Source organism: Cellulomonas timonensis, assembly GCF_900046455.1.
Taxonomy (GTDB): Bacteria; Actinomycetota; Actinomycetes; order Actinomycetales; family Cellulomonadaceae; genus Cellulomonas_A; species Cellulomonas_A timonensis.
In genome coordinates, this window is record NZ_FCOT01000011.1 from 227,348 (window position 1) to 642,762 (window position 415,415).

The following is a 415,415-nucleotide window of genomic DNA, read 5'->3' on the forward strand; positions in this document are numbered from 1 at the left end:
TGGAGGGGGACCTCTCCCGCCGTGACTTCACGGTGAACTCGATGGCGGTGCGGCTGCCCGAGCTCACGTTCGTCGACCCGTTCGACGGGCTGTCCGACCTCGCTGCCCGCAGGCTGCGGACGCCGGTGGCCGCGCGCCAGTCCTTCGACGACGACCCGCTGCGGATGATGCGCGCGGCCCGGTTCGCCGCGCAGCTCGGCTTCACGGTGGACGAGGACGCGTTGGCCGCCATCCGTGAGATGGCCGATCGGATCTCCATCGTCTCGGCCGAGCGTGTGCGGGACGAGTTGGTGAAGCTGCTGCTGGCGCCCGTGCCGCGTCCCGGGCTCGAGGTGCTCGTGGACACCGGCCTCGCCGATCACGTGCTGCCCGAGCTGCCCGCGCTGCGGCTCGAGATCGACGAGCACCACCGGCACAAGGACGTCTACCAGCATTCGCTCACGGTGCTGGAGCAGGCCATCGCGCTGGAGACCGGCCCCGACGGCGATGTCCCCGGGCCCGACCTGGTGCTGCGGCTCGCGGCGCTGCTGCACGACATCGGCAAGCCCGCGACGCGCCGGTTCGAGGACGGCGGCGGGGTGAGCTTCCACCACCACGAGGTGGTCGGGGCGAAGCTCGTGGCCCGCCGGCTCAAGGCGCTCCGGTTCGACAAGGCGACGGTGCAGGCCGTGTCCCGGCTCACGGAGCTGCACCTGCGGTTCCACGGCTACGGCGACGGCAGCTGGACCGACTCGGCGGTGCGGCGCTACGTGACCGACGCGGGGCCGCTGCTGGAGCGGCTGCACCGCCTGACCAGGTCCGACTGCACCACCCGCAACCGGCGCAAGGCGGAGCGGCTGTCCGGCGCGTACGACGACCTCGAGACCCGCATCGCCCAACTGCGCGAGCAGGAGGAGCTGGCCTCGATCCGCCCCGACCTCGACGGGCAGCAGATCATGGAGGTGCTCGGCATCGGCCCTGGCCGTGACGTGGGCGCCGCGTACCGGCACCTGCTGGAGCTGCGCATGGACCGGGGCCCGCTCGGCGAGGACGTCGCCCGGGCGGAGCTGCTCAGCTGGTGGCGGGGCCGGTAGGCCGGGCAGGCCTGACCACGGGCCTGCGGACGACGAGCACGCACACGTCGTCCTCCTGCTCGGAGCCCACGAAGCGGCCGACGAGCTGGTCGCGCACGTCCGCGGCGCAGGCGTCGTCGGAGACGGCCGACAGGGCGCGCACGAGCTCCGCGATGCCGTCGCGCAGCGACCGGTCACGGCGCTCGATGAGGCCGTCCGTGTAGACCACGAGCATCGCGCCCTGCGGCAGTTCCACCTCGGCCTGCGGGTCGGGCGTGTGGAGGTTGACGACGCCCACGGGGGTGGTCAGCGCCTGGTCCAGTGACAGGACCTCGCCGCCGCGCAGCCGGATCAGGGGCGGCGGGTGCCCCGCGCGGGAGTAGGTGAGGCGGTCCGGTGGGCGCGGGGCGGCTTCGACGTCGGCCGACCCGTCCGCGGGCTCCTCCGGGCGTTCGAGCCGCAGGTACACGCAGGTGGCGAGGTCGGCCATGCCCAGGCCGCGCACCAGCTCGTCGAGATGCGCGATGACGCGCCCGGCCCGGGCGCCGCTCCACGCGTGCGAGCGCAGCACCGAGCGGAGCTGGCCCATCGAGGCCGCCGCCGCCAGGTCGTGGCCCACGACGTCCCCCACGGCCAGCCCGATGGCGCCGTCGGGCAGCGGCATCACGTCGAACCAGTCGCCGCCGACCTCCGCGCGGTGCAGCGCCGGCAGGTAGGACGCGGCGACGTCCAGGCCGGGGACGGTGGGCACGTCGGGCAGCAGGCTGTGCTGGAGCGTCAGCGCCGCCGAGCGCTCCCGCAGGTAGAGCCGCACATTGTCCAGTGCGATGGCGGCGCGCTGGCCCACATGCCCGGCGGTCACCACGTCCTCGGCGGTGAAGCCGTCCACCGTGTCGTGCAGGAGGCACAGCGCGCCGATGAAGTGGTCGCGGGCGCGCAGCGGCACAGCCAGTGCGGCGCCCAGCCCCAGGCGGCGCAGCACCTCGAGGCGATGTCCGGGCACCTGCTGGGCGAGGGCCTCCAGGTCGATCGAGAACGGGCGCGCGTCGAACCGGCTGTCGTCGGTGCGGGCCAGCTCGAAGACGGCTGAGCGCATCACCCACGAGGGGTCGCCGCGCTCGAGGTCGTGCGCGTCCTGCGCGCGGACGGGGTGCCGGGCGGCCACATGCAGCCGTTCGAGCCGCCCCCGCTCGTTGGTGACGACGATGAACCCCCAGGTCGCCAGCCGGGAGACGGCGATCTCCGCGAGGGCCACCAGGGCATCGTCATAGTCGAGCCTGCGGGCGATCTCCTCGCTGACCTGTGCGAGCAGGTGCATGCGGGCCCGGGAGGCCTGGGCCTCGCCGAGCGCCGCGTCCCGCGCGCGCTCGGACTCGACGCGGGCGGTCACATCGGCCTGGATGCCCACGTGGTGCGTGAGGCGCCCGTCGGCGTCGTACACCGGGCTGATCACCACCTGGTTCCAGAACGGCGTGCCGTCCTTGCGGTAGTTCAGCAGGGTGTCCGCGACGGTGAGGCCCTGTGCGAGGGCCTGGTGGATCCGCGCCACGACGGTGCGGTCCGTGCGAGGACCCTGCAGCACGCGGCAGTTGCGGCCCAGCAGGTCGGCGGCGGCGTAGCCGGTGAGGCGCTCGAATGCGGGGTTCGCCCAGATGATCGGGTCGTCCGGCGAGTGCGGGTCGGAGATGGTGAACGAGAGGTCGCTGGCGATCACCGCCCGTGCGTGCAGGTCACCGCCGAGAACGGGCGCCCGGACGACCCCGTGGGGATCGGTCGCGGCCCCCGCCAACGCTGCCCGCAGCATGCCCGATGAGAGTTCACTCACCTTGGCGAGACTACGCACGATCCCCGGGGAGCGCGCCCCTGGGCGAGGAGTCCGTCAGCCGCCCTCGACGCCCTGCGCGCGTGGCGTCCGGGGCAGTGCCGCGGGACTCTCGGCATCGTGTGCGGCGACGGCGCGGGCCGTCGTGGCGCGGTAGCCCAGCGCAGCGGCGGCATAGCCCACCGCGAGGGCCACGAAGACCGGCCGCGACCAGCCGGTGTCCGGGAGGCTGACGGCCGCGAGGGCCGCGGCGCCGACGAACGCGGCGTTGTACATCACGTCGTACAGCGCGAACGCGCGGCCCCGGTACTCGTCGGCGGTGTCCCGCTGCACGATCGTGTCGACGGCGATCTTCGCGCCCTGCGCCGCGAGCCCCAGCGCCGCCGCGCACAGCAGCAGCGGGACCCGGGCCACGGTGACCGCCAGCACCGTCTGCGTGGCCGCGGCGAGCAGCAGGCACAGCACGATCCAGGTGTGCGGGCCGATGCGGGGCGTCAGCACGGGCGTGAGCACAGCCGCCAGGACGAAGCCCACAGCGGACGCGGTGAGCACCAGGGAGAACACCGCCAGGCCGGCCGCCGCATCGCTCGGGTCGGCCAGCAGGTTGCGGCTGATGAGGATGCTCGCGATGAACGCCACGCCATAGAGGAACCGCGACGCCGCCATGACGCTGAGCGCCGCGGCGGGCGTGCGCCGGGCGATCAGGTGCCGGGCGCCGTCGACAAGGCCGTGGCCCATCTCCCGGATCTGGGCGAGCACCTGCGACGAGCTGGCCACGGCGTCCGGGCCGAGCGCGTCCCGCCCGATGCGCAGCGCCAGGCAGCCGGCGGTGACGTACACCAGGCACGCGAGGACCACCGCCCCGGCGTCGCCCACCGGCCCGCTGGGCAGCACCAGGCCCAGCCCGAGCCCGATGGCGCCGCCGACCCCCACCGCGCCCGCGCCGAGCGTCGGGGTCAACGAGTTGGCCGTCAGCAGCAGCGGCCCGTCCACCACGCGGGGCAGCGACGCGGACAGCGCCGACAGCAGGAACCTGTTGACCGACAACGCGAGGAGCGCCAGCACGTACACCGCGGGGCCGACGCCCACCGTCACCATCAGCACAGCGATGACCAGCGCGATCACTGCCCGCACCAGGTTGCCCACCAGCAGCACCTGACGGCGCCGCCACCGGTCCAGCAACACGCCCGCCCACGGGCCCACGATGGTGAAAGGAAGCAGCAGGACGGCGAACGCGATGGCCACGTCACCGGCCGTCGACTGCTGCTCGGGGTTGAAGAAGAAGAGTGTCGCGAGGCCCACCTGGAACAGCCCGTCACCGGCCTGGCTGCTCAGTCGCACGACGAACAGCCGACGGAACCCCGGAAGGCGAAGGAGCTGCCGGAGCTCGCGGATGACACTCATCCCGCCAGGTTAACGACCTGCGGGAGCCCTCAGGCGCGGCGTCAGCCCGGGGGCATCCGCGCCGTCATCCGACGAAGGACGCCTTGGCCTGCTCGAGGGCTCCCCGGGTGAGTGCCGCGACGCCCCGGTAGAAGTCGGTGCGCGCGTGCTCGGCCACGAGGTCCAGGCACTCCGGCGCCCAGGCCAGCACGTGGTCGGTGAGGAACGTCGCGTGGGCCGCGAAGATCGAGTCGAGCATCGGCCCGTCGTCCTGGGACAGTGCGTCCAGGCCGCGCAGGCACAGGTTGCTGAGGAAGTTCAGCTCGAGGCCCAGGTGGTCGTCCGGCTCGCGGTTGAGGCGCGGGGCCTCCAACCCGAACGCGCGGTACGTCGCCCGGACCTGCAGCGTGGGCTCGTCGAACAGCAGGCGGTCCACCGTGCGGTACACCGACTCGTACGGCGTGGCGAGGAGATGGCCCGGGCCCACGAAGAGCGCCTGATAGTCCCGGTTCAGCGCGGTCGGGTCTGCCGTGGGCTCGATGCCCCCGGCCCCGACCGCGCTGCCGAGCAGACGCAAGCCCTCCGTCGTGGCGGCATCCCGCTCGAGCGGCCACTCGTCGAGCAGCCCCGGCTCAGTGAGGCGCGCGCAGAGATCAGCGTCCGCCGGGGCCAGGAACAGCCGGGAGAGGAAGCCGTACGCGGCCGCGAAGGAGTCGAGCCGTGCGCCGATCAGCCGGTTCCCGTCGAGGGTCGTGCTCATGAGATGCCGCCTTGCAGAGGGGGGGGAGTGGTTCACATGCCGATGCGGTCGAAGGAGGAGTAGAAGAGGAGGCGTCCGATGGTCTCGGAGGCGATGACGAGGGCGAAGGCTGTGGTGGCCAGGTAGACGAGGTGGCGTTCGGCGCCCTTGCCGGCGAAGCGGTAGAGGAAGAAGCCGAGGATGCCGGCGCCGGCGAAGACCAGGACGAGGCGCGCGATCAGGTAGGCGCCGCCGCCGGTCATGAGGAGGGCGGCGGAGGCCTTGGCGTTGGCGTTGCCGGTGGCGAGGTCCAGGGCGTAGATGGGCAGGACGATGAACTCGACGCCGAGCAGGACGATCGCGGAGGCGGCGATGCGGCGCAGCGAGGTGCGCAACAGTGCGGCGGTCTGCATGTCGTCGTCCTGGTGCTTGCGCTTGCGCAGGGTGTAGACGACGGCGAACGCGGCGCCGATGGCCAACGCCCCGAGCAGGAAGGTGGTGGTGAAGAACGTGACCGGGGTGGCCCAGTGGTTCCAGGCGGGGACGGTCGGGAGCATGTAGACCATCGACATGCAGTAGACCAGCGCCAGGCCCACCAGGGCGGTGACGCCGGCGAGGATCTGGCGCAGCATCGGGGTGAGCCAGTTGCGCCACTGCACGAGCGCGAAGGTCGCGCCGAGGCCCGCGAACGCGGATCCGAAGAGGATCTCCCGGCTGAGCCAGGAGGAGCCGAGGTGGTTGATCGCGTTGAGTGCGTTGAAGGGATCGCCCAGGTGGAGCATCGATCCGGCCAGGCCCAGGACCATGGCGGGCCCAATAGCGTAGAGGGCCGGGATCGAGAGCTTGTCGACCGCTTCTTGTCCGTGTGTGCGGACGAGGCTGAGTTGGACGAGGCCGAGGATCACGAAGGATCCGACGGACATTTGGGCGAGGATGGTGAAGGCCACCAGCGGCAGCTCGTGGACGTTCATCAGATCTCCTCGGGGTTGCCGATGGCGCCGGTGCCGTGGCCGGTGGGCTGGGCGTCGCGGTGGGGGGTGATGACCAGGTTGGGGCGGGTCATGGTGGGGGCGGGCATTTTGCACACCGATGGCTGCGGTGTCGCCGTACTTGGCGCGCAGCTCCTCGATCTCGCCGAATTCGAGTGCGCGGGAGGGGCAGGCGGCGACGCAGGCGGGTTGTTCGCCGGCGTTGACGCGGTCGATGCAGAGGTCGCATTTGGTCATGACGCCGGCGTTCTTGTCGTACTGGGGGGCGCCGTAGGGGCAGGCCCATTCGCAGTAGCGGCAGCCGACGCATTTGCCGTCGTCGATGGTGACGATGCCGTGCTCGTCCTTGTGCATGGCGGTGGTGGGGCAGACCTGGACGCAGGCGGGCTCGTCGCAGTGGTTGCAGGAGATGGAGGTGTAGTAGGTGAACACGTTGGGGGTGAAGGTGTCGCCTTCTTGTTGCCAGGTGCCGCCGGAGTATTCGGCGACGCGGCGCCAGGTGACGCCGACGGGCAGGTCGTTCTTGTCCTTGCATGCGACCTGGCAGGCTTTGCACCCGGTGCACAGGGTCTGGTCGAAATAGAAGCCCAGTTGCTTCGCCATGGTCAGGCCTTCTCAATCTGCACGAGGTTGGTGTGCTGCGGGTTGCCCTTCGCCAAGGGGGAGGGGCGCCAGGAGGTGAGGGTGTTGGTGCAACCGCCCTTGTCCACCCCGTCCTTGTCCGGGGCGTACCACGCGCCCTGCGGGACGGAGACCACTCCGGGCGCGATGCGCGCGGTCACGTGGGCGCGCAACTGGATGCGGCCGCGGTCGTTGAAGACCTGGACGACGTCATCGTTCTCGATGCCGAGCGACGTGGCGTCGAGCGTGTTGATCCACACCAGCTGCGGGTGCGCCTCCTGCATCCAGGCGACGTTCCCGTAGGTCGAGTGCGTCCTCGACTTGTAGTGGTGCCCGATCATCTGGAACGGGTACTTGCCCGTGCCGGCCAGCTCGGGGCCTTCCCACGTGGGGGTGTACTCAGGCAGCGGGGTGATGCGGTCGCCCTCGGGAAGCGTCCACTTGTCGCTCAGGTCCTGCAGCAGCGAGGAGTAGATCTCGATCTTCCCCGACGGCGTCTTCAGCGGGTTCGCCACCGGGTCCTGGCGGAACGCCTTGAGGCCGACGACGGTGCCCGCGGGGTTCTTCTTCTTGAAGATCCCCTTCTCGCGCAGCTCCTCGAAGCTGGGCAGGTCGGGCTCCTTGGCCTGGCTCTCGGCGTAGACCTTGCGCAGCCAGTCCTCCTGGGTCATCCCCTCGGTGAACTCGGCCTTCACGCCCAGCCGGTCCGCGATCTCCGTGCACATCTCGTACACGGTGCGGCACTCGAAGAGCGGCTCGATGACCTGGTCCGCGAAGATCAGGTAGCCCAGGTTGCCGGCGCTGCCCTGCGGGACGAGGTCCGGCTGCTCGCTGTTCGAGACATCCGGGAGCAGGATGTCGGCGAACTTGGCCGAGGCCGTCATCTGGTTCTCGATCACGACGATCATCTCGCAGAGCGAGTCGTCCTCGAGGAGCTTCGCCGTGCGGTTCGCGTCGGAGTGCTGGTTGATCAGCGCGTTGCCCGCGTAGTTCCAGATGAACTTGATGGGCACCTCGAGGCGGTCCTTGCCCTGGATGCCGTCGGCCGTCGCGGTCATCTCGGTGGCCCGCTCGATCGCGTCGGTCCACATGAACACGGGGATCGACGTCTTGACGGGGTTCTTCAGCGTCGGGAACGCGGAGAGCGAGAGCTGGTAGGAGCCCTCACGGGCGCCGGTGCCGCCGCCAGTGATGCCGACGTTGCCGGTCAGCGCCGCGAGCAGCATGACCGCGCGGGCGCTGTTCTCGCCGTTGGCGTGCCGCTGCGGCCCCCAGCCCTGCACGATGGCGCACGGCTTGGCCTGCGCGATGGTGCGCGCGAGCTGCACGATGCGCGCGACGGGAATGCCGGTGATCTTGGCGCCCCACTCGGGCGTCTTCTCCGTGGCGTCGGGGCCCAGGCCCATCACGTAGCTGTGGTACGAGCCGCCAGCCGGCGCGCCCTCGGGCAGGTGGGCCTCGTCGAAGCCGACGCAGTACGTGTCGAGGAACTCCTGGTCGTGGAGGTTCTCGGTGATCATCACGTGCGCGAGCGCCGCCACCAGTGCGGCGTCGGTGCCAGGGCGCAGGGGGACCCACTCGTCCGCGATCGTCACGGCGGTGTCCGTGTAGCGCGGGTCGATCACGATGACCTTGGTCCCACTGAGGCGCTTCGCCGTCTGCGTCACGAAGGTCTCGCCGCCGCCGCTCATGCGGGTCTCGTGGGGGTTGTTGCCCCACAGCACCACGAGCTTGCTGTTGACGATGTCGTCGAAGCTGTTGTTCCCGGCGCCGGCGCCGTAGGTGTACGGCGTCGCCGCGGCGATCTGCGCGGTGCTGTAGGTGCCGTAGTGGTTGAGGTAGCCGCCGACGCAGTTCATCAGGCGGGCGATGGGGCTCGAGGCGGGCGGCCAGCTCTTGGCGATGGTGCCGCCGAGGGCGCCCGTGCCGTAGTTCAGGTAGATGGCCTCGTTGCCGTACTTCTCGATCGTGGACTTCAGGGACGCGGCGATCGTGTCGTACGCCTCTTCCCAGGTGATCTGCTCGAACTCGCCGGAGCCGCGCTTGCCGACCCGCTTCATCGGGTGCTTGAGGCGGTCGGGGTTGTAGATGCGCTGGCGGATGGACCGGCCGCGCACGCACGCCCGGATCTGCTGGCTGCCCAGCTCGTCGTCGCCGGTGTCGTCCGGGTCCACGCGAACGATCTGGCCGTCCACGACCGTCATCAGCAGCGGGCAGCGAGAGCCGCAGTTGACGTTGCAGGAGCTCCAGACGACCTTCTCGCCGGCGCCGGCGTCTGCTGCCGGTTCTGCCGAGGCGGAGGTGAGCGGGAGCAGTCCGTAGTGCGCGCCGACGCCCACGGCGGCTGCCGCGCCGCCAGCGGCGGCGCTCCACTTCATGAAAGCGCGACGGGGAACGGGTGTTCCGAGAGGAGAGGGTCTCGTGGCCATGTCGGTCATCGTCATCGGTCCTTCCGGCAGGATGCCCGCCCAGCAGGTGAAGGGGGGCCCATCGTGCGTTTTGGTTGATTGTTTGGGCTGGTGGCGAGCGAGATTCAGGCCTTAGGTCCCTGACGGGACATTTGTTTCGAAATGCTCCGTATAAATGTGAGGCAAGCATTACCTCACCTCCGGGACCCCTTTCCCACGGCCTATTCCGGGACAATGCAAAGAACGGCGCCCCGGCCCTCGCGGGGTGCGAGGGCCGGGGCGCCGTGGTCGAGCAGCTGGTGCTCAGATGCCGATGCGGTCGAAGGAGGAGTAGAAGAGGAGGCGTCCGATGGTCTCGGAGGCGAGGACGAGGACGAAGGCACTGGTGGCCAGGTAGACGAGGCGGCGTTCGGCGCCCTTCCCCGCGAAGCGGTAGAGGAAGAAGCCGAGCAGCCCGGCGCCGGCGAAGACCAGGACGAGGCGCGCGATCAGGTACACCCCGCCGCCGGACATGAGGATCGCCGCCGACGCCTGGGCGTTGACATTGCCGTTCGCGAGGTCCAGCGCGTAGATGGGCAGGACGACGAACTCCACGCCCAGCATCACGATCGAGGCCGTGGCGATCCACCGCAGGCTCGAGCGCAGGAGGCTCGACGTCGCGGCGCCGTCGGCGTCGTCCGCCACGACGGCCGCGGCGGGGGCCTCGACCTCGGGCGTCTCACCGGCATCGGCATCGGCGCCGGCGGCGATGTCAGCGGTGACGAGCACCTTGGCCGTGGCCCGCTGGCGGTACTGGTAGGCGATGACGAGCGCGGCGCCCACGGCCAATGCGCCGAGCAGGAAGGTGGTGGTGAAGAACGTGACCGGGGTGGCCCAGTGGTTCCAGGCGGGGACGGTCGGGAGCATGTAGACCATCGACATGCAGTAGACCAGCGCCAGGCCCACCAGGGCGGTGAGCCCGGCGAGGACCTGCCGCAGCATCGGGGTGAGCCAGCGGCGCCACTGCACCACCGCGAAGGCCGCGCCCATGCACGCGAACGCCGAGCCGAAGAAGATCTCGCGGCTCAGCCAGCTCGACCCGAGGTGGTTGATCGCGTTGAGTGCGTTGAGCGGGTTGCCCAAGTGCAGCATGGACCCCGCCATGCCCAGCACGATCGCCGGGCCGATGGCGTACAGCGCGGGGTCCGACAACTTGTCGACGGCCGAATGGCCGTGCTTGCGGATCCCCGCGAGGTGGATGACGCCCAGCACGACGAAGGATCCGACGGACATTTGGGCGAGGATGGTGAAGGCCACCAGCGGCAGCTCGTGGACGTTCATCAGATCTCCTCGGGGTTGCCGATGGCGCCGGTGCCGTGGCCGGTGGGCTGGGCGTCGCGGTGGGGGGTGATGACCAGGTTGGGGCGGGTCATGGGGGGGGCGGGCATTTTGCACACCGATGGCTGCGGTGTCGCCGTACTTGGCGCGCAGCTCCTCGATCTCGCCGAATTCGAGTGCGCGGGAGGGGCAGGCGGCGACGCAGGCGGGTTGTTCGCCGGCGTTGGCGCGGTCGATGCAGAGGTCGCATTTGGTCATGACGCCGGCGTTCTTGTCGTACTGGGGGGCGCCGTAGGGGCAGGCCCATTCGCAGTAGCGGCAGCCGACGCATTTGCCGTCGTCGATGGTGACGATGCCGTGCTCGTCCTTGTGCATGGCGGTGGTGGGGCAGACCTGGACGCAGGCGGGCTCGTCGCAGTGGTTGCAGGAGATGGAGGTGTAGTAGGTGAACACGTTGGGGGTGAACGTGTCGCCTTCTTGCTGCCAGGTGCCGCCGGAGTATTCGGCGACGCGGCGCCAGGTGACGCCGACGGGCAGGTCGTTCTTGTCCTTGCATGCGACCTGGCAGGCTTTGCACCCGGTGCACAGGGTCTGGTCGAAATAGAAGCCCAGTTGCTTCGCCATGGTCAGGCCTTCTCAATCTGCACGAGGTTGGTGTGCTGCGGGTTGCCCTTGGACAGCGGCGACGGGCGCCAGGACGTCAGGGTGTTCGTGCTTCCGCCCTTGTCCACGCCCTTCTCGTCCGGGGAGTACCAGGCGCCCTGGGGGACCGAGAGGACCCCCGGCGCGATGCGGAGCGTCACGCGAGCCAGGAGCTCGATGCGCCCCCGGTCGTTGAAGACGTGCACCACGTCGTCGTTCTCGATGCCACGCGCCTCGGCGTCCACCGGGTTGACCCACACCACCTGCGGGTGGGCCTCCTTGAGCCACGCGACGTTCCCGTAGCTCGAGTGCGTCCTCGACTTGTAGTGGTGCCCGATCATCTGCAGCGGATACGTGCTGGTCAGCGGGTCGTCGTGACCCTCCCATGACGGGACGTACGCGGGGATCGCCGGGATCTCGCCGTCGACGCCCTCCCAGGTGTCCGCGATCTCCTGCAGGCGCTCGGAGTAGATCTCGATCTTGCCCGACGGCGTCTTCAGCGGGTTCGCCACGGGGTCAGCGCGGAACTTCTTCAGCCCGACGGTGAAGCCCGCCGGGTTGGCCTTGCGCCAGATCCCCATGGTGGCGAGCTCGTCGTAGCTCGGGAATCCCTCGACGGCCTTCTGGCTGTCGGCCACGAGCTGCTCAACCCACTCGTCGAGGGTCTTACCCTCGGTGAACTTGTCCTTGACGCCCATGCGGTCGGCGATCTCGGTGCAGATGTCATACGTCGAGCGGCACTCGAACAGCGGCTCGATCGCCTTCTGCGCGAGGATCGCGTATGCCAGGTCGCCCGAGTAGCCGCTGGGGATGAGGTCCGTCAGCTCGGCGTTCGAGACGTCCGGCAGCAGGATGTCGGCGAACTTCGCCGAGGCGCACAGCTGGTTGTCGATCACGACGATCATCTCGAGCAGCGAGTCGTCCTCGAGCAGCTTGGCCGTCCGGTTGATGTCCGAGTGCTGGTTGATCAGCGTGTTGCTCGCGTGGTTCCACAGGAACTTGATCGGGACGTCGAGCTTGTCCTTGCCGCGCACCCCGTCGGCGAGCTTGGTCATCTCCGGGCCGCGCTCGATCGCGTCGGTCCACGTGAAGCAGGAGATCTTCGTGGTGATGGGGTTCGTGCCCCCGGGGAAGCGCGCGGTCGCCATCGAGTAGTTGCCCTCGCGGGCGCCGAGGCCACCGCCCGAGAGCCCGACGTTGCCGGTGATCGCGGCCAACACGTAGATGGCCCGGACCGTCGCCTCGCCGTTCGCGTGGCGCTGCGGTCCCCAGCCCTGCACGATCGCGCAGGGCTTGGCCTGGGCGATCTCGCGGGCGAGCCGACGGATCGTCGCGGCCGGGATGCCGGTGATGGGCGCGGCCCATTCGGGGGTCTTCTCGACTCCGTCGGGGCCGTCTCCCAGCAGGTACGCCTTGTAGGAGCTGCCGGGCTTCGCGCTCTCCGGCAGGTGCTCCTCGTCGAAGCCGACGCAGTAGGTGTCGAGGAACGCCTGGTCGTGCATGTTCTCGGTGACCATGACGTGGGCCAGGCCGGCCACGAGGGCGCCGTCGGTGCCCGGGCGCAGCGGCACCCACTCGTCGGCCATCGTCACGGCGGTGTCGGACTGGCGCGGGTCGATCACGATGACCTTGGCGCCGCCGATCTCCTTGGCCTGCTGGGCGATGTAGAGCTCGCCGCCACCGCTCATGCGGGTCTCATGCGGGTTGTTGCCCCACAGCACGAGCAGCTTGGTGTTGACCGCGTCGTTGAAGGAGTTGTTCGTCTCGCGCTCGACGCCGTAGGTGTAGGGGGTGGCGGCGTTGATCTGCGAGGTGCTGTAGGTGCCGTAATAGCCGAGGCTCCCGCCGAGCAGGTTCATCAGCCGCGAGACCGAGGTGCCGCCAGAGGCGTTCGCCCCCGTCGTTCCCGAGCCGTAGTGCACGTAGACGGCCTCGTTGCCGTAGTCGTCGAGGGTCTTCTTGAGGGAGTCGGCGATCGTGTCGAAAGCCTCTTCCCAGGTGATCTGCTCGAACTCGCCCGCACCACGCTTGCCGACTCGCTTCATGGGGTGCTTCAGGCGGTCGGGGTTGTAGATGCGCTGGCGGATCGAACGGCCGCGCACGCAGGCCCGGATCTGCTGGCTGCCGAGTTCGTCGTCGCCCGTCGGGTCGGCGTCGATCCGGGTGATGGCGCCGTCGACGACAGTCATCAGCAGCGGGCAGCGCGAGCCGCAGTTGACGTTGCAGGAGTTCCAGACGACCTTCTCGCCGGCGCCGTCGGCGGCGGGCTCGGCGGAGGCTGTGGGGAGGGGGATCAGCCCGTAGTGGGCGCCGATGCCCACGGCTGTGGCGGCGCCGCCCGCGGCGGCGCTCCACTTCATGAAAGAGCGTCGGGGCACGGGCGCCCCGAGGAGTGTGGGCCTGGGGGTGGCCGTGTCGGGCATCGTCAAATCCTTCCGGCGGACGTCCACGTCAACGGGGGCGTCACTTTCGCGGCGTGCTCATGATGTGATGGTGGAAAGATTGTGATGGCGGAATGAATTATCCCGGGGGCCTAAAGTCCCCCCGGTGAATTGAGCAACGAGGTCATTGGCTAATTCTATTCGTGGGACGAATTCCTCTTTCTCGCACGGTATTCGCCGTGTGAATTCACCGCGCCCCGTTCGCGAGGCCGTCTGCCCGGGCAGGTCCTGGGCTCCTGAGGTCCCACAGCGCCCGGGGACTTCGTGCCTAGGCTGGGGCCATGACGCAGCACGACACGGTGGCCGAGCCCGGCCGTCCTGACCCGACCCAGGACCACCCCGCGCTCGCGCCCGACGCGCCCCCGGCGCCCGCGGAGCGCGACACCTCGCGCCTGCACCCCGCAGCACGCCGTGTCGTGCGGGCCGAGGTCACCGCGGCGCCGCTGAGCGTCGCCGCCCACGCCGACGCCGTGGCATGCGCACAGGCCGGCGCGGTCGTCACCTTCTCCGGGGACGTCCGCGACCACGACGGCGGGCGCGCGGTCACCTCGATCGAGTACGTCGCCCACCCGTCCGCTGGCGAGGTGCTCGCGCGGGTCGTCGCCGACGTCACCGCGCGCTGCGACGTCGACGCCGTGGCCGTCTCGCACCGCATCGGCGTCCTCGCCGTGGGGGAGTGCGCCCTGGCGGTGGCCGTGTCCTCCGCGCACCGCGCCGAGGCGTTCGCGGCGGCGGCGCTCCTCGTCGACGAGGTCAAGCACCACCTGCCGGTGTGGAAGCGCCAGGTGCTGGCCGACGGCGGCGACGAATGGGTCGCCTGCCCCTGAGGGCTCAGCCGCCTGCCCCTGAGCGCTGGCTCAGCCGCCGGCGAAGGGCGGCAGCACGTCGATGGACAGCCCGTCCCGCACCGGGTGGCTGCGCTCCCTGTCCGGCACGCCGTCGACGAGCACGCTGCTCGCCGCGATGACCCGGACCAGGTCGGGTCCACGCTGCTGGCCCACGAGGTCCAAGACGCCCGACACCAGCGCGCCGCCGTCGACCTCGACAACCTCCTCGTCGACCCTCGCGGCCGCTCCGGCCCCGGCGAAGTAGCGGACCTTCACCCGCACGGTCCCCGTCATGAGCTCACTCATCACTCATCCTCCGATCGCGCTCATCGGGCGGCGCGGCTGCACGAACCCGTCCGACTCGATGCCGTGCTGTGCGCTCTTGCCCCACATCGCGGTGCGCCACATGTCCGCCAGGCTCGCATCGTCGATCCCGGAGCGCACCAGCTCCAGCAGATTGGTCTCCCGCAGTGCGAACAGGCAGTTGCGCAGCCGGCCGTCCGAGGTCAGCCGCACCCGGTCGCAGGAGCCGCAGAACGGCTTCGTGACGGAGGCGACGATGCCCACGTCCCAGGAGCCGTCGGGCCCGCCACCGTCGACGGACCACGTCTGGGCGGGCGCCGCGCCGCGTGCCGCGCCAGGCAGCTCGGCCAGGTCGAACGCGCCGGTGAGCTTCTCGAGGATTTCCGCGGCGGTGACCATCTCGGCGCGGTCCCACGACTCGCGCGGCCCCAACGGCATCTGCTCGATGAACCGCAGGCGGTACCCGTTCTCGAGCGACCAGCGGAGCAGCGGCACCGCCTCGTCGTCGTTGACGCCGCGCATCAGCACGGTGTTGACCTTGATGGGCGCCAGGCCCGCGCGGTGGGCCGCCTCCAGCCCCGCGAGCACGGCGGGCAGGCGGTCGCGGCGCGTGATCGCGGCGTAGCGGGCCCGGTCCAGGGTGTCCAGGGACACGTTCGCGCGGGTGAGCCCGGCGGCGACGAGCCCCTCGGCGCGGTGCGCCAGTCCCAGGCCGTTGGTGGTGATCGAGGTCTCCGGGGTGTGCCCGTCGGCGTTGCGCAGGCTGGTCGTCGCGGAGATCAGCTGTTCCAGGCCGCGCCGCAGCAACGGCTCGCCACCGGTGAAGCGCACCTCCCGCACCCCCAGCCGCTCCACGGCGATGGTGATGAGGCGGATCATCTCGTCGTCGGTGAGCACGTGGCTGTCGGGGAGCCACTCCTGGCCCTCAGCCGGCATGCAGTAGGTGCAGCGCAGGTTGCAGCGGTCGGTGAGCGAGACCCGCAGGTCGGTGGCCACACGTCCGTGACGGTCCACCAGGCCGCCCGTCACGGGGCGCGCGTCAACTTGCTCAGCGAGTACCTGGCTCATGACGCGAGACTAAGCGGGACGCCCGTGCCGAACCCATGACCTTGGCCCCGGGGTCGGGCCAGAACGCGACGACTAGCCTCGGCGACGGGACGCGGCGAGGCCCGCGCCCTGTGACGAAGGGACCAGACATGACCGAGGACCGCACCCACCTGACCCACGTGGACTCCCGCGGCGCCGCCCGCATGGTCGACGTGAGCGCCAAGGAGGTCACGGTGCGCAGCGCCACGGCCAGCGGGTTCGTCCGCACCACGCCCACGGTGATCGGCCTGCTGCGCGGCGAGGGCGTCCCCAAGGGCGACGCGTTGGCCGTCGCCCGCATCGCCGGCATCCAGGCCGCCAAGCGCACCCCCGACCTGGTGCCGCTGTGCCACCCGATCGCCATCCACGGCGTCACCGTCGACCTCGAGGTCACCGACGAGGGCGTGGGCATCGTGGCGACGGTCCGCACCGCCGACCGCACGGGCGTCGAGATGGAGGCGCTGACCTGCGTGGCCGCCGCCGGGCTCGCGATGGTCGACATGGTCAAGGCCGTGGACCGCGGGGCCGTCATCACCGACATCCGGGTCGAGGAGAAGACCGGGGGCCGCAGCGGCACCTGGCGCCGCGCCTGACCGCCCGGTCAGTACCGCGGTTTCGCCGGCTCGACCTCGTCCACCCAGGCGAGCACCCCGCCGGTGAGCTGCATCGCGTCGTAGCCGGCCGCGAGCACCAGGCCCAGCACCTCCGCGGAGCGGGCGCCTGACTTGCAGTGCAGGACGAGCGGGCGATCGGCGGGCAGCTCGGCCAGCGCCGAGCCGTCGAGGAACCGCTGACGGGGGATCAGCCGCGCGCCGGGGATGGCGACGAGCTCATACTCGGCGGGCTCGCGGACATCGACCAGGTCGAAGTCGTCCTCGCCGAGGTCACGGGCCGCGAGCCGCTCCGCGAGCGTCCGCGCGCCGATGCTGGGCAGCCGCTCGGCGGAGTCGTCGGGCAGGGCGCACGCCGCGTCGAGGTCGGTCAGGGCCGTGACGGGCTCGCCGAGCGGGTCGGCCCCGACCGGCACCTCGCGCCAGCGGGCGGCCAGGGCGTCATGCACCAGCAGGCGGCCGAGCAGCGGCTCGCCGGTGCCGGTCACCAGCTTGACCACCTCGTTGGCCATCGCCGAGCCGATCGCCCCGCACAGCACCCCCAGCACGCCGCCCTCGGCGCAGGACGGCACGGTGCCGGGCGCCGGCGGGTTCGGGAAGACGTCGCGGTACCGCACCGCCGGGTAGCCGGAGGTGGTGGGCGGATCGGCCCAGAACACCGAGACCTGGCCGTCAAACCGGAAGATCGAGCCCCAGACGCACGGCAGGCCGAGCATCTCGCAGGCGTCGCCCACCAGGTAGCGGGTGGGGAAGTTGTCCGCGCCATCCACGACCAGGTCGTAGTCGCGCAGCACGTCCAGCGCGTTGGAGGCGTCCAGGCGCAGCTCATGGGTGCGCACGTGCACGTGCGGGTTCACGTCCAGCACGGCGGACCGGGCGCTCTCGACCTTGCTGCGACCCACGTCGCGGCCGCCGTGGATGACCTGCCGCTGCAGGTTGGAGGTCTCCACCACGTCGTGGTCGACGATGCCGATGGTGCCCACCCCGGCGGCGGCCAGGTACAGCAGCACGGGCGACCCGAGCCCTCCGGCGCCCACGACCAGCACCTTCGCGTTCTTCAGCCGGCGCTGGCCCTGGAGCCCGATGCCGGGCAGCACGGCGTGGCGCGAGTAGCGCTCCAACTCCGCGGTGGACAGCACGGGGGCGGGCTCGACGAGCGGGGGCAACGGCATGACGACCTCGACGATCAGCGGTGGGACGGGTGGCTCCTGGCCAACGTAGCCCGGACGCGTCTGGCGGGCCTGGGACGGAAGGCCGATCGGCGCCCAGCGGCCCGTGGTCGCGCCGGCGGAGGCGTGCCCAGGCAGGACGAAAGCCCCGGCGCGGGGGCGCCGGGGCTTTCGTCAGAGAGCAGTGCTCAGATCAGCAGAGATCAGCGCTCGACGTCGCCGCGGATGAAGGCCTCGAGCTGGGCACGGCCAGCCGTGTCCTCCATCTGCACCGGCGGCGACTTCATGAAGTACGTCGACGCGGAGAGGATGGGGCCGCCGACGCCGCGGTCCTTGGCGATCTTCGCGGCGCGCACGGCGTCGATGATGATGCCGGCCGAGTTGGGGGAGTCCCAGACCTCGAGCTTGTACTCGAGGTTCAGGGGCACCTCGCCGAACGCGCGACCCTCGAGGCGCACGTAGGCCCACTTGCGGTCGTCGAGCCAGGCGACGTAGTCCGACGGGCCGATGTGGACGTTGCGGTCTTCCTTCTTGCCGCCGAGCGGGCCCGACAGGTTGGAGGTGACGGCCTGCGTCTTGGAGAGCTTCTTGGACTCCAGGCGCTCGCGCTCGAGCATGTTCTTGAAGTCCATGTTGCCGCCGACGTTCAGCTGGTACGTGCGGTCCAGGATGACGCCGCGGTCCTCGAAGAGACGGGCGAGCACGCGGTGCGTGATGGTCGCGCCGACCTGCGACTTGATGTCGTCGCCGACGATCGGGACGCCGGCGGCCTCGAACTTCGCGGCCCACTCCGGGTCGGACGCGATGAACACGGGCAGCGCGTTGACGAAGGCGACGCCGGCGTCGATGGCGCACTGGGCGTAGAACTTCGCCGCGGCCTCGGAGCCGACGGGCAGGTAGCAGACGAGCACGTCGACGCGTGCCTCCTTGAGCGCCGCGACGATGTCGACGGGCGCCGCGTCCGACTCCTCGATGGTCTGGGAGTAGTACTTGCCCAGGCCGTCGAGCGTGTGGCCGCGCTGCACGGTCACGCCGAGCGGCGGGACGTCGGCGATCTTGATGGTGTTGTTCTCGCTGGCGAGGATGGCCTCGGAGAGGTCGAAGCCGACCTTCTTCGCGTCGACGTCGAACGCCGCCACGAACTCGAGGCTCGAGACGTGGTAGTCGCCGAACTGCACGTGCATGAGGCCGGGGACCGTGGTGTCCGGCGTGGCGTCGGCGTAGTAGTGCACGCCCTGGACGAGCGACGCGGCGCAGTTGCCGACGCCGACGATGGCTACGCGGATGGAGGTCATCCTCGCTCCTTCTCGGTTGTCTGTGCCGGGGTGCCGGTGGCGCCGTCGACAGCGGGGTGGGCGTCGGCCTGGTGGCCGGCGCCGAGGGGACGGGCGCGGCGTTGGCCGCGCTCGTTGTCAATGAGGCCGTCGAGCCAGCGGACCTCGCGCTCGACCTGTTCGAGGCCGTGGCGCTGGAGCTCGAGCGTGTACTCGTCCATGCGCTCGCGGGTGCGGTTGAACGACAGCCGGATGGTCTCGAGCCGTTCGGTGAGGCGGCTGCGGCGTCCTTCGAGGATGCGCAGGCGGGTGTCCGCGTCGGTCTGACCGAAGAACGCGAACCGGACGCCGAAGTTGTCGTCCTCCCAGGCGGCGGGGCCCGAGGAGGAGAGCACCTGCAGGAACTCCTCCTTGCCCTCGGCCGTGAGCTGGTACACGATGCGGGCCCGCTTGCCCGAGAGCGCGTGCTGCGGCGGGGCGGAGGGCGAGTCGATGCCGATGATCCAGCCGCGCGACACGAGCCGCTTGAGGCAGGGGTACAGCGACCCGTACGACAGGGCCCGGAAGGAGCCGAGCAGGAGGTTGAGCCGCTTGCGCAACTCGTAGCCGTGCATCGGCGTCTCGTGGAGCAGGCCGAGGATCGCCGGCTCGAGGACGTCAGCGCGTCCGCGCACCTGGCACCTCCTGACGGGCTCTGGACTGGATGGCTCTTGCGGGACTCGTGGCACCGAGCGGGCCGTCAGCGGGCTTCGTGTCCACGTTCGGGCAATGTCGATGTATCGAGTTGATACATCGACACTACGGCTATGCGGCGGTGCGCGGCAAGCGTCGATCTGTCGGGGGTCTGCAGCGCGGCGGCGCGGATCCGGTGACGATCATGTGAATCCAGAGCCCATACGCCGCTCTTCGTGCCTTCGCACAACCCGTTCCCCCATACTGAACCGGCGGTCCCCCCGGCGCGTGCTACTGCCTGCTGGGCGGGCTGCGGTCCGGTTGTCAGCAGGAAGGCAAGGTCTTGGCAGGCTCGAAACGACGGTCGACGACGTCTGCGCGCAGTCGCGCCGCCGGCGCGCGCAAGGCCTCCTCTCGCCGGCGCTTCTTCGACTACCCGCGCACGGGTTACCGAGGGCTGCACCGCTGGCTGCCGTCGTGGCGTTTCCTGCTCGGATCGGTGCTCGGCATCGGCTTCCTCGGGCTCGGCGCCCTGGTCGCCGCCTACGTCGTCATCGAGGTCCCCGACCCGGACGCCGAGATCCAGTCGGAGGCGTCGACGATCTACTTCGCCGACAACGCCGACGGCTCCCAGGGCGCCGAGATGGCCACCATCGCCGCGCAGAAGCGCGAGATCGTCCCCTACGACACGCTGCCCGATCACGTCGGCGACGCGGTCATCTCCTCCGAGGACCGCACGTTCTGGGAGAACCGCGGCGTCTCGATCAAGGGCACCGTCCGCGCGCTGCTCAACAACGTGAGCGGCGGCAAGCAGCAGGGCGCCTCGACCCTCACCCAGCAGTACGTCGAGCGCTACTACAACCTGCCGACCAAGTCGTACGTGGGCAAGGCCAAGGAAGCGCTGCTCGCCGTCAAGATCAACCAGACGGTCGACAAGAAGGACATCCTCGGCCGGTACCTCAACACGATCTACTTCGGCCGCGACTCCTACGGCATCCAGGTCGCCGCGAAGTCCTACTTCGGCGTCGAGGCCAAGGACCTCACGATCGCCCAGGCGGCGTTGCTGGCCGGGATCATCCCCTCGCCCAATAACTGGGACCCCGCGGTGGCCCCCGAGAAGGCCGAGCAGCGGTGGAACTCGGTGCTCGACAACATGGTCAAGGACGGCCACATCACCCAGGCCGAGCGCGACGCCCAGGTGTTCCCCGAGACGATCGTGTACGAGCGCAGCAGCGTCAACGGCGGGACGAACGGCTACCTCATCAAGCTCGTCAAGGACGAGCTCGCCGAAGAGGGCATCACCGAGGAGATGATCGCCACCAAGGGCTACAAGATCGTCACCACGATCCAGGAGCCCCTGCAGAACGCGGCCGTCGCCTCCGCCAACAGCCTCTTCGACGGCACGTTGGCCGGGGAGGTCCCCAACGAGCGGACCAAGGCCGGCCTCGTGTCCATCGACACCTCCGACGGCGCCATCGTCGCGCTCTACGGCGGCGCCGACTTCATCGCCGACCAGCGCAACCGGGTCACGTGGGACAAGATCCAGGCCGGATCGACGTTCAAGCCGTTCACGCTCATCGCCGCGCTGCAGCAGGGCATCAGCCTGGGCACCACCTACTCGGGCGCGAGCCCGATGAAGGACCTGCCCGGCTGGGGCGACAAGGCGGTGCAGAACTTCGGTGGGCAGCCCTATGGGGACATCGACCTCGTGAAGGCCACCGAGCAGTCGGTCAACACGGTCTACGCCCAGCTCAACAACGACGTCACACCCGCGAAGACCGCCGAGGTGGCGGGCGAGCTCGGCATCACGACCGAGGTCGGGGAAGTCGCGTCGAACGTGCTCGGCTCAGACCTCGTCCACCCGCTCGACATGGCGAGCGCGTACGCCACCATCGCCGCTGAGGGCTTCTACTCCGAGCCGTTCATCGTCCGCAAGGTCACGTACATCAGCGACAACTCCGAGGCCCTCATCCCCGAGCGGGTGCATGAGAAGCGATTCGAGGCGGACGTCATGGCGGACGCCACGTACGCCATGACCCAGGTGGTCGAGAAGGGCTCGGGCGCGAAGTACGTCAAGCCGCTGGGCCGGCCCATCGCCGGCAAGACGGGCACCTCGACGGAGAACAAGTCGGCGTGGTTCGTCGGCTACACCCCGCAGATCTCCACAGCCGTCGCGCTGAGCCAGGAGGCGGAGGACGGCAAGGGGCAGGACACCATCAGCCCGTTCGGCCGCGGTGTGACGGAGGTCACCGGCTCCACGTGGCCGGCGGCGCTGTGGGCCGAATACATGAAGACGGTGTTCACCGTCGAGCCGTACGCGCAGGTGCAGCAGTTCCCGGCGCGCGCCAACGTCGGGGGGAAGCCCACCGCGACGCCCACGGAGACGGAAACCGAGGAGCCGGTCGTCGAGGAGCCCGTCGTCGAGAACGTGTCGGTGCCCTCGGTGGAGGGGAAGCTCGAGGCGGACGCCGCGGCGGCCCTCTCCAACGCCGAGCTGCAGGTCGCGGTGCAGTCGCAGGCGTCCGAGACTGTCGCCAAGGGCCGCGTCATCAGCGCCAACCCCGGCGCCGGGACCAGCCTGCCGAAGGGCAGCACCGTGACGATCGTCGTCTCCTCGGGCGCTCCGCCCAAACCCACCCAGCCGCCGGTCACCGTCCCGCCGGTGGCGCCGGTCCCGACGCCGAGCCCCGAGCCGGTGGAGACGCCGGCTGCCAACCCACCGGCGGCGGGCGGGGCCGCGGGCGGGTGAGTGGATTTCGGCAGGGTGGTCGGGCGCGGTAGCCTGTCCCCTTGCTACGCCTGTCGTCGAGGTCGCAGATCGACCGCGCTCGACAGGCAGCACCACGGCCCAGGCCCTGGTGCAGCGACGCACGATGACCCTCCTGTCACGGACAGACCGTGACCGTTGAGACCAGAGGAGGTGGGTATGAGCCTGCGTCAGTACGAGATCATGATCATCCTCGACCCCGAGATCGAAGAGCGCACCGTCGCTCCTTCGCTCGACAAGTACCTGTCCGTCATCAAGACCGATGGCGGCACGGTCGACAAGGTCGACATCTGGGGACGGCGCCGTCTGGCGTACGACATCCAGAAGAAGTCCGAGGGCATTTACGCGGTCATCGACTTCACGGCGACGCCTGCGACCGCCAAGGAGCTCGACCGTCAGCTGGGCCTCAACGAGGTCGTCCTGCGTACCAAGGTCCTTCGCGCCAACGCCTGAGCGCGTCAGACCTGCTCTTCAGTACGCACTATCTGACTCACGACGAACAAGGAGGCCCGCATGGCTGGCGAGACCGTTATCACGGTGATCGGGAACCTGACCGGGGACCCGGAGCTGCGCTTCACCCCGTCGGGGGCTGCCGTCGCCAACTTCACGGTGGCCTCCACCCCGCGCACCTTCGACCGTCAGTCGAATGAGTGGAAGGACGGCGACACGCTGTTCCTCCGCTGCTCGATCTGGCGCGAGGCCGCGGAGAACGTCGCTGAGTCACTCACCAAGGGCACCCGCGTCATCGTGACCGGCCGGCTCGTGCAGCGCTCCTATGAGACCCGCGAGGGCGAGAAGCGCACGGTGTACGAGCTGCAGGTCGACGAGGTCGGCCCGTCCCTGCGCTACGCCAGCGCCAAGGTCACCCGGGCCCAGCGCTCGGGTGGCGGCGGTGGTGGCTTCGGCGGAGGCGGCGGTGGCGGCTTCTCCGGTGGCGGCAGCTCGAGCGGTGGCGGCGGCCAGCAGGACGACCCGTGGGCCACTCCGGCTCCCGGCGGCTCCGGCGGCGGCTCGTTCTCCGACGAGCCTCCGTTCTGATCGGCGCCCAGCACCACTGACACACCCATCCCGGGGTATGGCAACGCCCCGGGCTCCCGGACTTCATGACAAGGAGCACCGCGATGGCCAAGGCCGTTGTTCGCAAGCCCAAGAAGAAGCTGAACCCGCTCAAGGCGGCGAAGATCGATGTCGTCGACTACAAGGACACTGCGCTGCTGCGCAAGTTCATCTCGGACCGCGGAAAGATCCGCGCTCGCCGAGTGACCGGTGTGTCCACCCAGGAGCAGCGCGCGATCGCGCGTGCCGTCAAGAACGCACGCGAGATGGCGCTCCTGCCGTACTCGTCGTCCGCTCGCTGAGAAGGAGGTAGACCCATGGCCAAGCTCATCCTGACCCACGAGGTCACCGGTCTCGGTGCTCCGGGCGACGTGGTGGACGTGAAGGACGGGTACGCCCGGAACTTCCTCGTCCCCCGTGGCCTGGCCACCGGCTGGAGCAAGGGTGCTGAGAAGGAGATCGCCGCGATCCGCAAGGCCCGCAAGGCCCGCGAGATCGAGACGCTCGACGAGGCGAAGGCGACGCGTGACTCGCTGCAGTCCAAGCCCGTCGTCGTGTCGGCGAAGGCCGGCGAGTCCGGTCGTCTGTTCGGCGCCGTGACGACTGCCGAGATCGCTGACGCGGTCAAGGCTGCCGGTGGCCCGTCCGTCGACCGCCGCAAGATCGAGGTCGGTCAGCCGATCAAGGCTGTCGGCGAGTTCGAGGTCAAGGTCCGCCTTCACGCGGACGTCTCGGCGAAGGTGACCGTCAAGGTCGTCGCCGCCTGACCTGCTGCACCTGATCGTGCGAAGGCCCGGTCCCTCTTCGGAGGGGCCGGGCCTTCGTGCGTCCTCGCTGTGTGGCGGCGAGCCGGCGCTCATGCGCCGCTGACGGCCCAGCGCTCGCCGCGCGCCCGCAGGCCGGTGGTGACGGCGCGGGCGGCCATGAACACCCCGGCGAAGGCCGCCCAGAGCCACGCGAGGCCCTCCGCGCCCGGGGGAGCCCAGGCCCGCACCGCCAGGGCCACGGGGACGTAGACGGCCAGCGTCGCGAGCCCGGCCCAGGCGAGGAACGTGCCGTCACCCGCGCCGATGAGCACGCCGTCCAGCACGAACACCCAGCCCGCCAGCGGCATCGTGACGGCGGCGACCACCAGGCCCAGGGTGACCGCGTGCCGCACGTCGCCGGACTCGGAGAACGCGACGGCGATCAGCCCGCTGCCGAGCCCCACGAGCAGGCCGAGCACCGCGCCGGCCCCCACGCCCCACTGGAGGGTGCGCCGCAGCAGCGAGCGGGCCTGGTCCACGTCTCTGGCGCCCAAGGCGTGCCCCACGAGCGCCTGCGCGGCGATGGCGAGCGCGTCGAGCGCGAACGCGATGAGGCCCCATACGGCGTGCACCACCTGGTGGCCCGCCAGGGCGACGGTGCCCAGGCCGGTGGCGACCCACACGGTGAGCAGGATCGCGACGCGCAGCGACAGGGTCCGGATGAACAGGGGGAGGCCCGCGCGGGCGTGGCCGAGGATGCCGCCGAGGGCGGGGGAGAGTGTCGCCCCGGCGGCCCGGGCGCCGCGCACCACGACGGCGACGAGCGCCGCGCCCATCGCGAGCTGGGTGAGGGCGGTGCCGAATCCGGAGCCCGCGATGCCCATGCCCACGCCGTAGACGAGCGTGATGTTCAGGACGGCGTTGACCACGGCGCCCGAGGCGGCGACGACCAGCGGGGTGCGGGTGTCGAGCATGCCGCGCAGGGCGCCGGTGGCGGCGAGGACCAGCAGCATGCCGGGCAGACCGGGTGCTGACCAGCGCAGATAGGTGACGGCCTGGACCGCGACCTCGCCCTGCGCGCCGAGGAGCTCGACGGACCAGGGGGCGAGTGCCCAGGTGGTGACGGCGAGGACCACCCCGAGGCCGGTGGCCAGCCACAGGCCGTCGACGCCGAGCTGCAGGGCGCCCGCCCGGTCGCCAGCGCCGGTGCGGCGCGCGACGGCCGCGGTGGTGGCGTAGGCGAGGAACACGCACAGCCCGACGATGGTGAGCAGCACCGTCGAGGCCAGCGAGAGGCCCGCCAACTCGTCGGTGCCGAGACGCCCGACGACCGCCGAGTCGACCAGGACGAACAGGGGTTCTGCGACGAGGGCGCCGAGTGCCGGGATGGCGAGGGCGAGGATCTTGCGGTCGACGGTGGACACACGCTGTCCACGCCTCGGGATGTCGTTCAAGTTTCTCCTGTCCACACCAGGTGGATGACGTTCGCGCCGGTGAGGGGCACTCCGCCGCTCAGGGGAACCACCGTATCCACAGGGATGTCCACGGCCTGTGCATAACCCTGAGCGTGGGATCCACAACTGTCCACAGGCTGTCCCCAGGCCCTGTGGACAACGGGTTTGTGAACGAGCCCCACGCCGACCTAACCTCGCGAAGAGGCGGGGGCACGGGTGCCCACGACCGCCGACGGGGTTGGCGTGACGAACATGGTGACGGGCATGGTGTCGGACCCTCCTGATAGAACACCTGTTCGACCAACAAGCGCGAATCTGGGGATGAGTCTGTGACGATCGAGGAGCTCGAATACGGCGGCCCGCCCGACGCTGGGCCCGCACGCAGCACATTCGACAGGACGCCTCCGCAAGACGTCGCAGCCGAGCAGAGCGTGCTCGGCGGCATGATGATCTCCAAGGACGCCATCGCCGACGTCGTCGAGCAGCTCCGCGGCAACGACTTCTACCGGCCCGCCCACGAGGCCGTCTACGACGCGATCATCGACCTGTACGGCCGCGGCGAGCCCGCGGACGCCGTCACCGTCGCCGACGAGCTCACCAAGCGCGGCGACATGGGCCGCATCGGCGGGGCGCCGTACCTGCACACCCTCATCTCGATGGTGCCCACCGCCGCCAACGCCGGCTACTACGCCCGCATCGTGCGCGAGCGCGCCGTGCTGCGCCGCCTCGTCGAGGCCGGCACCCGCATCGTCCAGCTCGGCTACGCCACCGACGGCGGCGACGTCGACGAGATCGTCAACAACGCCCAGGCCGAGGTCTACGCGGTCACCGAGAAGCGGACCACCGAGGATTACCACATCCTCGGCGACGTCATCGGCGGCACCGTCGACGAGATCGAGGCCGCCGGCAACCGCGGCGACGGCATGATCGGCGTGCCCACCGGCTTCGCCGACCTCGACCGGCTGACCAACGGATTGCACCCCGGGCAGATGATTGTTCTGGCCGCGAGGCCTGCCATCGGCAAGGCGCTCGCCCTCGACACGCCCCTGCCCACCCCAACTGGGTGGACCACGATGGGCGAGGTCCAGGTCGGCGACGAGCTGCTCGCCGCCGACGGCACCCCGACGCTCGTCGTCGCCGCGACCCCGGTCATGACCGGGCGCCCCTGCTACCGCGTCACGTTCGACGACGGCACCACGATCGTCGCCGACGCGCAGCACGAGTGGGTGACGCGCACTCGCGCGGATCGTCGTCTGCCGGGCGGCGGTGGCGCCAGCCTCTGGAGCACGGAGGAGATCGCCGCGTCGGTCCGATGCTCCACGGCCGATGGTCGGGCGAACCACTCCATCGACACCGCTCGACCCCTCGACCTCCCAGACGCACCGCTGCCGCTCGCGCCGTACGCCCTCGGTGTGTGGCTCGGCGACGGCCACAGTGCCTCGGCCCGGTTCACCTCCGCCGATCCCGAGATCGCGATGCGCATCGAGGGGCTCGGGTTGGTGGCACGCCAGACGCACGCGACGTCCCAGGGCGAGGCGCGGCTCTACCAGCTGCAACTCCCCGCCGACGAGCCGATCGCCGCGCGTGAGTGCGTGGTCTGCGGTGCGGACTTCGTGCCGCGCACGAGCCAGGTGCGGACCTGTGGTCGGTCATGCGGGGGGCGGGCGAAGGTCGTGTCCCGCCCGGTTGCGGCCCCCACCTGCCCCGATTGCGGGGCCCTGAGCACGGGCCTTCGCCGGTGCCAGGAGTGCCGCGATCATCACGGCACCGTCGCGGGAATCCTGCGCTCGCTGGGTGTTCTCGGCGACAAGCACGTGCCGGAGATCTACCTGCGGGCCAGCGAAGCCCAGCGACGAGCGCTACTCGCCGGCCTGCTCGACACGGATGGGACGGTCAACCCGACCGGCAGCCCGCAGATCACCTTGACGAGTCGCCGGCTGGCCGAGGACGTCCGCGAGCTCGTGCACTCGCTCGGGTACCGCACGGGGTGGTCGACCCGCACTGTGCGCGGCCGGTCCGAGGCGTCGTCGACGGCCTTCACCGTGACGTTCACGACGGATGACGACGTGTTCGCGCTCGAGCGCAAGAAGCTCGTCCACAAGGAACGCCGCCGTCCATCGACCCCGCGGTTGCATCAGCGCTTCATCACGTCCGTTGAGCCGATCGACAGCGTGCCCGTGCGGTGCGTGCAGATCGACCACGACGAGCACCTGTACCTGGCCTCCCGGTCGATGATCCCCACGCACAACTCCACCCTGGGGATCGACATCGCACGGTCCGCCGCCATCCGGCACAACCAGGCCGCCGTTGTCTTCTCCCTCGAAATGGGGCGCAACGAGATCACGATGCGCCTGCTCTCCGCCGAGGCGCGCATCCACCTGCAGAAGATGCGCACCGGCCAGATGGGCGAGGACGACTGGCAGAAGCTCGCCGCCACCATGGGCAAGATCTCCGAGGCGCCGCTGTTCATCGACGACTCGCCGAACATGTCGCTCATGGAGATCCGGGCCAAGTGCCGACGGCTCAAGCAGAAGCACGACCTGAAACTCGTGGTCATCGACTACCTGCAGCTCATGTCCTCCGGCAAGCGCGTCGAGTCCCGCCAGCAGGAGGTCTCCGAGTTCTCCCGTGCGCTCAAGCTCCTCGCCAAGGAGCTCGAGGTCCCGGTCATCGCCATCTCGCAGCTGAACCGTGGCGCCGAGCAGCGCACCGACAAGCGCCCGCAGATGAGCGACCTTCGCGAATCTGGCAGCATCGAACAGGATGCCGATATTGTTATTCTGCTCCATCGCGAAGACGCCTATGAGAAGGAATCGCCTCGTGCTGGTGAGGCCGATCTGATTGTCGCTAAGCACCGTAATGGGCCTACCGACACGATCACCGTGGCGTTCCAGGGGCATTACTCGCGGTTCGTGGACATGCAGGCGTAGCTCTCATTGCCACGGTTCATCGAGTTCTGGAACTGGAAACGGCTCTAGGAATCCAGGTCCTTGTCCTTGGGTGGGATGGGCGGGGCTGTATCGAGCTTCGCCGCGGCAATCCTGAGTGACAGGAACACGGCGACGATGCTGAGACCGCCGGCTATGTACCACGCCGGCGTGTAGGCGCCGTAGTGGTCTCTTGTCATTCCGGCCGCCGTCGCGGCGATGGCTGCGCCGATCTGGTGGCAGGCGACGACCCAGCCGAAGACGAGCGGCGCCCTCATGCCGAAGTGGACCCGGCACAGCGCCACTGTGGGGGCGGGGGACTTCTCCCTGGCGTTCCTCGGCCGGCTCTCCGAGGGCGTGTACGACTACGAGCGCGAGTACGCCCAGAACCATCGGGGCGACGTCTGGGGGCTGCGCAGCGGCGACCCGTCGACCAGGTTCGTGGTCTACGGAGCCGACGGGCAGATCTTCCGTGACCCGATGGCCGGGATCATGAGCGCGCTCGGCAAGAGCCCGGCAGCCGCGCAGAACTTCTTCTCCGGGGGCGACCACGTCACCATCAAGGTCGACGGCGCCGACGTGGAGGTCTGGGAGCGGCTCTCCTACATGCTCGTGGGCCGCGATGGCCCGGCGACGAGCGACGCGGCGATCGGCAGCGCGGTGGAGTCCGCCACGACGCGGCTGCGCAACAAGAACGGCACGGGCCGCATCTCCGCTGAGCTCGCGGCGCAGACATTCGCCTTGGTCGGGCAGGAGACGCACAGCGGCGGAGGACTGCCCGACGGGATGCGGAGGTGAGTGGATCGTCACCGGCTACCAACGAGTCGACTCATGTTGAACGAGCCACGCCGATTCCCCGGCTGGCTCGCGGCAACTCTCGGTGTGATCACCTTCCTTTCGATGACAGGCGGCTGGGCGGCGCCCGCGGAGGCGGCGCCAGGCGGGTGCTGGCCATACTGCGGCGACCCTGCCCCTGAGCCTGGCTCGTCCACGGGTGGATCGGCGACGGACGGGTCGGTCGCGGTGCACGTCTCGCAGACCTCGACGTCGGGCGGATCCACAACGGTGACCACATCGCGCGCGGTGTGGGTGCCCCCGGTGTGCTCCTACCGGCGCCTGGGCTCGGGCGCGGAGTACTGGGACGCGTTGTCCAAGCACGGGTGGGATGCGGGGCTGCTGCGCCAGCTCCCGCCTGCCTGGCGGTTCACGACGCTGCCCGGGGCCGAGGAGCACGCCACGGACACGGAGGGCTCCTGGTACCTGGGCGGGTGCCGCTCCGCACTGTGGGCGGGCACCCCGGAGGAGTTGGCGGCCATGGCGGCAGCCTTCGATGTGGACCATCCGCCGGTGTATGTGATGCCCGGCGATCCGGTTCCCCAGGCGGTCGTCATCCCGCCGGAGGTCTTGGCGCAGGTGGCCTATGACGCGATGGAGCTGCCGGACGGGCGGGTGGACTGGAACCCGCGCCTGGTGGGCCTCGGGGCAACGGTCGTGGGCCTGGACACCTGGGTGTGGTTGACGGACGCTCCGGCAGCGGTGCAGGTGACCGCGGAGATCCCCGGCATGTGGGCCCGGGTGGACGCGGTGCTCGCCGGCATCGACATCGACGCGGAAGGGGCGGCGCCAGTGTCCTGCCTGGGCCCTGGCACGCCGTGGGCAGTGGGCGCCAGCGGCGCCCACTGCGGGGTGGAGTTCCTGCGCTCGAGCGCGAACCAGCCGCGAGCCCACGGACAGTCGGTCCCCACGTCGACGATGGAGGTCAGCGCCCGGTGGACGGCCTCGTGGGTGTCCTCGGCCGACCCGGCGCCGCGCGAACTGGACGGGCAGACGGTGAGCGTCGCGACAGAGATCCCCGTCGCCGAGGTCCAGGCGATCGTCACCACGAGTTGATCGTCGTTCGGCGAGATCAGTCAGGTCGGCCGACGCCGCGATCGGGCGCGCCCATATCTCCTGTGGTGGGAGTACCGTCGGCGAGCCCGTAGTGCAGGAACACGGTGCCCTTCGGGCTGGCGATGGGGGGTTCGAGGAGCGTGAGGTTGGTGGGAACCGCGCCGCCGTCGAACACCTTCTTGCCGACGCCGAGCACGACGGGGTGCACCCACAGGTTGAGGCGGTCGAAGAGCTTCTCGCGGAAGAGCGTCTGCACCAGGTTCAGGCTCCCGACGACCTTCACGTGCTGGTGCCGGTCGCGGACCTCGCGCACGGCGCCGGGCAGGTCGGGCCCGAGCTGGGTGGACCCGGACCACGAGAGGTCGGGAGTGCCGCGGGAGGCGACGTACTTGGGGACGCGGTTGAAGAGCGTGGCGATCTCGTTGTCCTCGCCGCCCTCCTGGTGCGGCCAGTACGCGGCGAAGATGTCGTACGTCCGCCGGCCCAGCAGCAGGGCGTCCGTGCCCTCGTAGGCCTGGGCGATCTGCGCGCCGGCGACCTCGTCCAGCAGGGGCGCCTGCCAGCCGCCGAACCCGAATCCCGCAGGGTCCTCGTCAGGGCCGCCGGGGGCTTGCGCGACTAGGTCGAGGGTGGCGAACAACTCAATCTCGATGAGGCCCACGGCTTGCTCCCGATGTCGTCGGTGACGTCTGCCCTGTGGTGCGACTCGCTGTTCTGACTATGCCGCACGGCGCATCGGGCGTCCATCGACACCGCCCTGACCTGGAAGAATGCGCGCTATGGCTGATGAGTGCTTCGGGGAGCCTCGGCTGGCGGCGATCTACGACCCGCTCGATCCCGACCGTGGCGACCTCGACGCCTACCTCCAGATGGTGGAGGAGTTCGGGGCGCGGACCGTGCTGGACGTCGGCTGCGGCACCGGCGTGTTCGCGCGGCGGCTCGCAGATCGCGGGATCGAGGTGGTGGGCGTCGATCCGGCCCGCGCGTCCCTGGATGTCGCCCGGGCCAAGCCGGGGAGCGAGCGGGTGCAGTGGATCTGCGGCGACGCCACGAGCCTCCCGCCGATGCAGGTCGACCTGGTGACGATGACGGCGAACGTCGCCCAGGCGATCGCCGACCCCGTGGCGTGGCAACAGACGCTGAAGGGCGCCTACGACGCGCTGTGCCCGGGCGGGCGCCTGGTCTTCGAGACTCGCGTGCCTGCCCGCCGTGTGTGGGAGGGGTGGACCCCGGAGTCCTCCCGCGAGGTCATCGAGATCCCGGGAGTTGGGGCCGTGGAGACCTGGGTGGAGGTCGTCGAGGTCGCGGAGCCACTGGTGACGTTCCGCGAGACCTTCGTCTTCGCCTCGGACGGCCAGGCGCTGACGTCGGAATCGACCCTGCGCTTCCGCGAGCGGGATGAGGTCGAGGCTGACCTAGCAGCGCATGGCTTCGCGGTCGAGGACGTGCGCGATGCGCCGGACCGCCCAGGCGCGGAGTTCGTCTTCGTGGCGCGGCGTCCCTGATCTCTGCCATCGAGCCTCCGCGAAAACCCGTTGGCTGGCCACGATGACCGGACCTAGCCTGAGGGGAGCCGTGCGAGAGGACGAGGAGGTGGTACCCGTGAACGCAATGTCGACATGGGTGCTCCTCTCCGGGGTCGCGGTCGGACGATAGGTCGTCCGGGAGTGCCGTTCCAGAACACTCCCGAAAGGCATGACCATGCGATTCACTGCTGAACGGCGCGTCGACGACGGCGTCCTCGAACGCGAGTTCCTCCTCGGCGAGATCCCCGGCTACCTGTGGACGGCTGGATCCGCGCCTGCCCCGCTGCTCCTGATCGGCCATCCCGGCGGGCTGCGCCTGATGCACCCCCGGCTGTCAGGCCGGGCGCGGTACTACGCGGCGGAGTACGGCTTCGCCGCCGCTGCCATCGAGCTCCCCGGGGGCGGTGACCGGCCACCTCTGCGGGCCATCGAGCAGGCTCGTGCCGACTTGCGCCGGGCGTTGGAGGCCGGCGAGCCGGTCGAGGAGGTCGTCGACGCGCTCGTCCTCCCGCTGGTCGAGAAGGCGGCGCCGGAATGGCAGGCCACCCTCGACGCCCTCCTCGCGCTGCCTGAGGTCGGTGGCCCGGTCGGGTTCGAGGGGGGAGTGATCTCCATCGGCATCCGGCTGGCGGTGGTGGAGCCGCGCATCTCGGCGGCGGTGCTCTTCGCCGGGAGCTTCGTGCCAGGCACGATGCTGGAGGAGGCCCGGAAGGTCGCGATTCCGCTGCAGGTCCTGCTGCAGTGGGACGACGAGGCGAACGACCGGCAACTGGCCCTGGACCTGTTCGACAGATTCGGCTCCCAGGAGAAGACGCTGCATGCCAATCTGGGCGGCCACTCCGGCGTCCCACGGTACGAGCTCGAGGCCGCGGGGCGGTTCTTCGCCCGGCACCTGACCTGAGCACAGGGCCACCGGGTCAGCACACTCCGGTTCTGCGGTATCCAGGACTCCGAATACCGCAGAACCGGATCGCCGCCGCGTGCGTCGGACGTCGCCTGCTCTGTCGTGTTCGCGACCGGTGACCGGGCAGCCCTCGCCAATGTCGGCCTGAGCCCTAGGGGATCTCGATACCGGACTGCGCCAGGTAGCTCCGAGACGCCGCCACAGCCCTCTCGACCGTCGCCCGGTAGGCGGCGACGTATGCGGGCGCGGAGTCCAGGTACTCCTGCTGGTTCACGGCGTCGATGTCGGCAAGCCGCTGCCGAAGCCCTGTGGACTCCTTGCAGTCGATGTCGACCATCCCGATCCTGAGCTGCTCCTGGGAGCTCATCCTCAGCACGCCGGCTGGCAGCAAGGAACCGGCTTCGTCTGGGCCCGCGACCCCCGCGGCGTCGAGACAGGCCGTCCACTCGTCGACGACGGCCTGTCCTTGCGACGTGTAGGTGGCTGCGGTCACGCCCTTCGCGGGTGCGACGGCGTCGAACGATGTGGGCTCGAAGATGAACCCCATCGGGCGGACCTGGTCCATGCACGTCTGCATCGCCGTCTCCGCCTGGGGCGACGAGGTCTTGATGCTGCTGCCCTCGAAGCGGTCGTCGACGGCAGTGTCGTACCCAGACCGTCGGAGGTCGTCCCGGTTCCAGATGCCGTAGTCGAGGGACGTGTCGCGCGGCGGGGTCCGGGTCGGCGCGAACACGAAGTCGGACGCGTAGCCGAGGTCGGCCATGCACTGGGATCGGGCCAGGTCCCAGGCGCTTCCCATGATGTCCAGCTCGCGCGAGGTGACGTGGAACGTCGTGAAAGGCGTGGTGATCGCGCCGGTGACCGGGTCGATCTGTGCACGCGCTGGGCTTGGCGGCGCCGTGGCGGGGGGCGCGGAAGGCGTCGAGGTCGTCGCGGGCAGCGCGGCGTCATGTGGGCTGGGCGCAGCGGAGATCGCAGCCGACATCAGCCCGGCGACGAGGGCGACGGACGCCGCGCCGATTCCGGCTCCCCGCGCGGCCCGTCGGCGACGGCCGATGGCCAGGACTCGGTCCCGATCCACAGAGATCGGTGGCGGGTCCGCCTCGAGCGAGCGCAGGTGCGCGGCGAAGGTGTCGTCGCGGCTCATCGGGTCTCCTCCGTGGTGAGGGCGTGGGAAGCGGCGAGGATCGTCCGGAGCTGGACGAGCCCTCGCGATGCGGTGGACTTCACGGTCCCGACCGAGATGCCCAGGTCGTCGGCGACCTCGCGCTCCGAGAGGTCCACGAGGTAGCGCAGGACGATGACCCGGCGGCGGCGCGGGCTGAGCTGCAGCAGCGCCCGCACCAGGACATCCCGGTCGGCTTGTGCGTGCGTGCCCGCACCCATCGCTGTCTCGGGCATGCCGTCCGGTGCCGTGAGCAGCTCGCGCCGGTGCTTGCGCCAGGTGTCGATGCGCAGGTTGGTCAGGGTCTTGCGGGCGTATGCGAGCGGATCGCCGGCTCGCGCGCGAGGCCACGCCACGTAGGTGCGGACAAGGGCCTGCTGGACCAATTCCTCGGCGCGATGCACATCGCCGCACAGCAGCCACGCCATCCGCCCGAGCAGCGGCTCCGCCTCGAGCATGAACGCCGAGAACTCCGTCGCGCGGTCGTCCCCCTCACGGGCGACGGCCAGGTCGATCACCTCGTCCGGCCCTACCAGTGGCCCGCTGATCGACGTCGTCATGCGCAGAACACGGTGCCGGCAGTCGTTTGGTTGCTCGGTCTGCCGAATCGGGCGCCCCGGGCTGCGCCGCTGCTGGGTCGCCGGTGAGGGCGGGACGGGGAGCACTCCTGCTCGGACACGACGCGGAGCGTAGCCAAGAGGGGCTGCGCTATCTCGGTGCCTGCCGACCAGAAGCCGAAGTCCTCGCCTGGCGGGACGAGCCTAGGCTGACGAGGACTACGGACGAGCGTGCCGCATGTGGTCGGCGAGCGCGGGGTTGCTGGCCTCGAGGTGGCCGATCACGTTCTGCGCGACGTCGTCGGGCTTGTTCTGGCTGAGCTTGGCCCGGGCGTCGAAGCGGTCGACGCGCAGCCGGAGCCCGACCGTGCCCTGCGCCGCACGGCGGGCGCCGGCCTCGTCCTCGCTGAGGCTGCGGCCACCGGGGCGGTGGTGCTCGAAGTGGTCGGTGAGGCGGGCGAGCATCGCGTAGTTCTCCTCGTCCGAGAGGATCTCGGGGGCGCCGTAGAGGTGTGCGGTGACGTGGTTCCACGCGGGCACGAGGTCGCCGGGGGCGTACCAGCTCGACGAGATGTAGTCGTGGGGGCCTTGGATGATGACGAGCACCTCATGCCGTCCGAGCTCGTGCTGGACCTCGTCGGGCCGTCCGAAGTGGCTGATGATCGTGATGCCTGTCGTGTCGGCCTCGTCGAGCAGCACCGGGTAGTGCGAGGCGACTAGCCCATCCGATGTCGCGGAGACGAATGTCGCCCAGGGGTGCTGCCGGATGAGGTCCTTGACCTGGTCAGGGTCGGTCATGACGTAGCGCGGGGTGTGGCGCATCAGCGGGCTCCGGTGCGGTCGAGGCGGGTGCGGACGGCGAGCCCGGCGCACAGGATGACGGCGACTCCTCCGGCGATCGTGGCCCAGGTGAGGTGCTCGTGCAGCAGGAGCGCGGCCCACAGGATGCTCAGCACCGGCTGGACGAGCTGCACCTGGCTGACCTGGGCCATCGGGCCGATCGCGAGGCCGCGGTACCACGCGAAGAACCCGAGGAACATGCTCACCACCCCCAGGTAGGCGAAGGCCGCCCATTGCGTCGCCGTCGCGGTGGGCGTCTGGTCGATCACCGAGGTGAACATGAGCGCGACCATCAGGGGCGAGGCGAGGACGAGCGCCCAGGACACGGTCTGCCAGGACCCGAGCTCGCGGGCGAGCAGGCCGCCCTCCGCGTAGCCGATCGCGGCCGCCACGACGGCGCCGAAGAGCAGCAGGTCGGACCAGGCCAGCGTGGCCGCGCCGCCCTCCATCCCCGCGAAGCCCAGCGCGGCGACGGCGCCGATGGCGGCGAAGACCCAGAACGACGTGGTGGGCCGTTCCTTGGTGCGCAGGACCACCATCACCGCTGTCGCCGCTGGCAGCAGCGCGATGACGACGGCGCCGTGGCTGGCCGGGGCGGTCTGGAGCGCGTAGGAGGTCAGCAGCGGGAAGCCGATGACGACCCCGCCGGCGACCACGGCCAACCGGGCCCACTGTGCCGGGTGCGGAAGGCTCTGCCGGGTGAGCGCCAGGGCGGTGACCGCGAGGATCGCGGCGACCACCGCGCGCGCCGATCCGATGAACAGGGGTGACAGGCTCTCGACGGCGACCTTCGTGAACGGCACCGTGAACGAGAAGGCCGCGACGCCGAGCAGGCCCCACCACAGGCCCGACGTGTCGGAAAGCACCTGAGGCGAATCGACAGTAGCGCTACTCTCTAACTCATGGCCAACGATAGCAGCGAGCGAATCACCGCAGCGCTCCGGGAGTGGGTCGCGAACGCCCCGCCCGGGGCCCGGCTGCCGTCGAGTCGCGCCCTGACCGCTGAGCACGGCGCCAGCCCGGTCACGGTGGCCAGGGCGATGCGGAACCTGGCCGCGCTGGGGCTCATCGAGACCAGGCCGGGTGTCGGCGCCTTCGTCCGGCACATCCACACGTCACGACCGGCCGATTACGGATGGCAGACCGCGGCGCTCGGCGCTCCGCACAGCCGCCTCTCGCTCCTGTCCTCGACGCAGCGGCCCATGGCGCCCGACGCGATCGGGCTGCACTCCGGCTACCCCGACCGCAAGCTCCTGCCCGAACGGCTCGTGCGCGCCGCAATCACCCGCGCCGCCCGCGCCGACATCGCCATGACCCGCGCGCCCGTCGCCGGGCTGCCGGAATTGCAAGCGTGGTTCGCGACCGAGCTCGCCGATGCCGCCCCGGTCGGCGTGGCGCCCGCCTCGGCGCGCGACGTGCTGATCCTGTCGGGCAGCCAGTCCGGCCTGAGCTCGATCTTCCGCGCCGTGGTCGGCGTGGGGCGCCCGCTCCTCATCGAGTCGCCGAGCTACTGGGGCGCGATCCTCGCCGCCGCCCAGGCCGGGGTCGAGCTCGTCCCTGTCCCGTCGGGGCCGGATGGACCGGACCCGGACGACGTCGCGCGCGCATTCGACGAGTCCGGCGCCCGCGCGTTCTACGCCCAGCCGACCTACGCCAACCCGACAGGGGCGCAGTGGTCCGAGCAGCGGGGCCACGACGTCCTCGACATCGTCCGCGACCGTGGCGCCTTCCTTATCGAGGACGACTGGGCGCATGACCTGGCCATCGACACCGATGTGCGCCCGATCGCCGCGCAGGACGACGACGGCCACGTGATCTACCTCCGCTCGCTCACCAAGAGCGTCTCGCCCTCGCTGCGGGTCGCGGCCGTCATCGCGCGTGGCCCCGCCCGCGACCGCATCCTCGCCGACCGGGGGGCGGAGTCGATGTACGTCAGCGGGCTGCTGCAGACCGCGGCCCTGGACGTCGTCACCCAGCCCGCATGGCGCGGGCACCTCCGCGGCCTGCGCGCCCAGCTCCGCAACCGCCGCGACCTGCTCGTCGAGGCCCTGCGCGAGCACGTCCCCGAAGCCCGCCTGGAGCACATCCCCGCCGGGGGCCTCAACCTGTGGCTGCGCCTCCCGGACGGGACCGACCTCGACCTGCTCGCCCGCGACTGCGAGGCCCGCGGCGTGCTCATCGCCCCCGGCGCCGAGTGGTTCCCCGCTGAGGCGCCTGGGCCGCACATCCGGCTGAACTACTCCGGCCCCGACCCTGAGCGCTTCCCCGAGGCGGCGCAGATCATCGGCGCAGCACTCCGGGCGCTTCGCTGACAGCGCGGGTGCGCGCGGCGAGGCGATTCCTCGCGCGTCCGGTGCGGGGGCTGGCAGGATCGCCGCAGCCGATCAGGGGAGGCGTCACATGCGGGCTCAGCACACGCGGCGCAGGGTGTTCGGCGCGGTCGCGCTCACCGTTGCGCTCGCGGCTTCGGTCATGTGGTCGTGGCAGCCCTCGACGCCCCTCGACACGGCGTCAACGGCCGTGACGGCTGGGCTGCGCGTTGGCGAGACGGTGGAGATGCCCGACGTCGGGGCGGGTGTCGCTGCTCGGGTCGACAGGGTCGAGCCGCTCTTCCGGTGCCCGGGTCGGTGGTGGCAGCCCCGGGGGACAGGGGTCCTGTTCAGCGGCCCGGTCACGCGGGTGACAGTGACAGTCCGTGGGATACCCGAGGTGGTCGGCGTGAGCCCGCGTCGCTCGTGGGCTGCGCTGAACGTGTTGGGTGACGCCTACACGGGGCCGACGGCGTGTGAGTGCGACGAGAGTTGCGAGGTGGAGCCGGTGACGACCGCGGACGGGCTGCGCTACACCGTGGTGTTCTTCACGGGTGGGACGTTCTCCGGCCTCGCGTTCACACCCGAGCCCGGCCAGCGCTTCGAATGGACGCTCTGACCCCGATGCCCGCCCTGCCCCCTACTGGGGCCGCGGCGCGTACATGATGACGGCGACGCCCGCGAGGCAGATGAGGGCGCCGATGACGTCCCACCGGTCGGGCTTGAATCCGTCGACCACCATCCCCCAGGCGAGCGCCCCGGCCACGAACCCCCCGCCGTAGGCCGCGAGGATCCGCCCGAAGTTCGCGTCCGGCTGCAGAGTCGCGAACCCCCCGTACACGCCGAGGGCGATGACACCGGCGCCGATCCACGCCCAGCCCCGGTGCTCGCGGATGCCCTGCCACACCAGCCAGGCGCCGCCGATCTCGAAGAGCGCGGCGGCGGCGAACAGCGAGATGGATCGGCCCATCGCCGGATCATGTCAGGCGGCGGGCCTGCCCGGTGTTCCCGTGATCGCACCTCAGCGGCCTCAATGTGACGCGGGTCACGCCGTGGGTCCAGCCGAAGTGACGGCGGCGGAAGTGGACTTCGGGTGGGATGCGGGGGCACGCGGGCCAGCAGCGGACCGCCGGATCTCATCTGGGGGATCGATGCCCGAGCTCGACGTCGAGGAACTCTGGATCGCGTGGGTGAACAGCGCCAACGAGATGGACGAGTTCGTGCTGGTCTCCGACCTGCTCGAATCGGCGGCGGCTCGCGGCCACGGGGACGGGATCGAGCTCGGGCGGGCGAGGGCCGCAATCCTCGCAGGGCGTCCTGCCCTGGCAGCAGGCCTCCTGGCAGACGTCGACCGCTCAGTCCTCACCAACAGTGAGCTCACATGGCGTGACGTCACCGCGATGGCGGCGTGGGCTGCGCTGGGTGATGTCGAGGCGCTCGAAGCGCTGGTCCGCGCGGGTCAGCACACCGACGGGCCGCGGAAGGCGAGCCACCTGTACCTCCTGGCCGCCGCAGCGGAGCAGGCAGGTCAGCTCGACCTGGCCGACGCCGTGTGGAGGGAGCTCTCGGAGACGACGAACCTGACGTCGGCCGTGCTCACGCCGAACATCGTCGCCGACATCCTCCAGCGCTCGACCACTGACCCTGGCCTGGCTGCTGGGACGCTCGGCAAGGCAGCGCGCGAGGTCATCGAGCTGATTCCGATGCCCGAGGACAGCCTGCGTCCGACACTCGACGTCGTGGCGCGGCTCGAGGCCCGTGGCGACCGTGCCGGGGCCTGGCTCCTGCTCGAGGCGATGTCCGCGCTGCGACCTGTCGCCAAGGGCCTGGGCCCCCTGCGTAAGGAGCGCTCGTCGGGTGGCGGGTGGTGGTGGGAGCGGCTCCCGGGGCTCATGGCGGTGGTGGCCGCGGCCGTGATCACCGTCGCTGGGACGTTGAGGGGGCTCCCCAACGGGTTCGCGCTCGGCAGCGTGCTCTTCGCGGTCGCGGTGTGGAAGCTGTGGCGCCTCCCGCAGGGGAGGGGCCTCTCCGGTGTCGACCCCGTCGTGCTGGCCGCGGTGCGCAGGCTCCTGCCGGACGTCGTGTCCGAGATCCCCGCGCGGATCCGGACCGTCGCGGCGCACATCACCGGCGGCGGGATCGGGCTCCTCTGGGCGATCCTCGTCGTGAGCCTGTGCACCGAGCTGCTGCTGACGGACCTCTACGACGCGAACCGCGAGACCAGCGACGCGATCATCTTCCCGTTCATCGCGCTGTGCACGGTGATCGGCGGCATCGTCGGACCCCGCCAGCTCCGGCGCCTGCAAATCGCGTCCGCGCGGCAGCTCGTGAACACGCGACGGGCCGCTCAGGTGATTCCCGCGGGCCAATGCGTGTGCGTGAGCTCGAGCCGTATGCGCGACATCAAGGCCGAGAGGTACCTCGCCGACCACCTGCGCGCCCCCCAGCCCGATGTCGCCGCGGCCGTGCCCGTCATCCCGTCGGCCACGCTCACGGCGCACCAGTGCCCCCTGTCGAAGACGCCGTGGCTCGAGGTGCGCCGGCCAGATAGAGAGGTGCTGCTGCTCAGGGGCGCCCTCGCCTACGTGTCGGACGAGAGCGAGGACACGGTGGGCGGCTACCTCTGAGGCGCGTGCCGGCGGCGGTCGCGGCCTGCTCAGCCCGGTTGCAGGTCGAGCACCACGTCGAGATCGGCGTCGTCGAACGGCAGCAGGCACGCCCGCAGGTTCGCGCGGTGCTCCTCATCGATGGGGAGCGTCGACGCGTAGGCGACCTTCCTCGCACGCTCGAAGTCCTCGGACTGCATCGCGTAGACCAGCAGCAGGCCGTCGCCGGTGTCGATGAGCGCGGCGGTCTCGTGGTCGATGCCCTCCTCGATGAGCGTGGCCTCGGCCTCGGCGCGACGCGGTCCCTGAACCTCGGCGAACCAGTCACGGAGCCGCTGCTCCTGGCCGGGCCTGACGCGGCGGATGGTCAGGTCGATCATCGGGTTCCTCCGGGCGGATGGCGTGGCGGAGCGAGCCCGCCACCCTAGCCACACGCCGACAACGGGGGACAGGCCTGCTGGCATCTCTCCGAGCGACGACCTGGCCCACCGGTGTGTCCACAGGATGGCGCGCCGGCAGATGAGGGATCGTGCTCCCGTGGTGTTCACCGAGCGCGACTACCTCGACCTGACCTTGGGTGATGCCCAACGTCAGTGGCAGGGCATCGCGGCGCGACGGGCGGTGCCGACGGGCAGCAGACAGGTGGCGTTCGTGCCCGTCGAGACACTGCTGTGTCTGGCGGCGATGTATGTGGTGGACCATTCGCGTTTCGGAAGCAGTTCGGCCCACCGCGCTCCCGATCCGATACAGCAGCTGGGCCGGCTCTTCAAGCGGCCGCCGTCCAGCATCCTCGCCAAGATGGCGAATTTGGACGGCAGCCGGGCGCATGGAGCTCGATTCGACCTCCTTGCCGGCGCGACACTGCGCTCGGACTCGGCTCGCATGGCCGAGGTCTACCGCACGATTCTCGCGGGCGCGCGATCTGCCGGGATCGGTGAGGAGCCCTTGCCCGACTTTCTGCACATCGAGCGCGGCGGCGTTCTTGAACTGCTCGGGCAGGAGGAGCTCGCCGACAGTTCCACCGAGGCATCGCTGGAACGCGAGCTCCAACAGTGGGTCGAACTGCAGGGTGACCTGCCGGAGTCGGTCACTGAGCGGCTCCTGTGGGCCCGCGTCCGAGTGGGGCAGCACCGCTTCGCCAAGGACGTGCTGACCAACTGCGGCAGTGCGTGCGTGTTCTGCGGCTTCGCGATGGGCGGTGCCGTGGGCCCGAGCCTGCTTCGCGCGAGCCACATCAAACCGTGGCGGGACTCCAACCATCGAGAGCGCCTCGAGGTGACGAACGGCATCGCTGCCTGCCCGACACATGACGCGGCGTTCGACGTCGGGCTCATCACCGTGGACAGCGATCTGACAGTGCATCGCTCTGGTCGGCTGCGATCGGCGATGGCACACAACGAGGCAGTGCGCCGCGCGTTCGAGCCGGGGGCAATGCGGGCCTCCATCGCGCTTCCCTCCGATGCTGTCGCCCCGGGGAGGGTCTTCGTCGACTGGCATCGCGCCAACGTCTTTGCGGCGTAGGCGGTCCGGGCCGTCCGCCCGCCCTGCGTGGATGCAGGCATTCGCACCTCGTGACGCTGGCAGGGCGGCAGTAACGTCAGCGGGAGCGTCCGATCCGCGAGGAGTCCGATGACCGCGCACCGTCGTCCCGCCCGGCTCGCCGTGACGCTCGCGGCTGGCGTGATCGCACTGCTCACCGCGTGCACCGGCGCGGGCGATCCGACTCCGTCGCCGTCGGATGCCAGCCCGCCTGCGACGGGCCCCACCACCGCTGGCCCGTCCACAGCATTGATGCCCACCGGCGTCCCGCAGCCCATCGCCACCGGCCTCGACACCCCGTGGTCCGTCGCGTTCCTCGAGGGGACGCCGTTGGTCAGCGAGCGGGACACCGCCCGGATCCTCGAGCTCGCGCAGGACGGCGCGGCGCGTGAGGTGGGGGTCGTCGAGGGAGTGGTGAGCCGGGGCGAGGCCGGGCTGCTGGGCCTGGCGGTCGATGATCAGCGGCGCCTGTACGTGTACTCGACGGCGGCCGACGGCAACCGCGTCCAGCGGTTCGACGTCTCAGGGGAGCCCGGCGCGCTGAGCCTCGGCGAGCCGACGACGCTCATCGACGGTCTGCCCGCCGCGGGCAACCACGACGGCGGGCGGCTCGCCTTCGGCCCCGACGGGATGCTCTACGCGACAGTCGGGGACGCGGGCCGCCCCGACAGCGCCCAGGACCTGGACTCGCTCGCGGGGAAGATCCTGCGGATGACCCCCGACGGCGACGTCCCCGCCGACAACCCCTTCGACGACTCCCTCGTGTACAGCTACGGGCATCGCAACCCGCAGGGCCTGGCATGGGCGCAGGACGGCACGATGTTCGCCACCGAGTTCGGGCAGGACACCTGGGACGAGCTGAACGTCATCACCGCTGGCGGCAACTACGGCTGGCCCGTCGTGGAGGGCATCGCCGGCGAGGAGGGCTACCTCGACCCGGTGCAGCAGTGGAACCCGGACGTCGCCAGCCCCAGCGGCATGGCGCACGTCGACGGGACGCTGTTCCTCGCCAACCTGCGCGGACGCGTGCTGCGGGCCGTCCCCGTGAGTGACCCCGGGACGTCGACGGACCTCTACTCCGGCGAGTACGGGCGCATCCGCGACGCGGTGCTGGCGCCCGATGGGCGGCTGTGGTTCGTCACCCAGAACACCGACGGGCGCGGCGATCCAGGGCCGGACGACGACCGCATCCTCGCGGTGGATCTCGCGGTGGCGCCCACGCCCTAGACGGCGATCGCACCACGCGGGAAATCACGGGTCAGGTGGGTGGCATTTCCGTTACGTTCCACGGGGTCGTGTCGTGCCGAGGCCCGGAGAGCACTCGCTGGCGGCGGCAACGCGTTCGGCCGCAGCCGTCAGCAACGAAGGAGCCCCTGTGAGCATCCGCGCCGAGGTTGACGCCTTCGAGCCCGCCCGCGGGCCCTGGTGGACCCGCATCCGCACCCGCCTGCGCGAGCGCCGGGTCGCCGGCGCACAGCTCCGCAGTCTGCTGCCCTACGCGGGGACCGGGCTCGTGGCCGGCACGCTCGCAGTGCACGCGCTGGCCGGCGCGGCGCCCGTGGCCTTCATGGTCGGCACCGGCCTGGCGCTCCAGTCGCTGATGGACGACGGCGCCATGGGATGGCTGGTGCTCGCGGTGGCGGCGTTCCTCTTGCAGCAGCTCTTGGCGCCTGTGCAGCTCGTGCTGTCGCGCAAGGTCGCGCGGCGGGTCGATGCCGCCTGCGTCGAACGGCTCACCGACTTCGCCCTGCGGGAGGCGACGCTCGCCGGGCTCGAGCGGCCCGACGTGGCGGACCGCCTGAGCCAGGCGGACGAGGCGTTCGAGCAGTGGATGTTCACCCCCGGCGCCGCCGTCGAGGGCGGTCTGGCGCTCGCGGCCCGCTACACGCAGCTCATCGGGTCGATCGCGGTGCTGGCCGTCGCCTTCGGGCCGTGGGCTGCGCTGGCCGGGGCGGCCGTCGCGCTCATCGCCCGGCTCGGCCAAACCGAGGCGTTCCACCGCTGGGGCCAGCTCATCCGGCGCTTCCGCCCGCTGCGCCGCCGCGTGAGCTACATCCGCGAGCTCGCCACGAGCACGCGCGCCGCCAAGGAGATCCGCACACTCGGGCTGGTCGACTGGCTGGACGGCAGGCTCCTCACGGAGAGCCGCGGGGTGCTCGACCCGATGTGGACGTGGCGCCGACGGGTGTACGGGCAGCCGTTCCTCGCGTACACGGCCGTCGCGCTGATCGGCTCGGTCATCGCGCTGCTGCTCGTCGCGCGGGCCGGGGCGGACGTCGGGGTGGCGGCGGTGAGCGTGGCGGTGCAGGCGATCCTGCTGTGCGGGCGGTTCGGCGTCATCTTCCCGGAGTCGGATGTGAAGCTCGTCTACGGGCGCAGCGCGTGGGAGGCGATGCTGGAGTTCGAGGCGATCACGCGGCGCACACCCGGCGGCCGCGTGCCCGACGGCCGCGTGAGCCCGGAGACGCCATGGGGAGGGGTGGCGCCCCTCGTGGCCAGTGACGCGATCCGCTTGGAGGGCGTCCACTTCGGCTACCCGGGCGGTCACCCGGTGCTCGACGGGCTCAACCTGGAGCTCGCGGCGGGCACGTCCACGGCGCTCATCGGCGTCAACGGCGCCGGCAAGACCACGCTCGTCAAGCTGCTCACCGGCATTTACGAGCCCGGCGCCGGCGCCGTGACCGTCGACGGCGTGGATCTGCGCGCCCTCGACGCCGACGTGTGGCAGCGCTCCTTCGCCGTCACGTTCCAGGACTATCTGCGCTACCAGATGCCGCTGCGGGAGAACGTCGCGATGGGTGCGATCGACCACCGCGAGGACGACGACGGCATCCGGTCCGAGCTGGTCCGCGTGGGCCTCGGCGACCTGCTCGACGACCTCCCGGCCGGGCTCGACACACCCCTGACCCGCGCGCTGCCCGGCGGCCGCGACCTGTCCGGCGGCCAGTGGCAGCGCATCGCCCTCGCGCGCTCGCTGTTCGCGGTGCGGCACGGCGCGTCCGTGCTGGTGCTCGACGAGCCCACCGCCCAGCTCGACGCGCGCGGCGAGGCCGAGTTCTACGACGCGTTCCTCGACCTGACCCGCGGTGTCACGAGCCTGGTGATCTCGCACAGGTTCTCCTCCGTGCGGCGCGCGGACCGGATCGTCGTGCTCGACGGCGGGCGGATCGAGGAGGCGGGCACCCATGACGAGCTCGTCGCGCTGGGCGGCCGGTACAGCCGCATGTTCGAGGTGCAGGCCCGCCGCTTCGGCGCGCCTGACGACGTACGCACGGAGGCCGCCCGATGAACGACGTCCTGTTCTGCCTGGGCCGGCTGTTCGCGATCGGATGGCGGCTCGACCGTCGGCGGCTCGTGGTCGGCGGGAGCCTGCTGCTGCTGGGCGCGGTCGCCACGCCGCTCGTCGCGCTCGGCGCCGGGCGCCTCGTGGACGGCGTGCTCGAGGGTGATGCCGGGCGGGCGACGGGCTGGGTGGTCGTCGTCGCGCTCGCGTTGACGGGCGAGCTCATGCTCGGGCACTTCGCGCACCTGTACTACTTCGAGCTCGCGGAGCTCACCGAGGAGGAGTTCAACCGGCAGCTGCTCCGGCTGGTCAACGGCCCGCGCCACCTCGACCGCGCCGACGATCCCGCGTTCGCGGACCGCGTCGACCTGCTGCGCCAGGACGTCATGCAGATGCGCACGACGGTGCACCTCGGGCTCCAGCTCGGCGCCACGTGCGTGCAGGTGCTGCTGACGGCCGTTGTGTTGGCGACCGTGTCGCCGTGGCTTCCGCTGCTCGCGGTCGTCGCGGTGCTGCCGGTGCTGGTCGGCCGTCGCGCCGAGACGGGGCTCCAGGCTGTGCGCGAGGAGCAGGCGCCTGTCACCCGGGCCATCCGCTCGCTGCGCGGGCTTGCGGCGAGCCCGGCGTCGCAGAAGGAGATCCGGCTCAGCGGCGGCGCGGACTTCATCGTGGAGCGGCAGCGGGCGCTGCTCACCTCCTATGGCTCCGCGATGTCGCGGGCCGACGTGCGGTACGCGTTGCTGCGCACCGGCGGGCAGCTCGCGTTCGGCGTCGCGTACGCGGGCGCTGTCGTCGGGGCGTTCGCGCTGGCCCGCGACGGGCGCGCGAGCGTCGGCGACGTGGTGCTGACGATCACGCTCGCCACGCAGCTCAGCGTGCAGATGTCCGCGGGCGTCGAGCTGCTCGGCTCGGTGCATCGCGCGTCGGCGGGCCTGCGGCGCTTCGTGGCTCTCGCCACCGAGGTCGCGGCCGATGACGAGGCGCCGGCCACCGACCCACTGCCCGCCGACACCGGCGACGGCATTCGGATTGAGGGCCTCACGTTCCGGTACCCGGGCTCCGAGCGCACCGTCCTCGACGGCGTCGACCTGCACCTGCCCGCGGGCGCGTCGGTGGCCCTCGTCGGTGAGAACGGCGCCGGCAAGAGCACGCTGCTCAAGCTCCTCGCCGGCCTGTACCGGCCGACGTCCGGGCGCATCCTGATCGGCGGCTCCGACCTCGCGGCCGTCGAGCCCGACCGGTGGCGCGAGCGCACCGCCGCCCTCTACCAGGACTTCGCGCGCGTCGAGCTCTCGCTCCAGCAGAGCATCGGCATCGGCCGCGTGGACTCCGTCGACGCCCCGGAGCCCGTCCGTGCGGCCCTCGCCCGCACCGGCGCCCCCCTCGCCGACGAGCTGGCGCTCGGCGACGTGCTCGGCATCGGCTACGACGACGGACGCGAGCTGTCGGGCGGGCAGTGGCAGAACATCGGCTTCGCGCGGTCGCTGATGCGCGACGACCCGCTGCTGCTCATCCTCGACGAGCCCGCGGCGGCCCTCGACGCGCTCGCGGAGCAGCGGCTCGTCGACGCCTACCAGTCCACAGCGGCAGAGGTCGCCGCGCGGGTCGGCGGCGTCACGCTGTTCGTCACCCACCGCATGTCGACGGTGCGGCTCGCGGATCGGATCGTCGTGCTCGACGGGGGGCGCGTCGTCGAGCACGGCACGCATCCCGAGCTGATCGCGGCCGACGGCCGGTACGCCGAGCTCTGGGCGCTGCAAGCACGGGCCTACGCGGAGTCCTGATCCACCGGGCGATGTGTACGCTCGTACACATGACGACGACTGACTACTTCGCGGGCGACGACCGGACCAACCACGAGCGCATGCTCGCCGGCGACCTGTACATCGCCGACGACCCGGCCATCGCCGAGAGCCAGAAGAAGGCCGTCCAGCTCGCCGCGCGGTTCCAGGCCGCCTACGACCAGGACCCCGACGCCGGCCAGCGCGTCGCGCGCGAGCTGTTCGGAAGCCTCGACGAGACCGCCTTCGTGCGGGCGCCCGTCTACGTCGACTACGGCGACCAGATCACCGTGGGCCCCCGCACGTTCATCAACATGGGCCTGACGGCGCTCGACGTGGCGCCCATCAGCATCGGCGCCGACTGCCAGATCGGCCCGCACGTGCAGCTCCTCACGCCCACGCACCCCGTGGAGCCGCAGCCCCGCCGCGACAAGCTCGAGGCCGCGCAGCCCATCACCATCGGCGACAACGTGTGGCTCGGGGGCGGCGTCATCGTGTGCCCCGGCGTGACGATCGGCGAGAACTCCGTGATCGGCGCCGGCTCGGTCGTCACCAAGGACATCCCCGCGAACGTCGTGGCCGTCGGCAACCCCGCGCGCGTCATCCGCGAGAACATCTGACGATGCCTCCCACGGAGGCCGCCCCCGACGCCCGCACCCGCCGCCACGACCCCGGGCGCCGGGACCGGATCATCGAGGCGTGCATCGAGGTGATCGCCGAGGACGGCGTCGACGGCACCTCCCACCGCCGCGTCGCCGCCCAGGCCGGCGTGCCGCTGGGCTCGATGACGTACCACTTCACCGGTCGGGACGAGCTGCTGCGCGAGGCGTTCACCCGATTCGCCACCGCCATGTCCGAGCGGTTCGCCGCGCGGCTCGGCCAGGTCGAGCCGGGGGACCGTGAGGGCGGCGCCCAGGCGGTCGTCGACATCATCTTGCGCGACGTGTTCCCCGACCGGCGCGAGCTCGTGCTCACCCACGAGCTGTACACCCTCGCGGCCCGTGACCCCGCCTACCGGGATCTGACGAACGCGTGGATGCGCCGTAGCCGCGCCGCCCTCGAGCGGTGCTTCGACCCGGCGACCGCGCGCATCGTCGACGCGCTCATCGAGGGGATGACCATCCACCGCGCCCTCGACACGCAGCCGCATGACGACGCCGACGTGGAGCTCGCGGTCCGGCGCATCACCGCGGCATGACGCGCACCCCTGCGGCGTTGCGTGCGGCCGCATCCGACGCCTACCCTCCGGATTCGCGCGCGCGAACCCGGAGGGGCTGAGTCCATGGCGACGATCGGTGAGGTGGCGCAGGCCGCCGGGGTCTCCCGCAGCACGGCGTCCAACGTGCTCTCCGGCAAGAAGGCGACCTCCCTGGAGATCCAGCGGCGCGTGCGCCGCGCCGTCGAGGAGCTCGGGTACACGCCCAACGCCGGGGCCCGCGCCCTCGCCACCTCGCAGACTCGCGTGATCGGGCTGCTCGCCCACTTCTTCGACGACGAGTTCGCCCCCGCGATGCTCCAGTACATCCTCGGGGTCTCGAACACCGCCCGGGAGCTCGGGTACGACATTCTGCTGGTCTCGGAGGCGGACGGCGCCCACGCGCTCAAGCGGATCACCGATTCGCTCATGGTGGACGGCGTCGTGCTGCTCAACGTCGCGGACCAAGACGACAGGCTCGACGTGCTGCGCGCGGCCAAGCGCCCCGGAGTGCTCGTCGGGCTGCCCGGGGACCCCACCGGCGTCGACGTCTTCGATCTCGACTTCGCCGAGGCCGGCCGCCTCATGGTCGAGCACCTGGCCCGGCTCGGGCACCGCGAGCTGCTGCTCGTGTCGCAGCCCGACCACGTCGTCGAGCGCGGCGGCGCCTATGTGTGGCGGCTGCGCGACGCCGCCCTGGCAGAGGCCCGGACACGTGGCCTCGCCCTGCACGCGGTGTCCGGCGCGTCGAGCCAGCCACAGGTCGGCGAGGACATGCGCGCGGCCCTCGACGCCCACCCTGGCGTCACCGGGCTGCTGGTGAACAACGAGGCCGCAGCCGCCGCCCTGCCATTCGTGCTGCGCGAGCGCGGCCTTGAGGCGCCCCGTGACATGTCGGTGATCGGCCGCTACTCCAACGAGTTCGCGCGCACCTTCTCGCTGCCCTTCAGCTCGATCGAGAGCGCGCCCGACCGGCTCGGCCAGCTCGCGGTGCGGCAGCTCGTGCGGCGCATCGAGTCACCGGACGCGCGGGAGGCCGCGCACGGGGTGTGGTTCATCTCCCCGGAGCTCGTGGACCGGGGCAGCACGGGTGCGCCGCGAAGCGTCCCCTCTGACTGACTGGCTGGACGTCAGCGCCGCTGGGGCGCCAACGCCTGCGCGATCCCGTCGACCAGGCGCGTCGCTGACGCGTCGTCCAGATCGTGGTCGGGGTTGTACTCCACGAGCGTGAGCCCGCTGAACCCCGGCTCGGCCACCAGCGGGGCGAGCAAGGCGACGAGGGTGTCGAGGGTCAGCCCACTGCCGTACTGGGGGATGTCGGGACCGGGCAGCAGCAGCGCATCGAGCACGTCCACATCGACGTGGACGACGAACCGCCGCGCTCCATCGGGGCCGGCGGCCACTGCGGCGACCGCCCGGGCGGCGGCCCCCGCCGGGTCCGCGGTCGCCTCGTCGGCGGGCACGCGCACGCTCGGCGCCAGCCCGTGCACGTCCTCGTCGTCGTCGGCGTACCCCAGGAAGCACACGGCACCCGGCGCCAGCAGCGGTTGCCGCGGCCCTCGGCCGGCTAGCTCGGCGACCGCGCCGGGCAGGTCGAGCAGGTGCGCGACGCCCATGGAGTCGAGGATCGGCTCATCCGGGTTGTCGGCGGGCAGGTGCAGGTCCTGGCCGCCGTCGATGTAGACGAGGCCGATGTCCCCGTGGACGCGCACCGCCGCGGCGACCAGCGCCAGGGCGACCGTGCACTCGCCGCCCAGCACGAGTGGCGTCTCGCCGCTGGCGATCACCTCCGCGATCGCGGGCTCGGCATCGTCCAGCACCTCCAGCACCCCGTCGACGTCATGCGGGCGGCCGGTGACGAGGGGGAGGGCGCGCCACCGCGCGATGGGCCGGTCGCCGTGGTCGGTGACGTGGAGGCCCGCTTGCTCGAGCGCCGCGATCAGCCCTGCGGCTCGGAGCGCCGCCGGTCCTTGCTCGAGTCCTGGCCAGTGCGCTGCACGGCTGGACGGCACGCCGAGGACTCCCCAGCGTCGGGCGGTGGCGGCCGGTGGTGTCATCACACGAACGTAGGGGGTGAAGGCCGCGGCGAGTGTGACGCAGGTCACTCTTCACTCCGGCGATGCGCCTGCGGCGACCAGCGGAATCCGCTGGGATGCGTGTACGCGAGCCAACGGCGGCCCGCCTGACGCACCGGACGGGACGATGTCGAAGATTGACCGGAATGAACTGCTCGACGGCTGGGCCACCAGTGCCGCCCGGATGGACGAGTTCGTCATCGTGTCCGACATCCGCGAAGCCGCTGCCGCAGGCGCCGGAGCCCACGACATGGACGCCGAGCGGGCGAGGGCGGCGATCTTGGCCAGGCGCCCCGCGCTCGCAGCAGGCCTGCTCGCGGATGTCGAGCGGTCCGTGCTCACCGCCACGAGCCACTCGTGGCGGGATGTCATCGCGATGGCCGCGTGGGCGGCCCTCGGCGACGCCGACGCGCTCTCCGCGCTGCACCGCGCCGGTCAGAACATCGACGGCCCCGCCATGGTCGTCCACCGGTACCTGCTCGCCTCAGCCGCGGATCAGGCGGGCCGGACCAAGCTCGCCGACAGCGTGTGGCAGGACCTGGCCGAGGTGACCGAGGCGACCATGCTGGTGACCCGACGGAAGATCGTCGCCGATGTGATCCGCAGGTCCACCTCGGACTCGGGCGCGGCGGGCGCGGTGATCGGACGGTCGGCGCGCGTGCTCATCGAGCTCCCTCCCCTCCCCGAGGACGACCTACGGCATGTGCGTGATGTCGTCACCCAGCTCGAGGCGCGGGACGATCACGCCGGGGCGCTGCTCATACTCGAGGCGATCGCCGCGCTGCGACCCGTCGCGAAGGAGGCCCGCCCCCTCCTCAAGGAACGGGCTCGTGGGGGCGGGTGGTGGCGTGAGCGCATCCTCGGGCTCGCCGCGGTGGTGGGCGCGACAGCACTGGCCATCGTCTGCACGCTGACGGGCCTGTCCCACTGGGTCTCGCTCGCAGGCGCCCTGGCGGCGTTCGCGGTCTGGCGCGAGTGCCGGCTTCCGCAGGGCCAGGGGCTGTCGCCGGTCGATGCTCGCGTGCTGGCCGAGGTGCGCGCGCTGATGCCCGACGTCGCGGGGAGCCTGCCCGATCTGGCCCGCAGGATCGGGGGCGTCATCACGGGTGGGACGCTTGCCTTCCTCGCGGGTGTCGCGTTGGCGACCCTCGTCACCGAGGTGCTCATCGTGGACGTCTACCGGGCGAACGTGGAGACGTCGGACGCGATCGCATGGCTGCTGATCTTGATGCTCACGGTGATGGGCGGCGCCGCGGGCCCGCACCTGCTGCGCGTGGCGCAGAGGCCCGCCGCGCGCAAGTACGTGGACCAGGTGCGGTCCACTCAATTCCAGCCCATCCGCGGCTGTGCGTGCCTCACCACCGTGGGCATCCGCGGCGCCGACGCCAAGCGGTACGCCTCGCGTCATCTGCGCGAGGCCGACCCGGAGGTCGCCGCGATGGTCCCCACGATCACGCGGGCCACCGTCAAGGCCCACCAGTGCCCCGACTCGCAGACGCCGTGGCTGGCGGTGCGGCTCCCCGGCCGGGAGGCGATGATCTTCCGGGGGACGCTCGTGCGCGTGGCGGACACGCAGGGCGACGCGGTGGGCGGCTACCTCTGAGGGCGCTCGGCGCTTGGGTCGGGTTTCGCGCCGCGGCTCCAGTGCTGGCACGGTTCGTCCGATGGTGACCACGTGACCTCTCCTCCTGACGACCTGCCGCGCTCGCCCACGGGCCGGGTGCCCCAGTGGGTCGTCGATGAGGCGAGGGGGGTCCGGGTCGATCCGGCGGGATGGCGCGCCCCGGAGCCGACTCGGAGGCGGAGGCCGGACCGGCGTGGGCGGGGGCGCGGCGTCGCGGTGGTCGTCAGCCTCGTGGCCCTGGTGCTCGCCGTCGCGTGGTGGCTGCAGAGCGGCGCGCCGGGGCTGCAGTACGGCGTGGGCAGGCTGCTCGACCCCGATCCCTCGCAGGGCGCCCCGGTGGAGCCGTCGGCCGAGGCCATCGCGTTCGCGCAGGAGGCGCACCTGACGGAGGAGGGGAGCCAGCTCTTCTACAACGCCCGCCCGGAGCTCCTCGGCGCGGCGGAGTTCGTGGGCCGTTGCGTCGACGACGTGGGGGTGCCACGGGTGCGGGCGGACGGGGCCGTGGGCTGCTACTCCAGCGGCGCCAACAGCATCGTCGTCTACGTGCCGGCGGATCCGCGCCTGCGCGGGTTCGCGGTGGAGACCGTGGCCCATGAGGCGTTGCACGCGGCCTGGGATCGGTTGGCGCAGGACGAGCGCGACCAGCTCACGCCCCTCCTCGAGGCCGAGCTGGCGGCCGTCGCCGCGGACGACATGATCCACCTGCAGCTCGCCGGCTCTGTGGGCGACCATCCCGAGAACCGCCCGACGGAGTTGTTCGCCTACCTGGGGACGCAGGTCTGGCATGACGGCGGCCTCCATCCCCGCGTCGAGGAGGTGTACGCGCGGTTCATCGCGGACCGACCAGCCCTCGTGGCAGTGCATGAGGGGTGGGGCGCGTTGCTCGACGGCCTCGGGGCGGAGGTCGACGCCGCGTCGCAGGCGCTCACCGCCCAGGAGGCGGCCAACGGCCAGGAGCGTGCACAGCTCACCGCCGACGCCGAGTCGGTGGAGTTCTACCGCCGCAGCCACCAGGAGAAGGTCGCCGAGCTCGCCGCGATGCGGGCGGAGCAGCGTGAGGGGCTGCGGTTGTCGTGGGAGTGGTGGGACGGCACGCCACTGCCGATGGCGGCCGCCGACAAGACGCTCGCCAAGGCCGCCGCGTTGCTGGCGCGGGACGACGTGGAGCTGCCGGCGCGGGACGCCGTGATCCGCGCCGCCGAGGAGGCCGCCGCTGCGGAGCGCCTCCGCGTCCAGGCGCTCGTCGACGACGTGAACGCGTTGCAGGCGCAGCTCGACCCGGCCTCGGTGGGGTAACCCGGTCAGGGGCGGAGCAGCACCTTGATGGCGCGGCGCTCGTCCATCGCCCGGTACGCCTCGGGGGCCTGGTCGAGCGGGAGCTCCAGGTCGAAGACCTGGCCAGGGTCGATGGCGCCGTCCCAGATGAGGTCGATCAGCCCGGGCAGGAACCGGCGCACCGGGGCGGGGCCGCCGTGCAGGTGGACGAGGGAGAAGAACAGCGGGCGGCCGCTCAGCTCGACGTCGTGGGAGACGCCGACGTAGCCGACATGGCCGCCGGGGCGCGTGGAGCGGATGGCCTGCAGCATCGCCTGCTGGGTGCCGACGGCCTCGACCACGCTGTGCGCCCCGAGCCCGTCCGTGAGGTCCAGGATCTCGGCCACGCCCTCGTCGCCGCGAGCTGTGACGATGTCCGTCGCCCCGAACGCCCGCGCGAGCCGTTGGCGGGACTCGTGGCGGCTCATCGCGACGACCCGATCGGCGCCGAGCTGCGTGGCGGCGAGCACGGCGAGCAGCCCCACGGCGCCATCGCCCACGACGACGACGGTCTTGCCCGGACCGGACTCGGCGGCCACGGCGCCGAACCAGCCGGTGCCGAGCACGTCGGACGCGGTCAGCAAGCTGGGCAGCAGGTGCTCGGGCGGCGCCTCGGGGGTGGGGACGAGGGTGCCGTCGGCGAGGGGGACGCGCAGGAGCTCGGCTTGGGCGCCGTGCACAGGCTGCCGGTGCACGCAGCCGGACTGGTAGCCGGCCAGGCAGATCTCACAGGTGTCGTCCGAGGCGATGAACGACCCGATCACCGTCTGGCCGGGCGCGACCGTCGTGACCGCGGCGCCGACCTCCTCGACGACGCCCACGTACTCGTGGCCCATGTGCCGGGGCTCGCCCACCGGCTCGATGCCGCGGAAGGGCCATAGGTCGGAGCCGCAGACACACGCCACGGTGATGCGGAGGATCGCGTCCGTGGGCTCCTGGATCGTGGGATCGGGCGCCTCCTCGACGCGGACGTCGCCGGGGGCGTGCAGGATGGTTGCGCGCATCGTGGCTCCTCTAGCGGTTCACGTAGCCCATGTGCCTGGCGTTGTAGCGGTCACCGTGCACACCGACGCGCGCGGCGACGGTGTCGAGGTCGGCGATGTCGTCAGCGGACAGTGCGACGCCCGGGGCGCCGGCGTTCTCCTCGACGCGGCTGATGCGGCGGGTGCCCGGGATCGGCACGATCCACGGCTGCTGGGCCAGGAGCCATGCCAGGGCCACCTGCCCGGGGGTGGCTCCCCGGCGCGCGGCGAGCTCGGCGACGTGCGTGACGAGGGCCTGGTTCGCGGCGCGGTTGTCCTCGCTGAACCGGGGGATGGTGGCGCGCACGTCGTCGGCGGCGAATGACGTCGTGGTGTCGACAGTCCCCGTGAGGAACCCCTTGCCCAGGGGGCTGAACGGCACGAGCCCGATGCCGAGCTCGGCGAGGGTGGGCAGCACCTCGGCCTCGGGGTCGCGGGTCCACAGCGAGTACTCGGACTGCAGGGCGGTGACGGGGAAGACGGCGTGGGCGCGGCGGATGGTCGCGGCGCTGGCCTCGGAGAGCCCGAAGTGACGGACCTTGCCAGCTTGCACGAGCTCGGCGACGGTTCCGGCCACGTCCTCGATCGGGACGTCGGGGTCCACGCGGTGCTGGTAGAAGAGATCGATCGTGTCGGTGCGCAGTCGGCGCAGCGACGCGTCGGCGACTCGCCGGATCTGCTCGGGGCGGCTGTCCAGCCCACCCGTGCCGCCCTCGATGTCCCAGCCGAACTTGGTGGCGATGACCACCTGGTCGCGCACCGGCTCGAGGGCCTCGCCGACGAGCTCCTCGTTGACGTAGGGGCCGTAGACCTCGGCGGTGTCGAAGAACGTGACGCCCCGCTCGACCGCGCCGCGCAGCACCCCGATCATGTCGTCGCGGTCGCCCGGGTTGGGCCCGTAGCTCTGCGACATGCCCATGCAGCCCAGGCCGATGGCAGACACCTTGAGGCCTTGGCCGAGCATGCGGGTGTGCATCGTGTGTCCTCATCTCCTCGGGGCGGGGCCGTTGATGGCTCGCGCCCCACACCTGAACCTAGGCCGGGCGCCCGTCAGTCGCGAGGCGTCAGTCGTCCACCCACTCGAGGAGGTCGCCGGGCTGGCACTCGAGCACCCGGCACATGGCGTCCAGGGTGCTGAAGCGCACGGCCTTGGCGCGGCCGTTCTTCAGCACCGCGACGTTGGCGGGGGTGAGGCCGACGCGCTCGGCGAACTCCCCGACGCTCATCTTCCGCTTGGCGAGCTCCACGTCGATGCGCACGACGATGGGCATCAGATCACCGCGTCCATGTCGGACCGCAGGCTGGCGGCCTGCCGCAGCAGGGTGCGCAGCACCACCATGAGCAGCACGAGCACCCCGCCGATCAGCACCATCCCGGCCAGCGCCATGGGGAGCCCCGGGTCGCGCAGCTCGGGGGTGGCGTAGATGGTGACGGAGGTCGCGACGGCCGCGCCGAGGAGCAGCAGCCAGGCGCCGGTGATGGCCCAGACGATCGCGTCGACCCAGGCGAAGGCGTCGGTGCTGAAGATGCGGTCGGCGGTGACCATCGTCAGCAGCCGCCACGTGGAGACGATCACGATCTCGACGCACAGCAGCGCCAGGATCGCGATCACCGTCAGCGGCCAGCGCAGGTGGGCGAGGTCCGGCTCCTCCTGGGCGAGGTGGGCGAACTGCCCGGGCCAGGACAGCGTCTGCCCGACGACCGAGGCGGCGAACAGGAGCACGAGCAGGACCCGGAGCAGTCCCACGGCCTTCCGCGTCAGGTTCATAGACTGAGTGTCAGCAGATATCTATCGACTGTCAATAGATCACGTGCTGTTCAAGGCAGCCAGCTTCTGTCGCAGCACCTCACGCTCCCGATCACTCGCGCACAGCCGGATGGCGAGCTCGATCTCGCGCCGCGCCTCGGCCGCCCGCCCCAAACGCCGCAGCAACTCGCCGCGCACACTCGGCAGCAGGTGGGAGCCGTCGAGCCGCCCGCCCGCGACCAGGTCGTCCACCACCAGCAGCGCCGCCGCCGGCCCACGCGCCATCGACAGGGCCACCGCGCGATTCAGCTCGACGACAGGGGAGGGGGCCAGCCGCCCCAACGCCTCGTACAGCACGACGATCCGCTGCCAATCCGTCTCGGCCACCGACGGCGCCACCGCATGGCACTCGGCGATCGCCGCCTGCAGCCCATACGCGCCCAGGCCCAGACCGCGGAGGGTGGTGGAAGGGGTAGATGGGGAGAAGAGAACGAAGCAGGGGGGCCGGCGGCGGGGGATTGCGCCGTGCCCAGCGCCGCCCGGCCCCGGCGGATCGCCGCCCGATCCCACCGCCGGCGGTCCTGGTCCTCGAGCAGCACAGGCGTGCCGTCCTCCCGCATCCGGGCGGGGAACCGCGCGGCCGTCAGCTCGAGCAACGCCAGCAAGCCATGCGCCGCCGCGTCCCGCGGCGCCAGCCGGGCCAGGATGCGGGACATCCGGATCGCCTCCCGGGCCAGGTCGGGCCGGATCCACTCCGCTCCCGAGCTCGCCGTGGAGCCCTCGGTGAAGATCAGGTAGATCACGTTGAGCACCGCGCCCAACCGCTCCCGGCGCTCCTCGGGCGACGGCGCCGCGAACGGCACCCGCGCCGCCGCCAACGTCTTCTTGGCCCGCGTGATCCGGGCCTGCATCGTGGCCGCAGGCGCCAAGAACGCCCGGGCGATCTCGGTGCTCGTGAGCCCGCCGACCACGCGCAGCGTGAGCGCCACCTGGGACTCGCGGGACAGCACCGGGTGGCAGGCGATGAACATCAGCGCGAGCACGTCGTCGTCGATCTGGTCGGGGTCCCACAGCAAGTCGGCGTTCGGGCCGCCTTGGGGCGACAGGGGGCCGCCGCCCTCGCCCAGATCGTGGGCGAGGGCGGCGTGCCTGTCGTCGAGCGCCGAGCGCCGCCGGAACGCGTCGATGGCGCGCCGGCGCCCCACGGTCAGCAGCCAGCCGGCCGGGTTCCGCGGCACGCCGTCACGCGGCCACGACACGAGAGCCTCCGCCAGCGACTCCTGGGCGACGTCCTCCGCAAGCGAGAAGTCGCCGGTGAACCGGGCCAACGTGGCGACGATGCGGGCGGACTCGATCCGCCACACCGCCTCGACGGCGTCCCGGCCACCGCCCGGACGGCTCAGAGCTGCCCGGTCGCCTCGCGCCACGCCCGTTCCTTCTGGATCCACACGTTGTCCTGCGGGAACTCGTCGATGCTCGCGACGCGGCGGATCTCCGTCTTCATGCCGGGGCCTGCCAGGGGCGCCCGGGAGGCCCATTCGACCGCCTCCTCCCTCGAGGCAACGTCGAGGATCCAGAAGCCGCCGAACAGCTCCTTGGTCTCCCCGTACGGGCCGTCGGTGACCACGGGCGGGACAGAGGAGTAGTCGACGACGACGCCCTCGCCCGCGTCGTCGAGCCCCTCGGCCGCCACCAGCACGCCGGCGGAGATCATCTCGTCGTTGAAGCGCCCCATCGTCTCGAGCATGAGCGCGGGGTCGACGTCCTCGAACGCCGCGAAGGCCTCGTCCGATGAACGCATGATCAGCATGTACTTCATGGTCGTCTCCTCATGAGCGCGGGGTCCCTCTTGGACCCTCTCACCCTTGAGTCGAACGAGGGAACCGCTGAATCGACATCGGCGCCACAGCACTTCACGCGCGCCCATGCGGGGTGGTCAGACGGAGCCGCCGAGCGCGCCCGAGAGGAACGCGACCATGCCGGCGGTGCCGAGCACCCCGCAGACGATGCCCACGATCGCCCGGCCCCGCCCGTGGCCGCCGTGCCGCGCGCGGGCCATCGCCCAGGCGCCGAGGCCGATCGCGAACGGGCCGAGCATCCAGATGCCGAGCGAGAGCAATCCGAGATACCCGGCGGTCACCGACTGCCACGAGCGGCCCACGGGGACGATCCAGTGCATGACTGAGCCGGGGCCGTGGTCCGGTCCGGGCGCTGCGTACTGATAGCCGCCGTCAGGCTGCTGCGCGCCGAACGGCTGCGCGGCGTAGGGCTGCGCGCTGAACGGCGCCGCGGCAGGGTCGGGCGTGGTGTGCGTGGTCCACTCGACGCCGTCGAACCAGCGGAGCGAGCCGTGCGTGACGCCGTCGGGGTACCAGCCGGGCGCAGCGGTCGGCGAGGTCGTCATGTGGCGCATATCGACGCGACCCGGGCCGGGCTTGAGCCTGCTGAACGGCCGTCACTCATTCGGTCGCGACCCTAGGATCGGCCCCATGGCCCTCCTCTACTCAGCACAGCTCCGCCCGACCAAGTTCGAGCTCCTGGCCGGGTGGCTCCCGGCGCAGCAGTGGTTCGCCCACGACCCGGGCGCGGAGCTGGGGCGGCTCGGCGCGTTCCGGCTCGACGACCCGGCCGGCGAGGTCGGCGTCGAGGTCCTGCTGGTCGAGGTCGAGGGCGAGGTGCTGCAGGTGCCGCTGGCCTACCGCGGGGCGCCGTTGCCGGGCGCGGAGCAGTGGCTGGTCGGCACGATGGAGCACTCGGTGCTGGGCTCGCGCTGGGTGTACGACGCATGCGCCGACCCCGTCTACGCGAACGTGCTGGCCGCCGTCATGCGCGGCGACGCGGCGCAGGCGGAGGAGGTGCTGGTGGGTGAGGACGGCGTCGCGCGCCCGCGTGCCGCGAGTGTCACGGTGGGCGCGACGGGTCCCGCGGCGACCCTCCCCGAGGTGGCTCCGCTGCCCGATGACAGCCCGGCGCCGTGCGCCACCTCGGGCTCCGTGACGGCCATCCGCCTCGGGGCCGTCGATCTCGCCGTGAGGCGCGTGCTGGACCTCGACGCCCGCGGCCAGGACCTGCCCGGCGTGGTGGCCACGTGGCCCGGCCAGGCGGACCCCGTGCTGCTCGTCGCCGCCAGCCCGGCCTGACCTCGGGCCGCAGCGCCCGTACCCGCATCACACCCAGGAAAAATGTGCGTGACCATGCGGATCGTAACGATACGATTCGGGGGCCACGACCAGAACGGCCATGGCGTCGCCGCTCCTGGCCGTTGTTCGTGAGGCTGTGCTGTGTCCAAGGTCTTGACCACGGGAAGCCCGTGGCGCGTCGTGCTCGCCTTCGCTGTGCCGTTGCTCATCGGCAACGTCGTCCAGCAGCTCTACCAGGTGGTCGACGCGATCGTCGTGGGCCGCGTGATCGGCGTCGACGCGCTCGCGGCCGTGGGCGCCACCGGGAGCTTCCTGTTCCTGCTGCTCGGCTTCGCCTGGGGCCTGACGAACGGCTTCGCGATCCCGACGGCACAGGCCTTCGGCGCCGGCGACGCGGCAGCCGTCCGTCGCTCCGTCGCGGCCGGCGCGGTGCTCACGGGCGCGACCAGCGTCGTCCTCACCGTGCTCGCCCCGATGCTCGCGGGGCCCGCGCTGCGCCTGCTGCGCACCCCCGAGGAGCTCGTCCCGGAGGCCACCACCTTCGCCGTCGTGAGCTTCCTCGGCGCGAGCACCATGATGTTCTTCAACTTCCTCGCCGCGATCATCCGGGCCATTGGCGACTCCCGCACCCCGCTCGTGTTCCTCGCGATCAGCTGCCTGCTCAACATCGGCCTCGTGCTGGCGTTCGTCGGGAGCCTCGGCCTCGGCGTCGGGGGAGCGGCGTGGGCGACTGTCGTCTCGCAGGGTGTCTCAGTGGCGCTGTGCCTGGCGTATGTGCGCCGCCGCGTCCCGGTGCTGCACGTGCGCCGCGAGGACTGGCGGGTCATCAGCCGCGCCGACCTGGGGCTGCACCTACGGCTCGGCCTGCCGATGGGCTTCCAGGCGTCGATCATCGCCATCGGCGCCATCGCCGTGCAGGTGCGCCTCAACGACCTGGGCTCCGACGCGGTGGCCTCGTACACCGCCGCCACGCGCGTCGACGGCCTCGCGGTGGCGCTGCTCGCGTCGCTGGGCCTGGCCATGTCGATGTTCGTCGCACAGAACCACGGAGCGGGCCGGCCCGATCGCATCCGCCAGGGCGTGGCGCAGGGCGTGTGGATCTCGGTGGCCGGCGCCGTGGTGCTCGGCGCCGTGCTCATTGCGGCCGGCGCCCCGATCGTCCGGCTCTTCGTCGGGCAGGGGGAGGAGGAGGTCGTCGCGGCGGCCACGACCTACCTGGTCGTCAACGGCGCCCTGTACGTGGTGCTCGGCGTCCTCTTCGTGCTGCGCGGCGCCCTGCAAGGGCTGGGACACACCTTCGTCCCGACGCTCACCGGCGCGGTCGAGCTGGTCATGCGCGTGGGCGCCGCGATCGTGCTGGGCGCGGCCTTCGGGTTCGCCGGTGTCGTGTGGGGCAACCCGCTCGCCTGGATCGGCGCCGTCGCGATCCTCATCCCGGCGTATCTGAGGGCGCGCCGCCGTCTCGCCGAGACCCCCATCACCGCGCCCGTCGGCGAGGACGTGGTGGCGGACGTGCTGGTGCTGGAGGGCCCGATCGAGGGCTCGTCGGTGGTCGACGCCGTCATCCCCACGCAGATGGGCCCGCGCGACGCCACGGACGCGACGCCAGCGCCCCTCGCCCGGCACTAGGGCCGATATAGGCCGTATGTCCCTGCCGTCCACGGCATGCGCGCCCGACGATGGTGGGGGTCGGACACCCACCGACGCCACCATCCGCCGCCCCACACCCCGGAGCGCACCATGAGCACCGTGACCCTGACCGTTCCTGCCCGCCGGACGCGTCCGGCCGATGCGCTGCGCCGGGCGCTGGAGTCCGCGCCGCCCCGCTGGGAGGCCGGCACCCGCGGACGCCTCGCCGGCTACGTCGTGGTGAGCGCTGCGGCGTGGACTGCCGTGGGGCTGCTGGGCGCCGCGGGTGTGAACCTGCTGCTCGAGTCACTGGTCGTGCTCGTCGGCTGACGTCTCTGCCGCCGAGGGGGTTAGCCCTCCGGCGCGGGTGACGCCGGGCGGCCCGGGCGGCGCTGCGGTCGGACATCGCGGGGGAGGCGCCCGGCGTCGGCCAGCGCGCGCCGCAGCAGCATCTCGATCTGGGCGTTGACGCTCCGCAGGTCGTCCGCCGCCCAGTGGGCGAGCGCGTCGTGCACGGAGGGGTCGAGCCGGAGCAGGACGGACTTGCGCGCCGCCGCCCGTGTGGGCGGCGGCGTCGCGGCTGGATCCGCAGCCCCCTGGGGATCCTCCGCCGTCATGAATACAGCGAGCCCGCGTTGATGACGGGGGTGGCGCGGGACTCACTGCACAGCACGACGAGCAGGTTCGACACCATGGAGGCGCGGCGCTCGTCGTCGAGGTTGACGATGCCGTCCTTCTCGAGGCGGCCCAGCGCGTCCTCGACCATGGACACCGCGCCCTCGACGATGCGCGAGCGGGCGGCGATGATCGCGCCGGCCTGCTGGCGCTGGAGCATGGCCTGGGCGATCTCCGGGGCGTAGGCGAGGTTGGAGATGCGCGCCTCGACGACCTCGATGCCGGCGATGACGACGCGGGCGGCGACCTCGGCGGCGATCTCGCCAGAGATGACGTCGGTGGCGCCGCGCAGGCTCTCCTCGCCCTCGTCGGCCTGGTCGTACGGGTGGGACATCGCGACGTGGCGCAGTGCCGACTCGGACTGCACCCGGACGAAGTCCGCGTAGTCCTCGACGGCGAAGCTGGCCCTGGCCGTGTCGGCCACCTGCCACACGACGATCGCCGCGATGTTGATCGGGTTGCCGTCGGCGTCGTTGACCTTGAGCTCGCTGGTCTCGAAGTTGCGGACCCGCACGGAGACCCGCTTGCGAGTGGTCAGCGGGACGGTGAAGACCAGGCCGGTGCGGCGGATGGTGCCGAGGTAGCGGCCGAAGAGCTGCACGACGAGGGTCTGCCCGGGGCTGATCACGGACAGGCCGGTCATCAGCAGGGAGCCCAGGACGATCAGGCCCACGCCTGATGTCCCGAGCAGGCCTCCGCCGGTGGTGGCGGCCTCGGCGGCGACGAACAGCGGGATCGAGGCGCCGAGCAGGGCGAGGGACACGAGGAGCATCAGCAGCGCGCCCCCGCTGCCCCAGGACCACGCGAGGCGTTCGGTGACGTCGACGCGGGTGCCGTCGTGCCCCACCGGGCGGCCCGCGGGCTCGCCTCCGACGGACTCCTGCGGGGGTGTGGTGGTCTCGCTCATCTCACGGTCCTCTCTGATGTCACGGGCGTCCCTGCCTCGCGTATAGCAAAGTGATATCACATTACGCGATCGACAGAAGCAGAAATCAGCCCGACGTCCCCCGCCGGCGCTGCCAGACTGGGCCGATGGCCGACAGGGCAGTGCTGGTGACGGGCGCGTCGCGGGGGATCGGAGCGGCGATCGCGCGGGCGTTCGCGGCGACGGGGGACCGGGTGGCCGTCCACCATGGCCGATCGACAGCGGCGGCGCAGGACGTGCTGGCCTCGCTCGACGGCGACGGCCACCTGCTCGTCCAAGCCGACCTGGCCGATCCGGTCGCCATCCTCGACATGGTCGACGCCGTCGCAGCGGAGTTCGGCCGGATCGACGTGCTGGTCAACAACGCCGGCGTCTTCATCCCGCACCCGATCACCGACACGTCCTACGAGCAATGGCAGAGCGCCTGGGCCGAGACCCTGGGCGTCAACCTCGTTGGCGCCGCCAACGCCACCTGGTGCGCCGTGCGGCACATGCCCGAGGGTGGCCGCATCGTCAACATCTCCTCGCGCGGCGCCTTCCGTGGCGAGCCGGGGCAGCCCGCCTACGGGGCGAGCAAGGCCGGGCTGATCGCCTTCGCGCAGTCGATGGCCCGCGCGCTGGGACCCCGCGGCATCGCGGTGACCACCGTCGCGCCCGGCTGGGTCGCCACCGACATGGCCGCCGCCCGGCTCGAGGGCCCCGAGGGCGATATCCGCCGCGCGGAGAGCCCGCTGGGCCGCGTCGCCACCCCGGAGGAGGTCGCCGCCGCGGTGCTCTACCTCGCGTCCCCCGAGGCCGAGCTGGCCAGCGGGACGGTGCTGGACCTCAACGGCGCCTCGCTCCTGCGGATGTAGCCGGCCTAGGCGCCCGCGTCCTCCGCCATGAGCGGCGCGAGGCCGTGGAAGACACCCTGCGGGTCGTGGCGGCGCTTCACCTCGGCCAGGCGCTCGTACGTGGCGCCCGGGTAGGCGTCCCGCGCCAAGTCCGGCCGGGGGTCCGAGGTGTACGCCGCGTAGACGCCGTCGAGGCGCGGCTCGACGGTCGACCACGCGTCACGCAGGTCGTCTTCCCGATCGGGCTTCGCCCACACCGCCACCAGCACCTCGGCGGTGCGGTGCGCGAACGCCATCGCGTCGGGGGCCACGTCGTTGATGGCGCCGCCCGTCGAGCGGAGCTCGATCTGCGCGATCACGCGGTGGTCGAGCAGGGCGGCGACGGCCTTGGCGTCGGACGCCGTCATGCGCGGGAGGTAGCCGTTGCGCATCTTGATCCGCTGCTGGCCGGTGTGCCGATTGTCGCTGGGCGCCACGAGGGCGGCGTAGGGGACGAGCTGCGCCTGCTGCTGGAGCAGGGGCCCGATGTCCAGCACCTCTTCGAGGGCGGCGGTCGCGGCGTCCACGTCATCGCCGGCCCACACGAGCAGCGCCTGGGCGACGTGCGGCTCGCCCCGACGACCGCGGTACACGTTGAGGAAGCTGGTCAGCTCGCGGGGCGCGGCGGCCAGGTGATCGGCCCAGCGCTCGATGACGCCCGCCGTGTCGCTCGCGTCGAAGAGGAGGTTCGCGAAGACGACGTTGCCGCTGGGCAGCGCGACGGCCTCGAGCTCCAGGGCCGTGACGATGCCGACGTGCGACCCGGCGCCGCGCACCGCCCAGAACAGGTCGGGGTGGTGGTCGGCGTCGACGCGCAGCTGGCTGCCGTCCGCGAGGACCAGCTCCGCGGCGGTGACGTGGTCGACGGTCATCCCGTGCTTGCGGGCCAGGTAGCCGAGCCCGCCGGCGGTGGCGAGCCCGCCGACGCCGGTGTCGCCGAAGTTGCCGGACGTCATGGTCCAGCCACGCTCGGACAGCCGCTCGGCGACGTTCCCCCAGGTGGCGCCCGGTCCGACGCGGAACCGCCGGGCGGCGGGGTCCAGCACCTCGTAGCCGTCGATCCGGGAGACGTCGATGATGATGCCGCCGTCATTCGTGGACAGCCCGGCGATGCCGTGCCCGCCGGACCGCACCGACAGCGGCACGTCCTGCGTTCGGGCGTAGAGGACTGCCGCGGAGACGTCGTCGGCGTCCTTGGCCATGATCACGAGCGCGGGCCGGCCGACGGCCATGTAGGTCGATCGGACGTCGTCATACCCGGCGTCGCGCGGCGTGAACGTCTTGCCCTCCAGGCTGTCTCTTAGCCCCATCTCACGCTGCCGACGTTCTGCCGCGTGTGCTCCCCCTACGTCGTCCGCCGCGGCCGCAGGTGGGGAAAAGGGGCCGGGGCCGGGGGGGGCCCCCCGCCCCGCCGCGGCCCGGCGCCACACGGATGACGGGCCGACCGCCTTCCGTGCCCGCCGCTGCGCGGTCCGCGGTGACGAGCTCGCGCAGCGCGGGGGCGACCTCCTGGCCGAACCTCGCGAGGTCGCGCGGGTTGTCGCTGCCGAGGATGAAGGTGGAGATCCCGTGGTCCAGCGCGACCACGGCGAGCTGCTCGACCCACTCCTCGGGCGGTCCGGAGAGCAGGCCGCCGCCGGCGGCGCCGAACTGGCCGTTGATGTTGAGCATGCGGCGGATCTCGGCGGGGTCGCGGCCCGCGTTCTGGGCGGCCTCGTCGATGACCGTGTTGCCAGCGGACAGGTCGGCGAGCGACTTCAGGTACCCGAGGGAGGGCAGCCAGCCGTCAGCCTTGGCGCCGGTGAGCCGCAGCATGCGCGGCTTGTAGGCGCCGAGCCACAGCTCGATGGGGTGCAGCGGGGCGGGGCCGCGCTTGGCGCCCTGGACGTGGTGGTGCGTGCCCCCGACGCGCAGCGGGCTGCGGTCCGAGGTGTCCCAGAGCCCGCGGAGGACGTCGATCGCCTCGCTGAGCGCGTCGACGGCCTGGCCGGGGGTCAGCCGCGTGGCGCCCATGGCCTCGATCGCGTCCCAGAACGATCCGGCGCCCAAACCGAGGTCGAGGCGCCCGCCGCTGAGCAGGTCGAGGCTGGCGGCGGCGCGGGCGAGCACGGCGGGCGGTCGCAGTGGCACGTTCAGCACGTTGGGCGCGAGGCGCACGCGCTCGGTGCGGGCGGCGACGTAGCTGAGCAGCGTCCAAGTGTCGAGGAATCCGGGCTGGTACGGGTGGTCTTGGAAGCTGACCAGGTCCAGGCCCGCGCGCTCGGACTCCTGCGCGAGGCGGACGACCTGCTCGGGGGCGTTGTTGGCCGGGGTGAGGAAGGAGCCGAAGGTCAGGTCGTGCCCGTAGTCAGTCATGTGGTGTGCGCCTCGCAGGATCGATGCCAGATCGTCTGGCATCCCGATCGTAGGCCTCAGTAGTTGAAACTGCAACCAAATGCGATGGGTGTTCGAATCGATTCGATGGAGAGGGCCACGGCGGGTACGGTGGGCGCGCAACTCCCCCGATGCCGTGAGAGGACACCCCCGTGACCGACCTTCTGCCCTACCTCGACAGCTCGCTCCCCGTCTCCGATCGGGTCGACGACCTGGTGGGCAGGATGACGCTGCCGGAGAAGGTCGGGCAGATGCTCCAGCTCAACGCCCAGGACGGCGTGCGGCGCCTGGTCGAGGACCTGCACGTCGGATCCATCCTCCACACCTCTCCCGAGAACGTCCTCGAGGCGGCCGCGCTCGTCGAGCAGACCCGGCTGCGCATCCCGCTGCTCGTCGCCGAGGACTGCATCCACGGCCACTCCTTCTGGGAGGGCGCCACGATCTACCCGACCCAGCTCGGCATGGCCGCCACCTGGGACACCGGCCTCGTCGAGCAGGCCGCCCGCGCCACCGCCGTCGAGGTCGCCGCCACCGGCATCCATTGGACGTTCTCCCCAGTGCTCTGCATCACCCGCGACCTGCGCTGGGGCCGCGTGAGCGAGACGTTCGGCGAGGACCCGCACCTCATCGGCGAGCTGGCCTCCGCGATGGTGCGCGGCTACCAGGGCGACGGGCTCGACGACCCCACCGCGATCCTCGCGTGCGCCAAGCACTTCGCCGGGTACTCCGAGACACAGGGCGGGCGCGACGCCAGCGAGGCGGACATCTCCCAGCGCAAGCTCCGGTCCTGGTTCCTGCCGCCGTTCGAGCGGGTCGCCCGGGAGGGCTGCCGCACGTTCATGCTCGGCTACCAGTCCACCGACGGCGTGCCCATCACCGTGAACGAATGGCTGCTGTCCGACGTGCTGCGCGGCGAGTGGGGCTACACCGGCACGCTCGTCACCGACTGGGACAACGTGGGCCGCATGGTCTGGGAGCAGCGCCTGTTCCCCGACATCGTGGAGGCCTCCGCAGCCGCCCTGCGCGCGGGCAACGACATGGTGATGACCACGCCGCAGTTCTTCGACGGCGCCCTGGAGGCCATCGCCCGCGGCCTGGTCACCGAGGCCCACGTCGACGCCGCCGTCCGCCGCATCCTCACGCTCAAGTTCGAGCTCGGCCTCTTCGAGAACCCGCGCCTGCCCGACCCCGGCCGGCAGGCCGAGGTCATCGGCTCCGCCGACCACGCCGCGCTCAACCTCGAGGTCGCCCGGCGCGCGCTGGTGCTGCTGGCCAACGACGGCACGCTCCCGCTCGCAGGCGGCCTCACCGCCGACGCCGACGGGCGCGCCGTGGGCGACGGGACGCCGCGCACGGTGGCCGTCGTCGGCCCCAACGCCGACGACGCGCAGACGCAGCTCGGCGACTGGGCCGGCGCCTCCGGGCAGGTCGACTGGATGACCGGCGGGATGCCCCGGCACATGACGCAGACCGTCCTCGACGGCTTCCGCGACCACGTGCCGTCCGACTGGACCGTGACGCATGCGCGCGGCGCCGAGATCCTCACCGTCGGCCCCGACCCCGACGGCGAGTTCTTCCCCGACGGCCAGCCCCGGCCCGAGATCGTCATCCCGGCCGAGCCCGACGACGCGCTGATCGCCGAGGCGGTCGCCACCGCGCAGGCCGCCGACTACGTCGTCGCCGTGGTGGGCGACCGCATCGAGCTGATCGGCGAGTGCCGGTCCACCGCGACCCTCGAGCTGGTCGGCCAGCAGGTCGCGCTGCTCGACGCCCTCGCTGAGACCGGGACGCCGATGATCGTGGTCCTCATCAGCTCCAAGCCGCTGGTGCTGCCGCCCTCGGCGATGGGCGCCGCCGCGATCGTCTACGCCGCCAACCCCGGCATGCGCGGCGGCCGCGCCGTGGCCGAGCTCGCCCTCGGCCTGATCGAGCCCACTGGCCGCCTGCCCATCTCGTTCGCGCGGCACGTCGGCCAGCAGCCCACCTACTACAACCAGATCCGCGGCCAGCACGGCACGCGGTACGCCGACCTCACCCAGAGCCCGGCGTTCGCGTTCGGCGAGGGCCTCGCCTACACGACGGTCGAGTACGCCGACCTGGAGGTGCTGACCCCCGAGGTCGGCGTCGGCGACACCGTCCGCGCCCGGGTCACCGTGCGCAACACGGGTTCACGGTCGGCGCGGGAGACCGTGCAGGTGTACGTCAGCGACACCGTCACCTCCGTCACCTGGGCGGACAAGGAGCTCAAGGCGCACCGCCAGGTCGACCTCCCGGCCGGTGAGAGCCGCGTCGTGGACCTCGAACTGCCGGTATCGGCCTGCACACTGGTCGACGCCGCCGGGCGTCGCGTGGTGGAGCCGGGTGGCTTCGAGCTGCTGGTCGGGCCGTCGTCACGCGACGAGGCGCTGCTGCGCGCGGGGTTCACCATCACGGGCTGACAGCTGGCGGCCCGGCGAGGGCGGCGCGGCGAGGGGCCGGCCCGGCGTGGGCGCTCAGCCCAGCCGGAGCTGCCACTCGCCGGAGCCGCCCGCCGCCCGGAAGCCCAGGGCCGCGTTGATGGCGAGCATGTGCGCGTTCTCCTCGGCGTTCCAGGTGCCCACCCGCCGCACCTCGGGCCGGGCCTGCGCCAGGCTCCGCAGGTTCACCGCCTTCACGAGCATGCCGAGCCGGTGGCCACGGTGCTCCGGCAGCACGAGGGTGTCGTCCTGGTCGACGTACTCCGGCGTGTGCGCCGGGCACTCGAACGAGGTGAACGCCACGAGCCGGCCCGAGGGCACATGCTCCGCAGCGGTCGCCCGGTACTGCCGGCGGCTGCGGAACAGCTCGTCCTGCATCGCCTGCACCCGGGCGGCGCCCCAGGCCTCCTCCTCGATCTCGAGACCGCCGCGCGGCGCGTCCGTGCTCATCTGGGCCAGCAGCGCCGCGAACTCACTGACCCAGCGCTCGGGGCACGACCCCTCCCACGAGATGGTGCGGTAGTCGGCGCCCGCCGCCGCCGCTGCCCCAGCCTCGAAGCCAGCGAGGGCTGACTCGTCGAGCGGCAGGTCGAGCACCGAGAACCGCCCCACCTGTTCGAGGGCGTAGTGGTGCTTCAGCGCGAGGCGGACGCCGGGCAGGCGCCGGTCCACGAGTCCCTGCCCGGTCGCGGGCACGAGCGACGTCGGGCCGGGGCCGGGCTCGACGCGCTGGTCGGTCGAGGCGATGACGTGTGTGCGCCCAGCGGCCCGCACCTGATCGAGCACGGCGGTGTGCAGGGCCGTGCCGATCCCGGCGCGTCGAGAGGGCGGCCGGACGGCCACGTCGACCTCCGCCGTGTGGGTGTTGTCCGTGAGGGGGAGGTGCAGGGTGGCGAATCCGAGGACGCGGGCCGGGTCGGGCATGCCGTCGGCGTCGTCTCGGACCGCGACGAGGCAGGCCTTCGCGGCGAACCGCTGATCGGCGAGCCACGCCCGATAGTCGTCCACTGTCTGCGTGTGGTCGGTATTGCCCCAGGTGTCGATACGGCTCTCGTTCAACGCCTCGACGCCGCCGCGCAGCAGCCAGTCGTCGGCGTCGAGCGCATCCGGGGTGGGCACGCCGCGCACGCTCCAGGGCGTCGTCCTCGCGGTCATCTTTCGAGGGTAAAACCAGGAGAGCGCCGCATGGGATGGCTCGTGTGGGCGCCCTGATCCACGATGAGAGGAGCTCAGCTCGTCTGCCCTGCACTCGACTGGAGGCGTCCCATGTCCGATGTTGTCGACCCGCCGTTGTCCGACACGGTGCTCGAGCTGCTGCGCTCCCGGGTGCGTGGTCCCGTGGTCGGCGCACTGGACGATGGTTGGGACACGTCCCGGCGCGCTTGGCACTCGGGCGTCGACCAGCAACCCGCGGCGGTGGCGCACGTCGCGGACGCCGCCGACGTCGAGGCTGTCGTGAGGTTCGCCGCCGAGCACGGGCTGAGAGTGGCCGCCCAGCCGCGCGGCCATGGCGCGACGCAGCACCTCGACGGCGCGGTGCTGGTGCGGACCGGCGACCTCGACGAGATCACCATCGACACCGCCGCCCGGACGGCGCGCGTGGGCGCCGGGGTCGCCTGGCAAGAGCTGTGCGACGCGCTCGACGGCACCGGGCTGGTCGCGCTCTCCGGCTCCAACCCGAGCGTCACCGTCGTGGGGCTCATGCTCGGCGGCGGGCTGTCCTGGTTCGGCCGGGCCTTCGGCACCCCCGCGAGCTCGCTGCTCGCCGTGGACCTGGTCGACGCCACCGGTGTGGCGCGCCGCGTGACCGCCGACTCCGACCCCGACCTGTTCTGGGCGTTGCGCGGCGGCGGCGGGGACTTCGGCGTCGTCACCGCCGTCGAGTTCGCGCTGCACCCGGCCCCCGCGCTCTACGGCGGCCGGATCTCCTTCCTCGGCGAGCACGCGCCGCAGGTCATGCCGGCCTGGGCGGAGCTGACCCGCACGGCGCCGCATGAGCTGTCGAGCTGGCTGCTGCTCGCCCACATGCCGGACCTGCCGCAGGTCCCGGAACCCCTGCGCGGCCGCTCGTTCGTCAACGTCGACCTGATGTTCGTCGGGTCCCCCGACGCGGCGGAGGCCCTGCTGGCCCCGCTCCGCGCCGCCGCGCCGGCGGTCCGCGAGACCGTGCGGGTGCTGCGCGAGCCCGAGATCGTCAGCATCGCCGAGGAGCCGACCGAGCCCGGACCGCCGATGCGCGCGGTGTCCCACCCGTTCGACGAGCTCACCGACGACGTGGTGGACCACGTGCTGGCCACTGCCGGGGTCGGCAGCGGCACCCCGATCATGGGCCTGCAGATGCGGCACCTGGGTGGCGCGCAGGCGGCCGCCGATCCGGCCACCGGGCCGGGCGCGCAGATCCGGCCCGGCTTCGTGCTCTCGGCCATGGCGCCCGTCTTCGACCCGGAGACGGCCGCGCTCGTGGACGAGGCGCTCGCCGCGCTGGTCGCCCCCGTGCCGCGCTCGGAGCACGGCCTGGGCCTCACCTTCCTCCAGGAGGAGCAGCCCATCGAGGACGCCTACGGCCCCGAGGCGCTGATCAGGCTGCGGGACGTGAAGCGGGCCGTGGACCCGGCGGGGGTGTTCCGCTCGAACCACCCCGTCGACACCGGGCCCGCGCAGGCCGGCCGGCCCTGACCTGGGAGGGTCAGGGCCGGCCGGGTGCGGACGCAGTGGGCCCGCTGTGGGTGGACAGATCGGTTAGGCGAGGGCGCAGGTGGCCGTCAGGTTCGTCGACCCGGTGCCCAGGAAGCCGGCGGTGGTCGAGGCCCCGGCTCCGAGGCTGCCGTTCCAGGAGGCGTTGGTGATCGTGTTGCCGCCGGACAGCGTGCCGTTCCACGCCTGCGTGATGGTGGCCCCGTTGACCGTGACCTTCCATCCGGTGATCGCGCTGGCGCCGGCGGTGACCGTCACCTGCGCCTGGTAGCCGCCGTTCCAGCTATTGCCGACGGTCACGGTGGCCGCGCAGGCGCCGGTGGGCGGCGTGGTCGGGGTGGGCGTCGGCGTCGGCGTCGTCATGGTGGGCGTCGGCGTCGGGGTGACGGTGGGCGAGACCGTCGGGGTGGGCGTGGGCGTCGTCGTGCCGCCGATGTTGACGTCGCTGCAGATGTAGTACGACTGGTCGAGGTGGCTGGCCTGCCAGATCGTGTAGATCACGGCCCGGCCACTGCGGCCGGACAGGTTGAGGTCCGTCTGGTACTGGCCGGCGGAGGCGTAGCGGCCCGTCTCCTTGAGGAGAGTCAGGTCACCCCAGCCGAGGCTCTGCGTGGTCGGGTCGAAGCCCGGCTTCGTGATGTAGACCTTCAGGTAGTCGGCGCCGTGCTGCGCGCCGTCGGTGAGCGTGAGCGTGAAGTTGGTGGGCACGTTCTTCGCGGTCCAGTTGCCCGGCGTGTCCATGGAGCGGTAGCGGCCGCCCTCCGTGAGGCCGCCGGAGCAGAGCTGGCCGTTGGGGATGACCTGCTCGTGGCGTCCCGCGACACCCTCGCGGAACAGGCCGTTCCAGTTCCACATCGCGGCCGGGTTGTCTTGGAAGGCGGCCCAGCACATCGGGTCCTGCTGCGCCATCTCGGGGGCCTGGTGCCGGTCGCCCCAGCGGTCCAGACAGCCCCAGTTGCGGCTGGGCGGGTCGGTGACCGACCCGTGGGCGGAGGCGGGTGCGGCGACGAGCGAGGTGGTGAGCGCCGCGGCGACGACGGCGAGGGGTAGGGCGAGGGCGATCTTGCGCAGATGCGCGCGTATGGACATGCGTTCTCCCGGTGGTCGACGTGGTGACTTCGTGGTCGCCCGCCAGTGCGGCGCACCCGCTCGGGAGGACGGCGATGTCACTCACGAGGGCCAGGACCACGACAGTCCGGTGCGCCTCCACCTTCGGACGCCCGATGGACGGACGACCAGGACGCGAATGGTTTAGGGCGCGATCTCGACCACGACCAGCTCGTTGCCGTCGCCGTCGCGGAACGTGAACATCGGCGGGGCGCCGGGCAGGGAGAGCAGGTCGTCCACATCAACCCCGCCGTCTGCGAGCGCCCTCCAGGCAGCGGCTGCGTCGGAGGTCGACAGCCGGATGCCGGTGTTCACCCCGGTGGGCAGGCCGCTGCCGCTCATCAGCCCGATGGTGGTGGCTGCGGCGTCGGCGTCGTGCGCGGCGACCTCGACCCAGTGCTGGCCCTCGCCGAACGGACTGTCCATCTGGACCTCGAAGCCGAGGGCGCCCGTCCAGAAGGCCAGCGCCTGGTCCATGTCCGCGACGGGCACCACGACGGTGTGGATGCCGGTGATCGACGAGAGGCCCGAGGTGTCGTCTGCGCTCATGGTCGCCCCCTGATTGGTCCTGCCCCGCAGGCGGGTCTCGGGCGAGGCCCGCCTTTCGGACCCTAGACCGCGGCTCAGGCGCCCACATCTCGGAGCGATGGCACGCCCTCCACGGATCAGGCCTGCGCTGGGGCGCGGGATGATGGACCCCGTGACAGTCGACCGGTGCCCCTGCCTGAGCGGCCTGCCCTATGACGAGTGCTGTGGGCGGTTCCACCGCGGCCAGGCGCAGGCGCCCACCGCCGAGGCGTTGATGCGGTCGAGGTTCAGCGCCTTCGCCGTCGGCGACGCCGACTATCTGCTGCGGACGTGGCACCCCAGCGCCCGTCCCGCTGTCCTCGACCTCGAGCCGGATGTCCGCTGGTACCGGCTCGACATCGTCGCCTGCTCGGCGGGTGGCCTGCTCGACGCGGAGGGGACCGTCGAGTTCCGCGCGTACTACCGATCGCCCGATGGCGCGGGGTCGCAGCATGAGGTCAGCAGGTTCGAGCGCGAGGACGGCGCCTGGGCGTACGTCTCGGGGGTGACGTCATGAGCGAGGAACTGCTGGACACGCTGCGCCGCGCCCCGGACTTGGAGGCGCCGAACCTGTTCGCCGTGGACGCCTCGGACCGGCTCATCCTCGACGAGGCCGCTCCCGAGCTGGAGCAGGCGCCGGCCGGCACGGTGGTCGTGATCGGCGACCATTACGGCGCGCTGACCCTGGGCGCCGCCGACCGCTTCGGCGCGACGGGCATCCGGACGCATCAGGACCGCCTCACGGGGGAGCTCGCGCTCGCGGCCAACGCCGAGCGCGTGGGCCTGACGGGCGCCTTCGTGTCGCTGCCACTCGGGCCGTCGCTGGTGGCGGGCGCCCGCGTGGTGCTGCTGCAGCTCCCGCGCTCGCTGGAGGCGCTCGACGAGATCGCCGGACTGATCGCGGAGCATGCCGACCCGGGTGTCGTGGTGGTGGCCGGTGGCCGGGTGAAGCACATGAGCCGCACGATGAACGACGTGCTCGGCCGGCATTTCTCCTCGGTGCAGGCCCGGCTCGCGCGGCAGAAGTCGCGGGTGCTGATCGCCTCTGACCCGTTCTCCGTGGAGCAGCAACCCGCGCCGCGCTGGCCCGCTGCGGAGCGCCATGAGGACCTGCCCGGCGGGCGCCACGTGACGGTGTGCGCGCATGGCGGCGCGTTCGCGGGCACGAGCGTGGACATCGGGACGCGGTTCCTGTTGGAGCACCTGGACCAGATGTCCCCGGATGCCGCCACGGCCCTTGACCTGGGCTGCGGCACGGGCGTGCTCGCGGTGGCACTGGCCCAGGCGCGGCCGGGCCTGCGGGTCACCGCGACGGATGAGTCGTTCGCGGCTGTCATGTCGGCCCGCGCCACTGCGGAGGCTAATGGCGTCGCCGACCGGGTGACGGTGCTCCGGGCGGACGCCGCGACGGACGTGCCGGACGCCAGCGTCGACCTGGTGGTGCTCAACCCGCCCTTCCACGTGGGCGCCGCGGTGCACCCCGGGCTGGCCCGACGGCTGTTCGCCGACGCGGCGCGGGTGCTGCGCCCGGGCGGCGAGCTGTGGGTGGTGTGGAACTCTCACCTGATGTACCGGCCGACGCTGGAGCAGGTGTCCGGCCCGACACGTCAGGTGGACCGCAACGCCAAGTTCACGGTGACGGTCTCGACTCGTCGCTGACCTCTCGCCCGGGATCGGGCAGGTAGGCCTTCGCCCACCGGCTGAGCTCTCTCAGGCCGGGCACGAGCGCCTGCCCGGATGCGGTCAACGAGTACCGGACGCTCACCGGCGGGCCGGCGTCGACGTCACGGGCGACGACGCCCGCGGCGGCGAGCTCAGCCAACCGCGCCGCCAGCACTGAGTCGCTGACCCCCACCGCGCGACGGAGCGCGGAGTAGCCGAGGGACCCGTCGGCCAGGCAGCCGAGGATCACCCCGTTCCACCGCTTCCCGAGCAACCCGAAGGCTCGCGCCAGGGCGCCGGCGCGCTCGGGGTCGGCGGTCATCTGTGTGAGACTACGGGAAGAGAAGTTGCTTCGAAAAGAGAAGTGGGTGGATCGTGGCGGACCTGTTGATCGGATGCCTCGTCGGGAGCCTCGCGCAGGGCTCGCTCAACCGGCTGCTGGCGGAGGCGCTGGCCTCCCGGGCGCCCGAGGGCGTCAAGATCGCGGAGATCCCCATCGGCGACCTGCCGCTGTTCAACCGCGACCTCGAAGTCGACTACCCGCAGGTCGCGCTCACGTTCAAGGAGGCGCTCGTCGCCTCCGACGCCCTGCTCTTCGTGACGCCGGAGCACAACCGCAGCATCCCGGCCGTGCTGAAGAACGCCATCGACTTCGCGAGCCACCCCCAGGGCACCAACGCCCTCGCGCACAAGCCCGCCGCCATCCTCGGCGCCTCGCCCGGCCCCATCGGGACCGCCGCCGCCCAGGCGCACCTGCGGTCGATACTGCCCACCCTCGACATGGTGCTCATGGGCCAGCCCGAGATGTACCTGCAGGTCACGCCCACATCCTTCGACGACACGGGAGCGCCGGAAGACGAGCTCGCCGCGCGGCTCGACCAGTTCCTCGAGAAGTTCGTCGCGTTCGCGCGCCGCCACCACGCATGAGCCCCGCCGTGGACCGGGGGCTCAAGCTCCGCAAGGCGATGGCCGTCGCCGCCGCGCTCGCCGTCTTCGCGAGCTCATTCGCCGCCGCGCAGTCCACCAGCCCGGTCCGCGCCTTCGCCACAGTGCTGCTCATCGCGCTGGCCGGCATCGCCGTGATCGGCGGGCTGATCCACCTCGCCACCCGCAACCGCCGGTAGCGCGGGGCTCAGCCCGCCGACCGGGCGAGCGCGTCCTCGACTCCGGGCTCATGCGGCCCCAGGTGCACGGGCTGGCGCCCGGGGACCGCGTCGAGGGCCGCGCGGACCGACGCCGGGACCTCGCGGAGCCGGTACATCGCGAGACTGCGCGGGTCCTGAGTCGTGGACGACGCCGCGACCCCCGTGGCGTCGATGCCCGCGTGGCCGCAGGAGAACAGCGCCCGGCGCAGGTGGTAGTCCTGCGTGATGACCACGGCGCGGTCGACCCCGAAGACCTCGTGCGCGCGCACGCAGGTGTCGTGGGTGTCGAAGCCCGCGTAGTCGAGCACCACGGCGTCGGCGGGGATGCCGTGCTCGACCAGCCAGGCCTGCATCGCGGTGGGCTCGCCGTGGCCGGCGCGGGAGTTGTCGCCCGAGACGAGGATCGCGCGCACACGGCCCTGGTCGTAGAGCTCGCGGGCGAGGTCGAGGCGTCGGCTGAGGAACGGCGACGGTGTGCCGTCGGGCCGCAGCCCGGCGCCCAGCACCAGCGCGACGGGAGCGTCGGGCACGTCCTCCACCGTGTGGACGCGGGACCCGGGGGAGAGTTGCACCCAGGCCGTGGGCGCGCCGACCAGCACCACAGCGGCGGCGACCACGGCGGCCGCGGCGGCCCTCCACGGGTGCGCGGTGACGCGGTCCCGCAGCGTCAGGGTCGAACCGGATGTCATCGGCTCATCATCGCCGCTGCGCGGAGTGCACGGCCGGGACCCGGCACTGCGCGGAGGAGTTCACCTGCCGGCGCCTACACCGCGGCGCGCAGCGAGTCGGGGAGGTCGACCGGCGCCGTCGACGCGATCCACCGGCTCACGTCAGTGCACCCCTCAGCGGCGTACGCGCCGCAGGCCGGGCAGCGCCAGATGGTGTGCCGGCGACGTGGCGTGCATGTGCAGCCGACGTTCCGCTCAGCAGGCCGGCTCGGTCCGCGCCGTCTCCACAGCGCCCCGCACAGCGGGCACTGGCGTGGCGGAACCCGCTCCCAACCGCCCTGCGGCACGCGGGCCCAGCGGGACCATTCGATCGACATGGCCTCACGGTAACTCGAACACCTGTTCGATCGAACCTTGGCCAACCGGGCCTGGGGGTGCGTGTGTGAGGTGGGACGGCTGGCGAGGCGTGAGTAATATGCTACTCGCGTGAGTGGTATTCCACTCACGTCAGTCTCCGTGCGGAAGGGGTGGCTTGTGGATGTGAGTGCGCCCATCCGGGCTGTGTTGCCCTCGTCCCACGGCCCCGTGCTGACCGTCCTCGCCCGGGCTGGCCAGCCTCTGACGGGGCGTCGCATCGCCGATCTCACGCATCCGTCGGTCTCGCAGAAGCAGACCTCGACAGTCCTCTCCTCCCTGGCCGCGCACGGGCTCGTCACCGTCACTCCCGCTGGCAGCAGCAACCTCTACTCGCTCAACCGCGATCACCTCGCGGCCGACGCGATCACCCAGCTCACCACGCTGCGCGAGCGCCTCTGGGATCGGATCCTGGGCCACGTCGCCACCTGGGCGCACCAACCCGACGCGCTCGTGGTGTTCGGCTCCACAGCCCGAGGAGACGGAGGAGTCGACAGTGACATCGACATCCTCGTGGTCCGACCTGAGGCCGTCCTGGACAGCGACAGCGCCTGGCAGGAAGATCTGACCCGGTTCGCCGCTCAGGTCACCACATGGACGGGGAACGGCGTCGATCTGCTCGACATGTCCCCAGCCGACCTCTCCGCGATGGCCGCGGCGGGGGAGGCGCTCCTGAGCAACATCCGCAGCGAGGGTCGGTTCCTCATCGGGGCGCCGCACGTCGTGCCTGTCCCCGAGGAGGGCTGATGCACCCATTGGCTGCTGCGAAGGCGCATCTGGCCAAGGCGCGGGAGTTCCTCACGGCCGCGGATGTCGAGCTCAGCGGCGAGCTGTACACCGCCGCGGCATCCTCATCCGTCCTAGCCGGGATCAACGCGAAGGACGCGATCTGTCTACGGACAGTGGGGGTCACTCGCAAGGCCGACGACCACGCGGCCGCGATCAACGAACTGGCGAGATCGGGGCCAGTTGGCAAATCTCTGGAGTCGACATTCCGTCGGCTGATGGAGATGAAGACCGTTGCGCAATACACCCACGCGCCGACTAGTGCGGCGGATGCGCGCAAGGCGCTCGACTGGGCAACCCGCATGGTGCGCAGTGCCTCGGACGTCGTGGACGCCTGAGCCCACGGCGAACTCCGGCCTGCTATCCGGGGACATCACCGCGCGTCCGTGCTCGATGGCGTGTGCCGCGATGATCAGCGTGTTCGTGTCGAGGATCAGTATGCGGGCCGCGTGTCGCTCTCTTCTGCTGTCAGCAGTGAGGTGGCTGCGGCGATGTCCGACGCGAGCTCGTCGTCCAGGCGGGGCGCGCCAGCGAGCGCGGCGCGCAGTGCGCGGCCGGTGGTGGCTGGCTGGACGGATCTCGGCGCCGACACGGCCAGCGCGGGTCACGTGGATGGTCTCGCCGCGCTCGACCGCGTCGAGCAGATCGGAGAAGCCGCGTGAGGCATGGGTGGCGGTGACGATCCTCATCTCTCGATCATTCTCCCGAAGCAGAGAGTCCGATAGATGGGAGAGGGTTGATCTGACGGGTGGACGTCGGCGGCCTGGGCTCTCGCGGGAGCGCTGCGGCGGGCAGAGGCGGTCTGTTGGAGGCCAACGCCAACCGCAACTCTCCACCATCGGTTGTCGCCGACGCGATCGGCAGGGCGGTCACCGGGCCCCGCCCCAAGACCCGCCACGTGGTCGGGTATGGCGCCAGGCCCCTCATCTCCGCACGCAGCATCCTCACCGACCGCCAGCTCGACTCGCTCATCACCCGGGCCACTGGATTGCCGCGAGGCTGACCCGGCCGGTGAGCCCTATTCCCGCGGATCGGGGCGTCTGTGCGACGTCGTTGGCGCTGAGGCCAGGGCTCAGGCAGGTTGGCGCGGGCGGAAGCGCTGGCCGATCGCCGCCACGAGAGCGACGCCTGCGACCGAGCCCAGGGCCACGAGTGCCGCGCCGATCGGCCACAGCCCGTCAGCGGTGGCATCAGTGGCGGCGTCCACCGCGAAGGCGAGCGTCAGGGTCACCGGGATCGCCACCAGCGCGGCCAGGAACCGGCCCGCGCGCCCGGCGATGAATGCCGCGCCCGCCAGCGCCACGACCAATGCCACGACCTGCCAGGCGTCATAGGGGCCGGTCTCGTTCTGGGTGACCGGGTCGAGGGTCTTGGCCTGGTCCCAACCGAGCAGCGCGAGGTAGGCGATCAGGGTCACGGCGGCGAGGCCGGCGACCCAGAGGAGGGTGCTGCCACGGGGTGTGGTCGGTGCGCTCATGGGGTCAGGCTCCCACGCGGCATTCCACCGGCACGGACAAATCAAGGGATGACTTGCGCGGATGTGCCGGGCGGCCTCGCGAGTGGATATCGCGTGGACGGGGCGCCGGGGCCGTGCGACGGTCGGGCCATGACCACAGGCGATGTGGCGGATCCCGCCCTCCCACCCCGACCCGAGCCCAGGACGCCGCCCGCGACGATCCACGCCCTGGCCGCCGGCGATCTCGACACCGCGAACCTGACCTCCCCGGCGCCGCTGACGGCGTACCTCGTCGAGCCCGACGCGAGGTACGTGTGGGGGCTCCGGAGCCGACAGGTCGACGCCGACCCGGCGACCGCGCAGTGGATCACGGGCGTCATCGTCGATGCGGGAAGTGGGGTGGTCGTGGGCCGTGCGGGGTTCCACGGGCCGCCCGACGCGCGGGGGATGGTGGAGGTCGGCTACTCCGTCGACCCGGACTACCGGCGTCGGGGATACGCCCGCGCGACCCTCCGCGCGATGCTCGACCGGGCCCGGCGGGACCCGTCGGTGCGGACCGTGCGCGCGACCATCAGCCCCGACAACATCGCCTCACGGGCGCTCGTGCTGCAGCACGGGTTCGTGGAGGTGGGCGAGCAGTGGGACGCCGAGGACGGCCTGGAGATCGTCTTCGAAGTGCCCGCCGAGTCCTGAGCAGATGGGCGCCGACGCGGCCCGGCCCCGAGGCCGACGGAGAGCGGACTCGGTGGGCTGACGTGCGACAGTGGCCGCATCAGCCGTCTGCCAGGACCAGGCACGGCGCCGCACGGACAGGACGCACATGACCCCGGATCCGAGCAGGGCGCCTGGGATCGGCGGCCCGATCGACCCCGGAGCACTGCGCGCGGACTGCGCACGGTGCGCCGGCCTCTGCTGCGTGGTCCCCGCGTTCTCCCGGTCGTCAGACTTCGCGATCGACAAGCCCGCCGGACGCCCCTGCCCGAACCTGCAGCGCGACTGCCGGTGCGGCATCCACAGCGAGTTGGAGGAGCGCGGGTTCCACGGCTGCACCGTCTTCGACTGCCTGGGCGCCGGCCAGAAGATCGTCCAGACGGTGTTCGCCGGACGCGACTGGCATGACGACCCCGACGCCGCGGCGCAGATGTTCGCCGTCTTCCCCGTCATGCGACGGCTCCACGAACTGTTGTGGCACGTCGCCGAGGCGCTCGCCCTGGACCTGCCCACGGCCCTGCGCGCCGACCTCGACCTCGCGGCGACGCGGATCGACGCGCTGACCCGGCAGACGCCCGAGGCGATCGCGGACGTGCGGCCCGACGACGAGTTCCAGGCCGTCAACCCGCTGCTCCAGCGGGCCAGCGAGCATGCGCGCTCGGGGGCCAGGGGCGCCGACCGGCGCGGCGCACAGCTCATGGGCGCCCGACTGCGGGGGGCGGATCTGCGCGGCTCGAGCCTGCGTGGCGCCCGCCTCGTCGGCGCGGACCTGCGCGGGGCCGACCTGCGCCTGGCCGATCTCACCGGCGCGGACCTGCGGGGCGCCGATCTGCGCGGCGCGGACCTCAGCACAGCGCTGTTCCTCTGCCAGTCGCAACTCGACGCCGCGCGCGGCGACACGAGCACACACATCCCGGCTGGCCGGGTGCCCCCTGCGCGCTGGACCAGGCCGGCCGTCGCCGTGCGGGTGGACCCGCCGCGGCGACGGCGGCGCTAGACCGACTGCTCCGCAGCGTCGTCCTTCTCGTCCTCGTCGAGGTCCTCCAGCACCTCGAATGGCGACTCGAGTTCGCCGCCCCACGCCTCCAGGCCCTCGCGCACGGCGAGGACGGCGACCACGAGCGCGGCGACCGAGTCGGCCCAGGCCCAGCCGAACAGGCTGTTCGCCAGCAGTCCCACCAGCACGGCGCCGGACAGGTAGCAGCACAGCAGGAGCTGCTTCGCGTCCGCCTGCACGGAGCGTGATCCGAGCTCGCGGCCGGTGCGGATCTCGAACCAGGCGAGCGCCGGCATGATCAGCAGGCTCGCCGTCGCGATGCCGATGCCGAGGGGGCTGTGGTCCACCTCGCCCACACCCGCCAGGCTCAGCACGGCGTCGATGCTCACGTAGGCGGCCAACGCGAAGAACGCGATCGCGATCACCTTGACGGTGGCCTTCTCCCACCGCTCGGGATCGGCCCGGGTGAACTGCCATGCCACCGCGGCGGCGGAGGCGACCTCGATGATGGAGTCCAGCCCGAACCCGATGAGCGCCGCCGAGGACGCCAGCGAGCCGGCGGTGATCGCCAGGGCCGCCTCGATCACGTTGTAGGTGATCGTGAACGCGACGATGGCGCGCACGCGGCGGTGCAGTGTGGCCCGTCGTGCGGCCGTGAGGGTGGCGTTGGCGCTCATCGGACGCAGCCTCCGTCGCAGCCGGCGGGGCATGCGGAGTCGGTGCACTCCGCGCCCTCGTCCACGGCGAGGGTGACGTCGAGGAGCAGCGACAGTGCTGCGGCGAGCCGGGGCTCGCTGATCTCGTACCGGGTCTGCCGCCCCTCGGGCTCGCCGACGACGATGCCGCAGTCGCGCAGGCACGTCAGGTGGTTCGAGACGTTCGACCTGGTCAGATCGAGGTCGCGTGCCAGCACCGCCGGGTAGTTGGGGCTCTCCAGCAGGCTCATCAGGATCCGCGAGCGGGTCGGATCGGCCATGGCCCGGCCCAGTCGGTTCATCACGTCGAGGCGCGAGGCAATGGTCAGCATGCGCTGACCATACAGCAACTACTGTACCGAGCCGCCATCCGGAGCCCGCCGAACTCCTCTTGACAGTCTTCACTCAGTGTGCGGACGGTTGAGCGTGAAGCGGCCGAGGGCGCGCGAGGTACAGGAGATCCCCGCGTCGGGCCGACCAGTGGCTTCCAGTGCCGCGGACGCCGCGCTGTCCCGACGATCCCTCACGACCAAGGAGCGGGACCCACATGCGCACGTTCGGCATCACCGCCTACAAGCAGCCCCTGACGCAGCTCGACGTCGCGGAGCCGGTCGTCGGACCGCACGACGTGCTGGTCGACGTCGAGGCCGCGGGGCTGAATCACCTGGATGAGAAGGTCCGCACCGGCGAGTTCAAGGCGATCCTGCCTGCGACGATGCCCCTGGTCCTGGGCTACGACCTGGCCGGGACCGTGCTGCGGGTCGGATCCGAGGTGCGGGGGTTCGCGACGGGCGACCGGGTGTACGCGCGCCCCGCCGCAGGTGGGACCTTCGCCGAGCGGGTAGCCGTTCCCGACCACGAGCTCGCGCACAGCCCTGGCTCGCTCAGCATGGCTCAGGCCGGCGGCATGCCCTTGGTCGCTCTGACCGCGTGGCAGGTGCTCGTGGAGCGCGGACACCTGCAGGCCGGGCAGAAGGTGCTGATCCACGCCGGCGCCGGCGCCGTCGGCTCGCTCGCGATCCAGCTCGCGAAGCACCTCGGCGCGTACGTGGCCACCACCGCCAGCGGCGCGGGCGCCGACCTGTTGCGCGAGCTCGGCGCGGACGTCGTGATCGACTACCGGACGCAGGACTTCGAGGCTGAGCTGTCGGGCTACGACTTGGTCCTGGACAGCCTCGGCGGGGAGAGCCTCACGAAGTCGCTACGGATCCTGCGCCCCGGGGGCAAGGTCGTCGGTATCGCCGGACCGCCCGATCCGGCCTTCGCCCGGCAGTCCGGTCTCAATCCCGCGCTGCGCCTGGCCATTGCGGTCCTGAGCAGCAAGGTCCGCCGCCAGGCGAAGAAGCTGGGCGTGACGTACGAGTTCCTGTTGATGCACGCTTCCGGCGAGCAGCTGCGCCAGATCACCACCCTGGTCGAGGGCGGCACGCTGCGTCCCCTGCCCGTCGAGGCTTTCCCCTTCGAACAGACCCCCGAGGCCCTTGCGGCCCTCGCGGCCGGTCGCATCCGGGGTAAGGCCGTCGTCGTCCGCTCGTGACCCGCCTATCGCCTCGAGGAGCACACTCATGAGTACCACCGGTGGTGAACCCGTCATCACGTCCTACGGCCACGCCCCCACGCGCACCGTCGCGACCGACGGCAACACCTTCGCCTACCGCGAGCTGGGCCCGAAGGGTGGTGTCCCGGTGGTGCTGTTCGCCCACCTCGCTGCGACCCTGGACAACTGGGATCCGCGCATCGTGGACCCGATCGCCGCGAGCCGGCGCGTCATCGCCTTCGACCAGCTCGGGGTCGGCGCCGCCAGCGGTCAAGTCCCGCCCACCATCGAGCAGGCCGCCGACGACGCCTACGCGTTCATCACGGCACTCGGCCACCACAGGATCGACGTCGTCGCGTTCTCGATGGGCGCGATGATCGCCCAGGACCTCGTCATCAAGCACCCCGACCTGGTCCGCAAGCTCGTCCTGACCGGCACAGGGCCGCGCGGCGGCAAGGGCATCGACAAGGTCGTGGGCACCACCTATTGGGACATCCTGCGCGCCACCGTGACCCGCTCGGACCCCAAGGAGTTCCTGTTCTTCAACCGGGACGCCGCCGGCAAGGCGGCCGGCAAGGCGTTCGTGAACCGCCTGAAGGAGCGAACTGCCGATCGTGACCAGCCGATCAGCACCAAGGCGTTCCGCACCCAGCTCAAGGCCATCCAGCGCTACGGGCGCTCGGAGCCGTCGGACCTGTCGCTGATCACTCAGCCCACGCTGATCGCGAACGGTGACAACGATCGGATGGTCCCCTCGGCCCTGTCCGAGGACCTGCATCGCCGGATCTCGGGATCCGAGCTGATCATCTACCCCGACTCCGGGCACGGCGGCATCTTCCAGTACCACGAGCAGTTCGCCCCTGTGGTCGTGGAGTTCCTCGACCGCTGATCTCTGCCTGGGCGCCCTCGGGTCCAGGCGCACATGGGGGCAGACCTGATCGATTCCAGTCTGAACCCGCGCGCGCAGAGTGGGCGGATGTGGTCAGCCCCAGCGACCTCGATCGGATCGTGCTTGACGACGGCCCGGCTAGGCGAACAGACGACTCTAGCCCAATGCGTGCCTGTGTGATCGTGGTTTGCGAAGTGATATTCGCCATGTTCGCACCCTGTCACAATGCACTTGCGATCATTGACTGGGTGCGTTGACGTCGATAACGTCAGCAGCGTCGAAACGGGCATCTCGGACATGTCTGCGACGCTGCAGAGCCTTTCGATCCGTCAATGACGCCGGTTTGGTGCCACGTCGATCTCAGTGTCAACGTTCCGTGCATCCAATTTCAAGAAAGAGGTGCTACACATGCGAAGACTCCGCAAGTTCGCTGCCGCGGCTGGTGCTGTGGCTGTCATGACGGTTGGCACCGTCGCAGTCGCCACCCCGGCGTCAGCGGGCGATGGGGCGTGCTCCCTGGGGTACGCCTGCGCCTGGCAGCACTCGAACTACGACGGGTCCCGGGTGACCTTCCAGAACTTCATCAACAACTTCGGGAGCCTCAGTTTCGACAACCAAGCGAGTTCCCTCCGCAACAACGGCCGCACCTCGAATGCGGCCTTTTATTTGGACGCCTACTTCCGTGGGTCCAGTGTCATTCTGAACCGCGGCTACCTGTGGTCCAACCTGCAGGGCACCGGGTTCCAGGACTCGATCTCGTCCGCAAGTTTCATCTGAGATGAGGACCCCGTGAGTCTCACGCGGCTCGCGGGCAGTGGGGTCCTCGCCGCCACGTTGTTGCTTTCCGGCTGCGCCGGGCAGCTCGACGATGGCGGCGATGGCCCCGCCGGCCGCTACCAGGATCCGCTTGGCCTTCCGCTGGAAGGCCGTTCCGTCGATTTCTTCCTCTACGGCGCAGCCGTCGACTCTTTCATGGCGGAATGCATGGCGCAGGCCGGCCATGAGTACACGGTCGCGACGTGGGATCTGAGCCTCCCGGCAGTCCCGGCGTACACCTCGCTCGGGTATCCGAACTTGGACGCTGAACTCGTCCGGAATTACGGATATCGCGCTCCACGAGACCCCCGGGAGATTATTCCACCGGCTCCGCTCGATTCCGCGATCGGCGTTGGCGAGGAGGAGGCGTACCTGCGCGCGCAGCAGGAGTGCACCGACGAGTCTCGCGGCGCGGTGCCCGACATCGCTGAGTCGGCGAACATCCTCAGGAGACTCGACTCTAAGAGTCGTGAGGGTGTTCTGAGCGATGGCGAGGTCGCCTCGAGTGTTGACCGGTGGCGAGCGTGCGTGACGCGCGCTGATCCACCACTTGGTGATCCGAGCGGCGGGCCGGACGACTTCCGAGTCTCCGTGCTGACAGCTGTTGACGCGCGGGACCATCCTGGACAGGTCGACACGATGACAGCAAAGGCGCCCGCAGATGAGATCGAGACTGCCATGATTGACGTCGAGTGCCGGAATGAGTCCGGTTATGACACCGCGTACTTCTCTGCTGTCGGCGAGGAGCAGGAGCGCCTGGTCTCCGAGTACAGCGACGCGCTTCAGGAAGTGGAGCAATCCATGCGCGGGATCCAGCAGGCGATCAACTTCTACGTGATCGAGGGGCAGGGCCGATGACGGCGGGGCGTCGTGGAGCATCCCGAGCGGCCGTCGCCGTCGGAGCGGTCGGGGTGGTGCTGCTGCTGGTCGGTTGCTCGTCGGACGACGGTGGCGTCGCCTCGCTGAAAGGCGAGGACGGCGGCGGTGAGGTCTCGGGCGGCTACGTCGACGAGAACACCGCGAACTACGCGGCGTGCCTGGAAGGCCTCGGACTGAGCGTGCACGCCGTCACCGGGTCCGGCCCTGTGAAGGGCTTCGCCGAGATCGAGAACGCCCGTCTCCTCGGCGACTCCGACACGTCCCCCATCGGCATCGACGGGGTGGATCGTGATGCGGACGTCAAGGGATGCCGCGCGACGTTCCCCGGAGCCAAGGACACGCTCGACACGTCCATCGTCATCGACGCGCCGCCGGCGACCACCGACGACGAGGTCGTCGAAGTGGGGCGGACGTGGGCGCAATGCGCACGCGACGCGGGCTTCGCCATGATCGCGGACCCGATCGTCGACACGGTCGTGATCCCCCAGGAGTTCACTCTCGACCAGGCAGCAGCACTCGGCACGGCGTGCTCTCAGCCGCTTCCTGCGCCAGATGCCGCCGCGCCGCGGTTCGAGTACCAAGCAGCAGTCAAGGACGCCGTCACCGGTGGCATGGACATCGCCCCGTATGCGCAGGCGATCGAAGGCCCGATCTACGCCCAGGCTGTCGGCGGGCCGTCTGCCAGCGCGGCGCCCTCGGACGGAAGCACCGGCACGCCGTGAGCGGTGCGATGAAGGTCGTCGCTGCGATGGGCATGCTCGTGGTGCTCGCTGTGGCGACGATCGGCGCGGTCCGTTTGACCACGTCGCGCGACGGCGAGACGACGCAGGCGGCAGACATGCGCACGGCGGTGGTCGAGCAGGGCGCGCTCGCAGCGGGGATGCGCCTGACCGGCACACTGACCCGCGGGCAGGTGACCCCGCTATCCGGCACGGGCGACGGGGTGCTCACCGCGCTCCCGGCGCCAGGAGCGCAGGTCGCGGCCGGTGAGGTGCTCTACGAGGTCGACGGCAGGCCGGTGTTCTTGCTCTCCGGCACGGCGCCGCTCTGGCGCTCCCTCGGGCTCGGTGACACGGGCAAGGACGTCCTCGCGCTCAAGGTGGCACTCGCAGCGCTCGGGCACGACGTCGGCGACGTGTCGACCGACGTGTTCGACGCCGCGACGTCGAATGCCGTGGCGGCCCTCTACGCGTCGGTTGGACAGGCGCCGCCCACGGAGACGACCGACGGCGCCAAGGCGATCACGGAGGCGCAGGCAGCGATCGACGCGGCGCAGAGGTCGGTCGTGGCCGCCCGGAAGGCGCTCGCAGACGCCGGCGCGGCCCCGGTCGCGCTCGTGGTCGCCCAGGCGGACGCGGCCGTCGCCGAGGCCGCCGCGGCGCTGGACGAGGCGAACGCCGCCGGGACGGGCGCCGCGCTGGCCCAGGCGCAGCTCGACGCGGCCAAGACGGCGCGCGCGGCGCTCGACGCGGCGCCGGACGTGACAGCGCAGCGTCAGGCTGTCGACGACGCGGTGAAGCAGCTCGCGGCGACGAAGACCGCCCTCGCCGTCGCCCGCGCTCAGTCAGTCGGACCGGAGCAGGTGACGATGCTGAACGCGTCGTCGATCCGTGTCGAGTCAGTGGTCGGTCGGCTCGGTGGCCCGGTGGGCGGCGAGATCGTGCGGTGGACGGGCATGACCACGTTCGTCGAGGCCCCGCTCACGGCGTCGCAGCACGCGGCACTCGCCATCGGCGCCACTGTCCAGGTCCTGCTCCCGTCCGGCGGCAGCGTCGAGGGGACGGTCGCGTCCGTCGGCAGCGCAGGAGCCGCCGACGGGCAGCCCGGCACGGACGACGGGCGCGCAGACAGGGCGGGTGCAGACGGGGCCGGTGTGGACAGTGCGGGAGCCGCGGAGGGCGGAGCCGCAACGGTGGTGAAGCCGGTGCTGCGCGTCGACATCGCCGACCAGGACGCCGTCGCGCCGCTCGCCGGGTCGGCCGTCACCATCGAGATGTCGACCGACGTCGTGCAGGACGCGCTCATCGTGCCGGTCACAGCGCTGCTCGCGCTCGCCGAGGGGGGCTACGCCGTCGAGCGCGTCACCGAAGCCGACGACGTCGAGCTCGTCGGGGTCGAGGTCGGGCTCATCGCCGAGGCACGCGTCCAGGTCACCGGCGCCGGTGTGAAGGCGGGCGACCGGGTGCGGATCCCGTGACCCAAGCGGTCGACGCGCCGGCCCTCGCGGTGCGGAACGTCTCCAAGGACTTCCCGAGCGGGGGTGGGACGCTCCGGGTGCTGCATGGCATCGACCTGGAGATCGGCCCGTCGGCGCAGGTCGCGATCGTCGGCCCGTCGGGCTCGGGGAAGTCCACGCTCCTGTCGATCATGGGGACCCTGGAGAACCCGACGACAGGAGACGTCGTCGTCGGCGGGGCCTCGACGGCGACGATGACGGACGGCGACAAGGCGGCGTTGCGGTCGCGCGCCTTCGGGTTCGTCTTTCAGCAGTTCCACCTCCTGGAGCACATCGACGCGACCCGCAACGTCGAGCTCGGCCTCCTCTACGCGGGGTTCACGCCGAAGGAGCGCCGTGAGCGGGCCCTGAGCGCCCTCGACAGGGTCGGCCTGGGGCGGCGCGCGGACCACCGCCCAGGGCAGCTCTCGGGGGGTGAGCAGCAGCGTGTCGCCATCGCCCGGGCCATCGCGCACGATCCGCGGGTGGTGTTCGCGGACGAGCCGACAGGCGCCCTCGACCAGGCGACCGGCGCCTCCGTCATGGACCTGCTTCGTGGGCTGACGGCGACGGCGCTCGTCGTCATCACCCACGACGCGGCCATCGCCGACTCGCTTCCCCGTCGCGTGAGGATGCGAGACGGGCGGATCGAGCAGGACGTCGACCAGGAGGCGCGAGCGTGAGGCTCCGGCTGTCGGTCGCCGACACCCTGGCCACGGCGACTCTCGGCCCGCGGTCACGCCCGACGCGGTCGTTGCTGTCGATGCTCGGCGTCGCGATCGGGATCGCGACGCTCGTCGCTGTGATCGGGATCGCCGGCACCAACCAGGCGCACACACGGACACAGCTCGAGGCGCTCGGCGCGAACGTGCTGGAGGTGACGCCCGGCGACGGGCCGGATGGGCCCATCCCTCTGCCCACGTCCGCGGCGGCGATGATCCGCCGGATCGGGCCCGTTGAGGGCGCAGCGGCGCTGCGGGACCTCCCGGCACACAAGGCGTACCGCACCGACCTCGTCCCGGCGACGATGGGAAGCGGGATCACCGTCGCCGCCGTCGAGCCCGAGCTCGCGAACGCGATGGACCTCGCGGTCGCCGACGGAAGGTGGTTCGACGACGCGACCAGCGCCGTTCCCGGTGTCGTCCTGGGCTCGCGGGCAGCGCAGCTCCTCGGGGTCTCGGCCGTCGGCCAGCGGGTCTGGATCGGTGACGAGTGGTACGGGGTGCTCGGCGTCCTGGCGCCGGCGCAGCTCGCGCCGCAGTTCGACATGAAGGCCCTCATCGGGGACGAGTGGGCCATCGCGCACGTCGGCGACCCACAGATCACCACCATCTACGTCCGTTCGCGCAGCGGCGCGGCGTCCGAGGTCAGGGCAGTCATCCCGTCCACGGCGAACCCCGCCGCCCCGTTCGCCGTGACGGTCGCCGCGCCGTCCCGCCTGGAACAGGCCCAGACCGCCGTCGACGAGTCGTACCGCGCGCTGGCGCTCGGGCTGGCCGCGATCGCGCTCCTCGTCGGCGCGATCGGCATCGTCAACACGATGGTCATCGCCGTCCTCGAACGTCGCGGCGAGATCGGCCTGCGTCGAGCCGTCGGCGCGCGCGCCGGGCAGGTGCGGTTGCAGTTCGTCGTCGAGGCCGCGCTGATCGGGCTGGCTGGCGGAGCGGCAGGGGCCGTCCTCGGCGTTCTCGTGACGCTTGGCTACGGCGCGGTCACCACGATGACGCCGAGGGTCGACCCCGTGGCGTGCGCGGCGGGCGTCGTGCTCGCCGTCCTGGTCGGCGCGCTCGCGGGCGCGTACCCGGCATCCCGCGCGGCCAGGCTCTCCCCGACGCAGGCCCTCCGCGGAGGCTGACCGCCGCCGAGCTCGCCACGGCCGCGGGGCGGGTCGACGCACTGGCGCCATGCGGAGGTTCGGGGCCCCACGAGATACCGTCCGTGCATGATCGGTGCGGGCCTGGGACGAATGTCGGACGACCCGATGACCCGCAGGATGAAGGCCCTGGCGTGCACGGCGCCGCTGCATGACCTGGACACCCGCAAGGGGTTGCTCGAGTGGGTCGACGCGGACCGCTACCAGATGGCCGAGATCGCGCTGCACCTGATCGACCAGGTGACGATCGCGATGGACTTCGACCGGGGCGCGGACCACGAGCTGGTGGTGGCCCGGACCCGTCCGTTCGTGGCCGCGCAGGCGCCCGAGCGGGACAGCGCGGAGCATGACCGGGTGGCCCGTTGGGTGCTGGACAACCTGATCAACGTGGGCTCGCAGGATCGTGGCTTCGAGGTGGTTTACGGGTCGCTGGGCGCCGGGGGCGCGTATGAGCGTCGGACGTGGACGTTCAAGCTGCTGGTCGAGCTCGCGTCGAGCGACGGCGATGTGTACCTGCGCTCGACGGATGAGGCGATCAACGTGCTGGTCGGCGCGCTGGACACCGATGTGGAATCGGCGCAGGAGGCTGCCGAGACCAAGTTGGAGGCCCTGATCGCGGGCGGCCGGTTGTCGGACGCGCAGGCCGTCGCGATCGAGGCCCGCCTGCGCACCATCCAGTACGCCGACCGGCTGCGCCGCCAGCTCGAGGCGACCCGTCGCGACGTGCGGTCGGTGGACTGGGCGCGCGAGGTGCCGGACCTCATCGACGAGGCGCTGACCCACGTGGCGACACGGTTCCGGGCCGAGACGTCGATCCTCACGAACATCACCACCGCGCGCGACGAGGCCGACGACCCGGTGCACAAGCGCAAGGCCGCCGAGCTGGTCGACATCGTCAAGGAGTGCGTGCGCCGCCACTCCCAGCTGCAGGCCCACCTGCAGCGCGCGGGCGCCACGTTCCGCGCCGAGCAGGACCGCCAGCAGTTCTCCGGGCCGCCGCGCCGCGAGACCGTCGACCTGTTCGGCCAGTTGCTGATGCCGACCCTGGCGCTGCCGGTGGCGGACGCGGCGAAGGTGACGGGCGCGTTCTTCCGGGCGGGCACGGGCGTCGCGGTGCATGGCGTGCCGCGCCTGATCGACGTCGTGTACCTGCTGCTGGCGCCGCCGATCGAGCGGGACGACCTGGGGGAGGAGCTGCCCGACCCCGATCTGGCCGCGGCCGCCGACCCGGACGTGTTCAGCGTGGAGCAGTGGGACGAGGCCGACCGGCTGCTCACCGTCGACGGCATGCCGCGCCGGTTGTCGGCGCTGCTGGCCGAGGCCCGGGCCGCCGACCCGGCGTTGCCGCACCTCATCGCGCTGCGCGTGCTGCACGCGGTGGACCCCGGGGTGAGCGGCGCCGTGCGCCAGGGTGATGAGCGGGTGCTGGTCGCGGTGGACGACGGCACCGAGTTGGACGACCCGGAGTTCGGCGGCTCGGACCTGCTGGTGGGGCTCGCGGCACTGGCCCCGCCGAGCGCAGCGGGCGGCGACGACGGCAGCAGCACGCACGAGCAGGACGACGAGATCGAGGAAGTCGCATGAGCACCATCACCGATGACGTCGCCGCCGCCGCGCGCCTGGTCGAGTGGGGCCTGCGCCCCCGCCAGGTCCCCGCGCGCGACCTGGAGTACGCCGACCTGGTGCGCCGGCACGGCGAGGACGACGCGTTCGCGGACCTGGTCAAGGCCGTCGCCGCCGGCTTCAACCTGCTGATCCTGGACGTCGACCCGCGCTCCGGCATCGTGCTGGCGCCGCGGGAGGACTCGGTGTTCGCGGTGCGGATCGAGGAGTACGCCAAGCGGACCGCGCTCTCGAGCCGCGGCACCGACAAGGTGGTGCACGGCATCGCGCACCTGGCCGTCGCCGCACTCGCGTACCCGCGCCCGGACGACCTGGCCAACGACAGCTACGTGGGCTACGTGACAGTGGACCAGGTGGACGGCGTCGTGCGTGACGCGTGCCGGGTGCTCGACGAGCGCGCCGCGCAGGCCGAGGAGAACAACGACCCGCTCGAGACGGCCCCCGAGCTCGAGCGCGCTTGGCGGGCCTACGCGCGCCGCCCTGCCGCGGCGGGCACCAAGGACGGCCGTGCGGCGTCCGACACCACGCGCGGCATGGTCGCCAAGGCTGTGCGGTTCCTCGCCGACCAGGGCTTCCTGGTGGTGCGCAACGACGAGAACGGCGGGGCGTACCGCACCACGCCCCGGTTCCAGGTCCAGGTCCGCGAGCTCGCGGCGAACGCCGCGTTCCGCGAGCTGACCGGCCTGGGCGTCGTCACCGTCACCGACGCCGCCGGCTCGCTGCACGCCGTCCACACCGACACCCTCTGAGGTCAGCACCCCATGTACGAGCTCTCCCGGGTGCGCCTGCACTCCGTCGGACCCAAGGCCGCGCGCTACCAGGACGTCACCCTCGACCTGCGGGGAGTGGGCGCGCCGGTGACCGGCCCCGCCCAGCCGTCGTTCTTCGACGACGGCCGCGCGCCGCTGCGCCCGTCGCCCGCCTCGGTGCTCTTCGCCGAGAACGGCAACGGCAAGTCGGTGCTGATCAAGCTGATCTTCTCGGTGATGCTGCCCGGCAAGCGCCAGGTCGTCGGCACCACCAACTCGCGGGCGCTCGAGAACTTCGTGCTCGCGGGCGACGTGTCGCATGTGGTCCTCGAGTGGCAGCACACCGTGACGGGCGAGGTCGTCGTCACGGGCAAGGTCGCCGCGTGGCGTGGGCACGCCGTCTCCTCCGATCCGACACGCCTAGTCGAGACCTGGTACTCGTTCCGGCCCACCGCCACCCTGACCCTGGACACGCTGCCGTTCACGCAGGACGGCCGCCTGGTCGAGCTCGCGGGCTTCCGCGACCGGCTCAGCGAGGCGCATAAGGACGACGCGCGCCTGCAGCTCGTGTGGGAGCAGGTGCACGGCGTGTGGACCGAGCACCTCAACACCCTGGGCCTGGACTCCGAGCTGTTCGCCTACCAACGCACCATGAACGCCGGCGAGGGCGAGGCGGCTGACGCGTTCACGTTCAAGAGCGACGAGGCGTTCGTCGACTGGCTGCTCACCTCGGTCACCGACGAGGAAGACCCGCGCGGCCTCGCGGACGTGCTTGAGGGGTACGCGGCGACGCTGTCGCAGCGGGACGCGCTCGCGGCGGAGCGGGACTTCATCTCCGGCGCCCTGGACCGCCTCACGCCGCTGGCCGGCGCCGCCGAGGCCGCCCGCGACGCCGCGACCGCCGACCAGCAGGCCGCCCGCACCGCCGGGCGGTTCGCCGCGAGCATCCGCGAGCGGCTCACGCAGGAGCGGTCCCGGGTGGGCGCCCTGCAGCAGGGCTTGGACGCGGCGCAGGAGCGTGAGCGCACCGCGGAGTCCGACCACCGCCGCCTGCGGGAGATCGTCGCGGAACTGCGCCGCCGCGTCGCGGGCATGCGCCTGGCGGATGCCGAGCGCAGCGCGCAGGCCCTCGACGCGTCACTCGACGAGGCCCGCTCGGTGGTCGAGGCCTGGCGTGTCACCGACGCGCTGCTGGCCCTGGGCGAGGCGCAGCAGAAGGCGGCGGCGTTGCGCGCCGTCGTCGGCGATCAGGAGAGCAAGGCAGCCCCGACACTCGCCGCCCGCGACCGTGCCGCCACCCGGCTGGTGCAGGGCCTGCTGGCCCGCGCGGCCGACGCCGACGCCCTCGTGGCGCAGGCCGACGCCCGCGCCCGTGATCTCAAGGCGCAGATCGACGCGGTCAGCGCCGAGGCCGACGGGCACGGCAAGGCCGCGGGCACGCACGGCGCCCGGGCCGTCGAGCTCGACGAGCGCATCCAGGCTGCCCAGGCCGCTGTCACGGCCGCTGTCGAGGAGGGCCTGGTCGCCGCCGACCAGGAGCCCGAGGCTGCCGCCCGCCAGGCCGAGCAGGCCGATCGCGCGCTCAGCGACCGCATGCGCCAGGCTGCCGACACGCAGCGTGAGGCGGCAGCCGACCGCGTGGAGACGGCCCGCGCCGCCCGCACCGCGGACCAGGCGCTCAGCGACGCCCGGCACGCCGCCACCGCCGCCGAGCAGGCGCACGCCGACGCCCAGGCCCGCACCCAGGCGCTCGCGGGCGAGGAGCGGCTTGCCGCCCTGCTGGGCGCCGACGAGGTCCGTCTGCCCCACGACGCCCCGGCGCTGCAGGAGCGGCTCGTGGCCGCCGTCGCCGCCGCCGACCAGGAGCGCATGCAGCTCCGCATGGACGACGCGGCCGATCGCAAGGTCCTCGACGCGCTCGGCACCGGCGGCCTGCTGCCGCCCTCCGCGGACGTCGCCGCCGTCAAGGACGCGCTCGAGCAGGCGGGCATCCCGTCCTACGCGGGCTGGGAGTACCTGTCCCAGCTCCCCGCGCACCAGCAGCCCCGGGTGCTGGCCACCTACCCGCACCTGGTCGACGGCGTGGTGCTGCACTCCCCGCAGCACCTCGACGAGGCCCGCCAGGTGCTCACGGACGCCCGCCTGCTGCCCCGCACCGTGGTGGCCGTCGGCACCACCGTCGCGCTCGCCGACCTCGACGCCCCTGCCCCCGCCGGCCTGGGCCTGATCGTCCCGCCGAACCCCGCGATGTACGACGACGACCTGGCCGAGGCCGAGCGTCAGCACCTCGAGGGCGTGCACGAGGAGCGGATGGGCCGGCTCGCGACACTGTCGGCGCAGATCGACGCCGACCGCGCCCTCGCTGGGCGGCTCGACCGGTGGCTCACCGCCTTCCCCGGGGAGCACCTCGCCGCGCTCGCCGACGCGCACGACGCGGCGGCCCGTGCGCTCGCCGACGCCCAGTCCCGGGCCGCCGCCGCCCAGGAGCGGCTCGACCAGGCCGAGGCCCGGACGCGCGAGCTCGCGGAGGCCCTCGACGCGTTGCGCGCCGAGCAGGACGTGGCCCGGGAGTTGACCGGGCGGCTGTCGATGCTGGCCCGCGACGTCGCGCACGTGACCGCCTCGACCCGCACCCCCGCGGCCGCCCACGAGGATGCCGCCCGCGCCGAGGCCGCCGCCACGGACGCCCGCCGACGGGTCGCCGCGCTGCGCGAGCAGCTCGAGCAGACCCTCGGCGACAGGCACGCGCAGGCCCGCAACGCGGACGACGCCCGCGCCGAGATCTCCGGCGTGACCGGCGGCGGCTCCGCCGTGGACGCCGCCGCCGACACCGAGTCCGACACCACGCCCCAGGACGTGCCGACCCTGCGCGCCGCCTACCGCGCGGCCGTCGACGCGTACGCCAAGGTGGAGGTCGGCGCCGATCTGCGCGTCGACCTGGAGCGGGCCGAGGCGATCGAGTCCGACGCGCGCGCCGCCGTCGAGCGCCTCCAGCCCTCGGTGCGCGCCGCGGCCTCGGCGCTGCTCGCGACACCTGATGGCGGTGACGCCCCCGCCCGCGCGGCGGCCGCCCGTCGGGCAGCGGAGCGGGTCCGCGAGCTCGAGCTGCGCACCCGCGACGCCGCCGAGCAGATCGGCGCCCTGCGCGAGGACCACCGCCGCCACCCGCGGCACGACCGGCCCCTCGAGCCCTACGGCGCCCCCGAGGACGTCGAGCACGGCTCCGGCCTGATCGAGCGCGCCACCGCCGACGAGGTCGCCGCCGCCGAGCGTCACGAGGACGCACGCCGTCAGCTCCGGGAGTCCGTCGACCAGGTCGCCGAGGTGCAGAAGGACGTCGACGTGTACGGCGTGCTCGCCGAGCGGGTCGCCGACCTGCGGCTCGACCCGGCGGATGACGACGTCGAGCCGTTCGCCGGTGACCAGCACCTGGCCCGGGAGCGTTGCGAGCAGGTGCTCCGCACCGCCGCCGCCTCGCGGACCCGGCTCGCCGAGGCGACCGCCGAGCTGCGGGACGCGTCCAAGGCGCTGAGCCGCTACGCCGCGAGCCCGCAGTTCGACGCCGTGGAGAGCCTGGTGCAGCGCCAGATCCGCGACGTGGACCTGGACGAGCTGCCCGGCCACGCCGCCGAGTGGGAGGCCGCCCTGCGCCCCCGGCTGCGCACGCTGCGCGACGACCTGGCGCAGATCGACCGGCACCGCACCCAGCTCACCGCCCGCCTGCGCGGGCTCGTCGAGGTGGCCCTCACCACGCTGCGCAGCGCCGAGAAGGTCTCCGTGCTGCCCGACACCCTGGGCGACTGGGGCGGCCAGAAGTTCCTCCGCATCCGCTTCGCGGACCCTGACCCCACGCTGCTCGACGAGCAGCTCGCGCAGGTCATCGACGTGGCTGCCTCCCGGGGTGACAAGCCGCGCAAGCGCGACGGCATGAGCCTGCTGTTGCAGGGCGTGCACGCGGCGCTGCCGCAGGGCGTCAAGGTGGAGATGCTCAAGCCCGACTCGTCGCTGCGCACCGAGCGGGTGCGGATCGCCGACGTGGCGCACGTGTACTCGGGCGGCCAGCTGCTGACCTCCGCGATCGTCCTGTACTGCACCATGGCGGCGCTGCGGGCGAACGACCGCGGCATCTCCGGGCGCCGCCACGCGGGCGTGCTGTTCCTCGACAACCCCATCGGGCGCGCCTCGGCCGGCTACTTGCTGGACCTGCAGCTCGGGGTGGCCGCGGCGCTCGGCGTGCAGCTCGTGTACACGACGGGCCTGTTCGACACGAACGCCCTCTCGGTGTTCCCGCTGATCGTGCGCCTGCGCAACGACCGCGACCTGCGCACGGGCATGCGCTACCTGATCGTGGAGGACGAGATCCGCGCCCAGCTCGACGCCCTCGGCGAGGACGACGGCACTGGCCGGCTCACCAGCACCCGCATCTACCGCAAGGCCGTGGCAGCGGGCTGACCGGGCAGGCGTCTGCTTCGCCGCCCGATCGCGCCATCGAGCGCTGGCTGTGCGTTGGTGATCGCCTGACTCGACTTTTTGAAGCGTGGCGAGGTGACTTTTTGTAGTCTGGAGATCCGACTTTCTGTAGCGTGGCCACGCTGACGTGCGGTAGCGTTCCGCGTTGTGACCAGCATGTCGGCGAACACCGTCTACCGGCGCCGAGTCGTCGATGACGAGCTCGACGAGCTCTTCTCCGGCCTCTCGGCGATCAGCGTCGACGGGCCCAAGGGTGTGGGGAAGACCGCGACCGCCACCCGGCGAGCGCACACGATCCACCGTCTCGACGACCCCGCGACCCTCGAGGTCGTGCGGGCTGACGCGCGCAGCCTCATTCGCGGCGAGGAGCCGATCCTGATCGACGAGTGGCAGCGGTGGCAGCCGTCGTGGGACCTAGTGCGCCGCGCCGTCGACGACCGCCCGAACCCCTGCAGGTTCCTGCTCACCGGGTCAGCGTCCCCACAGACCCCGACGACCCACTCCGGTGCTGGGCGCATCGTCACCGTACGGATGCGGCCCATGACCCTCGCTGAACGCGGGGTCGACGTCCCGACGGTCTCGCTCGCGCGGCTCCTCGACGGCACCGACCCCGTCCAGGGGGACACCCAGGTCGGGCTGCGGGAGTACACCGCCGAGATCGTCCGCGGCGGTTTCCCCGGCATGCAGTCAGCCTCCCCGCGCGTGCAGCGCGGTCAGCTCGCCGGGTACGTCGGCCGGATCGTCGATCGGGACTTCGATGAGGCCGGCCAGAAGGTCCGCAACCCGCACGGGCTGCGCCGTTGGATGACCGCCTACGCCGCAGCCACCGGCACCACGACGTCGCTCGAGAAGATCCGCGACGCCGCCACCGCAGGTGACGGGAATGCGCCGGCGCGGTCCACGGTCCAGGGTTACCGCGAGGTGCTGGAGAGGATCTGGATCGCGGACCCGCTCCCGGGGTACGTGCCGACCATGTCACGGCTGAACCGGCTGACCACGTCTCCCAAGTGGTACCTGGCCGATCCTGCCCTCGCTGTCTCCCTGCTCAATGTGTCCTCCGACAAGCTCCTCGCAGGCGGTGAGGGCGACATCGTCGTTCCTCGCGATGGCACCCTGCTCGGGGCGCTCTTCGAGTCACTCGTCGCACTCGACGTCCGCGTGTACGCACAATCAGCTGAGGCAGAGGTTGCGCACCTGCGCACGAAGACCGGTGACCGCGAGGTCGACTTCCTGGTCGAAGGGCGCGACGGGCGAACCGTGGCGATCGAGGTCAAGCTCGCGGAGAGCCCTGACTCTCATGACGTGCGGCACCTGTTGTGGCTGAAGGATCGGCTCGGAGACAGCCTGGTCGACATGGTCGTCCTGACCACCGGCAAGCACGCGTACCGGCGCAAGGATGGCGTCGCTGTCGTCCCCCTCGCGCTCCTCGGGCCGTAGGCCACACGCGCGAGCAGCTCGCGCAGGTCATCGACGCGGCGGCCTCCCGAGGCGACAAGCCGCGCAAGCGCGACGGCATGAGCCTGCTGCTGAAGGGCGTCAAGGTGGAGATGCCCAAGCCCGACTCGTCGCTGTGCACCGAGCGGGTGCGGATCCGGCCGGGTCAGGCGGTGTCGGAGGACTGCAGCACGTACACCACGCGATCCTGATCCGGGTCGTAGCGGGCTGCGAGCACGCCCGCCTCGTCGGAGACGGACTCGGCGCCCACCACGCTCAGGCGCGTCTCGCGTCCGAGCGAGACCTCGAGCGCGTCGAGGTCCACGGGCGCCGCGCCCTCGAGGGTGACGTCGGTGTGCAGGCGGTGGATCACTTCGGTGTCCCGGTCCACGACGGCTCGTTCGAGCACCTGCGTCGCACGCGTCCCCAGGGGGCTGCCGCGACGATCGTGCACGATGCCGGTGGCGGCGGTGGCCGCCCGCGAGACGCGGATGTTGAAGGTGATCTCGCTGACGTTGTCGGCCCATCGGGCGTTGGAGGACCCGTACCGGTGCGACCCCCACTGGTCGGGCGGGATCGCCTCGGTGATCCAGGCGTCCACCTCGGGCCGGATGAGGTTGTCCCGCGCGGGGAGCTCGGCCCGGAAGGCCGAGACCGCGATGGTCGCGACGACGTCGGTCGGCAGGAAGCGCACGGTCGTCGACTTGTAGTAGTTGTCGGAGTCGGTGACCCCGGCGAGCCATACGGTCCACAGCACACGCGACATCGGTGCCCCCCACGAGCCGATCACGCGACGAGTCGAACGTCAGGCCAGGTCTAGCAGAGCGCCTGAGGGCCCGCATGCGGAGCATGCCGGCGTCTCAAGGGCGGCTGGCGGACTCCAGGTGCAGCAGCGTCCGCTTGGCGTCCGTGCCACCGGCGTAGTTGCCGAACGTCCCGTCGGAGCGCACCACGCGGTGGCACGGCACGACGATCGGCAGCGGGTTGAGGGCGCACGCGGTGCCGGCCGCCCGGACGGCTTTGGGGTTGCCCGCGGCGGTCGCCACTTGGGTGTACGACTCGGTGTGCCCGTAGCCGATGCGCGGCAGGTGTTCGACGACGATGCGGCGGAACCCGGAGGTCAGCCGCAGGTCGAGCGGGAGGTCGAAGTCGCGGCGGTGGCCGGCTAGGTACTCGTCGATCTCCCGGGCGGCGCGGTCGAGCCGCTGCGGGGCGCGCAGCACGCGGGGGCTGATCCGCCGGGCCAGGTCGTCGAGCACCAGGTCGTGGTCCTGGACCCCGAACGCGACCCGCACCAGGCCAACGTCCGTCGCGGCGAGCAACAGGGGTCCGACCGCGGTGTCGAGGGTGCGGTACGCGACGTCGAGCGAGCCCGCGTCCTGTGCGTCGTCGGCCAGCCGCTCACGCAGCCGCTCGAGCGTGGCGGGGGCGTCCTGGAGCAGACGCGCGGGCAGTGCGCCGGCTCCGTCGAGGGGCGTGTTCATCGGTCCGCTCCATCCTGCGTGGGCTGCGGGGAGGGGGCCCTGAGCTTCTTGATGCCGTCATGCGCGGCGCGTCTCGCCGCATCGGCGCTGCCGCCGATCAGCGCGGCGACCTCCGCGAACGGCAGCCCGCCGAGGTAGTGGTAGGCGACGCACAGCCGTTGCCGGTCGGGTAGCTCCCGCACGGCCCGCCAGACGTCGGCGTCCGCGGCGGGCGCCGCGCCCCACGTCCCCTCGGGTGCTGCTCGCTCGGGCGCCGCTGCCACCGGAACCGGCAGGCGGGCCCGTCGCCGCGTGACGTCGATCGCCTTGCGGTGCGCGATCGTCACCAACCACGCCTCGACGTTCGCGTCGGCCGGCAGGTCCGGGTACGCCTGCAACGCGGCCAGGAACGTCTCGGACCAGGCGTCCTCGGCGTCCACAGGTCCGAGGACGGCACGGCACACGCGCAGGACGCGGGCGCCGTGAGCGGCGACGACGCGTTCGAAGGGCTCGTGGGTGTTCATCACCGAGTAGACGCCTGGGGTGGGGAGGACGTGAGATCCCATCTTCCCCGAGTGCTCACCGGCTCAGCGACCGCCGCGCTGCCCGGTGTCCTCCCGGCCGTCGGACGTGTGCCCGCGCCCGCCAGTCTCGGCGCCCCGAGGGCCTGCCACCTTGTCACCGCCCGCCCGTGCGGCGCGCTGCGCCGGGTGGGGGTCGACCATCTGCCCGCGTGTGGAGTCCTGGCTGCGGTCGGGGGAGGCGCCGTGCGCGTGTTCCCCACGGTCGTGCACGGCCTCCTTCTGGTGGCCCCTGGGGCCCTTGTCGCCGCGTGGCGCGTCCCGCTCCGCGCCCCGGTCGTCCGTGGACTCGGCAGCGGGCGCCGGGATCGGCGCCGGTTCCGGGTTTGCTACGGGTGTTGCGACGGGGTCGATGTCGGCGTCCGTCGCGGCGACCGGGGCGAGGGCCGGGGCGGCTTCGGCCGCAGTGGCGGTGACCGGATCGAGCGGTGGCGCCACGTGGAGTTCGCCGATCGGCGCCCAGGGCGTGGCAGGGCGCCCTGGGGCGGCGAGCGCGTCGGCGAGGACGAGCCGGCCGGCGATGGTGACCGGCTTGAGGGCGGACCCCGACGCGAAAGGCTTCTCGAGCCCTCCGGCTTGGGCCATCCCTGTCAGTCCCAGGCTCAGCGACGCGGCGGCGCCCACGAGGATCCAGCCGCGGCTCTTCATGCTGTCCCCGTTCGCCAGTTCGACCTCGTGCAGGATGCGTCATCTGGCGGCGTGTCAGGCGGGCCGCGCGAATTCCATGACCTCTTGAGCATGTCGAATGACGAGGGCAATTGCATTCCTCGCAGATGAGACTTCTCTCATCACCCTGGCGCGCAAAGGGGCCTCATTCGCGGAGATGATGGCGTCGCCGCGATTCGATCTCCTTGGATTCGAGCCGTTGACCTGCTGAAACGTGCCGAGCAGCGGGCGTGACCGCCCGCTGGGGTGGATTTCACGCTGGCTAGTCAATGCGGATAAAGCGCCCACGCGCGCCCTTCGCTCGTGACGTGACCGATTGTGGGGAAATGCCCCGTGCGCGGCAAATGCCGTCGCCACCAGCCGGTCACGTCATCCGCCAGGACGAGGCCTTTCCCGAGGGGTGACGCCGCGTCGTCGTGGGCCTCCGAAGGTGAAAGGGCTGGCTTTGCCCTCGCGCTCGCCTCCGACGCCGGCCTGAGGGCCTGGCGATCGGGTGAGAGAAACGCCCATCCGGGTGTCAATCACCCGATACCCCCGCGTCACGCTGTCGGGTATGCGAAGTTCATCCGATCCGGCGCGTGGGCGACCAGTGGGTGCGGGACGTCCGCGCCACCCCGCGCCGAACGGGGAGCGCGATGCGGGCACGTTCGGTGCTGTTCAGCCTGGTCGCGGTCATCGGCATCGCGGCGATGGCGCCCGCCTCGGTGCGCTCGGCGCCGGCAGCGCTCCTCGGCCCGGCGTATGACGCGTCGACGGCCGCGAGCGTGCGGAACCTCGTGGTGGCGATGCACTCGGCACTGCTGTTCGACGACGAGGCGCCGGTGGCGACAGCGGAGGACCTCGCCGAGTGGGGCTGGACGCCGGGGGAGCACCTGGCGGTGGAGATCTGGGTCGCCGGGGACGACTTCCGGGTCGAGGCCCAAGATGTGCGGCCCGGCGCCAGTCGCTTCGCGTACTCGTCCACCACGGCCGCGAGCCCTGGCGTGGCGGGCAGCGGAGCGGTGGCGCGGGTGGACGGCTCCCGCTCCGAGCCGCGCCCCGACGCCCCGGGCGTCATCCTCACCCGGGTCGCGGCACTGCCCCCGACCCCTTCGGTCTGACCCGCCACCTCATGCCGGCCGCCGCCATGTGAGCCGCCGCCCGGGCCGATGTCAGCGAATGACGCGGTGCAGCTCGACGTCGCGCAGGCCGCCTGACGCGACGGTCGCGGTCATGTACGTGCAGTGCGGCTGCCGCCGCCGGTCGGTCGGCGAACCCGGGTTGAGCAGGCGCATGCCGCCGGGCGTGACCGTGTCCCATGGGATGTGGCTGTGCCCGAACACCAGGCAGTCGACGTCCGGGTGCGCCACGTCGGCGCGCTGCTCCCGGCCGGTGGCGGGGCCCGTCTCGTGGACCACGGCGAGCCGCAGCCCGTCGAGCTCGACGCGGCCGACCAGGGGCAGCCGCTCCCGCAGCGCCTCGCCGTCGTTGTTGCCGTAGCAGGCGACTAGGCGCCGGGCCCGGTGCTCCAGCGCGTCAAGCAGGCTGACGTCGACCCAGTCGCCGGCGTGGACCACGACGTCGGCGGCGTCGACTGCCGCCCAGACCTCGTCGGGCAGATCCCGCGCGCGGGTCGGGACATGGGTGTCGGCGAGCAGCAGGAGCCGGACAGGCGCAGGCGTCATGTCCCTGTCCTACCGCACGTCACCCGGCGCTCGTCCCGCGAGTCTGGAGGTTCGCTGCTTACCATCCCCTCTGTGATGAGCCGATGAGGATCCAGCGCGCCCTGGCCCGCGCCTTCTGGTCAGTCAGCCGCTGGCGGCTGCGCAAGGCACAGCTCCCCGACGACGGTGTCGGCATCCTGATCGGAGCCCCGCACACCTCCAACTGGGACTTCATCCTGATGCTGGCGATCGCGTGGGCACACGGCCTCAAGGTGCGTTACCTGGGCAAGCACTCGCTGTTCACCCCGCCGTTCGGCTGGCTGATGCGGGCCCTGGGCGGCATCCCCGTGGATCGCCGCAACCCGCAGGGCCTCGTGGACGACCTCATCGGCCGGGTGCGCGCGGGGGAGCTCTTCTACCTGGTCATCACGCCCGAGGGGACTCGCAGCAAGGGCGAGTACTGGAAGTCGGGCTTCTACCGGGTCGCCTATGAGACCGGGCTGCCCGTCACCCTGGGCTTCGTGGACCGCACCACCATGACGGCGGGCCTGGGCGAGACGCTGCGCCTCACCGGTGACGTCGCCGCGGACATGGACCGGGTGCGCGCGTTCTACGCGGACAAGGCCGGCTTCGACCCGGCCCGTCGCACTGAGCCCCGCCTGCGAGACGAGTCCAGCATGCCGACGTCGGACTGATCTACGCTCCGGCTGGGACCTCCCCGCACCACCGCACGATTCCCCCCCCGCACGACCAGAAGGACGGGACAGCAATGGCGCTCACCGACATCCCCGGCACCCCTGCCTCGACGACCGGGGCCTCGACGACGGCCCCGTCGATCGAGGCGCTCGGCACCGTGATCCCCTCCACCGTGCCGACCCACTGGTACAACCTCAACGCGGACCTGCCCGAGCCGGTGCCTCCGCACCTGCACCCGGGCACGCGCGAGCCGCTCACCCCCGACGACCTGGCGCCGCTGTTCCCGATGGCGCTCATCGCGCAGGAGGTCAGCACCGAGCGGTACATCGAGATCCCGCAGGCTGTGCGGGAGATCTACGCGATGTGGCGCCCGTCGCCGCTGATCCGGGCCTCCCGGCTCGAGCGGGCCATCGGCACGAAGGCCCGGATCTACTACAAGTACGAGGGTGTGAGCCCGGTCGGCTCGCACAAGCCGAACACGGCTGTCGCGCAGGCGTACTACAACGCCGCCGAGGGCATCACCCGGCTCACCACTGAGACGGGCGCCGGGCAGTGGGGCGCGTCGCTGTCGATGGCCGCCGCGCTGCTGGGGCTGACCTGCGAGGTGTGGCAGGTGCGCGCGTCGTACGACGCGAAGCCGTACCGCCGCATCCAGATGGAGACGTACGGCAGCGTGTGCCACCCGTCGCCGTCGGACCTCACGGAGGCCGGGCGGGCGATCCTCGCGGAGATGCCTGACACCACGGGGTCGCTCGGCATGGCGATCAGCGAGGCCGTCGAGGCCGCCGTGAAGGACCCGGGCGCCCACTACGCGCTGGGCAGCGTGCTCAACCACGTGATGCTGCACCAGAGCGTCATCGGGCAGGAGGTGCTGGTCCAGCTCGCCGAGGCGGGCGAGGCACAGGCCGACACGGTGTTCGGCTGCGCGGGCGGCGGCTCGAACCTGGCGGGGCTGACGTTCCCGCTCATCGGGCAGAACCTGCGCCAGGGGACCACCACGCGTGCGGTGGCCTGCGAGCCGGCGGCCTGCCCGTCGCTCACGCAGGGCGAGTACCGCTACGACTTCGGCGATGTCGCGGGCCTGACGCCGCTGCTCAAGATGCACACCCTCGGCAAGGACTTCGTGCCGCCGTCGATCCACGCGGGCGGCCTGCGCTACCACGGCATGGCGCCGATGGTCTCGCACGCCGTGAACCTGGGGCTCATGGAGGCCGTCGCCGTCGAGCAGGACGACGCGTTCGCCGCGGGCATCGAGTTCGCCCGCGCCGAGGGCATCGTCCCCGCGCCCGAGTCGACGCACGCCGTCGCGGCCGCGCTGGCCCACGCCCGCCAGGTGATCGAGCCCGAGGTGATCGTGATCGGGCTCTCCGGGAACGGGGTGCTCGACCTGCCCGCGTACTCTTCCTACGTGTGAGCCCCTCCCCGTCCAGCCCTCCAACCGGATGGCGCCGCTGGTTCTACCGCGCGCCGCTCGGGCTCTACCGCCGAGGGCTGGGCGGGATGCTCGGCTCGGGATTCGTGCTCCTGACCCATCGCGGGCGGGTCACGGGCGAGCCGCGCCAGGCCGTCCTGGAGATCGTCGAGCGCGAGCCCACGGGCGCCCTCACGGTGGTCGCCGGGTTCGGCCCCCGCACGAACTGGTACCTCAACGTGCAGGCGCACCCCGAGGTCACCACGCAGGTCGGCAAGGACGAGCGCCCGGCGCGCGCGACGGTGCTCGGGCCCGACGACGCGGCGGAGCGGATGGTCGCCCTCGCGGCGTCCAGGCCGCGGACCGCCCGGCGCATCGCCCGCTCCGTGGGCGTGCCCGTGCCGACGGGCGACGGGCCCATGGGCTCCGACCAGGGGTGGCGCGCCGTGGGCGAGCAGACGCTGTTCGTGCGCTTCGACCCGCGCTGAAGCGATTCGTCCGGTGGCCCGCCCGGACGGCTCCCGGCACGATCGCGCCAGACGCCGGGTCGCCTCCGCGTGACCGTGCCGCGTCGCCTCGTCGTCAAGGGAGACGCGCATGTCCGGTCAGCCAGTGGTCCGAAGGCTCGCGGCGTTGATCGTCCTGCTCCTCGCGGGCGTGGCGGCGATCGGTGTGATCGCCGCGGCGCCCCGCTCGGAGGCGGCCACCCCGGTGCGGGTGATGGCGTTGGGCGACTCGATCACCGGCTCCCCAGGATGCTGGCGGGCACTGCTGTGGCAGAAGCTGCAGCAGAACGGCCACACGAACGTCGACATGGTCGGCACGCTGCCCGCGCAGGGTTGCGGGGTCGCCTATGACGGCGACAACGAGGGCCACGGCGGCTTCCTGGTGACGAACGTCGCCGATCAGAACCAGCTCGTCGGCTGGCTCGCGGCGTCGACACCCGACGTGGTGATGATGCACTTCGGCACCAACGATGTGTGGAGCAACCGGCCCACCGACCAGATCCTCGCCGCGTACACGAAGCTCGTGGACCAGATGCGGGCCAGCAACCCGAACATGAAGATCCTGGTCGCGAAGATCATCCCCGTGGCGCCCTCGACCTGCGCCGAGTGCCCCGCCCGCACCGTCGCGCTGAACAACGCGATCCCCGGTTGGGCCGCCTCGAAGACCACCAGCGCGTCGCCGATCACCGTGGTCGACCAGTGGACCGGCTGGGTTCCCGCCACCGACACGTACGACGGTGTGCACCCGTCGGATCCGGCGGGGATCACCAAGATGGCGAACGTCTGGTACCCGGCGCTGACAGCAGTCCTCAACGGCGTCAGCCCCACCACCCCGAACCCCACCGCCCCCGACGCAGACCCCCGCCGGCGCCTGCTCTGCCGTCCTGACCCCGGGCAGCACCTGGCCCGGCGGGTTCGTCACCGGCATCCGGGTCACGGCCGGCAGCAGCGGCGTCAACGGGTGGCGGCTCACGCTCACCCTGCCGAACGGTTCCGTCACCAACCTGTGGAGCGGCCGCGCGACGGGCTCCACCGGCACGGTGGTCATCGACGCGGCGGCGTGGAACGGCAGGTTGGCGGCGGGCGCCTCCACCGACCTTGGGTTCCAGGGCTCCGGGTCGGTGAGCGGCGCCACCGTCACCTGCGCGGCTGCCTGACCGCCCGGCAGCCGGGCTGAGATTGACGCTTGTGCTGCGGCGGGCCCCGTCGGAGACTGAAAGACGGGGCCCGGCCGTGGGAGGGGTGGTCGCCATGCCGGAACCGGATTGCGCTCGACGGAACGAGCAGCCCTATGCCGCGTTGCGGGCGAGCGTGACGGTGGACTCGCTGGTCGAGGAGTCGGCACGCATGCTCGACGCTGTCCGGCTGTGGTTCGACCTGCACGAGTTCCTGCCCGGCGGGGGCCCGCTGCTGCGCTACCTGGTGGTGGGCACCGGGACGCGCCTTCAGGTGGATGTCGGCTTTCCCGTGGCCCGTTCCAGCATGCCGCAGCTCCTCGACGCGATCGAGCGGCGTCACGCGTCGGGCGCGGGCGCCGCCGAGGGTGTGCGCCTGGACCGCCTGCCGGCGGGCAACTATGCGTGGGTGGTGCACGAGGGCGACGCCGCGGACCTCGGACAGGTCCGGGAGATGCTGGTGTGGTGGGTGGGATCGAAGGGCTTCGAGCTGGACCGATGGTCGACCGATCGAGGCTCGGTGTGGGGCGGGCGGGTCGAGTTCGACCTGACGGAGGGCCCGCCTGACTCGACGGATGCCGTGAGCCGTGTCGAGCTCGCTTACCGGCTGGTGGCGTGAGCGCCTGGAGTGGGCGCCGTCAGGGGCGGGGGGGCCTGCTCATGCGCACGACGTCGGGCCCGCCGGGGAAAAGCGGCATCGGGCCAGCGGGAGCCACGAAGCCCAGCGCCTCGTAGTAGGGCACGTTCGACAGGTGGAACGTCTCCAGGCAGCAGGGGATTCCGTGGGCGTCGGCCTCGTCGAGCATCGGCTGCACGAGCCGGCGGCCGTGGCCCCGCCGCTGGGCGTCGGCACGTACGCCGAGGGCCTGGAGGTACCAGGCGTCGGTCGGCACCGTCTCCCCGATCTGCGCGGCGAGGCGCAGCAGGGCGGGCGTCCGGCGGCGGGCATGCCACACCACTTTGGTGGCGTCCGGGGCCGCGCGGAGCCACTGCGCGGCAGTCACGGGCGCTGATCCCGGTGGGCGCCAGAGGGAGGCGCCCGCGAGCCCGGAGCCATCCGCGACCGTCAGCACCCGACCGGAGCGGTACGCGTCCCGCGCAGTGAACGCGTAGACGGCCCGCAGGGTCGCGCGGCGGGCGGTCGCGTCGGGCAGCACGTGTGCGAAGCCGGGGTCGTCCGCCAGCGCGTCGCCCAGCAGCGTCCCGACCGCATGTGCGCGCTGGGCCGGGCGTTTGCCGACATGTGCCTGCTGACCTGCGACTTCCTGCTCGTCCGCCATCGCCCCACTCTGGCCTAGCGCGGCGATTCTTGCCGGGGAATGGCGTGCGGCGATACTCCCGCCAGGCAGTGGGCCAGGTCCCGTGGCCTCGTGGCGGCGCACAGCGCGAACGCGGGTACGGTCGGGGGTTGCCGCCCGCAGCCGGAGCGGCGGACGCACCAGGACCGGAGGTGACATGGGGCACGACCACCACCATGTGGGCAGCTCGCCCGCGGGGCAGCATCGTGGACGTCTGGCCGTGGCCTTCGGCATCACCACGGCTGTGCTCGTCGCGCAGGTCATCGGGGCGCTCCTGAGCGGCAGCCTCTCGCTGCTCGTCGCCCCCGCGCACATGCTCCCCGATGCGGGTGGCCTGCTGAGGGCGCTGGTCGCCGCGTCGCTGGTGACGCGCCCCGCCACGGACCGCCGGACGTGGGGGCTGCGCCGCGCTGAGGTGCTGGCCGCGACGGCACAGGCGGCGGTGCTGCTGATCGTGGGCGTGTACGTGCTGGTGGAGGCCGTGCAACGGCTCTTCTCCCCGGCGGAGGTGGGCTCCACCGAGATGCTCGTGTTCGGCATCGTGGGCCTGGCAGGCAACGTGGCCGCGCTGCTGGTGCTGGCCGGCGGACGCTCGTCGAGCTTCAACATGCGCGCGGCGTTCCTGGAGGTGTTGAACGACGCCCTCGGCTCGGTGGCGGTGATCATCGCGGCGATCGTCATCGCGCTGACCGGGTGGACGCGGGCCGATGCGGTGGTGGCCTTGCTCATCGGCGCCCTCATCCTGCCGCGCACGTTGCGCCTGCTGCGCGAGACGGTGGACGTGCTGCTGGAGTCGACCCCGCGCGGGCTGGACCTGGAGGCGGTGCGCACGCACCTGCTGGGCGTCCCCCGGGTGATCGAGGTGCACGACCTGCACGTCACCCAGATCGCCACGGGCCTGCCGGTGCTGACCGCGCACGTGGTGGTCGACGACTCGTGCTTCCACGACGGGCATGCGCCCCAGATGCTCGACGCGCTGCAGTCCTGCGTCGCGGAGCACTTCCCGATCTCCATCGAGCACTCCACCTTCCAGCTCGAGCCGGAGCGGCATGCCCAACATGAGCGCGGGCATCACGACTGACGCGCTTCGGCCCGATCCGCGCGGCTGGTCGGGCAGGATGGCGGGGGCGCGTCGCGCGGGAGCCCTCTCGCGGGAGTCGCCGGCACGCGGACGACGGCAGGACGGCGGGGAGACGCAGATGGGCAGCACGCGGAGCATCACCGATCGGGCGGGCCTGCGGACCCTGCTGGGGTTCGCCCTCGTGGCCGGGGCGCTGGCCGGCTGCACGTCGGCGCAGCCCGGCCCGGAGAATGCGGCCAAGGCGCTCGCTGGCGCGCTCTCCTCCGGTGATCTCTCGGACTCAGGCCTGTCGGACGCCGACGCCGCCACCGCGGCCGCCGTCCGCGAGACGGCGTTCGCGGAGCTCGCGCGCTGGACCCCGGCAGTCTCCGTGCAGGCCGTGGCCGTCGACGAGTCGGACGAGGACAAGGCCGTCGTGACGCTGGCGCACACCTGGGACGTCGACTCGGGCGACGTCGACTGGACCTACACCACCACCGCGAAGTTCACGCGTGTGGACGGCGAGTGGCAGCCCGCGTGGTCGCCGTCGATGCTCGCCCCGGACCTCACCGCCGAGGAGGTGCTGAGCGTGTCGCGCGACCGGGCCGAGCGCGGCGACGTGCTGGGCGCCGGTGGGGCCGTGATCGTCGAGGACCGGCCCGTGGTGCGGCTCGGCGTCGACAAGACGCGTGTGACGGACGCGGTGGGCCAGGACGCTGCGGCGCGGGAGCTGGCGGCCGCGCTCGAGATCGACGCGGACGCCTATGCGGCCCGGGTCGCGGCGGCGGGGGAGAAGGCCTTCGTCGAGGCGATCGTCGTGCGGACGGGGGACCCGGCGTATGACGTGGCCACGTTGAGCGCCCTGCCCGGGGTGAACCCGGTGCCCGACACGCTGCCGCTGGCGCCCACCCGGACCTTCGCGAGGCCGCTGCTGGGCGCCGTCGGCCCCGCCCCCGCCGAGATCGTCGAGGGCTCGGAGGGCGCCATCGTCGCGGGTGACCTCACCGGGCTCAGCGGGCTGCAGAAGCAGTACGACGAGCAGCTCCGCGGCAACCCCGGGCTCACCATCACGGCCACGGCGGGCCCCGCGAACCGCGTGCTGTTCCACGTCGACCCGCGCGCGGGCGAGCCGCTGGCGCTCACGCTCGACCCCGCGCTCCAGCAGTCGGCCGAGGAGCTGCTCGCGCCGGTCGCCCCCGCCAGTGCCATCGTCGCGCTGCGGCCCTCGACGGGTGAGGTGCTCGCCGCGGCGAGCGGCCCCGGCGGCGAGGGGCTGTCGACGGCGACGCTCGGGACGTACGCGCCGGGATCGACGTTCAAGGTGGTGTCGGCGCTGGCGCTGCTCCGCAACGGCCTCACGCCGGACAGCCCGCTGAGCTGCCCGTCGACCACCACTGTCGACGGCCGCTCGTTCGCCAACTACCCCGGCTACCCGGCGAGCGCCCTCGGTGAGATCCCGCTGCGGGCCGCCTTGGCCAACTCGTGCAACACCGCCTTCATCGGCGCCCGGGAGACGGCGTCCCAGCAGGCGCTCGCGGACGCCGCGGCGAGCCTCGGGCTGGGCCAAGAGATCGCCGTCGGCTTCCCCGCATACCTCGGCGCGGTGCCGAGCAGCGCGGAGGGCACCGACCACGCGGCCTCGATGATCGGCCAGGGCAAGGTGCAGGCGTCCCCGCTGGCCATGGCTGTGGTCGCGGCGTCGGTGGCGCGCGGCGAGCGGGTCGTCCCGCAGCTCGTGACCTCGGCCGACGCGGTGCAGGCGCCCTCGGCGACGCCGTTGGCCCCGGCCGAGGCCGAGGCGTTGCGGAGCATGATGCGGTCCTTCGTGACGGACGGCGGCGGGACGTTCCTGCTCGACGTCCCCGGCGAGCCGGTGCTCGCGAAGAGCGGCACGGCCCAGTTCGGCGCCCAGGACGCGCTGCGCAACCACACGTGGATGATCGCGGTGCAGGGCGACCTGGCGGTGGCGGTCTTCGTCGAGGAGGGCGACTTCGGGACGACGACGTCGGGCCCGCTGCTCGAGGCGTTCCTGCGCTCTGCCGCTGGCTGACCCGCCGTGTCGGACATGGGGGTTGGCTTCTGACCGGCCATGGGGGGCTCGGTCAGAAGCCCCGCGCTGTGGCGCCGCCGCGTCTGCCCCCCGCGTACGCGGCCACGCCGCTGGGTCGGACGACCCCCCCTGCGTGCCGCCCACTCCAGGTCCAGCGCGGCGGGGCTCCCCGTGCGGGAGCTCCCCGTCTATGAGATGTCGGCGGCTCGAAGGCCACCGCTGCAGACGGTGTGATCTGCGTCACAACAGTATGGCCTGAGTGGCGAATGTGCGCCACCGTGTGCTTATTGCGAGCGGCGCGGTCCCGTCTGTCCGTTTGGTCCGACTGGGTGATTTGGACGGCTGTTCACCACTCGTTCTTCGAAACGCTTCCATCCGCATCTCATCCTCGTCTAATGTCGCATCTGTCAGCGAACAGGCAAACCCTCCGCAAGGAGGGGACGCAAAGCCACGGGACCCCAGAGGTCAGCCGGGCTACCGAACGACAGGACAGATTCCATGGACCAGCGCGGACCCCTCGGCCCCTACGAGCCGGCCGATGCCGACGTCACCAGCCTCGACCAGCAGCCCGGCGCCGTCGCCGGACGACTGCAGGCCTGGGCGCGCATCGCCTCAGCCCGCTCCGCCAGCCTCGATTTCGCGCCCTCGCAGCGCAACTACGTCAGCCTCGCCTGACCGTCGAAAGGCGCCCGCGCCCGGGCTCCCGTCTCGTACGCTGAGATGACGAGAGAGTCCGGTTCTGCTCGCATCGTCGAGATCCGCGGGGGCTGCCATGGCGAAGGTTGTCATCACCGTCGCGCTGGGCGCGCTGGCCCTCGCCGCCCAGGCCTGGATCGGCCTCTCCGCCCGATGGATCGTGCCGTACGAGCTCGCGGCCCTCGTCCTGGTCATGCTCGGCTTGGGCTGCACAACGGCCTACAAGGCGCGCAAGCGCGGCATGCGCGTGGCGCACACACTGCGGCCCGACGGGCCTGAGTTCGACGCCCTCCAAGATGACTTCCTGGGACGCGTGCGGACGTCCTCGCCAGCAGGAATGCACCCAGGGCCCGTCGCCACCCGGGTCGAGAGCCATGACGACCCCGACGGCGACCTGATCGAGCGTCGACTCCAGCGCCCGCCCACCGCGCCCGGATCAGGCCAGGATGACCCGCTTCGAGGGGACGTGCGCGGTACGCGCGCCTAGCATCGATGTGTCAGACCAGGTCCCGGGGGGCGGCCTCGTGACTGCCTCCCACGCCTGGCTCAGTGGCAGCATCGGGGGGCGTCATGGAGTGGGACAGCGTGTGGGACTTCCTGTGGATCGCGATCTGGGTCTTCTTGTTCGTCGTGTACATCATGATCCTGTTCCAGATCCTGGCGGACCTCTTCAGAGATCGTGAGCTCAACGGCTGGTGGAAGGCGCTGTGGATCATCGGGCTGGTGATCTTCCCGTTCCTGACTGCGCTGCTGTACATCATCTTCCGCGGGACGGGCATGGCCCACCGGCAGGCCGAGGCCGCCCAGCAGGCGCGGAAAGAGACCGACCAGTACATCAAGCAGGTGGCCGGCCGATCACCCGCGCAGGAGGTCCAGCACGCCAAGGAGCTCTATGACGCGGGCGTGATCGACGACGCGGAGTTCGCGCAGCTCAAGGCGAAGGCGCTCGCCTGACCGGGGGTCAGATCTCGCCCAGCTTCTGCATGTAGCGCATCGCCACCCAGCCGATCGGGATCCGCAGCCAGTAGGTGAGGGCGCGGAACAGCAGCACCACCGAGGCGGCGACACCGGCGCCGACCCCCGCGCCGATGAGCAGCGCGATCATGCTGGCCTCGATCGTCCCGATACCGCCGGGGATCGGGACGATCGCGCCGGCGGTGTTCCCGGCGAGGTACACGAGCGCGATCTGGATGAGGCTCAGATGCTGCCCGAACGCGGCCAGGCACGCCTGGAACGCGAACACGTACCCGAGGGTCATGCTCACGTTCCCGGCGAAGGCCAGCGCCAGGCGGCCCGGCTGGCCGAGGACCTCGATGAGGCGCGGCCACGTCTGCTGCAGCGTGGGCATGACCTTGCGCAACACCCACTGCCGGACCTTCGGCACCAACAGCAGCGCGACCACGATGGCCACGACGATGGCGCCGACGATGAGCATCGTGGGCGGGACCTTGAACCGCTCGGCCTGGTTGGTGCCGGAGAGCACCGACAGCACCAGCAGCAGCACGATCGTCACGGCGAACTGGGAGACCTGCACGAGGGCGACTGTCGCGGCCGCCAGAGTCGTCGAGACGCCGCGCTTGGTCAGCATGCGCAGGTTCAGCGCCGCTGGCCCGATCCCGGCCGGCGCGGCGACTGCCACGAATGCGGCGGCCGTCTGGGTGAGCGTGGCGCGCCACAGCGACAGCCGCACCGGCGAGAACGCCACGAACACGAGCGCGGCGGCGAAGTGGGTGAACATCCCCAGGGCGAACGCCACCAGGCTCCAGCGCCAGTCGCTGTCCCGCAGGGCCGCGCTGATCTGCTCCACGTTGACGGTGGTCACGACGATGACCGCGGCCACGGCCGTCACGACGATGGTCAAGACCGTGCGGGCACCGAACCGGACGAGCTGCGTCGGCTCCACGTCCGCCTCCGGCAGCCGCTTGACGAGCGCGGAGCGGAGCTCGGTCATGACGTCCTTGTGCTGACGCATCTCCTCGCGGGTCTGGCGCGGCAGCGTGGGGGTCTGCAGCAGCGGGCCGATGGACGCGATCGTCGCGTCGGGGAGCACCGCGACGGCGGACTGCACCGCCCGGGAGGCCCCCACCCGCAGTGCGAGCAGGGCGATGACCTGGGCGACGTCCATCCGACGGGCCAGGTCGGAGGAGGCGACGTCCCCCATCTCCCAGCCCACCAGCCACACCATCGGCTGGCCGAGCAGGCTGTCCATGAGGATCGTGTCGCTGGTCAGCGCGCGGTGCGCGAGGCCTGCGGCGTGCGCGGCGCTGAGCTGCGACCAGATGGCCTCGAGCATCTCGTCGGTGATCTCGTCGGCGTCGAGGTCGGCGAGCGGCACGGCGTCGGGGAGGTGCTCCTGGACCAGCAGCATGGAGTCCTGCACCTCGGCGATGCGCAGCAGCTGCGGGGTGCGCACGCCTGCCGACCGGGCCGCGTAGGACAGCAGCGCGGAGCGCTCGGCGGCCTGGCGCATGGACACCACGGACCTGCCGTCGATGCCCCGCAGCCGCAGCGAGCGCCACAGGCGGGAGAGGCTGCCGACCACCTGCCGGTCGCCGTCGAAGGCCAGCACGTCCAGGCGGCGGCCGTCCTGCGTGGTCAGCTCGTACAGGCGGTGCTCGGAGTTGCGGGTGTAGGCGTCGGCGGCGGTGCGCCGGCCGGGGGATCCCGGGGGCGTCTCCGGGATGCGGATGATCCTGGCGGGGTCGAAGCCGACGCGGCGGATCCCCGTGACCAGGCTGGCGCCGTAGGCCCGCTCGGACTGCACGCCGCTGAGGTAGCGGATGCCCAAGCCGGCGACCCGCCCGACCAGCAGCGAGATCATGACGCCGGGCAACGACACCTGGCCGGTGATGACGACGATGCCGATGGCCACCCACAGCAGGTTCCATGCCCAGCCGACGGTCCTGCGCCGGCTGCGGGTCCCGGCGGCGGTGAGCAGCCCGGCGAGCAGGGCCACGTACCCGGGCACCGTGAGCGTCCAGTCCCCGTTGATGCGCACGGACAGCCCGTCGACCAGGCCCTGCGTGCCGAAGGTGTTCAGGGCCCATTCGAGGCCTGAGCAGAGCAGCAGCGCGGCCATGCCCGCGCCCAGGGCTTCGAGCAGCTGCCGGCCGAGCCTGCGCAACGCCAGCTCGGTGAGCACGGCGACGGGGACCACCAGCGTGACGATCCCCTCGAGCACCGCGACCGGCAGGATGAGGATCTTTCGCAGCACGGACGCGAAGCCCTGCACGTCCTCGGCCACACCCGTCGTGGTGTTCTGCGCGTAGGTCGCCAGGACCATCAGGAGTACCACGCCCAGCGCCGAGGCCACCACGCCGACGAGATCGCCGGGGTGGTGCACGCGCACGGTGGGGGAGTCGGAGATCTCGACGCCGTCGACGACCTCGGTGTGCTGGTCAGCGATGGGATGCGCGTCCGTGTGGGGGTGCTCGCCCTCCTCGCCCGGGGTACGACTGACGCCGAGGGCACCGCTCGGCGTGTCAGGCATAGGGGCGAGTCTAGGGATCGCGGGCTCGGGAGGCCGGGAGAACACCGGTTCTGGGCATTCCTCCACCCACAGCGAATCGCGAGGATCCGCCACGTATCACCCGGCTTCGGGCGGGCGCTCAGCGGATGCCGAGCGCCTCGCGGACCTCTGAGGGCAGCAGCGCGTACCCCACGAACGCCACGACATCGAGCACTGTGTGCGCGATGACCAGCGGCATCACCCGTCGTCGGCGTCGATACCACTCGGCGAACACGACGCCCATCACCACATTGCCGATGAACGGCCCGATGCCTTGGTACAGGTGGTACGAGCCGCGCAGCAGGGCGCTCGCCGCGACGATCGCGACGGGCCGCCACCGCAGGTCGCGCAATCGCTCGGAGAGGTAGCCGACGGCGATGACCTCCTCGAGCAGCGCGTTCTGCAGGGCCGAGAGGATGAGCACCGGCACCGTCCACCAGGTCGCACCCAGCGCGGAGGCCTGCACCTCCACGGTGATGCCCACCGCGCGCCCGAGGATGTACAGCCCCAGGCCGGGCAGGCCGATCAGCGCCGCGAGGCCGAAGCCGGTGGCCAGGTCGCGCCCGGGGCGGGCGAAATCCAGGCCGATGCGTCGGACCGCGCTGCGCCCGTTGGAGGACAGCAGGTAGAGCGCCAGCGCCACGGGCATCAGGGCGAACCCGATGTTGAGGAGCTGGTACGTCAGGTCCAGGTACGGGCGTGCGGAGCGGCTCGGGTTGAGGGTGGTGGACTGGCTGGCCAGCGGGGTGGCGGCGGTGAGCCGGGCCGCGATGCTGACCAGCGAGTACACCGCGGATTGGCCGAGGGAGAGCCCCAGGACGATCCACACCTCGACGGTGAGGCGTCGGCGTACTGCCGACAAGCCGGGGGCTGGTGCTGTCCCGGGGCTGGTCACGCTTCTGAGCGTAGACGGGCTTGCGGGGGCTTGTGCGCCGAAGCCTCGCAGAGTACTTTGCGTTGCAAAGTTCATCTCCGAGGCTCATGGCGCGACCGCGTCAGGCCACACGACGGGAGCCACCCATGCAGCACCCAGGGCACGACCTCGACGACGCGCCGCCGGAGCCCGCCGCCGGCCTGGCGATCATCGCCTCGCAGCAGGAGCGGGTCCGCACGGGGGCCACCGTCGACGGCAGGCTGCTCTTCCTCGCCTGGGGAGCCGCCTGGCTGATCGGCTACGGCGGGCTGTGGCTCGCGACCCAGGGCCTCGATGTCTACCGGCCGCCGATCGGCGCGTTCGTGCTGTTCGGGGTGTGCATCTCCGGGGCTGTCGTGTTCACCATCGTCCACGCGCTACGCCGCAGCGCCGGGGTGCGCGGCCCGAGCACCACCGCGGGCGCCATGTCCGGCTGGGCCTGGTGCCTGGGCTTCGTGGTCCAGGCGGCTGTGATCGGGGGACTGGTCAAGGCCGGCGCGTCCCACGAGGTCGTCGGGATCGCCGCCAACGGGATGGCCTGCCTCATCGTCGGCCTCATGTACATGGCCGCCGGGGCGTTCGACCACCAGCCCTGGCTGTTCTGGCTCGGCGTGTGGGTCCTCGTCGTCGCCGGAGCGGCCAGCACCGTCGGCATACCGCTGACGTATCTGGTGATGGCAGTCGCCGGCGGCGGGGGGTTCCTCGTCGGCGCGGGCATCGAGCACCTGCGGCTGCGGGCGAGCAAGGCACAGGTGGGCGGGACGGCAGTGCCGGCATGAGCGACGTCGAGCTCGACCCCGTCATCCACGCCCAAGCCCGACTCCGCGTGGTCGCCACCCTGGCCGCGCTCGCCCCGGGCGACCGCATCGCCTTCACCCGATTGCAGGAACTCCTCGAGATGACCCCCGGCAACCTCTCGACGCACGTGCGCAAACTCGAGGACGCTGAGTACGTGGCCGTCACCAAGACGCACAAAGGCCGCACGCCGGTGACCTACCTCGCGCTGACCACCACAGGCCGACTGGCCTTCGAACGCTATAGGCGCTCCCTGGCGGAGCTGCTGGGAGGGACCTCATGAGCGGCGCCACCGTGATCCAGGTCGACGGGGTGACGCGCCGGTTCGGCGATGTCCTCGCGCTCGACGACGTGACCCTCGAGGTGGGCGCCGGGGAGCTGGTGGGCCTCCTCGGGCCCAACGGCGCCGGGAAGACCACCCTGCTCAGCCTGGTCAGCGGACTGCGGCGCCCCGACGCCGGGACGGTGCGCCTCTGCGGCCTCGACCCCCGTGACCCGCTCGCCCGGATTGGCCTCGGCACCACCCCGCAGGAGACCGGGCTGCCCGCCTCGCTCAAGGTGCGCGAGGTCGTCGACTTCGTGGGCGGCCACTACCCGGACCCCATGTCGCGCGGGGAGGTGCTCGAGCGGTTCGGGCTCGAGGACTTGGCCGCACGCCAGACCGGTGGCCTGTCCGGCGGGCAGAAGCGCCGGCTGGCGGTGGCGCTCGCACTCGTCGGCCGACCCCGCGTGGTGCTGCTCGACGAGCCCACCACCGGGCTCGACGTCGAGGCCCGGCACATCCTGTGGCAGGCGCTACTCGACTACCACGCCGACGGCGCGACAGTCGTGCTCACCAGCCACTACCTCGAGGAGATCGAGGCCCTCGCCGAGCGGGTCGTCGTGATCGGCGCGGGCCGGGTGCTGGCCGATGACTCCCTCGCCGCAGTGCTGGACCTGGTGGCGGTGCGCCGCGTGGTGCTGTCCGCGCCGCAGACCGAGGCCGCCGCGCTCGCGGCGCTGCCCGGCGTCGTGGGCGTCCGGCGCGACGGCGACCGTTGGACGCTGTTGGCCGCCGATGCGGACCAGGTGGTGCGCGAGCTCGTGCGCGCCGACACCCCGTTCAGCGGGCTCGAGGTCCGCGGAGCCTCCCTCGAAGAGGCGTTCCTGGCGCTCACCGGCGCCGAGACCGCCGTCGCCGAGCCCGTCGTCGACGACGGCATGCCCCTGTTCGCCGAGCGGTCCGCCGCCGAGCGCCGATCCGCCGAGCGCCGCAGCAGCACCGCCGAGCGGACCCCCGACCGCCGCACCGCCGAGCGCCGCGGCGCCGCGCGCCGATCCAGCGAGGAGACCCCGCGATGACCGCCCACGCGCAGCCCGCACAGCCCGCGCCCACCGCCCAGCCGTCGCCCGCGCGGGACGGCGCCCTGCGCTCCTGGGCCAGCCTGGCCCTGCTGCACGGCCGCTACCAGTTCCTCGAGACCGTCCGGGTGCCCATCGCCGTCATCGGCAACCTCATGTTCCCGGCGCTGGCGATGTTCTTCTTCGTGGTGCCGCAGCAGGCCATCGCCCAGGACCCGGTGGCGGCGACTGCCGCCGTGGCGCAGCTCGGCACGTTCGCCGTCATCTCCGCGTGCATGTTCAGCTTCGGCGCGGGCGTCGCCGAGGATCGCGCCCTGCCCTTCGCCCCCTCCCTGCGGACCCTCCCCGCCGGGGTCGGCCCCCGCATGGCCGGGCGGGTGATCAACGGGATCGTGTGGTGCTTCCTCGCCCTCGTCCCGCTGGTGCTCATCGCCGCGCTGTTCACGCAGGCGTCCCTGAGCCTCGGCGAACTGCTCGGCGGACTCGGCATGGTGCCGATCGTGGCGTTCGTGTTCCTGCTGCTGGGGCTCGCCATCGGCTACTCGCTCAGCGCCAAGTCCGCCATCGCGGTGGTGCAGGCCGTCCTCTTCCCGCTGGCGTTCGCGGGCGGCCTGTTCATGCCGCCGCAGATCTTCCCGGACTGGCTCGAGGTCGCCTCCCGCGCGCTGCCGACGCGCGCCGCCCGCGACCTGGTGGTCGAGGTGACCAGCGGGGTGCCCGCCTACAGCTTCGCCGTGCTGGTCCTGGCCGGTTGGGCGGCGATCTTCGCGTCGCTGGCCGTCATCGCCTACCGACGCGACGAGGGGCGCCGGTTCCACTGAGGGGGGGCTGACCGCCGAGCGGTGGCTACCAGCGGGTCGGTGGCGGCTGCTGCTCGGACAGTGCGTGGTGCCGCTGGGGCTCCTCGTCGAGGGCGGGAAGGCGCAGGACTCGCGCTCTGCTCTCCGCGACCCACGTCCACGCATGCCAGGAGCAGGCGCCGAGGATGAGCGTGAAGACGCCAGTGAAGAACCAGGGATAGGCGAGGTCGGGTGAGCCGCCGCTGAGCGCGGCTTTGACCATCGTGGCGAGTTGGAGCAGCGTCCAGACGGTGAACCCCATCGCGACGAGGATCCGCATCGGGCGAGGCATGGCGTCGATCACCCCTCATCGCTGCGGCTGCGCTGGTCTCAACGACCTCATCGACGGATGTCGAAGCCGACTTGAGGTGGAAGCGGCGCCGCTGGCCAGTCCCGACGCCGTGGCGGAGTCAGGCTCCCGCTCGCTCCGGCATGGCTCATCGGGGCGGCAGCTGCTGGACGGCCCACTGGTTGCCGTCCGGGTCGCTGAACCCGGTGAACCGCCCCCAGGGGAGGTCCTGCACGGGCGGGGCGTCGACGTCGTGGGCGATCAGGAACTCGCGTGCGGCGTCGGCGTCGTCGACCACCACCTGCAGGCCCCTGACCGACCCGGGCGCGGCATCCGAGAGCCCGACGCCGATCGAGATCGAGCACGCCGACCCGGGTGGTGTGAGCTGCACGAAGCGCAGGTCATCGGAGACCTGGTGGTCGTGGTCGACCACGAAGCCGACCTTGTCGGCGTAGAACGCCTTGGCCCGGTCCACGTCGCTGACCGGGACGAACACGAGCTCGAGCCTGAAGTCCATCTCATCGACCCCCACCGACGGGCCGCCGACCTGACGCCGGCGGCGCTCCTCATCCTCTCGCCTGCCATGGACCCCCCGCTCGTCGGCGCTAGCCCTGCACCGCGCGCCCTGCACCGCACGCCCGCGTCGGTCTAGCCTGCCGAGGGAGCGGATCGGGCCATCTGGCGAGGGGGCATGGTGGTGAGAGTCGAGGGGCTCGTGCGGGACGCGGGGAGGGGCGACATCGCGGCGATCTGCCAGTTCGGCGAGGCGCACATCCGCTCGCACTACGCGCCGCTGATCGGCGCGCCGGCCGCTGACGCGCAGGTGCGCCGGTGGTGGAACGAGGTGGCGATCGATGCGGGCTTCGCCGTGGAGCGGGTGGAGCCGAGTGCCTCCGGGAGCCCGGCGCTCGACGTGGTGTGGCGCGCGCGACCGCTGGGCGCATGACTGACCCCCGCCGCTCCGGGTGGAGTGACGGGGGTCAGCGCCTCGCAGCGGTGGTGCCTAGTCGAGTGCCTAGTGGAACGTGCGCAGCCGCAGCGAGTTGGTCACCACGAGCACCGAGGAGAACGCCATCGCCGCGCCCGCGATCATCGGGTTGAGCAGCCCCAGCGCGGCGAGCGGGATCGCCGCGACGTTGTAGGCGAACGCCCAGAACAGGTTCTGCTTGATGATCCGCAGGGTGCGCCGGGACAGCCGGATCGCCTCGGGCACCGAGCGCAGGTCGCCGCGCACCAGAGTCAGGTCGGCCGCCTCGATGGCGACGTCGGTTCCGGTGCCCATCGCCAGGCCCAGGTCGGCGGTGGCGAGGGCCGCGGCGTCGTTCACGCCGTCGCCGACCATCGCCACACGGGCGCCCAGGGCCTGCAGGCGCTCGACGGTCTGCACCTTCTGCTCGGGCAGCACCTCGGCGATGACGTCCGCGTCCGGGATGCCGACCGCACGGGCGGCGACGAGCGCGGCCCCGCGGTTGTCGCCGGTGAGCAGCACGGGCCGCAGGCCCAGGGCGCGCAGCTCGGCGACCGCCTGCCGCGAGGTGGCCTTCACGGGGTCGCGGAGCACGAGCACCCCGCGCGCCTTGCCATCCCATGCCGCCATCACGGCGGTGGCGCCGTCGGCCTCAGCCGCCTGGAAGGGCGCGTCGAGGCCGTCGGTGGCCACACCCTGCTGGGCGAGCCAGCGCGGGCGGCCCACCAGGACGCGGCGGGCGAGGCCCACCCCGTCATGCGCGACGCGGACGACGCCCGTGACGCCGTGGCCGGCCTCGTTGCGGAAGTCGTGCACCTGGTCGGAGCCGATGACGACACCGTCCTCGCCGACCTCGGCCGGCACGCGTGACCGGCGGGCGGCGGCGAGCTCGGCTGCCGCGTCGGCGATGGCCCGGGCGATGGGGTGCTCGGAGAGCGCCTCCACGGCGCCCGCGAGGCGCAGCACCTCGTCGGACTCCTCGTCGGCGGAGCCCTCGGGGACCAGCACGTCGACGAGCGTCATGCGGCCCTCGGTGACGGTGCCGGTCTTGTCCAGCACCACCGTGTCGACGGCACGGGTCTGCTCGAGCACCTGCGGGCCCTTGATGAGGATGCCGAGCTGGGCGCCACGCCCGGTGCCGACCAGCAGCGCCGTGGGCGTCGCGAGGCCGAGCGCGCAGGGGCACGCGATGATCAGCACGGCCACGGCGGCGGTGAACGCGGCCTGCGCGCTGCCGCCGGTGACGAGCCAGGTCACGAGCGTGATGACCGCCAGCACCAGCACGATGGGCACGAAGACCGCGGAGATCCGGTCGGCGAGGCGCTGCACGGGCGCCTTGCCGGTCTGCGCGGCGGCGACCAGTCGGCCGATCTGCGCGAGCTGGGTCTCCTCGCCGACGCGGGTGGCCCGCACGACGAGGCTTCCGGAGGTGTTCATCGTCGCGCCGGTCACGTCATCGCCGGGGCCCACATCCACGGGCACCGGCTCGCCGGTCAGCAGCGAGGCGTCGATGGCGCTCGTGCCGGTGACGACCACCCCGTCGGTGGCGACCTTCTCCCCGGGGCGCACCACGAACTCATCGCCCACACTCAGCCGGTCGATGGGCATGCGCTGCTCGACGCGGACGCCGTCGGGGCCGGTGACCAGCACCGCGACGTCCTTCGCGCCGAGGTCCAGCAGCGCCCGCAGCGCGTCCCCGGCCCGGCGGCGGGAGCGGTGCTCCGCGTAGCGCCCAGCCAGCAGGAACGTGGTGACGACGGCGGCGACCTCGAAGTACAGCTCGGGGACGGCCATCTCCATGCCGTCGGCCGCGGCAGCGGGCCACAGCGTGGGCGACATGGTGACGCCGAGCTTCCCGGCGCCGCCGAGCAGCAGGGCCCACAACGACCAGCCGGTGGCGGCGATGATGCCGATCGACACGAGGGTGTCCATCGTCGAGGCGCGGTGCCGTGCGGCGCGCGCGGCGGCGCGGTGGAACGGCCACGCGGCCCAGGTCGCGACGGGCAGCGAGAGCGCGGCGACGACCCACTGCCAGCCGGTGAACTGCAGCGCGGGGATCATCGAGAGCAGCAGCACGGGCAGGGACAGCACGGCGGCGACCTGCAGCCGGGTGCGCAGCACGGAGCCGCGGTCGGGGGTGGGGGCGGACGTGTCCTCGCCGGGCTGCATGTCGTGGCCGGGGGCCATCGAGTGCCCGGACAGCGCGTGCTCCACGGGGTCCATGTCGTCGTGGCCTGCCGCGTCGTGGCGCCCGGTGACGCGGGCGTCGTATCCGGCCTTGCGGACGGCGGCGAGCAGCGTGTCCTCGTCGGTGGGCTCGGTGAGCTCGACGTGCGCGGTCTCCAACGCGAGGTTCACCGTCGCGTTGACGCCGGGCACCTGGTTGAGCCGCTTCTCCACGCGGCCCACGCAGGAGGCGCAGGTCATGCCGGTGACGGCGAGGTCGATCGTGCCGATGGGCGCCTGGGGGGCGGTGATATGGGTGTCGTTCTGGCTTGGTGCTGAGCTCACAGCAGCGACCCCTTGGGGGCCAGCACGTAGCCGGCCTCGTCGACGGCCTCGCGGATCGCGTCGTCGGAGAGCGGCGCGTCGGAGACGACGGTGACCTGCGACGTGCCGCCCGTGACGAGCTCGACGGCGACATCCTTGACGCCGGGCAGCGCGGTCAGCTCAGTCGTGACGTGCTTGACGCAGTTGCCGCACGTCATGCCGTCGACGCCGAACGTGGTGGTGAGGGTCTGGCTCATGGGGGTGTTCCTTCCGGTGGGGTGGCTGGGGTGGGGGCGGTCAGCTGCGCACGAGGCGCGCGATGGCCTCGCTGGCCTCGCGGACCTTCGCGGCGCCGGCCTCGGGGGACTCACGCGCGGCGTTCACCACGCAGTGCCCGAGGTGGTCCTCGACGAGGCCGATGCTGACGGCCTGCAATGCCTTGGTCACGGCGGCGATCTGCGTGAGGACGTCGATGCAGTAGGTCTCGTCCTCGACCATGCGGGCGATGCCGCGGACCTGGCCCTCGATGCGGCGCAGCCGCTTGAGGTAGTCGTCCTTGTCCTGGATGTAGCCGTGCAACGGGTCCTCCGTGGGGTGCGTCGGGCGTGGCGGCTCAGCCGCTCGATCACCCCAACAGGGTACCCCTAGGGGGTATTCCCACACGGGACGTCGGTCCCGGGTCCACGTCGCCTGACGCGCCTCAGTGGGCGCGTGCCCCCGTCACGCTGTGGCCGACGCCCAGCCGTCCGGCACCAGCCGCGCGGGGGTCACATCGTGCAGCGCGCTCATCACGACGTTCGCCTCGTAGGCCGCCGCGTCGACCTTCTCCAGTCCGAGCGACTCCGCCAGGTTCGCGTCGTGGCCGGTGCTCGAGACGCGCGCCACCTGCGCGCCATCCTCATCGGCCCACTGGTCGACCACCCGAACCGGCAGCGGCCCCCACATCGCCGTCACGACCAGCTCGAAGAGCTCGGCGACCTCCGCGCGGGGGACCACGCGCCGCCACCGGCCGGCGGTGGTCCGCGTGAACCCGTCGAGCCCCGGCTCCACCTCCGAGGCGAGCACCACGTCGCCGTCGGGCAGCGTGTCGGCCGCGAAGTGCGCGTCCCGCCACCGGGCCATCAGCCCCACGACGCGCGACAGCGCCGGGCCAGAAGGCTCGGCGCCGTCCTCTGCCTGCCAGCCATGCCCCACATCCACGAACCGGGCGAGCGTCGCGGACGTGCCGTCGGCCCGCACCCGCACCAGCTCCGACCCGGCGGGAACGCGCGTGTGCATCACCCAGAACTGCGGCACGTCCCTGCCGCGCACCGACTGGAACCCCAGGCCCGTGAACGGCGGGCGGTCCACGAACGGCCCGCCGGTGCGCAGGCGGGACGCCTCGTCCGTGCCGCCGACGGCGTCCTCGAAGCGGAGCTGCCCCGACGACGGGAACCGCAGCACGTCGACCCAGGGCGCGTCCGCGCGGAACGGCGACCCGGGGAAGCCCAGGCCGTGCGCCTCATGCAGCACCTCGGCGGTCGTCGCGAACGACACATCCGCAGCGCGGAGCACGAGCCCCGAGACCCGGTCGTAGCCGTCCTCCAGGATCGCCGCGGAGATGGCGGGCGTGACGGCCTTCTGCATGAGCGGCACTGAGAGTCTCCTCGCGTCCGGTACGCGGGGTTCCTCCGCGTCTGGGCCATCATGCCCGATCGCGGCTCAGCAGCCGGGGCCTCCGGCGTGCGGCTACGCGGTCGGGGCCTCGGCGGACGCGGCGGCACGCGCGGCGGCGGGCAGCGCGTCGAGCACGCGCGAGACGGCCTCGTCGTCATGCGCCGCCGAGACGAACCACGCCTCGAAGGCCGACGGCGGCGCGTACACGCCCTGCTCCAGCAGCGAGTGGAAGAACGGCGCGTACCGCCACGAGTCCGTGGCCAGCACCGACGCGTAGTCACGGGCGCCCCGCGCGGCAGCCGAGCTGCCGAACATCGTGCTGAACAGGCTGCCCGCCCACTGCACGGCATGCGGCACCTGCGCCTCGGCCAGCGCGCCTGAGACGGCCGCCCGCAGCGCGGCGGAGACGGTGTCGATGCGGCCGTAGACCGCCGTGTCGGCGGCCCGCAGCGTGGCCAGTCCCGCAGCCGTGGCCACCGGGTTCCCCGACAGCGTGCCCGCCTGGTACACGGGGCCCAGGGGCGCCAACGCGTCGAGCACATCGGCCCGGCCGGCGACGGCCGCCACCGGCAGCCCGCCGCCGATGACCTTGCCGAACGTGAACAGGTCCGGGTCCCAGCCCTCGACGGAGCCCTCCAGGCCCCACCATCCGGCCGGTCCCACGCGGAACCCGGTGAGCACCTCGTCCTGGATGAGCAGCGCGCCATGCTCATGCGCGATGCGCAGCAGCGCCGCGTTGAAGCCCGGCAGCGGCGGCACGGCGCCCATGTTCGCGGGCGCAGCCTCCGTGATGATGGCCGCGATGCTGGCGCCGTGCTCGGCGAACGCCGCCTCGACGGCCTCGAGGTCGTTGTAGGGCAGCACGATGGTCTCGGCGGCCACAGCACTCGTCACACCGGCCGAGCCGGGCAGGCCCAGGGTCGCGACGCCGGAGCCGGACTCGGCGAGGAGGGAGTCGACATGGCCGTGGTAGCAGCCGGCGAACTTCACGATCCGCTCGCGGCCCGTCACGCCACGTGCGAGCCGGACGGCCGTCATCGTGGCCTCGGTGCCGGTGGAGACGAGCCGGACCCGCTCGGCCGCGGGCACCCGCGCCCGGATCTCATCCGCGAGCTCGAGCTCGGTGAGCGTCGGGGCGCCGAAGGACAGGCCGCGGGACGCCGCCTGCTGCACGGCCTCGACGACCACGGGGTGCGCATGGCCCAGCAGTGCCGGGCCCCAGGAGCCGACGAGGTCGACGTACTCGTTGCCGTCCGCGTCCGTCACGTACGCGCCGCGCGCCGACGTGAGGAACCGGGGGGTACCGCCCACCGAGCCGAAGGCCCGGACCGGGGAGTTCACCCCGCCCGGGGTCACCGCTCGCGCCCGCTCGAAGTACGACGCGGACGTCTCGCTCCCTGCACCCATCAGCTCTCCTCCTGCAGCCATCCGGCCAGTTCGACCGCCCAGTACGTCAGGACTTGATCGGCGCCTGCGCGCCGGATGCTGAGCACTGACTCCATCACAGCTCGGCGACGATCGATCCAGCCGTTCGCTGCGGCGGCCTCGATCATCGCGTACTCACCGGACACCTGGTACGCCGCCACGGGCACCGTGGACGTCGCGGCGACGTCGGCGAGCACGTCAAGGTAGGCCATCGCGGGCTTCACCATGACGATGTCGGCGCCCTCGGCGATGTCGAGCGCGACCTCCAGGGCGGCCTCCCGGCGGTTCGCCGGGTCCATCTGGTACGTGCGCCGGTCCCCGTCGAGCTGCGAGTCGACGGCCTCCCGGAACGGCCCGTAGAACGCCGAGGCGTACTTCGCGGCGTAGGCGAGCACCGCCACGTCGTCGTGGCCGTCGTCGTCGAGCACGTCGCGCACCACAGCCGTCTGGCCGTCCATCATGCCGCTGAGCCCCACCACATGGGCGCCCGCCTCCGCCTGCGCGAGGGCCATCGCGGCGTACCGCACCAGCGTCGCGTCGTTGTCCACCCGGCCGTCGGGGGTCAGCACCCCGCAGTGCCCGTGGTCGGTGAACTCGTCGAGGCACAGGTCCGCCTGCACCACCAGCGCGTCGCCGGCCTCGCGGGCGGCGTCGGTGATGGCCACGTTGAGCACGCCATGCGGGTCGGTGGCCTGGCTGCCGGTCGCGTCACGGTGCTCGGGCACCCCGAACAGCATCACGCCGCCGATGCCCGCCTCAGCGGCCTGCGCCACGGCCCGGCGCAGCGAGTCGCGCGAGTGCTGGACCACGCCCGGCATGGAGCGGATCGGGGCGGGCTCGCGCAGGCCCTCCTTGATGAACAGGGGCAGCACCAGGCTGGCCGGGTGCACCCGCGTCTGCGCGTTCAGGCGGCGCATCGCAGGCGTGGCGCGCAGGCGGCGGGGACGCACCCGCCCCACGGGCGCGATGAGGTGCGGCTCGAATCCGGTCACGGGTTCACCTCGGTGCTCTTCTCGGGTGGAGGTCGTGGTGCGGGCGACGTGCGTGGGCCGCGGCGAGGGCGCCGACGAGGCCCGCCGGCGTCTGCGCGTCGGCGATCGCCGCGACGTGGAGGCCGAGGCGACGTGCCTCCGCCTCGGTGCTGGGCCCGATGCAGCACACCAGCACGCCCGGAGGCGGCGGCCCGAGCAGCTCGACCAGGTGCCGGGCCGTGCTGCCGGATGTGAGCAGTGCCGCGTCGATGTCGCCGCCCGTCCACGCGGCGAGGACCTCGGGCTCGGGCGGCGCCCCGCGCAGCGTGCGGTACGCCACCACGTCGTCGACCTGCCAGCCCTGCGCGCGCAGCCCGTCGACGAGCCGCGGCGAGGCCAGGTCGGCATGCGGAGCCAGCACGCGGCCCTCGCCGGACAACGCCGGCCACTGCTCCAGCAGGCTGGCCGCCGACGACGTGCCGCGCGGCACCAGGTCCACGTGGACACCCTCAGCGCGTAGCGCTCGCGCGGTCGCGGGGCCGACGGCAGCCACCCGCGTGTCCGTGACAAGCTCCGCGAGCGTCGAGTCGATCTCCTCGGCGCGGCTGGTGAGCACGGGCAGCGTCGCCGCGCTCGTCACCACGAGCCACGTGTAGTACCCGGAGCCGAGCGCGAGCAGGAGGTCGTCGAGCTCGGTGGGGTCCTCCGGCGGGACCGTGGTGATGAGCTCGACGGTGACGGGCTCGGCGCCCGCCGCTGTGAGCGCGATGGCCACCGGGTCAGGCCCGGTCGCGGCGCGGGGCACCAGCACGCGGAGCCCGCTGAGCGGACCCTGGTCGAGAGCTGCGGTCATCGGTGGACGGCCGTCATCGCTGGTCACCGGCCACGGAGGCGCTGGGCGTGGCAGCGGGGCCGACCTGGGCGATCTTCGCCGCGCCTGAGGCGAGCAGGTCGTCGGCGACGGCGTGGCCGAGGGCGAGCGCGAGGTCGTCATAGGGCGACGTGCCGTACAGGACGGGGCTGAGCACGGTGGGCAGCAGTCCGTGGTCCGGGTTCATCGACGGCACGTGCAGCCGGACCGAGCCGGACCGCCGGAGCTCGGTGGAGCCGTCCAGGCTGATCACCACGGCATCGAGCATCAGGCGCGGGTCGTCGGGCGCCGACTCGTCGATCCACGCGTGCGCGCCCACAGGAGCCGCGCATCCGGCCTCGAGGTGGAAGAGCAGCGTGCGCTCGGCGAACACCGCGAGCCGCGTGCGAGGGTCGTCGAGCCCGGCCAGCGCCTCGGCGAGGTCCTCGCCCAGCGACTCCACGGTCCCCGGGCTGCGGACCTCCACCCCGAGGGCGCCCTGTCCGGGCGCCGGCGTCATGACGGCGGGGTCGATCACCTCCGTGATGGCGTCGAGCCTGCCGAGCCGGGCCAGTCCCGCGCGGGCCAGGATGACGGCGTCGAGGTCCCCGGGCGCGACCCGGCCGAGCCGGGTGTCGACGTTGCCGCGGATGTCGACCACGTCGAGGTCGGAGCGGGCCGCCAGGAGCTGGGCCTTGCGGCGCGGCGATCCGGTGCCCACGCGGGCGCCAGCCGGCAGGGTCGCGATCGTCCAGCCCTCGCGGGCGCACAGCGCGTCGCGGGGGTCCTCGCGTGGCGGCACGGCGCCGAGCGCGATGCCCTCCATCGGCGCCGTGGGCAGGTCCTTGAGGGAGTGGACCGCGACGTCGACCTCACCGGCGAGCAGCGCGTCGCGCAGCGCGGTGACGAAGACCCCGGCGCCGCCCAGCGTGGACAGGGGGCCGGTCAGCCGGTCGCCGTCAGTCCGCACGTGCACGATCTCGACGTCGAGCGTTCCCGCGCTGGCGAGCGCTGTGGCGACGTGTCCGGTCTGGGTGAGGGCCAGGGCGCTGGCGCGGGTGCCGATACGGACTCTCGTGGGCATGGGGTCCAGTGTCGTCCTCGCTCGGGCTGATGTCGAAAGGCGTATGCCGGGAGTGCTCACACGGCGCTCCCGGAAAGGGATGTGACGCGACGTCAGAATGTCATTTCCTGGTCGATCGTGAGGTGTTCCTGACTCGCTGTCAGAACGGCAATTGTCAAGGGCTTCAGGCGCATTCTCGGCCTATTGCCGGCCCAGGAGGTCACGAGTCGCGGCGCGCGCGTCCGGGACCACCGACGCGAGCCCGTTGCCCGCCACCCAGGCGCCGCACACCGCGAGCCCGGGCGTCGGCGCGACAGCGGCACGCACCCGGGCGACAGCCTCCCGATGGGAGGCGCTCGGCCGGGGCAGCGACTGCGACCACACCACCCGGGCCGACGCCACCAGCTGGTCGGCGCCGAGGCGAGTGCCCAGCAGGGTCGACGCGTCGCGCAAGGCCAACGCCGTCAGCTCGTCGTCAGGCAGCGCGCGCGGCCCGGGGTCATCGCCCGCGACCCCGTAGGACAGGCGCACCACGTGCCGGCCCTGCCCGGCGGCCGCCGCGAGCCACGCCCACTTCGCCGTCCCATGAGTCAACGCCTTGGCCCGCACGCCGCGTGCCTGGCTCTGCACGGCCGGCGAGGTGAGCACCCCCGTGCCGCGCGGGGCCGCGTCCAGCGCCGGCGCGTCGAGGACCAGCGCCACGAGCACCACCTCGGCCCCCGGGTCCAGCACCACCCCCGCCATCTGCGGCGCCACGCCCGCCAGCAGGCCCACCGCAGCCGGGGTCGCCACCACGAGCCGATCCGCCCGCAGCAGCCCAGCGGCGCCCTCGGCGTCCTCCGTCACCACCTCGAACGACGGCGGCTCCGCGGCAAGCGCCAGCTGGCGCACCGCGACCACGCGGACGCCCGTGCGGATCTGCCCGGCCCGCCCGGCGAGGTCCGCGGCCAGCGCGTCGACCAGCACGTGCAGCCCGCCGTCGAACCCCGCGACCGCCGAACCCGCCGGCGCCGCCGCGCGCAGCGACCGCACGGCGCCCGCCAGGCTGCCCTGCTGGGCGAGCGCCGCCCGCAGGCCCGGCGCCACGGCGTCCACGGCCAGGTCATCCGGGTCGGCGGCATGCACGCCGGCCACCACGGGCCGGACCAGGCGCTCCAGCACGCGCGGCCCCATCCGGCGCCGCACCAGCGACCCCAGGCTGACCTCGTCCCCGCCGCGGGCGCCCCACCACGCGGGCAGCATGCGGTCCACGCTCGCGCGCACAGCGCCGAGGGTCCCCACCGTCTGCCGCACGTCAGCCGCCCACGGGTCCGTCGGGATGCCCAGCACCCCGGCGCGCGGCAGCGGCCCAGCGCCGTGCGCGAGCTGCACCCAGGCGCCTCGGGGCTCAGGCCGCACGACGCGCTCGCCCACGCCCAGTTCGAGCGCGAGCTCGGCCACGGCGCCGCCTCGCGTCGCGAAGGACTCGGCCCCCGAGTCCAGCGTCAGGCCGGCCACGACGTGCCGCCCCACCGCGCCGCCGACGACCTCGCGCGCCTCCACCACGAGGGTCCGCAGGCCGCTGGCCGCGAGGTCCCGCGCGGCGACCAGCCCGGCGACGCCACCCCCGACGACCACTGCGTCCCAGTGCTCGGCAGGTCCGGGCTGGCCGGGGTCGGGGGCGGCCATCGGGCTACGCCTCGTGCACGAGCTGGACGACGCGGGTGAGGACCTCCGGGTCGGTGTCTGGCGGCACCCCGTGCCCGAGGTTCACCACGTGGCCTGGCGCCTGGGCGCCGCGTGCGATGACATCCCGCACATGGGCCTCGAGCACGGGCCATGGGGCCTTCAGCAGCGCCGGGTCGATGTTGCCCTGCAACGGGGTGCGCCCGCCGAGCCGCCGGTTCGCCTCGTCCAGGGGCAGCCGGTAGTCGACGCCGATGACATCGGCCCCGACGTCGCGCATCGCGGCCAGCAGCTCGCTGGTGCCGGTGCCGAAGTGGACAGTGCGCACCCCGAGGCCGGCCACGCTCGCGAGTGCCCGGCCCGACGACGGCGCCGCATGCGCCACGTAGTCGGCCAGCGACAGCGAGCCCGCCCACGAGTCGAAGAGCTGGGCGGCGCTGGCCCCCGCGAGCACCTGGGCGCGCAGGAACGCGCCCGTCACGTCGGCGGCCCACTCGGTCAGCGCCCGCCAGGTGTCGGGGTCGGCGTGCATCATCGTCCGCGCGGCCAGGTGGTCCCGCGACGGGCGGCCCTCCACCAGGTACGCGGCCAGGGTGAACGGGGCGCCCGCGAAGCCGATCAGCGGCGTCGACCCGAGTGCGGCGACCGTCAGCGCCACGGCGTCGGACACCGGCTCGAGGGCCTCAGCGGTGAGCGGGCCGGCGTCGCGCAGCCGCGCCACATCCTCCGCCGTGCGCACCGCGGAGCCCATGACCGGGCCCACGCCGGGGACGATGTCGACGTCCACGCCGGCCAGCAGCAGCGGCACCACGATGTCGGAGAAGAAGATCGCGGCGTCCACGTCGTGCCGGCGGACGGGCTGCAACGTGATCTCGCTGGCGAGCTCCGGGCGCAGGCAGGACTCGAGCATCCCGACCCCCTCGCGCAGGGCCCGGTACTCCGGCAGCGAGCGACCCGCCTGCCGCATGAACCACACCGGACGGCGGCTGGGAGCCTCGCCGGAATAGGCGGCCACCAGTGCCGAATTAGTCGTGCGGCCGTCGACGAGCGGATGTGTCACAGGAAGGCTCACCGCTCGATTGTGCCGGATATTCCTCGGGATGATTCAATCTTCATCGTGGTGCTGATGTCATTGGTCGCCAGTCACCACGACCTCGACCTCGCGGTGCTGGAGCGGCTCTCCGTCGCGACGCATGCGGTCGGACGCGAGATCGTGTCCGAGTGCCCGCCTGTCGCCGGGTCCGTGGTGCTCGCGACCTGCAACCGGTTCGAGCTGTACCTGGACGTCGTCGCCTCCGAGCACGCCTCGGACGTGCGGGCCGCGGCCGCCGCCGTCGTGTCCGCGCACACCGGCTACCCCGCCGAGAAGGTCGCCGCCGAGGTGCATGCGCGCCTCGGCATCGACGTCGCCGAGCACCTGTTCGCCGTCGCGTCCGGGCTCGAGTCGATGGTGGTCGGGGAGCGCGAGATCGCCGGCCAGGTGCGTCGCGCGCTGACGGCGGCACGCCGGGACGGCACCACCACCTCCGAGCTGGAGGGGCTCTTCCAGACGGCCTCCCGGACCTCCCGCGCCGTGGAGGCCGACACGGGCCTCGGCGGCGCCGGGCGGTCGATGGTGTCGGTGGCCCTGGACCTCGTCGAGGACGGCCTGCCGGCCTGGCCGGACGTCCGCTGCGTCCTGGTCGGCACGGGCTCCTACGCGGGGGCCAGCCTGGCGGCCCTGAAGTCGCGCGGCTGCCGCGACATCCACGTCTTCTCGCCGAGCGGCCGCGCCCTGGCGTTCGCGGAGGCGCGGGGCGTCCACGCGCTGACCACTCGGGACCTCGCGAGCGCGCTGCCGGACGTCGACCTGGTCGTGGCGTGCAGCGGGGCGGCCGGCGCCGTCCTCCAGGCGGATGCGCTCGCCGCCGTCCGGGGTGACGCGGCGCGGCCCCTGGCGATCGTCGACCTCGCCCTGCGGCACGACGTGGACCCCGAGGTGCGATCGCTGCCTGGAGTGCGGCTCGGGAGCCTGACCACGGTGAGCGAGCACGCGCCGGATGAGCAGCCCCCGCCGATCGAGGTGGCGCGGGCGATCGTGCACCGCACCGCCGCCGATTTCGCGGCGGGGCAGCGGGGGCGCGCGTGGAACCCCGCGGTGATCGAGCAGCGGGTCCGGGTGCTGGGCCCGATCGAGCGGGCGTCCCGCGCGTCCGAGCAGGGCGGCGAGGGCGCCGTGAGGCTTCGGGCGGAGCGGCGGCGCGCCCGGGCGGCCCTGCACGGGCCGACGGTGCGGGCGCGTGAGGCGGCTCGGGTTGGTGACGCCGAGGCGTTCAGCGCTGCGCTGGCCGAGCTGGCCGCAGTGCCGGCGCCTGAGTTGCCCGGGCTGACGGCGCCGCCGCGTGACGAGGGACTCACCAAGCGGACAAGCGCACGCCGGGCCTGAGCGGGGGGGAGCCAGGCCCGGCGTGCGGTCCGGGGGAGCGTGGGACTGTCAGGCCCACGCCTTCTGTGCTGGTCCGGGTGCCCAGGTGTGCGGCACGACTTGGTTGGTCTGGATGTCCGTGAGCTCGGCGGCGTAGACGATCGCCTCGTAGACGCCCGCCTCGACCCGGTCCAGGCGGAGCTGCTCGGCGCGGTCCACGTCGTCACCGAGGTGGGAGATGCGCGCCACGACGTAACGCTGCGCGTCCTGCCACTGGTCGACGACGCGGACGTTGAGGCCGTTCCAGCGGGCGGTGAGGTCCAGCTCGAACAGCTCGCTGACCTCCTCGCGGGCGACGCGGCGGTACCAGCGGCCGGCGGGGGACTGTTGGAAGTCCGTCTCGAACAGCGGCGGGTTGGCGAGCGCCAGCACCACCGTGTTCCCCTCGTCGACCACGTCGGCCTCGAGGTAGGCGCCGTGCCACTTGGCCACGGGGCCCACACAGCGGGAGAGCGACGCCAGGGCGGGGCGCTGCGCCCCGAGTTGTGTCACGGTCCACCCAGTGCCGACATCGCCGTAGTGGCCCAGGAGGATCTGGGTCCCGTCGGCGAAGATGCGCACGAGCTCCGCGCCCGGGGGGATGCGGGAGTGGCGCAGCCACCACAGCGGCACGATGTAGCCAGGCACATCCTTGTACTGGAGCTGCGGGGAGGACTCGAAGCGCAGCACGTCGATGGACGGCGCGTACGGGCTGAACGGGGTTCCGGGGTAACCGAGTCCGTGCACCTCGAAGAGCTGTGCGGGCGTCGTGGCGAAGGACACGTCCTCCGCGCGGACCACGTATCCCGCCACGCGATCGTGACCGACGCTCAGGTGAGCGCGAGTCAGAGCGGGCGTGATCGCCTTCTGCATCAGAGTCACGATGGCACCCTCGCCAAATCGGAAGTACCGGACGTTCCGGAATCGAGTCCCGATTGTGCAACGAATCCGGGCATGTGTCCAGAACTCACCCAGACGGCCCACAGGTTCTGGACCACTTCCGGGTGGCCTCCCCGGAGACCGCGTTCCGATCAGGCGCCTCACCCGCCCACCCAAGACGCGCTGACCTGCGCATCGCTAGGTGGAGAGCGATATCTGAGAGGTTGGTGAGGATCTGGTTGGACCCGCTCCCATCGGACCGGACTACTCAGCCTTCGAGGTAGCCGACCAGCTGCTCCGCGAGGCCCGTGTACGAGCCCGGCTCCAGCGCCGCCAACCGGGCCGCGACATCCTCCGGAAGGCCCAGCCCGGCGATGAACTCACGCATGTCGTCGGCGGTGAGCCGGCGCCCGCGCGTGAGCTCCTTGAGCCGCTCGTACGGGTTCTGCATGCCCGTGACGCCCGCCACCGCGGCCGCGCGCATCGCCGACTGCACCGGCTCGCCCAGGACCTCCCAGTTCTGGTCCAGCTCGCGGGCCAGCAGGCCGGCGTCCACGGACAGCGCCCGCAGGCCGCGCCGCACGTTGTCGATCGCGAGCAGCGAGTGGCCGAACGCCGGGCCGATGTTGCGCTGCGTCGTCGAGTCCGTCAGGTCGCGCTGCAGGCGGCTGGTGACGAGGGTCGCGGCCAGCGTGTCGAGCAGCGCGCAGGACAGCTCGAGGTTCGCCTCGGCGTTCTCGAAGCGGATCGGGTTGACCTTGTGCGGCATCGTCGACGATCCCGTCGCGCCCGCCACGGGGGTCTGGATGAACACCCCGCGCGAGATGTACGACCACACGTCGGTGGCCAGGTTGTGCAGCACCCGGTTGAACCGCGCGATGTCCGCGTACAGCTCGGCCTGCCAGTCGTGCGACTCGATCTGCGTGGTCAGCGGGTTCCAGGTGAGCCCCAGGTGCTCGACGAACGTGCGCGACACCTCCGGCCAGTCGGCGCCCGGCACCGCGACCACATGCGCGCCGTACGTGCCGGTGGCGCCGTTGAGCTTGCCGAGGTACTCGTCGGCCTCGATCCGGCGGAGCTGGCGGCGCAAGCGATGCGCTAGCACGGCCAGCTCCTTGCCGAGCGTGGTCGGCGTGGCGGGCTGCCCATGCGTGAGCGCCAGCATCGGGACCGCTGCGAGATCGCGGGCCATCGCCGCGACGTCGTCGACCAGGGCGACCGCGGCCGGCAGCCAGACCTCGCGGACGGCGCCGCGCACCATCAGCGCATAGGAGAGGTTGTTGATGTCCTCGCTGGTGCACGCGAAGTGCACGAGCTCGCTGACCGCTGGCAGCACGGTGTCGGGGCCCAGCGTGGCGGGCGCCTCGGCCAGGCGGCGCTTGAGGAAGTACTCGACGGCCTTCACGTCGTGCACCGTCGTGCGCTCGATCTCGGCGAGCTCGGCGACCTCGTCCGGGCCGAACGTCGCCACGACGTCGCGCAGGTACTGCCGCTCCGCGGCCGACAGCTCCGGAGCCCCCGGCACCACCTGCTGCGACGTGAGGTGGATCAGCCACTCGACCTCGACGTGCACCCGCTCGCGGTTGAGCGCCGCCTCGGAGAGGTGGTCGACCAGCGGCGCCACCGCCGAGCGGTAGCGGCCGTCGAGCGGCCCCAGGGCGATGGGGGGAGTCACGTCGGCCAGGCTCACGCGCGCGGGGGAGGTCATGGCCGTCATCATCCCAGAGGGCGCCGGGTGTCCCACGGGCTGTCCGCCGCGACGTGGCTACAGTGTGCCGATCCGAGACCACAGCGACGGGACGGCGAGGCGTGCGACCTGAGACCGCCAGGGGCCTGCTGCCCACCGCGCTCGTGGCCATGCTCGTGGTCGCGTCGGTGATCGCCGCGGCCGTCGCTGGCCCGTGGACGATCGGACGACGCGACGTCGGCGCCCCCGATTTCGTCTTCACCCCGCCTCAGCAGACCCCGTCCGCGCTGCCCGAGTCGCTGCCCGACGGGCTGGCGGCGGCCGAGGCGCTGCCCGCCTGGCTCGGCTGGGTCGGCGCCGTGTTCGCCGCGCTGTGCGTGGCGGTGCTGCTGTGGCTGCTGGTCCTGGCTGTGCGGGCACTGCTGCGCACCTGGGCGGCACGCGACCAGACAGCCCGCGACGAGGCGCCTGACGACTTGGTCATCGACGCCGACGACGAGGCCGCAGCGCCCGTCCTGCGCGCAGGCGTCGCACGTGCCGCGCAGGCGCTCGCGGGTGAGGCGGAGCCCGCCGACGCCGTGGTGGCCGCCTGGGTCGCGCTGGAGGAGGCCGCGGAGCGCAGCGGTGTCGAGCGGGACCCCGCCCAGACGGCGAGCGAGCTCACCGTCGACGTGCTCGACGGGACGCGCGCGGACCCGGACGCCACACGCGCCCTGCTGGGCCTCTACCTGACGGCGCGGTTCAGCGACCGCCCCGTCACCGACCAGGACGTCCGGCGCGCGCAGGAGTGCCTCGCGGTGCTCGCCGACGGCCTCGGCGACCGGCGCGACACCGACGCGGAACCGGCGCTCGAGGGTCGCCCATGAGGCGGCTGGCGCGTCTGGCCGGGCGCCCCCTCATCCTCGGCGGCGGCGGCGCGTTGATCGTCTGGGCCGTGGGCCTCGCCCTGACGTCGGCGCTGCTCGTCGGGCTCGCGCTGGCTGTCGCCGTGGTGCTGCTCGAACGGGTCGAGCCCGACGCGGACGCCTGGCGTGTGCATGAGCATGAGCCGCGCCGGCATGGGGCGCGCGGCGAGGTGCAGGACCTCGCCTGGGCGATGGTGGCGCGCGACGGCCGCGTCGGGGAGCGCGCCCACCGGGTGCTGCGGGCCACCGCCGCCGTCCGGCTCGCCCGCCACGGCGTGCGGCTCGAGGAGCCCGACGACGACGCCGCACTGCGCGAGCTCGTCGGCGCCCGGGCGCACCGCACGCTGACCACCACCGGCCTCCCGCTGCCGCGGCTCGCCGACGTCCGCCATGCGGTCGGCGTGCTGGAGGAGCTCGGGACACCCCGGGCGACCCCGGTGGCCGACGCACCGCTCCACCTCGACCGCACGCCCGCCCCCAGAGCCTCCGGGAGAACCGTCCGATGACCAGCACCGCTCTCTCCGTCCCCGAGGTCGCCGCCCGCGGCCGTGCCGTGCTCGACGAGGTCGGGACGGTGGTGGTGGGCATGCGCGAGCCGCTGCGGGTTGCGCTTGCGGCGATCCTCGCCGGAGGCCATGTGCTGTTCGAGGACGTGCCTGGCCTCGGCAAGACGCTCGCCGCCCGCAGCCTGGCCACGGCGCTCGGCCTCGACTTCCGCCGCGTGCAGTGCACCCCCGACCTGCTGCCGTCGGACCTCACCGGATCGAGCGTGTTCGACCCCGCCACCGCGACGTTCGCGTTCCGACCCGGCCCGGTGTTCACCGGCCTGCTCCTCGCCGACGAGATCAACCGCACCGCCCCCAAGACGCAGTCCGCGCTGCTGGAGGCCATGGCGGAGCGACAGGTCACCGTGGACGGGACGACGTACCGGCTGGCCGAGCCGTTCCACGTCGTCGCCACCTCGAACCCGGTGGAGTACGAGGGCACCTACCCGCTGCCCGAGGCGCAGCTCGACCGCTTCATGGTGCGGCTCGCCGTCGGCTACCCCGACCGCGACGCCGAGATGGACGTGCTGGGCCGCCGGCTCGCCCGCCGCCGTGAGCACGCCGACGTGCGGCAGGTGGTCGACGCCGCCGCCCTCACGCAGATGCAGGCCGGCGTTGAGGCCGTGGCCGTCGACCCGGACGTGCTCGGCTATTGCGTGGACCTGGCCGCCGCGACCCGGGCGCACGCCGCCGTCGAGGTGGGCGCCTCGCCGCGCGGCTCGCAGGCGCTGGTGCTCGTGGCGCGCGCGCTCGCGGTGCTCGACGGGCGCGACTTCGTGGCGCCGGAGGACGTCAAGGCCGTGGGCGTCGCGACGCTCGCGCACCGGATCTCGCTGAGCCCGCAGGCGTGGGCCACGGGCCTGGCGCCGCAGCGCGTGGTCACCGAGGTGCTGGGCCGGACGCCGGTGCCGCCGACGGTCCGGCGCGGCGAGCCCGTCGCGGTGGGCGGCACGGCGGGGCGCCGGGCTCCGGGCGTCGAATGAGCGACCGGGCGCCGGGCGTCGGCGGGCGGTGGACGCGGAGCCGCGCGGCTGGGGCCGGCGCCGTGGCGAGTGCCGCGCTCCTCGTGGCGGGCGGCCTGCTGGGCCGGCCCGACGTCGCTGTGCTGGGCGCGGCGCCACTGGTGGCGGCGGCCTGGGACCTGTGGCGCCGGCCGTCGGGGGAGCTCACGGTGCGCCTGACGGGATGGTCCGACGGTGCCGCCGCCGACGCCGATCCGGAGGGAGCCGGCTCCGTCCCCGACGCGGCGCGCGGTAGCGCCGACACGGCGACTGGGCGTGCCGACGCGGCGACGGCGCGGCCCGGCGCGGTCCGGGCCCGAGTGCTGCTGGACGCCCCGCCCGGGATGACGGCCGCGCTGGTCGGCGTGCGGCGGGCCGGCCGGGACGCCGCCGAGCTGCTGGTCCGCGTCGATCGGACGCGGACCCTGCCGGTGGTGGTGCGCACGGTGCGGACCGGCCCACAGGAGGTCGCCACCGTCGACGCGCAGGGCATCGGATCGGGCGCCGCGAGCATCGGGGAGCCCACGGACCCGGTGGGCCGCACCGCGCTGGTGCTGCCCAGCCCGTCGGCGCTGCGGGACCTGCCGCTCCCGCCGAGGCTGCGCGGGCTGACCGGCGCGCACACGTCACGTCGGCCGGGCGAGGGCGGCGACCTGCGCGATGTGCACATGTTCGCGCCGGGGGACCGGCTGCGCCGGATCGACTGGCGGGTCACGGCTCGGCGCGCCCCTGACCTGCGCGAGCTGTACGTGCGCCGGGAGCACGCGCTCGCCGAGGCCGTCGTGCTGCTCGTCGTCGACTCCCGGGACGACGTCGGACCCGACCCCCGCACGTGGCGTGGCGCCGAGGGCCCGCGCGCGCAGGACCCCACCTCGCTCGACCTGGGCCGGCATGCGGCGGCCTCGCTCGCGCAGCGCTACCTCGCGGCCGGCGACCGGGTGGGGCTCGACGACCTCGGCGCGCGCCGCCGCCCGCTGCCGCCGGGGGGTGGGCGTCGTCAGCTCGACCGCACCCGGCCCGCCCGGGCGGTGACGCCCCCCGGGGGCGAGCCGCCGAAGCGGCTGCGCCCGCCGCAGATCCCCTCCGGCGCGCTCGTCGTGGTGTTCTCCACTTTCCTGGACGACGAGGCGTCCCGCGTCGCTGGGCGGTGGCGCCGGGCCGGGCATCGGGTGATCGCCGTCGACGTGCTGCCCGACGTGCGCGATCGGCATCTGGACGACCGGGAGCGGCTCGCGCCGCGCATCGTGCGGCTGGGCCGGGAGGACCGGCTCGCCGAGTTGGCCGACCTCGCCGTCGGGGTGGTCTCGTGGCGTGACGACCCCGCCGTCACCCTGGCCGGCCTGGCCCGGCGCGGCCGTCGGCGGCCGGGCGCGGGGGGGCCGGCATGAGGCGCCTGCGGGGCTGGGCCCTCACGGTGGCGTCGCGGCGGGACGATGTCGAGGTCGACATCGGGCCCTGGGCGCCGGCCTGGGCGCTGCGGCTGGTGCTCGCTGCCGTCGCCGCGCTGGCCCTGGCGGTCGCGTGGTCGGGGCCGGGTCCGCAGCCGCCCACGTCGGTGGTGGTGGCGCTCGGCCTGCTCGTCGCGGTGCTGGCCTGGGCGCCCGGGCTCGGGCTGTCCGGGATGGTGGTGCTGGTGGTCGGCGCCCGAGTGCTGTTCGGCGGTGTGCCGCCCCTGGGGTCGACGATGGCGCTGGTGCTGCTGGTCCACCTGCTGCTGTGGCTGGGCGCCGTGGCCGCGCGGACCACGCGGCGGACGCGCGTCGAGCTGGCGGTGCTGGCCTCGGGCGCACGGGAGACGGCAGTGCTGCAGGTCGGCGCGCAGGCGTTGACAGTCGTCGCCGCCGTGGTGGCCGAGGGCGGGCTGCCGCCGGGAGACGGCTGGCGGGTCGCGGCGCTCCTGCTGGCGGGCGTCGTCGTCGTGCTGGCGCTGCCGCGGCCTAAGGAGTTGTGGTGGAGGCGGGGCTGACCTGAGCGACGTCGACGGCCTCGACGGCACCTCGCCGGGACGTCTCCGCCAGCCCGATGCCCGCGAGCACCACCACCGCGCCGACGAGCTGCACCGCCGTCATCGCCTCGCCCAGCACCACCCAGGCGACGGCTGAGGCCGCCACGGGCTCCGACATGCCGAGCAGGCCCGCACGCGCCGCGCCGAGCCGGCGGATGCCCACCAGGAACAGCAGGTACGGCACGGCGGTGCCGAGCACCACGATGCCGAGCACGAGGAGCCACATCGGCGCCCGCACGTCGGCCAGTGGCCCGGCGAGCGGAGTGTCCTGGGTGAGCACACCGCGCGGGAAGGTCCACAGCGGTTGCAGCACCACCCACAGCAGCGCCGCGAACGTCATCGACCAGGCATGCGTGGTGAGCGGCTCGCGGCGGGTCATCAGCCGCTCGCCCAGCAGGTAGTAGGCGGCCAGCGCGACGGCGGCGCCCAGCCCGGCGGCGATTCCCAGGCCGTCGAGCACGATGCCGTCGCCCACCTGCGCGACGAGCGCCAGGCCGGCCAGGCAGGCGGCCAGCGCCCACCACACCCGCGCGCGGACCTGCTCGCGCAGCACGAACCTGGCCCACAGCGCGACGAGCAGCGGGGCGGTGTACTCGAGCAGCAGCGCGAGCCCGACGGGCAGCCGGGAGATGGCCACGAGGTAGCACCACTGCACCAGGGCGACCCCCACGACACCGAGCAGCGCCAGCACGGCGAGCTCCTTGCCGCGGGCGCGCAACGCGCGGGGATTGACGATGAGGGCCACTCCGACGAGCAGCACCGCGGAGCCCAGGCAGCGGAGCTCGACGAGCCGCTCCGGGCTGAGGCCGGACTGCATCGCGAGTTTGGCGACTGTGCCGTTGACGGCGAACAGGACCGATCCGGTGAGGATCGCGAGGGCGCCCCAGGGCGCGGAGCGGCGGCGCACCTGCCGAGGCTAGTGCCGGCGCACCCCCAGGCCGAGGAGTTTCCGTGGCCGTCCCCTGGGGGTTGCCGTGCAGGAGTTGCCGGGGTGTGCGCCTGCCTAACGTCCGGCGCATGAGGATGGCGATGGCACCGACCGGGCAGGCGGCGATCTCACCCGTCGTGGCAGCCGCCGCCGGACACGTCGACGAGGCCGCCCGGGCCCTCGCCGCGGCAGCACAGGTCGACTGGGTGTCGGATGCGGCCGACCGGTACCGCGCCGCCCTCGATGAGGCGCAGCAGGCCGTCGCCCGCACCGCGCGCGACGTCGACACGGCCTATGACGCGCTCCGGCAGCACGATCGCGCCACCGCGCTGGCCTGCGTCGCGATGCGCGCCGATGCCGCCTATGGGCTGCTCGGCCAGCCCGCTGGCAGGCAGTGGTGACCGACCTCGGCGGCGGGATCGAGGTGTCCGGCGGGCGCGGCGGCACCGTGGCGCGGCTCGCGGACCTGAACCAGGCCGCCCAGTCGCTCGAGACGGCCGCCGACCGGCTCGACGACGCCGCGGCGGCACTGGCCGCCGCATCCCAGGCCACCTGGGAGGGAGACGAGGCTCTCGGCTCGGGACGGGTCGCACGGACGGCCCTCGCCCCACTGCTCAACGGCCTCGGCTCACCCGGTGAGACCGCCGAGTCGCTCCGCGCGCTCACCCGGTCGCTGCGGGCCGCCGCCGAGGGGTACGAGCAGGCGGAAGGCGCCGTCGAACGACTGGTGCGCGGGCTCGTCGGGGCGCAGGCGTCGTGGGTCGGCGAAGGGCCGCTCGGCTGGCCGATGTCCTGGGTGGCGGGCGTCCACCTGACGACGGGGGCAGGGCTCGTCGCGCTCTGGAGCAAGGGCCGCACCGGCCGATGGCCCGACCCGACGTCGATGGTGCGCGGCGGAGGCGTGGAGCTGCTGCTGCACGGCGTGACCAGCCACCTGCAGGCGCTGCGCCCGGGCGCGCAGCTCGGGCCGCCACACCCCGTGGGCAGCGCGGCGCAGCCGTGGGCGGCGATCCTGGGCCATCGCCAGGTGAGCGTCGCGGTGCTCGGCAGCACTCGCGCCCTGGACGGCGACGCCCGTCCACGCGACGACGCCGGACTGCTCAGGCTGATCGACGACTCCTACCCCGGCGGCGCCCACGGAGGGCTCGGGGTGGTGAGCGTGCTGCGCTTCGACCAACCCGACGGCTCACGCAGCTGGGCAGTGGCCATCCCGGGCACGCAGCAGTCAGGCCCGGAGGGCGACAACCCGATGCGCGCCATGACCAACATCTCCCTGATGGCGGGCATGCCCGATGGCGCGAGCGACCTCGTCCTTCAGGCGCTCGACCAGGCCGGCGCCGAGCCCGGGGAGCCCGTGCTGCTCGCGGGGCACAGCCAAGGCGGGATGGCGGCCATGGCCGTGGCCTCCGCCGCGGCAGTCACTGGCCGCCACGCGGTCACGCATGTGCTGACCGCCGGATCCCCGGTGGCCGGGATGGCCGCGCCACGAGGCGTCGCCACCAAGCACCTGGAGCATTCCACCGACATCGTGCCCACGCTCGACGCGCTGCCGTCGCCGGACACCCCGCAACGCCTCACGGTGTCCGTCGACCTCAGGGCGTCCACCGATCCGGCCGACCGCCTGGCCTCCCGCGACCTCCTCGACTCGCATGACCTCACCACCTATGCCCGCAGTGCGGAGCGGGTCGAGGCCGCAGGGGAGCAAGACCCGTCGCTGCGCGCGTGGCGGGACTCGGTGCAGCGCGACATCTACGGCCCGGACGGCACCACCGTCACGCTCACCCAGTACCAGGGCTCCCAGCCGGTCACCCCGGACGTCGTCGGCCGGCCCGGCACAGTGGCGGGCCTGCCGCAGCCGCCCAGCCTGGGGCCCCTGGTCCACCCCGCGGTGACCCGATGAGGCGCCTGGCCGGCGCCGTGGCTCAGCGGCGGCGTCCCGGGGCCAGCACGCTGAGCACGAAGCTGACGATCGAGATCACCAGCGCGCCCAGCACCGCGGTGCCGAAGTTGTCGACACGGAGCCCCCAGGTGGCCTGGTTCGTGATCCAGGCCGTGAGCAACAGCATCAGGGCGTTCACCACCAGGGTGAACAGCCCCAGCGTGAGGATGTACAGCGGCAGCGAGATGAGTTTGACGATCGGCTTGACGATCGCGTTGACGAGGCCGAACACGAGGCCGATCAGCAGGATCACGCCGATGGCCTGCCACGTCGAGTCGGTGCCGACGATCACCAGGCCGGGCAGGATCAGTGTCGCGAACCAGATGGCGATGCCGTTGATGATCACGCGCAGCACGAAGCTCATGACTCGATCCTGCCATCCGGGCCGTCGCCGCAGCGCGCGAACGCGGCGGTGGCATGCTGTGGCAGTGCCCCAGGTTCCGCTCCGCCCCGCTGTCGCCGCACTGCCGCCCTACGTCCCGGGCGCCCGCGCACTCGTCGGAGCGGCGGCGTTCAAGCTGTCCTCCAATGAGAACCCGTTCCCGCCACTGGGATCGGTGGTGGCCGCCATCGCCGACGGCGCGATGGACGTCAACCGGTACCCGGACATGTACGCGACTGAGCTCACCGAGGCGATCGCGGCCCACCTGGGCGTGAACCCCGCCGGGGTGGTCACGGGCAACGGCTCCGTGGCGGTGCTCAGCCACGTGCTCGCCGCGGTGTGCGACGCGGGTGACGAGGTGGTGTTCCCCTGGAGGTCGTTCGAGGCGTACCCGATCGCCGTGGGCATCGCCGGAGCGCGGGCAGTGCAGGTGCCGCTCACCGCCGACGGCCGCCTGGACCTGCCCGCGATGGCGGCGGCCGTGACGGACCGGACCCGCGTGATCCTGTTGTGCACCCCCAACAACCCCACGGGCCCGGCGGTACGGGCCGACGAGCTCGCGGAGCTGCTCGACGCGGTGCCGCGCGACGTGCTCGTGGTGCTCGACGAGGCGTACGTGGAGTTCGTGCGGGACCCGCTGGCGGCGGATGGCCTGGCGGTGTTCGCGGCGCGACCGAACGTGGTGCTGCTGCGCACCTTCTCGAAGGCGTATGGCCTGGCGGGGCTGCGGGTCGGCTTCGCGGTGGCCCGGCCACGGCTGGCGGCGGGGATCCGGGCGGTGTCGACGCCGTTCGGGGTCTCGCACCTCGCGCAGCTCGCGGCCGTGGCCTCGCTGCGCGCCGCGGACGAGCTGATGGTCCGGGTGGAGGCCGTGGTGGACGAGCGGTCGCGGATGCTCGCCGGGCTGCGCGCGCAGGGCTGGGAGGTCCCGGACAGCGAGGCCAACTTCGTGTGGCTGCCGCTCGGGGATCGGGCGCTCGCGTTCGCGGGGGAGTCGGCCCGGTCCGGTGTCCTGGTGCGGCCGTTCGCCGGTGACGGGGTGCGGGTGAGCGTCGGCGAGGCCGAGGCCACTGACCTGCTGCTGGAGGTCGCGGAGGGCTTCGCGCGCTGACGTCCCGCGACACGCGCTGACGCCGTCGTGAGGGCGGTGCTGAGGTGGAGATCCGCATGGTCGTCGGGGTCATGTGGGATGTCGACAAAGCGGTGTGGCAAGGGTTGTCCGCGACGCCCGGGACAACCTACGGTTGCGTAGCCTACGCTCACGTAGGTTCGTTCTGACCGTTTTTCGCCCTTGCTGCCGGCATGCGAAGGAGACCGCGCGTGAGCACGTCTGGCCCACTCACCGACGATGGGCTCGTTCAGCTGCTGACCCCTGCGGGGCAGCGGGTCGAGCATCCCGACTACTCCGGCCGCATCGCGCACCTCGACGCCGAGGCGCTGCGCGGCCTCTACCGCGACATGGTGATCGTGCGCCGGTTCGACGCCGAGGCCACCGCGCTCCAGCGCCAGGGCGAGCTCGGCCTGTGGGCCCAGTGCCTCGGCCAGGAGGCAGCGCAGATCGGCTCGGGTCGTGCGCTGCGCGCGCAGGACTACGTCTTCCCGTCCTACCGCGAGCACGGCGTGGCCCACACCCGCGGGCTGGACCTGGCCGACCTGCTGCGCCTGTTCCGCGGCATCGACCACGGCGGCTGGGACACCGAGGCGCACAACTTCCACCTGTACACGCTGGTCATCGGCTCGCACACCCTGCACGCCACCGGCTACGCGATGGGCGTGCAGCGCGACGGCGCCGTCGGCACCGGCGACCCGGACCGCGACACCGCAGTGGTCACCTACTTCGGCGACGGCGCCACCTCCCAGGGCGACGTCAGCGAGGCGCTCGTCTTCGCCGCCGTGAACAACGCGCCGATGGTGTTCTTCTGCCAGAACAACCAGTGGGCGATCTCCGAGCCCACCACCCGCCAGTCCCGCGTGCCGATCGCCGACCGGGCACCCGGCTTCGGCATACCCAGCGTGCGCGTCGACGGCAACGACGTGCTCGCCTGCTACGCCGTGACCGCCGAGGCGCTCGAACGGGCGCGCAGCGGGGGAGGCCCGACGTTCATCGAGGCGTTCACCTACCGGATGGGCGCGCACACCACGTCGGACGACCCCACCCGCTACCGGTCCGCCGCCGAGGAGGACTACTGGGCCCGCCGCGACCCGATCGACCGCCTGCGGCTGCACCTGGAGGCGATCGGCGAGCTCCCCGCCGAGTTCACCGCCGACCTCGACGCCGAGGCCGCACGGCTCGGCGAGCGGCTCCGCACCACGGTGCGCGGCTGGGAGGCCCCCGACAGCGCCTCGATGTTCGAGCACGTCTACGCCACGCCGAACGCGATGGTCGAGACGGAGCGGGCCTGGTTCGAGGCCTACGAGGGCTCATTCCTGCCCGCGACGGGCGCCGCTGACACGACGGGAGCCGCCCGATGAGCGACATGAGCGGCGTCCAGCGCCTGACTCTCGGCAAGGCGATCAACCTGGGGCTGCGCCGCTCGCTGGAGCAGGACCCGAAGGTGCTCCTCATGGGCGAGGACATCGGCGCCCTGGGCGGGGTGTTCCGCGTCACCGACGGCCTGCACAAGGACTTCGGCGGGGAGCGCGTCGTCGACACGCCGCTCGCCGAGTCGGGCATCCTCGGCACGGCCATCGGCCTGGCCCTGCGCGGCTACCGCCCGGTGTGCGAGATCCAGTTCGACGGCTTCATCTTTCCGGCGTTCGACCAGATCACGACGCAGCTCGCGAAGATGCACTACCGCTCGCGCGGCCGGCTGACGCTGCCCGTCGTCATCCGCGTGCCCTACGGCGGCGGCATCGGCGCCATCGAGCACCACAGCGAGTCGCCCGAGGCGCTGTTCGCGCACACCCCGGGCCTGCGGGTGGTGAGCCCGTCGAACCCCGCCGACGCCTACGCGATGATCCAGCAGGCCATCGCGTCACCCGACCCGGTGCTGTTCTTCGAGCCGAAGGGCCGGTACTGGGACAAGGGCGACGTGGACCTGGGCCCCGTCGCCGCGCCGCACGCCGAGGCCGCCACCGGCCTCGACCGCGCCCAGGTGCTGCGGTCCGGCACGGACGTGACCGTCGTGGCGTACGGCCCCACCGTCGCCACCGCGCTCAAGGCGGCCGACGCGGCAGCGGCAGAGGGCACGAGCATCGAGGTCGTGGACCTGCGGACGCTCTCCCCGCTGGACGTCGAGACGGTGGTCGCCTCGGTGCGCCGCACGGGCCGCTGCGTCGTGGTCCACGAGGCGCCGACGGTCTACGGGACGGGCGCCGAGGTCGCCGCGCGGGTCACCGAGGAGTGCTTCTACCAGCTCGAGGCCCCGGTGCTGCGGGTCGGCGGCTTCCACACCCCGTACCCCGTCTCGAAGATCGAAGAGGACTACCTGCCCGGCCTGGACCGTGTGCTCGACGCCGTCGACCGCACCCTGACGTTCTGATCCCTGGCGTGTGAGGAGACCACGGTGCCGATCTACCAGCAGTTCAACCTGCCCGACGCGGGCGAGGGCCTGACCGAGGCCGAGATCGTCGCGTGGCACGTCGCCGTCGGCGACACCGTCGAGGTCAACCAGACCATCGTCGAGATCGAGACGGCGAAGTCGCTGGTCGACCTGCCGAGCCCGTTCACCGGCGTCGTCACCCGGATCATGGTCGAGCCCGGCACGACGGTGGACGTCGGCACCCCGATCATCGAGGTGGACACCGACCCGCACGGCGCCGCGCTGGCTCCCGCCCCGGCGCCGGCAGCCGTCGAGGCGAGCGGCGTCGACGGCGAGGCCCGTGAGGCCGTCCTCGTCGGCTATGGCGTCACCGGCCAGGGCTCGGCGCGACGTGCCCGGGTCGCCCGCCCCGCCGCGGGGTCCGCCCCGTCCGCACCCGCACCCGCACCCGCACCCGTCGCGCAGCCCGCGGCCCCGGCCCCGGCGGGCCCCCCCCCCCGGCGCCGCCAGCCGCGGAGGCGGGCGGCGCCGCCGGGGAGGCCGGGGAGGCCGCCCTCGTCGCCTGTGGCGGCCCCGGCCGGGGCGCGGCGCGCCGGCCCCGGGCCGCCCGCCCCGCCGCGGGGTCCGCCCCGTCCGCACCCGCACCCGCACCCGCACCCGTCGCGCAGCCCGCGCCGGTTGCCCAGGCGCCAGCGCCCGCTCAGCCCGCCCCCGCTCAGCCGGCGCCCGCCCGCCCGCAGGTGCTGGCCAAGCCGCCGGTGCGCAAGCTGGCCCGTGACCTCGACGTCGACCTGGGCTCCGTGACGCCCACCGGCCCCGGCGGCATCGTCACGCGTGAGGATGTCGTCGCCCGCGCAGGCGAGGCGTCGGCCCGGGCGCTCGCCACGTACCCCGGCGATGACGCGCCGTGGCTGGCGCAGGGGACCGTGAGCGGCGGCGGCCGCCAGACCCGCGTGCCGGTGAAGTCGGTGCGCAAGCGCACTGCCGAGGCGATGGTCGCGAGCGCGTTCACCGCGCCGCATGTCACGGTGTTCCACACGCTCGACATCACGAAGACGATGAAGCTCGTGGCCCGCCTGCGTGAGGACCGCGAGTTCGCGGACGTGCGTGTCACCCCGCTGCTGATCGCCGCGAAGGCGGTGCTCACGGCGGTGCGCCGCCACCCGGAGATCAACGCGAGCTGGGATGACGCCGCTCAGGAGATCGTCTACAAGCACTACGTGAACCTGGGCATCGCGGCGGCGACCCCGCGCGGGCTCGTGGTGCCGAACATCAAGGACGCCCACACCCTCGGCCTCAAGGACCTGGCGCTGGGCATCTCCGAGCTGACGGCGACGGCACGCGCTGGCCGCACGACCCCCATGGACATGTCCGACGGCACCATCACGATCACGAACGTCGGCGTGTTCGGCATCGACACCGGCACCCCGATCCTCAACCCGGGCGAGGCGGCGATCCTGGCCTTCGGCGCCATCCGCCAGCAGCCGTGGGTGCACAAGGGGAAGATCAAGCCGCGTCAGGTGACCCAGCTCGCGCTGAGCTTCGACCACCGCTTGGTGGACGGCGCGCTGGGCGCGAAGTTCCTGTCCGATGTCGCGGCGGTGCTCGCCGAGCCCGCACAGGGCCTCGTCTGGGGCTGACGGCAGCCGACGCCTGCCACGCGAGCGGGTGGCAGGCAGCTCGAGCATTCCCACTGGCTGAGATGCCGCGTACCGAATAATGGTCGGGCGGCGAAGGCGGTGCTACCTTCGCCGCATGTCCGACGCGATGAACGCCCTGGTCCGCTGCGTGCGGCCCTGCGTCCGCGTCTGTATGTCGCCGTCGACCGTGCGCTGACGCGCCACCTGACGGCCTGCCCCTGTTCGACCTCTCCCGGATGCGACGCGTGTCCGGGCTCCGCGTGCCTCGCACGCGCTGACGGCTGCTGCGCGCCTCGTGGCCCGCCAGCCCTTTTGACGCACCCCGCAACGCCGCGCGCGCTCAGCGCCGCGGTCGAAGAGCCCGGAGGCTCCCATGTCTGTCGACCTTCCCGTCGCACGTCGCGTGACCCCGCTGGACCCCGTCGAGCTGGACCCGGCAGTGCTCGGCCACCCGGCGTCGAACATCGCCTCGATCCCGCCGCTCGCCGCCCAGTGGGCCTCGCTCGACCTCCGCGAGATCCTCTCCCGGCCGGCGGCGTTCCTGTCCGTCAGCCAGTCCAACTCGCTCTACCGCCCCGGCGGCGTGCAGTACGCCGAGGGGCACGCGTTCCGCGGCAGCCTTCCCGCGACCGTCCAGGCAGTGCAGGCGGCACGCCGGGCGTCGAACTTCGTCTCGTTCGCGTGGATCGGCTACTCGGTGTTCCGTGACAGCTACCCGGGCACCGACTTCGACCGGGCGCAGTACGCGTCCTGGACCGGGCACATTGACGCGACGCCCGAGCAGATCGCGTGGGACAACGCGCTCGTCCCCGAACTCGCGGAGCTCGTGGAGCCGGGCGACAGCACGCTGGACGAGAAGGCCCTGCAGACGGCGTTCGTGGGCACGGACCTCCCGCTCGAGCTCGCGCGCAAGCGGGTCGAGGTCGTGGTGATCACCGGCATCCACACCGACTGGTGCATCGAGGGGAACGCCCGGGCGGCCCGCGACCACGGCCTGCTGCCCATCGTCATCGGCGACGCGACCGGCACGCAGCACCCCGATCAGGAGGCGGCGACCTTCGAGCGCATCAACAACTACTTCGCACCCGTGATCTCGTCGGCGACGTTCGTCGAGCTGGTGACCCGCTGATGGGCAACGTCGGCCTGCTGCTCGTCGGGGCGGTGCTGTTCGTCAACGGCGTCTCCTCCCTCGGGCTGGTGTCGGCGCGCAGCGCCGCCCCGCTCAACCTGTTCGTCGGCACCGCGCAGGTGGTGCTGCCCACGCTCGTGCTGGTGCAGCACGGGTCGGATCCGGCCGTCGTGGCGGCCACCTGGCCCAGCTACCTGTTCGGGTTCACGTACCTGTGGTTCGGGCTGCTCTCGCTGCGGGGCATCGAGCCGCAGGGCTTCGGGTTCTTCAGCGCGTTCGTCGCGGCGGTGGCGCTGTTCCAGGCGGTCGCGACAGTGGGGACGGATCCGGTGTTCGCGGTCATCTGGGCCACCTGGGCCGTCATGTGGTCGCTCTTCTTCGTCCTGCTCGGCCTGGGGATCAGCCAGGTCCGGGGCCTGGACCTGGGGCGCGCCACCGGTTGGTTCCTCACGCTGCTGGGCATCCCCACGTGCACCGTCGCGGCGGTCTTCCTCATCGACGGGCGGTGGACGACCTCGCCCCTCGCGGGGGTCGTCGCGCTCGCGGGCCTCATCCTCGGCGCCGTGGCGTCGGTCCTCCTGGCCAGGGCCGGTCTGCCCCGGCTGGCGCCCGCGGGCGCCCCCGAGCGGGGCGCGGCGGCGGTTGGCGTCCCGGCTGCCGAGGCGTTCGCCCGCGCCTGATCGCACACCTCACACGAGGACGCTGGTGCCCTGCTCGGGTGTCCGGGGCGGCTCGGAGGAGTGCGGGCCCTTGGCGGGCGCGCGCGGTTCGGGGGCGGCCGTCGTCTCGTCCTGCGGGGCGGCGGCGCCCTCGGCGGGCGCGCCGCCCCGCAGCCGGTCCTGCAGGTCTTGGGCGGCGGAGTCCACGAGGCTGAGCACGTCCCGGGCGACCTCGTCGATCGGGCGGGCGCCGTCGATCACGTGGTACGCGGTGCGCCGGCCCCACGGCTGCTCGAGGTACGTCTGGCGGGAGTCGATCAGGCGTCGCAGGTCGATGTCCTGCTTCTGGCGCAGCGATCCCTCGCGGTGCACGATGCGGCTGGCGGCGGTCTCGGCGGGGACGTCCAGGCAGATGGTGACGTCGGGGGCGGGCGCGAACCGGTTGAGCTGCACGAGCCAGTCCATCTCCGTCACGCCGCACGCCTGGAAGAACGTGTAGGTCGCGAAGACGTACTGGTCGGCGATGACCGTCTCCCCGCGATCGAGCCGTGGACGGATGACGGTGCGGGCATGGCGGGCGAGGTCGAAGGCCGCGAGCAGGGCCAGCTCGCGCATCGCCTCCGGGGTGCGCCGGTCGAGGCTCTCCACCGAGCGCACGAGGTCGTCGCCGCGGTACAGGTCGGTGGGCTGGCGCGTGGCGTGGACCGGGCGGCTGTCGCGCAGGTGCTCGGCGATCCGCGCGGCCTGTGTCGTCTTCCCGCTCGCGTCGATGCCGCACACGGCGACCAGCAGGCCGCGGGTCGTCGTCTCCTCGGTGCTCATGCGCTCAGGATGGCGCAAACCAGGAGAGTTCGGGAACTTCTGTCGAAACGATCCTGCTCATCCTGATCACGGTTGGGTGACGGCGGCGGTGGGGCGCCGCGTGACGCCACGGAGTGACGGGCTCAGGGGCGCGTCTCCGCATAAACGATTCGGACATGGGCGGCCCTCCGGCGACGGGCCACGCGCTGCATAGGGTGCCCTGCATGGCCTCACCGGCGAGCGGACCGTTGCGGCTGGCCCGCGCGCTCGCGCTGACCGCCGTGGTGTTCGGCCTCGCGGCGGGCGCCCATGTCGCCGGGGGAGCCGAGCTGCCCGCGCCGACAGTCCTCGCGCTGTTGGCCGCTGTCGTCCTCGCCGGGTGCGTCGTCGCGACGCGGTCCCGTCTGGGCCTCGTCGCCGTGGGGTGCCTGCTGGGCATCGGACAGGTGGCTCTGCACCACGCCTTCGGGCTGTTGGCGACCTCACCGGCCTGCGCGCCTGTGGCGGCCCCCGCGGCCGACGCCGGGCACGCGCACCACGGCGGCCATGAGGCGGTGAGCGCCGGCTGCGGGGCGTCGTCGGATGCCGTGGCCGCACCGCTGGACGGGTGGGCCTCCGGCCTGACACATGGCCAGCTCGTCGATCGGACCATGCTGTTCGCGCACGTCGCGGCCACGCTCGCCGCCGCGCTCGTGCTGCTCCTCGGGGACCGCGCGCTGTGGTGGCTCGCCGCCTGGCTGCGTCCCGCGCTGGAGCGGCTTGCCGCCGTCGTGCGCATCCCGGAGGGCGTCCTCCCGGGCGCCCCGCGCGGCCACATCCTCGTCGCGGGCCCGCAGCTCCAGCCCGGCCCCGCGGGGGTGCGCGGGCCACCCGGCGGCCAGTCGTCGGGCCCTCCCGGGCCGCGCACGTAGCGCGCGGCTGACGGGACCGGTCCGGCCTGCGCCCCGACCGACGTCCCGCGCCCGCCGCCGATCGTGCGGGCCACCAGCCTCGAAGGACCCACCATGCGTTTACCCCTGCCCGCCCGCGCGGGCGCCCTCGCCAGCACGCTCGCCCTCGCCGGCGCGCTGCTGCTCGTCGCGCCCGCCGCCTCAGCCCATGTCACCGTCATCCCGGAGCGCACCGCCGCTGGCGGCTGGGCGCGCCTGACGTTCCGGGTGCCCAACGAGTCCGCCTCCGCGGGCACCACACGGCTCCAGGTGCGCCTGCCGGCCGAGTCCCCGCTCCTGCACGTCTCGGCGCTCGCGGTGCCGGGCTGGACCGCCACCGTGGAGAGGGCGGCGCTGGCGAACCCCGTGACGAGCCACGGCACGGAGATCACGGAGGCGCCGTCCGTGGTGACGTGGACGGCAGATCCCGGCGTGCAGATCGGCCCGGGCCAGTTCCTGGAGTTCGCCATCTCGGGCGGGCCGCTGCCGGAGGCGGGCACGACACTGGTGCTGCCCGCCGAGCAGACGTACTCGGACGGCACCGTGGTGGCGTGGGACGAGGTGGCGGCGGGGGACGAGGAGCCCGCGCATCCGGCGCCGGCTTTCACGGTCACCACCGCCGAGGGCGACGCGCACGGGGCGGCGACGGACGTCACACCCACAGCCGCGTCCGACAACGCCGTCGCAGCCGAGCCGGCGGCGCAGCAGGGCTCCGACGCCGACTCGGGCCAGGCAGGGGGCGACAGCGCAGGTGACGGCGGCGCCGCGGGCGGCGATCCGGTGGCCCGCGCGCTCGGGGGCCTCGGAGCCGTGGCGGGGCTGCTCGCCTTGGCGCTCACCTGGGCGCGCCGCCGCACGGCAGCCGCCCCGGAGGCCAGATCGGAAGTTCGGCCCTCCGGCGAACAGAGGCGATGATGGTCGACATGTCCCGCATTCCTGTCGCCCTGCGCCCTGCGCGGCGTGCCCTCGCGGCGGTCATCGCCGCGTTCGTCCTCGTCGGCCTCGGCGCCGGCGGCGCGAGCGCTCACAACTCCTTGCGCTCCACCGACCCGGCTGACGGCTCGACGGTCACCGTCGTGCCCGAGCAGCTCACTCTCACCTTCGACCAGCCCGCGTTGGCGATCGGCACCGAGATCGCGGTGCTGGCTCCCGACGGCAGCCTCGTGAGCGCGGGCGAGCCGGTGCTCGTCGACTCGAGCGTCAGCCAGCCCATCGAGGGGGTGCTGCCGGCTGGCACGTACACCGTGCAGTGGCGGGTGACCTCGGCGGACGGCCACCCGCTGTCAGGAGAGCTGTCCTTCACCGCGTCGGAGGCCACGGCCATCGGCGTCGAGGCCCCCGCGGAGACGGCCGAGCCCGTCGCCGAGGAGGAGCCGACGGCGGCGGCCGAGGAGTCGCAGCCCGAGGCCGTCGTGACCTCCGCGGTGGTGGAGCCCGAGGAGGACGACGCGCTGTCCACCGGGCAGATCATCGGCATCGGCGCGCTCGTGATGGTCATCGCGGGCGGGGTGCTGGTCGCGCTGCGCATGAGCCAGCGGAAGAAGAACTGAGCCGATGACCGTGCGCGAGGCGCCCCCAGCCCCTGACACCGACCACCACCCCCGGGTCGGCGTCGGGGGGCGCCTCGCGCTGCTCGCGGGCAGCGGCGCGCTGCTCGCCGTCCTCGGCGTGTGGATGTCGGGCGCCGCGGTGCCCGGCTTCCTGCGGGACCCGGGCGCCGTGGTGCGCTGGGGGCTCCCCGTCGTCACCACGCTCACCGAGCTCGCCGGGTCGCTCACCCTCGGCGCCCTGGTCCTGGCCATCGGTGTGCTCCCGCGCCGGGCCGCGGCGGCGGAGGGGACGGCCTCGTCCCGCGCGATGCGCGACGGCGGCGGCGCGAGCCCTGTCGTGGGCGACGGCCACGCGCGCAGCCTGGTCCTCGCCGGGGTGTCCGCGGCCGTGTGGACGGTGCTGAGCATGGTCCACCTGGTGCTGACCTACGCCTCGGTGAGCGGTCGCCCGCCGGACTCGGCGACGTTCGGCGAGGAGCTCGGCGTCTTCGTCACGCAGATCGACCTGGGCCGCACGCTCATCCTGGTGACGACCCTCGCAGCGGTCGTCACGGCCCTCGCCCTACTGGTCGCGACCCCGACGGGCGCGGCCTGGACGGCGGTGCTCGTCGTCGTCGCGCTGTGGCAGCAGGCGCAGACCGGCCACGCCGCCGGATCGGCCAGCCACGACCTGGCCACCACGTCGATGTTCGTGCACCTGGTCGGAGCGGCGGTGTGGATCGGCGCCCTGGCGGCGCTGGCGGTGCTGCTGGGCCGGCTGGGCGCGGACCTGGGACCGGCGGTGGCCCGCTACTCGGTGATCGCCGGCTGGTGCTTCGCGGCGGTCGCCGTGTCCGGGCTGGTCAACGCCGTGGTCCGGGTGGGCGGCCTGGACGGGATGGCGAGCCGCTACGGCGTGCTGGTCATCGTCAAGGCGGTGCTGTTCGGCGCCCTGGGGCTGCTGGGGTTGTGGCACCGGCGCCGCGTCATCCCGGCGCTGGCCGGCGCCGACACCCGGGGGGCCGGCGTGCGGCTGTTCTGGCGCCTCGTCGCCGTCGAGCTCGCCGTGATGGGCGCCGTCTCCGGGGTGGCCGCCGCGCTCGGCTCGACGTCGCCGCCGGTGCCGGACGAGCCGATCGGCGACCCGACGCCCGCGGAGATCGTCACCGGCCACGCGCTGCCGCCCGAGCCGACGCCTTTGCGCTGGCTCACCGAGTGGCGCTGGGACCTCATGTTCGCCTTCGCCGCCGTCGCCGGGATCGTCGTGTACCTGGCCTGGGTGCGACGCCTGCGCAAGCGCGGGGACTCATGGCCGATGAGCCGCACTGTCATGTGGGTGGCCGGGCTGGTCATCTTCTTCTGGACGACGTCCGGCGGCCCCGCCATGTACGGCCATGTGCTGTTCAGCGCGCACATGGTGCAGCACATGATCCTGGCGATGGTCATCCCGATCCTGCTGGCGCTCGCGGCGCCGGTGACGCTGGCGCTGCGGGCGCTGCCGTCCCGGTCGGTGTCGCTGCGCGGGGACGCGTCGCGAGGCCCTCGCGAGTGGATCCTGGTGCTGGTGCACAGCCGGCTCGGCCAGTTCTTCGCGAACCCGATCGTCGCGGCCGTGAACTTTGCCGGGTCGATGATCGTCTTCTACTACACCAACGCGTTCGAGTGGGCCCTGACCAGCAGCGTCGGGCACATCGTCATGGTGGTGCACTTCTCGCTCGCCGGGTACCTGTTCGCGAACGGCCTGATCGGCGTGGACCCCGGCCCCAAGCGCCCGCCGTACCCGCAGCGCATCCTGGTGCTGTTCGGCACGATGGCCTTCCACGCGTTCTTCGGGGTGACGCTCCTCAACGGGGAGTCGCTGCTCGTGGCCGACTACTTCGGGCTGCTGGGCCGCGAGTGGGGCCCGTCCGCGATCGCCGACCAGCAGAAGGGCGGCGGCGTGGCGTGGGGCATCGGCGAGCTGCCGACCTTGGCGTTGGCCGTCGGCGTCGCCGTGTCCTGGGCGCGTGACGACGAGCGGGTCGCGCGTCGCCGTGACCGGCGGGTGGACCGTGACGGGGACGTCGAGATGGACGAGTACAACGCGATGCTGGCCCGGATGTCCGATCGCGACGGCGCCGCGCCACACTGATCTGCGCGTCGTCGGCGGACCGTGCTCCCGTGCGGGGCGCCCGCGTGATAGGACGGACGCGTGACCCAGACGCCGCAGCCTCCCACGCCGTTCCACGACCTCGAGCAGTACATCGCCCTGCCGCGGATCTCCGGTCTGACGTTGTCGAAGGACGGCGCCCGCCTCGTGACGGCCGTCGCGACGCTCGACGCGAAGCGCACGAAGTACGTGACGGCGTTGTGGGAGGTCGACCCCGCGGGGCAGAAGCCCGCGCGTCGCCTGACCCGCAGCGCCAAGGGGGAGTCCAGCGCCGCGTTCACGCCGTCGGGCGCCCTGCTGTTCACCTCGGCCCGCCCGGACCCGGAGCCCCGCGAGGGCGCTGACGACGAGCCGGCGCCCGCGCTGTGGCTGCTGCCCGCCGATGGCGCCGCGGCGCGGGTGATCGCCGCCCGCGGCGCCGGGCTGGGCGGCGTGCGTGTCGCCGCCGGCGCCCCGATCGTCATGGTCGGCTCGGAGGTGCTGCCGCGCGCTGCGGACGCCGCCGACGACGAGCGGCTGCGCAAGGGCCGCAAGGACAAGAAGGTCGCGGCCATCCTGCACACGTCCTACCCGGTGCGGTACTGGGACCACGACTTGGGCCCCGCGACGCCGCACCTGTTCACCGCGCCGCTCGATGCCGACGTCACCGAGCCGGTGGCCGGGGCGCCGGACCCGCGCCTGGCGCTGGCGGACGCGACGCCGGGCGCCGGGGACGCGCTGATCGAGCAGGCCAGCGACCTGTCGCCCGACGGCCGCACGATCGTCACCGGCTGGAGCCTGCCGATCGCACGTGGCGCCCGGCGGGCCCACCTCGAGGCGGTGGACGTCGCGACCCAGGAGCGCCGCACCCTCGTCGCGGACGAGGGCGCCGACCTCGGCGACCCGGTGATCTCGCCCGATGGGCGGCTGGTGGCGTATATCCGCGAGACGCTCTCCACCCCGCACAGCGCCCCCCGCGTCGAGCTGTGGGTGGTGGGCCTCGACGGCAGCGGAGCCCGCCGCATCGCCGCCGACTGGGACCGGTGGGCGCACAGCCCCGTGTGGGCCCCCGACTCCGCCGCGCTGCTGGTCACGGCCGACGACGACGGCCGCGGGCCGATCTTCCGCATCGACCTGGCCAAGGACGCGGTCACCCGTGTGACCAGCGACGACGCGGTGTTCACCGATGTGCAGGTGAGCCCCGACGGGCGGACGCTGTACGCGCTGCGCAGCTCCTACCTGGCGCCCGCGCACCCCGTGCGCCTGGACCTGGCGGCGGCCGTCGCCTCCGGCTCGCCGGTTCCGGCCACCGAGCTCCGCGCCCCCGCGCCGGCGCCCGCGCTGCCCGGCACGCTCACCGAGGTCGTCGCCACCGCCGAGGACGGCCAGCGCGTGCGGTCCTGGCTCGCGCTGCCCGAGGGCGCCTCGGCCGCGAGCCCGGCGCCGCTGCTGCTGTGGATCCACGGCGGCCCGCTCGGCTCCTGGAACACCTGGTCGTGGCGCTGGAACCCGTGGCTGCTCGTGGCCCAGGGGTACGCGGTGCTGCTGCCGGACCCGGCACTGTCCACCGGCTACGGCCAGGAGTTCATCGAGCGCGGCTGGGGCTCGTGGGGTGACGCGCCGTTCGCCGACCTGATGGCCGCCACCGACGCCGCCGTCGCCCGGCCCGACATCGACGAGACCCGCACCGCCGCGATGGGCGGGTCGTTCGGCGGGTACATGGCCAACTGGGTCGCCGGGCACACCGACCGCTTCGACGCGATCGTCACGCACGCGAGCCTGTGGGCGCTGGACCAGTTCGGCCCGACGACGGACGCGGCCTACTACTGGGAGCGGGAGATGACGGACGAGATGGCCCTGGCCAACTCCCCGCACCTCTTCGTGGAGAAGATCGTCACCCCGATGCTCGTCATCCACGGGGACCGGGACTACCGCGTCCCGATCGGCGAGGGGCTGCGGCTCTGGTACGAGCTCAACGCGCGCTCGGGCCTGCCCGCCGACGAGGAGGGCCGCACCCCGCACCAGTTCCTGTACTTCCCGGATGAGAACCACTGGGTCCTCGCGCCGCAGAACTCCATCGTCTGGTACCAGGTGATCGAGGCGTTCCTCGCGCAGCACGTGCTTGACCAGGAGCCGCCCGCGCTGCCGGAGGTGCTGGGCTGATGGCCGACGAGTACCGCGTCCCCGGGCTCGTGGTGCGCGAGCACCGCGTGAGCGTGCCGGTGGACTGGTCCGCGCCCGAGCGCTTCGGGTCGATCGAAGTGTTCGCCCGGGAGCTCGTCGACCCCGCGAAGGCCGGCGACGACCTGCCGCTGCTGCTCTTCCTGCAGGGCGGCCCCGGGGGTCAGGGCCCGCGCCCGCTGGGCGGCGGTTGGTGGGGGACGGCGCTGCAGACCCACCGGGTGGTGCTGCTCGACCAGCGCGGCACCGGCCGCTCGTCGCGTGTGGACGGTCGCGCCATCGCGGCCTTCGACGACCCGCGCCAGGCCGCCGACTACCTGTCGTGCTTCCGGGGCGACGCGATCGTCGCCGACGCCGAGCACCTGCGCGCCACCGTCTACGGCGGGCGGCGGTGGGCCACCCTCGGCCAGTCCTACGGCGGGTTCCTCACCCTGGCCTACCTGTCCCGCCACCCGCAGGCGCTGACCTCCTGCTACGTGACGGGCGGGCTGCCGGGCATCACGGCCACCGCCCAGGACGTGTACCGGGCCACCTACCCGCTGCAGGCACAGCGCAACGCCGAGCTCGCGCGCCGCTACCCGGCCGACGTGGCGGCCCTGGGCCGGCTCGCCGACCGGCTCTCCGCCGAGGACGTGCGCCTGCCGAACGGCGACCTGTTCACCACCGAGCGGCTGCAGACCCTGGGGATGCCGCTGGGCATGAGCACCGGGGCGGACGCGCTGCACTGGCTGCTCGACACCGCCTTCGTGGACGAGGCCGCCGCCGAGCCGTCCGCCGCCTTCCTCGCGGCCGTCGCGCACCAGACCGGCTTCGACGACAACCCGCTGTACGCGGTGCTGCAGGAGGTCATCTACCACCAGGGCCACGTCGAGCCCGGCTGGGCCGCGCAGGCCGAGCAGGATCGCTGGCGGCAGTTCGACACCACCGCGCGCCCGCTGCACCTCACGGGTGAGGCGATCTTCCCGTGGATGTATGAGCAGGTCAGCGCTCTGCGGCCGTTCCAGGACGTCGCCGAGGAGCTCGCCAGCCGCACCGAGTGGCCCCGGCTGTACGACGTCGACCGGCTGGCCGCCAACGAGGTGCCTGTCGCCGCCGTGCAGTACTACGACGACCCCTACGTGGACCTCGGGCTGGCGCTGGGCACAGCCGACCGCGTCGGCAACGCGCAGGTGTGGATCACCAACGAGTACCTGCACGACGGCCTGCGCGTCGCTGGGGACGTCATCCTGCCCCGCCTGATGGACCTCGCCTCCGGACGCTGGACGGTCACGGGGCGCTGAGGTCACAAGGCGCTGAGGTCAAGGTGCGCTGAGCTCGCGGGCTCGGCGGAAGACGTCGTCGAGCATCTGCGGGGTCAGCCGGCCGGTGAAGGTGTTCTGCTGGCTGACGTGGAACGACCCGAGGAGGGTCAGCGCCTGCCCGTCTGGCCCCGTCAGCGGCGCCTCCGCGCCATGCGCGAACCGGGGCCGCGGTCGGGGCACCTGCCATCCCTGCTCGCCGAGGGTCGCCAGCATCGCCTGCCAGGCGAAGCCGCCGAGCGCCACCACGACGCTGGGCTGGATCAGGCGCAGCTCGCGGGTGAGCCACGGCGCGCAGGTGCGGCGCTCGTCGGGCGTGGGGGCGTTGTCCGGCGGGGCGCAGTGCACGGGCGCAGTGAGCCGCAGGCCGGTGAGCACCAGGCCGTCATCGGCCCGCACGGACGTGGGCTGCGACGCGTAGCCCGCGCGGTGCAGCGACGCGATCAGGAAGTCCCCGGACTTGTCGCCGGTGAACATGCGGCCCGTGCGGTTGCCACCGTGCGCGGCGGGCGCGAGGCCCACCACGAGCACCTGCGCGTGCGGGTCCCCGAGGCCCGGCACCGGCCGCGCCCAGTACTCCTCGCCGCGGAACGACGCGCGCGGCGCGGCGGCGACGGCCTCCCGCCACGCGACGAGCCGAGGGCAGGCCCGGCACTCGACGAGCATGCCGTCCAGCTCGTCCACCGTGCCGGCCGAGGCGGCGACCAGGGGGTACGCCGGGTCGTCCGGCACACGCGTCACCGGCTCACTCGAAACGGCTGGGGTCGCCGGCGCCCACGCGCACGACCTCCGGGTATCCCTCGGACCAGTCGATGACGGTGGTGGGCTCGGTGCCGCAGTCCCCGGCGTCGATCACCGCGTCCACCAGGTGGTCGAGCTCCTCCTTGACCTGCCAGCCGTCGGTCAGCGGCTGCTCCTCGCCGGGCAGCAGCAGCGTGCTGGACAGCAGCGGCTCGCCCAACTCGCGCAGCAGCGCCTGCACCACCCGGTGGTCGGGGATGCGCACCCCGACGGTCCGCTTCTTGGGGTGCGCGAGCCGCTTCGGCACCTCCTTGGTCGCCGGCAGGATGAACGTGTACGGCCCGGGCGTGGCGGCCTTGATGGCCCGGAACGCTGCGTTGTCGAGCTGCACCAGCTGCCCGAGCTGCGTGAAGTCGGAGCACACCAGCGTGAAGTGGTGCTTCTCGTCGAGGTGGCGGATCTGGCGGATGCGGTCCGCCGCGGCGTGATCGTCCATCCGGGCGCCCAGCGCGTAGCAGGAGTCCGTGGGGTAGGCGATCAGCGCGTCGTCGCGCAGCATCTGCACTGCCTGGGCGATGGTGCGCGGCTGGGGGTCGTGGGGGTGGACGTCGAGGTACCGGGCCATGGGTTGAGACTAGGCCCGCAGGCTGGAGTCGGCGCCCGACGATCCCGCTCGCCGCGCGGAACCGGACAACCCGCGCCAGACTCGTGGCTGCCCGGGCGGCCCCCCGCCCGGCCCGACGGGAGGAGTGACCATGGGAATCGGTGGCGGCATAGGCCTCATCGTGCTCGGCGCGATCCTGGCGTTCGGCGTGCAGGACGGCATCAGCGGTGTCGACCTCACGGCGATCGGGTACATCTGCATGGGTGGTGGCCTGCTGGCCATCATCATCGCGCTGGTGCTCAACGCCCAGCGCAGCAACACCACGCACCGCGAGGTCATCGAACGGCACGACGACACCCGCCCGCCCGTCTACTGACGGACCCGGCGACCCCTTTCCGGCGAGCGCCGCATGGCCGGGCCGCCCCCCGCGCCAGGTGGGGGGGGCGCACAGCACCGCCGGCGGGGAGGCGGTCGAGGGGCCGGGGGGACTGCCCACGGGGGACGGAGGGAACGTGCCGGGGGGGCGGGGGGCGGCGCCCCGGGAGGTGGGGGGGGGAGCAGTTGTAGAAGGCCTCCGGGCTGTCGGAGCGCTGCCAGATCGAGTAGATGATGTGCCGCCCCGACTTGTTCGGGAGCTTGGCCTGCCAGTAGTACTCGGCGCCCTGCGGGCCGCCCTCGCGCAGCGGCGGGTTGGTCACCTCGTCGAACGGGGCCGCCTCCAGGTCGCTCCACTTCAGCGGCTGGCTGGGGTTCCACCCGTCCTTGGTGACGTACTGCGACCAGGTGCCCGGGTGCCGTGCCCACGCGTTGTACTGCATCGTGATGGTCGAGCCGGACTGCAGCGTGGTGGTCGGCCAGTCGGTGCCGCCCTTGCGGGCGCCGCTGAACGAGGCGAGCGGGCCGCAGAGGTTGCCGTCCGGGATGATCGTGCGGTGCTGGCCGCCGGCGTTGCTCAGCAGGTTCCCGAACCAGTTGTAGAACGGGTAGTTGCCGTTCTCGGCGAGCATGTTCACGCAGGCGGGGTTGGTCGGGTTCAGCCCGCCGCCCACCCCGTTCTCGATGCCGTTGACGTAGCACGCGTAGGTGCGCGTGGCGGGGTAGGTGAGGCCACCGTGCGCGAGCGCCGGTGACGAGGGCAGGGCGACCAGCAGCGCCGCGGCCAAGGCCGTCGTCGCTGCCGCGGCGATGCGCCGCGTGAGCCTTCGGGCAGGGGACATGCGGGCTCCTCGAGTGGATCGGCCGGTGGCCCGGGCGCGGGCGCCGGGATGGAGGGTGCGGTCCGCTGGCGCCCGGATCCGGTCCATGCCGGCCGGCCACCCTCCCGGTCCAGCGTCGTCGCAGGTCCAGGAGGCGCGGAGCGTGCGGGTTGCCGTCCCAGGGTCGATGGGCCCCGTCGGCGCGTCAACGAGCCGAAACGCTTCATCTCGCATCGGGCGACGGCGCGCCTGCAGGTGTGCGTCTCTCATGCCCAGCTCGTGCGAATCTCCCGGCCATTGAGCGCGTGCCGCTCTGGGGCATGTCGGCGCCGCAGGGAACACTGGGGGGCTCGACCGGACGAAACCCTCATCGGGGCAGGGAACGGGCATCGGCGGACAGTGCGGCGCCGGGCCTGCCGGGCGCGGAGCGAACGCACGGAGGCACGGTCAAGGGGGGCCAATGATGAACAGGGACGAGGCGCGAGAGGTCAAGGCGCAGCTCGCCGACTACGTGGACGAGCTGGTGCAGCGCCAGGGCCTGCAGCCGCTGGACCTCGACGTCGCCGCGGCGAGCGGTCCGACGCTCGGGCTCGGCCTCGCGCCGCGCGACGGCGGCGGGTACGCGATGGCCGTGCGCTACCGGCTCGGGGTGCCCGCGGTGCGGCGGCTCGCCCGCAAGGTCGTCGAGCAGGCCGGCCCCGCCGTCGACGTGCGGCGCACCGGGCGCATCCGGCCCGTCACCACCGGCCACGTCGCCGACGCCGAGAGCAGCGAGCGGCGCGCCGGCCAGCGGCTGCCCGTGGCGACCGCGCTCGCGGAGGGGGAGACCGGGCGGGCGCGCCCGCTGCGCCCCGGCGTCTCGATCGCCCACGTCGATGTCACCGCCGGGACACTGGGCGCCTTCGTCGTGCGGGAGGGCGCCCTGCACGTCCTGTCGAACTTCCACGTGCTGGCCGGGACGCCGCGCGCGCAGATTGGCGACGTCATCGTGCAGCCCGGCCCGGCGGACGGCGGACGCGCCCCGCGCGACCGCGTGGGGACGCTCGCCGCCACGGTCCCGCTCGAGCGCGGGCGCCGGGCGACCGTCGACGCCGCGCTCGCCCTGCTCGACGAGCAGGAGGTGGACCTGCGGTACCCGGTGGGCCCGATCACCACCACCACTGTGGCATTCGGCAACGAGGAGGTCGCGAAGATCGGACGCACCACGGCTGTCACGACCGGGCGTGTCACCGCCATCGAGCTGGACGACGTCGTGGTCGGCTACGGCAACCCGCTGGGGAACCTGCGGTTCGACGACCAGATCGAGGTCGAGTCGACAGGCATGGGGCCGTTCTCCCGCGGTGGGGACTCGGGGTCGCTGGTCTACCGGGCCGACGGGATCGCGCTCGGCCTGCTCTTCGCCGGCAGCGAGACCGGCGGGTCCAACGGCGCGGGCCTGACCTACCTCAACCCGATCGACGCGGTGCTGTCGGCGCTGGGGGTCGAGCTCGCGAGCTGAGGGCCGCAGACGGGCGGGGCGGGGCTCATCCTTCGGGGGAGCCCCGCATTGCTGTGCTCAGCCGAAGAGGATGGCGGCTGTGAGGGCGCCGGCCACCAGCCCGCCTGCCGCGACGATGAGCTTGACCCGGAGCGGGTGACGGGGTGGTGCGGTGGCGCTGATGGTCTGACTCCATGCTGTGATCCAGTGCGGCGGTGTCGCCACTCACCTGATCGGCCTTGCGCGCCGAGATGTGAGGGCTGAAGATGAGGCCCTTGGTCCTATCGAATCGATCGGGGCCGCAGATCCCGCAGCACTGGATGCAACTGTCGTGCGACGTTCCATGGCGCTCGAGCCCAGTTGCGGGTGACAATGATCTGGACAGGCGTATCACCACCCGATCGAACCGTTCCGAGGGTCTGGGCGCCCCACCCGTGCATTCGCGGGCGCGCAGCCGGATATCGAGACGTGAGGCACACGATGGCGGACCTGCAGCAGGCACGCGCAGCCAAGGAACGGTTGCGGAATGAGTTTCGCGAGCGCTCCGGGGTGAGCGGGATCGGCCTGACCGCCGACGAGGACGGCTACGCCGTCCAGGTCAACGTGCAGCGCCGCAACGACGCCGCCATGCTCCCGAAGAGCGTCGATGGCGTGCGGGTCCAGGTCCGCGTCGTTGGCACGGTCTCAGCCCAGCAGCGCCCCACGCAGCTGCGCACCGTCTGACCTCCTCCGCCGGGGACCGGCTCGCTCCCTGAGACAACCAGCGGTCACTTCCGCGCCGTGGGCGCCACGTCGTGTTGACTACCGCCGTGACCGTGACTCCTCGTCTGCCCCGCGTTCGCGCCTCCGAGTTGACCGGCCGTGGCTGGCTCAACACCGGCGGCGTCGAGCTGACGCTCTCCGGCCTGCGCGGCAAGATCGTGCTGCTCGACTTCTGGACGTTCTGCTGCATCAACTGCCTGCATGTCCTGGACGAGCTGCGCGAGCTCGAGGCGCAGTACCGCGACGTGCTCGTGGTGATCGGCGTGCACTCCCCGAAGTTCGTGCATGAGGCGGACCCGGTGGCGCTGGCCGCCGCTGTGGACCGTTACGAGGTGCACCACCCGGTCCTCGACGACCCGAACCTGACCACCTGGTCGGCTTACACCGCACGGGCCTGGCCGACGCTCGTGGTGATCGACCCCGAGGGCTACGTCGTCGCGCAGATGGCTGGCGAGGGCCACAAGAACAACGTCGCGCTGCTGCTGCGCGATCTCGTCGCCGAGCATGAGGCCAAGGGGACGCTGCACCGCGGCGACGGCCCCTACGTGCCCCCCGCGCCGACCTCCACGACACTGCGCTTCCCCGCCAAGGCGATCACCCTGCCGGACGGCCGCCTGCTCGTCGCCGCCGCCGGCCACCACTCGCTCGCCGAGCTCGAGGCCGACGGCGAGACCCTCGTGCGGCGCATCGGCTCCGGCCAGCGCGGCCTGCTCGACGGCCCTGCTGCCACCGCCCAGTTCAGCGAGCCCAACGGCCTGGCCCTGGTGCCCGACGAACTGCGCGCCGCCGTCGGCTACGACGTGCTCGTCGCCGACACCGTCAACCACGCGCTGCGCGGCGTGCGGCTGTCCGACGGCGCCGTGACGACCGTCGCGGGAACCGGCGAGCAGTACATGGTGGGAGCGGCGGACAACGTGGCCGCGCGTGACGGCGACGCCCCGCAGGCCGACCGATCAGGGCTCCGCTACGACGGCGCCGCACTCGACATCCGGCTGTCCTCGCCCTGGGACGTCGCGTGGTCGCCTGCCGCGTCAGCCTTCGTGGTGGCCATGGCCGGCAACCACACGCTGTGGGCCTTCGACCCGGTGACGGGCCGCCTCACGCACCTGGCCGGCACCATGAACGAGGGCCTCGTGGACGGCCCCGCCGACGAGGCATGGTTCGCGCAGACCTCAGGGCTCGCCGTCGACCAGGACGGACGCGTCTGGCTCGCCGACTCCGAGGTCTCCGCGCTGCGCAGCCTCGACCTGCCGGGCACGCCCGCGGCCGGCGACGCGACGCAGCCCGTGGTCGGCACCTCGGCTGGCGCCGGGCTCTTCGACTTCGGCCACCGCGACGGTCCCGCCGACCAGGCGCTGCTGCAGCACCCGCTCGGCGTCGCGGTGCTGCCCGACGGCTCCATCGCGATCGCCGACACCTACAACGGCGCCGTCCGCCGCTACGTGCCCGGCCCCGGGGCCGCTGGGTCCACGGCCGGGCCCGGCGAGGTCACAACCCTCGCCACCGGCCTCGCCGAGCCGTCCGACATCGTGGTGCTCACCGAGGGCGACGGCGTGCAGCTCCTCGTCGTGGAGTCCGCTGCGCACCGGCTTACCCGGGTGCCGCTGCCGGCCACCCTCGCCGGGCAGATTCTCGACGCGGGCGCCCACCGCACCCAGCGGCCGGTCACCGACCTGGCGCCGGGGGCCGTGCGGCTCGACGTGGTGTTCACCCCCGCCGCCGGGCAGAAGTACGACGACCGCTACGGGCCGTCCACCCGGCTGCAGGTCTCCTCGACGCCCCCCGAGCTGCTGCTCGACGGCGCCGGTGACGACGTGCCGCTCGAACGCGTGCTGCGCCTCAACCCGGACGTCGCCGACGGGGTGCTGCATGTGACGGCCCACGCCGCGAGCTGCGACGCCGACCCGGCCATCGAGTACCCGGCCTGCCACCTCAACGCGCAGGACTGGGGAGTGCCGGTGCGGATCACCGCCGGCGCCGCAGCCGAGCTGACGCTGCCGCTGCACGGCTGACGGCGCCGCCCCCGGCTCGCCTCACCGGGTGCGTGAGCCGAGCGCAGCGGTCAGCGGGCGCCCTGGATCGCCACGTCGATCAGCGCCTGCAGCGCCTGCGTGAGCGAGTCCGTGGCGTCGTCGGGCGCGGTCGTCTCCACCTGCACCACCCACGGCGCATGCTCGACGGTCAGCGTCTGGCGGTCGCCCGGCTCGTCGGAGGGCGTGCCGCCGCGCGCGACGGCCGCGGGCACGCCGTCGGCGTCCCGGAGCACGGTCCACGTGGATCCGCCGAGCGCCGCCGCGGCCGCGCCGGCGAGCGCGCACAGCCGGGTGACCTCGCCGGTCTGGGCGGCGACGACTGCGGCGACGACGGCGGTGATGAGCCGGTCGACGGTCACGGCGGACTCGGCGTTGCGCCGTTCGAGGGCCTTGGCGGCACGGGCCCGGCTGCGCTTGGCCTGGTACTGGGCGGCGTCGGCGCGGCGGAACAGGGCGCGGATGCCGTCGGCGTGCCCGTCGGCGGTGGACGCGATGCCCCAGGAGATCGCGGCGCCGTGCGGCAGCGGATATGTGGCCAGCGCCCGCCCCACTGCCTGGCTCACCGTGGCGCGGGGGTGGCCCCCGGTGACGAGGCTGAACTCGTCGCCGCCGAGCCGTGCCGCTGTCGAGCCGGGCAGGTCGTCCTGGATGCGGCGCAGCACGTCGGCGACGGCGCGCAGCAGGTCGTCCCCGGCATCGTGGCCGAGCTCGTCGTTGACGCGCTTGAGGCCGTCCACGTCGCACATCACGATGCAGGTCTCGCCCTCGGCGTCGAGCGCGGCCTGTGCTGCGTGGTCGGCGACGCGGCGGTTGCCCAGGCCTGTGAGGGGGTCGTCGGAGACGAGGTGGCGCACCTGGTCCTCGAGGTCGACGCGCGCGACGGCGCCGGCGATCAGCCCGGCGAGGACCTCGGCGGTGGCGATGTCGTCGATCTCGAACAAGGGCTGCTCGGCATCGCGCGCGGCGTATACCTGGCCCCAGACGGACTCGTTGACGATGATCGGGGCGGCGAGTCCCGAGCTGTGCCCGTTGGCCTGCAGCGTGTGGGCCTCGACCGTGTCGCCGGCCTCGAGGTCGCTCACGAGCTCGGGGGAGTGCGCCACCCAGCTCGCGCGGTCCCGCAGCAGCCGGCGCAGCGCCGGGCGGTCCTCCGCGCGGAACGTCGAGCCGGGGGCGAGGTCCGGGTCGAGCTGGTCCGGGCTCGCCGCGAGCACGGAGCATGTCTCCTGCTCGATGCGGCAGAACGCGCAGGTGTGGGCGTCCAGCACCTCGCGGGCGTGGGACGCCGCGACCTCGGCCACCTCGGCAAGGGTGCGACAGCGGTCGAGGCGGTGCGCGGCCACGGCGAGCTGACGCACTGCGCTGGTCAGTGCGGTGGAGGTCGTCCGGGACCCGTTCGGGCGCGCCTGTGTGCCGGTCACGTGGCCATCATCCGACACCGGAGGCGACGCGCAAGGGTGTCGTCACCTTTTTGGCCGTGTGACACTCCACATGTGGACGTCTGGGGAGACATCTGAGCCTGAGGCGGCTCAGCGGAGATGCAGCTCTCCGAGCTCCGCGAACAGCGCGCGGTTGTACTCGAAAGCCTGCTTGGCCTCGGTGACGGCGGCGGCGCGCGCATCCTCGTCGAGGTCCAGGGCATCGAGCCGCTCGCGGTAGGCGTCCTTGAACGGCTTGGCCTTGGGGATGTCCGCGAAGTGGTAGAAGCTCACGCCCTCGGCCTCGAAGCCGTAGTGCCGCTGCAGCATGCGCTGGATGATCTGCCCGCCGGAGAGGTCGCCCAGGTAGCGGGTGTACGCGTGTGCGGCGTAGGCCGCCAGCGAGGCGCCGGTCTCGCGCAGGCGCGCCGCGTACCGCTCGGTGGCGGGCAGCACCCGCATCTGCTGGGCCCAGTCAGCCCCGAGCAGGAACGCGAGGTCGGCTTCGATCGACGGGACGCGCGTCAGCTCGTCGAACACGATCGCGTCGCCGCCGGGCAGCGTGCGGATCTGGGCGCTCGCGGCCTCGAGGGCGGTGTAGATCGCGTGCTGCTGGACGGCCAGGTCGGTGTACGCGGCGCGGTCCAGGCGCCCGGCCATGAGCGCCTCGACGAATCCCATCTGCTCGGCCGCCTCGTGCTCGGGGCGGGTGCCCTCGCGGAGCAGCGTCGACAGGGGAGTGGTCGAGGGCAGGCCCTGCTCCACGGCGAGGGGGTCGGTCGTGGTGGTCACAGCGGTCTCCTGGGGGCGGCGAAAGTCTTTGATGACAGGTCGTCAGGACGTGCTCAGGGGAACTGTAACCGACGAAGGTAAGGCTTGCCTACATGCGCCCATGGGCGGGGGGGCAACGGGCCGCCCCAATGGCGGTCTCCAGGGCTCGCGAGCATCGTGGGAGGGTGACGATGCGGATCAGGTTGGCGCACGCGGACGAGTGGCCCCAGGTGCTCGCCGTCGTGCGCGAGGCCTTCGCGGCGTCGGAGCCGCGCTACGCCGAGCTCGTGAAGCGCATCCACGCCTCGACCGACTTCATCCCGCAACTGTCCTTCGTCGCCGAGTTGGACGGCGCGCTGACGGGCAACCTCATCCTCAGCAAGATCCCGCTGCACACCGCGACGGGCGAGGTGCAGGCGCGGCTGCTGTCAGAGTTCGCGGTGCTCCCCGAGTACCGCCATCACGGCGTCGGGGCCGCGCTGATCCGCAACGCCCTGCGTGGGGCTGAGCGCGGCATGGCGTCGATGGTGCTCGCCGCCGGCCCGCCGTCCTACTTCCAGCAGTTCGGCTTCCGCAGAGCCTCCGACCTGGGCGTGACGCCGCCGAGCGAGGACATCTCCAACGACGATTTCCAGATGGTGCCGCTCCCGCAGTACGACCCTGTGACAGACCGTGGGGTCACCACCCTGCCGGCGTACTTCGGGGAGTCGGGCTTCCGCTGGCCCTGACCTCCCCGCAATCCCCGCCGCTCAGGCGGCGGCCAGGTCCCGCGCGCCGACCGCCCGCAGCACGAACGTCACCGTCGAGTCGAGCGCGCGATCCCGCGCCGGGCCGTCTGCCTCGGGCACGCTGCGGCTGGACAGGCATGCGTTGACCAGCGGCACCGTCGTGTCGATGTCCTGCTCGGCGAACTCGCCGGCGTCGATGCCCGCCCGCAGGATCCGCCGCAGGATCTGCTCGACCAGCATCACGTGCTCGCGGACGCGCTGCTGTGTGGCGCGGGAGAGCACCGAGCGCAAGTCGGGTCCGGGGGCCAGGTGGTAGACGCGCTTGAGCTGCGCCTGCGCGAAGACGTAGGCGCGGAGCTGGTCGGTGGGGTCGTCGATGTCCTCGAGCGAGCGTTCCAGCGTCGCGACGTACTGCTCGGTCTCGTCGGTGATGAACGCGACGAGCAGCGACTCCTTGTCGGGGAAGTGGTTGTACACGGCGGTGCGGCCCACGCCGGCCGCGGCGGCGATGTCGGCGAGGGTGATCGCGTCGAAGCCGCGCTCCTCCATCAGTGTCGACAGCGCCGCGAACAACTTGTGGCGTGTCTGCTCGCGGTGCTCGTGCAGAGATCCACCGATGATCTTGGGCATGCTGACATTCTCCCACCATGTGTCAGGTAGTCCGGCCACCGAGGGCGGCGCGGCGCTGCGCGGTGTCCAGGGTCAGCGCACCGGCAAGATGACCTGTTGTGAGGTGCGCGGGTGGTCGAAGACGTCCACCGGGTACTCGTAGACCTCGCTGAGCAGCTCGGCGGTGAGCGCCTCGGCAGGCGGCCCATCCGCCACGACGTGGCCCCTGGCCAGCACCGTCACTTGATCCGCATACGCGGCCGCGAGCCCCAAGTCGTGCACCACCACCACGACGGCGCCACCCTCGCGCGCATGCCGCTGCGCGAGTTGGAGCACCAGCTCCTGATGGCGCAGGTCCAGGGCGGCCGTCGGCTCGTCGAGCAGCAGCACCCCGGTGCGCTGCGCGAGCACCCGGGCCAGGGCGGCCCGCGCGCGCTCGCCGCCTGAGAGCTCCGTGAACTGCCGCTCCGCCAGATGCGTCACGTCGGCGGCGGCCAGCGCCTGCGTCACCGCGTCGTCGTCCTCCAGGTCGAGCGGGGTGCCACGCCATGGCGCACGGCCCATCCGCACCACCTCGGTCACGGTGAACGGGAACGAGACGCCCACCTGCTGGAGCAGCACGGCCCGGCGCAGTGCCAGCTCGACGGTGCTCCAGTGCCCGAGCGGCCGCCCGTCGATCTCCACGGCTCCAGCGGACGGCGCCAGGTCGCCCGTGAGGACGCCCAGCAGCGACGACTTCCCGGCGCCGTTGGGGCCTAGCAGCGCCCGCACCTCGCCGGCGCGCACCTCCAGGTCGACGCCCTGCAGCACCTCGCTGGCGCCGCGGGTCAGATGCGCCCCCCGCACCTGTGCCACGAGCTCGCCCGGCGCAGGGGGCGATGGCAGCCGGACCGGCCGGCGCCAGAACAGCCCGCGCGCGCTCACGCCCAGCCGCCCTGCGTGGCGCGGGTGCGGCGCAGCAGCCAGAAGAAGAACGGGCCGCCCACCAACGACGTGAGCATGCCCAGCGGCAGGTCCGCGTTGGCGATGGCCGTGCGGGCCACCAGGTCCGCCACGACGAGCACGAGGGCGCCGCCCAGGGCCGATCCGGGGACCAGCAGGCGGTGCCCCGGGCCCGCCAGGATCCGGACCAGGTGCGGCACCACGAGCCCCACGAACGCGATGATGCCGGTGAACGCCACCCCCGAGGCGACGAGCACGGCCACCAGCACGATGACGCCCTGGCGGAGCCGTTCCACGTTGACGCCCAGGTGCCGGGCCGCGCGCTCGCCCAAGGAGAGCAGGTCCAGCCGGCGGGACAGGGCCATCGCGACGGCGAGGCCCACGATCACCAGTGGGGCGACGATCGCCACCGACGACCAAGACGAGCCGTTGAGGGACCCGAGCTGCCAGAAGACGATCTGCTCACGCGCGGCCGGCGAGGCGATGAAGGTGAAGAAGGCCAGCAGCCCTCCCGCGAACGCGTTGATGGCGACGCCCGTGAGCACCAGGGTGACGACCTCGGTGCGGCCACCCGAGCGGGACAGCCCGTACACGGCGAACGTGGTGATCAGCCCGCCGACGAACGCCGCTGCGGCGATCCACGGGCCCGCGGTGAGCGCCCCGCCGAAGACGATGACCGCGCACGCGCCGACCGCCGCGCCGGAGGACACCCCGATGATCCCGGGCTCGGCGAGGGGGTTGGCGAAGACGCCCTGCATCAGCGCGCCCGCGCAGCCGAGCGCGGCGCCCACCAGCAGCGCGAGTGTGATGCGGGGGAACCGCACCAGCCACAGCGTGTTCTCGCCCTGGGGGTGGCTCGGCAGCGGGCCCACGTCCAGGCCGACGCGGTGCAGTAGCGAGCCCAGCACCTCGGCGGGTGGGATGCGGACCTGCCCGACGCCCGCGGCCACGACGGCCGCGACCAGCACGCCGACGGCCAGCAGGATGAGCAGCAGCCGCCCACGGTTGCGGCTCGACGCCACGGTGGACGGGTCAGGCGCGCCAGGCGCCGTCGGCCTGGCCGGGGCGGCGACGTCAGCCGTCATCGCGAGGTCCCGTAGACGGCCTCGGCCAGGGCGAGCACGGTGGCGCCCGTGCGCGGCCCGAAGCTCAGCAGCGTCGTGTCGCTCATGTCGACCACGCGCCGGTTCTCGCCTGCGGGGGTCTGCGCGATCCCCGTGATGCCGAGCAGCCCGTCCACGCCGCCCACTGACTTCAGACCCTCGGAGAGCATGAGGATGACGTCCGGCGCCGAGCTGATGAGCGCCTCGCTGGTCAGGTTCACGTAGGGGCGGTTGAGGCCCACATCAGTGCCGACGTCGACGGCGCCGATGGCCTGGACCATCGCGTCTGCCCCTGAGCCCGGGCCGCCCAGCAAGTACACCCCGGCCGTGCCGCGCAGGTAGAGGAACGCGATGCGCGGCGCCTCGCCGTCGGATGGCGCCAGCTCGACCGCGCTGGCGATCTCGCCCTCCACGCGCTCGACCAACGCGGCGCCGTCGTCCGGCACGCCCAGCGCGGTGGCGACGGCGGTGATCTGCGGGCCGATGCCCTCGAGGGTGCGCTCGGGGTCGAAGTAGACGACGGGGATGCCGGCTGCGCGGAGCTGGGCCTGCACCTCGGAGGGGCCGATCGAGGTGTCCGTGAGGATGACCGTCGGGTTCAGGGCGAGGATCGACTCCGCGTTGAGGTCGTGGCCGGCAGCCGAGACGAGCGGGACGTCGGCGGCCTCCGCGAACCCGGTCGCCCGGTCGCGCCCGACCACGTTGTCGCCGAGGCCCAGGGTGTAGACGATCTCGCCGAGCGTGCCGTAGAGGTCCACGGCGATGATCCGGCTCACGTCGGTGACGGTGACGTCCACGCCATCGAAGGAGCGGACGGTCACCGGCAGCTGTGGCTGCGGGTCGGTGGTGATGGGGTGGATGCTCGCGTCCGCCACGACAGCGGTCGCGGGGCCGAGGTCGGATGGCGCGCTCGCGGTCGGGGCCGCGTCCGCGGCGGTGCAGCCGACCAGCAGCACGGCGCTCAGCAGTCCGGCGAGGGCGGAGAGCGCGGCGTTACGCGGACGCATGCGTGCGCCATTCATCATGTCTCTCCTGGTATCCGTGCCCCTGCACCGCCCTGCGGAGGTAAGGCTAACATTAGGAAGGTAACCCTAAGTCGTAGTACGGTCCGGCTCGTGCAACGACCTGACCTCACCCGACGCCTCCTGGCCGTGACAGCGCTCGTCGCCTGTGCGATGACGGGCGCCACCGCCGCGTCCGCCGCGCCGGCCGGAGACCTCACGGTCTCGCAGACCAACGGCCTCACGCCCGGGCAGCCGGTGGCGGTCACCGGCGCCGGATTCGACGAGGCCAAGGGGATCTACGTCGCCATCTGCGTCGACAACGGCCCGGGCGCCACGCCCACGCCCTGCCTCGGCGGCGTCGACATGGAGGGGACTGCGGGCGGCTCCGCATGGATCTCCTCCAGCCCGCCGTCCTATGCCGCCGGGCTGACGACGCCGTTCGGGCCTGGCGGCACGTTCGAGGTCACCCTGCCTGCCGTCGCCGAGGACGCCGTGGCCGGGGTGAACTGCCGTGAGGTCTCCTGCGCCGTGACCGTCCGGTACGACCACACCCGCGCGGACGACCGCACGGGGGACGTGCTCATCCCGATCACGTTCGCCGCCGAGGGCGCCACTGAGGCCCCCGCCGCCGAGACCCCCACCGCCGACGCGACGCCTGCCGCCGAGCCGACGGAGAGCGTCGCCGACGAGGCCGAGAGCGCCGAGCCCGTCGACGCCGCCGCCGAGGCGGACGACGACACGGGCGTGAACGGCCCCCTCGTCGCCGGAGTGATCGGCGTCGTGCTCCTGGCCGCCATCGCCGGCGGCCTCCTGCTGGCTCGTCGCCGTCGAGGGGCGCTCGCCGCCCAGGCCGCCGATGACGACGACCCAGCCAGCCCTCGCGCCAACTGACTGCCCGCACCCGCACTCGCACCCGCACCACCGAGCATCCGCACCACGCGCACCCGCATCACGCGCACTTCTCGCCCACCCCGGCGCCAGACCGCGCCCGAACTGAAGGAGCTCTCCTGTGCTGACAGGAAATAGGAGGGCCCGGTCCGCCGGGCGAGTCCTCGCCGCGCTGACCGCGGCCGCGATAGCCGCCACCACGGCTGTCGTCGGGATGGCCGGGATGGCCAACGCCGCCGAGGCGCCGAGCATTGACGTCTCGACTGCCGCCGAGGGCGGTGGCGAGATCACCATCACCGGCACGGGCTTCGCTGTGGATGAGATCGGGGTGTACGTCGGCCTCGGCGCCACTGGCGCCGCGAACTTCTACAAGGCCACGATCGCCAGCACAGTGTGGGTGGCGCAGGGCCAGGCGGCGAGCGCCACCACCGCGCCGCTCGAGGCGGATGGCTCCTTCAGCGTCACGTTGACCGTCCCCGCGCCCACGAGCGCAGGCGTCAGCGTCTACGTCTCCAAAGCGCACGGCCAGGGCGCGTTTGCCGATCAGACGCAGAACCTGAGCAGCCCGGTGGCCTACGCGGCAGCGCCGGAGCCCACCCCGACGCCGGAGCCCACCTCCTCCCCGGAGCCCTCGCCCTCACCGAGCCGGAGCCCACGACGTGGACCCCCGCGCTGACGCTCTACGCCGCTGACGGCACGACGTCGCTCGGCAGCACGGCCGTCCGCGCCGGCGACAAGATCGTCGTCAAGGGCAAGGGGTACGACCCGAACGCCAACGTCGGCGGCCGCGGCGCGCCGATCCCGAAGACCCTCCCGCAGGGCGCGTACGTGGTGTTCGGCTCGACGGCCGCCGTCTGGCGCCCCTCGCAGACCACGGCCTCCGGGGTCCGCACGAGCGCGTCGCAGGGTTGGGTCCTCCCCGAGTCCGTCCTGACGCAGGTCAGCGAGGCGATGCAGCCCGCGATCCGCAAGGAGTGGGTCCCGCTGGCCGCTGACGGCACGTTCACGGCGACGCTCACCATCGCCGAGCCCAAGCTGATCGAGGGCGGCGCTGTCGGCGTGTACACCTACGCCGCCGGCGGCACGACGAACGCCGACCAGGAGATCTTCATCCCGGTCAACTACACCTCGACCCCGGTGGCGCCCGAGCCCGAGCAGCCGGCCAACCCGGCGGCCCCGCGCCTGACGGTGAGCCCGGCCACGAACCTCGACCCGACGGTCGACCAGAAGATCACCGTGACCGGCGCCGGTTTCGCCGGCGCGCTGGCCTACCAGGGCGTCTACGTCAACCTCGGCACGTCCGGGCAGTGGACCCCGGGCACGGCGCCGTCGCAGGACGGCTGGGCGGCCCAGGCCTACGCCCCGGCAGCGCGAATCGCCGCGGACGGCTCGTTCACCACGACCCTCACCCTCAAGGCCGGCACGGCGGCCGCGGGCTCCACCTACGTCGCAGCGGTCTTCTGCGCCCACGCCTGCTCGGGCTCCGACCGGTCGCTTGACGCGGTCTCCGGGCCGATCACGTTCACCACGAAGTCCACCGGTGGCACGCTGCCGACCCCGACGCCCGTGGCGCCCCCGGTGCTGGCCGTCGAGGGCGTCCCGACCGGCGGCGGCGTGACCGCTGGCCAGTCGGTGACGATCGTCGCCAGCGGCTTCCAGCCGAACGAGACGGGCATCCGCCTCGAGCTGCACTCCGACCCGATCGTCCTCGCCACCGGCCTCACGGCCGACGCGACGGGCACGGTCCGGACCACCGTGACGCTCCCGGCCAACACGCCCGCGGGCAGCCACCACCTCGTGGTGATCGCCGCCGATGGTCGCCAGGTCGCGTTCCCGGTGACCGTCGCGGCCGCGACGCCGGTCTGCGTGGCGCGCGTCGTCTCCGGCGCCACGCTCACGTGGGGCGTCAAGAGCGACTTCCGCGACTACATCACGGGGAGCATCGCCAACGGCTCCATCACCGCCACCGGCGTCTCGGGCTCGGGTCCGTGGACCTGGAGCGCTGGCAGCGGCACGTTCAACACCAATGACGGCGTGGGCCGCGCGGCCTACGCCGGGTCGGTGCGGTTCAGCGGCCACGGCGGCGTGCTCGACGTGACCATCTCGAATCCGCGCGTCCAGGTGAACAGCTCCACGTCCGCGACGCTCGTGGCGGATGTGCGCACCGCGGAGAAGTCCTACTCGGGCATCGCGGTGGCGACGCTGCGCCTCGGCGACGGCACGGCCTCCCGCTCCGGCGACAAGCTGACGTGGCAGGGCGTCCCCGCGACGTTGGCTGCCGCGGCGGCCCCGGCGTTCGAGGGCTTCTACGCCGCGGGTGCGGCGCTGGACCCGGTGTCGTTCACGCTGCCGCTGGGCGCCGAGACGGACTGCACGAGCGCGTCGGGGGCGGCCCTCGCCAAGTACGGCAAGGGCGGGGTGCTGGCCACCACGGGCGGCGACCTCGACGCGATCGCGTACGCGTTGCTGCTGATCGCCTTCGGTGGCGCCCTGGTGCTGGTCGCGCGGCGCCGGGCACGGACGTCGCCGGTGGAGGCGCGCGTCGAGGGCTGACGCCAGCGTCATCGGCAAGAGGACGGCGCTGATCGGTCGAGGTATTGGCCGATCGGCGCCGTTCTCGGCATGTGGGGGAACTCGCCGCCTCGAATTCCATTGCGAAAGTGTCTTCTTTCGACATTTGCCACTATCGATCTAGAATCGGGACGAATCACTCGACGACAGCCGCTCGACGACGAGGTCGGGAAGGGTGTGTGATGCGCCGACGAGAAGTGCCCGCCGTGCCGCCCGGGGTGGACCCCTCCATCCTCGCGGCCAGCCTGCGCTCGGCCCACGAGGCGTTCCTGACCACCGGCACGCTCGAGAACGGGGTGCGGCCCGTGGTCGCGAGCTCGTGGCGTCGCAGTGCGCGTAACGGCGTGAACCCCGAGCAGCCGCTGGCGCCGGTCGACCTCACCGCCGCTGAACTGGCCGCCTACCGTCGGGACCACCCGTTGGCGGCCGCCATGCCCGCGGTGCGCAGGCTGCTCGTCGAGGGCGCCGTGGGGGATGGGATTGTCACGGCGCTGACGGACGACGTCGGGCGCCTGCTGTGGGTCGAGGGTGACGGCAAGGTGCGCAAAGCCGTCGATCGCGTGGGGTTCGTCGAGGGCGCGTCCTGGGGTGAGGAATACGCCGGGACGAATGCGCCGGGAACGGCCATCGCCGCGCGTCGCGCGTTGCAGGTGTTCTCCGCGGAGCACTTCACCCGCTCGGTGCAGCCGTGGAGCTGCTCGGCCGTCCCGGTGCGGGATCTCGCGACGCGCCGGGTGCTCGGCGTGCTCGACGTGACGGGCGGCGACCATGTCGCGTCGGGCCTGATGCTCTCGCTGGTGCGCGCGACGGTGATGGCTGTCGAGCTCGAGCTGGCAGCTGCGACGGGGGCGCTGCGGATCGGCGCCGGGGAGCAGAACCCGCAGGCGGGCATCGGGCCGCGTGCGCCCGGCACGGCGCGCCTCGAGGTGCTGGGACAGAATGCCGGCGTCCTGCACGGGCCCGATCCGGGTGTCACGCGGAGCCTGAGCCTGCGCCATGCGGAGCTGCTGCTCCTGCTCGCCGCGAACCCCCGGGGGCTCAGCGGCGAGGAGCTCGCGGTGCACCTGCACCAGGACCACCTGAGCGACGTGACGGTGCGAGCGGAGGTGTGGCGGCTGCGTCGGGCTGTGGGCCCGCTGCTGGGCGAGTCGCGTCCGTACAGGTTGGCGGTTCCGCTGTACACGGACGCCGACGCGGTCCGCACGGCGCTCGCGTCGGGCGACGTGCTGGGAGCCCTGGCGAGCTATTCCGGACCGGTGCTGGCGCGCTCGCGCGCGCCGGGGGTGGAGCGCCTGCGCGCCGAGTTGAGCGCCGAGCTGCGGGCGTCGGTGCTCGCGTCGCAGGATGCCCGCGCGCTCGAGCGGTGGGTGGCGACGGATGAGGGCGCGGAGGACTGGCAGGCATGGCAGGGCCTCGCGCGCCTCTCGACGACGGGATCGCCGCGGTGGGCGCGGGCGCACGGCCGGCTGGACCTGCTGTCCCGCGAGCTCGGGGTGGGCCCGGCGAGGCATTTGCGCCGGTGACCCGGGCGTCTTCGAGCCTGTGGACAGGCTGGGGAGAATTCCCTTCAGATCGGTCGGAAACTGCAACCCGGCTGCAACGTGTGGGCGCTTACGGTGGTTTCTACCGGCTTGACCCGCCGCGGAGATCCAGGTCGTGGGGGTCTCCGACTCCGGCTGAGGGGCTTGTCCCCTCGGTTGGACCGCCGGGGTGCCGCACGCCCGGGGGGAGACGTGCGGCACCCTGAGCGGACCGCGGGGCAGGCCGGGCCAACTATGTTCGACGGGTCGCCCCTGCCCTGCGTCGGAGGTCGGGGGCTAGGGTGCACGCATGACGTCTCCCGTGCCCGAGATGCCCCGGTCCGCGCCGCCGATCGTCCCCGACACCAAGGACTGGACGGCGGTCGTCGACGCCGGTTGCGACGAGTGCGGGTTCCGCCCGGACGACGTTGCCCCGGCGGCCCTCAGCGGCACGGTGCGGGACTTGATCCCCCGCTGGCTGGCGGCGTTGCACCGCCCTGACGTGGGGGTTCGCCCGGAGCCGACGACGTGGTCGGTGCTCGAGTACGGCGCGCACGTCCGTGATGTGCACCGGGTCTTCGCGGGGCGGCTGCGCCGGATGCTCGACGAGGATGACCCGCGGTTCGACAACTGGGACCAGGACGCGACGGCGGTGGAGCAGCGGTACGACCTACAAGACCCGGCGGTCGTGGCCGACGACCTCGCCAGGGCGGCGGAGGAGTTCGCGGCCGAGCTCGACACCGTGCGCGAGGAGGATCTCGAGCGGCCGGGGCTCCGTTCCAATGGGTCGGTCTTCACCGTCCGCACCCTCGGGCAGTACTTCCTGCATGACGTGGTCCACCACCTGCACGACGTGCGGGGCTGACGCCGCCCGCAGTTATCCACAGGCTCTGTCCACACCTGTGTGCACAGAGCGACGCTCACGCGGGTGAACCTGTGGACGCACCGGTGGACGGGCGTCCTGAGGGTGATCGACAGGCGTCGCTCACGGAGACCCACGGTGCACACGGAGTGGAAACCTCCCGGCAGCATCGCCTCGGTACCGTCCGCCGCATGCTCACCCTCGTGCCCGGCGTCGCGGGCGGGCCCGTGCTCGGCCTCCCGCAGGGACAAGACGTGCTCGCACTCGCCGCGGCGTGGTTCCCGCGCGCGGCATGGGAGCGCGCCCCGGTGACCGCCGCCCAGGCTCAGCGCTCCGCCCGGCCGATGGCGGGGGCCCGGTTCCGCGGGCTGGCGCAGGACGCCGCCGCCCAGCCCGGCATCCTGCGCATCGGCCCCGACGCGGTGCTGTCGGGGCCGCACCACCTCGAGGCGCCGGTGTCGATGTCCAGCGGCCCTCGCTCAGCGACCCGATTGCTCGACGGCTACGAGGTCCAGCACGACTCCGTCCTGCCGCCTGCCCACGTGATGCGGTGGCTCACCGCGGCCGCACGGCATGCGGGCGGAGTGGTCGTCGCGCCGGATCGGTCCGCGATCTCCACGTATGACGCCGCGATGGTCGTGGACCTGACGCTGTGGTCGGCGGTGGCGCTGCCCCTCGACGCGCTCGTCCGCCTGGTGCGGCCGCGGCTGCCGGGCGCACGGGTCAGCACGTCGGCCCCGGATGCGTCGCACGGCATGGGCGCCTTGGCGGCGGCGCCGTATGAGCTGGTCGCGCGGTTCGAGTACGACGGCGACGTGCGGCTGCGGTTCGCCCGCGCGGACGGACCGGTGGTGCTCGACTCGATCGGGTGGCGCGACCACGGGCCGTTCGCCTACGCCGTCCGATGGGAGCCGCCCCACCCTGCCGAGCTCGACGCCCCGCATCCGACGACGTCGCATCTGATCGCCCGCAGCCGGGTGGCGCCCGTGGTCGCACGGGTGGTGGCGGCGCTGATGCCGGCGGTGGGCGGTGCGGTGGTCGACGACGGCGGGTTCCTGGTGGGCCCGGCTGAACTGGGCGTGCGGGTCAGGGGCTCCGAACGCTGATTGCCCGAGGCGGGGTGGATCGGCGCTTCCGAAGGGCAAGTTGTCCACAGGAGTTGTCCACAGCCCTGTGTTCTCCGCGTATCTCTGCGGGTCAGACTGTGGACGGCCCTGTTGACGAGTCGGTGGACAGCAGCTCGAGGTCCACCGACACCGTCAGGTCGGAGCCCGCGCCCTCGGTGAAGATCACGCCCCGCAGCGGCGGCACGTCCGCATAGTCCCGCCCCCACCCGAGGATCACGTGCCGGTCGCCCACGAACAGGTCGTTGGTGGGATCGACCTCCACCCACCCGGCGCCCGGCACCCACGCGGACACCCACGCATGCGAGGCGTCGGCGCCCCGCAGCTTCGGGCGGCCCGGCGGGGGCGAGGTCTCCAGGTAGCCGCTCGCGTACCGAGCCGGCAGGCCGTGCACGCGCAGCGCCGCGATCATCAGATGGGCGAAGTCCTGGCAGACGCCCGCGCCCTGGGCCAGCACCTCGGCCTGCGTGGTGCCGACGGTGGTGGATCCGGGGCGGTAGGAGAGCTCGGTCCGGATGCGGTGGCTGAGCTCCGCGAGGACCTCGCCGAGCGGACGTCCCGGCGTGAACGTGGGCGCCGACCAGGCCCGCACCTCGGCGGACAGCGCGACGTGCCGGGACGGCAGCAGCGCCTCGCGGAGCGGGATCTCGGCGCGGGCGGCTCGGGTGGCGTCCTCCCAGCTGATGTCGGGCAGCGTCGCGACGCTTGCCGCCACCCGGGACACGGCCACGGTGGACCGTGCCGTGACGACCAGCTCGCGGTGCGGGGTGGTCACCGCGAAGTACGTCGACCCGTTCCCGAAGTAGTCGACGTGCGCGTCGGTGTCCGCTGGCGCCGGGTCCACCGTGACCGCGGACCCGAGGACGTGCTGATCGGGCAGGTCGCGGGGCAGCAGCGTGGTGCGCCCGTAGGAGCGGGTCACCGGCTCGCTGTACCGGTAGGACGTGCGGTGCACCACCGCGTAGGTCCGCGCCGGCTGGGCCCCGCTCATCGGCCAGGCTCCGGGCCCTCGTCGTCGACCCGGCCCGGGCCACCGGACTCGCTGGCGCCCCACACCTCGTCGTACGCACGGCTCGGAGTGGGGTGGGTGAAGTACACGCGGTTGATCTCGTCGGCCACGGCCCGCAGCCGCCAGCGCAGCGACTCGAGCGCGTCGGCGAGGCGGTCGCGCCGCCCATCCTCCGACGCGAGGGCGACGGCCGTGGTGTCCAGCTCGGTGAGCAGGTCCGCGAGGTCGTGCAGCAGCCGGTCGCACTGGTCGAGCGGCTCGCGCGGGGTCGGGACCGCCGCCAGGTCCTCCCGCAGCCGGCCGAGCTGGAACGCGAGCGAGCGCGGGTTGGAGGCGTCGGTGAGCAGCAGGTCGAGCACCGTCGTGACGCTCGCCCTCGACTGGTTGCGGCGGCGGTACGTGAGGATCGACTCGTGGGCGAGCAGCACGGACTCGACCACCAGCGAGTCGACGTCGTCCGATCGGCGGAGGGTCAGGGTGCGGTCGAGGGCGTCGAGCACCCCCAGGGCCCGCTCGGTGCGCCGGCCCGCGTCGAGGAGGCGCCAGCCCGCGTCGAGCACCATGCTCTCGGCGCCGATGCCGGCCACCGCGAGCAGCGCCTCCAGCAGCCGGTCCAGCACCGGGCCCATGCCGGTGGCGCCCAGGTCGCCGCGCGGCTGCGTGCCGGACCGGTCGCGGTCCTCGGCGGAGGCGTCCGCGAGCGCCCGCTCCATGCTGGCCAACGGCAGCCACGTGTCCTGCGAGAGCTGGTCGCGCACTGCCGCGGCGGCCTCTGCGAGGCGGCGCACCGACCAGGCGACAGTTCCCGGCCGCCACCGTTCGAGGAGCTGGGTGCGCAGTTCGGTGGTGGTCGTGGAGGTGCGATGCGCGCCGGGGGCTCGGCCCACCCATGCCCGCGGCTCATCCGCGTCGAGGGCCGCGAGCAGCACCGCGAGCGCGCGTCCGCCCGTCGAGCCGGGCGCGCGGTGGAAGTCCTCCCAGCGGTCCACCGCGGCGCGCAGGGCGCGGACCGTGCCCTCGGCGCGCTCGGCGTAACGGCCCATCCAGAAGAGGTTCTCCGCGGTGCGCGGGGAGAGGCTGGTGGGGATGCGCTGCGGCGCCGCGTCACCGTGCACCCACGAGTCGGGGCTCGTGTCGGGCTCGGAGGACACGACCCACACGTCCTTGGCCACCGGGCCGGGCGCGGGGTCGGGCTGCGCCGCCCCGGGGGTCAGGCGCGCCAGCCCGCCGCGCATCACCTGGTAGTCGCCGCCGTGCGCGACGGCGAACGCGCGCAGCCGGGCCGAGCCGGTGGCGGGGTCCATGGCGTCGACGGGCTCCTGGCCCACCCACAGCTCGGGGCGCGCGCGGATCTGGTCGGCGAGGTCGTCGCGCTCGGCGCGGCCCAGCAGCCAGCCGTCCACGGGGGTCGCGTGCGGGGTGGTGGGCCGCACGGTCATCCGGTCGAGGCGCGTCAGGACGTGGGCGCGCGCGGACTCCTCTCCGCACCAGAACGTGGCCGGGGCGCCGAGCCGGAGGTCCTGCCCGAGCACCTCCCGGGCCAGGCGTGGCAGGCAGGCGAGCAGCCCGGGGTTCTCCAGCACCGAGCTGCCGAGCGGGTTCACCACGCCGACGCTCCCGGCCCGCAGCGCGCGCACCAGGCCGGGCACCCCGAGCCGGGAGTCGGCACGCAGCTCGAGCGGGTCGCACAGGTCGTCGTCGATGCGGCGCAGCACCACGTCCACCTGCTCCGCGCCGTCGACGCCCTGCGCCCACACGCGGCCGTCGCGCACCACCAGGTCGCTGCCCTCGACCATAGGCAGGCCGAGCATCGACGCCAGGTAGGCCTGGTCGAAGGCGGTCGCGCTGTACGGGCCAGAGGTCAGCAGCACCACGCGCGGCTCGTCGACCCCCCGTGGCGCCGCGTCGCGCAGCGCGAGGCGCAGGGCGTGGAAGAACGGCCCGATGCGCTGGATGGGCGCCTGCCGGTACACCCCGGCCAGCACCCTGGCGACGACGCGGCGGTCCTCCATCGCGTAGCCCGCGCCGGCCGGGGCCTGCGTCCGATCGGCCATGACCGTCCAGGCGCCTGCGGGGTCGCGGCACAGGTCGGTGGCGCTGAGCACGAGCCGACGCGCGCCCGGCGACGGCAGCCCGTGCACCGCGCGCAGGAACCCGGGGTGGCCCAGCACCAGCTCGGGGGGCAGCAGGTCGTCGCGCAGCAGGCGCTGGGGGCCGTACAGGTCGGCGAGGACCGCGTCGAGCAGCTCGGCGCGCTGCACGAGGCCCGCCTCCAGGGCGGCCCACTCCTGCTCGTGGACGACGACGGGCACCGGGTCGAGCCGCCAGTCACGGGCGCCGTTCTGCGTGTCGTCGCTGCCGTGGCTCACCCCGTGGTCGGCGAGGAGCCGGGCCGCCTGCGCGCGGTACCGGGCGAGGTCGGTGTCGGTGGGGGCATCGGCGGCGTCGGGCAGCCACGGCCAGTCGGGCCCGTCGCCGGTCGACGGCTCCGCGCCGGGCATCGGCGGGGAGGGCAGCAGGTCGGTCATCTGCCCGCCCTCCCGTCGCCGTGGCGAGCCGGCTCCGGCCCCTCACCCATGATGAGGGCAGGACCCCGGCGTTCGGGGGGCATCGGCTCCGCGTGTTCGTGCGGTCGCCCTGCGAGCGGTCAGATGCGCGGGCTGCGCCGCTCCAGCAGCACGACGTCGAGCCACCGGCCCGCATGGGGCCCATGCGTCATCACGCCGATGCGCTCGCGGACGCCGACGACGCGGAACCCGGCGGCGGCGTGCAGTGCGAGGCTCGCGGTGTTCTCCGTGAAGACGCCGGCCTGGATCGTCCAGATGCCCGCGGCCTCGGTGGAGTCGACGAGGGTGTCGAGCAGCAGCCGCCCCACGCCCCGGCCGTGGGCGCTGGGGGCGACGTAGACGGAGCCCTCGACCACTCCGGCGTACACGCATCGCGATGACACGGGGGAGGCCGCGCTCCAGCCGAGCACCTGGCCGCGCGCGTCGAGGGCGACGTGGCGCTGATCGGCCAGGTGGCTGGCGTCGAAGTCCTCCCAGGTGGGCGGCGAGCTCTCGAAGGTGCTGGCGCCGGTGGCGATGCCGGCGGCGTGGATGTCCCGCACGGCGGGCCAGTGCTCGGCGGTCAGGGGAGCGGTGGTGAGCGGGGTGGCGGCGCCGGGCGCGCGCGGGGCATGTGGCGCGCGCTCAGTCATGACCGCGGCGTCATGACCGCGGCGCGACGGGGCTGGTCAGGGTCGCGGCGATGGCGTCGAGCGCGCCGGGGACGAGCGCGTAGTAGGCCCAGACGCCGCGCTTGTCGCGGGTGAGCAGGCCGGCGTCGACGAGCACCTTGAGGTGGTGGGAGACCGTGGGCTGGCTCAGCCCGAGGGGTTCGACGAGGTCGCAGACGCAGGCCTCGGCGCCCTCGTGGGACGCGACGAGGGAGATCAGGCGCAGCCGCGCCGGGTCGGCCAGCGCCTTGAGGGTGCGGGCCAGGGCGGCGGCGTCGGGCGCGGAGAGCGGCTCGTGGGTCAGCGTGGCGCAGCAGGCGGTGCTGGTGGCGGTGTCCACGCTGGAGGTCGCGCTGGCGGTCATCTGGCCAGTATGGCCAGCCCGATCCGCGCTGTCGATATTGACGGTCGTCGATGGATGGCGCCATCCTCATATCGACACCCATCGATGGAGGAAGCCATGACCGAGTCAGCAGCGAGTGGGCAGCAGGAGCAGCAGATCGGGCTGCGCGAGCAGGTGCGGGCGCGCTACGCCGCAGCCGCCCTCGCCGTGACCACGCAGGGCGGCGATAGCGCGGGCGGGTGCTGCGCCGGGACCGAGCTCGAGCTCGACGACCAGTTCGGCGGCGCGCTGTACGACGCGGCCTCGGCCGACCAGGTGCCCGCCGAGGCCCTTCTGGCGTCGCTCGGCTGCGGCAACCCGACGGCCGTGGCCGACCTGGCGCCCGGCGAGCGCGTGCTCGACCTGGGCTCGGGCGGCGGCATCGACGTGCTGCTCTCCGCCCGGCGCGTCGGCCCTACCGGCTTCGCCTACGGCGTGGACATGACCCAGGAGATGCTCGACCTGGCCCGCGCGAACGCCGAGCGCGCCGGAGTGCAGAACGTCGAGTTCCTGCACGGCGCCATCGAGGACCTCCCGCTCGACGACGCCAGCGTGGACGTCGTCATCTCGAACTGCGTCGTCAACCTCTCCACCGACAAGTCCGCCGTGCTGCGCGAGGCGCACCGCGTGCTGGTCCCCGGCGGGCGGATCGGCATCTCCGACGTCGTCGCCGAGGACCGCCTCAGCCCCGCCGACCGTGCCGAGCGTGGCTCGCACGTCGGCTGCATCGCCGGGGCGCTGTCCCGCGCCGAGTACCTCGACGGTCTGCGGGCGGCCGGGTTCGCCGACGCCGAGGTCGCCTTCACGCACGAGGTCGCCGACGGGATGCACGGCGCCATCGTCCGCGCGACGAAGCCCGCGTGAGCCGAGCCCGAGTGAGCCGAGCCCGCGTGAGCCAGGCGTCGGCCGCGTCCGAGTCCGTGCTGCGGCGGCTGTCCGCCCTGGACCGTCTGCTGCCCGCGTGGATCCTCGCCGCGATGGCGCTCGGCCTGCTGCTCGGACGTGCCGTCCCGGCGCTGGGCGATGCGCTCCAGTCCGTCACGATCGGCTCGATGTCCGTGCCGATCGCCGTCGGCTTGCTCGTGATGATGTACCCGGTGTTGGCCAAGGTCCGGTACACCGAGACGGCCCGCGTCACCGGCGACCGCCGGCTGCTCGTGGCGTCGCTCGCGCTCAACTGGATCGTCGGGCCCGCGCTGATGTTCGCGCTCGCCTGGCTGCTGCTGCCCGATCAGCCCGAGTACCGGACGGGCTTGATCATCGTGGGGCTGGCGCGCTGCATCGCGATGGTGCTGATCTGGAACGACCTCGCCTGCGGTGACCGGGAGGCCGCGGCGGTGCTCGTCGCGATCAACTCCGTGTTCCAGATCGTCGCGTTCGCGGGCCTGGGCTGGTTCTACCTGCAGGTGCTGCCCGGGTGGCTCGGGCTGGCCACGACCTCCGCGCAGTTCTCGGTGGGGTCGATCGCCGTGTCCGTCCTGGTGTTCTTGGGCGTCCCGCTCGTCGCCGGCTTCCTCACCCGGACACTGGGCGAGCGCCGGCGCGGCCGGGACTGGTACGAGCAGCGGTTCCTGCCGCGGATCGGGCCGGTGGCGCTCTACGGCCTGCTGTTCACCATCGTCGTGCTGTTCGCCCTGCAGGGGGAGGCGGTGCTGAGCCGCCCGCTCGACGTGGCGCGCATCGCGCTGCCGCTGCTGGCCTACTTCGTGCTGATGTTCGGCGGGGCGTTCGCCCTGGGCCGCCTGCTCGGGATGAGCTACGCCACCACCACGACCCTGTCCTTCACCGCCGCGGGCAACAACTTCGAGCTGGCGATCGCCGTGGCCATCGCCTCGTTCGGGGCGGCCTCCGGGCAGGCGCTCGCGGGCGTCGTCGGTCCGCTCATCGAGGTGCCCGTGCTCGTGGGGCTCGTCTATGCCGCCCTGTGGGCGGGGCGGCGGTGGTTCCCTGGCGATCCGACCGTCCCCGCCCGTGTGCCCACGTCGTCCACAGCTGTCCCCGTGCACGCCTCGACCCCTGCCAGGAGCTCCCGATGACCGACAAGCCCAGCGTGATCTTCGTCTGCGTCCATAACGCCGGCCGCTCCCAGATGGCCGCGGGGTTCATGTCCGCGCTGTCCGGCGGCGCCGTCGAGGTCTGCTCGGCGGGCTCGATGCCCGCCGAGCAGATCAACCCCGTCGCGGTGCGGGCCATGGCCGAGGTCGGCATCGACATCACCGCCGCCCAGCCCCAGGTGCTGACCCCGGATGCCGTGCGGGCCTCCGACGCGGTCATCACGATGGGCTGCGGCGACGTCTGCCCGATCTTCCCCGGCAAGCGGTACGAGGACTGGGTGCTGGAGGACCCGGCCGGGCAGGGCATCGAGTCTGTGCGGCCCATCCGGGACGAGATCCGCGTGCGGGTCGAGGCGCTGCTGGCGGAACTGCTCGGGGGCCCCGGCGCCTGACCCGGGTCAGGTGGCCCTCGCCCCCTGCGTCAACGGCGGCGCGGAGGCCGGGGCTGGGGCCGAGGGCTCGGCTCGGGCGGCGACCACCGAGGCGCGATGCTCGGAGGACAGCAGCGCGATCGTGATGCCCACCGCGGCGCCGATGACGGTCTGCACCGCGCGGTCGCGCAGCAACGGCCCGACGTCGACATGCCCCGCGACCGTCGACATGAGCAGTGCCATCGGCGTGATGAAGAGCATGGCGAACCCGTAGTTCCGCCCGACGAACAGCTCGGTGACGACCTGCAGGGCGACGATCAGCGCGATGAGCTCCCACCCGCCGAGGCGCAGGTGCAGCAGCCCTGCCGCCACGACGATGCCGAGCAGCGTGCCGACGACGCGGTGGGCGGCGCGGAGCAGGCGGGTGGGCGTGTCGGGCACGGACAGCGGGACGACGGCGGCGACCATCGCCCACCCGGGATGCCCGATGCCCACCGACGTGGCGAGCGCTCCGGCGACGACGATGGCGCCGCCGTAGCGGAGCGCATGCCGCATCACGGGGGGCTCGCGCAGCTCTGTGAGCCCGCCGACCTGGGCGAGTGCGCGGGGCCGCATGCGGCGGCGTCGGCTGAGCCGGCCGGCCTGGCCGATCGCCGTCGCGAACATCGCCGATGCGGCCGCGACGGCGCACGCGGTCAGGATGTCGCGGCCGGAGCCATGTGTCTCGGCGCATGTCGCCACGGCGAACACCGCGAACAGCGGGCCGACGGGGTGCCACCGGGTGAGGTCGCCGACCACCGACGCCACCGTCGCCATCGCGGCGCATCCGAGGACGAGGACCGCGGCGCGGAGAATCCCGGTGGCGGGGATCGACGCGATGGCGGCGCCGAGGGTGACCGCCGCGACGAGGACCGCCGAGGCGGCGAGCTGGGTGTGCAGGCGGTGCCGGTGGCCGTGCATTCTGCCGTACAGGGAGACGAAGGCCCCGAACGCGGCGTAGACGGCCCAGCCCGCGTGGCCGGTGGCCGTCAGGGTGAAGAGGGGCGCAGCGACGGAGATCCCCGCCCGCACCGCGACCGCGTGGCTGTCGTTATGCGGGCCGAAGCGCACGAGGTCGCGGGGGTGCGGCAGGTGGGTGGCGATGGACACGCGCGGGTGACCTCCCGGAGGGCGACGAGTGGGTGGTGCTCCTCGACGGCGGCGGCGGCGCGCGGAGTGCATCAGGTAGTTTACACGTGAACTAATGCGCCGCCCGGGCGCGGGATCGAGGGGCCATGAGCAGGGAATCGGCGGCGGGGCCGGAGGCGCGGGACGCCGTGGACCGCATGCAGGCCCGCTGGACCGAGCTGCGCCCCGAGCTGGACGTCGCGCCGATGGGCGTGATCGGCCGGCTGCTGCGGCTCGCGCCGATGATCCTCGCCCGATGCGAGGACTGGCTCGCCCCACACGACCTGACCCGCGCGGAGTTCGACGTGGTCTCCGCGCTGTGCCGCAGCGACCGGCCGCTCAGCCCCGGCGACCTCCGTCGGACGCTGCTGTTCACCGGCCCGGCCACCACCAAGCGCCTGCACCGGCTCGAGGCCGGCGGGTGGATCGAGCGCGGCGTGAACCCCGACGACGCCCGCGGCTTCCTCATCTCCCCGACGGCCGAGGGCGCGCGCAGGCTTGCCGAGCTGCTGCCCCGCTACCTGGCGTTCGAGGACTCGCTGCTCGACGCGCTCGACGCGGGGGAGCGCGCCGAGCTGGCCGGGCTGCTGCGCCAGCTGCTGCTCGCCGAGGGGCGCGCGGCCACCGAGCGCTGATCGGCCAGCGGGGCTGATCGGCCGTCAGGCGACGAGGGTGACCGAGCTCGGCGGCAGGTGGGCCAGGTCGTCGGCGGTGAGCTGCGGCGCGGTGGCCGGCACGCGGGGCTCGGAGGCCTGGGTCGGCACCAGGGGCAGGCGCATCGCGGGCTGGTCGCCCGACGTCGCCGCGTCCGGGGTCGAGGCCGGAGCCTGCGTGTCGGCAGCGGGAGCGCGGCGTCCTCGGACGACGGCCGTCAGCGCATGGGCCCCGATCAGGGCCCACGCGATGTTCGAGGCGACCGAGGGCCACACCTGCGAGCGGGCCGCGACCACGCACAGCAACAGGGCACCGATCGTGTTGGCCACCTGGTACCGGGTGGACGAGGCCGACCAGGTCCCCCGCGAGACGAGCCCGTACGCGGCGACGCAGACGAGGGCGCCGATCCAGCCCAGCGAGGTGATGAAGACGTGCACGACCCACTCCAGAGACCACGGTTCTTGAGGGCCGTCGCGGCGGTTTCACGCGGCGGCTCGGGCTCATTCTGTGGCGTGCATCTGGTTCAGCACAAGTGAACTTTGTTCCACCCACTGGTAAGCAGAACTGAACCATATCTGCCTGGTCCAGAGCGCCCCGCGAACGACCCAACGGTTCCTCAAGCGCAGGTGAAGCCGCAGGTGGCCGACGGGCGCACGGTCGCGTGCGGGCCTAGCATTCCCCTCATGTCCACCGACGCGCGCCGCCTCGCGGTCCTGCTCGCCGTGCACCGTGCGGGCGGGGTTCACGCCGCCGCCGACGTGCTGCGCGTGACCCCGTCCGCCGTCTCCCAGCAGATCGCCCGGCTCGAGTCCGAGGAGGGCGTCCAGGTGCTCGACCGCGGGCCGCGCGGCGTCACCCTCACCCCCGCCGGGCGGGTCTTCGCCGAATCCGCAGAACGCATCGAGGCCGAGCTCGTGGAGGCCCGCAAAGCCATCGCGACACTCGCCGGCGAGGTGTCCGGGCGGGTGGTCATCGCCGCGTTCCGCACCGCGATCCGCGCCGTCGTCGGTCCCGCCGCGACAGTCGTCAGCGAGCGCCACCCCGGCGTCGAGCTGATCATCGAGGAGCGCGAGCCCGCCGTGGCGCTCCGTCGGCTCCGTGAGGGCGACGCCGACATCGTGCTGCTCGAGCGTGACGAGGACGCCGACGCCACTGTGCCGCGCGGGGTCCGGGACACCGTCCTGCTCGAGGAGCCGTGGCGGCTCGTCGTCCCCGCCGCCGTCGCCACCCCCACCCAGCTCGACGACCTACGCGACGCCCTGTGGGTGGGGGCCGAGCCGGGCACCGCCGCCGACCGCGCGCTGAACCGCGTCGCCACCCTGCTCGGCGAGCGCGTCCGCACCCGCCACCAGTACTACGACTTCGACGTCGCCCTGTCCCTCGTCGCCGCCGGCCAAGGCGTCGCGATGCTGCCCGCCCTCGCGCTGCAGGGCGAGATCCCGCAGGGGATCAGCGTCGTGACAGTGCCCGGCCTCGGCTCCCGGCGGCTCGTCGCCCGCCACCGCGCCCCCCGGCGCGGGCCCGGGCCCGCCGTCGCCGCCGTCCTCGACGTGCTGCTCGGAACCGCGGGGGCGCTCGAGCTCGCCTGACTAGTTCGAGCTGCCCGCCAGCTTCGGCTGCTGGGGCGCCCACCCGTACGATGTAGCACACAGTGCTACATTCGGAAATCATGGAGACCGTCGGAGTGCGCGAACTCAGGCAGGACGCGTCCGGTGTGCTGCGCCGAGTTGAAGAAGGCGAACGGGTCGTCGTGACCGTTCACGGACGCCCCGTGGCAGACCTCGTCCAGCACGCCGAGACGCGGCCGACCTGGCGTCCGGTCCGTGACCTGGCACCGCTGTTCCCTGGCGTGCAGGACCCTCACTGGGACCAGGACATGACCCTCGTCGACGGTGACATCACGGACCCGTTCGAGCGCGGCGCCGACCGGTGAGGGTGATCCTCGACACGAACATCCTGATCGACGGGCTGGTGCCGACCGACACAGGCGTCGAAGCTGCGATCAGCATGGCAACGCTCGCCGAGCTGCGGTTCGGGGTCCTGATCGCGCGCACTCCCGAGACGCGATCAGCGCGGATGCGGGTCTTGTCGAGCGCGGAGAGCGCCCTGGCGGCGCTACCGATCGACGATGCCGTCGCGTCGAGCTACGCCCTCCTGGCGACGAAGGCCGTCGAGGCGGGCCGGCAGCCACGCGCTCGAGCGTTCGACCTGCTGATCGCGGCGACCGCGCATGCGCACGGCGCCGCGCTGGTCACTCGCAACGTCCGGGACTTCATCGGCCTCGACGATGTCCTCGAGGTCCGCGAGCCGTAGCACCCGGTGGCGCGATATCGGACGCTGCCGCCACTGTCGGGGAGAGCGTCTGGGGCCGCTGACTTGCGGCGATGCTGGGAGCGGGTGACGAGAATCGAACTCGCGCTATCAGCTTGGGAAGCTGAAGTTCTACCACTGAACTACACCCGCGCGACGGCCAGACGGTCGATGTCGGCCACGCGCCGACCAATATACCTGCCCCAGCCGCTGCGCCGTACCCCCGCGACGGATCGCGTCGGCCGGGGGTACGGGCAGGCGGCCCGGGTGTCAGCGCTCGAGCGTGAGGCTGAACGTGCCGGTGCGGGACTCGCCGGGCTCGAGCACGAACACGCCGGTGCCCGGCACACCGTCCTCGAAGAGCCCGAACCCGTCGTTGGCGTTGGTCACGGGCTCCACGGCGAAGTAGGCGCGGCGGCGCGGGACGTACACCACGAGGCTCTCGTAGACGGGGTCCATGTCCAGGCGCACACCGAGCCCGTGGTCGGGGTAGGCGATGCGGGCTGCGGGCTCGCCGTCGCGCTGCGCGGTGAGCACGTCGTCGACGAAGTCGGAGCCCACCACCCGGGCGGCGCGGTAGTCGGCGCGCGGCGGGATCTCGCCCGCGGGCCCGGTGGCCATGCCGGCGACCAGCGGGAACGCGCGGTCGAAGGGCAGCTCGAGCAGCGCGTCGGAGCCGCCTGCCTCTTCCTCGGGGCCGGGCGTCCCGTGCTGCTCGACGGGCCGCAGCCGCCGCTCGAAGTACGGGTGGTGGCCGAACCCGGCGGGGAACGGCTCCGTGTCGACGTTCTCGACGGTGGTGGTCACGGTCAGCCGGTCGCCGTCCAACGCGTAGGCGATGGCGGCGCGGAACTGCCACGGGAAGTTCACGCCGACGAGGCCGCGGCTGTCGAGGGCCAGCTCGACGCGGTCGGGGGTGCGCTCGGCGACCTCCCAGGTGTGGTGGCGGGTGGCGCCGTGGATGGCGGTGCCGTCGGCGCCGTTGTGGGCCAGGGTCCAGGTGCGCCCGCGGAAGCGCAGCTGGCCGTTCCGCACGCGGTTGGACCACGGGACCATCGGGAAGCTGGAGCACAGCTCGGGGTTGCCGTAGGCGGTCGAGCGGGTGGGGCGCAGCAGGTCGAGCCATGCGCCGTCCACCAGGACGCGGCCGTGGGCCAGGGACGCGCCGCTGTGGGGCAGCACGCCCAGGCGCCAGCCGGACGACTCGAGCTCGATGACCGGGGCGCCGCTCATCCGAGCACCACCTCGACGAGCGAGCCATCCTGGAGCAGGTCCGTGGGCGCGATGTCCCCGTCCACTGCTGTGCCGTCCACGCTGAGCATTGCCACTCCTCTGTTCACACTTTCCGGGTTGGTGACCCGGATCGTCACTGATCGTCCTCGGAAGTCCCGTCGCACGGTGAATCCGTCCCAGGCGGCGGGGACGCACGGGTCCACCTTGAGGCCGGTGGGCACCGGTCGGACGCCGAGGATGCGTTGCGTCACGGCCACGTACGTCCAGCTCGCGGCGCCGGTGAGCCATGGGTTGCGGGACTGCCCGAAGCGCGGCGACGACGGGCCGTGCGTGAACTGCGAGTACACATACGGCTCGGTCTGGTGCTGCTCGGCGGTGTCGTTGTGCCGGGCGGGCAGGTAGGCCCGGTAATAGTCGTAGGCACGCTCGCCGTGGCCCAGCATCGCCTCGGCCACCACGGCCCAGGAGTTCGCGTGGCAGAAGATGCCGCCGTTCTCCTTGTGCCCGGGCGGGAAGACGAGCAGGGACAGTCCGACGCCGTCCAGCGGGCGGGTGTGCGGAGGAGCGCAGAGGGCGACGCCATGCTCGGAGGCGAGGTGCTCATGCACCGCGTCCATGGCCTGCCGGGCGCGCCCGGGGCTCGCCGCGCCCGAGATCACGGCCCACACGTTGGGCTCCAGGTAGATGCGGCCCTCGTCGGCGTCCGCGGAGCCGAGGGGGACCCCCACAGCCGAGATGCCGCGCACGTACCACTCGCCGTCCCAGGCGCCCTCGATGGCCTCCAGCAGCAGCGACAGCTGCTCGACGCACCACGCCGCGACGTCGCCCTGGTCGATGAGGGCCGCCAGCTCGCTGACCGCCCGCAGCCCGTTGGCCAGTAGGAACGTGGAGAACATCGACTCGCCCTCGACGCCGAACTGCAGGCAGTCGTTCCAGTCGGCGGCCAGGCCCTGCACCAGCCCGTGGGCGCCCCGGTGGTCCAGCGAGAAGCGCAGCGCCTGCACCAGGTGGCCCAGCACGGTGTCCTCGCCGGCGTCGGCGTAGGGCAGCGTCGTGGACAGGTAGTCGAGGTCGCCCGTCTCGTTGACCAGCGCGGTGACGGACATCGGCAGCCAGAGCGCGTCGTCGCTGCGGTACTCCTCGAGTAGCGGGGCGCGCTCCTTGCCTGGGGTGTGCGTCAGCGGGTGGACCAGCGGCAGGGCGCCGCCCTCGGCGGTCTGGCCGGTGAGCAGCAGGTTCAGGCGCTCTTGCGCGGCGTCGGGGATGGTGTGCACCACCGCGAGGATGTCCTGCGCGGTGTCCCGGAAGCCGAGGCCGTCACGGTCGCCCGCCTCGATCAACGAGACCCCGCGGGACCAGTTGAACGTCATGTGCGTCTGGTAGGCGTGCCACACGTTGACCATCGAGTCGAGCTGCGGGTCGGGCGTGCTGACCTGGAACGGCGCCAGCCGAGCCGCCCACTCCTCGCGCAGCGCCTCGACCTCGGCGGCGATCCGCTCGGGCGTCGCATGCTCCGCGACCAGGTCACGGCCCGGGGGCAGCACGTTGTCCCCGTCGTCCCAGGGCGCGTGGGGGGAGCCGACGCCAAGGGTGAAGACGATCTGCCGGGTCTCGCCGGGGGCCAGCTCGAGGCGGGTGTGCAGGGACGCGCACGCGTTGTCCCCCCACGTCTCGCTGCCCGAGCACTCGCCCTTCTCGACGGCCAATGGCGCCGCGGTGGTGCGGTAGGCGCCCAGGAACGCGTCGCGATCGGTGTCGAAGGACGCGACCTCGGCGCCGCTGAGCGCGAACCAGCACTCGCTGGTGGTGGCGCGCGTCCGGTTGACCCGGTGGATGAACCCGTCGCGGTAACCGGCCCGGACCACGTACTGGCTGTACTGGAGGTTCTCCAGGTCCTGGCGGAAGCCCCAGTCGTTCGCGAGCTCCGCATAGGAGAACGCTGAGATGGAGCGCGGCGCCGCGCCGGTGTTGGTGATCCGCAGCGACCAGTGCTCGAACGCCTGGCCGCGGGGCACGAACATCGTCATCTCGGTGTCGATGCCCGCATAGGACGACTCGAGCACCGAGTAGCCGAGCCCGTGGCGGATCGTCGCGCGGTACGCGTCCGGGCCGTCGAGCGGCTTGCCGACGGGCTGCCACGACGCCGACCAGAAGTCGCCCGTCACGTCATCGCGCAGGTAGACATACCGGCCGGGCTCATCCTGCGGCACCCCGTTGAACCGCATCCGCAGCAGTCGCCCCGCGCCGCCGGACCGGTAGAAGCTGTACCCGCCGGCGTTCTGCGTGACGATGCCGCCGTACAGCCGCGAGCCCAGATAGTTGCTCCACGCCCGTGGGGTGTCGGGCCGGGTGATGACGTACTCGCGCGCGCCATCGTCGAAGTGGCCGTAGCGCATCGTCGCCCTGCCTCGTCGTCGGGTTTCGCGGCGGGCCCAGGGGGATCGGGCCCAGTGCGACGTCGTCGTCCGGGGGCCCGCGATCGTGACACGCCGGGGGTCACACTAGCGCTGATGGATGCGCTCCCACCATCGAACCGACGCCGGCGTGACAGAGCCTCCGGGGAGGAGGCCGTCACGCCGGCGTCAGCGGCGGCATGGAGTCCGTCAGCGGCTCGCGCTCGCGGACACCAGCTCAGCGAGCACGCCGAACAGGTTGCCCGGCAGGTCGAGGCTGTGCAGCGCCGCGAGCAGGGCCGCGCCGCTGGACTGCCGCACGGCCTGGAGCACCGTGGCCTTGAGGTCATAGGCGATCTCGGCGGCGTCGAGCACCGTGAACACGCGGTCCTCGAGGTCGTTGCCCGCCTCCGTCACCCCGGTCAGCTCGAGGGTGGCGCCCGCGCTGAGGTCGAGCGTCCCGAGGTCGACGAGCACGGGCGTGCGGCCCTGCTGTGCGACGACCGAGAGCGCGGTGCGCACGCCGCCCGCGGTGACCGCCGCCTCCGCCACGTCGACCGCGCCGACGAGCTCGAGGCGCAGCGTCCGGGTGGTGAGGACCCCGTCGCCGGTGGGCGGGGCGATAGCCAGGGTCGCATCGGCCATGCGGGAGCCGTCCGCACGCGGCGCCCAGCGCAGGCCGATCACTGTCTCCTGCGTGCTGGCGGGGGCGGCGCTGCCGTCGTCCTCGCGCAGCGCGCACCGGCCGTCGGCGCCCGCGAACACGCGCAGCACCAGCTCCTCGGGGCTGGCCGCAGTGTCTGCCATCGGGTCCGCGGCGAGCGGCAGGATCGCGCCCGCCCGGGCCAGCACGGGGATGTTCTCCAGGGTGCGGTGCAGGTCGAGCCGGCGGCCGCCGTCGTAGCGCAGCCCGTCGAACACGTCGTACCAGGCGCCCGGCGGCAGCCATGCGCCCACCTCGGCGTGGTGGGTGCGGCGGTCGGCGGGCGTGGTCACCGGCGCGACCAGCAGGTCCGGGCCGAACATGTACTGGTTCGGGACGTCATACGCCTCGGGCGACTGCGGGTGGTCGTGGTACATCGGGCGCACCGGGCCCACAGCGCCGGTGTGCGCGTCCCACATCGCCGTGTACAGGTACGGCACGAGCTGGTGGCGCAGCCGCAGGTAGGACGTCATGACCCGGGCGGCCTCGTTGCCGAAGCGCCAGGGCTCCTTGCCGTTGAACGGGCTCATGGACGAGTGCAGGCGGTTGATCGGGGAGAACACCCCGAACTGGAACCAGCGCGTCGCCAGCTCGTTGTCCTTGGTGCCGCCCAGGTGCCCGCCGATGTCGTGGCTCCACCAGAAGTAGCCGGCGTTCGCCGCGGTCGCCGTGAAGTACGGCTGGAACGCGAGCGAGTCCCAGGTGGTGACGGTGTCGCCGGAGAAGCCGACCGGGTAGCGGTGGCTGCCGAGTCCCGCGTACCGCGAGAACGTGAGTGGACGCGCGCCGTCGCGGCCGGAGTCGAGGTAGTGCACGTGGTTGAGCATCCACAGCGGGTCGAGGCCCGGTGTCCGGCTGGCGCCGCCGGACTGCCAGTCGAGCCACCAGAAGTCGACGCCCTCGGCCTCGAGCGGGTGGTGCAGGTGGGTGAGGTACGCGGCGACGAACTCGCGCGAGCTGATGTCGAAGGCGATCTCCGCGCCGACGGCCGGGTCGATGCCGAGCTCACGGGCCATCGCCTCGTAGGCGTCCTCGTGCCGGCGGACGCCGTCTGCCGGATGCACGTTGAGCGACACGCGCAGGTTGCGCTCGTGCAGCTGGTCGAGGAACGCCTGCGGGTCGGGGAACAGCTCGCGGTTCCAGGTGTAGCCCGTCCACCCGCTGCCCAGGCTCGGGTCGATGTCGGTCAGGTGCCAGTCCATGTCCACGACCGAGACCGAGAACGGGATGCCCGCCGCGCGGAACCGGTCCATGAGGCCCAGGTACTCGTCCGCGGTGTACCGGTGGAAGCGGCTCCACCAGTTGCCGAGCGTCCAGCGGGGGATCAACGGGCTGGGACCGGTGAGCCGGAAGAAGTCTGCGAGCGCGGCCTGGTAGTCGAGCCCGTACCCGAAGAAGTACAGGTCCTGCTCGGCGCCCGCGCGGGGCGCGACCCACTCGTCATCGGTCATCACGAGCGTGTTCGAGTCGTCCACGATCGCGAAGCCGTGCAGCGACAGCAGGCCCGGGTCCAGCGGCGTGGGGCCGTCCACGTCGTCGAGCGTCCGGGCGGTGCCGCCCAGGTTCGCCACGCGCCCGTTGGACGGCTGGACCGGGTCGCCGTAGTGCCACGTCGTGTGGTGCGAGCCCTGCGCGCGGCGGCGCATCGTCACCGAGAGGCCCGCCGGGCTGAACGCGCGCTTGTCGTAGCGCAGGTGCAGGTCGGACGTGCGGACCTCGAGCAGGTCGTCGGTCTCGTCGACGGTGAACTCGGGCAGGTCGAGAGCGCGGCACAGCACCAGCTGGGTGCGCTCGTCGGTGAACGAGTCCGTGGCGCTGTGCTCGATCCGCAGCAGCCGGCTGGTCAGCACGGAGATGCGGTAGCCGGGGCCCTGGACAACGGCCTGGGGGTGGGCGTGGGCGCCGGGCGCCGACGGGATAGGGGCGTGCGGGAGGTGCGTCATGACAACTTTCTGGGGGGATCAGAAGGCCGCTCGTGGTGCTGGTGAGCCGTGCGCTGGACGAGGTGGGACGGGGTGTGGGCGAGCGGGTCGCTCAGCCCTTCACCGCGGCGCTCGCGGCGCCGGCGATGAACCGCCGCTGGAAGATCACGTACACCACGATCACCGGGATGATCGAGATCGTCGTGGCGGCGAACAACCCGCCGAAGTCGGTCGCGTACCGGCCGCTGAAGGTGGTCAGGCCCACCGCCAGCACCTGCTTGGACGGGTCGTTGATCATGAGGTACGGCCAGAGGTAGTCCTCCCAGACCCACAGGAACTGGAAGATCGCGAGCGCCGAGATGGCGTTGACGCTCATCGGCATGACGATGCGGTGGAAGATGAAGATCTCCGACGCGCCATCGAGCCGCGCGGCCTCGAGCACCTCGTCCGGGACGGCGCTCATGTTCTGGCGCATCATGAAGATCCCGAAACCGCTGAGGATCGCGGGGATGATCAGCGAGGCGTACGAGCCCTGCAGGCCGACCTCGGTGAACATCGTGTAGCGGGGGATGATCGTCACCGCCCACGGCACCATCATGGTGGAGAGCACGAAGCCGAAAAGGAACCCGCGGCCGCGGAACGTGTACTTCGCCAGCACGAATCCGGCCAGGCAGCTCGTGTAGATCGAGATCGCGGTGATGGTCACCGACAGCACGACGCTGTTGGCCATGAGGCGCGCGAAGTCGAAGTTCTGCTGCATCGAGATGAAGTTGTCGAAAGTCCACTCGCGCGGGAAGAACGTCTGGTCGAGGGAATTGATCTCCGCATTCGACTTGAACGCCGAGAGCACCATCCACACGAACGGGAAGACCGTGAGGAGCCCGACGACGAGCAGGGCGACATTGAGCAGGATGGACTGGGCCTTGGTCTTCATCAGGCGCCCTTTCCGAACAGCTTGCGCCCGCCGGACATCTTGAACGACACGAGCGTGAGCAGTGCGGTCAGGATCAGCAGGACGAAGGCGATCGCGGAGGCGTAGCCGAAGTTGTACTTGACGAACGCCTCCTCGTAGACGAGGTAGGAGATGATCGAGGTCGACGTCCCGGGGCCGCCCTTGGTCAGCACCATGACCTGCACGAACGCCTGCAGGTAGGAGATGATCGAGGTCACCACGACGAAGAGCATCATCGGCCGCAGCAGCGGGAGGACGATGAGGCGGAACCGCTGCCAGGCGCTGGCGCCGTCGACCCCGGCGGCCTCGAGCGCGTCCTCGGGCAGCGAGTACAGGCCGGCGAGGAACAGGATGACGGCGTAGCCGAAGTCCTTCCACACGGTCATCAACATGATCGCGGGAAGGGCGAACTGCGAGTCGAACAGCCAGTTGACGTCGAACCCGAAGATCGAGTTGATGGCCCCGACCTGCGGGTGGTACATCAGCTTCCACACATACGCGACGGCGACCAGCGGGGTGACCGTCGGCATGTAGAAGAGGGTCCGGAAGAACGTCTTGAACCGGGTCATCTTCGACCACACGGCATAGGCGAGGGCGAGGCCGAGCGCCACTCGCAGGGTGATCACCACCACGCCGAAGATCCCGGTGTTGGCGGTCGCCGTCCAGAACCTCGCGTCGCCCAGCAACTGGGTGTAGTTGTCCAGCCCGAGGTAGTTGAACGTCCCGTTCAACGGATTCCACTGGTGGAAGCTGCCGACGAAGGCGATCCCGATGGGGATGACCAGGAGCAGCACGTTCAGCACGACGATGCCGACCACGACGCTCATTCGCAGGGAGCGTTCGCCCTTGTAGACCCGCCGGGCCGGTGTGCGCGCGATGAGCGCCGCGCCACCATGCGCGGTCATCTCAGGGCGTTTCGGAGTGAGCATCTTCATGGGTCCCGTGCGTCGGCCGAGCCTGCTGCGCAGGCGCGCCCGGCTTCCTCTCTGGGTGAGTCGGACGGTGGGGCCCCGGGCTCCTGCCGCCAGCCGGCACGGCCGACGGCAGGAGCCCGGAGCGTGCGCAGCGGCTACTTGGAGCTGTAGCCCGCGTAGAGGTTCTCGACTCCGACGAAGTCGGTCGACGACAGGTCCGTCTCGACGGTCTTCTGCGCGGTGGCCAGAGCCGTCTCAGGGGCGACGCCGTTGTAGAGGATGTCCTGCCACATGGTGTCGATCGACGTCTCGAAGGTCGCCGGGATCGGGCCAGGCCACACGTACTTGGTGATGTCGCCGAGCGCGCTGAGCACGGGGTGCGCGAGCACGTCCGGGTCGTCGGCGAGCGGCTGGTACATCGGGAACACGCTGTAGTGCAGCGACAGGTCCTTCATGAGGTCCGCGTTCGTCAGGTAGAAGCGCAGGAAGTCCTGGGCCACCGCCTTCTGCGCGTCGCTCGCCTTGGCGTTGATGCCCAGGGTCGACTCGCCGTTGTAGCGGTCGTGCGCGTACGGCTCGACGCCGGCCTCGGGGACGGGCGTGCGGAAGGTGCCGTACTCGATCTCGGGGAAGTTCGTGCCGAGCGTCCCGCCGAAGTGGCCCCAGTTGTAGATCATCGCCGTCTGCCCCTGGCCGAAGCTGTCCGCGGCGACGGGCCCGAAGTCCTTCGAGCCGACCTGGTCGACGTCGTAGAAGCCCGTGAAGAGGTTGATCGTGTCGAGCATGGCCTGGTTGTCCAGGTCGGGGGTGGCCTGGTCCGCCGCCATCAGGTGCTGGCCCTGCTGGTAGGGCAGGCCAAGCGAGAACTCCTTGAACTGCGAGTTGAAGTTGAAGCCCGCCTGCGTGAACGAGTTGCCGTCACGGATGGTGAGCTTCTTCGCGACGTCCCGGAACTCGTCCCAGGTCTCGGGGATGTCGGCGTCGGTGAGGCCAGCTGCCTCCCACATCGCCGTGTTGTAGAAGATCAGCCCGGTCATCATGCCGAAGTCGATGTAGTAGACCTTGCCGTCGATGACGTGCGCCTCGACGCCGGCGTAGTCGGCCGCGAGCTCGTCGACCGGGATGTCGTACGGCTCCATGTAGGTGATGAGGTTCTCGTGGTGGCTGTTGTGCACGTTGTACAGCGCCGGGCCGTCGTCGGACTGGAGCTGCAGCGGCAGCTTGGTCCAGTAGTCGTCCCAGGGCTGGTTGACGATCTGGATGTCGACGTTCGGGTGGATCTCCTCGTACGCCTCGGCGAACTGGCCGAACGTCTCGTCGCCGTCCCACATCCACCACTCGAGGTTGATGGGCTCGCCGTCGTTGACGAGCGTGTTCGGGTCGTACTTCACGGTCTCGCCGACGATCGGCAGGCCCTTGTCGGCCACGGTGTCCTTGACGGCCGTCGAGCCGCCGTCGCCGCTGCCGCATGCCGACAGCGCGAGGCAGGCTGTCGCCATCACGGCGACCCAGGTCTTCCTCATTGATCGAACCTCCTTGTTTGATCCACATCCCGGCGACGTTTACCGGTAAACCTTCTGGACCGTACTGCGGTGTCCACGTAGTCGTCAAGCCACCGGCCAGGGCGGCCTGCCAGGCTCCAGGGCTGCAGTAATGTGACCGTCGTCAGGTGTGAACTGGACCTCGGGAGGGTGGTCGGTGACGACGGTCCGGGACATCGCCCGCGAGGCCGGCGTGAGCCCTATGACCGTCTCCAACGTCGTCAACGGGCGTCACAGCAAGGTCTCTCCTGCGACAGTCGACCGGGTGCGCGAGGTCATGGACCGGCTCGGCTACGTGCCCAGCGCCCCCGCCCGCGCGCTGTCGGCCAAGAACTCCAAGCTCGTCGCGCTCGTCTACGGCGGCGAGGACGTGCGACGCCTGCCGCTCAGCAACCCGCATGACTCGGTGATCGTCGGGGAGGTCGAGCGGCACGTCAGCATGTCCGGCCGGTACCTGATGATCCACGCGGCCGAGGACATCGTGACCACCGCCGCGAACCTCCGGACCTGGCACGTGGACGGCGCCATCTTCCTCGGGACCGTGGCCGACGAGGTCGACGAGCTCCGCGAGAGATACGACGTGCCCATGGTCTTCATCGACAACTACAGCTCCTCGCCAGCCGTCAGCAACATCGGCATCGACGACTTCCGCGGTGGCTACCTCGCCGCCCAGCACCTCATCGCGCAGGGGCATGAGCGGCTCTGCTTCGTGGGCCCCCAGATCCGCGTGGGCGGCGTGGTGCACCAGCGGTACGCCGGATGGGCCCAGGCGCTCGACGACGCCGGCCTGCCTGTGCGGCCCGAGCAGGTGATCGCCTGCCATCCCGACTTCGACGAGGGGCGCGACCTCGCCGTGCGGCTCGCAGCCACCGACGACCGGCCGACGGGGATCTTCGCGACCGCCGACATCTTGGCGATCGGCCTGCTGCACGGATTCCGCATCAGCGGGGTGGACGTGCCCGCGGACGTGTCGATCGTCGGCTTCGACGACCTGCCGGAGTCCGCGCGGAGCAACCCCCCGCTCACCACCATCCGCCAGGACGTGCCGGCGAAGGCGCGCGCCGCGGTCGAGGCGCTCGTGGGGCTCATGGAGGACCCGGACGGCGCGGAGGCCCGGCGCGTGACGCTCGGCGTCGAGCTGGTGGCCCGCGACACCGTCGGGCCCCCGCCCGCGCCCACGCGATAGGTGCGACCGGCCGAGGAGCCCCCGACCGACAGAACGCCGCGGGCCGGGCGCCTGAGCGGCATCTGCTGCTCAGGACGCCCGGCCCGCGGCGTCGGGACGGTGTGACGGGTCAGAGCGTGGCGCGCACCTTGACCGTGGCGCCGGCCGGGGCGTACGGCACGACGTTGCCGTCCACCGCGACCCCGTCGACCTCGAGGGCCGCGCGGGCGCCCGGGGCCCCGGAGTTCGTCACGGTGATCTCATACGTGGCGCCCCGCGCGCGGCGCGTGACGGTGTACTCCGGGACGTCCGGGCCGATCTGCGGGTCGACGATCAGGCCGTCGTAGCCCGGTCGCACGCCCAGCAGGTACTGCGAGACGGCCACGAAGTTCCACGCGGCGGTGCCGGTCAGCCACGAGTTCTTGGCCTCGCCGTGCCGCACGGCCTCCTTGCCCGCGATCATCTGCGCGTACACGTACGGCTCGAGCTTGTGCACGTCGGAGATGTCCTCGCGGTACGCCGGCGTGATCCGCTTGTAGTAGTCGAACGCCTGCGCGCCACGGCCCACCACGGTCTCGCCGATGATGACCCACGGGTTGTTGTGGCAGAAGATGCCGCCGTTCTCCTTGTAGCCCGGGGGATACGTGGAGACCTCGCCGAGCTCGATCTGGTAGCTCGTGTACGCGGGGTACTGGAGCACCATGCCGTGGTCGGTGGCGAGCATGTCGTTGACGGCGTCCAGCGCCTTGATCGCGGGGCTGGCCTTGGCCTCGGGCGTGGTCGGGTCCGTGCCCTCGACGCCGATGCCGGCCATGACCGCGAAGCCCTGCGGCTCGATCCAGATCTTGCCCTCGGGCTTCTCGTCGGTGCCGATCTTGTTGCCGTAGAAGTCGTACGCCCGCAGGAACCAGTCGCCGTCCCAGCCGTGGGACAGCACCGCGGCGCGCATCTCCTCGACGGCGGCACGCGCCTCGGCGGCGACGTCGGCCAGGCCACGGCGCTCGGCCAGCTCGGCGTACTCGGCGCCGTAGAGGACGAACTGCGCGGCGATGAACACGGACTCCGCGACGCCGCCGGCCTGGTTCTCCGTCGTCTGGAACGACTCGCCGGGCTCGTTGGAGAAGCAGTTGAGGTTCAGGCAGTCGTTCCAGTCGGCGCGCCCGATGAGCGGCAGGCCGTGCGGGCCCTTGTTGTCGATCGTGAAACGGAACGAGCGGGTCAGGTGCTCGAACAGCGACTCGGCGAGCGACTCGTCGTTGTCGAACGGCACCTGCTCGTCGAGGATCGAGAAGTCGCCCGACTCCTTGATGTACGCGGCCACGCCGGCGATGAGCCACAGCGGGTCGTCGTTGAAGCCGGACCCGATGTCGTTGTTCCCGCGCTTCGTCAGCGGCTGGTACTGGTGGTACGCCGAGCCGTCGGGGAACTGCGTCGCGGCGATGTCGAGGATGCGCTCGCGGGCACGCTCGGGGATGAGGTGCACGAAGCCCAACAGGTCCTGGTTGGAGTCGCGGAAGCCCATCCCGCGCCCGATGCCCGTCTCGAAGTACGACGCCGAGCGGGACATGTTGAACGTGACCATGCACTGGTACTGGTTCCACACGTTGACCATGCGGTCGAGCTTCTCGTCGGTGCTGGACACCGAGTAGCCCGAGAGCAGGCCGGTCCAGTGCGCGCGGAGCGCCTCGAAGGCGGCGTCGGTCTGCTCGGTCGTCGCGAAGCGGGCCAGGAGCGCGTGGGCGCGGGTCTTGTTGACCACCTGGAGCGCGGCGATGCCGGCGGCCTCGTCGGCCGGGGCCCACTTCTCGTCCTGTGGGTTCTCGATGTAGCCGAGCACGAACGTGTGGCTCGCGGACTCGCCCGGCTCGAGGGTGAGGTCGAGGGAGTGCGAGCCGATCGGGTACCAGCCGGACGCGACCGAGTTCGCCGACTTCCCGGCGAGCGGGACGGCGGCGTCGCCCAGGCCGTTGTACGCGCCGACGAACGTGTCGCGGTCGGTGTCGAAGCCGCTGGCCTGCGCGTTCACGCCGTACACGGCGTAGTGGTCGCGGCGCTCGCGGTATTCGGTCTTGTGATAGATCGCCGAGCCGGACGGGCCGTCGAGCTCGACCTCGACCTCGCCGATCGACAGGTTGCGCTGGTAGTTCGTCTGGTCGTCCTGGGCGTTCCACAGGCAGAACTCGACGAACGAGAACAGCGTGAAGCTCTTCGTCACGGCGGAGGTGTTGGTCACTGTGACCTTCTGCACCTCGGCGTTCTCGCCGAGCGGCACGAAGAACAGCGACTCGACGGACAGGCCGCCACGCTCACCGGTGATCGTCGAGTAGCCCAGGCCGTGGCGCGCCTCGAAGTGGTCGAGCTCGGCCTTGACGGGCATCCACGACGGGGTCCACACGTCGCCGCCGTCGTTGATGTAGAAGTACCGGCCGCCCTCGTCCGTGGGGATGTTGTTGTAGCGGTACCGCGTCAGGCGACGCATCTTGGCGTCGCGGTAGAACGAGTACCCGCCGGCCTGGTGGGACAGGAGCGAGAAGAACTGCTCGGAGCCCAGGTAGTTGATCCAGGGGTAAGGCGTGTGTGGCGTCGTGATGACGTACTCGCGGGCTGCGTCGTCGAAGTGGCCGTACCGCATGCGTTATGCCTCTCGCGTGCTCGGAGTGACCGCGCGTCCGGTGTGCTCCCGCGGCTGTGCGGGGTGTGGCCAACGCGGCGCTGGGTGGGCGCGAGAGCGCTCCCACGCGATCTCACGGGCACCACCATAGACCCTCGCCTCACTGGTGGGAACGGTGGGACGCGGGTGACCGTTACGGTGGGCACGTGCTTCTCTCCGACCGTGACATCACCGCCGAACTCGAGTCGGGCCGGGTCGCCCTCGACCCCTATGACGCGACGATGCTCCAGCCGTCCAGCATCGACGTCAGGCTCGACCGGTTCTTCCGACTCTTCGACAACCACAAGTACCCCGTGATCGACCCCGCAGCCGAGCAGCCCGACCTCACGCGGCTCGTCGAGGTCGAGGGTGACGAGCCGTTCGTGCTGCACCCCGGGGAGTTCGTCCTCGGCTCCACCTACGAGTCGGTGACGCTGCCCGACGACATCGCCGCCCGGTTGGAGGGGAAGTCCTCCCTGGGCCGGCTCGGCCTGCTCACGCACTCCACCGCGGGCTTCATCGACCCCGGCTTCTCCGGCCACGTCACCCTCGAGCTGTCGAACGTCGCGACGCTGCCGATCCTGCTGTGGCCCGGCATGAAGATCGGCCAGATGTGCTTCTTCCGGCTGTCGTCGGCCTCCGAGCACCCCTACGGGTCGAGCACGTACGGCTCGCGGTACCAGGGCCAGCGCGGGCCGACGGCGTCGCGCTCCTGGCAGAACTTCCACCGCACGGAGGTCTAGCACCAGTGGTCTGGCCCCCCGTGCTGCCCCGGCTGCCGCTCGACGACCCCGATCTGCGCACCCGCCACCTGCTGGCGCTGCCCGCGGGCATCGGCGCCGACGAGGTCGAGGTGCTCGCGATCAGCAGGTTCCCCGCCGCACGCTGGGAGCAGCTCCCCGGCGTCCAGGACCGCCCCGGCTCCGGCCGTGGCCGATCGGCCGTCCCGGTGGAGCCCGGGGTGCTGCGCGTCTCGCGGCTGTCCACCCTCACCGGCCCGTACGCCGTGGACCAGGCGGAGGCCGTGAGCCTCGGGCTGCCCGCCCAGACCGCCGTCGTGTACGACGCGGCATGCCCGCGCGAGCGGGGCGCGAAACCCTACCCGGGCGGGGACCGCGACGGGCTCAAGCGTGCCTTCCCCGAGGCGATGCCGGTCCGTGAGGAGGAGCGCGTCCTGCTCTGGCTGGTCGCGGCCGCCCGACGGCTGGGCGGCGCCGTGCGCACCGGCGAGCACGGTGTGGTGCTCCACCCCGACGTCGACGGGACGATCGACCTCACGCTCTACAGCAGCCGATGGCTCGAGCCCGACGAGGCGCTGGCCGTGGTGCAGCGGGCGGTCCCGCGCGCCCGGCTCGCGATGGACGGCACGCCCTGGGCCGGTCCCGCCACCGACGCGGGCCGCAGGGCGCTCGCCGGGAACATCGGCACCGGGCTGCCCGAGCCCGGTGGCGCCGGCCTCAGCGCGACCCTTGCGCAGCACGGCGTGGACGACGAGCGCGAACGGGCCCGGCTCACGGCCGAGGCGCTCGCCTACGACGCCGCGATGCTCGCCGACCCACCGCCGCGCGAGGGCTTCGGCGCCATCGTCGACCTGGGCGTCGACGGGCTCGTCGCCGTCGAGGTGGGCGCCGAGGAGGTTCTGCCGCCGCTGCTCCGCGACCTGCCGTGGACCGTCGCGGGAGCCGTCGTGTACCGCGTGCGCTGGGAGCCCGCCGACGTCGACGAGCTCGAGCTCGAACGCCCCTCGTTCGCGCACAAGGTCGCGCGTGGGCGCGCGATCCCGCCCATGCAGGCGATCATGCGGGAGCTGCACGCCGCGGTGGGCGGGGAGATCGCGGACGCGGCCGAGTTCCTGGTCGCCCCCGAGGACCTCTAGACCGCTCGCCGTCGTTCGCGTCGCCGGGCCCGGATCACGGCTCGGCGGGCACGGGCTCCCCTGCGGGCGCGGCGCCCTCGGCCGGATCCGCCGCCGGGGGCGTGCACGTCGGCGGGGGCCCGGCTGCGGCGTCCTCACGGGCGCCGCCTTGCGCCGCGCGGGCGCTCACGGCGGCCTCCCGCGCCGCGCCGTCCGCCGCCGCGCGCTCGCCCTCGGCGGCGCGGGCCTCGACGGCGGCCGCGCGGGCCGACGACTCCCCGGTGGACGCCGACGTGTCGGCGGCATCCTCCCCGCGTGGCGCCGCCGCGCCCTCCTTCGCGCGGACCGCCTGCTCGCGGGCCTTGACCTTCGCCTCACCGGCGGTCAGCGCCGCCTGGCGCTCCTCGGCCTCCTGCCGGCCAGCCGTCAGCGCCTCCTCGCCCGCGCTCACCGCCGCCTCGCGGGCTGTGAGCGCCTCCTCGCGGCCGGCGGACGCCTGCTGCTGGCCCTCGAGCTCGACGACCTTCGCCTGCAGCGTCTCCGCTGCCTCCTCGGTGGCCCGCAGATCTGCCCGGAAGCCCTCGGACGCGCCCACCGCCTCATCGCGCTCATGCGCGAGTTGCTGGACCTGCTCCGCCAGCGCCCGGTACACCGGCGTCCTGGTCACCCGGAGCGTCGCCGCCGACAACCCGGCGAGCAGCCCCACCGCCAGGCCCGCCACCAGGCAGGCGATGAGAATCGGCCGGTCGTACAACGCGCGTCTGCGGGCAGTGCCCCCGTGCGGCCCCGGCGGGGGAGCCGTCCCCCCGGCTCCCGTGTGCTCATGCTGCGTCCGCGCGTCGTCCACCATGGCTGCCCCCAGCCGATCGGGTCTGCCTCCACGGTACGTCGGTGGCAGGCCCGCGCGCGGGGTGGTCAGTCGCGGGGGCGGACCCGGTCGAGCAGGAGCTGGGCGATGTCGACGACCTCGGGCACCCCGATGGGCGGGGTTGAGACGTCGCCGCTCGCGGCGGGCTGGGCGGCGACGCCGTCGGAGAGCATGACGGTGCAGAACGGGCACGCGGTGGCGATCACGTCGGCGCCTGTGGCAACGGCCTCGGCGGCGCGGTTGGTGCTGATGCGCGTGCCGATGGACTCCTCCATCCACATGCGGGCGCCACCGGCGCCGCAGCAGAAGGAGTTCTCCCGGTTGCGGGGCATCTCGGCGAGCTCGACGCCAGGCAGGGCGCCCAGCAGCTCGCGCGGCGGGGAGTAGATCTTGTTGTGGCGGCCCAGGTAGCAGGGGTCGTGGTAGGTGACGCGTTGGCCGTCGGCCGGGGTGCCGGGCTGCGGGTCGGTGGGGGTCAGGCGGCCTTCGGCGACGAGCCGGTTGAGCAGCTCGGTGTGGTGCACCACGTCGTAGCGGCCGCCGAGCTGCGGGTACTCGCGGCTGATGGTGTTGAAGCAGTGGGCGCAGGTGACGACGATGGCCTGCGCGCCGACCTCGTTGAGGGTCTCGACGTTCGCGGAGGCGAGCATCTGGAACAGCACCTCGTTGCCGGCGCGGCGGGCGGGGTCGCCGGTGCAGGACTCGCCATCGCCCAGCACGGCGAACGAGACGCCGGCGGTGTGCAGCAGCTCGGCGACGGCGCGGGTGGTGCGCTTGGCGCGGTCCTCGTAGGCGCCGGCGCAGCCCACCCAGAACAGGTAGTCGACATCCGCTGCGGAGTCGACGTCGGCGCCGACCACTGGCACGTCGAACGGCAGGCCCTTGGCCCAGTCGAGCCGTGCCCGGGCGGGCAGCCCCCACGGGTTGCCCTGCCGCTCGAGCTTGGTGAACGTGCCGCCCAGCTCCTTGGGGAACGCCGACTCCATGAGCACCTGGTAGCGGCGCACGTCCACGATCGCGTCGACGTGCTCGATGTCCACCGGGCACTGCTGGACGCAGGCGCCGCACGTGGTGCAGGCCCACAGCGCGTCCGCGTCGAGCACGCCCGTGCCGATCAGGTCGAGGCCCGCGTGCGCGTCGGCCTCGGCGGTCGCGGTGACGCCGCCCTCGGTGCCCGCGTCGCCCGACGCGCGGGCCGCCCGGAGATACGGGGCGGTGGCGGCGGCGTGGTCCCGGAGCTCGAGGACCACGCGCTTGGGGGAGAGCGGCTTGCCGGTGGCCCACGCGGGGCACTGCTCCTGGCAGCGGCCGCACTCGGTGCAGCTCGCGAAGTCGAGCAGGCCCTTCCAGGTGAAGTCCTCGATGGCGCCCACCCCCAGGCGGGCGTCGTCGGGCAGATCCTCGATGGCGCCCAGGTCCAGCGGCGCGCCGCCCACCTGGATGGGCTGCAACGGGCCGAGTGAGGGGGCGCCGTCGGGGTGGCGGCGCGCGTAGATGTTCACGACGGCGAGGAACCGGTGCCAGGCGACGCCCATGGTGGGCTGGAGGCCGACGACGACGAACCAGGCCATCGACATGAGGATCTTCGCCGTCGCGGTGACGATCACTGCCGTCTCGAGCGTCGCCGTGGGCAGGTCCGCCAGGGCGGCGCCGTACCAGGAGGTGAGCGGGAAGTGCCACGCGCCGGCCAGGTGGGCGGTGGCAGCGTCCTGGGCGAGCAGGGCGTACTCGAGGCCGCGCAGCGTCAGCACGGCCAGCACCACCACCAGCACTGTGGCCTCGACGAAGTACGCCTGCGCCTCGTTCGACCCGAAGAACCGTGAGCGGCGCTGCTCGTCCTCGGGCGCGGAGGCGCGGGGCTGGCGGCGCAGGCGGATGCCGATGAGCGCGAGGATGCCGAGCAGCGACGCCCAGGCGATGCCCTCGGTGAGCCATTCCCACGGCGGCAGGTGCCCGATCAGGGGGAGGGCGTAGCGCTGGTCGACCACCTGCGCGTAGCCAGTCACGAGTGTGAAGAACAGCACAGGGAACGAGACCATCACCGCCCAGTGCGCGGCGCGCACCACCGGGCGGCCTTGGAACCGGTCGTGGCTGAGGGCCTCGTCGAGGACGATGCGCAGCCGAGGGCCCACCGGGCGCCAGCGCTCGGGGGCCGGTCCGCCGATCCGCACGGTGCGGATAATGGCGATCAGGCCCCGCGCGAACACGGCCGTGCCCAGCACGGACGCGAGGACCACGAGGACGAGGCAGGCGGTCTCCAGGGTGGTCACACGGTCACGCTAGCGGGTCGGGCTGGAGCCGCGGGACTGACGCCCGACAGTGCCCGCGGCGTCGCCGTCAGCGCGCGTTCGGGCCGGTCGGGCGGCTGATCACGAGACCGGGGCACCCATCCTCGGTTGGTAGGCTCCACATCAATCCAGTCACGCACCGTGGTCGGCGCAATGTCGTTGCGCGTGCTTGTTGCCTGCACCAACCACAAGTCCAGACGCTTGCCGTGCCCTCTCGAGGGCGCTGACCGACGACCCGCCCACTACAGGACGGAGCGGACGTGCTGACACTGCTCGCCGTGCACCTCATCGCAGCCCTTGCTGCGCCTGCGCTGGTGCGGGCACTCGGGCGCAAGGCATTCTGGGTGCTGGCGCTGGCCCCCGCATCCGTCGCCGTGTGGGCGCTGACGCTCACCGATCAGGTGATGTCCGGTCACGGACCGGTCGAGGTCGTGCAGTGGATACCCGGCCTGGGCCTGGAGCTCGCGTTCCGGCTCGACACCCTCTCGTGGCTCATGTCGCTGCTCGTGGGCGGCATCGGCGCGCTGGTGCTCATCTACTGCTCCGCGTACTTCTCCGCCAGCGCCCGTGGGCTCGGCCGGTTCGCCGCCGTGCTGGTCGCGTTCGCCGGGGCGATGTACGGCCTGGTCACGGCAGACGACATGCTGCTGCTGTACGTGTTCTGGGAGCTCACGACAGTGCTGTCGTACCTGCTCATCGGGCACTACAACGAGCGCAAGGCCAGCCGTCGCGCGGCGATGCAGGCCATCGTCATCACCACCGCCGGCGGCTTGGCGATGCTGATCGGCATCATCCTGCTGGGCTCGGCGGCGGGCACGTACCGGATCTCCGCGATCATCGCCGACCCCCCGCTCGGCGGCGCCGCGGTGACCGTCGCGGTCGCGTGCCTGCTCGTGGGCGCCGTGAGCAAGTCCGCGCTGATCCCCTTCCACTTCTGGCTGCCGGCGGCGATGGCCGCGCCCACCCCTGTCAGCGCCTACCTGCACGCCGCCGCGATGGTCAAAGCGGGCGTCTACCTGGTCGCCCGGTTCGCGCCCGCCTACGCCGAGCTCACCGTGTGGCAGGTCATGGTCGTGGTGCTGGGCTGCGGCACACTGCTGCTCGGCGGGTACCGGGCGCTGCGGCAGCACGACCTGAAGCTCATCCTGGCGTTCGGCACGGTCAGCCAGCTCGGCCTGATCATCCTGCTGGTGGGGATGGGCACCCGCGCCACGGCCCTGGCCGGGCTCGCGATGCTCGGCGCGCACGCGATGTTCAAGGCAGCGCTGTTCCTGGTGGTGGGCGTCGTCGACGCCGCGACCGGCACACGTGACCTGAGGCGCCTGTCGGGGGTCGGCCGGGCGCTGCCCATCACCGCCACCGCCGCGGGGCTCGCCACCGCGTCGATGATCGGGCTGCCGCCGTTCGCTGGGTACGTGGCCAAGGAGGCGGCGCTCGAGTCGCTCGCGCACCTGGACCGGGGCTGGGTGGGCACCGTGGTGCTCGCCGCCGTGGCCGTCGGCTCCGTGCTCACCGTCGCGTACGGCCTGCGCCTGTGGTGGGGCGCGTTCGCCACCAAGCCCGTGATCCACGCGCAGCCCACCGACGCCTCCGCCGGGGCCACCGTCGCCGAGCTGGAGCAGCCGGCGCGTCCGGCCGCGATCACCAAGCCCGCGCCGCTGCTGGTCATGCCGGCGCTCGTGCTCGCGGTGCTCGGGCTCGCCGTCGCGCTGCTGCCGACCTTCGGCGAGGACCTGCTGCAGCCCTACGCCGACACGTACCCCGTCGGGGACGTCGGCCACCTCACTCTCTGGGCGGGGTTCACCCCGACACTGCTGCTCACCGTGCTGGTGGTGGGCGCCGGCCTGCTGCTGTTCGTGGCCCGCCGGCCCGTGGAGCGGCTGCAGGCGGCGATGCCCACCGGGCCCGAGGCCGACCGCGCCTACCGGCGCTTCATGCGCAAGCTCGACGAGGTCGCGGCGGACGTCACGGCGCTCACGCAGCGTGGCTCGCTGCCGCTGTACCTCGGCGGGATCCTCGTGGTCTTCGTGGTCTCCGTCGGCGGCGCGCTGCTGACGTTCACCGCGCTCCCCGACGACCTCAAGGCGTGGGACACCCCCGCACAAGCGGCCCTGGGCCTGCTGGTCATCGTCTCCGCGATCCTCACCGCCCGGGCCCGCCGCCGGCTCAAGGCCGTGATCCTCATGGGCGTGGGCGGCTACGGCGTCGCCGGCCTGTTCCTGCTGCACGGCGCGCCGGACCTCGCGCTCACCCAGGTCCTCACCGAGACGATCACGCTGGTCGTGTTCGTCCTGGTGCTGCGCCGCCTGCCCCCCTACTTCTCCAACCGGCCGCTCGCCGCGTCGCGCTGGCTGCGGCTCGGCGTGGGGCTGGTCGTGGGGCTCACCGTCGCCGGGCTGGCCCTCGTGGTGCCCGGCGCCCGCATCCACACGCCCGTCTCCGCCGACTTCGCGGCCGAGGCCGTCGAGTTCGGCGGCGGCAAGAACATCGTCAACGTCACGCTCGTCGACATCCGCGCCTGGGACACCATGGGCGAGATCTCTGTGCTGCTCGTGGCCGCCACCGGTGTCGCGTCGCTGGTCTTCCTGCGGCGCCGCGGCGGCGCGATCTTCCGCACCGACGAGGCGGCCGAGGCGCAGCCGGTGTGGGGCGGGGGCGGCGGCGACCCGATGGCGGCGCTGCGCCGGCCCGCGGGCGCCACCGAGCCCGTGCCCGTCGGCAAGGTGACGATCAGCTCCCGGTCACGCGAGTGGCTGCGCGCGGGGAGCACCCTGGCGCCGCAGCGCCGCTCGGTGATCTTCGAGGTCACCGTCCGGCTGCTGTTCCACACGATGGTCATCTACTCGCTGTTCCTGCTGTTCTCGGGGCACAACTCCCCGGGCGGCGGGTTCGCCGCGGGCCTCATCAGCGGCATCGCCCTGGTGACGCGGTACCTGGCGGGCGGCCGCTACGAGCTGGGCGAGGCGGCGCCGGTGCAGCCGGGCCTCCTGCTCGGCAGCGGGCTGTTCCTGTCCGCCGGCGTGGGCATCTTCGCGCTGTTCGCGGGCGGCTCGGTGCTGCAGTCCTGGATGATCGACTTCCACCTGCCCGTGCTCGGCGACGTGCACCTGGTGACCTCCCTCTTCTTCGACCTGGGCGTGTACCTGGTGGTGATCGGGCTGGTGCTCGACATCCTGCGCAGCCTCGGGGCGGAGATCGACCAGCAGGCCGAGCAGGGCGACGGCCCCGACGCGTACGACGACATGCCCGTCCTGCGGCCGCAGGGTCCCGGCCCCGCCGAGACGGGAGGCGCCCGATGATCGACATGAGCCCCAACATCGTGCTGGTCGTGGTGATCGGCGTGCTGTTCACCGTCGGCGTCTACCTGCTGCTCGAGCGCAGCCTCTCCCGTGTGCTCATCGGCGTGATCCTCATCGGCAACGGCGCGAACCTGCTGTTCCTCATCGCGGGCGGCGCCGCCGGGGCCCCGCCGATCGTGGGGGACGCGCCCGTCTCCGAGATGAGCGACCCGCTGCCGCAGGCCATGGTGCTGACCGCCATCGTCATCACGCTGGGCATGACGGCGTTCCTGCTGGCCATGGCCTACCGCTCCTGGCAGCTCCACCGCCACGACGAGGTGCAGGACGACGTCGAGGACCGCCGTATCGCCCGGCTCGCGGCCATCGACGAGCACGCCTTCACCGACCGCGACACCGAGGACGCCGGCGAGACGCTGGACGACGAGGCCGCGGAGACCCGAGACGAGACGGACGAGGTGCTCCGGGGCGCGGAGCCCGCCCCGTCGCCCGGAGGCCCAGGGCCGGACGACGCCAGTGGCGACGCCGGACCAGCCGACCCTGAGGAGCGCCCGTGATGAACGACCCGACGTGGCTGGTGCCACTGCCTGTCGTGGTGCCGCTGTTCGGCGCCGGGCTGGCGCTGGCGCTGTACCGCAAGCCACGCGCACAACGCCTGATCAGCGTGATCGCGCTGACGATGGTGCTGATCGCCTCCGCGACGCTGCTGGTGCTCGCCGACGGCGGGCCGCTCGTGGTCGACGTGGGCGGCTGGGCGGCGCCGGTGGGGATCGACCTGGTGGCCGACAGGCTCTCCGCGCTGATGCTCACCATCTCCAGCGCCGTGACCTTGGCGGTGCTGCTGTACTCGCTCGCCGAGGGCGAGGCGGATGGCGACGAGGCCGCGCCGGTCTCGATCTACCACCCGACGTACCTGGTGCTGACGGCGGGCGTCGCGAACGCGTTCCTCTCGGGCGACCTGTTCAACATCTACGTCGGCTTCGAGATCCTGCTGGCCGCCTCCTACGTGCTGCTGACGCTCGGCGGCACCGGGGAGCGGATCCGCGCGGGCAGCATCTACGTCGTCGTCGCGCTGCTGTCCTCGGTGCTGTTCCTCATCGCCATCGCGATGATCTACGCCGCGACGGGCACCGTGAACCTCGCCCAGCTCGCCGTGCGGCTGCCGGAGATCGACCCGGGTGTGCGGCTGGTGCTGCAGATCATGCTGCTGGTGGCCTTCGGCATCAAGGCGGCCATCTTCCCGCTATCGGCCTGGCTACCGGACTCCTACCCGACGGCCCCCGCCCCGGTCACCGCGGTGTTCGCGGGCTTGCTGACCAAGGTCGGCGTCTACGCGATCATCCGCACGCAGACCCTGCTCTTCCCTGACGGGAGGGCCGACGACGTGCTGATGTGGGCGGCGCTGGCGACGATGCTGATCGGCATCCTCGGCGCCGTGGCCCAGGACGACATCAAACGTCTGCTGTCGTTCACGCTGGTCAGCCACATCGGCTACATGATCTTCGGCATCGCCCTGTCCACCACGATGGGCTGGACCGCGTCGATCTACTACGTGGCGCACCACATCACCGTGCAGACGGCGCTGTTCCTGGTGGTGGGGCTGATCGAGCGGCGGGGCGGGTCCACCAGCCTCGACCGGCTCGGCGGCCTCGCCAAGATGGCGCCGGTGCTGGCGATCCTGTTCTTCATCCCGGCGATGAACCTGTCGGGCATCCCGCCGCTGTCCGGGTTCCTCGGCAAGGTGGGCCTGCTGCAGGCCGGTGTCGCGGTCGGCACCCCCCTCGCGTACACACTCGTGGTCGGCGGCGTCGTGACCTCGCTGCTGACGCTGTACGCCCTGGTCAAGGCGTGGAACAAGGCGTTCTGGCAGACGCCGCCCGCCGAGCTGCCCGACACGCGCCTGCCCGGCGGGATGATCGGCCCCACGGCGGCGCTCGTCGGATTGGGCCTGGCCCTGACGATCGCGGGCGGGCCGCTGTACGCCTACACCGAGCGGGCCGCCATCGCGCTGCAGGAGCGCTCGCCGTACATCGACGCGGTGCTGCCCGACGGCGAGCGCGGCGCCGGGGAGTCGGCTGACGCCGTCTCCGACCAGACGCCCGAGGACCTTGAGCCGACCGAGCAAGCGGAGGTGCGCCCGTGAGCCCGTCGCGCCGCAGGTCGCTCATCCGCCAGTGGCCCACCGTCGTGTGGCTGGCCTTCGTGTGGGTGCTGCTCTGGGGCAGGCCGACGGTGGCCAACGCGCTGGTCGGCCTGGTGTTGGGCGCGCTCGTGACCGCGACACTGCGGATGACGCCGATCGCCTTCCACGGCAAGGTGCGCCCCTTGGGCCTGCTGCACCTCATCGCGCGCTTCGCGATCGACCTGGTGCGGGCCTCGTTCGAGGTGAGCGTCGTCGCCCTGCGGCCACGCCACGTGCCGCACGGCGCGGTGATCGGCGTGCAGCTCCGCAGCCACTCCGACCTCTACCTCACGCTGACCTCCGAGCTGTGCTCGCTGGTGCCGGGCTCGCTGGTGGTCGAGGCGCACCGCCTCACCGGCAAGCTGTACCTGCACGTGCTGGACGTCGAGCAGTCCGGTGGTGTCGAGGCGGCACGCCAGACGGTGCTGGACCAGGAGGAGCGGGTGCTGCGGGCGCTCGCGTCCGATGACGAGCTGCGTCAGGCCGGGCTGCCGCTGCGGCCCTCCCGCCGTCGGGGCCGACGTGTGGAAGGGGTGAGCGCATGAGCGGCTGGGTCGTGATCCTGTGCGGAGCGCTGCTGGCGGTCGGCTGCCTGCTCGCCGTCGTCCGCATCGAGAAGGGTCCGTCGATGCTCGACCGGACCATCGCGCTCGACATCGTCGTGGCGACCATGATCTCCGCGGGGGCGCTGTACGCCGCCGTGCAGAAGCGCGCCGACATCGTGCCGATCCTGGTGGCGCTCGCGCTTGTCGGGTTCGTCGCGTCGGTGACCATCGCGCGGTTCGCCGCTGTGGAGCCGGAGGGCGAGGGGCGGGTGCGCACCCGCGAGGAGATCGCCGCCGAGGAGGCCGAAAGGCTGCGCCGTGAGAGCGCCGCCGGGCCGAGCAGCGACCCGGAGGACCAGGACGGCGCCGATCGGCAGGGCGGGGCCCGATGAGCATCGAGTGGACGACAGTGGCGGACGTGATCGCGTCGGTGTGCATGATCGGCGGGGCGTTCCTGGCCTTCGCCGCGGGTGTGGGGGTGCTGCGCTTCCCCGACCTGCTGTCGCGGATGCACGCCGGCACCAAGCCCCAGGTGCTGGGGCTGGTGCTGGTGATGATCGGCCTGGGGCTGCGCATCGGGCCCGGCCCGGAGGCGGGCGCCCTCGTCCTCGTGGTGCTGTTCCAGCTCATCACCGCGCCGGTGGCCGCGCACATGGTCGGCCGGGCGGGCTACCGCACGGGCAAGGTGCGCAAGGACCTGCTGGTGGTGGACGAGCTCACGATCGACCAGGCGCGGGCGGACAGCGCCGAGCCGCAGAACGTGGCCCCGCCGGTGCCGGACAACGAGCAGCGGCCGGAGCCGGGCGCGCGTCCCGGCCCCGGCGAGAAGCCCGACTTCGACTGACTGACTGACTGACTGACCGCCGGGCGCGGTGCGCTCAGCTCGCGGTGAGCCGGTTGCGGTTCACCCGCGAGGCGAAGGTCTTCGTGCCGCGCGTGGCGAGCACCCGGGACACTGCCACCACGGCGCCCGTGGCTGCCGCGGCTGCCACCAGCTCGCCCAGTCCCGAGTCGCCCTCGTCGTCCGGGGTCGGCGGTTGGTGGCCGCTGGCCGCCTTCCACGCCGCGTTGATCGCCTTGTGCGCGATCCACGCTGCCGCGAGCGCGACGACCGTGCCGGCGATCTTGGCGAGCATCGACTCCTGCTGCTCGTCGTTCACTAGGGCCTCCTGGGGTGGTGCTGGGCGTGGATGCTGCACACCGTACGCGCGGTGTAAGGTCGCCGCTGAACGACAGGGGAGCGCCACAGCCCGCCCGGCACCACGCCGAGGGGTCCAGGGCGCTGAGAGTGCGGGCCATCCGCAGACCCTCGAACCTGATCCGGGTCACACCGGCGTAGGGAGTCGGGCTTCTCAGTCCCGTCGTCGTCGGCCACGGCGAACGCCGCGGGGCCGGTGGCGTCGGTGACCCCCTCCTGCATATGGGAGGACTCGCAATGCCACGCATCACCAGCGCCCGCCAGCACGGGCGCCCACACCGATCGACCCTCGCGACGGGCGTGGCCCTCGCGGCCGCCACGGCGCTCGCGCTCACGGCCTGCTCGGCCATCGGCAGCGGGGACGACGCGTCCAGCAGCCCCGCCGAGACGGTCACCCTCGTCACGCACGACTCCTTCGCGTTGAGCGACGGGCTGATCGAGGCGTTCGAGGAGGAGTCCGGCCTGACGGTGGAGATCGTCACGCCGGGCGACGGCGGCTCGCTGGTCAACCAGCTCGTGCTGACCAAGGACGCCCCGCTGGGCGACGCCGTGTTCGGCATCGACAACTCGTTCGCCTCGCGCGCCATCGACGCGGGCGTGCTCGCGCCGTACACGTCGCAGGCCCCCGCGGCGGCCGACGCGGCGCAATACGCGCCGGACGACTCCGGCTCCCTCACGGCCGTCGACGTGGGCGACGTGTGCCTCAACATCGACGACACGTGGTTCGCCGAGCACGGGCAGCAGCCCCCGGCCACCCTCGAGGACCTGACGAAGCCCGAGTACAAGGACCAGCTCGTGGTGACCAACGCGGCGACGTCCTCTCCGGGGCTCGCGTTCCTGCTGGCGACCATCGGCGCGTTCGGCGAGGACGGCTGGCAGGGCTACTGGGGCCAGCTGCAGGCGAACGGCCTCAAGGTCGTCGAGAGCTGGTCGGACGCCTACGACGTCGACTTCTCCGGCGGCAGCGGCCAGGGCCAGCGGCCCATCGTGCTGTCGTACGCGTCGTCGCCGCCGTTCACCGTGCCGGAGGGCGGCTCGGAGCCCACCACCTCGGCGCTGCTCGACACGTGCTTCCGCCAGGTCGAGTACGCCGGGGTGCTGGCGAACGCCCAGAACCCCGAGGGCGCCCAGCAGCTGGTGGACTTCCTGCTCTCGGATGAGGTGCAGGCCGACATCCCGGGCTCCATGTACATGTACCCGGTGAGCAGCTCCGTCGAGCTGCCCGCCGAGTGGGCCCGGTGGGCGCCGCTGTCCGACGCGCCGTTCCAGGTGGCGCCCGCCGACATCGAGCAGCACCGTGACGAGTGGATCAGGGCATGGACGGACATCGTCACGGGCTGAGCACCCTCAAGCCCAGCACCCTCGCGCCCGACGCGGACCGGCAGCCGCGCCCGACGCCCCCGCCGCCCTCCCCGACCCGTGCGCGGGCCGGGGGGCGGCGGCCGGGCGTTGGCCGCGTGCTCGCCTGGGGGCTGGCGGCGGGCATCCCGCTGGTGTTCCTCGGGGTGTTCTTCGCGTGGCCCGTCGCCACGCTGGTGGCCCGGGGCTTCATCGCCGACGGCGCCCTGGACCTGTCCGCGTTCGCGGAGGTGTTCGCGCGGCAGCGGACCTGGCGCATCATCGGCCTCACGCTGGCGCAGGCGGGCATCGCCACGGCCATCGCGCTGCTGCTCGGCATCCCGGGCGCCTATGTGCTGCACCGGCGCCAGTTCCGGGGCCGGGCCGCCGTCCGGGCCTTCGTCACCGTGCCGTTCGTGCTGCCCACCGTCGTGGTCGGCGTCGCGTTCCGCTCGCTGCTCGCCACCGGCGGCCCACTCGACTTCCTGGGCCTGGACGGCACCTTCGCGGCGATCGTCGCGGCGCTCGTCTTCTTCAACTACGCCCTGGTGGTGCGCACCGTCGGCGGGCTGTGGGAGCACCTGGACCCCCGCACCGAGCAGGCGGCGCGGGCCCTGGGCGCCTCGCCGCTGCGCGCGTTCGCGTCGGTGACCCTGCCGGCGCTGGCCCCGGCCATCGCGTCGGCGGCGTCGCTGGTCTTCCTGTTCTGCGCCACGGCGTTCGGCGCCGTCCTGGTGCTGGGCGGCACGCGCTACGGCACCATCGAGACCGAGATCTGGATCCAGACCACCCAGTTCCTCGACCTGCGCGCCGCGTCCGTGCTGTCCGTGGTGCAGCTCGTGATCGTGGCCGCGGCGTTGGCCGTGGCCAGCCGGGCGCGTCGGACCCGGGAGCGCGCGCTGTCCCTGTCGGAGCCCGCCGGCGCCGCCCGGCCGTTGCGGCTGCGCAGCGGCGTCGACGCGGCGGCCGCCGGGGTCACGGCCCTGGTGGTGGTGCTCATCGCGTTGCCGCTGGTCAGCCTCGTGGTCCGCTCGCTGCGCACCCCGACGGGCTGGGGGATTGGCAACTACACAGCGCTGGGCACCACCGGCGGCAGCAATGCGCTGACCGTGACGGTGTGGGAGGCGGCGGCCAACTCGCTGCGCATCGCCCTGGACGCGACGGTCATGGCGGTGCTCGTGGGCGGGCTCGTGGCGCTGGTGGTCTCGCGCCGCCCGCGCCGCCGATCGGCCCGGCGTGCGGTGTCGCTGCTCGACGCGGTGTTCATGCTCCCGCTCGGCGTCTCGGCGGTGACCGTCGGCTTCGGGTTCCTGCTGACCCTGGACCACCCCTTCGGCCTCGACGTGGACCTGCGCCGTAGCGCGCTGCTGGTGCCGATCGCCCAGGCCGTCGTCGCGGTGCCCCTCGTGGTGCGGACCGTGCTGCCGGTGCTGCGCGCCATCGACCCCCGACTGCGGGAGGCGGCGGCCACCCTGGGCGCCGGGCCGGGCCGGGTGCTGGCGTCCGTGGACCTCGCGATGACGGTGCGCGCGCTGGGCCTCGCCGTCGGGTTCGCGTTCGCGGTGTCGCTCGGGGAGTTCGGAGCCACGTCGTTCCTGGCGCGGCCCGATCGGCCCACGCTGCCCGTCGTCATCTTCAAGCTCATCGGCCGTCCCGGCGCGGAGAACCACGGCATGGCGCTCGCCGCGTCAGTGCTGCTCGCGCTGGTCACGGCCGGCATCATCGCCGTCGCCGAACGCCTGCGCGGCCCGGCAGGAGGGGAGCTCTGATGGACGGGCTCATGATCGACGCGCTCAGCGTCCGGTACGGCGACGCGCGCCGGGGCGCGGAGGTCCGCGCCGTCGATGGCGTGACCCTCGAGGTGCAGCGCGGGGAGGTGCTGGCTCTGCTCGGCCCGTCGGGCTGCGGCAAGTCCAGCGTGCTGCGCGCTGTCGCGGGGCTGGAGCCGTTGGCGGCGGGCAGCGTGTCGTGGGACGGCGCGGACCTCGCGGGCGTGCCCGTGCACCGGCGCGGCTTCGGCCTGATGTTCCAGGACGGCCAGCTGTTCCCGCACCGGGACGTCGCGGGGAACGTCGAGTACGGGCTGCGCATGGCGCGGATCCCGCGCGAGCAGCGGCGCGCTCGCGTCGCCGAGCTGTTGGATGTCGTGGGGCTCGCCGGATACGGGGCCCGCGCGGTGGCGACCCTGTCCGGCGGTGAGCGGCAGCGGGTCGCGCTGGCCCGCGCGCTTGCGCCCCGCCCGCGCCTGCTGCTGCTCGACGAGCCGCTGTCCGCCCTGGACCGCGCGCTGCGCGAACGCCTGGCGGACGATGTGCGCTCGGCGCTGGTCGCCACCGGCACGACGGCGCTGTTCGTCACGCACGACCATGACGAGGCCGCGACGGTGGGGGACCGCGTCGCGGTGATGAGCGCGGGGCGGCTGCTCCAGGCGGCGCCGCCCGCCGAGCTGTGGCGGCGGCCCGCGAGCCGGGAGGTCGCCGAGTTCCTCGGGTACCAGGCGTTCGTCGACCTCGACTCGGCGCAGGGCGCGGCGATCCGCGGGGCCCTCGGCGGCGACCTGCCCGCGGGGGTGCGGGTGGCGGCGCTGGCGGAGGGCGCGCTCGTGGTCGCCGGCCTTGTCGTCGGCCCAGTGGGCATGTCGGGGAGTGGCTCGGCCGAGGCCCCGGTCGTCGCCTCGGGGACGGTTCTCGCGACGGCGTTCCGACGCGGCCGCACGGAGCTCTCGGTACGGGTGGAGGGCCTCGGTCGCGTCACCGCCGCGGCTGCCGCTGGGGCCGTCGCGGCGCCCGGTGACGAGGTGGCGCTGACGCTCGACCGGAAGGCCGTGGCACTGCTCTGACCTGGCGATGTGACGAATCGGGCGCCCGGTGGACGGGCCGCCGGGGCGAGTGCGGACTACGGTCGGAAGAGTCCCGGGCTCGTTCGTCCCGGGCGGACTCAGGGCGGGGTGGAACAGCATGTCGGTGGGACTCGAGCATCGCGAGGTAGTGGGCCTGGACATCGAGGCGCCCGCGGACGTGGTGTGGCGCCATCTACGGGAGCCGGATCTGGTGCGGCGATGGTTCGGCTGGGACCGCGATGGTCTCGACGAGGAGATCAGCGAGACGTTCGGCGTCCGACCTGTCGCCTCCGAGACGTCCTCCGTCGGCGGGGCGCATGTGCGGGCACTGGCCTGGCCGCGGGGAGACCGCCTCGTGGTGACGCCGGCGCCAGGCGAGTCGCACCACCGCTCGCATGTGTCGGTGCAGCGGAACGCGCATGACGGCCTCACCACGTTCGACGGTGTGCACGACCCGCGCGACGAGGCGTGGATCGCGGGCGCCCATCAGCTCAAGTTCGCGCTCGAGGAGCATGCGGGCGCCGACCGCCACACCGTCGTGATGCGGGACATGGACGCCGGGCCGCTGCGCGACAGGCTGATCGACCGCCTGGGCCTGCATGGCCTGCGGGGCATCCCGGTGGGCGGCCACCTCCAGGCCGAGCTCCCCGACGGCTCGCTGATCGGCGGGCAGGTGCTCTACAAGAGCGAGCACCAGGTGGGCTTGCGCCTGTACGCGGAGAGCTCCGCGTTGCTGGTGCTCATGGAGACGCCGGCGGGCAGCCGTCCGCCGCACGGCCTGCTCACGGCGGTGCTCTCGCTGTACGACGTGGACGATGCGGCCGTCGCGGAGATCCTGGGCCGGTGGGCGAGCTGGTGGGGCGGGGCGGCCACGTCGTCGACCGCGAGCCCTCGCCGCACACGGGTGAGCTGACCGCCTGAGCTGAGTGCCTGTCGAGGTGCAGGTCTGTCGCGGCAGGCGTCAACTGAGAGGAGTGGGGGCGAGTCCCGTCTCCTCAGATTGAGCCGACCAGACTCAACATTGGGCCTTGGAACTTGCGTGGCGCGCCGACTGCGCGCAGACTTGAGCGCAGCAGACTCAAGCAGCCCCGCGGTGGCGCAACTCCCCGGGGGTCCTCGCACCCACACGAAAGGCACACGCTCATGGCACGAGCAGTAGGCATCGACCTCGGCACCACCAACTCCGTGGTCTCGGTCCTCGAGGGCGGCGAGCCCACCGTCATCGCCAACGCCGAGGGATCGCGCACCACCCCGTCGGTCGTCGCGTTCTCCAAGACCGGTGAGGTGCTCGTCGGGGAGGTCGCCAAGCGGCAGGCCGTGACCAACGTCGACCGCACCATCTCGTCGGTCAAGCGCCACATGGGCACGGACTGGTCCGTGGACATCGACGGCAAGAAGTACAACGCGCAGGAGATCTCCGCACGCGTCCTCGGCAAGCTCAAGCGCGACGCCGAGGAGTACCTGGGCGAGCCCGTCACCGACGCGGTCATCACCGTCCCGGCCTACTTCAACGACGCCGAGCGCCAGGCCACGAAGGACGCCGGGCAGATCGCCGGCCTCAACGTGCTGCGCATCGTCAACGAGCCCACCGCCGCGGCGCTCGCCTACGGGCTCGAGCGCGGCAAGGAAGACGAGCTCATCCTCGTCTTCGACCTCGGTGGTGGCACGTTCGACGTGTCCCTGCTCGAGGTGGGCAAGGACGACGACTTCTCGACGATCGAGGTCCGCGCCACCTCGGGCGACAACCGCCTCGGCGGCGACGACTGGGACAGCCGGATCGTGGAGCACCTCATCAAGGAGGTCAAGAACTCCACGGGCGTCGACCTGTCCAAGGACAAGATCGCCCTGCAGCGCCTGCGCGAGGCCGCCGAGCAGGCCAAGAAGGAGCTCTCGTCCGCGACGAGCACCAACATCTCCATGCAGTACCTGTCGATGAGCGAGAACGGCCCCGTCCACCTGGACAGCAAGCTCACCCGCGCGCAGTTCCAGCAGATGACCGCGGACCTGCTCGAGCGCACCAAGCAGCCGTTCCACTCGGTGATCCGTGACGCCGGCATCAAGCTCGAGGACATCGACCACGTCATCCTGGTCGGCGGCGCCACGCGCATGCCCGCCGTCACGGAGCTGGTCAAGGAGCTCACCGGTGGCAAGGAGCCCAACAAGGGCGTCAACCCCGACGAGGTCGTGGCCATCGGCGCCGCGCTGCAGGCCGGTGTCATCAAGGGCGAGCGCAAGGACGTCCTGCTGATCGACGTCACGCCGCTGAGCCTGGGCATCGAGACCAAGGGCGGGGTGATGACCAAGCTCATCGAGCGCAACACGGCCATCCCCACCAAGCGCTCGGAGATCTTCTCCACCGCCGAGGACAACCAGCCGTCGGTGCTCATCCAGGTCTTCCAGGGCGAGCGCGAGTTCGCGCGGGACAACAAGCCGCTGGGCACCTTCGAGCTCACCGGCATCGCCCCGGCCCCGCGCGGCGTCCCGCAGATCGAGGTCACCTTCGACATCGACGCCAACGGCATCGTGCACGTCTCCGCGAAGGACCGCGGCACGGGCAAGGAGCAGTCGATGACGATCACCGGCGGCTCTGCGCTGCCGAAGGACGAGATCGACCGCATGGTCAAGGAGGCCGAGGCGCACGCCGCCCAGGACAAGGCCCGCCGCGAGGAGGCCGAGACCCGCAACTCCGCCGAGCAGCTCGTCTACTCGACCGAGAAGCTCCTGGCCGACAACGGCGACAAGCTGCCCGAGGACGTCAAGACCGACGTGAACAAGGCCATCGACGAGCTGAAGACCGCTCTCGAGGGCGAGGACATCGAGCCGGTCAAGGCGAAGCACGAGCAGCTCGTCACCTCCGCGCAGAAGATCGGCGAGGCGCTGTACTCGTCCGACCAGGCCGGAGCGGCGGCAGGCGCCGGCGCCGCGGGCGAGGCGCCGTCTGACGCCGGGTCCTCCACCGCCAGCGACGAGGACGTGGTCGACGCCGAGATCGTGGATGAGGACGAGCAGAAGTGAGCGAGAACCAGCCCCACGCCGGGGGACAGGGCCAGCCCGACTCCTCCGGCGAGGAGACCCCCCGCTTCACCGACAAGCGCCGCGTCGACCCGGAGACGGGCGCGGTGCGTGACCAGCCCGGGGCCGAGGAGGGCACGGCCGACCCGCTCGCCGGGCTCGAGGCCGAGGCCGACGCCCACATGCACGAGCAGCTCGTCGCGGCCGAGACCCTGGCCGCGGAGCGCCTCGACGAGCTGCAGCGCGCCAACGCGGCGTACTTCAACCTCGAGCAGCAGTACACGGGCTACGTGAAGCGTTCGAAGGCCGACGCGGCCGTCGCCCGCGACCGTGGCGTCGCCGAGGTCGCCGAGGGGCTCATCCCGGTGCTCGACGACATCGAGCTGGCCCGCCAGCACGGTGACCTGGTGGGCCCGTTCGGGTCGATCGCGGAGAAGCTCGAGAGCATCCTGGCCCGGTTCGGCATCGTCAGGTACGGGGCCGAGGGCGAGGTGTTCGACCCGAACGTCCACGAGGCGCTCATGCACTCCCACTCGTCGGACGTCACCGAGCCGACGGTCGCCACCGTCCTGCAGCCCGGGTACCGCGCGGGGGACCGCATCGTGCGGGCCGCCCGCGTGGCCGTCATCGACCCGGATGCCTGAGGTGCCCCGTGCGCCCCGGCGCCGGGCATGAGCTGAGCGGGAGGGAGACGCCGTGAGCGGCCAGGACTGGCTGGAGAAGGACTACTACGCCGCTCTCGGCGTCCCGAAGGACGCGGACCAGGCGGCGATCAAGAAGGCCTACCGCAAGCTCGCACGGCAGATGCACCCGGACCACAACCCCGGCGACCCGACCGCCGAGGGGAAGTTCAAGGACGTCGGCGAGGCCTACTCGGTCCTCTCCGACCCCGAGCAGCGCCAGCAGTACGACCAGCTCCGCGCGATGGCCGGCGGCGCCCGCTTCTCCGGAGCGGGCGCCGGCGGGGGAGCCGCCGGGTTCGAGGACCTGTTCGGCGGCGGCTTCGGCGGCGGGGGGCAGCGCGTCCGGTTCTCCACCGGCGGCGGCGGCCAGGACATGCCGGGCGGCTTCGAGGACATCCTCGGCGGCCTGTTCGGCGGCGGAGGCGGAGGCGGCGGGTTCGGAGGATTCGGCGGGGGTCGCGGCCCCCGTCCGGGCGCCGACCTGGAGGCTGTGACCACCTTGCCGTTCCGGCAGGCCACCGAGGGCTCCACGGTCTCGCTGAATGTGGAGGGGCGCACCGTCAACGCGCGGATCCCCCCGGGCGTCCACGACGGCCAGAAGATCAGGCTGCGCGGCAAGGGCCGGCCGGGCGTGAACGGCGGGCCGGCGGGCGACTTGGTCGTCACGGTGCGGGTCACCCCGCACCCCGTGTTCACCCTCGACGGCAACAACCTGCGCGAGACAGTGCCGGTGGCCTTCGACGAGGCGGCACTCGGCGCGCAGATCGAGGTGCCGACGCTGGATGGCGGCTCCGTCCGGGTGAAGATCCCCGCGGGCACGCCCTCAGGGCGGACACTGCGAGTCAAGGGCCGGGGCATCACCACGTCCAAGGGCGCCGGCGACTTGCTGGTGACCGTCATGGTCGTGGTGCCGCAGAAGCTCTCGGGCGCGGCACGCGACGCGGTTGAGGCGTTCGGGGTGGCGACCTCCGGCGAGGATGTGCGCGCGGACCTGCGAACGCAGGCCCGGGCCTGATCTGACCGACCACGGCGAAGGGGCGAGACATGCTGGCAGACGACGCGCAGGTGTACGTGATCTCGGTCGCGGCCGAGCTCGCGGGCATGCACCCGCAGACGCTGCGCCAGTACGACCGGCTGGGCATCGTCTCGCCCCGGCGCACCCGTGGCCGTGGCCGCCGCTACTCGTGGCGTGACATCGAGCAGCTCCGCGAGGTGCAGCGCCTGTCCCAGGACGAGGGCGTGAACCTCGCCGGCATCAAGCGCATCCTCGACCTCGAGGCCGAGGTCGAGCGGCTCAGCCAGCAGGTCGAGTACCTGCGCTCCTTCGCCGAGCCCGGGCGGCGGGTGTTCACGGCGGGCCCCACGGGCGACGTGATCGCCGTGCGCCGCGGGCAGCGGGCCCGGATGGGCGAGCAGCGCAGCACGGGCGGGGCCATCGTGCTGTGGCGGCCGTCGCGGCGCACGGAGATCACCTACCGCTGACGCGCGGCGCCTGCGGCTGAGGGCGCGGCCCGGCTCAGACGCCGGCTCCCGCCCGGATCGCGAGAGCCCGTTGAGTGTCGGCCTCCCGGGCGGCGAGGGTCGCGGCGGCGATGCGGTCGGCTGTGTGAGGCGATCCGTGCTCGGCGGTAGCCCTGTCACGGCGCCGACTGCGCAGCCGGGCGCCTGCCTCGAGATGCCGGCCGACGAGGGGCCAGCGCCGCTGCTGGCGGGGCGGTGACCAGCTCAGCGTCGGGACGGGGATGCGCACGCTGATGGTGCGGGCCTGGTAGGCGACGGTCAACATCTCAGCCCTCGTCACGTGGTGAGGGCTCGGAGGCCGGGCCGTCGGGGTCGGGGCTGGCCATCGAGACGATGTTCCAGAGCCGGGCGCCTGGCGGGCGCAGCGCGGGGTCGTCGCGCCGGGCGCGGAAGGACTCGCCGATCTGGGCGAGCTGCTCGACGAGCTCGGCGGCCTCCTCGGGCGTGACCCACGCCATCGTCTTCAGCAGGCTTGGCCCCTCGGTGTCGCGGTCGCCGCTGATGTGTCGCTCGGCCTCGGCGCGCATCGAGGCGATGAACCTGTCCACATCGCGGGAGGCGGTCATCGCGGCGAGCTCGACCACGGCATGGGTCGATGCGGGGTCGGCTCCGGCGGAGTCGGGCTCGGCGCCAAACGATCGAGGGCTCGTCGCCGTCCGGCGCCAAGGGCGCAGCCTGCCGATGGGCTCGGCGCGCTCGACGAAGCCGTAGCGCTCGAGCGTGCGCAGGTGGAACGAGCAGTTCGCGACAGTCTCGCCGAGGGCCTCGGCGCACTCGGTGGCGGTGGCCTGGGGGCGCGCGTCGATCAGCTCGAGGATCGCGATGCGGACGGGGTGGGTGAGCGCGCGGATGCGCTCGGGGTCGCTCGTGCGCATCTGGGGGGTCGGCCGCTCATCCATGGCCCGAGACTAGACGCGCAACACCTCTTGCGCAACAACTATTGCGCAAGAGGTGTTGCGTAAAGTCGGGCGTTGGTCAGCCGAGGGGCTCGGTCCAGAGGTAGACGTGCAGGTCCTCGCGCGAGGCTGTGGTGGCGAGGTCGACGATGTCGGCCAACACCGGCGCGAGCTCGGCGGCCGTCGCCTCCATCTCCTCGCTGGCGGCCCAGCGCTCCGCCACCTCGCCGAGCGCGTCCTCGTCCTCGGTGCGCCCGAGCTCCACCAGCAGGTCGACGAGGAAGGGCGGGAGCTCGTAGAGGTTCTCGTGGTCCAGGTCCACCTCTTCGAGCTCGAGGTCGCCCGAGCCGAAGCGGACCACCTCGGCGGCGATCTCGCCCAGGGTCTCGAGCTCGACGGCGCCGATCGAGGTGAGCTCGACATGGGTCGCGGTGTCTGGCGTCTCGCCGTCGTCGAGCGCGGCGGTGCGGGTGAGTGCGGTCGCGTGGTCTGCTGCGAACAGCTCGCTGATTTCGGCCATGCCCACACTCTGGCGCCGCCGTCCGGGCGTCGGCACGTCGCGCGCCGCGCGTCTCATGGGTCCGTCCGGGTGATGTCCGGCACAGCCTGTCGGCGTGGCGCGGCGTTTCGCCCGGTGCGTCGCGCGGCGGCGCGCGGGACGAATCGGGCGGGACCCTGTGGAGGGGTCTGTGGAGGGCCGTGTGGGCGGCCTGTGGACCCCTGGAGAACATGCAGGTCCAGGCCTTGTCGGTGCCTCTCGATACCCTGGAGTTGTCCACAGGGGGTGAAGAACGACACGCGTGTAAGCACAAGCGCTAGTGGTTCGGGCAATCGTCGACCACTAGGTGTAGTGTCGAAGACCTCGCCGCGGGCAGTCCGCGGGTGCCACATCTGGGGGAGCCACGATGACGATCACGGTCTACAGCAAGCCGTCGTGCGTGCAGTGCACTGCTACTTACCGTGCGCTGGACAAGGCCGGTTTCGAGTACGAGATCGTGGACATCAGCCAGGACTCCGCCGCTCGTGACTACGTCGTGTCGCTGGGCCACATGCAGGCCCCCGTCGTCGTGGCCGATGGCGAGCACTGGTCCGGCTACCGGCCCGACCAGATCAAGGCGCTCGTCGAGCGCGCGGCAGTCGCGGTCGCCTGACCGCTCACGGCCCCGACCGGGCCGACAGCACGGCGTCACCAGATCGACCTAGGCGAGGGAGCCGCATCATGAGCTCGCTGGTCTACTTCTCGAGTGCGTCGGACAACACGCACCGCTTCGTCCAGCGCCTCGGGATCCCGGCGCAGCGCATCCCGCTGACGCCCAAGCAGCCTTTCCTGCACGTGCACGAGCCCTACGTCTTGATGACGCCCACCTATGGGGGCGGCAACGAGGGTGGGGCCGTGCCACGGCAGGTGGTCAAGTTCCTCAACGACGAGGGCAACCGCTCACTCATCCGCGGCGTCATCGCCGCGGGGAACACGAACTTCGGCGAGGCGTACTGCATCGCGGGGGACATCATCGCGGCCAAGTGCCACGTCCCCTACCTGTATGGCTTCGAGCTCCTGGGAACGACTGAGGACGTCACACGCGTCCGCGAAGGGTTGGGAAGATTTTGGCAGCGACAGTCACGGATTCCGGCGTAGACGCTGGGCTCGATTACCACGCGCTCAACGCGATGCTGAATCTCTACGGCCCGGACGGCAAGATCCAGTTCGACAAGGACCGTGAGGCGGCGCGGCAGTACTTCCTGCAGCACGTGAACCAGAACACGGTGTTCTTCCACGACCTCGCGGAGAAGCTCGAGTACCTGGTCGAGAACAAGTACTACGAGCCCGAGGTCCTCGCGCAGTACGACGCGGCGTTCGTCAAGAGCCTCTTCGAGCACGCGTACTCCAAGAAGTTCCGCTTCCAGTCGTTCCTCGGCGCGTTCAAGTACTACACGTCGTACACGCTGAAGACGTTCGACGGGAAGCGTTACCTGGAGCGGTTCGAGGACCGCGTCTGCATGGTGGCGCTCACGCTCGCCGCCGGTAACCAGGACTTCGCGATCCGCATGGTCGACGAGATCATCGCGGGCCGCTTCCAGCCCGCCACCCCCACCTTCCTCAACTCGGGCAAGGCACAGCGCGGCGAGGCCGTCTCCTGCTTCCTGCTCCGCATCGAGGACAACATGGAGTCCATCGCGCGGGGCATCAACTCCTCGCTGCAGCTCTCCAAGCGCGGCGGCGGCGTCGCGCTGCTGCTCAGCAACATCCGCGAGCACGGCGCGCCGATCAAGCACATCGAGAACCAGTCGTCGGGCGTCATTCCCGTGATGAAGCTGCTCGAAGACTCCTTCTCGTACGCGAACCAGCTCGGAGCGCGCCAGGGCGCCGGCGCCGTGTACCTGCACGCGCACCACCCCGACATCATGCGGTTCCTCGACACCAAGCGTGAGAACGCTGACGAGAAGATCCGCATCAAGACGCTGTCCCTCGGCGTCGTGATCCCGGACATCACGTTCGAGCTCGCCAAGAAGAACGAGCCGATGTACCTGTTCTCGCCCTACGACGTCGAGCGCGTCTATGGCGTGCCGTTCGCGGACATCTCGGTCTCCGAGAAGTACCACGAGATGGTCGAGGACAAGCGGATCCACAAGACCAAGATCAACGCCCGCGAGTTCTTCCAGACCCTCGCGGAGCTGCAGTTCGAGTCGGGCTACCCGTACATCATGTTCGAGGACACGGTGAACAAGGCGAACCCCATCAAGGGCCGCATCACCCACTCGAACCTGTGCTCGGAGATCCTGCAGGTCTCGACGCCGTCCACGTTCAACGAGGACCTGTCCTACGACCACGTGGGCCGCGACATCTCCTGCAACCTCGGCTCGATGAACATCGCGCTGGCGATGGACTCGCCCGACTTCGGGCAGACCGTCGAGACCGCGATCCGCGCCCTGACGGCCGTCTCGGACCAGACGAGCATCGAGTCGGTGCCGTCGGTCAAGCGCGCCAACGAGGGCGGCCACGCCATCGGCCTCGGGCAGATGAACCTGCACGGGTACCTGGCCCGTGAGCGCGTGCACTACGGCTCCGACGAGGGCCTCGACTTCACGAACATCTACTTCTACACCGTGGCGTACCACGCCATCCGGGCCTCCAACCGGCTCGCGATCGAGCGCGGCAAGGCGTTCGATCGCTTCGAGGACTCGACGTACGCGTCGGGCGCCTACTTCGAGAAGTACGTGAACGGGACCTGGGAGCCCAAGACCGCCCGCGTGCGCGAGCTGTTCGAGACCGCCGGCGTGCAGATCCCCACGCAGGAGGACTGGCGCGAGCTGGCCGCCTCGGTGCGCGAGCACGGGCTGTACAACCAGAACCTGCAGGCCGTGCCGCCCACCGGGTCGATCTCGTACATCAACCACTCGACGTCCTCGATCCACCCCGTGGCGTCGAAGATCGAGATCCGCAAGGAAGGCAAGATCGGGCGCGTCTACTACCCGGCGCCGTTCCTCACGAACGACAACCTGGAGTACTACCAGGACGCGTACGAGATCGGCTACGAGAAGATCATCGACACCTACGCCGAGGCCACGCAGCACGTGGACCAGGGCCTGTCGCTGACGCTGTTCTTCAAGGACACCGCCACCACGCGTGACATCAACAAGGCGCAGATCTACGCCTGGCGCAAGGGCATCAAGACGCTCTACTACATCCGCCTGCGCCAGCTCGCCTTGGAGGGCACCGAGGTCGAGGGCTGCGTCTCATGCATGCTGTGACCAGGTCTTTCTCGGCGTCGAAGAACACGATGGAGCTGTGATGAGTGAGAAGTTGAAGTTGGTCAGCCGTGTCTCGGCGATCAACTGGAACCGGGTCGAGGACGAGAAGGACGCCGAGGTGTGGGACCGCCTCGTCGGGAACTTCTGGCTGCCTGAGAAGGTGCCGGTGTCCAACGACATCCAGTCGTGGGCGACGCTCAACGAGCAGGAGAAGACGCTCACCACGCGCGTCTTCACCGGCCTGACGCTGCTGGACACCATCCAGGGCACGGTCGGCGCCGTCTCGCTCATCCCCGACGCGCTCACCCCGCATGAGGAGGCCGTCTACACGAACATCGCGTTCATGGAGTCGGTCCACGCGAAGTCGTACTCGTCGATCTTCTCGACGTTGATCTCCACCGGTGAGATCGACGACGCGTTCCGCTGGTCGGAGGAGAACCCCAACCTCCAGCGCAAGGCCGAGATCATCATGGGCTACTACCGGGGCGACGACCCGCTCAAGCGCAAGGTCGCCTCGACGCTGCTCGAGTCGTTCCTGTTCTACTCGGGCTTCTACCTGCCCATGTACTGGTCGAGCCGCGCCAAGCTCACCAACACGGCCGACCTGATCCGCCTGATCATCCGTGACGAGGCGGTGCACGGGTACTACATCGGCTACAAGTACCAGAAGGGCCTCGAGCTGGTCTCGCCCGAGCGCCGCCAGGAGCTCAAGGACTACACCTTCGAGCTGCTCTTCGAGCTGTACGACAACGAGGTGGAGTACACGCAGGACCTGTACGACGGCGTCGGCCTCACCGAGGACGTCAAGAAGTTCCTGCGCTACAACGCCAACAAGGCGCTCATGAACCTCGGCTACGAGGGCCTGTTCCCGCGCGACGAGACGGACGTCAACCCGGCGATCCTCTCCGCGCTGTCGCCCAACGCGGACGAGAACCACGACTTCTTCTCGGGGTCGGGCTCGTCCTACGTGATCGGCAAGGCCGTCAACACCGAAGACGACGACTGGGACTTCTGACCCTCCCGCTAGCACCACGCGACGCCGCCGACCTGCCCAGGTCGGCGGCGTCGTGCGTTCCCGTCACGTCGACGCGCGCGGCGCGGATACTGGCCCGATGACAGCCACCGTCCGCCAGTGGTTCGCCGAGCATGGTCGAGGGCCTGAGTCGTTGGTGCTGCTGCATCCCGGCGCCCCGGTGCGCCTGCTCGGCTACAGCGACGGCGCCGTGGTCGCGTTGGAGGTCGCACGCCGACGCCCGGACCTGGTCCGCGATGTCGTGCTGGTGGCCGGGGTCTTCCGTCGGGACGGGTGGGAGCCCGGTGTGCTGGAGGAGGCGGAGACGGTCGTCGCCCCCATGGCCGACGCCTATGCCGAGGTCTCGCCCGATGGTCGCGAGCACTTCGCGGTCATGATGGCCAAGAGCGCGCAGATGCGCCGTGGCGAGCCGATGCTCACGGGGGAGACGAGGTGAGCCTCGAGCACGCGATCGCGATGTACCGGGCACTGCCGCGGGGCGAGATCTTCGCGCCACGGCGGCGCTCTGGGCGGTAGGTCTCTACCGTGCTGTCATGACTGCTTCTGATCCGTCGGCCGACCACGACCCCGCGCGCCAAGGCGTCCGGCAGCTCCGGCTCGTGGTCGAGGCGGAGGACTACGAGAGCGCGGTGGTGTTCTACCGCGACGTGCTGGGCCTGCCGGAGGAGGCTGCGTTCGCCGGGGATGGCGACGCACGGGTCACGATCCTGGACGCTGGGCGCGCGACGCTGGAGATCGCCAACCCGGCGCAGAAGCGGATGATCGACGACGTGGAGGTCGGCCGGCAGGTCGCCCCACGCCTGCGCGTCGCCTTCGAGGTCGATGACGCGGTGGAGGCGACTCAGGCGCTCGTCGACGCCGGGGCCACCCAGGTGGCGCCGCCCACCGAGACGCCCTGGCGGTCGCTGAACTCCCGTCTCGACGCGCCCGCGGGCCTGCACATCACGCTCTTCCAGGAGCTCGAGCCCGATCGCGCCATCGAGCCTGACGGCGGCTCGCGGGGCTGATTGTCGGTCAGCCCAGGGCGTCGGTAGTGGGCGCGTAGGCGATGTCGGCGTAGTGCCGCACCATCTCGGCGGCGGGGCGCACGAGCTCGCGCTCGCCGGGCACGAGGGCGGGGTCCTGGGAGCGGTGCTGCGCCGCGAGGTCGAGGTGGGGGCGCGGGTCCACGCCAACCGCGGAGAGGAACGAGACCAGCAGGGCGCGCGCGGCCCGCGAGTAGGCGCCGCCGGCGTCGACGGCGACCTCCGCGACGATCACGGCGGTCATCGCCACGTCGAGCCCGGCCGGGCCCAGGGTGGCGTTCGCCCAGTCCACGAGGGTGGGGCCGTGAGGCTCCGTGAGGATGATGTTGGCGGGGTGCAGGTCGAGGTGGAGCAGGCACTCGTCGACGCGGCTGCCCTGCGGCGCCCCGGAGCGTGCGGAGCCGTCCCTGGCCACGGCGGGCAGCGGGACGGCGTGCAGCGCATGGTGCAGATCCGCGAGGATCGCCGCGGCATCGGTCAGGGACGTCTCGCCAGCGGTCATCGCCTGCAGCAGGGTGGGCCCGTGCAGCCGCTCCATCTCGAGGTCGGGGCCCTGCGCGCTGAAGACCTCCGGCGCGGGGAAGCCGTGTGAGCGGGCGTGGGCCATGAGCCGCACCTCGCCGAGCGCGGAGCGGCCTGACCGGTAGCGGCGGAGCACCCGCTCCTCGTCCAGCGCGAAGACGTCCGCGTCACGCCCTGCGGCAAGCACGGGACCCGGGGTTGCCGGGGCGTGAGGAGCGGCGTCGGGGGCAATTCCGGCGGAGCACATACTTCGACGGTAGACGCGTCTGCGGAGATTGTCCCGCGCAAGGGCTTTGCAGTTCGCTGGCATCCAGCCGGATCGCGTGGCCGACCCTCGCCGCGGGCTTTGCCTAGGGGGCCCGATGGGGGCTGCGAGTGATGCAGATCACAAGCCCTTGCCAACAGTGGTGGGCGGCTAGTGCGCGAATCCGTTGTGGCGTCACGCCAGCAGGTCTACCGTCGAAAGGGTCCGCCCGGCTCCGTCGAGGTCGACGTGTCGGGGCTGGTTCGGCGCCCTGGAGGTCACGATGAGCACGCTCATGGACATGCCGCAGGTCAGCGAGTGTTCCGTCGCCGGATGCTCGTATAACCACGACGGGTGCCATGCCGGCGCCGTGACGATCACCGGGACCGGCGATGACGCGCAGTGCGCGACGTTCATCCCGCTCGGCTACAAGGGCGGCCTCGACCGGGTGATCTCGCATGTGGGCGCCTGCCAGCGCTTCGACTGCGTGCACAACAAGTCCCTCGAGTGCTCCGCTGATGCCGTGCGGGTCGGGGCCGGCCACGACCTGGCCGACTGCCTCACCTACGTCCAGCGCTGACGGACGTTAACGGGTGAGGTTCACCAGCAGCTGCACCGCGTCCTCATAGGAGTCGGGCAGCAGCTCCACGCGCATCGTCGGCGGATGCCGCACCAAGTCCTGCACGTCGAGTTGCATCGCCTGACGCGCCACATGGGCGAGCGTGCTCGTCACCACCCGGTCGAGCGGTGACGGGCCGTCGGCTGCGGCCTCTCCGGCATCGTCGAGGAGCACTCGGTCGACGAGCACCACGAACACGCCTGGTCCGCACGCGGCCAAGGGCTGGCCGTCGCCGAACTCGTCGCGCAGCGCCGATCCGACGGCCGCCGATCGCGCGACCTGCGACCACGGCGCCGGATCCGGTGTGGTCGCGTCCAGCACGAGCAGCACATGCGACTCCTGCGCGGGGATGCCCGCCCGCCGGCCCGCCGCATACGTCTCGACCAGGCGCGTCGCCAGGTAGTCGCGGGTCGGGAGGCCCGACGTCGGGTCGAGGCATGATCCCAACGCGATGCCCGACGCCTGCTCGTCAGCCCAGCCCTCACACAGCGCGCGGATCATCCCGAGCGGCGGCTCCTGGCCGTCGACGCACCGGTAGAAGCACCCCAGGTCATCGATCGCCTCCGCGATGCCCACCCCGGCAGCGGAGCGAGCGGCGCCCAGCCGCGCCGACGCGGCCTCGGGGGCGTCATCGGCCACCACCGCCGCGATCAGGCCGTCGACCGCCGGGTGGTACCAGTCTGACGGCCGACGCCATGCCGTCGCAGCGCTCCGCCCACGCCACATCTCGCGCAGCGCTGGACCCGCGGCGGGCGCGCCGCGGGGGTGGGTGTGCGTCATACCAGGTGAGAGGGGCCGACCTCGGATCCATGACGCGGAAGCGGTGAACGCGTTCGGGCGGTTTCCCACCGATACGCCCAACTGTGCAAGGCTGACCCCCAGATGGCGCACCAGCGACGGTGCGCGTCAGGGCGACGGGGCCCACGGCGGTCCTCCGCCCGGGTGATGAGGGGGTTCGGCGAGCGATGGGCGCGACGCGGTCCGAGGGCATAGCCCGCGGTGACGCCGAGCTCATCAGCGCTGCCCGCGAGGGAGACGCCGCGGCCTTCGGCCTCTTGTACGAGCGGCATGCGGGCGCCACCTGGGCTGTCGCCCGGCAGTACACCAACTCGGCCGCAGACGCCGAGGACGTCGTCGCCGAGGCGTTCACCAAGGTGTTCGCGATCCTCAAGGACGGCGGCGGGCCGGACGTCGCGTTCCGCGCCTACATCTTCACCACCGCCCGACGGCTCGGCCTGCAGCGCGTCCAGGCCGGCAACCGCACCCAGCCCACCGACGACGTCCAGGTGCTCGAGGCTGCGCTCGAGCCTGAGTCGTCCACTGAGGCGCCGGCCCTGGCCGACTTCGAGCGGGGAGTGGTCGGCCGGGCCTACAGCACGCTGCCCGAGCGGTGGCAGGCCGTGCTCTGGTACACCGAGGTCGAGTCCCTCAGCCCCGCGAAGATCGGGCCCCTGCTCGGGCTCTCCGCGAACGGCGTCGCCGCCCTCGCCTACCGTGCTCGCGAGGGCCTGCGCCAGGCCTACCTCCAGCAGCACCTGCTGGAGCCGCTCGACTCCGGGTGCCGCACCGTCGCTGGCAAGCTCGGCGCCTACGTGCGCGGTGGGCTCGCCGCCCGCGAGACCGCCCAGGTCGACCAGCACCTCGAGGGTTGCGGCGAGTGCCGGGCACTGCTCCTCGAACTCGGCGACGTCAACCACGGCATGCGGGCGGTCATCGCCCCGCTGGTGCTCGGCGCCCTCGGGCTCGGGGCGCTTGCGCAGCCACTGCCCGTCGGCGGCGGCCTCGCCGCCGGGTTCGCGGCCCTCGGTCTGACCCCCGCCACCGCAGCTGGCGCGGGCTCCTCCGCCAGTGCTGGCTCGACGACGACGTCGGGCACGGCGACCACGGGCACCGCCGCGACGGGCACGGCGTCCGCCTCGGCGTCGGGCGTCGGGGCCACGGCGATAGGCGGCGGAGCGGCAGTTGCCGGTGGGACCGCCGCCAGCGCGGCAGGGATCGGCGCGATGCTCGCGTCGCTCCCGCTGGCGGTCATCGGGATCGCCGCCTCGGTGGTGGTCGTCGCGGCGGTCGCGGCCGCCGGAGTGCTCGGGGCCTTCTCGTCCGAGGCGCCGCCCAACAGCGCGTCCGACGTGGCGGTGACCTCCACGCAGGAGCCCACGGTCGCGGAGACGTCGACGACCGTGCCGGCGTCACCGACTGACCCCGCCCCCCGTGACGAGCCGCCAGTGGCGCCGGACCCGTCACCCACGCCCGCCTCTTATACACATCTGACGCTGCCGACGATATTACGCGCGTCGATGTGTGCTTCTACCGCCCGTTGCTATTTCAAATAGTTAGTCCCAAAGTATATTATCTCCTCAGCCCCTGTCGTGCAGCCCACTGCTGCGCCGCCCGCTGCCGTGTCTCCCACCGCCGGGCCTCCCACAGCCGCGCCCCCCACTGATGTGCCGACCACCGGCCCCACGGATGAGCCGTCGGTTGCGCCGAGCGCGGAGGCGACCGCAGAGCCGACACCCACGCCGACGCGGACACCGACCCCAACGCCGACCCCAACGCCGGAGCCGACGCCGGAGCCGACGTTCTTGCCAGCGCAGATCGCCCTCCCGGCGACAGCCGGCCCCGTGGTGCTGGTCGCCGACGGAGCCGAGCAGGTCGTCAGCGTCGAGATCGAGAACACCGGCGGCGTGGCCGCGACCGGGCTGCGCGCCGAAGTCGAGCTTCCCCCGGGCGTTGTCCTCGCCTCGTCCACGGTCCAGCTCGCGGCGCCGTCCAGCCGCATGGCGCAGGCATCACCGTTCGCCGTGGCCAAGCGGTTCGCCCTCGGTGGCGCCAGCCAGTGGGTCTGCGTCGCATCGGCCAGCAGCGGGTCCGCCGAGTGCGCACTCGACCGACTGGCCGCCGGGTCGATGGCCGTCCTCACGCTCCGGGTCGTGGTGGACGAGTCCGCGCTCGGGACCGCGGACGCAGCCCTGTCGATCGAGGTCACGGGTGACGAGATGGCGCCGATGCGGCTGCAGGCGCCGGTGCTGGTGCAGCGTCAGGCACGGTTGGAGGTGCGCGCGCCCGAGTCGCTCGACGTCGTGGGGGGCCAGGACCTGCCGTTTCTGGTGACCGTGGTGAACGATGGCGACGTGCGGGCGCGCTCCGTCGAGGTGCGGGTCGCCCGCCCGGCGGGTGTGGACTGGGCGGCGACGCCCGGCGGCGCCGGCCCGGGATGGGCGTGCTCGCCAGAGGCCGCCGCCACGCTGCTGTGCGCCCGCACCGGCATCGCGCCGGGTGCGGAGACCCCGTTGACGCTGGCTGTGCGTTCGGCGCCCGAGGCTGTGCCGGGATCGCTGGGCGGCGCCGTGCAGGTCAGGGCGTCGGCGTCGGGCGCGCTCAGCGGGCAGGCGGATGTCGGCGTCGTGGTGCGCGGCTCGCGACTGGGCTTCGGCGCCGCTCCGACGGCCCAGCTCGTGGACGGGCGCGCGGGCCGAGTGACGTTCACCGTCGTCAACTCCGGAAACCACCCGGCGCAGGGTGTGGTCGCGCAGATCACGCTGCCCCGTCACGTGGCCGCGGACCTGACGGCGTCGGATGACAGCCGAGGGGAGTGCACGGCCGTCAGCGCGACGGAGTTGCGGTGCGAGCTCGGCACGGCGGCGCCCGGGCAGGAGCAGCCCGTGGTGATCGGCGCGAAGGCCGTCGCGGCGGGCTCCGGCCAGGTGACCGTGCGGCTCACCGGGGGAACCGGCGCGGAGGTGGCGGCGAGCACACCCGCCAAGGTCGCCTCCGGGGGGCTGTCGCCGCGGTTCAGCCGGGCCGGGGGGTGGACCGCCACGCAGGTGGGCGCCCCGCTGCTCGCCTGCTGGGGCGCCCCAGGCACCGCCCTGCCCCTGCCCTCCTCCGCATGCGCGCGTGCCGGCGCAGGGCTCGGGACGGCGCTCGACAACAACGGGTACACAATGGTCCCGCTCAACGCGGCTGGCGGCAGCCGGGTGTCGTCCACCACGCGACTGGACATCCCCGCAGGACGCGAGATCGCCTTCGCTGGGCTCTACTGGTCGGCCAACCGTGGCCCGATCGACCCGCTCACCGGCGACCCGACGTCCGTGCAGTTGCGCGGCCCAGGGGAGGGCTCGTACCGGAGCCTCACCGGCGAGGTGCTGATCGAGGCGCAGGATGATGGCCGCCGGGTCTACTACCAGTCCTTCGCCGACGTGACGGAGCAGGTCAAGGCCGCCGGCCCGGGCCTGTGGTCTGTGGCGGACATTGCCATCGCGTCGCCCCGCCTCGACCTGTCCCCGACGTACTACGCCGGCTGGTCGCTCGTCGTCGTCTACGCCGAGCCGGGCGCGGGTGACGTGACCGTCTACGACGGCGGCGCGTGGGTCGGCGCCCAGAAGGCCGCAGCGCCGACGTTCACCTTCGCCGCCGAGCCGGGGTCGACGGCGCGGATCGGCGTGGTGGCCTGGGAGGGCGACCGGGGGACCAGCGGCGACGCCCTGCTGCTCAACGGCGCCGCGCTCACCCCGTGGCGGTGGACGGGCGCCGCCCTCGTCGCCACCGGATCAGCGGCGAACGCCTTCGACTCGACTGCGGTCGGCTGGAGCGGCGCGAACTCGATGGGCGTGGACGCCAAGCCGTTCCAGGACGTGCTGCTGACTCAGCCCCTCAGCACGCTGACGGCGACCACCACCGGCGACGGGTACCTGATCGGCGCCCTCACGGTCCAGACCCGGACGGGCTGACGGCCAGTCCTCGGGCTGGTTAGTCCTCCAGCTCGGTCGCGGCAGCCACCGCGGCCTCGACGGGGACGTCCCCAGAGACCAGCTCGAGCGTCAGGCCAGAGGCGCGTGGCTCATGCAGCAGCGCGACCAGCACCGCTGCCACGTCGTCGCGCGGCACCGAGCCGGGCGGCACCACCGTGTCGAGGCGGACACGCCCCGTGCCCGGGTCGTCGGTGAGGCGCCCCGGACGCAGGATGGTCCAGTCCAGCTCATGGCCGTTCAGGTAGCGCTCGCTGGCGGTCTTGGCGCGCAGGTAGGCGGCGAACACGTCCGACGATCCCTCGGGCGGCTCGGTCCCAGCGCCCATCGAGGACAGCAGGATGTAGCGGTGGACGCCCGCATGGGAGGCCGCGTCTGCGAGGGCCTCCGCGGCGGCGCGGTCGACGGTGTCCTTGCGCGCGACCCCGCTGCCCGGGCCGGCTCCTGCCGCGAAGACGACCGCGTCCGCCCCGGAGAGTGCTCCCGGCAGGGCGCTGGGGTCGACCTTCTCGAGGTCGAGCAGCAGTGCGCCTGCCCCGTCGCTCTTCACGTCGGCGACGTGATCGGGGTTGCGCACGATCGCGATGGGCGTGTCGCCGTTCGCCACCAGTGCGCGGGACAGGCGACGGGCCACCTTGCCATGGCCCCCGGCGATAACGATGCGCATGGGCCCACGTTAGGTCCGATATGTCACCCGCGCACGGGCGGCGCCTGGGCGTGCGGACGACGGGGTGCGCTGCCGGACCGCCGTGGGTCCCCCCAGACCAGTCGGGGTCCGGCAGCGCGTGTCCTCAGCGGGCGTCCCCCGAGCCGCCGAGGACAGTCGGTGGCGCCTCGAGGAGGCGCAGGTGCGTGAGCCGGTGCCGCAGGCTCTGCACGTCGTCGGGGCCGGAGCCGCCTGGCACGAGGGACAGCGCGGTGAACGTCTCGGCGGTCGGCAGCAGGTCGCGGGCCAAATCCCGCAGCGTCTCGGCGATCTCGGTGAGCTCGGCGGTGCCGAACACGGCGGCGCCGGCGGGGGAGTCGGTGGCGGCGTCGTCATCGTCCCGCAGGCCGACGTACAGGACGAAGCCGGCGCGGGGGCGCGCCTCAGGCGCGCGCTTCTTGGCGGGGAGGGTCATACGGGCCTCCGGTGTGCGGTCCCGCCCCGTGCGGGGCAGGCAGGTGGTGGTCGATGGGCTGACGCGGGTCAGGACCGACAGCACGTGGGGCACAGGCGCGCGAGGTCGTGCGCCGAGACGGCGACGAGGATGGGCAGCGCGGAGTTCACGACTTGATCGTGTCAGGTGATCCGGAGATGCCCAAGGGGGAATGCCCGAGATCTCACCGAGTGAGAACTCTCAGGAGGCGCGCCGAGGCGCCGCTGAGAGGTGGCGGGGCGGCCCGAGCCGCCGGGTGGAACGGGTCAGACGACGCCGTAGAGGCGGTCGCCCGCGTCGCCCAGGCCCGGGACGATGTACGCGTTCTCGTTCAGTCGCTCATCCACCGATGCCACGACCACCGTGAGGTCGCCCCGATCGCCGACAGCGTCCTCGAGGACCTTCAGGCCCTCAGGCGCGGCGAGCAGGCAGACGGCTGTCACGTCCCGGGCGCCCCGCTCGAACAGGAAGTCGATCGCGGCGACGAGCGTGGCGCCCGTGGCCAGCATCGGGTCCAGCAGGAAGCACTGGCGGCCCGACAGGTCGTCCGGGAGCCGGTTCGCGTAGGTGATCGCCTCGAGGGTCTCCTCGTCGCGCTGCATGCCCAGGAAGCCGACCTCGGCGGTGGGCAGCAGGCGGGTCATGCCCTCGAGCATCCCCAGCCCGGCGCGCAGGATCGGCACCACCAGCGGGCGCGGGTCGGCGAGCTTGGTGCCCGTCGTCTGCGTGACAGGCGTCTGGATGACCGTCGGCTCCGTGCGGACGTCACGCGTGGCCTCATACGCGAGCAGGGTCACGAGCTCGTCGACGAGGAGCCGGAACGTCGGGGACGCCGTCCGCTCGTCCCGCAGGACGGTGAGCTTGTGGGCGACGAGGGGGTGGTCGGCGACGTGCAGGCGCATGGCGCACACGCTACCTCCTGTCCCACAAGGTGGACACCGCCTCAGGTCCCAGGTGGGAGGATGACCAGCATGATCGGCCTGCCACGTGACGGACGCGACATGGCGGAAGCGCTCGCGGAGGCCCGTGCCGCGCTCACCACCGGCGACGTTCCGGTGGGGGCCGTCGTCATCGGGCCGGACGGCGGCATCGTCGGGCGCGGCCACAACCAGCGTGAGGCCACCGGGGACCCCACCGCACACGCCGAGGTGCTAGCCCTGCGGGACGCCTCCGAGCGGCTCGGCCGGTGGCGGCTCGACGACTGCACGCTCGTGGTCACCCTGGAGCCGTGCCTGATGTGCGCGGGCGCCACAGTGCTGGCCCGCATCCCGCGACTTGTGCTGGGCGCCTGGGACCCCAAGGCCGGGGCATGCGGGTCGCAGTGGGACGTGGTGCGCGACAGGCGGCTCAACCACCGCGTCGAGGTGATCGGCGGGGTGCGGGAAGAGGAGTGCGGGGAACTGCTGCGGGCGTTCTTCGCCGAGCACCGGGGTGTGGCGGAGGCGGAGGCCTAGGCCTAGGCCTCCAGGCTTCGGGCGAGGGCAGTCAGGGTGGGGGACGTCCCCGCGTCGAGCGTCAGTGTCGCCAGCGCGTCACCGCGGGTCGGGCCCTGGTTGACGATGACCACCGGCTTGCCCGTGCGCGCGGCATGCACCACGAAACGCCTGCCCGACAACACCGTCAACGATGAGCCCGCGACGAGCAGCGCCTGCGCGTCGTCCACCAGCGCGAAGGCCCGCGCCACCCGCTCCCGGGGGACGTTCTCCCCGAAGTAGACGATGTCCGGCTTCAACATCCCGCCGCACTCGCCCGCGCCGCCGTCGGGGTCCGGAGCCCAGCAGGACGCGACCCGGAAGTCCGCCGTCGACTCGATCACCGCATCCGCGTCGGGCGCGATCTCGATGTCCGCCACCGAGCCCACCGACTCCACGAAGCCGGGGTTCAACGCCTCCAGGCGGTCCGCGACCTCCGCGCGCGGGCGCACCGTGCCACAGCGCAAGCACACCACCCGGTCATACCGGCCATGCAGGTCGATCACCGTGCGCGAGCCCGCCTCCTCATGCAGCAGGTCCACGTTCTGCGTGATGACGCCGTTCACCACCCCGCGGGCCTCCAACACCGCCAGCGCGCGGTGCCCAGCGTTCGGCTCCGTGCGGTGCATGTGCCGCCAACCCACGTGGTTGCGAGCCCAGTAGTGCCGGCGGAACGCCTCGTCGCCCACGAACTGCTGGTACGTCATCGGGGTGCGCGGCGGGGAGTCGGGGCCGCGGTAGTCGGGGATGCCGGAGTCCGTCGAGACGCCCGCGCCGGTCAGCACAGTCAGCCGCTTGCCACGGAGGAGGGCGACCGCATCGTCGAGCGAGCCGGCCGCCGGGCGGGGGAGCGTCGTCGAGATCGTCACCGGACCACGGTACGACGCGGGTCTGGACGCTGGCGGCGGGGGCGCTGCTGGGCGTCGCTGGGGACTCGATTACGGACCATGGGCTCCGACCAGGTACCCTTCTCGGCGAGGTAGCGTGTCCGAGCGGCCTAAGGAGCACGCCTCGAAAGCGTGTGTGGGTGAAAGTCCACCGTGGGTTCAAATCCCACCGCTACCGCCACCGGCTCTGACTCGGATCAGGGCCTTGTAGTGACAGAACCCCTCGCGGGGCCCGGAAGGGCGTCCCGCGAGGGGTTCTGTCGTTCCAGCGGCGTTCGCTCGGGTCCTTCGCGGCCGGACGACGGGTGCGTGTCGGCGCCAGCTCGATCAGATGGCCGTGCCCGGGTCCGACGACGGACCCACCGGCCTGGGGCCGTGGGCTGGTCGAGGGTGCTGGGTTGTCGCCGGGGTCAGGCTGCGGCGGGTGGGCTCAACGCCGCGGGCGGCTCGTCGTCGGCGAGGGGGATCTCCTCGGGACGCCACCGCCGATTGACCTCGCCCGTTGGGTCCGTCCGGCCGCTGTGCGCTGCGAGCGGGCGTTCGACTCGATGCCGAGTGCCCACCGTTCATCGGGCACTCCCGGCGGCCGGCGGCAGCCGGGAGCACTCGGCGGGGTCGCGACGTCGGGGGATCCACGTCGACGGCGAGACGCGCCGGTGGTAGACGACCCCGTCGTACGCCGACCGCAGGTTCACCTCGAGCGCCGACACCCGGTGCAGCACCGGCGTGACCACGGCCCCGAGCGCCCGGTGGAGGCGGTCCTCGTCCAGCCACGCCGCGTCCGGGTCGTCCGACGTGCCCGCGAGGTCGACGACGAACCGCTCCCCCGCTGCGTCGAAGACCCGCTCCACCAGCGACGGGCCGTCGTCGAGGCGGGTCGACCAGGTACGCGGCGACCGCTGCACGCGCGTCAGGAGGGTGCTCTTGGCGAGGTACTCGCCACTCCCGAAGAGCTGCGCGAGCGCGTAGTACCGATCGCCGAGCGCGGCCCGCAGGTGCGTGCCGAGCGTCGCGACCGGGGCGTCCGGCCCGTGGACGGCGATGTGCCCGTTGTGCGCCAGCAGCAGGACGGGCGCACCCGACGCCGCGACCGCGAGCACGGCGTCGGCCATCGCCTGGTCGCGGACCACCATGAGGTCGCGCCCCCGCACGCCCGACCGCGGACCGTCGAGCTCGTACCGCAGCCCGGTCTCGAGCAGCGCGAGATCACGGTCGACCGTGTCCTGGCCCGTGCCGTCGCGGGCACCGGTCACGGTGTCGAGCAGCGCACGCAGCGCATCCGTCCGCCCCAGCAGGCGACCGTCCCGCGCACGGACACTCACCTGCGACGCCCGCAGGGGTGCCGATGCTGGTCCGTCCACCGTCACGCGTAGACGTCGGAGCGCGGCTCCCGGCAGCTGAGGGTCGATCCCGACGACCCGCACCTGGTCGTGGAGGTCGGCCGTCGCGTTCCGCGCGCGCACCCACGCGAGCAGCTCGCGCATTTCGCGCACATGCCACGTCCAGAAGCCGAGACCCTCGAACGCGTCCGCGAGGGCGTCGTCCGGCGCACCGCGCCGCAGTGCTGCGTCGACGTCCACAGTCGCCGCCGCACTCGCCTCCAGCGCGACGACCCGGCAACCGCGGTCCTCGACCATGCGGCGGAGCAGCGCGGTGCGGACCTCGAAGAACTCGCGCGACCCGTGCGTGGCCTCGCCGACCGCGACCACGGTGCACCCCGGTGGTGCGAGCAACGGAACGTCGCCGTCCACCCCGACCGGGGTGAGGTGGGTCCGCAGCCAGTTTGAGCCGACGGGTGCCTCGGTGCGTCCTTCGGTGCTCATCGCGCTCCCCTAGTCGCGGTACCCCTGCGCCTGCAGGGTGAACATCGCAGCGTATTGTCCGCTGAGCTCCAGCAGCTCCTCGTGGGTGCCCTGCTCGATGATCCGGCCCTTGTCGATCACGAGGATGTGGTCCGCCATCCGGACCGTGGCGAAGCGGTGCGCGATCAGCACGGTCGTCGCCCCGGAGGCGACCGTCGTGACACGCGGTCTCCGTTCGGCGGCCCGCCTTCGCGCTGGGCGACCGGGGAGCGTTTCCGCAGGTCACCCGCTTGCGGTGTGAGCGCTTGCACCGGATCCGTGTGAGCCCGCCCCGCGCTGGCTGATCGTGTTGCAGGTCAGGCAGTTGTGTCACCACCCCGCCAGCCGAAGGGCCCCACCCGCAGCATCCTGCGGCTGTGGGGCCCTTCGTCGTTCTCAGTCCCCGGAACCTCGCCGGATTCCCTTCGACGTGATCAGGCGCGCCGCAGGCGGCAGCCGGTCTTCGAGGGCGATCCGAACGAACTGCTCCAGTGAGTGCTCCGGACCGACAGTCATCCTCTTCGAGACCTTGAAGTGCGGGAAGGCGGCGAACTGCGGGCTCTGGACAGCAGCAGCGCGCTGATCGACGTCGTAAGTCCACCGTGCTTTGGCGCCCTGCCGCACGATGACCTCGCCCACGTAAGCGCCCATGCTCAGCCCGAATCGCTCGTCGATGGCGTCCGCCGAGTCCGCCTCCAGCATCGAGTCCACGAGAAGGTCTGCCGCCTTGATCGACTCGACGGTGAAGTCGAGGACGTCCGGAGCGCCCGATGTCGTAACGAACTCCTCCGCCAGGCGACGCATGACATCGGCCGTTTCTGCATCACTGGGCATGTCACCGGATTGCTGTCGCTTCCTCCGCCGCCACGTCATAGCGCCGATGGTGCCAGGCGCAGCGCTGGATGAACACGGCCCGGTCATGAGGCTCCACCCTCGGCACTTGCCTGCTCGACCGGTGTTCTGTTACGCCGTGCCCGTCTGCTCACCGCCTGAGGCACCGGCCACTGGGTGCACACCGAGCTGGAGGACATCGTGATCGAGGCGCTGCGGGTGCTCCTGGGCGGGGCCAGCCTGGTTGCCCCTGCTCAAGGCAGAGCGCTGCCGCGCCGATGACAGGGCATGTCGCCTCGCCGCCTGCCCCAACGTTCGCTCGCCGCCGTCGCGATTGGGCTTCTGGTGGCGACCACCGTGGCCGGCTGCGGCGCTGGGGCGGACCCGAACGCGGCCGAGGTCGCTGCCGTGGTCGACGGGAACACGCTGGAGCTGTTGCAGGACGATAAGCCGGTCACCGTCCGCCTGCTGGGGATCGAGGCTCCGACCGCGAAGGAGTGCCTGAGCGCTGAGTCGGCCTCAGCGCTGGCGGATCTGCTGCCCGTCGGGACCGCGATCCGTCTGGACCGCGGTGACGGTGAGGACGTCGTGGCGGTCTACGCGGAGGACGTGCTGGTCAACGCCGAGTTGGCGCGGCTCGGCTTGGCACTCGTCGCGACGGATGCCGCAGGGCCGATCGCCAACGAAGTGGCCGAGGCGCAGCAGGAGGCGATCGACGCCGAGGCGGGCCTGTTCGGCACGGAGGCGGAGTGCACGGTGGCCGCGCAGGTCGCCGCACTGGAGGAGGCCGAGTCCGATGCTGCTGAGGCAGCCGGTGCGCTGGCGGTCGGCATCGGGCTCAAGGAGATCGACCGGCACGGCGCAGCGATCGCCGCGGTGGCGACGACCGGCGCCGCGCTGTCGGCGCTGCTCGACGCTGACGCCTCGAAGCAGTACCCGTCGAGCTGGGTCGCTGGATTGCGGGACCGGACGACGACCGTGAACGAGCGCCTCATCAGCACCACCACCGGCGTCCAGCAGGTGCGCGCCGCGGAAGGGCAGCGGATCGAGGCAGAGCGGGTCGAGGCAGAACGCGTCGCGGCAGAGGCTGCCCGCGCCGCCCAGGAGGCCGCGGAGGCCGAGGCCGCACGCGTGGCCAAGGAAGCCGCAGCGGCTGAGGCCGCTCGGGCGGCGGCCGCCAAGAAGCCCACGACCAGCCAGGCGCCGGCCCCCGCCCCCGCCCCCGCCACGGGCGGTGGCGCGACCTTCTACCAGAACTGCGATGCCGTCCGAGCGGCCGGAGCCGCCCCGATCTTGGTGGGCCAGCCCGGCTATAGCAAGAAGCTGGACCGCGACGGCGACGGGATCGGCTGCGAGTGACAGCCCGTTGACTCGGTCAGGCGCGCACGCTCCGGGCTAGCTGATGCCGTAACGGCACGCGGTCAAGACGCTGCGTCGCCCCAGGGCCCGAACGCCCAGCCGGTGTCGTCGGTCCTGATGCTCGGCCCTGAGAAGCTCGCGCCGATCTCTCCTTCGTCGTTCAGGAGCTCGACGGCGAGTTCTCCCGTCGCTCCGGGCTCCACGGTCACGGAGAAGGCGAATTGCGTCCCCGGTCCGTCGAGGGTCTCCGGTTCGACGGTGATCTGCGGCGTGGTGCCGGTGATCCGGACGGCGCCTCCCGAGATCCGCATGCACAGGGTGATCGGCGCGGCTGTGTCGAAGGTGTGGTGCGACTCCGTGTAGTCGAAGCCGGCGCCGAGACCGAGGCCGCCCTCGCCCGGGTCGCGGGTGTGGTTGCACGCCGGTGACGCGCTGGTGGAAGGCGTGTCCGGCGAGTCGGCTGGCGTGTCGCCCGCCTCGCATCCGGCGGTCACCAGGACGACGGCTGCGAGGGCGACGAGCAGACGGGCCCGATGTGGCATGAGGCCACGATGGCAGAGGTTCGCGCCTCCAGCCGCGGCCGTCCCCGCATTCATCCGCATGGCCGTCGGGGGCTGTGAAGTCAGATCTGCGGCCTATCGGGTGAAGTCAGACCATGTCCGGCACTCCGGACGGGTGACGGCCCTAGGTTCGTCTCGCCCAGCGGGCCTGACCTCGGAGGACGAACCACATGGCACTGTCCCGTCGCACTCACCGTGTCGTCGTCGCGTTGACGATCGCCTCCGCCTTGCTCGTGGGATCTGCGCAGGTGACTGCGGCTTCGCCGGCATCCGGGCAGCAGGCCACGGCCGCGTCACCCGAGGCCCAGCAGGAGGCGCCGCCGGTCGAGGTCGAGGGCGCCGAGCCGCTCCGAGATGACGACGACGCGCTGGAGATCTCCTCCGCCTATCGCGGCGGCGACGCAGTGTTCACGCTGGCCGGCCCGCCGGACACGGAGTTCGACGTGGCGTTCATGGGCCAGGGTGACGTCGAGCCCGGACGGGCGGAGACGGCAGTCGTCACCGACGCGCACGGTGTGGCCGAGGTCGTCGTCCCCCTCACCGTCGGTGGGCAAGGCGCCGGGGCGGTCTCCGCGACGGCCTCGCGCGACATCGGGGACGTGACGGCCTCGCGCTCGTCGTCGCTGTGGCTTGAGCCAACAGCCGACGGGTCCGTGGCCACCGGGGAGTCTTCGATCGCCGCCCAGGCCAGCGCGATCGTGCTCGACAACGACACGGCCGCATCTCGTGAAGCGGCGCTGGAGGAGTTGTTCGTGGCGCCGGCCGACGCGGTCACCCAGACAGTGTCGAGGTCGCGGAGTGCCGACGGGGTGCTGAGGGGCCACGCACGCTGGACCGATTGGGACGGCGACACGCATCCCGCTCGGCACATCACGGTCGAGCTGCGGCTCGGCTTTGAGATGGCCACTGTGTCCACCGACGACAACGGCTACTACGAGTTCCAGGTGGGCCCCTCGCTCGCCGAGCTCGGGCAGCTGTGGTTTGTGGCGGCGAGCGAAGCCGGTCAGGTCGGCGTCGACCCCGGCATCTTCTTCGGCTTCCGGAACTACGTCCAGTCGGTCACCTTCGAGGGTGCGATCGGCGCGGGAACCACCAAGACGGTTGACATCACCATCGGGCACAACGGCGTCGCGCAGACGGCCTTCGCCATCCACGACGCGCTGTGGAGCGCCTATCTCTATGGCGAGCAGGCCGGGGGTGGGGTTCCGAAGGTGAAGGTGGCCTACCCGGACGGCGGCGACACCGGGGCCTTCGCCAACGCGGACGGGCTGCACATCGGGGAATGGGAGTGGAGTGCCTGGGACGTCATCGCCCACGAGTACGGGCACTGGTTCGACCGGCACCGCAGCCTGACCGCGAGGCCGGGCGGCACACACTGCTTCGGCGACAACCTCGCCACGGCTGTGTGCGGCGACCCCGGCCGGGGCAAGGACGTGGGCGGCAAACTGGCGTGGTCCGAGGGGTTCGGGGATTACTACTCGATCAGCGCCGGGCAGTACGCGGCGCACCCCCCCATCAAGGGGGTCGGAGACGGCTATTACGACGACCTGGTCCGGACCTCGACCGGTGGGGTCATCAGCCCCAACGACCCCAGCTTCTCGGTGGCGATGAACGGCAGGGCGAGTGGGCAGGGGGAGGACAACGAGGTCGTGGTGGCTGCGGTCCTGTTCAACCTCCAGCGCGACGGCCACTCCGGCTTCAAGTACAACGACGGCACTGCTCTCGGTCCGCTGCAGATGACTCGGCTGCTCGAGGACGCCGACGCGGACCGGCTCAGCGACTTCCTGGCGTATGTGCGTCCCGCGACGGGCGCGGCCCGGATCACACAAAGCCAGGTGGCTGATCTGGGGTGCCTCCTCGCGTCGGCTCAGGTCGCGCCGTACGCGAGTGCGGGGGGCCAGACGAACTCCTACGAGGTGACGGTCCCTGCCGCCGACGTGTCCAGCCCGCCGACGGTCTCGTGGTCGCGCGGCAACGGGGGCAACTTCGAGAACGACCGGTTCGTGGTGGAGGTGTCCGACGGGCCGTCAGCCAAGCCGTTCTTCACATCCGCGGCAGTGTCGGGCACCTCCTGGAAGCCGACCGGCAAGCAGTGGACTGAGATCGCCGTCGGCCACGGCAATATCGTCTACATCCGGGTCACCGGCACACAGTCGGACAGCCCCACGACGGGCCCGTTCTGGGGATGCGCGACGCCTTACACCTTCGACACCGGGGCGCTCGTGACTTCGGGCAGCTGCGCGCAGACAACCCTCCCGCCCAACGATGACAGCTCGACGGGCGCGGTGGACCTGCCGTTCGACGTGAACTACTTCGGGACGACGTACACGTACCTCTACGTGAACAACAACGGGAACGTGACGTTCCGCAACTCGCTGGGCACCTACACGCCCTTCAGGATCACGGCGGACACTCCGCCGATCATCGCGCCGTTCCTCGCCGACATCGACACGCGTGGCGCCGGCTCGGCCCCGGTGACGTACAGCTACGGGACGACGACGTTCAACGGCCGGCAGGCGTTCTGCGTGAACTGGATCAACGTGGGCTACTACTCCGGGCACTACGACAAGCTCGCGTCGGCGCAGCTGCTCCTCGTCGACCGAGCCGACCGCGGCGCGGGCGACTTCGACATCGTCTTCAACTACGGCAGCGTCCAGTGGGAGACAGGCGACGCCTCGGGCGGGTCCGGCGGCTTCGGCGGCACCCCTGTCGCCGCGGGCTTCTCGGCGGGCACGGGTGACGCGAACGCCTTCTTCCAGCTTCCCGGCTCGCTGCAGACCCGGGCGCTGGTGGACGGCGGGTCGCACGCGCTGTCGTCCCACTCCAACGTGGGGCTCGCCACGCCCGGGCGCTACGTGTACCCGGTCATTAACGGCAGCGCGGGCAACTCGTCGACGGGCGTGATCGGCGACGTGACGAATGTGGGGCGCGCTGTCGCTGGCGCGCCGTTGCAGGTCTGCCCGAAGGATGGCGGCCGGTGCGTGTTCCAGACCCGCACGGGCAGTGACGGCTCGTTCGCGGCCGTCGGCATCCCCGCCGGGGATTACAAGGTGACCGCCTACCCGCCGGTCGGGGTCAACGGGCGTCCGCGCACGGTCGAGGTGACGGTGCCGGAGAACGAGCAGGTCGAGGCCAACATCGAGCTGTCCACGGTGATCGGCCTGCCCCCCGGCGTGTCCATCTCCCCGACCGTGGGCAGCGGTGACATGCCCATGCTGAACTGGCGCCAGGCGACCACCGTGCGCTTCACGGGGTGCCTGGGCGGCTCGGGGACGTTCGAGGTGCTGGGCGAGGACGGCGTGCCGCCGGTCCGCGCGGCCGGCATCGTGCGCGGAGTGGGCCCGGCGCTCTTCGAGGCCACCATCCCGCCGCTCTACCCGAACATCGGGGCCGCGCAGGTGCGGATCCACCTCGAGTGCCCGTCGGGCGTCACGCGGGACATCGTGTTCGACGTCTACATCGACCCGTCGGGCACGGTCGTCAACCAGCTCGGCCAGCCGGTGGAGGGCGCGACGGTGACGCTTGAGCGCAGCGACGAGCCCGACGGGCCGTTCGCGGTGGTGCCGGACGGCAGCGACCTGATGTCCCCGGCGAACCGTGTGAATCCGATGACCACCGGATCGGACGGCAACTACGGCTGGGACGTGGTGGCCGGGTTCTACCGGCTGACCGCGCAGAAGGACGGGTGCACGGGCCCGGATGGCGCGCCGGTGACCACGAGCGCCGTGCTCACCATCCCGCCGCCGGTGACGGACCTCGACCTCGTGATGCTCTGCGAGGTTGTCGGCGACGTCACCGCGCCGGTGGTCACCACCGTTCCCCAGGAGCTCGAGGGCAACACGCGTGGCGGCTGGTCCGGTGACCTGCCAGGTGTGTCGGTCAGCGACGACACGGACCCGGCATCGGCCGTGTCCCTCGTCTCGGACGCGCCGGAGGTGCTGCCGCTCGGCAGCACGACGGTGACCTGGACGGCGACGGATGTGGCCGGCAACTCGGCCACGGCCACCCAGGAGGTCACCGTCGTCGACACGACCGCGCCGATCCTGACTTGCCCCGACGACCTGAGCGCGCTGTACGTCGCAGCGCCCGTGCTGGGCGCCGCGACAGCCGAGGACGTCGTGGACGCGGTCAGCGAGATCCTCTCGGATGCCCCGCCGGCCTTCGGACTGGGGACGACCGCCGTCACGTGGACAGCGACCGACGCCTCAGGCAACCGGGCCACCTGCACCCAGCAGGTGACCCTGCGCCTGGCGATCAGCTCGTCGCTCGCGACCGGGGACTCCCACTCGCTCTCCCTGCTCGACGACGGCACCGTGCGGGCTTGGGGTGGCGGGGGCAACGGTCAGCTCGGCACCGGATCGACGACGTCGTCGTCCACGCCGGTCACGGTCCCAGGGCTGGCCGACGTGAGGGCCGTTGCCGCCGGCGGCATGTTCTCTCTCGCGCTGCGCGCCGACGGCTCCGTGTGGGCATGGGGTGACAACTCCCAAGGCCAGCTCGGCGACGGCACCACCACGGGCCGGACGACGCCGAAGGAGGTCGCGGGCCTGCCGCCCGTGGCGTCGATCGCCGCGGGCCGGTTCCACGCGCTCGCCGTGGGGATCGACGGCTCGGTGTGGGCCTGGGGCGACAACACCTTCGGCCAGGTCGGCCAGAGCCCGTCCGCGCGGGTCGCGAGCCCCGTGCTGGTGGCCGAGACCGGCGCCGTGACCTCGGTCGCGGGTGGCCTGTACCACTCGCTGGCGCTCCGGTCCGACGGCACAGTGCTGACGTGGGGCGCCGGCTACGCCGGGCAGCTCGGCGACGGCACGAACGTGAACAACCGACCTGCCGCGGGGCTCGTCCCTGGCCTCTCCGGGGTGGCGTACGTGGCCGCCGGCGGGGCCCACAGCCTGGCGATCACCGAGTCCGGCGACGTCTTCGGCTGGGGTGAGAACTACGCCGGGCAGCTCGGGGACGGCACGACCACCCAGCGGCACGCACCGGTCAGGGTCGTCGGTCTCGACGCGGCAGCAGCGGCCGCCGCAGGCTCGGACTTCTCGGCGGTGGTCCTGCGGGACGGCACGGTCTGGACGTTCGGCAGCAACAGCCGCGGCCAGCTCGGTGACGGCACGAACGCCAACAGCGCACTCCCGGTGAGCGCCGGGCTCAGCGGGGTCGGCGCCGTGGCCGTGGGAGCGATGCACGCGCTCGCGCTCACCGACGGGTCCCTGCACTCCTGGGGTGAGAACAGCAGCGGCCAGCTGGGTGACGGCAGCCTGACGGGCCGCCTCACCGCGGTTCCCGTGCCCGGGATCACGACGGCCGCCTCGCCGGGCTGACGTCGCAGCGGGGCAGGAGGGGAGACGGCATGTGCGGGCCGTCGCCCCTGGGAGGCTCAGTCTTGTTCGGCGGGCAGCTGCACCGGGAGCGCGCCGGGCCGGACTCGGCAGGTGAGCACCCGGTGCTCACCGAGGGCGTCGCCGTCGAGCTGCACCGCGGTGGGGTGGCGCGCGGACACCCGGACGTCCGTCGTCTGACGCCGTTCGAGGTGCGCGTGGCTCCGGCCGGATGAGAAGACCGTCGCGATGGTGCGGATCCAGCCGGCGAGTCCCCGCGGGGCGACGACCGCGACGTCGAGCAGTCCGTCGTCGAGGCTGGCCTCTGGCAGGAGCTCGACTCCGCCCTGCAGGCGGCCGCTGTTCCCGATGACGACGGCACGGACTGTGCGGGTCATCGCCTGGCCGCCACGGGTCTGCACGTTGGCGGTGAAGCCGCCGCGCACCGCCGCCCGCGCGCCTGACACCAGGTAGGCGGGCCACCCGACGGCGCCCTTGAGCCGCTCGTCCGCGTGGGCCATCGCCTCGGCGTCGAGCCCCATGCCCGCCATGACGAGGAACACCAGCTCCTCATCTGCCCCGTCGACGCGCAGCCCTCCGACGTCGAGCCGGTGGGTGCGGCCGTCCAGCGCGATGCCGAGCGCGTCCTCGAGGCTGGTGAGGGGCAGGTCCAGCGCGCGGGCGAGCAGGTTGCCGGTGCCGGCCGGCAGCAGCCCGAGCGGGACGTCGCCGCCTGCCAGCACGTCGCCGACGGCGCGCACGGTGCCGTCGCCGCCGATCGCGCACACCAGGTCCGCGCCTTGCTCGAGTGCCTCGCGTGTCTGCCCGCAGCCCGGGTCCTCCGCGGTCGTTTCGAACCACAGTGCGGGCTCCAGCCCGTGGTCCGCCAACACGCCGTCGACGACGCGCCGAGTCGACTCCGGGTCGTCGAGCTTCGCGGGGTTCGCGACGACGGCGACCCGGGTCATCGGGCGCGCTCGACGGCGCGCACAGCGGTGGCGTCGTCTGCCGGGCGCTGCGACCTGCGCAGGTAGTTCCAGGCCAGCACCGCGCACACCAGCCCGTTGAGCACGCCGACGATGACGTCGCTCACGTGGTGCATCCCGCGGTAGAGACGGGAGTAGACGACGAGCATCGGCAGCACGAGCAGGATCACCGTCACGCTGACGCGCAGCCAGGTGCGTTCCACGCGCTGCGCCATCATCGCGAGCGTGACGTAGAGCGCCGTCGCGGCGCCGGAGTGCCCGCTCGGGAAGCTCGACGTCGGCGGCGCCACGTCCAGTTGCTCCACCGCTGGCCGTTCCCTGCCGACCACGAGCGCCACCACCAGGAACACTGCGGCCTGCGTGGCGACGGCGATCGCGGGCACGACGGCGTACCACCACTGCCGGGTGCGCCACCACACGGCGCCGACCGCCACGAGGCAGATCCCGATGACGGTCTCCGTGGTGCCGATCGGGCTCCAGATGTGCGTGAGCGAGTCGAGCAGGTCGGTGCGCTGGGCCACGAACCACTCGTTGACCGCCACCTCGCGCTCGCCGATCGCCCTCAGCGGGCCGGTGACCAGCAGCCCGAGCCCGACCACCGCCAGCCACAGCACGACGGCGGGCACACCGACCCGGACCGCGAGGTCGTGCCGCACCTGCCGGGCTGTCGGTATGGAGGGGTCGCCCGCGTACCTGTCCAGGTCCAGCCTCATCGAGCTGCCTCCGTCGATCGGTCGGTCGGATTCGTCAGTGCGGTGTCGTGCGGCGGCGACCAGCCCCGGTACCCGAGGTAGGACGCCAGGACGAGCCCGACGCCGAGGACGGCGCCGGCGAACACGTCGGACGGGTAGTGGGCGCCGAGCATCACCCGGTCCAGCGCTGTGGCCACCGTGAGCGACGCGGCGCCGATAACCGCTCCCGCCTTCTGCCAGCGGTTGCGCAGGAGCGGCCAGATGAGCACGACGAGCGCCGTCGTCCAGGCGGCCGTGGTCGAGGCGTGGCCCGACGGGAACGAGTAGCCGGGGACGTGGGCGATCGGGTCGTCCAGCACCGGCCGGGCCAGGCGCGCCACCTCCTTCGCCACGTTCGCGAACCCCCACGCCGCGAGCATCGTCCCGAGCGCCCACCAGGTCCGCGTCCTCATCCCCGTCCGCCACCAGACCAGCAGGCACACGGCGGCGACCGGGAAGATGAGGCGACGTCCCTCGAACGCCCACTGCCAGGCGAGCAACGCGTCGACCAGGGCCGGGCGGGCCGCGGCGAACGAGGTGGCCGCTGCCACGGCGCCCTGGTCGAACCCCACGAGCGGATCCCACTGGTCGCGGACCAGCAGGCCTAGGGCGAGCACAGCCGACGCCGTCGCGGCAGCCGCCGCGGCGGCACGCAGCAGCCTGCCGGCGCGGCCAGGCGCTCTCGTCGCGGCACGCGTGGACAAGGGGTCGTGGCGCCCGGAGCGCAGAGGGGTGCGGCTCATCGGCGAAACGTTCCCACAAGAGCGCAGACGTGGCTCGTTGAGCGGGAAGGGCGCCCGCGAGCAGGCCACCCACTGCGCGGTTGGCCGCGATGACGGCGCAGTTCTCAGCGATGGCCGGGGGAGAGGGGAGAGGCCGCAGCCTGCCTAGGCTGGGACCATGGCGCCTGTCCAGCTTCGATCGCTTCCCTCGCTGCACACGACCGAGGTCCCCGGCACCGGTCCCGGCATCGTGTTCCTCCACGGCCTCTTCGGTCAGGGGAAGAACTTCTCCGGCATCGCCAAGGCGCTCAGCCCCGAGTTCCGCTCGCTCCTCGTGGACCTGCCGGACCACGGCCTGTCGGAATGGACCGAGCGGCTCGACTACACGGTCATGGCCGACGCCGTCGCGGCCCTCATCCGGGAGCGCAGCGGCGGCGAGCCCGTGCACGTCGTCGGGCACTCGATGGGCGGCAAGACGGCCATGCAGCTCGCGCTGCGGCACCCGGACCTGGTGGATCGACTCGTGGTGGTCGACGTCTCACCGGTGGCGACGGCCGGCACAGGGGAGTTCGCGCATCTGCTCGACGCGCTCGCCGGGCTCGATCTCGCCACCCTCGGCACGCGGGCTGATGCGGACGCCGCGCTCACCGGCCCGATCCCCAACCCGACAGTCCGGGGCTTCCTGCTGCAGAACCTGCGCAGAGACGACACGGGGGCGTGGGCGTGGCGGGCGAACCTCTCGATGCTCCGGCGTGAGCTGCCGGCCATCTCCGGCTTCCCCGCGTGGGACGGCGCCCCCTTCGACCACCCGGTGCTCTGGATCGCGGGCGAGCGGTCGGACTACGTCACGCCGGAGCGCGTGCCTGCGATGCGCGCGCTGTTCCCCCGTGCCCGCCTGCTCACCGTCAAGGACGCCGGCCACTGGGTGCACTCCGAGCGGCCCGACATCGTGATCGAGGCGCTGCGGGTGTTCCTGGGCTGAGCCTAGGCGCCCGCCGTGGGTAGGGCAGCAGGCGGGGCGAGGGTCAGCCACTCCTCGTCCACCTCGAAGCCCACGGCCCGGTTCGCCGCGAGGATGGCGGAGTTCTCCGACGAGCCACCGGTGCGGAAGGCCGTGACGCCGCAGTCGAGGAGGTCGAGCACGGACGCCGCCTTGACCGCGGTCGACAGTCCGCGCCCGCGGCGCCTTGCCGCCACGACGGTGAAGTCCACCTCGGCGTGCTCGGGCTCGATGTCGACGAAGGTCATCGCGGCGAGCGAGCCGTCCGCATCGACGATCCCGTAGGCGCGGCGGGACGGGCTGACCGTCGCCCGTGACGCGGTGAGGGGCGCGTGCGCCGTCGCCTCACGACCCGGGTAGTCATTCGCCGTGGCCGCGTCGAGGGCCAGGATGATCGCCACGTCGTCGGCGGTCAGCGCACGGACCTGCCCGATGGGCGTCGCTCGGGCCACGAGGGCGCCCAACCGCGCCCGGTCGCAGTCCGCCGCATCGAGCTGGGCGCCCCACGAGCGGGCCGCCACGACCCAGCCGTCGCGCTCAAGAACCGACCGTTCGGGGGCGTCGGACCTGAGGATGCGCACTCCGCTCGTCATGCCGGGATCGTCTCACCCACGCTCGCCAAGTGGTTGAGCAGAGACGGGCGCTCACCGGGGAAATGCGTTCTCCTCTCCGCGCGCCCGCTGCTACCCGATCGGCACGATCTCGAACACCGGGTGCTCGGCGGCCTCCGCGGCGAAGGCCTCGACGGGGTCGCTCTTGTCGGCCCGGAAGTACCGGCGCGGCGGCCCGGTGATCGCGAGGTACTCCTTGAGCACTGGCGCAGCCTCGTCGGGGCCGAGCTCGCGCACGGCGCAGTCCTCGGTGCGGCCCCCGCGCTGCAACGTGACGCGGCCGGACGCCCGGGCGTTGTGCACCCACGACACCTGGCCGTACGGGGACACGAGCCACCGGCGGCCGTCGCGTTCCACAGGGGTGACCGGATGGGTGAGCGGTTGGCTGGTGCGGCGACCGGTGGTGGTGAGCATGTAGGAGCGCGGGAAGAGCCTTCGGCGGATGAGGAGCCCGACCACCGAGTCCATCGCGCGGCGTCCGCGTCCGGTGCGGAACGTGGGCAAGGGCTCGGCGCCCTCGGTACCGTCGGGGCGTTGCGGCATCTCGGTCTCCTCGGCGTCAGATGCTCAGGGCAGCACGGTATCCGGGTTTGTCCCGATCTCAGCGTGGCCCCACGGTCAGGAGTCTCCATGCAGTCGTACGACGTCAAGAAGGCGCTCCCCGGGCTCTACGCGCCGAAGCCCGGCGACTTCCACGTGGTGGACGTCCCGGAGATGGCGTTCCTGATGCTCGACGGGCATGGCGACCCGAACACCTCCGAGGCCTACCGGGACGCGATCGAGGCGCTGTACACCGCGTCCTACGCCGTGCGCGCCGTCGCGAAGGCGCAGGTGGAGACGGTGCACACCGTCGGCCCGCTGGAGGGGCTGTGGTCGGCCGACGATCCCGCGGCCTTCCGCGCCCGCGACAAGGCGGCGTGGGACTGGACGATGATGATCCACCAGCCGGACTGGATCACCGTCGAGATGGTCGACGAGGCGCTGGCGACAGCCCGGAAGAAGAAGGGGCTGCCGGCGCTGGACCTGGTGAGGTTCGAGCGGTACGACGAGGGTCGCAGCGTGCAGATCCTGCACGTCGGGTCCTATGACGACGAGGCGCCGACGCTCGAGCGGTTGCATCAGGAGTACATGCCGACGCATGGGCTCGACTTCAACGGCCGCCATCACGAGGTCTACCTGTCCGACGCGCGCAAGACCGAGCCCGCGAAGTTGCGGACGGTGCTGCGGCAGCCGGTGCGGCCGCGCGGCTGAGTCGCCAGCCGCGCGGCCCTCCGGAGCGGCTGCTACCGCCCGCCGCGCATGGCCTTGAGGATCACGTCGTGCACGTGGGTCGAGTGCTGCGCCCGGGCCAGCAACTCCGCCGACGGGCCTTGTGCTGTCAGCGGGGTCGCGGCGCCGGTGTGGGAGCCGGTGGTCCAGTCGATGGTGAACTGCAGATCGGACCCGGCGATGGGGAACGGCCCGTCCTCGCTGGACTGCAGCACGTCGGGGCTGGTGCTGCCGGTGTCGGTGGACTCGTCGTCGGGGTCGACATTCTCGATGGCGAGGCCGCCGGTCTCGTGGTCGCCGACCACGACGATGAGCGTGTTGCGGTTCTTGGCCGCGAACTCGGTGATCAGCGCGACCGTCTCGTCGAGGGCCTGGCCGGCCGTGAGCGTGAGGGTCGCATTGTTGTTGTGCTCCATCTCGTCGATGCCCTCCTCCTCGACGAGCAGGAAGAAGCCCTGCCGGTCGCGGGAGAGCACGTCAAGCGCCTTCTGTGTCATGTCCCGCAGCGGCACCACCGGGTCGTAGACATCGCCCTCGCCCTCGGGGGCCTGCTGGAACATCTCCTCGTTGGCGAACAGCCCGAGCAGGCGCTTCGCCTTGGTGGCGGCGAGCTCCTCGGGGGTGCTGACGTACGTGTACCCGGTCTCCTGGGCGCGCGTGATGAGGTTCCCGATGGTGCTCTTGCTGACCTCGGGCGGGCTGTCCGCGGGGTCGTCCGGGTAGGCGCCGACCTCGCCGACGGGCAGCCACCAGTCCTCGCCGCCGCCGAGGATGACGTCGGGGCGGGAGTCGTCGATGTACTGCCGGGCGATCTCGCTCTGGTCGCCCCGATCGGGGACATGCGCGCCGAACGAGCCGGGTGTGGCGTCGGTGACCTGCGCGGTCGTGACGAGCCCGGTTGCCTTGCCCAGTGCCTTCGCGTCCTCGAGGAGGGTCGTGACGGGGTTGCCGTCCAGGTCGACCCCGATGGCGCCGTTGTAGGTGCGGACGCCCGTGGAGAACGCGGTGGCCGACGCGGCCGAGTCTGTGACGGCGTCCTCGGTGTCCGCCGAGTCGGTGTACGTCCAGCCGGCGTAGCGGAGGGAGTCCATCGCGAGCTGCCCGTCCTGGCCGACGGTGGCCAGGCGGATGGCGTCCCGCGCGGCGATGCTCATGCCGTCGCCGACGATGAGGATGACGTTCTTGGCGGTCTGCCCGCCCTTGCCATGGTCGCCGCCTCCGCGGTCCCCCTGTGCGCCGCCGGCCAGCAGCCCCACGATGAGAGCCGCCGTTCCCGCGCTGCCTATGAGTGCGTGTCGTGAGTCGAAGAGTCGCATCGTTGCTGCCCCCTAGGTGGAACGTCGTTGTTCACCTCGACTTCGCCAGGGCCGTGTGGGCCCCGCGTTCTCGACCGTACGCCCGTCGTCGGAACGCGCATCCCGAGCGCGGGTCTGCCCCCGCCCGGTGGGAACCGGACGGGGGCAGTGGCAGTCGCAAGAAGGGTCAGGCCAGTCGCGCTGTTCCCGCCTCGGCCGCGACCAGGCGGCCGTCGACACCTTGCAGTGACCAGCCGTCGGCCACGTCGGCAGACTTCGCGACAAGGCCGGCCCCCTCCCGGCGCACCGTGAACGCCGCCGTGGACCCGTCGGGCCGCGCGACCTCCACCGTGCGCGACCAGTCCTCGGCCTCGCCGGGGTGCACCAGCAGCGTGAGGTCGACCAGGTGGTCGGTGTCGGGCCGGTCCTCCTGCGCGCCGAGGGGGACCACTGCGCCGGGGCGCAGGTAGACGGGCAGCGAGTCGAACTCGTGCCGTTCCCGGCGCCAGCCGCCGCCGTCCACGAGCTCGCCGGTGAGGAGGCTCGCCCAGCGGCCCTCCGGCAGGTAGAGCTCGACGTCGCCCTCGGTGCTGAACACCGGCGCGACGAGCAGGTCCCCGCCGAGCATGTACTGCCGGTCGACGTAGGTGACCGACGGGTCGCCGGGGAACTCCAGGAGCATGGGCCGCATGACCGGCGTGCCGGTGGCGTGGGCCTCGCGCCCGGCGCCGAGCAGGTAGGGCATGAGCCGGTTCTTCAGGCGGGCGAACCGTCGGGCGACGCTGACTGCGCTCTGCGGATCGGCCTCGTCCTCGCCGAACATCCACGGCACGCGGTAGGAGTCGGAGCCGTGCATGCGGCTGTGGCTCGACAGCAGCCCAAAGGCCGTCCACCGCTTGAACACGGCGGCGTCCGGGACACCCTCGAAGCCGCCGATGTCGTGGCTCCAGTAGCCGAAGCCGCTGAGGGCCAGCGACAGCCCGCCGCGCAGCGTTTCGGCCATCGAGGCGTAGGAGGCGGTGGAGTCGCCGCCCCAGTGCACGGGGAACTGCTGGCCACCGGCGCTGGCCGAGCGCGCGAAGAGCACAGCCTCGCCCTCGCCGCGCTCCTCGACGAGCACCTCGTGCACCGCCTGGTTGTACAGGTGGGCGTACAGGTTGTGCATGCGCAGGGGGTCGGAGCCGTCCGCCCACACGACGTCCACGGGGATCCGCTCGCCGAAGTCCGTCTTGAAACTGTCGACGCCCTGCCGCACGAGCGCCCGCAGCTTGTCCTTGAACCAGGCCGTGGCCTCGGGGCTGGTGAAGTCGACGAGCCCCATGCCCGCCTGCCAGCGGTCCCACTGCCAGACGCTGCCGTCGGCCCGCTTCACTAGGTAGCCCGCCGCCATGCCCTCGTCGAACAGGGGGGACTGCTGGGCGATGTACGGGTTGATCCACACGCACACGCGCAGGCCCCGCGCGTGCATCCGCTCGAGCATGCCGTCCGGGTCGGGGAAGACGCGCGGGTCCCACTCGAGGTCGCACCAGTTGAAGTCGCGCATCCAGAAGCAGTCGAAGTGGAAGACGCTCAGCGGGATGTCGCGCTCGGCCATGCCGTCGATGAAGCTGTTGACGGTCGCCTCGTCGTAGTCAGTGGTGAAGCTCGTGGTGAGCCACAGCCCGTAGCTCCACGCGGGCACCTCGGCGGGGCGCCCGGTCAGGGCGGTGTACCGCTCCAGGATCGTCTTCGGATCGGGCCCGTAGATGACGTGGTACTCGAGGGTCTCGCCCTCGACGGAGAACTGGACCCGCTCCACCGCCTCGGAGCCCACCTCGAAGGAGACGTGCCCGGGGTCGTTGACGAACACCCCGTAGCCGCGGTTCGTCAGGTAGAACGGGATGTTCTTGTACGCCTGCTCGCTCGACGTGCCGCCGTCCTCGTTCCAGATGTCGACGGCCTGGCCGTTCTTCGCGTACGGGCCGAAGCGCTCGCCCAGCCCGTAGACGACCTCGCCGACGCCCAGGTCGAGCTGGGCGAGCATGTAGCCCGTGGCCGGGGCCGTGCGGAGCTGGATCGGCCCGCGGTCGATGGCGGCGTCGGGGGCCACCGAGGCCCAGGCCATCGACTTGGCGGCGCTGCGGGTGACGACCTGGTCGCCGGCCTGGAAGCGGAGCTCGAAGCTGGTCCCGACGTCCAGGTGGGCGGTGAGGGCGCCGCTGGTGAGCTGGCCGTGGCCGTCCTCGACGGTGGCGGTGGGGCGCGCGTCGCCAGCCACGTCGAGGTCGAAGCGCCGGGGGTCGGGGCGGCCCTTGTGGTGGGTCACGCGCACGGTGATGACGTTGTCCATCGGCGCTGAGAGGACTGTGGTCAGGACCGGCTGGTTGAGGGTGGCGCCGCGCGTGGTGATGGTCTTGGTGGGCGCGATCGCGGTGAGCGTGCCGTCGCCGGCGACGATCCGGTCCACCTCACGGGCGTAGTGCAGCCCCACGCCAGGGCGGGCATGCCAGAAACCATCGGTGAACTTCATGGGACGGTGCCTTTCGACTGCGAGCTGGCCCGAGGCGGCCGAGTGGCGCCGGCGGGAGGGGATGTGGTGTCGCCGAGCTGGAGCTCACACGGGATGAGCGCCTGGACGAGCGGGGTCGCTGGGTCGTCGAGGCGGTCGACCATCGAGTCCACGCTGAGCCGGCCGAGCTCGGAGCCCGGGGCGACGAGGGTGCTGACGGGGGGATCGGACATGGCCGCCGCGTCCGCTGAGGTCGCGAGGCCCAGCACGGACATGTCGCGGGGGATCGAGCGCCCGTGGGCGGTGAGGCCGGCGAGGAACGTGGGCAGCGCGTCCTCGTTGAGGACGAGCGTCGCCGTCGTCTCCGGGTGGTCGCGCAGCAGGTCAGCGGCGGCCGCGCGGCCCCCGGCGGGCGTCTGCGGGGCAGAGACGATCACCGGCGCGAGCCCGCGTCGGAGCATGCCGCTCTCGAACGCGTCGCGGGTGCGCGCGATCGGCCCGTAGCCGACGAGGCGGGGGGAGGCGATCTCACCGAGCAGCAGCGCGATGTGCTGATGCCCCAGGGCGGTGAGGTGGTCGAGGCCCGACTCGACGGCCCCGGCGAAGTCCATGTCGACGTACGCCAGGCCGGATGGCTCCGCGGTGCGCCCGATCAGCGCGAACGGGAGGTCGAGCCGCTGCAGCAGGGGGATGCGGGCGTCCTCGGCGGTGACCTCCATGAGGAGCACGGCGTCGACGAGGCCGCCGGTCACGTACTCCTCGAGCTGCGCGGGGTCGTTGCTCACCGGCCAGAGGACCAGGTTGAACCCGCGGGCGCTCGCGGCCACGGCGGCGCTGGTGAGGACGCCCAGCGCGGTGTTGCCGAGGCGGTGCTCGAGCGCGGGGAAGACGAGGGCGAGGTTGCGGGTCCGGTTGCTGGCCAGGGCCCGGGCGAGCACGTTCCGGCGGAAGCCGAGCTCGTCCATCGAGGCCTGGACGCGGGCCCGCGTCGCGGCGGAGACCGGCTTGGTCCCGTTGACGACGAACGACACGGTGGCGATGGACACGCCCGCATGCCGGGCAACCTCGCGCATGGTGGCCATGCCGCCTCCTCGATCCGTCATTGGTCGGTGTCGAAGCCCATCATAGACAGGAGGTAAACCGCTTTGACAGTCGCCGCGAGCCGTGCGTACTCTCGCCTCTCACGGCGACTCCCGCGTCTGACGCAAACCGGTTTACCGCAGAGCGGCACAATGCGGCGGAGGACGACTGCGGACTGCCGGGACGGTAGGTCTTCGTGCCGTTCACCGGTGCGTCGGGCCTGACCTCGACACTTGAATGACTGGCAAAGGAGCTGGAGTCATGAACCGATCTCGAATGATCTCCCTGGGCGCGACCGCAGGCCTGGCCGCGCTCGCGCTGACCGCCTGCGCAGGCGGCGGATCGTCGTCGGACAGCGGCGACATCGCGCTGACGCTCACGGACACGATGTCCGAGAGCAGCGCGCCCATCTACGACGAGATCTATCAGGCGTGCGCCGCCGAGATCGGCGTCACGGTCACGTCCAATCACGTGGCCGGCTCTGGCCTCATCGCGACGGTGCTGCAGCAGGCCTCGTCCAAGACGCTTCCCGACGTGCTGATGCTCGACAACCCCGACGTCCAGCAGATCGCCGCCTCCGGGGCGCTCTCGCCGCTGGCCGACCACGGGATCACCGGCAACGGCTTCCCGGAGGGCGTCCTGTCCGCCGGCACGTACGAGGGCGACCTCTACGGCATCGCCCCGATCGTCAACTCGCTCGGCCTGTTCTACAACGCCGACCTCCTCGCCGAGGCGGGCATCGAGCCGCCCACCACGTGGGACGAGCTCAGCGCGGCCGCCGCGGCGCTGACCGCCGAAGGCCGCTACGGCATCGCCTTCAGCGCGGCCAACAGCTTCGAGGGGACCTGGCAGTTCCTGCCGTTCCTGTGGAGCAACGGCGCCGACGAGGACGACCTGACCAGTGACGAGGCAGCGGGGGCGCTCGCGTTCGTCGACAGCCTCGTCGCCGACGGATCCGCGTCGGCCAGCGTCGTGGGCTGGTCGCAGAACGACGTGAACGACCAGTTCATCGCCGGCAAGGCCGCGATGATGATCAACGGCCCCTGGAACATGCCGAGCCTCACAGCGGCCGAGGGCCTGAACTTCGACTCCGTGCCGATCCCCGTCCCGAACGCGGGGGATGACGTCGTCGCCCCGCTCGGCGGCGAGACGTTCACCATCCCGCAGACCGGGGACAAGGACCGCATGGCCGCCGCGGGCAAGCTCGTCGCCTGCGTCGTCAAGGGCGAGAACCAGCTCACGATGGCGACCCGCCGCGGCGCGGTCCCCTCGGACAGCGCGATGGCCGAGCAGGCCGCCACGGAGAACCCGCTCGTCGCGGCGTTCGCCGAGACGGTGCAGACCGCGCGCTCGCGCACGGCCCTCCTCGGTGAGGACTGGCCCGCCGCCGCCACGCAGATCTACACCGCGGTGCAGCTCGCCCTGACGGACAAGTCGACGCCCGAGGAGGCGTGGGCGCAGGCCGCTGGCTGAGCCCGCGTGATCGCACCCTCCGCACCATCTGTTCAAGGGGATCGGATCTGAGATGAGCACCACTGTCGCCGTCGACCCGGCCACGGGCGACCTGAGCCCACAGGGCGCCAGGAAGCGCGCGCGCCGCAGAGAGTCGACGGCGCAGTGGCTGTTCCTCGCCCCCGCGCTCGTCTACGTCATCGTGTTCTTCGGCTATCCCGTCGGCAAGAACTTCGTGATGGCATTCCAGGACTACTCGACGCGCACATTCTTCACCGGCGAGGCGCCGTGGGTCGGGTTCGACAATTACGTCGAGGTGTTCAGCAGCAATATCTTCGGCATGACGGTCACGAACACCGTGCTGTTCACGGTCGGGTCGATCATCGGCCAATTCGGCATCGGCTTGGCATTCGCCTTGTTCTTCAAGCGGAAGTTCCCGCTGAACAACGTGATGCGCTCCATGCTGCTGCTCCCGTGGCTGCTGCCGGTGATCGCCTCCACGTCGGTGTGGAAGTGGATCCTGGACCAGGACAGCGGCGTGCTGAACCAGGTGCTGCAGGCGCTGAACCTCACGTCGAGCCCGATCCCGTGGCTCGCCGACCCGGACATCGCCCTGGTGTCGGTGGTCCTGGTGAACGTCTGGCTGGGCATCCCGTTCAACGTGACGCTGCTCTACAGCGGGCTGCAGGACATCCCCGAGGAGCTCTACGAGGCCGCGTCGCTCGACGGGGCCACCGGGCTCAAGGCCTTCCGGCACATCACCTGGCCGAGCCTGCGCCCCGTCGTCAACGTGGTGCTCGTCCTGGGCGTGATCTACACGCTCAAGGTCCTCGACATCATCCTCGGGCTCACCCGCGGCGGCCCCGCGAACTCGACGCAGACGTTGGCCACCGACTCCTACCACCGGTCGTTCCAGGAGTTCTCCTTCGGCACGGGGGCCGCGGTCAGCAACATCCTGATCGTGGTGTCCCTCGTGTTCGCCCTCATCTACCTGCGCGTCAACCGTCGCGCTGTCGACGAATAAGGCTGGTCATGAAGCAGACGAGCATCGTCAGGCAGCTCCCGTCCACCGTGGTGGGGCTCATCCTCCTCGCGTTCATGCTGTTCCCCGTCTACTGGATGATCAACACGTCATTCCAGGGCGGCGGGACGGCGGCCAACAGCTCGTTCTTCCCGACGCAGCCGACGCTCGCCGGGTATGAGCGGGCGTTCAGCCAGCAGACCGACAACCTCGTCACCAGCCTGCTCGTCGCCCTCGGCGTGGTCGTCGTGTCACTGGTGATCGCCACCCCGGCCGCGTACGCGCTCGCCCGGTTCCGCCTGCGGGGCATCGCGATCTTCGTGTTCGCGCTGCTCATCGCGCAGATGATCCCTGGCATCGTCATCGCGAACTCGCTCTACACGCTGTTCAACGACCTGGGGCTGCTCAACTCGATCTTCGGCCTCGTGCTGGCCGACGCGACGCACTCGATCCCCTTCGCCATCCTCATCATGAGCGCGTTCATGCGGGCCATCCCGCCGTCGCTCGTCGAGGCGGCGCGTGTCGACGGCGCCGGGCACTTCCGGGCCTTCTGGTCGATCGTGGTGCCGGTCAGCCGGAACTCGATCATCACCGCCGGGCTGTTCAGCTTCCTCTTCGCGTGGAGCGACTTCATCTTCGCGGTGACGCTGACCACCGGCGACGCGGTCAAGCCCATCACGCTGGGCATCTACGACTACCTCGAGGGGAACGTGCAGAGCTGGGGGCCGGTCATGGCCACCGCCGTCATCTCCTCGATCCCGGCGATCATCCTGCTGGTGTTCGCGCAGCGGTACATCGCCGCCGGGGCGCTGGGCGGCGCGGTCAAGTAGCCGCCCGCCACCCGATGACTTCGCGGGCCCGATGCGGTCTGATCGTGGGGAGCGCCCGTGCCGAGCGGGCCCGCGAATCCCGGAGGGCCCGATGGCGAAGATCGTCTCCACCCTGTTCAGCTCGCTCGACGGCGTCGTCGAGATCGACCCTGCGTGGCACTTCCCCTACTTCGACGAGGCCATGGGCGCCGGGGTGGGTGAGGACTACGCGGACGTCGACGTCCTGCTGATCGGACGTGGCACGTACGAGAGTTTCGCAGGCGCCTGGCCGGAGCGGGAGACCGCGGGCGGGGAGGACGCGGCGTTCGCGGCGGAGCTCGGCGACATGCGCAAGGTCGTCGTGACGCGAGGTCACCAGGACCTGGGGTGGCGGAACGCCGAGGCCCTGCAGGGCGACCTCATCGAGGCGGTGCGCGCGCTGTCCGCCGAGGAGGGCGTCGACAAAATCCTCATCCCCGGGTCCATCTCGGTGGTGCGCCAGCTCCTCGCCGCGGGGCTGCTCGACGAGCTGCGCCTGTTCGTGCACCCCGTGGCGGCCCGCCAGGGCGAGCGCCTGTTCGATGAGGGCCAACCGATCTACCCGTTCCGGCTGTTGCACTCGGAGGCCTACCCGGCGGGCGTCGTGCGCCTCGTCTACGAGACCTCCGAGCTGCCGGGGGAGCAGACGTACGACGACGTCACCGACAAGGTGCCGGGCGCCGACAAGGGCTGACGCGGGCCGGACCCGTCCCGCAGGGCGCGTCGCCCTGGACAGCCGCACGGCGCCGGCAGGAGATGATCCTGCCGGCGCCGCGGGTTCGAGGGGTCAGGTCAGCAGCGCTGGGTCAGCCCTTCCCGTTGCCATGCCCCTTCCCGTTGCCATGCCCGTTGCCGTTTCCGTGCCCGTGCCCGTGCCCGTTGTCGTGACCCTTGCGTGCGGGCGTCACGATCAACCGCTCCTGCGCGCGCAGGTCGCCGGAGGCGGCGGTCAGCGAGTACGGGCCGGCAGCGACGCTCCGCGGCACGACGAATGTGGCGACTGCGGAGCCGTCGGCCCCGGCCTTCACCTTGCCGAGCCGCACGGGCTTCGGGGCGTGCTTGCCGCCCTTCGTGGACTGCAGCGTGACGGTGACGGTGCTGCCCGGCTCGAAGCCGCTGACGTGTGCCGTGACCTTCTCCCCGGCCCGCACCACTGGACGGTCCAGGGTGATCGCCGGCTCGGGCTCCGGCTCGACCACCGGCGCCAGGAGCTGGGCGACACCCCACCGCGCGGTGTTCTGGTAGGACCGGCCCGTCGGGTCGGTCCAGGTCACCACGCCGGTGCGGACGCCCGCGGCGGCGTCGTTGACCTGGAAGTCGACGCCGACGAACCCGCCTGCCTCGACGGGGTTCTCCAGGAGGAGCGCCGCCTCGACCAGGTATCCGGTGTCGGTGACGGCGGTGGCGCTGGTGAGGTTGTCGCCGATGACGTCCAGGTCCCCGCTCACCGAGACGGCGTTCGAGTAGCTGATCCGGTACTGGCCGTCAGCGGGCTGGAAGGCGCCCGCCTTCGCGTTGGCCGGGTCGAGGAAGACCTCGACGGAGTCCTGCTCCCAGGCGTTGGTGCTGCCCGCGTCGAGCTCGTCGTCGGTGACCTGGAACAGCGCGTAGAGCGTGCCCTCACGCCACAGCAGCGACACGTCGGCGGCAGCCCCGAGCTCGCCCTCCACCAGCGTGCCGGTGTGGACGGTCGCGGCGGACGCCCACACGTCGTCCACCACGCCGTCGATGACGGGGGCGACGGCGGCGTGCGGCGCCTCGATGAGGCCGACCGGCTCGACGAGCGTGACGACTCCGCGGCGCAAACCGTCCTCCTGGCCGTGGGACAGGTCGTTCCACGACAACTTGCCGCCCGTGGACCCGTCGCTGACCCGCAGGTCGAACGGGACTGTCGAGTCCTCGGCGAGGCCGTCTGCGGGCAGGCGCACCACTGCGGTGTACCCGGCGGCGGAGCTGCGGACCACGGCGTTGTCGCCCGCTGTGCCGCTGCCGTCGCGGGCGACGGTCACGGCGGTGTCGCCGACGAACAGGTCCACCGCGTCGTCCGCGCCGTCGTCGGTGGCGTCGGCCACCTGCACGTACGCGGTGAGGTGGTCCTCGGCCCAGCGGAGCTGGAACCCGGTGGAGCCGACTCCGTCGGAGCCGACCTCGACGAGGGGGAGCAGGTCCCACTCGCGCGCGTCGACGGCCTTCGCGTCGATCGCCACGTCACCCGCGTGCACATTCGCCTGCCGGGTGAGCGCGGGCAGCTCGCCGCGGTCGACGATGCCCCAGTAGGCGGGCTTGGCCTGGAGCTGGTCGTCGAAGAGCAGCGGGGCGCCGGAGCGCCAGCTGCGGCTGTCATACGGGCCCCACACGGTCACCGCGAACAGGTCGGGGTAGTCCCGGAGCATGTCGAAGACGTCGGCGTAGTAATAGCCCTGCTGGACGACCTTCTCCTGCGTGACAGTGCCGTCGATCTGCACGTCGAGCTCCGTCACCGCCTGCGCCAGGCCCAACGCCGCGAACGCGTCGATGCTCGCGCGGAGCTGGGCGACGGGCTGGACGAGGCTCACGTGGAACTGGTGGCCGAGCCCGTTGACGGGCGCCCCGCGATCGAGCAGGCGCTGCGCCACCGAGATCATCGCCGCCCGCTTGGCGGGCAGCTCGGTGTTGTAGTCGTTGAGGAACAGCGTGACCGGCGGGTTGTCGGTGACCCCACGGTTGAACGCGTCGCTGGCGTACTCGAACGCGAGGTCGAGGTACTGCTCGCCGAGCACCTCGTACCAGCGGCTGCGCCGCAGCCCGTCGGACTCGGACTCGGCGATGGCCTCGTTGACCACGTCGAACGCGACGATCGGGTTGCCGGGCGTCCCGTACTCGCCGTACTTCTCGCGGTAGTGGCCCGCGACCGTGTCGATGTGGGTCTTCATGCGGTTCCGCAGCACTGCCTGGTGGGCGGCGCTGTTGGTGAGCGGCTGGCCGGCCTCGTCGAGGAAGAACCAGTCGGGGGTCTGGCTGTGCCACACCAGGGTGTGGCCGTAGACGCGCTGGCCGTTGGCGATCGCGGCGTCGACCAGGTGATCGGCCTCCGCGAACGTGAACTCGCCCTCGGTCGGCTGGATGGACTCCGGCTTCATGGCGTTCTCGGCGGTGATCTGGTCGAAGTGCTTCTCGACGAGCACAGCGCCCTGGCCTGCGGTCTCGCGCTCGTCGATCGCGACGCCGATCGGCCACGGCAGCTCGTCCTTCAGGGACGGGATGTCCGTCTGCACCGGCGGCGCCGAGTCACGGGTGACCACGATGTCGTCGACGAGGAACGAGGAGGTCCCGGCGGCGGACTCGATGTACAGCAGCGCCGAGTCGGCGGCGGCCATCGTGTAGTCGGCGCTGACCTGCACCCACTCGCCGGCGGTGACGCCGGTGGCCGTGGCGACGGTGTCGTAGCTGGACGAGCCGTCGACGTCGCGCTGCACACTGACGCGCAGGTCAGCCGGGTCCGGGGCGGCGCCCTCCGCCAGCTTGACCCAGGCGGAGACGTGATAGGTGACTCCGGCGTCGAACAGGTCCGAGACGTCGGCGCCGATGCCGTGCCAGGTGTCCCCGCGACCGTCGACCAGTGCGGACTGCGTGCCGCTGTGGGCGGCCTGGTCGGTGAGCGTGACCGTGGGAGCCGTGCCGTTCCCTCGGGCGGACCACGGCGCCAGGGCGTCCTCGAAGTCGTTCGACAGGAGCGTCGTCCCACCACCACCGCCGCCGTCCGGCCCGCGCTCGGCGGGGAGGGTGAACGTCCACCCGGCGGCGATCTTCTCGGCGACGACGGTGCGCACCGCCTCGACCGTGCCGGTGCGGTCACCGCCGCCGTCGTGGACGAGGGCCACGGCGCCGGGCTGCATGGCGGCCCGGAGACTCGCCGTCAGGGTGGCGACGTCTTGCGTCTCCCAGTCGGCGATGGTGTTGCCGAGGCCGAGCGGCTGCATGCCGAGCCGGGCGGCGACCTCCGCCGTCTGCCCCCAGCTCCCATTCGGCGCCCGGAAGTACGGCACGGGCGCATTCGGGTCGCCGAGCGCCTCGCGGATGATCGCCAGGTTCTCGACGAGGTCCGCCTCGACCTGCTCCGGCGTCCACGAGCCCATGTCGGCGTAGCTCGTCGTGTGGTTGCACAGCGTGTGGCCGTCCGCCACGATCCGCCGCAGCAGCTCCGCGCCGCGCGTGCCCTGAATGTTCTGCCCGATCACGCAGAAGACCGCCGGGATGCTGTGCTCGGCGAGGAGGTCCAGCACCGCGTCGGTCTCGCCGGGGTTCGGGCCGTCGTCGAAGGTGAGGGCCACGACGGCCCCGGTTCCGCGCGCCGTCGTGACTTGGGTGGTGGTCGGGTTGACGGCCCCACCCGGCACGGCGGCGGTGTCAGCGGCCATCGCTGGCACGGGACCCAGCCCGACGACGGCTGCGAGGAGTAGTGGTCCAAGAACGCGTGAGGATTTGCTGATTCGATGCACTGTTCGCCCCTTTGCGAGTGCTTTGAGTCATTGCGTTGCCACCTTAGGGACGATGCGGATTTTCGACAACGTTATCGAGGCGACGGGGGTCCCGTCAGCCCCCGCCGCGCCGTCTACAGCGCCTCCGCGAGCATGCGCGCCGGGGGCGTGCGCAGCGTCCGCCGGGTCGGCAGCTCGACGGCGGCGAACGCCAGCACCACCACGAGCGCGGCCACCCCGGGCGCCAGCCACCAGGGCCCGGCAGGCAGCGGGCGGTCGAGGAACCCGATGCCCAGCATCGCCAACGGGACCACGGACAGCAGCCCTCCGGCCGCCAGGGCGACACCGCTCGCGAGCGCGGCCTCGCGACGCATCATCGACCGGACCTGACGCGGTGTGGCGCCCGCGAGCCGGAGCGCCGCGATCTCGTGGCGGCGCTCCAAGGTGCCGGCGACGAGCGTGTTGACGACGCCGAGCAGCAGGTAGCCCAGCAGGACGGCGAGCACCACGAGGTTGATCCACAGCTCGGGTGGGACGGCGCCGAGCCCGTCCGCGCCGCCGGCCTCGGCTGAAGCGCCTGCTCCTGCCGAGGCGCCTGCGCTGCCGTCGAGGAGCACCACGCCGGGATGCTCGGCGGTGAAGCCCGCGAGCGCCTCGGACGCCGCGGCCGTGCCATCGGTGCGCACCAGCACGCTCTGCGCGAGATGGGCGGAGTGCCCGGCGGCCAGGTCGCCCGCGAGGATGATCGATCCGAAGGCGAGCCCGCGTCCGTGCACGGCGACGACCTCCGCGCGCACGGGCGTCCCGTCACCCAGGACGAGGTCCAGGGTGCTACCGACCGGGTGGGCGCGGGCCGATCCGGCGTCCACGGCGACCGTGTCGCCCCTGAGGTCGGCGAGGTCCCCGTCGCGGAGGTCGAGGTCGAGCACACCGGCGGAGTCGGGGGTGAGGATCGCGGCGGGGGCGCTCTCCATCGTCGTCTCGCCGAACATCGTGAGGGGCGCCACGACGGTGGTGGTGCTGAGCGGGGCGACGGCCTCGACCCCGGGCAGGTCGCGCACGGCGGCGGCCACCTCGTCGGAGACCCCGCCCAGCGCAGGCGCGCTCAACGTGGCCTGGGCTGTGGTGGCGGCGCGGAGGTCGCCGGCCGCCGCGGCGAGCACCGTCGTCTGGGTGAACGCGTAGGTGAGCGTGAAGACAACCACCAGGGCAAGCGTGCTGACGGCGGCTCCGACGCGTAGCGAGTGGCCATGCGTGTGGGCCACGGCGAGCCATGTGGACGCCGACGCCCGAGCGGGCAGCCGGCGCGCTAGCCATCTGCCGACACCGCCCACCAGCAGGGGGCCCACCAGCGCCAGGCCGATCGCCGCGACGATGCCCGCGAGCGAGGCGCCGATGGCCGCTTCCGGGGTGCGCGCCAGCAGCGGTGTCACGGCGATGCCGAGGGAGCCGACGATCAGCGCCCCGCCGGTCAGCGCGCGCACCCGCGACGGCGTGCGCGGCTCGGTGCGGGACTCGGCCACCGCCTCCGTGGCGGGCAGCCGCGAGACCCGGCGGGCGGCCGCGCGCGCGGCGGGCTGCACCACGAGGACGAGCAGGACTGCCGCCGCCACCCCGGGGAGGGGACCGAATGTGAGGGGCAGGTCGGGGGAGAGCATCCCCGAGGAGGCCAGGACGTGCCGGAGCCGCTCCGCGAGGAGGTACCCGAGCGCGACGCCGGGGATCATCGCCGCCACGGACACGACAGTCGCCTGCCAGGCCGCGAGCGACCGCACCTGGCGCGGCGTCGCCCCCACGGCCCGCAGCAAGGCGAGGTCGCGACGCTGGGCGCTGATCGACACCGCGAGCGCGCCCGCCACGATGAAGCCGACCACCAGCAGCGTCACCCCGCTCATCGACCCCGCGATGGCGGGCAGCAGCCCGCGTCCGGCCGTCGCCTGCGGGCTCTCGACGTCACCGCGCGCGTCACCTGTCGAGACGATCAGGCCGGCGTCCTGGACGAGGTCGCGGACCGTGTCGGCGACCTCGTCCACGGCGCCGGGCTCGACGCGCAGGGCGACCAGGTCGACGGTGGCCGTCGGAGCGGCTGCCTGGCCGCCACTGCCACCGGCGAGGCGCAGGGCCGTCACGTCGTCGAAGTAGACCCCGCCCATGCCGCCGGGGACGACGGCGGCCACCTCGTACGTGCCGGGCGTCCCGGCGGCGATGACCTGCACCCGGTCGCCGACGTGGGCCTTGGCGGTGGCCGCCAGGCCTGAGCCGAGCGCCACCTGCCCGATGGCGGGCCCGGCGGACGTCGCGGCGCTGTCGGGCGGCTCCTCGCCGTCAGACGGGGCCGCGCTGCCGAATAGTGCCGCGCCGTCGAGCAGTGCCGTGGAGGACCAGCCGTGACCGGCCGAGGCCGCGTCGCCCGCGTCGACCACCTCGCCGTCGGCGCCGATCACGGCCGCCGGGAAGCTCACGTCGCCCACCGCCGCGACGACACCGGGCAGGCCCGCCAGCTCGGCGACCAGGCTGGCCGGGACGGGCGCCCGCTCGGGCAGCGCGACGGCCAGGTCGCCGGGCTGGGGGAGGGACTGGGACGCGGTGACCACCACATCGGCCCCGGCCAGGCGTTGGGGCGCCACATGGGAGCGCAGGCCGGACTCGGCGAGCACGCCGATGGCGGTGAGGAACGCGGCGGCGCCGAGCACGGCGCAGGCGACGGCGAGGAGTGCGGCGGCCCGGTGTCGGGCCATGCGCGCGGCGAGGTGCAGCATGTCAGCGCACCTCCAGCGCGGTGAGGGTGGTCGCGAGGCGGGCGGGGGTGGGCGCCTCGAGGGAGTCGACGACGCGGCCATCGGCCATCACGACGACGCGGTCGGCGCGGGCTGCGGCCGCCGGGTCGTGCGTGACCATGACGACCGTCTGGCCCAGGGTGTCCACCAGGTCCCGCAACAGGTCCAGCACCTCGTGGCCGGTGCGCAGGTCGAGGGCGCCGGTGGGCTCGTCGCCGAAGACCACCGCGGGCCGGGCGGCGAGGGCCCGCGCGATGGCCGCGCGCTGCTGCTGCCCGCCCGAGAGCTCGCCGGGGCGGTGCGTCAGGCGGTCCGTGAGCCCGACCCGCTCCACCAGGGCGCCGAGCCACTCGTGATCGGGCCGGGCGCCCGCCAGCCGCAGCGGCAGCGTGATGTTGTCCATCACGCTGAGCGACGGCAGCAGGTTGTAGGCCTGGAAGACGAATCCGACGTGCGTGCGGCGCAGCTCGGTGCGGGCCGTCTCGTCCAAGCGCGTGAGGTCGATCCCGGCGATGGCGGCCCGTCCCCTGGTCGGCGAGTCCAGGCCCGCCGCGCAGTGCATGAGCGTGCTCTTGCCGGATCCGGAGGGCCCCATCACCGCGACGAAGGAGCCGCGCTCGACGGCCAGCGTCACGTCGTCGAGTGCGCGCACCCCGCCGGCGTAGACCTTGCTGACGTTCGTGAGCGCCACAGCCGGCGGCGCCGAGCCGTCCACGGGCGCCGACGGCGCCGCTCCGCCCACGCGCGCCGACGGCGCGGCTGCCGGGAACCCGAGCGCGCCCCTCCTGCCGCCCATCACCGCCGCCCACGGGGGTGCGACAGCACCAGCGCGCTGATGCTCGCCAGCGTCAGGCCGCCCAGCGCCAGGCTGATGGCCAGCGGGACGGCCATGGCCGAGGTCACCGAGTTCGCCACGGCGCTCAGCACGAGCAGCGCCCACAGCACAGCGCGCTGGCCGTCCCGCCGCGCGGCCTCGTCCGCGGTGGCAGCGGTGGCAGCAGTGGCAGCCGTGGCGGCGGTGGCTCGCGTGGGGCCCGCGTCGGCGGTGCTGCCGGAGGCGTCGGTGAGGCGGTACGGGTCGGACATGGCGGGCTCCCTGGTCGAGGTGTTCCGGACCCCACCGACGCTACGAACCGCATGAGCCCGCGACGATCCCGCCAGCGCCCGAGGCCAGGTGCAGCAGGCTGTACTTCTTGGCCGGGGGCCTGCCGCTGCGCGCGCGGGTCGCCTAGGGTCCTCGACGTGGAGGCCCTGGCTCAGCGTGAGGCGACCGCCGCCCGACGTGGCGGCAGGGTGGCGGGGCGCGCCCTCGACGCGTTCGAGCAGCTCGCAGGCGGGCTGGCGACGTCGGTGCTCGCCGTGGTGGCGCTGCTGTGGGTGGCGGTGTGCGCTGTCGCCTGCGTGGTGGGCGTCGGGTTCTGGCTGCTGCCGGGAGCCCTGCGCGCGGCGCGGGCCGTCTCCGACCGGGAGCGCGCACGGCTCACCCGCAGCGGGCGGGAGGTCATCGGCCCGCATCCCGTGCCGGACAGGCTGCGCGCGGCGCTCGCGGACACGGCGGTGCGCCGCGAGCTCGGCTGGCTGGTGTGCGCGTCGACGCTCGGCCTGGTGCTGGGCCTGCTCGGGTTGACGCTGCCGTTGAACGCCGCGCGGGACGCCACCTTCGTGCTGTGGTGGCGGTCGGTGGCCGAGGAGTTCCGCTCGCCGTCCTTCGCCCCGTGGATCGTGCAGGGCTGGGCCGGCGCCTTCGCCGTCACGCTCGCCGGCTTCGCGTGGGTGGCGATCGCGGTGGGTGTGGCGCCGTGGATGGCCCGCCTGCAGTCCTGGCCCGGGCGGCGGCTGCTGAGCCCCGACCGGGGGACGGACTTGGCAATGCGCGTCCAGGAGCTCACCGCGACCCGCGCCGGCGCGCTCGACGCCCACGCGGCGGAGCTGCGGCGCATCGAGAGGTCCCTGCATGACGGCACGCAGAACCGCATCGTCGCCGTCAGCCTGCTGCTCGGCGCCGCGCAACGGGCGCTCGCCCGCGACCCGGCCGAGGCGGCGCCGCTGCTCGGCCGCGCGCAGGACGCCGCCGAGCAGGCGCTCGTCGAGTTGCGTGCTGTCGCGCGCAGCATCCTGCCGGCGGTGCTGGAGGACAGGTCGTTGGGCGACGCGCTGTCCGGGCTGGCCGCGACCAGCCCGGTGCCATGCCAGCTCGACGCCGCGGACATCGGGCGGTGTGCCGCGTCGGTGGAGGCGACCGCGTACTTCGTCGTCGCCGAGGCGCTGACGAACGTGGTGCGGCACAGCCAGGCGCAGGGCTCCGTGGTGACGGTGCGGCGGATCGACGACCGGTTGGAGGTCGCAGTGCAGGACGACGGGGTGGGCGGGGCGGCGGAGATGAGCGCAGGCGCCTCGACGGGCGGCGGGAGCGGCATCGCGGGCATCCGCCGGCGCGTGCGGGCCCACGACGGCACGTTCACGCTGACCAGCCCGGTGGGCGGGCCCACGCGTCTGGAGGTGACGCTGCCATGCGGATTGTGATCGCGGAGGACGACGCGCTGCTGCGCGAGGGGCTGGCGCTGCTGCTGCGCGCCGAGGGGCTGGACGTCGTCGCCACCGCCACCGACCCGGCCGGGCTCCTCGCGGCGGTCGCCGAGCACCGGCCGGACGTCGCGATCGTGGACGTGCGGATGCCGCCCACGCACACCGACGAGGGGATCGTCGCGGCGGTGGAGGCCCGCCGCCGGCAGCCAGGGCTCGCGGTGCTGGTGCTGTCCGCGTACGTGGAAGAGGCGTTCGCCACCGATCTGCTGGCGCATGGCAGCGCGGGCCTGGGCTATCTGCTCAAGGAGCGGGTCGGGCGGGTCGAGGAGTTCCTCGACGCGCTACGCCGCGTGGCCGCCGGGGGCGCGGCGATCGACCCGGACGTCGTCGCGCAGCTCTTCGCGCGGACACGCTCGGACGGCCGGCTGGACCGGCTGAGCCCGCGCGAGCGCGAGGTGCTCGCGGTGATGGCCGAAGGGCTCGGCAATGCCGCGATCGCCGCCCGGCTGTTCGTCACCGAGGGCGCGGTGCACAAGCACATCCGCAGCATCTTCGCGAAGCTCGACCTGGCGCCCACCGACCTGGCGGACCGCCGCGTCACCGCCGTGCTGCGGTACCTGGAGGAGGCGCGCGGGCGCGCCTGACGTCAGGCGCCCGGGCCCGCGATATTCACCATCCAGCGCACCCCGAACTTGTCGGCGCACATGCCGAAGGCGTCGCCCCACGGCGCCACGGAGAGGGGCTCGACGACGGCGCCGCTGCCGCTCAGGCGATCCCAGTACCGCCGGAGCGGCTCGTCGTCCTCATGCTCGCCGCTCAGCGAGACCGAGGCGCTCGACTCGGGGACCTCCATCGAGTTGGGGACGTCCGCCGCCATGAGCACGAGCCCGTTCTCAGTGGTGAGCATCGAGTGCATGATCTTCTCCTGCTCGGCAGGGTCCTGGCTGACCTGGAACTCGGCGAAGGTGCTGAGCGTGAGCTCCCCGCCGAAGACGGACTGGTAGAACGTCATCGCCTCCCGGGTGGAGTCGCGGAAGCTGAGGTACGGGTTCAGGCGGATCGACATGGCTGCTCCTGCGGTGGTGGTGGACGCGGGTCTGGCGGACTGCTCAGAGGTGCTGACTCCGCAGCCCCCCCACACTCATCGGCCCCGCGCGGAACTGGTCGGGCGCCCAGGGGGGCCCTCGCGTCGACGCGACCTCCCGAGGCCCGCCGGGCGGGCGACGGTGCTGGTCAGATGTCCATTCGACCTCGCCGACGGCTCGTGTGGACGGACCTGTGGGCCCGTGCCAGGCTGAGGCGAGCCCACTCCAGCAGCTCGTCAGGGGACCCCGGGCAGCACGTGCGCCGCACACGACAGGGACGTCGTGGTCGGCTCCGCCGGGATCGTCGGGGAGTCGTCGGAGAGGACTGCCCGGCGCGTCGGTGCGGACGCGTCGGAACCACGTGCACGCGAGGGGGCGGCACTGCGATGGCGACGATCAACCCTGCAGCGAAGGCCTGGCGCTGGGCGCCCTCACCGGAGGGGCGGGGGCCGTCAGGCGCCCTGCCCGTGCCGCGACGCGACGAGCCCGAGGGTCGGAGGACTGCGGTGACGGTGCTGAACGCCTCGACGCTCGGCTCGCTCGACCCCCAAGTGGCGGTGCCGGGCTACGACCGGCGAGCGGTGGCTCCCGCGATCGTCCACATCGGGGTGGGCGGGTTCCACCGGGCGCATCAGGCGATGTACCTGGACCGGCTGATGAACCGGGGAGACGCGCTCGACTGGGGGGTGTGCGGCGTGGGCCTGCTGCCGGGCGACCGGCGGATGAGGGATGCGCTCGACCTGCAGGACGGGCTGTACACGCTGGTGGTCAAGCACCCGGACGGGAGGCTGGAGGCGCGGGTCATCGGCTCCCTGGTCGCCTACCTGTTCGCGCCCGACGATCCGGAGGCCGTCATCGTGCAGATGGCGGCGCCGATCACGCGCATCGTCTCCCTGACCATCACCGAGGGCGGCTACCACCAGCACCCGGTGACGGGTGAGTTCCGCGCGGACGACCCGGCCGTGCAGGCGGACCTGGCGCCCGGGGCGGCGCCCGCCACCGTGTTCGGCCTGGTCACCGAGGCGTTGGCCCGGCGCCGTGAGCGCGGCCTGCCACCGTTCACGGTGATGTCCTGCGACAACGTCCCGGGCAACGGCGACGTGGCGCGCCGCTCGTTCGTCGCGTTCGCCCGGCTGCGCGACCAGGCGCTGGGGGACTGGGTGGAGCGCGAGGTGCGCTTCCCGAGCTCGATGGTGGACCGCATCACGCCCGCCACCACCGAGGACGACCGGGAGCTGGTCGCCGCCGCCTTCGGCATCGAGGACGAGTGGCCGGTGGTGTGCGAGCCGTTCGCGCAATGGGTGGTCGAGGACGACTTCGGCCAGGGCCGCCCGCCGTGGGAGGCCGCCGGCGTGCAAGTCGTCGAGGACGTGGGGCCGTATGAGCTGATGAAGCTGCGGCTGCTCAACGGCGGTCATCAGGCCCTGTGCTACCTGGCCCGCCTGGCCGGGTACCGGCTCGCGCATGAGGCGGCGCAGGACCCGCTGTTCGCGCAGTTCCTCGCCGAGTACCTGGACCAGGAGGTGACGCCCACGCTCGCGGACGTGCCAGGTGTCGACCTGGCCGCCTACAAGCGGACCCTCCTGGAGCGGTTCGCGAGCCCGGCGATCCGCGACCCGTTGGCGCGGCTATGCGCCGACGGATCGGACCGCGTTCCCCGGTGGCTGGCGCCAGTGGCCCGCAGCCGGCTCGCCGCCGGCGGCGACGTGGGCCGGTGCGCGCTGGTGATCGCCGCCTGGGCCCGCCACGCGGAGGGCGTGGACGACCAGGGCGAGCCCTTCGAGGTGGTGGACCGGCTCCGGGACCGGCTGCGGACGGCGGCCGCCGCCCAGAGCGCCGACCCCACGGCGTTCCTGGCCCAGCGCGACCTGTTCGGGGACCTCGTCGACGACCGGCGGTTCGTGGCGGCCTACTCCGCGGCGCTGGGGTTGCTGCGAGAGCGCGGCGCGCGTGCCGCTGTCGAGGCGCTGGTGGGGCCGGTCAGCGCTGGAGCGCGGGCTGCCGGCGGTCCAGCCGCGCCCTGAGCCGTTGCACCGGGCGCTCGACGAGCCACCAGCTCGCCGTCGCCGCCGCGAGCGTCAGCGTCACCACCAGCACCGAGGCGAGCAGTCCGCCGATCGGCTCGAGCCAGCGCATGATCGCCGCGTTCCACAGATAGGCGGCGTACGAGATGGTGCCCAGGTGCAGCAGCGGGCGCAGGAGCCGGCTGGGCAGCGTGTCCCAGTGGCTGGCGTAGGTGATGAGCACCGCGGTGCCGAGCGCCACCCCGGGCGCGATCAGCAGGTACATGAGCGAGGAGTGGGCCAGGCCGGGGATGGCGGCGACGACGCCGATGGCTGCGAGCACCACGAGCTGCAGTGCGCGCCGCCGGCCGGCGGTGGTGGGCAGCAGCCTGGCGAGCTCCTCGCGGCCGAGGTACGCCACCGAGCCGATCATGATGGTGAGCCACCACGAGGACGGCAGGGCGTACACGCGGGCGACGTCCGGCTCGGTGAGCTTGAGCGTCAGCACGCACATCATCACCACGCCCGCGGCGACGAGCCCCACCACGCGCCGCAGCCCCACCCGCCGGAAGCCGAACAGCAGCACCAGCGGCCACAGCACGTAGAACTGCTCCTCGGTGGCCAGCGTCCACAGGTGGTAGAGGCTTCCGCTGCCGTTCGGGATGCCCGGGATGTTCGTCGTGTAGGTCAACGCGACGGCCACGCTCTGCGGCACCAGGCCACGCTCGCCCAGGTGGTTGAACACGCCCTCGACCACCACGTACCCGAGCAGGAACAGCAGCAGCGCGGGGATGAGCCGCAGCGCCCGGTTCCGGTAGAACACCGCCAGCCGCACCCCGCCGGTGAGGTAGATGTCGCGGACCAGGACGCCGGTGATCAGGTAGCCGCTCAGCGCGAAGAACATCGTGACCCCGACCACCCCGGCGCCGCCGAAGAACGGGTGCGCGTGGTTCAGCAGCACCAGTGCCACGGCGACGCCGCGGAGCAGGTCGAGCCCAGGCAGCCGTCCGCGCATCGCCACCCCCCTGCCGTCATGCCCGTTATCGACCATATGTCACATCTCGCGGGCAAGGGGGCGGAGTGCGGGACGTAGGGTGGTGAGCCGTGCCAGAGGGTCATACCGTCCACCGCGTCGCGCGCCAATTCCGCCGCGACTTCGTCGGCCGACCGCTTGCGGTCAGCTCCCCGCAAGGGCGGTTCGCCCAGGGCGCCGCGCTGCTCGACGGGCGTCGGCTGACCGGTTCCCGTGCCGTCGGCAAGCAGCTCTTCCTCGACTTCGACGGCGGCCTGGTGCTGCGCGTGCACCTGGGCCTGTACGGCGCCTGGGACCTCTTCGGGCAGATCTCGCCCCTCACCGAGGGCATGGCCGCCCTCGGCAGCATGGGGGCGCCGCGGCTGCGGCGGGCCGGGCGGATGGGCGGGGGGGAGCGCGAGCGCGCCGCCGCCGACGGCGGATCGGGCGCCGACGAGCCGTTTCCGCCACCGCCCGTCGGGCAGGGGCGGGGGCGCCTGGCCACCGACGCCAGCGTCGCGGACCTGCGCGGCCCCACCGCCTGCGAGGTGCTCGACCCGGAGTCGGCGGCGGCGGCCGTGGCCCGGCTGGGCCTGGACCCGGCCACCGAGGAGGACCTGGACGCCGCGGGGGCCGAGGTCGCCCGGCGCCTGACCCGGCGGGCGGTGCCCATCGGCCAGCTCCTCATGGACCAGTCCGTGATGGCGGGCATCGGCAACATCTATCGCGCGGAGATGCTGTTCCGCGCCCGGCTGGACCCGTGGACACCGGGCCGACAGGTGCCCGTCGAGGTGGCGCGCGGGCTGTGGGACGACTGGGCGGTGCTCCTCGCCGACGGCATCCGCACCGGGGTGATCCTCACCCGCGAGGATCTCGACGAGGCCGGCCGGGCGCGGGCGCTCGGGGACCGCTCCGAGCAGCACTGGGTGTACGGGCGCGCGGGGCTGCCGTGCCGGGTGTGCGGCACGCCCGTCGTGGTCGAGGACATGGCCGGGCGCAAGCTCTACCGCTGCCCGGCCTGCCAGCGCTGACCGCTCCTCAGTCGCGCGGCAGCAGCTCCGGCCCTGGCGCGAGCTCGCCGACGGGCGTCTCGGCCTCCAGGACGTTGCCGCGCGTGGCCAGCGGGCACGCCCACGCCGGGTCGTACGCGCAGGACGGGTTGTAGGCGAAATTCAGGTCGAGGACGAGCGGGCCGCGGCCGTCGTCGCCGCTGGTGCCCAGGTCCGCGCCCTTGATGGTGTCGAGGACGTACCGCCCGCCGCCGTACGTCCCGTCGGGGCGCCCGGCGAGCGCGTCCTTGACGGGGAGGAATACTCCACCCGCGTAGGCGCGCAGCGCCCAGACGGACAGCGAGCCGAGCCCCGGGAGCGCGGCGCGGCCGATCCGCTCGAACGGCACCACGCCGTCGGTGCCGGTCGCCACGTCGAGGCGCTGCATCGACGCCTGGCGCACCCGCGCCTCGAACCGGAACGCGGGGTCGTAGGGGGCCACCGGCAGGCCGCGGAACGCGGCGCGCGCCTCGGGCAGCAGGGGGGACGCGGGGTGCTCGGCGAAGAGCGTGTCGCGTCGCTCGACCCAGAGGGCGTGGGCGGCGGCGGGTTCGGTGGCGGCGACGCGGCGGACGTCGGCGTAGAGCTCGGCGATGCGGCGACGCCAGTCGTTGACCGCGAGCACGTCTGCGGCTGAGCCTCGGGCGTCCGGCATCTGGCCACCATGCCATGCGCTGCTGGGTTCGGCCGGGGGGCGCCTGGGCGTGTCAGGAGACCAGGTCAGCAGGTCGCGGTGACGTTCGGGGATCGACCGGGAGGGATGTGGACAACTCGGCTGCGGGCCCTACGGCGCGCCGCTCTGCGGGTCCGTCAGCGCTTGTCGGGCTCGTCGCCTGCCGTGTCGTCGGGCGCCTGCGGCGCGGGGGCGGACTCGCGCAGGAACGCCTCCAGGAGTTGCTGCGACGGGATGAGCCCCTGCATGTCCGCCGAGGAGTCGCCGGTGGTGGCGCCCTTGATGGTGAGGACGGTGTTGTGCAGGTGCTCCATCTTGATGTCGAGGGCGTTCGCGACGTCGGCGGCGTCCTTGAGCTCGGCGAGCAGCTCGGCCGGGATCTCCTTGTCGTACTTGTAGTAGATCTTGTGCTCGAGGCTCGCCCAGAAGTCCATCGCGATGGTCCGGATCTGGATCTCCACGGTCACCGGCTCGACCCGGTCCGACATGAACACCGGCACCTGGACGATCAGGTGCAGGCTCTTGTATCCGTTGGGCTTGGGCTCGGCGATGTAGTCGCGCTCGGCGAGCAGCGTGAGGTCCTGCTGGCCGACGAGCAGGTCGCGGATGCGGTAGATGTCCGACTGGAACGCGCAGGTCACCCGGACGCCGGCGATGTCGAACATCTGGGACTTGATGTCCTCGAGCGTGAACGGGATGCCCTTGCGGTGCGCTTTCTGCAGGATGCTGTCCGGGGACTTCAGCCGCGAGCCGACGTGCTCGATGGGGTTGTAGCTGTGCGCGTAGTTGAACTCATCGCGCAGGATCGTCAGTTTGGTCATGACTTCGTCAAGGCCGAACCGGTACGCGAGCATGAACCTGGTGAAATCATCCCTGAGTTGCAGGATTGAGGTCATGTCCCGGCGATGCTCTGGCATGCCGACGACTCTAGTCGCGAGGGCTGGGAGGCTCCTGGGACCCGGTTCGCCACGGGTGATTCCGGCACATCGCCACTGCTGGAAGTGAGGGCCGCCCTGGCCTTGTTCTCGGATATATCCTTAACCGAGAATAGTGGGACCGATCTTCTCGGTTACTGGAGGCCCCGCATGTCCGCTCAGCCCATCCCCGCCCACGGCAGTGAGTCGCTGCCGTGGGTGTCCAGCAGCGGGCGCCGCGCCGAGATCGACGGGTACAGCGCCTCGATCCCCCCGCTGATCGCCGACCTGAGCCTGCCCTCGTCGGCTGAGACCCTCGAACTCGCCCGCCAGGCAGAGGTCGAGATCGGCGTGCTCGAGCGCACCTACGCCGGCCAGGTCGCCACCTTGGAGCCCTTCTTGCTGCGCACCGAGGCGATCGCCTCCTCGCGCATTGAGGAAGAACTGACCACGGTCGACCAGTTGGCCCGCGCCCAGTACGGCATCCGAGCTCCGAAGACCGCTCGAACCGTCAAGGGCGCGATAGACGGGCTCAACTTGCTCGTGCACCGCGCCGCCGACGGCGTGGACCTCCAGGACATCCTCGCCGCCCACGTCCCGCTCATGGCCGACGACCCAGAAGAGCGGTGGGATGCGGGCAAACTGCGCTCGGCGCAGAACTGGATCGGAGGGTCCAACCGCTCGCCCCGAGGCGCCGTCCACGTCCCCCCGGCCCCCGAGCGCGTGCCCGAGCTCATGGCCGACCTGATCGCGTTCATGCGGCGCACGGACATCGACCCAGTGGTGCAGGCAGCGGTCGCGCACGCCCAGTTCGAGTCCATCCACCCGTTCACCGACGGCAACGGCCGCGTCGGCCGGTCGCTCATCAACGCCCTGTGGCGCTACCGCGGCGTGACCCGGGAGATGGCGGTGCCGGTCGCCTCTGCCATCGTGGCCGACCGCGATCTCTACTTCCAGCTGGTCAACGACTACCGCCAGGGCGAGGTCGAGCCGTTCGCGGGCTTCTTGGCGGACGCGGCCTCTCGGGCGACGGCGGAGGCCACGGTCTCGGCTGAGCGGCTGATCGCGCTGCCGCACCAGTGGGCCGAGCGCGTCCGGCCCCGGGCGGGGTCGGCGGCGGCCGCGCTGTTGCCGCTGCTGCCCCGCCACCCGATCGTCGATGCCGGCGATGTGGCCCGCCTGACCGGTGCGTCGCAGGCCCGGGCCTACGCGACGGTCGAGCGGCTGGTCGAGGCCGACGTGCTGCGCCCGATCACGCAGTCCAGGCGCGACATGGCCTGGGCTGCCGGCGAGGTCCTGGACGAGGCTGATCTGATGGTCGACCGGCTCCGCTATCCCTGACGGCCAGCAGGCGCCCACTGCAGGGTGGCGCTGTTCACCGCAGGCCGCGTTGCAGGGCGCGCAACTCGCGCAGGCCCACGGCGGCGGCGACGAGCCCGGGAGCCCAGGCCCACGGGCGGCCGCGCAGTGCCGCGAACGCGCAGATCAGCAGCACGAGCGCGCAGCCGCCCACGGTCGCCACGCTCGCCCATCGGATCGACCTCACGGGTCGCACGGTACCCGCCGCGGATCGCCAAAGCCGTGCGCCTGGTCGGGTTCGGCCTCCGGGAGATGGCAGGGTACGAGGATGGACGTCAGGATTTTCACCGAACCCCAGCAGGGCGCCTCGTACGCGGACCTGCTCGCCGTCGCTACCGCCACCGAGGAGCTCGGCTTCGACGGCTTCTTCCGTTCCGACCACTACCTGCGGATGGGCGAGGGCGATGGCCTGCCCGGCCCGTCCGACGCGTGGACCACGCTGGCGGGGCTCGCGCGTGACACCCAGCGGGTGCGCCTCGGCACGCTCGTCTCGCCTGTCACGTTCCGGCCGCCGGGGATCCTCGCGATCCAGGTCGCCCAGGTCGACGAGATGTCCGGCGGGCGAGTCGAGCTGGGCCTCGGCGCGGGCTGGTTCGAGGCTGAGCACACCGCGTACGGCATCCCGTACCCGGACAAGCGGATCGGGCGGCTCGAGGAGCAGCTCGAGGTCGTCACCGGGCTGTGGGGCACGCCGGTGGGGGAGCGTTACTCGCATGCCGGCGAGCACTACACGCTGACGGACTCCCCGGCGCTGCCGAAGCCGGTGCAGGCCTCGCCGCTGGACCCGTCCCGGGCGGGCGTGCCGATCATCGTCGGCGGCCACGGCCCCAAGCGGACCCCGGCGCTGGCCGCCAAGTACGCGTCGGAGTTCAACCTGGGCTTCCCCGAGCTGGCGGATGTGGCGCCCAAGCTGGAGCGGGTGCGCGCGGCGTGCCGCGACATCGGCCGCGACCCGGAGTCGCTGGTGATGTCGGTGGCGCTGGTGGCGTGCGTCGGGCGGGATGACGCGGAGGTGGACCGCCGCGCGGCGGCGATCGGCCGGGACCCGATCGAGGTGCGCTCAGTGGGCTTCGCGGGCACGCCGTCGGCCGTCGTGGACCGGATCGGGGCGCTCGCCGAGCTGGGTGTCTCGCGCGTGTACCTGCAGGTCCTGGACCTGCATGACCTGGACCACCTCGAGCTGGTCGCGCAGGAGGTCCTGCCCCAGCTCGGCTGACCCGGCGTCACGCGGCCCCTCCCGGAACGTTGGGAGGGGCCGCGTTCTCTGTGCCTCCGACGAACTGCGACCACGTGGTAGGTCTCGTATGTCGAGATTCTCATGGGATGACCCGCTCCGGGCATCGGTGACGTCCCAGTTAGCCCGCTGACCTGCGAGAACGCGGCGAGATTCACCCGTCGCGCGCGGTCGCCCCCACGCCTCCGGCGACCCGATGCATACCGGACAGGCCTAGACAAGTTGGCCATCGCTGTTACGTTCTGTGCGTATCCACCGGGGGAGATGCGGCTTTTCTCCGCATCTCCGCAATCGAGCGCAGCTCGCCCCGGTGCATCTGACGCCAACGCTGCCGCCGCCCTGGGTGACGGGTCTCCTGACCCGCCGCCTCCGCACCGGCCCGACGTTGGGGGACCACATGGCAGCAACGACGTTCGACCGGCTCGTCACCGAGCCACGCACGACCGACGTCCCTCACGGGCGTCCCGCCCGCACCCCGGAGAACGAGGCCGCGCACTCGCCCTCGTTCATGCTGCTCGTCGCGCTGGCCTGCGCCGGAGTGCTCCTGTACGCGGTCTTCCTGCTGAACCCCGGCAACCGAGGCGACTGGCTGCCCTGGTCCATGGTCATCACCGCCGAGGCCGTGCTCATCGTCCACGCGCTGCTGTCGTTGTGGACGATGCTCTCCAGCGGGCACAACCCGCGCGGCTTCGCGTTCCACCACGCCCAGGACGCCCTGTACGACATGGACGAGATCCTGCGCGACGGCACGGCGGACAACCCGCGCCATTGGCCGATGCGCCTGCACGGCAGCCCGGTGGGCATCGACGTGTTCATCACGACCTACGGCGAGGACCTCGCCACCATCCGCCGCACCGTCACCGCCGCCCTCGCGATGCAGGGCGAGCACATGACGTGGGTGCTCGACGACGGCCGCTCGGACGAGGTGCGCGACCTCGCCGCCGAGCTCGGCGCCCGGTACGTGCGCCGGCTCAGCAAGAACGGCGCCAAGGCCGGGAACATCAACCACGCGCTGACCATCACGCGGGGCGAGCTGTTCGTCATCTTCGACGCCGACTTCGTCCCCGAGCCCGAGTTCCTGCACGAGACAGTGCCGTTCTTCGCGACGTCCGACGTGGCGTTCGTGCAGACCCCGCAGACCTACGGCAACCTGCACAACCTCATCTCGCGGGGCGCCGGGTACATGCAGGCAGTGTTCTACCGGTACATCCAGCCGGGCCGGAACAAGTTCAACTCGGCGTTCTGCGTCGGCACCAACGTGATCTTCCGGCGGCGGGCCATCCTCGACGTCGGCGGCATGTACGCCGACTCGAAGTCCGAGGACGTGTGGACGTCGCTGCGGCTGCACGAGGCGGGCTGGCGCTCCATCTACATACCGATGTCGCTCGCGGTGGGGGACACCCCCGAGACGGTCGAGGCGTACACCAAGCAGCAGCTCCGCTGGGCGACCGGCGGCTTCGAGATCATGTTCACCCACAACCCGCTGTCGAAGAAGCGCAACCTCACCCTCGACCAGCGGCTGCAGTACTGGGTGACGTCCACGCACTACTTGACGGGCATCGCGCCCCTGCTGCTGCTGCTCGTCCCGCCGCTGCAGGTGTACTTCGGGCTGACCCCGATGCAGCTCCACATGTCGCCGGTCACCTGGGCGCTGGCCTATGCGGGCTTCTACGTGATGCAGATCGTCGTGGCGTTCTACACGCTCGGGTCGTTCCGCTGGGAGACGTTGATGCTCGCCACCGTGTCGTTCCCGATCTACACCCGCGCGCTCGTCAACGCGTTCTTCCGCCGCGAGCAGCAGTGGCACGTGACGGGGAGCCTGGGCCGTGCCTCCTCCCCGTTCAACTTCATGATGCCGCAGGTGCTGTTCTTCGCCTTCCTCCTGCTGACCTCGGTGGTGGGCGCCTGGAAGGACCTCGGCAATGGGTCGCTCTCGCTGGCCCTGGCCTGGAACACCACCAACACCCTGATCCTCGGCGCCTTCGTCGTGACCGCCGCGCGTGAGGCGCGCGCATCGCGACGGGCCGCCGCCCTGACCTCCGGAGGTGCCGCATGACCTGGAGCAACCGCCTTCGCCTGACGTTCGGGCTGCTGACCGTGCTCGCCGTGACCCTGCTGCTCACCTACCACCTGAACGAGCGCGAGGGCCGCGCCGGCAGCTCCTCCGCGCAGATCGCCGCCCTGACGTACCACGTGGGATCCCCGTACGCCGGGCTGGTCGTCGACCAGCTCGTGGAGCCCGGCGACGTCGTCGAGGAGGGCGACGCGCTGTTCGTCATCGACAGCGCGGCGCTCCGCCACGACCGCGAGATCGGCTTCGCCCCGGTGGAGACCGCCGCGAGCGCCGTCGACGCCGAGGGGCGGCTCGTGGTCAAGGCCACCGGCCCCGGCACGATCGTCACCCTCAAGGCGGAGCGCGGCACGTTCGTCGAGGCCGTCGGCGACCTGGCCGTCGTGGAGAAGGCCGACAGCCTCTACGTGCAGGCCGAGTACACGCTGACCGCCAAGGACTACGCCCGCGTCGAGGACGCGGCAGCCGTCACCATCGTGCTGCCCAACCAGCAGCGCATCGCCGGGCATGTGGACGAGGTGTCGGTGCAGACCGTCGCGAGCGAGGCGCAGGCCGTGGTGAAGGTGCGCTCGGACGACCTGGTCAAGGGCGATGCCAACGGGCTGGTGGCGGCGGGGACGCCGGTGACCGCCGAGCTGGCGTTGCGCAACGACGGGGTGGTGACCCGCGCCGTGGAGGCGGTCAAGGGGTACCTGCGCGGGGCGGGCCTGTGAGGGCCCGGCGGAGCGTGCTGATCGCGCTGGGAGTCCTCGTGGCCGGGGTCCTGGTGGTCACCACCGCCATGGTGCTGGGCGGCCAGAAGCAGCGCCGCGTCGACGCCCTCGACGGGGCGGTGCACGTGGACGGCTCCGACCGGCCGGCGGGCCCGCCGGACGCCGCGCTGCCCGTGGCCGATCCGGCAGCGCTCGTGGCGGGCGTCGAGCACGCCGACGCCGCGAGGCTCGACCCGGTGCGGCTGGCCGACGGGCTGACGCCGCCCACCAACCGCTGGTTCAGCGGCCTCGTGTTCGGGGAGCAGCCGCAGCCCGTCTTCGCCCTGCCCACGTCCTTCGCGCTCACCGGCTCCGGCTTCGAGATCGGCCTGCCGCAGCCGGAGACCAGCGACAAGCTCATCATCGGCGGGCACGTGCCGGACGTCGGCGTCGACGCGGGCGCCGCGCGCGCGCAGGTCAGCGCCTACGACGCCGCCACCGTCACCGTCGAGCTGCTCGACGCGGCCGATCAGCCCCTGGGCCGCGTGGTCCTCGCGCAGGGGTCCCCGTTCATCAGCTTCACCGCCGCCGTCGACACCACGCTGACGCTCGGCGCCGCGTTCACGGCGGCCAGCGACGGCCTGGCCTCGAGCACTGTGCGCGGCGTCGAGTGGATGCTCAGCGCCCCGCGCGGCGCGCTCGCGGGCACCAGCGTGCGGCTCGGCGCGGGCCAGAGCGCGAGTTGGTTCCCCGTCCCCGCCGACCTGCCCTCGGGCGGGCTCGAGACGCTGGCGCTCGCGGCCGCGGACCCCGTGGTGGGCTCCGAGGTCGCCTATGGCGTCGACGACGGGATCGCGCGCACCACGATCGCCTACCGCACGGCGGGCGGGTCCAAGACGGTGCACGCGACCATGCCGCACCACCGGCAGGGGGAGCAGCCGAGCCGGGAGGGCTGCCACCTCGGCTCCTACCCGAGCGTCTACGGCGCCCTGGAGCTGTGCCTGGGCTCGCGGCTCACGTCGTGGGCGCCCGTGGTGGAGGCGGCGGGGGAGCTCGACCTGGCCTCCGTGCCCGACGACCGCCGCGCCGCGATCGTCGAGCAGCTCGCAGCCGATGTCGCCGCGACGCCGGCGTTCCCGTCGGACACGTACTTCGGCGGCAAGTCGCTGTACCGCGCCGCGACCCTTGTGACCCTGGGCCGCCAGCTCGGCGCCGACGACGTGGTGGCCCCACTGCGCGATCAGACCCTGGCGGCGCTGCGCGAGTGGGCCGAGCCGGACGGCTGCGCACGTCGTGACGCCCGGTGCTTCGTGTACGACGAGAACGCGCGCGGCGTCGTGGGGCTCACCCCGTCCTTCGGCTCGGAGGAGTTCAACGACCACCACTTCCACTACGGCTACTTCCTCGCCACCGCGGGCCTGCTCGCCGCCGCCGATCCGGCCCTCGCCGCCGAGCTGGCGCCTGTCCTGGACCTGCTGGCCCAGGACGTCGCCGCCGTCGAGGGCACCGAGTGGTTCCCGCAGCTCCGGGCCTTCGACGTGTACGCCGGCCACGCCTGGGCGTCGGGCCCCGCGCCGTTCGCCGACGGCAACAACCAGGAGTCCAGCTCGGAGGCGGTGACCGCCTGGAATGGGCTGGGACTGTGGGCGGCCGCCTCGGGGCAGGACGAGCTCGGGGTGCAGGCCGCCTGGCTGGCCTCCACCGAGGCCGCCTCGACCCGCGCCTACTGGACGTCGCTCGACCTGGCCGACCCTGTGTATGACGGGTTCGGCCATCACGTCATGGCGCTCAACTGGGGCGGCAAGCGGGACTACGCCACCTGGTTCAGCCCGGACCCGGCCGCCATGCTCGCGATCCAGCTCATCCCGATGAGCCCCGTCGCGGGGTACCTGGTGCAGGGCGACGCCGACGACGGCGCCCGGGCGGCCCGGATCACCGCGCAGGTCGAGGAGGCGACGCCCGCCGGGTTCGACGTGAAGTTCGGCGACTACTTGCTGATGTACCTCGCGATGGCCGGCCCCGACGAGGCCGAGCAGGCGTGGGAGGCCGCGCCCGGGCTGTCCGACACCTCGATCGACGACGGCAGCTCGCGCGCCTACCTGCTCGCGTTCGTCGCGTCGGTGGCGTCCGGGAGCGGGCCCGGATCGTCGGGGGGCTGACGCGCCTCCCGCCAGATGCCGTGCGCGGTGCCAGCCAGGAGCACCACCAGCAGCACGTTGCGCAGCACCAGGGCGAGGGTCCCCGGGACCTCGCCGCGCAGCACGTCGCTGTAGCGCAGGGGGTAGACGACCTGGGTCAGCACCGCCAGGCCCAGCACCCACCACGCCGTCCGGCGCCAGCGCGGCAGCCCCAGGGCCAGGGCCACCGCCACGGGCGGCGCCAGCCACCCGATGAACTGCGGTGAGCCCACCTTGTTGAACACGATGAGCATCGTGGCGACCAGGAGGGCGCCGCGGACCACGAACTCCTCGGAGGTCGCCCAGCGGCGCTCGGGGTGGCCGCGGTGGTGGGCCCACCACAGCAGCGCGACCGCGCCGGCCAACCCCAGCGGCAGCAGCGCGCCGAGGGCGTCCGCCGCGCCGGCCGTGCCCGGGGCGCTCACCTCCCACGTGATCAGCTCGACGTTGAGGTAGCGGTCCACCACGGGGGAGAACAGCCCGAACAGCACCCACGGGGTGGCGCCCACCGACTCGATCTGCAGGCCCCGGGAGCCCTGCTGGGTGAGGAAGCTCGTGAGGTGCGGCAGTCCACCACCCGCCGCCACGGCGCCTGCCACCACCACGCACACCAGCGCGGCGGGCAGCACCACGTCGCGCCACGGCCGGCGCACCGCGAGCACCAGCGGCAGCAGGATCGCCCCCGGCGCCACCTTGATCCACGCCCCGGCGGTCAGGAGGGCCGACGCGACCCAGGGCCTGCGGGCGGCGACCAGCAGCGCCACGATCACCACCGGCGCCACGATCGCGTCGAGCCGCCCCACCGCGACGGGGCCCAGCCCGGCGATGAACGCCAACCACCACCAGGCGCCTCGGGCCGGCTCGACCGGCGGTGGGGAGCCGTCGGCGGTCCGCGCGCGCAGCAGCGCGACGATGGCGAGCCCGTTGAGCGCCGCCACCAGCAGCACCCAGGCGACCTGGTAGCCCCAGGTGCTCGTCGTGGTGACCAGGGCCGCGACCGCCATCGGCACGATCGCCCCCGCCGGGTACACCCATTCGCCCGAGAGCACGGGCCAGGCGCCCTGCTCGAAGCCGAGCCGCATCCACTGCCGGTACAACTCGACGTCGTTGAAGAAGGACCGGCCCTGCAGCACCGTCCCGGCGAAGGCCACCCACGCATGCGCGACCACGAACGCCGTCCACAAGGCAGTGCGCGAGCGCAGCAGGCGGCCGGTGCTCAGGGGAACCTCCGGACGGCTCAACAGAAGGGGCGCGCGGACGTGGACGTCGCCGACAAGACCTCGACTCATGCTAACCGGGCGTCGGTGGACGGGCGCCCGGGACGCCCACCTCGGGTCGCTACTCTCTGCACGGGTCGCGGCCAGAGGCCGACGGGGCGGACCCGGCCACACACACCACTGAAGGAGTCCCCTACGTGAGCAGTCTCGGATGGCGAGTGCACGGCGACGGGCGCACAGTCCGCACGGGCGCGGTTGTCGCCCCCGATGAGCGGCTGAGCTGGCCGCGCACCATCGGCATCGGCATGCAGCACGTCGTGGCCATGTTCGGCTCGACGTTCCTGGTGCCGATCATCACCGGCCTGTCACCCGCGACGACGCTGTTCTTCTCCGCGGTTGGCACCGTGCTGTTCCTGGTCATCACCGGGAACAAGCTCCCCAGCTACCTCGGGTCGAGCTTCGCGTTCATCGCGCCCATCACGGCGGCCACCGCCTCCGGCGGCGAGTCCGTGGCACTGGGCGGCGTGGTCGTGACCGGCCTCCTGCTCACCGCCATCGGCCTGGTGGTGCACGTCGCGGGAGCGCACTGGATCGAGAAGGTCATGCCGCCGGTGGTCACCGGCTCGATCGTCGCCCTCATCGGGCTCAACCTCGCGCCCGTGGCGTGGGGCACCTGCGACCAGTCCGTGGTCGACGGCGAGATCGTCGAGTCGTGCACCGCGGGCTTCCGCGCGGCGCCCATCACCGCTCTGGTGACGCTGTTCGCGATCATCCTGACGACCGTGCTGTTCCGCGGCATCCTCGGGCGGCTCGCGATCCTGGTGGGCGTCCTCATCGGCTACGTCGTCGCGGCGTTCCGCGGCGAGGTCGACTTCACCTCCGTGGAGGAAGCGTCCTGGTTCGGCCTGCCCACCTTCATCACGCCCACGTTCGACCTGGCGGTGCTCGGGCTGTTCGTGCCCGTGGTGCTCGTGCTCATCGCGGAGAACGTCGGCCACGTGAAGTCGGTGTCCGCGATGACCGGCAAGGACCTCGACCCGCTCACCGGGCGGGCGTTGCTCGCCGACGGCATCGCCACCACGCTGGCCGGCGCCGGCGGCGGCTCGGGCACCACCACGTACGCCGAGAACATCGGCGTCATGGCCGCCACCCGCATCTACTCCACGGCCGCCTACTGGGTGGCCGCGGCCACCGCGCTGGTGCTGAGCCTGTCGCCGAAGTTCGGCGCCCTCATCGCCACGATCCCCGCCGGGGTGCTCGGCGGCGCCACGACGGTGCTCTACGGGATGATCGGCATCCTCGGCGCCCGGATCTGGGTGCAGAACAAGGTCGACTTCTCCAACCCGGTGAACCTCACCACGGCGGCCGTCGCGCTCATCGTGGGCATCGCCAACTACACGTGGGTGGCCGGCGACATCACCTTCGAGGGCATCGCGCTCGGCTCCGCCGCCGCCATCGGCGTCTACCACCTGATGAACGGGCTGGCCCGCTGGCGCGGCACGTCGCAGGAGGCCGCGAGCCCGGCGTCCGTGCCGAACGGCACCGAGCTCGAGGGCGTCGAGCGCGCGTCGCAGGCATGACGCAGCCGCACTGAGGTCGTCGCGCAGGTCGTGCACAAGACAGCGAGGCCGGGCCGCCTTCGGGTGGCCCGGCCTCGCTGTCTGTCGCTGTGCTGGCGACGTCGCGGGCTACTCGCCCTCGACGACCACTTCGCCCTCGAGGGGCTCCTCATCGGCCGGGATGTCCTCGGCGCCGGGCTCGGACGAGGAGGCGACGGACGGCGCGGGCGCCGGGACGACCTCCTCGACGGGCCGGCAGCCCGCCGCTCCGACGAGCTCCTGCGCCGGGTCGAGGGTGACCTCGTCCGCCGCGAGCAGGTCGTTGAACCGCTCGCCGACGATCAGGTCGACAGTGGCGTCCTGACGCTCGTCGAGCACCATCACCGGGTTGTCGAGGTGCGCGGCGAGCGTGTACGCCGCGGCGACGCCTGACGCGCCGAAGGACAGCCGGGCGGCGTCGCCCAGCCGGAGCGTCGCGTTCGCGACGGTGGCCACGGCGAAGCCCCGCTCGGTGAGCGAGTTCGCCGTGGAGGAGGCCAGACCGCTCGCGTTGGAGCCGTTGTAGACGTTCACCGTGACCTCGCCGACCGCCACGGGCAGCGCGCCCGTCGGCGGGCAGGGGACGATGGAGCCGACTCCCGGCGTGGGGGTCGCAGTGCTGAAGTCGCGGGCCAGGAACGGCAGCTCCACGGCGCCGGAGAACACCGCGGCGGATCCGATGCCAGCCACCGCGAGGCCCGCGAGGAGCAGGCCGAAGATCCCCGCCTGGCGTTCATGCATGCGGCGCCGGCGCAGGTCTCGGGCGCGATCCGGGTCGGTGGTCATGGCCTCGTTGCTTCGTTCACTCGGTCGTCTCGCTCACTCGGTGGTCTCGCCCGTTCGGTCGTCTCGCCCAGCGGTCTCGATCACGAGCACGCGGGCGTGCAGGATCGGGCGCTGGTGCAGGGCCGCCCGCACCGCGCGGTGCAGGCCGTCCTCCAGGTACATCACACCCCTCCACTGCACCACATGCGCGAACAGGTCGCCGTAGAACGTCGAGTCCTCGGACAGCAGGTTGTCGAGGTTCAGGGTGCCCTTGGTCGTCACGAGCTCGTCGAGCCGCACCTGCCGCGGAGCGACCTCGGCCCACTGCTTGGGTGTCACGAGCCCGTGGTCCGGATAGGGCCTGCCGTCGCCCACCGCCTTGAAGATCACGGGCGCGAGTCTAGGCGTAGCGCCTGCCGGGTCGAGGCTGCCACGCAGATCCATGCGGGGCGCACCCCGCATGCGTGCAGAAGCCATCTGCCGCCGCGCGCGCTGGGGGGCCGTCACACGCGCGTCACGCGCACGTCACCAGGGGCGGCGTGGGCCGTGCGCCGCCGGGCTGCTGACCCGGGCGACGGGTGGTCGACGCGCGCCCTCGGGCGACCTGTGGTCTGCTCGATCTGCCGCGCGACGAGGAGTGGCGGGGCTCCTGGGGGGGAGGGGTGCCGTGGAACCGGTGGTGCGCCATCAGGTCAGCCTGCTGGGCGGGTTCCGGCTCGTCGTCGACGGCCGGGACGTCGAGGCCCCCGCGGCCACACAGCGGATCGTCTCGGTGCTCGCGCTGCGCGGTCGCAGCCGCAGGGGCCGGCTCGCGGGGATGCTGTGGCCCGACGCCTCCGAGGCGCGGGCCCTCGCGAGCCTCCGCACGGCGATCTGGCGGGCCAACCAGCTCGCGCATGGGCTGATCGGCACGGCCCACGACACGGTGGTGCTGGGGCCCGACGTGGACGTCGACGTCACCCGTCTGGTCCAGGGCGCGCATGCCGTGATGGCGGCCAGGGGCCCGCTGCCCGAGGGCGACGACCCCGCGCGGTACGCCTCGGGCGACCTGCTGCCCGGCTGGGACGACGAGTGGCTCGCAGGCGACCGGGAGCGGCTGCGCCAGCTCACGCTGCACGTGCTGGAGGCCCGCGCCGTGCAGCTCGCCCGGTCAGGGCGCTTCGGGCTGGCGCTGGAGGCGGCCCTGGGCGCGCTGCGCAGCGACCCGCTGCGGGAGAGCGCGCACCGCACCGTCATCCGCATCCACCTCGCGGAGGGCAACCAGGCCGAGGCTCTGCACGCCTACGCGGAGTGCGCGGGCGTGCTCCGCAGGCAGCTCGGCGTGGCGCCGTCCCCGGAGACGAGCCGCCTGGTGGCCACGCTGGCCGGGGCGGTGCGCTCGGCCCGGGGCGCATCCGTCACCATGGGGGCGTGACCCCTCGACTCTCCGTCACCGAGCTGCCCGCGCGCGTCCGGTCGCTGGCCCGGGCGCACCCTGGTCGGCGCGTCGTCATCGGGATCGTGGGGCCGCCGGGGGCGGGGAAGTCGACGGTGGCCGGGCAGCTCGCCGAGCGGCTCGGCGACGCGGCGCGCGTGCTGCCGATGGACGGCTTCCACCTCGCGCAGCGTGAGCTCGAGCGGCTGGGCCGTGCCGACCGGAAGGGCGCCCCCGACACGTTCGACGTCGACGGCTATGTGAGCGCCCTGACGCGCGTGCGCGCCGACACGGCCGCCACCGTGTACGTCCCGGAGTTCGACCGGGGGCTCGAGGAGCCCATCGCGTGCGCGCTGCCGTTCGGCCCGGACGTGCGCATCGTGCTGACCGAGGGCAACTACCTGCTGCACGACGCGGGCGGCTGGGAGCAGGTGTGCCCCCTGCTCGACGAGTGCTGGTACCTCGACGTGGACGACGTGGTGCGCGTGGGGCGGCTCGTGGACCGCCACATCCGGTACGGGCGCCCGGAGGCGGCGGCGCGGGCCTGGGTCGAGCAGGTCGACGAGCGGAACACGGCGCTGGTGGCGCGGGGCCGGGAGCGGGCGGACGTGCTGGTCGCGCTCGACTGACCGGGCGCGGCGCCAACGGCTGAGCGGCCGCGCTCCCCGACATCCGGGGTGCGCGACCGCTCAGCGGGCCTGGCTGGTGGGGCCGGGGGATCAGGCGGTGGCGCGGGCCACGTACGCGTCGATCTCGGCGAGGTAGCCGGCCTTCGCGTCGTCGTCGAGCCACGACGCCTCGAAGGAGTTCTTCGCGAGCCGCACCACGTCGTCGAGGCTGAGCCCGGCCTTCGCGACGAGGGCGTCGTAGTTGCCGGCGACGTAGGCGCCGAAGTACGCCGGGTCGTCGGAGTTGATCATGATCTTCACGTCGTCGTGCAGGAGCTGCACGATCTCGGCGGCCTTCATGTCGTCGGTGACGAAGCTGTTCGACACCGGGCAGGACGTGAGGCCGATGCCGCGCTCGCGGACCACGGCGACGAGGGACGGGTCCTCGACGATGTTGGTGCCGTGGTCGATGCGGTCGACGCCGATCTCCTCGATGACCTGGCGGATGTTCTCGATGCTGCCGACCTGGTCGATGTCGCAGTGCATCGTGAGCTTGAGGCCGAGCTCGCGGGCGCGCGCGAACGTGTCGGCGAACTTGCGCGGCGGGTTGTCGCGCTCGTCGGAGTCCAGGCCCACGCCCACGATGAGGTCCAGGTACGGCGTGGCCGCCTCGAGGGTCTGGGCGGCCGACTCGGCGCTGTGGTCCCGCAGGAAGCACATGATGAGCGCCGACGAGATGCCCAGCTCGGCGCGGGCGTCGACGGTGGCGCGGTGGTAGCCGGTGACGACGTCGGCGAACGGGACGCCACGGGTGGTGTGGGCCTGCGGGTCGAAGAACATCTCGACGTGGCGCACGCCCTGGTCAGCGGCGCGGCGCAGGTACGCGAGGGCCAGGTCGTAGAAGTCCTGCTCGGTGCGCAGCACCTCCATCGCCGGGTAGTACACGGCGAGGAAGCTGGCGAGGTCGTGGAACTCGTAGGTGGCCTGGACCTCGGCGACGGTCTTCTGGTCCAGCTCGATGCCGTTGCGCTGCGCCAGGGCGAGCTTGAGATCGGGCTCGAGGGTCCCCTCGAGGTGCAGGTGCAGCTCGGCCTTGGGCAGGCCGGCGATGAAGGCCGGGGTGGGCGCGCTGGCAGTGGGCATGGGTGCGTTCCGTTCACTCAGGAGATGGCTCGTGAGGGACGTTATCAGGGTGCCGATCTGTGACTGGGGTCACATTCGAGGGTAGCGTCGGGCGCATGTCGACGGCCTCCTCAGACCTCGCGGAACCACCCGGCGCGGACCCCGCAGTCGCCGACCCGCGGGCCGTCGTGCAAGGCCCGGGCTACCGGTTCACCGTCCTCACCAGCCGCCTCATCCGGATGGAGCGCAGCGAGGAGGACGTCTTCGTCGACGCTCCCACCCAGCTCGTGCGCTCACGCCGCTTCGACGTCCCGCAGATCACCGTCGCGGAGTCCGACGACGGCATCGACATCTGGACCGAGCACCTGCACCTGCGCTACGACCGGGGGCCGTTCACCGCCGCCGGGCTGTCCGTGTCCATGCGCACCCGCGCGCAGAGCACGCATCGCACGCGGTGGAGCTACGGCGACCCGGCCCGCCCCGGCGACGGCCGCCGCTCGAACCTGGGCGGCGCCGCCCGCACGCTCGACGACGTGGACGGCGCCATCGAGCTCGAGCCCGGGCTGCTGTCCGTGCACGGGTTCGCCGTGGTCGACGACACGCGCTCGCTGCTGCTCACCGACGACGGCTGGGTGGCGCCCCGGCCGCCCGGCGCGGGGCAGGACCTGTACTTCTTCGGCTACGGCCGCGACTACCAGGACGCGCTGCGGGACTTCTTCGCGCTCACCGGCCCCAGCCCGCTGCTGCCCCGCTGGGCGCTGGGCAACTGGTGGAGCCGGTTCCACAGGTACACCGCCGACGAGTTCCTGGCGCTGATGGACCGCTTCACCGCCGCCGGCATCCCGTTCTCGGTGGCGGTGCTCGACATGGACTGGCACCTGGTGGACATCGACCCCGCGCTCGGCAGCGGGTGGACCGGCTACACCTGGGACACGGGGCTCTTCCCCGACCCGGCCGCTTTCCTCGCGGCGCTGCACGAGCGGAACCTGCACGTCACCCTGAACGTGCACCCCGCCGACGGGGTCCGCCGCCACGAGGCCGCCTACGCGGACATGGCCCGCGACCTGGGGCTCGACCCAGACAGCGGGCTGGAGATCGCCTTCGACATCTCTTCACGGGAGTTCGTCGACGCGTACCTGCGCCGCCTGCACCACCCGCAGGAGGAGATCGGCGTCGACTTCTGGTGGCTCGACTGGCAGTCCGGCGCCAACGCGCGCCTGCCCGGCATGGACCCGCTGTGGATGCTCAACCACGTGCACTACCGGGACTCCGCGCGGAACGGCCGCCGCCCGCTCACCTTCTCCCGGTACGCGGGGCTGGGCAGCCACCGCTACCCGGTCGGGTTCTCCGGCGACACCGTCGTGACCTGGGCGTCACTCGACTTCCAGCCGTACTTCACCGCGACCAGCGCGAACGTCGGCTACTTCTGGTGGAGCCACGACATCGGCGGGCACCTGGGCGGCGTCAAGGACGACGAGCTCGCCACCCGGTGGTTCCAACTCGGCGCGTTCTCACCCGTGAACCGGCTGCACTCGACGGCCAGCCCATTCAACTCCAAGGAGCCGTGGCGCTTCAGCCTCCAGGCCGAGCAGGTGATGACGCGGTTCCTGCGGCTGCGCCACCAGCTCGTGCCCTACCTGTACTCCGCGATGTGGGCGGCGCACACCGACGGCATCGGGCCCATCCGCCCGATGTACCACGACCACCCGTGGGAGGAGGACGCCTACGAGGTCCCGAACCAGTTCATGTTCGGCCCCGACCTGCTGGTGGCCCCGATCACCACCCCCGCGGACCGCCGCACCCACCTGGGCGACGTCACCGCGTGGCTTCCCGAGGGCGCCTGGTTCGACGTGTTCACCGGGCGACGGTACGACGGAGGCCGGCGCATCGTGCTGCACCGCACCCTGGAGCTGATGCCGGTGCTGGCCCGCGCGGGCACCGTGCTCCCGTTGGCCGCCGACCCGATGGCCGACACCGCGATCGACCCCGAGTCGCTGGTGCTGCGGATCGTCCCCGGGGCCGATGGGCGCGCGGAGCTGGTCGAGGATGACGGCGGCCCTGAGGTGGAGCCCGCGAACCGCCGGCTGACAGCGGTCACGGTGGAGTGGTCCACGCACGGCGGCGTCGGCGGCGTGACGGCGGACGCGGTGCTGACAGTCGAGCCGCCCACCGGCCGGGGAGTCCGCACCACACGGACCCTGGCCTTGGACGTGCTGGGCGTCGACGCCGTGCGCCGCGTCACCGCGGGCGGGCGGACGCTGCGGCAGGGCGAGGTGGGCGTGGTCAGCGACGCGGGCCGCGGTGGCGGCGGCCAGGGTGTGCTCCGGGTCGACCTCGGCGCGGTGGACCTGACCGATGGCCTCGAGGTGCACCTCGACGGCCTGCGGCTGCGGGCCGCGGACGTCACCGCGCAGGTGTTCGCGCTCCTCGACGAGGCCGAGATCGCGTTCGACACCAAGTCGCAGGTGATGGAGCTCGTCGAGCGGCAGTCAGGCGCCGCGCTGCTGTCCACGCTGCACAGCCTGGACCTGCCCGGGAACCTGTACGGCGCGATCGTCGAGGTGGTCGCCGCCGCTGCCTGAGTGCTGGGAGCGGGTCAGTGCCCCGCTCCGAGGTTGCCGGTCAGGCGGCGGTGCCGATCCGCGGAGGGCGCGTCGAGCCCGGTGATGGCCACCTGCTTGCCGCGCGCCGCGTACTTGGTGGTGATGGCGTCGAGCGTCGCGACGGTGGACGCGTCCCAGACCTGCGCGCCGGACAGATCGATGACCACGCGGTCCGGGTCGCCGGCGTAGTCGAACTGGTAGACGAGGTCGTTCGAGGACGCGAAGAACAGCGCGCCGGTCACGACGTACTCGCAGCCCTCGTCGGTGGCGCGCCGGGTCACCTGGGTGAGGTGCGCGACGCGGCGCGCGAACAGCACGGTGGCGACCAGCACCCCCGCGATCACGCCGATCGCCAGGTTGTGGGTGGCCACGACGGCGGCCACGGTCGTCACCATCACCGCCGTCTCGCTGAGCGGCATGCGCCGCAGCGTGGACGGGCGGATCGAGTGCCAGTCGAAGGTCGCCACGGAGACCATGACCATCACGGCGACGAGCGCCGCCATCGGGATCAGGCCCACCACGTCGCCCAGGCCCACCACCAGCGCGAGCAGGAACACCCCGGCGAGGAACGTGGAGATGCGGGTGCGGGCCCCGGACACCTTCACGTTGATCATCGTCTGGCCGATCATGGCGCAGCCGCCCATGCCCCCGAAGAACCCGGTGATGATGTTCGCCGCGCCCTGCCCCCACGCCTCGCGGCCCTTGTTCGAGTGGGTGTCCGTGACGTCGTCGACCAGCTTGGCGGTCATCAACGACTCGAGCAGGCCCACCAGCGCCATGGCCAGCGCGTATGGCGCGATGATGCCCAGCGTCTCCAGGGTGAGCGGCACCTGGGGGAGCAGCAGCGTGGGCAGCGCGTCGGGCAGCTCGCCCTGGTCGCCGACGTTCGGCACCGTCAGCCCCGCCACGACGGTGACCACGGTGAGCAGCACGATCGCCACCAGCGCCGCCGGCACGGCAGTGGTGAGGCGGGGCAGCAGCGCGATGATCGCGATCCCCGCGGCGACCAGCGCGTACACCGCCCACGGGACGCCCGTGAGGTACGGGAGCTGGGACAGCACCACCAGGATGGCCAGCGCGTTGACGAAGCCGATCATCACCGAGCGTGGGATGAACCGCAGCAGGCGGGCCACCCCGAGCAGTCCCATGGCCACCTGCACCACACCCGCCAGGATCACCGTGGCGATCAGGTAGTCCACCCCGTGGTCGCGCACCACCGGAGCCACGACCAGCGCCACGGCGCCCGTCGCGGCCGAGATCATCGCCGGGCGGCCGCCCAAGAACGCGATCGAGACGGCCATCGTGAACGACGCGAAGATGCCGAGCCGCGGGTCCACGCCCGCGATGATCGAGAAGGACAACGCCTCCGGGATCAGCGCGAGCGCCACCACCAGGCCGCCCAGCACCTCGGTGCGCAGCCGCTTGCCCGAGCGCAGGGCGCCCAGCACCGAGTGCGCCTGGTCGGCCTCGGGCACGGCGGGGGTCGATGGGCGCTGGCTGAGCGCGGCGTCGTCCGGCGCAGTGTCGGTTGGCGTGTCGGTTCGCGGGGTGTCCATCGGGCGGTGTCCATCCCTCAAGCAGGCGCAGCCGTGGCGGTGCGCGTCAGGTCGTCGTGGGCGCCGTCCAGGCGGGACCCGGGCTCAGGTCGCGAGCAGGTCCCGCACGAGCGCCGGCAGGGCCACCTCGATGGGCCGCCGGTCGACGGTGTCGGCGAGCCGATCGTACGGTGTGGGCTCCGCGTTCACGATCAGGATGCGGGCGCCCGCCTCCGCGGCGACGGAGGTGAGGCTCGCGGCCGGCTGCACGGTGAGCGTCGAGCCGACGGCGAGGAACACGTCGCAGGACGCGGCGGCCTCGACGGCGGCGTCCAGCACGTCGGAGGGCAGCGGCTCGCCGAACATCACGACGTCGGTGGCCAGCGGGCCGCCGCAGCGCGCGCAGTGCGGATCCGGGTCGACGTCGAGCCGCGCCATCACCTCAGCCGTCGGCTCCGGAGCCCCGCACCGCAGACAGCGCGACCCCGTCAGGCTGCCGTGCAGCTCGAGCACCTTCGACGCGGGCAGGCCGGCCCGCTGGTGCAGGCCGTCGAAGTTCTGCGTGGCGACGGCCCGCAGCAGCCCCGCCTGGTCCAGGTCCGCCAGCGCGCGGTGGCCCGGGGTCGGCTGCGCCGTCCACAGCGGATGGTCCCGCCACATCTGCCAGGCCCGGCGGCGGATGTCGGGCTCGGCGAGGTACCAGTCGAGTTCCAGCAGGCGCGAGGCCTGCGGGTCGCGGGTCCACACGCCGTTCGGGCCTCGGAAGTCGGGGATGCCCGATCCGGTGGAGATACCGGCGCCCGTGAGGACGGTGACCGAGGGCGCCGGGTTGAGGGGTGTCTGCGCGTCTGCCACGCGCCCGACGCTACGCCAGCGACCTCGACGCCCCGGCACGCCACCGCCCAGCACGCCACCGCCCAGCGCGCCACCGCCTAAGCGCGCCACGCCCGGGGGCAACGCGCGCGAGCGGCTCAGTCCGTGGCGCCGCCGGCCTCGCGCTCGGCGCGCTGCTTGATGCCGCGCAGCATCCGCTGCGTCATCAGGAGGCTGACCCACTCGATCGGCTCGACGAGCAGCGCCGACCACGGCGCCGCGTACCCGTAGCGCTCGCGGACCACCAGGCGCGTCGTGCCGCCAGGGCCCTCGCACAGCACGAAGGCCCAGCTGAACTCGACGGGCGACTTCCCGGTGGGGTCGTCGGCCCTCAACACGAGCGCGCGCCCGGGCTCCACCACCTCGACGCGCAGCCCGCCATCGGGGTGCAGCCGCACCTCGTCGCCGACGGCCAGGCCCTGCCATGCGGGCACGATGCGATCCGAGCTGTGGATGTCGCAGCCCACCAGGTTCTCCAGCGCGTCATAGCTGTAGAAGCCCGCGCGGCCCTGGCCGAGCTGCACCACCCACGGCCACACGTCGGCGGGGGCCGCGCGCACGGTGATGGCCCGGGTCGCCACCAGCCGCGGATCGGGTACCAGGTCGTCGCCCGGCAGGCCCGTGGCCAGCTCGCTGTCGGTGGCGCCCCAGCGCAGGGACGCCCGGCGGGCCAGCAGCACGCCGGCCACGCCCAGTCCGGCGAGTGCCAGCCGTGCCGCGCGTCCGCGGGTGGGGGAGCCGGCGGTCATTCGGCGGTGACCTCGTCCGGGTCCCACGCCGCCACGAGCTTCTCCACGGCGGCGATGCGCTCGCCGACCACGCGCGCCTGCTCGGCCGGGTCGGTGGAGGCGCTCGCGCCGGCGAGCCCGACGAGGAACGCCGTCACCGGCGCCCCCGGGCGGCTGGGGCCGTGGGCGACATGGTTGATGAGCTGCAGCAGCGGCATCGTGTTGGCGTCCAGCACGGAGCGGTCGACGTCGAGCTCGGCGCACACCTGGTCCAGCCAGGCGTTCATCACCGCCATCTTCTGCGTCTCGTCGCCGCGGTCGCGCTGGCCGGCGCCGCCCTGGCCAGCCCCGCTCACTCCTGGCCCCCTTCGATGACCTCGGCCATCCACTGCCACGCGGCGACCGTCGCGGGGAAGCCCCGGGTGGTGATGCCCAGCAGGATCACCTGCTCGACCTCGGCGACCGTCGCGCCGGCGGCCAGCGCCTTGCGCACATTCGACCGCACCGCGCCGTCGGCCTGCGCGCCCAGGGCGATGCCCAGCTTCACCAGGCGGATCGTCTTCTCGTCGAGGGGCCCGGCCGCGTCGACGGCCTGCGCGAGGGCGTCCTGGCTCTGGGCGATCTCGGGGAACCGGCTGCGGAACCCGACGTACACGTCAGGGAGGTGATCCGGCATGGTGACTCTCCTTCTGGCAGGGCTCCCTGCCGCTCGACTGGACCTCGTCATCGTGGCACGGGGCACAGGTGGCGCCCAGGCGGGCTCCCGCGCAGGTCACATGTGTGCCGAGGTCGTCTGCGACGACGGTAGGCGCCGGTTGGCCTGGACTGTCGGGACGATGGGCCTGGTCGACGGCGCGTCGACGGCTTGCCGGGGCGGCGGCTGGCGTCGCGGATCGGCCACCAGGGCGTTCATCCGTGGGTCGCGGGACGTCGGGTTGAGCCCCACCCTGGAACGGTGGCCACACCGTCGGGGGCGAGGTGGAAGGCGCCGCTGCTGGCGCTTCCCGTCGTCGTGCTCATGCTCGTGGGCGCGGTCTGGGTCGGGCAGCAGTCCCTCGTCTACCACCCGGACCGGACGCCTGTGCCGCCGGTGGCCGACCGGCTCCCCGGGGCGCATGAGGTGACGCTGCGCACCACCGACGGCTTGGAGCTGGGCGCGTGGTGGCTGCCGCCCACGGGGACCTGCCGCGCGGCTGTGCTCCTGGCCCACGGCAACGGCGGCAACCGCGCGGGCCGGGTGCGGCTGGCCCAGGCGCTGAACGAGCACGGGCTCGGGGTGCTGATGTTCGACTACCGCGGGTACGGCGGGAACCCGGGGAGGCCCACGGAGGCGGGCCTCGCACTCGACGTCCGCGCGGCACGCTCCTACCTGCTCGACGAGGCGGGGGTTGAGGAGCAGGACCTGGTCTACCTGGGGGAGAGCCTGGGCACGGGGGTGGTCTCCGAGCTCGCCGTCGAGCACCCGCCGGCCGCGCTGGTGCTGCGCTCCCCGCTGACGTCCCTCGATGAGGTGGGCCACTCGCTCTACCGCGTGCCGGTCGGCTGGCTGCTGCGCGATCGGTACCTGGTGCGCGAGAACGTCGGACGGCTGGGCGTGCCCACCGCCGTGGTCTACGGCACCGACGACGCGATCGTGCCCGCCGCGCAGAGCCGCGACGTCGCGCGGACCGCCCGGGAGGCCGGGGCCGAGGTCGTCGAGGTCGAGGGGCCGGGCGCGGGCCACAACGACGACGTCCTCGTCGAGGGCGCGGCGCTGGTGGAGGCGGTGGTGGCGGTGGCCGTGCGGGGCGGGGTGCGGGGCTGCCGATGAGGCGCCGACGCGCATCCGGCACTGAGCGGGATGTCCTCCCTGCCGTATCCAACGTATAGCGCGCCGGGGGGCTTGCGGCAAGCCCCGGATCGGCGCGCAGACTCGTCGCCCGACGCCAGGGCCCGCGGGGGGCGGGTGGCGAGACGTGGAGCTGACGACGTGAACCCGGTGACGTTGAGTGTGTTCGACCTGCCCGACCGTCTCGCCGCCAAGGCGGACCCCGCGCTGGTCGCCGCCGACGCGCGGCATCTCGCGGCGGTCGTGGAGAGCCTCGACCTGTCGATCCAGGACCTGTCGCACCGACTCGACGTCGAGCGCAGGGCGCCGGGCGGCCGGGGCCAGGAGGCGCTGGCCAGGGACCAGGAGGTCCACCGGCTGACCGCCCGGCTGCGCGCGCTGCGTCGCTTCGGCGCGGACCTGTGCCTGGGGCGCATGGTGGGCGCGGACGATCCCGAGCCCGTGTACGTCGGGCGGCTCGGCCTCGCGGACAGCTCGGGCCGGCGGCTGCTGGTCGACTGGCGCTCACCCGCCGCCGAGCCGTTCTTCGCCGCGACGCACGCCCACCCGATGGGCCTGACGAGCCGCCGCAGGTACCGCTGGACTGGTGGGCGGGTCAGCGACTACTGGGACGAGGTGTTCGACGCCGACGGCGCGGCCGGCATCGACCACCACCCGGCCCTCGACGACCAGTCCGCGTTCATCGCCAGCCTCGGCGCCCACCGCTCCGCCCGGATGCGCGACGTGCTCGGCACCATCCAGGCCGATCAGGACGCGATCATCCGCGCGGACTCGCGCAGCGCCCTCGTCGTCGACGGCGGCCCGGGCACCGGGAAGACAGTCGTCGCGCTGCACCGAGCCGCCTACCTGCTCTACTCCGACCCCAGGCTCGGCCATCGCCGGGGCGGCCTGCTGTTCGTCGGCCCGCATGAGCCGTATCTGGCCTACGTCGCCGACGTGCTCCCCAGCCTCGGGGAGGAGGGCGTGCTGACCTGCACGATGCGGGACCTCGTCGCGGAGGGGGCCGCCGCGGCCGTCGAGGCCGATCCGGAGGTGGCGCGCCTGAAGTCCTCCGCCCAGATGGTCGACGCGATCGAGGCGGCGGTCCGGTTCTCCGAGCGGCCGCCCACCGAGGGGATGACGGTGACGACTCCCTGGGCCGATGTCTGGCTGAGCGCCGGCGACTGGGCCGAGGCGTTCGAGGCGCCCGAGCCCGGCATCCCGCACAACGAGGCGCGCGAGCAGGTGAGAGACGCGTTGATCGCGATCCTGAGGGACAAGCACGACCTGGAGGCCGACGACCCGCATGACGACGAGGCCGCGCCTGGCCAGGTCCGAGAGTCGCTCCGGCGGGACCCCGAGCTGCGCGCGGCGCTGCACCGCGCATGGCCGCTGCTCGAGCCGGCCGAGATCGTCGGGGACCTGTGGTCGGTGCCCGCCTACCTGCGCTTGTGCGCTCCGTGGCTCAGCGTCGACGAGGTGCGGGCGCTGCAGCGCGCGGACGCCCAGGTGTGGACGGTGTCGGACTTGCCGCTCCTCGATGCGGCCCGACGGCGGCTCGGCGACCCCGGCGCGTCCCTGCGCGCACAGCGCCACGAGGCAGTCGTCGCCGCCGAGCGCGCGCGCATGGCAGACGTCATCGGCGACCTCATCGAGGCCGACGACTCCACGCTGGGCGTGATGCACATGCTGCGCGGCGACGACCTGCAAGCCGCGCTGGTCGACGGCTCCAGCGTGCCCGGCGCCGCCCGCGACCCGCTCGCCGGCCCGTTCGCGCACATCGTCGTGGACGAGGCGCAGGAGCTGACCGACGCCGAGTGGCAGATGCTGCTGCGGCGCTGCCCGTCGAGGAGCCTCACCATCGTCGGCGACCGTGCCCAGGCGCGGCACGGCTTCATCGAGTCCTGGCATGAGCGGCTCGCGCGGATCGGGCTCGACGGGGTGGACCTCGCGTCCCTGAGCATCAACTACCGGACGCCCCAGGAGGTCATGGCGGCGGCCGAGCCGGTCATCCGGTCCGTGCTGCCCGACGCCAACGTGCCGACCTCCATCCGCCGCACCGGGGTCCCCGTCATGCAGGGATCGACGCGCGATCTGGACGCGGTGCTCGACGACTGGCTCGCCGCACACGCCGGGGGGACGGCCTGTGTCATGGGCGCCCCGGCGCATGCGGGGTCCTCCCGGGTGCGCTCGCTGACCCCGGAGCTGTCGAAGGGGCTCGAGTTCGACCTGGTCGTCCTCGTCGACCCTGAGGCGTTCGGCGAGGGGGCCGAGGGCGCGGTGGACCGCTACGTCGCGATGACCCGCGCGACGCGGCAGCTCGTCATCCTCACTCCGGACGCCTAGCCCTCGGGGTCGCCGATGTGCCCGGGCGCGTTGGCCGCGAGCACGCGCTGGACGAACGCCGCGTACTCCTCGACGAAGTGGCGCAGGAACGCTGCTGTCGACTCGTCCTTGACCTCGCCGTCCTCCGCGAAGACCTCGGGTCGGAAGGTGATGTACGCCTCGGGCGCGTTCATCTGCGGGGCGTCGAGGAAGCTCAGGACGCTGCGCATCGACGCCTGCATCACCGCGGTGCCGATCCCGCCGACCGAGGCCCCGATGATCCCCGTGGGCTTGCGTGCGAAGGCGTTCTGGCCCCAGGGGCGCGAGCCCCAGTCGATCGCGTTCTTCAGGCCGCCGGGGATGGACCGGTTGTACTCGGGGGACACGAACAGGATGCCGTCGGAGGCGGTGATCGCCGCCTTGAAGTCGCGCGCCTCGGGCGGGAAGTCCGCGTCGAGGTCGTAGTTGTACAGCGGCAGGTCCTTGATCGGGATCTCGGTGAAGGCCAGGTCGTCGGGCGCGAGCCTGACCAGCGCCTTCGACAGGATCCGGTTGATGGAACGGCTCGACAGGCTGCCCACGAGGTAGCCGATCTGGTGCTGGGCCATGAGGAGTCCTCATTCCTCGCCGGCGCCGCGGCGACCGGCGCGCCGACGGTGGAGCACTTCCCTCCAGCGTCGCCCCGCGCGCGGGGTGTTGTCGCGGCGGCCCGGGTCCGCGTCGCGGTGAGCCGAGCCGCCGCGAGGACTCCTAGTCGAGGACGGCGACGGCCTCGATCTCGACGAGCAGGCCGGGCCCCGCGAGCGTCGTCACGCCGATCCCGGTGAACGGCGGCTTCGGCACGTCGATCTCGAGTTCCGCGGCGACATGCTCGATCGCCTCCATGAACACCGGGAGCTTCTCCGGCGTCCAGTCGACGAGGTAGCAGGTGAGCTTGACGACGTCGTCGAAGCCGGCGCCCGCCGAGGCCAGCGCCGTGGAGATGTTCCGGTAGCACTGCTTGACCTGGGCCGCGAAGTCGCCCTCGCCGACGAGCTGGCCGTCGGCGTCGACCGCCACCTGGCCGGCCAGGTGGAGCAGCCGCGAGCCGGTGGCGACGGAGACGTGGCGGTACAGCGGGACCTCGGGCAGCCCTGCGGGGTTGATCAGCGAGACGGGCATGACACTCCTTGGCGGTGGGGTGGGCAGGGGTCGATCGGAGGGCCGTGGCGGCGCCGTCAAACAACATAGCATCGCTATGCAATGTTACGGTGAGGGCATGGCGCGCGCGAAAGACCCGGCGATCAGGACGCAGATCCTCGAGCGGGCGGCGCATATGCTCCGCGTCCGGGAGCCCATCACCCTGCGCTCGCTGGTGGCGGGGACTGGTGTCTCCACGATGGCCGTGTACACGTACTTCGGTGGCATGGATGGCATGTGGAAGGCGCTGCGCCAGGAGGGGTTCACCCGGCTCGCGGCGTCATTCGCCTCCGTCGCCGCCACCCCTGACGCGGTCGCCGACCTGACGGCCTACGTCGCGTCGTATGTGCGGCTGGCCCTCGCGCATCCCGATCTCTACCGCGTCATGTTCGACGCGAACTTCGAGCTCGAGGACCTCGCCGCCGCGGACGCGACCCTCGAGTGCATGGTCGACGCCGCGCGGCGTGCCCGTGACGCCCGCCGGTTCGAGCCCGACATCGTGCCGCTCGACCTGGCCACCCAGTGCTGGGCCATCGGGCACGGGCTGGTGTCGCTCGTCCCCAACGGGCCGCTGCCCGCCGACACCCTCCGGCATGCGGTCCCGCTGCTCACGGCCGTCTTCATCGGCGTGGGCGACGATCCCGAGAGGTGCCGTCAGTCCGTCGACGACGGGTGGGGGCGCGACCCCGTCCCGCTCAGCGGCTAGGCCCAGGGCCCGGGTTGCTGGGGCCGAGCCCCGCCTCGAGGCGGGTCAGCAGTGCCACCGCCGCCTCCACGGCCTGCCGTGTGTCGTTGTCACCCGAGGTGTCCCCGAGGCCTTCGGCGACGCGTGCGGCCCACGCGGTGCGGAGGCGTGCCACCTGCTCGTGGGCCAGCGGGGTGGGGCGCAGCAGCACGCTGCGGCGGTCCTGGTCGTCATGGCTGCGGTCCACCATGCCCTTGGCCTCGAGCGAGCGGAGCGTGACGCTGAGATTGCTCCGATGCAGCCCGGTCGCCTGGGCGACGGCGGTGGGGGTCGCAAGCGGGTGCCTGTCGATGCAGCGGATCACGGCGGCCTCGGTGGGTGTGAGCTCGACGACGTCGGCGCGGGCGGCCTGCGCGAGGTCTCGGGCCAGCACCAGCACGAGGTCCGCTAGCTCGGCCATCGCCGCGTGCGCGCGGTCGGCTGGGGCGGCGGCTGGGGCTCGGACGTCGTCGGCGGGCATCGGCTCAGCCTAGCGAAAGTCCTTACTGATATATAATTATGTCTTCATCACTATGCCAGGGGCTGTCTCTTTTACATATCTCCGTGCCCACGAGACAGGCAGATATCTCTCATGCCGTCCTTTGTTTTTTAAAACATGTAACTTAACCAAATCATTTGAATGTCTGCGCGTTGGATGGATGGGGGGGGTGCAGCAGAAAATACGTCAGAGACATTATCGGCATACGAGATTTCTGCCTGTCTCGTGGGCTCGGAGATGTGTATAGGGGGCTCGGAGATGTGTATAAGCGGCCGCGGACACCGCCATCCCCACCACCCCCGCTGCCAGCCGCGGGGTGATCACCTCAGGGCTGCTGCTCGTCCTGGCGCTGCTGTCCGCCGTCGCCCCGTTCGCGACCGACCTCTACCTGCCGGCCTTCCCGACGATGGCCGCCGAGCTCGCCACCGACGCCACCAGCGTGCAGCTCACCCTCACCGCGTTCCTCGTCGGCGTCGCCGTCGGCCAACTCGTCTTCGGGCCGCTCTCCGACCGGGTCGGCCGCGTCCGGCCGCTCCTGGCCGGAGCCGTGCTGTGCGTCGCGGCGAGCGTCGTCGCAGCGACCGCCCCCACCGTCGAGATCCTCGTCGCGGCGCGGCTCGTGCAGGGGCTCGCCGGCGCCGCCGGGATGGTCATCGGCCGGGCGATCATCAGCGACCTGTCCTCCGGCAAGGCCGCCGCCCGCGCGTTCAGCCTCATGATGCTCGTCGGCGGCATCGCCCCCGTCATCGCCCCGCTGCTCGGCAGCCTGCTCGTCGGCTCCCTCGGGTGGCGCGGCCTGCTGTGGATCGTGGTCGCCCTCGCGGTCGCGATGCTCATCGGCGTGATCGTCGTGGTCCGCGAGACGCACCCCGCCGCGCGCCGCGCCGAGCTGCGGGAGCTGCGCGCACGGACGTCCGCCGGGAAGGGCGAGCTCCGCTCCCGCGCCTACCTCGGCAACACCCTCGCGTTCGGCTTCGCGTTCGCCGTGATGATGGCCTACATCTCGGCGTCGCCGTTCGTCTACCAGGTCCAGATGGGGCTGAGCGAGGTGCAGTACGGCGTGGCCTTCGGCGCCAACGCCCTCGCGCTCGCGGTGGTCAGCGGCATCTCCGCGCGACTTGCCGCGACCCGCTCCGTGCGCGGCCTGCTCGGGCTCGGCCTCACGCTCGTGCTGCTCTCCGCCGTCGGGGTCCTCGTCCTCGCCCTGTCACCCGTGCCCGCCGGCTGGCTCGCGCTGCCCCTCTTCATCGCCGTCGCCAGCCTCGGCCTGGTGTTCGGCAACGCGACGGCCCTGGCCCTCGCCGCCGCCCGCCACGCCGCGGGCACCGCGTCCGCGGTGCTCGGCGCGCTGCAGTTCGCCCTCGCCGGGCTCGTCTCCCCGCTCGTCAGCCTGGGAGGCGAGGACACCGCCGTGCCGCTCGCGGGCATCATGACCGGCCTCGCCGTCATCGCGCTGGGCTGCTTCGCGGTGGCTCGTCGACGCGGTGACCGCCTCGACGTCGTGCAGGCGCTGGAGCTCTAGCGGCGACCCCGCCGCCGCTCAGCCCGCGCGCGAGCGGCGGCGGAAGACGACGACGGAGAGCGCGAAGACGGCGATCGCGTACCCCGCGCACCACAGCAGCGACCCGCCGATGCTGCCGAAGTCGCCGGTCACCGCCGCGCGGGCGGCGTCGGCCGCATGCACGAACGGCAGCATGCGGGCGACTGCCGCGAACCCGTCGCCGAGCACTGCCAGGTCCATCCAGTACCCGCCGACGAACGTCGCGAACGTGATCAGCCCGGAGGCAGCCGCTCCCACCTGCGACGAGCTGAGCGCCGAGCCCAGCAACAGGCCGATGCCCACGAACATCACCGCGGACGGCGCCAGCACGACGAGCGCGAGCAGCAGGTTCGCTGTGAGCTCGAGTCCCATGAACATCGCCGCGACGAAGCACACGACGCCCTGGGCCAGCCCGAGCGCCACGAGCGGCAGCGCATACGCCACGAGCAGTCCCGTGGTGCTCAGCGGCGAGGCCAGCACGCGGGTGAGGAACGACGACGCCCGGTCGCCCGCGAGCAGCGTCCCGCCGAACAACGCGACGAATGCGAGGCTGAAGACGGCCAGCCCGGGGGCGAGGGCCTCGATCTCGAAGTCGGAGAGCCCGGTGTTGCGGCCGATCGTGCCGAGCATCAACAGCAGGCCCACCGGCAGCGCCATCAGGATCAGGAACGCCGAGGGGTCCCGCGCGATCTCCTTGAGGTTGCGGCCGGCGAAGGCGAGCACGCTCATGCGCCGGCCTCCTCGTCGGTCAGGGCAAGGAACGCGTCCTCGAAGGTGGCTGCGCCGGTGCTCGCCAGATGATCCGCGACGGCGCCGACCCCGCGCAGGCGACCGTCGCGGAGGATCGCGATCCGGTCGCACAAGGACTCGGCCTCCTCGAGCTGGTGGGTCGTCAGCACCACAGTCGTCGTGCCCTTCAGGCCGGCGAGCAGCGCCCACAGGTCACGGCGGGAGCGCACGTCCAGGCCGAGCGTCGGCTCGTCGAGGAACACCACGTCCGGCTTGGTGATGAGCGCCATGCCCAGGCTCAGCCGCCGTTCGAGGCCACCGGACAGCGACTTCGCCCGATCTCGGGCCCGGTCGCCGAGCCGCAACGACTCCATGACGTCGAGCGCCCGGGATCGCGCCTCGGCGCGCGACGCCCCATACAGGCGGGCGACGAGCTCGAGGGTCTCGGCGACCGACAGGGTCGCGGCCACGGCAGTCTCCTGCGGCGACAGGTTGACGCGACGGCTGATCGCGGTGGCGTCCGTCCGCAGCGACATGCCCAGCACGCGCGCGTCGCCGCTGGCCGGCGCCGTCAGGCCGCACAGCATCCGCACGAGGGTGCTCTTGCCCGCGCCGTTGGACCCCAGCAGGCCGAAGAACTCGCCGCGCCCCACGGTCAGCGACAGGTCGTCGACAGCGACTCGCTTGCCGTACGACTTCGTCAGGTGATCGAGCTCGATCGCGGGCCCTGCCGTGTCAGGCAGGAACGTCGGGGCGCGCTCGCCTCCGGGACGCCTACCCGGCCCATGGGTCGCCTGACCAGCCACTTCGCTCCTCCGACGCTGTCGAGGGCGACTCTACGGACGGAAATCCGCCCGCACCCGGGACCCTGCGTGCTGACATGACGAAACCCCCCGCTCGGGTGAGCGAGGGGCTGCTGGTCGTCGCGGCGCCTGGCGGAGGCTCAGCCGCAGTCGTCGCAGACGCCGGTCGCCGGGAGGGTCATCGAGCACGTCGGGCAGATCGCTGTCGGAGCCTCGCGCACGGGGGCCGGGCGCGCGACAGGCGTCCGGGCGGCACGAGGCGCACGCGTGGGGCGGGCCGGGGCCTCGCGTGACGCCGACGCCGGCTCGGTCACGTCGAAGCCCCGCTTGCGCAGGATCGCGACGGCGCCGTGCACACCGCCATGGAACTCGTCCGACGTGGCGAGCCGCCCGGTGGCGAACCGGTGCGCGACCCCGAGGATCGCCTTCGAGTCGTAGGTGCGGCCCTCGTGGATGAGCGTGTAGTCGCGCGATGGGCCGAAGCCGTAGACCTGGAGGAAGGCCTCCCCGCCGCGGGAGTCGTACTCGGCGATCGCTTGCAGGATGTGCTGTCTCGACACAGAGGAGAACGTGGCCACGGTGAAAGAGCCTACGACTTGGCAGGCGCTGCCCCGTCCGCGACCTGTGCCCGTGCGACGCCTCCCGGGGCGGCAGACGGCAGGCCGCGGGCGTTCGTGCAGGTCGTCGCCTGTGGGTTACGTTCACACGATGCTGATGGTCACACCGACGTTCGAGCTCGGCCGATCCAGCCGATGAGCACAGCGAGTGTGATCGGTGGCGGCCCCGCGGGCCTGATCGCCGCTGAGACGCTGGCCCGGGCCGGCGTGACCGTCACCGTGTACGACCGGATGCCCTCGGTCGGGCGCAGGTTCCTCCTCGCGGGCCACGGCGGGCTCAACATCACCCACTCCGAGGCCCGCGACCGGATGCTGGCTCGATACGGCCGGTCGGCCGACCGGCTGGCGCCGATGCTCGACGTGTTCAGCCCGCAGGACCTGCGCGACTGGTGCGCGGGCCTCGGCGAGCCGACGTTCGTCGGGTCGAGCGGGCGGGTGTTCCCGCAGGCGTTCCGCGCCACCCCCTTGATGCGCGCCTGGCTGGCGCGGCTGGCCGAGCTGGGGGTGCGGATCGAGACGCGCCATCGGTGGAGGGGATGGGCCGGCGACACCGATCGGCTGCGCTTCACCCGGGCCGACGGCGAGGCTGTCGAGGTCGACCCGGACGTGACGGTCTTCGCGCTCGGCGGCGCGTCCTGGCCACGGCTCGGCGCCGACGGCGGCTGGGTCGAGCTGTTCACCGAGCGCGGCGCCGAGGTGACACCCCTGCGGGCCGCGAACGTCGGGGTGCAGGTCTCGTGGACGGACACGTTCGCGGACCGGTTCGCGGGGAGCCCGCTGAAGAACGTCGGCCTGACGGTGCCGGGGAGCGGTCAGCAGGCCCGCGGCGACGCCATGGTGACGAAGACCGGCGTCGAAGGCGGCCCCGTCTACGCGATCGGCGCCGCGATCCGCGACGCCCTCGACGCCGACGGGGAGTGCGTCCTCCAGGTCGACCTCCGCCCCGACCTCGCCGTCGACCAGGTGGCCGATCGGCTACGCCACCGCCGGCCCAAGGACTCAGCCTCGACCTGGCTGCGCCGCCTTGGCCTCGACCCCGTCGCCATCGCCCTGCTGCGGGAGTCGAGCGGCGGCGCGCTGCCGAGCGACGCCACCGAGATGGCGGGCCTGGTCAAAGCCGTCCCCGTCATGGTGACCGCGACGATGCCCATCGACCGGGCCATCTCCACCGCAGGCGGCCTCGCCTGGTCGGAGGTCGACGAGTCGCTGATGATGCGGCGGCTGCCCGGCACATTCGTCGCAGGCGAGATGCTCGACTGGGAGGCCCCGACCGGCGGCTACCTGCTGCAAGCCTCATTCAGCACCGGCGTGGTCGCGGCCCAGGGCGCGCTGTCGTGGCTCCAGGGCGACGCGGCGCCGCGCTCAGGCTGAGTGTCCGTCAGGACGTGAAGGGCTGATGGCCGGGGCCGACGAAGCGGATCGACGAGCCCGAACTCGCCTCGCCTGAGGTGAGCCCGTGGCATGGCGAAGGGCCCGTCACCCACATTGCTGCGGTGACGGGCCCTTCGGTGCGCGGAGGATGGGGGATTCGAACCCCCGAGGGCTTTCACCCAACACGCTTTCCAAGCGTGCGCCATAGGCCACTAGGCGAATCCTCCTGGCCGGATGAGGATACCCGACGTCGCTGCGACCTCGGTACACGGCCACCGCCGTGTCAGCCGCGTGTCAGCCGCGTGTCAGCCGGGTGTCAGCCGCCCGTGCGGTACGACACGACGGCGGGCAGCGACGCCCCCGGCCGCAGCCCTTCGAGGACGAGGAGCTCATGCGGCACGACAGGCGACGGCAGCGCGTCGAGCTGGAACCACTCCATGGCGGCGCACTTGGCCGGCTCCATGATGCGCGGCTCCCCGGTCCAGGCCCGAGCCTCGAAGAACACGTCGCAGCGCTGTTCGACCTGCGCGCCGCCCACCTCGTAGCGGTGCAGCATCGTGACCGGCACGAGGTCCTCGACGCGCACGCGCACACCGGCCTCCTCCGACAGCTCGCGGGCGGCGGCCTCGTGCACGGACTCGCCGGGCTCGACGTGCCCGGCCATCGTGGCCCAGTGCTCGTCCATGTAGCCGGTGCCGCGGCGCAGCTGCAGTAGCACCTGGTCGTCGCGGCGCAGCAGCACGTAGGACGCGGCGACGAGCAGGGCCCGGTCGGTGGCGTGGTCGTCGGGCGCGTAGTGCTCAGGCATCCGGCGAGTCTGGCACGGGCGCCCCGGCGGGTCTGCGTGCCGGCCGGCATGGGAAGCGCGCTCCAGCATGGGATGCCCACAGCGGCGTATTCGCTATTGCGATGGTCTGGAGTGCGGCCTAGTCTTCGAAGTGCCCAAGGCAGTAGCCGCGGGAAGTCGAGGGCCCGAGACAGCTCCGGATGGTGTCTGCGTTCGGGCCTTTCGCGTGTCCGGACTCAGACATCGATGACGTTCCGGATGAGCGGGCTGGCGAGCAGTCGCCACTCGCCGCCGCGGGCGTGTGCCCAGCCCACGGCGTCCGGCGCCCACAGCAGGGGCTCGACGTACGGAGACTGGTGCCCGTACCGCAGGTCGAGGCAGTGCCAGTCGCGCCGGGCACCTCAGTCAGGTCACTAGTGTGGCGCGGCTCGCCCACAGCGCGGTTGCGGGCCGGGATTGCTGTGGGGTGATGGCGTGCCAGCCTGCGAGCCGTCCTCTGCGGGCCCCTACTCAGCCGGGGCGCCGGGCGCTAGCGTGACGCGAATCCGTCATAGCCGACGGCCTCACCCGGAGGAGAACCGTGAGCGCGCAGCCTTCGATCGACAGCACCGGTGTCACCACGCTCGTCGGCCACGTCATCGGCGGCGCCCCGACGCCGGGCTCGGGGGAGCGCCGGCAGGACGTGTTCGACCCCGCGACCGGGCAGGTGTCCGCACAGGTGGCGCTGGCCGATCAGGTGGATGTCGACGCGGCGGTCGCGGCGGCCCTCATCGCCGCCGAGGGGTGGGCGCAGACGCCGCTGGGCAAGCGTGCGGCGGTGATGTTCGCGTTCCGGGAGCAGCTCATCGCCCGGACGGCCGAGTTGGCGGCGGTGATCACGGCGGAGCACGGCAAGGTGCTCTCGGACGCCGTGGGGGAGATCGGCCGGGGGCTGGAGGTCGTGGAGTTCGCGTGCGGCATCCCGCAGTTGCTCAAGGGCGAGTACTCCGACCAGGTCGCGACGGATGTGGACGTGTTCTCGTTCCGGGAGCCGCTGGGGGTCGTGGCGGGGATCACCCCGTTCAACTTCCCGGCGATGGTGCCGTTGTGGATGGCGCCGATGGCGATCGCCACGGGCAACGCGTTCATCCTCAAGCCGTCGGAGCGCGACCCGTCGGCGTCGTTGCTGCTCGCGCAGATGTGGGCGGACGCGGGCCTGCCCGACGGTGTCTTCTCGGTGCTCCAGGGCGATCGGGTGGCGGTGGACGGGCTGCTCACGCATCCGGATGTCGCGGCGGTGTCCTTCGTCGGCTCCACCGCCGTCGCGAAGCATGTGCACGCGATGGCGACCGCGCAGGGCAAGCGGGTGCAGGCGCTGGGCGGCGCCAAGAACCACGCGGTGGTGCTGGCCGACGCCGACCTCGACCTGGCGGCCACCCACCTGACGGCTGCGGCGTTCGGCGCGGCGGGGGAGCGGTGCATGGCGGTGTCGGTGGCTTTGGTGGCCGACGAGGTGGCTGACGCGCTGCTCGAGCGGCTGCGCGCCGCGGCGCTGGCGGTGCGAGTGGCGCCGGGTTCCGACCCGGCGTCCGACATGGGCCCGATCATCACGCGCGCCGCCCAGGAGCGCATCGAGCAGATCGTCACGGAGGCTGTGGACGGCGGAGCGCGAGCACTCGTCGACGGTCGCGGGCACACCGTTCCCGGCCACGAGGGCGGTTTCTTCGTGGGGCCGACGGTGCTCGACGGCGTGTCCACCGACATGCGGGCCTACGCCGAGGAGGTCTTCGGCCCGGTGCTCGTCGTTCTCCGCGTCGCCGGGCTCGCCGAGGCCATCGACATCGTCAACGCGAACCCCTACGGCAACGGCACGGCGCTGTTCACCGCCTCCGGCGACGCCGCGCGCACGTTCCAGCGCTCGGTGAGCGTCGGCATGATCGGCATCAACGTGCCGATCCCGGTTCCGGTCGGCTGGCACTCGTTCGGCGGATGGAAGGACTCGCTGTTCGGCGAGAGCCACGTCTACGGCCCCGAGGCCGTGCGGTTCTACACGCGGGGCAAGGTCGTCACGAGCCGCTGGCCGCGCTCGGCGGCCACGTCCTTCCACTTCGGGCGCACGACGGCGGGGTGAGCGGGTCGCGCGTCGGTCCCGGCACGCTGGGGGCCGGGACCGACGCGGACTGTCAGTGCTGCTCTGAGGCCCGACGGCGAGCGGCCACGAGCGTGCCGCCCAGCGCCAGGAGCGCCACGGCTCCCACGCCGTACAGGCCAGCCGGGGCGCCTGTCGCGGCCAGGACCTCGCTCTTCACCGCGGGGGCCTTCTTCACCACGGCGGGTGCGGCCGGGGCGGCGGCGGGCAGCGGCGCGGCCAGCACCTCGCTGAGGTAGGTGACCGTCGGGTTCGGCACAGCAGCCGGGTCGGCGGCGCAGACCACAGGCGCGACAGCCGGGACCTCGGCCGTGAGCTGGCGCTTCTCCCAGACGGCGTTGACGGCCTCGACGGCCGGGACGGCGGGCACGAACGCCTGGTCGATGACGGTGCGCTCGTCGACGAGCTCCCAGCCCTCACCCTCCGGCGCCTCGGTGACCCACTCGGTCGTCTCCTCGTGGGAGACCTCCTCGATCGGGGCGACGGCCTCCTTGACGACCTGCGTGTGCAGGTACTCGGGCTTCGTCACCGCCGGGTGGTGCTTGATGAACTTCTGCACCGTCTCGCCGGTGGGGGTCCAGCCGTGGCCGGCGTCGCCCTTGCCGTTGAGGTCCTCGTGGCCGGAGACCCGGCGCTCGGTGGTGAAGGTGGGCGCGATGTACTCCTGGCCGGGGTTGTCCACGACCTCCTTGTACGTCGCGGGGTGCTCGACCTTCTCCACCCAGGCGGCCTTCACCAGCACCTGCTCGTCGTAGGCCTCCTTGAGGACGACGGTCTTGCACTCACCGGTCTTGACCCACCCGAAACCGGGGTCCGTCGCGGCCCACTGCTTCTTCCAGTGGGCGAACGCGTTGATCCACTCGTACTGGACCTCGGTGACCGCCTCGTGGTGCACCGTCGTGTACTCGGCGTCGTGGGGGATCTCCTCGGTCCACGCGGGCTGGTCCACGACCGTCTTGTAGGTGGGGGCGATGTACTCCTGGCCGGGGCTGGTCTGCACCTGGCGCTCGTGCCAGTAGAGCGTCTTGTACTCATCCCACGCCGGGGTGATGACCTTCGTCCGCACCTGGTCGGTCTTGGTCCAGCCCTTGATGAAGGTGGAGATCGACCACTTCTCCCGGATGGCCGCGTCCTCGCCGGGCACGTACGGCTGGTCGATGACCGTGCGGGCGTACGTGTGCTCGGTGTGGCTGACCTCGTCGATGGCCGGGATGGCGGGCGTGGCCTCCACGGCGGGCGAGACGGGGAGGGCCTCGTAGGTGGCGGGGATCAGCGGCGAGCCGGGGGAGGGCAGGCAGCCAGCGGCCTGGGCGGCGGGCGCGAACAGCAGCGCGGCGGTGACGCCGAGGGCGCCGATGCCGAACGTCGTGGAGAGGCGGCGAATCATGTGCGTGCTCCTTCGAGGCGTGCCCCACGCGCAGTCGGCAGGGCTTTTCTGGATGCGTTCTCGGTGTGCGGGCATGCCGAGGAGCCGTGCGGCGGAGTGTGCGGAATGGAATGCCGGACGGGTCGTCGAGGACGGGTGCTCTGTGCCGCTGGCCTGGCGCTCTCCGGTCTGCAGCGACGGAGAACAGCCTGGGGGATTTAGCGGCGTGTGCCCTTGTATATCCGATTCATCCGAACCGCGGGGGCGATGTTCGACCGCGCGAGTGAATGCGACCGGGTGAAACTCCGCCCATTCCCGGAGAAGTCATCCATTCGTGGGGCGCGCGGCTTCGGGCGCCTTAGGCGGGATTCGCCCAACGGTGCACGGCGCCGCCGGCCATGACCAACAGCCCGCTGGTCCCGGCGAGCCCATCGACCCACCGGGTGGCGTCGGCGCCGCGGGCCACGGCAGCGGTGGCCCACACGTCGGCCCACATCAGCGAAGGCCCGCTCACAGTGGCGGACAGCACCTCGGTGACCGCCCTGCCGGTGTGCGGGTCGATGATGTGGGCGCCGCGGGCAGCGATGCCGGACGTGGCGACCCCGCCGTCGTGCACGGGCACCGACGCGAGCGTGCGGCTGCGGTCGCGCGGGTCCTCGATGCCGATGCTCCACGGCGCCGGGTCATCGTCGGGCAGCACCAGGATGTCCCCGCCGGCGCCCACCGCGGCGCCTAGGCCGGGCAGCGCGCTGAGCGGACGGGCCGCCCGCTCGAGCGCCCACGTCTTGACCAGGCCCGTCGGGTCGAAGCCTCGCGTGGGCGCCCACGCGTCGAAGTAGCCGTCGGTGGCGGCCCGCGCCTGGGCGCACAGGCCGTGGACCTCGCGGACGGCTGGGCCGCACCCGTCCAGGTCGAGCTCGCCGCGCCGCAGGCGGCTCACCTGCGAGTCGGCCCGGTAGGTGCTGAACATCGCGTCGGCGTCGCGCAGGCTCGCGAACAGCTCGGCGACGGCGTGCTCGGCGTCGGCGCCGCGCGCGGCGGGCCCCCGCACATGGACGCTGACCGGCATCCCCATGATCTGCTCGACCCAGGCGCGCCGCCCTAGCCCACTGCTCACAGTCCCACCGCTCACAGCCCTGCTTGGTCCAGCGCGTCCTGCAGTGACTCCCGGTAGGCGTCGCTGGTCAGGGTGGCCCCGGACACCATGTCGAGGTCCCCGCTCGTCGCGCCGATGGCCTCCTCGTCGAGGATCGGGATCGCGCGGGTGTTGACCTGCCGGGCGCGCGGGTCGCTGGTCGGGTACTGGACCGCCTCAGCCTCGACGACGGCGCCGTCGGCCACGGTGATCCGCACCTGCACGTCTCCGTGGCCGTTGGGCACGGCGGCCCCCGTGTACGTGCCGCCCGCCCCGTCGTCGCCCGCAGTGTCGTCGCTTGCGGTGTCGTCGCCGGACGGCTCGGCGGGCACGCCCGGGTCGACGGCCTCGGGAGACGGGTCCGCGCCGGGCCGCCCGCCCGCCCCGTCCACGGGCCGGTTCCAGCTGGTGGGCCAGGAGAAGAGCAGCACGAGGCCCACGACGGTGCAGCAGGCGGCGAACAGGATGCGGCGCACGGTCAGTCCCCTCTCACGAGTCTCAGCGGTCTCACCAGGCGAAGCGTTCGAGGTGCAGCGACGACCGGGGGACCCCGGCCGCGCGGGCGTCTGCCGCGACGGCGTCCACCCACGGCGCGGGACCGGCCACGTACACGTCGCAGGAGTCGAGGTCGGGCACGATCGTGCGCAGCGCGTCCGGCCCGCTCAGATGCCCGAGCTGCACAGGCAGCCAGGAGGTGCCGGTGACGCTGCGCCGTCCGACCAGGTCGACGACACGCAGGCCGCCGTCGCGCACCAGGGCCTCGACATCCGCCTCGAGCGGCAGCGGTCCCTCGGCGCCGGTGCGCCGCACGAGTGTCAGCGGGCCGGCGGCGTCACCGCGTCGCGCGGCGTCCTGCAGCACGGACAGCAGCGGCGTGATGCCCATCCCGCCGGCCAGGGCCACCATGCCGGGGCGGGTCCGCGCGGCCGGGACGAGCCGCCCGAACGGGCCCTCGATGAGCACCGCCGTGCCCGGAGCCACCCCGGCGAGGCGGGCGCCGTCGTCGCCTCGGATGCTGAAGGTGAAGCGCAGCGCATCGGGCCGTGGCGCCGCCGACAGGGAGAACGGGTGGCCGCGCGTCCAGCCGGGGCCGGTGCGGAACCGGAGCACGAAGAACTGCCCGGCCTCCACGGGCAGCTCGTGCAGGCGCGGCCCGGTGAGCAGCACCGACACGACTCCGGGCGCCTCGGGCACGACCTCGCTGACCGTCAACCGGTGCCGCCGGGAGCGCAGCAGCGGCCGCCCGACGCGGAACACCAGCACGCTGGCCAGCGCCACGCCGTACAGCGTCCACCAGTAGGCCGTGGCCACCGGCGAGGCGAGGAAGTCCGCGCCGGTCCAGAGCTGGTGCGGCAGCGCCAGCCCGGCGCCCAGGTACGCGTACAGGTGCAGCAGATGCCAGGACTCGTACCGCATCCGCCGGCGCGCGACCCGCACCGAGGTGACGGCGATCAGGATGAACAGCGCGAGGGCGGCCGTCGCGAGCAGCACCCCCGGGAAGGTGGTGACCAGGGTCCATGCCTCGGGCCAGAACCCGATCCCGTCCAGCAGCGAGTACCCGAGCGCCACCGCCACCGCATGCGCCAGCATCAGGGTGATCGACGTGAAGCCGAGCAGCCGGTGCCATCGGGCGATGGCGTCCTGGCCCAGGGCGCGCTCGGCCCACGGGATGCGGGCCATGGCCAGCACCTGGAGCAGCAGCAGGTCGGAGGCGACCAGGCCGCACAGCCGGCCGAATGACGTCAGCGCGGCGCCGGGCCCGTTCGCCAACTCGGCCACATTGCCGTTCGCCGCCCACAGCGCCACCACCACGAGCACGGTCGCCCCGGCGGCTAGGGGAACCAGGGCAGCCGTCGTCGGACGGCGGACGCGCGTGATCGTCGCGACGCGCGGGCTGTCCGTCGGCGGCCTCATGCCGTAACAGTGCCGTGTCGACCTGGGATTTCGCCATGAGGCGCGGCGGGCACGTCGCGGACTGGGCTAGTCTGGTGGCAGACCCCTCGTGCGGCGTCATCTCGCTGAACTCCCCCAGGGCCGGAAGGCAGCAAGGGCAGGCGAGCTCTGGCGGGTGTGCGGGGGGTCCTTATATTGCCTCGACTATTGCCTCGACCCGGCACCGCGTCAGCCCTGCGAGCGCCAGCCGCCCCGGCGTGCCACCCAGAGAGCAGTCAGGCCGCCCACCAGGAGCAGGCCTCCGAGCAAGCCCAGCGACGCGCCGGCTGACGGCCCCGTCGCCGGGAGCGTGGCGCAGCGCGGGTCACTGGCCGAGAGCGCGCCTCCGCCGCCCGCGGTGGGCGCGGGCGCAGTGGTGGTGGGCGAGGGGCAAGTGGGCGTCGGCGTCGGCGTCGGCGTGATGAGGGTGTTGACGATCCGACAGGTGACGTCGCCGCCATCCGGCACGGTCACCGTGCTGCCGTTCAGCGTCCCGCCCTCGCAGGTCCAGGAGCCGGGCGCGTACCCCTCCGGGCCGGTCTCGCTGAGCTCGTAGTCGCCCGGCTCGACGACCACGTCGGTGACCTCGCTCGACCCCGACGGCCCGCTCACGTCGACAGGGCCGGTCGCGCCCAGCGTCCAGTCGCCGGGGGCCGCCGTGCCGCCCACGACCTCCTTGATCAGCGTCAGCTCGGCGAGCACCGGAGCCGAGCCGCAGGTGATCGTCGTCGCGAACGGGAAGTCGTGGACCTCGCGGACGAGCCGGCCGGGCGGCCCGTGGTTGAAGTTCGCGGCGATGACGTTGCCCTCGATGTTCGCCGTGGGGAGCCAGGTCAGATCGGCGTTGGGTGCGTACAGCGTGCCCTCGAGGCTGTCGCCGCCGGTCACGGTCACCGTGCTCATGCCGGCGAAGTTCCACAGCATGTACGGAGCCTCCGCGCCGCTGACGCCGGGCATGTTGGGCAGGTCGCCCTCGAAGGACGAGCCCGTGACGTTGACGACCAGCGGCGTGTCCGCTGTCGGCTGGTTCCGGAACGTGATCTCCGAGAGGTTCGCCAGATCGGCTGCGCTGATCTGCAGGACGTTCGTCTCACCGGGGATCAGGGTCACGAATGACTGCTGACCCGGGGTGATCGAGGTCAGGGGCGTCCCGCTGGCGTCGGTCAGCTCGATGGTGGGCGCGCAGCCGGCGATCTCGGTGGTCAGCGCGCGATAGGTGCTGAACGCGCTGGGGATGTCGATGAGGTCGGTGGGCACGGGCGTGCCGATGGACGCCGGGGTCTGGCGGTTGGTGCCCGTGATCGCCGGGGTCGACTCGTACGCGGCGCCCGGCAGGACGAGCCGGTAGTTCACCTCCGCCTGGTTGGAGTCGGTGTTGAGGGCCGTGTACGTCGAGGTGTCGGCGACCTTGGTGTTGCCGCGCAACACCTGCAACAGGGACGAGTTCGACGGCCAGATGATCCCGCCGCCCACGTAGAGCGTGGTGGGGTCGCTGTCGCCCGGGGCCGTGAACGTGGGGAACACGCCTGCGCCGAGCGCCACCTGGTAGTTCGTCTCGAAGGCGAGGTTGCCCCCGGTCGCCACGGTGCCCTCGGACTCGTCGAGGTTCAGCAGGGTGTCGCCCTCGACGAACACAAGGAAGCCGCTGTTCGCCGGATGGCCGCCCACCTCGACGCGCACGGGATTGATGTCGACCACCTGGGCGGCCGCCGGGGCGGCGGTCAGCGTGACGACGGCAACCGCGAGGGCGGCCGCCGCCGCGAATGACGAGGCGAGCGCACGAGGACTCATGCGCATCAGTAGACACACAAAAGCGACAAAACGCACCTCGGTGCCCGTCCACCCGTAGGCGGAGGCCCCGCGCGACCTTCGGCGCACAACCGCCCTCGAGGTGGGGCCCGGGGGCGGACGCGCGGCGGGCGTCGGGACGCCGACCCTGGGATCCATGACCTTCCCACCGCTCCCGGCAGTCCCCACCCAACACACGGCGGTCCGTGTCGCGGCCGCCACTGCGCCGCGTGCGGGCATCCGCCTCGCCGCGCGCGGCCTGGTCAAGCGCTTCGGCCCGACGACGGCGCTCGCCGGTGTCGACGTCGAGCTCGCCGACGGGGAGGCGCTCGCGGTCACCGGACCCTCCGGATCGGGCAAGTCGACGCTGCTGCACTGCCTTGCGGGCATCATCTCCGCCGACGAGGGCGCCGTGCTGCTGCGCGGTGACGACGTGAGCCGCCTGAGCGAGCGGGAGCGGTCCCTGCTGCGCCGCAAGCACTACGGCTTCGTCTTCCAATTCGGCCAGCTCCTCGCCGAGCTGCCCGCCCAGGAGAACGTCGCGCTGCCCGCGATGCTGCTCGGCGCCTCCCGCAAGGACGCCACCCGGCAGGCGCGGCAGTGGCTCGGCTCCCTGGGCCTGGGCGGCATGGAGACGCGCCGCCCCGGTGAGCTCTCGGGCGGGCAGGCGCAGCGGGTCGCGGTGGCGCGCGCGCTCATCGCCCGGCCGGACGTGGTCTTCGCCGACGAGCCGACCGGCGCCCTCGACCAGGCCACCGGCGCCGAGGTCATGAAGGTCCTCGTCGAGGCGACGCGCGCCGCCGGGGCGTCCCTCGTCGTCGTCACGCACGACGAGAACGTCGCCGCGTGGTGCGGGCGGCGCATCGAGGTCCGCGACGGTCGCGTGGTCGGCGCCGCCCGATGAGAACGGTGATGGCCCTCGCCCCGGTGCTGCTGCGCGCCGGTGGCGCGAGCGGGGTACGCCAGCAGGCGCGCAGCACCGCGCTGGCAGTCCTGGCATTCGCGATCACCACCGCCCTCGCCTTGAGTGTGCTCGGAGGCCAGCGCGCGTTCACGGTGCGCGCCGCCAATGGCGACCCCTTCCAGAAGGAGTGGGGCGACCTGTACATCGTGCTCGCGTGGGTCGCCGTGATCCTGCTGATGGTGCCCCTGCTGTCGCTGGGCGGCGCCGCGGCCCGGCTGGGGGTGGCACGACGGGACGCGCGCCTCGCCACCCTGCGGCTGCTCGGCGCGACCCCCAGGGAGGTGGTGGCGCTGACCGTCACCGAGACCGCTTGGCAAGGGCTGGTGGGCGCCGCGTTCGGCATGGTCGGCTATGTGTTGCTGCTCCCGGTCTGGACGCTCGTGCCGTTCCAGGGCGACCACCTCGCCGTCTCCGAGATGTGGGTGGGCCCCCTGATGCTCGTGGCGCTGCTCGTGGCGCCCGCGCTCGCGGCCCTCAGCGCCGCGTTCACGCTCCGACGCGTCGTCGTGTCCCCGCTCGGCGTCGCGCAGCGCACCACACCCGCGGGGCTCAAGGTCATCCGCCTGATCGTCACGGTGGTGGCCGTGATCGGGTTCCTCGTGGTGACGACGCTCTCCGGGCTCGACAGCGCCGCGCTCACCGTGCTCATCCTCGGCATGCTCGCGGCCGTCTTCGGCAGCATCAACCTGGTGGGACCGTGGCTGATCTGGCTGCTCGGCAAGATCGCCGGCGGGACCGCCCGATCCGCGGCGGGCCTGCCCGCCGCCCGGCGCCCGGCCGACGACCCGAAGGCTGCGCGGCGCGTCGTCGGCGGGCTGGGGCTGGCGAGCTTCGTCGCCGCAGTGCTGTCCGTCCTCCCGATGATCTCGGAAGTGCAGGGAATGGCCCCCGGCGAGCGGCTCTTCCTCGATGACCTCGTCATGGGCGCCATGCTCACGCTGGCCATCACCTTCGTCGTCGCGGCGTGCTCGGCGGGGATCATCCAGGCCGCGTCAGTGCTCGATCGGCGGCGCGACTACGCGCTGCAGGCCCTCGCCGGGGCTCCCGCCTCGCTGCTCGACGCGGTGCGACGCCGTGAGGTGCTGACGCCGCTGCTCTTCGTGTCCGTCACGTCCGCCGGGATGGGATTGCTCGTCATCACGCCGTTCCTCGGGCCAGGGGTGCAGATCGGGACGTCTGGGCTGCTGATGCTGGGCGGATGCCTGGTCGCGGGATGCCTGCTGGTGCTCGCGGCCAGCGAGGCCAGCCGCCCGCTGCTGCGGACGGTGCTCCGTGAGACGAGCGTGCGGCCGGACTGACAGCGAGGAGCCCGCACCGCTAGGACGGCGGATGACCCTGTCAGGCGTGGCGCATAGGGTCTTCCCGTGACCACAGCCCTGTACCGCCGTTACCGGCCGGACTCCTTCGCCGAGGTGATCGGTCAGGACCACGTCACCGCACCGCTCCGGCAGGCCCTGCGCAGCGGGCAGGCGAACCACGCCTACCTGTTCTCGGGCCCGCGTGGTTGCGGCAAGACGACGTCCGCGCGGATCCTGGCGCGCTGCCTCAACTGCGCGGAGGGCCCGACGGACACCCCGTGCGGCGTGTGCGCGTCCTGCGTCGAGCTCGCGCGCGGCGGCCCCGGCAGCCTGGACGTCGTGGAGATCGACGCCGCCAGCCACGGTGGCGTGGACGACGCCCGCGACCTGCGCGAGCGCGCCACCTTCGCCCCCGCGCGCGACAGGTACAAGATCTTCATCCTCGACGAGGCCCACATGGTCTCCCCGCAGGGCTTCAACGCGCTGCTGAAGATCGTTGAAGAGCCGCCGCCGCATATCAAGTTCATCTTCGCGACGACCGAGCCCGACAAGGTCATCGGCACGATCCGCTCGCGCACCCACCACTACCCGTTCCGGCTCGTGCCGCCGGACGTGCTCTCCGACTACCTCGCGCAGCTGTGCGCCGCCGAGGGCGTGCAGGTGGGCCAGGGCGTGCTGCCACTGGTGGTCCGCGCCGGCGCGGGCTCGGTGCGCGACGCGCTGTCCGTGCTCGACCAGCTCATCGCCGGATCGGGTGAGGGCGGCCTGGACTACGAGGGCGCCGTGTCCCTGCTCGGCTACACGCACGCCTCGCTGCTCGACGACCTGGTGGACGCCATCGCCGCGAATGACGGCGCCAGCGCGTTCCGCGTCGTCGAGCGCGTCATCTCCACGGGCCACGAGCCCCGCCGGTTCGTCGAGGACCTGCTGGAGCGCCTGCGCGACCTCATCGTCATCGCGGCCTCCGGCGACGCCGCTGCCGCCGCGCTGGGCGACGTCCCCGGCGACCAGCTCACCCGCATGCGGGCGCAGGCCGCCCACCTGGGCGCGGCCGAGCTGTCCCGCTCCGCCGACCTGGTCAACCTGGCCCTCACCGAGATGGTGGGCGCCACCTCGCCGCGCCTGCACCTCGAGCTGCTGATGGCCCGACTGCTGCTGCCCGCCGCCGACGACACGACCACAGGCGTCGCGGCCCGGCTCGACCGGCTCGAACGACTCGGGTCCGCTGGTGGCTCAGCGGTGGCGCCCGTCTCCGCGCCGGCGGTGGCATCGCCGCCCGCACCGATCCCGGCGCCGGTCACCGCGCCGGTCGCCCCCGCGTCTGTGACTGCGCCGCCTGTTGCCGCTCCGCCGGTCGCGCAGCCCCCTGTCGCCGCGCCGCCTGCCGAGGCTCCGAGCACCGTCGATCGGCCGCGTGTCGAGCGCCCGGCCCCGGTGCCGGAGCACGCGCCCGTCGCCGAAGCGGCGCCTGCGCCTGGCCCGACGGCGCCGGCGCCCGTGGCCTCTCAGGCGCCTGCCGCTCCCGCGCCTGCCGCTCCCGCGTCGCCCGCTCCCGTTGCTCCTGCTCCGGCGCCCGCCGCGCCGGCTGCCGCCGCGGCATCGGGCCCGGACACCGAGATGCTGCGCCGCCGCTGGCCCGAGGTGCTCGAGACGCTGAGCCGGCTGAAGAAGACCACGTGGGTGCTCGTCTCGCAGAACGCCCAGGTGGCCGAGCTCGACGCGACGACGCTGAAGCTGTCTTTCATCGCCCCCGGCCTCGCGGCGTACTTCCGCGCGGGCGCGCACGCCGAGATGGTGCAGCGGGCCGTGCGGGAGACGCTGGGCTTCGACGCCCGTGTCGAGGCTGTGCTCGCCGAGCAGGCGCCCACGGCGTCGGCCGCGGCGTCGACTCCCGAGCCGCCTGCCCGGGCCGCCGCTGACACTGCTGGCGGGCGAGGCGCGGCTGCGGCCGCCGCGGCTGCCGCGTCCTGGGACACCCCGGCGCCGACCCCAGCGCCCGGGGCCGCGCCTCGGCCGACGGCAGCCCCCGGCACGCCAGGCGGCCAGGGCGCCGGGGGGGCTTCGGGCCCGGCGACCGGGGTCGACGACGAGGACCCGGGCGCGCCCGAGCCGCACGATGACGACCCGGGGGAGCCGGGTGAGGCCCACCACCCGGGCGTCGGCCAGGGCGAGGACCCGTGGGCGGCGCCGCAGCGACCGGCGCCTCAGGCGCAGGCGTTGAGCGCGCGGGAGGCGGGCGCGCGGGCGCACGCCGCGAGCATGGGCGGCCGTCGGGCTCCGATGGAGGAGGACTCTCCCTCGCCGGACGACCCGGACCTGGCGTCGTCGGGGCTCAATGGCGCCCCGCTGGTGGCCCAGATGCTCGGTGGCGTGGTCATCGACGAGCAGGTCGACGGCGGGATGGCCTGACGCCCTCGGCCTTGAGGGTGAGGTTGCCGACGTCGGGCGTTCTGCTCGGCGTCGGCCCGGGGCGTCCGACGCGGCTCCCAGTCCTCGCACCGTAGGCTGGCCGGGTGTATGAAGGCGCGGTCCAGGACCTGATCGACGAGCTCGGGCGGTTGCCCGGAGTCGGTCCCAAGAGTGCCCAGCGCATCGCGTTCCATGTGCTGGCGGCTGACCCGGCTGATGTGCGGCGGCTCGTCGACGCCCTCACCGAGGTGAAGGCGCGCGTGCAGTTCTGCGAGGTCTGCGGGAACGTGTCGCAGGAGCCGCAGTGCCGCGTGTGCCGCGACCCGCGACGCTCGACGGCGGTGCTGTGCGTGGTCGAGGAGCCGAAGGACGTCGTCGCGGTGGAGCGCACCCGGGAGTTCCGCGGGAGGTATCACGTGCTCGGCGGCGCCATCAACCCGATCGCGGGGGTGGGGCCGGACGACCTGCGCATCAAGGAGCTGTTGATGCGCCTGCAAGACGGCGTCGTCACGGAGGTCATCCTGGCGATGGACCCGAACGTCGAGGGTGAGGCGACCGCGACGTACCTGGCCCGGATGCTCGTGCCGATGGGCCTCACCGTCAGCCGATTGGCCTCGGGCCTGCCGGTGGGCGGGGACCTGGAGTACGCCGACGAGGTGACGCTGGGCCGGGCGTTCGAGGGCCGGCGCCGGATCAGCGCGTAGCCGGCACAGCACAGCACGCCGCAACCGGGAGACGTAGAGGGAGCGTGAGGGCGATGACAGAGGTCGATTTCCAGGGCGAAGCGCAGGACGCGGAGGTCGCGGACCTACTCGAGGTCGCGCACACGATCGCGGAGGAGACCCGCAGCTTCCTCACCACGGTGACCGAGGTGGGCGCGGGGACGGGCCCGGACTCGTCGATCCCTCTGCTGCTGCTCGCCGTCTCGGACTTGCTGGCCGCGGGCGCCCGCGCGGGCGCGATCGTCGACGTGGTGCCCCCGGAGCGGTTCGAGCCGGATGTGGGCCCCGACCCGGATGTGGACCCGCTGCGTTCCGCGCTGGCGGAGATCTTGCAGGGCATTGACGAGTACGCCGAGGTCGTGGACCCGTTGCTGGGCGCCGAGGTCACGGCGTCGACGGTGTCCGGCGACCTGGTGGCCGTCGCCGGGGCGCTGCTCCAGGGGCTGCGGCACTACGAGTCCGGGCATGAGCTCGAGGCCCTGTGGTGGTGGCAGTTCTCCTACCTGTCGAGCTGGGGCGAGCGCGCGTCGAGTGTGCTGCGCGTGCTGCAGGTGCTGCTGGGCCATCTGCGCCTGGACGTGGACGACGACGTGGCCGCCGAGGCGGAGTACGAGGCGCTGCAGCCCTGACCGCCGCAGCCTGAACGGCGCGGTCCGCGTCAGGCGACGCGGGTGCCCCGGGCCAGTTTGTGCTGGGGGACGCGCAGCCGCCGCACGGCGGTGATGGCGCCCGCCGCGCCGAGCAGCACGTTGACGCCCAGGCCCCACGGCCACACCGGGCTCGCGTCGGGGTCGTACTCCTCCACGGGCGAGGTCGTCGCCGACGAGTAGCACCGGTCCACCTCGGGAGGGGAGCCCGCGCGCAGGTAGCGGATGCCTGTGCGGATCCCGCCGAGCGGGTCGACTGTCGACCTGTCATTCATCGCGACACCCGCGCCATCGGCCACCACCACGAGCGGGTTCGCGCCGAGCAGCCACCAGGTGCGCTCGGTGTGGACGACCGTCTCTGTCGTGGTCTCCCAGCGGCACTCCTCCGCCATCCCGTCGGAGGAGTCGTCCCACGGAGTGGCCCACACGCGGATCTCGCTCTCGGACGAGACGGAGGGCAGCGTCACCACGAACAGGATCGGCGCGATGATCGTGACGGTTGCGACCATCAGGAACGTGAGGACCGTCGACCCGGCCGGGCGGGCCACCAGGGCGGAGAACCCGAGCCCGACGGCGCACACGCAGGCGAGCAGGACCGCGACGAGCAGCAGCACGAGCACAAAGGACAGGATCGGCGTGCCGCCCATCGCGAGGGCCAGGCCGAGGAACGGCAGGCTCGCGACGAGGAACGCGAGCGACGCGGCCCAGGCGGCGAGGAGCTTGCCGAGCACGATCTCCGCGGGGCTCAACAGCGTGACCTGCAGGGTCGCGAGGGTTCCGGCGTTGCGGTCGCCGTTGATGGCCGTCGAGCTGAGTGTGGGGGTGACCAGCAGGCCGAGGCCCAGCACGAGGATCACGACGGCGGCGAACAGCAGGGGGCCGCGTTGGACGCTCGTCGGGGCGGCGCCGGTGAGGTAGCCGATCGCCCCGGAGGTGAGCAGCGTGATGCCGCCCACCACGACGAACCACACCACGAGGGCCACGATCCAGCGGGTGGAGCGCACCCGCTGGCGCAGCTCGAGGGCCGCGACGGTGCGCACACCGTGCCAGGTCACGTGCCAGGTCCCGCCGGTGGAGGGCGGGGGGATCCGGGGTTCGGGTTCGGGGGAGACGTCGATGTCGTGCGTGATGGTGCTCATCGCCGCTCCTCGTCGAGGGTCAGGTAGGCCTGCTCGAGCTCGCCGCCGACGGGCGCCAGCGACGTGACGGGCACTCCGGAGCCGACGGCGTCGCGCACCAACTGGGCGGCGCCCGCATCGCCGGCGACCTCGAGGAGCACCCCGCCGGGGACGTCGTCGGGCGATCCGGGCGGCGGCGCGTCGTCGTCGGGACGCCACGCCGACCCCGTGGACGAGAGCCAGCGTGTGAGCGCGCCGTAGGACAGCGCCCGCACGCGCCAGGTGCGCTGGGCGGGAACGCTCCCCGCGAGCGCCTGCGGTGTGACGGTGCGACCACGTGAGAGGAACACCGCGTCGTCGACCAGCTCGTCGAGCTCGGACAGCACATGGCTCGACACGAGCACCGTGGCGCCCTGTGCGGCGAGGGCGCGCAGCAGCTCGCGCAGGTCCACACGCGAGCGGGGGTCGAGGCCGCTGGCGGGCTCGTCGAGCAGCAGCACCTTCGGGGAGTGCACGAGCGCGCGGGCCAGGCCCAGCCGCTGCTTCTGACCGCGCGACAGGACGCTCGCGGGGCGGTCGGCGTACTCGGTCAGGTGCACGGTCTCGAGGAGCTCCGCCACCCGGGCCTGTGCGCTGTCGCGCGGCATCCGGTACGCCGCGGCGTAGGTGGTCAGCACCTCGCGCGCGGTCAGCGAGTCCCAGGTGCCGAACGCGTCGGGCATCCAGCCGGTGAGGGCCCTCGCCGCGCCGCCGTCGGTCACGGGGTCATGGCCGCCGACGCGCACATGGCCCGCATCGGGCACCAGCAGCCCGGCGAGCACCAGCAGCAGCGTCGTCTTGCCGGAGCCGTTCGGGCCGATGAGCGCGGTGACGCGCCCCGGGCGGGCGTCGAGGTCGACCCCGTCGAGGGCGCGGACGGCGCCGAAGGAGCGGGTCACCCCCCGCACGACGATCCCCGCGTGGTCGGCCGGGGAGGCGCCCGGAACCGGCCCGGGGGTGGCGGTGCTCTCAACGGTGGGAGGCATCTGCCCAGGCTAGGGGCCTGCGGTCGTCGCGTCCGGTGAATCCTGTGGGGAGGATGTGACAGATACGGTGGCGAATCATGACGATCTCGGGCCTCGAGCTGACCGCCGCCACGTTGGCGCTGCTGGTGCTGGCCGCGTTCGCCGCCGGGTGGGTCGACGCGGTGGTCGGCGGCGGCGGGCTGCTGCAGCTCCCGGCGCTGCTGCTCGTGCCCGGCATCTCCCCGGTGCAGGCCTTGGCGACGAACAAGGTCGCGGGCATCCTGGGCACGTCGGTCAGCGCGGCGACGTTCTACCGGCGGGTGCAGCCGGGGCTGGCCACGGCCGGCCCGATGGCACTCACGGCCCTGGTGGGGGCTGGCGGCGGCGCGGCGCTCGCCGGGGCGCTCCCGGAGGGCGTGTTCCAGCCGGTGATCCTGGTGGCCTTGGTGACGGTGGCCGTCTACACCGTGGCGCGGCCGCAGCTGGGTAGGGCCACCGAGTTGCGGTGGCGGGGCCGCCGGCACCTGCTCGTGGCGCTGGGCCTCGGCGCGGTGATCGGCGTCTATGACGGGCTGCTGGGGCCGGGCACCGGGTCGTTCCTGGTGATCAGCCTGGTGAGCGTGCTGGGGTACGGCTTCCTCGAGGCGTCGGCGCAGGCCAAGATCGTCAACGCCGCCACCAACCTCGGCGCCCTGATCGTGTTCACGCTGCAGGGGGCGCCGCTGTGGGCGCTGGGCCTGGTGATGGGTGTCGCGAACATCGCCGGCGCGTACACCGGGGCCCGGATGGCCGTCGCCCGGGGCAGCGCTTTCGTGCGGGTGGTCTTCGTCGCCGTGGTGGCCGCGCTGATCGTGAAGCTGACCGCCGATCTGCTGGGCTGACGGGTCAGTCCGCCATGCGAACCCGGGGGAGTCCGAAGTCTGGGCCGTCCTAGACTCGACGGGTCCGTGAGCGCGACCCGTTCGACCCCTTGTCCGGAGACACAAACGTGGCCCTGATCGTGCAGAAGTACGGTGGTTCGTCCGTCGCTGACGCCAACGGCGTCAAGCGTGTGGCGAAGCGGATCGCCGAGTCCAAGCGTGCCGGGAACGACGTGGTCGTGGTCGTCTCGGCGATGGGCGACACCACCGACGAGCTGATCGACCTGGCCAACGCGATCACGCCACTGCCGCCGTCGCGCGAGATGGACATCCTGCTGACCGCCGGCGAGCGCATCTCGATGTCGCTGCTCGCCATGGCCATCGCGAACCTGGGCGTCGAGGCGCGCTCGTTCACCGGGCAGCAGGCCGGGGTCATCACCGACGACGTGCACGGCAAGGCCCGCATCATCGACGTGACGCCCAGCCGCATCCAGGCCGCGATCGACGATGGGGCCGTGGCGATCGTCGCGGGCTTCCAGGGCGTCACGCAGCACACCAATGACGTGACGACGCTTGGCCGTGGCGGATCCGACACCACGGCCGTGGCGCTCGCCGCCGCGCTCAAGGCCGACGTGTGCGAGATCTACAGCGACGTCGACGGCGTGTTCACCGCGGACCCGCGCATCGTGCCGTCCGCGCGCAAGATCGACAGGATCAACTACGACGAGATGCTCGAGATGGCGGCGAGCGGCGCCAAGGTGCTGGTGCTGCGCTGCGTCGAGTACGCCCGCCGGTACAACGTCCCGATCCACGTGCGCTCCTCGTTCTCCGCGCACCCCGGGACGATGGTCATGAACTACGAGCCCGCCGAGGGCGCCGACGAGGGAGCAGACGTGGAGCAGCCGATCATCGCCGGGGTCGCGCACGACAGCAGCGAGGCCAAGATCACCGTCGTGGGGGTGCCGGACGTGCCGGGCACCGCCGCGCACATCTTCGAGGTCGTCGCCGGGTCTGGCGCGAACATCGACATGATCGTGCAGAACGTCTCCGCCGCCGCGACGGGCCTGACGGACATCTCCTTCACGCTGCCGGCCAGTGACGGCACGCTGGCGATGGCGGCGCTCAGCGAGAGCCAGGACGAGATCGGGTTCGCGTCGCTGCAGTACGACGACACGATTGGCAAGCTCTCGCTGATCGGCGCGGGCATGAAGTCGCACCCGGGGGTCTCCGCGCGGCTGTTCGCCGCGCTCTCCGCGGCGGGCATCAACATCGAGATGATCTCCACCTCGGAGATCCGCATCTCCGTGGTCACGCGGTCCGACCAACTGGCAGATGCCGTGCGTGCGGTGCACACGGCGTTCGATCTGGACAGCACCGAAGACGAGGCCGTGGTCTACGGCGGGACGGGGCGTTAGTCATGGCAGCAGGTTTGCGGGTCGGAGTCGTCGGCGCGACAGGGCAGGTGGGCGCCGTGATGCGCCGGCTGCTCGAGGAGCGCGACTTCCCGGTCGCTGAGATCCGGTTCTTCGCGTCGGCCCGCTCGGCGGGCACGACCCTGCCGTGGAAGGGCACGGAGGTCGTCGTCGAGGACGCCGCCACCGCCGACCCCTCGGGGCTGGACATCGCGCTGTTCTCCGCCGGGGGCGCCACCTCGAAGGCCCAGGGGCCGCGGTTCGCCGCCGCCGGCGTGATGGTCATCGACAACTCGTCGGCGTGGCGCATGGACCCCGACGTTCCGCTGGTCGTCTCGGAGGTCAACCCCGAGGCGGTGCGCGAGGCGTCCAAGGGCATCATCGCGAACCCGAACTGCACCACGATGGCCGCGATGCCGGTGCTCAAGGCGCTGCATGACGAGGCCGGGCTGCGCCGCATGATCGTCTCGACGTACCAGGCGGTCTCCGGCTCCGGGCTCGCGGGCGCCGCCGAGCTCGACGGCCAGGTCCGTGCCGCCGTGGAGCAGGACACGCTGGCGCTGGTGCACGACGGCTCCGCGCTGGAGCTGCCCGCGCCCGAGAAGTACGTCGCGCCGATCGCGTTCAACGTGGTCGCGCTCGCCGGCAACCTGGTCGACGACGGGTCCCTCGAGACCGACGAGGAGCAGAAGCTCCGCAACGAGTCCCGCAAGATCCTGGGCCTGCCCGAGCTGCTCGTCTCGGGCACGTGCGTGCGGGTGCCGGTGTTCACGGGCCACTCGCTGTCGGTCAACGTCGAGTTCGACGCGCCGCTGACCGTCGCCCGCGCCCAGGAGCTGCTGCTCCACGCGCCGGGCGTCGAGCTGGCCGGGGTGCCGACGCCGTTGGCCGCCGCCGGTGGCGACACGTCGCTGGTGGGCCGGATCCGCCAGGACCCGGGCGTCCCGGACGACCGCGGCCTCGCGTTGTTCATCAGCAACGACAACCTGCGCAAGGGCGCGGCGCTCAACGCCGTGCAGATCGCCGAGCTCATCGCCGCCGACCGCCTGGCGGAGGGCGTCTCCGCCTGAGGAACGTCAGTCGAACGGCCCCGACACCCGACTCAGGGCGCCGGGGCCGTTCTGCGTTCAGGCCTGTTCAGGCGAGTAGTGCGGCCGTGATCGCCGGCCCGTGCTCGACGAGCCACGCCTCGCGGCGGCGGATCACGTCGCCGACCCCGTCGGCCCACATGCGCGCCCATCCGCCGCCGTCTGCCTCGGCCCGGTGGCGCATGACGTGCCACGAACGCCGGGACCGCAGCACTGTGACGTCAACCAGTCGGGCGCGGGCGTCGAGGCCCAGCCCGTAGGCGTCGGCGAACACCCGGCAGCGGCGCGGCACGTCGGCGTCGGCCAGCTGCGGGTCGCGGTCGTGGGGGTCCGCGAGCGGCGCCCAGTGCGTGAGGGCGTTGACGACCTCGTCGAGCCGGGTGGCGGGTCTCGCGAGGTCGAAGTCGATGAGGGCGACTGCCCTGCCGTCGCGGAACACGACGTTCTCGGGCGTGACGTCCATGTGCCCCACCAGCTCAGGCGGGTCGAGCGTGGCGGCTCGCACGTCCGGGTGCTCGATGGCGGGCCCATCGAGCACGGATCCGGGTGGGGGGATGAACCCGGCTATCGCGTCGTCGTAGTGGCGCAGCAGGCGTGCGACGGACCGGAGCCGGTCCTCGTCGGCCGCCCAGCGGGGCCGGGGCCGCCCGGCGACCTCGCCCTCGATGAAGGTGAGGACCTCCCGGCCCTGCTCGTCGACGCCGAGGAGTCGTGGGGCGCCGTCGAAGCCGACCTGTTCGAGGTGGCGCAGCAGCGCGTGCACCAGCGGGGAGTGTGGCCCGAGCGGCCTGCGCACGGTGTCGCCAGCGCGGACGACGCCGACCGTCACGTCGCCGCCCAGCAGCGGGATCTCCTCGACGGGGTCCGTGTGCTGCCAGGCGCGCATCGTCGAAGCCTGGTGGACGCGCGGGCGCGAGGGCAACCCTCTTGCGCCTCCGCACGTGCTGTGGTTCATTAGTGGAGTAACGAACCAACGAACGAGCGAGAGGGGTGAACGCCATCTTCGACGGCCGGGACCCCATCTACCTGCAGATCGCCGACCAGATCCGCGACGACATCCTCGATGGCGCGCTGAAGGAGGAGGACCAGGTCATGTCGACGACCCAGTACGCCACGACCTACCGCATCAACCCCGCCACCGCCGCCAAAGCCTTCGCGGAGCTCGTCGATGAGGGAGTCCTCTACAAGCGGCGCGGCGTCGGGATGTTCGTCGCCACCGGCGCCCGGTCAGCCCTCGCCGCGCGAGGCCGGGAGCGGTTCTTCGCCGATGTGCTCGATCCCGCCGTCCAGGAGGCCCGCCGGCTCGGCATCGACCTCGAGGACGTCATCGCCCGGATCCGGCTCGATGCCGCCACACAGCCCCCGGCCGACGAGGGCGCCACCACAGACGAGAGCACCCCCGGAGGAGAGTCATGAGCGGCTTCGGCGTCCAGGTCCGCGACGTGACCGTCCGCTACGGCAGCGAGACGGCCCTCGACCGCGTGAGCCTCGACATCAACCCCGGGACGATCACGGGCCTGCTGGGCCGCAACGGCTCCGGCAAGACGACGCTGCTCTCCGTGCTGGCGGCCTTCCGGCGCCCGACGTCCGGGAGTGTGCTCGTCGACGGCGAGGACCCCTGGGAGAACCCCCGCGTGATGCAGGGCATCGGCCTCGTCCGCGAGGGCGGCGACTGGCTCGACGACCGCATCAGCGCGTCGATCGACTATCTGGCCGGCAGCAGGCCGCACTTCGACCGCGACCTCGCGGAGCGGCTGCTCGACACCTTCAAGCTCAACCCGCGCGCCAAGCGGACGGCGCTCTCGCGCGGGCAGAAGTCGGCGATGAGCGCATCCCTGGGCATCGCGGCCCGCACCGAGCTGACGATGCTCGACGAGGTCTACCTGGGGATGGACGCCCCGTCCCGGTACGCCTTCTACGACGCGCTGCTCGCCGACTACCTGGAGCACCCGCGCACCATCGTGCTGTCCAGCCACCTCATCGACGAGATCGACCGGCTGTTCGAGGATGTGGCCATCCTGCAGGACGGCACGGTGCTGCTGGCCGAGGGCGCCGACGAGCTGCGGTCGCGGGGGACCACAGTCACCGGGCCCGCCGAGAAGGCCGCGGCGTTCGCCGTCGGGCGCGACGTGGTCGGCCGCCAGGAGCTGGGCCCGACGCTGCGGCTCACCCTGTTCGGCGACCCTCGGCCCGGCGATGTCGCCCAGGCACGCGAGCTCGGCGTCGACCTCGGCCCCGTCGACCTCCAGGACTTGTTCGTCCACCTGACCGCCGAGCCCACCGACCGCGCCCAGCGCGGCACGGGCTCCGACCGGAAATCCGAGGTGCCCCGATGAGCGCCGTCGTTGCCCGCCCCGCCGCGCGCCCCGTGCGCCGCAGCCCGCTGGCCCGCACGATCCGGCACCAGCTCGCCGCGCAGTTCTACGTCGGCGCCTGGTTCTGGGCGATCATCCTGGCCGGCGTGGTCGTCGCGACCGTGATCGCCTCCAGGTTCGGCCCTGTCGAGGTCAGCATCATGCAGTACGCCCGGCAGGGCACGCTGTGGTTCCCGTTCTCGATGATGATCTTCATCGTGGCCGCGGGCCTCACCCCCCATGTCGCGGCGGGCATGACCCGGCGGTCGTTCGCCGCCGCCGCTGCGGTGGTGAGCCTGATCGTGGCCGCGGCCAACGCACTGGTGCTCGTGGGGCTGCTGCAGGTCGAGCGCGCCGTCTACGCGGCCGCGGGGTGGACGCAGTCCCTCACGGACGGCGGGCTGGACCTCGTCTCGTCCACCACCGACGTGGGGCCTCTGCTGGTCGCGCTCGTGGTCACCGGCGCGGCGGCCACCGCCAGCGGACTGCTGGTGGGCGTCGTCTACTACCGGGTCGGCGGCTGGTGGGGGACGTTGACCCTGCCGCTCACAGTCGGGCCCATCCTCGTCGTCGGCCAGCTCCTGTCCGGGACGATCGGGCCGTTCGGCGTCCCGGTGCTCGGCAAGGACACCTGGGCCATCGACACCGCATCCGGCCTGGCGCTGCGCACAGCGGTGTCCGCCGCCCTCATCGCGATCCTGCTAGCCGTCTTCAACCGGCTCACCCGAGGCGCGCCTCTGGGCAAGCCCGTCGTCTGAGCCCGCCCCCGTCACCTCCGAGCACTTCCGAGCACTGCCGAGCCCTTGGGCTCCCGTCGAGAGGATCCGCCATGTCAGCGACACCCGTGATCCAGGTGGAGCACCTGCGCAAGGCCTACGGCAGCAAGGTGGCCGTGGAGGACGTCAGCCTGACCGTCGCCCGCGGGGAGATCGTGGGCATCCTCGGCCCGAACGGCGCCGGCAAGACCACCACCGTCGAGTGCCTGGCCGGCCTTCGCGTGCCTGACTCCGGCAGGGTGCGGGTGCTGGGCATGGACCCGCAGGCTGACAAGGCGCGCGTCAAGGAGTTGCTCGGCATGCAGCTCCAGGAGAGCGAGCTGCCCGCCAAGCTCAAGGTCCGCGAGGCCCTTGACCTGTACGCGTCGTTCTACGCCGACCCCGCCGACCCGGCCGCCCTGCTCGCCGACCTGGGCCTGACCGAGCGCGCCGACGCCCGGTTCGAGCAGCTCTCCGGCGGGCAGAAGCAGCGGCTGTCGGTGGCGCTGGCCCTCGTCGGCAACCCGCAGGTCGCTGTGCTGGACGAGTTGACCACGGGCCTGGACCCGCAGGCCCGACGCGACACCTGGGGGCTCGTCGAGCGCATCCGCGACCGCGGTGTCACGGTGCTGCTGGTCACCCACTTCATGGAGGAGGCCGAGCGGCTCTGCGACCGGGTGGTGCTCATCGACGCGGGCCGCGTGATCGCCACCGGCACGCCCGCCGAGGTCGCCGAGGCGGCGAGCGGCGGGCAGCACCTGCGGTTCCGCGCGTCGACCCCGGTGCCCGCCAGCGTCATCGAGGCGCTGCCCACCGTCACCTCGGCGCACGGCCCCGACCCGGTGGGGGAGTACGACGTGCGCGGCACCGGCTCGGTGGTCCAGGACGTCCTGGTGGAGCTCGCCGGCCGGGGCGTCATCGCCGACACAGTGCGGGTCGAGGGCGGAACGCTGGACGACGCGTTCGTGGCACTCACGGGCCACGCCCGCTCCGCAGAGAACGGCACGACAGAGAACGGCACGACAGAGAACGCCACCACACCGCCCGCCACCACACCGTCGGAGGTCTGACATGTCTGCCACAGCCACCAGCCCTCAAGTTCTGGGCCGCCTCACCATGACGGAGGCGCGGCTGTTCGCCCGCCAGCCCTCCGCGTGGTTCTTCAGCCTGCTGTTCCCGGTGGTGCTGCTCCTGGCCCTCGGGCTCCTGATGCCGTGGGCCGATCAGCCCTTCGACGATCGCGACCCGGTGCTGTCGCAGATCAACGGCATCACCGGCTACACGCCCACGGTGCTGGCCCTCGCGATCGGCACCGTCGCGTACTCCACGCTGCCGGCCGTGGTGGTCGCCTACCGGGAGAAGGGGGTGCTGCGCCGGCTGGCCACCACCCCGCTGCCCGCGTCGCGGCTGCTCACCGCGCAGCTCCTGGTGCTGGGCGCCACGCTGATCGCCGCGGCCGCGCTGGCCGTCGGCGCAGGCGTCGCGGTGCTCGACGTGTCGCTCCCGGCCGACCCGCTGGTGGTGCTGCTGGCCTTCGTCCTCGCGGCGGCGGCGTCGCTCGCGGTGGGCTGCCTCATCGCGGCGCGGGTCGGCTCGGTGGGCGGCGCCACGGGCATCGGCATGACGGTGTACTTCGTGTCGCTGTTCTTCGCCGGGGTGTGGATGCCGCTGCCGCTGATGCCGGAGGTGGTGCAGACCATCAGCGAGTGGACGCCGCTGGGAGCCGCGTCGCAGGCGTTGGCCGCCGGCTGGTACGGCCAGGCCTTCCCGGCCCTCGAACTGGCGGTGATGGCGGGGTGGACGGTGCTGCTGGTGCCGCTCGCGGCGAAGCTGTTCCGCTGGACGTGACCGTCCGCAGCACGTTCCCACCTGAGTCCCACCTGAGTCCCATCTGAGTTCCCGAAACGCTTCACGCACTAGTGCGACAGGGCCCGCCTGCTGAGGGTGGGTCCTGTCGCCCGCTGGGCGCGCCGGAGCGGGCCTGGCGATGCTGCCCTCCCCGCCCGGCGCGCAGGACGACACAGCAGATCGCGCTCGTCCGTCCGGCGCGCGCCCGTGCGCGTCGGCAGCGTGTCTCGCAGTCCGCGCCCTCCGGCCTTTCTCCGGAGGGCGGCTGCGCGTCCTCCGGAGAAAGGGAACTCTCGTGTCTCGACACACCCGTCGACGCTCGCCCTGGCTGGCCTTGGCCGCCGGGGGCGCGGCGTCGTGCGTCGCCTGGGCGGGGATCGGGCCCGCGTTCGCGGCGCCACCCGCACCAGCCGCGGTCGTCGCCGCAGCGCCTGTGAAAACCGCGGTGACCACCGCGTCCACCGAGTACGCACAGCGCTTCCTGGACCTCTACAACGAGATCCACGACCCCGCGAACGGCTACTTCAGCCCGCAGGGCATCCCGTACCACTCGATCGAGACGCTCATCGTGGAGGCGCCCGACTACGGGCACGAGACCACCTCGGAGGCGTACAGCTTCTGGATGTGGCTCGAGGCGAGCTATGGCCAGGTCACCGGTGACTGGGAGCCGTTCAACGCCGCGTGGACCACGATGGAGAAGTACATGATCCCGCAGGCCGCGGATCAGCCCACGAACTCGTTCTACGACCCGTCGAAGCCGGCGACGTACGCCGCCGAGTACGACCACCCGAGCAAGTACCCGTCCCAGATCAACTCGGGCGTGGCCTCCGGCGTCGACCCGATCGGCGCGGAGCTCAAGTCCACGTACGGCACGTCGGACGTGTACGGCATGCACTGGATCGCGGACGTCGACAACAAGTACGGCTTCGGCGGCAGCCCCGGCGGCGGCTGCAACACGGGCCCCGCGTCCACGGGCACCTCGTACATCAACACGTTCCAGCGCGGCACGCAGGAGTCCGTCTGGGAGACCATCACCCAGCCGTCCTGCGACAACTTCAAGTACGGCGGGACGAACGGCTACCTCGACCTGTTCACCAAGGACGCGAGCTACGCCAAGCAGTGGAAGTACACGAACGCCCCCGACGCCGACGCGCGCGCCATCGAGGCCGCGTACTGGGCGCACACCTGGGCCACGGCGCAGGGCAACGAGTCGAAGATCGCCGCGACGGTGGCCAAGGCCGCCAAGATGGGCGACTACCTGCGGTACTCGCTGTTCGACAAGTACTTCAAGAAGATCGGCTGCACGGCGCCGAGCTGCGCCGCTGGCACTGGCCGGGACAGCGCGCACTACCTGCAGTCCTGGTACTACGCCTGGGGCGGCGCGACGGACACCTCCGCCGGGTGGGCGTGGCGCATCGGCTCGAGCACCAGCCACTTCGGCTACCAGAACCCGATGTCGGCGTGGGCGCTGTCGAACGTCTCGGTGCTGACGCCGAAGTCGCCCACCGCCAAGGACGACTGGTCCAAGTCGCTGGACCGCCAGCTCGAGTTCTACCAGTGGCTGCAGTCCGCCGAGGGCGGCATCGCCGGTGGCGCGACGAACAGCTGGGGCGGCGGGTACGGCGCGCCGCCGGCCGGCACCTCGACGTTCTACGGCATGGGCTACCAGGTGGCGCCCGTGTACAGCGACCCGCCCAGCAACCAGTGGTTCGGCATGCAGGTGTGGTCGATGGAGCGCGTCGCGGAGCTCTACTACGCGACGGGTGACGCCCGGGCCAAGAAGCTGCTGGACAAGTGGGTCCCGTGGGCCATCGCGAACACGGAGGTCAACGCGAACGGCACGTGGGCCATCCCGGCCACGCTCGGCTGGTCCGGCCAGCCGGACACCTGGAACGCCACGAGCCCCGGGACCAACGCCGGCCTGCACGTGACGGTCGTCGACAAGGGCCAGGACGTCGGCATCGCCGGCGACTACGCCAAGCTGCTCACCTACTACGGCGCGAAGTCGGGCAACGCGGCCGCGAAGTCCACGGCCAAGGCCCTGCTCGACGTCATGTGGGAGAACAACCGCGATGACAAGGGCATCTCCACCACGGAGACCCGCGAGGACTACAAGCGGTTCGACGACGTCATGACCGGCACCACCGGCGACGGCGTCTACGTGCCGTCCGGCTGGTCGGGGAAGATGCCTAACGGGGACGCCATCAAGCCGGGCGTCAGCTTCCTGGACATCCGCTCCTGGTACAAGAACGACCCGGACTGGCCCAAGGTCCAGGCGTACCTGGACGGCGGCCCCGCGCCGAAGTTCAACTACCACCGGTTCTGGGCGCAGGCGGCGATCGCCACGGCGATGGCCGACTACGACCGGCTGCTGGGCACGCCCACCACGCCTGACACCACGGCGCCGACGGTCCCCACGGGCCTGACCTCGCCGTCGAAGACCGCGACGAGCGTGTCGCTGTCCTGGACCGCGTCCACCGACGCGGTGGGCGTCACGGGGTACGACGTGTACCGGGGGACCACCCTGGTGGGCACGGCGACGGGGACGACGTACACCGACACGGGCCTGACGGCCTCGACGGCGTACTCGTACACGGTGCGGGCCAAGGACGCGGCGGGGAACATCTCGGCGGCGTCGACGGCCCTGGCGGTCACGACCTCGGCGACGGGCGGCGACACCACGGCCCCGACCGTCCCCACCGGTCTGACCTCGCCGTCGAAGACCTCGACGAGTGTGTCGCTGTCCTGGACGGCCTCGTCCGACGCCGTGGGCGTCGCCGGGTACGACGTCTACCGGGGCGCCACCCTGGTGGGCACGGCGACGGGGACGACGTACACCGACACGGGCCTGACGGCCTCGACGGCGTACTCGTACACGGTGCGGGCCAAGGACGCGGCGGGGAACATCTCGGCGCCGTCCACAGCCCTCTCGGTCACCACCAACGCCGGGCCCACCCCGACGCCCACGGTGACCACCGCCCCGACCTCGAGCTGCAAGGTGACGTACACCGCCAACAGCTGGAACACCGGGTTCACCGCCTCGGTGAAGGTCACCAACACGGGGACGACGGCGCTGTCGGGCTGGACGCTCGGCTTCGCGTTCCCGTCCGGCCAGAAGGTCACCCAGGGCTGGAGTGCGAACTGGTCGCAGTCCGGCACGCAGGTGACCGCGGCCAACGCCGCCTGGAACGGCAGCCTGGCGGCGGGCGCGAGCGTCGACATCGGGTTCAACGGCTCGCACACCGGCGTGAACACCGCGCCGTCGGCGTTCACCGTCAACGGGGCCACGTGCAGCTGATCCTCGGCTGAGCGCAGCACCACCAGCACCACCCGCAGGGGCCGGTCCGCGAGGGCCGGCCCCTGCGGCGTGTGACGACCCACCGGCATGCCCACCCGCTTAGGTAGGGACAACCCCACCCCCGACTCGGGGGTGGGCAGGCTGGGACCGCGCAGGTCAGCGGCCCTACCGTCGTCCTCATGGAGAACACGACCAGCGCGGCGCAGGCCGCCCCGACGCGCGTCGGGGCCGGGCAGGCGACCGCCGCCCCGCCCCCACCCGTCGCACCACCATCCCCGGGCCGTCCGGCCGCCCGGGCCGTGGGCATCGACGAGGACCTCGAGCAGGTGGCGCCGGCCCTGCGCGGGGGACAGTCGCTCGTCCTCGCCCCGTGGGCCGGGGCGACGTGGCGGGCCGTGTCCCAGCTCACCGTCGGCTTCTTCGTGCTCCTCGTGGCCGGCGTCGTCACCTTGAGCGTGGTGCCGGTGGCGGCGTCGCTCACGCTGATCGGCGTGGGCATCCCGCTGCTCGTCGGGTGCCTCGTCGTGACCGACCCGTTCGCCGCGGCCGAGCGGGCCCGGCTCGAGGCCCAGCTCGGGGTCCGGGTCTCCGCGCCCGTGCGGCGGCGCCCGGGCAGCAGGCCGGGGCGCGGCCGGGTGCTGACGGTGCTGCTGGACGGGCGCCGCTGGTCGGCAGTGGCGTACGCCGTGGTGGCGATGATGCTGATGTGCGTCGAGGTGATCGTCGCCTGGGGCGGGCTCGGCTACTCGCTCGCCGCGATCGCGCTGCCCGTGTACCGCTCCGCCACCGAGCTCTCGTCGAGCCAGGCGATGCTGTGGATCGCCGTGGGCATCGTCGGCATCTGGGCGACGTCATGGGCCACGCAGGGACTCGCCCTGGTGCACGTGCGCCTCGCCCGGACGCTGCTCGGCCCGGGCCGGCGCGGCGAGGTCGAGGAGGCCCGCGCGCAGGCCGCCGTCGCCCAGGAGGAGGCCGCAGCGGCCCAGGAGCGCGTCGAGATGGCGCGGGTCCGGGCCGAGCACCTCACCGAGACGCGCACCCGTGCCGTGGGCGCTGCCGACACCGAGCGGCGCCGCATCGAACGCGACCTGCACGACGGCGCGCAGCAGCGGCTCGTGGCCCTCGGCGTCGAGCTGGGCGCCGCCAAGCGCGCCGCCGCAGCCGACCCCGACGCGGCGCGTGACGCCATCGACCACGCGCACCGCGAGGTCAAGGAGGTGCTCGCCGAGCTGCGCGACCTGGTCCGCGGCATCCACCCCGCGGTGCTCACCGACCGCGGCCTCGACGCGGCCCTCTCGGCGCTCGCGGCCCGCAGCCCCGTGCCGGTGGAGGTGGACGTGCCTGACACCGACGCGCTCGCGGCGTGCACACCGGCCGCGCAGGCCGCCGCCTACTTCGTCACCGCCGAGGCGCTGACCAACGCCGCCCGGCACGCCGGCGCGAGCCTGGTCCGCCTGGACGTGCGCGTGAGCGGCGACATGCTGCGCCTGGAGATCGCCGACGACGGCCACGGCGGGGCCCTCGAACTGCCTGGCAGCGGGCTGGAAGGCCTGCGCGGGCGGGTCGAGGCGCTCGACGGCACCTTCCATCTGGAGAGCCCCGCGGGGCACGGCACACGTTTGGTGGTGGAGGTCCCATGCGCATCGTGATCGCCGAGGACTCGGTCCTGCTGCTCGACGGCCTGACCCGGCTGCTCACCTCCGAGGGGCATGAGGTCACCGGGCACCGCACCGCGGACGACGCGGTGGCGGCCCTGGGCCGGCCCGTCGGCCCGGGGCACACGCTGCCCGATCTGCTGGTCACCGACGTCCGCATGCCCCCCACGCACACCGACGAGGGGCTGCGCGCAGCCGTGCACCTGCGCAGCGTGCACCCGACGCTGCCGGTGCTCGTCCTGTCTCAGTACGTCGAGCAGCGCTACGCGTCCGAGCTCTTCGCAGGCGATGTGCGGGCCCTCGGCTACCTGCTCAAGGACCGCATCGCCGACGTCGACGAGCTGCTCGACGCCGTCGGGCGGGTGGCCGGGGGAGGCACGGTGATCGACCCCGAGGTCGTCGCCCAGCTCCTCGCCCGGGCCCGGCGCCCCGTCCTGGAACGCCTCACCGCCCGTGAGCGGGAGGTCCTGGCCCTGATGGCGGAAGGACGGTCCAACGCTGCCATCGCCGAACGGCTCGTGGTCGGCACCGCCGCCGTCGAGAAGCACGTGACGTCCATCCTGACCAAGCTCGAGCTCACGCCCGGCGCCGATGACCACCGCAGGGTGCTCGCCGTGCTGCGCTACCTGGAGCACGCACCCCAACGAGGAGAACTCTCATGAGCACGCCCACCCTGACGCCCGTCGAGCATGGGCGCCCTGATGAGCGGCCTGGCCAGCGGCCGGCGCAGCGGGCTCTGCTGTGGACCGGTGGAGTGCTCGGCGCCGCGCTCATCGCCTGGTGCGGTTTCCAGGCCGCCGACCTGTTCGCGACGAGCACCGAGACGAAGGACCACGACTACGGCGCCGCCAGCACTGTCGAGCTGATGGCCGACGGGCCGGTCACCGTCAGCGTCGGCGCCGATGACGCGGTGCTGGTGACGGAGCGCAACCGCACCGGCTTCGGCGACAGCACCTACACAGGCGACCTCACGTCGACCAACGGCAAGGGCCGGCTCGTCGTGGAGAACCGGTGCGACAACTGGTGGGGGAGCACCAGCTGCCAGGCAGGCCTCGACGTGACAGTCCCAGCAGGCACCGCGGTGGTCGTCCGCTCGACGTTCGGCGCGGTGGCGGTCTCCGACGTGTCCGGCCCGGTCGAGGTCCGCACCGGGGACGGGCGCGTCGAGGTGAGCGACGTGGACGGCGACGTGCTGGCCGCCACCGGCTCCGGCGCGGTGCTGGTCGACGGGGTGCGCGGGAGCCTGTCCGCCACCACCTCGGACGGCGCCGTGGAGGTCGCGAACGTCACGGGCGACGTGCTCGCACGCTCCGGCTCGGGCAAGGTGCTCGTCGACGGCGGACGCCAGGTCGAGGCCCGGACCCTCGACGGCGCCGTCACCGTCACCGCCTCCCGTGGGGCGGTCAGCGCGACCTCGGGCTCGGGAGCCGTCAGCGTCGAGGACGTGGCGGGCGACGTGGAGGCGAAGACGTCCGACGGGGCCGTGCACGTGCAGTCCGTGGACGGCAACGTGACCGCCGACTCGGGCAGCGGCAGCGTGCAGGTCGACGGAGCGCGGGGTGACGTGACGGCGACGACGTCCGACGGCCCGGTGACGGTGCGCGGCGCGGGCGACCCGGTGGTGCTGACCATCTTCACCAGCGACGGTCGCACCACCGTCGAGGGCGCCACCGACCCCACCGCGCGGCGGGCCGTGGTCATCCGATCGGGCAGCGGCGACGTGGCCTACCTCGCCCCTCGCTGACCCCTCTGCCCCGGCGGCGCCGCTGCCCGGGAACGGCAAAGGCCCCTGATCTCGCGTCTCCGCAGATCAGGGGCCTTGCTGTCTCACCGGTCGGGGTGGCGGGATTCGAACCCACGACCTCTTCGTCCCGAACGAAGCGCGCTACCAAGCTGCGCCACACCCCGGTTGAGCCTGGCCAGAATAGCCGACGATGTGCCCAGCGACGAAACCGGCTGTTCAGCGCCCTGCCAGGCCTGCGTGTCAGCCCTCCGCGGCGACGAGCGTCAGCACCGTCGCCTCGGGCCGGCAGGCGAACCGCACCGGGGCGTAGGGCGACGTGCCGAGCCCGGCGGACACGTGCAGCCAGGTGGACCCGGCGCCGCCGGGGGAGTCGGGCCGTGCGCCCGGCCACCCGTGCAGCCCCTTGGCGCGGCGCCTGTCCAGGTCGCAGTTCGTCACCAGCGCGCCGTACACCGGCACCGCGAGCTGTCCGCCGTGGGTGTGCCCCGCGATGATCAGGTCGGCGCCGTCGTCCTGCATCTCATCGAGCACGCGGCGGTAGGGCGCGTGCGCGACCCCCAGGTGCAGGTCGGCGGACGGCTCGTCGCGCAGCCCGGCGATATCGGGGGCGGTGTCGCGTGCGGGGAACCGGTCGAGGTCGAGGTGCGGGTCGTCGACCCCCACCAGCGAGAGGCGTCGGCCATCGACGTCGAGGGTGTCCCGGCGGTTGGTCAGGTCCTTCCAGCCAGCCGCGCGGAACCGTGCGGCGAGCTCGCGCCATGGCAGCTCGATGGACGTCTTCGTCTGCGGCAGCCGCGCGTCGGGCAGGAGGTACCTGGCGGGGTTCTTCGCCGACGGCGCGAAGTAGTCGTTCGAGCCCATCACGAAGGCGCCCGGCTTGGCCAGGTGCGGCTCGAGGGCCTCCAGGAGCGCTGGCATCGCCTCAAGGTGCGCCCAGTTGTCCCCGGTGTCGATCACCAGGTCCACGTCGAGCGAGGCGAGGTCCCGCACCCAGTCGATCTTGCGCTGCTGGCCGGGGGTGAGGTGCAGGTCGGACAGGTGAAGGATGCGCAGCGGAGCCTGGCCGGCGGGCAGCACCGGCACGGTGACCTCGCGCAGCGCGTACCAGCGCACCTCCACCAGGGAGGCCCATGCGAGGGCGCCGGCCCCGGCGAGCGCGAGGCCGCCGACGGCCTGTCGGGCGGTGAGCGCCATCAGCGGCCACCCTCCCCGTTATTGCCGTTGTTCCCGTTGCCGCCACCGGGCCGCTGGTCCTGGCCACCCTCGGGCGTCACGTCCGCAGGCGGCTGCCCGTTCGACAGGCTCAGCGTCACGTAGGAGCCCTTCGTGGCGGAGCCGGTGAGCGACTGCGCGCCCACCGTCCCGGCGGGCGCCGAGGAGGCGACCTGCTCGGTGGCGACCTTGACGCTGAACCCCGCCGCTCGGAGCGCCGAGGTGGCGGCTTCCTGCGACTGGCCCACGACGTTCGGCACGGGGATCTGCACGCCGTGCAGGAGCGTGCTGTCGACGCTCTTGAACGCCGGCACGTCCTTGCCGGCCATCGCCTGCGTCATGAACCGCTTCCAGGTGGGCGCGGCCACCGTCGAGCCGTACATGTACCGCACGTACGAGCCGTTCACGGTGAGCTTCTGCACGGGGATCATCCCCTCGCTGTAGCCGACCCAGACGGCCGCGGAGCGCAGCGGCGTGTACCCGACGAACCAGGTGTTCTCGTTGCGCGTGGTGGTGCCCGTCTTGCCGGCCGAGGCGAACGGCGGCGCGCCGACGGCCTTGGCGGTTCCGGACCACACGTTGCTCATCGCGTAGTTCATCGCGTCGGCGATCTGCGGCTCGATGGCCTGCGTGCAGTTGGCGCTGGGGATCCGGATCTCGGCGCCGGAGGCGTCGGTGACGCGGGTGATCGCGATGGGCTCGCAGTAGACGCCGCCGGAGGCGAAGGTCGCGAACGCCGCCGCCATGGTGAGCGGGGCCACCGAGTCGGAGCCGAGCACGTTGGCGGGCACCACGTTGAAGTCCTTGCCGCTGGCCTGGTGGATGCCCAGGCTCTTCGCGCCGTCCATGATCGAGCACAGGTCGAGCTGCGTGGCCATCGCGATGAACGCGGAGTTCACCGAGTTGCGGGTCGCGTCCAGCACCGACATGACGCCGCTCTTGCCGCCCTCGGCGTTGCCGAACTTGTACGTGTCGGTACCGAGCTGCGTGCACGATGCCGTGAACTCGCGCTGCGAGTAGGACATCCGGGTGCCGTCCACGTACTCGCTGAGGCTGTGCCCCTGCTTGAGCCACTCGAGCAGGGTGAACGCCTTGAACGTCGAGCCGGGCGCGAAGCCGGTGGACCCGCCGTAGGCCTGGTCGGTGTTGTAGTTGACCGAGCTCTCACCCGCGACGCCGGAGTTGACGGCGGTGTACGTGCGGTTCTGCGCCATCGCGGTGATCTTGCCGGTGCCCGGCTCCACCACGGACATCGCGTGCGCGACCCCGGAGCGGTCGTTCACCGGGATGCCGGCCTTGACCTCGGTGTCGGCGATGGCCTGCTCGGTCGGGTCCAGCGTGGTGGTGATCGTCAGCCCGCCGCGGTACAGCAGGTCGAGGCGCTCCGCCTCGGTCTCGCCGAAGGCCTCGTTGTTCTTGATGACCTTGACCACGTAGTCGCAGAAGTAGCCGGAGCCCTGGACGGCCTGGTCGGCGGACATGCAGCCGAGCCGCGTCTCCTGCGGGCGCAGGGTGTCGCCGATGGGGGTGGCGACGCCGGCCTCGTACTCCTCGGCGGTGATGACGCCCTGGGCCTTCATGAGCTGCAGGACGATGTTGCGCCGCTTCTGCGAGTTCTCCGGGTTCTTGATCGGGTCCCACTTGGTGGGGCTCTGGGTGACGCCCGCGAGCGTGGCGGCCTGCAGGTACGTCAGGTCCGCGGCCGACGTGGAGAAGTACTTCTGCGCGGCGGCCTCGACCCCGTAGACGGAGATGCCGAACTGCGCGATGTTCAGGTAGTTCTCGAGGATCTGGTCCTTCGTGGCCACCTTCTCCAGCGAGATCGCCAGCTTGGCCTCACGGAGCTTGCGCGAGTACCCCTCGATGCCCTCCGACTCGGTCGCCGCGGCCATCGCCTCGGCGTCACCGTTGCGCACGGCCGTCTCCAGCAGGACGTTCTTCACGTACTGCTGGGTGAGCGTGGAGGCCCCCTGGGTGACATTGCTCGACGCGTTCTTCACCGCGGCGCGCAGCATGCCGGTGGGGTCGATGCCGCCGTGCTCGTAGAACCGCTTGTCCTCGGTGGCGACCACCGCCTGCCGCATCACGGGCGCGATCTCCTCGAGGGGCACGACGATGCGGTCCTCGGCGTAGAACTCCGCCAGCACGTTGCCGTTCGCGTCGAGCATCGTCGACTTCTCCGACAGCGGCTTGACCACGAGCTCGGACGGGAGGTCGTCAAAGGCGCTCACCGTCACGTCGGTAGTGCCCTTGGCCACGGCGATGGCGGGGAGCAGCGTTCCCGCCGTCAGCAGGCCGCCGACTCCGGCGGTCAGCACGAACGCGAGGAACAGGGCTGTCGCCTGGGCGAGGTTGACCTGGCGGCCGCGGGGGGATGGAGCCATGGTCCGTAGGGTACGTGAGGTCCCCGGACGCGCCTGGCTGGCGCGACCGGCGCCGCCGGACCTCCACGGCACGGCCACACGGTCTCGACGTGGTGGTCACCCGGCGCGCCGGGACGCTGGATCAGTCCCGGTTGCCGCTCCCGGGGATGCCCGGGTTGCCCGGCCCGCCGGGATTACCCGGGCCGCCAGGTGTCGGCCACGACCCGCCCTGCCCGTTGGAGAGCCGCAGGGTGATGGCCGAGCCCTTCACCGCGCTGCCGTTCGGCGACTGCTCGGCCACGAGCCCCGCCTGCAGGCTCGAGCCCACCTGGTCGGGCGAGACGGAGACGCCGAAGCCGGCCGCCCTGAGGGTGGCGGTCGCGGCCTCCTGGGTCTGGCCGATCACCGACGGCACGTTGACCTTCTCTCCGAACACTTCCTTGTCGCGCGGCGCCGTGAACTCGGGGACCTCCTGGCCCTCCATCGCCGGATCCATGAACGAGCGCCAGATCGGGCCCGCGATGGTGGCGCCGTAGACGAACTTCTCCGTCTTGCCCTTGACGTTGATCCAATGCGCGGGCCGGGTCCCGTCGTGGTACCCGACCCACACGGCAGCCGCCCGCAGCGGCGTGTACCCCGCGAACCAGGTGTGCTCGTTGAACGAGCTGGTGCCGGTCTTGCCCGCGGACGTGTACGACGGGCGGCCGAGCTTGCTGGCGGTGCCGGTCCACACGTTGCTCAGTGCGTGGGTCATGGCGGCGGTGATGTGCGTCTCCACCGCCTGGTAGCACTCGGCCTTCGGCACAGGCAGCTCCTCGCCCGAGGTCTTCACCACCGAGAGGATCGCGATGGGCTTGCAGTAGGTCCCGTCGGCTGCGAGGGCGGCGTACGCGGCGGACATCGTCAGCGGGGCGACCTCCGCGGTGCCGAGGATGCTGCTCTGCTGCACGGGGAGGTTGGTGCTGCCGTCCGCCCGGGGCACGGCCATGTGGATGCCCACCGACTCCGCGCCCGCGACCATCGCGCACAGGTCCACCTTGCTGCCCATCGCGACGTACGCGGAGTTCACCGAGTTCTTGGTGGCGTCGAGCACGCTCATCGTGGTCCACGAGCCGCCCTCGGCGTTGCCCGGCGCCCAGGGCTTCCCGCCGCTGTCGACGAGCTTGGTGCACGGAGCGTTGAACTCCTTGGCCGGCCAGGACTTGCGTGACCCGTCGATGTACTCGCCGAGGCTGTGGCCCTCCTTGAGCCACTGCATCAGCGTGAACGGCTTGAAGGTGGACGCGGGCTGCATGCCGCGCGACCCGCCGTACTGGTGGTCGGTGTTGAGGTTGAGGGCGGTCTGCCGGTTCTCGCCGCCGGTGGGCACGTAGTCCCAGTTCTGCGCCATGGCGGTGATGTGCCCGGTGCCCGGCTGGACCACGGAGAAGGCCGTGGACAGGTCGTCGGGGCTGTCGGCGGGCAGCCACTCGTCGACCGCGGCCTTGGCGAGCGTCTGCTCACGCGGGTCCAGCGTCGTGGTGATCGTCAACCCGGTGCGGTAGAGCAGGTCCTTGCGGGCCTGCTTGTCCGGGCCGAAGACGGGGTCGTTCATGATGATCTTGGTGACGTAGTCGCAGAAGTACCCGGAGCCCGCGACCACGGTGTCGGCCATCTTGCAGGCCTCCTTCGGACGCTGGATGTTCAGGGTGTTCGCCAGCGGGGTGGCCACGCCCGCGTCGTGCTCCTCCTGCGTGATGAGCCCCTGCTTCCGCATCAGGCTCAGCACCGTGTCGCGGCGCTGCTGGGAGTCCGTGAGGTCGTCGATGTTCTTGGCCGGGTCATACCGGCCGGGAGCCTTGGTGATCCCGGCGATGGTGGCGGCCTCGAGGTAGTTGACCTCCGAGGCGTGCTTGCCGAAGTAGTACTCCGCGGCGGCCTCCACTCCGTACACGGAGGCGCCGAACGCGGCGATGTTGAGGTAGCCCTCGAGGATCTTCTCCTTCGTGGTCTCCTTCTCCAGCGAGATCGCGAGCTTGGCCTCCCGCAGCTTGCGGCTGTACCCCTCGGTGCCCTCGGCCTCGCGCGCGTCAGCGGCCGCCGCACGGTCGTCCTCGCTGTTCGCGGCCTCGATCAGCACGTTCTTCACGTACTGCTGGGTCAGCGTCGACGCGCCCTGCGTGGACTCCGTCGCCGAATTCTTCACCACGGCGCGGAGCATGCCCATGGGGTCCACACCACCGTGCTCGTAGAAGCGCTTGTCCTCCACGGCGATGACCGTCTGCTGCAGGATCGGCGCGATGGCCTCCAGCGGCACCACGATCCGGTTCTCGGTGTACAGCTCGGCGAGCAAGGTGCCGTCGGCGGCCTTGATGGAGGACTTCTCCGGCAAGGGCTGGATCTCGAGCTCCGACGGCAACCCGTCGAAGGCGGTCACCGTGATGTCGGTGGTGCCCTTCGCCACCGCGACCACCGGGATCACCAAGCCCGCCGTGACCAGACCGCCGGCGCCCGCAGCGAGGGCGAACGCGACGAGCAGGGCTACCGCCTGGCCGAGGTTGACCTGGCGGCCACGGGGGGAGGTGGCCATGGTGGGGAGGGTAGCCGGACCATCCCATATCTGGACAGGGTGTGCCTTTCGCGTCACCCGTCCTCAGCATCGGGCAGGGAGGCCGAGCGGTCCGGTGGTGCGGACCCATCCGACGGGCGGAGCGTGATGGTCGAGCCCATCTGTGCGGTCCCGGTGACGTCCTGGGCGCCTACCGTCCCCTCGCCGGTGTGGGACGGGATGGGATCGCCCACCACGACCTCGAAGCCCGCCGACTGCAGCATTGCTGTGGCCTCGTCGAGCCCGTGGCCCACCAGCTCGGGCACCGCCACCGCGTGCCCCGCCATCACGACCCGCCCCACCGCACCGAAGCCCGGCACCGGCCGGCCCTCCATCGCCTGGTCCATGTACCGCACCCACGTCGGCCCGGCGATCGTGGCGCCGTAGGTGTACTTGATCTGCTTGCCGTTGATCATCATGTTCTGGACGGGGATGAAGCCCTCGCTGAATCCCACCCACACGGCGGCAGACCGCAGCGTGTTGTACCCGACGAACCAGGTGTCCTCGTTGTGGCTCGTGGTCCCGGTCTTGCCCGACGCGGGGGAGGGCCTGGCGCCCCGCGACTTCCCGGTGCCCTCCCACACATTGCCCAGCGCGTAGTTGAGCTGCGCGGCGATGGGCGGCTCGATCACCTGCGAGCAGGCCGCGTCCGGCACCGGGAGCTGGGAGCCGTCGGGCATGGTGACGTTCGTGATCGCCACCGGCTTGCAGTAGACGCCCCCGGCGGAGAACGCCGCGAACGCCGCGGCCATGCGCAGTGGCGCCACGGACTGGCTGCCGATCACGTTGGCGGGCAGCGGGTCGAACGGCTTGCCGTTGCCGCCCTGCACGATGCCCAGGCTCGCCGCGCCCTCCATGATCGAGCAGAGGTTGAGCTTGGTGGCCATCGCGATGTACGCGGAGTTGACCGAGTTCCTGGTCGCGTCGAGCACCGTCATCGGGCCGCTCGCGCTGCCCTCCGCGTTGCCGAACCGGTAGATCTCGGTCCCCACGCGCCGGCACGGCGCGGCGAACGCCCGGATCGGGTAGGACATCGGGCTGGCGTCGACCACCTCGTCGAGCGTGTGCCCCTCGCGGAGCCACTGCAGCAGGGTGAACGGCTTGAACGTCGAGCCCGGCGCGAAGCCACTGGACCCGCCGTAGCCGGTGTCGGTGTTGAAGTTCGTCGCCGTCTGCCGCGCCGGCGCCTCGCTCGTGTTGTTGTAGACCCGGTTCTGCGCCATCGCGGTGACCCGCCCGGTGCCGGGCTCCACCACGGAGATCGCCGACGAGACGCCCGATGGGTCGTCCACCGGGATGCCGTTCTTCACCTCGGCGTCCGCCAGCGCCTGCTCGCGCGGGTCGAGCGTGGTGGTGATCGTCAGGCCGCCCCGGTACAGCAGCTCCAAGCGGTCGTCCACGGTCTCGCCGAACGTCGGGTCGTTCTTGATGATCTTGGTGACGTAGTCGCAGAAGTACCCGGAGCCCGGAACCTGGTCGCCCGCGGCCATGCAGCTCAGCTTGGACGCCGCTGGGCGCAGGGAGTCGCCCAGCGGCGTCGCCACGCCCCGGGCGTGCTCGTCGGCAGTGATGAACCCCTGCTCGAGCATCAGGCCCAGCACCACGTCGCGGCGGGACTGGGAGGCCTCGGGGTTCTTGATCGGGTCCCATTTGGTGGGGCTCTGCGTGACGCCCGCCAGGGTCGCCGCCTCCAGGTAGTCGAGCTCGGACGCGGGCTTGCTGAAGAACCGCTGCGCCGCCGACTCCGCGCCGTACACCGCGATGCCGAACTGCGCGATGTTGAGGTAGCCCTCGAGGATCTGGTCCTTGGAGTTGTTGTTCTCCAGGGCCACCGCGAGCTTCGCCTCCCGGAGCTTGCGGCCGTAGCCCTCGGTGCCCTCCGCCTCGCGCGCGTCCGCGGCGGCGGCGCGGTCCCCGTCGCGCAGCGCCGACTCGATGAGCACGTTCTTCACGTACTGCTGCGTGAGCGTGGACGCGCCCTGCGTGTCGCTGCCCGAGGCGTTGCGCGCCACCGCGCGCAGCATGCCTGTCGGGTCGATGCCGCCGTGGTGGTAGAACCGCTTGTCCTCGGTGGCGATCACGGCCTGCTGCATGATCGGCGCGATGGACTCGAGCGGGACGGCCTTGCGGTCCTCGGCGTAGAACTCCGCGAGGATCGTCCCGTCGGCCGCGAGCATCGTCGACTTCTCCGAGACTGCTTTGACGTCGAGCTGCGCCGGCAGGGCGTCGAAGGCCGTGGCCGTGACTCCTGCGGACCCTTTGAGCGCCGCGACGGCGGGCAGCACCAGCCCGGCCGCGAGCAGCCCGCCAACCCCGGCGAGCAGGGTGAAAGCGATCAGCAGAGAGATCGCCTGAACAAGGTTGACCTGACGGTCCCACGCTGGCCTAGCCCCCATTGAAAGAGCGTACGTGCGCATCTGGAAGGCCACCCGGCGAGTGCGGAGTGTCCGGTCGAGCGGCACGTCGAGGGTGTGGGAGGGCTCCCATTCGTAGCCCGGATTGACCCGATCGGAGGATGTCCTGGACGTGTGAAAGGCGTTACGGTCCCCGTGGACGCCGTGGTGGCGTCCGCCGGGCCGCCGCTCGCCGACGGCGGCCGAACAGAGGGAGTTCGCGTGGGAACGACGCTGCAGGACGCACATTGGGCGGTACTCGCGGCCTGCGGACTGGGCAAGGTCTCACCCGATGCGCTCTTCGTCGAGGGCGCCGCGCAACGCGAGGCGCGTGCGGTCTGCACGGGATGCCCGGTGCGCCTCGAGTGCCTGGCCGACGCGCTCGACAACCGCATGGACTTCGGCGTCTGGGGCGGCATGACGGAGCGGGAGCGCCGCGCGCTGCTGCGCCGCCGGCCTGACGTGCGGTCGTGGAAGTCCGAACTGGTGATCAGCGGAGACGTCGCGCTGGCGGCGCACTAGGGTGGCGGCCATGGCCACCCAGTGGGAGTACGCAACCGTTCCGCTCATCATTCACGCCACCAAGGCGATCCTCGACCAGTGGGGCTCCGACGGGTGGGAGCTCGTCCAGGTGATCCAGGGCCCCGACGCCGGGCTCGTCGCCTACCTCAAGCGCCCGAAGGCCAGCGCGTGACGGCCACGCCCTCGCTGCGCCTGGCCGAGCTCGGCCTGGTGCTGCCGGCGGTCGCCGCGCCCGTCGCGGCCTACGTGCCGGCCGTGCGCTCCGGTGCGTATGTGCACACCTCCGGGCAGCTCCCGTTCGTCGAGGGCGGCCTGCCCGCCACCGGCAAGGTCGGCCAGGGAGCCGGGCTCGTGGACCCGGACACCGCGCGCGGCCTCGCGCGCATCTCGGCGCTGAACGCCATCGCCGCCGCGGCCGATGTCGCCGGGGGGATCGACCACATCGTGCGCGTGGTCAAGGTTGTCGGCTTCGTGGCCAGCGACCCCGCGTTCACCGGGCAGCCCGGCGTGATCAACGGCGCCAGCGAGCTGCTGCATGACGTCTTCGGCGCGGCGGGCGTGCATGCCCGCTCGGCCGTGGGCGTCGCGGTGCTGCCGCTCGACTCGTCGGTCGAGGTCGAGATCGTCGTCGAGGTCGCCTGACCTCAGCGGGCGCGGCGCTCGAGACGGTCGACGTCGAAGAGCACGATGGCGCGTCCCTCGCGACGGACCCAGCCACGCGCGGCGAAATCGGCCAGCGCCTTGTTGACCGTCTCGCGGGACGCGCCGACGAGTTGCGCGAGCTCCTCCTGCGTCAGGTCGTGGGCGACCCGGATCCCCTCGTCGACCGTCTCGCCGAAGCGGGTCGACAGGTCCAGCAGCGCCTTCGCGACACGGCCCGGGACGTCGGAGAACACCAGGTCCGCCAACGCCTCGTTGGTGCGGCGCAGGCGACGCGCGAGCGCGCCGAGCAGGTGCTTGGCGACCGTGGGGTTCGCCTCGAGCCAGGCGATGAGCTCGAGGTGCCCGAGCTCGAGGATGGCGCCATCGGCGACGACGGTGGCGGTGGCGGTGCGCGGGCCCGGATCGAACAGGGACAGCTCGCCGAACATCTCACCCGGGCCGAGGATGGCCAGCAGGTTCTCGCGGCCGTCGTTCGACCGGCGGCCGAGCTTGATCTTGCCTGACCGGATCACGTACAGCCGGTCGCCCGGCTCGCCCTCGTGGAAGAGCACCTCGCCGCGTGACACCTCGACCTGGGTCATCGACGCGATCAGGGCGCTCGACGCCTCGGGATCCATGTTCGCGAACAATGGCGCCGACAGCACGACGTCGTCTTCCACGCTGGCACCTCACCTTCTCCGCTGGGAACGGTTCTGAGGACCAGTCTGCCGCATCAGATGAGACGCGGCGCCTCAGGCCGGTCTCGCAGCCCCGCGGCCGGGTCGATCGCGAGTGCTTGGATCAGGTCCTCGGTGACCTGGGCGAGGGCGTCGCAGACGCTGTGCTCGTAGCGGGCCAGGCGCTCGTCGAGGTTGCGGAGCGCGGGAAGCTGGGAGGACTCCGCGAGGGACAGGCCGCCGCGCGTCGCGCAGTGCAGCTCGCTGTGACGCGGGGGCTCAGGGCACGGCGCCCCGACCGGCAGGAGCGCGATGGCCTCGCCAAGCGGCCCGGGCATCGCGATGCCCGCCACCGCCAGGTCGAGCCGCGCCTGGACGAGCCGGCGCCACCAGCGCACCGTCGCCTGCTCGGCGCGGAGCGCGCGACGGCTGCTGCGCAGCTCTGCGCAGCTGCTCATCGTCGTCGGCGCTGGGGACATCGAACCGCTCCTGGCTCACGGCTGGCATGCGCCCGCTGGCGCACGATCTTCTGGTTTTTCGGCCCTCACCTGCGTCGACTTGAGGCGCCCGCCGCGACTTCGGCGAAGGATCACTCGCTGGGAGCAACGCGACGCCCACGGGCGGACCATGCCCAGACGGCCCGGCGGATGCGTAGGCTGCTGAGGTGACCACGACGCGCAAGTGGCTGGCAGAGACCCCCTTGGCGCGCGTGCGCCGGGCCCGGAGGATCAACCGAGAGCTCGCTGTGCGATACCCCGACGCCCGCTGTGAGTTGGACTTCACCACCCCGCTCGAGCTGCTCGTGGCGACGGTGCTCTCCGCGCAGACGACGGATGTGCGGGTCAACCAGGTGACACCCGAGCTGTTCGCGGAGTACCCCGACGCGAAGGCCTACGCGGAGGCGGACCGGGTGGAGCTCGAGGAGCTGCTGCGCCCCACCGGGTTCTTCCGCGCGAAGACAGAGGCGCTGCGGGGGATCGGGCGTGAGCTCGTCGAGCGCTTCGACGGCCAGGTGCCGAACCGGCTGGCCGACCTTGTGACCCTCCCGGGCGTGGGGCGCAAGACCGCCAACGTGGTGCTCGGCGACGCGTTCGGCATCCCCGGCATCACCGTCGACACCCATGTCGGGCGCCTCGCCCGGCGCCTGGGCTGGACGACCGAGGAGGACCCGGTCAAGGTCGAGCACGACATCGGCGCGCTGATCGAACGCTCCGAGTGGACGATGGCGTCCCACCGGCTGATCTTCCACGGGCGCCGCACCTGTTTCGCGCGCAAGCCCGCGTGCGGGGCCTGCCCGATCGCGGGCGAGTGCCCGTCGTACGGGATCGGCGAGACGGACCCCGTGCTCGCGGCGGCGATGCTCAAGGGCTGACCTGGGCCCGGCCCGCCGTCAGACGGGCGCGACCTCGGCCAGCCACGCGAGCAGCAGCTCGTTGACGTGCTCCGGGGCCTCCTCCGGCACGTAGTGCCCGACTCCGGCGGCCCGCTCGAAGCGGTATCCGGCGCCCAGCGACGCGGCGACATGCCCCGTCGCCTGCGCCGCGCGCACCGGCCGGCAGCCGTCGAGCTCGCCATGCACCTGCAGCACGGGGACCGCCGGCGCCGCGCGCAACGCCGCCAGGTAGCGCCGGCCGTCCAGCCGTGGCCCCGAGCGCACGGCCCAACGGGCCTGCTCCATGGAGCAGTGCGCCGCGAACGGCACCCGGGCGGCGCGACGGTACGTCTCGGCGACGTGGTCGTCGAGCCATCCGTCGGCGCCCCACTCGCGCATCACCCGGGTGACGAGGTCGGTGCGGGTCAGCGAGCGCTCCGGCAGGTAGGGGAGCTGGAAGTAGGCGAGCCGCCGCGCGGCAGCCGTGGACAGCGTCGCGCGCGGCTCGGCGCGCGTGTGCAACGGGTGCGGGGCGCCGAACGTCGCGACGGCGTCGGTGAGGGACGGGTGGTAGGCGGGCATCGACCACGCGACGTCCCCACCGAGCCCGTGCCCGATGACGACGGCGCTGTCCGCGCCCATCGAGCGCACGACCCCGGCGACGTCACGGGTGAGGGTCGGCACGTCGTAGCCCTGGGGGGGCTTGTCCGAGGAGCCGGCGCCGCGCAGGTCCATCGCGACGACCCGGTAGCCGGCGGCGCCGAGCACCGGGAGCTGGTGGCGCCATGCCCACCAGAACTGCAACAGGCCGTGCAGGAGCACCACCATGGGTGCGTCGCGGTCGTCGGGTCCGGAGACTGCGACGTGGAATCGGGCGCCGTTGGCGGGCACGAGCTGGTGACGCCACGGTCCGTCGAGGACCAGGGCCGAGGAGTCTGTGGTCATCAGAGCGAACCTACCCGGTCGGCGTCCCCGGATCGGCGGCTTCTGGCCTAGGGGCCGAGGTACTGGCGTGGTATCGGTCACGCAGGGCCAGCGCAGCGCCGCCCACGAGGGCCGCGGTGGCCGATCCGGCCAGGATCGCGACCTTGAGGTGCTCGGTGTGCGGGGAGCCGGCGCCGAACGCCAGCTCGCCGATCAGCAGCGACACGGTGAACCCGATGCCGCCCACCAGGCCGACGGCGACGATGTCCCACCACGCCAGCCCGGGGGCGAGCGTCGCGCGGGTGAATCGTGCGACGAGCCAGGTCGCGGCCACGATGCCCAGCGGCTTGCCGACCACCAGGCCGAGCGCCACCCCCTGCGCGACGGGATCGCCGATGGCGCCGATGATCGAGGACGCGGACAGGCTCACGCCCGCGGCGCACAACGCGAACAGCGGCACGGCCACCCCGGAGGACAGGGGCCGCCACCGGTGCTCGAGCTTCTCCGCGACGCTGTGCTCGTCAGGCCCGGTGCTGAGCGCCGGGACCGTGAGCGCGAGCAGCACCCCCGCGATCGTGGCGTGCACCCCGGAGGAGTGCATGAAGACCCACGTGAGCAGCGCCAGGGGGAGCAGCACGAACGGCGAGCTGGTCCAGCCGCGTCGGCGGACGGCCGCGCCGAAGGCGGCCACCCCCAGGAGCGCCGCGCCCAGCCAGGCGAGCGAGAGCTGGTCGGTGTAGAAGACGGCGATGACGATGATGGCGAGCAGGTCGTCGACCACCGCGAGCGTGAGCAGGAACATGCGCAGCGTCGCGGGCAGCCGCCGCCCCGCCACCGCGAGCACCGCCACCGCGAAGGCGATGTCCGTGGCCGTGGGCACCGCCCAGCCGCTGAGCGAGCCGCCGTCCCGCAACGTGTTCACCGCCACGTACACCAGGGCGGGCACGAGCATCCCGCCGACGGCCGCGACCGCGGGCACCACGGCTGTGGAGAACCTCCGGAGCTCGCCGACCACGATCTCGCGCTTGAGCTCGAGCCCGACCACGAAGAAGAAGATGGCGAGCAGCCCGTCCGTCGCCCACTGCGCGACGGTCAGGTCGAGGTGCAGGCTCGCGGGGCCGATCACGAGGCCGAGCAGCTCGTTGTAGGCCTCGGACCACGGCGAGTTCGCCCACACCAGGGCGATGACGGTGGCGACCAGCAGCAGCACGCCGCCGACCTTCTCGTCGCGCATGGTGTCGAGCAGGTTGCGTTCGGAGCCGGCCAGGAGGGAGGCGAACAGGCGGCGGGCAGGTCGGGAGATCGGGCGGGCAGGCATGTGGGCCACCTCACGGGCGCGCGGACAGGACTGCCGACCAGACTTCCCGGCGCACCACCGCCAGGTTAGCCGCTGACCGCGCCGCCGACCTGCGGGCAGGCGCCCACGTCAGGCGCCCACGTCAGGCGTCGGCGGGGTGCGCCGTCTCGTCTGCCAGGGCCGACTCGGGGCCGGTCGAGCGGGCCGCGCGGTCCTTCGGCGGGTCGAAGCGGTAGCCCACATTGCGGACGGTGCCGATGAGCTGCTCGTGCTCGAGCCCGAGCTTGGCGCGCAGCCGCCGCACGTGCACGTCGACGGTGCGGGTGCCCCCGTAGTAGTCGTAGCCCCAGACCTCCTGGAGGAGCTGGGCGCGGGTGAAGACCCGGCCCGGGTGCTGCACCAGGTACTTGAGGAGCTCGAACTCCTTGTAGGTGAGGTCCAGCGGGCGGCCGCGCAGGCGGGCGGTGTAGCCGCCCGGGTCGATCATCAGCTCGCCGGCGGAGATCTCCTGCGGCTGGTCCACGAACGCCGCCGACTGGGCCGAGCGCTCGATGACCAGCCGGAACCGGGTCTCGACCTCGGCGGGCGTGGCGTTCTCGAGGAGGATGTCGTCCGCGCCCCACTCAGCCGTCACGACCGTCAGGCCGCCCTCGGTGAGCACGAGCACGAGCGGGACCGCCAGGCCGGTGGCGCGCAGCAGCCGGCAGGTGGTGCGCGCCGTGACGAGGTCGCGGCGCGCGTCCAGCACGATGATGTCGGCGTCGGGCGCGTCGACGAGCGCCGACGGTTCGACCGGGAGGACGCGCACTCGGTGTGAGAGCAGCCCGAGCGCCGGGAGCACCTGGGCGGAACCGCCGGGCGCAGGAGTGAGCAGCAGCAGGTCTGCCACCGACGGAACCTCCAAGCGTGCGGGTGTGGACACGCTACCGCCTGCCCTCCCGCAGATTTGCGCACCTCGCCTGCGCTGAGACTGCTCACCCATCTGCCGTGCCAGCCCGGCGCCCCTGCTGGTCTGCGACAATCAACGCCGTGCCCGGCTCCTTCCCCCTCGTAGCGCCCCCGGCTGCCGTCTGCGGCCGCCGCCACTCGTGCGCCACCCGCACCGTCCTCGACGGCCGGGTCCGGTAGCGACGTGCAGCTCTCGACGCGGGCCGTCTCCACGGCCGTCCTGGCCGCCGTCGTGGCGGTGGCCGGCTACTTCTCCGATCTGACAGTCGCCGGCGCGGACCTCGGCGACCTGCCCCTCACCGTGATCGTGGGGCTGCTCGCCATCGGGTTCGCCTTCGGCTGGCCAGTGCTCGTGAACCTGCCCAGCCGGCCCGGCTCCACTGCCGTGGTCGCGCTCGGCGGCGCGGGCGCCGTGGTCATCGTGCACCTGACCGTCGGGGAGCCGCCGCTGCGCGACCTGCCGGTGGTGTTCGCGTTCTCGATCCTGCTGGCCTTCGTCAACGAGCTGCTGCGCGGCGGGGGTCGCGAGCGGCTGGTCGAGTCGGTCTCCGGCACCGTGGCGGGCACGCTCGTCGCCGCCGCGGCGGCCGGGTGGGTCGCCACCCAGCGCACGCCGGGCGGCGAGGAGCTGGTCATCGCTGGCGCGCTCGCGCTGGCCGTGGGCTCCGCCGTGGCGGCGCTGCCGTTGAAGCCGTGGCTCGGCGCCGGGGCGACGGTCGGCTCGGGGCTCGTCGCCGGCGCGCTCGCCGGCCTGGTGCTCCCCGGCTTCGACCCGCTCGCGGGCGCGCTGCTCGGCGTCGCCGTCGGGCTGCTGGTGGCCGCGCTGCACCAGCTCTTCGACCGGCTGCCCGTGCTCGAGCGGTTCCCCGCGTCGCTGGCCGCCATCATCCTGCCGGTCACAGTGACCGGGATCCTCGTCTACGTCGCGGGTCGCGTCTTGGTAGGTTGAACGATGCTCACGCGCATCGTGATCGTCGGGGCGGTGCTCGTCCTGGCGTCAGCCCTCGGGCTGTGGTGGAGGTCCCGCAACGGGAGCTACACGCCCGTGCGCGGCGCCGTGCGGGAGTCAGCGGCTGGCGGCGCGACGGGTCCCGCACGTGGCGGGGATGACGACCACCGGCTCACCGCGGCCCAGATCGGCCGCCCGCTCGGTGGCCGCGCGACGTTCGTTCAGCTCTCCAGCGAGGTGTGCGCGCCCTGCCGCCGCACCCACGCCGTCCTCGCGGAGCTCGCCGCCGAGCTCCCGGGTGTCACGCATGTGGACCTCGACGTCGAGCAGCACCTCGACCTGGTCCGCCGCTTCCGGGTGCTGCGCACCCCCACCGTCCTGCTGGCCGACGCCGACGGCGTCGTCGTGGGACGGACCTCCGGCGCGATGACCCGCGCGCAGGCGCATGCCGCGCTCGAGTCGTGTCCCGACGGGGTGCGCGGCCGCTGAGGCCTGGCTCGTCCCGCACCTCGGCCCCCGCACACCGCAGCGCGCATCCGCTGCGTGCTGCCCCGCTGCGTCCCGCAACCGCTGCGTCCCGCAACCGCTGCGTCCCGCAATCACTGTGTCCCACACCGCTTGAGCGTTGTCCGAGGAGGACCCATGTCCGGACCCATCTCCACCCCAGGCGCCGCCGCGAGCCGGCCGGCGGCCACGCCCGGCATCGACCCGCGCGGCCCGCGCGTCGGCGCCGCGATCACCGCAGTCCTGCTCGTCGTCGTCCTGCTACTGCCGTCCACCGGCGCCCTCGTGCTGCTTGCCCTCGTCGCGGCGCTGTTCGCGGTGGGCGCGGCGCGCGGCGCCCAGGGCTCGGTGCAGGGCCTGCTGTTCCGCACGCTGGCGCAGCCTCGGCTGGCCCCGCCCACCGAGCTCGAGGACCCCCGTCCGCCGCGCTTCGCCCAGCTCGTCGGGCTGGTGATCACCGGCGCGGGCGTGCTGCTCGGGCTGGCCGGGATCGGCGCCGCCGTGCCGATCGCCGCGGCGTTCGCGCTGATCGCGGCGTTCCTCAACGCGGTGTTCGGCCTGTGCCTGGGCTGCGAGATGTACCTGCTGGGCGTGCGGCTGCGGTCACGCGCGTCCTAGGCGCCCGAGGCGCTGGTCGGCGGCTGCGGTCAGCGGCCGCCGATCAGTACACGAGGGCCTGGGCGCCGGGCGCGAGCACCTCGTCGACGAAGGTCGGAGCCCCGGCGATGCGGATCCCAGCGATCACGTCGTCGGGCCCGATGTCGCGGCGGACCGCGCACTGCGTGCAGACCGTCACCTGGCCCGCCTCGAGGACGACGTCGAGCAAGTCGGCGAGCGGCGCCGCGTGCTCGAGGGTGAGCGTCGCGGCGCGGCCCGGCAACGCGAACCAGGAGGCCTCGCCAGTCAGCCACAGGCTCACGTCGGCGCCGGCGGCGACGGCGGCCGCGGCCACGGTCAACGCCTGGTTCGCGACCTCGGGGCGGTCCGCTCCGGAGGTTGCCTTGATCACCAGCGTGCGTGTCTCGGTCATCGCGTCAGCGTACGGGCGGGACATCGATAGGATCGGTGCATGGAAGCGCTTGAAGCAGTTTTCATCGGCCTGCTCGTCGCGGCGACCGTCACCATCGGGTGGTTCGCCTGCTTCGTCGTCTACCGCCTCTACAAGGGTCAGCGCTGACCGTCACCGGACGCGACCGATCCACCCACCGGAGGTAGTCATGCCATTCATCTTGCCCGAGGGACTGGCGCCCGAGGTGTACCCGCTCGCGTGGCTCGTGGGGGGCTGGCACGGCGAGGGCGTCGTGGGGTACCCCGGAATCGAGGAGTCCGCGTTCACGCAGGACATCACGTTCAGCCACGACGGCGGCCCGTACCTGGCGTACACGTCGACCATCCGCCTCGTCGTCGCGCCTGACGACGCCGCGGCGCTGGCCGCGCAGGACGCCGAGCCGGCGGCCGCCGCGGAGCCCGACGACGCTCCCGCCTCCACCCCGGTGCCCTCGCAGGAGCCGGGCCCGGTGTGGGCCACCGAGTCGGGGTTCTGGCGTGTGGCGCCCGAGCGGCCCGAGGGCCTGGCCGAGGACCAGCACCCCGTGGAGGTGCTGCTCAGCGACCCATCGGGTTTCCTGTCCGTGTACCTCGGGGCGGTGGGCAATGGCCGCATCGACCTGGCGAGCGACCTGGTGGCGCGCACGGCGACCGGCGCGGACGTCACCGCGAGCACCCGCCTGTACGGGCTGGTCAACAGCGAGCTCATGTGGGCGCAGGACCTGGCCGCCTTCGGGCAGCCCATGCAGACGTACGCGTCCGCGCGCCTGGCCCGCGTCGAGGACGAGGAGTGAGCGCTGTGGTGGACCCGGCGACCGACGTCGCAGCGGCCCCCGCGCCGCCCCGGCACCGCAGCCCGCTGCTGTCCCGCCGAGGGGCTGTCGAGGGCGCCGGACCGGACGCCGGAGTCGCGTGGCACTACGGCGACCCGACGGCCGAGCAGCGCGCGCTGTCCCGTGGCGGGGCCGTGGTGGACCAGTCCCACCTCGGCGTGGTGACGGTGACCGGGCCCGATCGGCTCACCTGGCTGCACTCGATCACGTCGCAGCACGTCAGCGACTTGCGGCCGCGCACATCCACTGAGCTGCTGGTGCTCAGCCCGCAGGGGCACATCGAGCATGCCGCGGCCGTCGTGGACGACGGCACGACCACCTGGCTGATCACCGAGGGCGCCTCGGCTCCCGCGCTCGCGGCCTGGCTGGACCGGATGCGCTTCACCCTGCGCGTCGAGGTCGCCGACGTCACCGACGAGTGGGCCGCGATCGGCGAGCCGGTGGACGCCGAGGGCGCCGAGGACGAGCCGGTCACGTGGCGCGACCCGTGGCCGCGCACCGCGCCCGGCGGCACCCGATACGGGCCTGACGACGCCGCGCACCCGGGATCGGACCGCACGTGGCGGCTCGTGCTGGTCCCGCGCGCCGAGCTCGCGCAGGCCGTTGCGGCGCGCGAGCAGGCGGGGTGGCCGCTGGTCGGCACCTGGGCCAGCGAGGCGTTGCGCGTGGAGGCCTGGCGCCCCCGGCTCGGACGAGAGGTGGACCACCGGTCCATCCCGCATGAGCTCGACTGGCTGCGCACCGCCGTGCACCTGGAGAAGGGCTGCTACCGCGGCCAGGAGACCGTCGCGCGCGTGCACAACCTCGGTCGGCCGCCGCGCCGACTGGTCATGCTGCACCTCGACGGGTCCGGGCACCTGCTGCCCGAGCCCGGCGCGCCGGTGCATGAGACGGGGTCGTTGACCAGCGGCGGGGGGATCGGCCGCGGCATCGGGCACATCACGAGCGGCGCGCGCCACCACGAGATCGGGCCCGTGGCACTGGCGGTGGTCAAGCGCTCCGCGCCCACCGATGTCGACCTCATGGTCGAGTGCGAGGGCGGCCCGGTGGCCGCCGGCCAGGAGCCGATCGTCGCCGGCGAGGGCGTGTCGGCCGACCGCCCGGCGCCGCGTGGTCCCGTCGCCCGTGGCCTGGGGCATCGCCCGAGCCTGTGAGCGGCGCTGGCTCCACGGTCGCCGGGTCGGTCGGGCGCCGGCTGCTCAGGACACGCCAGGAGTCGGCCGCGTGGGTGGCCGAGGGGTGGCGGCGGGCCCGGTCCGCATGGTTCGCGATCCTGCAGGCCGCCTTCGCGGCGGGCATCGCGTTCGGCATCTCGCATCAGGTGTTGGGACACCCGGCCCCGATCTTCGCGCCCATCGCCGCGTGGATCGCGCTCGGCTTCAGTGAGGACCGCCAGCTCCGGCGCATCCTGGAGATCTCCGCGGGGGTGGCCCTCGGCGTCGGCCTGGCGGAGCTGCTGGTCAGCGGCATCGGAACGGGCGCCTGGCAGATCGGCCTGGTGCTGGTCCTCGCGGCGCTCGTCGGCCGCTTCGTCGACCGCGGGCAGCTCGTCGCCCGGCTCGCCGGGTCGCAGGCCATCGTCGTGGTGGGCCTGCCGGCCACCGCGGCGGGCGGCAGGCCCACCACGTCGCGATCACCCCGTCGGACCCCCGGCGCCTGCCGCGGCAGCAGGCCCACAAGGCGATGGTCGACCTCGCGGTGATGCTGCGCCTCGTCGCCCGCGGGCTGCGCGACCAGGTGGCCCGGGACCTGGAGGAGGCGCTGCTGGCCGGGCGCTCCTCGCAGTCGGCGCTCGACGACTGGAAGAGCTCGGCCACCGACGCCCGCAAGAACGCCCGCGTGATCCCGCTCGGGCGGCGCCACCGGGACGACCTGGTGAGGCTCGAGCGGGCGGCGGTCATGGCCGATCGGGCGATGCGCAACGCGCGGGTGCTGGCCCGCAGGGCGTTGACGGCGATCCCCACGGAGGAGACGTCCGTCGTCGAGCTGGCCGGCGCCGTCGAGCAGATCGCCGACGCCGTGGACGAGCTGGGGCAGGAGCTGGTCTCCGCCGCAGGCCCGGACCGTGCCCGCTCCCTGCTGGCCGCCGCGGCCCACCGGCTCGACCCGCACCGGATCGCCCAGGGCGACATCCGACTGCAGAGCATCGTGCTGCTGGCCCGGTCCCTGGTCGTGGACCTGTTCGAGGCCACAGGCGCCACGGCCGCGGAGGCCCGCACCCACCTGCCGTCCATCTGAGGCCCGCCCGGGAGCCCGGGATCGCGGTGTCGGGGACGGGCAGGCGTCGTAGGCTCGGCGCGTGATCCCCACACTGCAGACCGCCATCTTCTTGATCTTCTATGTCGCCATCTTCGGCGCCAGCGTGTGGGCGCTCCTCGACCTGCTGCGCCGGCCCACGGCAGCGTTCACGGCGGCCGGCAAGCTGACCAAGGCCAAGTGGGGCGGAATCCTCGGACTGTCCGTGGCCGCGTCGTTCATGGCGCTGCCGTACCCGATCGGGCTCGGGTTCCTGCCGTTCCTCGCGCTCGGCGCCGCCGTCGCGGCCATCGTGTACCTGGTGGACGTGAAGCCCGCCGTCACCCCGTACACCAAGCGGCGCGGCCCCCGCGGCCCGCAGCGGGGTGGCTGGTGAGCCCCAGCATTACCACCGCGCTGCTCGCCCAGGTAGTGCGAGGCGCCCTCGTCGAGTCTGAGCACGTGGGGAGCCTGATCGTCCTCGACCCCGACGGTGGGGCGCTCCTCACGCTGGGCGACCCCGACCAGCTCGTCTATGGGCGGTCCTCCCTGAAGCCCTTGCAGGCCGTCGCGATGCTGCGCAGCGGACTGGACCTGCACGGCGCCCACCTCGCGCTCGCCGCCGCGAGCCACAACGGGGAACCGGGGCACATCGAGGGCGTCCGGGAGATCCTCGCCGGCGCCGGGCTGGACGAGTCCGCGCTGCAGAACACCCCGACCCTGCCGCTCGACGCCGCGGCGGCCCTGGACTGGCAGCTCGCCGGCCGGGGGCCGGAGTCGGTGGCGCAGAACTGCTCGGGCAAGCACGCGGCGATGCTCGCGACGTGTGTCGCCGCGGGTGGAGACACTGCGGGCTGGGACACGGCTGCCTACCTCGACCCCGGGCACCCGTTGCAGCTGGCGGTGCGGGCGACCCTCGCCGAGCTCACTGGCGAGCCCGCCAGCCACCCCACGGTGGACGGCTGCGGGGCGCCCCTGTTCGCCACGACGCTGCGCGGCCTGGCACGCGCCTTCGCCACGATCGCCCGCGCCCCGCAGATGGCGCCCGGGAGTGCCGAGGCCCGCGTGGCCCAGGCGATGAGCGCCCACCCGTGGCATGTCGCCGGGACCGGGCGCGACGCCACCGAGGTCATGCGCGCGGCGCCCGGCCTGATCGCGAAGGACGGCGCCGAGGGCGTGTACGCGGCCGCGCTGCCCGATGGCACGTCCATCGCGTTCAAGGTCGCCGACGGCAGTGCCCGGCCCCGGCCCGCCATCCTGCGCGCGGCGCTGCGCGTCGCCGGGGCTGACCAGGCTCCGGGTGCGGATGTGGGGGCGCTGGACCGTGCGGGACGGGTCGATGTGCTGGGCCACGGGCGGCCCGTCGGCGCCGTGATCGCCGCGTTTGGCGAGGGGTTCGGCGCGGCAGCCGACCAGGCGGCCGACGGCGCAGGGCGCGCATGAGGGCTGTGGTGCAGCGGGTCACGCGGGCCAGCGTGACCGTCGACGGCGAGGTCGTGGGCGCCATCGACCGCCCCGGGCTGGTGGCGCTGGTCGGTGTCACGCCCGGTGATGGCCCTGCCCAGGTGGAGCTCGTCGCCCGCAAGATCGCCGACCTGCGCATCCTGCGCGGCGAGCTCAGCGCCACCGACGCCGGGGCGCCCGTGCTCGTGGTCAGCCAGTTCACGCTCTACGGCGACACCCGCAAGGGGCGGCGCCCGACGTGGAACGCCGCCGCTCCCGGCCCTGTCGCCGAGCCGCTTGTGAACGCCGTGGTCGACGCGCTGCGCGCACGCGGGCTCGAGGTCGCCACGGGCCGGTTCGGCGCGGACATGCAGGTGGACATCGTGAACGACGGGCCGGTGACGCTGCTCATCGAGTCGGACCCCACCGCTGGCTGAGCGCGCCCGCCGGGCGTCGGGTGGCGCGGCGACCGCACCACCCGACGCCCGGCGCCCTGACCGTCTAGGTCAGAGCTCGAAGCCTGCGAACAGCACCGACGCCAACGCCAGGCCCACCACCAGGTTGAACACGGTGGCCAGGCCGAACACCGCCACCGGCCGCCACCCGGCGGCCCGCAGCGCCTTGACGCGCAGCTCGAGCCCGATGCTGACGAACGCCAAGATGAAGAACAGCGTCCGCAGGTCGTTCGCCACGGTGATCACCGGCTTGCCGACGTCCGAGCCGACCTGGGCGAGGTAGAGCGTGCCGATCACCGACGCCGCCAGGAAGCCCAGCACGAACTTCGGGAACCGCCGCCACAGCTCGCCGACACCGGGGGCCGCGGCGTCCGGGCGGCGCTCCACCTTGAACGCGAAGTACGCGGTGAGGGCGATCGCCACCACGCCGATCAGCGCGTTCTGCGTGGACTTCACGATCGTCGCGAGCGCGAGCGCGTCCTCCCCGGCGAGCGTGCCCGCCGCAGCGACGGCTGCCGTGGTGTCGATGTTGCCGCCGATCCATGCGCCGGCGACGGCGGGGCTCAGGCCCAGCAGGTCGACCAGCCACGGCAGCACGAAGATCGACGGCAGCGCGAACACGATCACCAGGCTGGCCGCGTAGGCGAGCTGCTCACGCTTGGCCTGCACTGCGCCCGCCGCCGAGATGGCCGCGCTGACCCCGCAGATGGACACCGCGGAGCTGAGCAGCGCGCGCAGCTTGTCATCGAGCCCGAGCTTCCCGCCCACCCACCAGGTGAACAGGAAGACGCTGGAGATCAGCACGAGCGCCTGCACGATGGCAGGCACCGCCGCGGTGACGATCAGGCTGAGGTTCACGGAGGCGCCGAGCAGCACCACGCCCGTCTTGATGAACAGCTCGGTGCGGAACGCGGCCGCCACCTTGTCCTTGAGGTTCGTCGCCACCAGCACCGCGTTGCCGAGCAGGCCCAACGCGATGGCGTACACCGGGAACTCCACAGGCTTGGCGATGCGGGCCAGCGGGGTGCCCTCCGTCCACACCGGGACGTTGAGCTCGAGGAACCGGGTGAGCGCGGCGAGCAGCACCATGAGCAGCAGGCCCGCGACGGTCCAGGCCACGCTGGGCGGCGGGGTCGGGGCCTCGACAGGCACGCGGGCATCGGGCACGCGGGCGTCGGGCTGCCCGGCGCGGGGTCCCGTGCCGGGGGACGTGCTGTCCAGCGCTGTGGCGTCGCCGGCGCTCATCACGGCACCAGCCCGTCGGCGAGGACGCCCGTGAGGACGAGCGTGAGCAGGATCAGCCCGAGCGCTGTGGCGATCCAGTCCTCGGAGAGCCGCCGTCGGGGGCGGGGGACGGCGCCGGAGCCCGAGGCGGGCTCCGGCGCGGCATCGGGGTCGTGCGAGATGTGGGTCATGTCGGTCCTTGAGGGTGGGCCGGCTCGGCGGGGGGAGGCGCGCGCGAGCCACGGGTGGATGGATGTGGGGCGCCGAGAGGGGGGTCAGCGGCCTGCCCGCGGCGGTTGCCGGGGGTGTGGCTCGGCGCCGCTCAGCGCCCGGATGGGGCGGTGCGGCGGACCTCTCGGCTACCGACAGCGACAGGCGGACGCGCGGGGCGCAGCGGGCACGAGTGCCCGCGCGCAGGCCGCCAGCGTCGTCATGTGCGCCATCCTGGACGTGGGCCGTGCCCGGCGCCCATCGACGTCCAGATCGTGGACATTCGTCCCATCAGACCGTTCTGCGATGCTTGTCCCTCGACTGGTTGCCGGCAGGGAGGGCGGTGAGGATGTCGTGATGCGCATCGAAGCCATACGGGGAGATCTCACTGCCCAGGACGTCGACGTCGTCGTCAACGCCGCCAACTCGTCGCTGCTCGGCGGGGGAGGTGTGGACGGCGCCCTCCACGCGGCGGCGGGGCCCGCGCTTCTCACCGAGTGTCGTCGCGTCCGCCGCGACGAGTGGCCGGACGGGCTGCCCGTCGGCGAGGCCGTCGCGACAGGGGCGGGCCGGCTGCCCGCGCGGTGGGTGGTGCACACCGTGGGGCCCAACGCGCGCGCCGGCGAGCGCGACCCCGCCTTGCTGGCGTCCTGCTTCACCCGGTCGCTCGACGTGGCGGCGGGGCTCGGCGCGAGCAGTGTCGCGTTCCCGGCCGTGAGCGCCGGGGTCTACGGGTGGCCCATGGCCCAGGTCGCCGACGTGGCGGTCGCCGCGGTGCGCGGCTGGCAGCCGCCGGAGCCCGGACAGCGGCCCGCGCTGGTGCGGTTCGTGCTGTTCAGCCCAGACGCGCTCGCGGAGTTCACGCGGGCGCTCGGCGCCTAGCCGGGCAGCAGCCAGCGGGCCACCGCCTCGGCGACCAGTGCGTCGTCCTTCGGTGCATGGTTGCCCGGCACGAACACCGTGGCCACCGGGCCGCCGATCGTGGCCAGATGAGCGCTGAGCTCGGCGGGTGTGCCGAAGGGGTCGCGCTCGCCGGAGACGGCCAGCACCGGGACGTGGACGTCGGGCAGGTGCTCGACGCGCAACCGGTCGGGCTTGCCTGGCGGGTGCAGCGGGTAGGACAGCAGCACCAGCCCGGCGGCGGGCTGCCCCTCGGCGACAGCCATGGACGCCATGCGACCGCCGAACGACCGGCCGCCCAGCAGCACGCGGTCCGGCGCCACGCCCAGATCGGCGGCGAACCGGTCCGCCTCGGCGCGCGCATGCGCGATGGCCACCGGCGCCCGGTCAGGCGCCTTGCGGCCCGCCGCGCGGCCCGGGAAGTCGACGCGGCGCACCGGCAGCGGGGCCAGCGCCTGCTCCAGGGCGATCAGGGTGCGGTGGTCGCGGTCGGCCCCGGCGCCGGGGAAGAGCAGCAGCCCAGCCGGGTCTCGCGGCGTGGTCGAGGCGGTCGCCGACGTGGAGGGCTGGTCGCTGGGCACCCCTCACGGTAGGCGCGCGCGGGGCATGGGGTGTCAGGAGGTGACCGCGCCCGCCCAGCCGGCGGGGTCGAGCGTCAGGGCGATGAGCTGCTCGGCGAGACGCTCGTTCTCGGCGTCGCTGATCACGCTGCCCCACAGCGGGGCGACGCTGGCCCCGTCCGCAGCCGCGACCACGAGGCTCATGACGGCGTGGGGCAGGCCGTCGGCGTCGAGCTCGTCGCGCCACCGGCTGGCGTCCTCGCGCGCGACCTCGGCCACTGCGGGGCTCGTGATGAGCTGGGTGATCAGGGTGTACGCGTCATGGGCCGCGCGGAACTCCGCCTCGGCCAGGCTCGCGCGCACGTAGGCGCGGGTCAGGCGGCCCGGGCGATCGTCGGCAGGGTCGAGGCACCGGTACACGGACTCGCGGAAGTCCTCGAGGAGCGACTGGGCGAGCGCCGTCATGAGGTGGTCCTTGCTCGGGAAGTGGTAGATCACCCCGCCCTTGGACAGCCCGGCCTCCTGCGCGACGTCGTCGAGCGTCGCGGCCATGCCGCGGGTGCGGAACACCACGCTCGCGGCGTCGAAGACCACCCTGCGCGTGTCCGACGCGCTCCGACCGGCTGTGCGCGCCATATGCGCCCTCCTTCTCCATCCGGCTCGCTCTTGATGCGCGGGAGCCCGTGGCGCAGATCACCGCCCCACATCCTCGCCCATGTTGGAACTGTACCGGCTGGTCAGTATAGTTCTGAGCATCATGCTGAACACCCAGGTTTCGTCGTCTACCCCCGAGTCCGTGGCCCATCCCCGACGCTGGGCCGCTCTCGCGGTGCTCGTCATCGCGGTGCTGCTGCTCGCGATCGACGGGACAGTGCTCTACCTCGCCGTCCCGGCGCTCACCCACGACCTCGCGCCCAGCGCGACGCAGATCCTGTGGATCGGCGACATCTACTCCCTCGCGCTGGCCGGCCTGCTGGTCACGATGGGAACCCTGGCCGACCGGATCGGGCGCAAGAAGCTCCTGCTCAGCGGCGCCCTCGCGTTCGGGCTGGCCTCCGTCCTGGCCGCCTACGCGCCGAACGCCGAGACGCTCATCGCGGCACGGCTGCTGCTCGGCGTCGCAGGCGCCACGCTGATGCCGTCGACCCTCTCGATCATCCGGAACCTGTTCCCCGACGCCCGTGAGCGCACCCGCGCCATCGCGATCTGGTCGGCGGCGTTCGGCGGCGGCGCGGCGATCGGCCCGCTCGTCGGCGGCTTCCTGCTCGAGCACTACTGGTGGGGCTCGGTGTTCCTCGTGAACGTGCCGGTCATGCTGGCGCTGCTGGTCTTCGGCGCCATCGTGCTGCCCGAGTCGAAGGACCCCTCGCCCGGGCCGTTCGACCTCGCCTCCGCCGCGCTGTCGCTGGTCGCCGTCGCCAGCTTCGTCTACGCGATCAAGCACCTGGCCAGCGCCGGACTCGACACGGTGACAGCGGTCTCCGCCCTGATCGTCGTGTCAGCGGGAGTGGTCTTCACTCGACGCCAGCGCCGCCTGGCGACCCCGCTGCTCGACCTGACGCTGTTCAAGCGGCCCGCCTTCACCGGCGCCGTCGCGGCCAACTTCGTCTCGATCTTCGCCCTCACCGGCCTGCTGTTCTTCTTCTCCCAGTACCTCCAGCTGGCCCGCGGGTTCAGTCCGCTACAGGCCGGCCTGGCCGAGCTGCCCACGACCATCGCCTCCATCGGTGCCATCGCCCTGGTCGGCTGGTCCCTGGCCCGGTTCGGCCGCGGACACGCCGTCGGGGCCGCGCTCGCGCTGACGGCGCTCGGGCTGGCGCTCGTGGCCGTCGCCGAGGGCTCTGAGAACTACCTGTGGCTCGCGCTCGCGCTGGTCCCCGTCGGCCTGGGCGTGGGGATCGCGGGGACGCTGACCGCCGACGCGGTGGTCTCCTCCGTCGAGCCCCGCAAGGCCGGCGCGGCCTCGGCGATCTCCGAGACCGCCTACGAGCTGGGCGTCGTCTTCGGCATCACCGTGCTCGGCTCGCTCATGTCGGTGCTCTACCGGTCCGGCCTCGACCTGCCCGCCACCCTCGACGCCGCCCAGCGCGCCAGCGTGCAGGACTCGCTGGCCTCCGCGCTCTCCGTGCTCGAGCCGGGCTCCGAGCTCGTCCACCACGCGCAGGAGTCCTTCGTGGGCGCGATGCAGGCCACCTCGCTCGTCGCCGCGGCCATCACGCTCGTCGCAGCCGTGCTGGCATGGCGGGTGATCCCGTCCCACCGCGAGTGACGGGCCGCGCGGCGTCGTGCCCTTGTGCCCGGCGCCGCGGGCCGGTTGGGTGGGCGGATGGGAAGAGTCATCTACTCCGTGGCCTCGTCGCTGGACGGCTACAACACCGACCCGCAGGGCGGCTTCACCTGGGCGATGCCCAGCGAGCAGGTCATCGCCGCCCTGACGGAGGACACGGCGAGCGTCAGCACGTACCTCCTGGGGCGGCGCATGTACGAGACCATGGCGGGATGGGAGACCGACCCCTCGTGGGCTGAGGGGTCGCCCGAGTCGGCGCACTTCGCGGAGGTGTGGAAGCGCGCCGACAAGGTGGTCTTCTCCACGACGCTCGACCAGGTGTGGACCGAGCGCACCCGACTCGAGCGTGCGCTCACCGTCGAGGCGGTTGAGCGCGCGGCATCCGAGTCGTCGGGCGACCTGTCGGTCGAGGGGCCCACCCTCGCCGCGAGCGCGCTCCGGCTGGGACTCGTCGACGTGGTGGAGCTCCTGCTGTGCCCCGTCGTGGTCGGCGGCGGCGGAAAGGTCTTCCCCGACGGGCTCTCGCTCGACCTCCGGCTCGTCCGCGAGCGGCGCTTCGACAACGGGATGGTCCAGGTCACGTACGAGCGCGACCGCCCCTGACGCCGGCCCACGGGCCGGTCATGGGGGACGATGGCTCCCATGAGCACACTCGAGAGGCTGACGTCCGACCTGACCACCTCCATGAAGGCCCGTGACACGTTCCGCACCGGGACGCTCCGCCAGGCGATCGGCGCCGTCCGCGCCGCGGAGAAGGCCGGCCCCATGGCCGTCGTGCTGACCGAGGAGCAGGTGCAGGAGGTCCTGGTCCGCGAGGTCAAGAAGCGCCGCGAGAGCGCGGAGATCTACACCAACGCAGGCGCCGCCGAGCGTGCCGAGACGGAGACCGCCGAGGCCGACCTCATCGAGGCCTACCTGCCGGCCGCCGTCAGCGAGGAGCAGCTCGACGCGATCGTCGCCGACGCCGTCGCGTCCACCGGCGCCACCGGCATGAAGGACATGGGCGCCGTGATGAAGGCCGCCACCGCCGCCGCGGCCCCCCTCGGGCGGGTGGACGGCAAGGCGCTGTCGCAGCGCGTGCGCGCGGCGCTGGCGGGCGCCGCGGGCTGAGCTCGGCGCCCGAGCCGTTCTCGCTTCGCACGTCGGGGCGCCGGGTAGTGTCGGCGCATGACTCCGAGGGGGCGCGGCGTGGGCGCCGTGACGCTCAAGGACGTGGCAGCCGCCTCCGGGGTGTCCGTCGCGACGGCCTCGCAGGCGCTGGCTGGCCGAGGGCGGATGACGGATGCCACCCGCGAGCGCGTGCGCCGCGCCGCGGACGATCTCGGCTACCTGGCGAACGCGTTGGCGCGCGGGCTGCGCACCGGGCGGACCCAGGCCCTGGGGGTGCACCACGAGCGCGCCGCGGCCAACCTGGCGACCTCGTACTTCCGCGACTTCCTCGCGGGCGCGATCGAGGCCGCGCACCGGCATGACCACGACCTGGTCGTGCTGTCCTCGGACACCCATCGTCCCCGCACCACGGCGCCGCATGTCGACGGGGTGATCGTGGTGGACCCGATCGCCGACGACCGCCGGGCCCGGGAGCTGATGGAGCTGCCTGTCCCGGTCGTGGCGGGTGAGCATGTGCCGTCGTCGATGCCGCCGTGCGCCGTGGTGGCCGCCGACCACGCGACGGCGGTGCGCGCTGTGCTGGACGCGGCCGCCGCGCGCGGGGTCCGGCGGCCGTTGCTGGCGGCGCCTGACGCGAACAGCGGGTGGGGCGAGGTGCTGCGGGAGGTCGTGGGCGCGTGGTGCGCGGAGCGGGGCGTGGAGCCGGTGCTCGTGGCGACCCGGTTCGGCGAGCAGTCGATCGAGCGTCATCGCGAGCTGCTGACGCCGGTGCTGGCCGCGCGCCCCGAGGTCGACATGGTCCTGGGCGCGTCGCCCTTCGCCGTGCAGGGCGCGATGTCGGTGCTGCGGGGCCTGGGTCGGGCGCCGGGCCGGGACGTGCTGGTGGCCGCCTGCGCCGACGAGCCGGGCCTGCTGCTGGAGGACCCGCCGGTGACCGCTGTCGAGCTGCCGGCGCATGCGCTGGGCGTGGCATGCGTGGAGCGCCTGGTGGCGATCCTCGACGACGAGCGTGGGCCGAGCGCGGCTCTCGGGACGGTGCAGACCGTCCCCGCGCCGGTGCACCTGCGGGCGTCGACCGCCGGGTCTCCGGCGACGGCTTCCACCTGACTTATCGTTTCACCACTGTTTCCGGCGCAGTGCGGGAATGTGACCGCGTCTCGCCTGTCGGTCGCGTGGGTAAAACCCGCGTTTCGCCTGATCGCGACACTGGAAAAACGATTAGGCAGCGCCGTACGTTCCTGCCATGAGCACCGAGCACGCCGAGACCACGGACCCGTCCGCCGGGCACGCCGCGCACGACGGCCACGACGCCTCTGACGGCGGCGCGCACGACGGCCACGACGCCCCGGACGGCCAGGGGCACGGGCACTCCCACGACCACGACCTGTGGCCCGACGGGTTCTGGGAGCAGCCGCGCCGCCTGGGCGAGGGGCTCGAGGGGCACGGCGCCGTCGACGACCACAACGAGGGCCGCGCGCCGGGCCTCTTCCACGTGAACCGGAAGCACGGCGGCAGCCACTCCGGCATCCGGACCTTCGCGAAGCTGCCGATGGCCCTGACCCCGGAGGACCTGGTCGCGGCGAAGGTCGACGTCGCCGTCCTGGGCGTGCCGTGGGACTCCACGGCGGGCGGCCGATCCGGCACCAACCACGGCCCGCTCGCGCTGCGCACCATCCCGCACTTCGGCAGCTACGGCTTCCCCAGCCAGCACCTCGACGTCCGGGTCAACCCGTTCGAGGTCCTCACCATGTGCGACTACGGGGACGCGCCCATCCACGTGGGCAACACCCCCGCCACGTTCGAGTCGATCCGCAAGTTCGTCGGCACCGTGGTGACCGCGGGCGCGATCCCGATGATCATGGGCGGCGACCACGCGATCACCTGGCCGGCGGCCACCGCCGTCGCCGACCACTACGGCCACGGCAAGGTCGGCATCGTCCACTTCGACGCGCATGCGGACGTCGGCGAGGACATGAACGGCGCGCTGGCCTCGCATGGGACGCCCATGCGCAAGCTCATCGAGTCGGGCGCCGTGCCCGGGCGCAACTTCGTCCAGGTGGGCCTGCGGGGCTACTGGCCGGACCGCGAGACGCTCGACTGGATGGACGAGCGCGAGATGCGCACCCACTTCATGGCGGAGATCGACCGCGACGGCTTCGACAAGGTGCTGGAGCGCGCGGTGGACGAGGCGCTCGACCAGGCCGACCACCTGTACATCTCGTTGGACATCGACGTGTGCGACCCGGCGTTCGCGCCCGGCACCGGGACGCCCGTGGCCGGTGGCATCACCTCGATCGACATCCTGCGGGCGGTGCGCCGGCTCTCCGCCGAGGTCGGCATCGTCGCCATGGACGTGGTCGAGGTCGCCCCGCCGTATGACAACAACGGCGAGATCACCGTGCTGTTGGCCAACCGGGCGATCGGCGAGGCGATGACCGGCACGGCGATGCGCCGCATGGGCCTGACCGGCCCCGACTACCTGCACCCGCATGCGCTCAACCTCGACGCCGACGGCGCCCGCCGCACCCAGGTCTTCCGCGCCCCGGAGGAATGACCCCCGGCGCCAGCCGAGCCCGCCCCGATCCCGCCGGACGGACCCACATGTCCCACGACCACGACGACCATGGCCACGACCACCACCACGACACGTGGCCGGACGGCTTCTGGGAGCAGCCGCGCCGTCTGGGCGAGGGGCTCGAGGGCCACGGCGCCACGGACGACTACAACGAGGGCCGCGCCCCGGGCCTGCTCTTCGCGAACCGCAAGAACGAGGGCGGCTTCTCCGGCATCCAGACGTTCGCCAAGCTGCCCGTCGCGCTGACCCCTGAGGACCTCGTCGCCGCGAAGGTCGACGTGGCGGTGCTGGGCGTGCCGTGGGACCCGACCGCGACAGGGCGCAGCGGGACGAACCACGGGCCCCTCGCCATCCGGTCCTGCGACTACAAGGGCGGCTACGGGCGCCCGCACTTCTCGCTGGACACCCACGTCGACGCGTTCGAAGAGCTGGTCATGGCCGACTACGGCGACGCCCCCATCTCCGTCGGCAACACCGCGCGGACCTTCGAGGACATCCGCAAGTTCATCGGCACGGTCGTCGACGCGGGCGCCATCCCCATCATCCTCGGCGGCGACCACGCCATCACCTGGCCGGCCGCCACGGCCGTCGCCGACCACTACGGCTACGGGAAGGTCGGCATCGTCCACTTCGACGCGCACGCCGACACCGGCTCCGACATGCCGGGGTCGCTCGCCTCGCACGGCACCCCGATGCGCCACCTCATCAACTCGGGCGCGGTGCCGGGCAAGAATTTCGTGCAGGTGGGCCTGCGCGGCTACTGGCCCGAGCAGGAGACGCTCGACTGGATGGACGACCAGAAGATGCGCACGCACTTCATGGCCGAGATCGTCCGCGACGGCTTCGACAAGGTGCTGGAGCGCGCGGTGGACGAGGCGCTCGACCAGGCCGACTACCTGTACATCTCCCTCGACATCGACGTGTGCGACCCCGCGTACGCCCCGGGGACCGGCACGCCCGAGCCCGGCGGCATCACGTCCAACGACATCCTGCGCGCCGTGCGGCGGCTCGCGGCCGAGGTGGGCATCGTCGCGATGGACGTCGTCGAGGTGTCCCCGCCCTACGACGACCGTGGCGAGATCACCGCGCTGCTCGCGAACCGCGCCGTCCGCGAGGCCATGACCGGGATCGCGATGCACCGCAAGGGCGTCACGGAGCCGGACTTCCTGCACCCGTACGCCATCGGGCTCGACGCGGACGGCAACCGCCGCAACCAGGTGTTCCGCCGCGCCTGAGCCCGCACCCGCCAGAGCCTGCCCTCCGCCCGCACACCCCCCACCGAGAGAGGGACCACACCATGACCCCACGAACGACCCACTGGCGCGTAGGCGCGCGCCTGCCGCTCGCGATCCTGGCCGTCGGCACGCTGCTGCTCGCCGGCTGCGCCGGCGGCGACTCGGCCGGGAGCGGGGGCGGCTCCAGCGCCGCGCCCACCGACGGCGTCCTGCGGCTCGGGGTGCTCAACGACATCGGCCAGCCGCCGGACCCGGACGTGTACTACTCCGGCAACGGCCTGGCGATCACCACGAACGTGTACGAGGGCCTGGTGCGCTATGAGGCCGGCAACCACGACGACGCGACGATCGTCCCGTCGCTCGCGGAGTCGTGGGAGGTCAACAGCGACTTCACGCAGTACACGTTCGTGCTGCGGCAGGGTGTGGCTTTCCACGACGGCACGGCCTTCGACGCGAGCGCGGTGGAGGCGTCCTTCCAGCGCCGCCTGGCCGTGGACGCCGGGCCGGCGTACATGGTGCAGGGCGTGGCGGACGTCGAGGAGCTCGACGGCCACACCGTGCGCATCACGTTGACGGAGCCGAACTCGGCGTTCCTCGACTACCTCGCCTCTCCCTATGGGCCCCGCATGATCAGCCCCACGGTGCTCACCGCGCAGGCGGGCGACGACTTCGCCCAGGCCTACCTGTCGACGGCCTCGGCCGGCACCGGCCCTTACGTGCTGTCGAAGGCCGTGGTCGGCGAGGGCTACGAGCTCACGTACTTCGAGGACTACTGGGGCGGCCTGGACCCGGAGTTCACCACCATCAAGCTGCCCGTGTACACGGAGATCTCCGCGATGCAGCTCGAGCTGGAGAAGGGCGACCTCCACGCGCTGCTGGCCTCCGTCCCCACAGCCTCGCGCCAGAAGTACCTGGACTCGGAGGGCCTGGAGGCGTACGCGCTGCCCTCCTTCCAGGTGGGCGTCCTGTACATGAACCCGAACCGGGAGCTGCTGGCCGAGGCGAGCTCGCGCCGCGCCCTGTTCGAGGGCGTCGACTGGAAGGCGCTGATCGCCCAGGTCACCAGCGTGGGCGCCGTCCCGGCCGAGGGCTACTACCCGAAGGGCGCGCTGCCCGCCGACGTCGACTCGCATGAGCTGGTGCACGACCCCGCAGCCCTCGAGGACTGGACGTCCTCGCTGCCGACGGGCACGCCGATCCAGATCGGCTACAACGCGGGCGGCGCCGACGCCGAGCAGATGGCGAACATCATCGCCGCGCAGCTGCAGGCGCTCGGCATGAAGGCGACGGTCACGAGCCACCAGGCCTCCGAGGTCTTCGGTGACTTCCCCGCACACCCCGAGGACGCCCCGGACGTGCTGGTGACCCCGGGGACGTGGCCCGACTCCAACAACGCGTTCATGCACGGGCACGTGTTCTGGGACCCGGACGGCGGCCTGAACCACCTGCAGTGCTCCGACGAGACCACGACGGCCCTGCTCCGCGAGGCCCTCACCACCGGCTCGGAGCAGACCTACCTGGCGGCCGGCAAGGCGGCCTACGACGCCGCATGCGCGCCGACCTTCGCCTGGAGCACCGACTTCATGGTCGCCCAGTCATGGCTTGAGGGCATCGAGCAGTCCCACTCGATCGCGGCTCCGGCCACGCTCGACTTCGCGACCCTCAGCGTCGCCGGGGCCACCGCCTCCGAGTGACCCGGCCGCCTCACCGCACGAGCCCGCCTCACCAGGCCTGCTCAGTGCGGTGAGGCGGCGGGCGCCGCGACCGGCCTCCGCCTCGCACGCGCCCCACCATCCCGCCATCCCGCCCCGGAGCGCCCGGGCGCGGCTCGGCGACCCCCCAGGACGAAGGAACCCCGATGACCTCGGTCGAAACCGCCGTGCACACCCGGCTGCGCGACCTCCCCGCCACCTTCTGGTGGCTGTGGACCGCTCAACTGGTGGTGTGGATCGGCCGCTTCGTGGTCCCGTACATGACGATCTTCCTCACCTCGTCGATCGGCATGTCAGCGGCGGGGGCCGGATCGGTCGTCGCCGCGTATGGGCTCGGCGTGGTGGTGTCCTCCCTCGCCGGCGGCGTGCTCGCTGACCGGATCGGCCGCCGCAAGGTGCTGCTGGGCAGCGAGCTGCTCAGCGTGCTCGTGCTCGTGGCCATCCCGTTGGCCGACGGCCCGGTGCTCATCGCCGTGCTGCTGACGGTGTACGGGCTCTTCAATGGCGCCGCCGGCCCCGTCATCCACACGATGGTGGGCGACCTGGTGGAGCCGCGGCACCGCCGGGCCGCGTTCAACTACAACTACTGGGCCGTGAACCTCGGTTACGCGATCGGCCCGCTGGCGGCGGGGTTCATGGCCGAGCACTCCTTCTCGCTGCTGTTCTGGTGCCAGGCCGCGCTCGTGCTCGTCTCCACGGCGGTGATCGCCGTGAAGGTGCCGGAGACGCGGCTGCCCGTGCCCGACATCGCGGAGCCCGTGGGCCCGTCGGGCGCCGCGGACCCGTCCGCCCTGGTGGTCACGGCGGCGCCGGCGACGGCTCGGGGCGCCCAGCGCTCGTCGGGGCGCGGGGGAGGGTTGCTCTCCGTGCTCGGGGACCGCGTCTTCATGACCTTCGCGGCCGTGATGTTCGTGTACTCCGTGGTCTACGTGCAGTCCACGACCACACTGCCCCTGGTCATGGCCCAGCAAGGGCACCCGCCAAGCCACTTCGGACTGCTGCTGACCCTCAACGGGGTGCTCCTGTGCGTGCTGCAGCTCCCGACGGCGCGGCTGCTCACGCGCTGGTCGCGGGACATCGTCATCGTCGTGGCCATCGCCCTCACAGCCGTGGGGGTGGGCCTGCAGGCCGCCGCCATGTCGCTCGCGATGTACTTCGTGGCTGTCGCGATCTGGACGCTCGGGGAGATGGGGTCGCATCCCCAGGCGACCTCGATCACCGCGGACCTGGCCGACGCGGAACGGCGCGGCCGCTACCAGGGCGTGTACGGCGTGACCCACTCCCTCGCCATGGCCGTCGGCCCGGTGCTGGGCGGCTTGGTCCTCGACCACCACGGCTCACAGGTGCTGTGGCTCGGCGCGGCGGCGCTGGCCGTCGTCGTGTCGGTGCTGATGGCGACGACCTCGCGCTCCCGGCAACGGCGGGTGGCGGCGGTCCTCGCCGCGGACGCGAAGGCGCGCGCGACCCGGCTGGCCCGGGCGACGGCGCTGGCGCGCACGTGACGACATCCGCCGGACATCTCATCGAGACGCGCCGGAGACACCGCTGGGCGAGTCTCTCCGCAGGTCGCCGCCCCCGCCCGCATCCGCAACGAAGGAGCCGGTCACCATGGACGTAGTCGCACCGCCGCTCACCGAGGCACGTCACGGGGCGCTCACCGAGGCGCCTGCCGAGGCGCTCGCCGCCGCGCCCACGGCCGGCTCCGCCGACGTCGCGCCCACGGCCGGCTCCGCCGACGTCGTGGCCCGGCTGCGCGGGCTCGACGTCAGCCTCGAGCGCAACGGCGTCCGCTCGCAGATCCTGCACGGCGTGGACCTGGAGATCGGGCGCGGGGAGATCGTCGGGATCGTCGGCGAGTCCGGCTCCGGCAAGAGCGTGATGAGCATGGCCATGCTCGGATTGCTGCCCCCGTCGTCGCGCCCCCGCATCGACGGCTCCCTCGAGGTGGCCGGCCTGGACCTGCGCACCGCGTCGGCCCAGCAGCTGCGGGAGGCGCGGCGCCGGCGGCTGGGCGTGGTGTTCCAGGACCCGATGACGTCGCTGAACCCCACGATGCACGTGGGCACGCAGGTCGCGGAGAAAGCAGGCTCGGCGCAGGAGGCCATCCGGCTGATGCGCGCCGTCGGCATCCCGCAGCCCGAGCGCCGCTACCGGTCCTACCCGCATGAGCTGTCCGGCGGCCTGCGCCAGCGGGTCATGATCGCGATGGCCATCGCGGGGGACCCGGAGCTGGTGGTCGCGGACGAGCCGACGACGGCCCTGGACGTCACCGTGCAGGCGCAGGTGCTCACCCTGCTGGCCGGCATGCGCGACCAGTTGGGCTGCTCGATCGTGCTCATCACCCACGACCTGGGCGTGGCGGCGCAGATCGCCGACCGGATCGCGGTGATGTACCGGGGCCGGATCGTCGAGACGGGCACCACGCGGCAGGTGCTCGAGTCGCCGCGCCACCCTTACACGCGGGGCCTGCTGGGCTCGCGCTTGTCGCTGGACTCGGACCGCAGCCGCCCGCTGTGGGCGCTGCCCGCTGAGACGCCCGGCGCCGTCCTGACCGGCTGCCCGTTCGCGTCCCGCTGCCGCGACGTCGTGGACGCCTGCCACACGGACGTGCCGGCCCTGCGCGCGGCCTCGGCGCCCGACGACGCCGAAGGCCCGCACCTGGCGGCGTGCCTGCGCCAGGCCGAGCTGGAGGCCGTGGAGTCGGCGCACGACCGGCTGCCGCCACTGCCGCCGCTGCCGGCCGCGCAGCGCGGCGCCCCGCTGGTGCAGGCGGCGGACCTGGAGTGCGCGTTCCAGGTGCGCGACGAGCGCGGGCGCAAGGCCAGGCTGTCCGCGCTGCGCGGCGTCACGCTCGACCTGCAGCCAGGGGAGTCGGTGGCGATCGTGGGGGAGTCCGGCTCGGGCAAGTCGACACTGCTGCGGGTGGCCGGCCAGCTGGAGAAGCGGTACACCGGCGCGTTGCGCGGGCCGCAGGGCGCCGACGTGCAGATGGTCTTCCAGGACGCCGGCTCGTCGCTCACGCCGTGGCTGACCATCCGCGAGGTGCTGCACGAACGCCTGCCGCGGCGCACGCCGACGGCGGCCAAGGAGGAGCAGGCGCTCGCGATCCTGGACCGGGTGGGCCTGCCCGCCACGGTGCTGGACGCCCTGCCCGGGGAGCTGTCCGGCGGCCAGCGCCAACGCGTGGCCCTCGCCCGGGCGACGATCGTGCCGCCCAAGGTGCTGCTGTGCGACGAGCCGACCAGCGCGCTCGACGTGTCGGTCGCCGCGAACGTGCTCAACCTCATCAACCAGCTGCGGCGCGACCTGGGCATCGCCGTCATGTTCGTCACCCACGACCTGGCCGTGGCACGGATCATCGGCGACCGCATCGCCGTGATGTACCTGGGCCGGATCGTCGAGGTCGGGCGGGCCGAGGACGTGATCGCCACGCCCCGGCACCCGTACACCCGCAACCTCGTGGCGGCGGTGCCGCAGCCCGGCCGCACCGTGCTGCCGCTGGCCGGGGAGCCCGCGAGCGCGCTCGACCCGCCCACCGGCTGCGCCTTCCACCCGCGCTGCCCGGTGGCGCTGCCGGAGTGCGCGAGCACCGTCGTCGGCGTCCAGCTGGCGGCGGTGGGGGACCGTCCCACGAACGACGTCACGCTGCGCCACGAGGTGGCGTGCGTGCGCAGGGGGGAGTTCTGATGGCCGACGTCCTGGTCCCGGCGGGCCCGCCGCCCGCGCCCACGGGCGGTGGCCCAGCGCCCGCCCTGTCGCCGGCCCGGTCACCCGGCCTGTCACCCGGCCTGTCACCCGGCCCGGCGCCCCGCTGGCGGCTCACCCGCCGCCAGGGTGGCTCGGGGGCCGATTCGAAGGCCCGCCGCATCGGCGACTGGGCCCTCATCGGCCTGCTGGTGCTCGTCACCGTGATCGCGGTCCTCGCGCCGGCGCTCGCCCCGCACGACCCGGTGCAGCCCATCGCGGTTCCGAAGCTGCCGCCGTTCACCGACCTCGACCACATCCTGGGCTCCGACCAGATTGGCCGGGACACGCTCTCGCGGGTGCTGGTGGGGCTGCGCACCTCCTGGCTCCTGGCGCTGGTGGTCACGGCGGTGGGGCTGCTCGTCGGCACGATCGTCGGGCTGGTCGCGGGCATGTTCGGCGGGTGGGTGGACGCGCTGCTGATGCGCACCACCGAGGTCTTCCTGGCCCTGCCGTCGATGCTGGTGGCGGTGGCCGTGGCCGCCGCGCTCGGCCCCGGCCTGTTCAACACCTTCCTCGCCGTGATCGTCGTCTGGTGGCCGTACTACGCCCGGATCATCCGCGGCGAGGTGCGCGGCATCATGGCCCGGCCCCACGTCGAGGCCGCGCGGATGGCGGGTGTCGGCCGCATGCGGGTCATGTGGCGCCACGTGCTGCCCGGCGTGGTCCCGACGGCCGTCATCACCGCGAGCCTCGACATCGGCAACGTCGTCATGGTGCTCGCGTCGCTGTCATTCCTCGGCATGGGCCAGCCCGCCCCGGCGCCCGAGCTCGGGTCTGACACCTCGCGCGGCCTGGTGGAGATCCTCGACGCCTGGTGGATCCCGCTGGTCCCCGGGCTCGTCGTGATGCTGCTCAGCCTCCTGTCCAACCTCGCCGGCGACGCAGTGCGCAACCGGCTCGCCCACCGGAGGTGACTGCCATGCCCCATCTGCGCTTCATCGGCGTCCGACTGGCCTCGCTGCTCGGCCTGCTCCTGGTCCTGTCCTTCGTCCTGTTCCTGCTGCAGGAGGTGTCCGGCGCCGATCCCGTCGCGGCGACCATCGGCGCCAACGCCTCCCCGGAGGCCGTGGCGGCGGCGCGCGCCCGCCTGGGCCTCGACGATCCGGCGCCCGCCCGGTACCTCGCGTTCCTCACCGGCATCGCCACCGGGGACCTGGGGACGTCGTTCCGCACGCGCCGCCCGGTGATGCAGGACATCACGGCGTACCTGCCCGCCACCCTGGAGCTCGTCCTCGTCGCGTTCGCGGTGGCGCTGCTGCTCGGCCTCGCGTTCGCCGTGTCCAGCATGCTGCGCTGGCCGCTGTCGGGCCCGTTCCGTGGCCTGCTGTTCCTCGGCTCCACGGCGCCGACCTTCATGCTCGGCATCGTCGGCCTCATCGTCTTCTACAAGCTGTTGGGCTGGCTGCCAGCGTCAGGGCGCGGGGGCGTCGAGGGCGGGCCCACGGGGCTGAGCATCCTCGACAGCCTGTTGGCGGGGGACCTGCCCGCCGCGGGCAACGCGTGGGCGCACATCGCCCTCCCCGCGCTGGCGCTCGCCGTGGGGCCGGCGCTGGCAATCGGACGGGTGCTGAGGTCGAGCCTCACCGACACGCTGCGCTCGGACCACGTGCGCACCGCGACGGCCAAGGGCCTCAGCGAGCTGCAGGTGCTGCGCAAGCACGTGCTGCGCAACTCGCTCAACGCGACGCTCTCGATGAGCGCGCTGCAGCTCGGCTTCATGTTCGGAGGCGTGCTGCTCATCGAGGGGGTCTTCACGTGGGGCGGCCTGGGCTCGTACCTTCTGGCGAGCCTGCCGGTGTCCGATTTCCCGGCCATCGCGGGCGTCACCTTCGTGCTGGGCGGCCTGTACGTCGTCGTCAACGCGGTGGCCGACGTCTTGCAGTCGGCCGCCGACCCGCGCATCTCCGTCTCCTGAGGGGCCGTCTCATGCACCTGCACCCGCACCTGCGCCGGCCTGTCGCCGTCGTCGCCCTCGGCCTGGCCGTCCTCGTCGCCGCCGGCTGCTCCGCCGCCGTCCCGGGCCAGGGCACGGCCGATGACCCGGCCACCACGCTGCGCCTCGCCGAGACGGGCGAGTACGACACGCTGCACCCGCTGGAGTACCCGCTGGGCATCACGTCCAAGCTCTACGACAGCCTGGTCAGGGTGGGCGCGCACGGCGTGCTGGAGCCGGGGCTGGCCACCGCGATGCCGGAGCCGGACGAGAGCCTCACGTCGTGGACTGTGACGCTGCGCGAGGGCGTCACGTTCAGCGACGGCTCCGCATTCGACGCCCAGGACGTCGTCGCGGTCTTCGACGCGGTGCGCGACCCAGCGGTGGGCTCCTGGATGGCGGCCGACTACGCGATGGTCGAGCAGGTCACCGCCGTCGACGCGACGACGGTCCGCTTCGACCTGGCCTACCCCTACGCGGGCCTGCCCGCCCGCCTCACCCTGGGCATCCCGGCGTCCGAGGCACTCGGCGGGGACGTGGTCGGCTCGGCGCTGGCGAGCGAGCCCGTCGGCACCGGCCCGTACGTCCTTGCCGAATGGCGCAAGGGCGAGTCGATGACGCTCCGGGCGCGCGAGGGCTGGTGGGGCGGCACACCGCAGGTGCAGACGATCCACCTGGCCTTCGTCTCGGATGAGAACGCCCGCGCCCAGCGGCTGCGCGCGGGCGAGGTCGACGGGGCGCAGCTCTCGCCCCGGGTGGCGGCCCAGGTCGCGGGCGCGGACGGCCTGGAGCTGGTGGCCAACGCCTCGGGCGACTACCGGGCGATCCCCTTGCCGGTCACGCTGCCCTTCTTCGCCGATCCGGCCGTGCGGGTGGCCGTCAACCTGGGCACGGACCGGCAGGCCATGATCGACGGCATCCTCGCCGGCCACGGCACGGCGGTCGCCACGCCGTTCACGCCCGCGCAGGGTGACGCGTACGAGCCGTCGGCGACGTTCGCGCACGACCCCGCCGCGGCGGGCGCGCTGCTAGACGGCGCGGGCTGGGCCGTCGGCGCGGACGGGGTCCGGGCGAAGGACGGCGTGCCGTTCGCGTTCACCGTCATGTACTTCGCCGAGGACACGCTGCGCCGCGACATCGCGCAGGCCTTCGCCTCGGACCTGGCCGCGCTCGGGATCGACGTGGCCCTCGAGGGCGTCGACCGCCGCTACGCGGTGACCGCCATGGACCAGAAGGCCTTCGTGCTGGGCGGCGGCGACATGCCATATGACCCCGACGCCCAGGCCTACCGGCAGCTCCACTCCGACTTCGCCGGCTTCGACGAGGACGACGCGTACTCCAACCCGTCGGGCTACGCCGACCCGCAGGTCGACAGCCTCCTCGCGGCGGCGCGCACCGAGCCCGACCCGGACGCGCGCGCCGCGCTGTACCGCGAGCTGCAGACGGTCCTGGTGGCGAACCCGCCGACGGTCACGGTGTTCGCGCTCGAGCACACCTACGTGGCCCGCGGGCTGGACGCGTGGGACGGCATCGAGCCCGTGCTCGAGCCGCATGAGCACGGCGTCGCGTGGGGGCCGTGGTTCAACGTGCAGGAGTGGACACGGCGATGAGCACCGTCGTCGCCGGTGGCGGCCCGGTGCGCTCGGCCCTCGCCCCGGGGCGCGGGGTGGCCGTGCTGCGCCTGGTCCGGCGCCGCCTGCTGTGGGCGGCGCCCCTCATGGGCCTCATCAGCCTGGCCGTGTTCGCGCTGGCCGCCGCCTCGCCCACCGACGCGGCAGCGGCGTTCCTGGGCGCCCGCGACGAGTTCACCGGCGGCGCCGCGCGGGCCGGCGTCGAGCAGATCGTGGCGGGCACGCACTGGGCGGAGGCGTGGTGGCGGTGGGCGTCCGGGCTGGTGGGCGGAGACCTCGGCGTCTCCACGTCGGCGCGCATGCCGGTGGCCGACGTCGTGGCCGCGCGGCTGCCGTGGACGCTGCTGCTCATGGTGCTGGGCCTCGCCGTGGGGGCCGCCGCCGCGGTGCCGCTGGCGTTGCTCGCGGCGCGCCGGCCGCACGGGCTCCTGGCCCGGGTGCTCACGTCGGGGCTGTGGGCGTTGTCGGCCGTGCCGTCCTTCCTCGTCGCGATGGGCCTGATGGCAGTGCTCGCCCTCGCCCTCGGCTGGCTGCCCACAGGAGGGCTCACCGACCCCGGCGCCCCGGTGACGATCGGGCAGGTCGCCCGGCACCTGGTGCTGCCCGTGCTGTCGGTGGCGCTGGGCCAACTGCCGTGGATCACCCTGCACCTGCACCGAGCCGTCACGGCGCAGCTGCGCAGCCCCGCGACCGAGGCGGCGCGGCTGCGCGGCGTGCCCGAGCGGCGGGTCCTGGCCCGGCACGTGCTGCCGACCGCCGCGGTGCCGACACTGGCCATCGCGGGCGCACGGCTGCCGGAGGTGGTCGCGGGGTCGGTGCTGGTCGAGGAGGTCTTCTCCTGGCCCGGCCTCGGGCAGTCGCTGGTCAAGGCGGCGCTCGCTCAGGACTTCGCGCTGCTCGCCGCATGCACCGTGCTGCTGTCCGCGGTGGCCGTGCTCGGCGGGCTGCTGGCGGACCTCTGCCTGGTGCGGATCGACCCGAGGACGGACCCCGATGCGCTCTGACAACCTGCTCGACGCCCCCGCCGTGGAACTGGCCGGCGCACCTGTCGCGGCCCCCCGCCCGCCGCAGCGGATCGCGCCCAGACGGCCGGTCGGCCGTGCGGTCGCGGTCGCCGGGCTGACGCTGCTCGTCGCCTACGCCGTGCTGGTCCCGGCGCTGCTGCCCGTGGACCTCGACCACGTCGACTACGCCGTCGGGGCCACCGGGCCGTCGGCGGCCCACCCGTTCGGCACGGACCTCGCCGGGCGCGACCTGTTCGTCCGCTCCGCCCATGGGCTGCGGGTGTCGTTGCTGGCCGCGCTGGCCGGGGCGCTCGGGGCGGTGGTCGTGGGCTCGCTCGCGGGCGCCGCCTGCGCGCTGCTCGGCGGGCGGGTCGACCGGTGGGGCATGCGCCTGGTCGACGGCGTGAACGCGGTGCCGCACCTGCTGCTCGGCATCGTCGTGGCGGCGGCGCTGCGCGGCTCCCTCGCCACCATCGTGCTGGTGGTCGCGGTGACCCACTGGACGCAGACGGCCCGCCTGGTGCGGGCTGAGTTGCTCACGCTGGGCGGCCAGGACTTCTACCGGGCCGCGATCGCGCTCGGGCTGACCCGCCGCCAGCTGCTCCGCCACCATGCCGGCCCCCGGCTGGCCACCCAGCTCGCCGTCGCGTTCGGGCTCCTCGTGCCGCACGCCGTCTGGCATGAGTCCACGCTCACGTTCCTGGGCCTGGGACTGCCGCCGCATCAGCCGTCCCTCGGGGCGCTGCTGGACCTGGGCCAGCAGGCGCTGCTGTCGCAGGCCTGGTGGACGCTGGCCGCGCCCGCGGGCCTGCTCGTCGCCGTCACCGTCTGCCTGGCCGGCTGCCTCGCCGGACGCGAGGAGGGGCGTCATGCCTGAGCCGATGCCCACGACCACGACGACGACCACGACCACGATCGCGCGGGGGCAGGCCCACGCGTCGGCGTCCGTCGTCGTCCGCGGGCTGTCCGTCGCCCACGGGGGCGTGGTCGTGCTCGAGGGGCTCGACCTCGACCTGCTGCCCGGGCGGGTGCACGTCCTGCTCGGCGCCTCGGGGGCGGGCAAGTCGACGGTCGTGTCGGCGCTCACCGGCACGTTGCCGGCAGGCTCGCGCGCCACGGGCTCGGCCATGCTGCTCGGGGAGGAGGGCGCGATCGACCTGCTCGGGGGCTCACGGCAGGCGCGCGGGCTCCGGGGGCGGGTCATCGGAGCCGCCCCGCAGGGCGCCGGGGGCGCGTTCACGCCGACGTCCACCCTCGCCGCCCAGCTCCGCGAGGCCCAGCGCGTCGGCGGCCGCCGCCGCTCCCGGCTGGGCGTGGCGCACCCCCACCTGGCCTCCGGCGCCGCCGAGCAGCTCGTCGAGCTGGCCCACGCCGCCGGGGTGGACCCCGCCTGGCTCAGCCGCCATCCCCACCAGCTCTCCGGCGGGCAGCTCGGGCGCCTCAACCTCGTGGCGGCGATGGTCAACCACCCGCCCGTCCTGCTCGTGGACGAGCCCACGTCGGGCCTGGACGCGGAGGCGACACGGACCGTCGGCGTGCTGCTCACGTCCTACGCGCAGGCGGGCCACACCGTCCTGGTGATCACGCACGATCTCGCCCTTGCCCGGCAGGTGGCCCACACCGTGACCCGGCTGGCCGCGGGGCGCGTCGTCGCCCAGGGGAGCCCCCACGAGGTGCTGCGGGACGCCGCCCCCGCCGCCCGCACCCGTCCGCCCGTCGACCCGGGCGCCCCGGCGCTCGCGGCGCACGGGGTGGTCGTCACCCGTGGCGGCCGCCCGGTGCTCGCCCCCACCGACCTCGCGGTGCGCGCGGGCGAGGTCGTGGGGCTGACCGGGCCGTCCGGGGTGGGCAAGTCCACGCTCGCGGCAGTGCTGGCCCAGCTCGAGGCCCCGGGCGCCGGGCGCCTCACCCTCGCCGGCCAGTCGGTGGCCGGGGCCGGCCTCGCGCTGCCCCCGGCGCAGCGGCGCCGCGTCGGCTGGGTGTCGCAGCACCCCCGCACGGCGGTGGACGCCCGCCTGACGCTCCGCCGGGCGATCGAGCTCCCCGCACGGCTCGCCGGCCTCGCGATCGACGCCGCCGGCCTCGCCGCCGCCGTCGGGCTGGACGCCGCCCTGCTGGACCGCCGCCCGCATGAGGTGTCGGGCGGGGAGCTGCAACGCGCCTGCCTGGCACGGGCGCTCGCCCTCGCCCCCGAGTTCCTCGTGCTCGACGAGGCCACCTCCATGCTCGACGACCGCACAGCCGCCGATGTGCTCGACCTGGTCCACCGGGCAGCCGTGGGCGGCATGGGGGTGCTGCTGGTCGGCCACGACGTGGCGGGCCTGGGCGCCGTCTGCGACCGGGTGCTGGCCTTGCGGCCTGCGGAGGGCGGCTCGGTGCTCGAGCCCTGGGCCGCCGCCGGGCCCGTCGTCGTGCCGACCGGAACCGCAGTGCCTGCCGAGTCCTTGTCCTCTAGCCCCGTCCGGAAAGGCGCCGAGAACCCATGCACCTGACCCCTGCCGACCAGGAGAAGCTGCTGCTGAGCGTGGCGGGGGTGGTGGCCCGCGACCGCCTCTCCCGCGGCGTTCGGCTCAACCATCCCGAGACCGTGGCGCTGCTCGCCACCTGGGTCATCGAGCGGGCCCGCGAGGGCGCGTCGGTGGCCGAGCTGATGGAGTCCGGCCAGCGCGTGCTGACCCGCGACGACGTCATGCCGGGGGTCGCCGAGCTGCTGCCCGACGTGCAGGTCGAGGCCACGTTCGACGACGGCCGCAAGCTCGTGACCATCCACCAGCCGATCGCCTGACCGCGACCCGCCGCCGTCCCTGAGGAGAATCATGGCCAGCCACGCCACCACCGGCCCGGGCGCCGTCCGCGTCGCCGACGGCTCCGTCGAGCTCAATGCCGACCGTGCCCCCCACGAGCGGATCGAACTCGTGGTGCTCAACACCGGCGACCGCCCGGTGCAGATCGGCTCCCACCTGCACCTGCCGGACGCCAACCCCGCGCTGAAGTTCGACCGCGAGGCCGCGCACGGCTTCCGGCTGGACGTGATGGCGGGCACCTCGCAGCGGTTCGAGCCCGGCGCCTCGCGCACTGTCACCGCCGTCACCTTGCGCGGGGCGCGGCGGGTGCCGGGGATCCAGCGCGGCAAGGCGGACGGCGGCGCGCTGGGCGACGTCGTCGCGCCCACGCCCGAGGAGCCGGGAGCGGTGGGGGCCGCGCGCACCGCGGGGACCGCGCGCATGGGCGGCGCCATCGGGGCCGGCCCCACCTCGGCGCGGGTGCCGGCACTCGTGGTCCCGCGGGCGCGGTATGCGGCGCTGTACGGCCCGACGGTCGGCGACCAGGTGCGCCTGGGCGACACCGATCTGTGGATCGAGGTCGAGGAGGACCGCACCGTCGGCGGCGACGAGGCGGTGTTCGGCGGCGGGAAGTCGATCCGCGAGTCCATGCTGCAGGGGTCCACGACCCGCGCCGAGGGCGCGCCCGACACGGTGATCACCAACGTCGTCGTCCTCGACTGGTGGGGTGTCGTGCGCGCGGACGTCGGCATTCGCGACGGGCGGATCGTCGCCCTCGGCAAGGCCGGCAACCCCGATGTGGCCGACGGGGTGCACCCCGCGCTGCGCATCGGGCCGTCCACCGACATCATCAGCGGCGAGGGCAAGATCCTCACGGCGGGAGGGTTCGACGCCCACGTCCACCTCATCTCCCCGTCCCAGGTGGTGGAGGCCCTCGCCACCGGCATCACGACCGTCGCGGGCGGCGGCACCGGCCCGTCCGAGGGGACGAAGGCCACCACCGTCACGCCCGGCGCCTGGCACTTGCGCGCCATCCACCGCAGCCTGGACCACCTGCCCGTCAACGTGCTGTTGCTGGGCAAGGGCAACACCGTGAGCGCGGCGGGCCTGGCGGAGCAGGCGCTGGCCGGCGCCGGCGGCTACAAGGTGCATGAGGACTGGGGGTCCACGCCGGCCGCGCTCGACACCGCGCTGCGCGCCGCCGAGGACTGGGGCCTGCAGGTGGCGCTGCACTCGGACTCGCTCAACGAGTCGGGCTTCCTCGAGTCCACCGTCGCGGCGATCGACGGGCGCTCGATCCACGCGTTCCACACCGAGGGCGCCGGTGGCGGCCACGCCCCGGACATCATGCGGCTCGCGGGGGAGCCCCACGTGCTGCCCGGCTCCACCAACCCGACGCTGCCGCACACCCGCAACACCGTGGCGGAGCACCTGGACATGCTCATGGTCTGCCACCACCTCAACCCGCGCGTCCCCGAGGACCTGGCGTTCGCGGAGTCGCGCATCCGGGCGACGACCATCGCCGCCGAGGACGTGCTGCATGATATGGGCGCCATCTCGATGACCTCGTCGGACGCGCAGGCGATGGGCCGCATCGGGGAGGTCATCACCCGCACCTGGCAGGTCGCGCACGTGATGAAGCACCGCCGCGGACCGCTCTCGACGAGCCTCCCAGCCGACAACGAGCGCGCCCGCCGGTACGTGGCCAAGTACACGATCAACCCGGCGATCGCCCACGGCGTCGACGCCGAGATCGGGTCCGTGGAGGTCGGCAAGCTCGCCGACCTGGTGCTGTGGGACCCCCGGTTCTTCGGGGTGCGGCCTCAGGTGGTCCTCAAGGGCGGCGCCCTGGTGTGGGGCGCCCTCGGCGACCCGAACGCCTCCATCCCGTCCCCGCAGCCGGTGCTGATGCGGCCGGCGCTCGCGGACGCGATCGGCGCCGACGTGTCGGTGTCCTTCGTGGCGCCGCGCGCGCTCGAGGACGGCCTGGCCGAGCGGCTCGGGCTGCGGCGGCGGCTCGTGGGCGTCGCGGACACCCGCGGGGTCGCCAAGGCCCAGATGCGGAACAACGACGTGTGCCCCCGCATCGAGATCGACGCCGAGAGCTTCCAGATCGACGTGGACGGCGAGCGCGTGGAGCCCGCGCCCGTCGACGTGGTGCCCCTCGGCCGGCTCTACTCGATGTTCTGATGGCCGCTGCCCCGGCGGTCGGCGCCGCCCACGTCCCGTCCGCGCTCCTGCTGACCCTGCTCGCGGACGCCCGCCTGCCCTCGGGCGGGCACACGCAGTCCGGCGGCCTCGAGCCCGCGCTGCGGGCGGGCATGCGCGCGGACGCGGTCGCGGACTATGCCCGGGCCCGGCTGCGCACGGTGACAGCCGTCGAGGCGGGCACGGCCGTCGGCGCCCGGGCCGTGGCCGCCGCGGGGGAGGACCCTGGCGCCGAGGAGGCGGCATGGGCTGCTCGGACGCCATCGGCGGCGCTGCGGGCCAACGCGCGACGGCTGGGCCGCGGCCAGCTCCGGGCCGCCCGGACGCTGTGGCCGGCCGCGCCCGGGGACGGCCCGGACCCGCTCGCCCACCCCGACGCCCGCACATGGTCGCGCCCGGTGGTCCTCGGAGCCCTGGCGCACCGGGCGGGGCTCGACCCCTGGGACCTCGGCCGGCTGGTCGGATACGACGACGTGCAGGCCGTCGTCGCCGCGCTGCTCAAGCTCGAGCCGGCCGACCCGCTCGAGACCACCGGCACGGTTGTGGCCCTGCTGCCGGAGATCGCCGCGCTCGCCGCGCGGGTGGCCCACCTGCGCCACCCCGAGGAGATTCCCACGGGCGCCGCCCCGCTCATGGAACGGTGGGCCGAGGCCCACGCCGTCACGACCGAGAGGCTGTTCAGTGCCTGAGGACATCGCACCTGCCACCACGCCCGCTGCCGAGCACGCCGCCGAGCCCGCCGCCGAACACGCTGCCGAGCCGCGGAGGGCCATGCGACTGGGCGTCGCCGGGCCCGTCGGCACGGGCAAGAGCTCCCTCATCGCGATCCTGTGCCGTCGGCTCGCCGACGAGCTCTCGCTGGCCGTGGTGACGAATGACATCTACACCGACGAGGACGCGCGGTTCCTGCGCTCGGCGGGCGTGCTCGACCCCGAGCGCATCCGCCCGGTGGAGACGGGCGCCTGCCCGCACACCGCGATCCGCGACGACGTGACGGCGAACCTGCTCGCGGTGGAGGACCTCGAGGCGGACTTCGCGCCGCTCGACCTGGTGATCGTCGAGTCCGGCGGGGACAACCTCACCGCGACGTTCTCCCCGGCGCTCGTGGACGCCCAGATCTTCGTGCTGGACGTGGCGGGCGGGGGGGACGTGGTCCGCAAGGGCGGCCCCGGCATCGCCCGCGCGGACCTGCTCGTGGTGAACAAGACGGACCTGGGCCCGTATGTGGGCGTCGACGTGGAGCGCATGGTCCGCGAGGGCGGCGCGGCACGCGACGGGCGCCCGGTGGTGGCGCTGTCCCGGCACGACGCGGCGTCGGTGGACCAGCTCGTGGGCTGGGTGCTGGGAACCCTCGCCGGGTACCGGGCGGGCGGGCACGTGGCCGTGGACCCGGGGCCGATGGCGCCGCACTTCCACGCGGACGAGGAGCACCCCGACGGCGGGTTCACCCACACGCACGACGAGCCCGCAGCCGGCGCGCACCTGGACGACGCCGCGCACCCGGACGCCGTGGTGGGCGAGCGGGCGTGACCCGCATCGTCGTCGCGCCCGGGCTCGGGCGGTCCGCGCTCGAGCTGCGGTCCGGCGCGCTCGCCGTCCGCGTCCTGGAGCAGGATGCGGACGGCGCGCGGGTGGCCCTCGTCGCCAACGGGGCCCTGCTGCTCGCGGGCGACTCCGTCGACGTCGAGGTGGAGGTCGCGGAGGGCGCGTGGCTCGAGGTGGTGGAGACCACCGGGACCGTCGCGTACGGCGGGGCGGAGCCGTCCCGGTGGGACGTCGACGTGCGGCTGGGCGTTGGAGCGCGGCTCACCTGGGGCGCGCTGCCGTTCGTGGTGTCCGACGGCGCCCGCACCCACCGCCGCACCGAGGCGCGCCTGGCCGAGGGCGCCCGGGCGCTCCTGCGCGAGACGCTCGTGCTCGGGCGCACGGGCCAGGCCGGAGGGGACCTGTGGAGCAGCCTCACGGCGTATGACGCCGTCGGCCCCCTGCAGGTCGAGGAGCTCGACCTGTCCCGTCCGGTGCGCGGCCTGCCCGGGGTGCTGGCCACGGGCTCGGGCGCGGCGCCACGCACAGTGGTGGACACCGTGCTGGCCCTCGGGTGGCGCCCGGCGCCGCTCCCCGGCCCGCCCGGCGCCGGGGCCACGCTGTTCGAGCTCGACCGGCCGGGCGCGGTGCTGCGCTGGCTCGGCACGGAGCTGCACCGCGACACCGTCGGCGACGCCTGCCTGGCCGCGTGGTCCGCGGAGCTCGCCGCAGCACCGCGCACGGCGCACGGCGGCGCCACCGTCGCCCCCATGCTTGATCCCCTTCGCACCACCCACACCGAGGAGTACGCATGACCACCACCGTCGCCGGGTTCGTCGGCATCACCGGCAGCGCGGGCGTCAAGGACGGGCGCCCCGACGTCAGCCTCGTGCACGCCACCGGCGCGACGACGTCGGCTGCCGTGTTCACCCGCTCCCTGTTCTCCGGGCCGAGCGTGACCGTGAGCCGGGCGGGCGACCTCGCTGGGCTGCGCGCCGTCGTCGTGGTGTCCGGGAACGCGAACGTCGCCACCGGGGAGGCGGGCCTGGCCGACGCGCGCGAGCTGCAGGGCTGGGCCGCCGCCCGTGCCGGCTGCGCGCCCGAGCAGGTGCTCGTCGCCTCGACCGGCGTCATCGGCGTGCCGTACCCGATGACCGCCATGCGCGATCGGCTCGCCGCGCTGCCCGCCGCCGCGCCCGTCGACCTCGACGCCGTCTCCCGCGCGATCATGACGACCGACACCCACCCCAAGGTCGCCACGCGCCAGGTCGGCGCGGCCCGCGTCGTCGGCATCGCGAAGGGCGTGGGCATGATCGAGCCCGACATGGCCACCATGCTGTCGTTCGTCTACACCGACGCGCAGGTCCCGGCTGACGACCTGGACCGGGTCTTCCGGGCCGTGGTGGCCCGCACGTACAACGCCGTGAGCGTCGACACGGACACGTCCACCTCGGACACCGCCGCGATCCTCGCCTCGGGCGCCGCCGGGCCGGTCGACCTGGACGAGCTCGAGGCCGCGCTGCTCGAGGTGTGCACCGAGCTGGTGCGGATGATCGCCTCCGACGGCGAGGGCGCCTCCACCCTCATCGAGGTGCGGGTCACGGGCGCGCGCGACGACGCCCAGGCCAAGCTCGTCGGGAAGGCCATCGTCAACTCCCCGCTGGTCAAGACCGCGGTGCACGGCGCCGACCCGAACTGGGGCCGCGTCGCCATGGCGATCGGCAAGTGCTCCACCGAGACGGACATCCGCCAGGAGGCCGTCCGCATCTCCTTCGGCGGCCTCGAGACCTACCCCCGGCTGCCCACGCCGGAGGTGCGGGCGCAGCTCGAGGCGTACCTCAAGAACGACGAGGTCGTCATCGAGGTCGACCTGGGCGTCGCCGACGGCGCGTTCACCGTGTTCGGCTGCGACCTCACGGAGGGGTACATCCGCATCAACGCGGACTACACCTCCTGACCGGCTCCAGCCTCCTGCGGTGACCGGGCGCCCAACCGCCGGTCGTAGGGTTGTCGCCATGGATGAGACGGCCCCGCCGACGATCAGCACGCACCGCGGCCGCGTCGAGATGCCCGTCCGGTGGTCGGACGTCGACCTGTTCGGGCACGTCAACAACGCCGCCTACCTGCGCTACCTCGACGATGCCCGGTTCACCCTGTTCCCATCGATGGGCGTCGACGAGATGGGCGCCCTCAGCGCCTCGCTGCTCGTCGTCGTCAAGCATGAGATCGACTACGTGGCGCCGCTGACGTTCCGCCCGGCGCCGTTCGCCGTCGAGGTGTGGGTGTCCCGCATCGGGCGATCGTCGGTGGACTTCGCCTACGAGATCGTCGACGCCGCCGACTCGGGTGTCGTGTACCTGCGGGCACGGTCGCGCATGGTGCAGCTCGACTCCGCGACCCACACCGCCCGGGCGTTCACGCCCGAGGAGCGCGCGCTGTACGAGGCCTACCTCGACGAGTCGCCGGAGCTGCGGGGCTGGTAGGCGTGGCATCTGCCTAGCGCGCTCCACCCCTGGACGCCGGAGCGAGGGGCCGCTAGCCTCGCGGTATCACGATCAGCCCGTCGCCGTAGGCGGCGGGCTGATTTTCCTTCGCCTGGAGGGCCATGGTCGGGTACGCCAAGGAGTGGCTCTCGCTCGACCAGCAAGTTGCGAGGCTTGGTGACCGTGGGGTCGACGTCGATCCTCGGGAACGCACGAAGACTCTCTTGAGTGCCATCGGCTACTACCGACTCACGGGGTACCTCTACCCGCTCCGCAGTTCGGAGGTTACGTGGGCGAGGGTGGCAGGCCCCGAACGCGAGTCTTGAGCGGCTACCGGCCCGGAACGTCCATCGACCACATCGCACAGGTGATCGACTTTGATCGGGACCTGCGCATGCTGGTGATGGAGGGCGTCGAGCGAATCGAGGTCGCTCTGCGCATGCGAGTCGGTTACGTACTCGGACGCCGTTCTGCCTTCGCGCATCTCGACGCGGGGGTCTTCCTCCCCTCGTTCGTCGAACATCGGGTGGATGGGGAGACCGGGTGGCGGACGCTGCCGAGCAAGCACGCTGCGTGGCTGCAACGCGTCGCCGAGCGTCGTGACAGTTCCGACGAGACCTTCGTCAACCACTTCCGGGAGAACTACGAAGGGCAGATGCCCCTCTGGGCTCTCACCGAGATCCTCGAACTTGGCCACCTCTCCCGTCTCTACCAGGGCCTGAACGAAGATGACGCAGGTGAGATCGCCGAAGCGTTCGGAGTGCCGACGAAGAAGCTGATGGCGAGCTGGCTCGCGAGCGTGAACTACGTGCGCAACGTGGCCGCGCACCACGCTCGCCTCTACAACCGGAAGCTGCAGAACGCGCCAGGCAGGCCGAAGGCGGGCATCGTGCCGCTACTGGATCACCTGCGCGAAGGCGACTCGTCCAAGAGTGTCTTCGGTGTGTACAACGCCCTGGCGGTGATCGCTTATCTGCTGCGATCGATCGACGCTGACGTCGAATGGCGTTGTCGCCTTGTCTCACTACTGAGGGCGTTCCCCTCGTCGCCTGACCTCGACCTCGAGTCGCTAGGCGTGCCGCAGCGATGGGCCGCGCTCGAACTGTGGCGGACTCAGCCGTATGACGGCCGGAACGCGATCCTCCTCGCAGGCGCGCAACAGAGCGCCAACTGAGAACCAGCGGTCGCTGGTGCGGAACCAGTTGGCGGGGCGGTCTGTTGACCCGGCGTCACGCCTGCGGCGAACACGGGCAGGTTGGGCGGGGCGCCGCCGTTAGCATCGAACAACGCCGCCTTGTCGGGCCCGTGGCCCTGTCCCGGGTAACCGACCAAGCACGTCGCTCGTGAGGAGTGCACATGTTCGAGAGATTCACGGACCGAGCCCGTCGCGTGGTCGTCCTCGCCCAAGAAGAGGCGCGGATGCTCAACCACAACTACATCGGCACCGAGCACATCCTCCTGGGTCTGATCCACGAGGGTGAGGGTGTCGCGGCCAAGGCCCTGGAGTCCCTCGGCATCTCCCTGGACGCCGTGCGCGCCCAGGTCCAGGAGATCATCGGCGAGGGCCAGCAGGCGCCGAGCGGCCACATCCCGTTCACGCCGCGGGCCAAGAAGGTCCTGGAGCTGAGCCTGCGCGAGGCGCTGCAGCTCGGCCACAACTACATCGGCACCGAGCACATCCTGCTCGGCCTCATCCGCGAGGGTGAGGGTGTCGCCGCCCAGGTGCTGAACAAGCTGGGCGCCGACCTGAACCGCGTGCGCCAGCAGGTCATCCAGCTGCTGTCGGGCTACCAGGGCAAGGAGCCGGTCGCCTCGGGCGGCCCGGCCGAGGGCCAGCCCTCGGGCTCTGCCGTGCTCGACCAGTTCGGCCGGAACCTCACGCAGGCTGCGCGCGACGGCAAGCTCGACCCGGTGATCGGGCGCGAGAAGGAGATCGAGCGGGTCATGCAGGTGCTGTCCCGCCGCACCAAGAACAACCCGGTGCTGATCGGCGAGCCGGGCGTCGGCAAGACGGCCGTCGTCGAGGGCCTCGCGCAGGACATCGTGCGCGGTGACGTCCCGGAGACGCTGAAGGACAAGCAGCTGTACACGCTGGACCTCGGCGCGCTCGTCGCGGGCAGCCGGTACCGCGGTGACTTCGAGGAGCGCCTGAAGAAGGTCCTCAAGGAGATCCGCACGCGCGGCGACATCATCCTGTTCATCGACGAGATCCACACCCTCGTCGGGGCGGGCGCCGCGGAGGGCGCGATCGACGCGGCCAGCATCCTCAAGCCGATGCTGGCGCGCGGCGAGCTGCAGACCATCGGCGCGACCACGCTCGACGAGTACCGCAAGTACGTCGAGAAGGACCCGGCCCTGGAGCGCCGCTTCCAGCCGATCCAGGTCGCCGAGCCGAACCTGCAGCACGCGATCGAGATCCTCAAGGGCCTGCGCGACCGCTACGAGGCGCACCACCGCGTGTCCATCACGGACGGCGCCCTGGTGGCCGCCGCGACGCTCGCGGACCGCTACGTCAACGACCGGTTCCTGCCGGACAAGGCCATCGACCTGGTCGACGAGGCGGGCGCGCGCCTGCGCATCCGCCGCATGACGGCTCCGCCGGAGCTGCGCGACCTCGACGAGCAGATCGCCGAGACGCGCCGCGACAAGGAGTCCGCGATCGACGAGCAGGACTTCGAGAAGGCCGCTCGCCTGCGTGACGCCGAGAAGCAGCTCGGGCTCAAGCGCATCGAGAAGGAGAAGGCCTGGAAGTCGGGCGACCTCGATGCCGTGGCCGAGGTGGACGAGGAGCTGATCGCCGAGGTGCTGGCGATCGCGACCGGCATCCCGGTGTTCAAGCTGACCGAGGCCGAGTCGAGCCGCCTGCTCAAGATGGAGGACGAGCTGCACAAGCGGGTCGTCGGCCAGGAGGCGGCCATCAAGGCGCTGTCCCAGGCGATCCGTCGCACGCGCGCCGGGCTCAAGGACCCGAAGCGTCCCGGTGGCTCGTTCATCTTCGCGGGGCCCACGGGCGTCGGGAAGACGGAGCTCGCCAAGGCGCTCGCCGAGTTCCTGTTCGGGGACGAGGACGCGCTGATCCAGCTCGACATGTCGGAGTTCTCCGAGAAGCACACCGTCTCGCGGCTGTTCGGCTCGCCCCCCGGCTACGTCGGGTACGACGAGGGCGGCCAGCTCACCGAGAAGGTGCGGCGCAAGCCGTTCTCCGTGGTGCTGTTCGACGAGGTCGAGAAGGCCCACGCGGACATCTTCAACTCGCTGCTGCAGATCCTCGAGGACGGTCGCCTGACCGACTCGCAGGGCCGCGTGGTCGACTTCAAGAACACCGTGATCATCATGACCACGAACCTCGGCACGCGGGACATCGCCAAGGGCCTGCAGACCGGCTTCCAGGCCGGTGGCGACCTGTCGACGTCCTACGACCGGATGAAGGCGAAGGTCAACGACGAGCTGAAGCAGCACTTCCGCCCGGAGTTCCTGAACCGTGTGGATGACGTCGTGGTGTTCCCGCAGCTGTCCCAGCCGGAGATCTTCGCGATCGTCGACCTGATGATCGCCAAGCTCGACGCGCGCATGAAGGACAAGGACATGTCGATCGAGATCACCCCGGCGGCCAAGAAGCTGCTGTCGGAGAAGGGTTACGACCCGGTGCTCGGCGCCCGCCCGCTGCGTCGCGCCATCCAGCGCGACATCGAGGACCAGCTGTCCGAGAAGATCCTCTTCGGGGAGATCACGTCCGGCCAGAAGGTCATCGTGGACGCCGAGGGCGAGGGCATCCTCGGGGAGTTCACCTTCAAGGGCGTGCCGAACGACTCGGCCCCGAAGGAGCCCGCTCACGTGGGCGCCGTCGGGACGCCGGGCTCCGGCACGGACCTCCCGCCGGCCCCGCCGGTGACCGGCTCGGCTGACGCCGGGACGGGCCCGCTGCCCAAGCAGGCCTGAGCCTCACTGCACGACCTCTCGACCCGGGACCGCATGTCGGTCCCGGGTCGAGTCGCGTCTGGGGCTGTGGCGCCCGTTGCATCGCGCGGAATTGGGCGCCGTTCGGCAGGACGCCCGGCCCGCCACCTGGGAAGATCGGACTTTTCGGTGGGAAAGCTGCTCGCTGTCGACAGCTGATGGGGAACGGCGCCGGTGGCCGCCGGGGCCGCGCGGTGAGGCGGGCCGTCTGTGCGGTCCGGAGCGAGGGGGACCAAGTGCGCCTGCACGACGACCGACCTGCCGACCTGTGGACTGACGCGTTGCCGCTGGGCAACGGGCGCCTGGGGGCGATGTGCTTCGGCGGGGTCCGCCGCGACCGGTTCCAGGTCAACGACGACACCTGCTGGTCGGGCTCGCCGGCCACCGCGTCCGGGCGGCCGCTGCTGGCGCCCGGGGAGGGCCCGGAGGTGGTGCGCGCCGCCCGGGAGGCACTCGCGGAGGGCGACGTGCGCCGCGCCGAGCAGTTGGTGCAGCGGCTGCAGCACGGGCACACGCAGGCGTACCAGCCGCTCGTGGACCTGGTCGTGGAGCAGCCGGGCCGCGCGGAGGACGAGGTGCCCCCCGGGTACCGGCGGTGGCTCGACCTGGGCGAGGCGGTGGCCGGCCACCGGTTCGGCGAGGCGGGGGAGCGGACCGAGCAGGAGGCATTCGTCAGCGCCCCCGCCGGGGTGCTGGTGGTGCACCGCACGTCCGAGGTGCCCGTCGACCTGCTCGTCCGCGTCACGTCCCCGCATCCCGTGCAGCTCGCCCCAGGCGATGTGGACCTGTGGGCGGGGACGGTGCGGATGCCCTCCCACGTGTACCCGCCGCATGAGGACGCCGCGGAGCCGGTCGTCTACGACGACGCCGCGGGCGCCTCGATCACGGTGGCCGTGGTGATGCGCGTGGTCACGGACGGCGCCCTGCGGATCCGCGACGACGGCCTGACGGTGCACGGCGCCCGCGAGATGACGGTGCTGCTCACGTCGGTGAGCGACTACGCCGGGGCGATGCGGTCCCCGCACGGCGACGTCGGCAAGTTGCTGCGGCGCGCGCGGGGCACTGTCGCGGCGGCCGCGGAGCAACCCGTGGAGCGCCTGCGCGCGGATCACGTCGCGGACCACACGGCGCTGTTCGACCGGGTCGCGCTGGACCTCGGCGGCAACCCCGGGCATGACGCGCTGACCACCGACTCCCGTGTCGCGCGGCATGCCGTGATGGGCGGGGACCCGGCCCTGTCGGCCCTGTTGTTCCAGTACGGGCGCTACCTGATGATCGCGGGCTCCCGGCCGGGCACGATGCCGTTGACCTTGCAGGGCATCTGGAATGAGGACGTCCGCCCGGCGTGGAGCTCGGCGTACACCACCAACATCAACCTGGAGATGGCGTACTGGCCCGCCGGCCCGGCCAACCTGGCCGAGTGCGCCGAGCCGCTGTTGGGCTGGCTGCCCGGTGTGGCGGCATCCGGCGCCGCGACCGCGCGCGAGCTGTACGGGGCGCGCGGCTGGACGGCGCACCACAACTCCGACGCCTGGGCGTTCACGCTGCCCGCCGGCGAGGGGGACGGCGACCCGTCGTGGACCGCCTGGCCGTTGGGTGGCGCCTGGCTCGCACAGCATGTGTGGGACCACTACGAGTTCACCGGCGACGTGGGCGCCCTGGGACGCGCGTGGCCGCTGCTGCACGGCGCCGCCCGGTTCTGCCTGGACTGGCTCGTCGAGCAGCCCGACGGCTCCCTGGGCACCTCGCCCGCGACCAGTCCGGAGAACCACTTCGTGGCGGACGACGGCGCCCCGGCGGCGGTGTCGACGTCGACGACCTCGGACCTGGCGCTGGTGCGCTGGCTGCTCGAGTGCACGCTGGCCTCACTCGACGCGCTGGAGGACTGCGTCGAGCATGTGGACCCGGACACCGACCAGCCCGTCGACGTGGCCGCATGGCGCGCGGAGGTCGACACGGCGCTACGCCGGCTGCCGGGGGAGCGGGCCTTGCCCGACGGGCGCCTGGCCGAGTGGTCGCAGGACCTCGTCGACGCGGAGCCCGAGCATCGTCACACGTCGCACCTGATCGGGGTGTTCCCGGGCGGCTGGGTGCACCCGGACACCACCCCGGAGCTGGCCAAGGCCGCGGCGGCGACCCTCGACGCCCGCGGGCCCCGCTCCACCGGCTGGGCCCTGGCCTGGCGGCTCGCGTTACGCGCCCGGCTGCATGACGGCGCCGGCGCGGAGGAGCTGGTGCACGCGCTGCTGGCGCCCGCCGGGGACGGCGCGGGGGTCTACCGGAACCTGTTCAGCGCGCATCCGCCGTTCCAAGTCGACGGCAACCTCGGCTTCACCGCCGGTGTCGTCGAGCTGCTGGTGCAGGGCCACCGGGTGGTCGGCGGCGTGCGCGAGGTGCATCTGCTGCCGGCGTTGCCGCCGGGCTGGCGCGACGGCTCAGTGCGTGGGCTGCGGGTGCGCGGCGGGATCACCGTGGACGTGGTGTGGGCCGACGGCGAGCTCGTGGAGGCCACCCTGACGGCGGATGCCGAGCCGGACGCGCGGGACGACGACGAGCTGTTCGACGCTGACGCCCACGGCGACGACCTCGACGACGTGACACCCGTGGTCGTGCGTTGCGGGCCGTTGCGCACGGCGCTCGGGCTCCGGCCCGGGGAGCCCGCAGTGGTCACGACGGCCACCATGGGCGACCTGCTGGCCGCTCTGTAGGCCCGGCGGCTCAATCGGGCTCGGAGGCCTGCACGAAGTCCTCGACTCCGAGCAGGTGCACGCCCATCCGCAGCCGCGCCCGGTCCGGGTCGCCCGCGGCCAGCGCGGCGAGCACCGCCTCATGCTCGTCATGGGTGCGCTGGGCGACGTCCTCGTCGGCGCGGCTGCGCCACAGCCGCGCCCGCACGGTGCGGCTCGCGAGGGACTCCACGAGCGCGGCCAGCACGGGGTTGCCCGCAGCAGCCGCGATGGCGCGGTGGAAGGCGATGTCCGTCTCCAGCAGCCGCTCATGGTCCAGCGGCTCCTCGCGGAGCGCCGCAGCGGCCGTGTCGAGGATCCCGCGGGCCTCCGCGAGCCCGGCGGCGTCGATGTGCCGGGCCGCGAGCCCCGCGGCCTCGGTCTCGAGCAGCCGCCGGACGGCGTGGAAGGACTCCGCGCCGCTCTGCCCGTGCAGGTCGACGACGAAGCCCATCGGCGCGAGCAGCCGCTCGGGGTCGAGGCTGGTCACGTACGTGCCGTCGCCCTGACGGGTGTCGAGCACCCCCAGGATCGACAGCGCGCGCACCCCCTCCCGCAGCGACCCGCGGGAGACGCCCAGCTCCGTGGCGAGCTCCTTCTCCACGGGCAGTCGGTCACCGGGGTGCAGCCGGCCGTCGAGGATCATCTTCTTGATGCCGTCGACGACCTCGTCGGTGCGGGACATGGGGCGTGACATAGGCACGAGTCTGCCGCAGGCGCGGCCCCGAGCGGCTGGGACGGTCAGCTCCTCCGGGCGGTGCCGTGGAAGGCGTTCCACGACTCCGGCGCGAGGGTCAGCGTCGTGCCGATGCCCGTGCCGCTGTCCGGGGCGGGCAGCGTGGACAGGCAGCGCTCCGCGACGCGGGCCGCGTGCTCGGGGCCCGCGACGGCCGGCTCGTGATCGGCGACGAGCTGGATGCCCCCGGTCAGGGCGACGGTGAGGCCGACGTGCGCGAGGTCCACCTCGACCGGCTCGGCGGAGCGGTTGACCATGAACAGCGCTAAGGCGCCGTCACCGTCCGCGCCCTCGTCCCAGGTGGCGGCGGCCGTCACGAGGGGCGCGTCGCCGTGCTGGCGGGTCGTGGTGGTGGGGGAGGCGACGCGCAGGTCGAGGGCGGCGCCGCGGGCGAGCCGGGCGGTCTCGGCGAAGGGGTGGAACGTGGGCTGCCGCCAGGACTCGCCGCCGGGCTCGGTCATGATCGGCGCGATGACGTTGACGAGCTGGGCCAGGCACGCGACGGGCACCCGGTCGGCGTGGTTGAGGAGCGTGACCAGCAGGTCCCCGACCACCACGGCGTCGAGTCCGGAGTAGACGTCCTCGATGATGCGCGGGGCGTCGCGCTGCAGTGGCAGGTTCTTCTCCCCGGGGAACCGCGTGGCCAGGTACCAGACGTTCCACTCGTCGAAGGAGATGGTGATCTCCTTGTCGGAGCGGCGCTCGGCGCCGACGGCGTCGGCGGAGGCCACGACCCGGCGGATGAAGCGGTCCATCGCGGTGCCGGAGGCGAGGAAGCTGGCGCGGTCGCCGTCGAGCTCCTCGTAGTAGGCGTGCATGGAGAGGTGGTCGACGATGTCGTACGTGTGCTCCAGGACTGTCCGCTCCCAGGAGCCGAACGTGTCCATCTGCATCGAGGAGGATCCGCACACCACGAGCTCGATGCTCGGGTCCACGAGCTTCATGGCCTTGCCCGCCTCGGCGGCGAGCCGGCCGTAGGTGTCGGCGTCCTTGTGGCCGATCTGCCAGGGGCCGTCCATCTCGTTGCCCAGGCACCACAGCCGCACGTCGTAGGGCTTCTCACGGCCGTTCGCGATGCGCAGGTCTGCCCAGCGGCTGCCCGCCTCCCCGTTGCAGTACTCGACGAGCGCGGCGGCGGCTGCGACGCCGCGGGTGCCGAGGTTGACGGCCATCATCGGCTCGATGCCCTCGCGCTCGGCCCACTGGAGGAACTCGTCGGTGCCGATGTCGTTGGGCTCGATGGTGCGCCAGGCCAGGTCGATGAACGGCTTGCGCTCGGCGCGGGGGCCGACGCCGTCCTCCCAGATGTAGTTGGAGACGAAGTTGCCGCCGGGGTAGCGCACCACGCTGACGCCGAGCTCGCGGGTGAGGTCGGCGACGTCGCGCCGGAAGCCGTGCTCGTCGGCGGTGGCGTGGCCGGGCTCGTAGATCCCGGTGTAGACGGCCCGGCCGAGGTGCTCGACGAAGGATCCGAACAGGCGGCGGTCGATCTCTCCGACCTGGAAGTCGGGGTGGAGCACGACCTGGGCGCGCGGGTGGGGCATCAGCTTCTCCTGAGGTGCGTGTCGGCGTCCTCGCCGACTGTTCAACGTTGTAGATCCTAGAGGGCGACGCTGGGGCGGACTAGTGTGGCGCTACGGAACGCGCTTTCCCACGAGTCGGCGCCGTCGCGCCGAGAGAACGCTGAGGACATCATGACGCCGACGTCGCCCCCGCCAGCCCCTCTTGCCACTGTCACCGACACCGGAACCGACGCGGTGTCCGACACGGACTCTGCGGCGACGCCTGCGGGCCGCCGTCGCCACGCCGTCGTCGGCGCGGGCCACCGCTCCCAGATGTACATCGACGCGATCGTCGGCGAGCACGCCGAGGTCGCCGAGCTCGTGGCCTGGTGCGAGCCCAACCCCGCCCGCGCCGCCTACTACGACGCGCACGTCGGAGCCCAGCTGCCCCGCTACCAGCCCGACGCGCTCGAGCAGATGATCGCCGAGCAGCAGGTCGAGCGGGTCGTCGTCGCCACCCCCGACCACACCCACGCCGACGTGGTCTCCCGCGCGCTCGACGCCGGCGCCGACGTCGTGCTCGAGAAGCCGCTCACCATCGACGCCGCAGGCTGCCGGCGCATCACCGAGGCCGTCGCGCGCACCGGCCGCGACGTCGTGATGACCTTCAACTACCGCTACTCGCCGCGGAACTCCGCGCTGCGCGAGGTCATCGCCGCCGGCGTCATCGGCGACGTCACGAGCGTGCACTTCGAATGGGCCCTCGACACCGTGCACGGCGCCGACTACTTCCGCCGCTGGCACCGCGACAAGTCGAAGTCCGGCGGGCTGCTGGTGCACAAGTCCAGCCACCACTTCGACCTGGTGAACTGGTGGCTCGACGACGTCCCCACCCGGGTGTTCGCGTCCGGTGGCCTGCGCTTCTACGGCGACGAGAACGCCCGGGCCCGGTCGCTGGGCCCCCGGCCCACGCGCGGCACCGGCGCCGTGGGCGACCCGTTCGCCCTGGACCTGCGCGCCGACTCCCGATTGGCGGCGCTCTACCTGGACGCCGAGGAGCACGACGGCTACCTGCGCGACCAGGACGTCTTCGGCCCCGGCATCACCATCGAGGACAACATGTCAGTGCTGGTCGACTACCGCCGGGGCGCCACCCTCACCTACTCGCTCAATGCGCACAGCCCGTGGGAGGGCTACCGCGTCACGGTGAACGGCACCGCCGGCCGCGCCGAGCTGGAGGTCGTCGAGCGCGGCGCCGTGCAGCCGGACGCGGACGGCAACGCGGTGCTCGACCCCAGCGCCACGCCGGACCGGGTGGACGAGGGCCCGCGCCCCCATGGCGAGCGGCTGCTGGTGCAGCGCCACTGGGCCCAGGCCTACGAGCACCCGATCCCGCGTGGGCGCGGCAGCCACGGCGGCGGGGACGCGATCCTCCTCGCGGACGTGTTCCGCGGCGGCCAGGACGACCCGCTGGGCCGTGCGGCGGGCTACCTCGACGGGGTGCGCGCCGCCGCCGTGGGCATCGCCGGGAACCAGTCGATGGCCAGCGGGCTGCCCGTGCTGCTCGCCGACCTCGACCTGGGCGTCGACCTCGGCGGCGCCTAGGTCGCGCGGGGTTTGCGCTGGCGCGTCGCGCCCTTCATGTCCTCGAGCTCGACGCCCTTGGTCTCCGGCACCTTCCAGAGCACGAAGAAGAAGGACAGCGCCGCGAACACCGCGTACATCAGGTACGGGCCGGTGGCGCCGAACGCGGCGAGCATCGGCGGGAACGAGACGGTGATGAGGAAGTTGGCGATCCACTGGCAGGCCGCCGCGACCCCCAGCGCCACCGCGCGGATGCGGTTCGGGAACATCTCCCCGAGCAGCACCCAGACGAGTGGGCCCCAGGAGGCGCCGAAGAAGACGACGAACAGGTTGGCCGCGACGAGTGCGATCGGTCCCCAGGCGCCGGGCAGCGTCACATCGTCCGAGGGCCCGACGGATTGCGTGAAGGCCAGCGCCATCACGCCGAGCATCGCCGTCATGCCCAAGGACCCGGTGAGCAGGATGGGGCGGCGGCCCACCTTGTCGATCAGCGCGATGGCGATGAACGTGACCACCACGTTGGTGACGGACGTGAAGACGGAGACGATGAACGAGTCCGACTCGTCGAAGCCGACGGCCTGCCACAGCGTCGTGGAGTAGTAGAAGATCACGTTGATGCCGACGAACTGCTGGAACACCGACAGCAGGATGCCGACCCACACGATGGGCAGCAGGCCCAGCGCGGGCCCGCGCAACGACGCCTGGTCGGCGAGGGCCTTGTCGGTCTCGATCGTCTTCTCGATGTCGCGCACCCGCGCACGGGGGTCCTCATCCGGGCCGAGCACCCGGGATAGCACCTTCACGGCCTCTTCAGGCCGCCCCTCCGCCACCAGGTAGCGCGGCGACTCGGGGATCCGCATCGCCAGCACCCCGTACACCGTGGCGGGGATGACGGCCACGATGAACATCCACCGCCACGCGGCCAGGCCGAACAGGCTCGGCTCGTTGGCGCCGCCGGACAGGTTCGCGAAGAGCGCGTCCGAGAGCAGGGCGGCGAAGATGCCGAGCGTGATCGCGAGCTGCTGCAGCGACCCGAGCCGGCCGCGCATGGCCGCCGGCGCGATCTCGGCGATATACGCCGGGGCGATCACCGACGCGATGCCGATGCCGATGCCGCCCACGATCCGCCAGAAGATCAGGTCCCACACCGCGAAGGCGAAGCCCGAGCCCAGTGAGGACACGAAGAACAAGATCGCGCCTAGCAGCATGACCCGCGGGCGACCCCAGCGGTCTGCGAGCCGGCCTCCCGCCCAGGCGCCGAATGCGCATCCCAGGAGTGCGACCGCCACCGCGAAGCCCGTCAGCGTGGCGTTGAGCTCGAAGGTGTCCTCGATCGCGTCGACCGCGCCGTTGATGACCGAGCTGTCGAACCCGAACAGGAACCCACCGACGGCGGCGGCGATCGCCAGCGCGACGGCCTTGTTGTGATCGGGATGACGCTCTGGTGCTGAGCCTGCTGCGGACTGCGTCATGGTTCCCCTCCAGTACCCGTGCCTTGCCCGGAAGAGCGCCCCACCACGGTGTGCGCACCGACGTCGGCCTCGTTGACAATGTAACGATGAGCACCTCAGACGGCGCGGCGAGACGTCCACGACGGCCGGCACGGCTGGACCAGCAGCAGGCCGAGGAACTGCCCGGCGGCATCGACCCGGCGGTCCGCTCCGAGGTCGCGCACACCACCGCCGGCGCGATCGTGCGGCAAGGGCGCACGGGAGCCGACGACCCCGACCTGGTCGAGCGGCTGGTCCGGCTCGTCGAGGCCGAGGGCCTGGACGTGGTGGCCGCGATGTGGGCCGACAGCCCGTCCGGCACCCTGCCGGGAGCCCTGTGGCGGCTGTACGTGCTGCGCGAGTGGGTCCGCCGCGACCCGGGCACTGTCGCCGAGCGGTACCGGCTGGGCCTGGCGGCGGCGCCGGTGCATGACGTGGTGGCGGGAGTGGCGAGCCCGCCCGGGCCCGACGAGGTGCGCGACGTGGCCGACGCCGTGCTCTCCGGGGTCTACGCGGGAGACCTGGCCGTGGCCCTCGAACGGGGCGCGGCGTTCTGCCGGGTCCTCGCCACCGGGGCAGCCTTCGACGCCGACTACCTGGAGACGAGCGACGACAGGGCCGCGCACCGCGTCACCCGCGGCGCGTCCTCACTGGTCAGGACGGCGGAGGAACTGGAAGAGGCCGCTGCGCTGTGGCGCGCCGACAAGCTGGACTGAACGGCACGGAGCCCTCAGGCGCCGGGCGTATGATTTTTTCCGACGTCGGATCGCGGTAGCCCCGGGCTCCACACAATGCCGCTTCGAGCGGCCTTCGCGCCGACAGGCGCTCTGCGGTCCGGCGTCGCCCCCGCTTTCCCGTCCAGTCCCCCGAACATGCGTGCCAGACACACCAGGGTTGCGCACCCCCCGCGCTTCTGCCCTAGCCTGTGCCCGACCTGCATCCCCCCCATCGGAGCCTGCCGTGCGCCTGCGCCTGACCCCGCGCGATACCTCGTTCTTCGACCTCTTGGCCGCCTCAGCAGCTCATCTTGTGACGGGCGCCAACCTGCTCGCCGAGTTGATCGGCGCTGACCGACCGGCCCGCAAGGCGATCGCCAAGCAGCTGGTCGAGGTCGAGCACCTGGCCGACGACGCGACGCACACGATCATGCGTCGCCTCAACCAGACCTTCGTCACCCCGTTCGACCGGGATGACATCTACGGCCTCGCCTCGGCCTTGGACGACTGCATGGACTTCATGGAGGAGGCCGCCGACCTCATCGTGCTCTACAAGCTCGAAGAGCTGCCGGCGCGCGTCTCGGACCAGGTCCAGGTGCTGCAGCGGGCCGCTGAGCTGACTGCCGACGCGATGCCGCGGCTGCGCTCGATGGAGGACCTCGCCGACTACTGGGTCGAGGTCAACCGCCTGGAGAACCAGGCCGACAAGACCCACCGCAAGCTGCTCGCGCAGCTCTTCGACGAGATCACCGACCCCATCCTGCTGATGAAGCTCAAGGAGGTCGTGGAGAAGCTCGAGGACGCCGCTGACGCGTTCGAGAAGGTGGCGAACACCGTCGAGACCATCGCCCTCAAGGAGTCCTGAGCTCCGGTGGAACTCGCACTTGTCATCCTTGTCGTCGCGCTCGCACTCGGCTTCGACTACACGAACGGCTTCCACGACGCGGCCAACGCCATCGCGACCTCGGTCTCGACGCGTGCGCTGACCCCGCGGGCCGCGCTCATCATGGCCGCGGTGATGAACTTCGCCGGCGCGCTGCTCGGCACAGAGGTCGCCGAGACGATCGCCACCTCGATCGTCGACCTGCAGCACGCCTCCTCGCACACCGCGCTCGTGGTGGTGCTCTGCGCGCTCGTCGGCGCCATCACGTGGAACCTCATCACGTGGTGGTTCGGGCTGCCGTCGTCCTCCACGCACGCCCTCATCGGCGGCCTGGTCGGCGCTGGCCTGGCCGGTGGCCTGGGCATCTACGGCAGCGCGATCGTCGACAAGGTCGTCCTGCCGATGATCATCTCGCCGCTGGTCGGCTTCGGCCTCGCGTTCTTCGTGATGGTCGGGCTGCTCTGGCTCATCCGCAACGCCGCGCCGTCGCGCACCACGCGCCGGTTCCGCCTCGCGCAGACCGCCTCGGCGGCCGCGATGGCGCTCGGCCACGGCCTGCAGGACGCGCAGAAGACGATGGGCGTGATCTTCCTCGCGCTGCTCACCGTCGGCTGGGCGAGCCCTGGCGAGATCCCCCTGTGGGTCAAGCTGGCGGCCGCCGCGGCGATCTCCGCGGGGACCTACTCCGGCGGGTGGCGCATCATGCGCACGCTGGGGCGCAAGATCATCGAGCTGGACCCGGCGCGCGGTTTCGTCGCCGAGTCGGTGTCGGCTGTGGTGCTCTACGTCAACGCGTTCGTGCTGCACGCCCCCGTGTCGACCACGCACACGATCACCTCGGCGATCATGGGCGTCGGCGCCACCAAGCGGCTGTCGGCGGTGCGCTGGGGTGTCGCGAAGAACATCGGCCTCGCGTGGCTGCTGACCATCCCGGCGGCGGCGCTCGTCGCGGCCATCTTCTTCTGGATGTTGAACCCGCTGCTCTCTTGAGCGCCCGCACGTCGAACGCCCACCTGCCCGCGCGCCGTCACACGGCCGCGGGCAGGTGTCGTTCTGCCGCGACCACGCGCGGCCCCTTCTCGGTGAGCGCGACGTGGGCGACGAGGGCCTCGCCCGGGGACAGGAACGGGTCGGCGACGGGCAGCTTGTCGGCGACCTTGCGGCGGGCATGGGCGCCCAGCACGTCGAGCACCGTCGGCAGCACCGGCCGGTGGGTGCACAGGACGGCGTCCGCGCGGCCCGTCAGCAGGTCCTCGACCTCTGCCGCGACCTGGCTCGGGGAGTTCTGGTGCGAGGCCTCCGTCAGGCGCTCGGAGACGATCGCGCCGCCTGACGTGGCCGCCAGGTACGGCGCGACGGTGTGCTCGCATCGGGCCCAGCGGCTCGTCACGACCTGCGTGACGCCGAATGCGGAGAGCACCGGCACCAGCGCCTTGGCCTGACGCCGGCCGAGCGGGGTCAGCGGACGGTCGGCCTCGTCGCCCTCCCACGCGGCCCGGCTGAGGGCCTTGCCGTGCCGGGCGACGATCAAGGCCCGGGTGTCGAGCCACCCGCGGGCGAACGCGTCAACCAGCTCGGCGAGCGGCTTCTGGTCGTCGGACCGGGTGAGCTTGCGCTGTGCGGTCGTCACATCCATCCAGCGGACGGCGTCGATCTCATCGGTGGACGCGCGCGGCACCGGCGGCCGGGCCAGCAGCGCGGGGGCGTCAGGCCGGCCGGCGGCCGGGGCGGCCCAGTAGTGCGCGTGTTTGCGCCGCCCGTCCGCCAGCGCGTACCGCACCGTCGGCAGGCGCATGCCCAGCACCACGTCGTGCCCGGTCTCCTCGGCGACCTCGCGGATCGCCGCGGCCGCCACGCCCTCGCCGGGCTCGAGCTTCCCCTTGGGCCACGACCAGTCCTTGTACCGGGGCCGGTGCACCAGCGCCACCTGCAGGGCGCCCTGCCGCACGCGCCAGACGAGCGCGCCGGCCGCCTGGACGGTCGGCTGGCGTGCAGGGCTCACCGGGCGGCGCCGTGCCGCCGCTGGCGGCGGATGAGCGTGGCCTGGAGGTCGCGCAGCGGGGTCCCGTCGGGCGCCGTCGAGTAGCGCGTCCAGGAGCCGTCGGCGGCCAGATGCCAGGACGAGACGCCGGGGTCCACCGACTCGTCGATCAGCCCGACGAGCTCGGCGGTCTCCTCCGGGTCGGTGATGCGCACCAGCGCCTCCACGCGGCGGTCGAGGTTGCGGTGCATCAGGTCGGCGGAGCCGATGAACACCTCGGGGCCGGGATCCACGGGCTGGCCGGCGCCGGTGGGCACCCCGTCGCTGGCCGCGAACGCGAAGATGCGCGAGTGCTCGAGGAAGCGGCCCAGGATCGAGCGCACCCGGATGGTGTCGCTGAGCCCGGGCACGCCAGGCCGCAGCGCGCAGATGCCGCGCACCACCAGGTCCACCGGGACCCCGGCCTGCGAGGCCCGGTACAGCGCGTCGATCACCGCCTCGTCGACCATCGAGTTGACCTTGATCTTGATCCACGCCGGGCGCCCGTCCCGGGCGGCCTGCGCCTCGCGCTCGATGCGCTCGACCAGCCCGGTGCGCACCGAGCGCGGCGCCACGAGCAGGCGGTGGAACCGGGACTTCGGCGCATAGCCCGACAGCTGGTTGAACAGCCGCGTCAGGTCCTGTCCGACATCCGGGTCGCAGGTCAGCAGGCCCAGGTCGGTGTAGATCCGGGCGGTCTTCGGGTTGTAGTTGCCAGTGCCGATGTGGCAGTAGCGGCGCAGCCCGTCGGCCTCCTGCCGGACGACGAGGGACAGCTTGCAGTGCGTCTTGAGCCCCACGATCCCGTAGACGACGTGCACGCCCGCCTGCTCGAGCTTGCGCGCCCACGAGATGTTGGCCTGCTCGTCGAAGCGGGCCTTGATCTCCACCAGGGCGAGCACCTGCTTGCCGGCCTCGGCGGCGTCGATCAGGGCGTCCACGATGGGCGAGTCCCCGGACGTGCGGTACAGGGTCTGCTTGATGGCCAGCACCTGCGGGTCAGCGGCCGCCTGCTGCAGGAAGGTCTGCACCGAGGTGGAGAACGAGTCGTACGGGTGGTGCAGCAGGATGTCCCGCTCGCGGATCGCCGCGAACACGTCGGTGGGCGTCGCGCTCTCCACCTCCGCGAGGTGGCGGTGTGTCGACGGCACGAAGTGCGGGTACTGCAGGTCCGGCCGGTCCAGGTCCGCGATGAGGTTGAGGCCGGTGTGGTCCAGCGGCGCGGGGACCTGGTACACCTCCTCCTCGACGACGCCCAGCTCGCGGACCAGGAGCTGGCGGATGCGCGGGCTGATGCCGTCGGCGAGCTCCAAGCGCACCGGCGGCCCGAACCGCCGTCGCAGCAGCTCCTTCTCCATCGCCTGGAGCAGGTTCTCCGCGTCGTCCTCCTCGACCTCCACATCCTCGTTGCGGGTCACCCGGAACGTGTGGTGCTCCACGATGTCCATGCCCGGGAAGAGCTGGTCCAGGTGCTGGGAGATGACGTCCTCCACCGGCACGAAGGACGTGGGCCCCGTCTCCAGGGTCCCGGCCTGCGTGCTGGGGGCGCTCGGGCGGCCGCGCGCGTCGACGGCGATGTACCGCGGCAGCAGCGGCGGCACCTTGACCCGCGCGAAGTGCTCCTTGCCGGTCGTCGGGTTCGTCACCACGACCGCCAGGTTCAGCGACAGGCCGGAGATGTACGGGAACGGGTGCGCCGGGTCCACCGCGAGCGGGGTCAGCACCGGGAAGATCTGCCGCCGGAAGAACTTGCGCAGCCGGTCCTGCTCGGCGTCGCCCAGGTCATCCCACCGCACGATGGTGATGCCCTCGGCGGCGAGCGCCGGCTGGACCTCGTCGGCGAAGACGCGGGCGTGCCGCGCGACCAGCTCGTGGGCGCGCACGCTGATGGCCTCGAGCACCTGCCGCGGGCTCAGGCCCGACGCGGCCGTCACCGCGAGGCCCGTCGCGATGCGCCGCTTCAACCCGGCCACCCGCACCATGAAGAACTCGTCCAGGTTCGAGGAGAAGATCGCCAGATACCGCACGCGCTCCAGCAGCGGCTGGCTCGGGTCCTCGGCGAGCTCCAGCACCCGCTGGTTGAACGCCAGCCAGCTCAGCTCCCGGTCCAGGAACCGGCCCTCGGGCAGCGGCGCGTCGGCGCCGGCCGGGCGGTGCTGGGAGTCGTCCTCGGCGATGTGCTCGGCGATGTGCGCGGCCAGCTCGGGGGGCAGCGCCCGCACCGGGCGAGGGGTGGCGTCCGAGCCGTCCGACAGGCTCTCCTCCGGGTCCGGCGTGGCGTGCACGGCAGACGGCCCCTCAGGGGCCACCAGGGCGACCGAGTCGGCGCGGGGCGTGCGCGCGCCGCGGTCAGCGCTCCGGTCGGGCGTCGGTGCTGTGTCGTCGCTCATACGATCATCGTGTCACTGGTCGCGCGCTGACGGCAGGCGTCCCGTACATCACGTCCACGGCCGAGCGAGTGAACCCGGCCCGCGCGTAGGTGCGGATCGCAGGCTCGTTGTCGCCCTCGGTGTAGAGCTCCACGGCGCCCAGGCCGCGCTCGCGCAGCGCCGCGACCGCCAGCCGGGTCAACGCCCCGCCGAGGCCGATGCCCTGCGCGTCCGGGTCGATGCCCAGCGCGTAGACCTCGCCGACCCCCGGCTCCGCGACCTTGGTCCACATCGAGCCCAGCAGGCGGCCGTCACGCTCCGCGAGCCAGAAGCCCTCCGGGTCGAACCACGGCTCCGACTCGCGGGCCAGCAGGTCCGCGCGGGTCAGGCGGCCCTGCTCGGGGTGGTCGGCGAAAGCCCGCGCGTTGAGCACCACCCAGGCGTCCTCATCCTGGCCCGGGACGAACGTGCGGACGGTGACGCCGTCGGGCATCTGCGGCGGCTGCGGCGAGGACGCCGCGCCTGGGTGCGCGTCCGCCGAGCCGAGCTCGAGCCGCATCTGCCACAGCTCGCGCACCGGGGCCATCCCCGCAGCCCGCGCGAGGGCCTGGGCCGACGGCAAGTCGCCATGCGCCCAGACGCGCAGGCCCCCGGCCGACTCGGCCAGGGCGTGCGCCTGGCCGAGCAGCCCCCGCCCGATGCCCCGTCGGCGGACGGCGGGATCCACCACCAGCTCCGCGGACGCCACCCCCGGCGCGCCCAGGTCGAGCTGCGCGTACCCGACGAGCGCGCCGCCCGGAGCCTCGGGCCCGCCGGGCCGCTCGACGAGGAGATGCGCGACCGCGGCGGCGGGGTCGGCGAGCCACAGCAGCGGCTGCTCGGACAGCGGGGCGACCCCGTCGGCGTCGTGGGCCCGGGCCGCCAGCGCCCGCACGGCCTCGGCCACTGAGTTGTCGAGTGCGCCCCGGACGGCGCGGATGTCCACCATCGAGCCATCCCATCACAGGCCAGTCGCAGCCCGCCCCGGACGCGACAGGGCCCGCGGCGCGGTGGAGCACCCGGGGGTGGGGCTCCATCGCGCGCGGGCCCTGTCACGGTGAACGCCACGCTGCTGCGGGGCGCTCGGCTCAGGCGGTGGCCGGCTCAGGCGGTGGTCAGCTCGCGGTGCAGCCGACTGCCACGGCGCCGGTGGGCGCGTTGCCCGATCCGATGAACCCGTACGTGACAGTCGCGCTCGGGTTGAGCAGGCCGTTCCACGCGGCGTTCTTCACCGTGGTGACGCCGCCCGACGTGGTGGCCACGCCGTTCCACGCCTGCGCCACGCTCGTGCCCGAGGGCAGCGTGAAGGAGGTGGACCAGCTGCTGAGCAGGGTGGTCCCGGCCTTCACTGTGACGGAGCCCTGGAACCCGCCGGGCCAGGAGTTCTGCACGGCGAAGGTCGCGGTGCAGGTCTTCCCATTCGGCGGCGGGGTCGTGGGCGGCGCGGTGGTGGGCGG

387 protein-coding genes, 4 tRNA genes, 1 other RNA gene, 2 pseudogenes and 2 riboswitches (1 of these 396 cut by a window edge) are annotated in these 415,415 nt (G+C 72.6%); of the genes and pseudogenes, 225 read left to right on the forward strand and 169 right to left on the reverse strand.

The genetic code is table 11. The annotated features are described in order from the left end of the window. Positions 1 to 1,073 carry the 3' portion of a CCA tRNA nucleotidyltransferase gene (locus BN3788_RS06535; RefSeq protein WP_066583322.1) on the forward strand. Its footprint begins 397 nt before the window's first position, so only the last 1,073 of its 1,470 coding nucleotides appear in the window; its start codon lies off the left edge, out of view; it ends in the stop codon at positions 1,071 to 1,073. Here BN3788_RS06535 and BN3788_RS06540 read toward each other — a convergent pair. The 7 genes from BN3788_RS06540 to BN3788_RS06580 form a co-directional block, all read right to left on the reverse strand. After that, a complete protein-coding gene (locus BN3788_RS06540; protein ID WP_234346518.1) occupies positions 1,051 to 2,877 on the reverse strand; it encodes a GAF domain-containing SpoIIE family protein phosphatase in 1,827 nt (608 codons plus the stop codon). The genes BN3788_RS06535 and BN3788_RS06540 overlap by 23 nt on opposite strands. 54 nt (positions 2,878 to 2,931) lie before the next feature. Continuing rightward, a complete protein-coding gene (locus BN3788_RS06545) occupies positions 2,932 to 4,278 on the reverse strand; it encodes an MFS transporter (RefSeq protein WP_066583330.1) in 1,347 nt (448 codons plus the stop codon). Between the two features lie 64 nt (positions 4,279 to 4,342). Further along, positions 4,343 to 5,017 carry a TorD/DmsD family molecular chaperone gene (locus tag BN3788_RS06550; RefSeq protein ID WP_066583332.1) on the reverse strand — a complete coding sequence of 225 codons (675 nt, stop codon included), beginning with the start codon at positions 5,015 to 5,017 and terminating at the stop codon, positions 4,343 to 4,345. 32 nt (positions 5,018 to 5,049) lie between these two features. Further along, a complete protein-coding gene (locus tag BN3788_RS20230) occupies positions 5,050 to 6,588 on the reverse strand; it encodes a DMSO/selenate family reductase complex B subunit (protein ID WP_315969744.1) in 1,539 nt (512 codons plus the stop codon). Between the two features lie 2 nt (positions 6,589 to 6,590). After that, the gene (locus BN3788_RS06565) at positions 6,591 to 9,050 is read right to left on the reverse strand and encodes a DMSO/selenate family reductase complex A subunit (protein ID WP_066583335.1); all 2,460 of its coding nucleotides are present in this window, start codon (positions 9,048 to 9,050) and stop codon (positions 6,591 to 6,593) included. Between the two features lie 267 nt (positions 9,051 to 9,317). Further along, on the reverse strand, positions 9,318 to 10,955 hold the full coding sequence (locus tag BN3788_RS20235) for a DMSO/selenate family reductase complex B subunit (protein WP_315969745.1): 1,638 nt from the start codon (positions 10,953 to 10,955) through the stop codon (positions 9,318 to 9,320). 2 nt (positions 10,956 to 10,957) lie between these two features. Next, positions 10,958 to 13,396, reverse strand: coding sequence for a DMSO/selenate family reductase complex A subunit (locus BN3788_RS06580; protein ID WP_066583342.1), 2,439 nt, complete (start codon positions 13,394 to 13,396; stop codon positions 10,958 to 10,960). A gap of 299 nt (positions 13,397 to 13,695) precedes the next feature. Here BN3788_RS06580 and BN3788_RS06585 point away from each other — a divergent pair, with 299 nt between their 5' ends. Beyond that, positions 13,696 to 14,241, forward strand: a complete 546-nt coding sequence (locus BN3788_RS06585) for a molybdenum cofactor biosynthesis protein MoaE (RefSeq protein WP_082812659.1) — start codon at positions 13,696 to 13,698, stop codon at positions 14,239 to 14,241. Positions 14,242 to 14,271: 30 nt separating this feature from the next. Here BN3788_RS06585 and BN3788_RS06590 read toward each other — a convergent pair whose 3' ends face one another. Together BN3788_RS06590 and moaA are read right to left on the reverse strand one after the other, a co-directional pair. After that, positions 14,272 to 14,547 carry a MoaD/ThiS family protein gene (locus BN3788_RS06590; RefSeq protein WP_082812660.1) on the reverse strand — a complete coding sequence of 92 codons (276 nt, stop codon included), beginning with the start codon at positions 14,545 to 14,547 and terminating at the stop codon, positions 14,272 to 14,274. A 3-nt stretch (positions 14,548 to 14,550) separates the two neighbouring features. Beyond that, positions 14,551 to 15,612 carry a GTP 3',8-cyclase MoaA gene (gene moaA / locus BN3788_RS06595; protein WP_066583344.1) on the reverse strand — a complete coding sequence of 354 codons (1,062 nt, stop codon included), beginning with the start codon at positions 15,610 to 15,612 and terminating at the stop codon, positions 14,551 to 14,553. 128 nt (positions 15,613 to 15,740) lie between these two features. On the opposite strand from moaA, the gene moaC reads away from it, so the two are divergent. Then, a complete protein-coding gene (gene moaC, locus BN3788_RS06600) occupies positions 15,741 to 16,223 on the forward strand; it encodes a cyclic pyranopterin monophosphate synthase MoaC (protein ID WP_066583346.1) in 483 nt (160 codons plus the stop codon). An 8-nt stretch (positions 16,224 to 16,231) separates the two neighbouring features. Here moaC and moeB read toward each other — a convergent pair whose 3' ends face one another. The 3 genes from moeB to BN3788_RS06615 form a co-directional block, all read right to left on the reverse strand. After that, the gene (gene moeB / locus BN3788_RS06605) at positions 16,232 to 17,413 is read right to left on the reverse strand and encodes a molybdopterin-synthase adenylyltransferase MoeB (RefSeq protein WP_066583348.1); all 1,182 of its coding nucleotides are present in this window, start codon (positions 17,411 to 17,413) and stop codon (positions 16,232 to 16,234) included. A 200-nt stretch (positions 17,414 to 17,613) separates the two neighbouring features. Beyond that, positions 17,614 to 18,705, reverse strand: coding sequence for an inositol-3-phosphate synthase (locus tag BN3788_RS06610; protein ID WP_066583351.1), 1,092 nt, complete (start codon positions 18,703 to 18,705; stop codon positions 17,614 to 17,616). Beyond that, positions 18,702 to 19,358, reverse strand: coding sequence for a PadR family transcriptional regulator (locus BN3788_RS06615; protein ID WP_066583354.1), 657 nt, complete (start codon positions 19,356 to 19,358; stop codon positions 18,702 to 18,704). Before BN3788_RS06615 ends, BN3788_RS06610 begins: the two co-directional genes overlap by 4 nt. A 341-nt stretch (positions 19,359 to 19,699) precedes the next feature. On the opposite strand from BN3788_RS06615, the gene BN3788_RS06620 reads away from it, so the two are divergent. The 5 genes from BN3788_RS06620 to rplI all read left to right on the forward strand — a co-directional run bounded on the left by BN3788_RS06620 (position 19,700) and on the right by rplI (position 23,946). Then, on the forward strand, positions 19,700 to 22,105 hold the full coding sequence (locus BN3788_RS06620; protein WP_066583357.1) for a transglycosylase domain-containing protein: 2,406 nt from the start codon (positions 19,700 to 19,702) through the stop codon (positions 22,103 to 22,105). A 177-nt stretch (positions 22,106 to 22,282) separates the two neighbouring features. After that, entirely contained in the window at positions 22,283 to 22,576 is a 294-nt protein-coding gene (gene rpsF, locus BN3788_RS06625; RefSeq protein WP_066583360.1) for a 30S ribosomal protein S6, read from the forward strand. 60 nt (positions 22,577 to 22,636) lie between these two features. Beyond that, complete coding sequence (locus tag BN3788_RS06630) at positions 22,637 to 23,161, forward strand: single-stranded DNA-binding protein (RefSeq protein ID WP_066583362.1); 525 nt, start codon at positions 22,637 to 22,639, stop codon at positions 23,159 to 23,161. Positions 23,162 to 23,244: 83 nt separating this feature from the next. Further along, positions 23,245 to 23,481, forward strand: a complete 237-nt coding sequence (gene rpsR / locus BN3788_RS06635) for a 30S ribosomal protein S18 (protein ID WP_028045854.1) — start codon at positions 23,245 to 23,247, stop codon at positions 23,479 to 23,481. 15 nt (positions 23,482 to 23,496) lie between these two features. After that, positions 23,497 to 23,946, forward strand: a complete 450-nt coding sequence (gene rplI, locus BN3788_RS06640; RefSeq protein ID WP_066583364.1) for a 50S ribosomal protein L9 — start codon at positions 23,497 to 23,499, stop codon at positions 23,944 to 23,946. A gap of 89 nt (positions 23,947 to 24,035) precedes the next feature. Here rplI and BN3788_RS06645 read toward each other — a convergent pair whose 3' ends face one another. Further along, complete coding sequence (locus tag BN3788_RS06645; protein ID WP_234346520.1) at positions 24,036 to 25,349, reverse strand: MATE family efflux transporter; 1,314 nt, start codon at positions 25,347 to 25,349, stop codon at positions 24,036 to 24,038. A 359-nt stretch (positions 25,350 to 25,708) separates the two neighbouring features. On the opposite strand from BN3788_RS06645, the gene dnaB reads away from it, so the two are divergent. Further along, entirely contained in the window at positions 25,709 to 28,309 is a 2,601-nt protein-coding gene (gene dnaB, locus BN3788_RS06650) for a replicative DNA helicase (protein WP_066583366.1), read from the forward strand. Between the two features lie 44 nt (positions 28,310 to 28,353). On the opposite strand, the gene BN3788_RS06655 is transcribed toward dnaB, so the two are convergent. After that, entirely contained in the window at positions 28,354 to 28,584 is a 231-nt protein-coding gene (locus BN3788_RS06655; protein ID WP_234346522.1) for a hypothetical protein, read from the reverse strand. On the opposite strand from BN3788_RS06655, the gene BN3788_RS06660 reads away from it, so the two are divergent. Continuing rightward, complete coding sequence (locus BN3788_RS06660; RefSeq protein WP_234346523.1) at positions 28,583 to 29,104, forward strand: DUF6571 family protein; 522 nt, start codon at positions 28,583 to 28,585, stop codon at positions 29,102 to 29,104. The two genes, BN3788_RS06655 and BN3788_RS06660, sit on opposite strands and share 2 nt — an antisense overlap. A 267-nt stretch (positions 29,105 to 29,371) precedes the next feature. After that, positions 29,372 to 30,196, forward strand: coding sequence for a hypothetical protein (locus BN3788_RS06665; protein ID WP_147525071.1), 825 nt, complete (start codon positions 29,372 to 29,374; stop codon positions 30,194 to 30,196). 16 nt (positions 30,197 to 30,212) lie between these two features. Here the strand turns inward: BN3788_RS06665 and BN3788_RS06670 are convergent, their stop codons facing one another. Continuing rightward, on the reverse strand, positions 30,213 to 30,857 hold the full coding sequence (locus BN3788_RS06670; protein WP_066583378.1) for a dihydrofolate reductase family protein: 645 nt from the start codon (positions 30,855 to 30,857) through the stop codon (positions 30,213 to 30,215). A gap of 118 nt (positions 30,858 to 30,975) precedes the next feature. Here BN3788_RS06670 and BN3788_RS06675 point away from each other — a divergent pair, with 118 nt between their 5' ends. Continuing rightward, positions 30,976 to 31,701 carry a class I SAM-dependent methyltransferase gene (locus BN3788_RS06675; RefSeq protein ID WP_066583380.1) on the forward strand — a complete coding sequence of 242 codons (726 nt, stop codon included), beginning with the start codon at positions 30,976 to 30,978 and terminating at the stop codon, positions 31,699 to 31,701. A 196-nt stretch (positions 31,702 to 31,897) separates the two neighbouring features. Continuing rightward, positions 31,898 to 32,623, forward strand: coding sequence for a dienelactone hydrolase family protein (locus BN3788_RS06680; protein WP_066584338.1), 726 nt, complete (start codon positions 31,898 to 31,900; stop codon positions 32,621 to 32,623). A gap of 154 nt (positions 32,624 to 32,777) precedes the next feature. On the opposite strand, the gene BN3788_RS06685 is transcribed toward BN3788_RS06680, so the two are convergent. The 4 genes from BN3788_RS06685 to BN3788_RS06700 form a co-directional block, all read right to left on the reverse strand. Next, positions 32,778 to 33,773 carry a hypothetical protein gene (locus BN3788_RS06685; RefSeq protein ID WP_066583383.1) on the reverse strand — a complete coding sequence of 332 codons (996 nt, stop codon included), beginning with the start codon at positions 33,771 to 33,773 and terminating at the stop codon, positions 32,778 to 32,780. Continuing rightward, positions 33,770 to 34,351 (reverse strand): SigE family RNA polymerase sigma factor, encoded by a 582-nt coding sequence (locus BN3788_RS06690; protein ID WP_066583389.1) that lies wholly within the window; start codon positions 34,349 to 34,351, stop codon positions 33,770 to 33,772. Before BN3788_RS06690 ends, BN3788_RS06685 begins: the two co-directional genes overlap by 4 nt. Positions 34,352 to 34,567: 216 nt before the next feature. After that, positions 34,568 to 35,170 (reverse strand): FMN-binding negative transcriptional regulator, encoded by a 603-nt coding sequence (locus BN3788_RS06695; RefSeq protein WP_066583390.1) that lies wholly within the window; start codon positions 35,168 to 35,170, stop codon positions 34,568 to 34,570. After that, positions 35,170 to 36,054 carry a DMT family transporter gene (locus BN3788_RS06700; protein ID WP_066583391.1) on the reverse strand — a complete coding sequence of 295 codons (885 nt, stop codon included), beginning with the start codon at positions 36,052 to 36,054 and terminating at the stop codon, positions 35,170 to 35,172. The genes BN3788_RS06695 and BN3788_RS06700 overlap by 1 nt, the downstream gene beginning before the upstream one ends. Positions 36,055 to 36,090: 36 nt before the next feature. Between BN3788_RS06700 and BN3788_RS06705 the strand changes: the two genes are divergently transcribed. Both BN3788_RS06705 and BN3788_RS06710 read left to right on the forward strand, forming a co-directional pair. Continuing rightward, on the forward strand, positions 36,091 to 37,500 hold the full coding sequence (locus BN3788_RS06705; protein ID WP_066583398.1) for an aminotransferase-like domain-containing protein: 1,410 nt from the start codon (positions 36,091 to 36,093) through the stop codon (positions 37,498 to 37,500). Positions 37,501 to 37,588: 88 nt separating this feature from the next. Continuing rightward, on the forward strand, positions 37,589 to 38,116 hold the full coding sequence (locus tag BN3788_RS06710) for a hypothetical protein (RefSeq protein WP_066583400.1): 528 nt from the start codon (positions 37,589 to 37,591) through the stop codon (positions 38,114 to 38,116). A gap of 21 nt (positions 38,117 to 38,137) precedes the next feature. On the opposite strand, the gene BN3788_RS06715 is transcribed toward BN3788_RS06710, so the two are convergent. Beyond that, positions 38,138 to 38,467 (reverse strand): YnfA family protein, encoded by a 330-nt coding sequence (locus BN3788_RS06715; RefSeq protein WP_066583402.1) that lies wholly within the window; start codon positions 38,465 to 38,467, stop codon positions 38,138 to 38,140. A 181-nt stretch (positions 38,468 to 38,648) separates the two neighbouring features. Between BN3788_RS06715 and BN3788_RS06720 the strand changes: the two genes are divergently transcribed. Further along, positions 38,649 to 40,124 (forward strand): hypothetical protein, encoded by a 1,476-nt coding sequence (locus BN3788_RS06720; protein ID WP_066583406.1) that lies wholly within the window; start codon positions 38,649 to 38,651, stop codon positions 40,122 to 40,124. A 29-nt stretch (positions 40,125 to 40,153) separates the two neighbouring features. Here the strand turns inward: BN3788_RS06720 and BN3788_RS06725 are convergent, their stop codons facing one another. Then, positions 40,154 to 40,483, reverse strand: a complete 330-nt coding sequence (locus tag BN3788_RS06725; RefSeq protein ID WP_066583408.1) for a DUF6176 family protein — start codon at positions 40,481 to 40,483, stop codon at positions 40,154 to 40,156. A gap of 157 nt (positions 40,484 to 40,640) precedes the next feature. Here BN3788_RS06725 and BN3788_RS18560 point away from each other — a divergent pair, with 157 nt between their 5' ends. The 7 genes from BN3788_RS18560 (at position 40,641) to BN3788_RS06760 (ending at position 49,020) form a co-directional block, all read left to right on the forward strand. Next, positions 40,641 to 41,624 (forward strand): HNH endonuclease, encoded by a 984-nt coding sequence (locus BN3788_RS18560; RefSeq protein ID WP_199824749.1) that lies wholly within the window; start codon positions 40,641 to 40,643, stop codon positions 41,622 to 41,624. A gap of 108 nt (positions 41,625 to 41,732) precedes the next feature. After that, a complete protein-coding gene (locus BN3788_RS06735; RefSeq protein WP_066583409.1) occupies positions 41,733 to 42,869 on the forward strand; it encodes a PQQ-dependent sugar dehydrogenase in 1,137 nt (378 codons plus the stop codon). A 148-nt stretch (positions 42,870 to 43,017) separates the two neighbouring features. Further along, positions 43,018 to 44,931 carry an ABC transporter ATP-binding protein gene (locus tag BN3788_RS06740; RefSeq protein WP_066583412.1) on the forward strand — a complete coding sequence of 638 codons (1,914 nt, stop codon included), beginning with the start codon at positions 43,018 to 43,020 and terminating at the stop codon, positions 44,929 to 44,931. Next, positions 44,928 to 46,709 carry an ABC transporter ATP-binding protein gene (locus tag BN3788_RS06745; protein WP_066583414.1) on the forward strand — a complete coding sequence of 594 codons (1,782 nt, stop codon included), beginning with the start codon at positions 44,928 to 44,930 and terminating at the stop codon, positions 46,707 to 46,709. Before BN3788_RS06740 ends, BN3788_RS06745 begins: the two co-directional genes overlap by 4 nt. 29 nt (positions 46,710 to 46,738) lie before the next feature. Next, complete coding sequence (locus BN3788_RS06750; protein ID WP_066583417.1) at positions 46,739 to 47,326, forward strand: sugar O-acetyltransferase; 588 nt, start codon at positions 46,739 to 46,741, stop codon at positions 47,324 to 47,326. Between the two features lie 2 nt (positions 47,327 to 47,328). Then, positions 47,329 to 47,904, forward strand: coding sequence for a TetR/AcrR family transcriptional regulator (locus tag BN3788_RS06755; protein WP_066583420.1), 576 nt, complete (start codon positions 47,329 to 47,331; stop codon positions 47,902 to 47,904). Positions 47,905 to 47,988: 84 nt separating this feature from the next. Next, entirely contained in the window at positions 47,989 to 49,020 is a 1,032-nt protein-coding gene (locus BN3788_RS06760) for a LacI family DNA-binding transcriptional regulator (protein WP_066583428.1), read from the forward strand. Positions 49,021 to 49,031: 11 nt separating this feature from the next. On the opposite strand, the gene BN3788_RS06765 is transcribed toward BN3788_RS06760, so the two are convergent. Further along, on the reverse strand, positions 49,032 to 49,958 hold the full coding sequence (locus BN3788_RS06765) for an arginase family protein (RefSeq protein ID WP_066584342.1): 927 nt from the start codon (positions 49,956 to 49,958) through the stop codon (positions 49,032 to 49,034). A gap of 145 nt (positions 49,959 to 50,103) precedes the next feature. Here BN3788_RS06765 and BN3788_RS06770 point away from each other — a divergent pair, with 145 nt between their 5' ends. Next, the gene (locus BN3788_RS06770; protein ID WP_147525072.1) at positions 50,104 to 51,579 is read left to right on the forward strand and encodes a hypothetical protein; all 1,476 of its coding nucleotides are present in this window, start codon (positions 50,104 to 50,106) and stop codon (positions 51,577 to 51,579) included. Between the two features lie 72 nt (positions 51,580 to 51,651). Beyond that, complete coding sequence (locus BN3788_RS06775; RefSeq protein WP_147525073.1) at positions 51,652 to 52,896, forward strand: hypothetical protein; 1,245 nt, start codon at positions 51,652 to 51,654, stop codon at positions 52,894 to 52,896. Positions 52,897 to 52,901: 5 nt separating this feature from the next. Here BN3788_RS06775 and BN3788_RS06780 read toward each other — a convergent pair whose 3' ends face one another. The 7 genes and pseudogenes from BN3788_RS06780 to BN3788_RS06810 all read right to left on the reverse strand — a co-directional run bounded on the left by BN3788_RS06780 (position 52,902) and on the right by BN3788_RS06810 (position 58,087). Then, positions 52,902 to 53,918: a zinc-dependent alcohol dehydrogenase family protein gene (locus BN3788_RS06780; RefSeq protein WP_066583436.1), complete on the reverse strand. Its 1,017-nt coding sequence runs from the start codon at positions 53,916 to 53,918 to the stop codon at positions 52,902 to 52,904. 10 nt (positions 53,919 to 53,928) lie between these two features. After that, positions 53,929 to 54,912 carry an aldo/keto reductase gene (locus BN3788_RS06785; RefSeq protein ID WP_066583439.1) on the reverse strand — a complete coding sequence of 328 codons (984 nt, stop codon included), beginning with the start codon at positions 54,910 to 54,912 and terminating at the stop codon, positions 53,929 to 53,931. An 88-nt stretch (positions 54,913 to 55,000) separates the two neighbouring features. Beyond that, positions 55,001 to 55,207 (reverse strand): helix-turn-helix domain-containing protein, encoded by a 207-nt coding sequence (locus BN3788_RS06790; RefSeq protein WP_066583446.1) that lies wholly within the window; start codon positions 55,205 to 55,207, stop codon positions 55,001 to 55,003. After that, positions 55,207 to 55,704: a DUF2975 domain-containing protein gene (locus tag BN3788_RS06795; protein WP_066583448.1), complete on the reverse strand. Its 498-nt coding sequence runs from the start codon at positions 55,702 to 55,704 to the stop codon at positions 55,207 to 55,209. The genes BN3788_RS06790 and BN3788_RS06795 overlap by 1 nt, the downstream gene beginning before the upstream one ends. Positions 55,705 to 55,743: 39 nt before the next feature. After that, positions 55,744 to 57,086 (reverse strand): annotated as a pseudogene (locus BN3788_RS06800) (RNA polymerase sigma factor). Continuing rightward, positions 57,083 to 57,502 carry a YciI family protein gene (locus tag BN3788_RS06805; RefSeq protein ID WP_066583450.1) on the reverse strand — a complete coding sequence of 140 codons (420 nt, stop codon included), beginning with the start codon at positions 57,500 to 57,502 and terminating at the stop codon, positions 57,083 to 57,085. The pseudogene BN3788_RS06800 and the gene BN3788_RS06805 overlap by 4 nt, the downstream one beginning before the upstream one ends. Positions 57,503 to 57,619: 117 nt before the next feature. Next, positions 57,620 to 58,087 (reverse strand): DUF2510 domain-containing protein, encoded by a 468-nt coding sequence (locus tag BN3788_RS06810; RefSeq protein ID WP_066583453.1) that lies wholly within the window; start codon positions 58,085 to 58,087, stop codon positions 57,620 to 57,622. 85 nt (positions 58,088 to 58,172) lie between these two features. Here BN3788_RS06810 and BN3788_RS06815 point away from each other — a divergent pair, with 85 nt between their 5' ends. The 3 genes from BN3788_RS06815 to BN3788_RS18960 all read left to right on the forward strand — a co-directional run bounded on the left by BN3788_RS06815 (position 58,173) and on the right by BN3788_RS18960 (position 60,782). Next, complete coding sequence (locus BN3788_RS06815; protein ID WP_066583456.1) at positions 58,173 to 58,823, forward strand: CG0192-related protein; 651 nt, start codon at positions 58,173 to 58,175, stop codon at positions 58,821 to 58,823. Between the two features lie 141 nt (positions 58,824 to 58,964). Next, positions 58,965 to 60,452 (forward strand): MATE family efflux transporter, encoded by a 1,488-nt coding sequence (locus BN3788_RS06820; protein WP_066583459.1) that lies wholly within the window; start codon positions 58,965 to 58,967, stop codon positions 60,450 to 60,452. Positions 60,453 to 60,563: 111 nt separating this feature from the next. Further along, positions 60,564 to 60,782: a hypothetical protein gene (locus BN3788_RS18960; RefSeq protein ID WP_066583462.1), complete on the forward strand. Its 219-nt coding sequence runs from the start codon at positions 60,564 to 60,566 to the stop codon at positions 60,780 to 60,782. Between the two features lie 20 nt (positions 60,783 to 60,802). Here BN3788_RS18960 and BN3788_RS06830 read toward each other — a convergent pair whose 3' ends face one another. Both BN3788_RS06830 and BN3788_RS06835 read right to left on the reverse strand, forming a co-directional pair. Then, positions 60,803 to 61,069 carry a hypothetical protein gene (locus BN3788_RS06830; RefSeq protein WP_066583465.1) on the reverse strand — a complete coding sequence of 89 codons (267 nt, stop codon included), beginning with the start codon at positions 61,067 to 61,069 and terminating at the stop codon, positions 60,803 to 60,805. After that, on the reverse strand, positions 61,066 to 62,034 hold the full coding sequence (locus BN3788_RS06835) for an SPFH domain-containing protein (RefSeq protein WP_066583473.1): 969 nt from the start codon (positions 62,032 to 62,034) through the stop codon (positions 61,066 to 61,068). Before BN3788_RS06835 ends, BN3788_RS06830 begins: the two co-directional genes overlap by 4 nt. A 125-nt stretch (positions 62,035 to 62,159) precedes the next feature. On the opposite strand from BN3788_RS06835, the gene BN3788_RS06840 reads away from it, so the two are divergent. Next, positions 62,160 to 62,906 (forward strand): SDR family NAD(P)-dependent oxidoreductase, encoded by a 747-nt coding sequence (locus tag BN3788_RS06840; protein ID WP_066583476.1) that lies wholly within the window; start codon positions 62,160 to 62,162, stop codon positions 62,904 to 62,906. A gap of 5 nt (positions 62,907 to 62,911) precedes the next feature. Here BN3788_RS06840 and BN3788_RS18570 read toward each other — a convergent pair whose 3' ends face one another. Further along, positions 62,912 to 64,234, reverse strand: a complete 1,323-nt coding sequence (locus BN3788_RS18570) for an FAD-binding oxidoreductase (protein WP_082812664.1) — start codon at positions 64,232 to 64,234, stop codon at positions 62,912 to 62,914. Position 64,235: 1 nt separating this feature from the next. Next, positions 64,236 to 65,279 carry an LLM class flavin-dependent oxidoreductase gene (locus BN3788_RS18575; RefSeq protein WP_082812665.1) on the reverse strand — a complete coding sequence of 348 codons (1,044 nt, stop codon included), beginning with the start codon at positions 65,277 to 65,279 and terminating at the stop codon, positions 64,236 to 64,238. Between the two features lie 170 nt (positions 65,280 to 65,449). On the opposite strand from BN3788_RS18575, the gene BN3788_RS06850 reads away from it, so the two are divergent. After that, a complete protein-coding gene (locus tag BN3788_RS06850; protein WP_066583479.1) occupies positions 65,450 to 67,735 on the forward strand; it encodes an exo-beta-d-1,3/1,6-glucosidase in 2,286 nt (761 codons plus the stop codon). Between the two features lie 54 nt (positions 67,736 to 67,789). Here the strand turns inward: BN3788_RS06850 and BN3788_RS06855 are convergent, their stop codons facing one another. Continuing rightward, a complete protein-coding gene (locus BN3788_RS06855) occupies positions 67,790 to 68,908 on the reverse strand; it encodes a GNAT family N-acetyltransferase (protein WP_159066865.1) in 1,119 nt (372 codons plus the stop codon). Positions 68,909 to 69,019: 111 nt separating this feature from the next. Here BN3788_RS06855 and BN3788_RS06860 point away from each other — a divergent pair, with 111 nt between their 5' ends. After that, on the forward strand, positions 69,020 to 70,429 hold the full coding sequence (locus BN3788_RS06860) for an FAD-binding oxidoreductase (protein WP_066583484.1): 1,410 nt from the start codon (positions 69,020 to 69,022) through the stop codon (positions 70,427 to 70,429). Between the two features lie 63 nt (positions 70,430 to 70,492). Here BN3788_RS06860 and BN3788_RS06865 read toward each other — a convergent pair whose 3' ends face one another. Continuing rightward, on the reverse strand, positions 70,493 to 71,536 hold the full coding sequence (locus BN3788_RS06865; protein ID WP_066583487.1) for a lytic polysaccharide monooxygenase auxiliary activity family 9 protein: 1,044 nt from the start codon (positions 71,534 to 71,536) through the stop codon (positions 70,493 to 70,495). Between the two features lie 162 nt (positions 71,537 to 71,698). After that, on the reverse strand, positions 71,699 to 72,103 hold the full coding sequence (locus BN3788_RS06870; protein WP_066583490.1) for a VOC family protein: 405 nt from the start codon (positions 72,101 to 72,103) through the stop codon (positions 71,699 to 71,701). Positions 72,104 to 72,245: 142 nt separating this feature from the next. On the opposite strand from BN3788_RS06870, the gene BN3788_RS06875 reads away from it, so the two are divergent. Next, positions 72,246 to 72,638 (forward strand): YchJ family protein, encoded by a 393-nt coding sequence (locus tag BN3788_RS06875; RefSeq protein WP_066584344.1) that lies wholly within the window; start codon positions 72,246 to 72,248, stop codon positions 72,636 to 72,638. Continuing rightward, entirely contained in the window at positions 72,635 to 73,780 is a 1,146-nt protein-coding gene (locus BN3788_RS06880; RefSeq protein ID WP_066583492.1) for a class I SAM-dependent methyltransferase, read from the forward strand. Before BN3788_RS06875 ends, BN3788_RS06880 begins: the two co-directional genes overlap by 4 nt. Here BN3788_RS06880 and BN3788_RS06885 read toward each other — a convergent pair. After that, on the reverse strand, positions 73,752 to 74,105 hold the full coding sequence (locus BN3788_RS06885; protein WP_066583494.1) for a winged helix-turn-helix transcriptional regulator: 354 nt from the start codon (positions 74,103 to 74,105) through the stop codon (positions 73,752 to 73,754). The two genes, BN3788_RS06880 and BN3788_RS06885, sit on opposite strands and share 29 nt — an antisense overlap. 53 nt (positions 74,106 to 74,158) lie before the next feature. Here BN3788_RS06885 and BN3788_RS06890 point away from each other — a divergent pair, with 53 nt between their 5' ends. Together BN3788_RS06890 and BN3788_RS06895 are read left to right on the forward strand one after the other, a co-directional pair. Further along, entirely contained in the window at positions 74,159 to 74,710 is a 552-nt protein-coding gene (locus BN3788_RS06890; RefSeq protein WP_066583500.1) for an NADPH-dependent FMN reductase, read from the forward strand. Then, positions 74,707 to 74,907 (forward strand): hypothetical protein, encoded by a 201-nt coding sequence (locus BN3788_RS06895; RefSeq protein WP_147525074.1) that lies wholly within the window; start codon positions 74,707 to 74,709, stop codon positions 74,905 to 74,907. The genes BN3788_RS06890 and BN3788_RS06895 overlap by 4 nt, the downstream gene beginning before the upstream one ends. 8 nt (positions 74,908 to 74,915) lie before the next feature. On the opposite strand, the gene BN3788_RS06900 is transcribed toward BN3788_RS06895, so the two are convergent. Then, positions 74,916 to 75,617 carry a SanA/YdcF family protein gene (locus BN3788_RS06900; protein ID WP_082812667.1) on the reverse strand — a complete coding sequence of 234 codons (702 nt, stop codon included), beginning with the start codon at positions 75,615 to 75,617 and terminating at the stop codon, positions 74,916 to 74,918. A 564-nt stretch (positions 75,618 to 76,181) separates the two neighbouring features. On the opposite strand from BN3788_RS06900, the gene BN3788_RS06905 reads away from it, so the two are divergent. Genes BN3788_RS06905 through BN3788_RS19230 form a run of 3 tightly spaced genes read left to right on the forward strand, consistent with a single transcriptional unit; the run spans position 76,182 to position 77,458 of the window. After that, a complete protein-coding gene (locus BN3788_RS06905; protein ID WP_159066867.1) occupies positions 76,182 to 76,757 on the forward strand; it encodes a nucleotidyltransferase domain-containing protein in 576 nt (191 codons plus the stop codon). Further along, a complete protein-coding gene (locus BN3788_RS06910) occupies positions 76,757 to 77,134 on the forward strand; it encodes a HEPN domain-containing protein (RefSeq protein WP_066583509.1) in 378 nt (125 codons plus the stop codon). The genes BN3788_RS06905 and BN3788_RS06910 overlap by 1 nt, the downstream gene beginning before the upstream one ends. A gap of 48 nt (positions 77,135 to 77,182) precedes the next feature. Further along, entirely contained in the window at positions 77,183 to 77,458 is a 276-nt protein-coding gene (locus tag BN3788_RS19230; RefSeq protein ID WP_159066869.1) for a hypothetical protein, read from the forward strand. Between the two features lie 410 nt (positions 77,459 to 77,868). Here BN3788_RS19230 and BN3788_RS06920 read toward each other — a convergent pair whose 3' ends face one another. Then, a complete protein-coding gene (locus tag BN3788_RS06920; protein ID WP_066583515.1) occupies positions 77,869 to 78,273 on the reverse strand; it encodes a hypothetical protein in 405 nt (134 codons plus the stop codon). 129 nt (positions 78,274 to 78,402) lie between these two features. Between BN3788_RS06920 and BN3788_RS06925 the strand changes: the two genes are divergently transcribed. After that, a complete protein-coding gene (locus BN3788_RS06925; protein WP_066583518.1) occupies positions 78,403 to 78,945 on the forward strand; it encodes a GNAT family N-acetyltransferase in 543 nt (180 codons plus the stop codon). A 127-nt stretch (positions 78,946 to 79,072) separates the two neighbouring features. Beyond that, complete coding sequence (locus BN3788_RS06930; protein ID WP_066583520.1) at positions 79,073 to 79,960, forward strand: pentapeptide repeat-containing protein; 888 nt, start codon at positions 79,073 to 79,075, stop codon at positions 79,958 to 79,960. Here the strand turns inward: BN3788_RS06930 and BN3788_RS06935 are convergent. Together BN3788_RS06935 and cmtR are read right to left on the reverse strand one after the other, a co-directional pair. After that, positions 79,957 to 80,637: a cation transporter gene (locus BN3788_RS06935; RefSeq protein WP_066583522.1), complete on the reverse strand. Its 681-nt coding sequence runs from the start codon at positions 80,635 to 80,637 to the stop codon at positions 79,957 to 79,959. The two genes, BN3788_RS06930 and BN3788_RS06935, sit on opposite strands and share 4 nt — an antisense overlap. Then, entirely contained in the window at positions 80,634 to 80,987 is a 354-nt protein-coding gene (cmtR, locus tag BN3788_RS06940) for a Cd(II)/Pb(II)-sensing metalloregulatory transcriptional regulator CmtR (RefSeq protein ID WP_066583525.1), read from the reverse strand. Before cmtR ends, BN3788_RS06935 begins: the two co-directional genes overlap by 4 nt. A 215-nt stretch (positions 80,988 to 81,202) precedes the next feature. Between cmtR and BN3788_RS06945 the strand changes: the two genes are divergently transcribed. The 12 genes from BN3788_RS06945 (at position 81,203) to BN3788_RS07000 (ending at position 97,143) form a co-directional block, all read left to right on the forward strand. Then, positions 81,203 to 82,192 carry an NADP-dependent oxidoreductase gene (locus BN3788_RS06945; RefSeq protein WP_066583536.1) on the forward strand — a complete coding sequence of 330 codons (990 nt, stop codon included), beginning with the start codon at positions 81,203 to 81,205 and terminating at the stop codon, positions 82,190 to 82,192. A 28-nt stretch (positions 82,193 to 82,220) separates the two neighbouring features. Continuing rightward, positions 82,221 to 83,081 (forward strand): alpha/beta fold hydrolase, encoded by an 861-nt coding sequence (locus tag BN3788_RS06950; protein ID WP_066583538.1) that lies wholly within the window; start codon positions 82,221 to 82,223, stop codon positions 83,079 to 83,081. 408 nt (positions 83,082 to 83,489) lie between these two features. After that, complete coding sequence (locus tag BN3788_RS06955) at positions 83,490 to 83,858, forward strand: peptidase inhibitor family I36 protein (RefSeq protein ID WP_066583541.1); 369 nt, start codon at positions 83,490 to 83,492, stop codon at positions 83,856 to 83,858. Between the two features lie 12 nt (positions 83,859 to 83,870). Continuing rightward, on the forward strand, positions 83,871 to 84,755 hold the full coding sequence (locus BN3788_RS06960; RefSeq protein WP_066583544.1) for a hypothetical protein: 885 nt from the start codon (positions 83,871 to 83,873) through the stop codon (positions 84,753 to 84,755). Next, the gene (locus BN3788_RS06965; RefSeq protein WP_147525075.1) at positions 84,752 to 85,498 is read left to right on the forward strand and encodes a hypothetical protein; all 747 of its coding nucleotides are present in this window, start codon (positions 84,752 to 84,754) and stop codon (positions 85,496 to 85,498) included. Before BN3788_RS06960 ends, BN3788_RS06965 begins: the two co-directional genes overlap by 4 nt. After that, the gene (locus BN3788_RS06970) at positions 85,495 to 86,973 is read left to right on the forward strand and encodes an efflux RND transporter periplasmic adaptor subunit (protein WP_147525076.1); all 1,479 of its coding nucleotides are present in this window, start codon (positions 85,495 to 85,497) and stop codon (positions 86,971 to 86,973) included. Before BN3788_RS06965 ends, BN3788_RS06970 begins: the two co-directional genes overlap by 4 nt. Further along, positions 86,970 to 87,674: an ABC transporter ATP-binding protein gene (locus BN3788_RS06975; protein WP_066583553.1), complete on the forward strand. Its 705-nt coding sequence runs from the start codon at positions 86,970 to 86,972 to the stop codon at positions 87,672 to 87,674. Before BN3788_RS06970 ends, BN3788_RS06975 begins: the two co-directional genes overlap by 4 nt. Then, positions 87,671 to 88,846, forward strand: a complete 1,176-nt coding sequence (locus BN3788_RS06980) for an ABC transporter permease (protein WP_066583555.1) — start codon at positions 87,671 to 87,673, stop codon at positions 88,844 to 88,846. The genes BN3788_RS06975 and BN3788_RS06980 overlap by 4 nt, the downstream gene beginning before the upstream one ends. Before the next feature lie 126 nt (positions 88,847 to 88,972). Continuing rightward, complete coding sequence (locus BN3788_RS06985) at positions 88,973 to 90,448, forward strand: hypothetical protein (RefSeq protein ID WP_199824750.1); 1,476 nt, start codon at positions 88,973 to 88,975, stop codon at positions 90,446 to 90,448. Beyond that, entirely contained in the window at positions 90,445 to 91,236 is a 792-nt protein-coding gene (locus BN3788_RS06990) for a hypothetical protein (protein ID WP_066583565.1), read from the forward strand. Before BN3788_RS06985 ends, BN3788_RS06990 begins: the two co-directional genes overlap by 4 nt. 12 nt (positions 91,237 to 91,248) lie before the next feature. After that, positions 91,249 to 95,688 (forward strand): coiled-coil domain-containing protein, encoded by a 4,440-nt coding sequence (locus BN3788_RS19235; protein ID WP_066583566.1) that lies wholly within the window; start codon positions 91,249 to 91,251, stop codon positions 95,686 to 95,688. A gap of 174 nt (positions 95,689 to 95,862) precedes the next feature. Next, positions 95,863 to 97,143, forward strand: coding sequence for an ATP-binding protein (locus tag BN3788_RS07000; RefSeq protein WP_066584348.1), 1,281 nt, complete (start codon positions 95,863 to 95,865; stop codon positions 97,141 to 97,143). 163 nt (positions 97,144 to 97,306) lie between these two features. Here BN3788_RS07000 and BN3788_RS07005 read toward each other — a convergent pair whose 3' ends face one another. From BN3788_RS07005 to BN3788_RS07020, 4 genes are all read right to left on the reverse strand, one after another. Next, positions 97,307 to 97,906 carry a hypothetical protein gene (locus BN3788_RS07005; protein ID WP_147525077.1) on the reverse strand — a complete coding sequence of 200 codons (600 nt, stop codon included), beginning with the start codon at positions 97,904 to 97,906 and terminating at the stop codon, positions 97,307 to 97,309. A 94-nt stretch (positions 97,907 to 98,000) separates the two neighbouring features. Next, positions 98,001 to 98,624: a methylated-DNA--[protein]-cysteine S-methyltransferase gene (locus BN3788_RS07010; RefSeq protein ID WP_082812669.1), complete on the reverse strand. Its 624-nt coding sequence runs from the start codon at positions 98,622 to 98,624 to the stop codon at positions 98,001 to 98,003. Further along, positions 98,621 to 99,169: an RNA polymerase sigma factor gene (locus tag BN3788_RS07015; protein ID WP_234346524.1), complete on the reverse strand. Its 549-nt coding sequence runs from the start codon at positions 99,167 to 99,169 to the stop codon at positions 98,621 to 98,623. Before BN3788_RS07015 ends, BN3788_RS07010 begins: the two co-directional genes overlap by 4 nt. Before the next feature lie 21 nt (positions 99,170 to 99,190). Then, a complete protein-coding gene (locus tag BN3788_RS07020; RefSeq protein WP_066583572.1) occupies positions 99,191 to 99,832 on the reverse strand; it encodes a hypothetical protein in 642 nt (213 codons plus the stop codon). Between the two features lie 596 nt (positions 99,833 to 100,428). Between BN3788_RS07020 and BN3788_RS07025 the strand changes: the two genes are divergently transcribed. Beyond that, the gene (locus BN3788_RS07025; RefSeq protein ID WP_147525078.1) at positions 100,429 to 100,950 is read left to right on the forward strand and encodes a hypothetical protein; all 522 of its coding nucleotides are present in this window, start codon (positions 100,429 to 100,431) and stop codon (positions 100,948 to 100,950) included. Between the two features lie 51 nt (positions 100,951 to 101,001). Here BN3788_RS07025 and BN3788_RS07030 read toward each other — a convergent pair whose 3' ends face one another. After that, positions 101,002 to 101,514, reverse strand: a complete 513-nt coding sequence (locus BN3788_RS07030) for a metallophosphoesterase family protein (RefSeq protein ID WP_066583576.1) — start codon at positions 101,512 to 101,514, stop codon at positions 101,002 to 101,004. A gap of 83 nt (positions 101,515 to 101,597) precedes the next feature. Between BN3788_RS07030 and BN3788_RS07035 the strand changes: the two genes are divergently transcribed. The 5 genes from BN3788_RS07035 (at position 101,598) to BN3788_RS07055 (ending at position 105,900) form a co-directional block, all read left to right on the forward strand. Then, a complete protein-coding gene (locus BN3788_RS07035) occupies positions 101,598 to 102,188 on the forward strand; it encodes a 1-acyl-sn-glycerol-3-phosphate acyltransferase (RefSeq protein WP_066583581.1) in 591 nt (196 codons plus the stop codon). 74 nt (positions 102,189 to 102,262) lie between these two features. After that, positions 102,263 to 103,603 carry a TrpB-like pyridoxal phosphate-dependent enzyme gene (locus BN3788_RS07040; RefSeq protein WP_066583583.1) on the forward strand — a complete coding sequence of 447 codons (1,341 nt, stop codon included), beginning with the start codon at positions 102,263 to 102,265 and terminating at the stop codon, positions 103,601 to 103,603. Further along, positions 103,600 to 104,088 (forward strand): nitroreductase family deazaflavin-dependent oxidoreductase, encoded by a 489-nt coding sequence (locus tag BN3788_RS07045; protein ID WP_147525079.1) that lies wholly within the window; start codon positions 103,600 to 103,602, stop codon positions 104,086 to 104,088. The genes BN3788_RS07040 and BN3788_RS07045 overlap by 4 nt, the downstream gene beginning before the upstream one ends. A gap of 109 nt (positions 104,089 to 104,197) precedes the next feature. Then, on the forward strand, positions 104,198 to 105,283 hold the full coding sequence (locus BN3788_RS20240; protein ID WP_108723796.1) for an SGNH/GDSL hydrolase family protein: 1,086 nt from the start codon (positions 104,198 to 104,200) through the stop codon (positions 105,281 to 105,283). A 74-nt stretch (positions 105,284 to 105,357) separates the two neighbouring features. After that, positions 105,358 to 105,900 carry a hypothetical protein gene (locus BN3788_RS07055; protein ID WP_147525080.1) on the forward strand — a complete coding sequence of 181 codons (543 nt, stop codon included), beginning with the start codon at positions 105,358 to 105,360 and terminating at the stop codon, positions 105,898 to 105,900. A 19-nt stretch (positions 105,901 to 105,919) separates the two neighbouring features. Here the strand turns inward: BN3788_RS07055 and BN3788_RS07060 are convergent, their stop codons facing one another. Continuing rightward, positions 105,920 to 106,561 (reverse strand): GNAT family N-acetyltransferase, encoded by a 642-nt coding sequence (locus BN3788_RS07060; RefSeq protein ID WP_066583591.1) that lies wholly within the window; start codon positions 106,559 to 106,561, stop codon positions 105,920 to 105,922. 175 nt (positions 106,562 to 106,736) lie between these two features. On the opposite strand from BN3788_RS07060, the gene BN3788_RS07065 reads away from it, so the two are divergent. The 5 genes from BN3788_RS07065 to BN3788_RS07080 all read left to right on the forward strand — a co-directional run bounded on the left by BN3788_RS07065 (position 106,737) and on the right by BN3788_RS07080 (position 111,339). After that, positions 106,737 to 107,660 (forward strand): cation diffusion facilitator family transporter, encoded by a 924-nt coding sequence (locus BN3788_RS07065; RefSeq protein ID WP_066583593.1) that lies wholly within the window; start codon positions 106,737 to 106,739, stop codon positions 107,658 to 107,660. A gap of 118 nt (positions 107,661 to 107,778) precedes the next feature. Further along, positions 107,779 to 109,689, forward strand: a complete 1,911-nt coding sequence (locus BN3788_RS07070; RefSeq protein ID WP_066583596.1) for a penicillin-binding transpeptidase domain-containing protein — start codon at positions 107,779 to 107,781, stop codon at positions 109,687 to 109,689. A gap of 407 nt (positions 109,690 to 110,096) precedes the next feature. Continuing rightward, a riboswitch (cyclic di-GMP riboswitch) is annotated at positions 110,097 to 110,171 on the forward strand. A gap of 16 nt (positions 110,172 to 110,187) precedes the next feature. Further along, positions 110,188 to 110,364 (forward strand): hypothetical protein, encoded by a 177-nt coding sequence (locus BN3788_RS19240; RefSeq protein ID WP_159066870.1) that lies wholly within the window; start codon positions 110,188 to 110,190, stop codon positions 110,362 to 110,364. Positions 110,365 to 110,461: 97 nt separating this feature from the next. Beyond that, positions 110,462 to 110,872 carry a hypothetical protein gene (locus BN3788_RS07075; RefSeq protein ID WP_066583599.1) on the forward strand — a complete coding sequence of 137 codons (411 nt, stop codon included), beginning with the start codon at positions 110,462 to 110,464 and terminating at the stop codon, positions 110,870 to 110,872. A gap of 83 nt (positions 110,873 to 110,955) precedes the next feature. Then, entirely contained in the window at positions 110,956 to 111,339 is a 384-nt protein-coding gene (locus BN3788_RS07080; protein WP_066583601.1) for an SHOCT domain-containing protein, read from the forward strand. A 7-nt stretch (positions 111,340 to 111,346) separates the two neighbouring features. On the opposite strand, the gene BN3788_RS07085 is transcribed toward BN3788_RS07080, so the two are convergent. Both BN3788_RS07085 and BN3788_RS07090 read right to left on the reverse strand, forming a co-directional pair. Beyond that, complete coding sequence (locus tag BN3788_RS07085) at positions 111,347 to 113,875, reverse strand: flippase-like domain-containing protein (RefSeq protein WP_082812670.1); 2,529 nt, start codon at positions 113,873 to 113,875, stop codon at positions 111,347 to 111,349. A gap of 118 nt (positions 113,876 to 113,993) precedes the next feature. After that, complete coding sequence (locus BN3788_RS07090) at positions 113,994 to 114,788, reverse strand: CPBP family intramembrane glutamic endopeptidase (RefSeq protein WP_234346525.1); 795 nt, start codon at positions 114,786 to 114,788, stop codon at positions 113,994 to 113,996. Positions 114,789 to 114,913: 125 nt separating this feature from the next. On the opposite strand from BN3788_RS07090, the gene BN3788_RS07095 reads away from it, so the two are divergent. The 4 genes from BN3788_RS07095 to BN3788_RS07110 are packed head-to-tail and all read left to right on the forward strand — an operon-like array spanning position 114,914 to position 117,763. Further along, positions 114,914 to 115,585, forward strand: coding sequence for a hypothetical protein (locus tag BN3788_RS07095; RefSeq protein WP_066583607.1), 672 nt, complete (start codon positions 114,914 to 114,916; stop codon positions 115,583 to 115,585). After that, positions 115,582 to 115,884, forward strand: coding sequence for a transcriptional regulator (locus BN3788_RS07100; protein WP_066583609.1), 303 nt, complete (start codon positions 115,582 to 115,584; stop codon positions 115,882 to 115,884). Before BN3788_RS07095 ends, BN3788_RS07100 begins: the two co-directional genes overlap by 4 nt. Next, positions 115,881 to 116,942: an ABC transporter ATP-binding protein gene (locus BN3788_RS07105; RefSeq protein ID WP_082812672.1), complete on the forward strand. Its 1,062-nt coding sequence runs from the start codon at positions 115,881 to 115,883 to the stop codon at positions 116,940 to 116,942. The genes BN3788_RS07100 and BN3788_RS07105 overlap by 4 nt, the downstream gene beginning before the upstream one ends. Further along, complete coding sequence (locus tag BN3788_RS07110; protein WP_066583611.1) at positions 116,939 to 117,763, forward strand: ABC transporter permease; 825 nt, start codon at positions 116,939 to 116,941, stop codon at positions 117,761 to 117,763. The genes BN3788_RS07105 and BN3788_RS07110 overlap by 4 nt, the downstream gene beginning before the upstream one ends. A gap of 25 nt (positions 117,764 to 117,788) precedes the next feature. Here BN3788_RS07110 and BN3788_RS07115 read toward each other — a convergent pair whose 3' ends face one another. Further along, the gene (locus BN3788_RS07115; protein ID WP_147525081.1) at positions 117,789 to 118,073 is read right to left on the reverse strand and encodes a hypothetical protein; all 285 of its coding nucleotides are present in this window, start codon (positions 118,071 to 118,073) and stop codon (positions 117,789 to 117,791) included. Positions 118,074 to 118,218: 145 nt separating this feature from the next. After that, positions 118,219 to 118,587, reverse strand: coding sequence for a glyoxalase superfamily protein (locus BN3788_RS07120; RefSeq protein WP_066584356.1), 369 nt, complete (start codon positions 118,585 to 118,587; stop codon positions 118,219 to 118,221). A gap of 174 nt (positions 118,588 to 118,761) precedes the next feature. Here BN3788_RS07120 and BN3788_RS07125 point away from each other — a divergent pair, with 174 nt between their 5' ends. Further along, positions 118,762 to 119,016 carry a hypothetical protein gene (locus BN3788_RS07125; protein WP_066583614.1) on the forward strand — a complete coding sequence of 85 codons (255 nt, stop codon included), beginning with the start codon at positions 118,762 to 118,764 and terminating at the stop codon, positions 119,014 to 119,016. Between the two features lie 69 nt (positions 119,017 to 119,085). Here BN3788_RS07125 and BN3788_RS07130 read toward each other — a convergent pair whose 3' ends face one another. From BN3788_RS07130 to hemE, 10 genes are all read right to left on the reverse strand, one after another. Further along, positions 119,086 to 121,515 (reverse strand): heavy metal translocating P-type ATPase, encoded by a 2,430-nt coding sequence (locus BN3788_RS07130; RefSeq protein ID WP_324609797.1) that lies wholly within the window; start codon positions 121,513 to 121,515, stop codon positions 119,086 to 119,088. A gap of 29 nt (positions 121,516 to 121,544) precedes the next feature. Further along, positions 121,545 to 121,784, reverse strand: coding sequence for a heavy-metal-associated domain-containing protein (locus BN3788_RS07135; RefSeq protein WP_066583617.1), 240 nt, complete (start codon positions 121,782 to 121,784; stop codon positions 121,545 to 121,547). A 40-nt stretch (positions 121,785 to 121,824) separates the two neighbouring features. Continuing rightward, positions 121,825 to 122,106 carry a metal-sensitive transcriptional regulator gene (locus BN3788_RS07140; RefSeq protein WP_066583619.1) on the reverse strand — a complete coding sequence of 94 codons (282 nt, stop codon included), beginning with the start codon at positions 122,104 to 122,106 and terminating at the stop codon, positions 121,825 to 121,827. Between the two features lie 141 nt (positions 122,107 to 122,247). After that, entirely contained in the window at positions 122,248 to 123,162 is a 915-nt protein-coding gene (locus BN3788_RS07145; RefSeq protein WP_066583622.1) for a hypothetical protein, read from the reverse strand. 93 nt (positions 123,163 to 123,255) lie between these two features. Next, entirely contained in the window at positions 123,256 to 124,590 is a 1,335-nt protein-coding gene (gene hemL, locus BN3788_RS07150; protein ID WP_066583625.1) for a glutamate-1-semialdehyde 2,1-aminomutase, read from the reverse strand. Next, entirely contained in the window at positions 124,590 to 125,525 is a 936-nt protein-coding gene (hemB, locus tag BN3788_RS07155; RefSeq protein WP_066584364.1) for a porphobilinogen synthase, read from the reverse strand. Before hemB ends, hemL begins: the two co-directional genes overlap by 1 nt. 79 nt (positions 125,526 to 125,604) lie before the next feature. After that, complete coding sequence (locus BN3788_RS07160; protein ID WP_066583628.1) at positions 125,605 to 126,432, reverse strand: uroporphyrinogen-III synthase; 828 nt, start codon at positions 126,430 to 126,432, stop codon at positions 125,605 to 125,607. Positions 126,433 to 126,445: 13 nt separating this feature from the next. Then, positions 126,446 to 127,513, reverse strand: a complete 1,068-nt coding sequence (gene hemC, locus BN3788_RS07165; protein WP_066583630.1) for a hydroxymethylbilane synthase — start codon at positions 127,511 to 127,513, stop codon at positions 126,446 to 126,448. 180 nt (positions 127,514 to 127,693) lie between these two features. Then, positions 127,694 to 129,160, reverse strand: coding sequence for a protoporphyrinogen/coproporphyrinogen oxidase (locus BN3788_RS07170; protein ID WP_066583641.1), 1,467 nt, complete (start codon positions 129,158 to 129,160; stop codon positions 127,694 to 127,696). Positions 129,161 to 129,164: 4 nt separating this feature from the next. Continuing rightward, positions 129,165 to 130,229, reverse strand: a complete 1,065-nt coding sequence (hemE, locus tag BN3788_RS07175) for a uroporphyrinogen decarboxylase (RefSeq protein WP_066583643.1) — start codon at positions 130,227 to 130,229, stop codon at positions 129,165 to 129,167. Between the two features lie 54 nt (positions 130,230 to 130,283). On the opposite strand from hemE, the gene BN3788_RS07180 reads away from it, so the two are divergent. After that, positions 130,284 to 131,582, forward strand: coding sequence for a glutamyl-tRNA reductase (locus BN3788_RS07180; protein WP_234346526.1), 1,299 nt, complete (start codon positions 130,284 to 130,286; stop codon positions 131,580 to 131,582). Between the two features lie 48 nt (positions 131,583 to 131,630). Here the strand turns inward: BN3788_RS07180 and BN3788_RS07185 are convergent, their stop codons facing one another. Further along, positions 131,631 to 132,473 carry a hypothetical protein gene (locus BN3788_RS07185; protein ID WP_234346563.1) on the reverse strand — a complete coding sequence of 281 codons (843 nt, stop codon included), beginning with the start codon at positions 132,471 to 132,473 and terminating at the stop codon, positions 131,631 to 131,633. Between the two features lie 274 nt (positions 132,474 to 132,747). Then, a complete protein-coding gene (gene purB / locus BN3788_RS07190; RefSeq protein ID WP_108723797.1) occupies positions 132,748 to 134,187 on the reverse strand; it encodes an adenylosuccinate lyase in 1,440 nt (479 codons plus the stop codon). A gap of 101 nt (positions 134,188 to 134,288) precedes the next feature. Here purB and BN3788_RS07195 point away from each other — a divergent pair, with 101 nt between their 5' ends. Genes BN3788_RS07195 through BN3788_RS07215 form a run of 5 tightly spaced genes read left to right on the forward strand, consistent with a single transcriptional unit; the run spans position 134,289 to position 138,583 of the window. Next, entirely contained in the window at positions 134,289 to 135,032 is a 744-nt protein-coding gene (locus tag BN3788_RS07195; RefSeq protein WP_066583647.1) for a DUF4129 domain-containing protein, read from the forward strand. Then, positions 135,029 to 135,577 carry a hypothetical protein gene (locus BN3788_RS07200; RefSeq protein ID WP_066583649.1) on the forward strand — a complete coding sequence of 183 codons (549 nt, stop codon included), beginning with the start codon at positions 135,029 to 135,031 and terminating at the stop codon, positions 135,575 to 135,577. Before BN3788_RS07195 ends, BN3788_RS07200 begins: the two co-directional genes overlap by 4 nt. Then, positions 135,574 to 136,599, forward strand: coding sequence for an AAA family ATPase (locus BN3788_RS07205; protein ID WP_066583659.1), 1,026 nt, complete (start codon positions 135,574 to 135,576; stop codon positions 136,597 to 136,599). The genes BN3788_RS07200 and BN3788_RS07205 overlap by 4 nt, the downstream gene beginning before the upstream one ends. After that, the gene (locus BN3788_RS07210) at positions 136,596 to 138,005 is read left to right on the forward strand and encodes a DUF58 domain-containing protein (RefSeq protein WP_066583662.1); all 1,410 of its coding nucleotides are present in this window, start codon (positions 136,596 to 136,598) and stop codon (positions 138,003 to 138,005) included. The genes BN3788_RS07205 and BN3788_RS07210 overlap by 4 nt, the downstream gene beginning before the upstream one ends. Beyond that, positions 138,002 to 138,583, forward strand: a complete 582-nt coding sequence (locus tag BN3788_RS07215; protein WP_147525082.1) for a hypothetical protein — start codon at positions 138,002 to 138,004, stop codon at positions 138,581 to 138,583. The genes BN3788_RS07210 and BN3788_RS07215 overlap by 4 nt, the downstream gene beginning before the upstream one ends. Here BN3788_RS07215 and BN3788_RS07220 read toward each other — a convergent pair. Continuing rightward, positions 138,555 to 139,529: an EamA family transporter gene (locus BN3788_RS07220; protein WP_066583668.1), complete on the reverse strand. Its 975-nt coding sequence runs from the start codon at positions 139,527 to 139,529 to the stop codon at positions 138,555 to 138,557. The genes BN3788_RS07215 and BN3788_RS07220 overlap by 29 nt on opposite strands. 122 nt (positions 139,530 to 139,651) lie before the next feature. On the opposite strand from BN3788_RS07220, the gene BN3788_RS07225 reads away from it, so the two are divergent. Together BN3788_RS07225 and BN3788_RS07230 are read left to right on the forward strand one after the other, a co-directional pair. Then, a complete protein-coding gene (locus BN3788_RS07225; protein ID WP_066583670.1) occupies positions 139,652 to 139,951 on the forward strand; it encodes a hypothetical protein in 300 nt (99 codons plus the stop codon). Further along, positions 139,948 to 141,450, forward strand: coding sequence for a hypothetical protein (locus tag BN3788_RS07230; protein WP_066583672.1), 1,503 nt, complete (start codon positions 139,948 to 139,950; stop codon positions 141,448 to 141,450). Before BN3788_RS07225 ends, BN3788_RS07230 begins: the two co-directional genes overlap by 4 nt. 22 nt (positions 141,451 to 141,472) lie before the next feature. On the opposite strand, the gene BN3788_RS07235 is transcribed toward BN3788_RS07230, so the two are convergent. Then, complete coding sequence (locus tag BN3788_RS07235; RefSeq protein ID WP_066583673.1) at positions 141,473 to 141,853, reverse strand: phage holin family protein; 381 nt, start codon at positions 141,851 to 141,853, stop codon at positions 141,473 to 141,475. 64 nt (positions 141,854 to 141,917) lie between these two features. Between BN3788_RS07235 and hisC the strand changes: the two genes are divergently transcribed. The 7 genes from hisC to BN3788_RS07265 all read left to right on the forward strand — a co-directional run bounded on the left by hisC (position 141,918) and on the right by BN3788_RS07265 (position 148,802). Next, positions 141,918 to 142,982, forward strand: coding sequence for a histidinol-phosphate transaminase (gene hisC / locus BN3788_RS07240; protein ID WP_066584375.1), 1,065 nt, complete (start codon positions 141,918 to 141,920; stop codon positions 142,980 to 142,982). A 191-nt stretch (positions 142,983 to 143,173) separates the two neighbouring features. After that, positions 143,174 to 144,343: a pyruvate dehydrogenase (acetyl-transferring) E1 component subunit alpha gene (gene pdhA / locus BN3788_RS07245; RefSeq protein WP_066583675.1), complete on the forward strand. Its 1,170-nt coding sequence runs from the start codon at positions 143,174 to 143,176 to the stop codon at positions 144,341 to 144,343. After that, positions 144,340 to 145,353 carry an alpha-ketoacid dehydrogenase subunit beta gene (locus BN3788_RS07250; protein ID WP_066583677.1) on the forward strand — a complete coding sequence of 338 codons (1,014 nt, stop codon included), beginning with the start codon at positions 144,340 to 144,342 and terminating at the stop codon, positions 145,351 to 145,353. Before pdhA ends, BN3788_RS07250 begins: the two co-directional genes overlap by 4 nt. A gap of 24 nt (positions 145,354 to 145,377) precedes the next feature. After that, on the forward strand, positions 145,378 to 146,157 hold the full coding sequence (locus tag BN3788_RS20195; RefSeq protein WP_390619846.1) for a biotin/lipoyl-containing protein: 780 nt from the start codon (positions 145,378 to 145,380) through the stop codon (positions 146,155 to 146,157). After that, positions 146,094 to 146,993 (forward strand): dihydrolipoamide acetyltransferase family protein, encoded by a 900-nt coding sequence (locus tag BN3788_RS19735; RefSeq protein WP_390619848.1) that lies wholly within the window; start codon positions 146,094 to 146,096, stop codon positions 146,991 to 146,993. The genes BN3788_RS20195 and BN3788_RS19735 overlap by 64 nt, the downstream gene beginning before the upstream one ends. Positions 146,994 to 147,366: 373 nt before the next feature. Next, positions 147,367 to 148,122 (forward strand): cysteine hydrolase, encoded by a 756-nt coding sequence (locus BN3788_RS07260; protein WP_066583683.1) that lies wholly within the window; start codon positions 147,367 to 147,369, stop codon positions 148,120 to 148,122. Beyond that, entirely contained in the window at positions 148,122 to 148,802 is a 681-nt protein-coding gene (locus BN3788_RS07265) for an AmiS/UreI family transporter (RefSeq protein WP_066583686.1), read from the forward strand. Before BN3788_RS07260 ends, BN3788_RS07265 begins: the two co-directional genes overlap by 1 nt. A 9-nt stretch (positions 148,803 to 148,811) precedes the next feature. Here BN3788_RS07265 and tmk read toward each other — a convergent pair whose 3' ends face one another. Then, positions 148,812 to 149,603, reverse strand: a complete 792-nt coding sequence (gene tmk / locus BN3788_RS07270) for a dTMP kinase (protein ID WP_066583688.1) — start codon at positions 149,601 to 149,603, stop codon at positions 148,812 to 148,814. A 203-nt stretch (positions 149,604 to 149,806) separates the two neighbouring features. On the opposite strand from tmk, the gene BN3788_RS07275 reads away from it, so the two are divergent. From BN3788_RS07275 to BN3788_RS07300, 6 genes are all read left to right on the forward strand, one after another. Next, on the forward strand, positions 149,807 to 150,493 hold the full coding sequence (locus BN3788_RS07275) for a hypothetical protein (protein WP_147525083.1): 687 nt from the start codon (positions 149,807 to 149,809) through the stop codon (positions 150,491 to 150,493). 93 nt (positions 150,494 to 150,586) lie between these two features. Continuing rightward, on the forward strand, positions 150,587 to 151,426 hold the full coding sequence (locus BN3788_RS07280) for a YcnI family protein (RefSeq protein ID WP_066583696.1): 840 nt from the start codon (positions 150,587 to 150,589) through the stop codon (positions 151,424 to 151,426). Between the two features lie 8 nt (positions 151,427 to 151,434). After that, positions 151,435 to 152,061: a copper resistance CopC family protein gene (locus BN3788_RS07285; protein WP_159066871.1), complete on the forward strand. Its 627-nt coding sequence runs from the start codon at positions 151,435 to 151,437 to the stop codon at positions 152,059 to 152,061. Between the two features lie 4 nt (positions 152,062 to 152,065). After that, positions 152,066 to 154,171 (forward strand): cytochrome c oxidase assembly protein, encoded by a 2,106-nt coding sequence (locus BN3788_RS07290; RefSeq protein ID WP_066583700.1) that lies wholly within the window; start codon positions 152,066 to 152,068, stop codon positions 154,169 to 154,171. A 60-nt stretch (positions 154,172 to 154,231) separates the two neighbouring features. Continuing rightward, positions 154,232 to 156,331, forward strand: a complete 2,100-nt coding sequence (locus tag BN3788_RS07295; RefSeq protein WP_066583703.1) for a S9 family peptidase — start codon at positions 154,232 to 154,234, stop codon at positions 156,329 to 156,331. Next, positions 156,331 to 157,629 carry an alpha/beta fold hydrolase gene (locus BN3788_RS07300; protein WP_066583705.1) on the forward strand — a complete coding sequence of 433 codons (1,299 nt, stop codon included), beginning with the start codon at positions 156,331 to 156,333 and terminating at the stop codon, positions 157,627 to 157,629. Before BN3788_RS07295 ends, BN3788_RS07300 begins: the two co-directional genes overlap by 1 nt. 18 nt (positions 157,630 to 157,647) lie before the next feature. Here the strand turns inward: BN3788_RS07300 and BN3788_RS07305 are convergent, their stop codons facing one another. Both BN3788_RS07305 and BN3788_RS07310 read right to left on the reverse strand, forming a co-directional pair. After that, positions 157,648 to 158,388 carry a uracil-DNA glycosylase gene (locus BN3788_RS07305; RefSeq protein ID WP_390619853.1) on the reverse strand — a complete coding sequence of 247 codons (741 nt, stop codon included), beginning with the start codon at positions 158,386 to 158,388 and terminating at the stop codon, positions 157,648 to 157,650. Positions 158,389 to 158,392: 4 nt separating this feature from the next. Then, the gene (locus tag BN3788_RS07310) at positions 158,393 to 159,013 is read right to left on the reverse strand and encodes an L-threonylcarbamoyladenylate synthase (protein ID WP_066583708.1); all 621 of its coding nucleotides are present in this window, start codon (positions 159,011 to 159,013) and stop codon (positions 158,393 to 158,395) included. Between the two features lie 130 nt (positions 159,014 to 159,143). Here BN3788_RS07310 and BN3788_RS07315 point away from each other — a divergent pair, with 130 nt between their 5' ends. After that, positions 159,144 to 159,368, forward strand: coding sequence for a DUF6458 family protein (locus tag BN3788_RS07315; protein ID WP_066583712.1), 225 nt, complete (start codon positions 159,144 to 159,146; stop codon positions 159,366 to 159,368). Here the strand turns inward: BN3788_RS07315 and BN3788_RS07320 are convergent. Next, on the reverse strand, positions 159,328 to 160,209 hold the full coding sequence (locus BN3788_RS07320) for a lytic polysaccharide monooxygenase auxiliary activity family 9 protein (RefSeq protein WP_082812676.1): 882 nt from the start codon (positions 160,207 to 160,209) through the stop codon (positions 159,328 to 159,330). The two genes, BN3788_RS07315 and BN3788_RS07320, sit on opposite strands and share 41 nt — an antisense overlap. Before the next feature lie 439 nt (positions 160,210 to 160,648). Between BN3788_RS07320 and BN3788_RS07325 the strand changes: the two genes are divergently transcribed. The 3 genes from BN3788_RS07325 to BN3788_RS07335 all read left to right on the forward strand — a co-directional run bounded on the left by BN3788_RS07325 (position 160,649) and on the right by BN3788_RS07335 (position 164,439). Continuing rightward, complete coding sequence (locus tag BN3788_RS07325) at positions 160,649 to 161,686, forward strand: chymotrypsin family serine protease (protein ID WP_315969746.1); 1,038 nt, start codon at positions 160,649 to 160,651, stop codon at positions 161,684 to 161,686. Positions 161,687 to 162,133: 447 nt separating this feature from the next. After that, the gene (locus BN3788_RS07330; protein ID WP_234346527.1) at positions 162,134 to 162,388 is read left to right on the forward strand and encodes a hypothetical protein; all 255 of its coding nucleotides are present in this window, start codon (positions 162,134 to 162,136) and stop codon (positions 162,386 to 162,388) included. Between the two features lie 86 nt (positions 162,389 to 162,474). After that, positions 162,475 to 164,439, forward strand: coding sequence for an NHL domain-containing thioredoxin family protein (locus BN3788_RS07335; RefSeq protein ID WP_066583716.1), 1,965 nt, complete (start codon positions 162,475 to 162,477; stop codon positions 164,437 to 164,439). A gap of 50 nt (positions 164,440 to 164,489) precedes the next feature. Here BN3788_RS07335 and BN3788_RS07340 read toward each other — a convergent pair whose 3' ends face one another. Together BN3788_RS07340 and BN3788_RS07345 are read right to left on the reverse strand one after the other, a co-directional pair. Continuing rightward, complete coding sequence (locus BN3788_RS07340) at positions 164,490 to 165,881, reverse strand: GGDEF domain-containing protein (RefSeq protein ID WP_066583717.1); 1,392 nt, start codon at positions 165,879 to 165,881, stop codon at positions 164,490 to 164,492. A gap of 108 nt (positions 165,882 to 165,989) precedes the next feature. Further along, positions 165,990 to 166,670: a biliverdin-producing heme oxygenase gene (locus tag BN3788_RS07345; protein WP_082812677.1), complete on the reverse strand. Its 681-nt coding sequence runs from the start codon at positions 166,668 to 166,670 to the stop codon at positions 165,990 to 165,992. Positions 166,671 to 166,840: 170 nt separating this feature from the next. Between BN3788_RS07345 and BN3788_RS07350 the strand changes: the two genes are divergently transcribed. Further along, the gene (locus BN3788_RS07350) at positions 166,841 to 167,377 is read left to right on the forward strand and encodes a GNAT family N-acetyltransferase (RefSeq protein WP_159066872.1); all 537 of its coding nucleotides are present in this window, start codon (positions 166,841 to 166,843) and stop codon (positions 167,375 to 167,377) included. 21 nt (positions 167,378 to 167,398) lie between these two features. Here BN3788_RS07350 and BN3788_RS07355 read toward each other — a convergent pair whose 3' ends face one another. The 4 genes from BN3788_RS07355 to BN3788_RS07370 form a co-directional block, all read right to left on the reverse strand. Continuing rightward, positions 167,399 to 168,007 (reverse strand): TetR/AcrR family transcriptional regulator, encoded by a 609-nt coding sequence (locus BN3788_RS07355; protein WP_066583728.1) that lies wholly within the window; start codon positions 168,005 to 168,007, stop codon positions 167,399 to 167,401. Between the two features lie 72 nt (positions 168,008 to 168,079). Beyond that, a complete protein-coding gene (locus BN3788_RS07360) occupies positions 168,080 to 168,910 on the reverse strand; it encodes a heme ABC transporter ATP-binding protein (RefSeq protein ID WP_315969747.1) in 831 nt (276 codons plus the stop codon). After that, on the reverse strand, positions 168,907 to 170,013 hold the full coding sequence (locus BN3788_RS07365; protein WP_066583731.1) for a FecCD family ABC transporter permease: 1,107 nt from the start codon (positions 170,011 to 170,013) through the stop codon (positions 168,907 to 168,909). Before BN3788_RS07365 ends, BN3788_RS07360 begins: the two co-directional genes overlap by 4 nt. Beyond that, positions 170,010 to 171,038: a heme/hemin ABC transporter substrate-binding protein gene (locus tag BN3788_RS07370; RefSeq protein WP_066584385.1), complete on the reverse strand. Its 1,029-nt coding sequence runs from the start codon at positions 171,036 to 171,038 to the stop codon at positions 170,010 to 170,012. The genes BN3788_RS07365 and BN3788_RS07370 overlap by 4 nt, the downstream gene beginning before the upstream one ends. 108 nt (positions 171,039 to 171,146) lie before the next feature. Here BN3788_RS07370 and BN3788_RS07375 point away from each other — a divergent pair, with 108 nt between their 5' ends. The 6 genes from BN3788_RS07375 to BN3788_RS07405 all read left to right on the forward strand — a co-directional run bounded on the left by BN3788_RS07375 (position 171,147) and on the right by BN3788_RS07405 (position 177,982). Then, positions 171,147 to 171,926, forward strand: a complete 780-nt coding sequence (locus BN3788_RS07375) for a hypothetical protein (protein WP_147525084.1) — start codon at positions 171,147 to 171,149, stop codon at positions 171,924 to 171,926. Between the two features lie 118 nt (positions 171,927 to 172,044). Further along, a complete protein-coding gene (locus tag BN3788_RS07380) occupies positions 172,045 to 172,599 on the forward strand; it encodes an IPT/TIG domain-containing protein (RefSeq protein ID WP_147525085.1) in 555 nt (184 codons plus the stop codon). Positions 172,600 to 172,751: 152 nt separating this feature from the next. Further along, the gene (locus tag BN3788_RS07390; protein WP_066583751.1) at positions 172,752 to 174,476 is read left to right on the forward strand and encodes an HtaA domain-containing protein; all 1,725 of its coding nucleotides are present in this window, start codon (positions 172,752 to 172,754) and stop codon (positions 174,474 to 174,476) included. 200 nt (positions 174,477 to 174,676) lie between these two features. Beyond that, positions 174,677 to 176,017 carry a sigma-54-dependent transcriptional regulator family protein gene (locus BN3788_RS07395; RefSeq protein ID WP_234346528.1) on the forward strand — a complete coding sequence of 447 codons (1,341 nt, stop codon included), beginning with the start codon at positions 174,677 to 174,679 and terminating at the stop codon, positions 176,015 to 176,017. A gap of 307 nt (positions 176,018 to 176,324) precedes the next feature. Continuing rightward, positions 176,325 to 176,879, forward strand: coding sequence for a DinB family protein (locus BN3788_RS07400; protein ID WP_082812679.1), 555 nt, complete (start codon positions 176,325 to 176,327; stop codon positions 176,877 to 176,879). 188 nt (positions 176,880 to 177,067) lie between these two features. After that, positions 177,068 to 177,982, forward strand: a complete 915-nt coding sequence (locus BN3788_RS07405) for a hypothetical protein (protein WP_066583764.1) — start codon at positions 177,068 to 177,070, stop codon at positions 177,980 to 177,982. A 91-nt stretch (positions 177,983 to 178,073) separates the two neighbouring features. Here BN3788_RS07405 and BN3788_RS07410 read toward each other — a convergent pair whose 3' ends face one another. The 4 genes from BN3788_RS07410 to BN3788_RS07425 all read right to left on the reverse strand — a co-directional run bounded on the left by BN3788_RS07410 (position 178,074) and on the right by BN3788_RS07425 (position 182,590). After that, positions 178,074 to 178,991 carry a transglutaminase family protein gene (locus tag BN3788_RS07410; RefSeq protein WP_066583766.1) on the reverse strand — a complete coding sequence of 306 codons (918 nt, stop codon included), beginning with the start codon at positions 178,989 to 178,991 and terminating at the stop codon, positions 178,074 to 178,076. Further along, on the reverse strand, positions 178,988 to 181,537 hold the full coding sequence (locus BN3788_RS07415) for a circularly permuted type 2 ATP-grasp protein (protein ID WP_066583768.1): 2,550 nt from the start codon (positions 181,535 to 181,537) through the stop codon (positions 178,988 to 178,990). Before BN3788_RS07415 ends, BN3788_RS07410 begins: the two co-directional genes overlap by 4 nt. A 119-nt stretch (positions 181,538 to 181,656) precedes the next feature. After that, positions 181,657 to 182,208 (reverse strand): GNAT family N-acetyltransferase, encoded by a 552-nt coding sequence (locus tag BN3788_RS07420; RefSeq protein WP_082812680.1) that lies wholly within the window; start codon positions 182,206 to 182,208, stop codon positions 181,657 to 181,659. Positions 182,209 to 182,218: 10 nt separating this feature from the next. Continuing rightward, a complete protein-coding gene (locus BN3788_RS07425; RefSeq protein WP_066583770.1) occupies positions 182,219 to 182,590 on the reverse strand; it encodes an ArsR/SmtB family transcription factor in 372 nt (123 codons plus the stop codon). Positions 182,591 to 182,686: 96 nt separating this feature from the next. On the opposite strand from BN3788_RS07425, the gene arsM reads away from it, so the two are divergent. The 3 genes from arsM (at position 182,687) to BN3788_RS07440 (ending at position 185,054) form a co-directional block, all read left to right on the forward strand. Next, positions 182,687 to 183,472 (forward strand): arsenite methyltransferase, encoded by a 786-nt coding sequence (arsM, locus tag BN3788_RS07430; protein ID WP_066583772.1) that lies wholly within the window; start codon positions 182,687 to 182,689, stop codon positions 183,470 to 183,472. A gap of 113 nt (positions 183,473 to 183,585) precedes the next feature. Next, positions 183,586 to 184,644 carry an ACR3 family arsenite efflux transporter gene (gene arsB, locus BN3788_RS07435; protein ID WP_390619896.1) on the forward strand — a complete coding sequence of 353 codons (1,059 nt, stop codon included), beginning with the start codon at positions 183,586 to 183,588 and terminating at the stop codon, positions 184,642 to 184,644. Continuing rightward, positions 184,641 to 185,054, forward strand: a complete 414-nt coding sequence (locus BN3788_RS07440; protein ID WP_066583774.1) for an arsenate reductase ArsC — start codon at positions 184,641 to 184,643, stop codon at positions 185,052 to 185,054. Before arsB ends, BN3788_RS07440 begins: the two co-directional genes overlap by 4 nt. A gap of 6 nt (positions 185,055 to 185,060) precedes the next feature. On the opposite strand, the gene BN3788_RS07445 is transcribed toward BN3788_RS07440, so the two are convergent. Continuing rightward, positions 185,061 to 186,182 (reverse strand): FUSC family protein, encoded by a 1,122-nt coding sequence (locus tag BN3788_RS07445; RefSeq protein ID WP_066583781.1) that lies wholly within the window; start codon positions 186,180 to 186,182, stop codon positions 185,061 to 185,063. 125 nt (positions 186,183 to 186,307) lie between these two features. Between BN3788_RS07445 and BN3788_RS07450 the strand changes: the two genes are divergently transcribed. Then, complete coding sequence (locus BN3788_RS07450) at positions 186,308 to 186,835, forward strand: MarR family winged helix-turn-helix transcriptional regulator (RefSeq protein ID WP_082812681.1); 528 nt, start codon at positions 186,308 to 186,310, stop codon at positions 186,833 to 186,835. Positions 186,836 to 186,859: 24 nt separating this feature from the next. On the opposite strand, the gene BN3788_RS19470 is transcribed toward BN3788_RS07450, so the two are convergent. Then, entirely contained in the window at positions 186,860 to 187,291 is a 432-nt protein-coding gene (locus BN3788_RS19470) for a CBU_0592 family membrane protein (protein WP_187138367.1), read from the reverse strand. 246 nt (positions 187,292 to 187,537) lie between these two features. Here BN3788_RS19470 and BN3788_RS07460 point away from each other — a divergent pair, with 246 nt between their 5' ends. The 3 genes from BN3788_RS07460 to BN3788_RS07470 all read left to right on the forward strand — a co-directional run bounded on the left by BN3788_RS07460 (position 187,538) and on the right by BN3788_RS07470 (position 189,167). Continuing rightward, entirely contained in the window at positions 187,538 to 188,443 is a 906-nt protein-coding gene (locus BN3788_RS07460) for a LysR family transcriptional regulator (protein ID WP_066584398.1), read from the forward strand. 80 nt (positions 188,444 to 188,523) lie between these two features. Then, positions 188,524 to 188,787, forward strand: coding sequence for a type II toxin-antitoxin system Phd/YefM family antitoxin (locus BN3788_RS19970; protein ID WP_066583786.1), 264 nt, complete (start codon positions 188,524 to 188,526; stop codon positions 188,785 to 188,787). Continuing rightward, the gene (locus BN3788_RS07470; protein ID WP_066583787.1) at positions 188,784 to 189,167 is read left to right on the forward strand and encodes a PIN domain-containing protein; all 384 of its coding nucleotides are present in this window, start codon (positions 188,784 to 188,786) and stop codon (positions 189,165 to 189,167) included. Before BN3788_RS19970 ends, BN3788_RS07470 begins: the two co-directional genes overlap by 4 nt. A 79-nt stretch (positions 189,168 to 189,246) precedes the next feature. Here the strand turns inward: BN3788_RS07470 and BN3788_RS07475 are convergent. From BN3788_RS07475 to BN3788_RS07505, 7 genes are all read right to left on the reverse strand, one after another. After that, a tRNA-Gly gene (locus BN3788_RS07475) sits at positions 189,247 to 189,317 on the reverse strand. Between the two features lie 117 nt (positions 189,318 to 189,434). Beyond that, positions 189,435 to 190,397, reverse strand: coding sequence for an aldose epimerase family protein (locus BN3788_RS07480; protein WP_066583788.1), 963 nt, complete (start codon positions 190,395 to 190,397; stop codon positions 189,435 to 189,437). Then, complete coding sequence (locus BN3788_RS07485) at positions 190,394 to 192,793, reverse strand: GH36-type glycosyl hydrolase domain-containing protein (protein ID WP_066583796.1); 2,400 nt, start codon at positions 192,791 to 192,793, stop codon at positions 190,394 to 190,396. The genes BN3788_RS07480 and BN3788_RS07485 overlap by 4 nt, the downstream gene beginning before the upstream one ends. Before the next feature lie 207 nt (positions 192,794 to 193,000). After that, a complete protein-coding gene (locus tag BN3788_RS07490) occupies positions 193,001 to 195,436 on the reverse strand; it encodes a glycoside hydrolase family 31 protein (protein WP_066583798.1) in 2,436 nt (811 codons plus the stop codon). Positions 195,437 to 195,527: 91 nt separating this feature from the next. Beyond that, complete coding sequence (locus tag BN3788_RS07495; protein ID WP_066583805.1) at positions 195,528 to 196,349, reverse strand: carbohydrate ABC transporter permease; 822 nt, start codon at positions 196,347 to 196,349, stop codon at positions 195,528 to 195,530. Continuing rightward, positions 196,349 to 197,272, reverse strand: coding sequence for a carbohydrate ABC transporter permease (locus BN3788_RS07500; RefSeq protein WP_066583808.1), 924 nt, complete (start codon positions 197,270 to 197,272; stop codon positions 196,349 to 196,351). The genes BN3788_RS07495 and BN3788_RS07500 overlap by 1 nt, the downstream gene beginning before the upstream one ends. A gap of 164 nt (positions 197,273 to 197,436) precedes the next feature. Next, positions 197,437 to 198,804, reverse strand: coding sequence for an ABC transporter substrate-binding protein (locus BN3788_RS07505; RefSeq protein WP_066583811.1), 1,368 nt, complete (start codon positions 198,802 to 198,804; stop codon positions 197,437 to 197,439). Positions 198,805 to 198,979: 175 nt separating this feature from the next. On the opposite strand from BN3788_RS07505, the gene BN3788_RS07510 reads away from it, so the two are divergent. Continuing rightward, positions 198,980 to 200,008, forward strand: coding sequence for a LacI family DNA-binding transcriptional regulator (locus tag BN3788_RS07510; RefSeq protein WP_147525087.1), 1,029 nt, complete (start codon positions 198,980 to 198,982; stop codon positions 200,006 to 200,008). 109 nt (positions 200,009 to 200,117) lie between these two features. Here the strand turns inward: BN3788_RS07510 and BN3788_RS07515 are convergent, their stop codons facing one another. Further along, positions 200,118 to 202,619: a GH36-type glycosyl hydrolase domain-containing protein gene (locus tag BN3788_RS07515; RefSeq protein WP_066583815.1), complete on the reverse strand. Its 2,502-nt coding sequence runs from the start codon at positions 202,617 to 202,619 to the stop codon at positions 200,118 to 200,120. A 185-nt stretch (positions 202,620 to 202,804) separates the two neighbouring features. Between BN3788_RS07515 and dcd the strand changes: the two genes are divergently transcribed. Together dcd and BN3788_RS19245 are read left to right on the forward strand one after the other, a co-directional pair. Then, positions 202,805 to 203,380 (forward strand): dCTP deaminase, encoded by a 576-nt coding sequence (dcd, locus tag BN3788_RS07520; protein ID WP_066583817.1) that lies wholly within the window; start codon positions 202,805 to 202,807, stop codon positions 203,378 to 203,380. 5 nt (positions 203,381 to 203,385) lie between these two features. Next, the gene (locus tag BN3788_RS19245; protein ID WP_066583823.1) at positions 203,386 to 204,513 is read left to right on the forward strand and encodes a hypothetical protein; all 1,128 of its coding nucleotides are present in this window, start codon (positions 203,386 to 203,388) and stop codon (positions 204,511 to 204,513) included. Between the two features lie 34 nt (positions 204,514 to 204,547). On the opposite strand, the gene BN3788_RS07530 is transcribed toward BN3788_RS19245, so the two are convergent. Continuing rightward, positions 204,548 to 205,342, reverse strand: a complete 795-nt coding sequence (locus tag BN3788_RS07530; protein ID WP_108723799.1) for a hypothetical protein — start codon at positions 205,340 to 205,342, stop codon at positions 204,548 to 204,550. A gap of 65 nt (positions 205,343 to 205,407) precedes the next feature. Further along, a complete protein-coding gene (locus tag BN3788_RS07535; protein WP_066583827.1) occupies positions 205,408 to 207,630 on the reverse strand; it encodes a (Fe-S)-binding protein in 2,223 nt (740 codons plus the stop codon). A 278-nt stretch (positions 207,631 to 207,908) separates the two neighbouring features. Here BN3788_RS07535 and BN3788_RS07540 point away from each other — a divergent pair, with 278 nt between their 5' ends. Genes BN3788_RS07540 through mnhG form a run of 6 tightly spaced genes read left to right on the forward strand, consistent with a single transcriptional unit; the run spans position 207,909 to position 214,515 of the window. Next, positions 207,909 to 210,947, forward strand: coding sequence for a Na+/H+ antiporter subunit A (locus BN3788_RS07540; protein WP_066583830.1), 3,039 nt, complete (start codon positions 207,909 to 207,911; stop codon positions 210,945 to 210,947). A 5-nt stretch (positions 210,948 to 210,952) separates the two neighbouring features. Next, positions 210,953 to 211,501, forward strand: a complete 549-nt coding sequence (locus tag BN3788_RS07545; protein ID WP_066584402.1) for a Na(+)/H(+) antiporter subunit C — start codon at positions 210,953 to 210,955, stop codon at positions 211,499 to 211,501. Then, the gene (locus BN3788_RS07550) at positions 211,501 to 213,087 is read left to right on the forward strand and encodes a Na+/H+ antiporter subunit D (protein WP_066583837.1); all 1,587 of its coding nucleotides are present in this window, start codon (positions 211,501 to 211,503) and stop codon (positions 213,085 to 213,087) included. Before BN3788_RS07545 ends, BN3788_RS07550 begins: the two co-directional genes overlap by 1 nt. Next, positions 213,084 to 213,671 (forward strand): Na+/H+ antiporter subunit E, encoded by a 588-nt coding sequence (locus tag BN3788_RS07555; RefSeq protein ID WP_066583839.1) that lies wholly within the window; start codon positions 213,084 to 213,086, stop codon positions 213,669 to 213,671. Before BN3788_RS07550 ends, BN3788_RS07555 begins: the two co-directional genes overlap by 4 nt. Next, positions 213,668 to 214,063, forward strand: a complete 396-nt coding sequence (locus tag BN3788_RS07560) for a monovalent cation/H+ antiporter complex subunit F (protein WP_066583841.1) — start codon at positions 213,668 to 213,670, stop codon at positions 214,061 to 214,063. The genes BN3788_RS07555 and BN3788_RS07560 overlap by 4 nt, the downstream gene beginning before the upstream one ends. Beyond that, positions 214,060 to 214,515, forward strand: a complete 456-nt coding sequence (mnhG, locus tag BN3788_RS07565; RefSeq protein WP_066583843.1) for a monovalent cation/H(+) antiporter subunit G — start codon at positions 214,060 to 214,062, stop codon at positions 214,513 to 214,515. Before BN3788_RS07560 ends, mnhG begins: the two co-directional genes overlap by 4 nt. A 34-nt stretch (positions 214,516 to 214,549) precedes the next feature. Here the strand turns inward: mnhG and BN3788_RS07570 are convergent, their stop codons facing one another. Further along, positions 214,550 to 214,831, reverse strand: a complete 282-nt coding sequence (locus BN3788_RS07570) for a DUF4235 domain-containing protein (protein WP_234346529.1) — start codon at positions 214,829 to 214,831, stop codon at positions 214,550 to 214,552. Positions 214,832 to 214,895: 64 nt separating this feature from the next. Continuing rightward, positions 214,896 to 215,030: riboswitch (TPP riboswitch) on the forward strand. Positions 215,031 to 215,106: 76 nt separating this feature from the next. Here BN3788_RS07570 and BN3788_RS07575 point away from each other — a divergent pair. The 8 genes from BN3788_RS07575 to BN3788_RS07610 all read left to right on the forward strand — a co-directional run bounded on the left by BN3788_RS07575 (position 215,107) and on the right by BN3788_RS07610 (position 224,223). Next, on the forward strand, positions 215,107 to 216,210 hold the full coding sequence (locus tag BN3788_RS07575; protein WP_066583846.1) for a thiamine ABC transporter substrate-binding protein: 1,104 nt from the start codon (positions 215,107 to 215,109) through the stop codon (positions 216,208 to 216,210). After that, positions 216,186 to 217,976, forward strand: coding sequence for an ABC transporter permease (locus BN3788_RS07580; RefSeq protein ID WP_082812683.1), 1,791 nt, complete (start codon positions 216,186 to 216,188; stop codon positions 217,974 to 217,976). Before BN3788_RS07575 ends, BN3788_RS07580 begins: the two co-directional genes overlap by 25 nt. Continuing rightward, on the forward strand, positions 217,976 to 219,046 hold the full coding sequence (locus tag BN3788_RS07585) for an ABC transporter ATP-binding protein (RefSeq protein WP_066583848.1): 1,071 nt from the start codon (positions 217,976 to 217,978) through the stop codon (positions 219,044 to 219,046). The genes BN3788_RS07580 and BN3788_RS07585 overlap by 1 nt, the downstream gene beginning before the upstream one ends. A 118-nt stretch (positions 219,047 to 219,164) precedes the next feature. After that, the gene (locus tag BN3788_RS07590) at positions 219,165 to 219,959 is read left to right on the forward strand and encodes a hypothetical protein (protein WP_234346530.1); all 795 of its coding nucleotides are present in this window, start codon (positions 219,165 to 219,167) and stop codon (positions 219,957 to 219,959) included. A 230-nt stretch (positions 219,960 to 220,189) separates the two neighbouring features. Then, on the forward strand, positions 220,190 to 222,061 hold the full coding sequence (gene dnaK, locus BN3788_RS07595; protein WP_066583850.1) for a molecular chaperone DnaK: 1,872 nt from the start codon (positions 220,190 to 220,192) through the stop codon (positions 222,059 to 222,061). Beyond that, positions 222,058 to 222,702 carry a nucleotide exchange factor GrpE gene (gene grpE, locus BN3788_RS07600; RefSeq protein ID WP_066583853.1) on the forward strand — a complete coding sequence of 215 codons (645 nt, stop codon included), beginning with the start codon at positions 222,058 to 222,060 and terminating at the stop codon, positions 222,700 to 222,702. Before dnaK ends, grpE begins: the two co-directional genes overlap by 4 nt. Positions 222,703 to 222,754: 52 nt before the next feature. Continuing rightward, on the forward strand, positions 222,755 to 223,756 hold the full coding sequence (locus BN3788_RS07605; RefSeq protein ID WP_066583854.1) for a DnaJ C-terminal domain-containing protein: 1,002 nt from the start codon (positions 222,755 to 222,757) through the stop codon (positions 223,754 to 223,756). A 29-nt stretch (positions 223,757 to 223,785) separates the two neighbouring features. Beyond that, positions 223,786 to 224,223, forward strand: a complete 438-nt coding sequence (locus BN3788_RS07610; protein ID WP_066583856.1) for a heat shock protein transcriptional repressor HspR — start codon at positions 223,786 to 223,788, stop codon at positions 224,221 to 224,223. A 34-nt stretch (positions 224,224 to 224,257) separates the two neighbouring features. Here BN3788_RS07610 and BN3788_RS07615 read toward each other — a convergent pair whose 3' ends face one another. From BN3788_RS07615 to BN3788_RS07625, 3 genes are all read right to left on the reverse strand, one after another. After that, positions 224,258 to 224,527, reverse strand: a complete 270-nt coding sequence (locus BN3788_RS07615) for a hypothetical protein (RefSeq protein ID WP_066583859.1) — start codon at positions 224,525 to 224,527, stop codon at positions 224,258 to 224,260. A 1-nt stretch (position 224,528) separates the two neighbouring features. Further along, on the reverse strand, positions 224,529 to 225,161 hold the full coding sequence (locus tag BN3788_RS07620; protein ID WP_082812684.1) for a winged helix-turn-helix domain-containing protein: 633 nt from the start codon (positions 225,159 to 225,161) through the stop codon (positions 224,529 to 224,531). A gap of 76 nt (positions 225,162 to 225,237) precedes the next feature. Further along, on the reverse strand, positions 225,238 to 225,678 hold the full coding sequence (locus BN3788_RS07625; protein ID WP_066583865.1) for a hypothetical protein: 441 nt from the start codon (positions 225,676 to 225,678) through the stop codon (positions 225,238 to 225,240). Between the two features lie 385 nt (positions 225,679 to 226,063). Here BN3788_RS07625 and nrdH point away from each other — a divergent pair, with 385 nt between their 5' ends. The 6 genes from nrdH (at position 226,064) to BN3788_RS07655 (ending at position 230,948) form a co-directional block, all read left to right on the forward strand. Beyond that, positions 226,064 to 226,309 carry a glutaredoxin-like protein NrdH gene (gene nrdH / locus BN3788_RS07630; protein ID WP_066583875.1) on the forward strand — a complete coding sequence of 82 codons (246 nt, stop codon included), beginning with the start codon at positions 226,064 to 226,066 and terminating at the stop codon, positions 226,307 to 226,309. Positions 226,310 to 226,377: 68 nt separating this feature from the next. Next, a complete protein-coding gene (nrdI, locus tag BN3788_RS07635) occupies positions 226,378 to 226,794 on the forward strand; it encodes a class Ib ribonucleoside-diphosphate reductase assembly flavoprotein NrdI (protein ID WP_066583877.1) in 417 nt (138 codons plus the stop codon). Beyond that, complete coding sequence (gene nrdE, locus BN3788_RS07640) at positions 226,764 to 228,908, forward strand: class 1b ribonucleoside-diphosphate reductase subunit alpha (RefSeq protein ID WP_066583879.1); 2,145 nt, start codon at positions 226,764 to 226,766, stop codon at positions 228,906 to 228,908. The genes nrdI and nrdE overlap by 31 nt, the downstream gene beginning before the upstream one ends. Positions 228,909 to 228,948: 40 nt before the next feature. Beyond that, on the forward strand, positions 228,949 to 229,923 hold the full coding sequence (gene nrdF, locus BN3788_RS07645) for a class 1b ribonucleoside-diphosphate reductase subunit beta (RefSeq protein ID WP_066583881.1): 975 nt from the start codon (positions 228,949 to 228,951) through the stop codon (positions 229,921 to 229,923). Positions 229,924 to 230,020: 97 nt separating this feature from the next. Further along, positions 230,021 to 230,377, forward strand: a complete 357-nt coding sequence (locus BN3788_RS07650) for a hypothetical protein (protein ID WP_066583883.1) — start codon at positions 230,021 to 230,023, stop codon at positions 230,375 to 230,377. Positions 230,378 to 230,474: 97 nt separating this feature from the next. Beyond that, positions 230,475 to 230,948: a VOC family protein gene (locus tag BN3788_RS07655; RefSeq protein WP_066583898.1), complete on the forward strand. Its 474-nt coding sequence runs from the start codon at positions 230,475 to 230,477 to the stop codon at positions 230,946 to 230,948. A gap of 7 nt (positions 230,949 to 230,955) precedes the next feature. Here the strand turns inward: BN3788_RS07655 and BN3788_RS07660 are convergent, their stop codons facing one another. Beyond that, positions 230,956 to 231,675, reverse strand: a complete 720-nt coding sequence (locus tag BN3788_RS07660) for a phosphotransferase family protein (protein ID WP_234346533.1) — start codon at positions 231,673 to 231,675, stop codon at positions 230,956 to 230,958. 340 nt (positions 231,676 to 232,015) lie between these two features. Between BN3788_RS07660 and BN3788_RS07665 the strand changes: the two genes are divergently transcribed. After that, complete coding sequence (locus tag BN3788_RS07665) at positions 232,016 to 232,312, forward strand: DUF1540 domain-containing protein (RefSeq protein ID WP_066583904.1); 297 nt, start codon at positions 232,016 to 232,018, stop codon at positions 232,310 to 232,312. A 6-nt stretch (positions 232,313 to 232,318) separates the two neighbouring features. Here the strand turns inward: BN3788_RS07665 and BN3788_RS07670 are convergent, their stop codons facing one another. Next, positions 232,319 to 233,131: a hypothetical protein gene (locus BN3788_RS07670; protein ID WP_066583907.1), complete on the reverse strand. Its 813-nt coding sequence runs from the start codon at positions 233,129 to 233,131 to the stop codon at positions 232,319 to 232,321. A 185-nt stretch (positions 233,132 to 233,316) separates the two neighbouring features. On the opposite strand from BN3788_RS07670, the gene BN3788_RS07675 reads away from it, so the two are divergent. Together BN3788_RS07675 and BN3788_RS07680 are read left to right on the forward strand one after the other, a co-directional pair. After that, a complete protein-coding gene (locus BN3788_RS07675; protein ID WP_066583909.1) occupies positions 233,317 to 234,684 on the forward strand; it encodes a sigma-70 family RNA polymerase sigma factor in 1,368 nt (455 codons plus the stop codon). A gap of 249 nt (positions 234,685 to 234,933) precedes the next feature. Further along, positions 234,934 to 237,081: a COG1361 family protein gene (locus BN3788_RS07680; RefSeq protein ID WP_159066873.1), complete on the forward strand. Its 2,148-nt coding sequence runs from the start codon at positions 234,934 to 234,936 to the stop codon at positions 237,079 to 237,081. A gap of 19 nt (positions 237,082 to 237,100) precedes the next feature. Here BN3788_RS07680 and BN3788_RS07685 read toward each other — a convergent pair whose 3' ends face one another. The 3 genes from BN3788_RS07685 to upp all read right to left on the reverse strand — a co-directional run bounded on the left by BN3788_RS07685 (position 237,101) and on the right by upp (position 239,140). After that, on the reverse strand, positions 237,101 to 237,766 hold the full coding sequence (locus BN3788_RS07685; RefSeq protein ID WP_066583913.1) for an SDR family oxidoreductase: 666 nt from the start codon (positions 237,764 to 237,766) through the stop codon (positions 237,101 to 237,103). A gap of 124 nt (positions 237,767 to 237,890) precedes the next feature. Further along, on the reverse strand, positions 237,891 to 238,220 hold the full coding sequence (locus tag BN3788_RS07690) for a hypothetical protein (RefSeq protein ID WP_066583914.1): 330 nt from the start codon (positions 238,218 to 238,220) through the stop codon (positions 237,891 to 237,893). Between the two features lie 284 nt (positions 238,221 to 238,504). Continuing rightward, entirely contained in the window at positions 238,505 to 239,140 is a 636-nt protein-coding gene (gene upp / locus BN3788_RS07695; protein WP_066583917.1) for a uracil phosphoribosyltransferase, read from the reverse strand. Positions 239,141 to 239,200: 60 nt separating this feature from the next. Here upp and tadA point away from each other — a divergent pair, with 60 nt between their 5' ends. Next, complete coding sequence (tadA, locus tag BN3788_RS07700; protein ID WP_066583920.1) at positions 239,201 to 239,692, forward strand: tRNA adenosine(34) deaminase TadA; 492 nt, start codon at positions 239,201 to 239,203, stop codon at positions 239,690 to 239,692. A 2-nt stretch (positions 239,693 to 239,694) separates the two neighbouring features. Here the strand turns inward: tadA and BN3788_RS07705 are convergent, their stop codons facing one another. Then, positions 239,695 to 240,573 (reverse strand): Sir2 family NAD-dependent protein deacetylase, encoded by an 879-nt coding sequence (locus BN3788_RS07705; protein ID WP_066584418.1) that lies wholly within the window; start codon positions 240,571 to 240,573, stop codon positions 239,695 to 239,697. Between the two features lie 115 nt (positions 240,574 to 240,688). On the opposite strand from BN3788_RS07705, the gene BN3788_RS07710 reads away from it, so the two are divergent. Further along, positions 240,689 to 240,778: transfer RNA gene (locus BN3788_RS07710), tRNA-Ser, on the forward strand. A 385-nt stretch (positions 240,779 to 241,163) separates the two neighbouring features. Here the strand turns inward: BN3788_RS07710 and BN3788_RS07715 are convergent. The 3 genes from BN3788_RS07715 to BN3788_RS07720 form a co-directional block, all read right to left on the reverse strand. After that, a complete protein-coding gene (locus BN3788_RS07715; RefSeq protein WP_066583924.1) occupies positions 241,164 to 242,420 on the reverse strand; it encodes an erythromycin esterase family protein in 1,257 nt (418 codons plus the stop codon). A gap of 9 nt (positions 242,421 to 242,429) precedes the next feature. Continuing rightward, a complete protein-coding gene (locus BN3788_RS19250; RefSeq protein ID WP_159066874.1) occupies positions 242,430 to 242,591 on the reverse strand; it encodes a hypothetical protein in 162 nt (53 codons plus the stop codon). Between the two features lie 243 nt (positions 242,592 to 242,834). Beyond that, positions 242,835 to 243,272, reverse strand: a complete 438-nt coding sequence (locus BN3788_RS07720; protein WP_066583926.1) for a hypothetical protein — start codon at positions 243,270 to 243,272, stop codon at positions 242,835 to 242,837. Between the two features lie 342 nt (positions 243,273 to 243,614). Between BN3788_RS07720 and BN3788_RS19475 the strand changes: the two genes are divergently transcribed. After that, positions 243,615 to 244,628 carry a thermonuclease family protein gene (locus BN3788_RS19475; RefSeq protein WP_234346534.1) on the forward strand — a complete coding sequence of 338 codons (1,014 nt, stop codon included), beginning with the start codon at positions 243,615 to 243,617 and terminating at the stop codon, positions 244,626 to 244,628. Positions 244,629 to 244,690: 62 nt separating this feature from the next. Here the strand turns inward: BN3788_RS19475 and BN3788_RS07730 are convergent, their stop codons facing one another. Then, positions 244,691 to 245,170 (reverse strand): hypothetical protein, encoded by a 480-nt coding sequence (locus BN3788_RS07730; protein WP_066583932.1) that lies wholly within the window; start codon positions 245,168 to 245,170, stop codon positions 244,691 to 244,693. Positions 245,171 to 245,358: 188 nt separating this feature from the next. Between BN3788_RS07730 and BN3788_RS07735 the strand changes: the two genes are divergently transcribed. Further along, entirely contained in the window at positions 245,359 to 250,509 is a 5,151-nt protein-coding gene (locus BN3788_RS07735; RefSeq protein ID WP_066583946.1) for an RCC1 domain-containing protein, read from the forward strand. Between the two features lie 56 nt (positions 250,510 to 250,565). Here BN3788_RS07735 and BN3788_RS07740 read toward each other — a convergent pair whose 3' ends face one another. Genes BN3788_RS07740 through BN3788_RS07750 form a run of 3 tightly spaced genes read right to left on the reverse strand, consistent with a single transcriptional unit; the run spans position 250,566 to position 252,966 of the window. Further along, a complete protein-coding gene (locus BN3788_RS07740) occupies positions 250,566 to 251,474 on the reverse strand; it encodes a diacylglycerol/lipid kinase family protein (RefSeq protein WP_066583947.1) in 909 nt (302 codons plus the stop codon). Next, positions 251,471 to 252,205 carry a phosphatase PAP2 family protein gene (locus BN3788_RS07745; protein WP_066583951.1) on the reverse strand — a complete coding sequence of 245 codons (735 nt, stop codon included), beginning with the start codon at positions 252,203 to 252,205 and terminating at the stop codon, positions 251,471 to 251,473. Before BN3788_RS07745 ends, BN3788_RS07740 begins: the two co-directional genes overlap by 4 nt. Next, a complete protein-coding gene (locus tag BN3788_RS07750) occupies positions 252,202 to 252,966 on the reverse strand; it encodes a phosphatase PAP2 family protein (protein WP_066583953.1) in 765 nt (254 codons plus the stop codon). The genes BN3788_RS07745 and BN3788_RS07750 overlap by 4 nt, the downstream gene beginning before the upstream one ends. Positions 252,967 to 253,123: 157 nt before the next feature. Between BN3788_RS07750 and BN3788_RS07755 the strand changes: the two genes are divergently transcribed. Then, complete coding sequence (locus BN3788_RS07755) at positions 253,124 to 253,927, forward strand: alpha/beta fold hydrolase (protein WP_066583955.1); 804 nt, start codon at positions 253,124 to 253,126, stop codon at positions 253,925 to 253,927. 2 nt (positions 253,928 to 253,929) lie between these two features. Here BN3788_RS07755 and BN3788_RS07760 read toward each other — a convergent pair whose 3' ends face one another. Further along, positions 253,930 to 254,538, reverse strand: a complete 609-nt coding sequence (locus BN3788_RS07760; RefSeq protein WP_066583959.1) for an acetyltransferase — start codon at positions 254,536 to 254,538, stop codon at positions 253,930 to 253,932. Between the two features lie 90 nt (positions 254,539 to 254,628). Continuing rightward, positions 254,629 to 255,099, reverse strand: a complete 471-nt coding sequence (locus tag BN3788_RS07765) for a nitroreductase family deazaflavin-dependent oxidoreductase (RefSeq protein WP_066583961.1) — start codon at positions 255,097 to 255,099, stop codon at positions 254,629 to 254,631. Between the two features lie 87 nt (positions 255,100 to 255,186). Here BN3788_RS07765 and BN3788_RS07770 point away from each other — a divergent pair, with 87 nt between their 5' ends. After that, on the forward strand, positions 255,187 to 255,807 hold the full coding sequence (locus tag BN3788_RS07770) for a GyrI-like domain-containing protein (RefSeq protein ID WP_066583964.1): 621 nt from the start codon (positions 255,187 to 255,189) through the stop codon (positions 255,805 to 255,807). Positions 255,808 to 255,839: 32 nt separating this feature from the next. Here the strand turns inward: BN3788_RS07770 and BN3788_RS07775 are convergent, their stop codons facing one another. The 3 genes from BN3788_RS07775 to BN3788_RS07785 form a co-directional block, all read right to left on the reverse strand. Then, the gene (locus tag BN3788_RS07775; RefSeq protein ID WP_234346535.1) at positions 255,840 to 257,081 is read right to left on the reverse strand and encodes an alkaline phosphatase; all 1,242 of its coding nucleotides are present in this window, start codon (positions 257,079 to 257,081) and stop codon (positions 255,840 to 255,842) included. 226 nt (positions 257,082 to 257,307) lie between these two features. After that, positions 257,308 to 259,629, reverse strand: a complete 2,322-nt coding sequence (yicI, locus tag BN3788_RS07780) for an alpha-xylosidase (RefSeq protein WP_066583968.1) — start codon at positions 259,627 to 259,629, stop codon at positions 257,308 to 257,310. Further along, positions 259,626 to 260,690: a LacI family DNA-binding transcriptional regulator gene (locus BN3788_RS07785; RefSeq protein ID WP_234346536.1), complete on the reverse strand. Its 1,065-nt coding sequence runs from the start codon at positions 260,688 to 260,690 to the stop codon at positions 259,626 to 259,628. Before BN3788_RS07785 ends, yicI begins: the two co-directional genes overlap by 4 nt. Before the next feature lie 259 nt (positions 260,691 to 260,949). Here BN3788_RS07785 and BN3788_RS07790 point away from each other — a divergent pair, with 259 nt between their 5' ends. The 4 genes from BN3788_RS07790 (at position 260,950) to BN3788_RS07805 (ending at position 264,703) form a co-directional block, all read left to right on the forward strand. Then, positions 260,950 to 262,161 (forward strand): sugar ABC transporter substrate-binding protein, encoded by a 1,212-nt coding sequence (locus BN3788_RS07790; RefSeq protein ID WP_108723802.1) that lies wholly within the window; start codon positions 260,950 to 260,952, stop codon positions 262,159 to 262,161. Positions 262,162 to 262,213: 52 nt separating this feature from the next. Beyond that, positions 262,214 to 263,164, forward strand: coding sequence for a carbohydrate ABC transporter permease (locus BN3788_RS07795; protein ID WP_082812686.1), 951 nt, complete (start codon positions 262,214 to 262,216; stop codon positions 263,162 to 263,164). Between the two features lie 8 nt (positions 263,165 to 263,172). Further along, positions 263,173 to 263,991 carry a carbohydrate ABC transporter permease gene (locus BN3788_RS07800; protein ID WP_066583972.1) on the forward strand — a complete coding sequence of 273 codons (819 nt, stop codon included), beginning with the start codon at positions 263,173 to 263,175 and terminating at the stop codon, positions 263,989 to 263,991. 91 nt (positions 263,992 to 264,082) lie between these two features. Next, positions 264,083 to 264,703, forward strand: coding sequence for a dihydrofolate reductase family protein (locus BN3788_RS07805; RefSeq protein WP_066583977.1), 621 nt, complete (start codon positions 264,083 to 264,085; stop codon positions 264,701 to 264,703). A 112-nt stretch (positions 264,704 to 264,815) separates the two neighbouring features. Here the strand turns inward: BN3788_RS07805 and BN3788_RS07810 are convergent, their stop codons facing one another. The 4 genes from BN3788_RS07810 to BN3788_RS07825 all read right to left on the reverse strand — a co-directional run bounded on the left by BN3788_RS07810 (position 264,816) and on the right by BN3788_RS07825 (position 272,329). Continuing rightward, positions 264,816 to 268,406: an endo-1,4-beta-xylanase gene (locus tag BN3788_RS07810; RefSeq protein WP_066583979.1), complete on the reverse strand. Its 3,591-nt coding sequence runs from the start codon at positions 268,404 to 268,406 to the stop codon at positions 264,816 to 264,818. A gap of 194 nt (positions 268,407 to 268,600) precedes the next feature. Beyond that, positions 268,601 to 271,225 carry an FtsX-like permease family protein gene (locus BN3788_RS07815; RefSeq protein WP_066583981.1) on the reverse strand — a complete coding sequence of 875 codons (2,625 nt, stop codon included), beginning with the start codon at positions 271,223 to 271,225 and terminating at the stop codon, positions 268,601 to 268,603. A gap of 1 nt (position 271,226) precedes the next feature. Next, positions 271,227 to 272,039, reverse strand: a complete 813-nt coding sequence (locus BN3788_RS07820; RefSeq protein WP_082812687.1) for an ABC transporter ATP-binding protein — start codon at positions 272,037 to 272,039, stop codon at positions 271,227 to 271,229. Then, positions 272,039 to 272,329, reverse strand: coding sequence for a hypothetical protein (locus BN3788_RS07825; protein ID WP_066583983.1), 291 nt, complete (start codon positions 272,327 to 272,329; stop codon positions 272,039 to 272,041). Before BN3788_RS07825 ends, BN3788_RS07820 begins: the two co-directional genes overlap by 1 nt. Positions 272,330 to 272,485: 156 nt before the next feature. Between BN3788_RS07825 and BN3788_RS07830 the strand changes: the two genes are divergently transcribed. Together BN3788_RS07830 and BN3788_RS07835 are read left to right on the forward strand one after the other, a co-directional pair. Then, entirely contained in the window at positions 272,486 to 273,766 is a 1,281-nt protein-coding gene (locus BN3788_RS07830) for a sensor histidine kinase (RefSeq protein ID WP_199824752.1), read from the forward strand. Further along, entirely contained in the window at positions 273,754 to 274,413 is a 660-nt protein-coding gene (locus tag BN3788_RS07835; protein WP_066583988.1) for a response regulator, read from the forward strand. Before BN3788_RS07830 ends, BN3788_RS07835 begins: the two co-directional genes overlap by 13 nt. Before the next feature lie 2 nt (positions 274,414 to 274,415). Here BN3788_RS07835 and BN3788_RS07840 read toward each other — a convergent pair whose 3' ends face one another. After that, positions 274,416 to 274,835, reverse strand: a complete 420-nt coding sequence (locus tag BN3788_RS07840; protein WP_066583998.1) for a VOC family protein — start codon at positions 274,833 to 274,835, stop codon at positions 274,416 to 274,418. 525 nt (positions 274,836 to 275,360) lie between these two features. On the opposite strand from BN3788_RS07840, the gene BN3788_RS07845 reads away from it, so the two are divergent. After that, complete coding sequence (locus tag BN3788_RS07845) at positions 275,361 to 276,878, forward strand: mannitol dehydrogenase family protein (RefSeq protein WP_066583999.1); 1,518 nt, start codon at positions 275,361 to 275,363, stop codon at positions 276,876 to 276,878. On the opposite strand, the gene BN3788_RS07850 is transcribed toward BN3788_RS07845, so the two are convergent. Further along, positions 276,835 to 277,872, reverse strand: a complete 1,038-nt coding sequence (locus tag BN3788_RS07850) for an acyltransferase family protein (protein ID WP_159066875.1) — start codon at positions 277,870 to 277,872, stop codon at positions 276,835 to 276,837. The genes BN3788_RS07845 and BN3788_RS07850 overlap by 44 nt on opposite strands. Before the next feature lie 89 nt (positions 277,873 to 277,961). On the opposite strand from BN3788_RS07850, the gene BN3788_RS07855 reads away from it, so the two are divergent. After that, positions 277,962 to 278,900: an Fpg/Nei family DNA glycosylase gene (locus BN3788_RS07855; protein WP_066584002.1), complete on the forward strand. Its 939-nt coding sequence runs from the start codon at positions 277,962 to 277,964 to the stop codon at positions 278,898 to 278,900. Between the two features lie 7 nt (positions 278,901 to 278,907). Here the strand turns inward: BN3788_RS07855 and BN3788_RS07860 are convergent, their stop codons facing one another. Together BN3788_RS07860 and BN3788_RS07865 are read right to left on the reverse strand one after the other, a co-directional pair. After that, positions 278,908 to 279,573, reverse strand: a complete 666-nt coding sequence (locus tag BN3788_RS07860; RefSeq protein WP_066584010.1) for a DUF1684 domain-containing protein — start codon at positions 279,571 to 279,573, stop codon at positions 278,908 to 278,910. A 155-nt stretch (positions 279,574 to 279,728) separates the two neighbouring features. Continuing rightward, positions 279,729 to 280,508 (reverse strand): GTP pyrophosphokinase, encoded by a 780-nt coding sequence (locus tag BN3788_RS07865; RefSeq protein ID WP_066584012.1) that lies wholly within the window; start codon positions 280,506 to 280,508, stop codon positions 279,729 to 279,731. 168 nt (positions 280,509 to 280,676) lie between these two features. On the opposite strand from BN3788_RS07865, the gene BN3788_RS07870 reads away from it, so the two are divergent. Beyond that, entirely contained in the window at positions 280,677 to 281,846 is a 1,170-nt protein-coding gene (locus BN3788_RS07870) for a Fic family protein (protein ID WP_066584013.1), read from the forward strand. A 34-nt stretch (positions 281,847 to 281,880) separates the two neighbouring features. Here the strand turns inward: BN3788_RS07870 and BN3788_RS19480 are convergent, their stop codons facing one another. Next, on the reverse strand, positions 281,881 to 282,051 hold the full coding sequence (locus BN3788_RS19480; protein ID WP_187138368.1) for a hypothetical protein: 171 nt from the start codon (positions 282,049 to 282,051) through the stop codon (positions 281,881 to 281,883). Positions 282,052 to 282,132: 81 nt separating this feature from the next. On the opposite strand from BN3788_RS19480, the gene BN3788_RS07875 reads away from it, so the two are divergent. The 4 genes from BN3788_RS07875 to BN3788_RS07890 all read left to right on the forward strand — a co-directional run bounded on the left by BN3788_RS07875 (position 282,133) and on the right by BN3788_RS07890 (position 288,020). Next, positions 282,133 to 283,080, forward strand: coding sequence for an LLM class F420-dependent oxidoreductase (locus BN3788_RS07875; RefSeq protein WP_066584015.1), 948 nt, complete (start codon positions 282,133 to 282,135; stop codon positions 283,078 to 283,080). Between the two features lie 415 nt (positions 283,081 to 283,495). Beyond that, on the forward strand, positions 283,496 to 285,154 hold the full coding sequence (locus BN3788_RS07880) for a glycosyltransferase family 2 protein (RefSeq protein ID WP_066584017.1): 1,659 nt from the start codon (positions 283,496 to 283,498) through the stop codon (positions 285,152 to 285,154). Continuing rightward, the gene (locus tag BN3788_RS07885) at positions 285,151 to 285,882 is read left to right on the forward strand and encodes an HlyD family efflux transporter periplasmic adaptor subunit (RefSeq protein WP_066584020.1); all 732 of its coding nucleotides are present in this window, start codon (positions 285,151 to 285,153) and stop codon (positions 285,880 to 285,882) included. The genes BN3788_RS07880 and BN3788_RS07885 overlap by 4 nt, the downstream gene beginning before the upstream one ends. Beyond that, a complete protein-coding gene (locus tag BN3788_RS07890; RefSeq protein ID WP_066584023.1) occupies positions 285,879 to 288,020 on the forward strand; it encodes a glycosyl hydrolase in 2,142 nt (713 codons plus the stop codon). Before BN3788_RS07885 ends, BN3788_RS07890 begins: the two co-directional genes overlap by 4 nt. Here BN3788_RS07890 and BN3788_RS07895 read toward each other — a convergent pair. Further along, entirely contained in the window at positions 287,957 to 289,279 is a 1,323-nt protein-coding gene (locus tag BN3788_RS07895; RefSeq protein ID WP_234346538.1) for a glycosyltransferase 87 family protein, read from the reverse strand. The genes BN3788_RS07890 and BN3788_RS07895 overlap by 64 nt on opposite strands. Positions 289,280 to 289,452: 173 nt before the next feature. Here BN3788_RS07895 and BN3788_RS07900 point away from each other — a divergent pair, with 173 nt between their 5' ends. Continuing rightward, positions 289,453 to 290,835, forward strand: a complete 1,383-nt coding sequence (locus BN3788_RS07900) for a uracil-xanthine permease family protein (protein WP_066584031.1) — start codon at positions 289,453 to 289,455, stop codon at positions 290,833 to 290,835. Between the two features lie 108 nt (positions 290,836 to 290,943). Here BN3788_RS07900 and BN3788_RS07905 read toward each other — a convergent pair whose 3' ends face one another. Both BN3788_RS07905 and BN3788_RS07910 read right to left on the reverse strand, forming a co-directional pair. Further along, positions 290,944 to 291,639, reverse strand: a complete 696-nt coding sequence (locus BN3788_RS07905) for a LytR C-terminal domain-containing protein (protein WP_082812693.1) — start codon at positions 291,637 to 291,639, stop codon at positions 290,944 to 290,946. Between the two features lie 33 nt (positions 291,640 to 291,672). Then, positions 291,673 to 292,008, reverse strand: a complete 336-nt coding sequence (locus BN3788_RS07910; protein WP_066584034.1) for a type II toxin-antitoxin system VapB family antitoxin — start codon at positions 292,006 to 292,008, stop codon at positions 291,673 to 291,675. 277 nt (positions 292,009 to 292,285) lie between these two features. Here BN3788_RS07910 and BN3788_RS07915 point away from each other — a divergent pair, with 277 nt between their 5' ends. Together BN3788_RS07915 and BN3788_RS07920 are read left to right on the forward strand one after the other, a co-directional pair. Then, entirely contained in the window at positions 292,286 to 293,032 is a 747-nt protein-coding gene (locus BN3788_RS07915; RefSeq protein WP_066584037.1) for an AfsR/SARP family transcriptional regulator, read from the forward strand. Beyond that, entirely contained in the window at positions 293,029 to 293,661 is a 633-nt protein-coding gene (locus BN3788_RS07920; RefSeq protein ID WP_066584041.1) for a nucleoside/nucleotide kinase family protein, read from the forward strand. The genes BN3788_RS07915 and BN3788_RS07920 overlap by 4 nt, the downstream gene beginning before the upstream one ends. A 90-nt stretch (positions 293,662 to 293,751) precedes the next feature. On the opposite strand, the gene add is transcribed toward BN3788_RS07920, so the two are convergent. Then, positions 293,752 to 294,783, reverse strand: coding sequence for an adenosine deaminase (gene add / locus BN3788_RS07925; RefSeq protein WP_066584044.1), 1,032 nt, complete (start codon positions 294,781 to 294,783; stop codon positions 293,752 to 293,754). 95 nt (positions 294,784 to 294,878) lie between these two features. On the opposite strand from add, the gene BN3788_RS07930 reads away from it, so the two are divergent. Then, positions 294,879 to 297,344: a glycoside hydrolase family 31 protein gene (locus BN3788_RS07930; protein ID WP_066584053.1), complete on the forward strand. Its 2,466-nt coding sequence runs from the start codon at positions 294,879 to 294,881 to the stop codon at positions 297,342 to 297,344. Between the two features lie 14 nt (positions 297,345 to 297,358). Here BN3788_RS07930 and BN3788_RS07935 read toward each other — a convergent pair whose 3' ends face one another. From BN3788_RS07935 to BN3788_RS07955, 5 genes are all read right to left on the reverse strand, one after another. Beyond that, the gene (locus BN3788_RS07935) at positions 297,359 to 298,921 is read right to left on the reverse strand and encodes a SulP family inorganic anion transporter (protein WP_082812695.1); all 1,563 of its coding nucleotides are present in this window, start codon (positions 298,919 to 298,921) and stop codon (positions 297,359 to 297,361) included. 84 nt (positions 298,922 to 299,005) lie between these two features. After that, positions 299,006 to 299,755 (reverse strand): SIR2 family NAD-dependent protein deacylase, encoded by a 750-nt coding sequence (locus BN3788_RS07940; RefSeq protein WP_066584063.1) that lies wholly within the window; start codon positions 299,753 to 299,755, stop codon positions 299,006 to 299,008. A gap of 116 nt (positions 299,756 to 299,871) precedes the next feature. Then, positions 299,872 to 300,522, reverse strand: a complete 651-nt coding sequence (locus BN3788_RS07945; protein ID WP_066584065.1) for a hypothetical protein — start codon at positions 300,520 to 300,522, stop codon at positions 299,872 to 299,874. Continuing rightward, the gene (locus BN3788_RS19485) at positions 300,519 to 300,857 is read right to left on the reverse strand and encodes a DUF6457 domain-containing protein (protein ID WP_187138369.1); all 339 of its coding nucleotides are present in this window, start codon (positions 300,855 to 300,857) and stop codon (positions 300,519 to 300,521) included. The genes BN3788_RS07945 and BN3788_RS19485 overlap by 4 nt, the downstream gene beginning before the upstream one ends. After that, positions 300,854 to 301,177: a carboxymuconolactone decarboxylase family protein gene (locus BN3788_RS07955; protein ID WP_066584067.1), complete on the reverse strand. Its 324-nt coding sequence runs from the start codon at positions 301,175 to 301,177 to the stop codon at positions 300,854 to 300,856. Before BN3788_RS07955 ends, BN3788_RS19485 begins: the two co-directional genes overlap by 4 nt. A 279-nt stretch (positions 301,178 to 301,456) precedes the next feature. Between BN3788_RS07955 and BN3788_RS07960 the strand changes: the two genes are divergently transcribed. Further along, a complete protein-coding gene (locus BN3788_RS07960; protein ID WP_234346539.1) occupies positions 301,457 to 302,311 on the forward strand; it encodes an alpha/beta hydrolase in 855 nt (284 codons plus the stop codon). 159 nt (positions 302,312 to 302,470) lie between these two features. Next, entirely contained in the window at positions 302,471 to 304,654 is a 2,184-nt protein-coding gene (helR, locus tag BN3788_RS07965) for an RNA polymerase recycling motor ATPase HelR (RefSeq protein WP_066584069.1), read from the forward strand. Here the strand turns inward: helR and BN3788_RS07970 are convergent. Then, entirely contained in the window at positions 304,651 to 305,241 is a 591-nt protein-coding gene (locus BN3788_RS07970; RefSeq protein ID WP_066584072.1) for an NADPH-dependent FMN reductase, read from the reverse strand. The genes helR and BN3788_RS07970 overlap by 4 nt on opposite strands. Before the next feature lie 142 nt (positions 305,242 to 305,383). Continuing rightward, entirely contained in the window at positions 305,384 to 305,794 is a 411-nt protein-coding gene (locus BN3788_RS07975; protein WP_066584074.1) for a RidA family protein, read from the reverse strand. A 97-nt stretch (positions 305,795 to 305,891) separates the two neighbouring features. Here BN3788_RS07975 and BN3788_RS07980 point away from each other — a divergent pair, with 97 nt between their 5' ends. Continuing rightward, positions 305,892 to 306,518 carry a TetR/AcrR family transcriptional regulator gene (locus BN3788_RS07980; protein WP_066584081.1) on the forward strand — a complete coding sequence of 209 codons (627 nt, stop codon included), beginning with the start codon at positions 305,892 to 305,894 and terminating at the stop codon, positions 306,516 to 306,518. Here BN3788_RS07980 and BN3788_RS07985 read toward each other — a convergent pair. Beyond that, positions 306,508 to 307,017 (reverse strand): MarR family transcriptional regulator, encoded by a 510-nt coding sequence (locus BN3788_RS07985; RefSeq protein ID WP_066584083.1) that lies wholly within the window; start codon positions 307,015 to 307,017, stop codon positions 306,508 to 306,510. The genes BN3788_RS07980 and BN3788_RS07985 overlap by 11 nt on opposite strands. A gap of 334 nt (positions 307,018 to 307,351) precedes the next feature. Between BN3788_RS07985 and BN3788_RS07990 the strand changes: the two genes are divergently transcribed. Further along, the gene (locus BN3788_RS07990) at positions 307,352 to 308,557 is read left to right on the forward strand and encodes a multidrug effflux MFS transporter (RefSeq protein WP_234346540.1); all 1,206 of its coding nucleotides are present in this window, start codon (positions 307,352 to 307,354) and stop codon (positions 308,555 to 308,557) included. An 18-nt stretch (positions 308,558 to 308,575) separates the two neighbouring features. Here BN3788_RS07990 and BN3788_RS07995 read toward each other — a convergent pair whose 3' ends face one another. The 3 genes from BN3788_RS07995 to BN3788_RS08005 form a co-directional block, all read right to left on the reverse strand. Next, on the reverse strand, positions 308,576 to 309,304 hold the full coding sequence (locus BN3788_RS07995) for an ABC transporter permease (protein WP_066584088.1): 729 nt from the start codon (positions 309,302 to 309,304) through the stop codon (positions 308,576 to 308,578). Next, on the reverse strand, positions 309,301 to 310,110 hold the full coding sequence (locus BN3788_RS08000) for an ABC transporter ATP-binding protein (RefSeq protein ID WP_199824753.1): 810 nt from the start codon (positions 310,108 to 310,110) through the stop codon (positions 309,301 to 309,303). The genes BN3788_RS07995 and BN3788_RS08000 overlap by 4 nt, the downstream gene beginning before the upstream one ends. 137 nt (positions 310,111 to 310,247) lie before the next feature. Then, complete coding sequence (locus BN3788_RS08005) at positions 310,248 to 310,667, reverse strand: hypothetical protein (protein WP_234346541.1); 420 nt, start codon at positions 310,665 to 310,667, stop codon at positions 310,248 to 310,250. 192 nt (positions 310,668 to 310,859) lie between these two features. Here BN3788_RS08005 and BN3788_RS08010 point away from each other — a divergent pair, with 192 nt between their 5' ends. Continuing rightward, on the forward strand, positions 310,860 to 312,095 hold the full coding sequence (locus BN3788_RS08010) for a BaiN/RdsA family NAD(P)/FAD-dependent oxidoreductase (protein ID WP_066584097.1): 1,236 nt from the start codon (positions 310,860 to 310,862) through the stop codon (positions 312,093 to 312,095). A gap of 142 nt (positions 312,096 to 312,237) precedes the next feature. Here BN3788_RS08010 and BN3788_RS08015 read toward each other — a convergent pair. Both BN3788_RS08015 and BN3788_RS08020 read right to left on the reverse strand, forming a co-directional pair. Continuing rightward, a tRNA-Ser gene (locus BN3788_RS08015) sits at positions 312,238 to 312,322 on the reverse strand. Between the two features lie 89 nt (positions 312,323 to 312,411). Then, a complete protein-coding gene (locus BN3788_RS08020; protein ID WP_066584099.1) occupies positions 312,412 to 312,903 on the reverse strand; it encodes an NUDIX hydrolase in 492 nt (163 codons plus the stop codon). Positions 312,904 to 313,480: 577 nt separating this feature from the next. Here BN3788_RS08020 and BN3788_RS08025 point away from each other — a divergent pair. After that, positions 313,481 to 314,992, forward strand: a complete 1,512-nt coding sequence (locus tag BN3788_RS08025) for a CoA-acylating methylmalonate-semialdehyde dehydrogenase (RefSeq protein ID WP_066584441.1) — start codon at positions 313,481 to 313,483, stop codon at positions 314,990 to 314,992. A gap of 52 nt (positions 314,993 to 315,044) precedes the next feature. Here the strand turns inward: BN3788_RS08025 and BN3788_RS08030 are convergent, their stop codons facing one another. The 4 genes from BN3788_RS08030 to BN3788_RS08045 form a co-directional block, all read right to left on the reverse strand. Further along, a complete protein-coding gene (locus tag BN3788_RS08030; protein ID WP_066584101.1) occupies positions 315,045 to 316,397 on the reverse strand; it encodes a hypothetical protein in 1,353 nt (450 codons plus the stop codon). Between the two features lie 337 nt (positions 316,398 to 316,734). Further along, entirely contained in the window at positions 316,735 to 317,493 is a 759-nt protein-coding gene (locus tag BN3788_RS08035) for an FAD:protein FMN transferase (protein WP_199824754.1), read from the reverse strand. An 11-nt stretch (positions 317,494 to 317,504) separates the two neighbouring features. Then, entirely contained in the window at positions 317,505 to 317,987 is a 483-nt protein-coding gene (locus BN3788_RS08040; protein ID WP_066584105.1) for an FMN-binding protein, read from the reverse strand. 31 nt (positions 317,988 to 318,018) lie between these two features. Beyond that, positions 318,019 to 319,425: a ferredoxin reductase family protein gene (locus tag BN3788_RS08045; protein ID WP_066584106.1), complete on the reverse strand. Its 1,407-nt coding sequence runs from the start codon at positions 319,423 to 319,425 to the stop codon at positions 318,019 to 318,021. Between the two features lie 77 nt (positions 319,426 to 319,502). Here BN3788_RS08045 and ffs point away from each other — a divergent pair. Continuing rightward, positions 319,503 to 319,599, forward strand: an RNA gene (gene ffs, locus BN3788_RS08050) — signal recognition particle sRNA small type. A gap of 33 nt (positions 319,600 to 319,632) precedes the next feature. Here the strand turns inward: ffs and BN3788_RS08055 are convergent. Then, complete coding sequence (locus tag BN3788_RS08055; RefSeq protein WP_159066876.1) at positions 319,633 to 321,234, reverse strand: collagen-binding domain-containing protein; 1,602 nt, start codon at positions 321,232 to 321,234, stop codon at positions 319,633 to 319,635. Between the two features lie 154 nt (positions 321,235 to 321,388). Between BN3788_RS08055 and BN3788_RS08060 the strand changes: the two genes are divergently transcribed. From BN3788_RS08060 to BN3788_RS08080, 5 genes are all read left to right on the forward strand, one after another. Further along, a complete protein-coding gene (locus tag BN3788_RS08060; RefSeq protein WP_082812741.1) occupies positions 321,389 to 322,135 on the forward strand; it encodes an ABC transporter ATP-binding protein in 747 nt (248 codons plus the stop codon). Between the two features lie 8 nt (positions 322,136 to 322,143). Then, positions 322,144 to 323,493, forward strand: a complete 1,350-nt coding sequence (locus tag BN3788_RS08065) for an FtsX-like permease family protein (protein ID WP_234346543.1) — start codon at positions 322,144 to 322,146, stop codon at positions 323,491 to 323,493. 66 nt (positions 323,494 to 323,559) lie between these two features. Further along, positions 323,560 to 325,902, forward strand: coding sequence for a DNA polymerase III subunit gamma and tau (locus BN3788_RS08070; protein ID WP_066584112.1), 2,343 nt, complete (start codon positions 323,560 to 323,562; stop codon positions 325,900 to 325,902). A 104-nt stretch (positions 325,903 to 326,006) separates the two neighbouring features. Beyond that, positions 326,007 to 326,606 (forward strand): recombination mediator RecR, encoded by a 600-nt coding sequence (gene recR, locus BN3788_RS08075; RefSeq protein ID WP_066584114.1) that lies wholly within the window; start codon positions 326,007 to 326,009, stop codon positions 326,604 to 326,606. Between the two features lie 53 nt (positions 326,607 to 326,659). Next, positions 326,660 to 327,253, forward strand: coding sequence for a DUF5063 domain-containing protein (locus BN3788_RS08080; protein WP_066584116.1), 594 nt, complete (start codon positions 326,660 to 326,662; stop codon positions 327,251 to 327,253). Positions 327,254 to 327,282: 29 nt separating this feature from the next. Here BN3788_RS08080 and BN3788_RS08085 read toward each other — a convergent pair whose 3' ends face one another. After that, a complete protein-coding gene (locus tag BN3788_RS08085) occupies positions 327,283 to 328,410 on the reverse strand; it encodes an ABC transporter permease (protein ID WP_066584117.1) in 1,128 nt (375 codons plus the stop codon). After that, positions 328,407 to 329,414, reverse strand: a complete 1,008-nt coding sequence (locus BN3788_RS08090) for an ABC transporter ATP-binding protein (protein ID WP_082812699.1) — start codon at positions 329,412 to 329,414, stop codon at positions 328,407 to 328,409. The genes BN3788_RS08085 and BN3788_RS08090 overlap by 4 nt, the downstream gene beginning before the upstream one ends. Positions 329,415 to 329,491: 77 nt before the next feature. Here BN3788_RS08090 and BN3788_RS08095 point away from each other — a divergent pair, with 77 nt between their 5' ends. From BN3788_RS08095 to BN3788_RS08105, 3 genes are all read left to right on the forward strand, one after another. Then, a complete protein-coding gene (locus BN3788_RS08095) occupies positions 329,492 to 330,274 on the forward strand; it encodes a sulfite exporter TauE/SafE family protein (RefSeq protein WP_066584120.1) in 783 nt (260 codons plus the stop codon). Positions 330,275 to 330,381: 107 nt separating this feature from the next. Next, a complete protein-coding gene (locus BN3788_RS08100; RefSeq protein ID WP_066584123.1) occupies positions 330,382 to 331,668 on the forward strand; it encodes an aspartate kinase in 1,287 nt (428 codons plus the stop codon). Between the two features lie 2 nt (positions 331,669 to 331,670). After that, positions 331,671 to 332,735, forward strand: coding sequence for an aspartate-semialdehyde dehydrogenase (locus tag BN3788_RS08105; RefSeq protein WP_066584125.1), 1,065 nt, complete (start codon positions 331,671 to 331,673; stop codon positions 332,733 to 332,735). Positions 332,736 to 332,802: 67 nt separating this feature from the next. On the opposite strand, the gene BN3788_RS08110 is transcribed toward BN3788_RS08105, so the two are convergent. After that, the gene (locus BN3788_RS08110; protein ID WP_066584126.1) at positions 332,803 to 333,639 is read right to left on the reverse strand and encodes a phosphotransferase; all 837 of its coding nucleotides are present in this window, start codon (positions 333,637 to 333,639) and stop codon (positions 332,803 to 332,805) included. A 113-nt stretch (positions 333,640 to 333,752) separates the two neighbouring features. On the opposite strand from BN3788_RS08110, the gene BN3788_RS08115 reads away from it, so the two are divergent. The 9 genes from BN3788_RS08115 to BN3788_RS08155 all read left to right on the forward strand — a co-directional run bounded on the left by BN3788_RS08115 (position 333,753) and on the right by BN3788_RS08155 (position 344,407). Next, positions 333,753 to 334,169 (forward strand): GntR family transcriptional regulator, encoded by a 417-nt coding sequence (locus BN3788_RS08115; RefSeq protein ID WP_066584455.1) that lies wholly within the window; start codon positions 333,753 to 333,755, stop codon positions 334,167 to 334,169. After that, positions 334,166 to 335,089: an ATP-binding cassette domain-containing protein gene (locus BN3788_RS08120; RefSeq protein ID WP_066584127.1), complete on the forward strand. Its 924-nt coding sequence runs from the start codon at positions 334,166 to 334,168 to the stop codon at positions 335,087 to 335,089. Before BN3788_RS08115 ends, BN3788_RS08120 begins: the two co-directional genes overlap by 4 nt. Next, a complete protein-coding gene (locus tag BN3788_RS08125; RefSeq protein ID WP_066584128.1) occupies positions 335,086 to 335,865 on the forward strand; it encodes a hypothetical protein in 780 nt (259 codons plus the stop codon). The genes BN3788_RS08120 and BN3788_RS08125 overlap by 4 nt, the downstream gene beginning before the upstream one ends. A gap of 71 nt (positions 335,866 to 335,936) precedes the next feature. Beyond that, complete coding sequence (locus BN3788_RS08130; protein ID WP_066584130.1) at positions 335,937 to 336,932, forward strand: ABC transporter ATP-binding protein; 996 nt, start codon at positions 335,937 to 335,939, stop codon at positions 336,930 to 336,932. 1 nt (position 336,933) lies between these two features. Then, positions 336,934 to 337,710: an ABC transporter permease gene (locus BN3788_RS08135; protein ID WP_066584132.1), complete on the forward strand. Its 777-nt coding sequence runs from the start codon at positions 336,934 to 336,936 to the stop codon at positions 337,708 to 337,710. Between the two features lie 295 nt (positions 337,711 to 338,005). Further along, a complete protein-coding gene (locus BN3788_RS08140) occupies positions 338,006 to 341,008 on the forward strand; it encodes a glycoside hydrolase family 48 protein (protein ID WP_066584134.1) in 3,003 nt (1,000 codons plus the stop codon). Between the two features lie 179 nt (positions 341,009 to 341,187). After that, positions 341,188 to 342,657: a sensor histidine kinase gene (locus BN3788_RS08145; protein ID WP_082812701.1), complete on the forward strand. Its 1,470-nt coding sequence runs from the start codon at positions 341,188 to 341,190 to the stop codon at positions 342,655 to 342,657. Beyond that, positions 342,645 to 343,325 (forward strand): response regulator transcription factor, encoded by a 681-nt coding sequence (locus BN3788_RS08150; protein ID WP_066584136.1) that lies wholly within the window; start codon positions 342,645 to 342,647, stop codon positions 343,323 to 343,325. The genes BN3788_RS08145 and BN3788_RS08150 overlap by 13 nt, the downstream gene beginning before the upstream one ends. Then, a complete protein-coding gene (locus BN3788_RS08155) occupies positions 343,322 to 344,407 on the forward strand; it encodes a DUF4097 family beta strand repeat-containing protein (RefSeq protein WP_066584138.1) in 1,086 nt (361 codons plus the stop codon). Before BN3788_RS08150 ends, BN3788_RS08155 begins: the two co-directional genes overlap by 4 nt. A 90-nt stretch (positions 344,408 to 344,497) precedes the next feature. Here the strand turns inward: BN3788_RS08155 and BN3788_RS08160 are convergent. The 5 genes from BN3788_RS08160 to BN3788_RS08180 form a co-directional block, all read right to left on the reverse strand. After that, positions 344,498 to 344,571, reverse strand: a tRNA-Pro gene (locus tag BN3788_RS08160). Between the two features lie 76 nt (positions 344,572 to 344,647). After that, positions 344,648 to 345,601: a metallophosphoesterase gene (locus BN3788_RS08165; RefSeq protein WP_066584141.1), complete on the reverse strand. Its 954-nt coding sequence runs from the start codon at positions 345,599 to 345,601 to the stop codon at positions 344,648 to 344,650. Then, positions 345,601 to 348,003 (reverse strand): transglycosylase domain-containing protein, encoded by a 2,403-nt coding sequence (locus BN3788_RS08170; RefSeq protein WP_066584143.1) that lies wholly within the window; start codon positions 348,001 to 348,003, stop codon positions 345,601 to 345,603. Before BN3788_RS08170 ends, BN3788_RS08165 begins: the two co-directional genes overlap by 1 nt. 121 nt (positions 348,004 to 348,124) lie before the next feature. Next, positions 348,125 to 350,551, reverse strand: coding sequence for a penicillin-binding protein (locus tag BN3788_RS08175; RefSeq protein ID WP_066584146.1), 2,427 nt, complete (start codon positions 350,549 to 350,551; stop codon positions 348,125 to 348,127). 53 nt (positions 350,552 to 350,604) lie between these two features. Then, a complete protein-coding gene (locus tag BN3788_RS08180) occupies positions 350,605 to 352,965 on the reverse strand; it encodes a transglycosylase domain-containing protein (RefSeq protein ID WP_066584149.1) in 2,361 nt (786 codons plus the stop codon). Between the two features lie 219 nt (positions 352,966 to 353,184). Between BN3788_RS08180 and BN3788_RS08185 the strand changes: the two genes are divergently transcribed. From BN3788_RS08185 to BN3788_RS08190, 3 genes are read left to right on the forward strand one after another with little or no spacing between them, the layout of a single operon-like run. Continuing rightward, entirely contained in the window at positions 353,185 to 353,484 is a 300-nt protein-coding gene (locus tag BN3788_RS08185) for a WhiB family transcriptional regulator (RefSeq protein WP_452094364.1), read from the forward strand. 10 nt (positions 353,485 to 353,494) lie between these two features. Further along, positions 353,495 to 353,656 carry a DUF4177 domain-containing protein gene (locus BN3788_RS19255; protein WP_147525088.1) on the forward strand — a complete coding sequence of 54 codons (162 nt, stop codon included), beginning with the start codon at positions 353,495 to 353,497 and terminating at the stop codon, positions 353,654 to 353,656. Further along, positions 353,653 to 354,126 (forward strand): RidA family protein, encoded by a 474-nt coding sequence (locus tag BN3788_RS08190; RefSeq protein ID WP_066584151.1) that lies wholly within the window; start codon positions 353,653 to 353,655, stop codon positions 354,124 to 354,126. Before BN3788_RS19255 ends, BN3788_RS08190 begins: the two co-directional genes overlap by 4 nt. Positions 354,127 to 354,128: 2 nt before the next feature. Here BN3788_RS08190 and BN3788_RS08195 read toward each other — a convergent pair whose 3' ends face one another. Together BN3788_RS08195 and BN3788_RS08200 are read right to left on the reverse strand one after the other, a co-directional pair. Beyond that, on the reverse strand, positions 354,129 to 354,806 hold the full coding sequence (locus BN3788_RS08195; RefSeq protein ID WP_066584153.1) for a Crp/Fnr family transcriptional regulator: 678 nt from the start codon (positions 354,804 to 354,806) through the stop codon (positions 354,129 to 354,131). Positions 354,807 to 354,859: 53 nt separating this feature from the next. Next, positions 354,860 to 355,282: an RsiG family protein gene (locus BN3788_RS08200; protein ID WP_234346544.1), complete on the reverse strand. Its 423-nt coding sequence runs from the start codon at positions 355,280 to 355,282 to the stop codon at positions 354,860 to 354,862. Between the two features lie 185 nt (positions 355,283 to 355,467). On the opposite strand from BN3788_RS08200, the gene nth reads away from it, so the two are divergent. After that, a complete protein-coding gene (gene nth, locus BN3788_RS08205; protein ID WP_066584159.1) occupies positions 355,468 to 356,175 on the forward strand; it encodes an endonuclease III in 708 nt (235 codons plus the stop codon). An 18-nt stretch (positions 356,176 to 356,193) separates the two neighbouring features. Here nth and BN3788_RS08210 read toward each other — a convergent pair whose 3' ends face one another. The 3 genes from BN3788_RS08210 to BN3788_RS08220 all read right to left on the reverse strand — a co-directional run bounded on the left by BN3788_RS08210 (position 356,194) and on the right by BN3788_RS08220 (position 359,285). After that, positions 356,194 to 357,120: an alpha/beta fold hydrolase gene (locus BN3788_RS08210; protein ID WP_066584161.1), complete on the reverse strand. Its 927-nt coding sequence runs from the start codon at positions 357,118 to 357,120 to the stop codon at positions 356,194 to 356,196. Between the two features lie 10 nt (positions 357,121 to 357,130). Continuing rightward, on the reverse strand, positions 357,131 to 358,417 hold the full coding sequence (gene nhaA / locus BN3788_RS08215; RefSeq protein WP_066584163.1) for a Na+/H+ antiporter NhaA: 1,287 nt from the start codon (positions 358,415 to 358,417) through the stop codon (positions 357,131 to 357,133). Between the two features lie 121 nt (positions 358,418 to 358,538). Continuing rightward, on the reverse strand, positions 358,539 to 359,285 hold the full coding sequence (locus BN3788_RS08220; protein WP_066584170.1) for a winged helix-turn-helix transcriptional regulator: 747 nt from the start codon (positions 359,283 to 359,285) through the stop codon (positions 358,539 to 358,541). 243 nt (positions 359,286 to 359,528) lie between these two features. On the opposite strand from BN3788_RS08220, the gene BN3788_RS08225 reads away from it, so the two are divergent. The 3 genes from BN3788_RS08225 to BN3788_RS08235 all read left to right on the forward strand — a co-directional run bounded on the left by BN3788_RS08225 (position 359,529) and on the right by BN3788_RS08235 (position 361,415). Beyond that, entirely contained in the window at positions 359,529 to 360,293 is a 765-nt protein-coding gene (locus BN3788_RS08225) for a hypothetical protein (protein ID WP_066584174.1), read from the forward strand. A 3-nt stretch (positions 360,294 to 360,296) separates the two neighbouring features. Next, a complete protein-coding gene (locus BN3788_RS08230; protein WP_066584176.1) occupies positions 360,297 to 360,782 on the forward strand; it encodes a TlpA family protein disulfide reductase in 486 nt (161 codons plus the stop codon). Between the two features lie 153 nt (positions 360,783 to 360,935). Continuing rightward, positions 360,936 to 361,415 (forward strand): DUF4395 domain-containing protein, encoded by a 480-nt coding sequence (locus BN3788_RS08235; RefSeq protein WP_066584178.1) that lies wholly within the window; start codon positions 360,936 to 360,938, stop codon positions 361,413 to 361,415. A 43-nt stretch (positions 361,416 to 361,458) separates the two neighbouring features. Here the strand turns inward: BN3788_RS08235 and BN3788_RS08240 are convergent, their stop codons facing one another. Beyond that, entirely contained in the window at positions 361,459 to 361,827 is a 369-nt protein-coding gene (locus tag BN3788_RS08240) for a DsrE family protein (protein ID WP_066584463.1), read from the reverse strand. 187 nt (positions 361,828 to 362,014) lie between these two features. On the opposite strand from BN3788_RS08240, the gene BN3788_RS08245 reads away from it, so the two are divergent. The 7 genes from BN3788_RS08245 to dtd all read left to right on the forward strand — a co-directional run bounded on the left by BN3788_RS08245 (position 362,015) and on the right by dtd (position 366,792). Next, entirely contained in the window at positions 362,015 to 362,638 is a 624-nt protein-coding gene (locus BN3788_RS08245; RefSeq protein ID WP_066584181.1) for an FABP family protein, read from the forward strand. A 5-nt stretch (positions 362,639 to 362,643) separates the two neighbouring features. Further along, positions 362,644 to 363,831, forward strand: coding sequence for a CAF17-like 4Fe-4S cluster assembly/insertion protein YgfZ (gene ygfZ / locus BN3788_RS08250; RefSeq protein WP_234346567.1), 1,188 nt, complete (start codon positions 362,644 to 362,646; stop codon positions 363,829 to 363,831). Further along, the gene (locus BN3788_RS08255; RefSeq protein ID WP_066584186.1) at positions 363,828 to 364,379 is read left to right on the forward strand and encodes an FUSC family protein; all 552 of its coding nucleotides are present in this window, start codon (positions 363,828 to 363,830) and stop codon (positions 364,377 to 364,379) included. Before ygfZ ends, BN3788_RS08255 begins: the two co-directional genes overlap by 4 nt. Then, a complete protein-coding gene (locus tag BN3788_RS08260) occupies positions 364,361 to 364,915 on the forward strand; it encodes a hypothetical protein (protein ID WP_066584188.1) in 555 nt (184 codons plus the stop codon). The genes BN3788_RS08255 and BN3788_RS08260 overlap by 19 nt, the downstream gene beginning before the upstream one ends. Positions 364,916 to 364,976: 61 nt before the next feature. After that, a complete protein-coding gene (locus BN3788_RS08265) occupies positions 364,977 to 365,309 on the forward strand; it encodes a DUF2516 family protein (protein WP_066584190.1) in 333 nt (110 codons plus the stop codon). Continuing rightward, positions 365,306 to 366,355 (forward strand): asparaginase, encoded by a 1,050-nt coding sequence (locus tag BN3788_RS08270; protein WP_066584191.1) that lies wholly within the window; start codon positions 365,306 to 365,308, stop codon positions 366,353 to 366,355. Before BN3788_RS08265 ends, BN3788_RS08270 begins: the two co-directional genes overlap by 4 nt. Next, positions 366,352 to 366,792: a D-aminoacyl-tRNA deacylase gene (gene dtd / locus BN3788_RS08275; protein ID WP_066584193.1), complete on the forward strand. Its 441-nt coding sequence runs from the start codon at positions 366,352 to 366,354 to the stop codon at positions 366,790 to 366,792. The genes BN3788_RS08270 and dtd overlap by 4 nt, the downstream gene beginning before the upstream one ends. 69 nt (positions 366,793 to 366,861) lie before the next feature. Here the strand turns inward: dtd and BN3788_RS08280 are convergent, their stop codons facing one another. Continuing rightward, on the reverse strand, positions 366,862 to 368,055 hold the full coding sequence (locus BN3788_RS08280) for a YeiH family protein (RefSeq protein WP_082812704.1): 1,194 nt from the start codon (positions 368,053 to 368,055) through the stop codon (positions 366,862 to 366,864). After that, the gene (locus BN3788_RS19260) at positions 368,055 to 368,225 is read right to left on the reverse strand and encodes a hypothetical protein (RefSeq protein WP_159066877.1); all 171 of its coding nucleotides are present in this window, start codon (positions 368,223 to 368,225) and stop codon (positions 368,055 to 368,057) included. Before BN3788_RS19260 ends, BN3788_RS08280 begins: the two co-directional genes overlap by 1 nt. Positions 368,226 to 368,601: 376 nt before the next feature. Here BN3788_RS19260 and BN3788_RS08285 point away from each other — a divergent pair, with 376 nt between their 5' ends. After that, the gene (locus tag BN3788_RS08285) at positions 368,602 to 369,126 is read left to right on the forward strand and encodes an O-acetyl-ADP-ribose deacetylase (RefSeq protein ID WP_066584196.1); all 525 of its coding nucleotides are present in this window, start codon (positions 368,602 to 368,604) and stop codon (positions 369,124 to 369,126) included. Here the strand turns inward: BN3788_RS08285 and BN3788_RS08290 are convergent. Both BN3788_RS08290 and BN3788_RS08295 read right to left on the reverse strand, forming a co-directional pair. Continuing rightward, positions 369,123 to 369,725: an alpha/beta hydrolase family protein gene (locus tag BN3788_RS08290; RefSeq protein ID WP_066584207.1), complete on the reverse strand. Its 603-nt coding sequence runs from the start codon at positions 369,723 to 369,725 to the stop codon at positions 369,123 to 369,125. The genes BN3788_RS08285 and BN3788_RS08290 overlap by 4 nt on opposite strands. A gap of 33 nt (positions 369,726 to 369,758) precedes the next feature. Beyond that, positions 369,759 to 370,340 (reverse strand): TetR/AcrR family transcriptional regulator, encoded by a 582-nt coding sequence (locus tag BN3788_RS08295; protein ID WP_066584210.1) that lies wholly within the window; start codon positions 370,338 to 370,340, stop codon positions 369,759 to 369,761. Between the two features lie 79 nt (positions 370,341 to 370,419). Between BN3788_RS08295 and BN3788_RS08300 the strand changes: the two genes are divergently transcribed. The 26 genes and pseudogenes from BN3788_RS08300 to BN3788_RS08420 all read left to right on the forward strand — a co-directional run bounded on the left by BN3788_RS08300 (position 370,420) and on the right by BN3788_RS08420 (position 402,601). Further along, on the forward strand, positions 370,420 to 371,973 hold the full coding sequence (locus tag BN3788_RS08300; protein WP_234346545.1) for an MFS transporter: 1,554 nt from the start codon (positions 370,420 to 370,422) through the stop codon (positions 371,971 to 371,973). A 57-nt stretch (positions 371,974 to 372,030) separates the two neighbouring features. Next, entirely contained in the window at positions 372,031 to 372,594 is a 564-nt protein-coding gene (locus tag BN3788_RS08305; RefSeq protein WP_066584216.1) for a dihydrofolate reductase family protein, read from the forward strand. Positions 372,595 to 372,633: 39 nt separating this feature from the next. Beyond that, positions 372,634 to 373,101, forward strand: coding sequence for a GatB/YqeY domain-containing protein (locus tag BN3788_RS08310; RefSeq protein WP_066584226.1), 468 nt, complete (start codon positions 372,634 to 372,636; stop codon positions 373,099 to 373,101). Between the two features lie 57 nt (positions 373,102 to 373,158). Continuing rightward, positions 373,159 to 374,208 (forward strand): LacI family DNA-binding transcriptional regulator, encoded by a 1,050-nt coding sequence (locus BN3788_RS08315; RefSeq protein WP_082812705.1) that lies wholly within the window; start codon positions 373,159 to 373,161, stop codon positions 374,206 to 374,208. Positions 374,209 to 374,344: 136 nt separating this feature from the next. Beyond that, positions 374,345 to 375,655, forward strand: a complete 1,311-nt coding sequence (gene speB / locus BN3788_RS08320) for an agmatinase (protein ID WP_082812706.1) — start codon at positions 374,345 to 374,347, stop codon at positions 375,653 to 375,655. A 47-nt stretch (positions 375,656 to 375,702) separates the two neighbouring features. Next, the gene (speB, locus tag BN3788_RS08325; protein WP_066584230.1) at positions 375,703 to 376,911 is read left to right on the forward strand and encodes an agmatinase; all 1,209 of its coding nucleotides are present in this window, start codon (positions 375,703 to 375,705) and stop codon (positions 376,909 to 376,911) included. 62 nt (positions 376,912 to 376,973) lie between these two features. After that, positions 376,974 to 378,605 carry an ABC transporter substrate-binding protein gene (locus tag BN3788_RS08330; protein WP_066584233.1) on the forward strand — a complete coding sequence of 544 codons (1,632 nt, stop codon included), beginning with the start codon at positions 376,974 to 376,976 and terminating at the stop codon, positions 378,603 to 378,605. A 164-nt stretch (positions 378,606 to 378,769) separates the two neighbouring features. Beyond that, positions 378,770 to 380,125: an MDR family MFS transporter gene (locus BN3788_RS08335; RefSeq protein ID WP_066584235.1), complete on the forward strand. Its 1,356-nt coding sequence runs from the start codon at positions 378,770 to 378,772 to the stop codon at positions 380,123 to 380,125. A 106-nt stretch (positions 380,126 to 380,231) separates the two neighbouring features. Beyond that, positions 380,232 to 382,310 (forward strand): ABC transporter ATP-binding protein, encoded by a 2,079-nt coding sequence (locus BN3788_RS08340; RefSeq protein WP_082812707.1) that lies wholly within the window; start codon positions 380,232 to 380,234, stop codon positions 382,308 to 382,310. Beyond that, positions 382,310 to 383,284 carry an ABC transporter permease gene (locus BN3788_RS08345; RefSeq protein WP_082812708.1) on the forward strand — a complete coding sequence of 325 codons (975 nt, stop codon included), beginning with the start codon at positions 382,310 to 382,312 and terminating at the stop codon, positions 383,282 to 383,284. Before BN3788_RS08340 ends, BN3788_RS08345 begins: the two co-directional genes overlap by 1 nt. A gap of 5 nt (positions 383,285 to 383,289) precedes the next feature. Continuing rightward, the gene (locus BN3788_RS08350; protein WP_082812709.1) at positions 383,290 to 384,285 is read left to right on the forward strand and encodes an ABC transporter permease; all 996 of its coding nucleotides are present in this window, start codon (positions 383,290 to 383,292) and stop codon (positions 384,283 to 384,285) included. Positions 384,286 to 384,296: 11 nt separating this feature from the next. Then, positions 384,297 to 385,913 carry an ABC transporter substrate-binding protein gene (locus tag BN3788_RS08355; protein ID WP_082812710.1) on the forward strand — a complete coding sequence of 539 codons (1,617 nt, stop codon included), beginning with the start codon at positions 384,297 to 384,299 and terminating at the stop codon, positions 385,911 to 385,913. Then, positions 385,910 to 386,938: an ABC transporter permease gene (locus tag BN3788_RS08360; RefSeq protein ID WP_066584487.1), complete on the forward strand. Its 1,029-nt coding sequence runs from the start codon at positions 385,910 to 385,912 to the stop codon at positions 386,936 to 386,938. The genes BN3788_RS08355 and BN3788_RS08360 overlap by 4 nt, the downstream gene beginning before the upstream one ends. After that, a complete protein-coding gene (locus BN3788_RS18995) occupies positions 386,928 to 387,815 on the forward strand; it encodes an ABC transporter permease (protein ID WP_108723806.1) in 888 nt (295 codons plus the stop codon). Before BN3788_RS08360 ends, BN3788_RS18995 begins: the two co-directional genes overlap by 11 nt. Continuing rightward, positions 387,808 to 389,430, forward strand: a complete 1,623-nt coding sequence (locus BN3788_RS08370) for an ABC transporter ATP-binding protein (RefSeq protein WP_234346547.1) — start codon at positions 387,808 to 387,810, stop codon at positions 389,428 to 389,430. The genes BN3788_RS18995 and BN3788_RS08370 overlap by 8 nt, the downstream gene beginning before the upstream one ends. Continuing rightward, positions 389,421 to 389,723: an urease subunit gamma gene (locus tag BN3788_RS08375; RefSeq protein WP_066584238.1), complete on the forward strand. Its 303-nt coding sequence runs from the start codon at positions 389,421 to 389,423 to the stop codon at positions 389,721 to 389,723. Before BN3788_RS08370 ends, BN3788_RS08375 begins: the two co-directional genes overlap by 10 nt. Before the next feature lie 31 nt (positions 389,724 to 389,754). After that, positions 389,755 to 390,006: pseudogene (locus BN3788_RS19750) on the forward strand (urease subunit beta); the annotation flags it as partial. Between the two features lie 156 nt (positions 390,007 to 390,162). Further along, the gene (locus BN3788_RS08380) at positions 390,163 to 391,911 is read left to right on the forward strand and encodes an urease subunit alpha (protein ID WP_066584495.1); all 1,749 of its coding nucleotides are present in this window, start codon (positions 390,163 to 390,165) and stop codon (positions 391,909 to 391,911) included. Then, positions 391,911 to 392,618, forward strand: coding sequence for an urease accessory protein UreF (locus tag BN3788_RS08385; protein ID WP_066584241.1), 708 nt, complete (start codon positions 391,911 to 391,913; stop codon positions 392,616 to 392,618). Before BN3788_RS08380 ends, BN3788_RS08385 begins: the two co-directional genes overlap by 1 nt. Before the next feature lie 82 nt (positions 392,619 to 392,700). Beyond that, positions 392,701 to 393,459 carry an urease accessory protein UreG gene (gene ureG / locus BN3788_RS08390; RefSeq protein ID WP_066584497.1) on the forward strand — a complete coding sequence of 253 codons (759 nt, stop codon included), beginning with the start codon at positions 392,701 to 392,703 and terminating at the stop codon, positions 393,457 to 393,459. After that, positions 393,456 to 394,268, forward strand: coding sequence for an urease accessory protein UreD (locus tag BN3788_RS08395; protein WP_066584245.1), 813 nt, complete (start codon positions 393,456 to 393,458; stop codon positions 394,266 to 394,268). The genes ureG and BN3788_RS08395 overlap by 4 nt, the downstream gene beginning before the upstream one ends. Next, positions 394,265 to 395,410 (forward strand): bifunctional glutamate N-acetyltransferase/amino-acid acetyltransferase ArgJ, encoded by a 1,146-nt coding sequence (gene argJ, locus BN3788_RS08400; protein WP_066584247.1) that lies wholly within the window; start codon positions 394,265 to 394,267, stop codon positions 395,408 to 395,410. The genes BN3788_RS08395 and argJ overlap by 4 nt, the downstream gene beginning before the upstream one ends. A gap of 58 nt (positions 395,411 to 395,468) precedes the next feature. Continuing rightward, positions 395,469 to 395,936, forward strand: coding sequence for an acyl-CoA thioesterase (locus BN3788_RS08405; RefSeq protein WP_066584248.1), 468 nt, complete (start codon positions 395,469 to 395,471; stop codon positions 395,934 to 395,936). Positions 395,937 to 396,258: 322 nt separating this feature from the next. Then, positions 396,259 to 397,110 (forward strand): Abi family protein, encoded by an 852-nt coding sequence (locus BN3788_RS08410; protein ID WP_234346548.1) that lies wholly within the window; start codon positions 396,259 to 396,261, stop codon positions 397,108 to 397,110. Positions 397,111 to 397,292: 182 nt separating this feature from the next. Continuing rightward, on the forward strand, positions 397,293 to 399,875 hold the full coding sequence (locus BN3788_RS08415; protein ID WP_066584250.1) for an ATP-dependent Clp protease ATP-binding subunit: 2,583 nt from the start codon (positions 397,293 to 397,295) through the stop codon (positions 399,873 to 399,875). A 254-nt stretch (positions 399,876 to 400,129) separates the two neighbouring features. Continuing rightward, positions 400,130 to 402,601 (forward strand): glycosyl hydrolase family 95 catalytic domain-containing protein, encoded by a 2,472-nt coding sequence (locus tag BN3788_RS08420; RefSeq protein ID WP_066584254.1) that lies wholly within the window; start codon positions 400,130 to 400,132, stop codon positions 402,599 to 402,601. 10 nt (positions 402,602 to 402,611) lie between these two features. On the opposite strand, the gene BN3788_RS08425 is transcribed toward BN3788_RS08420, so the two are convergent. Together BN3788_RS08425 and arfA are read right to left on the reverse strand one after the other, a co-directional pair. Continuing rightward, the gene (locus tag BN3788_RS08425; protein ID WP_234346549.1) at positions 402,612 to 403,316 is read right to left on the reverse strand and encodes a FadR/GntR family transcriptional regulator; all 705 of its coding nucleotides are present in this window, start codon (positions 403,314 to 403,316) and stop codon (positions 402,612 to 402,614) included. 44 nt (positions 403,317 to 403,360) lie between these two features. After that, complete coding sequence (gene arfA, locus BN3788_RS08430) at positions 403,361 to 404,899, reverse strand: arabinosylfuranosidase ArfA (RefSeq protein ID WP_066584260.1); 1,539 nt, start codon at positions 404,897 to 404,899, stop codon at positions 403,361 to 403,363. A 150-nt stretch (positions 404,900 to 405,049) separates the two neighbouring features. Here arfA and BN3788_RS08435 point away from each other — a divergent pair, with 150 nt between their 5' ends. Beyond that, positions 405,050 to 406,462, forward strand: coding sequence for a Gfo/Idh/MocA family protein (locus BN3788_RS08435; protein WP_066584264.1), 1,413 nt, complete (start codon positions 405,050 to 405,052; stop codon positions 406,460 to 406,462). On the opposite strand, the gene BN3788_RS08440 is transcribed toward BN3788_RS08435, so the two are convergent. Continuing rightward, complete coding sequence (locus BN3788_RS08440; RefSeq protein WP_066584266.1) at positions 406,459 to 407,913, reverse strand: sugar porter family MFS transporter; 1,455 nt, start codon at positions 407,911 to 407,913, stop codon at positions 406,459 to 406,461. The two genes, BN3788_RS08435 and BN3788_RS08440, sit on opposite strands and share 4 nt — an antisense overlap. Before the next feature lie 86 nt (positions 407,914 to 407,999). Here BN3788_RS08440 and BN3788_RS08445 point away from each other — a divergent pair, with 86 nt between their 5' ends. The 3 genes from BN3788_RS08445 (at position 408,000) to BN3788_RS08455 (ending at position 410,520) form a co-directional block, all read left to right on the forward strand. Beyond that, positions 408,000 to 408,647, forward strand: a complete 648-nt coding sequence (locus tag BN3788_RS08445; RefSeq protein ID WP_066584267.1) for a hypothetical protein — start codon at positions 408,000 to 408,002, stop codon at positions 408,645 to 408,647. Between the two features lie 244 nt (positions 408,648 to 408,891). Continuing rightward, positions 408,892 to 409,512 (forward strand): DUF47 domain-containing protein, encoded by a 621-nt coding sequence (locus BN3788_RS08450; protein ID WP_066584269.1) that lies wholly within the window; start codon positions 408,892 to 408,894, stop codon positions 409,510 to 409,512. Positions 409,513 to 409,518: 6 nt separating this feature from the next. Continuing rightward, positions 409,519 to 410,520: an inorganic phosphate transporter gene (locus BN3788_RS08455; RefSeq protein WP_066584270.1), complete on the forward strand. Its 1,002-nt coding sequence runs from the start codon at positions 409,519 to 409,521 to the stop codon at positions 410,518 to 410,520. 37 nt (positions 410,521 to 410,557) lie between these two features. Here BN3788_RS08455 and BN3788_RS08460 read toward each other — a convergent pair whose 3' ends face one another. The 4 genes from BN3788_RS08460 to BN3788_RS18600 all read right to left on the reverse strand — a co-directional run bounded on the left by BN3788_RS08460 (position 410,558) and on the right by BN3788_RS18600 (position 415,349). Further along, positions 410,558 to 411,532: an NUDIX hydrolase gene (locus BN3788_RS08460; RefSeq protein ID WP_066584271.1), complete on the reverse strand. Its 975-nt coding sequence runs from the start codon at positions 411,530 to 411,532 to the stop codon at positions 410,558 to 410,560. Next, complete coding sequence (locus BN3788_RS08465) at positions 411,529 to 413,940, reverse strand: RNA degradosome polyphosphate kinase (protein WP_082812715.1); 2,412 nt, start codon at positions 413,938 to 413,940, stop codon at positions 411,529 to 411,531. The genes BN3788_RS08460 and BN3788_RS08465 overlap by 4 nt, the downstream gene beginning before the upstream one ends. Before the next feature lie 4 nt (positions 413,941 to 413,944). Further along, positions 413,945 to 414,907, reverse strand: a complete 963-nt coding sequence (gene mshD / locus BN3788_RS08470) for a mycothiol synthase (protein WP_066584272.1) — start codon at positions 414,905 to 414,907, stop codon at positions 413,945 to 413,947. Between the two features lie 166 nt (positions 414,908 to 415,073). Next, positions 415,074 to 415,349, reverse strand: coding sequence for a cellulose binding domain-containing protein (locus BN3788_RS18600; protein ID WP_315969749.1), 276 nt, complete (start codon positions 415,347 to 415,349; stop codon positions 415,074 to 415,076). Positions 415,350 to 415,415: the final 66 nt, after the last annotated feature.

Coding starts and splice junctions, on each gene's coding strand:
- BN3788_RS06545 (WP_066583330.1), bottom strand. CDS start 4,278: ATGAGTGTCATCCGCGAGCTCCGGCAGCTCCTTCGCCTTCCGGGGTTC.
- BN3788_RS06550 (WP_066583332.1), bottom strand. CDS start 5,017: ATGAGCACGACCCTCGACGGGAACCGGCTGATCGGCGCACGGCTCGAC.
- BN3788_RS20230 (WP_315969744.1), bottom strand. CDS start 6,588: ATGGCGAAGCAACTGGGCTTCTATTTCGACCAGACCCTGTGCACCGGG.
- BN3788_RS06565 (WP_066583335.1), bottom strand. CDS start 9,050: ATGACGATGACCGACATGGCCACGAGACCCTCTCCTCTCGGAACACCC.
- BN3788_RS20235 (WP_315969745.1), bottom strand. CDS start 10,955: ATGGCGAAGCAACTGGGCTTCTATTTCGACCAGACCCTGTGCACCGGG.
- BN3788_RS06580 (WP_066583342.1), bottom strand. CDS start 13,396: ATGCCCGACACGGCCACCCCCAGGCCCACACTCCTCGGGGCGCCCGTG.
- BN3788_RS06585 (WP_082812659.1), top strand. CDS start 13,696: ATGACGCAGCACGACACGGTGGCCGAGCCCGGCCGTCCTGACCCGACC.
- BN3788_RS06590 (WP_082812660.1), bottom strand. CDS start 14,547: ATGAGTGAGCTCATGACGGGGACCGTGCGGGTGAAGGTCCGCTACTTC.
- moaA (WP_066583344.1), bottom strand. CDS start 15,612: ATGAGCCAGGTACTCGCTGAGCAAGTTGACGCGCGCCCCGTGACGGGC.
- moaC (WP_066583346.1), top strand. CDS start 15,741: ATGACCGAGGACCGCACCCACCTGACCCACGTGGACTCCCGCGGCGCC.
- moeB (WP_066583348.1), bottom strand. CDS start 17,413: ATGCCGTTGCCCCCGCTCGTCGAGCCCGCCCCCGTGCTGTCCACCGCG.
- BN3788_RS06610 (WP_066583351.1), bottom strand. CDS start 18,705: ATGACCTCCATCCGCGTAGCCATCGTCGGCGTCGGCAACTGCGCCGCG.
- rpsF (WP_066583360.1), top strand. CDS start 22,283: ATGAGCCTGCGTCAGTACGAGATCATGATCATCCTCGACCCCGAGATC.
- BN3788_RS06630 (WP_066583362.1), top strand. CDS start 22,637: ATGGCTGGCGAGACCGTTATCACGGTGATCGGGAACCTGACCGGGGAC.
- rpsR (WP_028045854.1), top strand. CDS start 23,245: ATGGCCAAGGCCGTTGTTCGCAAGCCCAAGAAGAAGCTGAACCCGCTC.
- rplI (WP_066583364.1), top strand. CDS start 23,497: ATGGCCAAGCTCATCCTGACCCACGAGGTCACCGGTCTCGGTGCTCCG.
- BN3788_RS06660 (WP_234346523.1), top strand. CDS start 28,583: ATGCCGAAGTGGACCCGGCACAGCGCCACTGTGGGGGCGGGGGACTTC.
- BN3788_RS06655 (WP_234346522.1), bottom strand. CDS start 28,584: ATGAGGGCGCCGCTCGTCTTCGGCTGGGTCGTCGCCTGCCACCAGATC.
- BN3788_RS06675 (WP_066583380.1), top strand. CDS start 30,976: ATGGCTGATGAGTGCTTCGGGGAGCCTCGGCTGGCGGCGATCTACGAC.
- BN3788_RS06680 (WP_066584338.1), top strand. CDS start 31,898: ATGCGATTCACTGCTGAACGGCGCGTCGACGACGGCGTCCTCGAACGC.
- BN3788_RS06685 (WP_066583383.1), bottom strand. CDS start 33,773: ATGAGCCGCGACGACACCTTCGCCGCGCACCTGCGCTCGCTCGAGGCG.
- BN3788_RS06690 (WP_066583389.1), bottom strand. CDS start 34,351: ATGACGACGTCGATCAGCGGGCCACTGGTAGGGCCGGACGAGGTGATC.
- BN3788_RS06695 (WP_066583390.1), bottom strand. CDS start 35,170: ATGCGCCACACCCCGCGCTACGTCATGACCGACCCTGACCAGGTCAAG.
- BN3788_RS06705 (WP_066583398.1), top strand. CDS start 36,091: ATGGCCAACGATAGCAGCGAGCGAATCACCGCAGCGCTCCGGGAGTGG.
- BN3788_RS06710 (WP_066583400.1), top strand. CDS start 37,589: ATGCGGGCTCAGCACACGCGGCGCAGGGTGTTCGGCGCGGTCGCGCTC.
- BN3788_RS06715 (WP_066583402.1), bottom strand. CDS start 38,467: ATGGGCCGATCCATCTCGCTGTTCGCCGCCGCCGCGCTCTTCGAGATC.
- BN3788_RS06720 (WP_066583406.1), top strand. CDS start 38,649: ATGCCCGAGCTCGACGTCGAGGAACTCTGGATCGCGTGGGTGAACAGC.
- BN3788_RS06725 (WP_066583408.1), bottom strand. CDS start 40,483: ATGATCGACCTGACCATCCGCCGCGTCAGGCCCGGCCAGGAGCAGCGG.
- BN3788_RS06735 (WP_066583409.1), top strand. CDS start 41,733: ATGACCGCGCACCGTCGTCCCGCCCGGCTCGCCGTGACGCTCGCGGCT.
- BN3788_RS06745 (WP_066583414.1), top strand. CDS start 44,928: ATGAACGACGTCCTGTTCTGCCTGGGCCGGCTGTTCGCGATCGGATGG.
- BN3788_RS06750 (WP_066583417.1), top strand. CDS start 46,739: ATGACGACGACTGACTACTTCGCGGGCGACGACCGGACCAACCACGAG.
- BN3788_RS06755 (WP_066583420.1), top strand. CDS start 47,329: ATGCCTCCCACGGAGGCCGCCCCCGACGCCCGCACCCGCCGCCACGAC.
- BN3788_RS06760 (WP_066583428.1), top strand. CDS start 47,989: ATGGCGACGATCGGTGAGGTGGCGCAGGCCGCCGGGGTCTCCCGCAGC.
- BN3788_RS06765 (WP_066584342.1), bottom strand. CDS start 49,958: ATGACACCACCGGCCGCCACCGCCCGACGCTGGGGAGTCCTCGGCGTG.
- BN3788_RS06770 (WP_147525072.1), top strand. CDS start 50,104: ATGTCGAAGATTGACCGGAATGAACTGCTCGACGGCTGGGCCACCAGT.
- BN3788_RS06780 (WP_066583436.1), bottom strand. CDS start 53,918: ATGCGCGCAACCATCCTGCACGCCCCCGGCGACGTCCGCGTCGAGGAG.
- BN3788_RS06785 (WP_066583439.1), bottom strand. CDS start 54,912: ATGCACACCCGCATGCTCGGCCAAGGCCTCAAGGTGTCTGCCATCGGC.
- BN3788_RS06790 (WP_066583446.1), bottom strand. CDS start 55,207: ATGCCCATCGTCGTGCGCATCGACGTGGAGCTCGCCAAGCGGAAGATG.
- BN3788_RS06795 (WP_066583448.1), bottom strand. CDS start 55,704: ATGAACCTGACGCGGAAGGCCGTGGGACTGCTCCGGGTCCTGCTCGTG.
- BN3788_RS06805 (WP_066583450.1), bottom strand. CDS start 57,502: ATGAAGTACATGCTGATCATGCGTTCATCGGACGAGGCCTTCGCGGCG.
- BN3788_RS06810 (WP_066583453.1), bottom strand. CDS start 58,087: ATGACGACCTCGCCGACCGCTGCGCCCGGCTGGTACCCCGACGGCGTC.
- BN3788_RS06815 (WP_066583456.1), top strand. CDS start 58,173: ATGGCCCTCCTCTACTCAGCACAGCTCCGCCCGACCAAGTTCGAGCTC.
- BN3788_RS18960 (WP_066583462.1), top strand. CDS start 60,564: ATGAGCACCGTGACCCTGACCGTTCCTGCCCGCCGGACGCGTCCGGCC.
- BN3788_RS06830 (WP_066583465.1), bottom strand. CDS start 61,069: ATGACGGCGGAGGATCCCCAGGGGGCTGCGGATCCAGCCGCGACGCCG.
- BN3788_RS06835 (WP_066583473.1), bottom strand. CDS start 62,034: ATGAGCGAGACCACCACACCCCCGCAGGAGTCCGTCGGAGGCGAGCCC.
- BN3788_RS06840 (WP_066583476.1), top strand. CDS start 62,160: ATGGCCGACAGGGCAGTGCTGGTGACGGGCGCGTCGCGGGGGATCGGA.
- BN3788_RS18570 (WP_082812664.1), bottom strand. CDS start 64,234: ATGGGGCTAAGAGACAGCCTGGAGGGCAAGACGTTCACGCCGCGCGAC.
- BN3788_RS18575 (WP_082812665.1), bottom strand. CDS start 65,279: ATGACTGACTACGGGCACGACCTGACCTTCGGCTCCTTCCTCACCCCG.
- BN3788_RS06855 (WP_159066865.1), bottom strand. CDS start 68,908: ATGACCGCGAGGACGACGCCCTGGAGCGTGCGCGGCGTGCCCACCCCG.
- BN3788_RS06860 (WP_066583484.1), top strand. CDS start 69,020: ATGTCCGATGTTGTCGACCCGCCGTTGTCCGACACGGTGCTCGAGCTG.
- BN3788_RS06865 (WP_066583487.1), bottom strand. CDS start 71,536: ATGTCCATACGCGCGCATCTGCGCAAGATCGCCCTCGCCCTACCCCTC.
- BN3788_RS06870 (WP_066583490.1), bottom strand. CDS start 72,103: ATGAGCGCAGACGACACCTCGGGCCTCTCGTCGATCACCGGCATCCAC.
- BN3788_RS06875 (WP_066584344.1), top strand. CDS start 72,246: ATGGACCCCGTGACAGTCGACCGGTGCCCCTGCCTGAGCGGCCTGCCC.
- BN3788_RS06880 (WP_066583492.1), top strand. CDS start 72,635: ATGAGCGAGGAACTGCTGGACACGCTGCGCCGCGCCCCGGACTTGGAG.
- BN3788_RS06885 (WP_066583494.1), bottom strand. CDS start 74,105: ATGACCGCCGACCCCGAGCGCGCCGGCGCCCTGGCGCGAGCCTTCGGG.
- BN3788_RS06895 (WP_147525074.1), top strand. CDS start 74,707: ATGAGCCCCGCCGTGGACCGGGGGCTCAAGCTCCGCAAGGCGATGGCC.
- BN3788_RS06900 (WP_082812667.1), bottom strand. CDS start 75,617: ATGACATCCGGTTCGACCCTGACGCTGCGGGACCGCGTCACCGCGCAC.
- BN3788_RS06910 (WP_066583509.1), top strand. CDS start 76,757: ATGCACCCATTGGCTGCTGCGAAGGCGCATCTGGCCAAGGCGCGGGAG.
- BN3788_RS06920 (WP_066583515.1), bottom strand. CDS start 78,273: ATGAGCGCACCGACCACACCCCGTGGCAGCACCCTCCTCTGGGTCGCC.
- BN3788_RS06925 (WP_066583518.1), top strand. CDS start 78,403: ATGACCACAGGCGATGTGGCGGATCCCGCCCTCCCACCCCGACCCGAG.
- BN3788_RS06930 (WP_066583520.1), top strand. CDS start 79,073: ATGACCCCGGATCCGAGCAGGGCGCCTGGGATCGGCGGCCCGATCGAC.
- BN3788_RS06935 (WP_066583522.1), bottom strand. CDS start 80,637: ATGAGCGCCAACGCCACCCTCACGGCCGCACGACGGGCCACACTGCAC.
- cmtR (WP_066583525.1), bottom strand. CDS start 80,987: ATGCTGACCATTGCCTCGCGCCTCGACGTGATGAACCGACTGGGCCGG.
- BN3788_RS06945 (WP_066583536.1), top strand. CDS start 81,203: ATGCGCACGTTCGGCATCACCGCCTACAAGCAGCCCCTGACGCAGCTC.
- BN3788_RS06950 (WP_066583538.1), top strand. CDS start 82,221: ATGAGTACCACCGGTGGTGAACCCGTCATCACGTCCTACGGCCACGCC.
- BN3788_RS06955 (WP_066583541.1), top strand. CDS start 83,490: ATGCGAAGACTCCGCAAGTTCGCTGCCGCGGCTGGTGCTGTGGCTGTC.
- BN3788_RS06965 (WP_147525075.1), top strand. CDS start 84,752: ATGACGGCGGGGCGTCGTGGAGCATCCCGAGCGGCCGTCGCCGTCGGA.
- BN3788_RS06985 (WP_199824750.1), top strand. CDS start 88,973: ATGACCCGCAGGATGAAGGCCCTGGCGTGCACGGCGCCGCTGCATGAC.
- BN3788_RS06990 (WP_066583565.1), top strand. CDS start 90,445: ATGAGCACCATCACCGATGACGTCGCCGCCGCCGCGCGCCTGGTCGAG.
- BN3788_RS19235 (WP_066583566.1), top strand. CDS start 91,249: ATGTACGAGCTCTCCCGGGTGCGCCTGCACTCCGTCGGACCCAAGGCC.
- BN3788_RS07000 (WP_066584348.1), top strand. CDS start 95,863: ATGTCGGCGAACACCGTCTACCGGCGCCGAGTCGTCGATGACGAGCTC.
- BN3788_RS07005 (WP_147525077.1), bottom strand. CDS start 97,906: ATGTCGCGTGTGCTGTGGACCGTATGGCTCGCCGGGGTCACCGACTCC.
- BN3788_RS07010 (WP_082812669.1), bottom strand. CDS start 98,624: ATGAACACGCCCCTCGACGGAGCCGGCGCACTGCCCGCGCGTCTGCTC.
- BN3788_RS07015 (WP_234346524.1), bottom strand. CDS start 99,169: ATGGGATCTCACGTCCTCCCCACCCCAGGCGTCTACTCGGTGATGAAC.
- BN3788_RS07020 (WP_066583572.1), bottom strand. CDS start 99,832: ATGAAGAGCCGCGGCTGGATCCTCGTGGGCGCCGCCGCGTCGCTGAGC.
- BN3788_RS07030 (WP_066583576.1), bottom strand. CDS start 101,514: ATGACGCCTGCGCCTGTCCGGCTCCTGCTGCTCGCCGACACCCATGTC.
- BN3788_RS07035 (WP_066583581.1), top strand. CDS start 101,598: ATGAGGATCCAGCGCGCCCTGGCCCGCGCCTTCTGGTCAGTCAGCCGC.
- BN3788_RS07040 (WP_066583583.1), top strand. CDS start 102,263: ATGGCGCTCACCGACATCCCCGGCACCCCTGCCTCGACGACCGGGGCC.
- BN3788_RS20240 (WP_108723796.1), top strand. CDS start 104,198: ATGTCCGGTCAGCCAGTGGTCCGAAGGCTCGCGGCGTTGATCGTCCTG.
- BN3788_RS07055 (WP_147525080.1), top strand. CDS start 105,358: ATGCCGGAACCGGATTGCGCTCGACGGAACGAGCAGCCCTATGCCGCG.
- BN3788_RS07060 (WP_066583591.1), bottom strand. CDS start 106,561: ATGGCGGACGAGCAGGAAGTCGCAGGTCAGCAGGCACATGTCGGCAAA.
- BN3788_RS07065 (WP_066583593.1), top strand. CDS start 106,737: ATGGGGCACGACCACCACCATGTGGGCAGCTCGCCCGCGGGGCAGCAT.
- BN3788_RS07070 (WP_066583596.1), top strand. CDS start 107,779: ATGGGCAGCACGCGGAGCATCACCGATCGGGCGGGCCTGCGGACCCTG.
- BN3788_RS19240 (WP_159066870.1), top strand. CDS start 110,188: ATGGACCAGCGCGGACCCCTCGGCCCCTACGAGCCGGCCGATGCCGAC.
- BN3788_RS07075 (WP_066583599.1), top strand. CDS start 110,462: ATGGCGAAGGTTGTCATCACCGTCGCGCTGGGCGCGCTGGCCCTCGCC.
- BN3788_RS07080 (WP_066583601.1), top strand. CDS start 110,956: ATGGAGTGGGACAGCGTGTGGGACTTCCTGTGGATCGCGATCTGGGTC.
- BN3788_RS07085 (WP_082812670.1), bottom strand. CDS start 113,875: ATGCCTGACACGCCGAGCGGTGCCCTCGGCGTCAGTCGTACCCCGGGC.
- BN3788_RS07095 (WP_066583607.1), top strand. CDS start 114,914: ATGCAGCACCCAGGGCACGACCTCGACGACGCGCCGCCGGAGCCCGCC.
- BN3788_RS07100 (WP_066583609.1), top strand. CDS start 115,582: ATGAGCGACGTCGAGCTCGACCCCGTCATCCACGCCCAAGCCCGACTC.
- BN3788_RS07105 (WP_082812672.1), top strand. CDS start 115,881: ATGAGCGGCGCCACCGTGATCCAGGTCGACGGGGTGACGCGCCGGTTC.
- BN3788_RS07110 (WP_066583611.1), top strand. CDS start 116,939: ATGACCGCCCACGCGCAGCCCGCACAGCCCGCGCCCACCGCCCAGCCG.
- BN3788_RS07115 (WP_147525081.1), bottom strand. CDS start 118,073: ATGCCTCGCCCGATGCGGATCCTCGTCGCGATGGGGTTCACCGTCTGG.
- BN3788_RS07120 (WP_066584356.1), bottom strand. CDS start 118,587: ATGGACTTCAGGCTCGAGCTCGTGTTCGTCCCGGTCAGCGACGTGGAC.
- BN3788_RS07125 (WP_066583614.1), top strand. CDS start 118,762: ATGGTGGTGAGAGTCGAGGGGCTCGTGCGGGACGCGGGGAGGGGCGAC.
- BN3788_RS07135 (WP_066583617.1), bottom strand. CDS start 121,784: ATGAGCCAGACCCTCACCACCACGTTCGGCGTCGACGGCATGACGTGC.
- hemL (WP_066583625.1), bottom strand. CDS start 124,590: ATGGGTGCAGGGAGCGAGACGTCCGCGTCGTACTTCGAGCGGGCGCGA.
- hemB (WP_066584364.1), bottom strand. CDS start 125,525: ATGCGCCGCCTGAACGCGCAGACGCGGGTGCACCCGGCCAGCCTGGTG.
- BN3788_RS07160 (WP_066583628.1), bottom strand. CDS start 126,432: ATGACCGCAGCTCTCGACCAGGGTCCGCTCAGCGGGCTCCGCGTGCTG.
- hemC (WP_066583630.1), bottom strand. CDS start 127,513: ATGCCCACGAGAGTCCGTATCGGCACCCGCGCCAGCGCCCTGGCCCTC.
- BN3788_RS07170 (WP_066583641.1), bottom strand. CDS start 129,160: ATGGCCGCCCCCGACCCCGGCCAGCCCGGACCTGCCGAGCACTGGGAC.
- BN3788_RS07180 (WP_234346526.1), top strand. CDS start 130,284: ATGTCATTGGTCGCCAGTCACCACGACCTCGACCTCGCGGTGCTGGAG.
- BN3788_RS07185 (WP_234346563.1), bottom strand. CDS start 132,473: ATGCAGAAGGCGATCACGCCCGCTCTGACTCGCGCTCACCTGAGCGTC.
- purB (WP_108723797.1), bottom strand. CDS start 134,187: ATGACCTCCCCCGCGCGCGTGAGCCTGGCCGACGTGACTCCCCCCATC.
- BN3788_RS07200 (WP_066583649.1), top strand. CDS start 135,029: ATGAGGCGGCTGGCGCGTCTGGCCGGGCGCCCCCTCATCCTCGGCGGC.
- BN3788_RS07205 (WP_066583659.1), top strand. CDS start 135,574: ATGACCAGCACCGCTCTCTCCGTCCCCGAGGTCGCCGCCCGCGGCCGT.
- BN3788_RS07210 (WP_066583662.1), top strand. CDS start 136,596: ATGAGCGACCGGGCGCCGGGCGTCGGCGGGCGGTGGACGCGGAGCCGC.
- BN3788_RS07215 (WP_147525082.1), top strand. CDS start 138,002: ATGAGGCGCCTGCGGGGCTGGGCCCTCACGGTGGCGTCGCGGCGGGAC.
- BN3788_RS07225 (WP_066583670.1), top strand. CDS start 139,652: ATGGCACCGACCGGGCAGGCGGCGATCTCACCCGTCGTGGCAGCCGCC.
- BN3788_RS07235 (WP_066583673.1), bottom strand. CDS start 141,853: ATGAGCTTCGTGCTGCGCGTGATCATCAACGGCATCGCCATCTGGTTC.
- pdhA (WP_066583675.1), top strand. CDS start 143,174: ATGCGAAGGAGACCGCGCGTGAGCACGTCTGGCCCACTCACCGACGAT.
- BN3788_RS07250 (WP_066583677.1), top strand. CDS start 144,340: ATGAGCGACATGAGCGGCGTCCAGCGCCTGACTCTCGGCAAGGCGATC.
- BN3788_RS07260 (WP_066583683.1), top strand. CDS start 147,367: ATGTCTGTCGACCTTCCCGTCGCACGTCGCGTGACCCCGCTGGACCCC.
- BN3788_RS07265 (WP_066583686.1), top strand. CDS start 148,122: ATGGGCAACGTCGGCCTGCTGCTCGTCGGGGCGGTGCTGTTCGTCAAC.
- tmk (WP_066583688.1), bottom strand. CDS start 149,603: ATGAGCACCGAGGAGACGACGACCCGCGGCCTGCTGGTCGCCGTGTGC.
- BN3788_RS07275 (WP_147525083.1), top strand. CDS start 149,807: ATGGCCTCACCGGCGAGCGGACCGTTGCGGCTGGCCCGCGCGCTCGCG.
- BN3788_RS07280 (WP_066583696.1), top strand. CDS start 150,587: ATGCGTTTACCCCTGCCCGCCCGCGCGGGCGCCCTCGCCAGCACGCTC.
- BN3788_RS07285 (WP_159066871.1), top strand. CDS start 151,435: ATGTCCCGCATTCCTGTCGCCCTGCGCCCTGCGCGGCGTGCCCTCGCG.
- BN3788_RS07290 (WP_066583700.1), top strand. CDS start 152,066: ATGACCGTGCGCGAGGCGCCCCCAGCCCCTGACACCGACCACCACCCC.
- BN3788_RS07300 (WP_066583705.1), top strand. CDS start 156,331: ATGGCCGACGAGTACCGCGTCCCCGGGCTCGTGGTGCGCGAGCACCGC.
- BN3788_RS07310 (WP_066583708.1), bottom strand. CDS start 159,013: ATGGCCCGGTACCTCGACGTCCACCCCCACGACCCCCAGCCGCGCACC.
- BN3788_RS07315 (WP_066583712.1), top strand. CDS start 159,144: ATGGGAATCGGTGGCGGCATAGGCCTCATCGTGCTCGGCGCGATCCTG.
- BN3788_RS07320 (WP_082812676.1), bottom strand. CDS start 160,209: ATGTCCCCTGCCCGAAGGCTCACGCGGCGCATCGCCGCGGCAGCGACG.
- BN3788_RS07325 (WP_315969746.1), top strand. CDS start 160,649: ATGATGAACAGGGACGAGGCGCGAGAGGTCAAGGCGCAGCTCGCCGAC.
- BN3788_RS07350 (WP_159066872.1), top strand. CDS start 166,841: ATGCGGATCAGGTTGGCGCACGCGGACGAGTGGCCCCAGGTGCTCGCC.
- BN3788_RS07355 (WP_066583728.1), bottom strand. CDS start 168,007: ATGCCCAAGATCATCGGTGGATCTCTGCACGAGCACCGCGAGCAGACA.
- BN3788_RS07365 (WP_066583731.1), bottom strand. CDS start 170,013: ATGACGGCTGACGTCGCCGCCCCGGCCAGGCCGACGGCGCCTGGCGCG.
- BN3788_RS07370 (WP_066584385.1), bottom strand. CDS start 171,038: ATGCGTCCGCGTAACGCCGCGCTCTCCGCCCTCGCCGGACTGCTGAGC.
- BN3788_RS07395 (WP_234346528.1), top strand. CDS start 174,677: ATGCGCCGACGAGAAGTGCCCGCCGTGCCGCCCGGGGTGGACCCCTCC.
- BN3788_RS07400 (WP_082812679.1), top strand. CDS start 176,325: ATGACGTCTCCCGTGCCCGAGATGCCCCGGTCCGCGCCGCCGATCGTC.
- BN3788_RS07405 (WP_066583764.1), top strand. CDS start 177,068: ATGCTCACCCTCGTGCCCGGCGTCGCGGGCGGGCCCGTGCTCGGCCTC.
- BN3788_RS07410 (WP_066583766.1), bottom strand. CDS start 178,991: ATGAGCGGGGCCCAGCCGGCGCGGACCTACGCGGTGGTGCACCGCACG.
- BN3788_RS07415 (WP_066583768.1), bottom strand. CDS start 181,537: ATGACCGACCTGCTGCCCTCCCCGCCGATGCCCGGCGCGGAGCCGTCG.
- BN3788_RS07420 (WP_082812680.1), bottom strand. CDS start 182,208: ATGACTGAGCGCGCGCCACATGCCCCGCGCGCGCCCGGCGCCGCCACC.
- BN3788_RS07425 (WP_066583770.1), bottom strand. CDS start 182,590: ATGACCGCCAGCGCGACCTCCAGCGTGGACACCGCCACCAGCACCGCC.
- arsM (WP_066583772.1), top strand. CDS start 182,687: ATGACCGAGTCAGCAGCGAGTGGGCAGCAGGAGCAGCAGATCGGGCTG.
- arsB (WP_390619896.1), top strand. CDS start 183,586: ATGGCGCTCGGCCTGCTGCTCGGACGTGCCGTCCCGGCGCTGGGCGAT.
- BN3788_RS07440 (WP_066583774.1), top strand. CDS start 184,641: ATGACCGACAAGCCCAGCGTGATCTTCGTCTGCGTCCATAACGCCGGC.
- BN3788_RS07450 (WP_082812681.1), top strand. CDS start 186,308: ATGAGCAGGGAATCGGCGGCGGGGCCGGAGGCGCGGGACGCCGTGGAC.
- BN3788_RS07460 (WP_066584398.1), top strand. CDS start 187,538: ATGTCCACCGACGCGCGCCGCCTCGCGGTCCTGCTCGCCGTGCACCGT.
- BN3788_RS19970 (WP_066583786.1), top strand. CDS start 188,524: ATGGAGACCGTCGGAGTGCGCGAACTCAGGCAGGACGCGTCCGGTGTG.
- BN3788_RS07480 (WP_066583788.1), bottom strand. CDS start 190,397: ATGAGCGGCGCCCCGGTCATCGAGCTCGAGTCGTCCGGCTGGCGCCTG.
- BN3788_RS07485 (WP_066583796.1), bottom strand. CDS start 192,793: ATGCGCTACGGCCACTTCGACGATGGCGCGCGCGAGTACGTCATCACC.
- BN3788_RS07490 (WP_066583798.1), bottom strand. CDS start 195,436: ATGACGCACCTCCCGCACGCCCCTATCCCGTCGGCGCCCGGCGCCCAC.
- BN3788_RS07495 (WP_066583805.1), bottom strand. CDS start 196,349: ATGAAGACCAAGGCCCAGTCCATCCTGCTCAATGTCGCCCTGCTCGTC.
- BN3788_RS07500 (WP_066583808.1), bottom strand. CDS start 197,272: ATGACCGCGCATGGTGGCGCGGCGCTCATCGCGCGCACACCGGCCCGG.
- BN3788_RS07505 (WP_066583811.1), bottom strand. CDS start 198,804: ATGAGGAAGACCTGGGTCGCCGTGATGGCGACAGCCTGCCTCGCGCTG.
- BN3788_RS07515 (WP_066583815.1), bottom strand. CDS start 202,619: ATGCGGTACGGCCACTTCGACGACGCAGCCCGCGAGTACGTCATCACG.
- BN3788_RS07530 (WP_108723799.1), bottom strand. CDS start 205,342: ATGGTGGACGACGCGCGGACGCAGCATGAGCACACGGGAGCCGGGGGG.
- BN3788_RS07545 (WP_066584402.1), top strand. CDS start 210,953: ATGAGCCCCAACATCGTGCTGGTCGTGGTGATCGGCGTGCTGTTCACC.
- BN3788_RS07550 (WP_066583837.1), top strand. CDS start 211,501: ATGAACGACCCGACGTGGCTGGTGCCACTGCCTGTCGTGGTGCCGCTG.
- BN3788_RS07560 (WP_066583841.1), top strand. CDS start 213,668: ATGAGCGGCTGGGTCGTGATCCTGTGCGGAGCGCTGCTGGCGGTCGGC.
- mnhG (WP_066583843.1), top strand. CDS start 214,060: ATGAGCATCGAGTGGACGACAGTGGCGGACGTGATCGCGTCGGTGTGC.
- BN3788_RS07575 (WP_066583846.1), top strand. CDS start 215,107: ATGCCACGCATCACCAGCGCCCGCCAGCACGGGCGCCCACACCGATCG.
- BN3788_RS07580 (WP_082812683.1), top strand. CDS start 216,186: ATGGACGGACATCGTCACGGGCTGAGCACCCTCAAGCCCAGCACCCTC.
- BN3788_RS07585 (WP_066583848.1), top strand. CDS start 217,976: ATGGACGGGCTCATGATCGACGCGCTCAGCGTCCGGTACGGCGACGCG.
- BN3788_RS07590 (WP_234346530.1), top strand. CDS start 219,165: ATGTCGGTGGGACTCGAGCATCGCGAGGTAGTGGGCCTGGACATCGAG.
- dnaK (WP_066583850.1), top strand. CDS start 220,190: ATGGCACGAGCAGTAGGCATCGACCTCGGCACCACCAACTCCGTGGTC.
- BN3788_RS07610 (WP_066583856.1), top strand. CDS start 223,786: ATGCTGGCAGACGACGCGCAGGTGTACGTGATCTCGGTCGCGGCCGAG.
- BN3788_RS07615 (WP_066583859.1), bottom strand. CDS start 224,527: ATGTTGACCGTCGCCTACCAGGCCCGCACCATCAGCGTGCGCATCCCC.
- BN3788_RS07620 (WP_082812684.1), bottom strand. CDS start 225,161: ATGGATGAGCGGCCGACCCCCCAGATGCGCACGAGCGACCCCGAGCGC.
- BN3788_RS07625 (WP_066583865.1), bottom strand. CDS start 225,678: ATGGCCGAAATCAGCGAGCTGTTCGCAGCAGACCACGCGACCGCACTC.
- nrdH (WP_066583875.1), top strand. CDS start 226,064: ATGACGATCACGGTCTACAGCAAGCCGTCGTGCGTGCAGTGCACTGCT.
- nrdI (WP_066583877.1), top strand. CDS start 226,378: ATGAGCTCGCTGGTCTACTTCTCGAGTGCGTCGGACAACACGCACCGC.
- nrdF (WP_066583881.1), top strand. CDS start 228,949: ATGAGTGAGAAGTTGAAGTTGGTCAGCCGTGTCTCGGCGATCAACTGG.
- BN3788_RS07650 (WP_066583883.1), top strand. CDS start 230,021: ATGACAGCCACCGTCCGCCAGTGGTTCGCCGAGCATGGTCGAGGGCCT.
- BN3788_RS07655 (WP_066583898.1), top strand. CDS start 230,475: ATGACTGCTTCTGATCCGTCGGCCGACCACGACCCCGCGCGCCAAGGC.
- BN3788_RS07665 (WP_066583904.1), top strand. CDS start 232,016: ATGAGCACGCTCATGGACATGCCGCAGGTCAGCGAGTGTTCCGTCGCC.
- BN3788_RS07670 (WP_066583907.1), bottom strand. CDS start 233,131: ATGACGCACACCCACCCCCGCGGCGCGCCCGCCGCGGGTCCAGCGCTG.
- BN3788_RS07675 (WP_066583909.1), top strand. CDS start 233,317: ATGGGCGCGACGCGGTCCGAGGGCATAGCCCGCGGTGACGCCGAGCTC.
- BN3788_RS07685 (WP_066583913.1), bottom strand. CDS start 237,766: ATGCGCATCGTTATCGCCGGGGGCCATGGCAAGGTGGCCCGTCGCCTG.
- BN3788_RS07690 (WP_066583914.1), bottom strand. CDS start 238,220: ATGACCCTCCCCGCCAAGAAGCGCGCGCCTGAGGCGCGCCCCCGCGCC.
- upp (WP_066583917.1), bottom strand. CDS start 239,140: ATGCGCCTGCACGTCGCCGACCACCCCCTCGTCGCCCACAAGCTCACC.
- tadA (WP_066583920.1), top strand. CDS start 239,201: ATGACCAGCATGATCGGCCTGCCACGTGACGGACGCGACATGGCGGAA.
- BN3788_RS07715 (WP_066583924.1), bottom strand. CDS start 242,420: ATGAGCACCGAAGGACGCACCGAGGCACCCGTCGGCTCAAACTGGCTG.
- BN3788_RS07720 (WP_066583926.1), bottom strand. CDS start 243,272: ATGCCCAGTGATGCAGAAACGGCCGATGTCATGCGTCGCCTGGCGGAG.
- BN3788_RS07730 (WP_066583932.1), bottom strand. CDS start 245,170: ATGCCACATCGGGCCCGTCTGCTCGTCGCCCTCGCAGCCGTCGTCCTG.
- BN3788_RS07735 (WP_066583946.1), top strand. CDS start 245,359: ATGGCACTGTCCCGTCGCACTCACCGTGTCGTCGTCGCGTTGACGATC.
- BN3788_RS07740 (WP_066583947.1), bottom strand. CDS start 251,474: ATGACCCGGGTCGCCGTCGTCGCGAACCCCGCGAAGCTCGACGACCCG.
- BN3788_RS07745 (WP_066583951.1), bottom strand. CDS start 252,205: ATGAGGCTGGACCTGGACAGGTACGCGGGCGACCCCTCCATACCGACA.
- BN3788_RS07750 (WP_066583953.1), bottom strand. CDS start 252,966: ATGAGCCGCACCCCTCTGCGCTCCGGGCGCCACGACCCCTTGTCCACG.
- BN3788_RS07755 (WP_066583955.1), top strand. CDS start 253,124: ATGGCGCCTGTCCAGCTTCGATCGCTTCCCTCGCTGCACACGACCGAG.
- BN3788_RS07760 (WP_066583959.1), bottom strand. CDS start 254,538: ATGACGAGCGGAGTGCGCATCCTCAGGTCCGACGCCCCCGAACGGTCG.
- BN3788_RS07765 (WP_066583961.1), bottom strand. CDS start 255,099: ATGCCGCAACGCCCCGACGGTACCGAGGGCGCCGAGCCCTTGCCCACG.
- BN3788_RS07770 (WP_066583964.1), top strand. CDS start 255,187: ATGCAGTCGTACGACGTCAAGAAGGCGCTCCCCGGGCTCTACGCGCCG.
- yicI (WP_066583968.1), bottom strand. CDS start 259,629: ATGAAGTTCACCGATGGTTTCTGGCATGCCCGCCCTGGCGTGGGGCTG.
- BN3788_RS07785 (WP_234346536.1), bottom strand. CDS start 260,690: ATGGCCACCATGCGCGAGGTTGCCCGGCATGCGGGCGTGTCCATCGCC.
- BN3788_RS07790 (WP_108723802.1), top strand. CDS start 260,950: ATGAACCGATCTCGAATGATCTCCCTGGGCGCGACCGCAGGCCTGGCC.
- BN3788_RS07795 (WP_082812686.1), top strand. CDS start 262,214: ATGAGCACCACTGTCGCCGTCGACCCGGCCACGGGCGACCTGAGCCCA.
- BN3788_RS07800 (WP_066583972.1), top strand. CDS start 263,173: ATGAAGCAGACGAGCATCGTCAGGCAGCTCCCGTCCACCGTGGTGGGG.
- BN3788_RS07805 (WP_066583977.1), top strand. CDS start 264,083: ATGGCGAAGATCGTCTCCACCCTGTTCAGCTCGCTCGACGGCGTCGTC.
- BN3788_RS07810 (WP_066583979.1), bottom strand. CDS start 268,406: ATGGCCGCTGACACCGCCGCCGTGCCGGGTGGGGCCGTCAACCCGACC.
- BN3788_RS07815 (WP_066583981.1), bottom strand. CDS start 271,225: ATGCTGCACCTCGCCGCGCGCATGGCCCGACACCGGGCCGCCGCACTC.
- BN3788_RS07820 (WP_082812687.1), bottom strand. CDS start 272,039: ATGGGCGGCAGGAGGGGCGCGCTCGGGTTCCCGGCAGCCGCGCCGTCG.
- BN3788_RS07825 (WP_066583983.1), bottom strand. CDS start 272,329: ATGTCCGACCCGTACCGCCTCACCGACGCCTCCGGCAGCACCGCCGAC.
- BN3788_RS07835 (WP_066583988.1), top strand. CDS start 273,754: ATGCGGATTGTGATCGCGGAGGACGACGCGCTGCTGCGCGAGGGGCTG.
- BN3788_RS07840 (WP_066583998.1), bottom strand. CDS start 274,835: ATGTCGATCCGCCTGAACCCGTACCTCAGCTTCCGCGACTCCACCCGG.
- BN3788_RS07850 (WP_159066875.1), bottom strand. CDS start 277,872: ATGCGCGGACGGCTGCCTGGGCTCGACCTGCTCCGCGGCGTCGCCGTG.
- BN3788_RS07860 (WP_066584010.1), bottom strand. CDS start 279,573: ATGCCGGACGCCCGAGGCTCAGCCGCAGACGTGCTCGCGGTCAACGAC.
- BN3788_RS07865 (WP_066584012.1), bottom strand. CDS start 280,508: ATGCCAGAGCATCGCCGGGACATGACCTCAATCCTGCAACTCAGGGAT.
- BN3788_RS07870 (WP_066584013.1), top strand. CDS start 280,677: ATGTCCGCTCAGCCCATCCCCGCCCACGGCAGTGAGTCGCTGCCGTGG.
- BN3788_RS07875 (WP_066584015.1), top strand. CDS start 282,133: ATGGACGTCAGGATTTTCACCGAACCCCAGCAGGGCGCCTCGTACGCG.
- BN3788_RS07880 (WP_066584017.1), top strand. CDS start 283,496: ATGGCAGCAACGACGTTCGACCGGCTCGTCACCGAGCCACGCACGACC.
- BN3788_RS07885 (WP_066584020.1), top strand. CDS start 285,151: ATGACCTGGAGCAACCGCCTTCGCCTGACGTTCGGGCTGCTGACCGTG.
- BN3788_RS07905 (WP_082812693.1), bottom strand. CDS start 291,639: ATGACCACCGACCCGGATCGCGCCCGAGACCTGCGCCGGCGCCGCATG.
- add (WP_066584044.1), bottom strand. CDS start 294,783: ATGCCCACTGCCAGCGCGCCCACCCCGGCCTTCATCGCCGGCCTGCCC.
- BN3788_RS07930 (WP_066584053.1), top strand. CDS start 294,879: ATGTCGACGGCCTCCTCAGACCTCGCGGAACCACCCGGCGCGGACCCC.
- BN3788_RS07935 (WP_082812695.1), bottom strand. CDS start 298,921: ATGGACACCCCGCGAACCGACACGCCAACCGACACTGCGCCGGACGAC.
- BN3788_RS07945 (WP_066584065.1), bottom strand. CDS start 300,522: ATGACCGCCGGCTCCCCCACCCGCGGACGCGCGGCACGGCTGGCACTC.
- BN3788_RS07955 (WP_066584067.1), bottom strand. CDS start 301,177: ATGCCGGATCACCTCCCTGACGTGTACGTCGGGTTCCGCAGCCGGTTC.
- BN3788_RS07970 (WP_066584072.1), bottom strand. CDS start 305,241: ATGGCCCAGCACCAGATCGGCTACCTCGTGGGCAGCCTGTCGAGCCGT.
- BN3788_RS07975 (WP_066584074.1), bottom strand. CDS start 305,794: ATGCCCGTCTCGCTGATCAACCCCGCAGGGCTGCCCGAGGTCCCGCTG.
- BN3788_RS07980 (WP_066584081.1), top strand. CDS start 305,892: ATGGCGCGCGCGAAAGACCCGGCGATCAGGACGCAGATCCTCGAGCGG.
- BN3788_RS07985 (WP_066584083.1), bottom strand. CDS start 307,017: ATGCCCGCCGACGACGTCCGAGCCCCAGCCGCCGCCCCAGCCGACCGC.
- BN3788_RS07995 (WP_066584088.1), bottom strand. CDS start 309,304: ATGAGCGTGCTCGCCTTCGCCGGCCGCAACCTCAAGGAGATCGCGCGG.
- BN3788_RS08010 (WP_066584097.1), top strand. CDS start 310,860: ATGAGCACAGCGAGTGTGATCGGTGGCGGCCCCGCGGGCCTGATCGCC.
- BN3788_RS08020 (WP_066584099.1), bottom strand. CDS start 312,903: ATGCCTGAGCACTACGCGCCCGACGACCACGCCACCGACCGGGCCCTG.
- BN3788_RS08030 (WP_066584101.1), bottom strand. CDS start 316,397: ATGATTCGCCGCCTCTCCACGACGTTCGGCATCGGCGCCCTCGGCGTC.
- BN3788_RS08045 (WP_066584106.1), bottom strand. CDS start 319,425: ATGAGGCCGCCGACGGACAGCCCGCGCGTCGCGACGATCACGCGCGTC.
- BN3788_RS08055 (WP_159066876.1), bottom strand. CDS start 321,234: ATGAGTCCTCGTGCGCTCGCCTCGTCATTCGCGGCGGCGGCCGCCCTC.
- BN3788_RS08060 (WP_082812741.1), top strand. CDS start 321,389: ATGACCTTCCCACCGCTCCCGGCAGTCCCCACCCAACACACGGCGGTC.
- BN3788_RS08065 (WP_234346543.1), top strand. CDS start 322,144: ATGGCCCTCGCCCCGGTGCTGCTGCGCGCCGGTGGCGCGAGCGGGGTA.
- BN3788_RS08080 (WP_066584116.1), top strand. CDS start 326,660: ATGACAGAGGTCGATTTCCAGGGCGAAGCGCAGGACGCGGAGGTCGCG.
- BN3788_RS08085 (WP_066584117.1), bottom strand. CDS start 328,410: ATGAGCACCATCACGCACGACATCGACGTCTCCCCCGAACCCGAACCC.
- BN3788_RS08090 (WP_082812699.1), bottom strand. CDS start 329,414: ATGCCTCCCACCGTTGAGAGCACCGCCACCCCCGGGCCGGTTCCGGGC.
- BN3788_RS08095 (WP_066584120.1), top strand. CDS start 329,492: ATGACGATCTCGGGCCTCGAGCTGACCGCCGCCACGTTGGCGCTGCTG.
- BN3788_RS08105 (WP_066584125.1), top strand. CDS start 331,671: ATGGCAGCAGGTTTGCGGGTCGGAGTCGTCGGCGCGACAGGGCAGGTG.
- BN3788_RS08110 (WP_066584126.1), bottom strand. CDS start 333,639: ATGCGCGCCTGGCAGCACACGGACCCCGTCGAGGAGATCCCGCTGCTG.
- BN3788_RS08120 (WP_066584127.1), top strand. CDS start 334,166: ATGAGCGGCTTCGGCGTCCAGGTCCGCGACGTGACCGTCCGCTACGGC.
- BN3788_RS08125 (WP_066584128.1), top strand. CDS start 335,086: ATGAGCGCCGTCGTTGCCCGCCCCGCCGCGCGCCCCGTGCGCCGCAGC.
- BN3788_RS08130 (WP_066584130.1), top strand. CDS start 335,937: ATGTCAGCGACACCCGTGATCCAGGTGGAGCACCTGCGCAAGGCCTAC.
- BN3788_RS08135 (WP_066584132.1), top strand. CDS start 336,934: ATGTCTGCCACAGCCACCAGCCCTCAAGTTCTGGGCCGCCTCACCATG.
- BN3788_RS08145 (WP_082812701.1), top strand. CDS start 341,188: ATGGAGAACACGACCAGCGCGGCGCAGGCCGCCCCGACGCGCGTCGGG.
- BN3788_RS08150 (WP_066584136.1), top strand. CDS start 342,645: ATGCGCATCGTGATCGCCGAGGACTCGGTCCTGCTGCTCGACGGCCTG.
- BN3788_RS08155 (WP_066584138.1), top strand. CDS start 343,322: ATGAGCACGCCCACCCTGACGCCCGTCGAGCATGGGCGCCCTGATGAG.
- BN3788_RS08165 (WP_066584141.1), bottom strand. CDS start 345,601: ATGGCGCTCACCGCCCGACAGGCCGTCGGCGGCCTCGCGCTCGCCGGG.
- BN3788_RS08170 (WP_066584143.1), bottom strand. CDS start 348,003: ATGGCTCCATCCCCCCGCGGCCGCCAGGTCAACCTCGCCCAGGCGACA.
- BN3788_RS08175 (WP_066584146.1), bottom strand. CDS start 350,551: ATGGCCACCTCCCCCCGTGGCCGCCAGGTCAACCTCGGCCAGGCGGTA.
- BN3788_RS08180 (WP_066584149.1), bottom strand. CDS start 352,965: ATGGGGGCTAGGCCAGCGTGGGACCGTCAGGTCAACCTTGTTCAGGCG.
- BN3788_RS19255 (WP_147525088.1), top strand. CDS start 353,495: ATGGCCACCCAGTGGGAGTACGCAACCGTTCCGCTCATCATTCACGCC.
- BN3788_RS08200 (WP_234346544.1), bottom strand. CDS start 355,282: ATGTCCCCAGCGCCGACGACGATGAGCAGCTGCGCAGAGCTGCGCAGC.
- BN3788_RS08210 (WP_066584161.1), bottom strand. CDS start 357,120: ATGACCACAGACTCCTCGGCCCTGGTCCTCGACGGACCGTGGCGTCAC.
- nhaA (WP_066584163.1), bottom strand. CDS start 358,417: ATGCCTGCCCGCCCGATCTCCCGACCTGCCCGCCGCCTGTTCGCCTCC.
- BN3788_RS08230 (WP_066584176.1), top strand. CDS start 360,297: ATGCTCACGCGCATCGTGATCGTCGGGGCGGTGCTCGTCCTGGCGTCA.
- BN3788_RS08235 (WP_066584178.1), top strand. CDS start 360,936: ATGTCCGGACCCATCTCCACCCCAGGCGCCGCCGCGAGCCGGCCGGCG.
- BN3788_RS08240 (WP_066584463.1), bottom strand. CDS start 361,827: ATGACCGAGACACGCACGCTGGTGATCAAGGCAACCTCCGGAGCGGAC.
- BN3788_RS08245 (WP_066584181.1), top strand. CDS start 362,015: ATGCCATTCATCTTGCCCGAGGGACTGGCGCCCGAGGTGTACCCGCTC.
- BN3788_RS08260 (WP_066584188.1), top strand. CDS start 364,361: ATGGTCGACCTCGCGGTGATGCTGCGCCTCGTCGCCCGCGGGCTGCGC.
- dtd (WP_066584193.1), top strand. CDS start 366,352: ATGAGGGCTGTGGTGCAGCGGGTCACGCGGGCCAGCGTGACCGTCGAC.
- BN3788_RS08280 (WP_082812704.1), bottom strand. CDS start 368,055: ATGAGCGCCGGCGACGCCACAGCGCTGGACAGCACGTCCCCCGGCACG.
- BN3788_RS19260 (WP_159066877.1), bottom strand. CDS start 368,225: ATGACCCACATCTCGCACGACCCCGATGCCGCGCCGGAGCCCGCCTCG.
- BN3788_RS08285 (WP_066584196.1), top strand. CDS start 368,602: ATGCGCATCGAAGCCATACGGGGAGATCTCACTGCCCAGGACGTCGAC.
- BN3788_RS08295 (WP_066584210.1), bottom strand. CDS start 370,340: ATGGCGCGCACAGCCGGTCGGAGCGCGTCGGACACGCGCAGGGTGGTC.
- BN3788_RS08300 (WP_234346545.1), top strand. CDS start 370,420: ATGTTGGAACTGTACCGGCTGGTCAGTATAGTTCTGAGCATCATGCTG.
- BN3788_RS08305 (WP_066584216.1), top strand. CDS start 372,031: ATGGGAAGAGTCATCTACTCCGTGGCCTCGTCGCTGGACGGCTACAAC.
- BN3788_RS08310 (WP_066584226.1), top strand. CDS start 372,634: ATGAGCACACTCGAGAGGCTGACGTCCGACCTGACCACCTCCATGAAG.
- BN3788_RS08315 (WP_082812705.1), top strand. CDS start 373,159: ATGACTCCGAGGGGGCGCGGCGTGGGCGCCGTGACGCTCAAGGACGTG.
- speB (WP_082812706.1), top strand. CDS start 374,345: ATGAGCACCGAGCACGCCGAGACCACGGACCCGTCCGCCGGGCACGCC.
- speB (WP_066584230.1), top strand. CDS start 375,703: ATGTCCCACGACCACGACGACCATGGCCACGACCACCACCACGACACG.
- BN3788_RS08330 (WP_066584233.1), top strand. CDS start 376,974: ATGACCCCACGAACGACCCACTGGCGCGTAGGCGCGCGCCTGCCGCTC.
- BN3788_RS08335 (WP_066584235.1), top strand. CDS start 378,770: ATGACCTCGGTCGAAACCGCCGTGCACACCCGGCTGCGCGACCTCCCC.
- BN3788_RS08340 (WP_082812707.1), top strand. CDS start 380,232: ATGGACGTAGTCGCACCGCCGCTCACCGAGGCACGTCACGGGGCGCTC.
- BN3788_RS08345 (WP_082812708.1), top strand. CDS start 382,310: ATGGCCGACGTCCTGGTCCCGGCGGGCCCGCCGCCCGCGCCCACGGGC.
- BN3788_RS08350 (WP_082812709.1), top strand. CDS start 383,290: ATGCCCCATCTGCGCTTCATCGGCGTCCGACTGGCCTCGCTGCTCGGC.
- BN3788_RS08355 (WP_082812710.1), top strand. CDS start 384,297: ATGCACCTGCACCCGCACCTGCGCCGGCCTGTCGCCGTCGTCGCCCTC.
- BN3788_RS08360 (WP_066584487.1), top strand. CDS start 385,910: ATGAGCACCGTCGTCGCCGGTGGCGGCCCGGTGCGCTCGGCCCTCGCC.
- BN3788_RS18995 (WP_108723806.1), top strand. CDS start 386,928: ATGCGCTCTGACAACCTGCTCGACGCCCCCGCCGTGGAACTGGCCGGC.
- BN3788_RS08370 (WP_234346547.1), top strand. CDS start 387,808: ATGCCTGAGCCGATGCCCACGACCACGACGACGACCACGACCACGATC.
- BN3788_RS08375 (WP_066584238.1), top strand. CDS start 389,421: ATGCACCTGACCCCTGCCGACCAGGAGAAGCTGCTGCTGAGCGTGGCG.
- BN3788_RS08380 (WP_066584495.1), top strand. CDS start 390,163: ATGGGCGGCGCCATCGGGGCCGGCCCCACCTCGGCGCGGGTGCCGGCA.
- BN3788_RS08385 (WP_066584241.1), top strand. CDS start 391,911: ATGGCCGCTGCCCCGGCGGTCGGCGCCGCCCACGTCCCGTCCGCGCTC.
- ureG (WP_066584497.1), top strand. CDS start 392,701: ATGCGACTGGGCGTCGCCGGGCCCGTCGGCACGGGCAAGAGCTCCCTC.
- argJ (WP_066584247.1), top strand. CDS start 394,265: ATGACCACCACCGTCGCCGGGTTCGTCGGCATCACCGGCAGCGCGGGC.
- BN3788_RS08405 (WP_066584248.1), top strand. CDS start 395,469: ATGGATGAGACGGCCCCGCCGACGATCAGCACGCACCGCGGCCGCGTC.
- BN3788_RS08415 (WP_066584250.1), top strand. CDS start 397,293: ATGTTCGAGAGATTCACGGACCGAGCCCGTCGCGTGGTCGTCCTCGCC.
- BN3788_RS08425 (WP_234346549.1), bottom strand. CDS start 403,316: ATGTCACGCCCCATGTCCCGCACCGACGAGGTCGTCGACGGCATCAAG.
- arfA (WP_066584260.1), bottom strand. CDS start 404,899: ATGCCCCACCCGCGCGCCCAGGTCGTGCTCCACCCCGACTTCCAGGTC.
- BN3788_RS08435 (WP_066584264.1), top strand. CDS start 405,050: ATGACGCCGACGTCGCCCCCGCCAGCCCCTCTTGCCACTGTCACCGAC.
- BN3788_RS08440 (WP_066584266.1), bottom strand. CDS start 407,913: ATGACGCAGTCCGCAGCAGGCTCAGCACCAGAGCGTCATCCCGATCAC.
- BN3788_RS08445 (WP_066584267.1), top strand. CDS start 408,000: ATGAGCACCTCAGACGGCGCGGCGAGACGTCCACGACGGCCGGCACGG.
- BN3788_RS08465 (WP_082812715.1), bottom strand. CDS start 413,940: ATGAGCGACGACACAGCACCGACGCCCGACCGGAGCGCTGACCGCGGC.
- mshD (WP_066584272.1), bottom strand. CDS start 414,907: ATGGTGGACATCCGCGCCGTCCGGGGCGCACTCGACAACTCAGTGGCC.